General features: G+C 41.2%; 330 protein-coding genes, 1 tRNA gene, 10 pseudogenes and 1 CRISPR repeat array (2 of these 342 only partly in view). Of the genes and pseudogenes, 77 read left to right on the forward strand and 264 right to left on the reverse strand.

Going from position 1 to position 356914, the window contains the following annotated elements; genetic code table 11:
* Nucleotides 1-977: the 5' portion of an anti sigma factor C-terminal domain-containing protein gene (locus AB1I63_05010; protein MEW4354244.1), read on the reverse strand. 133 nt of this gene lie to the left of the window's left edge; the window shows 977 of its 1110 coding nt (coding positions 1-977); the start codon lies at nt 975-977; the stop codon falls past the left edge of the window.
* Nucleotides 964-1431, reverse strand: a complete 468-nt coding sequence (locus AB1I63_05015) for a sigma-70 family RNA polymerase sigma factor (protein MEW4354245.1) — start codon at nt 1429-1431, stop codon at nt 964-966. Before AB1I63_05015 ends, AB1I63_05010 begins: the two co-directional genes overlap by 14 nt.
* A gap of 345 nt (nt 1432-1776) precedes the next feature.
* Here AB1I63_05015 and AB1I63_05020 point away from each other — a divergent pair, with 345 nt between their 5' ends.
* Complete coding sequence (locus AB1I63_05020) at nt 1777-3036, forward strand: ISL3 family transposase (protein MEW4354246.1); 1260 nt, start codon at nt 1777-1779, stop codon at nt 3034-3036.
* Between the two features lie 44 nt (nt 3037-3080).
* Here the strand turns inward: AB1I63_05020 and ppc are convergent, their stop codons facing one another.
* Together ppc and AB1I63_05030 are read right to left on the reverse strand one after the other, a co-directional pair.
* The gene (ppc, locus tag AB1I63_05025; GenBank protein MEW4354247.1) at nt 3081-5777 is read right to left on the reverse strand and encodes a phosphoenolpyruvate carboxylase; all 2697 of its coding nucleotides are present in this window, start codon (nt 5775-5777) and stop codon (nt 3081-3083) included.
* A 2-nt stretch (nt 5778-5779) separates the two neighbouring features.
* Nucleotides 5780-7033, reverse strand: coding sequence for an FtsW/RodA/SpoVE family cell cycle protein (locus AB1I63_05030; protein MEW4354248.1), 1254 nt, complete (start codon nt 7031-7033; stop codon nt 5780-5782).
* Between the two features lie 233 nt (nt 7034-7266).
* Here AB1I63_05030 and AB1I63_05035 point away from each other — a divergent pair, with 233 nt between their 5' ends.
* The 3 genes from AB1I63_05035 to AB1I63_05045 all read left to right on the forward strand — a co-directional run bounded on the left by AB1I63_05035 (nt 7267) and on the right by AB1I63_05045 (nt 9520).
* Nucleotides 7267-8130, forward strand: a complete 864-nt coding sequence (locus AB1I63_05035) for a GH25 family lysozyme (protein ID MEW4354249.1) — start codon at nt 7267-7269, stop codon at nt 8128-8130.
* Between the two features lie 260 nt (nt 8131-8390).
* Nucleotides 8391-8876 (forward strand): aminoacyl-tRNA deacylase, encoded by a 486-nt coding sequence (locus AB1I63_05040; GenBank protein MEW4354250.1) that lies wholly within the window; start codon nt 8391-8393, stop codon nt 8874-8876.
* Nucleotides 8873-9520, forward strand: coding sequence for a histidine phosphatase family protein (locus AB1I63_05045; GenBank protein ID MEW4354251.1), 648 nt, complete (start codon nt 8873-8875; stop codon nt 9518-9520). Before AB1I63_05040 ends, AB1I63_05045 begins: the two co-directional genes overlap by 4 nt.
* A gap of 79 nt (nt 9521-9599) precedes the next feature.
* On the opposite strand, the gene AB1I63_05050 is transcribed toward AB1I63_05045, so the two are convergent.
* From AB1I63_05050 to AB1I63_05170, 25 genes are all read right to left on the reverse strand, one after another.
* Nucleotides 9600-10646: a GIY-YIG nuclease family protein gene (locus AB1I63_05050; GenBank protein MEW4354252.1), complete on the reverse strand. Its 1047-nt coding sequence runs from the start codon at nt 10644-10646 to the stop codon at nt 9600-9602.
* The gene (locus AB1I63_05055) at nt 10636-12567 is read right to left on the reverse strand and encodes a DEAD/DEAH box helicase (GenBank protein MEW4354253.1); all 1932 of its coding nucleotides are present in this window, start codon (nt 12565-12567) and stop codon (nt 10636-10638) included. Before AB1I63_05055 ends, AB1I63_05050 begins: the two co-directional genes overlap by 11 nt.
* Entirely contained in the window at nt 12557-15337 is a 2781-nt protein-coding gene (locus AB1I63_05060) for a DNA methyltransferase (protein MEW4354254.1), read from the reverse strand. The genes AB1I63_05055 and AB1I63_05060 overlap by 11 nt, the downstream gene beginning before the upstream one ends.
* 321 nt (nt 15338-15658) lie before the next feature.
* The gene (locus AB1I63_05065; protein MEW4354255.1) at nt 15659-17038 is read right to left on the reverse strand and encodes an IS1182 family transposase; all 1380 of its coding nucleotides are present in this window, start codon (nt 17036-17038) and stop codon (nt 15659-15661) included.
* Between the two features lie 337 nt (nt 17039-17375).
* Nucleotides 17376-18140 carry a DUF6261 family protein gene (locus AB1I63_05070; protein MEW4354256.1) on the reverse strand — a complete coding sequence of 255 codons (765 nt, stop codon included), beginning with the start codon at nt 18138-18140 and terminating at the stop codon, nt 17376-17378.
* A 248-nt stretch (nt 18141-18388) separates the two neighbouring features.
* Nucleotides 18389-21187: an isoleucine--tRNA ligase gene (gene ileS, locus AB1I63_05075; GenBank protein ID MEW4354257.1), complete on the reverse strand. Its 2799-nt coding sequence runs from the start codon at nt 21185-21187 to the stop codon at nt 18389-18391.
* 250 nt (nt 21188-21437) lie between these two features.
* Entirely contained in the window at nt 21438-22253 is an 816-nt protein-coding gene (locus AB1I63_05080; protein ID MEW4354258.1) for a DivIVA domain-containing protein, read from the reverse strand.
* Between the two features lie 9 nt (nt 22254-22262).
* The gene (locus AB1I63_05085) at nt 22263-23054 is read right to left on the reverse strand and encodes a YlmH/Sll1252 family protein (GenBank protein MEW4354259.1); all 792 of its coding nucleotides are present in this window, start codon (nt 23052-23054) and stop codon (nt 22263-22265) included.
* Between the two features lie 3 nt (nt 23055-23057).
* Nucleotides 23058-23324 (reverse strand): YggT family protein, encoded by a 267-nt coding sequence (locus tag AB1I63_05090; protein ID MEW4354260.1) that lies wholly within the window; start codon nt 23322-23324, stop codon nt 23058-23060.
* Between the two features lies 1 nt (nt 23325).
* The gene (locus AB1I63_05095) at nt 23326-23913 is read right to left on the reverse strand and encodes a cell division protein SepF (GenBank protein ID MEW4354261.1); all 588 of its coding nucleotides are present in this window, start codon (nt 23911-23913) and stop codon (nt 23326-23328) included.
* A gap of 11 nt (nt 23914-23924) precedes the next feature.
* On the reverse strand, nt 23925-24596 hold the full coding sequence (locus AB1I63_05100; protein ID MEW4354262.1) for a YggS family pyridoxal phosphate-dependent enzyme: 672 nt from the start codon (nt 24594-24596) through the stop codon (nt 23925-23927).
* Between the two features lie 2 nt (nt 24597-24598).
* On the reverse strand, nt 24599-25861 hold the full coding sequence (gene ftsZ / locus AB1I63_05105) for a cell division protein FtsZ (protein ID MEW4354263.1): 1263 nt from the start codon (nt 25859-25861) through the stop codon (nt 24599-24601).
* A 17-nt stretch (nt 25862-25878) separates the two neighbouring features.
* Entirely contained in the window at nt 25879-27261 is a 1383-nt protein-coding gene (gene ftsA, locus AB1I63_05110) for a cell division protein FtsA (protein MEW4354264.1), read from the reverse strand.
* A 124-nt stretch (nt 27262-27385) separates the two neighbouring features.
* Nucleotides 27386-28570, reverse strand: a complete 1185-nt coding sequence (locus tag AB1I63_05115; protein MEW4354265.1) for an FtsQ-type POTRA domain-containing protein — start codon at nt 28568-28570, stop codon at nt 27386-27388.
* Nucleotides 28567-29628: a UDP-N-acetylglucosamine--N-acetylmuramyl-(pentapeptide) pyrophosphoryl-undecaprenol N-acetylglucosamine transferase gene (locus AB1I63_05120; GenBank protein ID MEW4354266.1), complete on the reverse strand. Its 1062-nt coding sequence runs from the start codon at nt 29626-29628 to the stop codon at nt 28567-28569. The genes AB1I63_05115 and AB1I63_05120 overlap by 4 nt, the downstream gene beginning before the upstream one ends.
* Nucleotides 29629-29630: 2 nt before the next feature.
* The gene (murD, locus tag AB1I63_05125) at nt 29631-30983 is read right to left on the reverse strand and encodes a UDP-N-acetylmuramoyl-L-alanine--D-glutamate ligase (GenBank protein ID MEW4354267.1); all 1353 of its coding nucleotides are present in this window, start codon (nt 30981-30983) and stop codon (nt 29631-29633) included.
* Nucleotides 30984-31057: 74 nt separating this feature from the next.
* Complete coding sequence (locus AB1I63_05130; GenBank protein MEW4354268.1) at nt 31058-31342, reverse strand: DUF3165 family protein; 285 nt, start codon at nt 31340-31342, stop codon at nt 31058-31060.
* Between the two features lie 51 nt (nt 31343-31393).
* Nucleotides 31394-33235, reverse strand: coding sequence for a translational GTPase TypA (gene typA, locus AB1I63_05135; protein MEW4354269.1), 1842 nt, complete (start codon nt 33233-33235; stop codon nt 31394-31396).
* Nucleotides 33236-33371: 136 nt separating this feature from the next.
* Nucleotides 33372-33761: a hypothetical protein gene (locus tag AB1I63_05140; protein ID MEW4354270.1), complete on the reverse strand. Its 390-nt coding sequence runs from the start codon at nt 33759-33761 to the stop codon at nt 33372-33374.
* A 79-nt stretch (nt 33762-33840) separates the two neighbouring features.
* The gene (locus AB1I63_05145) at nt 33841-34749 is read right to left on the reverse strand and encodes a hypothetical protein (protein ID MEW4354271.1); all 909 of its coding nucleotides are present in this window, start codon (nt 34747-34749) and stop codon (nt 33841-33843) included.
* Nucleotides 34750-34795: 46 nt separating this feature from the next.
* Entirely contained in the window at nt 34796-35692 is an 897-nt protein-coding gene (locus AB1I63_05150; protein MEW4354272.1) for a helix-turn-helix domain-containing protein, read from the reverse strand.
* A 144-nt stretch (nt 35693-35836) separates the two neighbouring features.
* Nucleotides 35837-36634: a hypothetical protein gene (locus AB1I63_05155; protein MEW4354273.1), complete on the reverse strand. Its 798-nt coding sequence runs from the start codon at nt 36632-36634 to the stop codon at nt 35837-35839.
* 88 nt (nt 36635-36722) lie between these two features.
* On the reverse strand, nt 36723-37100 hold the full coding sequence (locus AB1I63_05160; protein MEW4354274.1) for a rhodanese-like domain-containing protein: 378 nt from the start codon (nt 37098-37100) through the stop codon (nt 36723-36725).
* Nucleotides 37097-37321 carry a YqgQ family protein gene (locus AB1I63_05165; protein MEW4354275.1) on the reverse strand — a complete coding sequence of 75 codons (225 nt, stop codon included), beginning with the start codon at nt 37319-37321 and terminating at the stop codon, nt 37097-37099. Before AB1I63_05165 ends, AB1I63_05160 begins: the two co-directional genes overlap by 4 nt.
* A gap of 95 nt (nt 37322-37416) precedes the next feature.
* Nucleotides 37417-37938 carry a Dps family protein gene (locus AB1I63_05170; GenBank protein ID MEW4354276.1) on the reverse strand — a complete coding sequence of 174 codons (522 nt, stop codon included), beginning with the start codon at nt 37936-37938 and terminating at the stop codon, nt 37417-37419.
* A 121-nt stretch (nt 37939-38059) separates the two neighbouring features.
* Here AB1I63_05170 and AB1I63_05175 point away from each other — a divergent pair, with 121 nt between their 5' ends.
* On the forward strand, nt 38060-38728 hold the full coding sequence (locus AB1I63_05175) for a prepilin peptidase (protein ID MEW4354277.1): 669 nt from the start codon (nt 38060-38062) through the stop codon (nt 38726-38728).
* Here AB1I63_05175 and AB1I63_05180 read toward each other — a convergent pair.
* The 17 genes from AB1I63_05180 to AB1I63_05260 all read right to left on the reverse strand — a co-directional run bounded on the left by AB1I63_05180 (nt 38708) and on the right by AB1I63_05260 (nt 55367).
* The gene (locus AB1I63_05180; GenBank protein ID MEW4354278.1) at nt 38708-39217 is read right to left on the reverse strand and encodes a VanZ family protein; all 510 of its coding nucleotides are present in this window, start codon (nt 39215-39217) and stop codon (nt 38708-38710) included. The genes AB1I63_05175 and AB1I63_05180 overlap by 21 nt on opposite strands.
* Nucleotide 39218: 1 nt before the next feature.
* A complete protein-coding gene (gene rlmN, locus AB1I63_05185) occupies nt 39219-40301 on the reverse strand; it encodes a 23S rRNA (adenine(2503)-C(2))-methyltransferase RlmN (protein ID MEW4354279.1) in 1083 nt (360 codons plus the stop codon).
* A 9-nt stretch (nt 40302-40310) separates the two neighbouring features.
* Nucleotides 40311-40841 (reverse strand): YutD family protein, encoded by a 531-nt coding sequence (locus AB1I63_05190; protein ID MEW4354280.1) that lies wholly within the window; start codon nt 40839-40841, stop codon nt 40311-40313.
* 150 nt (nt 40842-40991) lie between these two features.
* Nucleotides 40992-42041 (reverse strand): SepM family pheromone-processing serine protease, encoded by a 1050-nt coding sequence (locus AB1I63_05195; GenBank protein ID MEW4354281.1) that lies wholly within the window; start codon nt 42039-42041, stop codon nt 40992-40994.
* Nucleotides 42016-42513, reverse strand: coding sequence for a pantetheine-phosphate adenylyltransferase (gene coaD / locus AB1I63_05200; GenBank protein MEW4354282.1), 498 nt, complete (start codon nt 42511-42513; stop codon nt 42016-42018). The genes AB1I63_05195 and coaD overlap by 26 nt, the downstream gene beginning before the upstream one ends.
* Nucleotides 42503-43042, reverse strand: a complete 540-nt coding sequence (gene rsmD, locus AB1I63_05205; protein ID MEW4354283.1) for a 16S rRNA (guanine(966)-N(2))-methyltransferase RsmD — start codon at nt 43040-43042, stop codon at nt 42503-42505. Before rsmD ends, coaD begins: the two co-directional genes overlap by 11 nt.
* 89 nt (nt 43043-43131) lie before the next feature.
* Nucleotides 43132-44124, reverse strand: a complete 993-nt coding sequence (gene asnA, locus AB1I63_05210; protein ID MEW4354284.1) for an aspartate--ammonia ligase — start codon at nt 44122-44124, stop codon at nt 43132-43134.
* A 323-nt stretch (nt 44125-44447) separates the two neighbouring features.
* Nucleotides 44448-44930, reverse strand: coding sequence for a transcription elongation factor GreA (greA, locus tag AB1I63_05215; protein ID MEW4354285.1), 483 nt, complete (start codon nt 44928-44930; stop codon nt 44448-44450).
* 65 nt (nt 44931-44995) lie between these two features.
* The gene (gene mltG / locus AB1I63_05220; GenBank protein MEW4354286.1) at nt 44996-46633 is read right to left on the reverse strand and encodes an endolytic transglycosylase MltG; all 1638 of its coding nucleotides are present in this window, start codon (nt 46631-46633) and stop codon (nt 44996-44998) included.
* Between the two features lie 80 nt (nt 46634-46713).
* Nucleotides 46714-47208: an N-acetyltransferase gene (locus AB1I63_05225; GenBank protein ID MEW4354287.1), complete on the reverse strand. Its 495-nt coding sequence runs from the start codon at nt 47206-47208 to the stop codon at nt 46714-46716.
* On the reverse strand, nt 47205-47618 hold the full coding sequence (locus AB1I63_05230; protein MEW4354288.1) for a GNAT family N-acetyltransferase: 414 nt from the start codon (nt 47616-47618) through the stop codon (nt 47205-47207). Before AB1I63_05230 ends, AB1I63_05225 begins: the two co-directional genes overlap by 4 nt.
* Nucleotides 47608-48939, reverse strand: coding sequence for a UDP-N-acetylmuramate--L-alanine ligase (gene murC, locus AB1I63_05235; protein MEW4354289.1), 1332 nt, complete (start codon nt 48937-48939; stop codon nt 47608-47610). Before murC ends, AB1I63_05230 begins: the two co-directional genes overlap by 11 nt.
* Before the next feature lie 9 nt (nt 48940-48948).
* Nucleotides 48949-49554, reverse strand: coding sequence for a cystathionine gamma-synthase (locus AB1I63_05240; protein ID MEW4354290.1), 606 nt, complete (start codon nt 49552-49554; stop codon nt 48949-48951).
* A 53-nt stretch (nt 49555-49607) separates the two neighbouring features.
* Nucleotides 49608-52688 carry a DEAD/DEAH box helicase gene (locus AB1I63_05245; GenBank protein ID MEW4354291.1) on the reverse strand — a complete coding sequence of 1027 codons (3081 nt, stop codon included), beginning with the start codon at nt 52686-52688 and terminating at the stop codon, nt 49608-49610.
* Nucleotides 52689-52790: 102 nt separating this feature from the next.
* Nucleotides 52791-53393, reverse strand: coding sequence for a DUF1648 domain-containing protein (locus tag AB1I63_05250; protein MEW4354292.1), 603 nt, complete (start codon nt 53391-53393; stop codon nt 52791-52793).
* Nucleotides 53380-53658 (reverse strand): autorepressor SdpR family transcription factor, encoded by a 279-nt coding sequence (locus AB1I63_05255; protein MEW4354293.1) that lies wholly within the window; start codon nt 53656-53658, stop codon nt 53380-53382. Before AB1I63_05255 ends, AB1I63_05250 begins: the two co-directional genes overlap by 14 nt.
* Before the next feature lie 140 nt (nt 53659-53798).
* Nucleotides 53799-55367 (reverse strand): DEAD/DEAH box helicase, encoded by a 1569-nt coding sequence (locus AB1I63_05260; protein ID MEW4354294.1) that lies wholly within the window; start codon nt 55365-55367, stop codon nt 53799-53801.
* Nucleotides 55368-55657: 290 nt separating this feature from the next.
* Between AB1I63_05260 and AB1I63_05265 the strand changes: the two genes are divergently transcribed.
* The gene (locus tag AB1I63_05265; protein ID MEW4354295.1) at nt 55658-56281 is read left to right on the forward strand and encodes a hypothetical protein; all 624 of its coding nucleotides are present in this window, start codon (nt 55658-55660) and stop codon (nt 56279-56281) included.
* A gap of 39 nt (nt 56282-56320) precedes the next feature.
* Here the strand turns inward: AB1I63_05265 and AB1I63_05270 are convergent, their stop codons facing one another.
* From AB1I63_05270 to AB1I63_05285, 4 genes are all read right to left on the reverse strand, one after another.
* The gene (locus tag AB1I63_05270) at nt 56321-57229 is read right to left on the reverse strand and encodes a magnesium transporter CorA family protein (GenBank protein MEW4354296.1); all 909 of its coding nucleotides are present in this window, start codon (nt 57227-57229) and stop codon (nt 56321-56323) included.
* Nucleotides 57230-57252: 23 nt separating this feature from the next.
* The gene (locus AB1I63_05275; GenBank protein MEW4354297.1) at nt 57253-57864 is read right to left on the reverse strand and encodes a YitT family protein; all 612 of its coding nucleotides are present in this window, start codon (nt 57862-57864) and stop codon (nt 57253-57255) included.
* 8 nt (nt 57865-57872) lie between these two features.
* Nucleotides 57873-58253: a PH domain-containing protein gene (locus AB1I63_05280; GenBank protein MEW4354298.1), complete on the reverse strand. Its 381-nt coding sequence runs from the start codon at nt 58251-58253 to the stop codon at nt 57873-57875.
* A gap of 84 nt (nt 58254-58337) precedes the next feature.
* The gene (locus AB1I63_05285; GenBank protein ID MEW4354299.1) at nt 58338-59882 is read right to left on the reverse strand and encodes a peptide chain release factor 3; all 1545 of its coding nucleotides are present in this window, start codon (nt 59880-59882) and stop codon (nt 58338-58340) included.
* Between the two features lie 200 nt (nt 59883-60082).
* Here AB1I63_05285 and AB1I63_05290 point away from each other — a divergent pair, with 200 nt between their 5' ends.
* A complete protein-coding gene (locus tag AB1I63_05290) occupies nt 60083-61681 on the forward strand; it encodes a glycosyltransferase family 39 protein (protein MEW4354300.1) in 1599 nt (532 codons plus the stop codon).
* Between the two features lie 176 nt (nt 61682-61857).
* Here AB1I63_05290 and AB1I63_05295 read toward each other — a convergent pair whose 3' ends face one another.
* The 21 genes and pseudogenes from AB1I63_05295 to AB1I63_05395 form a co-directional block, all read right to left on the reverse strand.
* Entirely contained in the window at nt 61858-62559 is a 702-nt protein-coding gene (locus AB1I63_05295) for a YwaF family protein (GenBank protein MEW4354301.1), read from the reverse strand.
* Nucleotides 62560-62831: 272 nt separating this feature from the next.
* Nucleotides 62832-64202 (reverse strand): UDP-N-acetylmuramoyl-tripeptide--D-alanyl-D-alanine ligase, encoded by a 1371-nt coding sequence (murF, locus tag AB1I63_05300; GenBank protein MEW4354302.1) that lies wholly within the window; start codon nt 64200-64202, stop codon nt 62832-62834.
* A 168-nt stretch (nt 64203-64370) separates the two neighbouring features.
* Nucleotides 64371-65414 carry a D-alanine--D-alanine ligase gene (locus tag AB1I63_05305; protein ID MEW4354303.1) on the reverse strand — a complete coding sequence of 348 codons (1044 nt, stop codon included), beginning with the start codon at nt 65412-65414 and terminating at the stop codon, nt 64371-64373.
* Nucleotides 65415-65430: 16 nt separating this feature from the next.
* Entirely contained in the window at nt 65431-66027 is a 597-nt protein-coding gene (gene recR / locus AB1I63_05310; GenBank protein ID MEW4354304.1) for a recombination mediator RecR, read from the reverse strand.
* Between the two features lie 10 nt (nt 66028-66037).
* A complete protein-coding gene (gene pbp2b, locus AB1I63_05315) occupies nt 66038-68089 on the reverse strand; it encodes a penicillin-binding protein PBP2B (GenBank protein MEW4354305.1) in 2052 nt (683 codons plus the stop codon).
* 262 nt (nt 68090-68351) lie between these two features.
* Complete coding sequence (locus tag AB1I63_05320; GenBank protein MEW4354306.1) at nt 68352-68564, reverse strand: hypothetical protein; 213 nt, start codon at nt 68562-68564, stop codon at nt 68352-68354.
* Nucleotides 68565-68576: 12 nt separating this feature from the next.
* Complete coding sequence (locus AB1I63_05325; GenBank protein MEW4354307.1) at nt 68577-68963, reverse strand: hypothetical protein; 387 nt, start codon at nt 68961-68963, stop codon at nt 68577-68579.
* A 163-nt stretch (nt 68964-69126) separates the two neighbouring features.
* A complete protein-coding gene (locus AB1I63_05330) occupies nt 69127-72210 on the reverse strand; it encodes a DEAD/DEAH box helicase family protein (protein MEW4354308.1) in 3084 nt (1027 codons plus the stop codon).
* On the reverse strand, nt 72194-73045 hold the full coding sequence (locus AB1I63_05335; GenBank protein ID MEW4354309.1) for a hypothetical protein: 852 nt from the start codon (nt 73043-73045) through the stop codon (nt 72194-72196). The genes AB1I63_05330 and AB1I63_05335 overlap by 17 nt, the downstream gene beginning before the upstream one ends.
* 46 nt (nt 73046-73091) lie before the next feature.
* The gene (locus AB1I63_05340) at nt 73092-73583 is read right to left on the reverse strand and encodes a hypothetical protein (protein MEW4354310.1); all 492 of its coding nucleotides are present in this window, start codon (nt 73581-73583) and stop codon (nt 73092-73094) included.
* A gap of 3 nt (nt 73584-73586) precedes the next feature.
* Entirely contained in the window at nt 73587-75626 is a 2040-nt protein-coding gene (locus AB1I63_05345) for a site-specific DNA-methyltransferase (GenBank protein ID MEW4354311.1), read from the reverse strand.
* A gap of 1 nt (nt 75627) precedes the next feature.
* Nucleotides 75628-76308 (reverse strand): DUF4391 domain-containing protein, encoded by a 681-nt coding sequence (locus tag AB1I63_05350; GenBank protein ID MEW4354312.1) that lies wholly within the window; start codon nt 76306-76308, stop codon nt 75628-75630.
* Nucleotides 76308-79544, reverse strand: a complete 3237-nt coding sequence (locus AB1I63_05355) for a helicase-related protein (protein MEW4354313.1) — start codon at nt 79542-79544, stop codon at nt 76308-76310. Before AB1I63_05355 ends, AB1I63_05350 begins: the two co-directional genes overlap by 1 nt.
* 519 nt (nt 79545-80063) lie before the next feature.
* On the reverse strand, nt 80064-80336 hold the full coding sequence (locus tag AB1I63_05360) for a hypothetical protein (GenBank protein MEW4354314.1): 273 nt from the start codon (nt 80334-80336) through the stop codon (nt 80064-80066).
* A gap of 132 nt (nt 80337-80468) precedes the next feature.
* On the reverse strand, nt 80469-81494 hold the full coding sequence (locus tag AB1I63_05365; protein ID MEW4354315.1) for a DUF3114 domain-containing protein: 1026 nt from the start codon (nt 81492-81494) through the stop codon (nt 80469-80471).
* Between the two features lie 114 nt (nt 81495-81608).
* On the reverse strand, nt 81609-83558 hold the full coding sequence (gene thrS, locus AB1I63_05370) for a threonine--tRNA ligase (GenBank protein ID MEW4354316.1): 1950 nt from the start codon (nt 83556-83558) through the stop codon (nt 81609-81611).
* Nucleotides 83559-83689: 131 nt separating this feature from the next.
* A pseudogene (locus AB1I63_05375) lies at nt 83690-84227 on the reverse strand (DUF1349 domain-containing protein).
* Complete coding sequence (locus tag AB1I63_05380; protein MEW4354317.1) at nt 84205-84555, reverse strand: MazG-like protein; 351 nt, start codon at nt 84553-84555, stop codon at nt 84205-84207. The pseudogene AB1I63_05375 and the gene AB1I63_05380 overlap by 23 nt, the downstream one beginning before the upstream one ends.
* A gap of 463 nt (nt 84556-85018) precedes the next feature.
* Nucleotides 85019-85366: a hypothetical protein gene (locus AB1I63_05385; GenBank protein ID MEW4354318.1), complete on the reverse strand. Its 348-nt coding sequence runs from the start codon at nt 85364-85366 to the stop codon at nt 85019-85021.
* A gap of 210 nt (nt 85367-85576) precedes the next feature.
* The gene (locus AB1I63_05390) at nt 85577-86890 is read right to left on the reverse strand and encodes a glycosyltransferase family 4 protein (protein ID MEW4354319.1); all 1314 of its coding nucleotides are present in this window, start codon (nt 86888-86890) and stop codon (nt 85577-85579) included.
* Nucleotides 86891-87889, reverse strand: a complete 999-nt coding sequence (locus AB1I63_05395; GenBank protein ID MEW4354320.1) for a glycosyltransferase — start codon at nt 87887-87889, stop codon at nt 86891-86893. It abuts the gene before it with no gap.
* 206 nt (nt 87890-88095) lie between these two features.
* On the opposite strand from AB1I63_05395, the gene AB1I63_05400 reads away from it, so the two are divergent.
* Entirely contained in the window at nt 88096-89082 is a 987-nt protein-coding gene (locus AB1I63_05400) for an IS30 family transposase (GenBank protein ID MEW4354321.1), read from the forward strand.
* Between the two features lie 73 nt (nt 89083-89155).
* The gene (locus AB1I63_05405; GenBank protein ID MEW4354322.1) at nt 89156-90415 is read left to right on the forward strand and encodes an ISL3 family transposase; all 1260 of its coding nucleotides are present in this window, start codon (nt 89156-89158) and stop codon (nt 90413-90415) included.
* Between the two features lie 56 nt (nt 90416-90471).
* Here AB1I63_05405 and ccpA read toward each other — a convergent pair whose 3' ends face one another.
* Nucleotides 90472-91476, reverse strand: a complete 1005-nt coding sequence (gene ccpA, locus AB1I63_05410) for a catabolite control protein A (protein ID MEW4354323.1) — start codon at nt 91474-91476, stop codon at nt 90472-90474.
* Nucleotides 91477-91933: 457 nt separating this feature from the next.
* Here ccpA and AB1I63_05415 point away from each other — a divergent pair, with 457 nt between their 5' ends.
* Together AB1I63_05415 and AB1I63_05420 are read left to right on the forward strand one after the other, a co-directional pair.
* Nucleotides 91934-93016 (forward strand): Xaa-Pro peptidase family protein, encoded by a 1083-nt coding sequence (locus AB1I63_05415; GenBank protein ID MEW4354324.1) that lies wholly within the window; start codon nt 91934-91936, stop codon nt 93014-93016.
* 5 nt (nt 93017-93021) lie between these two features.
* Nucleotides 93022-93534, forward strand: a complete 513-nt coding sequence (locus AB1I63_05420) for a GNAT family N-acetyltransferase (protein ID MEW4354325.1) — start codon at nt 93022-93024, stop codon at nt 93532-93534.
* Between the two features lie 249 nt (nt 93535-93783).
* Here the strand turns inward: AB1I63_05420 and AB1I63_05425 are convergent, their stop codons facing one another.
* From AB1I63_05425 to AB1I63_05470, 10 genes are all read right to left on the reverse strand, one after another.
* Nucleotides 93784-94617 (reverse strand): alpha/beta hydrolase, encoded by an 834-nt coding sequence (locus AB1I63_05425; protein MEW4354326.1) that lies wholly within the window; start codon nt 94615-94617, stop codon nt 93784-93786.
* Between the two features lie 10 nt (nt 94618-94627).
* Nucleotides 94628-95635 (reverse strand): NADP-dependent oxidoreductase, encoded by a 1008-nt coding sequence (locus AB1I63_05430; protein ID MEW4354327.1) that lies wholly within the window; start codon nt 95633-95635, stop codon nt 94628-94630.
* A gap of 277 nt (nt 95636-95912) precedes the next feature.
* The gene (locus AB1I63_05435) at nt 95913-96224 is read right to left on the reverse strand and encodes a DoxX family protein (protein MEW4354328.1); all 312 of its coding nucleotides are present in this window, start codon (nt 96222-96224) and stop codon (nt 95913-95915) included.
* Nucleotides 96214-96633, reverse strand: a complete 420-nt coding sequence (locus AB1I63_05440; GenBank protein ID MEW4354329.1) for an Rrf2 family transcriptional regulator — start codon at nt 96631-96633, stop codon at nt 96214-96216. The genes AB1I63_05435 and AB1I63_05440 overlap by 11 nt, the downstream gene beginning before the upstream one ends.
* A 116-nt stretch (nt 96634-96749) precedes the next feature.
* The gene (locus AB1I63_05445) at nt 96750-97568 is read right to left on the reverse strand and encodes an SDR family NAD(P)-dependent oxidoreductase (protein ID MEW4354330.1); all 819 of its coding nucleotides are present in this window, start codon (nt 97566-97568) and stop codon (nt 96750-96752) included.
* A 31-nt stretch (nt 97569-97599) separates the two neighbouring features.
* Nucleotides 97600-98031, reverse strand: coding sequence for a hypothetical protein (locus tag AB1I63_05450; GenBank protein MEW4354331.1), 432 nt, complete (start codon nt 98029-98031; stop codon nt 97600-97602).
* A gap of 71 nt (nt 98032-98102) precedes the next feature.
* Nucleotides 98103-98366, reverse strand: a complete 264-nt coding sequence (locus AB1I63_05455; GenBank protein ID MEW4354332.1) for a hypothetical protein — start codon at nt 98364-98366, stop codon at nt 98103-98105.
* Nucleotides 98367-98532: 166 nt separating this feature from the next.
* Nucleotides 98533-99438 carry an alpha/beta fold hydrolase gene (locus AB1I63_05460; protein ID MEW4354333.1) on the reverse strand — a complete coding sequence of 302 codons (906 nt, stop codon included), beginning with the start codon at nt 99436-99438 and terminating at the stop codon, nt 98533-98535.
* Nucleotides 99435-99830: a DUF1304 domain-containing protein gene (locus AB1I63_05465; protein ID MEW4354334.1), complete on the reverse strand. Its 396-nt coding sequence runs from the start codon at nt 99828-99830 to the stop codon at nt 99435-99437. The genes AB1I63_05460 and AB1I63_05465 overlap by 4 nt, the downstream gene beginning before the upstream one ends.
* Before the next feature lie 16 nt (nt 99831-99846).
* The gene (locus AB1I63_05470) at nt 99847-101190 is read right to left on the reverse strand and encodes an NAD(P)/FAD-dependent oxidoreductase (GenBank protein MEW4354335.1); all 1344 of its coding nucleotides are present in this window, start codon (nt 101188-101190) and stop codon (nt 99847-99849) included.
* 116 nt (nt 101191-101306) lie between these two features.
* Between AB1I63_05470 and AB1I63_05475 the strand changes: the two genes are divergently transcribed.
* Nucleotides 101307-101738, forward strand: coding sequence for a MarR family transcriptional regulator (locus AB1I63_05475; protein ID MEW4354336.1), 432 nt, complete (start codon nt 101307-101309; stop codon nt 101736-101738).
* A 53-nt stretch (nt 101739-101791) separates the two neighbouring features.
* Here the strand turns inward: AB1I63_05475 and AB1I63_05480 are convergent, their stop codons facing one another.
* From AB1I63_05480 to AB1I63_05520, 9 genes and pseudogenes are all read right to left on the reverse strand, one after another.
* Entirely contained in the window at nt 101792-102637 is an 846-nt protein-coding gene (locus tag AB1I63_05480) for a VOC family protein (protein ID MEW4354337.1), read from the reverse strand.
* A 6-nt stretch (nt 102638-102643) separates the two neighbouring features.
* Nucleotides 102644-103273, reverse strand: a complete 630-nt coding sequence (locus tag AB1I63_05485; protein ID MEW4354338.1) for an NAD(P)-dependent oxidoreductase — start codon at nt 103271-103273, stop codon at nt 102644-102646.
* A 316-nt stretch (nt 103274-103589) separates the two neighbouring features.
* Nucleotides 103590-103721: a hypothetical protein gene (locus AB1I63_05490; GenBank protein MEW4354339.1), complete on the reverse strand. Its 132-nt coding sequence runs from the start codon at nt 103719-103721 to the stop codon at nt 103590-103592.
* Nucleotides 103722-103733: 12 nt separating this feature from the next.
* A complete protein-coding gene (locus AB1I63_05495; protein ID MEW4354340.1) occupies nt 103734-104180 on the reverse strand; it encodes an Rrf2 family transcriptional regulator in 447 nt (148 codons plus the stop codon).
* Nucleotides 104181-104232: 52 nt separating this feature from the next.
* Nucleotides 104233-105069: a metallophosphoesterase family protein gene (locus AB1I63_05500; GenBank protein ID MEW4354341.1), complete on the reverse strand. Its 837-nt coding sequence runs from the start codon at nt 105067-105069 to the stop codon at nt 104233-104235.
* A 609-nt stretch (nt 105070-105678) separates the two neighbouring features.
* A complete protein-coding gene (locus AB1I63_05505; GenBank protein ID MEW4354342.1) occupies nt 105679-106542 on the reverse strand; it encodes an IS982 family transposase in 864 nt (287 codons plus the stop codon).
* Between the two features lie 132 nt (nt 106543-106674).
* A pseudogene (locus AB1I63_05510) lies at nt 106675-106920 on the reverse strand (hypothetical protein).
* A 21-nt stretch (nt 106921-106941) separates the two neighbouring features.
* The gene (locus AB1I63_05515; GenBank protein MEW4354343.1) at nt 106942-109575 is read right to left on the reverse strand and encodes a DEAD/DEAH box helicase family protein; all 2634 of its coding nucleotides are present in this window, start codon (nt 109573-109575) and stop codon (nt 106942-106944) included.
* 5 nt (nt 109576-109580) lie between these two features.
* Nucleotides 109581-111542, reverse strand: a complete 1962-nt coding sequence (locus AB1I63_05520; GenBank protein ID MEW4354344.1) for a site-specific DNA-methyltransferase — start codon at nt 111540-111542, stop codon at nt 109581-109583.
* Nucleotides 111543-112258: 716 nt separating this feature from the next.
* Here AB1I63_05520 and AB1I63_05525 point away from each other — a divergent pair.
* Together AB1I63_05525 and AB1I63_05530 are read left to right on the forward strand one after the other, a co-directional pair.
* A pseudogene (locus AB1I63_05525) lies at nt 112259-113450 on the forward strand (IS3 family transposase).
* Nucleotides 113451-113647: 197 nt separating this feature from the next.
* Nucleotides 113648-113812 (forward strand): hypothetical protein, encoded by a 165-nt coding sequence (locus AB1I63_05530; protein MEW4354345.1) that lies wholly within the window; start codon nt 113648-113650, stop codon nt 113810-113812.
* Between the two features lie 123 nt (nt 113813-113935).
* On the opposite strand, the gene AB1I63_05535 is transcribed toward AB1I63_05530, so the two are convergent.
* Nucleotides 113936-123325, reverse strand: a complete 9390-nt coding sequence (locus tag AB1I63_05535; GenBank protein ID MEW4354346.1) for a sialidase domain-containing protein — start codon at nt 123323-123325, stop codon at nt 113936-113938.
* 579 nt (nt 123326-123904) lie between these two features.
* On the opposite strand from AB1I63_05535, the gene AB1I63_05540 reads away from it, so the two are divergent.
* A complete protein-coding gene (locus AB1I63_05540) occupies nt 123905-124798 on the forward strand; it encodes a haloacid dehalogenase-like hydrolase (protein ID MEW4354347.1) in 894 nt (297 codons plus the stop codon).
* Between the two features lie 561 nt (nt 124799-125359).
* On the opposite strand, the gene spxB is transcribed toward AB1I63_05540, so the two are convergent.
* From spxB to tmk, 8 genes are all read right to left on the reverse strand, one after another.
* A complete protein-coding gene (gene spxB / locus AB1I63_05545; GenBank protein ID MEW4354348.1) occupies nt 125360-127141 on the reverse strand; it encodes a pyruvate oxidase in 1782 nt (593 codons plus the stop codon).
* A 235-nt stretch (nt 127142-127376) separates the two neighbouring features.
* The gene (ezrA, locus tag AB1I63_05550) at nt 127377-129101 is read right to left on the reverse strand and encodes a septation ring formation regulator EzrA (GenBank protein ID MEW4354349.1); all 1725 of its coding nucleotides are present in this window, start codon (nt 129099-129101) and stop codon (nt 127377-127379) included.
* An 85-nt stretch (nt 129102-129186) separates the two neighbouring features.
* On the reverse strand, nt 129187-131133 hold the full coding sequence (gene gyrB / locus AB1I63_05555) for a DNA topoisomerase (ATP-hydrolyzing) subunit B (protein MEW4354350.1): 1947 nt from the start codon (nt 131131-131133) through the stop codon (nt 129187-129189).
* A gap of 12 nt (nt 131134-131145) precedes the next feature.
* On the reverse strand, nt 131146-131709 hold the full coding sequence (locus tag AB1I63_05560) for an HAD-IA family hydrolase (protein ID MEW4354351.1): 564 nt from the start codon (nt 131707-131709) through the stop codon (nt 131146-131148).
* A 350-nt stretch (nt 131710-132059) separates the two neighbouring features.
* Nucleotides 132060-132929, reverse strand: coding sequence for a 16S rRNA (cytidine(1402)-2'-O)-methyltransferase (gene rsmI / locus AB1I63_05565; GenBank protein MEW4354352.1), 870 nt, complete (start codon nt 132927-132929; stop codon nt 132060-132062).
* A gap of 3 nt (nt 132930-132932) precedes the next feature.
* Nucleotides 132933-133253, reverse strand: a complete 321-nt coding sequence (gene yabA / locus AB1I63_05570) for a DNA replication initiation control protein YabA (protein ID MEW4354353.1) — start codon at nt 133251-133253, stop codon at nt 132933-132935.
* Between the two features lie 21 nt (nt 133254-133274).
* Nucleotides 133275-134174, reverse strand: coding sequence for a DNA polymerase III subunit delta' (locus AB1I63_05575; protein MEW4354354.1), 900 nt, complete (start codon nt 134172-134174; stop codon nt 133275-133277).
* A gap of 2 nt (nt 134175-134176) precedes the next feature.
* Entirely contained in the window at nt 134177-134806 is a 630-nt protein-coding gene (tmk, locus tag AB1I63_05580; GenBank protein ID MEW4354355.1) for a dTMP kinase, read from the reverse strand.
* A 144-nt stretch (nt 134807-134950) separates the two neighbouring features.
* Here tmk and AB1I63_05585 point away from each other — a divergent pair, with 144 nt between their 5' ends.
* Complete coding sequence (locus AB1I63_05585) at nt 134951-135814, forward strand: YitT family protein (protein ID MEW4354356.1); 864 nt, start codon at nt 134951-134953, stop codon at nt 135812-135814.
* Between the two features lie 30 nt (nt 135815-135844).
* Here AB1I63_05585 and AB1I63_05590 read toward each other — a convergent pair whose 3' ends face one another.
* From AB1I63_05590 to upp, 11 genes are all read right to left on the reverse strand, one after another.
* Nucleotides 135845-136501, reverse strand: a complete 657-nt coding sequence (locus tag AB1I63_05590; GenBank protein ID MEW4354357.1) for a CBS domain-containing protein — start codon at nt 136499-136501, stop codon at nt 135845-135847.
* A gap of 99 nt (nt 136502-136600) precedes the next feature.
* Nucleotides 136601-137662 (reverse strand): zinc-dependent alcohol dehydrogenase family protein, encoded by a 1062-nt coding sequence (locus AB1I63_05595; GenBank protein MEW4354358.1) that lies wholly within the window; start codon nt 137660-137662, stop codon nt 136601-136603.
* Between the two features lie 227 nt (nt 137663-137889).
* On the reverse strand, nt 137890-138600 hold the full coding sequence (locus tag AB1I63_05600; GenBank protein ID MEW4354359.1) for an ABC transporter ATP-binding protein: 711 nt from the start codon (nt 138598-138600) through the stop codon (nt 137890-137892).
* On the reverse strand, nt 138600-139364 hold the full coding sequence (locus AB1I63_05605; GenBank protein ID MEW4354360.1) for an ABC transporter ATP-binding protein: 765 nt from the start codon (nt 139362-139364) through the stop codon (nt 138600-138602). The genes AB1I63_05600 and AB1I63_05605 overlap by 1 nt, the downstream gene beginning before the upstream one ends.
* Complete coding sequence (locus AB1I63_05610; protein ID MEW4354361.1) at nt 139364-140317, reverse strand: branched-chain amino acid ABC transporter permease; 954 nt, start codon at nt 140315-140317, stop codon at nt 139364-139366. Before AB1I63_05610 ends, AB1I63_05605 begins: the two co-directional genes overlap by 1 nt.
* Nucleotides 140318-140320: 3 nt before the next feature.
* Complete coding sequence (locus tag AB1I63_05615) at nt 140321-141190, reverse strand: branched-chain amino acid ABC transporter permease (protein MEW4354362.1); 870 nt, start codon at nt 141188-141190, stop codon at nt 140321-140323.
* A 170-nt stretch (nt 141191-141360) separates the two neighbouring features.
* A complete protein-coding gene (locus AB1I63_05620) occupies nt 141361-142524 on the reverse strand; it encodes an ABC transporter substrate-binding protein (protein ID MEW4354363.1) in 1164 nt (387 codons plus the stop codon).
* Between the two features lie 209 nt (nt 142525-142733).
* Nucleotides 142734-143009: a DUF2129 domain-containing protein gene (locus AB1I63_05625; GenBank protein ID MEW4354364.1), complete on the reverse strand. Its 276-nt coding sequence runs from the start codon at nt 143007-143009 to the stop codon at nt 142734-142736.
* A gap of 98 nt (nt 143010-143107) precedes the next feature.
* Nucleotides 143108-143599 (reverse strand): class I SAM-dependent methyltransferase, encoded by a 492-nt coding sequence (locus tag AB1I63_05630; protein MEW4354365.1) that lies wholly within the window; start codon nt 143597-143599, stop codon nt 143108-143110.
* Nucleotides 143600-143798: 199 nt separating this feature from the next.
* The gene (locus AB1I63_05635; GenBank protein MEW4354366.1) at nt 143799-144422 is read right to left on the reverse strand and encodes an ATP-dependent Clp protease proteolytic subunit; all 624 of its coding nucleotides are present in this window, start codon (nt 144420-144422) and stop codon (nt 143799-143801) included.
* 68 nt (nt 144423-144490) lie between these two features.
* A complete protein-coding gene (gene upp / locus AB1I63_05640) occupies nt 144491-145120 on the reverse strand; it encodes a uracil phosphoribosyltransferase (protein ID MEW4354367.1) in 630 nt (209 codons plus the stop codon).
* 196 nt (nt 145121-145316) lie between these two features.
* Between upp and AB1I63_05645 the strand changes: the two genes are divergently transcribed.
* Nucleotides 145317-146180 carry an IS982 family transposase gene (locus AB1I63_05645; GenBank protein ID MEW4354368.1) on the forward strand — a complete coding sequence of 288 codons (864 nt, stop codon included), beginning with the start codon at nt 145317-145319 and terminating at the stop codon, nt 146178-146180.
* An 866-nt stretch (nt 146181-147046) separates the two neighbouring features.
* On the opposite strand, the gene AB1I63_05650 is transcribed toward AB1I63_05645, so the two are convergent.
* From AB1I63_05650 to AB1I63_05665, 4 genes are all read right to left on the reverse strand, one after another.
* Complete coding sequence (locus AB1I63_05650) at nt 147047-148030, reverse strand: hypothetical protein (protein MEW4354369.1); 984 nt, start codon at nt 148028-148030, stop codon at nt 147047-147049.
* A gap of 63 nt (nt 148031-148093) precedes the next feature.
* Complete coding sequence (locus AB1I63_05655; protein ID MEW4354370.1) at nt 148094-149266, reverse strand: MalY/PatB family protein; 1173 nt, start codon at nt 149264-149266, stop codon at nt 148094-148096.
* Nucleotides 149267-150361, reverse strand: coding sequence for a cystathionine gamma-synthase (locus AB1I63_05660; protein ID MEW4354371.1), 1095 nt, complete (start codon nt 150359-150361; stop codon nt 149267-149269). It lies immediately after the preceding gene.
* 520 nt (nt 150362-150881) lie between these two features.
* A protein-coding gene (locus AB1I63_05665) for an IS3 family transposase (protein ID MEW4354372.1) occupies nt 150882-151987 on the reverse strand; the annotation gives its coding sequence in 2 pieces (ribosomal slippage) (nt 150882-151711 and nt 151711-151987; 1107 coding nt in all).
* Nucleotides 151988-152058: 71 nt separating this feature from the next.
* Here AB1I63_05665 and AB1I63_05670 point away from each other — a divergent pair.
* Nucleotides 152059-153240 (forward strand): annotated as a pseudogene (locus AB1I63_05670) (ISL3 family transposase).
* 158 nt (nt 153241-153398) lie between these two features.
* Here the strand turns inward: AB1I63_05670 and rlmD are convergent.
* Nucleotides 153399-154751: a 23S rRNA (uracil(1939)-C(5))-methyltransferase RlmD gene (gene rlmD, locus AB1I63_05675; protein MEW4354373.1), complete on the reverse strand. Its 1353-nt coding sequence runs from the start codon at nt 154749-154751 to the stop codon at nt 153399-153401.
* A gap of 36 nt (nt 154752-154787) precedes the next feature.
* On the opposite strand from rlmD, the gene recX reads away from it, so the two are divergent.
* The 3 genes from recX (at nt 154788) to AB1I63_05690 (ending at nt 156625) form a co-directional block, all read left to right on the forward strand.
* Nucleotides 154788-155564: a recombination regulator RecX gene (gene recX, locus AB1I63_05680; protein MEW4354374.1), complete on the forward strand. Its 777-nt coding sequence runs from the start codon at nt 154788-154790 to the stop codon at nt 155562-155564.
* Nucleotides 155565-155649: 85 nt separating this feature from the next.
* Nucleotides 155650-156183 carry a DUF402 domain-containing protein gene (locus tag AB1I63_05685; protein ID MEW4354375.1) on the forward strand — a complete coding sequence of 178 codons (534 nt, stop codon included), beginning with the start codon at nt 155650-155652 and terminating at the stop codon, nt 156181-156183.
* A 124-nt stretch (nt 156184-156307) separates the two neighbouring features.
* Nucleotides 156308-156625, forward strand: a complete 318-nt coding sequence (locus tag AB1I63_05690; protein ID MEW4354376.1) for a DUF960 domain-containing protein — start codon at nt 156308-156310, stop codon at nt 156623-156625.
* Nucleotides 156626-157093: 468 nt separating this feature from the next.
* On the opposite strand, the pseudogene AB1I63_05695 reads toward AB1I63_05690, so the two are convergent.
* The 6 genes and pseudogenes from AB1I63_05695 to AB1I63_05720 form a co-directional block, all read right to left on the reverse strand.
* A pseudogene (locus tag AB1I63_05695) lies at nt 157094-158537 on the reverse strand (IS1182 family transposase).
* 386 nt (nt 158538-158923) lie between these two features.
* Nucleotides 158924-161337: a CRISPR direct-repeat array (repeat unit 36 nt; unit sequence GTTTTGGAACCAGTTGAAACAGCACAGCTCTAAAAC).
* An 89-nt stretch (nt 161338-161426) separates the two neighbouring features.
* A complete protein-coding gene (gene csn2 / locus AB1I63_05700) occupies nt 161427-162092 on the reverse strand; it encodes a type II-A CRISPR-associated protein Csn2 (GenBank protein MEW4354377.1) in 666 nt (221 codons plus the stop codon).
* Nucleotides 162079-162423, reverse strand: coding sequence for a CRISPR-associated endonuclease Cas2 (gene cas2, locus AB1I63_05705; protein MEW4354378.1), 345 nt, complete (start codon nt 162421-162423; stop codon nt 162079-162081). Before cas2 ends, csn2 begins: the two co-directional genes overlap by 14 nt.
* The gene (gene cas1 / locus AB1I63_05710) at nt 162420-163286 is read right to left on the reverse strand and encodes a type II CRISPR-associated endonuclease Cas1 (GenBank protein MEW4354379.1); all 867 of its coding nucleotides are present in this window, start codon (nt 163284-163286) and stop codon (nt 162420-162422) included. Before cas1 ends, cas2 begins: the two co-directional genes overlap by 4 nt.
* The gene (gene cas9 / locus AB1I63_05715) at nt 163286-167401 is read right to left on the reverse strand and encodes a type II CRISPR RNA-guided endonuclease Cas9 (GenBank protein ID MEW4354380.1); all 4116 of its coding nucleotides are present in this window, start codon (nt 167399-167401) and stop codon (nt 163286-163288) included. The genes cas1 and cas9 overlap by 1 nt, the downstream gene beginning before the upstream one ends.
* 291 nt (nt 167402-167692) lie before the next feature.
* A complete protein-coding gene (locus AB1I63_05720) occupies nt 167693-168556 on the reverse strand; it encodes an IS982 family transposase (protein MEW4354381.1) in 864 nt (287 codons plus the stop codon).
* 643 nt (nt 168557-169199) lie between these two features.
* Between AB1I63_05720 and AB1I63_05725 the strand changes: the two are divergent.
* From AB1I63_05725 to AB1I63_05735, 3 genes and pseudogenes are all read left to right on the forward strand, one after another.
* Nucleotides 169200-170039: pseudogene (locus AB1I63_05725) on the forward strand (ISL3 family transposase).
* Between the two features lie 76 nt (nt 170040-170115).
* Nucleotides 170116-171221 (forward strand): IS3 family transposase gene (locus AB1I63_05730; GenBank protein ID MEW4354382.1). Its coding sequence is split into 2 segments (ribosomal slippage): nt 170116-170392 and nt 170392-171221, totalling 1107 coding nucleotides; the frame shifts between segments, so codons are not numbered across the junction.
* A gap of 50 nt (nt 171222-171271) precedes the next feature.
* Nucleotides 171272-171856 (forward strand): annotated as a pseudogene (locus tag AB1I63_05735) (transposase).
* 48 nt (nt 171857-171904) lie between these two features.
* On the opposite strand, the gene AB1I63_05740 reads toward AB1I63_05735, so the two are convergent.
* The 11 genes from AB1I63_05740 to AB1I63_05790 all read right to left on the reverse strand — a co-directional run bounded on the left by AB1I63_05740 (nt 171905) and on the right by AB1I63_05790 (nt 183181).
* A complete protein-coding gene (locus AB1I63_05740; protein MEW4354383.1) occupies nt 171905-172240 on the reverse strand; it encodes a hypothetical protein in 336 nt (111 codons plus the stop codon).
* Between the two features lie 12 nt (nt 172241-172252).
* Nucleotides 172253-173563 (reverse strand): ribosome biogenesis GTPase Der, encoded by a 1311-nt coding sequence (gene der, locus AB1I63_05745; protein MEW4354384.1) that lies wholly within the window; start codon nt 173561-173563, stop codon nt 172253-172255.
* Nucleotides 173564-173572: 9 nt separating this feature from the next.
* Nucleotides 173573-174286: a nitroreductase family protein gene (locus AB1I63_05750; GenBank protein ID MEW4354385.1), complete on the reverse strand. Its 714-nt coding sequence runs from the start codon at nt 174284-174286 to the stop codon at nt 173573-173575.
* A complete protein-coding gene (gene dnaI, locus AB1I63_05755) occupies nt 174283-175182 on the reverse strand; it encodes a primosomal protein DnaI (protein ID MEW4354386.1) in 900 nt (299 codons plus the stop codon). Before dnaI ends, AB1I63_05750 begins: the two co-directional genes overlap by 4 nt.
* Nucleotides 175183-176334, reverse strand: coding sequence for a DNA helicase (locus AB1I63_05760; GenBank protein ID MEW4354387.1), 1152 nt, complete (start codon nt 176332-176334; stop codon nt 175183-175185).
* On the reverse strand, nt 176335-176808 hold the full coding sequence (nrdR, locus tag AB1I63_05765; protein ID MEW4354388.1) for a transcriptional regulator NrdR: 474 nt from the start codon (nt 176806-176808) through the stop codon (nt 176335-176337).
* A 251-nt stretch (nt 176809-177059) separates the two neighbouring features.
* The gene (locus AB1I63_05770; GenBank protein ID MEW4354389.1) at nt 177060-177875 is read right to left on the reverse strand and encodes an endonuclease/exonuclease/phosphatase family protein; all 816 of its coding nucleotides are present in this window, start codon (nt 177873-177875) and stop codon (nt 177060-177062) included.
* Nucleotides 177876-177886: 11 nt separating this feature from the next.
* A complete protein-coding gene (locus AB1I63_05775; GenBank protein MEW4354390.1) occupies nt 177887-180067 on the reverse strand; it encodes a PTS transporter subunit IIBC in 2181 nt (726 codons plus the stop codon).
* 332 nt (nt 180068-180399) lie between these two features.
* Entirely contained in the window at nt 180400-181089 is a 690-nt protein-coding gene (locus AB1I63_05780) for a response regulator transcription factor (GenBank protein MEW4354391.1), read from the reverse strand.
* Nucleotides 181090-181097: 8 nt separating this feature from the next.
* Nucleotides 181098-182522: an NADP-dependent phosphogluconate dehydrogenase gene (gene gndA, locus AB1I63_05785; protein MEW4354392.1), complete on the reverse strand. Its 1425-nt coding sequence runs from the start codon at nt 182520-182522 to the stop codon at nt 181098-181100.
* Between the two features lie 119 nt (nt 182523-182641).
* Nucleotides 182642-183181, reverse strand: a complete 540-nt coding sequence (locus AB1I63_05790; protein MEW4354393.1) for a YceD family protein — start codon at nt 183179-183181, stop codon at nt 182642-182644.
* 80 nt (nt 183182-183261) lie between these two features.
* Here AB1I63_05790 and AB1I63_05795 point away from each other — a divergent pair, with 80 nt between their 5' ends.
* Together AB1I63_05795 and AB1I63_05800 are read left to right on the forward strand one after the other, a co-directional pair.
* Entirely contained in the window at nt 183262-184140 is an 879-nt protein-coding gene (locus AB1I63_05795; protein ID MEW4354394.1) for an Rgg/GadR/MutR family transcriptional regulator, read from the forward strand.
* 92 nt (nt 184141-184232) lie between these two features.
* A complete protein-coding gene (locus AB1I63_05800; GenBank protein MEW4354395.1) occupies nt 184233-185459 on the forward strand; it encodes an MFS transporter in 1227 nt (408 codons plus the stop codon).
* A gap of 229 nt (nt 185460-185688) precedes the next feature.
* Here AB1I63_05800 and yidD read toward each other — a convergent pair whose 3' ends face one another.
* From yidD to AB1I63_05870, 14 genes are all read right to left on the reverse strand, one after another.
* Nucleotides 185689-185928, reverse strand: a complete 240-nt coding sequence (gene yidD, locus AB1I63_05805) for a membrane protein insertion efficiency factor YidD (protein MEW4354396.1) — start codon at nt 185926-185928, stop codon at nt 185689-185691.
* Nucleotides 185925-186650, reverse strand: coding sequence for a pseudouridine synthase (locus AB1I63_05810; GenBank protein MEW4354397.1), 726 nt, complete (start codon nt 186648-186650; stop codon nt 185925-185927). The genes yidD and AB1I63_05810 overlap by 4 nt, the downstream gene beginning before the upstream one ends.
* Nucleotides 186637-187206, reverse strand: a complete 570-nt coding sequence (gene scpB / locus AB1I63_05815) for an SMC-Scp complex subunit ScpB (protein MEW4354398.1) — start codon at nt 187204-187206, stop codon at nt 186637-186639. The genes AB1I63_05810 and scpB overlap by 14 nt, the downstream gene beginning before the upstream one ends.
* Nucleotides 187199-187909 (reverse strand): segregation/condensation protein A, encoded by a 711-nt coding sequence (locus tag AB1I63_05820; protein MEW4354399.1) that lies wholly within the window; start codon nt 187907-187909, stop codon nt 187199-187201. Before AB1I63_05820 ends, scpB begins: the two co-directional genes overlap by 8 nt.
* Nucleotides 187909-188640 (reverse strand): site-specific tyrosine recombinase XerD, encoded by a 732-nt coding sequence (gene xerD, locus AB1I63_05825; protein ID MEW4354400.1) that lies wholly within the window; start codon nt 188638-188640, stop codon nt 187909-187911. Before xerD ends, AB1I63_05820 begins: the two co-directional genes overlap by 1 nt.
* The gene (cbpB, locus tag AB1I63_05830; GenBank protein ID MEW4354401.1) at nt 188637-189098 is read right to left on the reverse strand and encodes a cyclic-di-AMP-binding protein CbpB; all 462 of its coding nucleotides are present in this window, start codon (nt 189096-189098) and stop codon (nt 188637-188639) included. Before cbpB ends, xerD begins: the two co-directional genes overlap by 4 nt.
* Nucleotides 189095-189616, reverse strand: coding sequence for a metallophosphoesterase (locus AB1I63_05835; GenBank protein ID MEW4354402.1), 522 nt, complete (start codon nt 189614-189616; stop codon nt 189095-189097). Before AB1I63_05835 ends, cbpB begins: the two co-directional genes overlap by 4 nt.
* Nucleotides 189592-190587 carry a nucleoside-triphosphate diphosphatase gene (locus AB1I63_05840; protein ID MEW4354403.1) on the reverse strand — a complete coding sequence of 332 codons (996 nt, stop codon included), beginning with the start codon at nt 190585-190587 and terminating at the stop codon, nt 189592-189594. Before AB1I63_05840 ends, AB1I63_05835 begins: the two co-directional genes overlap by 25 nt.
* A complete protein-coding gene (gene racE, locus AB1I63_05845) occupies nt 190584-191378 on the reverse strand; it encodes a glutamate racemase (protein MEW4354404.1) in 795 nt (264 codons plus the stop codon). Before racE ends, AB1I63_05840 begins: the two co-directional genes overlap by 4 nt.
* A gap of 193 nt (nt 191379-191571) precedes the next feature.
* On the reverse strand, nt 191572-191814 hold the full coding sequence (locus AB1I63_05850) for a YneF family protein (protein ID MEW4354405.1): 243 nt from the start codon (nt 191812-191814) through the stop codon (nt 191572-191574).
* Between the two features lie 49 nt (nt 191815-191863).
* A complete protein-coding gene (locus AB1I63_05855; protein ID MEW4354406.1) occupies nt 191864-193114 on the reverse strand; it encodes a diaminopimelate decarboxylase in 1251 nt (416 codons plus the stop codon).
* A gap of 603 nt (nt 193115-193717) precedes the next feature.
* Nucleotides 193718-194401 (reverse strand): Bax inhibitor-1/YccA family protein, encoded by a 684-nt coding sequence (locus AB1I63_05860; GenBank protein MEW4354407.1) that lies wholly within the window; start codon nt 194399-194401, stop codon nt 193718-193720.
* A gap of 20 nt (nt 194402-194421) precedes the next feature.
* Complete coding sequence (locus AB1I63_05865; protein ID MEW4354408.1) at nt 194422-194910, reverse strand: HDIG domain-containing metalloprotein; 489 nt, start codon at nt 194908-194910, stop codon at nt 194422-194424.
* Between the two features lie 46 nt (nt 194911-194956).
* Nucleotides 194957-195694, reverse strand: a complete 738-nt coding sequence (locus AB1I63_05870) for an RNA methyltransferase (protein ID MEW4354409.1) — start codon at nt 195692-195694, stop codon at nt 194957-194959.
* A gap of 154 nt (nt 195695-195848) precedes the next feature.
* Here AB1I63_05870 and AB1I63_05875 point away from each other — a divergent pair, with 154 nt between their 5' ends.
* Nucleotides 195849-196127: an acylphosphatase gene (locus tag AB1I63_05875; GenBank protein MEW4354410.1), complete on the forward strand. Its 279-nt coding sequence runs from the start codon at nt 195849-195851 to the stop codon at nt 196125-196127.
* 78 nt (nt 196128-196205) lie between these two features.
* On the forward strand, nt 196206-197129 hold the full coding sequence (gene yidC, locus AB1I63_05880; GenBank protein MEW4354411.1) for a membrane protein insertase YidC: 924 nt from the start codon (nt 196206-196208) through the stop codon (nt 197127-197129).
* 27 nt (nt 197130-197156) lie between these two features.
* Here the strand turns inward: yidC and AB1I63_05885 are convergent, their stop codons facing one another.
* The 4 genes from AB1I63_05885 to gatC form a co-directional block, all read right to left on the reverse strand.
* Nucleotides 197157-198062 carry a DMT family transporter gene (locus AB1I63_05885; protein ID MEW4354412.1) on the reverse strand — a complete coding sequence of 302 codons (906 nt, stop codon included), beginning with the start codon at nt 198060-198062 and terminating at the stop codon, nt 197157-197159.
* Between the two features lie 198 nt (nt 198063-198260).
* Nucleotides 198261-199700, reverse strand: a complete 1440-nt coding sequence (gene gatB, locus AB1I63_05890) for an Asp-tRNA(Asn)/Glu-tRNA(Gln) amidotransferase subunit GatB (protein MEW4354413.1) — start codon at nt 199698-199700, stop codon at nt 198261-198263.
* A complete protein-coding gene (gene gatA / locus AB1I63_05895) occupies nt 199700-201166 on the reverse strand; it encodes an Asp-tRNA(Asn)/Glu-tRNA(Gln) amidotransferase subunit GatA (protein ID MEW4354414.1) in 1467 nt (488 codons plus the stop codon). The genes gatB and gatA overlap by 1 nt, the downstream gene beginning before the upstream one ends.
* Nucleotides 201166-201468: an Asp-tRNA(Asn)/Glu-tRNA(Gln) amidotransferase subunit GatC gene (gene gatC / locus AB1I63_05900; GenBank protein MEW4354415.1), complete on the reverse strand. Its 303-nt coding sequence runs from the start codon at nt 201466-201468 to the stop codon at nt 201166-201168. Before gatC ends, gatA begins: the two co-directional genes overlap by 1 nt.
* Before the next feature lie 294 nt (nt 201469-201762).
* Here gatC and AB1I63_05905 point away from each other — a divergent pair, with 294 nt between their 5' ends.
* Complete coding sequence (locus AB1I63_05905) at nt 201763-203022, forward strand: ISL3 family transposase (GenBank protein ID MEW4354416.1); 1260 nt, start codon at nt 201763-201765, stop codon at nt 203020-203022.
* Nucleotides 203023-203110: 88 nt separating this feature from the next.
* On the opposite strand, the gene AB1I63_05910 is transcribed toward AB1I63_05905, so the two are convergent.
* From AB1I63_05910 to AB1I63_05925, 4 genes are all read right to left on the reverse strand, one after another.
* Entirely contained in the window at nt 203111-203671 is a 561-nt protein-coding gene (locus AB1I63_05910) for an isochorismatase family cysteine hydrolase (GenBank protein ID MEW4354417.1), read from the reverse strand.
* Nucleotide 203672: 1 nt separating this feature from the next.
* Complete coding sequence (gene codY / locus AB1I63_05915) at nt 203673-204461, reverse strand: GTP-sensing pleiotropic transcriptional regulator CodY (GenBank protein MEW4354418.1); 789 nt, start codon at nt 204459-204461, stop codon at nt 203673-203675.
* Nucleotides 204462-204609: 148 nt separating this feature from the next.
* Nucleotides 204610-206043 (reverse strand): amidase family protein, encoded by a 1434-nt coding sequence (locus AB1I63_05920; GenBank protein ID MEW4354419.1) that lies wholly within the window; start codon nt 206041-206043, stop codon nt 204610-204612.
* Between the two features lie 9 nt (nt 206044-206052).
* Nucleotides 206053-207267 carry a pyridoxal phosphate-dependent aminotransferase gene (locus tag AB1I63_05925; protein MEW4354420.1) on the reverse strand — a complete coding sequence of 405 codons (1215 nt, stop codon included), beginning with the start codon at nt 207265-207267 and terminating at the stop codon, nt 206053-206055.
* A 148-nt stretch (nt 207268-207415) separates the two neighbouring features.
* Between AB1I63_05925 and AB1I63_05930 the strand changes: the two genes are divergently transcribed.
* The 4 genes from AB1I63_05930 to AB1I63_05945 all read left to right on the forward strand — a co-directional run bounded on the left by AB1I63_05930 (nt 207416) and on the right by AB1I63_05945 (nt 210579).
* Nucleotides 207416-207868 (forward strand): universal stress protein, encoded by a 453-nt coding sequence (locus AB1I63_05930; protein ID MEW4354421.1) that lies wholly within the window; start codon nt 207416-207418, stop codon nt 207866-207868.
* A 574-nt stretch (nt 207869-208442) separates the two neighbouring features.
* The gene (locus AB1I63_05935; protein MEW4354422.1) at nt 208443-208925 is read left to right on the forward strand and encodes a DUF2975 domain-containing protein; all 483 of its coding nucleotides are present in this window, start codon (nt 208443-208445) and stop codon (nt 208923-208925) included.
* Nucleotides 208926-208935: 10 nt separating this feature from the next.
* Nucleotides 208936-209142, forward strand: coding sequence for a helix-turn-helix transcriptional regulator (locus AB1I63_05940; protein ID MEW4354423.1), 207 nt, complete (start codon nt 208936-208938; stop codon nt 209140-209142).
* A gap of 225 nt (nt 209143-209367) precedes the next feature.
* Nucleotides 209368-210579 (forward strand): mechanosensitive ion channel, encoded by a 1212-nt coding sequence (locus tag AB1I63_05945; protein MEW4354424.1) that lies wholly within the window; start codon nt 209368-209370, stop codon nt 210577-210579.
* A gap of 227 nt (nt 210580-210806) precedes the next feature.
* Here AB1I63_05945 and AB1I63_05950 read toward each other — a convergent pair whose 3' ends face one another.
* Nucleotides 210807-212201 carry a Cof-type HAD-IIB family hydrolase gene (locus AB1I63_05950; GenBank protein ID MEW4354425.1) on the reverse strand — a complete coding sequence of 465 codons (1395 nt, stop codon included), beginning with the start codon at nt 212199-212201 and terminating at the stop codon, nt 210807-210809.
* 319 nt (nt 212202-212520) lie between these two features.
* Here AB1I63_05950 and AB1I63_05955 point away from each other — a divergent pair, with 319 nt between their 5' ends.
* Nucleotides 212521-213507: an IS30 family transposase gene (locus tag AB1I63_05955; GenBank protein ID MEW4354426.1), complete on the forward strand. Its 987-nt coding sequence runs from the start codon at nt 212521-212523 to the stop codon at nt 213505-213507.
* 159 nt (nt 213508-213666) lie between these two features.
* On the opposite strand, the gene AB1I63_05960 is transcribed toward AB1I63_05955, so the two are convergent.
* The 14 genes from AB1I63_05960 to AB1I63_06025 form a co-directional block, all read right to left on the reverse strand.
* A complete protein-coding gene (locus AB1I63_05960) occupies nt 213667-213972 on the reverse strand; it encodes an HNH endonuclease (GenBank protein ID MEW4354427.1) in 306 nt (101 codons plus the stop codon).
* The gene (locus AB1I63_05965; protein ID MEW4354428.1) at nt 213969-214214 is read right to left on the reverse strand and encodes a hypothetical protein; all 246 of its coding nucleotides are present in this window, start codon (nt 214212-214214) and stop codon (nt 213969-213971) included. The genes AB1I63_05960 and AB1I63_05965 overlap by 4 nt, the downstream gene beginning before the upstream one ends.
* Nucleotides 214215-214408: 194 nt before the next feature.
* A complete protein-coding gene (locus AB1I63_05970) occupies nt 214409-215293 on the reverse strand; it encodes a head maturation protease, ClpP-related (protein ID MEW4354429.1) in 885 nt (294 codons plus the stop codon).
* Nucleotides 215290-216174 (reverse strand): hypothetical protein, encoded by an 885-nt coding sequence (locus tag AB1I63_05975; GenBank protein ID MEW4354430.1) that lies wholly within the window; start codon nt 216172-216174, stop codon nt 215290-215292. Before AB1I63_05975 ends, AB1I63_05970 begins: the two co-directional genes overlap by 4 nt.
* A gap of 82 nt (nt 216175-216256) precedes the next feature.
* Nucleotides 216257-216397 (reverse strand): DUF2292 domain-containing protein, encoded by a 141-nt coding sequence (locus tag AB1I63_05980; protein ID MEW4354431.1) that lies wholly within the window; start codon nt 216395-216397, stop codon nt 216257-216259.
* Between the two features lie 286 nt (nt 216398-216683).
* On the reverse strand, nt 216684-218102 hold the full coding sequence (locus tag AB1I63_05985) for a virulence-associated E family protein (protein ID MEW4354432.1): 1419 nt from the start codon (nt 218100-218102) through the stop codon (nt 216684-216686).
* Entirely contained in the window at nt 218103-218627 is a 525-nt protein-coding gene (locus AB1I63_05990; protein ID MEW4354433.1) for a hypothetical protein, read from the reverse strand.
* Between the two features lie 9 nt (nt 218628-218636).
* Entirely contained in the window at nt 218637-218837 is a 201-nt protein-coding gene (locus AB1I63_05995) for a hypothetical protein (protein MEW4354434.1), read from the reverse strand.
* Nucleotides 218827-219018, reverse strand: coding sequence for a hypothetical protein (locus tag AB1I63_06000; GenBank protein MEW4354435.1), 192 nt, complete (start codon nt 219016-219018; stop codon nt 218827-218829). The genes AB1I63_05995 and AB1I63_06000 overlap by 11 nt, the downstream gene beginning before the upstream one ends.
* Nucleotides 219015-219251, reverse strand: coding sequence for a hypothetical protein (locus AB1I63_06005; GenBank protein ID MEW4354436.1), 237 nt, complete (start codon nt 219249-219251; stop codon nt 219015-219017). Before AB1I63_06005 ends, AB1I63_06000 begins: the two co-directional genes overlap by 4 nt.
* A 211-nt stretch (nt 219252-219462) precedes the next feature.
* On the reverse strand, nt 219463-219735 hold the full coding sequence (locus AB1I63_06010) for a hypothetical protein (GenBank protein MEW4354437.1): 273 nt from the start codon (nt 219733-219735) through the stop codon (nt 219463-219465).
* 93 nt (nt 219736-219828) lie between these two features.
* The gene (locus AB1I63_06015; protein ID MEW4354438.1) at nt 219829-219993 is read right to left on the reverse strand and encodes a hypothetical protein; all 165 of its coding nucleotides are present in this window, start codon (nt 219991-219993) and stop codon (nt 219829-219831) included.
* On the reverse strand, nt 219986-220450 hold the full coding sequence (locus AB1I63_06020) for a hypothetical protein (protein MEW4354439.1): 465 nt from the start codon (nt 220448-220450) through the stop codon (nt 219986-219988). The genes AB1I63_06015 and AB1I63_06020 overlap by 8 nt, the downstream gene beginning before the upstream one ends.
* Nucleotides 220451-220510: 60 nt before the next feature.
* Nucleotides 220511-220699, reverse strand: a complete 189-nt coding sequence (locus tag AB1I63_06025; GenBank protein ID MEW4354440.1) for a transcriptional regulator — start codon at nt 220697-220699, stop codon at nt 220511-220513.
* A 160-nt stretch (nt 220700-220859) separates the two neighbouring features.
* Between AB1I63_06025 and AB1I63_06030 the strand changes: the two genes are divergently transcribed.
* The 4 genes from AB1I63_06030 to AB1I63_06045 all read left to right on the forward strand — a co-directional run bounded on the left by AB1I63_06030 (nt 220860) and on the right by AB1I63_06045 (nt 224579).
* Nucleotides 220860-221240 carry a helix-turn-helix transcriptional regulator gene (locus tag AB1I63_06030; protein ID MEW4354441.1) on the forward strand — a complete coding sequence of 127 codons (381 nt, stop codon included), beginning with the start codon at nt 220860-220862 and terminating at the stop codon, nt 221238-221240.
* A 2-nt stretch (nt 221241-221242) separates the two neighbouring features.
* Nucleotides 221243-222163, forward strand: coding sequence for an exonuclease domain-containing protein (locus tag AB1I63_06035; protein MEW4354442.1), 921 nt, complete (start codon nt 221243-221245; stop codon nt 222161-222163).
* A gap of 167 nt (nt 222164-222330) precedes the next feature.
* Nucleotides 222331-223479 carry a tyrosine-type recombinase/integrase gene (locus tag AB1I63_06040; GenBank protein ID MEW4354443.1) on the forward strand — a complete coding sequence of 383 codons (1149 nt, stop codon included), beginning with the start codon at nt 222331-222333 and terminating at the stop codon, nt 223477-223479.
* A 137-nt stretch (nt 223480-223616) separates the two neighbouring features.
* A complete protein-coding gene (locus tag AB1I63_06045; GenBank protein MEW4354444.1) occupies nt 223617-224579 on the forward strand; it encodes an asparaginase in 963 nt (320 codons plus the stop codon).
* A 101-nt stretch (nt 224580-224680) separates the two neighbouring features.
* Here the strand turns inward: AB1I63_06045 and AB1I63_06050 are convergent, their stop codons facing one another.
* A complete protein-coding gene (locus AB1I63_06050; GenBank protein MEW4354445.1) occupies nt 224681-225937 on the reverse strand; it encodes an ISL3 family transposase in 1257 nt (418 codons plus the stop codon).
* Between the two features lie 154 nt (nt 225938-226091).
* Here AB1I63_06050 and AB1I63_06055 point away from each other — a divergent pair, with 154 nt between their 5' ends.
* Nucleotides 226092-227051 (forward strand): IS30 family transposase, encoded by a 960-nt coding sequence (locus tag AB1I63_06055; GenBank protein MEW4354446.1) that lies wholly within the window; start codon nt 226092-226094, stop codon nt 227049-227051.
* Between the two features lie 134 nt (nt 227052-227185).
* Here the strand turns inward: AB1I63_06055 and AB1I63_06060 are convergent, their stop codons facing one another.
* The 8 genes from AB1I63_06060 to AB1I63_06095 form a co-directional block, all read right to left on the reverse strand.
* Nucleotides 227186-228031 (reverse strand): undecaprenyl-diphosphate phosphatase, encoded by an 846-nt coding sequence (locus AB1I63_06060; GenBank protein ID MEW4354447.1) that lies wholly within the window; start codon nt 228029-228031, stop codon nt 227186-227188.
* Nucleotides 228032-228115: 84 nt separating this feature from the next.
* The gene (locus AB1I63_06065) at nt 228116-228373 is read right to left on the reverse strand and encodes a DUF896 family protein (GenBank protein MEW4354448.1); all 258 of its coding nucleotides are present in this window, start codon (nt 228371-228373) and stop codon (nt 228116-228118) included.
* A gap of 8 nt (nt 228374-228381) precedes the next feature.
* Nucleotides 228382-230421, reverse strand: a complete 2040-nt coding sequence (glyS, locus tag AB1I63_06070) for a glycine--tRNA ligase subunit beta (GenBank protein ID MEW4354449.1) — start codon at nt 230419-230421, stop codon at nt 228382-228384.
* Between the two features lies 1 nt (nt 230422).
* Nucleotides 230423-231340, reverse strand: coding sequence for a glycine--tRNA ligase subunit alpha (gene glyQ, locus AB1I63_06075; GenBank protein ID MEW4354450.1), 918 nt, complete (start codon nt 231338-231340; stop codon nt 230423-230425).
* A 387-nt stretch (nt 231341-231727) separates the two neighbouring features.
* The gene (gene nagA, locus AB1I63_06080; protein ID MEW4354451.1) at nt 231728-232879 is read right to left on the reverse strand and encodes an N-acetylglucosamine-6-phosphate deacetylase; all 1152 of its coding nucleotides are present in this window, start codon (nt 232877-232879) and stop codon (nt 231728-231730) included.
* A gap of 134 nt (nt 232880-233013) precedes the next feature.
* Complete coding sequence (locus tag AB1I63_06085; protein MEW4354452.1) at nt 233014-233700, reverse strand: gamma-glutamyl-gamma-aminobutyrate hydrolase family protein; 687 nt, start codon at nt 233698-233700, stop codon at nt 233014-233016.
* A gap of 276 nt (nt 233701-233976) precedes the next feature.
* Nucleotides 233977-235109 (reverse strand): IS3 family transposase gene (locus AB1I63_06090; GenBank protein ID MEW4354453.1). Its coding sequence is split into 2 segments (ribosomal slippage): nt 233977-234839 and nt 234839-235109, totalling 1134 coding nucleotides; the frame shifts between segments, so codons are not numbered across the junction.
* A gap of 105 nt (nt 235110-235214) precedes the next feature.
* Nucleotides 235215-236846, reverse strand: a complete 1632-nt coding sequence (locus tag AB1I63_06095; GenBank protein MEW4354454.1) for a Na/Pi cotransporter family protein — start codon at nt 236844-236846, stop codon at nt 235215-235217.
* Between the two features lie 226 nt (nt 236847-237072).
* On the opposite strand from AB1I63_06095, the gene AB1I63_06100 reads away from it, so the two are divergent.
* The 3 genes from AB1I63_06100 (at nt 237073) to AB1I63_06110 (ending at nt 242300) form a co-directional block, all read left to right on the forward strand.
* On the forward strand, nt 237073-240429 hold the full coding sequence (locus tag AB1I63_06100) for a fibronectin-binding SSURE repeat-containing protein (protein ID MEW4354455.1): 3357 nt from the start codon (nt 237073-237075) through the stop codon (nt 240427-240429).
* A gap of 146 nt (nt 240430-240575) precedes the next feature.
* Complete coding sequence (locus AB1I63_06105) at nt 240576-241262, forward strand: response regulator transcription factor (protein MEW4354456.1); 687 nt, start codon at nt 240576-240578, stop codon at nt 241260-241262.
* Entirely contained in the window at nt 241263-242300 is a 1038-nt protein-coding gene (locus AB1I63_06110) for a HAMP domain-containing sensor histidine kinase (GenBank protein MEW4354457.1), read from the forward strand. It abuts the gene before it with no gap.
* Nucleotides 242301-242406: 106 nt separating this feature from the next.
* Here AB1I63_06110 and htpX read toward each other — a convergent pair whose 3' ends face one another.
* Together htpX and AB1I63_06120 are read right to left on the reverse strand one after the other, a co-directional pair.
* Nucleotides 242407-243309 carry a zinc metalloprotease HtpX gene (htpX, locus tag AB1I63_06115; GenBank protein ID MEW4354458.1) on the reverse strand — a complete coding sequence of 301 codons (903 nt, stop codon included), beginning with the start codon at nt 243307-243309 and terminating at the stop codon, nt 242407-242409.
* A gap of 1 nt (nt 243310) precedes the next feature.
* A complete protein-coding gene (locus AB1I63_06120) occupies nt 243311-243871 on the reverse strand; it encodes a LemA family protein (GenBank protein ID MEW4354459.1) in 561 nt (186 codons plus the stop codon).
* A gap of 206 nt (nt 243872-244077) precedes the next feature.
* Here AB1I63_06120 and AB1I63_06125 point away from each other — a divergent pair, with 206 nt between their 5' ends.
* The 3 genes from AB1I63_06125 to rsmG are packed head-to-tail and all read left to right on the forward strand — an operon-like array spanning nt 244078 to nt 245930.
* Nucleotides 244078-244431, forward strand: coding sequence for a hypothetical protein (locus AB1I63_06125; GenBank protein MEW4354460.1), 354 nt, complete (start codon nt 244078-244080; stop codon nt 244429-244431).
* A gap of 17 nt (nt 244432-244448) precedes the next feature.
* Complete coding sequence (locus AB1I63_06130) at nt 244449-245168, forward strand: Type 1 glutamine amidotransferase-like domain-containing protein (GenBank protein ID MEW4354461.1); 720 nt, start codon at nt 244449-244451, stop codon at nt 245166-245168.
* 48 nt (nt 245169-245216) lie between these two features.
* Nucleotides 245217-245930, forward strand: a complete 714-nt coding sequence (gene rsmG / locus AB1I63_06135; protein MEW4354462.1) for a 16S rRNA (guanine(527)-N(7))-methyltransferase RsmG — start codon at nt 245217-245219, stop codon at nt 245928-245930.
* Between the two features lie 50 nt (nt 245931-245980).
* Here rsmG and AB1I63_06140 read toward each other — a convergent pair whose 3' ends face one another.
* The 10 genes from AB1I63_06140 to AB1I63_06185 all read right to left on the reverse strand — a co-directional run bounded on the left by AB1I63_06140 (nt 245981) and on the right by AB1I63_06185 (nt 256382).
* Nucleotides 245981-246817, reverse strand: a complete 837-nt coding sequence (locus AB1I63_06140; GenBank protein MEW4354463.1) for an energy-coupling factor transporter transmembrane component T — start codon at nt 246815-246817, stop codon at nt 245981-245983.
* The gene (locus tag AB1I63_06145; protein ID MEW4354464.1) at nt 246810-248486 is read right to left on the reverse strand and encodes an ABC transporter ATP-binding protein; all 1677 of its coding nucleotides are present in this window, start codon (nt 248484-248486) and stop codon (nt 246810-246812) included. The genes AB1I63_06140 and AB1I63_06145 overlap by 8 nt, the downstream gene beginning before the upstream one ends.
* Nucleotides 248487-248495: 9 nt before the next feature.
* Nucleotides 248496-249257 (reverse strand): nucleoside phosphorylase, encoded by a 762-nt coding sequence (locus tag AB1I63_06150; protein ID MEW4354465.1) that lies wholly within the window; start codon nt 249255-249257, stop codon nt 248496-248498.
* Nucleotides 249258-249796: 539 nt separating this feature from the next.
* Entirely contained in the window at nt 249797-250921 is a 1125-nt protein-coding gene (locus AB1I63_06155; protein MEW4354466.1) for an IS110 family transposase, read from the reverse strand.
* Between the two features lie 165 nt (nt 250922-251086).
* On the reverse strand, nt 251087-252073 hold the full coding sequence (locus AB1I63_06160; protein MEW4354467.1) for a rhodanese-related sulfurtransferase: 987 nt from the start codon (nt 252071-252073) through the stop codon (nt 251087-251089).
* Between the two features lie 153 nt (nt 252074-252226).
* Complete coding sequence (locus AB1I63_06165; protein MEW4354468.1) at nt 252227-252775, reverse strand: ECF-type riboflavin transporter substrate-binding protein; 549 nt, start codon at nt 252773-252775, stop codon at nt 252227-252229.
* Nucleotides 252776-252792: 17 nt separating this feature from the next.
* Nucleotides 252793-253641 (reverse strand): S-adenosyl-l-methionine hydroxide adenosyltransferase family protein, encoded by an 849-nt coding sequence (locus tag AB1I63_06170; protein MEW4354469.1) that lies wholly within the window; start codon nt 253639-253641, stop codon nt 252793-252795.
* A gap of 64 nt (nt 253642-253705) precedes the next feature.
* Nucleotides 253706-255154 (reverse strand): ABC transporter ATP-binding protein, encoded by a 1449-nt coding sequence (locus tag AB1I63_06175; protein ID MEW4354470.1) that lies wholly within the window; start codon nt 255152-255154, stop codon nt 253706-253708.
* Nucleotides 255118-255792 carry an energy-coupling factor transporter transmembrane component T gene (locus tag AB1I63_06180; protein MEW4354471.1) on the reverse strand — a complete coding sequence of 225 codons (675 nt, stop codon included), beginning with the start codon at nt 255790-255792 and terminating at the stop codon, nt 255118-255120. The genes AB1I63_06175 and AB1I63_06180 overlap by 37 nt, the downstream gene beginning before the upstream one ends.
* On the reverse strand, nt 255789-256382 hold the full coding sequence (locus AB1I63_06185; protein MEW4354472.1) for an MptD family putative ECF transporter S component: 594 nt from the start codon (nt 256380-256382) through the stop codon (nt 255789-255791). Before AB1I63_06185 ends, AB1I63_06180 begins: the two co-directional genes overlap by 4 nt.
* A gap of 389 nt (nt 256383-256771) precedes the next feature.
* On the opposite strand from AB1I63_06185, the gene AB1I63_06190 reads away from it, so the two are divergent.
* A complete protein-coding gene (locus AB1I63_06190; GenBank protein ID MEW4354473.1) occupies nt 256772-256915 on the forward strand; it encodes a hypothetical protein in 144 nt (47 codons plus the stop codon).
* Nucleotides 256916-256959: 44 nt separating this feature from the next.
* Here the strand turns inward: AB1I63_06190 and AB1I63_06195 are convergent, their stop codons facing one another.
* Together AB1I63_06195 and AB1I63_06200 are read right to left on the reverse strand one after the other, a co-directional pair.
* On the reverse strand, nt 256960-258333 hold the full coding sequence (locus AB1I63_06195) for a M20/M25/M40 family metallo-hydrolase (GenBank protein MEW4354474.1): 1374 nt from the start codon (nt 258331-258333) through the stop codon (nt 256960-256962).
* A 439-nt stretch (nt 258334-258772) separates the two neighbouring features.
* Nucleotides 258773-259600: an amino acid ABC transporter substrate-binding protein gene (locus tag AB1I63_06200; GenBank protein ID MEW4354475.1), complete on the reverse strand. Its 828-nt coding sequence runs from the start codon at nt 259598-259600 to the stop codon at nt 258773-258775.
* A gap of 155 nt (nt 259601-259755) precedes the next feature.
* On the opposite strand from AB1I63_06200, the gene AB1I63_06205 reads away from it, so the two are divergent.
* Both AB1I63_06205 and AB1I63_06210 read left to right on the forward strand, forming a co-directional pair.
* A complete protein-coding gene (locus AB1I63_06205; GenBank protein MEW4354476.1) occupies nt 259756-260544 on the forward strand; it encodes an aminoglycoside adenylyltransferase domain-containing protein in 789 nt (262 codons plus the stop codon).
* Entirely contained in the window at nt 260541-260834 is a 294-nt protein-coding gene (locus AB1I63_06210) for a hypothetical protein (GenBank protein MEW4354477.1), read from the forward strand. The genes AB1I63_06205 and AB1I63_06210 overlap by 4 nt, the downstream gene beginning before the upstream one ends.
* A gap of 76 nt (nt 260835-260910) precedes the next feature.
* Here the strand turns inward: AB1I63_06210 and AB1I63_06215 are convergent, their stop codons facing one another.
* The 14 genes from AB1I63_06215 to hrcA form a co-directional block, all read right to left on the reverse strand.
* Nucleotides 260911-261627: a YebC/PmpR family DNA-binding transcriptional regulator gene (locus tag AB1I63_06215; protein ID MEW4354478.1), complete on the reverse strand. Its 717-nt coding sequence runs from the start codon at nt 261625-261627 to the stop codon at nt 260911-260913.
* Nucleotides 261628-261702: 75 nt separating this feature from the next.
* Nucleotides 261703-262791 carry a nucleotidyltransferase gene (locus AB1I63_06220; GenBank protein ID MEW4354479.1) on the reverse strand — a complete coding sequence of 363 codons (1089 nt, stop codon included), beginning with the start codon at nt 262789-262791 and terminating at the stop codon, nt 261703-261705.
* Nucleotides 262788-263522 carry a class I SAM-dependent methyltransferase gene (locus AB1I63_06225; GenBank protein ID MEW4354480.1) on the reverse strand — a complete coding sequence of 245 codons (735 nt, stop codon included), beginning with the start codon at nt 263520-263522 and terminating at the stop codon, nt 262788-262790. Before AB1I63_06225 ends, AB1I63_06220 begins: the two co-directional genes overlap by 4 nt.
* Before the next feature lie 163 nt (nt 263523-263685).
* The gene (gene rsfS / locus AB1I63_06230; protein ID MEW4354481.1) at nt 263686-264036 is read right to left on the reverse strand and encodes a ribosome silencing factor; all 351 of its coding nucleotides are present in this window, start codon (nt 264034-264036) and stop codon (nt 263686-263688) included.
* A 3-nt stretch (nt 264037-264039) separates the two neighbouring features.
* Nucleotides 264040-264555 (reverse strand): cysteine hydrolase family protein, encoded by a 516-nt coding sequence (locus tag AB1I63_06235; GenBank protein ID MEW4354482.1) that lies wholly within the window; start codon nt 264553-264555, stop codon nt 264040-264042.
* Nucleotides 264556-265146, reverse strand: coding sequence for a bis(5'-nucleosyl)-tetraphosphatase (symmetrical) YqeK (gene yqeK, locus AB1I63_06240; GenBank protein MEW4354483.1), 591 nt, complete (start codon nt 265144-265146; stop codon nt 264556-264558). It lies immediately after the preceding gene.
* Nucleotides 265143-265775 (reverse strand): nicotinate-nucleotide adenylyltransferase, encoded by a 633-nt coding sequence (locus tag AB1I63_06245; protein ID MEW4354484.1) that lies wholly within the window; start codon nt 265773-265775, stop codon nt 265143-265145. The genes yqeK and AB1I63_06245 overlap by 4 nt, the downstream gene beginning before the upstream one ends.
* 42 nt (nt 265776-265817) lie before the next feature.
* Nucleotides 265818-266129 carry a ribosome assembly RNA-binding protein YhbY gene (gene yhbY / locus AB1I63_06250; protein ID MEW4354485.1) on the reverse strand — a complete coding sequence of 104 codons (312 nt, stop codon included), beginning with the start codon at nt 266127-266129 and terminating at the stop codon, nt 265818-265820.
* Between the two features lie 12 nt (nt 266130-266141).
* A complete protein-coding gene (yqeH, locus tag AB1I63_06255; GenBank protein MEW4354486.1) occupies nt 266142-267248 on the reverse strand; it encodes a ribosome biogenesis GTPase YqeH in 1107 nt (368 codons plus the stop codon).
* A gap of 1 nt (nt 267249) precedes the next feature.
* The gene (locus AB1I63_06260) at nt 267250-267777 is read right to left on the reverse strand and encodes a YqeG family HAD IIIA-type phosphatase (GenBank protein MEW4354487.1); all 528 of its coding nucleotides are present in this window, start codon (nt 267775-267777) and stop codon (nt 267250-267252) included.
* Between the two features lie 108 nt (nt 267778-267885).
* Nucleotides 267886-269016, reverse strand: coding sequence for a molecular chaperone DnaJ (gene dnaJ, locus AB1I63_06265; GenBank protein MEW4354488.1), 1131 nt, complete (start codon nt 269014-269016; stop codon nt 267886-267888).
* A gap of 848 nt (nt 269017-269864) precedes the next feature.
* Nucleotides 269865-271688 (reverse strand): molecular chaperone DnaK, encoded by a 1824-nt coding sequence (gene dnaK, locus AB1I63_06270; GenBank protein ID MEW4354489.1) that lies wholly within the window; start codon nt 271686-271688, stop codon nt 269865-269867.
* Between the two features lie 374 nt (nt 271689-272062).
* The gene (gene grpE / locus AB1I63_06275) at nt 272063-272587 is read right to left on the reverse strand and encodes a nucleotide exchange factor GrpE (protein MEW4354490.1); all 525 of its coding nucleotides are present in this window, start codon (nt 272585-272587) and stop codon (nt 272063-272065) included.
* Nucleotides 272588-272845: 258 nt separating this feature from the next.
* On the reverse strand, nt 272846-273880 hold the full coding sequence (hrcA, locus tag AB1I63_06280) for a heat-inducible transcriptional repressor HrcA (GenBank protein MEW4354491.1): 1035 nt from the start codon (nt 273878-273880) through the stop codon (nt 272846-272848).
* 232 nt (nt 273881-274112) lie between these two features.
* Here hrcA and AB1I63_06285 point away from each other — a divergent pair, with 232 nt between their 5' ends.
* The gene (locus AB1I63_06285; GenBank protein MEW4354492.1) at nt 274113-275915 is read left to right on the forward strand and encodes a DUF2207 domain-containing protein; all 1803 of its coding nucleotides are present in this window, start codon (nt 274113-274115) and stop codon (nt 275913-275915) included.
* Nucleotides 275916-275945: 30 nt separating this feature from the next.
* Here AB1I63_06285 and AB1I63_06290 read toward each other — a convergent pair whose 3' ends face one another.
* From AB1I63_06290 to AB1I63_06360, 15 genes are all read right to left on the reverse strand, one after another.
* A complete protein-coding gene (locus AB1I63_06290; protein MEW4354493.1) occupies nt 275946-276197 on the reverse strand; it encodes a hypothetical protein in 252 nt (83 codons plus the stop codon).
* A 2-nt stretch (nt 276198-276199) separates the two neighbouring features.
* Nucleotides 276200-276700, reverse strand: coding sequence for a DUF2812 domain-containing protein (locus AB1I63_06295; GenBank protein ID MEW4354494.1), 501 nt, complete (start codon nt 276698-276700; stop codon nt 276200-276202).
* A gap of 9 nt (nt 276701-276709) precedes the next feature.
* Entirely contained in the window at nt 276710-277255 is a 546-nt protein-coding gene (locus AB1I63_06300) for a DUF2812 domain-containing protein (protein ID MEW4354495.1), read from the reverse strand.
* Complete coding sequence (locus AB1I63_06305; protein MEW4354496.1) at nt 277255-277572, reverse strand: PadR family transcriptional regulator; 318 nt, start codon at nt 277570-277572, stop codon at nt 277255-277257. The genes AB1I63_06300 and AB1I63_06305 overlap by 1 nt, the downstream gene beginning before the upstream one ends.
* A gap of 112 nt (nt 277573-277684) precedes the next feature.
* Nucleotides 277685-278425 carry a M15 family metallopeptidase gene (locus AB1I63_06310; protein MEW4354497.1) on the reverse strand — a complete coding sequence of 247 codons (741 nt, stop codon included), beginning with the start codon at nt 278423-278425 and terminating at the stop codon, nt 277685-277687.
* Nucleotides 278418-279116 carry a histidine phosphatase family protein gene (locus tag AB1I63_06315; GenBank protein MEW4354498.1) on the reverse strand — a complete coding sequence of 233 codons (699 nt, stop codon included), beginning with the start codon at nt 279114-279116 and terminating at the stop codon, nt 278418-278420. The genes AB1I63_06310 and AB1I63_06315 overlap by 8 nt, the downstream gene beginning before the upstream one ends.
* Before the next feature lie 355 nt (nt 279117-279471).
* Entirely contained in the window at nt 279472-281487 is a 2016-nt protein-coding gene (gene recG / locus AB1I63_06320) for an ATP-dependent DNA helicase RecG (GenBank protein MEW4354499.1), read from the reverse strand.
* Between the two features lie 97 nt (nt 281488-281584).
* Nucleotides 281585-282703 carry an alanine racemase gene (gene alr / locus AB1I63_06325; protein ID MEW4354500.1) on the reverse strand — a complete coding sequence of 373 codons (1119 nt, stop codon included), beginning with the start codon at nt 282701-282703 and terminating at the stop codon, nt 281585-281587.
* A complete protein-coding gene (gene acpS, locus AB1I63_06330; protein ID MEW4354501.1) occupies nt 282693-283061 on the reverse strand; it encodes a holo-ACP synthase in 369 nt (122 codons plus the stop codon). The genes alr and acpS overlap by 11 nt, the downstream gene beginning before the upstream one ends.
* A 234-nt stretch (nt 283062-283295) precedes the next feature.
* The gene (locus AB1I63_06335) at nt 283296-284324 is read right to left on the reverse strand and encodes a 3-deoxy-7-phosphoheptulonate synthase (protein ID MEW4354502.1); all 1029 of its coding nucleotides are present in this window, start codon (nt 284322-284324) and stop codon (nt 283296-283298) included.
* 1 nt (nt 284325) lies between these two features.
* A complete protein-coding gene (locus AB1I63_06340; GenBank protein ID MEW4354503.1) occupies nt 284326-285357 on the reverse strand; it encodes a 3-deoxy-7-phosphoheptulonate synthase in 1032 nt (343 codons plus the stop codon).
* A 22-nt stretch (nt 285358-285379) separates the two neighbouring features.
* Entirely contained in the window at nt 285380-287899 is a 2520-nt protein-coding gene (secA, locus tag AB1I63_06345) for a preprotein translocase subunit SecA (GenBank protein MEW4354504.1), read from the reverse strand.
* Nucleotides 287900-288091: 192 nt separating this feature from the next.
* A complete protein-coding gene (gene manA, locus AB1I63_06350; GenBank protein MEW4354505.1) occupies nt 288092-289036 on the reverse strand; it encodes a mannose-6-phosphate isomerase, class I in 945 nt (314 codons plus the stop codon).
* A 233-nt stretch (nt 289037-289269) separates the two neighbouring features.
* The gene (locus tag AB1I63_06355) at nt 289270-289761 is read right to left on the reverse strand and encodes a transposase (GenBank protein ID MEW4354506.1); all 492 of its coding nucleotides are present in this window, start codon (nt 289759-289761) and stop codon (nt 289270-289272) included.
* 7 nt (nt 289762-289768) lie between these two features.
* Entirely contained in the window at nt 289769-290107 is a 339-nt protein-coding gene (locus AB1I63_06360; GenBank protein ID MEW4354507.1) for an IS630 transposase-related protein, read from the reverse strand.
* A gap of 106 nt (nt 290108-290213) precedes the next feature.
* Here AB1I63_06360 and AB1I63_06365 point away from each other — a divergent pair, with 106 nt between their 5' ends.
* The 4 genes from AB1I63_06365 to AB1I63_06380 all read left to right on the forward strand — a co-directional run bounded on the left by AB1I63_06365 (nt 290214) and on the right by AB1I63_06380 (nt 301561).
* Complete coding sequence (locus AB1I63_06365) at nt 290214-292400, forward strand: C69 family dipeptidase (protein MEW4354508.1); 2187 nt, start codon at nt 290214-290216, stop codon at nt 292398-292400.
* 74 nt (nt 292401-292474) lie between these two features.
* Nucleotides 292475-295882 (forward strand): ZmpA/ZmpB/ZmpC family metallo-endopeptidase, encoded by a 3408-nt coding sequence (locus tag AB1I63_06370; protein ID MEW4354509.1) that lies wholly within the window; start codon nt 292475-292477, stop codon nt 295880-295882.
* A gap of 184 nt (nt 295883-296066) precedes the next feature.
* The gene (locus AB1I63_06375) at nt 296067-298157 is read left to right on the forward strand and encodes a C69 family dipeptidase (protein MEW4354510.1); all 2091 of its coding nucleotides are present in this window, start codon (nt 296067-296069) and stop codon (nt 298155-298157) included.
* A gap of 119 nt (nt 298158-298276) precedes the next feature.
* Nucleotides 298277-301561, forward strand: a complete 3285-nt coding sequence (locus tag AB1I63_06380; protein ID MEW4354511.1) for a CocE/NonD family hydrolase — start codon at nt 298277-298279, stop codon at nt 301559-301561.
* 43 nt (nt 301562-301604) lie between these two features.
* Here the strand turns inward: AB1I63_06380 and mraY are convergent, their stop codons facing one another.
* The 4 genes from mraY to rsmH are packed head-to-tail and all read right to left on the reverse strand — an operon-like array spanning nt 301605 to nt 306145.
* On the reverse strand, nt 301605-302588 hold the full coding sequence (gene mraY / locus AB1I63_06385) for a phospho-N-acetylmuramoyl-pentapeptide-transferase (GenBank protein ID MEW4354512.1): 984 nt from the start codon (nt 302586-302588) through the stop codon (nt 301605-301607).
* A 5-nt stretch (nt 302589-302593) separates the two neighbouring features.
* Nucleotides 302594-304873: a penicillin-binding protein PBP2X gene (pbp2X, locus tag AB1I63_06390; protein MEW4354513.1), complete on the reverse strand. Its 2280-nt coding sequence runs from the start codon at nt 304871-304873 to the stop codon at nt 302594-302596.
* A 2-nt stretch (nt 304874-304875) separates the two neighbouring features.
* The gene (gene ftsL / locus AB1I63_06395) at nt 304876-305187 is read right to left on the reverse strand and encodes a cell division protein FtsL (protein ID MEW4354514.1); all 312 of its coding nucleotides are present in this window, start codon (nt 305185-305187) and stop codon (nt 304876-304878) included.
* 7 nt (nt 305188-305194) lie between these two features.
* A complete protein-coding gene (gene rsmH, locus AB1I63_06400; GenBank protein ID MEW4354515.1) occupies nt 305195-306145 on the reverse strand; it encodes a 16S rRNA (cytosine(1402)-N(4))-methyltransferase RsmH in 951 nt (316 codons plus the stop codon).
* A gap of 272 nt (nt 306146-306417) precedes the next feature.
* Here rsmH and AB1I63_06405 point away from each other — a divergent pair, with 272 nt between their 5' ends.
* The 9 genes from AB1I63_06405 (at nt 306418) to AB1I63_06445 (ending at nt 311369) form a co-directional block, all read left to right on the forward strand.
* Entirely contained in the window at nt 306418-306606 is a 189-nt protein-coding gene (locus AB1I63_06405) for a helix-turn-helix transcriptional regulator (protein ID MEW4354516.1), read from the forward strand.
* Between the two features lie 12 nt (nt 306607-306618).
* Complete coding sequence (locus tag AB1I63_06410; GenBank protein ID MEW4354517.1) at nt 306619-307017, forward strand: hypothetical protein; 399 nt, start codon at nt 306619-306621, stop codon at nt 307015-307017.
* Nucleotides 307001-307186 (forward strand): hypothetical protein, encoded by a 186-nt coding sequence (locus AB1I63_06415; GenBank protein ID MEW4354518.1) that lies wholly within the window; start codon nt 307001-307003, stop codon nt 307184-307186. The genes AB1I63_06410 and AB1I63_06415 overlap by 17 nt, the downstream gene beginning before the upstream one ends.
* 19 nt (nt 307187-307205) lie before the next feature.
* Nucleotides 307206-307340, forward strand: coding sequence for a DUF3278 domain-containing protein (locus AB1I63_06420; GenBank protein MEW4354519.1), 135 nt, complete (start codon nt 307206-307208; stop codon nt 307338-307340).
* A 162-nt stretch (nt 307341-307502) separates the two neighbouring features.
* Nucleotides 307503-307721: a hypothetical protein gene (locus tag AB1I63_06425; protein MEW4354520.1), complete on the forward strand. Its 219-nt coding sequence runs from the start codon at nt 307503-307505 to the stop codon at nt 307719-307721.
* 9 nt (nt 307722-307730) lie between these two features.
* The gene (locus tag AB1I63_06430; protein ID MEW4354521.1) at nt 307731-308258 is read left to right on the forward strand and encodes a DUF3278 domain-containing protein; all 528 of its coding nucleotides are present in this window, start codon (nt 307731-307733) and stop codon (nt 308256-308258) included.
* Between the two features lie 14 nt (nt 308259-308272).
* Nucleotides 308273-308686: a GNAT family N-acetyltransferase gene (locus tag AB1I63_06435; GenBank protein MEW4354522.1), complete on the forward strand. Its 414-nt coding sequence runs from the start codon at nt 308273-308275 to the stop codon at nt 308684-308686.
* Between the two features lie 380 nt (nt 308687-309066).
* The gene (locus AB1I63_06440; GenBank protein MEW4354523.1) at nt 309067-310632 is read left to right on the forward strand and encodes an ABC transporter substrate-binding protein/permease; all 1566 of its coding nucleotides are present in this window, start codon (nt 309067-309069) and stop codon (nt 310630-310632) included.
* Nucleotides 310629-311369 (forward strand): amino acid ABC transporter ATP-binding protein, encoded by a 741-nt coding sequence (locus tag AB1I63_06445; GenBank protein ID MEW4354524.1) that lies wholly within the window; start codon nt 310629-310631, stop codon nt 311367-311369. The genes AB1I63_06440 and AB1I63_06445 overlap by 4 nt, the downstream gene beginning before the upstream one ends.
* A 115-nt stretch (nt 311370-311484) precedes the next feature.
* Here the strand turns inward: AB1I63_06445 and AB1I63_06450 are convergent, their stop codons facing one another.
* On the reverse strand, nt 311485-312942 hold the full coding sequence (locus tag AB1I63_06450) for an IS1182 family transposase (GenBank protein ID MEW4354525.1): 1458 nt from the start codon (nt 312940-312942) through the stop codon (nt 311485-311487).
* Nucleotides 312943-313213: 271 nt separating this feature from the next.
* On the opposite strand from AB1I63_06450, the pseudogene AB1I63_06455 reads away from it, so the two are divergent.
* From AB1I63_06455 to AB1I63_06465, 3 genes and pseudogenes are all read left to right on the forward strand, one after another.
* A pseudogene (locus tag AB1I63_06455) lies at nt 313214-314202 on the forward strand (IS30 family transposase).
* A 73-nt stretch (nt 314203-314275) separates the two neighbouring features.
* A pseudogene (locus tag AB1I63_06460) lies at nt 314276-315283 on the forward strand (ISL3 family transposase).
* 65 nt (nt 315284-315348) lie between these two features.
* Nucleotides 315349-316454 (forward strand): IS3 family transposase gene (locus AB1I63_06465; protein MEW4354526.1). Its coding sequence is split into 2 segments (ribosomal slippage): nt 315349-315625 and nt 315625-316454, totalling 1107 coding nucleotides; the frame shifts between segments, so codons are not numbered across the junction.
* A 25-nt stretch (nt 316455-316479) separates the two neighbouring features.
* Here AB1I63_06465 and AB1I63_06470 read toward each other — a convergent pair.
* A complete protein-coding gene (locus tag AB1I63_06470) occupies nt 316480-317343 on the reverse strand; it encodes an IS982 family transposase (GenBank protein ID MEW4354527.1) in 864 nt (287 codons plus the stop codon).
* Between the two features lie 126 nt (nt 317344-317469).
* Here AB1I63_06470 and AB1I63_06475 point away from each other — a divergent pair.
* A pseudogene (locus AB1I63_06475) lies at nt 317470-317625 on the forward strand (transposase).
* Between the two features lie 77 nt (nt 317626-317702).
* Entirely contained in the window at nt 317703-318722 is a 1020-nt protein-coding gene (locus AB1I63_06480) for an IS30 family transposase (protein MEW4354528.1), read from the forward strand.
* A gap of 261 nt (nt 318723-318983) precedes the next feature.
* Here the strand turns inward: AB1I63_06480 and AB1I63_06485 are convergent, their stop codons facing one another.
* From AB1I63_06485 to AB1I63_06560, 16 genes are all read right to left on the reverse strand, one after another.
* Nucleotides 318984-319199, reverse strand: a complete 216-nt coding sequence (locus AB1I63_06485; protein ID MEW4354529.1) for a hypothetical protein — start codon at nt 319197-319199, stop codon at nt 318984-318986.
* 103 nt (nt 319200-319302) lie between these two features.
* Nucleotides 319303-320208 carry an SPFH domain-containing protein gene (locus AB1I63_06490; protein MEW4354530.1) on the reverse strand — a complete coding sequence of 302 codons (906 nt, stop codon included), beginning with the start codon at nt 320206-320208 and terminating at the stop codon, nt 319303-319305.
* Between the two features lie 88 nt (nt 320209-320296).
* Nucleotides 320297-321547, reverse strand: coding sequence for a threonine ammonia-lyase IlvA (gene ilvA / locus AB1I63_06495; protein ID MEW4354531.1), 1251 nt, complete (start codon nt 321545-321547; stop codon nt 320297-320299).
* A 145-nt stretch (nt 321548-321692) separates the two neighbouring features.
* Nucleotides 321693-322715 carry a ketol-acid reductoisomerase gene (gene ilvC, locus AB1I63_06500; GenBank protein ID MEW4354532.1) on the reverse strand — a complete coding sequence of 341 codons (1023 nt, stop codon included), beginning with the start codon at nt 322713-322715 and terminating at the stop codon, nt 321693-321695.
* Nucleotides 322716-322778: 63 nt separating this feature from the next.
* The gene (gene ilvN / locus AB1I63_06505; protein MEW4354533.1) at nt 322779-323255 is read right to left on the reverse strand and encodes an acetolactate synthase small subunit; all 477 of its coding nucleotides are present in this window, start codon (nt 323253-323255) and stop codon (nt 322779-322781) included.
* Entirely contained in the window at nt 323248-324948 is a 1701-nt protein-coding gene (locus tag AB1I63_06510) for an acetolactate synthase large subunit (GenBank protein ID MEW4354534.1), read from the reverse strand. Before AB1I63_06510 ends, ilvN begins: the two co-directional genes overlap by 8 nt.
* An 845-nt stretch (nt 324949-325793) precedes the next feature.
* Nucleotides 325794-326393 (reverse strand): response regulator transcription factor, encoded by a 600-nt coding sequence (locus AB1I63_06515; GenBank protein ID MEW4354535.1) that lies wholly within the window; start codon nt 326391-326393, stop codon nt 325794-325796.
* On the reverse strand, nt 326374-326868 hold the full coding sequence (locus tag AB1I63_06520; protein ID MEW4354536.1) for an ATP-binding protein: 495 nt from the start codon (nt 326866-326868) through the stop codon (nt 326374-326376). The genes AB1I63_06515 and AB1I63_06520 overlap by 20 nt, the downstream gene beginning before the upstream one ends.
* Nucleotides 326869-326905: 37 nt before the next feature.
* Nucleotides 326906-327397: a transposase gene (locus AB1I63_06525; protein MEW4354537.1), complete on the reverse strand. Its 492-nt coding sequence runs from the start codon at nt 327395-327397 to the stop codon at nt 326906-326908.
* 7 nt (nt 327398-327404) lie between these two features.
* Nucleotides 327405-327743: an IS630 transposase-related protein gene (locus AB1I63_06530; protein MEW4354538.1), complete on the reverse strand. Its 339-nt coding sequence runs from the start codon at nt 327741-327743 to the stop codon at nt 327405-327407.
* A gap of 30 nt (nt 327744-327773) precedes the next feature.
* Entirely contained in the window at nt 327774-328373 is a 600-nt protein-coding gene (locus tag AB1I63_06535) for a histidine kinase (GenBank protein ID MEW4354539.1), read from the reverse strand.
* Between the two features lies 1 nt (nt 328374).
* A complete protein-coding gene (locus tag AB1I63_06540) occupies nt 328375-329103 on the reverse strand; it encodes an ABC transporter permease (protein MEW4354540.1) in 729 nt (242 codons plus the stop codon).
* Entirely contained in the window at nt 329100-329984 is an 885-nt protein-coding gene (locus AB1I63_06545; protein ID MEW4354541.1) for an ABC transporter ATP-binding protein, read from the reverse strand. The genes AB1I63_06540 and AB1I63_06545 overlap by 4 nt, the downstream gene beginning before the upstream one ends.
* A gap of 130 nt (nt 329985-330114) precedes the next feature.
* A complete protein-coding gene (locus tag AB1I63_06550; protein MEW4354542.1) occupies nt 330115-330633 on the reverse strand; it encodes a hypothetical protein in 519 nt (172 codons plus the stop codon).
* Entirely contained in the window at nt 330630-331232 is a 603-nt protein-coding gene (locus tag AB1I63_06555; GenBank protein MEW4354543.1) for an SP0191 family lipoprotein, read from the reverse strand. The genes AB1I63_06550 and AB1I63_06555 overlap by 4 nt, the downstream gene beginning before the upstream one ends.
* A gap of 78 nt (nt 331233-331310) precedes the next feature.
* Nucleotides 331311-331640 (reverse strand): DUF2200 family protein, encoded by a 330-nt coding sequence (locus tag AB1I63_06560; protein ID MEW4354544.1) that lies wholly within the window; start codon nt 331638-331640, stop codon nt 331311-331313.
* Between the two features lie 45 nt (nt 331641-331685).
* Here AB1I63_06560 and AB1I63_06565 point away from each other — a divergent pair, with 45 nt between their 5' ends.
* Entirely contained in the window at nt 331686-332024 is a 339-nt protein-coding gene (locus AB1I63_06565) for an IS630 transposase-related protein (protein ID MEW4354545.1), read from the forward strand.
* Nucleotides 332025-332031: 7 nt separating this feature from the next.
* Nucleotides 332032-332523: a transposase gene (locus AB1I63_06570; protein ID MEW4354546.1), complete on the forward strand. Its 492-nt coding sequence runs from the start codon at nt 332032-332034 to the stop codon at nt 332521-332523.
* Between the two features lie 194 nt (nt 332524-332717).
* On the opposite strand, the gene AB1I63_06575 is transcribed toward AB1I63_06570, so the two are convergent.
* The 6 genes from AB1I63_06575 to AB1I63_06600 form a co-directional block, all read right to left on the reverse strand.
* Nucleotides 332718-334382 (reverse strand): DAK2 domain-containing protein, encoded by a 1665-nt coding sequence (locus AB1I63_06575; protein MEW4354547.1) that lies wholly within the window; start codon nt 334380-334382, stop codon nt 332718-332720.
* 2 nt (nt 334383-334384) lie between these two features.
* Complete coding sequence (locus AB1I63_06580) at nt 334385-334750, reverse strand: Asp23/Gls24 family envelope stress response protein (protein MEW4354548.1); 366 nt, start codon at nt 334748-334750, stop codon at nt 334385-334387.
* 539 nt (nt 334751-335289) lie between these two features.
* Entirely contained in the window at nt 335290-335478 is a 189-nt protein-coding gene (gene rpmB, locus AB1I63_06585; GenBank protein MEW4354549.1) for a 50S ribosomal protein L28, read from the reverse strand.
* A 108-nt stretch (nt 335479-335586) separates the two neighbouring features.
* Nucleotides 335587-336255 (reverse strand): hypothetical protein, encoded by a 669-nt coding sequence (locus tag AB1I63_06590; protein MEW4354550.1) that lies wholly within the window; start codon nt 336253-336255, stop codon nt 335587-335589.
* A 3-nt stretch (nt 336256-336258) separates the two neighbouring features.
* Nucleotides 336259-336705 (reverse strand): LytTR family DNA-binding domain-containing protein, encoded by a 447-nt coding sequence (locus AB1I63_06595; GenBank protein ID MEW4354551.1) that lies wholly within the window; start codon nt 336703-336705, stop codon nt 336259-336261.
* Between the two features lie 264 nt (nt 336706-336969).
* Nucleotides 336970-337042, reverse strand: a tRNA-Thr gene (locus tag AB1I63_06600).
* A 133-nt stretch (nt 337043-337175) separates the two neighbouring features.
* On the opposite strand from AB1I63_06600, the gene adhP reads away from it, so the two are divergent.
* From adhP to serS, 7 genes are all read left to right on the forward strand, one after another.
* Nucleotides 337176-338192: an alcohol dehydrogenase AdhP gene (adhP, locus tag AB1I63_06605; protein MEW4354552.1), complete on the forward strand. Its 1017-nt coding sequence runs from the start codon at nt 337176-337178 to the stop codon at nt 338190-338192.
* 286 nt (nt 338193-338478) lie between these two features.
* Nucleotides 338479-339468: a PTS sugar transporter subunit IIB gene (locus AB1I63_06610; protein MEW4354553.1), complete on the forward strand. Its 990-nt coding sequence runs from the start codon at nt 338479-338481 to the stop codon at nt 339466-339468.
* Between the two features lie 392 nt (nt 339469-339860).
* The gene (locus AB1I63_06615; GenBank protein MEW4354554.1) at nt 339861-340661 is read left to right on the forward strand and encodes a PTS mannose/fructose/sorbose transporter subunit IIC; all 801 of its coding nucleotides are present in this window, start codon (nt 339861-339863) and stop codon (nt 340659-340661) included.
* A gap of 15 nt (nt 340662-340676) precedes the next feature.
* Entirely contained in the window at nt 340677-341588 is a 912-nt protein-coding gene (locus tag AB1I63_06620) for a PTS system mannose/fructose/sorbose family transporter subunit IID (GenBank protein MEW4354555.1), read from the forward strand.
* A 70-nt stretch (nt 341589-341658) separates the two neighbouring features.
* Entirely contained in the window at nt 341659-341958 is a 300-nt protein-coding gene (locus AB1I63_06625; protein MEW4354556.1) for a zinc ribbon domain-containing protein, read from the forward strand.
* A 30-nt stretch (nt 341959-341988) separates the two neighbouring features.
* Nucleotides 341989-342360, forward strand: coding sequence for a DUF956 family protein (locus tag AB1I63_06630; protein ID MEW4354557.1), 372 nt, complete (start codon nt 341989-341991; stop codon nt 342358-342360).
* A gap of 317 nt (nt 342361-342677) precedes the next feature.
* A complete protein-coding gene (serS, locus tag AB1I63_06635) occupies nt 342678-343955 on the forward strand; it encodes a serine--tRNA ligase (protein ID MEW4354558.1) in 1278 nt (425 codons plus the stop codon).
* 417 nt (nt 343956-344372) lie between these two features.
* On the opposite strand, the gene AB1I63_06640 is transcribed toward serS, so the two are convergent.
* The 13 genes from AB1I63_06640 to AB1I63_06700 form a co-directional block, all read right to left on the reverse strand.
* The gene (locus AB1I63_06640; protein MEW4354559.1) at nt 344373-345143 is read right to left on the reverse strand and encodes an acetyl-CoA carboxylase carboxyl transferase subunit alpha; all 771 of its coding nucleotides are present in this window, start codon (nt 345141-345143) and stop codon (nt 344373-344375) included.
* Nucleotides 345140-346000, reverse strand: coding sequence for an acetyl-CoA carboxylase, carboxyltransferase subunit beta (gene accD, locus AB1I63_06645; protein MEW4354560.1), 861 nt, complete (start codon nt 345998-346000; stop codon nt 345140-345142). The genes AB1I63_06640 and accD overlap by 4 nt, the downstream gene beginning before the upstream one ends.
* Before the next feature lie 36 nt (nt 346001-346036).
* Complete coding sequence (gene accC, locus AB1I63_06650) at nt 346037-347404, reverse strand: acetyl-CoA carboxylase biotin carboxylase subunit (protein MEW4354561.1); 1368 nt, start codon at nt 347402-347404, stop codon at nt 346037-346039.
* A gap of 12 nt (nt 347405-347416) precedes the next feature.
* Nucleotides 347417-347839 (reverse strand): 3-hydroxyacyl-ACP dehydratase FabZ, encoded by a 423-nt coding sequence (fabZ, locus tag AB1I63_06655; protein MEW4354562.1) that lies wholly within the window; start codon nt 347837-347839, stop codon nt 347417-347419.
* Complete coding sequence (gene accB / locus AB1I63_06660) at nt 347836-348303, reverse strand: acetyl-CoA carboxylase biotin carboxyl carrier protein (protein ID MEW4354563.1); 468 nt, start codon at nt 348301-348303, stop codon at nt 347836-347838. Before accB ends, fabZ begins: the two co-directional genes overlap by 4 nt.
* Nucleotides 348304-349536 (reverse strand): beta-ketoacyl-ACP synthase II, encoded by a 1233-nt coding sequence (gene fabF, locus AB1I63_06665; protein ID MEW4354564.1) that lies wholly within the window; start codon nt 349534-349536, stop codon nt 348304-348306.
* A 10-nt stretch (nt 349537-349546) separates the two neighbouring features.
* Nucleotides 349547-350281, reverse strand: a complete 735-nt coding sequence (gene fabG, locus AB1I63_06670; GenBank protein ID MEW4354565.1) for a 3-oxoacyl-[acyl-carrier-protein] reductase — start codon at nt 350279-350281, stop codon at nt 349547-349549.
* Nucleotides 350282-350287: 6 nt separating this feature from the next.
* The gene (gene fabD / locus AB1I63_06675; GenBank protein MEW4354566.1) at nt 350288-351208 is read right to left on the reverse strand and encodes an ACP S-malonyltransferase; all 921 of its coding nucleotides are present in this window, start codon (nt 351206-351208) and stop codon (nt 350288-350290) included.
* Nucleotides 351201-352175 carry an enoyl-[acyl-carrier-protein] reductase FabK gene (fabK, locus tag AB1I63_06680; GenBank protein MEW4354567.1) on the reverse strand — a complete coding sequence of 325 codons (975 nt, stop codon included), beginning with the start codon at nt 352173-352175 and terminating at the stop codon, nt 351201-351203. Before fabK ends, fabD begins: the two co-directional genes overlap by 8 nt.
* A 257-nt stretch (nt 352176-352432) precedes the next feature.
* Nucleotides 352433-352654 (reverse strand): acyl carrier protein, encoded by a 222-nt coding sequence (locus AB1I63_06685; protein ID MEW4354568.1) that lies wholly within the window; start codon nt 352652-352654, stop codon nt 352433-352435.
* A 47-nt stretch (nt 352655-352701) separates the two neighbouring features.
* Nucleotides 352702-353676 carry a beta-ketoacyl-ACP synthase III gene (locus AB1I63_06690; GenBank protein ID MEW4354569.1) on the reverse strand — a complete coding sequence of 325 codons (975 nt, stop codon included), beginning with the start codon at nt 353674-353676 and terminating at the stop codon, nt 352702-352704.
* The gene (locus AB1I63_06695) at nt 353676-354110 is read right to left on the reverse strand and encodes a MarR family transcriptional regulator (protein MEW4354570.1); all 435 of its coding nucleotides are present in this window, start codon (nt 354108-354110) and stop codon (nt 353676-353678) included. Before AB1I63_06695 ends, AB1I63_06690 begins: the two co-directional genes overlap by 1 nt.
* An 87-nt stretch (nt 354111-354197) precedes the next feature.
* Nucleotides 354198-354989 carry an enoyl-CoA hydratase gene (locus AB1I63_06700; protein MEW4354571.1) on the reverse strand — a complete coding sequence of 264 codons (792 nt, stop codon included), beginning with the start codon at nt 354987-354989 and terminating at the stop codon, nt 354198-354200.
* A 192-nt stretch (nt 354990-355181) separates the two neighbouring features.
* Here AB1I63_06700 and AB1I63_06705 point away from each other — a divergent pair, with 192 nt between their 5' ends.
* Nucleotides 355182-356540, forward strand: a complete 1359-nt coding sequence (locus AB1I63_06705; GenBank protein ID MEW4354572.1) for an aspartate kinase — start codon at nt 355182-355184, stop codon at nt 356538-356540.
* A 256-nt stretch (nt 356541-356796) separates the two neighbouring features.
* Here AB1I63_06705 and AB1I63_06710 read toward each other — a convergent pair whose 3' ends face one another.
* Nucleotides 356797-356914, reverse strand: the 3' end of a protein-coding gene (locus AB1I63_06710; protein ID MEW4354573.1) for an IS982 family transposase. Its footprint extends 689 nt past the window's final position; only the last 118 of its 807 coding nucleotides appear in the window; its start codon lies beyond the right edge, outside the window; it ends in the stop codon at nt 356797-356799.

The following is a 356914-nucleotide window of genomic DNA, read 5'->3' on the forward strand; positions in this document are numbered from 1 at the left end:
GTCAAGATGACACCAGAAAACTTAGCTGTTTTACCATCTGGATTGTTTTTTAGGTAGGCTTCTACATCTTCTTGGAGAGTAAAAAGCCTCTCACTATCATTGCCAACAGCGTAATTTAAAAATTTGTTATGTAAAGCTTGTTCTACACGTTCTTTAAAATGCTCATAACTATTTTTAAATCGTTGTTCTAACGGAGAATTCTTTAGATATGCTTGATAGCGTTTTTCCCGTTCCTCCTCACTACCTTCTTTATGAAGTTGTTTGATCTGCTCCTCGCTCTCCTCAAATGTCATCTCTTGTTTTAGATAAGGAGTAAAACCAATGAGACTTTCCAAGCCTAAGTATGTTGTATCGTACTGACTACTTGTTCCAATCCAATACCAGTTAATTTTCAGAGTTTCAGGTATCATAGATTCGATTTCTTCAAAAGTATAGGATTTGTCAAAAGTGACAGCAACTTCGACCGCTTTACCAGTCATCTGTGGCAAAAGCTCGATATCTTGCGTTAGCTTAGATTGATTCTCCTTTGTATGCTGGCTATAATCATAAACTCTGTTAAAAAAGACAGGGACTTTATAGTTATTAGCATAGGTATAATGTGCAGTCCCATCCCAAGATGGGTAAAAAGAGCTAGTCGCACTCCCACTTGCTATTCTAGGATTTGCACTGTAATTTTTTGAATAGGATTCAAAAGGAACAGGAATACCTGCAATATCTTTCTTCTGAGTAGCCTCATACCTTCCATTGAATTGGGAGCTAGCTAAAAATTCAAAACTGAATAAGTCAATATTGGGATAAGCAATATCGACTATCGTGCTATGATAGCGTTCAATCTTCCAAGCATTGTCTGATGTCATTTTATTTAATAACGAATATACTCCGATCAGAAGAGTGATTGTTCCCAGTGTTGAAAAAACGACATTTTTTAGAAGATTCCTTCTCTTACTCTTTTTTGTTGCGATTTCAAATGTTTTCATCATCGTATCCTTTCTCTTTTAATAGGGCAGCTAACTTCTTGCGGCCACGGTAGAGGCTAATCTTGACCCAGCTTTGGCTTTTCCCCAAGACCTGTCCTACTTCCTTGACTGTCATTTCCTGAAAATAATAACAATCAATCACCAACTGGTAATTTTGCGGCAATTCTGCCACTGCTTGATACAGTAAAGCATAATCCTTGGTATCGTATTTTAGTAATTCATCTCGATGGAAAAATTCTTGTCTCAGAATCTCGTGGTAATGCTTATCGCGCCTGTACTTGTCAATATAAGCTCGAACCGCTGTCCGATAGAGCCAAGCCCGCAATTTCTCAAAGGGCAGGACAATGTCCGCTTCGAGAATTTTCACCAAAATATCCTGAGCAATATCATCACTATCTGCCCTGCTAGCTCCTGACTTTTGCAAATAGTAGGATATTTCTTTTGCAATCTCCATCACTTCCTTCTCATAATCATCAAACCGAATTGTCCTCCCCTCCTTTCACTGGTATAACGAATGAAACCGCTTTTGGTTACAGTACATAGTCATTTATTTTTCATTTATTCCGTCGTTAACTCGTCTTGCCTAACTCCAGTTATGCCTGCGACTCGTTGCCTCGTACTAAATCAAAACTAAACAACTATAGCACAAAAAAATCGGCAAACACCGATTTTTTTGGGCTCTATAATTTCTGTAGTGGGTAACTTCCACTGAAGAGATTATAGGGCTTTTTCAGTGTAGAAAAAAAGTCCCATATAATCTATAATGAAAAGCGACGAAACTCACATTAGAAAGAATCATATGGAACGACTTAATAATACCACAAATCTTATCGGAATTAAAGATAAAAATATCACCATCACTTCTGCTTACAAGGTTAAATCCCATATCCTCCTTCAAGCAACCTTAGATTATCCTGCTCCTCCTTGTCCTCACTGCCAAGGAAAGATGATAAAGTATGACTTCCAACGAGAATCCTCTATTCCTATTCTCGATCTTCAAGGATTTCCTACTCTTCTAAAACTGAGAAAACGCCGCTTTAAATGCAAGTGTTGTCTACGTGTATCTGTTTCTCAAACGCCTCTCGTCAAGAAACATCATCAAATTTCTCAACCTGTCTGGGATAAAATCACTCAACTACATACGGAAAAACTAACGAACTCTGATATTGCTAGAAAACTTCATATCTCTGTCTCTGTTGTACAGAGAAAACTGAATCAATTCTCCTTCAAGGAACAGTTCTCACAATTACCTAAAATCCTCTCTTGGGATGAATTCTCACGCAATAAGGGGAAGCTGGCATTTATCGCTCAGGATTTTCAAACCAAAAAGATTATCACTATTCTTGAGAACAATCGGCAAACAACCATTAAAAACTACTTCCTCAAATACACGAGAGAGATGAGAGAAAACGTCAAAATCGTAACTGTAGATATGTCTGGTAACTACATTCCTATCATTAAATTCTTATTCCCGAAAGCAAAGATTGTTCTGGATCGTTTTCATATTATTCAGCACCTGAGCCGAGCTATGATGGCTACTCGGATTGCCATTATGAAGAACCATGACAGGGGCTCCCTTCCTTATCGAGCTATGAAACATCATTGGAGAATCCTCCAAAAGGACAGCCGAAAACTCTCTAACAAACTCTTTTATTCTCGAACCTTTAGGCAAACCTTAACCCCTAGAGAAGTAGTTCAAAAAACCTTAGACTTGTCAGAGGAACTAAGGCACTATTATGACCTTTATCAACTCTTGATGTTCCATTTTCAAGAGAAGAACAGTGAGGCTTTCTTCGGACTGATAGAAGACTATTTACCTACTGTGAATTCTACTTTCAGAACAGTCTTTACAACCTTTCTCAAATACAGACAATACATTACCAATGCACTTGAATTACCTTATTCAAACGCTAAGCTAGAAGCTACTAACAAACTTATCAAAGACATCAAACGACAAGCTTTCGGTTTCCGAAACTTCAAAAACTTTAAAACAAAAATTCTCATCGCTTTAAATATACAAAAAGAGAGAACCAATCTGATTCTCTCTCGTATGGGATAATACTTCACCCACTACAGTTGACAAAGTGCCTTTTTTTGTTTCTTTTAACCAGAGTTTCGAAGTCCTGTCGCAATACCGTTAATCGTGATATGAATGAGACGTTCTTGGTCCTCAGACAGCTCACCTCGACGCTGACGTTTAATCAATTCTAACTGAATATAGTTTAGGATATTAAAGTAAGGCATACGGTAGTCAAGACTAGCCTTCAAATATGGATTTTCTGCAAGGAGATCATCATAGCCTTCAATGGCTAAAATCACTTCTTTTGTCAACTGCCACTCATCTAAAATCGTGTGATAGATAGCTTGCACGGCTTCGTCTTCACATAACTTTGCATATTCAAAGGCGATATTCATATTGGACTTGGACAAGACCATATCAACATTTGATAGAAGCGATTGGAAAAATGGCCAGTTTTTATACATCTTCCGCAAGAAATTGATATTTTCTGGATCCTTATCCATAAAGGCTTTAAAACTTGAGCCCACACCATACCAACCTGGGAACATGACCCGACTTTGCGACCATGAAAAGACCCAAGGAATAGCCCTTAAACCGCCAATTTCAGTGATGGTCTTTCTAGCCGCAGGACGAGAGCCAATGTTAAAGCTGGAAATCGCCTTGATAGGACTAGATTCAAAGAAATAATCATAGAAGTGCTCATTGCCAAAGACAAGATCTCGGTAGATACAATAGCTATTTGCGACCACTTCATCCATGATACTTTCATAGCGATTGGATGTGCTTGTATCGCTTTTCTTCTCTGTAATCATACGGTTAATGGCAGCAGACACCAACATTTCTAAGTTGTAGTAAGCTGCATCTTTATTTCCGTATTTATTGCCAATCACTTCACCTTGCTCTGTCAAGCGGATGCGGTCATTGATACTCCGAAGCGGCTGAGAGGTGATTGCTTCATAGGTTGGACCACCGCCACGCCCGACTGTTCCACCACGTCCATGAAAGAAGGTGATTTTCACTCCAAATTCATCGCCGATAGCCGTCAACTGCTGCTGCGCTTTGTAAAGTGTCCAGCAAGAAGATAGGTAGCCGCCATCTTTATTGCTATCTGAATAACCAAGCATAATTTCTTGGTAGTTTCGATTCGCCGCAATCCATTTTTGAGCAAGAGGAAGAGACAGGTATTTCTTCATCGTGTCGTAAGAATTATCCAAATCCTCAATCGTTTCAAAAAGCGGCACAATCTGCACACGAGCCGTATCCTTATCGACCAATCCCACTTCCTTATGCATAATGGCAAGTTCTAATAAATCAGACACGCTAGTCGCATGGGAAATGATGGTCTGACGAATCACACTATCTCCCAATTTATCTTTTAATTCACGAGCTGTTTGAAAAATAGCTAATTCTTTTTGCAGGAGTTCTGATTTCTCAACATGGGTCGCAGATAAAATCCGAGGGTCATGGGTCAACTCGTCTAGCAAGACTTGGCATTTTTCATCTTCTGACAAGTCGCTGTAATTGTCCACAATGCCTGCTCCCTTGAGTAATTCTGCTACACAAGCCTCATGGACACTTGAATCCTGCCGCATATCAATGGACGCAAGATAGAATCCAAAAACATCCACCGCTTGCAATAAATCGGTAAAATCACCTGACAAGAGTGACTCCCCTTTGTTTTCTAAAAGGGAGTCTTGAATGGCTAAAAGATCCTCTTTAAACTCTGCTACATTGGTGTAGCGAGGTTCTCTCTTACCGTCATCTAACAAGAAATCCTTGGTATTTTTTAGCTTGGTCTGAATATAGAAAAAGGCACGACGATAAGGTTCTTTTTCACGAAAGACAGAACTATCCTCTGATAAGCGAGCCATTTCTGCCACTGCTTCACTTGTATTGACAATACTGGTCGATAGAGAAAACTCTCGGTACAGACTGAAAATCTTGCGCTCGTAATGCTCCATAATCACCTGACATTGGGTCATGGCTGATTTCTTCAAGGTTTCTGCCGTTACAAACGGATTGCCGTCACGGTCGCCTCCGATCCACATCCCCATAGTAATCGGATGCGGATTGTCTAGCTCAATCCCTTTTTCGCTCGCGAGGCGCTTGTATTCCTTGGTCAAATGAGGAACTGCCTGCAAGAACGAACTGTCATAGTATTCCATGACATTGGTGATTTCATTGGTGACCTTGAGTTTCTTCTCACGAATCATATCTGTCTGCATAATGATTTCGATATAGCGACGAAGATCATTGTACCATTTGTCCTTGTTGATGAGACCGAGCTTCACATCACGGTACTTACGAAGAAGTCCATGGATATGATTGGTTAAATCCAGCATACTCTTTCGTTGAACTTGTGTTGGGTGGGCAGTTAGAACTGGGACAACATTCAAATGTTCCAAAATTTCTTTGGCATTCTCCGTATCTGCGACCAAATCAATCGTCGTTGATAACTTCCCAAGGTAATCTTGATTGATATTGTTTTGGTGATTGATTTCATAAGCCAAGTCCACATCCTCAGAGATGTTGATGAGCAGCGGTAAAATGGCAAAATAGCGAGAAATCAAGACCATCTCTTCGTTGGTTAAGTCTTGTACCAGCTCATTTAAACCTTGGTAATTCGCAGATTGAGACAACTCTTTCAAGGTTTTGATTTTTTCAAAGGTTTCTTTTGCTAACATATTTTGGGTGATTTCATCCAAAATCGTGGTCAAAATAGTCACTTCTTCCTGAATGACCTCTTTATTGCTATAACTTTCTAAACGTTGTAATGTCATGATTACCTCCCTATGGTTCGATAACTACCGGCTCTACTGTCTTCTTGAGACTCAGATAATTCCTGCTCCAGACTTGCTCGCTTCTCACTAGCGTCAATATTTAGCACAAAAGCAATGGCGACAGATAAAATCAAAAGACTATTTCCTCCTTGAGAGAGGAAGGGAAAAGTGACCCCAGTGGATGGAATCAAGCCAGAAATCCCTCCAATATTGATGAATGTTTGAGTGAGAAGCATGCCCCCAACTCCGATCGCCATCATGGCATTAAAAGGATTTTTCGCTCGAATTCCGACTAGAATGATCCGTAAAATGAGGAAAAAGAGCAAGGCTAAAATCAAGCTAGCACCGATAAAGCCAAATTCCTCAATGACAATGGCAAATACGAAATCCGTATGGGCTTCTGGCAAATAGCCACGTTTTTCGATGGAATTTCCTAATCCCAAGCCAAACCAACCACCATTGCTCATAGCATAGTAAGAATTAGCCAGCTGGTGACCAGCTCCTGTCAAATCCTTGAACGGATTGAAAAAGGCACTGAAACGTTTAGCTACATAACCAAATACTGGGATTTGTGCCATACGCTCAACCCCAATCAGCCAAATCGTCCCCAAAGTCACAAAGGAAATTCCAAATAAGGACCCCAGAATCGTCGAGAACCAGCGATAGCCAATTCCACTAACAGACACCATAATCATGGTGGTTAACACCAAAATTGTCGCATTTCCAAGGTCAGGCATAATGGCTACTAAGCCAATCAAAAAAAGCGTCACTGCCCGCCAGTCATTGATACTGCGAGGAATCCATTGATTTTTGGTCAGATACTGATAGTCATAAATACCAATCTCTTCTTGATGCTTGGAAAATTTGAGCGCCAAATACCAAATCAAAATCAGTTTCAAATATTCTGCTGGCTGAAGGGTAAACCCTCCAGCAATTTTTAGCCAGCCTTTTGCTCCATTGACCGTCTCTCCTAAGAATCGCGCTAACAGTAGCAAGATGATTTCAACCAAAATCACCACAATCATCAAACGCTCTCTTTTTAGAAAGTCTAGTTTAAATTTATAGATGAGAGAAATCGCGATTAAACTAACGCCAAAAAAGGCAGCCTGGTTCATGACCGATGCTAAGGAATTAGCTCCGATTTCTATTAAATTTGGACTTGTTGTCGAATAAACTACAATCAGCCCCAATACCGATAAAATCAAGTATGGAACCAATATAGAATAGTTTAAGAGGTGCCGTTTATCAATCTTCATAATTCACCTTTTTATTTTGATATTCACCGAACATTATACCACTTTTATGCCTTAAAAAAAAGTCATAAACGAACATCAATCCTAAAATTTCCTCTTATCTATTGCACTCTTATACCCTGCTTTTTATTGTCAAATATGACATTTATTGCAATTTGTTAACATTTCACATACTTTCCTTTAATGATAGATATTTTTTTTGCTTTTTCCTTGATTTTACGCTAGAATAACATTATATGAGAAAGAGAATACAGCCCAAGCTGATGCTGGCCTTTTTTGTGTGTTTTATTGGTATCATTCTTATCAGTAAGCAACTCTCAGAAGGCGCAGAAAAACAACAGCTAAAAACAAATACGAGCCAATCATCGGTCGCATCGAGTAGCAAAACGACTGTCTCCTCTTCGGAAGAAAAAGACAAACCAGAGGAAACTGAAGACGAAGAAGTCACCTACAAACCTATCATTGACGTGTCAGGCTGGCAGCTTCCAAGTGAGATTGATTATGACCTCCTTTCACAAAATATCTCTGGAGCGATTGTCCGCGTTCATAGCGGCGCTCAAACAACAAAGGAAAATGCTGCGACTTATGCCAACGGTCTTGATAAATCTTATAAAAAACATATCGAGGAATTCCAAAAAAGAGACATTCCTGTTGCCGTTTATGCCTATGTAGCGGCAAGTAGTGTCAAAGAGATGGAAGAAGAAGCTGAGAGCTTTTACAAAGCTGCTTCTAGCTATAAACCAACCTACTACTGGCTAGATGTTGAAGAAAAAACCATGGCTGATATGAATCAAGGGATCGAAGCTTTTCGAGGAAAATTAGAAGCTCTCGGTGCTAAAAAAATCGGGATTTATGTCGGAACTTACTTCATCGAAGAGCATAGTCTTACGACTGACAAATTTTCAGCAATTTGGATTCCGACCTATGGATATGACAATGGCTACTACAATGCTGCTCCAGATACGGAGTTAGACTATGATTTGCACCAGTACACTTCACAAGGAAGTCTCAATGGCTTTCCACATGTACTTGATTTGAACCAATTATCCGTTCAAAAACAACCAAAGAAAACATTTGAAAAATTATTTAGTAAAAAGTAAGAGCTGAGTCCTATCAGGTCTTGCTTTTTTTAATAGCATTTTTTAAGTATAGTTGTTTCCTTTTGACTTCGTACAAGGCAACGAGTCGCAGGCAGAACTTAGGTTAGCTGAGAATGATTTTATAATCCTCATTTCCAACCTTCAACAGTCTAGGAGATTGTTGGAGCAGGACGAATTAACGACCTAATCAATTAAAACTAAATGACTATATGGTATAATAGAAGAGATTGTTTTTATGTAGAAAGGAGCCTATACACCTCATGGCTAAAAAAGCAAAAATCAAGAAAACCTTGGTCGAGCAAATCTTAACCAAGGCAAAAATTCCCCATGAAGGATTGCAAATCAATGCTTTGGAAGGCGAAATCCCTCCACAGCTAACCAAAAATCAAATCTATAAAACGCTTGCCTTAAAGGGAGATAAGACGGGACCTGTCATCGGCATTCTACCGATTACCGAGCATTTGGCGGAAAAAAAGCTCGCCAAAGTATCTGGCAATAAAAAAGTAGCTATGATTCCACAAAAGGATTTGGAAAAAACAACCGGCTATATCCACGGTGCTAACAATCCTGTGGGAATCCGCCAACGCCATGCCTTTCCCATATTCATTGACCATTCAGCACTTGAACTAGAAACAATGGTCGTATCAGCTGGTGAAGTGGGACACAGCATTGCGATTGCGCCACAAGATTTAGCAGATTTTGTCGGTGCTCAGTTTGCAGATTTACAGGAAGAAGGTCAAGTATGAAATTATATTTTGTCCGTCATGGAAAGACGGAATGGAACCTAGAAGGACGGTTTCAAGGTGCTAGTGGCGATTCTCCTTTGCTTGCTTCTTCCATCGCTGACTTAAAGCTTCTCGGTAAGCGTCTATCCTTGGTCCACTTTGACCGTATTTTATCAAGCAGCCTTCCTCGAGCACTGGCGAGCGCAGAAATTATCCAAGCCGAAAATACCTACAAACCACCTATCCTTTCTTGCCCAGAGATAAAAGAGTGGCAATTAGGAAGTCTTGAAGGGCAAAAATTTTCCACACTAGAAGCCATTTACCCTCAGCAGATGAAAGCTTTCCGTCATAATCTCTCGCGCTTTCATCCCGCGATTTTCGGAGCGGAAACAGTCTATCAAACAACTACAAGAACGATTGAATTCATCAAATCCCAAAAGAAAGAACCAGCGGAGAATCTCCTTTTTGTCGGTCATGGAGCCAATCTCACCGCTTCTCTCAAGACGCTTTTAGGCTATGATGTTGCTCTTCTGAGAAAACAGGGAGGTCTGGCAAATAGCAGCCTCACTATCCTTGAAACCAATGATTTTGAAACTTTCCAACTCCTTGAGTGGAATAATCTGGAGCATTTGGAGCAAAAAACACAGCTACCTATAAAATTCTAAATCCTATAAAACACAGAACTATTGTTACCTTATAGTCTTTCTAGGCAACAATAGTCCTGTGTTTTTTTGTATCATCCTATCATAGCATCATGTTTTTTAATATCTCTAGCGATCTTTCTATCTCCTCTAAAGAGACTAAAAACCATTCTCTAACTGTCGTCTCCTCTCCACTCGGAGATAAAATGGAGATTTCCAAGCGCTTATCAGCCAAGCAGTGATGGAGATAAGTCTCGACTTTGGCAACTAGTGAATGCGAAACTTCAATGTAGGATACTAAATCAATAGGGGCATATAGGTAAGTTGACTGTTTTTCCGTTCCCTGCAAACGTCTACGAATATTCTCGGCACAACCAATTTTATACAAATTTTCCATCTTGCGAAGATAGTCATCCTCACCCGCATAGCGAACAATGTAAATTCCTGGGACTTCAGGGATAATTCCCTTGACAAGACGACCATTTCTCTTTGTATCATAAAGCGATGAAACTAGACTCAATAGCCAAATGTGATTTTCCGTTCCATTTTCGTAAATCGTATGCACCTTGTATCTTCTATTATCTGAATTTGTTACTTCTACTCCTGTTTTAGGATCATAAATCTTATTCACATAGAGGAGAATACCGTTATCGATATAAAAATTTCCTTGTACAATTTTATTTCCTCTAAACGGCTTGGTCTTTCTTTGTCCAGCCTCAATTTCTTGATGCACCTTAGTAAATAAGTTTTTGTAGTGTTCAAATCCTGTCCGAATCATTTTACGAGTACTTAGACCTCTATCTTTTTCGGCAATCGTATCTGCATAACGAGATACATCAAATAAAGCTTCTTCTAGAGCTTGCTCTGCTCTATTTGCACCTAATAAATGATACTCTTTATCATAGGGGAAATACTTTTTTAGATCTTCTGCTGTTCTATCCCGAAGTCCTTTTAGGCGAGAAGCGAGCTTTCGCTCCTTTAAATCACGACTTTTTTGAGGCTCATCTCCATGTTCTTTGATCCAATGAATGATTTCTTGAAATTTTTCAATATCAGGGTCTACTCTTTCGATTTTTTTAGGCTTAGCGCTCTCAACCAGTTTATCAAACTCTTCATCTTGGAAAATATCTTCTAATGATTTAAAGTCCATTCTTCTCACGCTCCTTTTTGAGTTCAGCTAACTTCATCAAGGCATAGTAAAGTCGCTCTTCAGATGAATCTCCTGCATTCTTTTGAGGTGGACGACCATTTGCTGCCATAAAAGTTTTAATCTGAGGATATAAGACTCTTAATTCCTCTTCTGAAAATTCCATTTTTTTACTGTCAAAGACACGCGCAATGAGACTAAGCGTCGTAGAATTGATATCCTTTGATAAAACCTCGTAGGATCTTTGAAAAGGATTAACGCTATCAATCAAATCAATATTCAAGTCATCCATATTGATAAAGCGGTCTCCCATTTTAAGAAGTTCCCGATTTTCCTTATCTCGCTCGACATAGGTCATGGTCATATCAGATACAAGATGCTGACGGACCTCCTCAATTTCTTGGATAGACAAATCAGGATAGGACTCCGCCACAACTTTTGAAAGTATTTGTTTATTGATGACAGCTGCATCAGCATTACTTGCAATTGCTGCTTGTACTAAACTGTCTTGCAACACCCTTGCTTTTAAATCAACCAAATCTTGCTCAATAATTTGCTTGGTTCTCTCCGTAGAAGGCTTAGCCAACCCTTTAATAAAGATATCTGCTCCTGATGATTTTTCAGTCTGAGATTCTCTACGTTTAAACTTGAAAACAGGAGACAATACATTTTCCATAAGAAGGCTCGCTGTAATAGCCTTCATCACGTTATTGACTGCATATTGCACTTCTCCATCGTCTGCATCTGGTTCTGAGATGAGATTCGTAAATTGGGCAGTTCTTTTATTTTCACTATCTCTCGTCACACGACCAATAATTTGGACGATTTCTGTCAACGAACTTCGGTATCCGATTGTAAGAGCATATTCTGCAAAGGGCCAGTCAAACCCTTCTTTTGCCATTCCGAGAGCAATAATCATATCAAGTTCATCGACTTCAGTCATCTGCGCTAGGTAGCTACTGACACGATCACGACCTTCTTCCGTGACTAAATCTGCGATTTTTAAAATATCTCCATTTTTTGTTTTTAGGTTAATAATCCCATCATCATCTTTGTCGAGATATTCTCCTAGCTTATCAAGGATTTCATCGACTTCTCCGTACTTATCTTTTGTTGATTCTCCAGAATTGATATTTGGAATATGAATAATTGTTTTTTTATCAATAATTTCTGGAATCAACTCATCCAGCGCATCTATATAGCGACCACGATAAAACTTATAGCCCATACCAAAACTTTTCAAATAGCGATAGCCTTCTAGCTGCTCATAGTAAGTATAAGTCACGCGGTCAAATAATCGCTCATCTGCAGGGTCAAGAATTGGTACGCTATCTCCTCGGAAGTATGAACCCGTCATGGCAAAGACATGCGCAGTCGAGTAAGTTAAAACTCCTTTCAGAGTTTGCCCCAAGACAGAATTGTCATCTTGAGAGACATGATGGAACTCGTCAATAGCAAGCAGACAGTTATCAAAATCACTATCGTCTAACTGCTCAGCCGCAAATCGTAAAGTCGCATGGGTAGCAATCAAGATACGGGCTTCTGGATCATCTGACTTCATAAAGTCTAAAAATGCTTGAACCTTACTCTTATCCGTCCCAGATAATGTCAAATTATAGGCATCATTCACGGACCAATCCCAATAATAACCATACTGAGATAGATTGGTTGAGCGAAAAGACTTGCCAATGGAGCGCTCAGGAACTGCAATAATCGCTTTTTTAATTCCTTGACGATAAAGTTTATCTAAAGCAACAAACATGAGTGCACGTGATTTCCCAGATGCAGGGGGAGCTTTGACTAGCAAATACTGGCTATCTCGTTTCTCATAAACACGAGCTTGCATTTCCCGCATACCAAGAGAATTGGTATTAACACTCGTTCCCTTGGTTTGATAGGTCATCTCTACAATGTTAGTTACCATGTTCATTCTCCGTCATTTCCTTGTATAAGTTGAGCAAGTGACTGAGCCTTTCTTCGTCACTTCTAAATGGTGTTTCTTTATAGGCTTTTTCAACAAGCTCGTCTAACTCTGCATGGGCTTGTCTCAAGATTTCAGGCATAGTATCACGATTATAAAGTACTGCAAGCGTCCCTCCTAACTCCTCTCGTAAGTCCAAAATATCCAATACCTTTTCCTCAATGCGATTTTTTCGAGTAGTAGATAAGATTGGCACAGGGAAGGTATTATAGACTAACCCTGCTGAGTATCGGTATCGTGTCTCTAGTTTTCCACCAATCGCTCGGAGCCAGACCATGTGAAGGCGAGATTCCAATAGACCAAGAAGGTAAATTGGGGCGTTGTAGATAACATAAGTAGCATTAGAGACAACTGTTTCTTCCCCTACAAATCCCATAGGAACATAATCACGATTTTCAGACGATACCGCTGGGACAAGGATTTGCAAAAATTCTGTTTCATTTGACCTTAGATAATCTTGATACGCCTTTTCCCACTCTCCTTTTTGCACAAATGCATACGGAGTTTTTGCAGCCAATTGAGTTGATTGGGCATTACTTGCTAGCCTGACATCTTTTACCTTAGAAATTCTTTCTTGAATGATAGGATTTTTATGTATTTGATGATATTGCTCTTCATCAAGCCAAAAGCAATATCTTACCTTATCATTAATAAATTCCTCACTCCCCATATATTGTTTGATAAAAGCTGCAAGCTCTGGATAAACAGTAATAATCTCTAAATATTCCTGCTTAGTTGGAATCAATAGATGACCTCCATCACGTGGCATACTGCCAAATACCATCGCTGGCAAATCTGAAAGGGCTTTTCTCCGACTTCTAATCAAAACAGTCTCTTTTGCTTTTGTGAGATAGGGAGAGATAAGGTCAACTTCGATTCTTTCTTGCATTTCTGTATAAATAAGTTTAGTTGGCTTACTATGCATTTTATTGCTAATACCAACAATGGCAACAGTCACACCAGCATTATGAGCGGCACTATTTCCCCATTTAAAGGAAGTATAGGCAAACTCAATTTCTGCGATATCTAATAAAGATTCCCAGACAATTGCTACTTGTTCCCCTTGGAATAGAGAGTTGGTCGATACAAAAGCTAATTTAGCATGCAATTCTTGAATAAAATCAATTCCTTTGAAAAACCAAGCAGCAATGTAATCCATTTTTTTATATTGATAATCTTCACCAATAGACAATCGTAAATCTTCTTTTTGTTCTTTGGATTGTAGCTTGCTTCCAATATACGGCGGATTTCCGATAATATAAATCTCATCATCAGTTGTATGAGGAAGCACCTCGTTCCAATCTAGTCTGAGAGCATTTCCTTCAACAATATTTCCAGCATCTCGTAAGGGTAAAAAGGCTGATTTCAGATTGATTTCTTTTTCTGCCTCTAAATTCATCTGATACTCGGCTATCCATAAGGAGAGACGAGCAACTTCATGAGCAAAATCATCCAGCTCAATCCCGTAGAAATGGTTCAGTGAAATGCTGGAGTTTTCAAATAAGTCAATAGAGTTATTCCCCGTCAAATAACGTATCATTTTCAAGATTTGAATTTCCAAGCGACGAAGTTCCTTGTAGGTGATAATCAAAAAGTTTCCAGAACCACAGGCAGGATCAAAGAACTTAATCTGACTGATACGGTGACGTAACTTTTTCAAGTCTTTTTCATACTGACTACGATTTTCTCTCCTTGTCCGCTCGGTAATCTCCTTATCCTCATTGTCGTTTAATTTTTCAAGAATCCTCTGATATTCCTCTTTTAACTCATCTAAAAATAGAGGATTAATTACTTTCATGATATTTTCCGCACTGGTATAGTGCATGCCCGCTCTAGCACGTTGTTCCTTATTAGCCACAGTTTGGATCATAGCTCCTAAGATATCAGGATTGATGTCATTCCAGTTGAGTAGCTCTCCAGCCTCTAAAATGAGCTTTCTAGTTTTTCTATCAAAGGTCAAATTGGTATGGGCTTTAGTAAATAACTTTCCATTAACATAAGGAAATTCCTGTAACCATACCTCTTGATTGGTGCGATTAGCCATATCTAAGCTAGCAAAAATCTGATTAAGGACAGGATTCAAATCACTACCGTCTTCACGAGAACGTGTCTTGATAGCATTGGTAAAAATCCCTTTCTTCATGATTTCCGTATCTTCCGCAAACAGCAAGAAAAGCAGGCGAATCAAGAAAAGATTAAACTCTTTTTCTTCAAGAGTCTGATCTTCAAACTGATTGATTTTCCTTAACTCGTCATAAAGCCTGATAAAACGTTCTGCAGCCTTGATATCTGCTGGATTTTCTCGCTGATAATCTGTCTTTTCGACACCATTCCAAGGGAGGAAAAATTCTGCTTTACTAGCTAATTCAGCAAAAGATATAATAATCGCTTCCTGCGTTTTCATATCCTTTGCAGCAAATTCTACAAAATTGGTCACTATGATAAAGCGAGGCTTAGCTTTTTTATCAGCTAGTTCTTGCTCCAGCTCAGCTAATCGAGCCATAGACGAGCGTGATTCAGCTACTGTCTCATACAACAACTTATTTTTAATTCCTGTCTCCCCAGCCTTTTTCATCCTCGTAATCGTTGCCTTGGGGATATCATAGTAAGATAAAAAATCATAAATAAATTGACTTTTATCTGCTTGACTCTTAGTCGCTTTCACTAAGTCGTCAACTTTATCTTCAATTTCAATAATTGGTAAATTTGCCACAAAAAAAGTCTACCTTTATCCATTATTCCAAAGGTAAACATATAAACCTTATAACTAATATGAGTAGCTTTCTACTTTTACGAAAACGTTTGCGTTGTTTTTCAAAAAAAAATCAAAAACACACTCTTTTGGGATTAAAAATTTTTTACAACCTTTAGTTATAAGGTTTGACAGTATGTCAAACCTATGGTATACGTAGTATATCATAGGGCTTTTTTATATAGGTAGCATGTTTATTTTTAACAAAATAAAAGAGGGCCTCAGGCCCTCTCAGACTGAAGACAAATAATTTTTCCCAACTGCTTGTCTTCTTTTTTTGTCTCATATCAGTTCCCATACTCTTTTGATGTAAAATAAAAAGGGCTTCCCTGCCATGATTTTGACATATTTTTTGAGATTTAAGCAAGCCAAAGTCAGCCCAAGCATTGCTTCCATCTTGGCCTTGCCTTTCTGTCTCGTGTATCTGAGATTGTGGTATTCCTTAGCTGTCCCAAAAAGACGCTCAATCGTCTCTTTACGCCCTTGGTAGAGCTCCTTCATGCCAATTTGATGTCGAATCACTTCACAGGTTTCTAAGTAATCTTTCCAGATATGACGGGTAATCAAGCGTTGATGATTCTTGGAGCTTGTGCATTGACCTAGAAGAGGGCAGCTACAACATATTTGGGCTTGACTCCTGTATTCACGGTAGCCATCTCGATTTGTAGTGCTATAAGATAAGACTTGATCCTTAGGACAGAGGTAGCAGTCGTAGTATTCATCATAAACAAAATCCTTGGGACGAAGTTTCGTCTTGTCCCCTTTAGGTCTAGTATAAGGCAATACTGGAGTGATGGATTGATCAAGGAGAAATTTAGCAATAGCAGGTGTCTTATAGCCAGCATCTAAGATAATATGACTAGGATTGAACTCTTTGATCGTTTCAAATAGCACAGGAAAAGCCTGACTATCATGGACGTTTCCTGCATGAACAGAGTAACCTAACGCCCAGCCATGTTTATCACAAGCTACTTGTGCATTGTAAGCAAATACCTCCTTATGTTCTCCCTTATGAAACCAACCACTTTCAGGGTCCGTAGTAGAGACTTTTTTACTAACGGGCTCTTTTTCTTTGGCGAGCCCTAGCGACTTTTTTCCGTGTTTTTTTCGCTCTAGGTCAATCTCCTTTTCCAATTGCTCGCTCATAAACTTCGCTTGCACTTCAACTTCTTGATTGAGATATTTATGATGATTAGCAGCTGCTTTAATATGAGTTCCGTCTACGAAAATCTCACTTGGATGAATGAAGCCTGCATGCAAGCAGAGACCAAGAATATGAGAGAAAATCTTCTCTATTACCTGCTTATCCGCAAAGCGACGCACCACATTCTTGCCATAGGTCGTGAAATGTGGAACCTTATCTTCTAAGGACAAACCTAGGAACCAACGATAAGCCACATTCACTTCAATCTCTTTGATTGTCTGTCGCATCGAACGAATTCCAAAGAGACATTGAATGATAGGGATTTTTATAAGCAGGACAGGGTCTAGGCTCGGACGACCCTTATCTAGACTATAGCTATCTTCTACAACATCATAGATGAAGGAAAAGTCAATTGTCTCTTCTATTTGACGAAGAAGATGATCTTTAGGAACCAGCTCATCTAAACTGTAAAAACCTACTTGTTGGCGATTGTAACTGGGATTTTCTTTGTGAAACATACCTCTACCTCTCACACCTGTTTCTCTAGTTCTATTATACTCCTAAATAGACAAAAAATCTGTTAGAAAGGGAATTCTAACAGATTTGTCTTCAGTCTGAGAGGACCTCAGACCCTCGTGGTGTTTTATCTAGTATTCGGATCCCACCAAACCAACTATGAAGCCTAAACTAAAAAATTACTAGCAACCTCTTAGCTTCAAACAGCTCAATCATCAACATGACGTATCATGTCTTATTAGCCTTACACTACATATATACTATAACAAAAACTCAACTCTTTATCAACCGAAAAAACCACTTTAGAATTGCAACGTTGATTTCATACGAAACAACAAGTTATGGATTGGCTGAATGGCTAGTTTCAGACTGGGCCTCCTTCCCACCTCCATTCACAGGCTTGCGTTTTTTATAGTGTTTGCGGATGATATTGAGTTGGTTGCGGAGGTCTTTGAGCTCTGCTCGGTCTGGATAGGCGGAGACCATGATGGCTGTAAAGTCGACAAAGAAGTTGTAGAGCTCTAGCAACTGGGCCCTCAGGGGTTTAATCTGGCTGGTCAGTTGTCCTTTCTCCTCCTGTAAGCATGTCTTGTAGCAACATTCAAATGTCTCGTGTGCTACGGTTAATTGATCCAGATAGGCGGTCAAATAAAGGCTTGAAAAGGCCTTTTGACAGTCTCCCGTAGCTAGTGCTTTGAGCAAATGGCTAATCTTGGCACTTGCATTTTCATAGCTATCGTTCACCAGAAGCATATGCTCTTTGAGCACGGCTGATAAGGTCTCATAAGCAGCCTTAGTCGCAGGTTCCGTGACGCGAGAAAAGGCACGAATCAAGTTGGAAAGAGTCAAGACGGCGACATCGCGCTCCCTATCTGCCATTTCCAAATCCTGGACTGCTTTACTGGTGCTTTTAGAAATTAGGCTTGTCCGAAAGCGTTCAAGTACCGTCGAAAATTCCTCCAACTGCTTGGGATAAACTGCTTCTACTGCATGCTCTTTGACAAAGCTTGCAATCGCATCTCTGCTTTCTATCATCAATTGGAGAAAGTTCTCATTATCTAACCCTCTCACCGCCAAATGTTTAATACCATAAGTATAGATCATTGTGTCTCCTTTATAACTGCATATAGCTCTACTTATCTATTCGTAATTTCAGATAAAAGTAGCACATTTCGGAACGAAGAAGGAAGACTTGGCTTGAGATTACAATTTTTCAGCTAAAATTGCAAATCTGGACGCTAAAATCAGAAAAACCGAGAAATCTCGGTTTTTTTATATTCTATAGTCTTTGCTTTTCCCTTAACAGGAAGTAAAACACGTTCACAAGGTCAGACCTTAATCTTTAACAAGTATTATTTAGCTTCAAAGCCTTCTGCTACAGCTTCTGGGAAGTTGGCTTCAAGGACTGAGGCACAGTGATCACAAACTGTTGCAAGGTGTGGATTTGCGTTGGTTCCGACGCTTGTATCAAGGCGGCGGCAACGTTCACAGACTTCGCCTGCTGCACGTTCTACGGTAAAGGCGACGTCTTCAAAGCTGACTGCTCCTTCTGGTGCTTCTCCGTCTGCAATCGTCAAGTTTGACACGATGAGGAGTTGCGCTACATTGCTACTTACTGCATTGAGCAACACTTTAGTCACTTCATCTGGGTAAACCGTCAAGTGGGCTTCAAGAGATTTACCGATGACTTTTTCAGTACGAGCTTCTTCCAAGGCTTTTTGTGCTTTAGCACGGAAGTCCATGAAGACTGCCCACGTTCCTAGGATTTCTTCTTGGTTTTCAAAGCTTTCTGCTTCTGGCAATTCTGCTAGTTGAACGAAGTCTTCTGCTTCATGCTCCAAGTAAGACCAGATTTCTTCAGCCGTGTGTGGCAAGATTGGGGTCAAGAGCTTGGTCAATTTGACCAACATGTCATAGAAGACAGTTTGCATTTGACGGCGCTCAAGTGATTTTGCCCCCTCGATATAAACTACATCCTTGGCAAAGTCTAGATAGAAGGCTGACAAGTCAACGGTCACAAAGTTCACGATGGTCTTATAGATATCCAAGAACTTGAAGTCCGCATAAGCTTCACGAATGCTTGCGACTACTTGATTGAAGCGGATGGTCATGTATTTATCCACAGAACGCAAGTCTTCGTAAGCTACAGTATCTTCTGCTGGTACAAAGTCAGAGGTATTTGCAATCAAGAAACGAAGGGTATTACGGATTTTCCGGTAGGTTTCAGAAACTTGGTTCAAGATATCCATCGAAATCCGCACGTCGTTGCTAGTATCAACACTTGTCACCCAGAGGCGCAAGATTTCAGCACCGAATTGCTTTTCAACATCGCTTGGCAAGATGGTATTTCCAAGAGACTTAGACATCTTCTCCCCTTTTCCGTCCAAGGTGAAACCTTGAGAGAGGATTTGCTTGTATGGAGCAATACCATTTGAGGCAACCGAAGTGATGAGGGATGAGTTGAACCAACCGCGGTACTGGTCAGAACCTTCCAAGTAGAGGTCAGCTGGGTAGCTAAGTTCTGAACGGGTATTCAAGACCCCATTCCATGATGAACCTGAGTCAAACCATACGTCCATGATATCTGTTTCCTTGGTGAATTCGCCATTTGGTGAACCAGGATGCGTAAAGCCTGCAGGCAAGAGGTCTTTGGCTTCACGTTCCCACCAGATGATGGAGCCCTGCTCTGCAAAGAGTTCTGCTACATGCTCAATTGTTTCTTCCGTCATGATTGGTGTCCCGTCTTCTGCATAGAAGATTGGAAGAGGTACACCCCAGGCACGTTGACGAGAGATAACCCAGTCACCACGGTCACGAATCATGTTGTAAAGACGCACTTTACCCCACTCAGAGTGGAATTTCACTTTTTCGATTTCGTCTAGGATGTCCTGACGGAATTTTGAAACAGAGGCAAACCATTGTGGCACAGCACGCCAAATGATTGGCTTTTTCGTCCGCCAGTCAAATGGGTAAGAGTGAGAGATTTCTTCTTGGGCAAGGAGTAAATCACCTAATTTTTCGATAACAGTTGGCACAACCTTGTCATAGAATTGTCCTTCAAAATCAGGACCAGCATTTTCCATCATGATACCGCGTTCGTTGACGGTAACAGCGACTTCCAAGCCATATTTAACACCGACATTGTAGTCGTCCTCACCAAATCCAGGCGCAGTATGGACCACCCCAGTACCTGAGTCAAGGGTAACGTGGTCACCATTCATGACCAATTCATCATGTTCAACATCCCATGGGTGTTCGGTCACGATGCGATCCAATTCTTGTCCTTTATAGCTTGCGACTACTTGCGGATTTTCCCAGCCAAAGCGTTCTGCAAGACTATTCAATAATTCACCAGCTACGACAAACTTACGGTCGTCATTTTCAGGTTTCACAACCACATACTCAAAGTCAGGTCCCATGGTCAATCCACGAGAAGCTGTAATGGTAAATGGTGTCGTCGTCCAGACAACGATGTAGGTATTCGTATCCAAGATTCCCTTGCCATCCTTAACACGGTTGGCATAGTAAAGAGAGGTTGAAATCAAGTCGTGGTATTCGATTTCTGCTTCAGCAAGGGCTGACTCAGATGACCATGACCAGTAAACTGGCTTGGCACCACGGTAGATGTAGCCTTTTTTCGCCATTTCACCAAAGACACGGATTTGCGCTGCTTCATAGTCTGGAGTCAAAGTCACATAAGGATTTTCCCAATCACCAGACACACCGAGGCGTTTAAAGTCCTCACGCTGCTTATCTACTTGGCTGAGGGCATAGTCTCGGCAGAGCTTGAGGTATTCGACCAAGTCCATTTCCTTGCGTTTCACACCTTGCTTAGCCAAAACTTGCTCGATCGGTAGACCATGTGTGTCCCAACCCGGAACATAAGGTGCATAGAAGCCAGACATAGACTTAGAGCGCACGATGATGTCTTTTGAAATCTTATTCATGGCATGTCCAACGTGGATATTACCATTGGCATAAGGAGGTCCGTCATGCAAGATAAAATGGGGTTTTCCTTCGTTTAATTCCTGACGTTTTTGGTAGAGCTTTGCCTCTTCCCATTCCTGTTGCCAAACGGGTTCTTTGGTTGGCAAGCCAGCGCGCATTGGAAAAGCTGTTTTTCCAAGGTTTAACGTTTCTTTAAGTTTCATAAGTTCTCCTTTAAATTTTTAGTAAATAAAAAACCACGCGTCATCCGAAAGGACGAACATTCGTGGTACCACCTTCATTTAGATAGAGCAAGCCCTATCCCTCTTGACTCGTAACGTGAGTGAGGCGTCCTATCTTACTCATTTCAGATAGAATCTTGTAAAAGGATAAGAAATGCCAAAGGGATTGTAGACCTCTCACCACCGCCTACTCGCTGGAAATATTTGACAATTCTCGTGTTTTTACAGATTTTTATAAAATATTGATGGATTCTTTTGTTGGATTACCAGATTCAACTACTGGTTCTTGTGTTGGAACTTCTTCTAAAAATGGAGAGACAAGTTCCTCTGATGAAGTTGACATGAGTCCCGGTCCCATGTTTTCAAAAATTTGTGTAGTTGATAATTCTTGATTTGCTTCCTCAATACGACGTTGCAATTCCGCCACTTCTTCTGGAGAAAATTGGCGAGTCATATCAATCGCGTCTTCATCTGACATCGTAATGCTCTCACCTAATGCAGACTGAACCACTTCTTTGAATGCTTCATCGCTGGTTTCTAAGTAAGTCGCAGTTGGACGAAGAATCTCTTCCCATTCAGGTGAATCAACAATACTCAACTGACTTTCAATCGTTGATTTCAAACGTTGATGGAAGACACGTGTTTTATTTTTCAATTCTTCTGTTTCTACTGCAACACGCTTGGCATTATCAGTCGCTTGACGAAGAATTTCGTTGGCTTTAAATTTCGCTTGATCTAGTAAATGCTGCGCTTCTTGCTCTGCCTGACTCACAATATTTAATGAACGATCATTGGCTGCTTGCTTCACACGTTCTGCTGTATCTTGGGCAATCAATACAGATTGGCTGAGTGAATCCTTCATCTCATCAAAATAGCTCAAACGCTCTTCCAAAGCTCTAATTTTTGAATCTTTATCATGGTTACTTCGAACCAAATCTTCAAAATCACGCACAACAATGTCCAAAAACTCATCTACTTCGTCAATATCATAACCACGAAATTTATGCGCAAAAACCTTATCCTTAATTTCTAATGATGTAATAGCCATACCTTCTCCTTATTTGCTGGACAATAATTCAATTTTTATTTTATGCTTTCCATTTTTGGAAAGACCTTGTTCACCAATCACTTTAAACCTGCCATATCCCCTAACACTCATTAAGTCATCTTTATGAATGAGCTTGCTAGGGTTATCCACCATCTCATAGTTTACTTTCACTTGCTTTTTTGCTATCAAGTCAGCTGAAAGAGCTCTTGATAAATGAAAAGCTGCTGCTATTAACTTGTCCAAACGGAGACTCGATACCAAAATATCCTTTGTGTCACTTCGATCGTCACTCACTAATCGTTCTTCCCAAGAAACTTCTTTGAGTCGAACAGGAACTTTTGCAATTTTAGTGATTTCATCTTTAAAAAATTGCTGAAACTTATGATCCACAAAGACCTGTGCACGATTAGAGGTGACTAAAATATCTCCAAATACCTTTCGCTCAATTCCTAAACGATGAAGAAGAGTGCCCAGAATCTGCCCATGTTTCAACTGATGAAATTTATGAGGATATTCAATCTCTAGCAAATCAATTTCAAAGTCTGATAAGACTAATTCGTAATAGGATGGCGCAAAAATAACTCGAACACTCTCACTAGAGAGATAATCAGAACTGACAAAGACCTGCACTTTCTGACTTCGTCCAATGTTTTGAGCAACTTTCGCTTGATGTGGATTGACAAAAGGAGTCAAGACATAAGAATACGTATCTTCTACCCGCTTCACCCACTCCAAGCATTTATCAATAAAAACAGAGTCTTCTGCTGAAAAATGCTGGAGTACATCTTTTTTTGCTGGCATAGGCTAACCCAATAACTGTGCCAATCGTAAAAGCCAGTTTGACAAGAAATCACATGCAATCAAGACAAGCAATACTGTCCAATCGAATCCTCCAAATTGCAACGGCAATCGGCTTAAAGGAAGGAGAATGGGACGTACTGTTTGGATGACCATCCGACCAAACCAAGTTTGATAAGCACCTGGAAAGAAGGACAGGAGAGCGTAAACAACGAAGATAAATGAATAGACTCTGACTAAGTAATAGGCAACAATAAACAGAAATCCCATCATCTTAACGTCGCTTCATATCAAAATCGAACTCACCAGCTTGTAATTCTTCTGGTAACTTCAAGTCTTCAATGTTAACAACGACATTGATTGGAGTTAAGAGATACATGGTGCTGGCTACTTTTTTAAGATTTCCTGCTAATACATAGCGCGCGCCATCCAGATAATCCAAACAGCGACGTGCTTGAATTTCTGTCATGTATTGAAAATCAATCAAAATACTCTCATTTGCAAGGAGCAAGTCAACGATTTCTGTCGCTTCTTCGTATTTTTTAGGATAGCGAACATCAATGGTCACCTTCTCTTCTTTTGCTCCACGGTGTTGAGCCAACTCCTGCTGACGAGCATGAAGACGGGTAATATTTTCTGTTCCACTAGCTTTAGGTTTTTCAGCAGGCGTCTTTTTAACTGGCTGTGTATTTGCTACTGGCCGACTCGGACGTTTTTCTGTGACCTGCGCTGCTTTGGGAACAGGGGCAACTGGTGTTTGATTAACAGCCTGAGGTTGAGATTCCGGCATTGGAGCAACGACTTCTTCCCCATCCTCAGTAAAGTAATCAATAAATTTATCAAATCTATCTTTAAGGGACATACTAATCTTTCCTATTCAAAAAATGCAGTTCCAATTCTGACAAAGGTAGAGCCTTTTTCAATCGCAACAGAATAATCACGACTCATTCCCATGCTGAGGTCAGTAAAGGGCATATTTTTTAACTGTTTCTTTTGTAATCTTTGTTGTAAATCAAGAGCTTCTTGAAAAATACTCTCTAATTTCTCTTGATTGGCATCAATAGGAGCCATGGTCATCAGACCGACAATTTCAAGTTTTTCTAAAGTTGAAAGCTCAAGTATCACTTGGTCAATTTCTGAGAGTAGAAAGCCATGTTTGCTTTCTTCTTCCGAGATATTGACCTGTAAAAAGCATTTAATCGGATGTTCAGCGCGTTTTTCAATTTCCTGAGCTAGCTTGATCGAATCAAGTGCATGGAAGTAATCGACATAGTTGATAACTTCTTTTACCTTACGGCGTTGCAAAGTTCCAATCAAATGCCAAGTTAGATTTTCATCTTTTAAGGCATGATACTTTTCGAGAAATTTATCAACACGATTTTCACCGATATGGCAAATACCTGTACGAACAAGCTTTTGTGTCGTCTCTACATCAACATACTTGGTTACTGCGATTACCTGAACCTCCTCAGCAAGCCTTCCAGCTGCTTTTGCAGCCTCAGCTACCTGAGTCAGAATGCGGTCTGTATTTTTCTGTAAATCCATGATTAACGGTTTCTGAAAAATGGAGGTGTTTCTAATTCATCGTCATCAGCAATCGTTGGCTCATAACGCTCAAGAGAAGAACCTTTAGCACCTTCGTTTTGACGAACAATATGATCACGACGCAAATCCCAATCTCCAAATGCCGAAGCTTGTGGGCTTTCTTGACGTTTGCGACTTGGTTGTGGCATTTCCATTGTTTCTGCCAAATCAAAGTTGCGATCAAATGCATGACTCTCACGAACTTGTGTTTCTGCTTGTGAACGAGCTTGTTGTGGTTGTTGGCGCATACCACTCACTTTCGCCACCTTGTCTTCACGAACACCTGTCGCTACTACCGTCACACGGATCTCATCTTTCATATTTTCATCAATAGAAGTACCGAGCCAAATATTTGCCCCGTGACCCGCTGCTTGGTTGACAATTTCAGACGCTTGTTCTGCTTCAATCAAGGTCATATCAAGTCCACCTGTCACGTTGACAATAACATCTTCTGCCCCATCAATCGTTGTTTCAAGAAGTGGAGAGAAAATAGCTTTACGAGCCGCTTCTACGACACGCTCTTCACCAGAACCGATTCCGATTCCCATAAGAGCATTGCCTTTGCTTTCCATAACAGTCTTCACATCGGCAAAGTCAAGGTTAATCAAACCTGGACTTGTAATCAAGTCTGTAATTCCTTGAACTCCTTGGCGAAGGACATTGTCCGCTTCACTTAAGGCCTCTAAAAGAGGAGTCTTTTTATCAACAATCTCTAAAAGATTATTATTTGAAATAATCAAAAGAGTATCCACATGCTCACGAAGACCTTCAATACCTTCAATAGCAAAGTTTCCACGTTTACTTCCTTCAAAGCCAAATGGACGAGTCACTACAGCAACGGTCAAGGCTCCCAAGCCTTTTGCGATACGAGCAATAACTGGAGCTGCCCCTGTACCAGAGCCTCCACCCATACCAGCAGTGATAAAGACCATATCTGATCCTGTCAAAGCTTCTGTAAGCACTTCTTCGCTTTCCTCAGCAGCCTTACGACCAACTTCAGGCTGACCTCCAGCACCCAAACCACGAGTCAATTTTGGTCCGAGTTGGATAACTGTTTCTGCTTTTGAACTGCTAAGAGCTTGAACATCTGTGTTGGCTGCGATAAATTCAACGCCAGCTACACCTTCATCAATCATTCGATTGATGGCGTTACCGCCACCACCACCGACACCGATTACTTTAATGACCGCACCTTGAGCGGCAGCTGTGTCAAATGAAAATGTCATAGTTTATACCTTCTCCTTTAGTCAAACATATTGCCCAATAAATGACGGACACGATCTGTTAATTTCTCTTTTGGTTGTTCTTGTTCTGCTAAGTTTTCCACCGGAGCATCATTTACTTCCATATCAGCGATTGGCTGCATGGTCTCTGCCTTTGGTGGTGTAAAGCTTGGCAATGGATTTACACGTTCTTCAACTTTTACTGGACGTGTAAATTCAATCGCTTTATGGCGAAGACTTTCATCTCCGTGAACTGCTGCTTGAGCCAAAATGTCCACATCCGCCAAATTTCCTGCATATTCTGACAAGCTAATCACATGTGCAAAAGCAGGATTACGAATACCGATTTGATTTGGCACATAGAGTTTTACTGGAACATGGAAGACTTCTTGAGCCAACTCTACCACACCTGGTAAGAGAGCACCACCCCCGATAATCACAATCCCTCCTGGGAATTCCAATAGATGTCTACGATCCAAATCTTGCTTGATTTGTTCAAAAATATGACGAACACGCGCTGAAATGATCTCTGCTAAGTAGCGTTCTGTCACTTCAACTGGCTCCACTTCACCAATTACTTCTACTTGGAAGGATTCCTCACTAGCAGCTGGCACATAAGCCTCACCGTAGTTAAATTTCAAGCTTTCTGCCAATTTTTGCGAAGTACGAAGAACTTTTGAAATATCTTTAGTGACATAATCGCCACCTTCTTGGTAGATATTTGTGTATTGCAATTCCTGACCACGGACAGAAGCAACAGTCGTTTGACCGCCCCCCATATCAATGACAGTCGTTCCAAACTCACGTTCTCCCTCGTTTAAAACAGAACGTGTCATGGCAAGTGGTGAAATGACAATATTTTCCACTTGAACACCTGCTCGCTCAACGGTCTTTCTCAAATTATGGAGAATGGTACGAGGTCCTGTATAAAGAACTCCACGCATTTCCAAACGAATCCCCATCATTCCTCGAGGGTCACGAATACCTTGGAAACCATCGACCACAAACTCCTCAGGGATAAAAGTAATCACTTCACGATCAGGAGTCATATTTTTTGTCAGAGCAGACTTGACCACATTTTCCACATCAACATCTGTGATTTCTTTAGTCTCACTGGTCACAGGAATCATCCCTTGGGTTGGCTCCAACTGCAAGAGGTTTGCAGGCAGACCAACATTGACCATCTTAATCGAAATCCCTGCTTTTTCTTCCGCTTGGGCAATCGCTGTTTTAATTGCGCCCGCTGCAGCTTCAATATCAACAATAATCCCATCTTTTACGCCAGCACTCTTGGCATTGCTGACCCCAATAACATTTAATTCATTATTTACATGTTCTGCTACTAAGACTTTAATCGAGCTTGTTCCGATGTCCAATCCTGTAAAAAAGCCATCTCTAGCCATCACATCATTCCTCTCTATCTACCACGTTTCGTTCTTGTCTAACAACTATTTTTGCTAAGCATAGTTATTCAAAGTTTATTATAACACAAAAAGTAGGAAAATGGGTAGAATTTATATATTTCATTTAATTAACATCTTCTTGAGGCGAAACAGTCTCTTCTTCTCTAGGTGCTGCCTCCTCTGTTTTCTCAGGAGGGGTTGTTAAATAACTGAAAATTCCGATTTCCATATCCACTGTACTTGGCGGTGTTAGCTGCGCTTGAATCTTGTCATAATAGACCAATTTTTTAGACAAGTCTGCTAAAGGCACAAAGACTGTATTGCCATCTACCATATTGATTGTCAGCAGATCAGGTGTTGCTTTGCTTGGCGTATGCTGAACACTTCCAATCTTTGCAGTCACCGTCTCTGGTAGGACAAGCAACTGCTTAATAAAAGAGCGAAGCATGGACTTATCCGAAAAATCTAAACGAATAAAAGACTCTGGCATACCTTCTGCATCAACTGGTGTCGGTAGCTCCTCTCCGCTTGTGAGAACGGGATAATATTGCTCTGCTGAGTAGCTATAAGCTGCAATTGTATTTTCCTTAATTTGGATGTGGAAGTTAACTGGAAACTGATAGGTCAGCTTGGTTTCTTTTATCCAAGGATTGCTATCTGTAATGCTCTGTGCATAGTCTCTTTGATGTAAAAATGTCGTCAAGGTATAATCTCTCTGATCAATCTTTGAAGCATCTAAAATCTGCTTTTGAGTGACTTCCTTATTTCCCGAAACGGTAATATTTTTAAGCATTGCATAGGGAGTTAAAAAATACAGCGATGTAAGGAAAAATACGCTCGCAAAGAACAGTACAGGAAGGGCACGGAGAATATGCTCTCGTTCAATTCTTTCTTTGACTTCTTTTTTTTCTTTTTTCAAACGTTTTTTACGCGCTTTTTTAGGAAGTTCTTCTGTCTCTAAATCCTCAGACACATCATCAGAGACAAGGGTCATGATCGGTTCAGCTTCTTCACTCTCTTCTTGCCCATCTACTTCTGACTCAGGTTCAAATTCTTGCTCCAGGTCCCTGACTTCTTCGTCACTTTCTGCTGTCTCTTCATCAAACAGCTCATCTTCCCCTTTTAGGCGGATGGTTTGCTGCTCTTTTATCTCCTTTTTCTGCTCGTTCTCTTCACGCGCTTTTTTTTCTCGATATTCTCGGTTCAAGCGTTGCCATTCTGACAATCCTTCAATACTCGCTTCTCGTTCTTCAGCTGGTTTTTCTTGAGATTTCTTTTTCTCTTTTTGTTTTTTTGGTTTTTTCGTCATTCTTTCATATCTTTTCTAAGTAAATGGTAAAATTCATCTACTGATTTGATTTCTTGACTGGCCTGCATAGTATCTTCGTAGTAATCTTTATTCGTTAAGAGTTCCACAACCATGTCTTGTAGATTTTCCATTGTCAGCTGTTCTTCGTCTAATTTTTGAGCATAGCCTTGTTTGACAAAATAGTCTGCATTTTCAATCTGATCACCACGGCTAGCTTCTCTACCCAAAGGTACAATAATATGGAGCTTACTCATAGCTAGCAGTTCAAAAATTGTATTAGATCCGCCTCGTGTCACTACAACATCAGCCACATCTAGTAAGGGTTGATATAAGTCAGACGCGTACGCAGTCCGATAGAGATGAGGAGCTAGAGTCTCTAGGTCTTTATCTCCTGTTAGATTGATGATATTGTACTGACTGGTGAGAAGCTCCTCATGCTTGGTCACAAAATCATTAAAGACCTTAGCTCCTGCTGAACCACCAACAAATAAAAGCGTCGGTAAATCTCTTGAGAACTGAGCTACAATCTCTGCCATCTTATCTGGTATTACATGCTTTTGATTGTCAATCTTGGTCACAGCACCGACATGCTCCACTTTTTTGAGACTAGCTGCTTGCTCAAACGTTGCATACATCTTGGTCGCAAATTTATAGGCAATTTTATTGGCTAATCCCATGGACAAGTCCGACTCATGAATATACACAGGCACGCGAAGCAGACGAGCTGCAATAACGGGCGGCACTGACACAAAACCTCCCTTTGAAAAGAGGGCTTGCGGGCGAATTTTCAGTAAAATCGCAAGAGACTGGACAATTCCCCAACCGACCTTAAACAGATCCAGCAAGTTTTGCCAAGAAAAATAACGACGTAATTTTCCCGTAGCAATGCCGTGAAACTGGACAGGCAAGCCAGATTTCTTGATTTCTTGGTATTCAATTCCTTTTTTATCACCAATATAATGGACTTCCCAGCCCTCTTCGATAAATTTTGGTAAAAGAAGGAGGTTTAGGGTCACATGCCCCACTGTACCTCCACCTGTAAATACTATCTTTTTCATCTTTATCCTTTTAATTCCTCAATCGCAGCGAGAAACTCATCGCCACGCACTTCAAAATTCGCATACATATCCCAGCTGGCATTGGCTGGGCTGAGTAAAACAACATCGCCTTTTTCAGCTAAAGCATAGGCTTTCTTGGTCGCATCTCGAATATCTTCAGCCTCTACATAACTCACTTGCGCTTTTTGTGCAGCACGTTTAACGCGCTCTTTTGATTCTCCTAGAATCACCATGGATTTCAAGTCACGAATATCTGGGACTAATTCATCAAATTCATTGCCACGATCTAAGCCCCCTGCAATCAAAATCACGCGACTGTTCTCAAAACCAGACAGAGCTTTTTGGGTCGCCAAGATGTTCGTTGATTTACTATCGTTATAGAAAGTAACATCTTTGATGTCGCCTGCATATTGCAAGCGGTGTTTGACACCCCCAAAATTCATCAAAATCTTTTTAATGATGGCTGTTTCCACACCACGAATTTTCGCAACCGCAATAGTTGCCAAGGCATTTTCGACATTGTGGCTACCTGGAACTCCGATACTAGACGCAGCCATGATAGCTTCCTCCTTAAAGTAAAGCATACCATTGTCCACATAAGCCCCATCGACCTTTTCCACAGTTGAAAATGGAACGACCTGAGCCTTGGTTTTTCCTGCCAATTCTTTAGCTAATTCTTGATTGAAATTCAACACAAGAAAATCATCAGCCGTCATATTTTTTTGGATATTCCACTTAGCAGCCACATACTCTTCAAAAGACCCATGGTAATCAATATGGGTTGGCATGAGATTGGTGATAACGGAAATCTGTGGTTTAAATGCTTCAATCCCCATCAGCTGGAAAGACGATAGCTCCATAACTAAGGTATCTGTCGACGTAGCTGTTTGTGCCACTTGACTCGCTGGAAAACCGATGTTCCCAGCCAAAAGACCGCCTTGATTTGCTTCTGTCAAAACTTGACCAATCATCGTCGTTGTCGTCGTTTTCCCGTTTGACCCTGTAATTCCCACGATTGGTGCTTCTGAAATCAAATAAGCTAATTCCACCTCTGTCAAGACAGGAATCCCTTTTTCCAAGGCTTTCTGAACCATCGCATTGCTGTATGGAATCCCTGGATTTTTAATCATATAAGCAAAATCTTCGTCCAAAAGCTCCAAAGGATGTCCTCCTGTCACAACCTTAATGCCTTCTTCTAAAAGAGACTGAGCTGCTGGATTTTCTTCAAAAGGCTTGCCATCATTGACAGTGACAATCGCACCTAACTTATGAAGCAGACGAGCCGCAGACTCTCCGGATTTGGCTAGACCTAAAACCAGCACTTTTTTTGTTTCAAATGTATGGATAATTTTCATATGTTTTCTCTTTCTTATTCTTCTTGTTCTATTTTACCATTTTTAAGAAAATAAAAAAGCCACAAAGGGCTTTTTTAGAATCTTCTCTTCCTTAGTTTTGGAAAAACGAAAAATTTTTTCTCTTTTTGGGGCAAGCGAGCCACATCCCGCATGGCATAATAAGCCAAGGCAGCAAGAGGGATACTGAGAAAAAACTCCGCAGGCAAGAGAAAGATTTGGAAAATCGCTAGGACCAAAAGGATCATCAAAGAGACCAAAAGAACAACGGCTGTCACCACATTTAAAGTGCCCTTGATACTCTTTGGCATGGCAAAGAGGTAAAATAAGAGAATCAAAATTCCAATAATCAAATAGACCATGGAGTCCCTCCTTTTCCTAATTAGGTCTTAACTATGCTGTGGTTTTTGAGCTTATTCAGCAGATTTTTTCTTTTTGTTTGCTTTTTCGCGCTCACCTTTGTTTAAGATTTGCTTACGAAGACGAATAGATTCTGGTGTAACTTCCATGTACTCATCATCATTCAAGAACTCAAGAGACTCTTCCAAGGTCAAGATACGCGGTGTTTTAATGACAGCTGTTTGGTCCTTGGTTGCAGAACGCACGTTTGTCATTTGTTTTGCCTTGGTAATGTTAACGGTCAAGTCATTCTCACGAGAGTTTTCACCGATAATCATCCCTTCATAAACTTCTGTTCCTGGATTGACAAAAATCGTTCCACGCTCTTCGATAGACATGATAGAGTAAGTCGTTGCCTTACCAGCATCAATAGAAACCAAGGCACCACGGTGGCGTCCACCAATCTCCCCTGGAATAAGTGGTAAGTACTGATCAAAGGTATGGTTCATAATTCCATAACCGCGTGTCATAGATAGAAACTCCGTAGAGTATCCAATCAAACCACGAGCTGGTACAAGAAAGACCAAACGAGTTTGCCCATTGCCTGTGGCAATCATATCGAGCATCTCACCCTTACGCTCAGAAAGACTTTGGATAACAGAACCTTGATATTCTTCTGGAGTGTCGATTTGCACGCGCTCAAATGGTTCCATTTTCACACCGTCAATTTCTTTGACGATAACTTCTGGACGAGACACTTGAAGCTCATACCCTTCACGACGCATAGTCTCAATCAAGATAGACAAGTGCAATTCTCCACGACCTGATACTGTCCATTTATCTGGAGAATCTGTTGGATCTACACGAAGAGATACGTCTGTTTGCAATTCAGCTAAAAGACGCTCTTCCACTTTACGAGAAGTCACCCATTTTCCTTCACGACCTGCAAATGGAGAATTATTCACCAAGAAGGTCATTTGAAGCGTTGGTTCATCAATATGAAGAATGGGCAATGGTTCAACCGCATCTGTCGGTGTAATTGTTTCTCCGACAAAGATATCTTCCATACCAGATACGGCAATCAAATCCCCAGCTTTTGCTTCTTGGATTTCACGACGTTCAAGACCAAAGAAACCAAAGAGCTTGGTAACACGGAAGTTTTTTGTAGTGCCGTCCAATTTAGACAAGGTTACTTGATCTCCCACTTTTACCGTCCCACGGAAAACACGTCCAATTCCGATACGACCTACGAAGTCGTTGTAATCTAGGAGCGATACTTGGAATTGGAATGGCTCATCTGAGTTATCCACTGGCGCTGGGATATGGTCGATAATGGTATCAAAAATCGGTGCCATAGTTGCTTCTTGGTCTGCTGGATTGTCTGATAAAGAAGACGTTCCGTTAATCGCTGACGCATACACAACTGGGAAATCTAGCTGATCGTCATCAGCTCCAAGCTCAATGAAAAGCTCCAACACTTCATCAACTACTTCGGCTGGACGAGCAGATGGCTTGTCAATTTTATTCACCACGACAATCGGCACAAGGTTTTGCTCCAAGGCTTTTTTCAATACGAAACGAGTCTGTGGCATAGTACCTTCGTAAGCATCGACAACAAGCACAACCCCGTCAACCATTTTCATAATGCGCTCTACTTCTCCACCGAAATCCGCGTGTCCTGGTGTATCCATGATATTGATACGAGTACCGTTATAAGCAACGGCTGTATTTTTAGCAAGGATGGTAATACCACGTTCTTTTTCAAGATCGTTTGAGTCCATGGCACGCTCTTGCAGTTCTTTACGCTCATCAAGGGTTTGAGATTGCTTGAGCAACTCATCAACCAAGGTTGTTTTACCATGGTCAACGTGGGCGATGATAGCGATATTGCGAATATCTTCTCTTAATTTTGTCATGATTTCCTCTATATCTTTTTCAAATTTTATTCTAACTGAACAATTATAGCACAGTTTCTAACAAAATTCATCAAGAAAGTGGTTGTAAATGTTTTCAACTAAAAAGACAGGAAATGTTCCTGCCTCTCTAGTTTTTCTAATTACCACGCGCTGCACGAATGGCCGCCTTGACTTCGCCTACTGTTGCTGCCTTTGGTGAGGCTAAATCTTGCTCTTCAATCGTACCATCAGAATGAATAATAGGTCCAAGCGCTGTATCGTCTGGAGAAGTTTGCCACTTACTGGTAAAACCGCCAGAATCATCCGCTAAAAGTCTCTGCTCATCTGGCATGCCTTGAAATAGCTCTTCCAGTTTTTCTTCATCTGCGTCCTTCCATTCATTTGCGAGGATACGAACAGTATAATTTTCTTCCACAGAAGACTGTGCTCCTAGCTCCTCCACCTGAGCTATACTACCTTTGTAAATAGCTGCAACACCAACTGCTGATAAAGCTAAAGCACAAGCAATGGCTTTTTTGTAGTTCATGGGACTACCTCCCTTTCATATTTTCTAGTCTTATTATACTCCAACTTACAAATAAAAAACAGGACAAAAATGTCCTGTTTTATCGCCTAAAACTAACTAGGTCAGCCTCCCACTCTTCTTTCAACTTTCCTTCTAAGTAACTATCCTCAATCAACCTACTGAATTGCACCGCCTCTTCATACAAGCGCTCTGCTTTTGGTTCATCTTTCTCTAGTAGAAAAGCAACTTTCCACTCCATGAGCTTGATAATGGCAAGATTTTGATAGTCTTGTGAGGCATGAGTCAACTCCTTCACTTCCTTTAGTAAGGGAGTGAGATAAGCATACTCCTCCATCATCATTGCAAGTCCAGCACAGGTCACTAAAAGATTTTTGAGCATAAAAAGATATTCCATCGGGAAATGCTCTCCCTGACTCAAAAGAGAAGTTATGAGATGATGAAATACACCTTTATCAAATAAGTCTTGATTGACCAAGCATGAAAGTATATGCACCTTGATCACCAAGACATCATTGACCGTATAAAGCCTTTTTGAGCGTATCTGCTCAAAATACTCTTGCAAAATGGAATCGCCAAACTCTGCTCTCTCTGTGATAAAGACATCTCGACCTGCACAAAAGACATCTAACATCAGCTGTTCCTCTTCAGGCAAATCTTCGTAGTAGTAGTCGTAGATTTTCTCTAGGCAACTGTCCTTTATCTGGCGACGTTTTTGATCTCCAAAGCCCTCCATCCGCAAAACTTGATACTTAAGATTCAAATACTCCTGCGGCAATTCCTGATAGTCCTCCATCAAAACGTAGCTCGGAACCTCAAGTTTATCAGCTAGGTAACGGATTTTAGTCAGGGTCGGTTTGGAACGGTCTGCTTCTAGTCTTGTCAACTGGCGGATAGAAAGCGCTGTTTCATCTCCACAAATGTCTCGCTTGGTTAAGCCTCTTTCACAACGCAGTTCTCGAATGGTCTGACCGAATGTTTTCTTACTCATCGAAAGTCTCCAAAGCACTTTCTTTTATTATATCATAATAGTAAAATTAAGAAAACAATTTCCAATCCTGCTCCCACTCTTGTTCAATTTGTTTGAGCAAATAGTCATCTCCTAGCTGCTTGGCAAAATGATAGGCTTCATGGTAAGATTTTTTAGCTTCTGACTCCGCTTGCTCCATAAACAGAGCCACTTTCCATTTTAGTAAGTCCACAATGACTTTTTTCTGATAATCTTGAGTCATGTCCATCATTCGCTCAAGAGTCTTCACTAGCTCTTTGGCCTTATACTCTACCTGAAACTCCAATCCAGCAGTGAGAATGGCGATGATTAAATCCCTAAGCAAAAACCAATCCTTAACAGGAATATGCTCCTCTTGCTCAATCACCCGATCGACAATGTGAGTATATAGGGATACCTCAAATAAGGATGACTGTAACTGGCAAGCCAGAAAATACACCTGAAGTAGCAGCAAATCATTTATACTGTACCAATCTCGGCGTTTCACTTGCTCAAAATAATCATCAAAAATCGGTGTCCGCTCTCCGACAATCTGTTCTTTACACATTTTCATGCGGCAACGAAGCAGCCAAATCATCACACGCTCATCCTCAGGAAGAATCTCATAAAATTGCTCAGCTATATCCTCAATGGCAAGTACAATCTCATCTAGCTTCTTCCTATCTCCAAAGCTTGCCCATCTCAAAGCCACATATTTCTTATCTAGATACTCTTGGGGTAAATCTACATAATCCGTCATCAGTTGATACGTCGGAATTCCCAAGCGCGATGCTAAAAATTCAATTTTAGCCAATGTTGGTTTTGAGGCGCCTGACTCTAGGCGAGTCAACTGTCGAACAGAAAGCTGACTCTCATCACCACACAAGTCTTCTTTCGTCCATCCCCTATCCAAACGGCATTTACGAACCAAGTCTCCAAAGCTCATCTTAGCCTCCTTTTCATTAGCAGCAAGTCCACCACTTTAAATCTGCAAGTAGTTGTTTTAAGAAAACCATCTCGCTATCCTCCTTTCCAATCGTGATGGAATTTAGTATAGCGTATCTGTCACTCTACAAACAGGACAAAAATGTCACTTTTCTTGTTCTCGTAAAACACGTGCCAATTTTTCCTCCTGCAATTGAACAATAGCTTGGTATTGATAATCCTGACTACGAGCCATCCACTCTTTTATCTTCTCTAGCAAATGAGGCATTTCTTGATATACTTGATTGGTAAAGCCTGCTGCGATACAAGCAATCATGGTCAAAACCAATAAAAAGCAATCTTCCAACAATACATTTTCCTCTTGCTGGAGTAAGATTTGAGTGAAATGCACATACAGCTGCTCCTCAAATACTCCCCTATCCAAGTAGCAACTGTAAAAATACAAGACCAAGAGTAGGAAATCATTGGTTTCATAGATCGTCTTACGCTGAACCTGCTCAAAATAGTCCCCTAAAACCAAGCTCGCAAATACTGGCTCTTTTGTCATAAAGACGTCTATCCAAGACTGTAAAATATCCGTTGCGACCTGCTCATCTTCAGGCAACTGTTCATAATAGGTCTCATAAATTTCTGTCAAATAAGCCTCTTTTTGCGGAATTTTCTCCTCCTGTTGAAACAGAGAAATACGCATTAACAAATATTTCAAATCCAGATACCGCTGCGGCAAAGCGATGTAATCAGCCATGAGGGTATAGGCGGGTATGCCAAAACGATTGGCTAAATACTCAATCTTGGTGAGAGTTGGTCGCGAAACACCCTGCTCCAAGCGAATGAGCTGCCGTACTGAGAGAGCTTTTTCATCACCACACACATCTTCTATACTTAGCCCTTGCGCTTGTCTGACTTCTCGAATAATCTGTCCAAAACTTTTCTGACTAAACATATACACCTTTCTATATCTTCATTCTCATAAAAGAAAAAGGCTGGAACAATCGTCCCTAGCCTATGATCTTTTTCTCATTTCTTCATTCTCAGCTCTTTTTCACCTTGCCATCCCAGCTATCTAAGCCGTAAGAAAGGATATAAATCTCTTTGTATCCTGCTTTTTTAAGAGCAAGAGCTGCATTCATAACACGTTGACCACGGCTATTTTCATATAGAAGAACTGGTTTGTCCTTGCGTAGTGCGTTCATGCTAAGTTTGAATTGGGAAGAAGGGATATTCCTAGCTCCCAAAATGTGTTTGACTTGAAATTCTGACGCGTCTCTGACATCAATCAACTGCCCTGTACGAATCAGACTCGCAAAAGTCTCATTGCCTACGACCTGCGCCGCCTTTCTCACACGAAAATAATTAAAGGTCATCCATGCTACAACTCCCACTAAAATAGCTAGTAAAATCCAATTCATCGCTTTTTGACTCCTTTTTTCTCTTCATACTCTAGCTCTAGTCGATGTTCCCTGCGCAAGATCAACTCTGCCTCTAAATAGGTCAATTTATCGACCAAGCCAGCATCATAGATCCGCTCTAGCTCAATCTTCATCATTTCAATATCATACAAGCGTTTGCCCATATAGATAATCAAGCCAAAGCCTTTTAGGAATTGTTGCACATCGTAGAGTGTTTTCATGGATTTTATTCTATCAAATTTTGAATGTGATTTCAAGAGCAGAACGACCAGATAAAAAGGCTGAGCTTCTTGCTCAACCTTTCTACACATGATTTTTACAAACCAGGTGCTTGTCCTAGCTCTGCGGCAATCATCCAGATATGTTTTTCAATCTCACCTTTAGCATCGCTAAAGATACCGTTAGTCACATCGTCACCTTCTTCATCTGTCGCATCTAATCCTTCTTGGAAAAGGCTAACCAGATAGCAGAAAATTGAAAGGACACGCGTCAAGTTTTCTTCCATCGTATGCTCAAAGCTACCGACTTCTTCTTCAATCTTGCTGTGTTTGATAAATTCACTTAAGGTTGAATAAGGGGCTCCACCAAGTGTAATCAAGCGTTCGCTGATTTCATCCAAGTGTTCATTCAAGGAATCCATATATTCATCCATTTTAGGATGCCATACAAGAAAACCCTGTCCACGCATATACCAGTGAACTTGGTGAAGAGCGATACGAGCTGTGTAAAGATCGGCTACGGCTTGGTTCAAGACTGCCTTAGTTTGAGGAAGTTTGTCAGCTACGGTTTTTGAAAATGTTGCCACATCTGCTGCTGGGGCTTGTTTTGTTGTGTTCATAAAAAATACCTCTTTTCTTTTTGTACCTTAATTATAATCTTTCTAAATAAGAAAAGCAAGGGATTTCCCTTAAATGAGAAAAGTTGCAATTTTTCAGAATTCTTTTTACGAATGAATAAGTATGATTCATTTATATTTCTTTGTGGTGGGCAGTATTGCTGCTTCCTTTTTAGGGGTGGTCATCGATCGCTTTCCTGAACAGTCAATTTGCTTTCCTGCAAGCCATTGTGATGCTTGTAAAAAACAGCTCAAAGCAAGAGACTTAGTACCAATCTTCTCTCAAGTTTTCAATCGTTTTCACTGTCGTTTCTGTGGTCAAGCTATTCCAATTTGGTATGCAGTCTTTGAATGCCTGGGTGGTTTTCTTACTCTCGCTGCGTCATATGGCATTCTCTCCATCTCTGAAGTCATTCTTCTATTTATGAGTTTGACTCTCAGTATCTATGATAGCAAGCACCAAGAATATCCTTTGCTAGTCTGGCTCTTCTTTCAACTTCCTCTTTGGGTCATAGCTCCTTTCAATCTCTGGAGTCTTTTATTTCTCGTGATTAGCTGTTTAGCTCAAGTAATTCCGATTGGGATTGGAGCAGGAGACTTTCTCTTTTTAGCTTCGGCAACGGCGATTTTCTCACTAACAGAGATTTTACTCATGCTACAAATCGCTTGTCTTCTGGGGCTTGCGACCTTTATCTTCCAAAAAAAGAAAGATAGGTTAGCCTTTATTCCCTATCTTTCCATTGGTGTATGGATCATTCTTATGATTAAGTTGCTACTGCTTAGCAGATACTGATCTTTTTCTCAGTTGACGATACGCCCAATAGGCTAGATAACCACCCAAGGTATTGGTCCAGAGATCATCGATTTCAAAAACCCGATTGGCATCAAAGAAAATATCCAAGAAAACCTGTGTCAGCTCAATCCCTAAACTCATGAGAAAACTAAGCCAGATAATCCGCTTTTTATGTCTCAAAGACGGATACAAGAAAAGGAGCTGAATGATCAAGGGAAACAGCAAAAAGACATTCATGATATTTTGCAAAATGACCTTGCCCAGCTGCCAAATGCTAGTGATTTCACCCAAGCGAATGAAGGAATTAAAGGGGGTCAATAAGACAACCACGCGCCCAAAATGCTCAATTCCAGGCGTCTCGATACCATCTGATACCTGCGGTGTAAAGCACATGAGCACAAGGAGAAAGATATAGACGAGAGTCGCTCTTTGAACCCATCTTCTTGCCTCTTTCGTAACCTCCCCATTCTTAAACCATTTCCTCCACATACTAGATCTGTGTTGCAAGAGCTTTTTCACGATCTTTCTTCATAGTATTCGAGCGCAACTGACCACAAGCAGCATCAATATCTGTTCCATGTTCCTGACGAACCACACAATTTACCCCATGTTTTTTCAAAGTATCATAAAAGGCCATCACACGCTCTTTAGGACTGCGACTATATTGGTCATGCTCGGTCACAGGATTGTAGGGAATGAGATTGACATAGGATAATTTCTTGATGTTTTTCAGCAGCTCAGCCAATTCCAAGGCCTGCTCGACATCATCATTGACCTCATTTAGCATAATGTACTCAAAAGTTACCCTGCGATTGGTCGTTTCAATATAGTATTCAATGGCTGCAAATAATTTCTCAATCGGAAAGGCACGGTTGATTTTCATGATGCTTGATCGCAGTTCATTATTGGGAGCATGAAGAGACACAGCCAAATTGACCTGCACTCCTTCACCTGCAAAATCGCGAATTTTATGGGCTAAACCAGAGGTAGATACGGTAATGTGCCGTGCTCCGATGGCTAATCCCTTGTCATCGTTCACTGTCCGTACAAAATTTAAGACATTGTCATAATTATCAAATGGCTCACCAATCCCCATCACCACAATGTGGCTGACACGCTCATCTAACCCGCGCTCATCAAAATACTTTTGTACTAGCATAATCTGGGCAACAATTTCTCCATTGTTCAAATCCCGTTGCTTTTTAATCAAACCACTGGCACAGAAAGTACAGCCGATATTGCATCCCACTTGCGTTGTAACACAGACAGACAAACCGTAGTGCTGACGCATAAGAACCGTTTCAATCAGCATACCATCTGGCAATTCAAAAAGGTATTTGACCGTCCCGTCTGCTGACTCTTGCACGATACGCTGCTTGAGTGGATTTACGACAAATTGCTCTTCTAATGTAGCAATTAAATCTTTCGGTAAATTGGTCATTTCCGCAAAACTTTGGACACGCTTGCGGTAGAGCCATTCCCAAATCTGGCTAACACGGAATTTCTTTTCTCCATGCGCTTCTGCCCATTCCTGCATGCCCTGACGAGTCAAACTATAAATTGATGGTTTCATGGTTTCTCCTTATTTTGAACGAATGACAAAATGACGATTGCGGGTTTGTTCTCTGCTCTCAGAACGACGCTCGCGCGCTTTTTTCTTCGGCTCTGGCATCTCTGTTTTCTTTGCTTGGCGTTTTTTCCGTTTAAAGCCTTGTTTTTGCTCTGGTTCACGCTTCTTGCGTGTCTTTTTATCAAATGACGCTTTCTTTGGCTCTACATTTTCCAATACAAAATAGGCACAGCCATAGTTGCAATACTCTAGCAGATAATCTTCTAAACGACTGATTTTCGCTGAATTCTCAACAGAGCGCTCATCCTTATAAAATCCCCTTAAGCGCAGCTGCTCATTTCCCCAATCTCCAACCAAATAATCATATTTGGTCAAAATCTCTGAAAAACGTTGGTTAAAAGCCGTCACATCAAAGCCGTCTTTCTGATTTTCAACCATTTCAAACTCCAACTGATCTGCTACAATCTTGGTGCCAATCTGCCGGAATTCTGGTCCTGGAAATTTATTGTAATTGTATAATTCTGGTGCAATCTCTTTACGCATAATCTTCCTTTATCATTTCTTTACTCGTATCTCTTCTATTTTACCACAAAAGCCTTTGCTTAGGCAGCATTTCCCAAAGAAAACTAGCTTTCTGAAAAAAGTCAGACGATTTAACCTAAAAAACACAGCTACTAGCTGCGTTTCACTCTATTATTGATCACTCTTTTTGAGGTAATCAATGGCTTCCTGCAAAGTTTTCACAGGAACAATCTTCATGTCAGTCCCAATCTCTTTGGCAGCTTCTTTTGCCACCTCATAGTTGGTTTTTGCATTTGGATTCGCCTTTTTCTCTTCATCTGTTACAGGATTGTCCGGCGCAAAGAAAATACTTGCTCCTTTTTGGGCAGCAGCAACGACCTTCTTATCAATCCCACCGATGTCTCCGACATGACCATCCTTATCAATCGTCCCTGTTCCTGCAATATTTCGCCCAGCACGTAATTCTGGGTCCGCTAATTGCGTATAAATCGCTAAGCTAAACATCAATCCTGCACTAGGGCCGCCAATACCTGCGGTTGAAAATACAATCGGAACACTGCTTGTCGCCTCTGTTCGGTCAATCAGGCTAATACCGATTCCGTTTTTACCATTTTCTAGCTTGATAATCTTACCTTCTGCTGACTTGACTTGTCCATCTTCTTCATAGGTTACCTTGACCTTATCACCGATTTTTTGAGAACCAACATAGTCAATCAATTCTTTTGAGCTTTGAAAGGTCTTATCATTGACACCTGTCACGGTATCTGCGATATTTAAAATGCCTTTAAAGGTCGAATCTTTGGCGACTTGCAAGACATAGACTCCTAAATACTTCATCTCGATTTCCTTGCCTGCCAGTTTAAGACCTTGGTATTTAGCCATATTTTGGGAAGTTTCCATGTAAAATTGATTGATTCGCAGAAATTCTCGGTCTGAAGAGCCTCCTGTCACTTCCTCTGCTGTATGAATATCCGTAAACGGTGTCAACCAAGCATAAACCAAATGTGCGAAGGTCGCATGCTGAATGCCCACCGTCACAAAGTTATAAGAGCCTGCCGCTGTATCTTCTTTATCATCCACTTTGAGGACTTCTCGAATATCCTCTGCTCCCCCTGGTACCTCAATATAGTAAGGCAAAGGCACGATAAACGCTAAAACAAAGCATAAAAATCCTATTAGAGCTACAATGAGCCATTTACGGCTCGTTTTTTTCCTGTTCATTTACTAACTCCTTTACAACGCTTTTGGGCACATAAGCCGATATATCTTGACCAAAAGCGATTAATTCACGCACACGAGAAGACGATAGATAGCGGACTTGGGGCGAGGGCACTAGAAAAATCGTGTCTACATCCCTTGCCAATTCTCGATTAAAAAAGGCTAATTCTTGCTCGTATTCCAAATCCTGCCCATTTCGCAAACCTCTGACAAAACTGGTGACCTTTAACCTTTCAGCCACAGCAACAGCCACTTCATCCTGAGACACTACCACAGAGACATTCTCCAGATGAGACAGAGCTTTCTTGACCATCTTTTCTCGACTCTCTATCTTGAACAAACCTGTCTTTGCTGGATTGTAAAAAATGCCGACATACAAAATATCAAACAAGCGACTGGCACGCTCAATGAGCTCCACATGCCCATTTGTAATCGGATCAAATGATCCTGTAAATAATCCAATCTTATCGTGCATAGACCGTCACCTTTGAAATCCCATAGACTTTTTGCTTCCAAATGTGAAAACCAGAAATTTCTTCTGGTAACTCCACAGCCTTATCCGTTTCACACACCAGTAAAGCATCTTCTGACAGAAGATGACGCGTAGCTAATGCTTCTACATCTGACAATATCGTCTCTTTAGCATAGGGTGGATCTAAGAAAACCAAATCAAACGGACCAGCTATCTGGAGAAGTGCCTTTCCTGCTTCCATTTTTAAAAGCTGAAATTTCTCTGCTTCCTTAGTCATCGTGATATTTTGCTGAATAATGGCTTGAGCTCTGCGCTCTTTCTCTACCAATACAGCCTCTAGCATTCCGCGAGAAATAGCCTCAATCGCTAATCCCCCACTTCCTGCATACAAATCCAAGACACGTCCCCCCTCAAAATAAGGACCAATCATGTTAAAAATAGCCCCCTTGACCTTATCAGTCGTCGGTCGCGTCGTCTTTCCATCTAACGTTTTTAAGGGGCGTCCCCCATACATACCTGCAACAACTCTCATAAGCTCTATTATAGCAAAATTTTGGCTATTCGTATTCTATAAAATGACAAAAATACCAAAAAGAGTTAGGCAAATGCCCAACTCTTCTCCTATAAAATATTTTTAAACTGATCACGAACCTGCTTAGGCCAGACACTCGATTGTACTTCACCAATATGCTTCTTACGGAGTAAGAACATAACTAAGCGAGACTGCCCAATACCGCCCCCAATCGTCAGTGGGAAAAGACCATTTAACAAAGCGCGGTGCCATTCATAGTCCAATCGATCCTCATCTCCCGTGATTGCCACCTGACGTTTCAGTGCCTCTTCATCTACACGAATTCCCATGGAAGACAGCTCAAAAGCAGCGCCTAATTGCTCATTCCAGACTAAAATATCCCCATTTAAGCCCTTGTATCCATTTTCAGAAAGGGTAGTCCAGTCATCATAGTCTGGCGCTCTGCCATCATGTGGTTTGCCATCAGCCAATTCGCCTCCAATTCCGATAAGAAAAACAGCTCCATATTCTTTTGCCACTGCCGTCTCACGTTCTTTCGGAGTCAGATCAGGATATTTTTCCACTAATTCCTCTGTATGAACAAACGTAATTTTTTTAGGCAAGACCGCCTCAATATCAAATCGAGCTTCCACAGCTAGCTCCGTCAAGCGAATCGCCTTGTAAATTTTTTCAACGGTTTCTTTGAGATAGGCTACATTACGCTGTCCATCTGGAATCACCTTTTCCCAATCCCATTGATCCACATAAATAGAGTGAATCTCATCAAGTGAATCCTCATCTGGACGAAGGGCTTTCATGTGGACAAAAAGTCCCTCTCCTTCGTTGAATCCAAAGCGTGCCAAGGTATGGCGTTTCCATTTGGCTAGCGAGTGCACCACCTCATACTCAGCGTCCGGAATCTCCTTGACATGCACCGATACTGCATTTTCCACACCAGAGAGATTATCCTGCATCCCATCGCCAACCCGACTCAAAATCGGTCCTTGCACTTCTACAATCTCCAACTTATCAATCAAATACTGGGTAAAGGTATTTTTGACAAAGGAAATTTCTTGCTGCTGATGAATGAAACTTTTTTTCATATGCTTTCTCCCTTTTCAAACAGAATAGGATACATCCCACTCTAAGATTATATAGTTGTTTAATTTTGATTTAGTACTAGGCAACAAATCGCAGGCATAACTGGGGTTAACTGAGGATTATGGCATAATCCTTATTTCCAACCTCCAACAGTCCACTGGACTGTTGGAGCAAGACGAGGTAACGACGTAATAAATAAAAACTAAATGACTATAATAGGGCTATTATACCACTTCTTTTACTCAAAAGAAAAGAATTTCCTTCAATTTTTGGAATTTTTTTACAATTTACGAATGCAAGCAAAAAAGATGGGACTTCCCATCTTTTAAACTGTTTTTTCAACTTTCAAGATTTTCACATCATAGCTACCAACAGGGGTGACAATCGTTGCGGTATCTCCTGTCTTTTTACCAATCAAGGCATGACCGATTGGGCTTTCGTTGGACACTTTATTGGCAAATGCATCCGCACCTGCTGCACCAACGATATGATAGATTTCTTCTTCGCTTTCTCCAATTTCTTGAAGGGTAACTGTTTTTCCAATCGCAACTTCATCTTGAGCCACAGAATCGCTATCCACAATCTCTGCATAACGAATCTTAGTCTCCAAACTTGAAATTTGTCCTTCCACAAAAGCTTGCTCATCTTTGGCTGCTTCGTACTCACTATTTTCAGACAAGTCTCCGTAAGAACGCGCAATCTTAATCCGCTCGACGACTTCAGGACGGCGAACGAGTTTCAGCTCTTCTAATTCTTTTTCTAGTTTTTCTTTTTCCGCAAGGGTCATTGAATAGGTTTTTTCTGCCATGTTCATTCTTCTTTCTTTTTTGTTCTTTTAAAAACAAAGGCTGGGACAAAGTCCCAGTTTGTTTCTTATTGCAATTTACTGTTTACATGCTCTTGAACATTTTTCTCATGCTCTTCATAGGTATTGGCAAAGTAAACAGTTCCAGTAGATACATCTGCTACAAAGTAGAGATAGTCTGATTTATTTTGATTTACTGTCGCATCAATCGCTGCCTTACTTGGACTATCCACTGGTCCAGGCATTAGACCTGTTCTGTTGTAGATGTTAAATGGAGAGTCGATATTGGTATCAATTCCAGCATCTTCTGCCAAGGTTGTCTTTTGACCAAGTTTACCTTGGGCATACAAAATCGCAATATTACTTTGTAATGGCATACCTTGGTTGAGACGATTGTAGAAGACACCTGCAATATCTTTTCTGTCTTTATCTGTCGAACCTTCTTTTTCTACGAGTGACGCTAAGGTCAACACATCATTAACTGTCAAGTTTTTAGCAGCTAATGTGTCGTAGTAGGCTGACATGGTCTGATCCATAGCAGCCAGCATTTCATCAATCAAGCTTTCAGCTGTCGTCTCTTCTTTGATTTCATAAGTCGCTGGGAATAGATAGCCTTCTAAGCGATATTTCACTCCACTTTCCTTAGTTGGAAGTGTTGCTAGAAGAGTTGGATATTTTGCAACTTCTTGCGCGATAAAGGCTTCATCTTGAACTTTTGCTAAAAAGTCCGCAGAGCTAATCTTACCACTTGCATCTTTCAAATCAGTAATGACTTGCGCCATTTGGTCAATCGTATAACCTTCTGGAATAGTTAATTTAGCAAGAGCTGGAGTTACCGCTTCTTCTGTACCACCTTCTTGAAGGGCTTTTGCGATACTATCGGTATCCATGCTCTTCTTCAGATTGTAGAATCCAGATTTGAACGAAGCGTAGTTTTTAAACTTCGTATAGAAATTAAAGACTTGAGCATTTTTAATCAAACCAGCTTTTTCAAGAATGCCTCCAATTTCTTTGGTGCTTGATCCCGCTGGTACTTCTACCGTCACAAATTCTTTACTAGCTGCATCAACTGGCTGCAAAGCATTGTGAACATAATAGGCAAAGAAAGCACCTGTTGCGATAATCGCAATAGTTAAGAGAGCAAAAACAGTTCCAACAATCTTTTTCGCGACATTGTTTTGACGTTTTTTCTTGGTTTCTTTGGCTGCACGTTCCATTCTAGAAACAGCTTTTTCAGCTGGTTCTAGCTCTTTTAGTGCACCTGTTGGAATCGGTTCTTTAACTTCGATTCCATTTGAAGTGATTTCTCGTCCATCACCTTTATAGGAAACAGATACTGGTGTTTTCAAGGTATTGTAGTCCTTGTCATACACTTCTAGATCTAGAGTCGGTTCTGGCTCAACAACTGGCTCAAGAGAAGGTTCTGCTTCCTCTTTTGCTGGAGATACAAACTCAATCGTTTCGGTTACGATCGGTGTGTCCCACTCTTCTTCTGCCTCTGGCTCAGAAACTGGCTCCATCTCTTCATTTTCTGCTGTTTCTATTGGATGAGGCTCTTGTAAGAAATTCGCAATTCCTAATTTCTCTTCAAGATTTCCAACTTCTTCTGGTTTTTCGGGCAGTTCATTCCCCTTAGCTCTTGCCAAATCTCGCAAAATCTGCTCTTTGAAACTTAGCTTTTGTGTATCTTGTGAATTATCAGACAAATGCCTGTCCTCCTTGTTTATAATCCTCACTATTATATCTTAAAAGCAAAATAAATGCAATATTAGAGGTCTTCTCCCCCTTATTTTTCAGGCTCCCAGACCAAATCATACCAAATTTCTCCAGCATACTGAGAATAAGAGACCCCTTCATTGACAAAGCCGTGCCGTTCATAGTAAGCAATTAAATAGTCGTGGCAAGTGAGATTGATTCCTAAGCGCCCGTCTTTTTGAGCGACTTCTTTCATAGCATTAAGCAAGGCTTTCCCCACTCCCAAGCCCTGTGCTTGAGGAGAAATAGAAAGACTCGTAATTGAAATGTAGCCCCCAACATGCTCACTCTCGTCAATTACTTCTGTCGTAAAGGACAAATCTTTGAGGTGACGCTCTGCCTGCACAGGTCCTTCAAGATAGCCTAGAAGCTCTCCTTCTTGCTCTGCCACCAAAAAACTGGTCTTGCAATGCTTGATATGCGCCTCTAGCACTTCTTGGCTCATCGCTTCATCTGCACTGAAATTTTCTAGCTCGATTTTGACAATAGCTGCCAAATCTTCTACTCTTGCTTGCCTAATCCTCACTCTAGCCTCCTATACGGATTTGTCCATAACATACGGATCTCGAAAGACTCCTCATAAACCTCTAGCTGAAAACCATTCATAGAAAAGAAATGTTCCTCTCCGTGAGGGGTAAGAATCAATCCTTTCCACTGATTTGCTACTGCTTCTTCTTTTACAGCTGCAAGGAGTAAAGTCCCAATCCCTTGGCGCTCATATCGAGGCATCACTCCAAGGCGCTTTATCTCAAAGAAATCATCTGAGTTCTGCCCTAATAAGAAGGCACACGACTCTCCATCAAGAGTAAAGAGAAAGGCGATTGTTTCCTCAAAAGTTTCTGCTTCTAGTAGCCTATCTGCGAAAATCAAGCTATCTAATCGCTTGATTTCTTCCCAGTCTGTGACTTTTTGAATTGAGAAATTCTTATTGAACATTGCTGGTCAAACTTGCCAAGAGTTGTTCAAACGAATATTCATAGGTCTGAATATCCCCTGCTCCCATAAAGACATAGACAGCATCTTCATGCTCAAGAAGCGGAGAGACATTATCCACCGTGATAACTTCAGCTTTTTTGATAATCTTATCTGCCAAGTCTTCAACTTTCACATCCCCATTATCCACTTCACGGGCAGACCCATAAATTTGAGCCAAATAGACAGCATCCGCTTGATTGAGTGCTTCCGCAAACTCATCTAAAAGCGCAATCGTCCGTGTAAAGGTATGCGGTTGGAAAATCGCGATAATTTCCTTACTTGGATATTTCTGACGAGCCGCATCCAAGGTCGCAATGATTTCTGTTGGATGGTGGGCAAAATCGTCAATAATCGTTGTTCCATTGACAATTTTTTCAGTAAAACGACGTTTCACACCTTCAAAGGTAATGAGATGTTCACGCACCAAGTCCAAATCAAAGCCTGCCACATATAGCAAGCCAATGACTGCTGTGGCATTCATGATATTGTGACGACCAAAGGTTGGAATCTTAAATTCGCCTAAGTCTTCGCCACGGAAAGAAACTCTAAAGCTTGAACCTGTCGTTGCGCGCAACAAATCATGGGCAACTAAATCATTTCCTTCTTCAAAGCCATAATAGTAAATTGGAGCATTTGCTGTAATCTTACGCAACTCCTCATCTTCACCGTAAAGAAAGAGTCCTTTGCTCACTTGCTTTGCATAGTCATCAAAGGCATGAAAAACGTCTTCTAAGCTGGTGAAGTAGTCTGGATGATCAAAGTCGATATTGGTAATAATCGAATACTCAGGATGATAAGGCATGAAGTGGCGCTCATACTCGTCTGATTCAAAGACGAAGTATTTGGCTTGACTAGAGCCACGTCCTGTTCCATCTCCAATTAAATAGCTAGTATCTGTGATATTAGACAAGACATGAGATAAAATTCCTGTTGTCGAGGTCTTACCATGCGCTCCAGCAACTCCAAAGCTAACAAAGTCACGCATGAAACTTCCTAAAAATTCATGGTAACGACGATACGGAATACCTACCTTATCAGCATAGGCGATCTCTACATTGTTATCTGGGCGAAAAGCATTTCCTGCGATGATTTCCATATTATCTGTGATATTTTTCTCATCAAAAGGAAGGATCGGAATGCCTGCCTGCTCAAGACCTCTTTGGGTAAAATAATATTTTTCAACGTCGCTCCCTTGAACCTTGTGTCCCATTTGGTGCAACATAAGGGCAAGCGCACTCATTCCTGAGCCCTTAATCCCTATAAAATGGTAAACTTTTGTCATAATATCTCCTTATTTTTTCTCAAAACGAGTTAGATTTAACTCTTGGGCATGTCCTTGTCCACGTTTTGTCTGTTTGATTTCTGGGTTATAAATCTGACTTTTTTTCAAAAAATCATAGCTATTTTTACTCTTTGAAGAGGCTTCCTTAGTGGATTGTGACTTCTCCTGTGGAAGATCTGCTAAGATATAGCTCTTTTGCTTTAATTTTGTGCCATACTTGGCAAATTCACCTGGTTTTTCCTTCTGAAAAGGAGCGGTTGGTTTTACTTGATGATGCTTTTTTGCAGTATCTCGCTTGTTAAAGCCGTGGGATTTACTGGGCATAGGGCTCGTCAAATAAGCCGCTGAACGTTTCTTTTTTAAATCTTCACGCGCTTGTTCACGAGCTAATTCACCGTAGGTTTTTTGGCGTTTTTGGGATGTTTCTTGATTCAATGCAAACGAAGATGCAGCCTTACTACCATCTGCAATAGGTTCCCATTCTAGGTAATTTCGATCAGTATAGTCGCCCATGATGTTGCTGATCAAATCCTCTTCATTATACAGATTCATCGAGGGCATTTCTGTCAGCACGATGTCATCATCTGCCACGATTGGAAAAGTTTTTTCTCTCATTCGTCCAATTCCTTTCAACACTTCATTATAACCTATTGCACCAATTTTTCAAGTTATTCAGCTGAAATTCCTAAAATTTCTCGAATTTCGGCTACGCTAAGACTTCCTCTTGATTCGGTTCCATCTAAAATCGTAGATACCAAATGGCGCTTGTTTTCTTGCAATTCTTGGATTTTTTCTTCGATTGTGCCTCTTGTAATCATCCGATAGACTTCAACATTTCTATCTTGCCCCATACGATGGGCACGACCAATCGCCTGCGCTTCGACAGCTGGATTCCACCATAAATCGACCAAAATCACAGTATCTGCCCCTGTTAGGTTTAAACCAACTCCTCCTGCCTTTAGGGAAATAAGGAAAGCATCTTTTTCACCATTGTTAAAGGAGCGTGTCATCTCTTGGCGTTCCTTGGCTGGAGTAGAGCCTGTGATTTTAAAGGAAGACATGCCTAGCTTCCTCAATTCTTCCTCGACAATGTCCAACATCCCTCTAAATTGTGAGAAGATAAGGACACGGTGTTCACCGTCTTGTAATTGTTCCAATAACTGACGAAGGCTTTCTAATTTCCCACTTTCCCCTCTATAATCCTCTAAAAAGAGCGACGGCGTATCGCAAATCTGACGCAAACGCATCAGACCAGACAAAATTTCCATCTTGCTACGATTCAATTCCTCATCTGTTGCAAGCATGACCCTCTCCTGCATTTGCTTGAGCTGTGCCAGATAAATCGCTTTTTGACTATCTGCCAACTCATTACTATACACCACCTCAATCAAATCTGGCAATTCCTGCAAGACATCTTCTTTCTTTCTGCGCATGACAAAAGGCTGAATGTAGCGCGCCACTTGCTCAGCCGGCAATTTCAAAAAGTCTTTCTTACTTGGCAAAAGCCCAGGCAAGACAATCTGGAAAATAGACCAGAGTTCGCCCAAGTGATTTTCAATCGGCGTTCCGGATAAGGCAAAGGTCGTCCCCACATCAAAGGAGCGCAAATGCTGGGCAATCTTAGTCTGGGCATTTTTCATGACCTGCGCCTCATCTAAAAAGAGATAGTCAAAGCGTATTTTACTGTATTCTTCCACATCTTGGCGAAAAGACGCATAGCTGGTAATAACGACCTGATGGTTCTTTTCAATCAGGCTATCTCGCAAAGGTTTTAAGCCATAGACAACTGCCACATCAACTGTTGGAGCAAATTTCTTGAATTCATCTGCCCAGTTATAAATGAGACTTGATGGGGCTAAAATCAAGACCTTTGTCTCTTCCTTGAGCTGACTGGTCAAAAAACTAATGGTTTGGAGGGTCTTACCCAATCCCATATCATCTGCTAAAATCCCCCCAAAGCCGTAGTGGTGAAGCATACTCATCCACTTGACACCTGTTTCTTGATAGTCACGCAAATCTGCTTTCACAGATAAGTTTGGCAGGGTGAATTCCTCTGGGTGCGTCAAATCGTGGGCGAGACTCTTAAACTCCGCTGAAAACTGAACCTTGTCCTGTCCTTGGAACAGCTCCGACAACTGATAGGCAGCGATGCGGTGCGTTTGTAAGACGCCGTCTTTTCCTTTTTTTGCCCGCAATCGCTGGAGAGTTTCGCTGATTTTTTTGGTTTCCTCATCAAAAACCAAAACCTTACCTGACTGGCTAACAAAGAAATTCTGCGAGCTAAAGAGAGCCTCTAAAGCATCATCCACTTCTCCCTTATCAATCATGTCAAAATCAAATCCGATATCCAGTAAGCTCCCATTGGTCGTCACGGTAATAGAGGGCTTTTCAATCTGATACAATCCCTCAAAACGCTCTGTCAGCTCAATCTGACCAAGAGCTTCAAAAGCAGGCAAAACCTCATGAAAGAAAGGATAGACCTCTTTTGCCTCCAAAGGCGGACGTAAACTTGAAAACTTGCCATCAAATCCTGCCAAGCGCGCCTGATCAAACACTCGCTGCTCCAAGTGAAAATCACTGGCAAAAGCAAGCCCTTCTAACTTCTCTTGATTGTCCACCACCACATCGCCATAATCAAAGGAAATCTCAAGCTTCAAGCGATGATCCTCTGCCACATCAAAGAAAAAGTGTGGCGTAAATGCTCGAATCAAAAGATTTTGTGGAGCCACTACTTGACCAACTTTACCAAATTCCAAAAGACTGGCGGCTAGTTTTGCTTGCTCTCCTCGGTCAAACTGCAAGCGTTTCTTGCCATCTTCATCGCTTGGTAATTCGCGAAGAGCTCTCACCATCCGCACCTGCTCTGGATTTAGCTGGTAAAAACCATTTCCATAAAAGAGAAATTGGTCCTCAAACAAGGATTTGACCTTCTCCTCTGTTATCGTCAATTCAAAGTAGGCTGGAAATTCTTGAACATCAAACTGATAAATCCCTGATTCTTCGTGCAAATCTTGAAAGGTCAACCACTCATAATCATAGACACTGTATTCCAAATGAAACTGCGTCAAATTCATCAAGAGAGTCAATCCCTCTTCAAACAAACTGGCTGGAAAATAGAGGTGCCGTCCACTATTTACAAAGATAAACTCAGCATCCGATAAGAGTCCTCTTAAAAAGGCAATCAAATCACGACTCGCTTCATCAAACATGGCTAGAGACAAGGGTTCGTAGTAGTTCTTGCCAATCTGATAGTGCCCTTCTTTTTCTAGAACGCCAAAAAAAGCCTTAATATCACGAACAACATAGGAGCGTTCATCAGGCAGACGGCTGATACGCAAAGTCCATAGGAAATTTCCCGAGTAAGTATCCTCCTGCCCAACAGCGGATAATTGGTAGATTTCCTCTACTGGCTCTGGTAAAATCTTATCTAAAAAAAGACTACCAAAAGACACCTTGCTATGGGTTTCTTCCGTATGAGATTGCTCGCTAGTAAGACTCTCAAGAAGCGCCTTTCCTTCTTCGTTGTTTTTCAGAAAATATTCCAATCCTGCTAAGTGAGCGCAGTAACCCTTTTTCTGAAAAAGATCACAGGCACAAAAAATAGCCTCATCTTCCAAACTATAACGAATCTGCTGATCCTCCACTCGGCTATAAATCATCTGATCTTTGACATCTACAATGTCAATTTTTCCATTTTCATAGAGGGCAATTCCTTCGGTGCGGATTTTCCCTGGAATCAATTTTGCCATAAGTACCACCTTTTATCAATCTCTTCATTATACCATACCTTGGCAGAAAAAGAACAATACTTCTCAAATATAAAAAAGATTTGATCGACATGACCAAATCTTTTACGAACGATAGGTTTTATAACCTTTATAAGCACAATACAAACTCCAGAAAATCGCTGAAATCGTAAAGAACACCAAAACAACTATGGATACAAATGGTTCAAAAAATAGACTAATGAGAAGCGCTATGGCACCTCCTATGAAAAGATAGGCAGATTTTTTACGAAGCTCTAAGCTTTGCGTTCCTGCCACTCCTGCTGCATCTTTTGGCATGTAATTGCCCATCACCAGATACAATCCCGCTAACAGAGCTACAACCAGCCTTCGATAATCCAGTTGATTACCCAAATTTGCTAATAAGATACTTACCGTAACAAAGGTCAAAATGATAGGCATGATCCATTTGATAAGCTTGATAACAGGAATACGGCTGCTGTTCGTCACATCAAGCATGATGCATAAGAAAATATGACATAAGAATACCATCACTGGAGTAACTATAAGCGCCATCCATTTGCTACTGGTTCCATTTACCTGATTGTCCATGCCAAAATGGGTCTGTAACACATCTGGCAACTGTCCGTAGTAAATAAACACAAGAATAAGTGGTATCAAAAATATATTACTGGTTACAAGAAGCATTTTCCAATCAATTTTTTTCATCTTTTTCCCCTCCAAAGCTGGCAATCCAGACCAGCACTTCTTCAAATACAGTATAGTTGAGTCGGTAGTAAATAAAGTTTTTCTGCTTTTCTTCTAAAATGAGACCTGATTTTTTCAGGACAGACAAGTGATGTGAGACCGTAGCACCACTCAGCTGAAAGAGCTCCACAATCTCACCTGCAGACTTAGGACCCAACTTTAAACTATCCAAAATCTGCCTTCGAATCGGCGCCGAAATCGCCTTTAAGGTTTCTGATAAGCCCATATTGTCTCCTTTCACTTTCTATTTAGAAATATTTCTAAATAGAATTTTACTCTTTTTGTTCACGGAAGTCAAGAACTATTTAGAAAAAAATCGAAATAGATAACAAAAAAGAAGAGATGTCAACATCTCTCCTATATTTTCTACTTATCTCCTTTATTGCGAATGACAAATCCTGTCTTTTTCTCGCTTGAGATGCGTTTGCGTGGTTTTTTGTTGTCTTTTCCGAAACGGTCGCGGTCATTGGTGCGGCGTTTCTCTTTGTAATCTCTGCGACCACCGCTACGACGGTCATCTCCACGACGATTGTTAGATGATGAGCGTCCACCTTTACCAGACTTGCCACGGCTACCGCCTTTGTCACCTGGGATGTATTTGAACGGCAATGGTTTTTCACGTGCAATTTCCACTTCTGGCATTGACTCTGGGTCTTGCACCGTCAAGCTCAAGATATACATAGCCAATTCTTCTGGTGAAAATTCGCTAGCCAATTTAATAGCATCCTTGCCGAATTTAGCAAAATTCTTACGGATGTTTTCATCTGCGAAATCACGTTCAATTTTTTTAAGCGCAATTTTTTTCTTAGCCTGGAAAGCCTCTTCTGCTGTCGCAGGCTTCATGCCTGTCATACGCTTCTTAGTCAAATCCTCAATAATCTTGAGGTAGCCCATTTCATTTGGTGAGACAAAGGTAATCGATTGACCAGATTTTCCAGCACGCCCTGTCCGACCGATACGGTGAACATAGCTTTCAGGATCTTGTGGAATGTCGTAATTATAGACATGGGTCACCCCTGAAATATCCAATCCACGAGCCGCAACGTCTGTTGCTACAAGGACATCCAGACCACCTGTCTTGAAATCACGCAAGACACGCAGGCGCTTGTTTTGATCCAAATCTCCATGAATCCCTTCTGCACGGAAGCCACGGATTTTCAGACCACGAGTCAATTCATCGACACGGCGCTTGGTCCGACCAAAGACGATTGATAATTCTGGCTGATCCACATCCATAAGTCGCGTCATAGTGTCAAATTTTTCTTGTTCCTTAACACGGATATAGTATTGATCGACCAATTCTGTCGTCAATTCTTTTGCCTCAATCTGCACATGCTCAGGATTTTTCATGAATTGAACACCGATGCGTTTAATCGGAGCTGGCATAGTTGCTGAAAAGAGAAGCGTTTGACGTTCTTCTGGAACTCGAGAGATGATTGATTCGATATCTTCCAAGAAGCCCATGTTGAGCATTTCATCTGCTTCATCGAGGATAAGAGTTTCTACATGGTTGAGTTTCAATGCCTTGCGCTTAATCAAATCTAAAAGACGACCAGGTGTACCCACTACGATATGAGCGCCAGATTTGAGCGCCTTAATTTGCTTTTCAATGCTTGAACCACCATAAACGGAGCGGACTTTAACACCCTTGCTACGACCGAAGCGAAAAAGCTCTTCCTGACTTTGAACGGCTAATTCCCGCGTTGGGGCAATGACCAAGGCTTGAACGGTCAATTCCACAGCGCGGATTTTTTCAAGAGTTGGCAGACCAAAAGCTGCTGTTTTTCCTGTCCCAGTCTGGGCCTGACCAATCACGTCCTTACCCGCAAGGGCAAGGGGAATCGTCTTTTCTTGAATCGGACTTGCCTCCACAAAGCCCGCGGCATCAATCTCTGCTAGCAAGTCAGCAGATAACTGTAATTCATTAAATTTCATATTCTTCTTTCTAAGTTGGAAAAATCCAACATCACCAATGGGACCTCAGCCCTCATCTAAAAAATAAAAACCGTCTAAGTAGGACAGGTTTTTTTAGACATCACTCTGGTGCAAGAAGTGGAGCTTATTTCCCAATATATACAATTTCGTTGCATGCAACTTCTCTAGTATAACACAATTCTCAGAAATAGATAGCTTTTTATCTATGATTTCTGTAAGATTACGTTTCCAAACCTTTTGACAGGCAGTCAATGATATAGTATAATGCCTAAAAATAGAAAGGAAAATCCATGAAACGTCAACACAAATCAAACAAAAAAGGACGTATTCTACGTCGCCTCACCATTTTTCTAATCTTAGTCCTTGCAGGAGCTGCCTTTCTCTATCACAATGGCAATGTCTCTGGTAAATGGCACAGTCCTCATTTAGAAAAGCTTGCTCAGCAAAAAATTCAAGAAGAATGGAATCAACAAGTCTCAGGTCTTGGTACAGAACTTGATCTCACAAGTCTCTTAAAAGAGCAGCAAGTCGTCTTAGAAGTCAAGGAGGACAAGGCTGTCTTATCACTCACAGCTTCGATTGATAAATCTGCTCTCCTATCAAGTCTTGGGATTTCGTCAGATTCGTTTCTTACAGAAACCCTGACTGCGACGCTTGAAGAGGCCATAGTAGCTACCTTAGACAATCAAGGCATTGCCTATGATACAAAAACAGGAACTCTCTCTACCATGCTTTTTGAAGGAAAAATCAATCCTCTTTTACACATCATTACGATTGAAAAAATCAACACTGCTTCTTGGGCAGGATTAGCATCAAGCGGGCTCAAAGAAGGTAGTATCATTCCTTACTGGAAAATGGGATCTACCATCTCCTTTGCAGGAAATAGCGACTATCTATTTGATAAGCTTCCTTAAATATGAAAAAGAGTTGAGCAACTGCTCAGCTCTTTATTTCTATCGTTTATTCGCTACCCATTTTAAGAGTTGGGCCAGGACAATCCACAACACCGCACTTAAAATAATGATATACATCCATGCATGATCATCATTAGTCCAAGGAAGGGGCACATTCATCCCAAAGAATCCTGTAATGACTGCAATAACGGCAAGAAGGATAGAGATAATGGTCAAAATGGTCAGATTATCATTTAGATTATTGTTCAAGATATTATTGTAAGAACTGGATAATTGCTGCAAAACCTGCGACACCAAGTCTGTCATAGCTACCAACTGGCGAGCTTCAATCATGGCATCGTCAAACTGTTCATGCTCAATAGCATCAAATCCACGGTAAATTGCATGTCCCTTGATATGCTCTAAGAGCATGAGGTTTTGCTTAGCAGCAGCAAGGAGATAAACCATGCTGGTTTCCAAGTCTGAAAGAGCAAACAAATGTTGTTTAGTTGTCTTTTGCCGCAATAAACCATTAATCTCATCCTTGGTCTTATCTATCTTTTCAATCAGAGGATAATAAGAATGACTAATCAGCTCAAGACTGGCAAAAAGGAATTTATAAACCGAAACAGGCTCATGGTGCTCAATATAGCGAGCCATATTTTGCGCCACATAAGCATTGTCTTGATCGGTAATGGTAATTAAGCGATTGTCTTGGACGATAAAGGTCATGGGAATGGTTTCGTAGTGCTCTTTTTCTTTCTCCAAATCTAGGACATTGTAGATAAAGACCATTGTGCCATCTTCTCGATTGTAGTCCATGTGCGCTCGTTCGTTCTTGTCTAGCGCATACTCAATCGTCTCTTGGTCAATCCCATATTTTTCATATTCCTCAGGCACTTGATCAAGCTTTTTAGCATCCAGATTGATCCAAGACATCCCATGTTTCAAACTTTTTTCAATAAACATCTCTCTCCCTAGCGTGGGTATTCTTAGAATTCCACGATGTCAAGCTTTTTTCTCTTAGCAGCCAAGACAAGGACTAAATCCAAGGTACGGCTAATAATCACAATCATAATCAGTGTATAAAGAGTCTTGAGCCAACCAATTTTAAAGGCAAGCGGTGTAATCACCAGAATGTCAATAGCAAGAATGACCGTTGACACTTTCCAGCCCCAATATTTCTCACATAAAAGGGCAATAATATCACTTCCTGCGGTCGTACCTTGTCCCAAAAGCACCAAGGCAATCCCAATCCCTGTCAAAATACCTGCTGGAATCATAGCGATATAAGGAACCTGATACCAGCCTTGTAAAAACTGAGTCCACTCCAAGCTCAAGGACATGGTCACAATGGACAAAAGAGTGTAAATCACTCGTTTGCCATCTAAAAATGTATAGGCTAGTCCAAGTAAAAGTGCATTAAACACAAAACTGCTAACAGCCACATTCCACCCAAAGACATAGTAGAGCAGCAAGGTCAGTCCTGTAATGCCACCTTCGCCAAATTCATTGGAAATCACAAAAAGATTAATGTTCATACCAAAGAGAACGGAACCTAGAATGACCAACAAGATATTTTTGATTTCTTCTTTTTTCATCATCTCTTTCTTTAGCGTAACACAGCTTCAGCCAGTGCCTGTTGAATGGCAATCACGCTCTTATCACTCTTGAATTGCAGGGTTTCTGCAGGCTCCATGCTGGATGAAATCCAGATTTTCAACTCCGCATCTAAGTCAAAATGTCCAGATGTTTCCACTTCAAAACGAGAAATGGAGCGATAGGGAATGGACTTGTAGGAGGTTTTCTTTCCTGTCATTCCCTGCTTGTCTACCAAAATCAAGCGTTTATCCGTAAAGACGATTAAATCACGAACCAAGCTAAAGGCTGAGGTCACTTCCTCAGTCGAAAGTAATACGGCTTCAAGCTGTGCTTCTACTTTTGTGGTATCAGTTTGGGCAGCATTGCCCATCAAGCCAGAAAAAATTCCCATGTTTTTGTTATCATCGTTCAGCTTTTCATTAGCCAAGACGCATGCAATGCATCATCAATAAAAACTGAACGACTATACTCCTTTCTACATTTTTTCTTCGAGTACTACATCTGGATACTTGTCCGCAAACCAGCGGAGGGCAAAGTCGTTTTCAAAGAGGAAAACAGGATGATCAAAGCGGTCTTTAGCAAGGATATTGCGGCTAGACGACATACGTTCATCCAACTGCTCCTCAGAAATCCAGCGTACCGTCTTTTTGCCCATTGGTGTCATAACCACTTCTGCATTGTACTCGTTTTCCATGCGGTGTTTGAAGACTTCAAACTGGAGTTGACCAACCGCACCCAGCATATACTCACCTGTCTGGTAATTGGTATAGAGCTGGATTGCCCCTTCTTGCACCAACTGCTCAATTCCCTTATGGAATGATTTTTGTTTCATGACATTTTTAGCTGATACTTTCATGAACATTTCAGGTGTGAAGGTCGGTAGTGGTTCAAATTCAAACTTGTTCTTACCGACTGTCAACGTATCTCCGACTTGGTAAGTCCCAGTATCATAGACCCCGATGATATCGCCTGCTACGGCATTCTCCACATTCTCACGCGCCTCAGCCATAAATTGGGTAACGTTTGACAGCTTGGCTTTCTTGCCAGTCCGTGTCAGATTGACATCCATACCACGCTCAAATTCACCTGATACGATGCGGACAAAAGCAATGCGGTCGCGGTGTCGAGGGTCCATATTGGCCTGGATTTTAAAGACAAAGCCTGAAAAGTCATTCGTTAAAGGCTCAACGAGTTCTCCGTCTGTTTTCAAATGTCCATGCGGTTCTGGAGCAAATTGCAAGAAGGTTTCAAGGAAGGTCTGCACGCCAAAATTAGTCAAGGCAGAGCCGAAGAATACTGGAGTTAATTTACCTTCTAAAATCGCTTCTTCTGAAAATTCGTTTCCTGCCTCGCTCAAAAGCTCAATATCTTCTAACACTTGCTCATAAAATGGATTGCTACCAAAGAGGGCTTCTCCCTCATCAAAGCTCGCAAAACGCTCCTCGCCACGGTAAAGCTCCAAGCGTTTATTGTGTAGGTCATACAAGCCTTCAAACGATTTTCCCATACCGATTGGCCAGTTCATCGGAAAACTTGCAATCCCAAGGATCTCTTCTAGTTCTTGCAAGAGATCAAGCGGTTCCCGACCGTCACGGTCTAGCTTGTTAATGAAGGTAAAGACTGGGATATTGCGGTGTTTGACAACCTCAAATAGTTTTTTAGTCTGTGCCTCAATCCCCTTGGCTGAGTCAATGACCATGACTGCAGCATCGACCGCCATAAGCGTCCGATAGGTATCTTCTGAGAAGTCCTCGTGCCCTGGGGTATCAAGGATATTGACGCGCTTGCCGTCATAGTCAAACTGCATAACCGAAGAAGTCACCGAGATTCCCCGTTGCTTTTCAATGTCCATCCAGTCAGACTTGGCAAAATTTCCTGTCTTTTTCCCCTTAACCGTACCAGCCTCACGAATTTCCCCACCGAAGTAGAGCAACTGCTCGGTAATGGTCGTTTTCCCCGCATCCGGGTGGGAGATAATCGCAAAGGTGCGGCGTTTTTTAATTTCATCTTGTAGTGTCATCTGTTTCTCCTTGTTTATGATTGGCTTATTTTCTTCTTCATTTACTTCCTACATTGGACAGCTCCTTTTTTCTAACCCATCTAGTATAGCTAATTTTAGCTATTTTTTCAATGATTTCAGTAGATTTCTCCTAGCGCATTTGGTCCTCTTGGCAAAATATGATACAATAAGCTAGATTTCTTTAGAAAGGCTAGGATAAAATGGTATTGTCAACGGCTAAACACAAAACAACTAGAAGGCTGAAACAAGTATCTCGTAAAACCAGCAGATTTCTCTTTCAAGTGGGTATTATCACCGTGATTGCTCTTGCTGGAGTGATTCTAAGCGTGCTAGGTCTCCACAGTTTGCTCATGCGCACCTATATGCCCATGAGCATTGCAGAAGTCGCTCAACTTCAACCTACATCTCCTTGGGTTTACGCTCTAGCACTCCTCTTTTTCTTGCTCCTTTGGGGTTTTCGTCCTATCCTTCAAAAAAGCAAACCGTGGCAAATTTTTGCCATTTGTGGTAGTATATACGCCCTTTTAGGGCTGCACTTGATTTTCCATGTGGATCCTCAGCTACGAGCGGATGCCAAGCATGTTTTTCAAGCCGCTCTGCAGTTTAATCAAGGAAATTTCACTTCTCTGACCAAGATAGGGGCTTATCTTTATCGCAATCCACATCAGCTAGGTTTGGTTTCTCTCGAACGCTTTTACGCTATGCTCTCCACCAGTCCTCGCTTGATTTTTCTCATCAATCTTGCACTTGCTCTAGCCAGCCATTTTCTCATCTATAAAATCACGGAAGGCTTTACCCAAAGTAAACCAGTGCTCAATTACACGATTCTACTGAGCTTTTCCTTCTTTCCTGCTTTCTTTTTTATCCTCTTTGCTTACGGAACCATTCCGGGACTCTTTTTTTGTCTTCTTAGCCTTTATTTCCTAGAGCGATTTGAGAGAACAAAGACTTGGCATTCCTTGATACTCTCTAGCTTTTTCATTGGTCTTGCCTGCTTGATTCGCAATAATTACCAATTATTTGCCCTTACCCTCCTTGCCATACTCCTACTTTCTCTGCTAAAATCTTTCCACTGGAAAAAGATTCTAGCCATGAGCATGATCAGTCTATCACTCATTGCCATGCCAAAACTTCTTCATTCTTACTATGAAAAGGCAGCACAAACGACTATCGGAGAAGGGACTCCAAAAATTGCCTATATTACCATGGGACTCATGGACAGCCCCAAGCAAAAGTCTCTCGGTGGCTGGTACAACGCTTATAATACCCGCATTCTTCAGAAAAATAAATTTGACGAGAAAGCCGCTACCAAGATGGCAAAAAAAGACTTAAAACGTATCCTCAAAAAATTTCTCAAAGACCCCATCTATGCCTTTGTCTTTTTCTACCAAAAGGTGCTATCTACCTGGACTGAGCCAACTTTTCAGTCAATTTGGACAGGTCCGCAAGTCGAGAGAAAGCAATTCACCCACACGCCTCTCCTCCAAAGTATCTACGAGGAAAAATCAGGTTATTATTTCTTGAACAATCTTGGTTCTGCTATCTTGCTTCTATTTTACATCATTGTCGGATTTGGACTGTTATTCCAGCTATTTAAGGGAGCAGAGCCGATCCATCCCTTTGCACTTTCCTCACTCATCTTTTTCTTAGGAGGATTCGTCTTTCATTTCTTTTGGGAAACCAAGAGCCAGTATGTTTATATCTATATTCTCTTGCTCATGCCTTACTTTGCTTACTTTTTGGTCAACCTACAAGACTTTCTAAAACACTATAAAAACCGTAGAAAGAGTGACAAATAGTCGCTCCTGCTACGGTTTTTGTGTTTTTAAAATTCTAACTGGGCAAATTTCTTGCTGCTGACTCTAAAAAAATGAAGACATAGAAGATTTGACTATTCATACACCATTCTGAAAAATGTGTTCAGTAAAACAAGAAGCCAGCAAAAAAAGAGGAGGACACTCCCCTTGCTCACAATCTAATACTCCTCTAACTCCTCATTCCACTTTTGCTCTCCAACAGCTCGTGAAAGCTTGATTCCTTTGATAATGGCGCATAAAGCTACTGTAAAAACCAAGGTGATGATCAGGTAATTGAGCAAAAGTCCATGATTGCCAATCAAAGGTGGCTGGCGCAAAAAACCATAATCTCCGCCCGTTAAGACATCCACAACTAAAATGCCAAAATTTAACATAGCCGTGATTTCAACAATGCGACGCTTGGTTAAACGCAATTCTTTTCTTTGACGAAGATAGATCAAGGAAGATCCCAACAAGGCAACATGCCCAAAAATAAAAGAGAAAATCGTCACATGAAACCAAGAAAAAGGATCAAAAACAGGATAAAGCAAGGCTGCAATGGAGCCAAAGACCCCAACAGCTGCAAAATATTCCTTGTAAAGCCAATCATCTGGCATGAGAAGAAGGGCAAACATAGCCATGCGACAATGATACAGAGGTAAACTTTCAGCCAAGGGCGTCCTCGTCCAGATATACCATCCATACAACGTCACTAACTGTACCACTTGCAAACTCTTGAAAAAAAGTAAACAAGACCGCTCTTTATAAAACTTCATCGCCCCATACATGACGCCCAGCAAGAGCAAAAGCAGCCACATATGATCCACAATCGTTAACTGCGGTGGTTCTGTCTTATAGGCTGTGAAAAATTCCTGTAACATAGCTATTCTCCCTCTCTATCTGCTACTTTTCTACATCTCTTTTCTGTGATATACCACATAAAAAATCGCTAACGACTCCTTGATAATCCCGATAAGACGGAAAAAGGCAGCCACTCAAACATGATCATTCTTCAATCTCTTGATTAGATTGACAGTCTTCGCTTCTCTTTACCAACTTATCTGACTAAATAAACTTCATAACACTTAAATATAAAATCCCTAATCAAATGAAGCCAATCAGCCTATATGCCTAAATACGCAAAATTATTTGATCATCTTCCACTTTCCAATTTTTCGACCAACTGGGCTAAATTCATGCTATTACTTCCTTTGAGAAGGATTTGATCAGCTGGCTGAAGCGCCATTGCTACACTCGCACACAACTCTTCAAACTCATCAATCTCCTCATCCTTGACAAAATAATAAAGGTACTTAGAATCAAAGATCTGACGCGCCTTATTATACAGAGCTGCCATATCTTTTCCGTATAAAAAGACATGAGAAATGACTTCTGGATCTAGACTTGCAATCATATCCGCATGCATGGTAGCTGACGCTGCACCTAGCTCTTTCATATCTGCTAGGACAGCGAGTTTTCTCCCTCCTTGATTCGTTGGAATGGTCGAAAAAGTTTCCAAAATCAAGCGCATGGCTGTTGGATTAGCATTGTAAACATCCGAGAGAATGTCCGCCCCATTATAGGCTTTTTTCCACTCTGTTCGATTGCGAGTCAAGCTCAAATGTGCAAATGCCTCCACAATCTCGTCCTCACTAACCCCCTCTTGTTTAGCAATATAGGCTGCCAACATAGCATTGGTCGCATTGTATTTTCCTGTCACAGGAAGCGTGATTTCTCTCTCCAACTGATTGCATGAAAATCGCAGACTTTCTTTTTCCTCCACCAAATCCTCTATATACAAATCGCCACCCGCACCAAAACGTAGCACTTGCTGCTCTTTTGGAAGATAAGGATCAACAATCTCATCTTTAGGCACCAGTAGCAAACCAGATTGTTCCATACCATCAGCAATCTGCATTTTTCCTTTGGCAATTTCCGAACGATTTTTGAAAAATTCTAGGTGAGCTTCTCCTACCAAGGTGACAATCCCTGCCTTAGGACGAGCAATCATGGACAACAAATGAATATCTCCCAAATGATCTTGCCCCATTTCAAGGACTAATTTTTCAGTATCATCTGGCATGTGAAGAATGCTATAAGGAAGACCAATCTCATTATTGTAGTTCCCTTGGGTTTTATAGGTTTTGAAACGAGCAGACAGAAGATGTGCCAACATATCTTTAGTCGTTGTTTTCCCGTTTGAGCCTGTCACGGCAAAAACATCGACTGCCATTTTCTCCACATAATACTGAGCTAGCTGTTGCATGGCTGCTAAGACATCTTCCACCAAAATATAAGGGACATCTAGCAATTCTTTTTCAGACAAGGTTGCAGCTGCTCCATTTTCAAAAGCAGTTGAGATAAACTCATGCCCATCTCGCGCTCCCTTTAGCGGCAAAAATAAATCGTCTTTCTCAATCAAACGGCTATCAAATTCTACTTTTTGAAACGCTACATCCTCAAATACCGTCACATCATTTTTAGCGCCCAACACACGCGCCACTTCATACAAACTTAATTTCATGATTCTCAACTTTCTAGCATATACTTCTTCCATTATACCACAGATAAAAGAGAGTATGGTCAATATAGTCATTTCGTTTTGATTTAGTGCGAAACAACGACGTCATACATTCAAACCAAATGATTATAAAAAGCAAAAAAGAGAGAGAACAAACGTCCTCAACTCCTTTTACAACAAATGATTTTCGCGTTTTGTGAAAGCTTCCTTGGCTAATTCCACCAAGCGCTCAATCAAATCTGGATAGCTAATTCCCATATTTTCCCACAAAAGAGGGTACATGGACCACTGGGTGAAACCAGGCATGGTGTTTAATTCATTCAAGAAAATAGCGCCATCCTTGGTATAGAAGAAATCACAGCGAGACAAGCCTAAGCCGCCTAGCGTTCGAAAGGCAAGCTCTGCATTCTTACGCATAGTTGCTGCCACTTCATCAGAAATCTTAGCTGGAATGTCCATGGTAATTTTATTATCAATGTATTTGGCATCATAGTCGTAGAAATCAACATCCTTGACCACTTCACCTGGAAGAGTACTTTTGACATCATAATTGCCAAGCAGTCCTACTTCAATCTCGCGCGCCTCCACACCTTGCTCGATAAGGACACGACTATCGTATTGAAAAGCAAGAGCAAGAGATTCCCGTAATTCCGCTTGATTCATCGCCTTTGAAATTCCAACACTTGAGCCCATATTTGATGGCTTAGTAAAGACTGGGTAAGTCAAGGTCTTCTCTACCTCGGCTAACTTTTCTTCCAAATCATCTCCTTCAAGAACCACCACATACGGCACTTGAGGAATGCCTACGGATTCTAGTACACGCTTGGTACTAATCTTATCCATGGCAACGCTTGAAGAAAGGACATTTGTGCCGACATAAGGCATTTTAAGGACTTCTAAGAAGCCTTGAATAGAGCCGTCCTCACCCATCGGACCATGCAGAACAGGAAAGACTACCGCATCTTTTTCATAGATATCACTTGGCTTGATTTCCTTGTCCCAATCAATGCTCTGATTGGTCATCAATTTCTCCTCAAGAGGCTCTTTGTCAAACTCCTGCGTCTTGATAAAATGCCCTTCTTTAGTAATAAAATAAGTCTTGACTAAAAATTTATCATAATTCACAGCTCGCATAACGCTTTCTGCGGATAAAACAGAGACTTCTCGCTCTGCACTACGCCCACCATAAAGTAGGATTAGAGTTTCTTTTACCATTGTTCTCTCCTTTATATTACAATTCTGTTCGGTTTTCAATCGCACGAAGCAAGGTCACTTCATCTGCATACTCAATATCAGAGCCAACTGCTAAGCCTCGTGCTAAGCGTGTGACCTTGATACCAGCCGGTTTCAAAACGCGTGAAATATACATAGATGTCGCTTCCCCATCTGCTGTCGCGTTTGTTGCGACAATGACTTCTGTCACCTCGCTATCCATCAAACGCTCAATCAAGCTCTTTAGATTGATGTCGTCTGGTCCAATTCCATTCATGGGTGAAATCAAGCCATGCAAGACATGATAAAGACCATGGTATTCTTGGATATTTTCCATAGCAGAGACATCTCTACTATCTTCGACAATCAAAATCGTCGTTTTGTCTCTCGTACTGTCTTCGCAAATCGCACAAGGATCATCGTCCGTCAAATTCCCACAAATCGAGCAGTAGGTCAACTCTCGCTTTGCTGAGAGCAAATTTTTGGCAAAATCATTGACATCATCATCACTCATCCCAATGGTATAAAAAGCAAGACGTGTCGCTGTTTTTATCCCAATGCCGGGAAGTTTTGAAAAGCTGTCAATCAATTTGGCTATCGGTGTTGGATAAAGCATAGATTCCTTTCTAATTCATGGGGTGTTTGGCTTGGTAGAGATTGATAATGTCCCGTGTAATGACATGACTCACCGTGGAGTTCAGATTGGTATTATGTGGAAAAACCACAGCTACTGCAATCTGAGGATTGTCACTTGGTGCATAGGCAACCACATTGGTATTGATCGCCTGCTCTCCACCATTGACGAAGGTTTCCGCCGTTCCTGTCTTTGCACTGATAGACACCGCCTCACCTGCTGCAATACTGCTTCCTGTCGTAAAGCCGCCGCCTCCATGTACCACTTGATAAAAACCTTGCTGAATCAAGTCCATATCCTCTTGGGAAATGGCAACTTTCCCCATTTCCTTGGTTTCAATTTTAGTAATCAAGTCGCCCAAGCCACCTGTTTCATTATTGCTATAAATTCCTTCAACCAAGCGAGGAGCGACTCGCACACCTCGATTAGCAACTGTCGCAGCATACTGGGCTAACTGCAGTGGAGTATAGTTATCAAACTGACCAAAGGCATTTGTCAAATAGTTAGCAAAAGTAAATTCTTTAGGAGTGAAGCCTTCTGACTCTCCTGGTAAATCAATACCTGTTGACGTTCCAAGGCCGTACTCAGCAAAGGTTGCCCGTAATTTTTTCATAGACGTATCAAGATTGGTTAAATCAATCTTCATATTGTCTGAATAAGGCGTTCCCATCATGTTTAGAGCCAGCTGCACCATATAGGTATTCGAAGAGTATTCCAAGGCTTCAACGGCTGTGATTGGTCGTGCGCCATACTGGGTGAACCATGATGTAATCGGATTGCCACCACCAAAACTGATCGGCTGATCAACCAAAACCTGATTGCCAGAAATGGCGCCGTATTCCCAACCAGCACTCAAAGTAGCTCCTTTGACCACAGACCCTGGAACAAAAACATTGGTAATGCTCCCTAGAGCGTCCGCCTTGATGTCCCCTTTTTCCAAATCATGCTTCATCCCTGCCATCGCAAGAACAGAGCCTGTATTTGGATTCATAGCAACAGCGTAAATCCCTTCGGAATAAGTAGCGTTTCCTGCTGCAATCTCAGAGGTCAAATAGTTTTTCAAAATCTCTTCTACTCCATTTTGAAAATCCAAATCAACACTGAGCTTGATATTCTCTCCTTTTTCTCCTTCAGCAATGGTATCTACACTTTCCAGATCTCCGTTTTTATCCAAATGCACTTCCTTAACCGCACGTTTCCCTTGAAGAGTTTCCTCATAGGTCTTTTCCAAATAACTCGTTCCCACACGGTCATTGAGCGAATAGCCTTTTTTCAAATACTCATCTGCCTCTTCAGCTGGAAGACCTGCTTTCTCACTAGAGACACTGCCAACAATCGATGCAAGGCTCGTGTCTAGGACCTTGCGATCCCAAGACATGGTCACACTAATTCCTGATAATTCCTTGCTATTTGCTGTCAAGCGAGCCACTTGCTCAGGACTTAAACGATCTGTCTCAAGCAGACCTGTCTGGAAATTCGCAACAGCATTCATCTGATTGAAAAGAAAAATCACCTTTTTCTCCTCATCTGAATAATGCAATTGCTGGGGATCCACACTATCCACCGCCGCTTTATAAACTTCACTTTCAGATAATTGGTTCCCATCGGTGTCCAAGCGTTTTTGTTTGGGCAGTTTTTCGACAACTTCCTTATAAACTTTAGGGTCTGCCAAGTAATAATCTACTTCCTGTCGCTCTGTGACATCCGCAGCCGTTACCGTGACAAAAGACAAGAGCTTCTCAGCTAATTCTTTCATATCAGCAGCCGTCATTTTATTGCTACGGGTGAAAGCAACAACCTGCCTGGTCGTATTTTCCACCAAGGGCTTGCCACTAGCATCATAGATCTGACCACGAACCGAACTATGTGTAACCTTAAGCTGACTTGCAGTTGCTAATTTTTTGATATAAAAATCTTTATTAGCCACCTGCATATAACCCAAACGTGCAATTAAAACCCCAAACAAGAGAATCACAATCCCAAAGAGTAGATTTAATCGCTTGGGAATGGATATGCTATCAAACTGACGTTTTTTCTTTGCCATACCTTCCTCATTCTTATTCTCTATCTCTTCTATTTTACCACAAAAACAAAAAAGCGAAGCAGATTTATTTCTTTGTTTCAGAATATACAACATATTTACAGAATCTTACAGTAGCAATCTTTTCTGGAAACAAATCTTTCACAAAATAACACGTGATAATCTGAAGAATGGATTCATAGACAAACAACATCTCAGGCTTTGGAATCCCAAGCAATATTGTACGAAACATATCATCAAGCAATCACAAATCCTGATTTCCCCCTTAACCAAAGAAAATCTTATAAGCTACCCACAGGGTGAATCCTAGAGCGCCTAAGAAAGAACCTATTTCAAACCCTTCATCACCAAGGAAAAGGTAACCGATACAGCCACAGATGAGGGAGATAATCTTGCCTACAAATATCATAATAAACAAGCCTATCATAGCTCCGAGCAAGCCCATGTAAAAGATATAACCAAATAACCAAACAATCATGTCAAAACCTTTCTAGCACTCAATCAGGTACAAGCATCCTAAGATTTTACCATTTTCAATATACTTCTTTCCAGACTTGAAGAATTTCCCTTTGTAGCCTTTTTTTCGTAAGGCTTCGGCGGTATGTCCAGATACAATGATGTTAAATTCTTCTAAGTATTTCAGCACCCCATCACAGTTCTCAAGCTCAAACTGCATAGACTTGATCGGTACTTTATTGATAACAGTATCTTCAATTTTCCCAATCAAGCGCAAAGGATTATAAACTGGAGAGGGTGGAAACGATACCACTTGACAACCTTTACCATCTACAATTTTATAAATGTTAATTGGATGCCCTGTTAGATTGACAAATTTCTTGGGTAGTTGTGTCTCTTGCTGCGTCGCTCTTTGCTCCATCTCTTTTCTCCTTATTGACACTGATTTTCTGCTCTTATCCTTTCTTCTATCTTACCAAATGCTATGGACAGTTTTTGTCCAGGCTTTTAGATTTTTCGTGATTTTTTAGAAAAAAAGAAGTAGAAACAAAAAAGCTGAGCAACTTTTGCCCAGCTTTCTGATGCTATTCTTTTACGATGGAAAGTAGTCCCTCATAGCTATCAACCACATCATAAATAGTCTCATCATCCAATATTCCTGCTTCCTGTAAACTTCTAAAATGAACTCTGGCACAAGCAATCTTGGATTTCTCTGTTTGTTTCAGGTCCATAGTTGACATGCTGCCCTTGGTCTCTGCCACAAAGTAAATGTGCTTGATACTACCTTCCTTGAAGGTCACTGCCCAGTCAGGATTGTACTTACCGAGCGGTGTAGAAATGAAAAATCCAGACGGCAACTTGGTATAGACGCTGACTTCCTCATGCTGCTCCAAGTCCTTTTGGAATTGCTTTTCAATTTTGGAATCTACCTTGGTATAGTTGTAAACATCTTTTTGAGATGACAAAAGGTATTCATCACCAATATTGGCACTCAAACGATTTTCCGTGAAAATATCCATATCATAGACCTCGTCAATCATATGATACTCGATGCACTCAATAATCTGCGTCCCCTTTTCTTGGTCAATCAATTTGGACACATTCAAGATAAAGTCCTCTGGATTCTTTTGAAAAAGAGCAAACTTTTCTGGCTTTATCGCCTGTAAAATTCGTGCCACTGTTTGTCTAATCAAGCCAGTTTTCTCAGTAATTTCACCTAATAAATCATAAGAAATTTGGACAGATGTTGGCTTGACGTATTGATGTTGAACACTATTTTCCGCGACTGTAAAGGAAATGTTCTCCTTTTCAATCTTATCTAGACTAGCCTCCCGAATCTGGTAGCTGATTTCTTTGACATGGAGATGCTGATTGATGGCGTTAACAGCTTTTTCAATCAATTCCTCATCATCAAAAGAGACTTGATAGACTGTCTTGCGATTGATTTTGTTCCAAAGAGCCAGAAATTCTGCCTTTTTGAGATTGGCATGGTTGATTTCATCTGCTAGGGTAATACTGGTCTGGTTACCATTTTCCACCGGATAATTCCGACCGTCATAGACACTATCGAGAATACTTATCACCTGCTCTTCAAAGCCAGCAACTTCTTCTGGTAGCCTCAAGCTATTATTTTCTCTGTCTTGGTAGTAGCTTTCGGTCAAGCTACCATCTTTTTCAAGATAGCCTTCTTTAATCAGGCTAAACTCAAGCTGATGAGCCAAGTCTTTGGTCACTTCCAAGGTATGACCTAGCGCGTTTTCAAGCACGGCATGCCTGATGAAGAGTTCTGTATCAACCTTGTTTGGTCTGTCTGCCAAGGCTTCTTGCAATTCTGCCTGCAAACTCCGTGAGAAGCTCTCATAACTTTCATTGGCAATGACCGTCAGTTGGTTAATCCGATGTACATCACCGCCTAACAGTTCTTCGTCCTGCCGAACCCCTGCTTGATTGACCGCAAGGCGCATACCACGTCCAATCGACTGACGCTTAGCAATCTCAGAACCCGTATGACGCAAGGTACAAATCTGAAAGACATTAGGATTATCCCAGCCCTCTTTTAAAGCCGAGTGAGAGAAGATAAAGCGAACCGGCTCACTAAAGCTAAGCAGACGCTCCTTATCTTTCATAATTAAGTCATAGGCGTCCTTGTCCTCAGAAATCCCTCCCTTGCCCTTGACCTTGGAATCGACAAAAATGGTTTTAGTAGACTTCTTAACCTTATCCACCGAGAAATACCCAGCATGGACTTGACTTGCTCCTTCATGCTCACGTAGATAGTCGCTATAAGGACCCGTCGGATGAGCTTCTAAATAAGCAGCCACCTGCTCGCTGTATTCTTTCTCAAAAATAGCAGCATATTCTCCATTTAAAGGATTGTTTTCTTCATCGTACTGCTTGTACTTAGCGACTTCATCGATGAAAAAGAGCGACAATACCTTGATTCCTTTTGTGAACAGGGATTTTTCCTTTTCTAAATGGGTCTTGATAGTCTCTCTAATCTGCAAAATCCGTAAGTCTTCCTCACTTTGCTCTCCGATGACCTCACCGACATGTAAGAGCCTATCTGCTCCAATCTGAATAGAGTTGCTTCCCTCACGCGCATCAAAATGGCTCAATGTCCAGCCCTTATAGGAAGCGAGCTCGCCTGACTCTGCATAGAGATCAAAGCCGTCTTCCACCGTCTTGATTCGCCGTTTCACCCCTGCCTTGGTCCGCACTTCAAACTCTATCTTGGCCTTTGGAGCGCCTGTCTTTTGTGGAATCAATTCCTGCAAGTACAGGTAGCCCTCTGTCCCTGTCGTGCCAGAAGATTCGACCGTTTTCACGGCAATCTTCTTGACTAACTTTTTATTGTAAGCATCCATGGCATCTAACCGATAGACCATGTCATACTTTTCCTTATGGGTCGCTGAATAGCGAAGTGTAAAGAGCGGTTTGAAATCCTTGAGTCGCTCCTTAGTTTGCTTACCTTCGACCGACTGGGGCTCATCAATGATGAGGATGGGATTCATGCTGGCAATGACATCAATCGGCCGTCTCCAGCGGAAACTCTCCTGCTCCATGTGAATCCGCCTTGCGTCCTTGCCTTTAGCATTAAAGGCTTGAGAGTTGATAATCATGACCTGAATATCAGAGGTATTGGCAAAGGTATCAAGATCCCCCAAGCGACTTGAATCATAGACAAAATAGCGGGGCTTTTTGCCGTACTCCATTTGAAAATGGTCCTGCATGATTTCAAAAGACTTTAGTACACCCTCACGAATAGCGACGCTCGGCACGACAATGATAAACTTGAGCCAGCCGTAGCGTTTGTTTAGCTCCATAATAGTACGGATATAGGTATAGGTCTTTCCTGTCCCTGTCTCCATTTCAATGGAGAAGTTATAAGCAGTCCGTCCGTCAACGATCTCTGTATGGAGTTTTTTAGACGGCTGCAAGCCGTGCATCATCTGGCAAGAACGCAACTGCTCACGAATAGTTGCGCTATCTAGCTCAATTGGATGATTGCGAAAAGCATCCATAGCCAAATCAGACTCATCAGCTGTCAACCCACGACCAGTATCCAACAGATAGCGTAGCCCGTCACGCTTAGACTGCCCTTGGAAAATGGAGGCAATGCTCTCTACCGCATCCAGCTGGAAGCCCTGGTGTTTAAATTGGAGTTTCATTGGTGACCTCCTGTTCTGTAAAAAATTCTATCATTTCTCGTCCAAATGAAGATATTTTTACTTTATCCTTAGATTTTAATTTTTGAACTTTTGCCTGACTCCTGCTTTTTAATGAACGAATCTTTGGTTTTGATGTAGGTTTTAGAAATACTGTTTGAAGCTCTATCACTGCTTCTCTAAGTTCAGACAATGGATCTCTCACTGCCTCCAAATCTTCTCTCAACTCTTTATCTAAATTATTTTCAGCTAATCCAAGTCTATATAAATTTGACCTAATTGCTCTATATTGCTCTGGAGAAATTGTTTTGTCTGGTTCTTCTTCTGGATGCTGATAATAATAAAAAGAGGATTTACTCATATCTACTAATACCTGAATATCCAAATATGTCAATTGCTCTAAAATATCAAAATAAATATAAGAAATATCGACATCAATTTTTGTATGTGACGATAAATTTAAAAACGCGTTTGTAAAATACTGTATTTTTTCTTGCTGTTTTTCTGTAACTGTCTTCTCTAACATATAAAGAAATAGTTTATCTAAATCTCTTTTGACCTCAACAGACATAATATTAAGATTCCTTTGCAAAGCCTCACTATGCTCTTGAAGTTGCTTAATCTGTATTTCTAAATTTTTAATAGCTCGATTCGTCTTATAACTAGAAATTGCATTACCTAAAGCAGGTATAAGTGATAAACCGGAATCTAACATAGTTGTGGATAATACTGACAACCCCTGTTCCTTTATCCAATCACTTCCTGCCGTTATAATCTTATCTAAGAATACTTCTACAAGAGCATCTTCCGCAACTTCTCTTACTTCTTGTGATTTCATATTTTATACCACCTTTAATATGATTATTGATATCTAATTTCAACAATCAATTTTCTTTTAAATTATCTTGCAATTTTTTGACTTGCTCAGAGGAAATATCCATTTTATTATCAAATTCCCATTTCATACATTCTAATAATAAGTTTATAGAAGTAGAAATCCCAATATCTTTTAAAATAGTACCTTCAGACTTCACTGCCAATAAATATATTTCATTAATTCTTACGATAATTTCATATACAGATTTACTAGCTATAAAATATGACTTTTTAAATAATTTTTGAAACTCTACATAGTCTTCTTTTGTAATAAAATACGGCTCATTAGGTAGTTTGATACTTCCAAAGTATGCTGCAATATCAGAATACAACTCCATTCTATTTGAAAACTTATTTTGTTTAACAGAGTCATCATATGCTTTTTTTAATGAATAAAGTGCAACTCCAACAGGGACAATAATCCCAAAAAAATCTAACCAATCACTTGGAGATAATTGTGATAAAAAAGAGCATATAACTTTACTACATTCTTCACTCATCCCCTACACCACCTTTACTGTTGTGTCTGCTGAGAGTTCTTTAAAGATTTGGGCTAGGTTGATTTTCTCGGCGCTGGTTTTAAAGGAACTGTCTTTGAAGATGGCGCGAATTGGTTCTTTTTGGGCAATGGTGCGAATGACGCTGTCTGGTACATGATCCGCAAAGGTCGCAAGGAGGGCTCCTTCTGCCACATCATAGACAGTCACTCCCTCTATCACTTTCTTTTCAATGGTATCTGATAACTCCAAGCCCCAGCTCAGCATGACCTGCAAGAGCAAATCAAGGTCGCTTCGCCCGTCCTTGATGTTTGAGATACTGTCAAAGAGGTCTTGTTGCGTGGTTTCCCCTGGTTTTTTCGCCACATCCTTAAAGTTTGAGCTGTCTAAACGATAAGCCTTAAAGCCTAAATCCAAGTCCTCTGCCTTATCAGGCTGTTCCTCTCGGATTTTTGCGGCTGCACGACGAATCCGCTCCCGTGAAATCTGGTCAATAGTCTCAAAACCTGCTTCTTTGGCAGCGGACTTGTCCGCAACTGCCTCATCCAGTGTACAAAGGATATACTTACGGTTGCCACTGTCCTCAGCATTTAACTGCATAACCGCATCAGCCGTTGTTGCCGAACCAGCGAAGAAGTCGAGGATAAGGGAACTATTATCTGTAGCTATTCTAAGCAAATGATTAATTACTTTTTTAGTCTTAGGAAAGTCAAAATAGGCTTTGTTATCAAATAATATATTTAATTCATTTTTTCCATTTGATGTATCAATGTCAATATAATTAGTAAATAATTGAGCCTTTTCACCAGATAAGTCTATTCTTTCTTTTTGATAGAAATAATAACCATCGTCTTCTTTCATAAACATTAATTCGGTTTTATACTCATTTAAGAATTTATCTGCACCCCAACGCCACACTCGTTGGTTCAAATATTTATTATTAAATTTTGGTATTACTCTAATATAGCCTTGGTCTATCAACTTTTGACCTTCTTCAGTAATACCAATGGAATAACTATCTTCTTCAATAATCTTTTCATCAATAATTTTAGCAACTTCCGTATCTGGATTATAGTAAATACTGTAAGCTAAATTTGGTCGATTATTAATATGAAAAGCTGCTGTTCCATTATGCAAAGGATAACCTTTTTTATATCTAGAGATATCATCTTCATATTCATATTTTGATTCATCCATTTTAACCATATTAGAGTTAATTCGTACTAAATCAATATCTTTAGAATAAAGCAATATATTTTCATAAGTATTTTTCACATACTTGTCCATTTGCCGACCTTTTTTATTATTATGCCAACAAATATTTGTTACAAAATTCTCCTCCCCAAAAATCTCATCGCAGAGGGCTTTGAGGTTGGCTTGTTCGTTATCGTCAATGGAGATAAAGATGACACCACTATCCTTGAGGAGGTTTCTTGCGAGGCGGAGCCTTGGGTACATCATATTGAGCCAGTCCGAGTGGTAGCGGGCTGAGCTTTTTTCATTTTTCGTAAGACCGACGACTTGGCGCCCTTCCTCATCGAGCAGCCCCATATCATCATCTAGTTCTTCTTTTGTCTTTTGGAACTTATCCGAATAGACAAAGTCCTTACCTGTATTATAAGGCGGGTCAATGTAAATCATATCAATCTTACCGAGGTAAGATTCCTGCAGGATTTTTAGGACTTCCAGATTGTCCCCAGTGATAAAGACATTTTCACTTTTTTCAAAATCAACACTTTCCTCAAGATCGGCTCGTAAAGTCTTGGTTGTGGGGCGACCAGCTTCTGCCATGGCAGCACGCTTGCCGACCCAGGTAAACTCATAGGTCTCTCGCCCTTCCGTTATATCGTGGGAGAGTAAATCCTTGAGCTTTTCAAAGTTGATCGCTTTTTCTAAGCGACCCTGTTCATCACGACGTTCAGTCAGAACCTCAGGAAAAAGTTGACCGATTTTGTCGATATACTGGGAAGTTAGGTCTGGACTTTTAAGGTCTAAGCGGTTGACCTCCCCCCCCCCTGCATTTTTAAGCATGTTTTCGTGTAACATCTTATTCTCCTTTTATTTCTTTGATTTGTGTCAGTAGGGTTTTGTATGCTTTTCTTAGTTCCATGGCTTTCTTAGTTGATTTTTCTTGGAACATTTTCTTTTTTAGACTATTTGCTTCTTTTTCAAGTTTTGCGAGTTGTTCTGTCTTGTCAATCGCTTCTTTGAGATTATCCACATTTGGTGCAATCAGCTCACTTTGTCCGACATCCTTGACAAGATTGTCATAGACTTCGTCGAGGTTATTCCCCTCAAAATAGAGGCTCACATCGTCTGAACTGGCAAAGGTTTTCAGAATCTTAAAGACTCGTCCGTCGATTTCATGGCTAAGCCCCTCCTTGTAGTGAACGAGGAGCTCTTCTCGAGCATCGGGATAAACAAGAACAAAGATTGGATAGAACTTCACGCGCATATCAAACTGGGCAAGAAGCTCTTTATCAAGCTTATCTGTCAATAGCTCTACACGCATGACTACCAACTGCTGAACAGTCGTCCCTGCTGGAATATTGGTCGTCCGTGTGTCAATCGTATGGGTGATTGTCAGTCTTGCAATCTGACGGCGCAAGTCCTGCTTGTCCTTGGTTGATAAACTCAAGCGTTCAAAAAAGGTACTATTGCCTCGTTTGTGGGGCTCATAAACCACTTGCTTTTTGGGGATCTTGGTCCGCTCTGGTAGGCTAATCATCAGCTGTCTCCTTTCATGACGATAAAGAAGCAGATTAACTCAAAGTCATCCATGCCCTCGATTCCCTTGCCAAAGTCTAGCTGACCAGCATCAAAAAGCGTATCAATAAAAGATGTTTCATCGCTTTCCATTAACTGCTCAATCGCTCCTTGTAAGAGATCCGAATAAAAGGTCATCTCTTGACCGTCATTAGTCAATCGCTTAAAGAGCTGAACAAGTGCTTCATCTGGCTGCTCTTTACCTTTACAAAGCAGGCGCATGGTTTCAAGCATAGTCTTAGTTTCTGAGATAGGAATGACGCTTTGACCAGCTTCTCCCATATAGACCAAATAGTAAGGATGTAGGCGATTCTTTTGACTGAGTCCTTTGGTTTCTGCGACATTTTTCAAGAGGAAAATAGCTCCTGCTGGGTGCTGATCCGTGGCTTTTACTACCGTCTGCAAGCCCTTTGGCGCTCGCTCAAGCTCAGGGTGCTCTTTCAGATAACGCATCATATCCATGCGGTATTCTTCAAAGCCTAAGTCCATGATAGAAATCCCTTCACTCATATCTTCCAAGTCTACGACTTCTTCTTTCAAGCGTTCCAGCTGTTTCTTGCGGTAGTTTGCCTCGTCTTGCTCCTCGCTCGATAGGATGTTATCATCTCCTGTCGAGGTAAGAACCGAAATCTTCATCCGTGTTTCCACGCGCGACTTGAGATTGATGTACTCGTCCAACTCGATGTTGGGCCAAAAGTTCACTAGCTGAATGTACTGGTTTTTACTACCAATCCGGTCCACCCGACCAAAACGCTGGATAATGCGGACAGGATTCCAGTGAATATCATAGTTAACGAGCATATCCGCATCCTGCAAGTTCTGACCTTCTGAAATCACATCTGTCGCAATCAAGATATCAATTTCTCCTTCATCGTCTGGGAAGAGAACATCTTTTGACTTGGAAATTGGTGAAAAATAGGTCAAGAGGGAATTGAGATCCTTGTGCTTGGTCGGCAAGGTCGTCGCAAATCCTGACGCTCCTGAAATCTGAGCGGTGTGAAGACCGTAGTTTTCATAGACATAACGACTAACATGCTGGTAGAGATATTGGGTCGTCGTCGCAAAGGCACTAAAGATGATGATTTTCTTATTGCCCTTGTTGATTGGATGTTTGATTTTCTCATCAATCACTTTATAGAGACCTTGGAGTTTGGCATCATTTTCAGGAGAAATCCGCTCGACGAGACGTTCCATATCTGTCAAGATTTCAAAATCAGCTGTCAAATCATCTTTCCAGCGCAGATAATCTACATCTTGGAGAGAGATTTGCATTTTTTTACCAACAAAGTAGTCGGTATTGCTGTCTTCCATATCAAAATCAGCTTCATCTGGGCTAAATTCTTCGATGACTCCTTGACCACCAGACTGTTCAAACTGCTCAATCGCCTTGAGGGTCTTTTCAATGTAGGCTTTAACCACATCTAAAAGCGTATAGCGAAAGGCTTCTACTGAACTTTCCAAACGCTTCAAGAGGTTGATCATCATGAGCTTTTGCACACCGCGCTCACGTCCCATCTGCGTAAGATTTGATCCCTTACCTCCAGACTTATCATACTTGGCAAGCTTGGAGGGATGAATGTAAAAACTTGGCTGATATATCATGAGATTGAGACGAGAAAGCAGGTTGTAAATCTCTTTGTAGGTCACCATATCCTCTTGAACCGTCAAGTTTGGATAGTAATTTTGTGGTTTAAGACGGGTTGGGAAATCTCCTATCGCCTTCTTATCGTAAAACTCTCTGATATGTTTACGGCTTCTAGCAATGGTCACACTGTCCAAGACCTTGAAGAAGTCAAAGTCTAACCGTTCCAACAACCGTGCTGTTGTCCGCTCCTCAGCTGGCAATTCTGCCCATTTATTGTACTCGGTCTGCGCTAGGCGGAAAATATCATTGATAGAGGTCTTGGTATCAAGCTTATCATCCATTTTTTCCGCATCTCCCTCATAGGCGAGAGCAATCTGATTTTTCAAATCATTAAAGCGATTATTGACGGGGGTTGCTGACAGCATGAGGACCTTGGTCGGCACACCTTGTTTGATAATCCGATTCATCAAACGATTGTAGCGGTTTTCTCGCCCGTCATCTTGATTATCATTGCCCCCATTGCGAAAATTATGCGACTCGTCAATGACCACCAAATCATAGGTATCCCAACGATTGAGGGCCAGGTCAATTCCATTTGATGTTCCCTTATCCCTGCTCAAATCCGTATGGTACAAGACATCGTACTGCAAATAGCGGTCATAAATCGGATTGTTCTTGTAATCATGACGATACATGTTCCAGTTATTTTCCAACTTTTTCGGACAAAGGACCAAGATTCGCTTACCACGATAGGCATAGTAGGTCATGACAGCTAGCGCTGTAAAGGTTTTTCCTAGGCCGACCGAATCTGCTAGGATACAGCCGTTATACTTTTCCAATTTTGAAATGAGCGAGACAACGGCATCTTTTTGGAAGTCATATAAAAGATTCCAGACTTTACTTTCACGGTATTTTACATCCTCATTTGGCAAATGATCTTCTTGAATATCTTCTAGGAATTCACTAAAGACATTGTAGAGCATGACATAGTAGAGAAATTCTGGCGTCTGCTCCTTGTAGGCAAGACTGAGATTGTCCAAAATCTCCTCTGTCACATCGCGAAAATACTCGTCGCTTCGCCAATAATCATCAAACTCTTGTAAGTAGGCTTGACTGTGCGGTGCTTGATAGAGATTGCGTCTGGTCTGAAAAAGCGACGGCTCATAACCCAACTCTTTTAAGTCAAAGTTTTTCAAGCGATCAATGGCGTAGGTTTCAGTACCTGCTTCAATCCGAATACCGTCATTGATTTCCTCTTCTACATTGATTGACTTAAACTGAACCTTGCGCTTAACCCAGTCTGCACACTCTCGGGCTAGAGCTTTCTGAGTTAGCTCGTTCATCAGTTTCAACTCATATTCTGCTCCAAAGACGGAATTTTCCCGCTTTTTCTTTGGGATGGCATACTCTCGAAATTCTTTCTTAGCACCGTCCGTAACAAAAGTTGGATTGGTAAAAATGAACCGTAATTCCTCTATTTGCTCTAGTTCTTCTTTCAAAGCCTTGTAAGCAAACATAGAAAAGGTCGCAGCAGCAATCTTGATTCGGCTATTGGGTAGAATGACCTTTTTTAGCTCATCACCCAATCGAATGGCTCGATTATCAATTTCCAAATCCTCACCTCCTAAATCGAATATTGATACCTCCATTTTACCAAAAAATATAGCGAATGAATATATCTATGTCAATTTCTAGTATAGCAAAAAGGGGGAGACAAAATTTGTCCACCCTGATATCTTTTTTCTTATTTTTTATCTGAACAATCTCAGTGAAATTCCCAAAACAAAGGATATAGTTAAAAAAGGTATTCCATCCTTTTCCACAGAGAAAGAAGCGATAGACGACAGGATTTTTCTTTAATGAGCCTATGAAAAACTTGTTGCTAGTTGCCGACAACTATTGTGGATTATAATACCGTAGCTTGTGGAAAAATCCAGCAGTCTGATAAGCACTCTGAACTGTTAGAAAGCATCTATCACGACTTTTTCTGCCTTGTCTCACCTTGATTGAGAAAAAGAAACTCACCTGCTCTATAAGCATTACACGCCTAAACTCGAAAAACTACTCCACTAAAAAATCCGCTGAGGGCATCTCAGCGGATTCTTTCTTGCAATAAATGGACTTTCCAATCTTCATTTCTTATCGCCAAAAGAAGCTTCTCCATCATCTGCCCAGTATTCGTCCAGCTCCACAATCACATCATTTTCTAGCTTTAGGAAGCTAACGGTATTGACAGAAAAGAACTTATCCACAGGAAAGACACGAGTCATAGGGATAATCGTGCCACCCATTTCTTTCACGCGCTTGTTTTCCCTATCCCAATCCCCAGGATAATCACAATTCGCTTGAGTGGACTTATCCACAGGAAAAACATTCATTGGTGCAGCGTCAACGAATAATAGCATCTTTAGAGAAAAAAGTTCTGAGAGCTTCCTCATCTTGCGTTAGCACAGATGTGATAAATTCTTGGATATCCATATTCTAATCTCGATACGACAGGGAATTTTCAGATTTATTATAGAACTCGTTGCCCTTTCTTACAAGTGAAATCCTCTTTTTCTCATCATTCTTTTAAACTCCCGAACGACTAATTTGGTCTGCTGGTAATTGGATAGCCCTTTTTCGGCATACAGACCTTCTCGGTTAAAATAGCTGCGCTCGTAATCAGCTACCGTCTTACCACTGCGATTGGGAGCCCGAAATCCCTTGGTCGCTCGGTCGCGAAAGGCAGGATCATGGGGCCCAACAGTATCTACATCCAAGTCCCAATGGCGTTTTCCTGCTTTTCCGTAGTTGAAGCTGGCTCCATTGACAATGCCAATCTCGGTGACCTCTTGTGCATCCATTTCATTGAGAAAATTGCCCCGACTGTCGAGGATAAACTCCGTATGAAAATGGAGCAAAATCTTGATATTAAAGGAAGGATAGCCTGACGGATAGAATTTTTGCCCCTTGTCAAACTTGAGCTTGTTGTGAAGCCGGGCTGAAGTGCCAATCGTGTAATCTTTTTTCCAGCGCCACCAAGGATAGGTCTTTCTGAGATAGCGGGCAAGAGCCTGACTGTCCGTCTCCCCAGCCTGTTTAAACTGCAGGCGCACATACTCTGCCTGCTGGCTGGAAATGACATAGCGAAGCTGGTGGAGTTGCCGTGCCAGCAAGTCTTTTTCCGCCATGGTCTGCTGTAGAAAGGCTTGGTCCACGACATCGGAAAGCTCCCACCAGAAAGGATCATGGGGTGCAAGGTCTGGATGAAAGCGTGCAACGAGTGCTTGGTTTTCAGCCAATTCTCCTGAGACATCTTCTGGCATACCGACACTCGTCACCAAGACTTGCAAGAGCTGCCGAGGCGTTTTAGACATTTTTTCCAGCCGCCAAAGCTCACGAAATAAGCTAGATCCCACTCGACTGTCATGTAGGTTTAATCGTCTCTCTACTATCCTCGCTAATGTCTCATCCGACCAGCCTTGCTCTTTTAAGGCTAGCACCTGCCCTGCTACACGATAGCGTTCTGCTAGTCCTGTCTGACTAAAAGACCAGCTTCCTTTGGTTAGAAGCCTCCACATGATGTCCTCCTTTCCCCTTTATAAAAGATAGGGGAGTGAGGCAGAAGCCGTGATTTCGCTGAAATCAACTTCTGTCCCACTCCCTATTTTCTATCCTACAAAAGCTGTTGCTCTTTAAGCGTCTTTTTTCGCACGAGAGTAGTTGGCGATGTCAGCAAGGATTTGCTCGGTGAAGTCAGAAAGGCTAACAGTTTGTGTTTCCTTGTGTCCATAGCGACGGACGTTGACCGCGCGGTCTTCCATTTCCTTGTCTCCGACGATCAATTGATATGGAATCTTGCTGGTTTGACTTTGGCGAATCTTATACTGCATTTTTTCATTGCGCTCATCGACAACGGCACGTACACCACGGTTTTGCAATTCTTTGGCTACTTCCCAAGCGTAGTCCACATGTTTCTCATTTGAAACTGGGATAAGGGTTACTTGGGTTGGTGCAAGCCAGGTTGGGAAGGCACCCTTGTAAGTTTCAATCAGGATAGCAGTAAAGCGTTCCATGGTTGAAATCACTCCACGGTGAATCATAACTGGACGGTGTTCTTCCCCGTCAGCCCCGATATAATGAAGGTCAAAGCGCTCTGGAAGCAAGAAATCAAGCTGAATGGTTGAAAGAGTTTCTTCATTTCCAAGAGCTGTTTTCACCTGAATATCCAATTTCGGACCATAGAAGGCTGCTTCTCCTTCTGCCTCAAAGTAATCCAAGTCCATGTCATCCATGGCTGCCTTCAGCATGGCTTGGGCATTTTCCCACATCTCGTCATTGTCGTAATATTTATGCTTATCTTCTGGGTCACGATAAGATAGACGGAAGCGATAATCTGTCAAGTTGAAATCTTCATAAACATCGATAATCAACTGAAGCGCACGTTTGAATTCTTCTTGGATTTGTTCTGGAGCAACGAAGATATGACCGTCATTCAAGGTCATTTCACGCACACGTTGGAGACCTGAAAGGGCACCTGATTTTTCATAACGGTGCATCATACCGAGCTCTGCAATACGAACTGGCAATTCACGGTAGGAACGTACATGGTTTTTATAGACCTGAATGTGGTGCGGACAGTTCATTGGGCGAAGGACGAATTCTTCCCCGTCTCCCATATCCATTGGTGGGAACATGTCTTCATGGTAGTGCTCCCAGTGACCAGAAGTCTTGTAAAGCTCAACAGAAGCAAGCGGTGGAGTGTAGACGTGTTGGTAACCAGACGCCAATTCCTTATCGGTAATGTAGCGCTCCAAGGTACGACGGATTGTCGCTCCGTTTGGCAACCAGAATGGTAGACCTTGTCCCACTTCTTGGCTAATCATGAACAAATCAAGCTCTTTACCAAGCTTACGGTGGTCACGTTCTTTGGCTTCTTCTCTCATTTGAATGTAGTTTTTCAAATCTTTTTTGTCAAACCAAGCTGTACCATAAACCCGTTGCATCATGGCATTGTCGCTATTTCCACGCCAGTAAGCACCTGCCACATTGAGCAATTGGAAGACCTGAATGCGACCTGTTGACGGCACATGAGGGCCACGGCAGAGGTCAACATATTCACCTTGACGGTAAATGGTCAAACCACCCTCGTCCTCAGAATGCTCTTCAATCAACTCCAATTTGTAAGGATCGTTTTTGAAAATCTCACGCGCCTCATCTTTTGACACTTCCTCACGGATGCTTGGGAAATTCTCTTTAACGATTTTTCTCATCTCTTCTTCAATGGCTGCCAAATCTTCATTTGAAATCTGACCTGCTTCATTGTCGGTGTCATAGTAGAAACCATCTTGAATGGCAGGACCAACTCCCAAGTGAATGTCTGGGAAATGGCGGCGAGCCGCTTGCGCAAACAAGTGGGCAGCTGAGTGGCGCAAGATGTCAAGCGCATCCTCATGGTCTGGAGTGACAATCTCAAGTGAGCCGTCCTCCGTAATCGCACGAGTGGTATCAATCAATTTGCCGTTCAATTTACCAGCAAGGGCCTTTTTAGCAAGAGAATTGCTGATAGATTGTGCAATGTCAAAAGTCGTTACACCAGATTCAAATTCGCGTACAGCGCCGTCTGGGAAGGTAATTTTAATCATATAGTTCTCCTTATTTCTTTATAGTCATTCAGTTTTACCTTATTACATTGTTTAGTCATAAAGCAAAACTGAACGACTATATTTATAAATTTTATACTCTCTAAACATTCAGAGATTGAATGTGACGAATCTTAGTCCAAGTCGTCAGGTGCCTGACCGTCGTGAGCCTGCCATACACATTCTCCAAGGGACAGATCCGTAAAGCGAGCGGTGAAGAATGAATCCTCTGGGCTACAAGCGTAGATGCCAAAGGAAATCGTGCCCGCGGCGGCTGAGGCGGTACCACATTTCTTTGATGCTAGCCGCAATCTCAGTCGTTGCCCAGTCGGAGTAGCCATGATTGGTCACGACACTACCCAAGTGCTGAATGGTCTCATTTTCATACTCAATCGAAGCCTTGAGCCAGTTTTCACTGTCCAGATAGACTACGACCCCGCACTGGTCAAAGCGGTGCTTGCTGTCAAACATCGTCTTAACCACAAAGGAAAAGTATTCCTCATCGGTCTCCATTTGAAGGACAGGGGCGTTGTCATTGCGGAAATGATAATAGGTCCGCTGCCAGAGGTCTGTATGCGGAAGCGTTGTGATGGTAATTTCCTCATCCGACAGACTGTAAGCCGCGGGCTCCCGCGTCCATTTGAGGTTGTCAGCTACAAAAGTTGTTGTCATCATCTGCTCCTTTCCTTGATATGCCAAAACGGTTTTCTTTATCAGACAAGAATCTTTCTAGTTCTGCTTCAAGATCGACGTTCAAACGCTCGGATAGCTCCACTAACCACCAGATATTTTCAACCAGTTTTTGCTCCAAGCTATAGGGCGTTTCATCGTAGTAACGTCCTTGCTTGGTCATGACAAGGCGGTTGAGATTACCAATATCGTTTGACAAGCCTAGCAAATCCTCTTCAATCGTCCACTCACTACCGTGGTGCTTGATTTCCAAATCCCGATAGGTTTTCCGAATGGCAGAGCTACGCTCCAGTAATTCCCGAATGGTCATGTCGTCTCCTTTTCTATCAAGAGAGAAGAAAGCTATTTTTTCTTTTCGATAAGCACCCCCAGCGTCAACCCCATAGCAAATAAGATTGACAAGGCAAAGTCGTCCTATAGAACCATACCGACTACCCCAAGGAGTAGACCTGCAATCACACCTTCTATGATATAGGTTTCTGGCTCCTTCATAGCTCCTCCTGAAACACAAAAAAGACGCCCTAAAAAGGACGTCGCAACGTGGTTCCACCTTCATTCGTGCCTGCCTTATTCAGCTAGGGCAAACACCTCGAATTAGCTATATCGTAGCAACCGTTTTATGTTTTCATAAAAAATGAAAGAGGAGTATCTCATCAGGCTTTTTATGCGTTTGCAGCAACCACGCACTCTCTTGAAAAAAGTTCCTAACAGACTTGTCTCTGATTGTTATTATAGCACCTTTAAGTAAAATTTCAAGTATTTTGATGATTTTTTCAGTGTCTTTTTCGCAAGCGATATATCAGATGTCCAACACCAACTCCCAAAAGAGAAAATAAGCTATACATGATTTGATACAGAAAAATCCATTCTCCCAAAGCAATAAGAGTCAACGGAAATAAAAGAAAGACATACAAGGGATAGCGAATCTTAAAGCCATACAGCACACCATAAACCAAACTTACTAGAAAGACAACCGCTGGAATATAGACAAGTATCTGATTGACATAAAGAGCTTTTCGTACCAATTCATCGCTACTGAGATAGGGAATTAGAAATTGAAATCCTCCATAAATAAAGGATACCAAGAGTAAAAATAAACCATCTCGTTTTAGAAAATTCATGAGCCTACCTCCTATATATTCCTTATTTTATCATATCTTATTTTTATAGCCATTTCGTTTTAACTTATTACGTCGTTAACTCGTCTTGCCTAACCTAAGTTATGCCTGCAACTCGTTGCCTCGTACTAAATCAAAACTAAACAACTATACTATATTGAAAACGTTTTATATAAAAAACTGAGCATCTTTTGCTCAGTTTTCTCCACTTCCTTATCGTAGATATTTCTTAATTTGCTTGATTTGCTTTTTAGATGCTCGAAATATGCGGACCGAGCCATTGACTGGCATGGCAATCGCCTTGGTTGGCAGATAAACCATGGATTTCGCCATTCTCTTGGTCATGGATTCCTCAGGGTGCAACTCATTGTGAAAGTCTTTGGAAATAGTAGCATCCAAGTAAAATTCATAGACTCGCTTGCCAAAATTCTCAGCTGAAATCTCGTAGAGTTTCTGATTGAGTTTTTCCGTCTCCATATCTGGAGTAGCCAGCATAGCTTCTAAAATCGCCCCAGCCAAATCCCGTTCCACATAATAAAGCGTGCCAAACATCGGATCGTCAATGACATTATCCAAATAGGGATTGCCATGCGCGATAATCGGTGTGCCACTTGCTAGACTTTCAAGATAAGTCAAGCCCTGTGTTTCACTGGTTGAAGCAGATACAAAAAAGTCTGCTGCCTTATAGTAAAGCGCTGTTTCGCTCGGCGCAATCATGCCTGTAAAGATAACCTTATCCTCAATCCCTAGCTGTCTTGCCTGCTCTTTTAAATCCGCCGCATACGGACCATCTCCTGCCACCACCAAGCATACATCTTCTTGCTCTTTTAAGACCATAGGCAGAGCTTTAAGCACAGCTTGAATATTTTTCTCATAAGAAATTCGTGACAGGCTTAGGAGCATCGTCGTTTGATCACGAATGCCCAATCTCTCCCTGAGCTGCGCAATGTGCTCAGGCGAAATCTCTGGTCGCTCAAACTTGGCTAGCTCAATCCCTGTCGGAATGACCCGTTTTTCTGCCTTAATCTTGTAATTGACTAATAAATCATAAACAATTTCACTCGGACAAATCACCCCATCAAGCTCGCTCATAAAGCCACGCGCCATATACTTCACCATACTTGGACGAATCAAGACGCCTTTTGCAATATAATGCACATAATCCTCATACTGGGTGTGATAGGTATGTACGACCGGAATCCGCAGTTCTTTGGCAATCCAAATTCCTAGTAATCCCAAGGCAAACTCGGTCTGCGTATGAATAATATCTAGCTGATATTGGCGTGCAATCTCCAAGGCTTTTGAAAAGCCTCGATAAGCCACACGCCGATCTTTAAATGCAAAAAATGGGACACTTGGAATCCGAATAATCTGCCAATCCTCATAGCGATTGACATCCTTATCTGTCGTCGTAAAGATAAAAACCGTGTGCCCTAGCTTTTCTAACTCCGTTTTAAGCGTGCGGATACTGGTAGCCACCCCTGATACTTGGGGGAAATAGGTATCCGTAAAAAGACCAATTCGCATCTACATCTCCAATACTGTTTTGTAAGCCTCCACCAACTGATAGGCAACATCATCAATGGATCTACTTTGGGCGACTTTGTAACCCGCCTCTCTCTTATCAACTTTACCCTCTAAAATCTTGTAAAGAGACTCCACAAAATCATCAACCGTCTTTCCTAGCTCGGCAGAATTCTCATCAATCCAGCCCCCATAAACGGGAATATCACGTAGAACCACATGTTGGTAACTAGCAAGGGCTTCTAAGACCACGATACCTTCTGTCTCCTCATAAGAGGGGAAGAAAAAGGCATCACTACCACTCATGGCTCCTTCAAAAACAGCCCCCTTAAAATACCCTGGAAACTCCACATTTTCAGGATGATTAAAGAGCACCAAATCACGAATTTTCCGTGGAATGATGAGCTTATTGATGCTCCCCAGCCAGATAAAACGCACATCTGGCATTCGTTTGGCTACTTCGACAAAATCCTCAATCCCTTTTCGTTTGAAATAAAGCCCTGCACAGACAACAACCTTATCCCCCTCTTTGATGCCAAAGTGTTTTTTGAACACTTCTTCTTTTCGAGGATCTTTTTGGTATTTTTTGAGGTCAATCCCATTTGATACCGCAACGATCGGCGTCGTCACCCCGTAACCTTGAATCAAGCGCTTGGAGTATTCAGACGGTGTAATGATAAAATCCGCCTTTTGATACATATGAGTCAGATATTTCCCAAATAAAGAAGCAAAAAAGTTAGACCCGATAAAGGAATTTTGAAAATCTTCCTTGGTCGAGTGTCCATGCATAATGACCTTTTTTCCCTTCTTTTTTGCCTTGTGGAGGAGCCGCAGGCTCCCTGGACCATAGGTATTGATATGCACCACATCATAGTCTCCCAACGGATCTGTGGTGTAGGGAATCCCTGCCAAATCAAGAGCTTTCATTTGATGATGAAGGGCACGACCAATCCCTGATTTCTCAAGCACAGCCTTGCCTTCTAAATAGAGTAACACTTTCATAGCTCTATTATACCGAAAATTCATCAAAAATAAAAGAAAGGGCTGAGATTTCCCGGCTCTATAATTTCTGTAGTGGGTAACTTCCACTGAAGAGATTATAGGGCTTTTTCAGTGTCTTGAATTTACAATATAAGTGCACAATAAAAACTCATAAGATTTTTTCTAGTAAAATAAAACTGAACAAACATCTTACGAAAGGAAATCTTATGAGCTACCATCATTTTACCATAGATGAACGAGAAAGTATTCTGATTTATCGTACTAAAGGGATGACCTTTTCTCAAATAGCACGACTATTACATCGGCACCCCTCAAGTATTAGCCGTGAATTAAAACGTCATTCAAAACAAGGCAACTATTCGCCTAGTAGGGCACAAACAGCTTATCATCTCGCTAAATCGCATTGTGGGCGAAAAAGGAAATTAGAAATAGACACTGAACTCAGTCAGACCGTCAAGCATCTTTTTCTTGAGTGTCAATGGTCGCCAGAAGAAATTGAGGGGCGATTACGTTTAGAACGAGAAAGACCCGTCATTAGTTATCAAACCATTTATAGAGCTATCTATCGCGGTCACTTTGACGACACGCCTCTTTCACATGGTGCTCGTGGGGTTGTTCGCAAACTTCGTCACCATGGTAAAACACGCCATACACAATCCCATGTGGAAAAGCGAGGAAAAATTCCTATTTCTCATACCATTCATGAGAGACCAACAGCAGCTAATGAACGCTCGAGAATAGGTGATTGGGAAGCCGATACTGTTGCTGGAAAGACTGGAAAAGCTTGCCTAGTAACACTCACTGATAGGCATTCCCGCTTCCTCAAAATTCAGAAAGTAGCTGTCAAGAAAAGTAAATTGGTTATAGAAGCCATGGTAAATATGTTAGAGTCCCTACCAAAAGAAACAGTGACTCCTGATAGAGGTAAGGAATTCTCAGGACATCCTGAACTCACCGAGAAACTAAATGTCGAAGTCTATTTTCCTGATCCTCATGCTCCTTGGCAACGAGGAACAAACGAGAATACAAATGGCTTATTGCGAGAGTATTTTCCAAAAGGAAGTGACTTAACAGAGGTAGAACACTTGATCATTCAGGAATGGGAAGATAAATTAAACAACAGACCACGAAAATGTCTAAACTGGAAAACACCTTATGAAATTTTTTATGGGATAAATGTGCACTTAATTTGACAATTCGCCGTAGAAAAAAAGTCCCATATAATCTATAATGAAAAGCGACGAAACTCACATTAGAAAGAATCATATGGAACGACTTAATAATACCACAAATCTTATCGGAATAAAAGATAAAAATATCACCATCACTTCTGCTTACAAGTCTAAATCCCATATCCTCATTCAAGCAACCTTAGATTATCCTGCTCCTCCTTGTCCTCACTGCCAAGGAAAGATGATAAAATATGACTTCCAACGAGAATCCTCTATTCCTATGCTTGATATTCAAGGATTTCCTACTCTTCTAAAACTGAGAAAACGCCGCTTTAAATGCAAGTGTTGTCTACGTGTATCCGTTTCTCAAACGCCTCTCGTCAAGAAACATCATCAAATTTCTCAACCTATCTGGGATAAAATCACTCAACTACATACGGAAAAACTAACGAACTCCGATATTGCTAGAAGACTTCATATCTCTGTCTCTGTGGTACAGAGAAAACTGAATCAATTCTCCTTCAAGGAACAGTTCTCACAATTACCTAAAATCCTCTCGTGGGATGAATTCTCTCGAAATAAGGGAAAGCTGGCATTTATCGCTCAGGATTTTCAGACCAAAAAGATTATCACTATTCTTGAGAATAATCGGCAAACAACCATTAAAAACTACTTCCTCAAATACACGAGAGAGATGAGGGAAAACGTCAAAGTCGTAACTATGGATATGGCTGGAAACTACATCCCCATCATTAACTTCTTATTCCCGAAAGCAAAGATTGTCCTGGATCGTTTCCATATTATGCAGCACCTGAGCAGAGCTATGATGTCCACGCGAATTGCCATTATGAAGAACTGTAACAAGGGTTCTCTTCCTTATCGTGCTATGAAACATCATTGGAGAATCCTCCAAAAGGACAGCCGAAAACTCTCTAACAAACTCTTTTATTCTCGAACCTTTAGACAAACCTTAACCCCTAGAGAAGTGGTTCAAAAGACCTTAGACTTGTCAGAGGAACTAAGGCACTATTATAACCTGTATCAACTCTTGCTTTTCCATTTTCAGGAGAAGAACAGCGAGGCATTCTTCGGACTGATAGAAGACTATTTACCTACTGTGAATTCTACTTTCAAAACAGTCTTTACAACCTTTCTCAAATACAGACAATACATTACCAATGCAATTGAATTACCTTATTCAAACGCTAAGCTAGAAGCTACTAACAAACTTATCAAAGACATCAAACGACAAGCTTTTGGTTTTAAAAACTTTAAAAACTTCAAAGCTAAAATTCTCATCGCTTTAAACATACAAAAAGAGAGAACCAACCTGATTCTCTCTCGTATGGGGTAATACTTCACCCACTACAGTTGACAAAGTGCCGATTTCCCCTCAAAGCCCTGATGTTCTTATTTTTTAGTGGATTTACGCTCGACAATGCTGTGAGCAAGCAGAACCTCGCGCTCTTCCAACTCTTCCTTGTGCATAATCTTTGTCAGCATCCGCATACTAATCGCTCCCAAATCATACAAAGGTTGACCGATCGTCGTCATATTTGGACGCGTGAAGCGTGACACTTGCGTATCGTCACTCGTGATAATTTCAAAATCTTCTGGAATGTTGACACCATGGTCAGACAAGCCGTTTAAGAGTCCTGCTGCCAGCTCATCACCTGTAACAAAGGCTGCTGTTGCCTTTGAAGCAATCACGCGCTCTGCTAGCTGGTAGCCATCATCATAGCTATACTTGGACTCAAAAACCAAACCTTCGCTATAGGTCAATTTTTCCTTTTTCAAGGCCGCTTTATAGCCTGACAAGCGAATCTTGCCATTGATGTCATCCACCAAAGGTCCAGATACAAAAGCAATCTTCTCATTGCGCTCTGCCAACATACTTACCGCATCAATCGTTGCTTGCTTGTAGTCAATATTGACACTTGGTAATTGATGTTCGATATCTACCGTCCCTGCAAGAACCACTGGTGTGCGTGAACGAGAAAATTCAGAACGAATCTTATCGCTCAAATGATAGCCCATAAAAATGATGCCATCCACCTGCTTTGAAAAGAGGGTGTTGACCACAGAGACTTCCTTATCATCGTCCTCATCGCTATTTGCAAGGACAATATTATACTTATACATCTCAGCAATATCATCAATTCCTTTAGCAAGGGTTGAGAAATAACTGCTAATGATATTTGGAATCACAACGCCGACAGTTGTCGTTTTCTTACTTGCGAGGCCACGCGCCACCGCATTCGGTCGATAATCCAAGCGATCAATGACTTCCAAGACTTTCTTACGTGTGTTTTCCTTCACATTTTTATTTCCATTGACAACACGACTGACCGTTGCCATGGAAACTCCTGCTTCACGGGCGACATCGTAAATCGTTACTGTATCGTCTGTATTCATTTCGTTTCCTTTCTTTTTTATTCATGAAAATACCGTTTTCACATTCCTACCACAACCATTTTACCATGGATTGGAAACACTTTCAAGCATTTTAGTGTTTTTTAGAAAAAAAGTAATAAAAACGAAAATATTTGGAAAATAATAAGAAAACGGCAGAAACAAAGTAAGGCTCCCTACTAGAGAGTAGAAAATCTAGCAGAGCTAAAGCTAATGGTAAGGACTGGCTTGGGCTTACTTACCTTACTTGTGCAACGTTCAATTTTTTATAGTGATAGAAAGATAGGTTTCTAGCTTCTTTATGAATCAGCATAGCCCTCACTTCTGCATCTCAAAAAAATCCTGCTGAACAGCTCCCCTGAGTCTCCTTTTCTTCTTTTATTTTCTACTATTTTTCGAAAAATCCTTGATTTTTCAGTCATTTTCTGCCAAAATGAAAGAGTAGAAAGAAGGTACTCTTATGACCAAAATCAATGATATTCTAACTCAGTTGCAATCAGCCGATTTGGACATGGCTGTCTTTTCTGACCCTGTTTCCATCAACTACCTGACAGGCTTTTACAGCGACCCGCACGAACGCCAAATGTTCCTCTTTATTAGTCCAGATAGCGCACCGCTCCTTTTTGTGCCAGCACTTGATGCTGAGCGGGCACGCCAGACCGTTGATTTTGCGGTAGTTGGCTATGTAGATTCAGAAAGTCCGTGGGCGAAAATCAAAGCTGCACTACCATCTAACAACTGCAAGCGTATTGGACTTGAATTTGACAACCTCATTCTCACCAAGTATCAAGGTTTGAAAACAGTATTTGAACATGCTGAATTTGACAATCTCGCGCCAATCATCAACCGCATGCGCTTGATTAAATCAGCCGATGAAATTCAAAAAATGATGATTGCTGGAAAATGGGCTGACAAGGCCGTACAAATCGGCTTTGACGCTATTTCACTGGAAAAGACCGAGACGGACATCATCGCAGAAATTGAATTTGCCATGAAACGTGAAGGGCTTGAAATGAGCTTTGAAACCATGGTCTTAACAGGAGATAACGCTGCCAATCCTCACGGTATTCCTGGTCCTCACAAGGTGGAAAACAATGCCCTCCTCCTCTTTGACCTTGGGGTCATGGCAAATGGCTATGCCAGCGACATGACCAGAACCGTAGCAGTTGGTCAGCCTGATCAATTCAAAAAAGATATCTACCAGCTCACACTTGAAGCCCAAGAAGCTGCGCTTGCCATGATTAAACCAGGTGTGACAGCGCATGACGTTGACCGTGCAGCTCGTGAAGTGATTGAAAAAGCGGGCTACGGTGAGTATTTCAACCACCGCCTAGGACACGGAATCGGCATGGATGTTCACGAATTTCCGTCAATTATGGAAGGAAATGACCTCGTGCTTGAAGAAGGCATGTGCTTCTCAGTTGAGCCAGGTATCTACATCCCAGGCAAGGTCGGTGTCCGCATTGAAGACTGCGGTGTCATAACCAAAAACGGCTTTGAAGTCTTCACCGACACAAGCAAGGATTTGTTGTATTTTGGATAAGGGATATGTTTGAAACACTCGATTGTTCCACTCTTGGTTCTGCTTTTCACATCAAGCAGGTCAACTTGGAGCAGCTGGATGAGGTCCTCGCACTCTACCAAACCAATCCGCTTTATTTTAAGCATTGCCCACCAGAGTCCAGTAGGGAAAGTGCAAGGGAGGAGTTGACCAATTATCCTGCCTCCAGTAGCCCTAATAAGAAATACTATCTCGGTTGCTGGCAAGGTGAGCAGCTAGTCGCTGTTATGGATGTGGGGCTGGATTATCCGACAGACAGGACTGCCTGGATTGGCCTGTTTATGGTGCATGCTCAGCATCAGTACACAGGATTTGGTATCAAACTCTTTTACCTCTTGCAGGATTTGCTCGCTAGAGCTAACTACCATGAACTCCAACTCGCCTATGTCAAAACCTATCCAGAAGCCACCCATTTCTGGACAAAAGTCGGCTTTGAACCAATCGGGGGCAAAGTCCAGCAAGGCCCTCTTTATCTAGTTGTAGCTCAAAAGAGGATATAAACAGACACTCCGAATGAGAACCGTCTCTTCGGAGTTTTTTCACGAGCTTGAATAGGCAAAAGTGAGTGGGAGTGGGACAAAAAGTACCCGACCTCGTTACATTTTGTAGTTCTAACAGTTTGACGCAGTAGTTGTCGGGCTTGTAAAACATTGATAAATCAATATTCTACAAGCCGCGTCAACCTTGCGGGGGTGGGACTACAAAATCGATTTCTTCGAAATCACGATTTTTGTCCCACTCCCTTTTCCTTATTTCAAAAAAGAGAGTAATTCTTTTGAAAATTCATCTGCATTCTGAAAAATAGAGCCGTGACCTGCATTCGGATAAATAATTAGTTTACTTCCTTTGATTTTCCCATGCATGTCATAAGAATTTTCAGTCGGCACCTGCATGTCCTTGTCCCCATTGACAATCAAGGTTGGTTGCGTGATATGACGCAAATCATCCTCAGCAGCTTTTCCCCAACGCTTTATGGCCTTTAATTGGGTTAGGAAACCAGACACTTTCATCTCCTTATCCGCATGGGCTTCACTTCTTGCGGCCATACGACCCAACACTTTCTCGGCTTCTCTCTTACCTTGTTCATCATGATTATAGAAGATATAGCGTTTAGGATCCACACGTTCAAGACCAGCTCTTAGCATATAGCGGAAGGTTTTCCCTGTCACCTGATCCATTTCTTTTCCACCACGTGGGCCAGTTCCTGCTAAAATCAAGCGCTGAACCATATCAGGATGGAAGCGTACAATTTCTTGAGCAATCATTCCACCCATAGAAAGCCCCAGTAGGTTTATCCGCTCATACCCCAATGCATGGATGATACGAATTGCCTGCTCTGCCATACCAGGAATGGTAGCTGCAACCTTTCCTTGGCTAGCTCCTACACCAGGTAAATCCAAGACAATTAGGTGCTGCTGCTCCGCAATCAAATCGAGTAATTTAGGATCCCAATTATCTAATGTTGCTGCTAAATGTACCAACATGACTAGAGGCAAATCTGACTTTCCTTTCCCAAGTTCTCGATAAGCGATTCTCTCACCCGCTACTTCTACATATTGATTTTTTGTTGTGATATAAGACATACTATCCTGCTTAACGGTTATTAAAACTTAAGACTGTTTTCCCTCGAGAACGGCCATTTGCGACCTTGTCGAGCGCCTGATTGACATCTTCAAAGGCAAAGACGGTATCAACTGATGGCTTAATTTCAAGTTTGGTGAAAAGATCTACTACTTCTTGTAATTGCCGACCATTACTTTCTACGAAGATGAAGTGATAATGCACACCGTATTTAGCAGCCATTTTATCAAACTTATGACCTGCCGCTTCAAATAATAGTTGTTTTACTTTTGGTAAGTTCATCCGTTTTGCAAAGGCACCATTTGGCATTGCCCGCAAGGAAACAAGTTGACCACCCTTTTTCATAATGGACATTTGCTTCTCCGTTTCAGCCCCACCAAGGGTATCAAGTACATGGTCCATATTCAATAGGGTCTGGGTATAATCTTCAGTCTTGTAGTCGATAAAACGATCCGCACCAAGCGCCAAGACACGGTCTTTGTTGTCCGCACTACCGTTGGTAATGACAGTTAATCCTTTGGCTTTCGCAATCGGAATCGCCATGGCTCCAACTCCACCTGTCCCGCCTGAGATAAAGAGCGTCTCGCCAGCTTTGACCTCCATCAGCTCAAGCGCCTGCATAATGGTCAAGGCTGTGAGCGGAACCCCAGCCGCTTCTTCGTCAGATAGGTAGTCCGGCACCAAGGCAAGAGCATCTTCATCAACTGCTACATACTCAGCAAAGGCACCGATACTATCAAGCGGCAAGCGCCCAAAGACCCGATCTCCTTCTTGGAATTTCTGCGCAGCTGCACCACGTTTTTCGACAATTCCTACCACTTCATTTCCCGCAATGAGGGGCAATTTGTAAGGCGTGATCATCTTGACATCCCCACGGCTAATCATGTTATCGAGCGGATTGACCCCAGCTGTTCTAACCTTTACAAGAACCTGATGGCTGCCCACCTCTGGTAGAGGCACCTCCACCATGTCTAATGCAATATTGTTTTTGTTGTATTCTCTTACTTGTGCTGCTTTCATTTCTTTTCTCCTCTTTTAATAAAATTTTCATTTGGTTTTCCAGTCACTGACAAGGAAAATTGCAAGATTCATGACCAGTATAGTCTTTTAGTTTTGATTTAGTACTAGGCAACGAGGCGCAGGCATAACTAGAGTTAGTTGAGGATTGTTCCATAATCCTAATTTCCAACCTCCAACAGTCTCCCAGACTTAGTTGAGGATTATTCCATAATCCCAATTTCCAACCTCCAACAGTCTCCCAGACTGTTGGAGCAAGCCGAGTTAACGACGTAATAGATTAAAACGAAATGACTATATACGGTGTCAATTTCAAAACCATTGACATAGGGATGCCCCATTTTTTGCCCAAAGATTGAGCCAAGCCAATAAGCGTGACAAATTTTGGAAATATCCCTAGTATCATCATGCTTCCTACGATCATCTCAATAGCAAAGATGGTGTAGCCTGTTATTTCTGACATTCCGAGCGCCATGAAATGCTGGGCTGTTGCTGCTAAACCTACCTGCAGGCGATCCACGCCATGCTTCAAAAAGGGGAAGCCCAGAACTAAGCGAATAGCGAACCAAGCGAGTTTTTCCCTATCTTTCACATTGCAGCTCCTTTTGAATCGTTTCAATCACATCATTCAAGGTCTGAGTAGCTAGATTAGTCTCCAGGGCTTCCTCGGCTTGCGCTACAATGGGATCAAGAGCTGCATTGATGTGACCGCCTACTGGGCATTCCTTATTGGCATGCTGGTGGGTGTAAAGGAGCTGAGCGGGATTGACCGCCCGATAAATGTCTAGCAAGGTCATGCTTTCCTTAGCTTTCCCTAGCGAATAGTCAAAACTCCCCTCGTGCCTAATCAACAAATCCGCCTTTTTCAACAGGGAGATGATCTTACGAATGTAGCTAGCATTGGTACCCACGCTTTTAGCAATCGCCTCTGAGGTCAACTTGTCCTTACTTTCTGAAAACATAATCAGCGTATGCACCGCTACTGAAAATTTAGTGTCCATAGATTTTTCTTTCTTTTTTATTTTTTATATTTGTATCACATTCAAATACAAATATAGCATGAATAATAGTTTTGTCAACTTTTTTGATTCACTCTTTTCATACACTAAATGATACGTTAAGTTTTTGAGTGGCAGTACCTTAGCAAGGCGGCTACTGTTTCTTGCGAATAACCTTTTTCACTGACTCGCTTGATTTTTTTATCATCAAAATAAGCCCCTGAAACAGTCGCAACACCCTCATCAAAACTGAGATAATAGCCTGTTTCAATCCCTTCATCTAGGGTCTTTATCTGACTCTTAAGACTACGTTTGACATTATCATTTACTAAATTCGTTGCGACCAAGCCAGGATGGTAACAATTCACCGTCACCTGACTTCCCTTAGCTTTCAACTCCTCAGCCTGAAAACAGGTCAACCAAATAGTATATAATTTCGCATTATTATAAGCTCTTGAAGCTGTGTAATCCTTAGTCATTCCAAAATCAAGATTCTCAACAGAAGCAAAATGATGCATATAGGACGATGTATGAATCACACGTCCCTGATGTGATTTTTCCAATAATGGAAGAAGCTCTTTTGTCAATATAAATGGCACTTGAACAGATAGCATAAAAGTCATCTCTACATCTTCTTTCGTCGCAATTCTCTCATCCCCAAAGTAGGCACCAGCATTATTTATCAAGACATCTAAGCGCGAAAAATCTTCTTGAATCCTTCTTGCAAATGAATAGACTTCATCTTTCTTCGAGAAATCCGCTAAATAAGTATGGACAGCCTTATTTCCAGTCTGCAGTTGAACATCACTTAGAGCTACTCGCAGTTTCTCTGGATTACGTCCGTGTAAAATCACCTCATGCCCTTCACTTGCAAACTTCTGAGCAAGATGCTTGCCAATCCCGTCTGTCGACCCCGTAATTAAAATCGTTTTTTTCATTGTATGGATTCCCCAAGCTATCTTTATCCTTTTATTTCAAACGTTGCCCGTTTTTTACAAATGAAATGGTCTCTTCCATCTTATAAGCATGTAGTGCCGAAACATAGGTGACCAATTCAGCATTTAATGTAAGAGCTATTTCTTCATAAAAATTCTTTCGTACTTCTTCATTTGAAAATCCAATAATCATCAAGGCATGATACTGCTCTTCTTTCGGATTATCATGTGCTACATTGGGGGTATTCCATGTTGCTTTATTCCAAGGCAAATAGACTTGTGTTCGTAGTTCAGTCACTCCAGATATTTGTGCTAATTGTTCAGCTAGGTTGTCATGTACATAAGATTGAAACTTCTTTCTGGTAGCAGACTCTTTTCGTCTCAAATAAAGAATATCTCGTACTTGTGTGTCCTTTTTCGTTGTTGTCTGGTACCAACGTGAGGAAAATGGCCATCCCATATACATCAATGTTCTACGAAATACATTGATTTCATCCTCAAATGCTAATGCAGTCTGCCTACGCCCCCTCACAGGATCTAGTAACTTTTATAAGTTACCTCTGCAACACCATCAATCTTACGATCGTCTGAAACAATTGTTTCTAGGATAGGATTTTTTGGCCAAAAACTATGCTCATCTGCACTAAAATGCTGTTGACGATATTCAAATAAACCTGGTGAAGAGGCAATAATCTTTGAGTGAGGTCCCTTCCAATAATCCATTCCTTGCTTGCGCGGTTGGTCTTTTCTCATCCATAATAAAATTGAAAGTGAAAATTGTCTTTGATAATGACTTTTCATTCTATTCTCCTTTTTGTGTTTGTATCAGTTACGGATACAATTTTATCTCGAAACAAATAAACTGTCAAGAAGTGTGCTCAAAAAAAAACGACCGTGAAAAACGGTCGCTACTAGCTTGTCTTGCTGAGTAATGATGGAGATATTCTAATCCCAAACTGTAATACTCCTATTTCACATTCGGATTTTGTTGGACCAAGGCATTGTAGCCTTCAACCCCTAAAACTTCGCGAGCCTCTGCATGGGCAGCAGCTTCCACTATGGAAACAGTATCTGCACTCGGATTTTCATCAGCCAGTCTTTGGCTATTTTCTGGTACAATCAGGCTATCGTCTGCACCGTGAATGAAGGTTACTGGAATATCATGATTGTTCTTTACTGCATCGATAGCACTAGTCTCTTTCATATCAACGCCGTAGATGTGCTTGGCTACCCAATTCACACCAGGCATGAGAAAACTCACATGATTGGCTTGATAGCCTGTAGCAATCAGGTCATAGAGATTGGTAAAGCCACAATCTGCTACAACGAATTGAACCTTAGGATGATAGTTTAGAGCGTTTAGGGAAATCGAACTCCCCATAGACTCACCTTGTAGGCCTAGGTAAATCCCTGAACCATAGCGCTGATAACTATCCTCAATCACGTTCATCAAATCTTGCGACTCGATATTACCCAGTGTTACAGTTGCAGGCTCATTTTTCCCATGCCCCCGAACATCATAGATAATACAGTTGTAGCCTAATTCACGATAGACCTGCACATACTTTACCGCACCATTACGATTAGAGCGAAAGCCGTGGGTAATGATGACATATTTTTGGCTCTTTGGATCAGGTGCCTTGACAAGCGCTGCATGCAGGGAATAATCATCTACCCCTTTGACCGTGTATTCTGCGACATCGAAGTGTTCAAAATCATTCCACATACCATGCGCTTTTTCCCATGCTTCCTCCTCAGCGAGAGTCATAGGACTTGGTTTGACAATGCTTTTGGCAAAATAGCTCGCTGCTCCAATATAAACGAAGGCAAGCAAGGCCAAGACTAGCACAGTGAGGCGTTTCAAACTTTTCATCCCTGCTCCTTTCTCATTTTCCAACAATCATAGACCAGACTAAGAATTGTTAACAGAGGGAGACTTCCTTGCTTTACAAAAATACTCATATCGCTACTAATGCCACCATAGAGAGCCACGACTAGAATATAGACCATCATTAAGAGCAGAAGTTCAAACTTGTTGTGGCTGAACATTAGTGTATAAATCAGTAAAAGTGCAATCATGAGATTATAGACCCCTTGATTTTGAAAGAGCAGGGATACCGTATCTGTCTGCAATACTTCAACTGGAATATTAAACACGCGGGAAGTGGTCTCTTGAGTGGTCATCAGCGTCTCTAGATAGAAAATATACAGAAATTCCAAGGCTACTAGACTGCTGAAGAGTTTTGTCACTACTCCTACTTTCATCGTCACTTCCTCTTTTCTATGCCAATGCGACTTTCAAGTCATTTAAAATGCCATTGGTAACAGCTGGAAATGCAAAAATGTAGCGATCTAGGTCCTGCGCTGTCAAGCCTTGCTCAATAATCAAGGTTAAGAGATTGATGAGTTCACCTGCTTCATTTCCTAGAAGGGCTGCTCCTTTTAAGGTCTTATCTTTACCAACAATGAAGGTCACATGGGATTCTGTTTCTAATTTGGTTTGGAATTTCAAGCGTTGACCAAATGGTACTTCTACCACCCGATACTGATCTGCCTGCTCTTTAGCTTCTGCCACCGTCACACCGACCTGAGAAATCCTAGGAAGAGTAAAGACCACATTTGGAATGACTGGGTAGGCAATCGGAGCCGTTTCTCCCAAAATATGACGGGCAATGTAGCTTGATTCAAAGCAGGCTGTCGGGGTTAATTTAGGAATGAATTTTGAAACAACATCGCCAGATGCGTAAATCGTTGGAACAGCCGTTTGCATGAATTCATTCACTATAATGCCACCACGATCTGTCTCAATCCCAAGCTCTTCCAAGCCCAGATTTTCTACATTGGACACGCGCCCTGTCACATCGACAATATAATCTGTCTCAATTTCTAACCCACTTGCAGTCCGAACAAGGTAGCCATCTTGCGTTTTAAGCGCTTCTGACACCGCTTGACCAAAATGAAATTGTACCCCTTCTTCACCCATCTTGTCCACTACCGCAGAAACATATTGTTCTGGATAAGCAGCTAGCGCTCGGTCCGCAAATTCGATAATGTGGACTTCTTTGCCCATTTTAGCAACCATAGTCGCAAATTCAAGAGAGATAATGCCCGCACCGATAAAGGTCATGCGCTCAGGTAAGATGTCCAAGTCAAGAAACTCTCGACTATCATGAAAATATTCATTGCCTGGCACCTGCAATCTAGCTGGTCGTTGACCCGTTCCGATAACGACGAATTCCGTTGTAAGAACCTCATCTCCATAAGCCACCGTATGGGCATCAAGAAGGCGTCCATGTCCTTTTAGCAATGTAATTCCTAGCTGCGCAAACATGCCTTCCATGATTGGTGCATAGCTGCCGATTTCTTCCTTCTTGTAGACCATGAGTTTTTCCCAAGAAATCTCACCGCTTTTCGCAATCCCAGCTTTTTCATAGCGTGCCAAGCCGTCTAAAAATTCAAAAGGACTTTCTAGTAAAAATTTAGCATTGCATCCGTAGTTGGTACAGGTCCCAGCAGTCACATCTTTTTCGATAATCGCAACTTTCTTGCCTGCTTTTGCCAAGTCAACAGCCGCATGCCAGCTGGCATGCCCTGAACCGATAAACGTTACATCGTATTGATACATTTTCTTTTCCTCCAAAATTTAATCGTGCGCGATTATTTTAAAGAAAATCGTATACTTTGTCAATTAAAAGGCTTTATGTTATTCTAGAATCACTCGCGAACGACTGGAGACACGACATGAACGACAAGCTTTCTCACCAACTCTGCTATTCCTTCTATACTGTTGAGCGACTCTTTCAGCAGTTTTACAAAAAAAATCTGGAAAAATATGATTTGACCTACACCCAGTACCTGGTCTTGGTTGTCTTGTGGGAAGAACCTTCTCTTTCCCTTAAAGAAATTGGTAGCAGGCTCGATTTGTCTAGCAATACCTTGACCCCCTTGCTCAAACGTTTGGAGGACAAGGGCTACCTCCTACGGCTCAAGCCTGAAAAAGACAAGCGCCAACTGTATGTCCAACTGACAGAAGAGGGGAAACATCTCCAAGCAGACATCAAGACGCATTTGACAGAATGCTTTTGGCAGATCGACGGACTGACACGAGAAGGGGCCGATCGCCTGATTCAAGAAAATCACCAACTTATCCAAGCCCTGAAAAATAGTTTATAAATTCAGCAAAAAGGAGTTGTTCATCTGAGAAACAACCCCTTTTTAATTGTCCACTATTTTAATGCAACCCGCACTCGAATTCCGTCAACATCCCTTATTTCAAGCATTCGGGAATGAAGCCAGTTGGGTGTTATACCTAATTCTCTTGCTCGTTCGTGGACAGCTACTAAGTCTTCTTTGTCTTTAACAAACACGGTGAAATAAGCAAGTCCTGCTTGACCTTTTTGGCATTTTCCTGCTAGCTTACTGTCCCATTCATTGACTGCCAAATGGTGGTGATAGTCGCCTGAAGCAAGCCAACTGGCGCTTGGCATGGAAAACTTGTCTTCCAAACCTAGCAAGGTTTGATAAAAGGCACTGGCTGACTGGCTATCCTTGACCGATAAGTGGACGTGTCCCATACGAGTACCAGAAGGAAGCTCAAAGGGTTCCGTGTAAACTCCGCTATCATACAGATCCTGGGCAGCTAATTCCTCCGTCACGCCAACAATTCGCCCGTCCTCACGAATATCCCAAACTGCAACATCCTTGTCATGGTAGATTTCAATACCATTCCTTTCTGGATCTTCGAGGTAAATGGCCTCGCTATATCCATGATCTGCGCCACCGACCATGGGAATGCGAGCTTCCGCAAGTCGTTTAAAGACATTTGCCAAATCCTGCCGGGTAGGCACTAGCAGGGCTAGGTGGTAGAGACCGTAGGTCCTAGATTTTGCCTGAGTGGCTACAAGCAGGCGAACCAGCCCCTCTCCGTCCACTCCTAATAGAACTTCTGTTTCCTTTTTTTCTAGAATATCAAGCCCCAAGACCTGATGATAAAAGTAAGTCATATTTTCTATATTTTCCACATAAAGCGCAACTTCACCGAGAAAAATCTGACTGTTATAAGGATAAGTCATAAGAGCCTACTTTCCAAGGACTGAAATCCGTTCTTGAGGATGAGCAGCCGCTTCAATCTCATCTACCATAGCAGTAGCATAGTCAGCATAGCTGATTTTGCTTTCACCCGCTTCATTGACTGTAAAGACCTCGCCTGCAAGAAGGTAGTCCCCTGTTTTTGGATAGTCTACCTCAAAATCTGCTGCTGGGCTGATATAGGTCCAGTTGACATCTTTGACCTTGCGAAGCACTTCCAAGCCCTTGCCCATAGCTTCTGCTAGAGGGAAAAAGTCTGCTGGAAAATCTGGAGTTTGGAATAATTGCAGGGTCATGCTGTCGTCTACATACAAGCTCCCTGCTCCACCAACGACCAAGAGGCGCGTCTTGCTACCTGCTAAAATGGCTGTCAAATGCTCCAAAGAAGTCGTGTGTTGCGGTAGCGTCTCAGGTGCGAAAGCCCCAAAGGCGCTCACCACCGCATCAAATCCTGCCAAGTCTGCCCTTTCTAAATCAAATAAATCCTTTTGCAAGACCTCTTGCGCCTGAGACTTGTTGCTTGCGCGGACAATGGCTGTCACCTCATGACCACGCGCCACCGCTTCTGCTACAATCGCTTGTCCTGCCTGTCCATTTGCACCAATTACTGCTAGTTTCATATTCTTTCTCCAATCGTTGTAATATTTTTATTTACAACTACATTCTAACACCTCTCCAATGTAATGTCAATCATTACAACTTGAGAATTATTTTTTAGTAGAAAACAAAAAAGACTGGTCCCCAGTCCTTTTTATCTAGCGAGTATTTACTACTCTCCATCTTTCTTATTCTTGTTTGACTTGGAAATCAGATAAGCAATGATGACTATTTTATATTTATAGCCTTTCAGATTAATTTAGTACTAAGCAACGAGTCGCGGGCATAACTTAGGTTAGGTAAGACGAGTTAACGACGTAATAAATCAAGACTGAACGGCTATAACATACCAAAGCCTGGTCCCATTGTAAGCCCCACTGGGATATTGTCTAGCATATAACCAAATACCAAGCCTAGAAAAGCTCCTAAAGACAAGCCAATACTGATAACCGACTGCCCAATGGTTATCACCCTTTTTTCATCTCAATTCTCCTCACTAGCTACTTTTTCCTGTGCTTTGCGGACTAAATCCGCTAATGTTGTTTGACGGAGTTGATGTTCCAAGGCTTTTTGAGCTTCCTCTAAGCAATCATCTAAGACAGCATGGATATTGCGCCCGACATTGCAATCAGGATTAGGATTATCATGAAAACCAAAGAGTTGACCTGATTTGCCCAGACTATCGACCGCCTTATAGACATCATAGAGAGTAATCTCCTCAAATTGCTGGATAATCTTTGCTCCTCCTGTCCCTCTTGCTACCGAGACAAGCTCTGCTGCCTTGAGCTGAGACAGAATATTACGAATAATCACGGGATTGACTCCCACACTGCCTGCCAGATACTCACTGGTCACCTTGGTCGTTTCTCCCTCTAGACCTAAAATCACCAAGATATGAGAGGCAATGGTAAATCGGCTTGAAATCTGCATATCATCCTCCTATTTCCCCTAGTATAGCTCTTTTCTCTCTAAATCTCAAGTATCATCTATTCTTAAAAAAGGATTTGACTTCATCTTTATAGCCTTCTTTTTCAGCAATCGCAGATAGCAGCTCATGATTATGCGTATGATGAATACCATTGAGCAAACTTTCTTGGTAAATCTCGAAATAAGGAAGCCCCTTGTCCTTGGCACGCTGCAACTCAAACTCCACATCATAAGCGACACGGCAGAAATCAACATCGGATAGACCATTCTCATCGATCTGTAAAATAGCATATTGAGCCCGCAAATCCTTGCGTAGCTGCTGATCCATAAAAAAGGGCTGTCCGATGGAGCCTGGATTGATGATGAGCTGCCCTTTGCTTCCATATCGTAAAAACTGCTGGTGGATATGACCATAAATGGCAATCGAGGCTTGATTCCCTTGAAACAGCTTATCAAACTCTTCCTGAGCGCCGATATGGATCAACTCCCGACCCCAATTTTTCTCGGGCAAATGGTGAGTTACCGCAATATCCAAAGCATGAATAGTACGCATTTCCTGCATGGACAAATGAGCGCGTTCTTCAATATCCTCTAATGAAATCTCCTCCATCATATAGGCACATAGACGCATGAGATAAAGATGACTAGGTCGCTCTATATCCAGCAAACCATGAGCCGCCCGCCACAAGCTATCTTCCCAATTTCCCCGCACTTCTAACGAAATAGGAAGACTGCCTAATAGCTCAAGCAAGTCCTTTCGACCAGTCCCCGGCAGTAGGCTATCGCCCAAAAGCCAGTAGTCTGTCACGTTTTGCTCTCTTGTATCTGCAATCACCGCTTCAAGTGCTGTCTGATTTCCATGAATATCGGATAACAATGCTATTTTTCTCATGTCCTCATTATAGCATATCTCGCCCAGCAGTCTAAATACGCAAGAATAATAACAATAGTAACATAAGCCAGTTATCCTACCTTAAAATAGCAACCCTCTCGCTATTTTTCTTTCATAAACACACTAGACTAACCAAAGAAAGTTATGATGTCACTATTAACAGATAAGGAGGCTTAATATATCCTAAAAATTAAAGCAAACCAATAATAAAAATATGAAGAATTTCGAAATGAAGCAGGGAACTTTCCATTTACCAAAGCCAATTGACTGCGTTTAGCTAGTTAATAACTAATATCGAATCGCTGGACAATGCTTTCGAAAAGGGATTTTCGAAGTTGTCTTTCCTGTTGGCAAGCACTCGGCATTAACTTATTCTTGTTCATTCGTAAATTTTAAACAAGCTGAAATATACTGGATAAAACTCTGCCAAAGCAAAACTGAACAAGACAGGCAATATTGGTTGGATGGGTTGGCAAATGAAAAAGTATTTGTTTTACAATTACAAAATATTGATGTATAAATAAGCGAAACATTAAAAAGAGGAATAAATACAAGTATAGAAAAAGACGACCTAAACTAAAATCGGCTTTCTTATGCTTACTCGTGGTGCTAGTTAATCTCGAAGTATCTCAGATTGTAAGCCAGTATAATTTGCTCCAGCCTTAACTGCAGACCTGCTAAACTTCTAGTCAGTGTGTGTTCTATATCAAAAAGACCGCAAAGCTCTGAGAAGCGAGTCTCAATGGTTCGTCTCATAGCTATCAATTTCCAATGATTATGTTGTTTAGCTCCTGCCATCTTTTGGCGTAAGGGAGTCCATAGATGATAGCCTTTTTGGGTCAAATGATCTTTAAGTTCCTTACTAAGATAGCCTAAATCTGCTAAAATATAAGGTTGTCGGCAATTTTCTAGTAAGTCATCAACTGCCCTAATATCATGGACTGATGCAGGTGTCACAACATAATTCAGAATATAGCCTGATAAAGTTACCAGCATGTGTACTTTGAATCCATAGAACCACAGATGTTTGGAAGCATTGTAGCCAATATCTGCTAAGTCGTTAAAAATACGTGTTCTATAGTTACGGGTAGGTTGGCAAAGTGGCAAGGGAAAGCTATCTATAATAACAATGGAACCAGGTGAGATTTTAGTATTCATTGCTTGTCTAATGACTTGAACTAACCAAATCAACTGTCTTGCTCGTCTATTAAAACGGCTTCGTTCAAGAAGATGACCACAAGGAAATAAGTAACAGAGACGGTAGAAATGACGTTGTGACTTAATCCCTAGTTCAGCTTGCAAGAGAAGTAAGACTAATAGAGATTGATCTGAAACCTTAGATAGACTGACATTATGACGATGTTTGAAAGATTCAGGACAATAATCCCTATACAGTTGATGACAAATTTTTGATAATTGCTTCAAATTCCATTGTAAGTGATGAGATTTAGCGGTATACTGTAAGTGGCTCATTTGGACTTCCTCCTGTTTGTTTCGGCACTTACAGTATAGTCCTTTTGAGCTTTTTATTGTAGTTTGAAATTAACTAGCACCACGAGTTTATGCTTGTATAGGGATATGGACTCTAATATATCTAACGGAGGTAATTTCAAGATTTAAAAAAGTGCAAATCCCTTCTTTTGTTAATCTGTGTTTTAATTGAAAGTCTTCTTCTGAAAAATTAAAATAGTTAGTTAAACCAATTGCTGAAATATCGTTATCCTTAAGTGTTTGGATAAATTTCTCGATATTAGGACTACCGTCTGCTAAACGTTCAAAATTGTTATTCAATACCGTATATGGCGAATGTATATGTAAATCCCATTTTCTAAATTCTGAACCTCTGTTTATTGTCATATTAGACCTCCGTTTTTATTCTTTCAATCCTCTCAATTTTTCCTTAACCTCTTCCTTACTTACAACCTCATTGAAAAATGGCAAGCCAACAATTCGGTAACGATCATTGTCTATAAGCGTTCTTGCTTCATCTCTTTTGGAAATATCCAAAAGAAATTTTTGCTTCCAGCCTTCCTTACTACTGTTGAATGTATCATTTGCATCCAAAAATTGACTGCCTTTTGGCTCAATAAAAATCTGCCAAGATATATTTCCATTTTTCTTATCTTTAGCAAACAAAAGAAAATCTGGCTCAAAAGCTCTACCGTCGGCAAAATTATAAATTTTAACAGCCTTTTCATTCCGCAATAGATAAATATCTGACCATTTTTCTTCAAGTTCAGACATCATATGCTTTAAAGTTCGTACGAGATATTTCTCTTCACTTGTTCCAAAATTGTCCTCATAGGCATACCATTTTAGACTGTCTAAATCTTCATAGATAGCCGTCTCATTTCTATTTTTTTGAGAACGGCCAAACTCAGCCTCACTATGGTTATCAATTGTATATTTCCGTAAAATATGCGCTTCAAAAAGTTCTTTTATCGGCCTTGCTTCAAATCTATCTGTTCCAACAAAACGTTCTTCCGTTTCTATCAAATCTTTCTCCATGTACTTTAAGAGTTTATCCACTATAAACACTTTATTTTCTTGTGAAAGATGTTTAACGGCTGATTCTTCACCTTTGATAACCAAATCAACCTTTTCAAGCTCTGCAATAAAACCAGAAATAGAAGTTAATCCAAAGAATACTTTCTCAAGTTTATCAAATGTATAATTTGGATTTCGATTCAAAGCGTAACGAATAATATTTCTTTCGATACGCTTTCCAAGCTTAATAGACATTGTTGGCATACTTTCATGAACTTCTAATTCTTCTATCGAAAAAGCATTAATATCTCTGCTTTTCAGTGTCGGTAACTCCACTTCAAATTCAGAAGGAATAATTTTATCACTAAACGATACCTTTTCATGATCTTTCAACCATTCCGTATAAGAAATTTTATCATTGACCCAGACAAGACCGCTCTGATAAGTTCTTGTTGCCATAAAAGACTTCTTCAGATTCAAACGATGTTCAACCAAGAATTCATCATCATAAATTCCAGACTCACGTAATACTTGTTTTAATTCTGAAATGTAGCGTGGATTATTTGCCGAATGGTAATGCAACTGTTCGATGACTCGAAGTTCATTCAGCTCATTTTCATCAAACTTACGAGTGTATTTTTCTTCTTCATTATCGCCGATAACAAACGGATAATAGCGAGCACCACGGCCAATTAGTTGTTTTTCTGCATTTGTTGTTTTTCCTGCAACAAAACCCTTCTTAGTCGTTTTTCCATCACGAGTATCATAGAGACGAACAATATCAAATAAATTCAAAACATCCCAGCCTTCATTCAGCATATCGACCGCAAAAATAGCACGAATCTCATTAGTTGGCTGCTCAAGTGTATTCAATTCTACCAAACTATTACTACTCTTGTTTTTACCGTCAATCAGTAGCAAACGTTCCTTACGGAAATCTTCTTGAAGTTCTTCTATCAAATCACTATCACTGATACCTGTTTCTGAAAAATAGATAAAGGCTTTTTCAAGTACACTGTCTGCCGCAAGCTTTCGTTGCTCTTGTATCATACCCTCATCTAAGTGAGCTAACATCTCCAAGAACGATTCCATATTCCCTTTGCTGTCAGTGACCTTTTGGGATTTGAACATGACTAGCGGTTTCAGAAATATATTATGTTTCAATGCAATCTTCTTACGATATTGGCTGATAATGATAGCTTGCAGCATTCTAACGCGAAGATTACTATCAACCAAATGAAAGAGAACGTCTTTAGAGTACTTATCCAGACGAAATTCCTTTAAATCATACTTGAATAGTAGATGCTTTTCATACCGTTTTGCGATATCAGGATTAGCCAAGTCAATCGTTGCAGTAAATTCAAATAAACTTGACTGACGCGCAGTTTCTTGAATTGTTGCAATTGTTGAAGTCCAACTTGTATTATCATCTGTTTCTGCCTTACTCAGCCCAGCATTCAAATGGTGGGCTTCATCTGCTAACAATACAACTGAGAGGTCTTCAAATTGCTCATAAGAAAGACGGTTCTCTCTAGGAGTATTTAAATCTTGATGAAGCTTTTGAATCGTTGTAAAAACAATATTGATACTATTGGGGTCACTATCCGAAAAATCCGTGACTTCACGAATGGATACCAGATGATTGTCAATCATGATTTTGTCTGCAAAAAGATATTTCCCTGCTCCACTTTCTAAAAAGTTAGCACGAGTTTTCGTAAGGATATTATCATTATTCACGAAGAAGATGAAATTACGCTCTCCCTGCTTATATTTCTCTAGGATAATGGCTGCCATTAACAAGGTTTTGCCTGATCCAGTCGCCATATTGTATAAAATATGCTCTGGAAAAATTCTATGATTGTCATCACTACAGTAATGAAGGTAGCGTCCAATCGCCTCCTCTTGATAGGCTCTCAGCCCATGTTTTAAATTTGCTTTAATGTAATCAGGAACCATGTTCTTGAAATTGGCAAAGCCGTTTTCACTAGCATTATTATAAATCTCATATAAAAATGCCATACTTCCTACCCCTTCCCATAAAACTGATGATTCAACTTCTTGTCCTGCTCTGAGATACCATAATCCGTATCAGCCATATCAGAATAATTTACATAAAGATTGTTGTTATCTATAATTTCTAGTAGCAATTCCTTTTGCTCTGCTAAACTCAATATTGCAAATTCAGTTGCTTTCAACTTCTTAGGGTCAATACGATAAGATAAGAAAGAGGATTTTTTTGCAAACTCAAACAATTCCGATAGCTCTTCTGCTCTTGTCGCAGTTAAGATCTTCTCTTTAAAATCTTGAGCATCATTTTTCAATTCGCAGTAGACAAAACCACCTCCACCCGTCCAGTTGACGTCTTTTGAAATACCCGTTGTATCGTCTTTAATAACATTGTTCAATCTTTCGACAATCTTATCTTCAATATAATCCATTTGTTCAATTGAAATATATTGTCGTCTCATTTTATGAGCAGTTGCTGCTGTCGAGCCTGAGCCACCAAAGAAATCTAGAACAATATCATTCTCAGAAGTCACATATTCCATTAACATTTTTAACAATTTTTCTGGCTTCTTACCACTATTAAAGGCAACGCCACCCTCATGTCTGATATTCCCATAGTCGCCTGCAAAATCTGCAAAGTTGACAATGGGATGATATTTTACAGCTTCACCACTTTCAATTTCCGCTTTACGTTCTAATGGCATACCAGAGAACATTTTCCCACGGTTCGCATTTGCTTTTTGAGGATTTGTATAATAGCGATAACCCAATCCATCTTCTCCTCGACCATAGACTTTATAAAGTGCTCCATTTCCATCAAGTTCGACTCTCGGTTCAACGATTTTTTGATAAACTTGACCATAGCTCATCTTGGAATAAATTGAGCCTGAAATCCAAGTCTCTTTTAGGGCGTTCATATCAGGTTCTACTTGAACAAGCTCCCACTCGCCTTTCTTGAAAATACCAACTTTGTTTCCATCTATTTCTTCAATAGTTCCTTCCGTAAGCTCTTTTATTTCCCAGATAAATTTGTCATCAGTATAAGGAATTGTCGGTTGATGCGCTTTGAAATGAGTAGAATCTTTAGCATACATTAAAGTGTACTCAATAAGAGGTTTGAAAACTTTTGCTTCAGCAAGTGATTTGTCTGCATATCGAACTTGAAAATTAAACTGTGTAAGAAAATTTTCTTTACTAAATATTTCATCCATTAAAACTTTGAGATACGCTTGCTCTTTATCGTCAATGGAAATATAAATCGCACCATCTTTAGACAACAACTCCCTCGCCACTTCCAAGCGATTTTTCATAAAGGTCAACCAAGTAGAGTGATTAAAACTATCATTGTATTTAAAGCCGTCATTTCCCGTATTATAAGGTGGGTCAATATAAATAAGCTTGATTTTTCCTGCAAAGCGTTTCTTAAGGCTATGAAGAGCAATCAGGTTGTTTCCTTTGATAATCAGATTATCCGTATCCTTTAGTTCGGTCACTTCATGTTCACCGTCTTTGTCATAACGCTTAAAGTTGGTCAATACTTTATCATCCAGCAAGCGGTTGATTTCCGTTGGAGCAAGCGTCTCATTAAAGAAAATCTCCTGACGTTTGGCATCTTCCTTAGTCTGTCCACCTTCCAAAATGCAATCTTTATAGGGAAAATTAAGAACAACCTCTTTATTTTCAGATAGATAACGATTATCCTCCGCCGCAAGTCCAATCTTCGTCTTATAGGCCGTGAAGCTGTCTGGAAGAAACTCTTTGTTGTTTAAGAATTGTAAAAAGACATCTTTCTTAAAAATCAAAACACCTTCTTCTAGCTTTGTAAAAAAATGCTTAGAAATAGTAGGCTTACTCATCAATATTTTTAAAAGATGAGCATCGTATTTCCTTGCTAAATCCGCCAGTTTATTTTTGTTTAGTTTTCCCTCCACTAAAAATGTCTCTTCCGATAATAACAAGGTTTCTAATTCCTGTTTCATAATAGGGAACTCCTTTCAACTCGAAAACGTTAGGGCTGATAGTATTCCTTTATTATGAATATAATAAAGGAAGGGTTAACCCTTCCTTTATTATGAATATAATAAAGGAAGGGTTAACCCTTCGGGTTTATTTAATTTTTATGATTCTATTATAGCATATCTTGAGATTATTCTTATAATCTTCTTGTTGCTTCTTGATTTAAATTTTCTCTATAAAACTATTATGATTTTATAGAGAAAAGAGCTGTCTTCTGAAAGCATTGCTTTCTTTTTCATTAGCATCGCTATTCGTTTCAAATGAGATTTTATTGACACAAGAACTCCATTTCTGAGTGTTTTTATCAGATAACTCATTACCTTCTCATGGTATTTTCAAGCGAAAACTGGTAGACATTTTTATTTCAGAAGGTAATTATTGAAGTCTTTTATGTCCTCAGCCTCTGCTATAACCTGAACTGGTGAAAGGTAGAAATCAATTGGCAAATGGGCATGTTGTTAGGGAAACAAACTCTCCAATTTTTCAAAAAATAAATCGTCTGTTTCAATTGCTCAAATATTCAACAGTTTCAAACCAATCGTTGTGAAAATATAGCTTTTATACTGAATACCAAATGGGATTGGAAATCATAGTAAAGGTAAAAAACAAATTATCATTTTGGAATCTGAACTGCACTCCAAAAGTTAGACAGAAAATCTAACAATAGGGGGCTTTTCATATGAAATTAAGTTATAAATATAAACTAAATATATATGGGTTGAAAAAGCAAGGAATACCTTGGTCTCAGATTAGCGAGAACTATGGAGTCAAGATTTCCAATCTCAAATACATGGTAAAGCTTATGGATAGGTATGATATTGAAGTCATTAAAAAGAGCAAAATGAATCGTTATCCTCCAGAATTAAAACAGGAAATCATGAATAAAGTTCTTCTTGAGGGTCAATCTCAACTGTCAGTCTCTATTGATTATGCTATCCCAAATGCGGGAATGTTTCCCAACTGGCTTTCCCAATACAAGAAAAATGGTTATACTATTCTTAAGAAACAAAGAGGGAGACCGAGGTAAATGGGACGTAAACCAAAGAAACCAGTAGAAGAGATGACTGAACTAGAACGCCTGCAATATGAAAATGAGTACCTAAGAGCGGAGAATGCCGTACTAAAAAAGTTGAGAGATTACCGCTTACGGGACGAGGTAAAACTCAAAAAGCAACAAAAATCATCCAAGCATTAAAAGATAAGTTTGCCTTGACGCTATTACTCGATATTTTAAATTTAGCACGTTCAAACTATTATTACCACATCAAATAGCTTCATCAAGCGGATAAAGACAAGGAACTTAAAGTTGAAATAAAAGCTATTTATGATGAACATAAAGGGAATTATGGCTATCGTCGGATTCATTTGGAGCTTCGCAATCGTGGGTTCTGTGTGAACCACAAGAAGGTGCAACGCTTGATGAAAGAATTAGGCTTGGCTGCTCGTATTAGACGTAAACGCAAGTACTCTTCTTACAAAGGGGAAGTCGGTAAGAAGGCTGACAATTTGATTCAGCATCAGTTTGAATGTGTTAAACCTTACGAGAAGTGCTATACAGATGTGACGAAGTTTGCCTTGTCTCGCTCACCTGAGCTTATGCAAGTTCAAACGATGCTTGAGAAGGCATTTCCAGCTAAACATTATGGGGGAACTATCCTCCATAGGGACCAGGGGCTGCAATATCAACACCAGTCTTATCATCACTTTTGGGAGTCCGTCCTTCTATGTCACGAAAAAGCAACAGCCCTGACAATGGCATGATGGAATCCTTCTTTGGCATTCTAAAATCTGAGATGTTCTATGGGTTTGAGAAATCGTATCAGTCACTGGACGAAACAGAATTAAATCCTTTCATTAATTATCTGTCCAACTTTTGGGGGTCAGTACAATCCTGCAGACTCTTTTTCTACAGAAACAATATTATCCACTCTTGATCCAAAATTGATAAGTCCAAATTCTTCTATCAAAAAGAACTCCGCATTACCAATCTCAAAATCTTGAAAAACTGCAAGAAACTTTAGATAGTCAGACTGAATCAGTTGAAAATATTGAAAGATTTTCGAAAACTATCCACCAATATACGAATCTTGAAATATTAGCGATGCAGTTAGTGAATCATACAATTGATAAAATTGTAGTTTATCAACCACACCTGATCGCGACAAGAATCTACAAGTCGCTATTGGACTTCACTACCGCTTTATTAGAGAACTATAAAACGGTCGAGACATGAACTTGATCGTTAGTTAATAAATATTGAACTACTGAAGAAGATTAAGATATTATAGCATAAAAAGAACCAGATGAGAGAATCACTCATCTGGTCTTTATCATTCAAATACTTAGCAAAGCAATCTTAACCTTCATTCTTCTTACGAACAACGGCTGTTGCGCCCATGGCTGCAAGAGCTAATCCTGCTAAGGCTAGAGTTGAGTCTTTGATGCCTGTATTTGGCAACATCTTCTCAGTCTTCATACCCTTATCTTGCATTGCCTTATCATCTGCCATTGCTTCATCAAGCGTAGTCTTATCAGACATCTTCATGTCTTTTTGACCATTGGCTAGTAATTGAACACTGGCTTTCTTGGTTGAAGTTGAAGCAAACGCAACACTTGAAACAGCTGGTTTATCCTTGGCATAGACAAGCGCGTACTGGCTAAAGTGAGTCACTTTAAACATGACTTCGCTCATATCCGAATTTTGCGTGAACGGCAAGCTTTCTGTCATATTATTTAGTACATAATAGACTTTATCCACCTTGCCCTTGCTCGGAATAACCACAATCACTTCACCCTTAATGTGTACTTCTTCATCTTTATCATTGTAAAGGGAAATATCATACAAATCATAAGCTTGATTCTCTGAGCCAGCAGGTGTCATCGGACGAACTTTCAGCTTAGTTGCGCCATTCAAGCTAGACACCATACCTAAAACTTTTATTTGCGTGCCTTCGTGAACTAAGCCCATCATCTTGTCCTCCATGCTTGGAGTTTCTGGTGTTTCTAAGCTTGATTTAGCAACTGTTGGCGCTGGCTCAGCGCCCACACTATGGTGCAACTCTAACGTTGGTTTTTCAACTGTTGGAGCTGGCTCGGCGCCTACGCTGTGATGCAATTCAAGAATTGGTTTTTCAACTGTTGGAGCTGGTTCGTCACCTACGCTGTGATGCAATTCAAGTATTGGTTTGGAAACTGTTGGCGCTGGAACGTCGCCTACGCTGTGGTGCAATTCAAGAATTGGTTTAGCAACCGTTGGCGCTGGCATATCACCCACACTATGGTGCAACTCTAAGCTTGGTTTGGCTACTGTTGGCGCTGGCATATCGCCCACACTATGGTGCAACTCTAAGCTTGGTTTGGCTACTGTTGGGGCTGGTTCATCTCCTACACTATGGTGCAACTCTAGCGTTGGTTTTTCAACTGTTGGAGCTGGCTCGCTTCCCACACTATGGTGCAACTCTAGCGTTGGTTTTTCAACTGTTGGAGCTGGCTCAGCGCCCACACTGTGATGCAATTCAAGAATTGGTTTTTCAACCGTTGGTGCTGGCTCGGCGCCCACACTATGGTGTAATTCGAGACTTGGTTTGGAAACTGTTGGGGCTGATTCATTACCTACACTATGGTGTAACTCAAGGCTTGGTTTAACTGCTACTGTTGGTGCTGATTCATTGCCTACACTGTGGTGTAAGTCAAGACTTGGTTTTTCAACTGTTGGGGCTGATTCATTGCCTACACTGTGGTGTAAGTCAAGGCTTGGTTTCACTTCTACTGTCGGTGCTGACTCATTGCCTACACTATGGTGTAGCTCAAGGCTTGGTTTCACTTCTACTGTCGGTGCTGACTCATTGCCTACACTATGGTGTAGATCAAGACTTGGTTTCACTTCTACTGTCGGTGCTGATTCATTGCCTACACTGTGGTGTAGGTCAAGACTTGGTTTCACTTCTACCGTTGGGGCTGACTCATTGCCTAAAGAATGATGTTTCTCAGGTTCAGTTGGCGTTTCTGGAACTGTTAGCATTGGCTTGTCAACAATTGGCACCTCACTATCGCCCACACTGTGATGTCTCATCAATGGTGTCTTCAAGCGAATTGGGTCATTATTAACATTGACCAATTCTCCTGATACTTTCGAGTCAATCGCACTATTCCAATCTCCTGCATCTGACAAAGCATAGATCAATGTCGTTGGATTGTATTGAGTGACAAAGGTTGCACGATGTCCGTTTTCAAGAAGCAAGTCTGGAGATTTTCTTGCCAAGACTGGCTCGTTGAAAGTAAGAGCTACAACAGTTTCATTGACCTTCGTAATCTTTTCAATGTAGACATCTTTCTCATGTGTATCCCATCCGTCTGTCAAGAAGTTCCAGTTGAATTTCTTAAAGCTGATAGTGTATTCATTTTCTCTGCCCTCAGCGTGTTCATACAAGACACCATATTCATTTGGTCCAATTTCTTGAAGTGAGTTATAGGCAAACTTACCATCTTGGATGAGATTATGATGAAGCCAAGTGAGACTACCGTCTTCTTCTACACGCGCCAAACGAGCGGTACCCTGAGTTCTGCTGTTTCCAGCACCGTTGGCATTAGTCAAGACAACGTATTCTTTGCCTTCATGCATAGTATGAATAGCGGCTAATTGAACATAAGAATCATGGACATCTTCCATGCGTTCAACTTCTGGCTCCCAAGTTTCACCACCGTCGTGGCTGGTTGCGACCTGCACACCACGAGTGAGATTACGCATGAATAGTTTCAAATCACCATTGTTCAACTGAACAACTGTCGCTTCTGTATTTTGTGCAGCTGCGACATTCATGGTGCTTGAATCAAGCGTTGTACCATTGAAGTTACGTCCATCATTGACTGCTTCACCTGACTGCCAAGTCATACCGTGGTCGTCTGAGTAGATGACACGAGAAGATTGTGAGCCACCTAGACCACCAGTAAAGTTCGTAGAGTAAGTCGGAATGACCAAGCGTCCCTTATGCGCTCCTTCACGAAGTACGATACCAGTACCTGGGCCGATGCCATAGAAATTCATCCAAGGTTTCTTAATCTGCGGTGTAATATCACGCGGACTTGACCAGGTCTTACCATCATCATCACTATGAGATTCCCAAATGTAGCTATGATTTGCCACACGGAAATCAGATGTTTTATTTGTTTGGAAGTAAACATTTCCTTGCAATTCTTCGCCAAGATAAATATCTCCCAAATCGCTAAAGGCAGCTTCTTTGCCTTCTACCACAACACGATAATCTGTCGCTTCACCAGCTGGTGTATAAACGACACCGTTTTCACGAATGGTATAAGGTGTAGTTTCCCCTGTCTTATACAAGTTCAAGTAAGTCTTACCATCCACCACTGTATAAGCTTCTTCTTTTGTTTGTGGCAAGCCAAGAACCGCACGTCCTTCTGGGAACATATCAAAGAGTGAGTAAATCCGTTTGGTTTCAGAATCTTGCACCAATGCCATGTCAATGTTAAGCGGAGCACCTTGGTTGCGATTGCTTGCATTTTCGTTATTTCTCAAGTCTGAAATCGTAATAATCTTGCCCCATGTTTGACCCTTGTCTTCGCTGCGTCTAACGACCATCGCGATATCCCCATAGTCAGCGGTATGTAAGCGACGATCATCCGTTCCTGCGATCAAGGTTCCCTTATCGGTCACAAGAAGAGTTGGAATGCGATAACCATAGGTACCTCTAGCATTATGACGACCTGACAAACCACTCTTATAGAGGTCTGCCTTGTCTGTCAAGACGGCACCTTCAGCAAGGGTTGACGTACGATCTTCACGGAGATAGAGACTAGAACGAGTCGCCACTTCTTCTGGAGTCAGAGCACGGTTGAAGATACTCAAGCGATCCACATCGGTATTAGAACCCCAAACACGTTGCGTATGTCGATGGGTCAAGCCAAGTTGGGCAATATCACCATCTGGCAGATCCTTGATAAATTTAATCGGATCCGTGCTTGTGATTTCTTTTGACAAGATACCGTTTACATAAAGACTGAGTTTGCCTGGTGTATCACCGTCTGGTTGTTTAACAGTCAAGGTTACGCTATTCCACTCACCTGGTTTGATACTTTCTGTCGCATCACCAAAGCTACCATAGAATTGTGCTCCGTTTGCACCACGCGCTTCAAGACCTGGCTTGCCGTTTAGTACATAAAGAGTCAAGTACTCATTAGCCTTACTGCTGCTAGAGATGGAGAAGAGGCTGGTGAGGGTCGGTGGATTTTGATCAGACTTAAATTCTAGGTGAATCGTGCTATTTTCAAGATTCTTGAATTTTGGTAATTCCTCTGTCAAATCAACACGTTTACCATTTGCATCATTCAATGTCAAGCCTTCACGACGAAGAATTTCATCACCCTTGAAGTTTTCAGCAATCATGTCTTTTGGTACACCATCAGTTGTCTCATCTGGTGTTTCTGTTGCATCTGGTTGAGGTGTTTCCTTAGGTTCTGTCAAAGAAGATGGCAAATACTCAGGTGAGAGTTCATAGAGCTCTACTTCTTTCAACGTCATCATCTTGTTATTCACCGTAGAAGCGTTTTGTTTTGCTTCAAGAACAGTCAAGACCACTCGGTCGCCTTTGACAATGCCATTACCAAATACCAAGCTAGATTCTGCATCTTCAAACGGCACTTCTACGACAGCAGATTGGTAAACTTGAGTGTCTCCATCATAGACAGTCGCACGGTACTTGGTCACTGTTCCATTTCCTGGTGTCCGTTTCAAGACCTTGAGACCTGCAAGGAAAGTTGGACGATCTTGACTGACGGTAAAGGTGATGTCTTGTGGAAGAGTAACCGTATCTGGCAACTTACCATTGACATGGTTTGGAGCGTAGTCCCACTTCAATTCAGTCAAGGAATTGGCATCTCCATCATTTAGTTTATCCACACCATGACCTGCTTGATACACATCTGTATTTCCAGATACTGCGATATTTGCATTTGCAATCTTCGTAGCAGAGACCGCACCTGTATTTTCAAAGAAGCGGACTTCTTTTAGCGTCATCATTCGGTTATTCACAGCTGTGGCAGATGTCCGTGCTTCAAGGACTGTCAAGACAACTTTATCCACAAAGCGAACTTTGTCAAAGGTATGAGTGATAGTCGGCGCTGCAAAGTCAACAGCCATCTCTTCTGACTCATAGACCTTCTTCTCACCATTATAAGCTGCGATCTTATATTTCGTCACTGTACCATTTCCTGGTGTTCTCTTGACGATTTCCATAGACTCAAGATAAGTCGGACTGTTTGCATCAAAAGTAAAGGTGATGTCTTGCGGAAGTGTTACATTGTCTGGCAATTTTCCATTGACATGATTTGGAGTGTAGTCCCACTTCAATTCTGTCAAAGTAGCTTCATTGCCGTCAGTCAATTTATCCACACCGTGACCACTTTGGTAGACTTCATCATTTCCAGTTACTGTAATGCGGCTGTTTTCTACCTGACGTCGAGTTTCTGCTTCTGGCTGACTGTTACTTTCTGCTGCAACTGGCACAAAGTTACTGCCGACCAAAATTGGATTTTCAAAGGTGAAGTTTGGTGTATCATCTACTAAAGCTTTCAAGCGAACAGTCGCTAAGGTACGTGTACCAGAAATAGTTGGCGCAGTCTTGGTATTTGTAAGAATCACAAAGGCTTCTTGACTCTTATCACCATGTGTCCGTACGTTTGAGAAGTTTGTCATGGTAGATAATTCAGAATCTACCGTAATACCACCCACTACTTCATACTTGCTCTTATCAATTCTGAAACTAGAGTTGATCGCCTCTACATCTGCAAGATTGTGACCAGTTAGGGTAAGGGTAAGTTCTTCTCCTTGATGAACAGCTTCCTTATCCATAGTCCAGGTCAACTGACCGCTTGCTTTTTTAGCTGGCTTAAAGTTTCCTTTACCAATTCGACCAGTTGCATAGTAGATATCATAGGCATCAATGACATCATTGCTATTTAAGTCAGCGACTTCTACATAACCTTCAAAGTCACTGTCAATGCCTCTGCGAAGACCAGCATAGTTGGTGAATGAGGTAATATCATTCTCATCAATCTCACCATCACCTGTCACATCTCCGACCGTCCGTTTTTGAGTGCCTTCTTTTTGGAAGAAGACAACGTCTGTTCCAGAAACGTAGTTACCAACTCCTGCACTGACATTCAAGCGAACAAAGCGTGCTTCAAGATCTTCTGGTAGAGTAATCGTTTTTGAAGTCTTATCAACTGCCCAATGAACTGGATTTGCCAAACGTTTCCAATGCACGCCATCCACACTGTAAGTGACTGTCAAATCCGTAATCATACCGTTTGTTCCACCATCTTGACGAGGAACATAGACGATTTTATCTAGGTCATAGGACGCTTTCAAATCAAAGGTCAAGGTTTCAGGGACAGAGTTTTCACCCCATTTAGAATGGTACATAGTGCTACCATCTAAATCGACTAACTTCTTGAAGTCATAGCCTGGATGAGCTGGGTGAGTACCGGTAGCCGTAATTCCTCGAACCGCTAGACGCAATGGGTCTTCTTTGGTTGCAGTCGTAATGGTATTTGACCATGGAGTGACACCAGCATCTGTTACCGCACGAACCTTATAGTTATGCGTCGTGCTGTATTCCAAATCTTCATTGACAAAGCTAGTGCCCTTCAAATTCGTATAAAGGATACCGTCCACTTCAACATCGTAGCTCTTTGCACCTTCAACTTCAGTCCAAGTAAGCGGAATAGTGGTTGGTGTATTGTTGTCCTCTACATTGCTAAGCGTTGGTGCTGCTTTTTCAATGACATTCTCAGGCGTAGGTACCTTGTCATTCATGACAAAGCCTTCAACTGTAACCTGAACCTTATGCATGGTCACATCCATTTTTTCAGATTTGACACGAAGAACAGGATTTTTCACGATTTCTTGATTATGGTAAGCCCCACCCTCTGTTGAGAATTTATTGAGGTTTGGACGTGCATCATAGAAGTAGACGTTGCTGCCTGCTTCAAATTCTGCCAAAGTATGCACTTCGGTAAGCGCTTTCTCAGAACCGTCTACAAGGAGCTTCACAGCACTTGGTTTGCTAGATACATTCACATTGAATTGACTAGCTTTTTCTTTGACAAATCCCTCATAGTTATTATTGGTTACTTCCATTGTCAAGGTTGCAGTAGTGCCAGACAAGGAGCTTGTGATATGAGTTTTTGCCACCTTATTATTGAGATAGTCTTGTGTGAGACCATCATCTTCTACCAAAGTAAACTCTGTATTTCCATGTGGGTAAAAATCTACTTGACGTAAGCTATGATCAATCTCAGTAGGGTTGTTATGAGCTTTGGTGACTGGGATAATTGCTCCATTTTTCACAAAAATTGGCAATTTCCAGATCGGAGTCTCAAAGTTATTGAGCATGCGACCACCTTGGTAGATTTTACCAGTAAAGTAGTCAATCCACTCTGCCCCTTTTGGTAGGTAGATGCCGTTTCTGACGTCGTTTCCTGCCTCATCACCTTGGACATTTTTGTAGACTGGAGCCACAAGGAAGTTCTCACCATACATGAATTGGTATTTCACCACGTTTGAGTAGTTCACTTTCTCCTCTGGGAATTCAAGGAACATGGCCCGAACCATTGGCTTACCATCTGCTGCTTCGTGTCCAATACTATAACTATATGGCACAAGTGCAGATTTCATCTTGAGATAAGAACGGTTGATATCTGATGTTGTCGTATCAAGCGCAAATGGTGTTTTCGGATTGCTTCCCCAACCATCCATGTTTAGTTGTAGTGGAGTAAAGGTCTTCCATTGGTAATCACGGGTATTGACAACCTTATTCAAACCACCAAAGATACCATCCATGTCAGAGCCGACATTTGGCTGACCAGAGAGCCCTGTTCCGATATAGGTCGGAATGTGGAAACGGATATACTCCCAGTTACCACCTGTTTGGTCTCCTGTCCAGATACCACCGTAGCGTTGGGTTCCTCCCCAACCGTCAAGCGTAATGATGAATGGACGTGCATTGTTACCCTTTTCAGTCATAATCTTAGCAGCATCTGCAATACCGTTCAAACCAAAGGAATAGCCAGGTCCTACCCAAGCAACATCTGTTTTGAGAACACGAACCAGACCTTTTTCAACTTCATTTGGAAGGTCCCGTTGCAAGAGCGGAGGTACCCCTTCTTTTGGATGCAGGTCAGATTGAGTCCACAAACCAGCCTTGATTCCACGTTCAAGAGCATAATCACTAAATTCTTTCAGGTTTTGAATATTGCCCTCTAAGGTATCTGCCTGTCCATAACCTGCACCGTAGCCATCATTAACCAACATCCAGCCAATCGGCATATCTTGTTTCTTATAACGATCAAGCACCGCACGCGCGGTAAAGGCATAGTTTGCATCTGACGGCGCACCATTTAGCGTTTCTTTAAATTTCGGATTGTTTTCCAAAGAAGTTGGAATTTTTCCTGGTTGGTATTCCTTATACCATTTTCCTTTTTCTTCAAAATAAACAGCCCCATAAGTTCCTTCTGGAACTTCCACCCATGTATCACGGTTATAGGCATTCAAGTGTCCTTCATAAAGCGCAAAGAGTGGCAAGACAACGGGTTTACCAGTCAATTCATAGTAATCTCTCAAGATGTCAGCTGGTTTATTGTTAACAAAGTAGAAAGCATCAAAATGGCTGTCTTTGTGGCTAGTGATGACCTTGTCAGATTCTGTTTTTTCAAAGTCGTATTGCCCTGGTTTAAAGGTATGGCGAAGCACACCATAGCCGTCTGTTGTCCAGTAGAATGGATTTGGAGAAGCAACCCCTTTATCCACCCAGTTATTGGTGTTTGCAATCTCAATTTTTTGCCCCTTATGGGTAAAGCGACCATTTTGCGTACCACCACCGAAATACTCTGTATCTTCACCAGCTTTTAAGACCTGAGTAGCAGAGCTTGAGCGCAAATCAAGCGGAGCGGCTTCTTCCACCACTGTCTTTCCAGTTGCCTTATCAACGATCTTAAGGGTACTTCTCATCTTGTCTAAGAAGAGAGCGATAGCATTATTGCTCAATTCATAGTTGCCATTATTAAAGACAAGACTTGGTGCCACAGAAGAAGTATAATCTGAAATCTTCTTCGCCAAGATATTGGCAGGACGGTCTTCACGAGATGGTGTTGCCACCTCTAAAAATTCATCCTCACCTGGAACGACATGGTAACGAACGACATGATCCCCGTAGAAAGAAACTTGTCCTTTTTGACCGGTTTCATAAGTGACATCAAAAATATTTGAATTTGTAGCATTAACAGTGACATTTGTAATAGCTCCTAGCTGAGTCGGTGTTTTTCTCACTGGCTCTTCACTAGCACGGTCTGTTGGTTTTGAGACTGGAGTTTCGGCTACTTCTTTTTTATCTTCGACTGGTGCAACTTCCTTAGTCTCTTTGACTTCCTCAACAGCTGGTGTTGAAGCTTTTTCATCGAGCTTAGCTTCTTCTGCTTTCTCCACTACTGGTGCAGTATTTTCTTGTGAAGTGGCTGTTGTTGCTTCTCCTTTTTCTTCCGTAGAAGGAGTGACTGCACTTGATTCTTTATCTAAAACTTTTGCTTCAAGCGCTTCCCCTCCTGGTTCAGCAGGTGTTTCGGCTTGTGCTGTATTCACACCAAAGACAACACTTCCGATAACCACAGAAAAAGTCCCAAGCGCTAATTTACGGATGGAATACTTTCTTTGTTGGTCAAATATGCTTTTCATACGAAGCCTCCCATATTTTCTTTTTTACGATTCACAATGAGCAAACGAACAAATGTTTAAAAATCTGTTCATCCTACCGACACAAATCTTTCTCTCCTTTCCATCTTAAAACACTAATAAGATAGCGCTTACATTTCGGAGCATAAAAAAGAAATCTTTACTCTCTCGTCTGAGCTTTCCTTGCTACGATAGATGGAAGATAAGAAAATCAAGAGTAAACAAAACTTAACGACTTTCTTATTTCTCATCAATCTTCACTCATCCAGTTGTCTGTAAAGACCTCCTACCTTGCTTCTTATAGATGTTTGACAGTCTTTTATCATTAGTATAAAAGTAATATGCTACTTACCCGAGAAAGTATGCCCTCTTCCATCAGATAATAAAAGAACTATAACCACCAATAATATATCAATATTTGTAGAATTAGTCAAGCGATTTTTACACCTATCATAGACAATTCATAGAGAAAATTCGCTCCCATTCCTTTCATAGAAAGCTTGCAGAGGATTCTCATCACAATTTCACATAGACGAACCAAAAAACATATGTTATAATAATCATAGAATTGGAGGCGTGTACATGAAACGATTACTCAGCTGCTATGCCAGCGATTTGCAAAATCTATCAAAAGACGAACTCAAGCAAGCTATCTCAACCAGTGAAGGACGGACTATTTTAGGAGAAACCGTTGTTACCGCAGCTCCTCTCCTTGAAGGGGTGAGTAATCCCGAGGTCATGGCGAGCTTTGGAGCAGACCTCATCGTTCTCAATGAGTTTGACGTCTTTACCACTTTTATCAACGGCTTTCATCCCTGTGAAAATCCCATTGCAGAAGTCAAACGTTTGACTGGAAGACCTGTTGGCATTAACCTTGAGCCTGTTGATAGCACCGCTCAAGTCCTTGATGAAAAAGTCATACTCAGCAAAGGCAGACAAGTCAGCAAAGAAAGTCTTCAAGCTGCCCAAAATCTCGGAGTAGACTTCCTCATGCTGACTGGCAATCCGTCTACCGGCGTTTCCCTTGCAGCTATTAAAGAAGCTATTGCTCTTTCAAAAACCTATTTTAAAGGCTTGATTTTTGCTGGGAAAATGCATGGTGCAGGACTTTCTGAGGACATCTTCTCCCTTCAAACACTGACTGACTTTATCAAAGTAGGGGCAGATGGAGTGCTCATCCCCAGTCCATCGACCGTTCCCTTTGCGACAGAAGAAGCCGCCTATCAAGCCAGCAAAGCCGTCAAAGAACTAGGTGGACTGGTGATTACAACCATCGGTACCAGCCAAGAAAGTGCCGATGAAATGACCATCCGTACCATCGGACTTTCTAATAAACGAATCGGAGCTGACATTCATCATATCGGAGATGGCGGTTACGGTCGCATGCCGATTCCTGAAAATATTCTCGCACTGGGCCTAGCCATCCGTGGCAGACGCCATACTTATTTTAAAATGTCCCAATCTCCCTTGCGTTAACACAAAAGCTGAGCATCTCTGTCTCAGCTTTTTAGTATTCTCTATATGCAAATCTCACAGCTATATTTGTTTACTTTTGATTTACTAAAAAGAAACAAGACGCAGGCAGAACTTAGATTAGCTGAGGATTATTACATAATCCTTATTTCCAACCTCCAACAGTCTGTGAGACTGTTGGAGCAAAACAAGTTAACGACGGAATAATACTCATTGAATTTCAAAAATAGCGGTTTCGCGACTATTTCAAACAAGATGTGACTTTTGATGGATGAATATAAGGTTATTTTCAAAGTAGTGAAATTATTCGCAACAGTTACGCTGTTGCGAATAACGGAAATTTTGAGACTTTTGGCTCAAAATTTAGCAATGAAACTCCGAAGGAGATTGCTTGCGTTCGCACTATTTAAGAAAGTAACAAAAATGCTAATTTTGATTTTTAAAGAGTATAAATAAAAACATAAAGATTACCGTCACACATACTTGACTTTCACTTTCCAAATCATAACACACAAAAACAGGTAGGAACATCCTACCTGTTTGAGACGATTATTCGTCAAGGGCTTATTTGTAGTTGCGTGATTCCAAACCTTCTTCTTCAAGGAATAGACGGAATGGTACCAATTCTTCAGCTTCATATTTTTCTTTGTAAGCTGCGATTTCTTCAGCAGAGTAAGCTTTTGGATCCAAACGAAGTTCTGGAGCTTCTACTGGGATTGGACGGTGTTGTGTGATGCGAGCATCGATCACAACAGTCTTACCTTGTTTGTTCAACTCAACAGCTTCTTTCATCACAGCGTCGATATCTTCGATACGATCTACTGTAAATCCAACCGCACCTTGTGCTTCTGCGATCATCTTGTAATCAGGGTTTGTGAAATCTACACCAAACAAGTGTTTGTTTGTGTCTTCGTATTTGTTCTTGATGAAAGCATACTCAGAGTTTGAGAAGACAACGTTGATAACTGGAAGGTTGTATTGAACGTTTGTAATCACGTCTGGGTAGCACATACCAAAAGCACCGTCACCCATGATGTTCCATACTTGGCGATCTGGATTGTCTTTCTTAGCAGCGATACCACCAGGAAGGGCAATACCCATTGTCGCAAATAATGGAGATGTACGCCACATGTTCTTAGGAGTCATGTGCAAGTGACGAGTAGATGTTTGTGTTGAGTTACCTACGTCGATTGAGTAGATCGCATTTTCATCAGCGTATTTGTTGATTGCATTGTAAACTTGGTACAATTGCAATTCGCCTTCAGTTTTACCTTCAAGCTTGTTCATGTAATCACGCCAGTTTTGGTTGTTTTTCACAACTGCTCTCCACCATGGAGTTGACTCAACTGGGTTTACTTTTTCAAGGATAGCTGCTGCTGCATCTTTCACATCACCAAGGATAGATGCATCAAGCGCATGACGTTTACCAAGTTTGTAAGGATCGATATCCACTTGGATGAATTTTTCTACGTTTTTGAATGTGTTGTACACTTCTGAGAATGGGAAGTTACATCCAAGGAAAAGAACTGTATCTGCTTCAAAGATCACTTCGTTAGCTGATTTCCAACCAACACGGTAAGCTGAACCAGTCAATCCTTCGTAGTTCCATTCAAATGCTTCAAAGTTTTTACCAGTTGTAATGATTGGAGCTTTGATTTTACGAGACAATTCAGTCACTACATCACCAGCACCAACACCACCAAAACCAGCATAGATTACTGGACGTTTTGCGTTGTTCAAGATTTCAACAGCTTTGTTGATTTCTACTTCGTTCAAAGCTGGAGCTACAAATGTGCGGTCGTAAGTACCTGAACCGTAGTATGAATTCTCATCAATTTCTTCAAAACCAAAGTTTACAGGGATTTCAACAACAGCTGGACCTTTTTTCGCAATCGCAGCACGGCAAGCTTCATCGATTACTTTTGGTAATTGAGCAGCGTAAGCCACACGTTTGTTATACACAGCCACACCGTTGTACATTGGGTTTTGGTTCAATTCCTGGAAAGCATCCATGTTCAACTCATTAACTGGACGTGATCCAAGGATGGCAAGCAATGGAGTTGCGTCCATAGCTGCATCATAGATACCATTGATCAAGTGAGTTGCACCAGGTCCACCAGAACCTACGCAGACACCAATAGATCCACCAAATTTCGCTTGCATCAATGCAGCAAGTGCACCAGTTTCTTCATGACGGACTTGCAAGAAACGAATGTCTTGATCTTCAGCAAGTGCATCCATCAATGAACTCAATGTTCCTGAAGGAATTCCGTAGATCGTATCTACGCCCCATGTTTTCAACACATTTAACATTGCTGCAGAAGTAGTAATTTTCCCTTGACTCATAAAAAAGTCTCCTCCATAAAAATAATAAGAATGGTATGGTTCATTAAAGTTCTTCATTATCTGAAAACGCTTTAACAAATCTTACACTACTACTTTATCACATTTCCAAAAGATTTCATAATAATTTGCTCAGAATTTTCAAGAATTTATTTGCAAGCATAGAACTCTACTCTTTATCTAGGATTTTATCACTGATTTTACAAAAAAAGATTAGGAATTCATCCTAATCTTTTGCTTAAAAGCGAATCGTTTCGCGTGTTTTTTCATAAGATGTTACAAAACGTGTTGAAACACCTGGTTCTACAATATCTAAAGCCTGCGAAATTTCTTCAAATGATGCTTGGTAATCAAACTCATGCTCAAAAATTTCTAGCGAGCGATTGAAAGCTGCTTGAACCCCCTCATCAAATGAACGATAACGATTTGAATACTGGAGTAATTGCTCGGTTAGCGTTGCATATTGAACAATACGATAAGTTTCATCTTCTAGTTCTCGCATGTCATTGGTTAAAATGTCAAGCATCCGATTAACATCTGCCATATCAACCAAATCACGCTCCAAATCTGCGACTAAATCTTCTGTATGATTGCTCGCAGTAAAGAAGAGTTCTAGGAAACTCTTTGGAATTCCCGGAAGATTGCGTTTTTCCATATAACGCTTAATGGTATGCAACTTATTGACATAGATATTGGCTTTTTGACGAGCATTGACATCATCTTTTTCAATCTGAGCCAACGTTTCACCTAATAAAATCTGCTCATCTTCAATTTCTTTCAAGCGGTTTTGAATCGTTTCTAACTTCTCAGCCCAAATCGAATAGGCTTGCTTCACATCTGAAGAATCCTCCACTGCACCAAGAACCACTGTATCCAAGCTCACCAATTCATTTTCCAACTGATTGATGTGATCACGCAACGTTTCTGGAATCAAATAGACCTTACTCAAACGATCCAACTCCGAAGAAATATTAACTCGATTATCTTTCATGTGCGTTAGGTAGGCAGGAAGAGTTTTTAAAAACTTTTCTGTCTTTTTATGCGCCTCGATTTCACGGGTAAAGATATCATAAAGCGTATCAATTTCTTCTTGAATTTGCTCGTTTTCATACTGGGTATTATCCAATTCAAGTGCAGCTAGATTCTCACGGTTATGACTCACTAGCATATGCAACTGTTGCAAACGAGACTCGATATCTGTCTCCATGAAATGGTAATCACTCTCAAGGAGCTTGCGGTAACCAGACTCTAAATCCTCTACTTGCTCAGGAAGCTTTGTCATCAACTCTACCACAATCGCTGGAATTTTTTCCACAATCTGCGTAAGAGCAAGAATATGGTCTTCTGTTTTATCTAAAATCTCTGCCGCTTCAATCGGATCACCAGATGAATTCAAGGTTACAAACTGAGAAAACTCTGATTCGATATTTTCAAGTTGCTTTTCAATTTCAGAAAGAGCAACTCCATAGCTATCTGCATGATTAGCCACATTCGTGCGCAATTTTTCAAACAAGTCAAGAGCATGAACCACTCGTCCGCTGTTATGCGCCTCTTGCTCTTCCAAGCTCTTTAGAGCTTCACGAATGGCTGCGATATCCTCTTCAATCAAGCCAATCTGACTTTCAATCTTATCAATGCCGTGTTTAGCTTTTAAGAAGCGAAATGAATTATTATAAGTTTCCGTTTCAAACAGATTATTTTCAATATCTGCAAATGAATTTAAGGATAAATCAACCCATTTTTGATTCCACTCACGAAAGGCAATCTGACTTTGACCGATCAAATGCAAGTTCTTGACTCTTTCGACCTCGTCATTGACTGGAAGATTATAAAGCTCTTCTTTTTTCTCCTCTAGTTTTGTAAGTAGGGTTTCATTTCTCTTTCTCAATAGTACAGCAGTAATATAGGCTACAATCAATAGCACTGCTATGACTATGGTCAGTATGATTAGTCCACTAGACATATATAACTCCTTTTTCCTATTACTTGAAACAATCATGATTATTATATCACAATTTGTTTAGCAAATGTCAGTTTTTTTGATTTTTTTAAACGTCCAGTGTACTGTAAACAGCATTTGCTTCAATAAAGTCACGACGAGGCTCTACTTTATCCCCCATCAGCATATCAAAAATCTTGTCTGCTTCAGCTGCATCATCCACAGACACGCGCGCCATCAAGCGATTTTCTGGATTCATGGTTGTCTCCCACAATTGGTGATCATCCATTTCTCCAAGCCCTTTATAGCGCTGGATAGTCGGTTTTGCCCGTCCTTCTGAATAACGCTCTAAAGCTGCCTGTAATTCCTCTTCTTGATTGGCTCCTGGCTGGATATACTCTTTAATCTCACTACCAACCTTGATACCATAAATCGGAGGTTGAGCGATATAGACATACCCTGCCTCCAAGACTGGTTTCATATAACGATAAATCAAGGTCAACAGTAGCGTACGGATATGGGCTCCATCAACATCGGCATCGGTCATAATGACTAATTTTTGATAACGAGCCTTGCTCACATCAAAATCCGCCCCAAAGCCTGTTCCCATAGCGGTAAACAAGCTACGAATTTCTTCGTTTGCCAAAATCTTATCCATGCTCGCTTTTTCCACGTTCAAAATTTTCCCACGGATTGGCAAAATCGCTTGGAATTCACGGTTTCGACCTGATTTGGCAGAGCCTCCCGCTGAATCTCCCTCCACAATGAAAAGCTCTGTTTCAGCTGGATTATTGGATGAGCAGTCTGCTAGCTTCCCTGGAAGATTTGAAATCTCAAGTCCTGACTTTTTACGAGTCACTTCACGCGCACGCTTAGCTGCAATCCGAGCCTTAGCTGCCAGAATTCCTTTTTCCACAATTTTTTTCGCAACTTGTGGATTTTCTAGTAAAAATTCTGAGAATGCTTCACTAAACAAGCGATTCGTGATTTTAACAACCTCGCTATTGCCTAGCTTAGTCTTGGTCTGACCTTCAAACTGGGGATTTGGATGCTTGACCGAAATCACAGCTGTTAAGCCTTCGCGCACATCTTCCCCTGTTAGGTTATCCTCATTTTCCTTGAGCAATTTATTTTTCTTAGCATAGTCGTTAATTACACGCGTCAATGCTGTTCGAAATCCTTGCTCATGAGTTCCACCCTCATGGGTATGGATATTATTGGCAAAGCTCATAACGGTCTCATGATAGCCTGTCGTGTATTGGATAGCTACCTCAACCGTGATGTCATCCATTTCTCCATCTGTATAGATTGGCTTATCAAAAATGGCATCCTTATTTTCATTGATGTATTCTACATAGCTAGAGATTCCACCTTCATAGTGGTAATCGCGTGTCTGCTCAAGCCCTTCACGCTTATCTGTAATTGAAATTTTCAAGCCACGGTTCAAAAATGCCAACTCTTGAATCCGTTTATTAAGCTTGTCAAAATCATAGATAGTCGTTTCGGTAAAGATTTCAGGGTCTGGCGTGAAGTGAACGGTTGTTCCTGACTTATCTGTCTCCCCAATAACCTTCAAATCGTCTTGGACTTGTCCACGGCGGTATTCTTGGTAATAGATTTGACCATTTTTATAAACCTTAACGTCTAGCTGGGTCGAGAGGGCGTTAACAACGGAAGAACCTACTCCGTGCAAACCTCCAGATACCTTATAGCCGCCACCTCCGAATTTTCCTCCAGCATGAAGCACCGTAAAGACAGTCTCAACCGCAGGACGACCTGTTTTTTCCTGAATATCAACAGGAATCCCACGACCATCATCAACAACCGTAATGGAATTATCCTCTTCGATATAAACCTGAATAGTCGTTGCAAAGCCTGCTAAAGCCTCATCAATGGAATTATCCACAATTTCCCAAACCAAGTGATGAAGCCCCTCTTTTGAGGTGGAACCAATATACATCCCTGGTCGCATCCGAACTGCTTCAAGCCCCTCTAAGACTTGAATCTGACTGGCATCATATTCTTGTGCTTGTTTCTCTTTCTTCTCTTCTGTCATCATGTTCCTTTTCTAACACTTGATTGTCTGCTTTAGCTGCTCCATGCTATCAAATAGATACGTCGCAAAGCCCGCAGCACTTCCTGCTTTCATATCAATTTCTCGATCACCAATGACCAAGCCATTTAAAATGTGATATTTGTCTTTTAGATAAAGCATAGATTCTGGATTTGGTTTTCGCTGAAAGCCACTCTCTGAGGTCACCACTTCTGTAAAATAAGGTGCAATCTCTGTCTTTTCTAATAATTCCAAGACCTGATTATTCCGATGGGAAACAAGAAAATTTCTCCCACCTGCTGCTACAATAGCAGAAAGAACAGACTTCGTCCCTGGAAATAGAAGCGGATGAGTCAGCTCAATAGCTTCTTTCTCTTTGTACTGCTGTAAAAAATCTGGAATATCAGGCGCAAATTCTTGAATCGCATATGCTGTCGAACATTTCAAGGCTTGATAGACCTCATCATGTTGGGCTTTTCGTCCAAATCTCTCTAAAGTTGCAACAAATGCAGTTGTTGAAGATTCATAATTGTCAAGAAGCGTGCCCCCTAAATCCCATATGTAATCTTGATAATTCATACCCTTTATTATACCATATTTTCTCAGAAAAAGTTCTTAAAATGCTAGATAATCAAGGAAAAAGAGCACAAAAATGTGAGGGTAGCACGCAATAAAATAAAAAAACTTGGGAGTGGAACTCAATCGTGATTTCGTAGAAATCGATTTGCCTCACTCCCTTGTTTCTAATCTCTGGCTAATCGAATCCACTGGATTCATTTACTCCCACCCCCGCAAGGTTAACACAGCTTGTAGAATATTGACTTATCAATGTTTTACAAGATCGACAACTACTGCGTCAAACTGCTCAAACTATAAAAATAAGGAAGTTGGGTACTTTTCCCCAACTTCAAGCCATCTTTTCTGTTTTTTTATTCTGGGTGCTTTAGGTGAAAGCGAGCATAAAGATCGCTTTTAGATAAACCGTACTTTTTAGCGACTTCCTTCATCGCCTTGGTTTTTTTCATTCCTTCTGCAATCAATGATGAAATTTCTTCCATTAAGACAGTTTCTGTCACCTCAGAAAGCTCTTCTTTATTCGAGCCTGAAACAATCAAGAGACACTCTCCCTTGAGCGGTGTTTCTTGAATAGACTCTATCAACTCTGAAATATTTCCACGACGGTATTCTTCATAAATCTTGGTCAACTCTCGAACGACCACAGCTTCTCGATCACCATAAACAGCTAGCATATTTTCCAAGGTTACCTTCATACGGTGAGGTGATTCATAAAAAATCTGCGTTTCAGGATAGACCTTTTTCTCTTCAAAAAAATCCTTTTGCTGACCAGATTTGCGCGGTAAAAATCCATAAAAAATATGAGGTTGCGGAACTAGACCGCTTGCAATCAAGGCAGAAATCCCAGCACTAGCTCCTGGAATCGTCACCACTGCAATCCCTTCTTGAATGGCTGCTTTAACCAAGTCCTGACCAGGATCAGAAATACTCGGCAGCCCCGCATCAGAGACTTGTGCTAGATTTTTCCCCTCTAGCAGTAAAGCTAACAAGTTAGGAATGCGCTCTTTGGCATTATGCTCGTGAAAGCTGATCTGCTTGGTCGAAATATCAAAATGCTTGAGTAAAAGCCCTGTATTTCTCGTATCTTCTGCTGCAATTACATCCACTTCTTGCAAGGTCTTCACTGCACGAAAGGTCATATCCTCCATATTTCCAATAGGAGTAGCGACCAGATACAGGGTGCCTAAGGATGTATCCCCTTTAAAGCTTTTTTGAATCTGCATGTGCTAAACCTTTCTAAAGAGCAATTCATCACAAAACATACATTCAGCATCATTTTCACGTCGTTGCCCATAGAAATCCGTACAAATGTGAAAACCATCCTCATAAATTCGTTTTAAATTGTCTCTTCCTTGCTTAGATTTGGTTGGCGTTGCCTTATCCACCTCTCCCAAACGCTCCCGTAATTTATCGTTTTCAAGGCGAAGGGCGGTATTTTCTTCAATCACAGTCTTAAGATTTTTTTTGATAGCTTCCACTTCTGCCAAGGTGACAAATAAATTTTGTGAAAAAGCATCCAAGGCATCAAATAATTCTTTTTTATTCATCTAGTTCTACGATTTTCCTCTCTAAAACGACGATTGGCCTTGCAAGACCATATATTCCAATGCATTTTGACTATTGACATTGGCCTGCCACATCTGACGTGCCAACCCTAAACGACTGAGATAGACTAGCGCCCGTTCATTTCCCATTTCCCTAGCAAAACAGACTTCTAGCAAACGAAAAAGCTGGTCCTGCTTTTCTTTATCATCTGCCAACTGCACCAAGGTCGATACCTGTAAATACGCTTCTTTTTTACCTGCTAATATAGAGCGAACAAAACGCTCAATTTCTGTCAATAAGCGCAAGAAACTAGCATTCTTAGCGCTACTAAGAGCTTCTTCTTCTGTGTGTGCATAGGTCGCAATGACATCCGCCTGCTGTTTGATTAACCCTTCTTTCTCTAAACGATGGAGGAGATAGTCGTAGGATTTGGGAAAATGAAAAATCTGCGTCCGACTTTTAATGGTTGGAAGGATTTTTTCACCATCACGTGCCAAAAAGAAGACATAAATTTCACTTTGAGGCTCTTCAATCACTTTCAATAAGCTGTTTGCCGCATTGACGTGCATCTTATCCGCACCACAAATGATAAAGACCTGGCGGTTCCCCTCTACCCCAGATTGGGAAAAATTACGGACCAATTCCCGAATCGTTTCTGTCTTAATCAGTTGATTCGTCGGACGTAAAATCGTCACATCCGAAAAAGCTTCTTCTCTAATCAAACGACAATTTCGACAGACTCCACAAGCAAAGACCGTCGTTTTTTCTTGACAAAACAAGGATTGTGCTAGGAGCTGCGCCATCTCAAAGCTTGCAAAAGAGCCTGTAAATAAATAAGCGTGATTGAGCCGCCCCTGCTCTAAGATGCGTTCAAAATGCTCAGTCAAATCAGGTTGTAACTCTCTTAGTTTTTTCTCTGACATCCCTAGTCACTTTCCTTTTGAAGATAAGCCCAGCAGTCCTCTACAACAGAGTCTAAGGATTGGCTAGCATCTATCTTCACCATACGACTCGGCTCTTTTTCTAAAATCGACAAATAGCCTTCTCGGACACGACGATGCCAAGCAACACTTTCTTGATCCAAACGGTCAAATCCTCGATCCTTACTCTTTGCAATCCGAGCCAAGCCCTCTTCTACTTCAATATCCAAATATAAGGTCAAATCAGGCTTCAAACCATCTGTCACAAATTGATTGAGCCATTCAATATCAGAAACCAAAAGTCCCCGTCCAAATCCTTGATAAGCTACTGAACTATCAATAAAGCGATCCATCAAAACGAGCTTTTCAGACTCAAGCGCAGGAAGAACCTTTTCTTTCAAATGCTGCCTACGACTAGCCACATAGAGCAAAAGCTCCGTCTTTTCATCCATCGCAGTATAGTGAGGATTGAGAATAATCTCTCGAATCGCCTCTCCAATCTCTACGCCACCAGGCTCACGCGTCGTCATAAAATCAATGCCTGCTTTTTGCAACCTCTTCTCCAAAGCCATCAAAACTGTGGACTTCCCTGCACCGTCAGGTCCTTCCAAGGAAATCAATTTACCTTTTCTCATATTGTCTCTCTTCATTTTTTCTCTTTCTCTATTCTATCAAAAAAAATCAGAAAAATCACTGACAAAAATGTTCCCATCCCTCTTCCAAAAACCTATTTTTTTGATACAATAGAGGCAGGATTTAGAAACATTTAGGAGAAAGCTATGGGAAAACTAAAAAACTACGCACTCATTTTGCTGGGAGCAGGCATTTTTGCCTTTGGAATCAACTACATCGTCATTCCCAACCACTTATTTGAAGGCGGTGCGACGGGAATTACCTTGATTACCTATTATCTCTTTAAAATTCCCGTCTCGCTGATGAATTTAATCATCAACATTCCTCTCTTTATTCTCTACTGGCGGATTTTTGGTGCCAAGACCTTATACTCCAGCATCTTAGGGACTTTTGCAGTTTCTGCCTGGCTAGCTATTTTTGAGAAAATTCCTTTCACCCTTGATTTAGATGGAGATTTAGTCATTGTCAGTCTCCTTGCAGGGATTATCCTTGGAGCAGGGCTCGGCATCATCTTTAATGCAGGAGGAACGACCGGAGGTACAGATATTGTTGCTCGTATTGCCCATAAATACACAGGAATGTCCATCGGTAAACTCATGCTCCTTGTGGATTCATTTGTTCTGGTACTTGTCGTTTTAGTGTTCAAAGATATTGTTATGGTAACCTACACCTTGATTTTTGTCTTTATCGCCTCTCGTGTGATTGATTTGATTGGTGAAGGTGGATATGCAGGTAAAGGATTTCTCATTGTCACTAGCCATCCGAGAGAATTGGCACAAAAAATCGGAGAAGAGTTGGAACGCGGTGTGACTTTCTTAAATGGTCAAGGTTTTTATAGCCAGTCCGAGCTTCAAATCATCTATTGTGTAGTCGGAAGAAATGAAATGCAAGATATGAAGCATATCATTTTAGATATTGACCCCCATGCCTTTACCACCATTACTGATGCTCATGAGATTATGGGCGAAGGCTTTACACTAGATGAAAATAAACAACCTATTCAACGATAAAAAGTTGCAGAATTATCTGCAACTTTTTTCTTATAATTTCTTAGCAGATGTGCGGACAATATCCTCTACTGGAATGCCGCTCTCTTCAAATTTCGCTTTCAAAGCAGCTAAATCTGTATTGCCATCCAACTGTACTTCTGTAATAACTTTACCATCCTTACGAGGAATGTTGAGGATATTTGCGATATTAAGATTTTCATCCACGATTAAATGAATGATTTTCTCCATCACACCGACCTCATCTTCTGTGACAAAGCGCAAACGAACCCCTTCTTCACCATAACCAGCCACCTCTAAAAAGGCACGGAAAACATCTCGGTCTGTAATGACCCCTGCCACTTGATCATTGTCCACTACTGGCAAAATCCCAATCTTGTTTTTCAACATCAAATAAGTCGCATCCTCAAGACTAGCAAACTTTGAAATTGTGACAACATCACGAATCATGACATCCTTGACTTTGGTTTTATTCAAGAGATAGTTCATCTCATAAATAGATAGGCTAGTTGCCTTTGAAGGGCTTGCTTCTGCAATCGTTCCTTCTGTCACAAGACCGACCAAGCGATCGTTTTCGATAACTGGAAGACGATGCAAGCCTTGCTCTCTCATCATATCCGCCGCATGAGCAATCGTAGTATCTGGACTGATATAAATCACCTTACGAGTCATAAAATCTTTTACTGCCATGGACATTCTCCTTTTTCTTTTCCTGCTTCTATTATACTGTATTTTTCTGAAATTTCCTAGCCTTGAAACGCAAAAAGAGGGCAAGCGCCCTCCTTTTTATTATGCTTCTGGAGAAAGGTCATTTTCGATAATGACTTTAATCGCATGGTGATCTGCTGCTTTAGAGAATACTTTGTAAGCTTCTTCGATTTCACTCAATTTGAAGTAGTGAGTAACTAATTTTTCAGGAGCAATCTTATGAGATTCCATAGCTTTCAACAACTGAGGAGTTGTATTTGTAGATACAAGACCAGTTGTCACATTGATATTGCGAATCCATAGACGATCAAGGTCAAATTGAACAGGTACACCGTGTACACCAGCATTTGCAATCGTACCATCTACTGCAATAATCTTTTGACAGAAGTCAAATGTCGCTGGAACACCAACTGCTTCAATCGCCACATCAACCCCACGACCATCTGTTAGGTCAAAGATTTCTTGAATAGCTTTTTCAGCATCTGCTGAATTCACTTTATGAGTTGCACCAAATGAAAGGGCAGTGTCCAAACGGTTGTCATCCAAGTCTACCATGATAATCTTAGCTGGTGAGTAGAACTGAGCTGTAAGAAGTGAGCCCAAACCAACAGGACCTGAACCGATAATCGCAACTGTACATCCTGGCTCTACTTTACCTTTCAAGACACCAATTTCATAACCAGTTGGAAGGATATCAGATAGCATAACCAAAGCTTCATCTGACAACCCTTCTGGTGTATGGTAAAGTGTATTATCTGCATGTGGTACGCGAAGATACTCAGCTTGTGTACCATCAATCAAGTGACCGAAGATCCATCCACCTTCGTCTTCACAGTGAGCATAAATACCTTTTTTACAGTAGTAACATTTTCCACAAGCGCAGACACAAGATACCAAGACTTTATCGCCTTTTTTGAAGTTTGTAACTCCTTCACCAACTTCTTCAACAACAGCGATTCCTTCGTGTCCTAGAATACGACCACTTTCAACAACTGGCACATCACCTTTGATGATGTGAAGGTCAGTTCCACAAATCGTTGTTTTCAACATACGAACAACAGCATCCGTTGGTTTCAAAACAACTGGTTTTTCTTTTTCTACAAAGGCTGCTTCACCTGGTTTAACATATGTATAAGCTTTCATCAGCTTTCTCCTTTTGTGAATGTTTTTACTATGTTAGTATAACATACGTTGTTCTGTTTTGCAAGCGTTTTCTTGAAAATTTTTTATTTTTTTGCAGTAGAATTGTTTCGTTTTGATTTCGTACAAGGCGACGAATCACAGGTTAGGCAAGGCGAGTGAAGAATGTAATCAATGAAAACTAAATGACTACAAAAAAAGATGGGTAGCCCCATCCTTTATATTTATCATTAGCCACCCAGATAGGCTTTGCGAACTTCATCTGAAGCCAGCAATTCTTGACCTGTACCTGATAGCACAATTTTTCCTGTTTCAAGAACGTAACCGCGGTTTGCGATAGAGAGAGCCTTATTGGCATTTTGCTCAATCAAAAGAACCGTTGTTCCTTGCTTTTGAATATCTTGAATAATATCAAAGATTTCTTGGATAAAGATAGGAGCAAGCCCCATCGAAGGCTCATCCAAGAGCAACAACTTAGGAGTAGACATAAGGGCACGCCCCATGGCTAGCATCTGCTGCTCACCTCCAGAAAGTGTCGCTGCATCTTGGTTTTTTCGCTCTTCCAAGCGTGGGAAACGAGAGAAAACTTTTTTAAGATTGGCTTGGTTTTCTTCCCGATTTTTCTTGAGGAATGCACCCATTTCCAGGTTTTCCATAACGGTCAATCCTGAAAAGACATGGCGACCTTCTGGTACTTGAGAAAGCCCTCCTGCTACGATTTTTTGGGCAGGCACTTTTTGAATCTCTTGACCCAAGAAGGAAATCTGACCATTACTTGGACGGACCAAACCTGAAATCGTGCGTAGAATAGTCGTTTTTCCAGCACCGTTGGCACCGATAAGAGACACAACTTCTCCTTCATTCACTTCAAAGCTGACATCATGGACAGCCTGAATCATGCCGTAATGCACAGAAAGATTCTCAACTTTTAGCATAGACATTAGGCTTCACCTCCTAGATAAGCTTCAATAACACGTTTGTCATTCTTAATCTCCTCAGGTGTCCCGTGAGCAATCAAACGACCGTATTCTAGTACATAGATGCGCTCCGTCACTTCCATGACCAAGCTCATATCATGCTCGATGAGCATGATGGTAATGTTAAATTCATTTTTAATGCGGCGAATCAAGTCTGTCAATTCTGCCGTTTCTTGCGGATTCATCCCTGCTGCTGGCTCATCCAAAAAGAGGATTTTAGGCTCCGTTGCTAAGGCTCGAACGATCTCTAAACGACGTTGCTGACCGTAGGCGAGATTTTTTGCCAAGGTATCTGCATCGCTATCAAGGTCAAAGATTTTTAGCAAATCAAGCGCTTTTTGCTTCAACTCTTCTTCGTTTTTGTAGAAGGCAGGAAGACGGAACATACTGGCAAAGACATGCTTTTTATGGTGATTTCCAAAAGCAATCAAAACATTGTCTAATACGCTCAAATCTTTAAACAAACGGATATTTTGGAAGGTCCGTCCCAAGCCAAGAGAGGCAATTTTATAGGGTGCTTGACCATTGAGCAAATGCCCATCCAGAGTCACTGTCCCTTCACTCGGCTCATAGACACCTGTTAACAAGTTAAAGAGGGTGGTTTTCCCTGCACCGTTTGGTCCGATCAAGCCGACCAACTCACCTTCATTCAATTCCAAGGTAACGTCACCTACGGCTGTCAATCCACCAAAATGCTTGGTTAAATGTTTTACATCAAGAAGTGCCATTATTTCGCCACCTCCTTATTTTTTTTGAAAAATCGAGACAAGCTCAACTCCCATGTTCCTAATAATCCACCTGGGCGGAAAATCATCACGAGAATCAAGGCAAGTGAGTAAATAATCATCCGAATGCTTGCCACATCCTGCAAGAGCATATTGAGAATGCCTAGCACAATCGCCGCCACAATCGTTCCAGTCATAGACCCCAAACCACCAAATACCACGATAATCAAGATATTGATGGTATTGGTAAATGAATAATCTTTTGGAACGACAGATCCGACATAACCTGCATATAGGCTACCTGCGATACTTGCAGTCATAGCACCGAAAGTAAAGGCAATGACTTTGATTTTAGTCGTATTGACCCCGACAGATTCCGCTGCAATCTCGTCCTCACGGACAGAAAGCGTCGTCCTACCAATCGGGCTGCGCAAGAAATTAACGGTAAAAATCGTTGTCAGAACAACAAAGAGATAGACCATTTGCCAGCTGGTAAAGTTTGGAATTCCCAAGATCCCTGCTGCTCCATTGGTCAATTCTCCACCGTTCACAATCAGGATACGGATAATTTCAGATACACCAAGGGTCGCAATGGCAAGGTAGTCGCCTTTTAAGCGCAGAGTTGGGATACCAACTGCAAGGGCAACAGCACCAGCAATCAAAGCACCAAGAACCATGGCTCCAAAGAAGGCACCGTAAGTTGGAGATTTTGAACCGATAATAGCTGCTGCATAAGCACCAATCGCCATAAAGCCAGCGTGACCAAGTGAAAATTGACCAGAAAAGCCAACAATCAAATTCAAGCCAACGGCTAAAATGATGTTAATCCCAATTTGTTGCAAGATTTGTAGGTAAAAATCATTCAAAATACCCACACTAGCCAAAACAGTAATCACCAGATAAATAGCTGCAAGAAGGCCAAGCCATAAAAGATTGACCGTTAGATTTTTCTTCATAGGTTACACCTTCTCCTTCACATTTTTTCCTAGAATACCTGCTGGACGAACCAACAAAATCAAGATTAGAACCGCATACACAATCGCATCACGGAAGTCTGACATCCCAAATGCTGTCGCAAAGGTTTCAAGCAAACCAATAACAAAACCACCAAGTGCTGCACCTGGGATAATACCGATTCCTCCTAAAACTGCTGCAACGAAAGATTTCAGACCTGGCGTCATTCCCATCAAAGGCTCCAGCGAGTTATAGTAGAGGGCAATCAAGACGCCTGCTGCACCTGCAAGGGCAGAACCCAAGGCAAAGGTGAAGCTAATAGTCCGATTGACATTGATTCCCATTAGCTGAGCTGCATCACTATCTACTGACACCGCACGCATGGCTTTCCCCATCTTGGTCTTTTGAACAATCAATTGAAGAAGCACCATGAGTACCAAGGATACACCTAAAATCATGAGCTGAATATTGGTCAAGCTGATTGGACCAAAAGTATAGCGAACCGTATCAATCACCTGTGGGAAAGAACGAGTATTCGCCCCGAAGAAATAGACCATAGCATATTCCAAGAAGAAGGATACACCAATCGCTGTAATCAAGGCTGCAATCCGCGTCGAATGACGAAGAGGACGATAGGCTAAAAACTCAATCAAAACACCCAAAGCTGCCGTTCCCACCATAGCCAAAAGAAGGGCTACAAAGAAAGGCAAGCGGAGCGTATTTATGAGGAAATAACCCATAAAAGCACCCATCATATAAATATCACCATGGGCGAAGTTGATGAGTTTAATAATTCCATACACCATGGTATAACCGAGGGCTAAAAGGGCATAAACGCTTCCCAAGATTAAACCATTGACAAGTTGCTGGAGCATGTAACACCACACTTTCTATTGATTTTCAATGCGTGAAAAATTCACTGTTGTCTATTATATCATATATTCCCTAAAATCCACAAAAAGGGGAGTAAGAAAAACTCTCTTTGAAGTTCTCTCACTCTCCTATTTGAATGATCACTCTACAAGTGATAGGAATCCTTTTTTTATTATGGTTTCACAGTTTCTGCAGCTGTTACTTTACCATTGTTCATGGTCATCATGAAGGCTGTTTTCACTGTGTTGTGATTGTCATCAAAGCTTGTGTCTCCTGTTACCCCTTCAAAGTTTTTAGTTTTAGCAAGGTTGTCTTTGATTTCAATAGATGTTTTTGCCCCTTTTGCTGCTTCTGCTACAAGGTAAACAGAGTCATAAGCAAGAGCTGCAAAGGTAGATGGCTCTTCATTTCCATATTTTGCTTTGTAAGCGTCAAGGAATTTCTTAGCCTTATCAGATACATCCACAGTTGAAGAGAATCCTGAAATGAAATAGATATTTGATGCTTTTTCTGGTGTAGCCTGTTGAACAAATTCTTCACCGTTAAAGCCATCTCCACCAACGATTGGCTTGTCGATACCAAGACCACGCGCTTGGTTTACGATTTTACCTGCTTCTGTGTAGTAACCAGGGATAACAATCGCATCAAACTCTTTTCCTTTAATCTTAGTAAGTGCTGCTTGGAAGTCACTATCACCTGCTACAAATGTTTCATCTGCAACGATTTCACCCTTGTAAGATTCACGGAATGATTTAGCAATTCCTTTTGCGTAGTCACTTGAGTTATCTGTGTAAAGGACCACTTTCTTTGCACTGAGTTGATCAGTAACGTATTTAGCAATGATTTTTCCTTGGAAGCTATCTTGGAAAGTTCCGATAAAGAGATAGTCTTGACCTTTTGTCAATCCATCTTGCGTTGCACTTGGTGAGATCAATGGCACACCAGCTTTAGTCGCATTTGGAATCGCTGCTGCAGTCGCACCTGATGTCGCAGGTCCTACGATGGCATTCACTTTTGATTGAGTTACCAAGTTTGTCGTAACAGAAGCAGCTTCTGCTGTTTCTGATTTGTTATCTTTATCTACAACTTCAATCTTTTTGCCATCAATTCCACCAGCTTTGTTGATTTCATCAACCGCAAGTTGTGCACCTTTTTGCTCCGCAGTACCGTAAGCTGCTGTTGCACCTGTTTCTTCAAAGTTGAAACCGATTTTAATCGTTTTTTCATCAACTGGTGTACCAGTCGCGTTTGATCCACCCGACTTGACTTCTCCACAAGCTGCAAGAAGCGCAACGCTTGCAAGAGCTACAAATGATAATGCAAATTTTTTCTTCATGTTTGTCTCCTTAACATTTTCTAAAAATGATATGTTAAGAATATACCGAATTATCTGACAATTGTCAACCCAAATATTCTAATTTTTACATGATAACGTTTTCTATCTATTTTATTGTTTCGTTTTGAGTTAGTTGGAAGCAACGCATCACAGGCAAAATCTAGTTCGACAAGATGAGTGAAATGACGTAATCAATGAAAACAAAATGACTATAAAAGGTTGCCGACAAAGTTCGTATCTAAATCTTGAAGGTAGCAAGGCATAACTTTTTTGATATATTTTTCTTTAGAAAGCTGATGTAATACTTCCTCTGCTTGCTCTTTAAAGACATAAAGCTGCACATAGCGGTGTTTTTTAGAGTGATAGACAATATCTCCTACTTGTGCAACTTTTTTAGCGTCTCGATTGTAGTATAGATAGGCAATTAAGCCTGTTCGTTCTTGTAATTCCACCTTGAATCCTTTCTTATTTTCTTCATTACACATGAAAATAGAGTTGCTCGTTGATTCATCAATAAACCATCTGCTTCGTAAAAAGGATGAAAATCTTCCAAAATCAGTCCATTTTGAACTGAAAATTCTCTTCATTCTTCTTCTGAAAAGCCATGATGAATCAAATGACTGCTCATCTGGTCATTTTTGAGAACATCCACAATGATCAAACGCCCGCCCTCTTTCAGGCGACCAGCTAACTCCTTAAAAACTTGACTGGTATCTGGAATATGCAGCAGCGTTTGAATGACAAATATCACATCTACTTTTTCCTCGTTAGCCTGAAATTGCTCCAAAATCTGGGCTTTCACATGAGATAAACCCAAAACTTGACATTTCTGCTTGACCTGCTCTACCATTTCTTCAGCAATATCGACTAAAAACAAGCTTTCAAATCTATCTTCAAAGGGCAGGCTCATCAAACCAGTCCCACAACCGTAGTCTAATAAGACGGATTCGCGAGGAGTACCTGCTAATAGCCTAATGAGTTCTTTCTTGATAATGCCTAAAACCCTTTCTCTCTCAGGCGTATCATAACTGTCTGCCATCTTGTTGAAAATACCTTTTGTGGTCTCTTGATTCATGTATACTTCTTCTTTATCTTCTCCATTCATACCAAAAAATAGGAGTGAGACTCAATCATGATTTCAAAGAAATCTATTTCCCTCACTCCCTTGTGTCTAAGTTCGGGCTAACCTAATCCACTGGATTTGGTTACTCCCAAGATTAACTAAGTTTGTAAAATGTAACAAAATCAGAGACTTTACCACAAACTCATGCTTCTTACTTCAAGTGGTTGTTTTCCATGATTTCATCAATGAAACCATATTCTAAGGTTTCTTGAGCACTCATCCAGTAATCACGCTCTGCATCCTTATGGATTTGTTTGACGGTTTTCCCAGAATTTTCTGCCAAGATTTTTTCAAGGTTATTACGAGTTTTAAGCAAGTGCTCCGCTGCAATCGCCATATCTGTCTGCTGAGTACCACCACCAGTACCACCCATTGGCTGATGAATCATGTATTCTGCATTTGGCAACATGAAGCGTTTACCTTTAGTACCGCTTGAGGCAATCACAGTTCCCATGCTAGCTGCCATTCCCATAACAATAGTTTGAACATCTGATTTGATGAAGTTCATGGTGTCTACAATAGCAAGACCTGCAGAAACTGAGCCACCTGGAGTATTTACATACAAGTAAATGTCCTTCGTACTATCTTGGGCATCTAAAAAGAGCAACTGCGCAATGATAGAATTGGCCATATTGTCTTCAACAGGGCCGGTCAACATGATAATTCGGTCTTTTAAGAGACGAGAATAGATGTCATAGGAACGTTCTCCACGACTGGTTTGTTCAATAACTACTGGAATCATTGGTTTCTCCTTCTTCTTTGATTCAAGAGGGATCTCCTCTTGTTCAATCGTAATCTATGCCTATTATACCCTATTGGTCAAAAAAGGTCAAACATCAACTCTTATTTTGTGCCAAAGAGACGATCACCCGCATCTCCAAGTCCTGGAACGATGTAGCCATGCTCATTCAAACGTTCATCGAGAGCTGCTGTAAAGATTTCAACATCTGGGTGAGCAGATTGAAGAGCCTCTACTCCTTCGGGTGCGGCAACCAAGCAAACAAATTTGATATTGGTTGCTCCACGTTTTTTAAGAGAATCAATAGCTAAAATTGCGGATCCCCCTGTGGCAAGCATTGGATCTACGACAAAAATTTGACGTTGGTCAATATCTTCTGGCAATTTTACAAGGTATTCAACTGGTTTTAGCGTTTCTTCATCACGGTACATCCCGATGTGTCCGACTTTAGCTGCTGGTACTAAACTCAACAAGCCATCTACCATACCGATTCCTGCCCGTAAGATTGGCACAATGGCTAATTTCTTACCTGCCAATTGCTTTTGAACCGTTTTAGTAATCGGTGTTTCAATTTCCACATCTTCTAATGGTAAATCGCGCAACACTTCATACCCCATCAGCATAGCAATCTCATCGACTAATTCGCGAAATGCCTTAGTCGGTGTATTTGTCCGACGCAAGATAGAGAGCTTATGTTGAATAAGTGGATGTGCGATAACTTCAATTTTTCCCATGTTGGAATGACCTTCTTTCTTTTTATTCGTTCTATTATACCATATCTAGCCTGTGATTTTCCACTCACTAGCTATCAAATCAAGACTTTTATAGTTGTTTATAGTGTATACTCGTGGTGCTAGTTAATTTCAAACTACAATAAAAAGCCCAAAAGGACTATACTGTAAGTTCCGAAACAAACAGGAGGAAGTCCAAATGAGCCACTTACAGTATACCGCTAAATCTCATCACTTACAATGGAATTTGAAGCAATTATCAAAAATTTGCCATCAACTGTATAGGGATTATTGTCCTAAATCTTTCAAACATCGTCATAATGTCAGTCTATCTAAGGTTTCAGATCAATCTCTATTAGTCTTACTTCTCTTGCAAGCTGAACTAGGGATTAAGTCACAACGTCATTTCTACCGTCTCTGTTACTTATTTCCTTGTGGTCATCTTCTTGAACGAAGCCGTTTTAATAGACGAGCAAGACAGTTGATTTGGTTAGTTCAAGTCATTAGACAAGCAATGAATACTAAAATCTCGCCTGGTTCCATTGTTATTATAGATAGCTTTCCCTTGCCACTTTGCCAACCTACCCGTAACTATAGAACACGTATTTTTAACGACTTAGCAGATATTGGCTACAATGCTTCCAAACATCTGTGGTTCTATGGATTCAAAGTACACATGCTGGTAACTTTATCAGGCTATATTCTGAATTATGTTGTGACACCTGCATCAGTCCATGATATTAGGGCAGTTGATGACTTACTAGAAAATTGCCGACAACCTTATATTTTGGCAGATTTAGGCTATCTTAGTAAGGAACTTAAAGATCATTTGACCCAAAAAGGCTATCATCTATGGACTCCCTTGCGCCAAAATATGGCAGGAGCTAAACAACATAATCATTGGAATTTGATGGCTATGAGACGAACCATTGAGACTCGCTTCTCAGAGCTTTGCGGTCTTTTTGATATAGAACACACACTGACTAGAGGTTTAGCAGGTCTGCAGTTAAGGCTGGAGCAAATTATACTGGCTTACAATCTGAGATACTTCGAGATTAACTAGCACCACGAGTAGTGTATTAAAATCAAAATTAGCATTTTGTTGCTTTCTTAAATAGTGCGGACGTAAGCAACCTCCTTCGGAGTTTCATTGCTAACTTTTGAGCCAAAAGTCTCAAAAGTTCCGTTATTCGCAACAGCGCAACTGTTGAGAATCATTCCACTACGGCAAAAGTAACCTTATATTCCTCCGTCAAAAGTCACATCTTATTTGAATTAGTCACAAAAATAGCTACTTTTGAAATTAAATGAGTATTAGTTTTGATTTAGTACAAGGCAATGAGTCGCAGGCATAACTGGGACTACTGAGGATTATGACATAATCCCCCAACAGTCTCCGAGACTCTTGGAGCAAGACGAGGTAACGACGTAATAAAGGAACATTAAATGACTATATTGACTCATGATAAAAGGGAGTGAGACAAAAATCGTAATTTCCAAGAAATCGATTTTGTAGTCTTCGCTTTCCAATTTTTAGGCTCAGGTATGAACAGTTCACTGGACTGTTCATACCCCGCAAGGTTAACTAGGTTTGTAAAATGTTGATAAATCAACATTTTACAAACCAGACAACTACTGCGCCAAACTGTTAGAACTATAAAATGTAACGAAGTTGGATACTTTTATCTCACTCTCGATACATTCTCTCAATATATTAGAATCTGTATTCACAGCTCAGTAACTCTATTCAGGGCTTATTTTTCGCTACTCAGCCTTGTTTTTCTCGAAATACAGTCAGTATTCCTTATTAGAAGACTTCACTTATGAATACAGGTTCTTAGAAATCAGGATACAAGATGAAGCATATGAAAGCCAAAGCAAAATCCGATAATGATACGCCAAAATTTTCTTAGAATACTCTAAACAAGCTTAGCGAGCAGGTACCATTTTCTCTGGTTCACGGATACTTTGGTAGAATTCCTGATGTTGCTGGGCAGATGTATTTAGCTCCTGCACCTTGGTATTATACTCCTCAATCCACTGATTGAGCGTATCGCTCTCTGTATCAACAGCAGCTTGCTCGGCAAGAAGATTCGAGCGTTCTGCTTGAAAATCTGCTTGGCTAGTAAAACTACCGCTAGCTGCTCGATTATTGAATTGAGCGATCGCTGTATCCAGCGCTTCTCGGTGCGCTTCATAAGTGACCTGCGCAGCGTCAATCTTTTCTTTCAACTTCTCAATATCTGCTTGTAATTGCTTGATCTGCTGCTCCATCGCTTCAAAGGTTGCCCCGTACTGCTGCTTTAAGGAAACAAGTTTTGAACGATTTTTGAAATACTTGGCATAATGCTCTTCTAGCTTAGAAGATAATTCACCGTACTCTGTCCCTAAAATCGAATGCAATTCATTTTCAAACTGACCTGGCTCTTCTTTTTCATACAAAGTCATGAGGTTTTCAAAGGACTCTGTTTTGAGTTTCTCATAAACCATGCGCAATTCCGCTCCCACATTCTGACGTTCTTCAGCCGACAAACGCTCCCAAGCAGCATGGAGCAATTCGTGGGCTGTCGTGACTTCCTCAATCCCAGCTAATTCTGGCTTTTGATTGGCTAAGACATGGATTTCATCTACACCAGAAAGGTAATAGCCCCAGACTAACAGTTGCTCCGTTCGCTTAGGTGCTGATCTATAAAAGACTTCGGCTTGCTCTATCTGTGGATTTGTAGCATAAAAAATGCGCTTCCCTTGGTCTGTCAAATCCAGTTCTTTTTCCAAAGCAACAACAGTTGATGAAAAAGTGTGTTCTGGATGATGAAGAATTTGATAGTCTTGATAGGTCACATATCCTGAGACTAAGAGGACAGCTGAGAGCAAAATAAGCAGCCATCCCCATCTTTTCTTTCTTGTTTTCATAGACTTTAGTATAGCATAAAAGGAAAGAATTGCCTTATTTCAGCCGTTCTTTCCCTTTTTGTTTTATTCGTACAGGGCTAAAAATTGCACAATCCGTTGGCAAATCTCTTCTACAAGAGATTTCGGTGTTGCCACGTTCAACCTCGCATGATAACGCCCCTCTTGTCCAAAATCTGTCCCACGATTTAAAATGACCTTAGCCTCATCGTGTAGGCCCTTGTACAAGTCTTCATCACTCAATCCATAAGCAGTAAAATCCAGCCAAATCAGATAGGTTCCTTGCGGTTTCATCACCTTTACCTTAGGAGCATACGTCTCAAAATACTCCACCACAAACTGGATATTGTCCTCAAGAGTTGTCTTTAAGTCTGTTAACCAAGGAAGCCCATACCGATACGCAGTCTCTGTCGCAATGTAGCCTAAGCCAGAGATTTCATGCTGATTATTTCTCAACTGCTGCTCTTGAAAAGCGCGTCTCAGTGCCGGATTTTCAATCACTGCATAAGAATTTTTAGTGCCAGCAATATTAAATGTCTTACTAGCACTGGATAAAATCAGAGAAAACTCTTTAAAACTTGAATCAACCGTATTAAAAGAAGTATGCTTGTGACCAAACAAGGTCAAGTCTTGATGGATTTCATCCGATACAAGGAACACACCATATGTTTGACAGAGCTTACCAATCTTTTCCAACACCTCTTTTTCCCACACACGACCGCCAGGATTATGGGGATTACAGAGAATGTAAAGTTTGACATGGTTTTCAGACAAATCTTTTTCTAACTGCTCAAAATCAATGGTAAACATGCCATGCTCCTCTTTTAAGGAATTGGTCACCAAAGTCCGATGATTGAGTTTCACACTGCGTGCAAAAGGGGGATAGACTGGTGTATTAATGAGAACAGCATCCCCTTCCTGCGTTAGCGCTTGAATGGCAAGGGAAATCGCAGGTACGACTCCCTCGATGAAAATGAGAGATTCCTTGTCAAAAACATAGCCGTGCTGATTCTTTTCCCAATCTAAGACTGCTTGGTAAAGCCCATCGCTAGCATAGGTATAGCCGTAAACCAACTGATCTGCATAGTCATAAATGGCTTGTTTGATTTCAGGCATGACCTCAAAATCCATATCAGCAATCCATGCGGGCAAGATCTCAGGGTCTGCCTCCGTTTCTCTCCATTTATAAGTGTGGTGTTTCAATCGATTCGGAGCACTTGTAAAATTATAATGGCTCATTTATCCCTCCAATGCTTGTGCTAAATCTGCTATCAAATCTTGACTTGCCTCAATGCCGATAGATAGGCGTAAGAGGTCGTCTGTTAGACCGTATGAATGACGTACTTCTGCTGGAATATCTGCATGAGTCTGAGTCGTTGGATAGGTGACCAAGCTCTCAACCCCACCTAGACTTTCTGCAAAAGTAAAGACCTGAATAGCATTTAAAAAATTGGGAATCTTCCTTTCATCCTTTAGCTTAACGGAAATCATACCTCCTTTTCCAGGGTACAAAACTTCTTTAACATGAGGATTTTCTTTCAAAAATGCTACAATCTTTTGAGCATTTTCGGTCGCGCGCTCCAGTCGCAAGGCAAGAGTCTTTAAGCCTCGCAACAACAGGTAACTATCAAAGGGAGATAAGACAGCTCCAGTCGTATTGAGATTGTAAAACAGCTGCTCATACATTTCTGAAGAATTTGTCATGACAGCTCCTGCCAGCACATCATTATGACCAGATAAATACTTGGTCGCTGAATGCAATACAATATCTGCACCGTCTTTTAAGGGTTGCTGATAAATAGGGCTATAAAACGTATTATCCACGACCACCTTTGCTCCCTTTGCATGAGCTAGCTCGGCAATACCCTTAATATCAAACTCCACCATGAGAGGATTGGTCGGTGTCTCAAGGTAAACCACATCAATCTCTTCTGTCAGATAATCCTTTAACTCTGCTTCTGAGTTAGCATAGATGAACTGAAGACGACCTTCCTTTTCCACTTGATGAAACCATCGGAAACTACCACCATACAAATCCCGTACCGCCAGTACCTTACTTCCCACTGGAAAGACACTAAAAGCTAGCACAATGGCACTCATACCTGAGCTAGTCGCAAGGGCATACTCTGCTCCTTCAATAGCTGCTAGCGTATGCTCCAAACTATCTCTCGTCGGATTTTTCGTACGTGTATAGTCATAACCCGTTGATTTACCAAACTCAGGATGCTGATAGGTCGTCGAAAAGTGTAAAGGCGTCGTCAAAGCCCCTGTCGCCTGATCCGTCCTAATCCCTGCCTGTGCCAAAATCGTCTCTAACTGCAATAAATCACTCATCTTCATCCCTCCTTTCTACTATTGTACCATCTTAAAAAGAGAATAGCCTATCTTCTTTTTAAGAGCCGGATATAGCTTGAGACTATAACTAAGCAACTTTCTATCTTACACTTGATTATAATTGTTTAGTTTTGATTTAATACAAGGCAATGAGTCGCAGGCAGAATCGAAGTGAGGCAAGACGAGTGAACGACGCAATACATAAAAACTAAATGACGATAAAAAATAAACACTCTTTCCGTTATACATTTAGAAAGAGTGTATTTTATAGGCTCTATAATTTCTGTAGTGGGTAACTTCCACTGAAGAGATTATAGAGCTTTTTCAGTGTAGAAAAAAAGTCCCATATAATCTATAATGAAAAGCGACCAAACTCACATTAGAAAGAATCATATGGAACAACTTAATAATACCACAAATCTTATCGGAATTAAAGATAAAAATATCACCATCACTTCTGCTTACAAGTCTATGAAAAGGCAACAGTTTTCTGTACAAATTTTATGAAGTGTTTTTTTGCTTAATCGATGACTCGCTTAGTCATAGGCGTTTGGTAGTTGAGACTGCCATGAATGCGGTGGTGGTTCCACCAGTGAACGTAGTCTTTGGTTTTTAGAGCTAATTCTTCCAAGGAATGGAAGGTTTCTTGGTTAATAAACTCAAGTTTGAAAGAATGATAGGTACTCTCGGCTACGGCATTGTCATAGGGACAACCGGCTTGACTGAGTGAACGTGTGATACCAAAGGCTTCTAATATCTCATCAATCAGCTGATTATCAAACTCCTTCCCTCGATCAGAATGGAAGAGCTTGACCTTAGTCAGCGCATAAGGGATACTTTGAATAGCCTCTTTGACCAGCTCTGCAGTCTTGTTCCAACCAGCTGACAGTCCGATGATTTCGCGATTAAAGAGGTCAATGACCAAGCAGATATAAGCCCAACGCTTACCAACACGGACATAAGTTAAGTCCGTCACAAGAGCTTCCAAGGGCTTCTCTTGGTGAAACTGTCTGGCTAGGAGGTTTGGAATGGATGCCTCATTTTTCCCTTTAGCATGTGGTTTGAAGGCAGCCTTCTGGTAAACAGAAACCAAATTCAGTCTCTTCATGATGCGAGAAATCCGACGACGAGACAAGTTGATACCTTGTACTTCTAGACATTTCTTGATTTTCCTAGCACCGTATCTGGACTTGCTTTCGAGAAAAATGCGTTTGATTTTTTCTTCGAGACCAGCCTCGGATATAGACTCCATAGCTTTGTAGTAATAGCTAGAACGCGGAATGTTCAAGCACCGACACATGGCTGAAATGCTGTAATTCTTCTTGTTCGCAGTGATTATTTTCCTTTTCGTGCCATAATCACTGCCGCTTGCTTTAAGATATCGACCTGCATTTCAAGCTCTTTATTTCGTTTTCTGAGTTCAATCAGCTCACGCTGCTCATCAGTTAGGTTATCAACAGTTTTGAAGGAACCGGTTGTTCTTGCCTGTTTAACCCATTTATCTAAGGTTGAGGGAGTTAGCTCATACTCTTTGATAAGCTCGTTTCGTTTCATACCTGCCTTGTGAAGATCAACGATTTGTTGTTTGAATTCATCTGTGAAGTAGCGACGTGTTTTTCTAGACATATTTTCCTCCTGGTTTTCTTTAGTATAGAACACTTTATAATTTCTGTCTAGTTTAGTGTAACCTATTCACTAAATCCCATATCCTCATGCAAGCAACCTTAGATTATCCTGCTCCTCCTTGTCCTCACTGCCAAGGAAAGATGATAAAATATGACTTCCAACGAGAATCCTCTATTCCTATTCTTGATATTCAAGGATTTCCTACTCTTCTAAAACTGAGAAAACGTCGCTTTAAATGCAAGAGCTGTCTACGTGTATCCGTATCTCAAACACCTCTCGTCAAGAAACATCATCAAATTTCTCAACCTGTCTGGGATAAAATCACTCAACTACATACGGAAAAACTAACGAACTCTGATATTGCTAGAAGACTTCATATCTCTGTCTCTGTTGTACAGAGAAAACTGAATCAATTCTCCTTCAAGGAACAGTTCTCACAATTACCTAAAATCCTCTCTTGGGATGAATTCTCTCGAAATAAGGGAAAGCTGGCATTTATCGCTCAGGATTTTCAATCCAAAAAGATTATCACTATTCTTGAGAATAATCGGCAAACAACCATTAAAAACTATTTCCTCAAATACACGAGAGAGGTGAGGGAAAACGTCAAAGTCGTAACTGTGGATATGTCTGGTAACTATATTCCTATCATTAAATTCTTATTCCCGAAGGCAAAGATTGTTCTGGATCGTTTCCATATTATTCAGCACCTGAGCCGGGCTATGATGGCTACTCGGATTGCCATTATGAAGAACTGTGACAAGGGATCACTTCCTTATCGTGCTATGAAACATCATTGGAGAATCCTCCAAAAGGACAGCCGGAAACTCTCTAACAAACTCTTTTATTCTCGAACCTTTAGACAAACAGTAACCCCTAGAGAAGTAGTTCGAAAGACCTTAGACTTATCAGAGGAACTAAGATACTATTATGACCTGTATCAGCTCTTGCTTTTCCATTTTCAAGAGAAGAATAGCGAGGCTTTCTTCGGACTGATAGAAGACTATTTACCTACTGTGAATCCTACTTTCAGAACAGTCTTGACAACCTTTCTCAAATACAGACAATACATTACCAATGCACTTGAATTACCTTATTCAAATGCTAAACTCGAAGCAACTAACAAACTCATCAAGGACATCAAACGACAAACTTTTGGTTTTAGAAACTTTAAAAACTTTAAAACAAAAATTCTCATCGCTTTAAACATACAAAAAGAGAGAACCAACCTGATTCTCTCTCGTATGGGGTAATATCAACCACTACAGTTGACAAAGTGCCCTTTAAAAACTTTAAAACAAAAATTCTCATCGCTTTAAACATACAAAAAGAGAGAACCAACCTGATTCTCTCTCGTATGGGGTAATACTTCACCCACTACAGTTGACAAAGTGCCATTTTATACAAAGATTCATCGTTTGGACAATTTTACGACTGCTTCTGTCCTTGCAGTATGCGGAAACATATCCACAGACTGGATATAGTCCACTTGGTACACCTTGGTCAAGCGCTTTAAATCTCTTGCCAAAGTAGAAACATTACAAGAGACATAGACCATTTTTTTAGGTGCATATTCCAAAATCGTATCTAATAACCGATCATCCAAGCCTGTCCGCGGTGGGTCAACAATCAAGGCATCTGCTCGATAGCCTCTAGCATACCAGCGTGGAATAATCTCCTCTGCCAAACCTGTTTCGTAGTGAGTATTGGTCAAACCCAAACGCTTAGCATTTTTCTTAGCATCTTCGATGGCTTCAGGAATAATATCCATACCCCGCAAGCTCTTCACCTGATGAGCAAAGGCAAAGCCAATCGTCCCCACTCCACAGTAAGCATCGATCAAATGATCATCTGGGTGCACAGCCAAAGCTTTAACCGCCTCTCCATATAGAACTTCGGTCTGTTCTGGATTAAGTTGGTAAAAAGCGCGTGGCGAAAGAGAAAATTCATAATCTAAAACACCCTCACGAATACTCTCTTGCCCCCAAATAATCTCCGTTTTCTCACCATAAATTTCGCTCGATTTCGACGTTTGCAGATTGACAGCTACTGTCACAATTTCTGGAAAATCTCGTACCAAATCCTTGACTAATGGTGTAAAATCCAAGACTTTACTCGTCACAAAAATCATCTGTACCTGACCAGTCTTACGACTTCTGCGCACCATCACTGTCCGCACCCCTGCAATCTTTCTCTCATCATAAATCGGCAGTTGATATTTCCCCAAGAGCACAGCCACTTTATTAACAATCGCCTGCGTTGTCTTATCTTGAACCAAGCAGTTTTTCAGCGATACCAAGTAATGAGAGTTTTCAGCATAAAGTCCTGCTTTCACCTCACCCTTAACTTTCCGCGTTTGAAACTGCAATTTTGCCCGATAATACTGGGGCTCTTGCATCCCAATGGTCGGTCTAATCTCATAAGATTCATAGCCTTTAGGAGCAAATTTTTTCAAGGCTTGACGAAGTAAATCCTCTTTAAATTCCAGCTGCTTTTTATACTGCAAATGCATGATTTGGCAACCACCACAAGCCTCATAGATATCGCAGGCAGGGGTCACACGAAATTTTGATTCTTTGTTAACCGAAAGGAGTTTTGCCTCTGCAAAATTTCGCTTGACAGCCGTTATCTGGCAATAAACATCCTCGCCCTTTAAAGCCCCAGGCACAAAGACTAAGGTTCGCTTGTAAAATCCGATACCTTCACCGTTAATACCCATTTTTTTGATTTTTAAAGGAATTTTTTGTTTCACATGTAAGTTCATAATTCTATTATACAAGATTTATGGTAAGATAGGGATATGAAAATCACAAAAATTGAAAAGAAAAAACGTCTGTACCTGCTGGAGCTGGATGAGGAGGAAAAACTCTATATCACTGAAGATACGATTGTTCGTTTTTTACTCTCAAAAGGCAAGGAAATTACAGAAGAAGAACTAAAAGATATCCAAAGCTTTGCCCAATTTTCTTATGGAAAAAATCTCGCCCTCTATTATCTATCCTTCAAACCGCGCACAGCCAAGGAAGTTAAAGATTATCTCTACAAACATGAAATCACAAGTACCATCATTCCTCACGTTTTGGAAAATCTGATGGAGCAAAACTGGCTGAATGATGAACAATATACCCGATCTTATGCCGAAAGCAATCTCCGAAATGGAGACAAAGGAGCTCACGTCCTCAAACAAAAATTAAAACAAAAAGGCATTGATGGGACTCTCCTTGATAAGATCCTCGCTGAGTTTGATTTTTCTTGCGTCGCTGAAAAAGCTGCTGAAAAGTTGCTCAGAAAATACCGAACAAAACTGCCACCCAAAGCATTACAAGATAAGATTTTACAATCCTTAATGAACAGAGGTTTCTCCTACTCCGAAGCAACATTAGCCTATAACACTTTAGAAGTTGAAAAAGACGAAGAGCAAACCATGGACCTGCTCTATCGAGAACTAGATAAACAACATCGAAAATATGCTACAAAATACGAAGGGTACGAACTCAAGCAGCGTCTCACCCAAGCGCTGGCTCGCAAAGGCTATGATTTTTCGAATATTGCCAGTGCTCTTCGAGAATATCTTTAAAAAATCATCGAAAATTTTAGGACTTTTCATGAAAATATGTTACAATGGAATTGCTAACCTAAAAATTGTAGAAAGTTGATAGCCTATGAAACTACCAAAAGAGGGCGACTTTATTACAATTCAAAGTTATAAACATGATGGGAATCTGCACCGTACTTGGCGCGATACCATGGTACTCAAAACAACTGAAAATGCACTAATCGGAATCAACGACCACACCTTGGTCACAGAAAACGATGGCAGACGCTGGGTGACTCGAGAGCCTGCAATTGTGTATTTTCATAAAAAATATTGGTTTAATATTATCGCGATGATTCGAGATAATGGGATTTCCTACTACTGCAACCTAGCCAGTCCCTATTATATGGATAGTGAAGCTTTGAAATATATTGATTATGATTTAGATGTCAAAGTCTTTACAGATGGGGAAAAGCGCCTACTTGATGTAGAGGAATACGAACGGCACAAACGCCAAATGCACTATTCAGAAGAGATTGATTACATTCTCAAAGAAAATGTCAAAATCTTGGTTGACTGGATTAACAATGAACGCGGGCCCTTCTCTCAAGCCTATGCCAATATTTGGTACAAACGTTATGTAGAACTGAAGAATCGGTAAAGTTGTCAAAAGCTAGGAAAACCTAGCTTTTTTACTTTCTTTCCCTCATCTTTTGTAGCAAGAACTTGCTTTTCTCCTTTATTTTCTGTATGATATAAGAAAGATATGACGAGGAGGAATCACTATGGCATTTACCAATACAAAAGGACGCTACGCTAGTTTTGGCATTGTTACAAGCTTGCCAGATGACATTATTGATACCTTCTGGTACATTATTGACAATTATTTAAAAGGGGTTTTCGAGTTGGAAGAACTTTTGCAGTTTGAACTTCTCAATAACAAAGGGAAACTAACTTTCCGATTTTCAGAAGAACATTTGGATACCCAAGTTTCCTTTGATTTCACCTATCCATTTGATCCTTTCTATCCGCGGCAAATTTTCGTGACTGACAATAAAGGGCGGGAAACGATTATGTTGTCAGATGAATATTTTATGATTTAAAATCGTTAACTCACACCCTATAATAAATGCTAAACATACGTTCATTCTGTAAAACTAGAATGAACGTATGTTTTTATTTTACAAATTATGCTCCTACCCGAAACAATTAGATAAAGCATAAAAAGGACTATATCTAGCTAATCCATCATCCTTTAGAGGGGGTATCGGTGCTACTCATCATACTATATTCTATTTGTGGATAACGATGACTAGCTTAAGTCAAATCACATCGCCCCTCAAAAAGACAACTAATGATACTCCATTCCAGCTTTATCCAATTCAACGACAAATACCAAGAGTTCTAATTTCACCTAACAGAGGAAAATACAGATACAACTTGGAAAATCTACCTGCTAGCAGATAAATACATGTCTGCCAACCGAATCCTCTATTATCATTGTAAACGAAAAATCAGCATTACCAAAACCGTTTACCTCGCTTCTGTCTTTCCTCTAAGATACAGGAGAGTTAATTACTCTCCTCAGACTGAAGACAAATAATTTTTCCCAACTGCTTGTCTTCTTTTTTTGTCTCATATCAGTTCCCATACTCTTTTGATGTAAAATAAAAAGGCCTTCCCTGCCATGATTTTGACATATTTTTTGAGATTTAAGCAAGCCAAAGTCAGCCCAAGCATTGCTTCCATCTTGGCCTTGCCTTTCTGTCTCGTGTATCTGAGATTGTGGTATTCCTTAGCTGTCCCAAAAAGACGCTCAATCGTCTCTTTACGCCCTTGGTAGAGCTCCTTCATGCCAATTTGATGTCGAATCACTTCACAGGTTTCTAAATAATCTTTCCAGATATGACGGGTAATCAAGCGTTGATGATTCTTGGAGCTTGTGCATTGACCTAGAAGAGGGCAGCTACAACATATTTGGGCTTGACTCCTGTATTCACGGTAGCCATCTCGATTTGTAGTGCTATAAGATAAGACTTGATCCTTAGGACAGAGGTAGCAGTCGTAGTATTCATCATAAACAAAATCCTTGGGACGAAGTTTCGTCTTGTCCCCTTTAGGTCTAGTATAAGGCAATACTGGAGTGATGGATTGATCAAGGAGAAATTTAGCAATAGCAGGTGTCTTATAGCCAGCATCTAAGATAATATGACTAGGATTGAACTCTTTGATCGTTTCAAATAGCACAGGAAAAGCCTGACTATCATGGACGTTTCCTGCATGAACAGAGTAACCTAACGCCCAGCCATGTTTATCACAAGCTACTTGTGCATTGTAAGCAAATACCTCCTTATGTTCTCCCTTATGAAACCAACCACTTTCAGGGTCCGTAGTAGAGACTTTTTTACTAACGGGCTCTTTTTCTTTGGCGAGCCCTAGCGACTTTTTTCCGTGTTTTTTTCGCTCTAGGTCAATCTCCTTTTCCAATTGCTCGCTCATAAACTTCGCTTGCACTTCAACTTCTTGATTGAGATATTTATGATGATTAGCAGCTGCTTTAATATGAGTTCCGTCTACGAAAATCTCACTTGGATGAATGAAGCCTGCATGCAAGCAGAGACCAAGAATATGAGAGAAAATCTTCTCTATTACCTGCTTATCCGCAAAGCGACGCACCACATTCTTGCCATAGGTCGTGAAATGTGGAACCTTATCTTCTAAGGACAAACCTAGGAACCAACGATAAGCCACATTCACTTCAATCTCTTTGATTGTCTGTCGCATCGAACGAATTCCAAAGAGACATTGAATGATAGGGATTTTTATAAGCAGGACAGGGTCTAGGCTCGGACGACCCTTATCTAGACTATAGCTATCTTCTACAACATCATAGATGAAGGAAAAGTCAATTGTCTCTTCTATTTGACGAAGAAGATGATCTTTAGGAACCAGCTCATCTAAACTGTAAAAACCTACTTGTTGGCGATTGTAACTAGGATTTTCTTTGTGAAACATACCTCTACCTCACACACCTGTTTCTCTAGTTCTATTATACTCCTAAATAGACAAAAAATCTGTTAGAAAGGGAATTCTAACAGATTTGTCTTCAGTCTGAGGAGAGTTAATTACTCTCCTCTCCGTTATCTGCTTTGACATCATATACGATCTACGGAGTTCAGCAGCATCAGAACTACTTTTTTAAGAAGGCAATATGCAAACTTACAACAATATTTCTAAAAATTAACTATCCTTGAGAAATGGAAAACCTAAAAATATAATGATACTGATCTTCTCCATTTGATGACAAAATAGCATCTGATAAAAAATTAGCCTGCCAGCTATCTATTAAAAATGCGCTCCCATAATCTAGGAACGCATTATCATCAAAACTATTTAAATAAAAACAGGAACTAGCTGAAACAGCACAGCTCTAAAACCGGCTACGCTGTTCTTTTAAAAATAGCATTTGTTTTGGAACCAGTTGAAACAGCACAGCTCTAAAACAAGCAAAGGCACTACATCGTAACCACTTTTGTTTTGGAACCAGTTGAAACAGCACAGCTCTAAAACTTACCAGCGAGACGGTAAACCAAACATGCCGTTTTGGAACCAGTTGAAACAGCACAGCTCTAAAACAAACTAGGATTGACTTTCTCCCAAACTCGAGTTTTGGAACCAGTTGAAACAGCACAGCTCTAAAACAGTAGAGACTGCCTCAATCTTGAGTGTTGTGTTTTGGAACCAGTTGAAACAGCACAGCTCTAAAACGACTTAGTGGTCACAAATGACGCGATTAAGGTTTTGGAACCAGTTGAAACAGCACAGCTCTAAAACAGTCTGCATTGGACAAGTATTTTAAAGAATGTTTTGGAACCAGTTGAAACAGCACAGCTCTAAAACTACTCAAGAACAGTCATATCTTTGGACCAAGTTTTGGAACCAGTTGAAACAGCACAGCTCTAAAACACTATGTATGAATTGCAAGAATATAAACTAGTTTTGGAACCAGTTGAAACAGCACAGCTCTAAAACAGCCTTTGTCACCTTTAACTTGGAATGTGAGTTTTGGAACCAGTTGAAACAGCACAGCTCTAAAACTAGAGATAATAGATAAGGAGAAAATATGAGGTTTTGGAACCAGTTGAAACAGCACAGCTCTAAAACAAGCACCTGACCAATCTCCATTGATGATCTGTTTTGGAACCAGTTGAAACAGCACAGCTCTAAAACCGGTCCATATAGATAGTATTCTCTTCCTTTGTTTTGGAACCAGTTGAAACAGCACAGCTCTAAAACTCTACACACTTTCTTCTACTTTATATAAATGTTTTGGAACCAGTTGAAACAGCACAGCTCTAAAACCATTCGCTAGCATATCCGAGCAAAGTTTGAGTTTTGGAACCAGTTGAAACAGCACAGCTCTAAAACTTGATGCAATGGAAGAGGTGACGAAGGAGGAGTTTTGGAACCAGTTGAAACAGCACAGCTCTAAAACCAGAGCGCATATCATATTTGAGCATTTCAGGTTTTGGAACCAGTTGAAACAGCACAGCTCTAAAACATTGATAATGCTGACATGAATGATGGTATTGTTTTGGAACCAGTTGAAACAGCACAGCTCTAAAACCCTACACACACTTCTTCTACTTTATATAAAGTTTTGGAACCAGTTGAAACAGCACAGCTCTAAAACACTGTCGGCAACGAACACGCCGCTCCTCAGGTTTTGGAACCAGTTGAAACAGCACAGCTCTAAAACAGCCCATCACATCATAGTCCGCATCATCAAGTTTTGGAACCAGTTGAAACAGCACAGCTCTAAAACTCACTTTCTATACTTATATTATACACATAAGTTTTGGAACCAGTTGAAACAGCACAGCTCTAAAACACACACCTGTTATATTGTGATAGATATACTGTTTTGGAACCAGTTGAAACAGCACAGCTCTAAAACATAGCACTAAAGTAGATAACAACGTCACCCGTTTTGGAACCAGTTGAAACAGCACAGCTCTAAAACATAGATTTTGTCCGAAAAAATTATACGAAAGTTTTGGAACCAGTTGAAACAGCACAGCTCTAAAACAAAATGAAAAAGAGAACTTACATAGCACATGTTTTGGAACCAGTTGAAACAGCACAGCTCTAAAACAGCTTTTTCAAGTTCTGAGAGACATTTTTCGTTTTGGAACCAGTTGAAACAGCACAGCTCTAAAACCGTCATCCTCTTCTTCGTCCTCGGACTCTTGTTTTGGAACCAGTTGAAACAGCACAGCTCTAAAACATTTTTGGGCTATGGCTTAACCACAGGAGTGTTTTGGAACCAGTTGAAACAGCACAGCTCTAAAACATGCAAACATTGCTTTACGGACAACTCATTGTTTTGGAACCAGTTGAAACAGCACAGCTCTAAAACATCTGGAGAGCGTTTAAGTAGTTTCTTGATGTTTTGGAACCAGTTGAAACAGCACAGCTCTAAAACAAGCCTTTCGGCTCGTCACGCGCCAGCGTAGTTTTGGAACCAGTTGAAACAGCACAGCTCTAAAACATACATCCACAAACGCAAGAGATAATTTTTGTTTTGGAACCAGTTGAAACAGCACAGCTCTAAAACACACACACATTCTCCCACTTTATATAAATAGTTTTGGAACCAGTTGAAACAGCACAGCTCTAAAACGGAAGCAGTCGCCACTCTTACTCAACAGCTGTTTTGGAACCAGTTGAAACAGCACAGCTCTAAAACTCGTCCATCAGCAAGGAGACGATATGCTTGGTTTTGGAACCAGTTGAAACAGCACAGCTCTAAAACCTCGTAGAAAAAATTTTTTATACTAGATTTCGTAATCGCGCCATTCGTCCCAGCCAGACTCTCATTTCAACGGATTCCAATTTCTTTTATTATACCATATTTTCAGCAGTTAAAAAATAATCTTGGTCAAGAATATATTGCGGAAAATCGTATAATTTCCTAGGTTCTAAAAATAATACAGTTTGATCTGATAAGACAATATATTCTATTAGTCGCGTCAATTCTTCTTTTGTTAAGTAAGATCCAACATTAAAAAAGACAAGTAGACGTTTTTTCTGGAGATGATTATACACTTGTAAAATTTCAAAACACTTTTCAAAAATTGTGTCGCTTCTTGTTTCAATCTGAACTCCTAATGCCTTAATCAATTCTAAGATTGTGATTTCATCATACTCCAGGTCTAATTCATTTTCCAAACATTCAAATGTAATCAAGTCTGTAATGGTAGATGCCAACTTCTCAATCATGGATTTCACCTCAGGTTTATCATTCAATTGATTTTCTATCCCAGCGTGGATTAACTTTATTAAAGCTGGGGAATTGATATCATAACCTAAAATATCTGTCACAAGCATCAGTTCATTTCCTGACAATTCCTTGTTTTTCCTATCGAAAATCTTCAAATTGGCATTTTCAGGATACTGATAAAAATATCTAACAATTGAGGCATAAAGACCTGTATCTTCTACGATTAGAATAGTTGGACTATCAATAGAAAGAGCATTATCAAAAATAGGTAGATTAAGCTTCACCACGATAATCCTCCCCTAAAAAAACGATTCGATCCTCCGTGTTTGCAATACTTGTATCTTTTTCACCATGTAAGTAAATCATTCTAGCAAACTGTTTTTCGGTCACCGTCAATAAAGTAATATGCCCCTTTTGTGGATTATTTTCTCTCAATCGCCCAAGCATAGCCTGATTAGCAGTTCCATTTAAAAGTAGCTTACTATAAACCGAAAATTGATGCATGAGAAAGCCTTCACTCAATAAAAATTTTCGAAATTTCCGATAAGCCTTTCGCTCATCAGCTGTATCTGTTGGCATATCAAACATTAATATCATCCGCATATATCGATAACTCATATCCTAAACTCAGGAACTCCTTTCCCTTTGTTATTCAATGCTTTTACAACTTTTTTCGTATAATCACTGACAATATTTGAGAGATACATTTCTTTTCCCATATAGGCATAAGTCTCTGAAAAGATAGCAAACAACTCTCGTTTTATTTTCACAAATGAAGAGGTACGATTCTCATAGACTATTCGATCAATAATAGGTCGAAAGGGCTCCATAATATCACTAGCAAAATTGAATTGATTAAATTGATTGGCATGTTTTAGACCAAACTGGGTCATACAGCCTGTCACAACCACCTCACGCGCAAACAAACTCAATAATAAGGTATAGCCGTAATCAAGTGCTGCATTAATATCGTTATCCTCGTCTCTCGAAAAACCATTTCCAAACAAACGATTAAAGTAAATCCTCGCCGCATGTCCTTCTCGGTTGGTCGGATCAAAGACTTCCAACTCCCTATGCAATCGCATGAGCGACTCTGACTTCTCATAGAAGCCATATTCTCCTAAAACATAACTCTGGTTTAGAATTTTCTGGGAGATGATTTCTGTCCACACACTGGCCTTAACTTCTTCTAGCCAAGCAACTTGTTTTGCCAATTGCAGACTCGAATCATGCCGAGCATAGTAAGGCATAAGCATGGATTTTGGCAGGCGTTTATCATCACAGAAAATCACTAAGATATTCTCATCCACCAAACGCTTCATCAGCATCGTAGAGAGCAAAATATCTGTCGTCTCAAGTAACAAGATGTCAATCTCGGACAGATGAATTAACTCTGTCCGAGAGGCATCTTTAAAAATCAAGTGATTATTCTTATAAGACAACTTCGAGTGTGTATTGACTACTACCGTTCGCCATCCCATTAGTCTCCTCCCAACTTGCTCAAATCAATCCGTGTTTCGTAAAGCCCTGTAATGGACTGATGAATGAGAGTTGCATCTAAGCACTCTTTGGTAGAAGTGTAACGCTTTCTATCAACTGTTTCATTGAAGAATTTAAAGGCAGCTGGTGCTCCAAAAGCTGTAAAGGTTAGCAGATTGCTAAAAGAAGAAGCCATCGACCTAATATCTTCCTTATCAGCTTGGTCATATAAGTCTTGAATTTGTCTCCATTTATCTTCTGCTAAAACATATTTCCTCGCAAAATCGCCTATGTAATCCAGTAGATCGTTAAATCGTAAGATATTTTCCATGACATACTTGAGATGATTTTCTTTATCAGCTTGATTATCAACTCTCTGAGCATGATAGAGTAAGGCGACTAAATCTGCTGGTAGTACCATCTGATTTCCCTTTTGTAGTTCTTTTGCACTAGCTAATAAGCGCCTACGACCATTTTCAAATTCAAATAAGCTAAACTTCGGAAGTTTCAAAATGGTATCGGCTTGAATATTGTGATAACCTTTCTTTTCCAAAAATGCAATTGGATCTCGCTCAAAGTCTGAACGCTCCATGATGGTAATGCCAACTAACTCTTTCACAGTCTTCAATTTCTTGGCCTTACCTTTTTCGATATCTGCCACTACAAAGACAGAATAGGCAATGGTTGGACTATCAAAACCACCGTATTTCTTCGGATCAAGGAAAATGTGCTTGGTCTTTCTAGCAATTCGTTTATCAGAATCCCCCTTTGATAGAATAGATTCTTTTGAGAAGCCGCCCGTTTGAACCTCCACCTTTTTCACAACATTTACTTGCGGATAAGAGAGAACCTTCCGAATAGTCGCAAAATCTTTGTTCTTATCCCAAACCTTTGTTTTACCTTCTGGATCATACTCAACATCAGATAATTCTCTCTCACTACCATCTGCTAACTTAATCTTCGTTTTAAAGAAATTCAGCAGATTTGAGTAAAAGAATTTCTTGGCGGTCGCTTTTCCAAGTTCAGCCTGATCATTTGTTTTTGCAAATAATTTCCGCAGATCGTGCTTTTTATACTCACCATAGACAAATTCTGGCGCTAATTTAGGATATTTTTTCAAGAGAGCTGTACCAACAACAGCATTTAGATAGGCATCGTGAGCATGGTGGTAATCATTGATTTCCCTCACTTTATAAAGTTGAAAGTCCTTACGGAACTGCGATACGAGATTGGACTTCAAAGTAACAATCTTAGTTGTTCGAATACTGTTACCCGCTTCATCTTTTTCTTGATTCCAACGACTATCTAAGATTTGCGCCACGTGTTTGGTGATTTGTCGTGTTTCTACCAGCTGACGTCTAATAAAGCCAGCCTTGTCACGTTCTGTCAAGCCACCGCGTTCTGCCTTTGTCAAATTATTATATTTACGCTCAGAGATCAATTTTGAATCAAGCAATTGCTTCCAAAAATATTTATTCTTTTGAACAATTTCTAAGCTAGGTGTATCATCTGATTTTCCACGATTTACAGCAGAACTTACTAAAACCCGATTATCCAATGAATCATCCTTGATAAAACTTTGTGGAATAATATGATCAATATCATATCCGCTGAGTTTATCAATATCAAGTGGATCGCCTGTATACATATCGCGACCATTTTGAAGGTAGTAAAGGAACAAACGATCATTTTGAAGTGCTTGATTATCTAAATCTTTGATACTAATTGTATCACCCTTATACTCCTTAAAGGCATCTTGTAACCGCTTCAAGCGTGGTTGTGAATTGCGTCTCCCCTTATTCGTTGTCTGATTTTCACGTGCCATTTCAATGATAATCTGTTTTGGCGGCTGGTTTCCCATTACCCGAACCAACTCGTCCACAATCTTTACACTTTGGAGAATGCCTTTTTTAATAGCTGGACTACCTGCCAAACCACGCACTGTATGAGCTAAACTGTCTTCTTCGCCAATCACTTGGGATTTTTCAATGATTTCTTTGAAACCCAAATAATCATCATGAATCAATTGCATAAAGTTTCGATTGAGACGATCATATTTCAGATATTCCAAAATAGTATGACCCGTCGCTTTATGGCGAATACCATTAATCAACTTACGAGACAATTTCCCCCAGCCTGTATAATGCCTGCGTTCTAGCTTTTTCAACTGTTCTTGTGTAAGCAGATCACGATACTTCTCAAGACGCTTGCGAATCATCTCCCTATCTTCAAACAAGGTCAAGGTACGGATAATATCTTCAATCACATCTTGATTCGCTTCATCATCTAAGAATGATTGATTTAGAATCTTCTTCAAGTCATGATAAGTTCCTAAGGAAGCATTAAAAACATTTTTCTCCTTGTCTAAACCAGTTACATCCACAATTCTAAATTCATCAAACTCTTGCTGTAAGTAATTTAACAACTGTTGCTTGCTTACCTTCCGATATTTTTTGAAAACATGGTCAAAAATTTCTTGTCGCATATTTGGACAAAAGAACTCTGTTTTGCCTTGCTCATTTACATATTTTACCTTGGTCAGCTCATTGTAAACTGTAAAAGTCTCATAGACCAGACTGTGTTTGGGAAGCACTTTTTCAGCTGGTAAATACAAATCGTTTGACGTCATCCGCGTGATAAACTGCTCTGCCGAACCTTCCTTATCAATCACATCATCAAAATTCCACGGAGTAATTGTTTCATCTGAATGGTAGTAAGCCCAGGCAAATCTACTTCCCTTGCGTGCCAAGGGTCCTACGTAATAAGGGATTCTAAAGGTTAGGATTGCCTCAATTTTCTCCTGCTGGGTCTTTAAAAATGGATAATGCGCCCCCTGACGGCGTAAAATCGCCTGCATTTCTCGTAAATGAATTTGGTGAGGAATAGAGCCATTATCAAATGTACGCTGTTTTCGCAAGAAATCCTCACGGTCAATCTTATCAATAAAATACTCACTACCTTCGATTTTAGATAAGATGCCCTTGAGATAACGATAAAAATCTTCCTGATTCACGCCATTTTCAATATAGCCAGCATAGCCATTTTTACTAGTATTTTTGAAGATGTCTGAATAATAGCTAGCTGGTGCATTATTTTGAATAAAATCCTTCAACTGAGCCAAATCCGCCTGATGTTCTTCAAACCGTTTGACCATAGAAGCTGATAAAGGAGCTTTTGTCGAGAGATCATTTACAGTTAAAATTCCTGACAATAAAATAACATCATATAGACTCTTAGCAGCTGTAAATAAATCAGCGTACTCATCACCGACTTTCCCTAAGAGCTCTTCCAAATCCTCTTCGTAAGTATCTTTAGAAAACTGCAACTTAGCATCTTCAGACAATTGGAAGTTCGATTTAAAATTAGGCTGTAATCCCAGAGCCAGTGCAATCAAATTCCCAAAAAGAGTATTTTTCTTCTCTGTTGGATAATGGTTCACTAAATTTTCCAAACGGCGAGACTTGCTCAGTTTTTCTGTTAATAGCTCCTTCGCATTGATAACTATCTCTGATAAATGACTTTCTTCAAAAATCCTGTCATATTCTGCGACCAACGCTGCATACAAACTCTGAATATCGATATTTTCTATCCCTAAATCACCCTCAAACAAGAAATGCCCACGAAACTTTATCATATGCGCCAAGGCTAGATAAATCAAGCGCAAATCTGCTTTCTCACTTGAATCTGCTAAGTGCTTTCTCAAATGGTAGATAGTTGGATAAGTCTGGTGATAATTTACTTCATCTATTTTATTTCCAAAAATTGGATGACGATCTGCTTCTTTATCATCAACCACCAAGAACGACTCTTCTAAGCGATGGAAAAACGCACTGTCTACTTGATTCATTTCCTCAAAGAAAATTTCCTGCAAGTAACGGAGACGATTTTTTCGACGAGTATACCGCCGTCTAGCAGTCCTTTTAAGACGAGTTTCTTCAGCTGTTTTTCCTTCGTCAAACAACAATAAACCCATCAAATTCTTCTTGATTGACTGCCTGTCTGTATTTCCTAGAACCTTTATCTTTTTAGCCGGAACCTTATAATCATCTGTGATCACGGCCCATCCGACACTATTGGTCCCGATATCTAAACCGATCGAATATGGTTTCTTGCTCATCTGATTTCCTCCTTTACGTATGAGATGAACTTTAAAAAATAAGCGAAAATATTTATTAAAAAACACTTTAATGAACTCTATGAAATTTTTTAAACATTTAAATAGCTCAGTTAGCAAAACAACATCATTTTTTTCACTTTATAGTGCCTCTTAATTTCCTACCTTATAACATAACTTTTATGAAAATTCTATCACAACTTAAAATCTTTATCTATATTTAAATACAAGAATAATGAAAAAACATAAAAAATTTGATAGAATAATAAAAGAAGCCATACTTAACTCGTGGTGCTAGTTAATCTCGAAGTATCTCAGATTGTAAGCCAGTATAATTTGCTCCAGCCTTAACTGCAGACCTGCTAAACCTCTAGTCAGTGTGTGTTCTATATCAAAAAGACCGCAAAGCTCTGAGAAGCGAGTCTCAATGGTTCGTCTCATAGCCATCAAATTCCAATGATTATGTTGTTTAGCTCCTGCCATATTTTGGCGCAAGGGAGTCCATAGATGATAGCCTTTTTGGGTCAAATGATCTTTAAGTTCCTTACTAAGATAGCCTAAATCTGCCAAAATATAAGGTTGTCGGCAATTTTCTAGTAAGTCATCAACTGCCCTAATATCATGGACTGATGCAGGTGTCACAACATAATTCAGAATATAGCCTGATAAAGTTACCAGCATGTGTACTTTGAATCCATAGAACCACAGATGTTTGGAAGCATTGTAGCCAATATCTGCTAAGTCGTTAAAAATACGTGTTCTATAGTTACGGGTAGGTTGGCAAAGTGGCAAGGGAAAGCTATCTATAATAACAATGGAACCAGGCGAGATTTTAGTATTCATTGCTTGTCTAATGACTTGAACTAACCAAATCAACTGTCTTGCTCGTCTATTAAAACGGCTTCGTTCAAGAAGATGACCACAAGGAAATAAGTAACAGAGACGGTAGAAATGACGTTGTGACTTAATCCCTAGTTCAGCTTGCAAGAGAAGTAAGACTAATAGAGATTGATCTGAAACCTTAGATAGACTGACATTATGACGATGTTTGAAAGATTTAGGACAATAATCCCTATACAGTTGATGGCAAATTTTTGATAATTGCTTCAAATTCCATTGTAAGTGATGAGATTTAGCGGTATACTGTAAGTGGCTCATTTGGACTTCCTCCTGTTTGTTTCGGAACTTACAGTATAGTCCTTTTGGGCTTTTTATTGTAGTTTGAAATTAACTAGCACCACGAGTATACTTAAATTATAATTAAGAAAAGCTATGTTATAGTTTTAGAGCTGTGCTGTTTCAGCTAATTCCAAACAAAAAATAATATTCATTAAAAATACTTGCTAAAAGTAAAGAAATACTATATAATAAAACCATTGGAATTAGCTGAAACAGCACAGCATGTTAAAATAAGGCTTTGTCCGTATTCAACTTCGCAAGAGGTGGCACCGATTCGGTGCTTTTTTGTTTCCTCTTATTATTATAACATATATGAAAAAGGTTTTACAGTGTTTTTAGATGATTTTATAGTTGTTTAGTTTTGATGTAGTACGAAACAACGAATCACAGGCATAGCTAGAGTTAGGTAAGACGAGTTAACGATGTAATAAGTTAACATTAAATGACTATAAATAGAAAAAACCGAGTTGGTAGGTAAACTAACTCGGTTTCTTAATTCGGCTCTATAATTTCTGTAGTGGGTAACTTCCACTGAAGAGATTATAGGGCTTTTTCAGTGTAGAAAAAAAGTCCCATATAATCTATAATGAAAAGCGACGAAACTCACATTAGAAAGAATCATATGGAACAACTTAATAATACCACAAATCTTATCGGAATTAAAGATAAAAATATCACCATCACTTCTGCTTACAAGGTTAAATCCCATATCCTCATTCAAGCAACCTTAGATTATCCTGCTCCTCCTTGTCCTCACTGCCAAGGAAAGATGATAAAATATGACTTCCAACGAGAATCCTCTATTCCTATTCTCGATCTTCAAGGATTTCCTACTCTTCTAAAACTGAGAAAACGGCGCTTTAAATGCAAGACTTGTCTACGTGTATCCGTATCTCAAACGACTCTCGTCAAGAAACATCATCAAATTTCTCAACCTATCTGGGATAAAATCACTCAACTACATACCGAAAAAGTAACGAACTCTGATATTGCTAGAAGACTTCATATCTCTGTCTCTGTTGTACAGAGAAAACTGAATCAATTCTCCTTCAAGGAACAGTTCTCACAATTACCTAAAATCCTCTCTTGGGATGAATTCTCTCGAAATAAGGGAAAGCTGGCATTTATCGCTCAGGATTTTCAATCCAAAAAGATTATCACTATTCTTGAGAATAATCGGCAAACAACCATTAAAAACTATTTCCTCAAATACACGAGAGAGATGAGGGAAAACGTCAAAGTCGTAACTGTAGATATGTCTGGAAACTACATTCCTATCATTAACTTCTTATTCCCTAAGGCAAAGATTGTTCTGGATCGTTTCCATATTATGCAGCACCTGAGCAGAGCTATGATGGCTACTCGGATTGCCATTATGAAGAACTGTGACAAGGGTTCTCTTCCTTATCGTGCTATGAAACATCATTGGAGAATCCTTCAAAAGGACAGCCGGAAACTCTCTAACAAACTGAATAGGTTACACTAAACTAGACAGAAATTATAAAGTGTTCTACACTAAAGAAAACCAGGAGGAAAATATGTCTAGAAAAACACGTCGCTACTTCACAGATGAATTCAAACAACAAATCGTTGATCTTCACAAGGCAGGTATGAAACGAAACGAGCTTATCAAAGAGTATGAGCTAACTCCCTCAACCTTAGATAAATGGGTTAAACAGGCAAGAACAACCGGTTCCTTCAAAACTGTTGATAACCTAACTGATGAGCAGCGTGAGCTGATTGAACTCAGAAAACGAAATAAAGAGCTTGAAATGCAGGTCGATATCTTAAAGCAAGCGGCAGTGATTATGGCACGAAAAGGAAAATAATCACTGCGAACAAGAAGAATTACAGCATTTCAGCCATGTGTCGGTGCTTGAACATTCCGCGTTCTAGCTATTACTACAAAGCTATGGAGTCTATATCCGAGGCTGGTCTCGAAGAAAAAATCAAACGCATTTTTCTCGAAAGCAAGTCCAGATACGGTGCTAGGAAAATCAAGAAATGTCTAGAAGTACAAGGTATCAACTTGTCTCGTCGTCGGATTTCTCGCATCATGAAGAGACTGAATTTGGTTTCTGTTTACCAGAAGGCTGCCTTCAAACCACATGCTAAAGGGAAAAATGAGGCATCCATTCCAAACCTCCTAGCCAGACAGTTTCACCAAGAGAAGCCCTTGGAAGCTCTTGTGACGGACTTAACTTATGTCCGTGTTGGTAAGCGTTGGGCTTATATCTGCTTGGTCATTGACCTCTTTAATCGCGAAATCATCGGACTGTCAGCTGGTTGGAACAAGACTGCAGAGCTGGTCAAAGAGGCTATTCAAAGTATCCCTTATGCGCTGACTAAGGTCAAGCTCTTCCATTCTGATCGAGGGAAGGAGTTTGATAATCAGCTGATTGATGAGATATTAGAAGCCTTTGGTATCACACGTTCACTCAGTCAAGCCGGTTGTCCCTATGACAATGCCGTAGCCGAGAGTACCTATCATTCTTTCAAACTTGAGTTTATTAACCAAGAAACCTTCCATTCCTTGGAAGAATTAGCTCTAAAAACCAAAGACTACGTTCACTGGTGGAACCACCACCGCATTCATGGCAGTCTCAACTACCAAACGCCTATGACTAAGCGAGTCATCGATTAAGCAAAAAAACACTTCATAAAATTTGTACAGAAAACTGTTGCCTTTTCATCTTATTCCCGAAAGCAAAGATTGTTCTGGATCGTTTCCACATTATTCATCACCTGAGCCGGGCTATGATGGCTACTCGGATTGCCATTATGAAGAACTGTGACAAGGGATCACTTCCTTATCGTTCTATGAAACATCATTGGAGAATCTTCCAAAAAGACAGCCGAAAACTCTCTAACAAACTCTTTTATTCTCGAACCTTTAGACGAACTTTAACCCCTAGAGAAGTGGTTCAAAAGACCTTAGACTTGTCAGAGGAACTAAGGCACTATTATGACCTTTATCAGCTCTTGCTTTTCCATTTTCAAGAGAAGAACAGTGAGGCTTTCTTCGGACTGATAGAAGACTATTTACCTACTGTGAATCCTACTTTCAAAACAGTCTTTACAACCTTTCTCAAATACAGACAATACATTACCGATGCACTTGAATTACCTTATTCAAACGCTAAGCTAGAAGCTACTAACAAACTTATCAAAGACATCAAACGACAAGCTTTTGGTTTTAAAAACTTCAAAGCTAAAATTCTCATCGCTTTAAACATACAAAAAGAGAGAACCAACCTGATTCTCTCTCGTATGGGGTAATACTTCACCCACTACAGTTGACAAAGTGCCCTTAATTCTCTAACATGATTATTTCTTGTTTTGCTCCACTGCTCGATAATAGCGTGTATCTTGGACTAATTTTTTAAAATAGACTACAACCACGTTCGCATAGTGATAAAAGAGAAAGGCGTAGGCAACTGCAAGTAGCAGGTAAATAGCTTCCACCTTGCCCAAAAGTGCCTTGATAACACTCGCTAATAAAACAAGTAATAAAAGACCAATCAATACCAGATACAGATAAGCTAGTAAACTCGCCCAATACCGCCATGAAAACGGCGCATAAGAGGCGGCATTATAATTGAGCCATTTCTTGGCATAACGCATAAAGATATAGCTAATTGTAAAAAAGATCAAGTACTGCACAGACTTCTCCTTTTACTTCCGCTTGCGGGCGATCAGGTGAATCGGTGTGCCTTCAAAAACAAAGGCCTTACGGATTTGATTTTCAAGGAAACGAAGGTAAGAGAAATGCATGAGTTCTTCTTCATTGACAAAGATGACAAAAGTTGGTGGCTTGGTCGCCACTTGGGTCGCATAGAAAATCTTGAGACGTTTGCCCTTGTCGGTCGGCGTTGGGTTAATGGCAATCGCATCCATAATCACATCGTTCAAGACTGCAGACGGAATCCGTGTTTGCTGGCTTTCGCTGATTTGCTTGATCATGGCTGGCAATTTGTGCAGACGTTGTTTAGTAAGGGCTGACACGAAGATAATCGGTGCGTAAGAGAGGTACTGGAATTGGTCTCTGATGTCTGCTTCCCAGTTCTGCATAGTCTTATTGTCTTTTTCAAGGGTATCCCACTTGTTCACAACAATGATCATCCCTTTTCCTGCTTCATGGGCAAAACCTGCAATCCGCTTGTCATACTCACGAATGCCCTCTTCGGCATTCAAGACCATGAGGACCACATCTGAACGGTCAATGGCACGCATGGCACGCATAACAGAATATTTCTCGGTATTTTCATAGATTTTTCCAGACTTGCGCATCCCAGCGGTGTCAATCATGGTAAATTCTTGACCTTCGCTGTCGGTAAAGACCGTATCAATCGCGTCACGAGTCGTCCCTGCAACAGGACTTGCAATCACGCGCTCCTCACCCAAAATAGCGTTAATCAGGCTTGACTTTCCAACATTTGGACGACCAATCAAGCTAAACTTAATCATATCTGGATTTTCTTCTTCAGTCTCAGCTGGGAGATTTTCTACAATGGCATCAAGTACATCTCCTGTACCAATCCCGTGAACTGAAGATACTGGGTAAGGATCTCCCAAGCCCAAAGAATAAAAATCATAGATATCGCTACGCATCTCAGGGTTATCGACCTTGTTCACCGCTAGAATAACTGGTTTATTGGTCTTGTAGAGAATCTTTGCCACATATTCATCCGCATCAGTCACACCTTCCTTGCCAGATACGACAAAGACGATGACATCTGCTTCACTCATGGCAATTTCTGCCTGATGTTTAATCTGCTCCATAAAGGGTGCATCAACATCGTCAATCCCCCCTGTATCAATAATGCTGAACTGACGATTGAGCCACTCAGCTGTTGCATAAATGCGGTCACGCGTCACACCTTCTACATCTTCTACGATAGAAATGCGCTCACCCGCAATCCGGTTAAATAGGGTTGATTTGCCCACATTCGGACGCCCTACGATGGCAATGGTTGGTAAAGCCATAATCTCTCCTTACAGTAATTTTTTCTTTGTTAAATAATGTTTCGTTGCTGGATGTTCGACTTGAGCAAACTGAGCCGCTAGGCGCTCACTCCATGTTGTCGTCACACGATCTCCAGCATATTCTTTTTGAACTTCATCATAATCCTTGATGACACGCGCATCTTGCTCTTTATAGCTTTCCTCAAAAACAACACTCTCATAAGGCAGGCGAGGTTTTGGAGGTCGATTTTGCGCTGGCTCACCCAAAGCAATTCCAAAAATCGGATACACATAGTCTGGCAGGTTAAACAAGTCTGCTAAATCCTCTGCTACTTCTCGAAGCACCCCAATGATCACACCACCATAGCCTAAGCTCTCAGCAGCAAGCAATGTATTTTGAGCAGCTAGGCTCGCATCTACTGAGGAAATCAAAAGATTTTCTACCCCCTCTGGGTAAAATGCATCACTGTGCAAAGCAACCCCTTGTTTAGCCCGATTCAAATCTCCGAGAAACAGCAAAAATACATCAGATCCGACAATTGCTGGTTGAGGAATCAAGTCATACAAAGCCTGCTTTTTTTCCTTACTTCGCACTACGATGATTGAGTAAGACTGGAAATTTTTCCAGCTTGAAGCCATACGACCTGCTTCGATGATCGCTTTCAACTCCTCATCAGAGATGCTCTTATCCCCAAAACGACGCACAGAAATATGCCTACTCATCAACTCCATCGTTTCATTCATCGGCGATTCTCTCCTTCCACGCGGACTTCATCAGCTAAGTATTTTATACGCTCCATGACACGCTTGGCTTGCCAAGTCTCATCTCCTTTTTTAGAAGTTGCAAAGTGCCTCTCCAAGTCTGCCATCGAAAAGTTCGAGGTGAAAAATGTCGGCAAATTTTCCTGCATCCGATGCTGCAAAATCACCTGTAAAATCTCATCTCGTGTCCAAGCTGAAGGTTGTTCAGCACCAATATCGTCTAAGATCAGCACTTCTGCCTTTTTGACCTCATCGACCTTTTCCTTGACCAAGCCTTCTCCAATCGCATTTTTCACATCAAGGACAAAGCTAGGATAATGAAGAATAGTCGTTGACACCTTTCTTTTCTCTGACAAATCATGCGCCAAGGCTGCCATCATATAACTTTTTCCTACCCCAAAATCACCGTACAAATACACCGATTTTCGAACGTTTGGGTAATCCGCTACAAAGGTGGTCAATAATTCAAAAGCCTGAAAACGCCCTATATCATCTAAATCCACTTGCGCCAAACTAGCTGTTTTGAGACTCGCAGGGAGATTGATGAGATGGAGACGATTGTTAATCGCAGCTTCTTTTTGCGCTGCAATCAGCTCTGGGGTTTCCTCATAAGAAACATCTGCATAGCCCTCATTTTTGACCAAAATCGGCTTGTAGCCTTTGGCAATATAGGCTTCATCTCCCAACAAAAAACGATTGCGCTCGCTGATATATTGATTAAACTTCGAAATACTGCGACGCACTTCTGCTTCTGTCAAGTGCGCTTCCTTGATAAAGTCTGCCACGTCTTTATCTGACAAGATCTGCTGGACCAACTCTTCATAATTCAGCTGCCTTCCTCGTCCCTTATGAGACAAGGTTTGTCCTACACTCTCCATCTACTCACCTCCCTGGTCTAATTTAGCTAAGAGCCTGCGTTTTTGCTCTTCTAACTCAGCCTGACGCTCTGCACTGGTTTCATTTTTATAGTCAGGATTGCTCCATTTTGGTACATTGGTCTGAGGCTTAGAAGTTCTTTTTTCTTGTCGTTCCTTGACTTTTTGATTGCGCTCACGAATCCGTAAAACAGCTAGCTCTGCACTGCTAATCTTTTGATAGGCAAAATCATTCGCCACCTTTAAAGCATACTGGTTTGCCAGATTTGCCGAATCTTCGACATTGAAGGTCAAGAGTAAAATCACATTGATAACCTCATCCAATAAGCCCAACTCTGCCATATCTTCTAAGCACTTTCGCTCAGACTGAACAATCGCCCCTCGCCTTGCCTGCTTGATTTCTGCTAAAAACTCCAAAGCAGACTTGGCTTTAGCCTCTCGGATGACAATCTTTTCCTGTGATGTAAAATCAGCCTCCACCACCCTTTGCTGTAATTTTTGCAACATCCGCTTAGTGGAGATTATCTGTCCGACTGCTGTCTCTTTTGCCAACTGATAAGTCTCATACCAGCTCCAACCTTTTTGGTCTGCAATCGCAAACAGAGCTAGCAAGTCCTCTTTTTCATCCTTAAACCGTAGAAAATCACGCGCCATAAGCTGCTTAAAATGCTCCAAATCAAAATCGTTTTTAACAGGAGCAGCTAGCTGCTCAAGGTCAGCTACCTCAAATAAGCTGGATAATTTCTTGGTCTTTTTTTGTCCTTGTGGCAGCTCTAAGAGCAAAGCCTCCACAGCTGTATCTCCAATCTTTTTTTCCAGCAAGCGCCGATAAACCGCATTGGATAAAAAATCCTGAGCTGACAAGGGCTCTCGAATCACGAAACGATGGAAAGTCTCCTCTTCATACCAATCCAATAACTCAAAAGCAACTAATAGATCGAGAGCCTTTTTCAACCGCTCCATACCAAGATTAAGATGGTTAAGCAGATGGGCAAAGAGATACTCCTTTTCTCCATTGTCCCAAAAAGCAAGAAAATACTGGTAGACAGTCGTCGCATCCATCCCTAAGATCGGCAAATACAGACGAATCAAGCTATTTGAATCTCTTGAAACGACATTGTTTTTCACAAATGAAAAAACATCATTTGGTTTCATCTAGTCTTCCTTTTTCTTCTTGCTAGATTTGGTGATTTGCTTGAGCAGGCTCTCAAGCTCACTCACATCCTTGAAACTCCGATAGACACTTGCAAAGCGCACATAGGTAATCTCATCTAGCTCAGCCAATTCATTCATGACAAGATTGCCGATGTACTCACTATCAATCTCATCCTCATTATTCCCACGAAGTTTTTGTTCAATTCGATTGACCACAGCATCGATTTCTTCACTTGATACTGGACGTTTTTGGGCTGAGCGGATAATGCCGTTGAAGATTTTCTCCCGCGAAAATTGCTCGCGAGTTCCATCTTTTTTGACAACGACCAAGGTTTTCTCTTCTACGCGCTCATAAGTTGTAAAACGATGTTGGCATTCTTCACAGGCTCTTCTACGACGAATCGTATGACCATCTTCAGCCTGCCTACTATCCACAACACTTGATTTACTACCCCCACATTTTGGACACCGCATCTCTTTTCCTCCTTACTCTTTCTACTCATAGTTTTTAGTTTTGATTTAGTACGAGGAAATGAATCGCAGGCAAAACCAGTTCACGACGTAATAAATGAACACTAAATAACTCTATAAAACGATCAGCTTCCTAAAGCTCTAGTACTCTATTATACCATGTTTTGACGGATAACAAAAGCCAAAGAGAAGGGGCTTCTTAACACAAAAAAGTTCAACAAAAAATCTGTTGAACTTTTCCTCTTTTATCAAACTCAAAGTGTCATCTCTACTTCAAGTCCATAATGATCACTGATAACAGGACCATTTTCACCATCAAAAACGACATGTGAACGCTCAATCGTCCAGTCCTTGCTCGCAAATAGATAATCAATTTTGAGAGCATCTCGATTGCCTTCCCAACCAGCAATATCCCCCTCAACGGTACAAGTACCACGAACATCTCTTGCAGTCTTATGACTGTCTTGCAGATTTAGCGAACTATTTACAATCTCTTGATAGCCCTCATAATCCACAGGGTTATTAAAATCACCCATGAGAACGAGTGGATAGGAAGTAGCGACTAAAGCTGTTTCTAAACGAGCCCATTCCTCTTGAAAGCCTTTATCCCACCATGAAAGATGGACACTTCCTACTGTGATTTCTTTCTCATGTACCTCTGTCTCTACAAGTAAGACCTTGCGAGTATGGTAATCTGTTGGATCATCCATATCTGATACCGTCAAAACCTTTGCTTTGAGTGGTTTTTTTGAGAGAATCGCAACTCCTTCATGGAAACGATCAAAACCGATATGATTATATGCCCAACTCCAATGATAGGTTTGTCCCTGTTTTGCCAACTCCTCCACTAAACGAAGAGCATAGTGATCCTCATGGATCCCTATGCCTTCTGCTGGTTGATAGTAAAGAGGAGCGGCAATCTCCTGACTGTCGTCCATCAGTTGGTTAACTTCCTGAAGGCAAATCACATCGTAGTCTTGCGTCAAGATCCGCGTGACTAAGTCCTGCAATTTTTCTTCTTGTTGGTCTTCCATCCAACTGTGTGTGTTTAAACTTAGGAATTTTGCCATAGTTTCCTCTTTTATAATTCTACTTTTGCAACGACTACATTGCTAGTGACTTGTCCAAGGGTTTCAAAGGTTACCTCTTTGACCGCAGCCATATTAGTGAAGACCACAACTGTTGTCGTTTCACGACCTGCTGCTTTTATCGCATCTAAATCTGCTGTCACAAGAAGATCACCTGCTTTGACTTCTTGACCTTCTGCTACATGCACCGTGAATGGATGACCTTCAAGACTCACTGTATCAAGTCCGATGTGAACCAATACTTCCAAGCCATTTGCAGTTTCCAAACCAAGAGCATGTTTTGTTGGGAAGATACTTGTCACTTTCCCTGATACTGGAGAGACAATCGCTCCATTTGCTGGCTCAATCGCAAATCCATCACCCATCATTTTTTGAGCAAACACTGGGTCTGTTACAGCTCCAATTTCAATAACTTGTCCATCAGCCACGGCTCTCACGTCTTCTATCACGCCCTTAAAGTCAGTCGTAACAAGAGATTCAGCTCCACTTGCGACAATCGTCTCAGGAATTACTTCTCCTGAATCCAACAAGTCTTGGATATCTGATTTCAAAACATCGGCTTTTGGTCCATAAATTGCTTGTACACCAAGACCTTTCACCACCAAGCCCATAGCGCCTTCTTGTTTCCATTGCTCTTCCGTGCCGACTTTATCAATATCTTTGACTGTCACACGAAGACGAGTCATACAAGCATCTACATCTGCAATATTGTTGCGTCCGCCAAGGAGATTGATAATGTTAACGGCTTGAGAAGCTTCTGCGACTTTAGCGTCACCTGTGCTTTCATCCGTTTCCACGCCGTCTGTTTCGTAGTTTCCGTTACGTCCTGGTGTTGCGTAGTTGAATTTTTGAATCATGAAGTTGGCGATGAAGTACATCACAACTGCAAAGAGGGCAGATACCCAGATAAAGTTGATGACATCCATACCAAGACCTGCACTGACTGCAAGCGGTGTACGAGTCAAGAATTCGATAGATCCAAATGAGTGAACACGAAGATGAACAAGGTCAGCCATGGCAAAGGCAAGCCCTTGCACCACTGCATAGACAAGGTAAAGTGGCATTGCAACAAACATGAACATGTATTCAACAGGCTCAGTAACCCCTGTCAAGAACACGGCAAGAGCTGTTGCTGTCATCATTCCTTTGTATTTCGCTTTTTTATCTGGATCAACATTGCGGTAAATCGCTACAACCACACCCATCAAGATACCAAACGATCCGATCATTTGTCCGACTTTGAAACGAGCAGGTGTCACTGTTTCGAGTAATTGTTGGTATTGTGTTGGGTCAGTTCCCTTCAAGTTGACAAGGTCTGTTACCCAAGCAAGCCATAGTGGATCTTGTCCAAATACCTGCTGACCAGCTTGTGCACCAGATAAGATCGTGTAAGTTCCACCAAATGATGTATAGTTCATTGGGATAGTCAACATATGGTGCAATCCAAATGGAAGCAAGAGACGCTCTAAGGTACCATACAAGAATGGTGCTAAGAATGGCGCTGTATCTTGTGAGTTGGCAATCCAGATACCAAAGTTGTTAATTCCCGTTTGGACCACAGGCCATACGATGGAAAGAATAACTGCGACAATCGTTGATCTTAGGATGACAACGAATGGCACAAACCGTTTCCCGTTAAAGAATGATAGAGCATCTGGCAACTTGCGGAAGTTGTAGTATTTATTGTAAGCTGTTGCTCCAACAAAACCAGCGATAATTCCAACAAAGACCCCCATATTTAGGGCTGGTGCTTCTAAGACACTCACGAAGTAATCCGCAACAGCAATCTTGCTACCAAACATGGTAGACACCATTGCTTCAGGATTTTTAAGCATATCACCACTCACCCCAAAGATAACCCCTGTGATACGGTTAATCAAGATGAAGGACATACCTGCTGCAAGTGCTCCTCCAGCACGCTCCTTAGCCCAGCTTCCCCCAATCGCTAAGGCAAAGAGGATGTGGAGATTTCCAATAATCCCCCAACCGATTTGCTCAAGGACACCACCGATTGTCACCAAGGCAGCAACATTTGGATTGATCATCGGAATAGATTTTCCGATACTAATCACCAAACCAGCCGCAGGCATCACGGCGATGACGACCATCAAGGCTTTTCCGAATTTTTGCCAAAATTCGAAACTGAATAGATTTTTGAACGTATCTTTCATCATTCAATCTCCTTTTTTTAATTTGTGCAAACGTTTTATGAAAACGTTTGCGTTATGTTATAACACTATTATACCATATCTTTTACGTTTGTAAAGGCTTTTATAACGTTTTTCTCAAAATTTTGGGTTTTAGCTGATATAGTTATTTAGTGTTGATTTAATACGAGGCAACAAATCGCAGGCAGAACTAGATTTAGCTGAAGATTATTTCATAATCCTTATTACCCACCTTCAACAGTCTGGGAGACTATTGGAGCAAGACGAGTTAATGACGTAATACATTAAAACTAAATGGCTATATGCAAAAAGACCACCCTAAGGTGATCTTAAATAGGCTAATCTTGCATGCTATAACCAACACCACGAATGGTTTTGATATAGCTTTTCTGACCAGGAAGGTCAATTTTCCCACGCAGGTAACGGATATACACATCCACCACATTGGTTTCCGCTGTGCTTTCATATTTCCAAACCCGCTCAAGCAACTGCTCACGGGTCATGACTTCTCTACTTCCCATCAGCGTGGCGAGCAGATCATACTCCCTGCGTGTTAGAGCGATGACTTCGTCTCCACGATAGACCAAATGATTTTCAATATCAATCCGTAAATTTCGATAAGAAGTTGGGATTTTCATCTGGCTACAATGTTGGTCAATAAAATCACGCCCGCGGAAAATAGCGGAAATTTTATCCGTTAAATCACTCATGATAAAGGGTTTGACAAGATAAGAAACTGCAAAACGCTGAATACTTTCTTTGTGTAAGGGCAAAGCCTCTCGCTCTTCCATCACAATCATCACACGCGCAGGCTTTACCACACTAAGCTCATCTGCAAAGACTTCTCCAGTCATATCCATTAGATTATAATTCAGCAAAATCAAATCATAGTCATTTTCCTTGGCAAGACGAAGTCCATCTTGCCCTGTCTCACAAACATCAATCTGATAGGATTCCTTTTGTAATTCCAAAGCAAGGAATCGTGCTAAATTGGTTTCATGTTCAACTAATAAAATCCGCTTTCCCATAAGCTTTCCTATTTTTCATCATACCATGAATAATGGTACACTCCTTCTTTGTCCTTACGCTCATATGTATGCGCTCCAAAATAGTCACGCTGTGCTTGGATCAAGTTAGCTGGTAAATTCTCTGCACGGTAGCTATCAAAGTAAGCAATAGCGCTTGAGAAAGTTGGTACAGGAACACCTGCTTGTACTGCTAAACTCACCACATCACGAACGGCTTGTTGGTAATTCGCTGTAATGTCCATGAAGTATTCATCCAAGAGGAGGTTCGCCAGGTCTTCATCTCGACCATAGGCATCGGTAATCTTTTGCAAGAAACGAGCACGGATGATACATCCCGCACGCCAAATTTTAGCGATTTCACCAAATGGAAGATTCCAGTTATTTTCTTTAGACGCTACACGGAGTTGAGCAAATCCTTGTGCATAAGACATGATTTTTGAGAAGTAAAGGGCTTGGCGAATCTTTTCAATCAACTCAGCCTTGTCTCCTTCATAGGTAAAGGCTGCTGGTTTTGGCAAGACCTTACTTGCATGCACACGCTCGTCTTTATAAGTCGAGATATAGCGGGCAAAGACAGATTCGGTAATCAATGGTAGTGGCACTCCCAAATCAAGTGCAGACTGGCTCGTCCATTTACCTGTTCCTTTGTTTCCTGCAGCGTCAAGGATATAATCCACGATTGGCCCCTCTTGACCTTCATCGTCCTTGCGTTTCAAGATGTCAGCTGTAATTTCAATCAAGTAACTATCTAGCTCACCTTGGTTCCACTCTGTGAAGATATCTGCCATTTCTGTCGCTGATAGACCAAGCAAATGTTGCATCAAATCATAGCTTTCAGCAATCAACTGCATATCCCCATATTCGATACCGTTATGAACCATTTTTACATAATGACCTGCTCCATCTGGACCGATATAAGTCACACATGGCGCACCATCTTCAGGCGCTTTAGCAGAAATTTCTTCCAAAACATCTGCTACCAATTCATAGGCTTCTTTTTGCCCACCTGGCATGATAGATGGACCTTCAAGCGCACCTTTTTCCCCACCAGAAACCCCTGTTCCGATGAAATTGATGCCTGAATTTGCCAATTCTTCGCTACGACGGATCGTATCTTTATAGAAGGTATTTCCACCATCAATCAAGATATCTCCCTTATCCAAATAAGGAAGAAGGGCTTGAATCGTTGCATCTGTACCAGGTCCTGCTTGCACCATAAGCATGATGCGACGTGGTTTTTCAATAGACGCTACAAAACTTTCTACATCGTAGCTTGGTACTAATTTTTTACCGGGATTACTTGCCACAACATCTTCTGTCTTATCTGCTGAACGATTGTAAATCGCAACAGTGTAGCCTCTTGATTCTACGTTAAGTGCAAGGTTGCGACCCATAACGGCCATTCCCACAACACCAAAATTTGCTTTTGTCATTTGGATTCTCCTCTGCATAGTTTGTTCTATTTTACCATTTTATAGACTTAAAGAAAAGCATTTCATTTGAAATTCCCAAAAACAAAAAGCAAAAGGGTGTCCCTTTTACTTTATATTCATCAATCTTCATCAAATAGCTGCTGCAAACCTGCAAAGGGACTATTTTCCGCTTTTCGCTCTTCTTTCTGACGTTCATAATCTTCTTCACTCAAGACCTGCCAATCTTGTCCAGATGGCATATCTGCTGAAGTTTCTTCCTCTTGCGTCAAGACTTTCAAAGGAATGTTAAGAAGGATGTTATCTGCGACACTTTCAGATAAATCAATGCTATCTCCCTCAATAGGCAAGACCAACTCTTCTTCAATCAAGTCTTGCTTGCTAGAAGTGCCATCTACCTCCATAAAGACTTCATGCACAGCATAAGCTTCTTTTTTCTCCACTGGCTCCATGCTTCGACTAGATGCTAACACAATGGTATAAGAAAGGTCGTAGTCGAGAAAATAAAGGGCATCCTCATATTGAACCTTTCCATTGCTTCTAATCTCTTTCACATCCAAAATTTCTTCATTTCGAGCCTTTAATCCCTCTGCCAAATCAAGCAGTTGATCAAAAGCAAGACCTTCTGGATTTTTCTTGATTTCTTGAATATTGAATTTCATCGTATTTTCCTTTTTTTCTTTTATTATATCATGTTTCCTTGAAATTTTGGTATAATGGTGTCAATTAGAAAGAAGCATTTATGAAATCATTAGGAGAAATTTTCAAAGAAATCAGAACCTCACGTCACATGTCGCTCACAGAAGCGGCTGGTGAAGTTTGCTCCAAGTCCATGCTTTCCCGCTTTGAAAGTGGAAATCACGACATCGGTGCCCAGAAATTAGTTGCTCTGTTGGATAATATCCACACCGATATGGAGGAATTTATCTTTCTCTGTCGTTCTTATCAAGTGCAGCCTGACAAAAAGATTTTCAAACAAATTGAGCAAGCACTGGATGTGGCCGATACGAGTAAGCTCCATCAGCTTTACCAGCAGGAAAAAGATCTTTATCAAACTAACAAACAAGAAATCCACATGTTAAATGCCCTCAACATCAAAGCGCGCATGAAAGGCATTGACCCCAAAAACGTCCATGCTACGAACGAAGAAATGGACTTTCTCTATCACTATCTTTTTTCTATCGAGCATTGGGGCAACTACGAACTTCGACTCTTTTCTACTTGCACGCCTTTTTTATCCCCTAAACTCTACACTCAGTATGTAAAAGAAATGCTCAAGCGTGTGGATACCCAAAATGCTATGGAATCTCACCGTGACTTGATTCATAGTATGCTATTAAATGGATTTCTACTCTGTATCGGAAAGAATGATAGAGAACTTGCTAGATATTTTGATGAAAAAATCCAAGAACATTTTTATAAGGAAAATGAAACCTATCTACGAGCTGTCTATCTCTTTGCCAAGGGTATGTTTGTCTATAAATTTGAAGATCTCAAACAAGGAAAGAAGCTCATGACTAAGGCGCTTACAGTCTTTGACATGTTAGACTGCAAGGATAGCTTATTCTACTACCAGCAGGCAATGGAAGGGCTCGTTAAGAACGAATCTCACTCTTTTTAAAAAATATCGTTGAAAATATGCAACTTTTTCTAAAAAACAAACGCTCTCGTTTATACTAAAATAAATTAGAAAACCCATAAAGGAGAATAACGATGAAACTTGCTTTTCGAAATCCATTCTTTGCCATCATTAGCCTTTCGCGCTTTTTCAATAAAACAGGCGCCAGTATCTACAATCTCGTCTTTGTCGTTTTTGCTGCTAGTATGCCCAATCCGAGCCTAGCTATTGCACTTCCCAATCTCATCGTCTTGGTTCCGACTTTCTTTACAATCTTTGTCGGCATAAAGGCAGATAAAACGAAACACAAAGCTAAATGGCTGATTCAGATTGGTTACCTACAAGCTGGACTTTTCCTCATCATTGCTCTTCTAACCAAGACCCACACCTATCTCGCCTTTTCGATTGTCTGCCTGTTGAACATTCTCTCAGACATGCTGAGTGATTTTCGTGGTGGACTGCAAATGCCCATGCTTCAAAAAAATATCCCCGAAGAAGATCGGATGGAAGCCTACTCCTTTACACAACTTTTATCTGTGGGCTGCGGCTTAATCGGTCAAGGAATCGGCGTCTGGCTTCTTGCCATTAGTCAGCAAAACTTTGCTTTAGTTGCGACCATCAATGCACTTGCATTTTTACTCTCATCAAGCGTGCTATACTTGGTTCGCCATCAACTAACCTATGAAGAAGTCGAATCACAACCAGAAACCCAATCTCTTAAAAAGCAATTACGCGATATTTACCAGAATGCCCAACTGATTTTTAACCAAAAAGACCATGGGAGTTTTATCTCCCTGCTCGTTGCCATTTTGGCAATCAATGCTCTTGGAGGATCACTCACAGCCCTTTACAACCTCTACCTCTTGGAACATCCTCTCTTTGAACTTTCCTTTAGCCAATCGATTTTCTTGATTCAAATCATTAGTATCTTAGGCATGGTTATCTCTAGCCTGACCCCAAATGACTACTTTGCCAAACAATCTATTGAAACTATCTTGATTTGGACATCCATTGGCATGATGGCTCTTGGACTTAGCAATTTCCTGCACCTACCTAGCCTTGTTTCCCTAAGCCTGATTGCCTTTATGGTCTATCTAGTCTACAAGGTCAATCCCAAAATTGAAAGTATGCTACTGAATAGCATTCCAGCAAATGTCCTTGCTCAAACCTCTTCTTTCTTGACCTTCCTGTTCTCTTTTTCCATTCCAGCTGGAACCATGCTCTTTACCAGCCTTGCTCTCTGGAATGTAGGCTTGGCTTGGGCTAGCTTTAGCGGGATTGCACTCTTATCCCTCTACCTTTCTTATCGGACAAAAAAATAAGACTCATCCATAGTAAAAGGGAGTGAAACTCAAGCGTTCATTTTGTCAACTTTGCTTTCTAATTTTTAGGCTCAGGTAGTAACAGTCCACTGGACTGTCCTCACCTTCTAGTTTTCAAGCTCAGGGATCAATAATCACTTCCCTGACTATTGATATACGCCAAATTGTCAAATCTATAAAAGAAGCGAGGCTGGACACTTTTGTCTCAGCCTCGCTTTGTTTTACCTATCTATTTCCGATTTGCTTTTAAGCTAAAGTGATCTGGCACGGGATCCTCTCCACCTTCTGCCCAGGGATGGCAGCGACAAATTCGTGCTATCCCCATGAGAACACCTTTCAGACCATGTTTTTCAATAGCTTGAATCATATAGGTCGAACAGGTCGGATGATAGCGACAAGACGGTGGCAAGATGGGCGAAATCACGCGCTGGTAAAGAACTACCGGCGCAATCAAGAGCTGCTTTATCATTTCTTCTTAGTCACAGCTAGCGTATGAAGCTGGCTGATTTCTTTTTTATTCAGACGTCTTGACTCACCTGATCGCAGACCTGTCAAGTCTAAATGACCAAACTGGGTCCGGGATAGCTTATCTACTATAAGCCCCACTGTCTCAAACATTTTTTTGACTTGGTGATTGCGTCCTTCGTGAATCGTCAGCTGAACAACTGAGCGGTTTTTCACAGGATCGACTTTTAGGATTTCATAGACCGCTGGCTTGGTTTTCTTCCCATCAATGACCACTCCTCGTGTCAAGGGACGAAGAACCTCTTTATTCGCAATCCCTTTCACACGCGCTACATAGACCTTGTCAATCTCATTACGCGGGTGAATCATCTCATCGGTGAAATCTCCGTCATTGGTCAAAATCAGGACACCAGATGTATCCCAGTCTAAGCGTCCAACAGGATAAATCCGCTCCGCTACATGCGGCAATAAATCTACAACCGTCTTTCTGCCCTTATCATCGCTCACACTTGAAATCACACCGCGTGGTTTATTGAGCAGGTAATAGACTTTTTCTTCATTGTAAATCGGCTGCCCCTCTACTTCGACCTTGTCTCCTGATTTGACAATTGTCGCAAGCTCTCTCACCACTTGACCGTTAATCGTCACAAGGCCTTGCTTAATCAGCTCCTCTGCCTTCCTTCTGCTCGCTACCCCTGCATGGGCAATGTATTTATTGATTCTCATCTTCTTCTATCCTTTCAGCAAAGAGTTGGCTTTCCTCTGCAACCAAATCCAGTGTCTCAACGACTGGCAATTCTTCAATATGATTGATTCCCATATAATCCAGGAAATAGTCTGTTGTGGCATATAAATTGGGACGCCCAATCACTTCTTTTTTCCCAGCTTCCTTGATCAAATCAAAGGCAAGGAGCTTCCCAATTGCACCGCTTGAATTCACCCCCCGAATCTCATCTATTTCAATACGGGTAATGGGCTGTTTATAAGCGATAATAGACAAGGTTTCAAGAGCTGCCCGCGATAAACTCTGATTGATGGGCGCTTTGGAATAGTCTCGCAAAACTTCCGCAAAAGCTTTCTTCGTTACCAATTTATAGGTTTGAGAGGTTTCAAGAAGCTCCAAGCACGAATCTGTATCTTCTCGATACTTTTCCTGTAATTTTTCGAGACTCTGTACCACTCCTGTCGGTGGAATCGAGAGAAGCTCTGCCAACTGCCTCGCCTTGAGACCTTCCTCTCCTGCCACAAATAAAAGAGCTTCAATCTCTGCTAACTTACTCATTTCTTTTTCCTACTAGATAAATATTTCCAAAATTTTCGTCCTGAAGAACCAAGATTTCCTGCACCTTGATGAGCTCCAAAGTGGCTAGAAAGAGCGTAATCATTTCATGGATATCTCGCGCTTCTATAAACAAATCTTGAAGAATCAAGCGTTTCTGCTCCTTACAACGACTTCTCACCACTTCCATCAGATCCTCAATTTTATACTCATCACGGACAATGGTTGTATGGCTTTGCTTAAACTCTTCACGCTTTTTCGTCATTAACTTTGAGAAAGCTAAAAAGAGATCAAGTGTCGTCTTATCATGCAAGAGCTCTGCATCTTCATAGACCAATTCCATACGGGGCTTCGAATAAAACTGAGCCCTTTCTTCGTGCTGCTCAGCAAGCTTTTCTCCCAAGAGTTTAAAGGTTCGGTATTCCTCGATTTGAGACAAGAGGTCTTGTTCTAAATCGTCTGCTAGCTCCACCGTATCTGTGACTTTTGGCAAGAGCTTCCGACTTTTGATCAGCATGAGCTGGCTAGCCATGACCATGTACTCCCCTGTGACTTCTAACTTCATCGCTTGCAGGGTCGATACATAGGCTAGGTATTGCTCGATGACCTCGGTTATCGGGACATCATAAATATCCATCTGGTATTTGGACACCAGATGAAGCAAGAGGTCCAAGGGACCTTCAAAGTCCTTAATCTTTATATCCATCATCTATACTTTTCTAAGGTCACCATGGTTTTAAGGCCTAAGTTCTTAGCGATTTGTGCAACATCCACCCCACGCTCTCTCTGGCGGAGAATGTATTGCTCTCTGAGACTTTGGGCGGATAAGGAATTCTGCTCTTTTTCTGCCAAAAAAGCCTCTAGCTGACGAAAGCCCCACTGTCGTGAGTAGGCTTTTCCATTCTTTTCAAGGAGATAAGTCCCGTCCATCACTTCTTCTAACACACTCGTCAATGGATCAGGGATTTCCACAATCCGACGCTGGCCTGCTTTTTCAATCCGAATAATCTGAAAGTCAAGATTGATATCTGCTACTTTCAAACTCAAAATTTCACTCGGTAATAACCCCAGCTCGACAATCAAGAGAGCAATCAAGCGCCCCTTGCTTTCTTTGGTATCCTCCCAAAAGATAGACAAGTCTAATAGCTCTGCATCATGGTCCTTAGCAATCCCCACCTTAGGTAATTCCAAACGGTGGAAATCCTCCACCAGACGCTTTCGGTAAAGATGGTGGAGAAATTGATTGACCGCAGATAGCTTACGCTTTTGCACCGCAGGCTTAAAATCTGCGATGGACGCCTGATAAATCCGCAGATTGGTATCTGTGATTTTCCCATGAGTCAAGGTTACAAATTGCTCTAAATCATAGGTATAGGCAGAACGCGAATTAGTGGATAAATGTTTTTGTTCTAAAAATCGGCTAATTTCTTCTTTCATTTGGCAATCATCTCATATTCACTTGCAAAATTATGGAGAAGAGCATTGATGGCTTTCAGGATTGATTTTCGCGTAATAATCCCTTGGAAATGATGCTGTTCATCAACGACCGGTAAGAAAGATTCATCCACTAACTTGTGGAGAACTTCTGTCACGGTGAAATCCACACCAACTGTCGGACGATCTTTTTCCACAATATCCACAATGTCGGTCCGAAGAAATTCCTCATCGGGAAGATCGTGCTTGAGCTGATAGGACAAAATATCTGTCAAGGAAATAGTCCCTACAAACTCCTTGTCTGCCGTAATGACTGGCACCCGCGAATAGGTAATCTGGCTGAGTAGCAAAATCGCATGATCCACATTATGGGTATCAATCAAAACTGCCAAATTATCCGCCGGTGTCAGAAATGTCTCCTCTTGCTCCAAAAGATAGGTTTCAAATGCTTTATCAATCATCTAGCAAACTCCCTTGAAAGGCTCGGATAGAGTTGATGCTCTCTCGTGTAGAAATCCACTTTATAAGCCTCATCTGTGATCTCTACCTTCGCATATAGGCGTTCGTTCACCACCCCACGCGGTTGGCTGACAGATCCTGGGTTTAAAAAGAGAGTCTTCCCTTCCATCCAAGCATCTGGTACATGGAGATGTCCATAAAGACAAATATCGGCATTTTTCTCCTGAGCCCAAAAATCCAACTTTTGAAAACCAAAGTTAATCATATACAAATGACCATGGGTCTGGGCAATCCGAGTATCCCCTACAAGCGTTAACAAGCGATCCTTGTAACCCCCATAAAAGTCCATATTTCCCGCTACAACAGTGATCCCTTGCCAGATTGGATCATCACTCGCTAATTCTGAATCTCCATTGTGGAAAATGGCATCGACCTTCCCTAAATAATGCTCTTTAATATCCTCAACCACGGCACGATCACCGTGAGAATCACTCATTACAATGATGGTTTGCTTTGCCATGATGGAAATACCTCCAGTAATTTTTTAACCGCTTGAGCGCGGTGGGATTGTTCATTTTTTTCTTCCAAGGTTAGCTCAGCCGCGGTTTGCTCGCTTTCACCCACTAAAAAGAGAGGATCGTAGCCAAAGCCATTTTCACCCTTAGGCTCAAAAGCAATATAGCCATCCCAGTCTGCCTCAACCACAAGACTTTCCTTGTCTGGACTTGCAACAACCAAGGTTGTATGGAACTGAGCCGAGCGATTTTTCTTGTCAAAAACCATGGCTAATTCGTGGCGCAGTTTGGCATTGTTTTCTGCATCCGTCGCGTCAACTCCTGCAAAGCGTGCTGACCAGACACCAGGTAAGCCACCTAAGATATCAACCTTAAGCCCTGAATCATCAGCCAAGACCATCTTTCCTGTTAGCTTTGCAATCGTTTCTGCCTTGAGGCGTGCATTTTCTTCAAAGGTCATGCCTGTCTCTGCCACTTCAGGGAGATCTGGATAGTCATTGAGGTTTTCTACATCCAACCCTAATGTATCAAACATCTTACGAAATTCAGTAGTCTTGCCTTCATTTCGTGTGGCAATGAGCAGCGTATCACGCACCTCTTTTTGCCCTAAAAAGTCCTCTAAAACAACGCCGTCCTTAGGCACATGCACATAGAGCAGGTGCCCCTCTTCTACTACTAAAAGAGCACCTTGACGTTGAATCACCTCAAGCTTGCGATCGGTATTGTCATTGATAATGTCGATGACAAAGTTCATCAAGCGAAAGACCGAAGAGTAACGAATGATCGTCACATCATATCCTCCAGCCTTCCACGCTTCTTCTGAGAATGGTTCATTCTCTCCATCCACAATGGTTGAAAAACCTGGTAATAAATCATGGGAGCGTATATCTCCCATACCTGCGATAAAATTATGCCCCTGCCAATTTCCAATATACCAATCGTTTTCGTCCTTGTATTCGTAGATTTTTTCTGTCATAGTTCTGTATGCTCCACTTCTATCTCGCATCCTAGCCAAGCTGTTGCGATATCTGCAAAGCTCTTGGCATTTGCCGTTGTATAAAAAGCATGGTGCAGGTCTGTTTCATGCCTGCTATGATTGATTTCAAAATAATTAAGCAGCACCGAAATATCCCGCACACACTCAGCTCCGCTATCAATCAACTTGACACTTGGCCCCATCACATTTTGGATAATCGGTCGCAAAAGCGGATAATGGGTGCAGCCCAAAACCAGTGTATCTACCTTACCTTTCAAAGGCGCTAGGCTTTCATAGACTACTTTTTTGGTCACACTAGAGTTCAATTCATTGGACTCTACCAGAGGAACAAATTTAGGACAGGCGAGACTTGACACCTGCATTTCTGGTGATAGATTTTCAATTTTTTTTCGATAAATGTCTGAGTTCACCGTCATGGGGGTGCCAATCACCCCTATTTTTCCGCTAGTTGTAGATTTAATCGCTGCACTAGCCCCTGGTAAAATCACTCCCAAAACTGGAATTGACAACTCTGCTTTGATCTCTTCCCAAGCCACAGCTGTTGCGGTATTGCAGGCGATGACAATCATCTTGACATTCTTGGTCAAAAGAAACCGAACCAGCTGCCATGTGTACTCCCGAATCTGCTCAGCTGGTCTAGGACCATAGGGTGCACGCGCTGAATCGCCGATATAGATGACTTCTTCGTGAGGAAGCTGACGCATGAGCTCACGCACCACAGTCAAGCCTCCCACACCCGAGTCTAAAAAACCAATTGGTCGATTATCCATAAGGTCTTCCTTCTAAAGAAGGGACTGGGCTCATACTCTTAAAATGCCAAAGCCGCTGCCATGTATCCGTCACAGATAAGGTTCGTTTTATCCGTGACACTCTTGCCTCGCCTACTTTGATTTTCTTGAGTAGCAATCCCAAATCCCCATTTTTTTATAAGAGGTCTAGGACCTCATTTGACAAGCAATTTGTTTATTTTTTCGCTTTTTTTAGTGCTGCTTTTTGTTGTTTCTTAATTTGGTTATAAACTTGCTGAACCTTTGCCTCGCTTGGTTTTTGACCATTTGCAGACAACATCATTCGCACTGCATCCACGTTTAAACGTGGGTTATCTGCAAATTCCTTTTCCAACTGCTTGCGGACCAAAAACATACCTGCAAGGATTCCTCCAAAAAATGCCAACACGATTAAGAAAATTGCTAATCCGATATTCATCATTGTTCTCCCTCTATTTTACATTACCTCTTATTATACCATGAATCCTTTATTTTTCAAAATCAAATCCATACAAAGTCGCAAAGTAATCTTCGGGTTCTTCTTTTCTGCGGATCATCCGGCTTGAGCCAGTTTCTTCTAAGAGAATCTCTGCTGAGCGGAGCTTGGCATTGTACTGATAACCCATCGAATACCCATGCGCACCTGTGTCATGAATCACCAAGGTATCACCGATCTTAGTCTCTGGCAACTCACGATTGACGGCAAATTTATCATTATTTTCACAAAGACTTCCCACCACATCGACGACTGTTTTCTCACCATTTGGATTTTCCATATTGGTGATGTGATGATAAGCACCGTACATAGATGGACGCATGAGATTGACCGCTGAAGCATCGACTCCAATATACGTGCGATAAGTTTCTTTTTTGTGCAAAACCTTGGTCACAAGAAGCCCATGTGGCGCTAGCATAAAGCGTCCTAACTCAGTAAAGATTTTAATTTTCCCTAAGCCTGCAGGAGTCAAGACCTCTTCATAGACCTTTTTCACCCCTGCACCAATCGCTAAAATATCATTTGCAGTTTCTTCTGGTCGATAATTGACCCCAATCCCCCCTGAGAGATTGATAAAATCCAAATCAACACCCGTTTTTTCGACTACTTCGACCGCCAACATAAACAACTGACGAGCCAACTCTGGGTAGTAATCATTCGTCACTGTATTAGACGCTAGAAAGGCATGAATCCCAAATTTCTTGGCTCCTAGTGCTTTTAATTCTGTAAAAGCTTGAATAAGCTGGTCTTTGGTCATGCCAAATTTAGACTCTTCGGGGTGATCCATGATATCTGTTCCCAGCTCAAAAGTCCCCCCTGGATTGTAGCGACAAGAAATCACTTCTGGGATACCTGCACTCTCTTTCAACCCCACCAAATCTTCATAGGCGTCTAAGTTAATGGTCGCTCCAATCTCTCGTGCATACACATACTCCGATAAAGGTGTGTTATTGGATGAAAACATAATATCATTTCCAGAAAAACCAAGCTTATGGCTCATCAAAAGCTCCACATAGCTGGCACAATCCACTCCGCAACCTTCTTCTTGAAGGATTTTCAAAATCGCTGGAGTCGGGGTTGCTTTCACCGCAAAGTACTCCTTAAAGCCTTCATTCCAAGAAAAAGCTTGGTGAAGAGCACGCGCGGTTTCTCGAATTCCTTTTTCATCATACAGATGAAAAGGCGTTGGAAATTGTTGGGTAATGGTTTCTAGCTGCTCACGAGTGACAAATGGTTGTTTCATATTCTCTCCCTCTCTATTCTCTCACATATTCTATCAGTATAGCATAAAATATGGGCATATGAAAAGAGAGCTAGACAAAATCTACTCCCTCGTTCGGTTTTTAACAGATATAGTTGTTTAGTTTTGATTTAGTACGAGGCAACGAGTCGCAGGCATAGCTTAGGTTAGGCTAGACGAGGTAACGACGTAATAAATTAAAACTAAATGACTATAAAACAACATTAAGATCAAGTTTTTCGATTATCCTTGGGTCCGATCTTTACAATGCCAAAGACGATTAGCAAGAATAAGATGACTCTACAAAACCTCCCATAAGGCCGAGGAAGATAGGGAAGAATGATCTCCACAGCAGCTAGTTGATTAAACAAGATTAGCAAGAACTTTGCAGCATAAAGTAGTGTTTTCCCTAAAGAATACGCCCCCTTGACCAAGCTAAGATCTGACACAAAGTGAACTGGAAAATAGCGAATCAGACAGAGACTAGCCTCAAAAATCGCATCTTGTAAAATCATACCTTTTTTATGATCGCTTTCAACCGTTCACTCCTTTCATTATTCGTCCAAAAAAGGACTGGATATTTTCATCCAATCCTATATGATTTTTCTAGTCATTTCTTCCAAAGATTCGCAAGATACTAAGGAAAAGATTGATAAAGTCAAGATAAAGACTAAGAGCAAGAGATACGACCCACCCAAGTTTAGCTTGTCCATTGGTCTGCTCATAGACATAGCGAATTTTTTGATTATCCCAAGCAATCAAGCCTGCAAAAATCACCACCATGATATAGCTAATGATGTAACTCAAACCACTGCTGTGTAAAAAGACATTGATTAGACTCGCAATCAACACTCCAATCAAAGCCCCTGTCATGGCACGTCCCATAGCTGATAGGTCTTTTTTGACCACCATGCCAATCCCTGCCATGACAAAAAACATCAGAGCAGAGCTAACAAAAGCCGCAAGAACAGTCTGTCTCGTGTACATCGCCACCACAAAACTCATGGTAAAGCCATTAAGGGCTGAATAGGTCAAAAAGAGCGGAAGAGCTGCTGGGCTATTTTTCATCGCCATATTTGACGCCATAAAGACAAGAGCGAGCTCTAAAAAGATAGCGCCGTAGTAAATCACACGATTTCCTAGCAAAACAGCCTGCAAAACACCACTTAAGCTCGTTAGCATTAGAGCAGCTACTAGAGCCGAAATACCCACACCTAAGCCGACAAATCCATAGACTTTAGCGTAGAACTGATTGAGTCCTGCTCTTTCTTGAATAATTGTATGGTTCATTTGAATCTCCTTTTTCTTTTCTATGATTTTAACATTTTTCGATGGAAAAGTTTGGTTTTGACTTTTCTGCGAAAAGGAGCTGTTGCCTCTTTCACCGCCCAGTACTTATCCACCATCGTGACGATATAGGCTTCCTTATACCGAGGTGGAGCAAGGGTTGCTCCCCACATGTGCTTGATGATAATATCTTCTTCGATTTTATTAAGTATCGTTACCTTGCGAGCATTTCTCACAGCAAGTCTTGGATGAACCCAAGCATGACTTTTATTAAACTTGGTCGTTCGCCAATCATAATAAAACAAATCATGCAACAGTCCGCCTCGCGCCGCACTTCTCTCATCCCAGCCCAATTTTTTTGCAATTTTATAGCTCGTATAACTGACGTTAATCGAATGCTCCAAGCGATTGGAATGGATATGATGTGGAATAGTCTTGAGTTTTTGCACCCGCTTGTGGGATAGAAGAGGCTCCACATGGTTTAGATAGTCGTGATCTTTTTGGTAAGGCATGTCCTCACCTCCTTATTATTTCTCATTATAAGCTCTTTTCTGAAAATTAACTTAAAGCAAATATGAGAATACCTGCGGCAACAGCTACGTTTAAGCTCTCTGCCTGCCCTTTCATTGAAATATGAACCAGCTGGTCTGCTGCCTTTGCCACATCAGAGCTAATCCCTTGACCTTCATTACCCATGACTAAGAGAAATTCTTGATTGGTAAGCGTCCTATAATCCACCGAATCCTGAGCCAAGGTCGTTGCTAAAATAGACAACCTAGATGCCCTTGCTAAATCAAGGATGTCACTCGTGTCCATCCGATAAATCGGCACATGAAAATGACTGCCTTGCATAGAACGAAGGGTTTTGAGATTGTACAAATCCGCTGAATGTTTAGACAGAAAAACACCGTCAAAGCCAGCCGCATCCGCTGTCCGAATGATGGTTCCGACATTGCCAGGATCTTGCACATCTTCCAAAAAGAGGTACTTCCCGTTAAGCGTCTGAGGCAAAACAGGCTTTTCCAAAGCGATTTCCGCCACAATCCCTTGGGGGGTCTTTGAGTCTGCTAAATCTGCTAGAACTTCTTGCGTCACCAACACAACTTGCGTGAAATCCGCTACCTTATCTTGATAAGCTTCAAGAACAAAAATCCGCTTGATGTCTGCTCCTGCCTTCACCGCTTCTTCAAACAAATGCCAGCCCTCAATCAGATACGAATCCTTCCGATATTTTTTTTGATGTAATTTTTTGGTATTTTTTACCACTTGATTAGCTTTTGAGGTTATAATAGTCATAGAAGTATTATACCACAAATCTACTCAAATTTTACTAAGTTCATCGAAAAGGTAGTATAATATAAGGGAATGAAAAGTCATCTCTCATGGACTTTCTTACGTCGTTTAACTTCCCTCATACTAGTAAAAACGAGCAAACTAAAAGGAGGACAATGTGAAAAAAGTCAGAATGATTGCCCAAGGTCGGGTGCAGGGAGTCGGATTTCGCTGGGGTGTTTACACCCTTGCTTTAGAAATCGGCGGCATTACTGGTCGTGTTTGGAACAGAGAGGACGGCACGGTAGAGATTTTAGCTGAAAGCAAAGAAGCCCCTCTCATGGCAAAATTTATCCAAGAAGTAAGAAAAGGTCCAACCCCCTTTTCAAAAGTAACCTATCTAGATGTTACTCTCGCAAATTTCGAGTCCTATAAAGACTTTAAAATTGCAAATTAGGTCTAAAGAACTATTGTGTATTTTCTAAAAAAGAAGTAGAATAGATAGGTATAACTTTTAGAAAAAGGAAAGAACAACGTGAAAAAAAACAATCGTATCTTATTTGCAGGACTAAGCCTTGCCTCGATTCTCTTTCTGACGGGCTGTGTGCCTGTTGATAAAAGCGGGCAACCTTATGGGATTTTCTGGGATTTCTTTGGAAAACCAATGAGCTGGGGGATTGACTACTTTGCTAATAACCAAGCTCTTGGTTTTGGGATTGCGATTATCCTAGTGACCATCATCGTGCGTTTAATCATCTTCCCACTAGGGATTTATCAATCTTGGAAGGCTGCTTATCAGTCTGAAAAGATGAATTATCTAAAACCGATTTTAGAACCTTTCCAAGATCGACTCAAAACCGCTGAAACTCAGGAAGAAAAACTCGCTGCTCAACAAGCCCTCATGGCAGCTCAAAAAGAAAACGGAGTGAGTGTCTTTGGTGGCGTTGGCTGCTTACCTGTCCTTATCCAAATGCCTTTCTTCCTCGGTCTCTTTGCAGCTGTTCGCTACACACCAGGTGTCGCTGAAAGTAGCTATTTAGGGATTCATTTAGGAAGTCCAAGCATCCTTTTAACAGTCATTGTAGGAGCTCTTTACTATATTCAATCCATGCTCATGATGGTTGGTATTGATGAGAGCCAAAAAGAGATTATGAAAAAGACAGCTTACATGACTCCAATCATGATGCTCATCTTCTCCTTCTCATCTCCTGCTGGATTGACGCTTTACTGGGTTGTCGGAGGATTGATCCAAATTATCCAACAAGTAGTTGTGAATTTCCTCGTACGTCCACGCATGAAAAAGCAAGTCGCTGAAGAATTTGCAAAAAATCCACCAAAAGCAATGAGCAATTCTGGACGTATGAAAGATGTCACTCCTCAAATGAGCAGTGCTATTGAAACAAACACAAAAAAGAATAAAAAGAAAAACCGTAACGCTGGAAAGCAACGCTCAAGATAACACAAAATCCTAAGGAAATCAACTTCCTTAGGATTTTTGTTTGATCATTTTTAAATCACGGTAAGAAATCAAAACCACGCCTAATAAAATCAAAGCCATCCCCAATAAATCAAGCAAGTAGAATTGACTGCCCATTAACCAAAAGGCGAAAAAGACTGCTGAAATCGGCTCAATTGAAGCCAATAAGCTGGACTTAACAGGACCAATCAAACTCGCTCCAGCTAGAAATAAAGTATAGGTCAAAATGGTTCCAACGCCGATAATGCCCAATAGAGCAAGAATCATAAAAGCATCTATTTGCCAGTCAAAAGCTAAAGGTTGGCTAAATGGAAAAACCATTAAACCTGTACAAAACATGCCAATACCATTGACCGATAAACTTCCCCACTGTTTAATCAAGTGAATCGGCAACACAATATAAGAAGCGTAGCTAAAAGCTGCTACCAAGCCCCAAAAGAGACCCGATGGCGTTACCGCTAATTGTGTTAGTTGACCATGCGTCGCAATGAGAAAGGTTCCCGAAACGGCTGCTAACATGGAGAAGCTTTCAATCTTGGTTGGCAATCGCTTTTGATGAAAACAAGCATAAGCCAATACTAAAATCGGGCACAAATACTGCAAAACCGTCGCCGTCCCTGCATTGGTCTCACGGATAGCCATCAAATAGGAAAATTGATTTAGCAGCAAGCCAATCACTGAAAAACCAATGATAGATAAAACAAGCTTAGGTTGTTTGAGGAGCTTGATAAAGTTTGGACTTGTCTTTAGATAGGCAATCATCGACAAACAAAATCCTGCAATCACCATACGAACACTGGTCAATAAAAAGGGTGGAAAACCACGCGCCATCAAATATTGACCACAGGTACCTGACAATCCCCAAGCAATCCCTGCAATCAGGACATAAAGAATCCCTCTTCCTTCTTTTGTCATCTCTTCTCCTCTCTTTGTTAAAATTATTGTACCAAAAATTCTCCAAAACACACAAGCTTTTGTAAAAAATAGGACCTTATCCTACAAAAAACCGCTAGATGTTTAGTCTAACGGTTTGGAGCAATTCACACACTCGTTCTATTACATAAAATAATTTTTTCTAGCTCAATGGAAAAAATAGGATATAGAAATCTCCATTTAATCCAACAATTTCTGCAATTCTTGAGCAAGTAGAGCTTGTGCCACTTGTGGGTTGGCTTGTCCTTTGGTTGCTTTCATAAGGAAGCCTGTAAATGCCTTATCAGAATTACGTTTTCCTGCTTTGAAGTCTGCTACCGCGGCTTCATTGTCCGCAAAGACTTGGTGAATGATTGGAATCAACACTTCTGGATCTGAAATCTGAACCAAGCCAGCTTTTTCCACATATTCACGGGCAGAGCCACCGTTTTTCGCCAAATGCACAAAGACTTTCTTAGCAATCTTAGATGAAATCGTACCATCTGCAATCAAGCCAATCATTTCAACTAAATTTTCAGGTGTTAAGGCAAGGTCTGCCAAGGTCTTTTGTTCCGCATTTAAGAACTGAGCCACCTCGCCTTGCAACCAGTTGGACACTTGCTTAGCATCTCCGCCCAGACCAAGAGCTGCTTCAAAGAAGTCAGACGTCACTTTGTTCGCCGTCAGCTGACGAGCGTCATAATCTGACAAGCCATAGCTCTCCACATACTTGGTGCGACGTTCTCTTGGAAAGGCTGGCAACTCTTTTCGCATATCCTCAATCCAGTTGTTATCAATCTCAAAAATCGGAATATCTGGTTCTGGGAAGTAACGGTAATCAGCCGCTCCTTCTTTGACCCGCATCAGAATCGTCTCGCCTGTCGCCTCATCATAACGACGAGTTTCTTGGCGAATTTTTCCACCACTGCGCAAGATTTCTGCCTGACGTTTCTGCTCATACGCCAATCCTTTTTTAACATAGTTAAAGGAATTCAAGTTTTTCAACTCAGTTTTCGTTCCAAATTCTTCTTGACCATATGGGCGAAGAGAGATATTGGCATCAACCCGCATGGAACCTTCTTCCATTTTCACATCGGAAATACCGGTGTATTGGATGATTTCTTTCAGCGCTGTCAAGTAAGCATAGGCTTCCTCAGGACTACGCATATCGGCTTCTGATACAATCTCGATCAAAGGCACACCCTGACGGTTCAAATCTACATAAGAGTAACCGTCTGTTCCGTGGGTATTTTTTCCAGCATCTTCTTCTAGGTGCGCACGTTCAATACGAATTTTCTTGGTTGAGCCATCTTCTAGTTCAATCTCAATCCAACCATTGTAGCCAATCGGCTCATCAAACTGGGAAATTTGATAGGCTTTTGGATTGTCTGGGTAGAAATAATTCTTGCGGTCAAAATGCATCTTTTGGTGGATCGCCATATTCAAAGCCAAAGCTGCCTTAATCCCACAATCAATCACCCCTTTATTCATCACAGGAAGGACACCAGGAAACGACCAGTCAATGATATTGGTGTTGGCATTTGGATCCTCTCCAAAGTGAGCAGGAGCAGGTGAGAAAATCTTTGAATTGGTTTTCAACTCCACATGGACTTCCAGTCCAATAATCGTTTCAAAATTCATTAGCCTTCACCTCCAAAAATCACGGGTTGTTGTTTATGGTAATCTGTCGTTGCTTCAAAAGCAGCAGCGACTTGGTACAGAGTTTCTTCTTCAAAATGATTGCTAATCAGCTGAAGTCCGACTGGCAAGCCATCCACAAAACCTGCTGGAATCGAAATCCCTGGAAGACCTGCTAAATTGACTGGAATGGTCAAAATATCTGCCAAATACATGGCTACTGGATCTTGATTTTGAGAATTCAAATCATAAGCCACTGTTGGAGCAGTCGGACCTAAAATCAAATCATAATCTGCAAAAACTTTGGCAAAATCCTGCATAATAAGAGTCCGTACTTGCCCTGCCTTTTTAAAGTAAGCATCGTAGTAACCAGAAGACAAACTAAAGGTTCCTAGCATAATGCGACGTTTTACCTCATCTCCAAACCCTTGGCTCCGTGTTTTCACATAGACATCTTCGAGATTTTCAATATTCTCTGCGCGATAGCCATAGCGAATCCCATCAAAGCGTTGCAAGTTTGAGCTAGCCTCAGAAGACGCTACGATATAGTAAACCGCCACCCCATACTTACTGTGGGGAAGACTCACTTCCTCGACAATCGCACCCAAGCTCTCTAAGTGTTTTGCTGCCGCAAGAATAGTCTCTTTCACCTGCTCATCAATACCATCTCCCATATATTCTTTTGGAAGAGCAATCTTCATTCCCTTAATGTCTTGACCAATTTTTTGCGTAAAATCTGGCACCTCAAGCTGAGACGAAGTCGAATCCTTCCGATCATGCCCTGAAATCACATTGAGCAACTGGGCATTTTCTTTGACTGTCTGAGAGAATGGACCGATTTGATCCAAGGAGCTTCCAAAAGCAATCAAGCCAAAACGAGACACCCGTCCGTAAGTCGGCTTCATCCCAACAATTCCATTAAAAGCAGCAGGTTGGCGGATTGAGCCACCTGTGTCTGAGCCGAGCGACAAGCGCACCTGACCAGATGCAACCGCAGTCGCAGAACCACCAGATGAACCACCTGGCACTTTTGTTTCATCCCAAGCATTCTTGGTCTTTTTAAAATAAGAAGTCTCTGTTGATCCTCCCATGGCAAACTCATCCATGTTGGTCTTTCCGATGACAATCATATCCTTGTCATAGATTTTTTCAACACTGGTCGCATCAAAAATCGGAGTATAGTTGTAAAGCATTTTTGACGCAGCGGTTGTCAAGATTCCCTTGGTCGAGATATTATCCTTAATGGCAATCGGAATCCCGCTCATTACATTCTCAGCATCAATTCCTTTTTCATCAACTTTTTCAGCTTGCTTAAGAGCTTCATCACGACTCACGGTAATAAAGCTCTCCACAGTAGCTTCACGCGCTTCAATATCCTCTAAGGTGCTCTTTGTCAACTCAACAGCTGAAATTTCTTTATTGACCAATAACTCATGCAATTCATCAATCGTTTTTGTATGTAAAGACATTAGGCATCTCCTCCATCTTCTAAAATTGCAGGTACTTTAATATAGTTTCCTTCTTTTTCAGGCACATTTTGGAATAGCTCATCACGATTCCAACCTTTTTCTGCCACATCTTCTCGCATGTAGTTCAAATTATTTGCAACATTTGACGTAAAGGGAACGCCTGTCGTGTCCACCTCATCTAGCAACTCCACCATGTCCACAATCTTTGAGAGTGTCATCGCAAATTCTGCCGTCTCTTCTTTTGAAAATGCTAGCTTTGACAAATTCGCAACGTGTGTGACTTCTTCTTGTGTGATTTTCATCTCTTTGTCCTTTCTTGCTTCTACTTCTAAAAATCCATTAGATTTTCAAAAAGTATGATCTTCTTATTTTACCACAAACAGCCCCTCTTCTTCAATGATAAGGAGAGCAATCTGCCCGCAATTTTTCATGAAAAAAGCTTTCATCCTACTAGCATGAAAGCTGATTTTCTAGGCTCTATAATTTCTGTAGTGGGTAACTTCCACTGAAGAGATTATAGGGCTTTTTCAGTGTAGAAAAAAAGTCCCATATAATCTATAATGAAAAGCGACGAAACTCACATTAGAAAGAATCATATGGAACGACTTAATAATACCACAAATCTTATCGGAATAAAAGATAAAAATATCACCATCACTTCTGCTTACAAGTCTAAATCCCATATCCTCATTCAAGCAACCTTAGATTATCCTTCTCCTCCTTGTCCTCACTGCCAAGGAAAGATGATAAAATATGACTTCCAACGAGAATCCTCTATTCCTATTCTCGATCTTCAAGGATTTCCTACTCTTCTAAAACTGAGAAAACGGCGCTTTAAATGCAAGACTTGTCTACGTGTATCCGTTTCTCAAACGCCTCTCGTCAAGAAACATCATCAAATTTCTCAACCTATCTGGGATAAAATCACTCAACTACATACGGAAAAACTAACGAACTCCGATATTGCTAGAAGACTTCATATCTCTGTCTCTGTTGTACAGAGAAAACTGAATCAATTCTCCTTCAAGGAACAGTTCTCACAATTACCTAAAATCCTCTCCTGGGATGAATTCTCATGTAATAAGGGAAAGCTTGCATTTATCGCTCAGGATTTTCAAACCAAAAAGATTATCACTATTCTTGAGAATAATCGGCAAACAACCATTAAAAACTACTTCCTCAAATACACGAGAGAGATGAGGGAAAACGTCAAAGTCGTAACTGTAGATATGGCTGGTAACTACATTCCTATCATTAAATTCTTATTCCCGAAAGCAAAGATTGTTCTGGATCGTTTCCATATTATTCAGCACCTGAGCCGGGCGATGATGGCTACTCGGATTGCCATTATGAAGAACTGTGACAAGGGCTCTCTCCCTTATCGTGCTATGAAACATCATTGGAGAATCCTCCAAAAGGACAGCCGGAAACTCTCTAACAAACTCTTTTATTCTCGAACCTTTAGGCAAACATTAACCCCTAGAGAAGTAGTTCAAAAAACCTTAGACTTATCAGAGGAACTAAGGCACTATTATGACCTTTATCAACTCTTGATGTTCCATTTTCAAGAGAAGAACAGTGAGGCTTTCTTCGGACTGATAGAAGACTATTTACCTACTGTGAATTCTACTTTCAGAACAGTCTTTACAACCTTTCTCAAATACAGACAATACATTACCAATGCACTTGAATTACCTTATTCAAACGCTAAGCTAGAAGCTACTAACAAACTTATCAAAGACATCAAACGACAAGCTTTCGGTTTCCGAAACTTCAAAAACTTTAAAACAAAAATTCTCATCGCTTTAAACATACAAAAAGAGAGAACCAACCTGATTCTCTCTCGTATGGGATAATACTTCACCCACTACAGTTGACAAAGTGCCTGATTCTCTCTCGTATGGGGTAATACTTCACCCACTACAGTTGACAAAGTGCCATTTTCTATACTAATTCTTCGGACACCTTTGCTCCTAGAACATGCTCCATATGATGAAGTGCAAATTCATGCTGCGCTTCTTCAATCGAAGCCACCGCAGTTGAAACAATCTCAATCTGATAGCCTAAATTATAAGCATCAATCGCCGTATGAAGCACACAGATATCCGTTAACACACCAGTCAAAATCACGGTATCAATACGCCGCTCCCGCAACCGTATATCCAAATCCGTCCCTGAAAAAGCAGAATAATGCCGTTTATCCATCCAAAAGACACGGTCGTTTTCTTTTTCTTGCTCAAAAAAAGCAGCCAAAGGACCATACAAAGTGCGACCAGCTGTCCCTATGAGGTTATGGGGCGGAAAGAGCTTACTTTCTGGATGAAAATAATCAAGCGCCTCATGCCCATCAATGGTGAAGAAAATATAGTCTCCCCGTTGAAAGGCGGCTTTCGTCACTTCACAAATCTTATCAGAAATAGCTTGAGCAGGTACGCCTGCAGTTAATTTCCCATCGTCAGCTACAAAGTCAACCGTGTAATCAATCGAAATCAATGCTTTGGGCATTTTAGTAATCTCGCTTCTTAATTTCATCAAAGATCTCTGGAATCAGGACCTTTAGATAGGTTCCTTTCATCCCAAGTGAACGGCTTTCGATGATACCAGCACTCTCTAACTTACGAAGAGCATTGACAATCACTGAACGAGTAATGCCGATACGGTCTGCGATGATCGACGCTGTCAGTTGACCTTCACTACCATCTAGCTCCTCTAAAATGGCTGATACTGCTCGTAATTCTGAGTAAGAGAGGGTGTTCACTGCCATATTTACTGCCATTCGATGACGAAGATTTTTCTCGTCTTCTTCTCGTTGGAAATTCAAGAGCTGAATCCCTACGACAGTACTTGCAATTTCCACCAAAATCAAATCATCATCGTGGAACTGCTCGTCATTCCTCCAAATAATCAAGGTTCCCAAACGAATCCCTGTCACATGAATCGGTACAATCGTTGTCAAACCATCTGGAAACTCATGCTTTGTTTCGACTGGAAAAATCGTCAATTCATTATCCACTGACAAATTCGCCTCAGTATCATACACCAAGGTTGCAGACTTCACATACTCTTCTGGAAATTTCTGTGTTTGAAAAAATTCTTCCACACGGTCATTATTAGTCTTATAACGCATGAAATAGCCAAGCAAACGCCCCCTGCTATCAATGATACAGGCATTGCAATCAATCACCTCTGCTAATTGTTTAGCAATGGGATTATAGGGAAGTTCATCCTGAAGTTTTTCGTCTGAGCGCTTCAGAATGGACGTAATTTTTCTTGTTTTTTCTAATATTGTTGCCATTTTTTACCTCAATTCAATCGCTTTCATTATAGCACAAAACACGATTTTTTTCAATAATTATCTGAAAATTGCTTATTTTGCTACTTTTTTTGAGAGATATATTGAAGCATATAAAAAATCTGTGCTTTCATGGCACAGATTTTTTATTCTAAGGTATTTGCCGGAGCTTAGTGGCCTGCTCAAAGGCATAGGCAATCTCTAACAAGAAAGTATCTTGTTCTTTTCCTGTCATGAAACTCACTCCTATTGGGCATTTCCCCTTGCATCCAAAAGGAATAGAAATCGAAGGTGTTCCTGCAAGAGCAGCAAGATTCGTATGGCTAGTATCTTGACAAACCAAAGCATCTAGCTGATGTTCCGCTAACAATCTATCTAATAAGCGTTCAGCTTCTTGAATGATTTTTTGAACCTTATCTCTATCTTTTTGATCATAATGGAGGGATTTCTCCAGAAGCTCTTGTCCATAGCGCATACGCTCTTTAGGATGTTTCTCGTTAAATGCAATCAAGTCTGTCAAGCTTTTAATCGGTGCTTGGTAGGTGGTTAGATAGTGATTAAAATCCTCTTCAAACTCCTCCAAAAGAATGTGTAAAAGGTCAAAATCAGCCAAATCACAGGACATTTCTACCACTTCTGCACCAGTCTTTTCGGCATAGCTTCTAAACTTGTCTGTAAACTCTTCTGAGCTTGGGAGCAGTAAACCAAAGCGCTTGCCTGAAAGATGATGTTCCTCAAGACGACTGTGCTCTCCTGTCACCGCTTCATAGGACAAGCAAATATCTGCAACTGTACGAGCCAGAAATCCAACTGTATCAAGGGAATGACTGATAGGAACTACACCCTCAGAGGATAACGCTCCTCTCGTCGGCTTAAAGCCTACAACAGACAACACTCCAGCAGGCGCTAGGATAGAGCCAGCGGTCTCTGTTCCAAGCGAAAAAGCTGCCAAATCAGTCGCCATAGCCACAGCACTGCCCGAGCTAGAACCTAGAGGTGATAACACCACAGGAGCAAAAGGATTGTGAGTTTGTCCTTTCTTGCTACTATAACCACAAGGAACAGACTCCCCCATCCAATAGGATAGTTCCGATAAATTTGCCTTTCCTAAGACAATCGCTCCTTGTACCTTTAAGGATTCCACAATTGGAGCATCTTCTTTTGGTACAAAATCCTTGAGCGCTATCGTTCCTGCACTGGTTGGCAAATCCTTGGTGTTGATATTTTCCTTGACCAAAACAGGCATCCCTTTTAAAGGCAGGATATCACTTGAGCCATCCCAATTTCTTGCTTCTTCAAGGGCACGGGGATTGATTTCACTGACGGCATTCATGCCTTGCTCAGCTTGATCAAACTCTCGAATCCGAAAGAGATAGTAAGCCGTCAACTCTTCATAGGTAAAATCTCCTCGCTCAATTCCTGCCTGCAATTCTGCCATGCTTTTTTGAGCCATCAAAGGCGTTTTTGACAGTACCTTGTCTAACTCCACACTAGCTAACTGCGCATCAATAGCTGCAATCAACTCTTCTTTCCCAAACGCAATCTTCTCCTCAGTTGGCAGTCCCCAGTCTTCATACTCTTCCATAGCGACTCCTTACCTACGGTATTGACGCAAGAAACGAGTCATCTTTTCTTGGATCTGCGCTAACTCATCGACTCGTGGTAGATAAACGATACGGAAATGATCTGGTTCTTTCCAGTTAAAGCCACGTCCATGAACCAGCAAGACCTTCTCCTGCTTCAAAAATTCCAAAACAAACTGCTCATCATCATCAATCCGATACATCGTGCGGTCGATTTTTGGAAAGACATAGAGTCCAGCCTTAGGCTTCACAGTTGATAGACCTGGAATTTCATTGATGGCTTTGGTGATAAATTCCCGTTGCTCATAGAGGCGCCCGCCAGGAATCAAGAGTTCATCGACCGATTGATAACCACCAAGCGAGGTCTGTACGACTTGCTGAGACAAGACGTTGGAGCAAAGGCGCATATTCGACAACATATTGAGCCCTTCAATGTAGCCCTTGACATGATGTTTCGGTCCAGATAAGACCATCCAGCCTACACGGAAACCACAGATACGATGGGATTTAGACAAACCATTCATCGTCACACAGAATAAATCTGGCGCTAGACTGGCAATCGGAATATGTACTTCTCCATCAAAAACCATGCGATCATAAATCTCATCTGAGAAAATAATCAAATCATTGACCCGCGCGATTTCCACAATTTCTTCTAAGACTTCCTTGGGATACAAAGCCCCTGTCGGATTGTTAGGATTGATGAGGACAATCGCCTTGGTGTTTGAGGTGATTTTCGATTTGATATCTGCCATATCCGGGTACCATTCTGCTGCTTCATCACAGACATAATGCACCGCATTTCCCCCAGCTAGGCTGACTGCTGCCGTCCAGAGAGGATAATCAGGCATCGGCACTAAAACCTCATCTCCATCGTCTAAAAGCCCTTGCATGGACATGACAATCAATTCACTGACACCATTTCCTAGATAAATATCTTCGATGTCGACATTTGGAATCTTCTTTAGCTGGCAATACTGCATAATTGCCTTACGAGCAGAGAAAATCCCTTTAGAGTCTGAGTAGCCTTCACTGCTTCTTGCGTTCATAATCAAATCATGAATGACCTCATCAGGTGCTGTAAAGCCAAACTCAGCTGGATTTCCCGTATTTAAACGGAGAATTTTCTCTCCATTTGCCCGCATACGCATCGCTTCTTCCAAGACGGGACCACGAATATCATAGGCAACGTGTTCCAATTTGCTTGATTTCTCAAATTGCTTCATGTTTGTACCTCATTTCATCATCATTTCTTCATTATACCGCAAATAGTCTAAAATTTCTAAAAAAAGTAGCTGTAAGGCAAATGAAAACCCTTTACTTTTTTCATGGAAAGGGTTACAATAGAAGTAGAAAAAGAATGGAGGTATTCCTATGACCCAAAAGTATGAAAATATCATGGTTGCCGTTGATGGTTCACGCGAGGCAGATCTAGCTTTTGTAAAAGGAATCAATTCCGCCCTACGAAACCAAGCACGACTCACGATTGCTCATGTGATTGATACCCGTGCTCTTCAAAGCGTTTCTACTTTTGACGCTGAAGTCTATGAAGAATTGCAGACGGAAGCTAAAAAATTGATGGCTGATTACGAAGAAAAGGCACGCGCAGCTGGACTCACAGATGTGGTGACCATTATCGAAATGGGAAATCCAAAGACGCTTCTTGCAACAGACATTCCAGATGCAAATGGCGTTGATCTGATTCTTGTCGGTGCAACTGGTCTGACAGCCTTTGAGCGACTCCTTATCGGCTCTTCTTCTGAGTATATCCTACGCCACACGAAGGTTGACCTTCTCGTCGTTCGTGACAAAGAAAAAACTATGTAATCATTGTTCTCCAATGGGAGTGAGATAAAAATCGTTATTTCGTAGAATTCGATTTTGTCGTCTTCGCTTTCGAGTTTCCAAGCTCAGGTATTAACAGTCCACTGGACTGTTAATATCCCGCGAGGTTGACGCTTTCACAATTGAGAATTGTAAAAGGTTGGAAATAGGGCTAGCGAAGAACAATTCGCTAGCTTCTTTTAGATAGAATGTTGATTGATCAACGTTTTAGATAAATTGCTCACAACTTTCTGTTCTCGCAAATAGCTCCACTGGAGCATTGACCCCAGCGACAACTACTGCGTCAAACTATAAAAGAAGCAAGGCTGGAAACTTTTGTCTCAGCCTCTTTTTTTGAAAAAATTATCAAAAAACGATAAAAACTTATTGATTTTTAAAATTTTTTTGCTATAATGATATTGAAAAACGATAGAAATATATTTTAAAAGAATATGATTTTATAGATAGGAAGAGCTCACCTTATCTCATACATCAATAAAGAGGAGGACGTGCCTATGAATGATAATCGTTAAACAATAGCAACTATTATTTTCATGCGATTAGAAATGAGGTTTTTATGAATCATCGACTTACTTCTTTGAAGTCTGCCAAGACTTTTATTAGCTTTTTACTCTTTCTTCACGGATTTGGAGTTGTTATGGTGACTTGTCTATTTATCATCGGTCTTTTTTATCAAGGTTCTTTACATATTGACTCTGATTTTACTATTTATCTTCGTCATCCTGGACCTTTAGGATATTGGGGTTCCATACTGATCCTAATGAAATACTATATCTTACTAGCTATTCTTTATTTTGTTCGGCAATTTTTTCAAAACATCCTGACTGAGCGTATCTTTGTCGAGCAAAATGTAGAACTCGCAAAACGCACGGCAGTTCTCCTTGTCATCGCCTCTTTTTTAGGAGAAGGAATCTTCACCTTGTACGAATTTTCCTTTTTCAATGTTCCCTTTATCGTGACAGCTCTTGCAGTGTGGGCGCTCGCAAAAGTCCTTGAAGAAGCAAACCGCATTGCCAAAGAGCAAGAATTTACCATCTAGGAGGAGAGGGATGATTATTGTAAACTTAGATGTCGAATTGGCTAAGAAAAAAATGAAATCAAGCGAATTAGCAGAACGCATCGGCATCACACCTGCCAATCTCTCCATTTTAAAAACAGGTAAAGCCAAAGCCATTCGCTTTTCAACCCTTGATGCGATTTGCCGAGAACTCGGCTGCCAACCAGGCGATATTTTAGCCTACGAGCCAGATGAATAAATAGACACCCTTGCTAGTATAATATTAGCAAGGGCTTATTTATGATAACGATAAGAAAGAACATAGAAACAATCATTATGGACTAGATTGTCTAGTTTATTGATATCAATCTATGAAAGGGGGTTAAAGTTGATTTTATAGCCTTTTTTCTAAAACGAATTTCTTGTATTTAAACCTATAATTTGCTAGAATCGGCTTATAAAATAAAAAGTTAAGGAGTCTATCATGGATCTTTATTTGCAAGGCTTGCTTAGTCAAGTCATTTCCTATCTGCCTTCGGCAGTTCGTATCATTGTTCTCATTTTAATTGCAGTTCTACTTGCTAAATTAGTGAGAAAAGGAGTCATCAAAGGGCTTCAAAAACTCAATCCCGTCACATTATTTACAAAATGGGGATTGATCAAAGATGGAACGGATGAAAATGCCCTCATCAAAACAATCGGACAGATTTTCTATTTCTTGACAATCTTATTCTTTCTTCCATCTATTCTATCTGGACTCGGAGTTTCTAGCGTTGTCGATCCGATTTCAAGCATGTTTGCTGTATTTCTCAGCTTCATTCCAAATATTATTGCTGCTGGATTTATCCTATTCCTAGGAGTTTACTTCTGTAAATTTATTAAAAATCTAGTGAAGCAACTCATCATTAACCTTCCAATTGAACAATGGATTTCTAAAGTACTTGGACAAGATAATCAAACAGCTCTTACAAACGAAGCTCAATTAGCAGATGTACTATCTTCAATTGTATATGTTCTTATCTTTGTTCCTATCCTAGCGACTTCTTTAGATATCCTAGGAGTAGCTGCTCTTTCTGAACCGATTGTAGCATTGCTTAACCAAGCTATTAGTTTCATTCCAAATCTAGTTTCTGCGATTATCCTTGTTCTTATCGGTGGATTCTTGACTAAGATCATTGGAAATGTCGTGGAAAAATTACTCCAAACATCTGGTATTGATCAATATTCAAAATACCTTAGCTTCAATGAAAAACAAACTATCACTCTATCAACGGTAGTTGCGTCTATTGTTCGTATTGTCATTGGTATCTTCTTTGGAGTACAAGCGATTGCCACACTCCAACTAGATATTCTAAATACTGTTGGAACTTCTATTATCGCTTATCTACCAGCTGTTATTAGCTCACTCATTCTCTTAATGATTGCTATTATAGCTGGAAATGTCCTTGGTTCATTCTTCTCAAGTTTGACCAACAAAAAATTCATCGGTGAAACTGTTCGCTATGCGATTTTAGTCCTTTCAGCCTTTATGATCCTCGATCAACTTCACATCGCTGAAACAATCGTTCAAACAACCTTTACCATCATTCTAGGTGCCGTAGCAGTTGCATTTGCTTTAGCATTTGGACTAGGTGGAAAAGAATTTGCTGCTAAACAATTAGAAAAATTGGATAAAGTTATGCATAAGGACAAATAAGCATAAACAGTCCTAAAACAACTACAAATACCTCCGCTTTCTAGTACCATAAAGCGGAGGTATTTTTCATGTTTATAGGCTAATAAACGCATCCATATCAATAGTCAGATATACAACTTTCTCACATCCTCAGACATTCATTGTCTATGTATCGTAAACATTTAAGGTATATAAAAAGACTTGCTTTTGTTCAATACAACAAAACAAGTCTACTAAATAGATATTTCTTAAAGCTTAGTCCGCTGCTCTTCCTTATGCTTTTGATAAGCCTTCATCTGGCGTTCTAGCTCTTTTTGAATGGCAGGTTCTGGCGCATATTTTTCTTCCCAATCATCTGGTTTTAGGATTTTATGGGTCATAGGGTCAAAATGAGCCTTGCCATCTGGGAAGATTTTCCCCATATTGGCTTGATGGACAATTTCAAAAATTCGCTCTGGGTCCACTCCCATAAGTACAAAAGTTCCATAAGTAAAATACAACATATCAATCAGAGCATCCGCCTGTCCCACTAGAGACACTTCAGCTGGAGTATTTGTCTTGACTTTTTCAACAGCCTTATCAAGAGCCAAATGCAAATCCTCAATCGCTCCCTCAAATGCCTCTTCAGAAGGACTGGCTGCTCGTAGAAACTCCACCATCTCTTCAAGCTTGAAGTCTACACGATGGCTTGCTTTTTTCAAATCCCAAGCCATTGGCTCTTCTTGTGTCGAGGTATCCATGACTTGATGAAATGCCTTCACTTTATTGAAATGCGGATCACTACTGGTAAAGACTTTCTCTCTCGCTAAAATTCCAAAATGCTCCAACGCCTTGTGAATGCCATCTTGACTGTTGCTGGTTGTAATATGTTTTGCAATCTCTTTAACTCGATCGGTTCCATTTCCCATGGCAATGGACATGCCCACTCCTGCCAACATTTCTAAGTCATTGTCCGAATCCCCAAAGGCCATGACCTCATGGATGCCAAAACCGTATTCTTTGCCGACAAGGCGAATTCCCTCTAACTTGGACATGCCTTGGTTAATCACATCAGCCGCAAATGGACTGCTTCGGGTGAATTTCAAGTCTGTAAATTCTTCCTGAATCAGCTTAGTTTCAGACGCTGTTGCAAGGAGCAAGACCTGATAAATCGGCTCTTGAATCGCTTGGTAGAGATCCTCCACTTTTTGAGGAAAAGCCTTACTGATGATGTGGTTAAAGCCATGATTGACATAGCGAGTCAATTTTTTCGGAATGAGGCGACTGGACCACTGGGGAACCTTGCTCATCCCAAAATTCATGATTTTAGAACCAATCACGCCATCTTTTGTCCCAAAGCAGATTTCCTTGCGATATTGATGTGCGACCTCAATCAAACCGCGCAAGCTTGCCTTATCAATCGGTGTAGCTGAGATGACCTTATCTTTTGAGAAAATATATTGACCATTATAAGTAACAGCAAAATCTAAATCCAGCTGCTCCATAAAGGGCTCTACAAAAAATGGCCCTCTCCCTGTCGCAAGCCCTACTAAAATGCCCTGCTCTTTCAAACTCTGAATCGCTTGTTCCGTGGACTTTAGAACGGTCCTGTTATCATTGACCAAAGTACCGTCGATATCAAAAAAGACTGCTTTGATTTCCATTGGTTCCTCATCTCTCGTTTTTGTGATACAATCATTTTACGATTTTTCTTTACCAAATACAACCAATAGCTATTAAATAAAGACTTTTTGGCATTTTTATCGCAAAGTACATTTACGCAAATTGTGACTTTTTGCCAACTTTCGAAGTCAAAAACGTAGTCACCCATCATCAACGCTTGCCCGTATGGTTGAAAGAATAACCTAAAGCCAGTAGGCTTTTTTTTATATCTTGAATTTACAATATAAGTGCACAATAAAAACTCATAAGATTTTTTCTAGTAAAATAAAACTGAACAAACATCTTACGAAAGGAAATCTTATGAGCTACCATCATTTTACCATAGATGAACGAGAAAGTATTCTGATTTATCGTACTAAAGGGATGACCTTTTCTCAAATAGCACGACTATTACATCGGCACCCCTCAAGTATTAGCCGTGAATTAAAACGTCATTCAAAACAAGGCAACTATTCGCCTAGTAGGGCACAAACAGCTTATCATCTCGCTAAATCGCATTGTGGGCGAAAAAGGAAATTAGAAATAGACACTGAACTCAGTCAGACCGTCAAGCATCTTTTTCTTGAGTGTCAATGGTCGCCAGAAGAAATTGAGGGGCGATTACGTTTAGAACGAGAAAGACCCGTCATTAGTTATCAAACCATTTATAGAGCTATCTATCGCGGTCACTTTGACGACACGCCTCTTTCACATGGTGCTCGTGGGGTTGTTCGCAAACTTCGTCACCATGGTAAAACACGCCATACACAATCCCATGTGGAAAAGCGAGGAAAAATTCCTATTTCTCATACCATTCATGAGAGGCCAATAGCAGCTAATGAACGCTCGAGAATAGGTGATTGGGAAGCCGATACTGTTGCTGGAAAGACTGGAAAAGCTTGCCTAGTAACACTCACTGATAGGCATTCCCGCTTCCTCAAAATTCAGAAAGTAGCTGTCAAGAAAAGTAAATTGGTTATAGAAGCCATGGTAAATATGTTAGAGTCCCTACCAAAAGAAACAGTGACTCCTGATAGAGGTAAGGAATTCTCAGGACATCCTGAACTCACCGAGAAACTAAATGTCGAAGTCTATTTTCCTGATCCTCATGCTCCTTGGCAACGAGGAACAAACGAGAATACAAATGGCTTATTGCGAGAGTATTTTCCAAAAGGAAGTGACTTAACAGAGGTAGAACACTTAATCATTCAGGAATGGGAAGATAAATTAAATAACAGACCACGAAAATGTCTAAACTGGAAAACACCTTATGAAGTTTTTTATGGGATAAATGTGCACTTAATTTGACAATTCGCCGTCAAAAAACTTTCAATTTTTGATAGAAAAGAAGACTTTTTCTGCCCGAACCCCCTCCCCCTCCTATTTTTTAACAAATATTTGGACAGTCTAGGCAGGCCGCTTAAAATTTGTGATTTTTTCACAACGCTTTTTTTAGAACGGGGGGTGTCAGCCCCACCACTCGTCCTCTCTAAAATGTTTCTCTCTCTTGTTAGGTCGATTGTGTCGCTTATTATGACATTCATGACAAAGTGTTCGAAGATTATCTATATCCAAAGCCTTGTCTGGATGATATTCTAACTCCTCGATATGATCAACTTCGAGTACGCTATCACGTTCTGTCGTGACTTTTCCCTCCTCTTTGCACCATTGACATTCAAAGTGATCACGCTCTAGAACCATCTTTCTAGTCTTTCTCCACTCTCGTGAATGATAAAACTTATTGCGACTCTCTCTTGTACTGACATCAATCATTGACGACACTTGAGTTCAATCTCCACCTTGAAGTTGCTCAAACGATTCAAACAGTTTTCAAGATGTGCTACTGCATTTCTTGTCTCGTCCAACAGTTCATTAAACTCTTTTATATTTTTTGTTTCAACATCTACAAAAAATTCCGATGTCCATTTTTTTGTAGTCGTTTTTTGGGACTCTCGTTTTTTGTTCTTACGATTATTGAAACGTAAAATTTTGTAACGCAATTCTTTTATTCCCATTTCTTTTTACTCCTTTGTTTTTTAGTTTGAGTTCACACTTTCATACATTCTATTGAACTCGCTGACACTTCCAAAATTCAATCCTATCAAGCGTTAGACTAATCAACCTATCATCAGTTCAACGTTTCCTCAAAACAAGGAATTAAAAATAATAAATAAGTAAAGAGCCTTGCAGCTCCTTACTATTCTTCTTTCTATTGCGATTTCAATAACCCTTGAGCCTTCAAGCTATAAGTCTCATAATCTCTCGCATATATCTTCGTTTGGCCGTTTTCTATATAACAGTCCCCATTTCTAAAACCTGCCATAGCATCCTTTTGCTCACGCAATTCTTTTAATCTGTTCTGATGTTTCTGTTGATGGATTTCTTCTTCTAATTCAGTTCTGACCTTTACTTTCTTTGCCCAATTGTACATGTGTTGAATATGGAGAGGTATTTTCGGTTGAGCTTTTACTTCTGTTCTAATTTGATTTTCAAACTTCCGCCTAATCATTTCCATGTAGTCATATTGAATAGTCGTAGGTAAAGCTTCTGCCACGCTAGCGACCAACTGACGTGAAAATCCTTGCGAGGTTAATTCTCTATCTACAAAACCTAGCTCAATCGCTTCATCACATGTTAGCCACGTTTCTTCCGCCATCATCGCTTTCAGACGTTCAATAGGTAAGCCTGTGCGCTTGTGATATACATTTAGTAACATGTCATTGATTGTATCTAAACTTCTCAAATCTTGCTCTATCTTTTTCTTATTGCCAAATACTCCCGCCATAGCTTCATGGATCATAAAGACGGCTGTTTGGCTCATCTCGATTGTGTCACCCGATAAAGCGATCACTGTTGCAATACTTGCACAAAGACCAACAATCTTGACTGTTACATTTCCCTTATAGTCTTTTAACTTGGAAGAGATTTCACTACCTGAGTAGACATCACCGCCACCAGAATTGATATAAACTTCCAAACTCTCACCATTGATAGGTAGTTTTAAATCTGCTGGCGAAAAACATTCTAAACCGTTAGATTGATAATCTTTTTTTCGACTATTGGCCACAATCGAACCATTTATATTAATTCTCATTTGTTCCCTCCAAGCCATTTACCAAAAATGCTTTTTCTTTCTTTTTCCGTTTTTGTTTGCTTTAGTTCCTGGAGCAATAACTCATCTTTTCTTTTTTCGATTTGCTCAAGTTCGTATCGCTCCCAAAAATCTTCAAAGGCTTTAGCGATATGTTCCGCAACTTTATCACTATTATAGTTATACTTATGTTTTAAAGCTTTATGGATACCGATGGCATCTATACCAAGTTCCCCACTCTTACCCCATTCCTTATAGAACAATTCCCAATACCAAGTATTTGAAGAATCTGGCAAATACTCGTTTTTAATCCAACGTTTATAAAACCGAATATCACGCTCAGAATATGGAGTAGTGAATGGGGTATAAACTTTCCTAATATCCAGCTCAATACCAGCAAGAGAAATTGGGAACTTTTCACTCATCGGAATATCTGCCAAGCGATTGATTTTCACTTCTGGAACACAATTTTCTTGCAGTACCCCTTTAAAGGCTTCTAATACCTTATTCGCATGATCTAAAAAGAGAGCCTGCGCTTGATTGATTTCTGATACTCGCATTTCCAGCTTATCCGTGATTTTATGATAAAGAGTCGTATTCTGCTCGTGTTTGCTTTTTGTTGTGATCAGTTTATTCTCACGATTTTCTTCGACCTTAGCTGTAAAATCTTCAATATCATTAAAAAATGCACGATACAAGGTTCTATATTTCCCGTGGGCGTGTTCAATCTCTGCATTCTGCTTTATCAAGGCTGGAAGAAGAACTCTTTGCCAATACTGTGTATTTTCCGTTTGGACTAGCGCATTCGGATTGTTTTCAACATCATATAAGACCCAACCGTCATGCAATTCATAAAATAGTTTTTTTGCTTCTTCAAATTTCATTTTTATATCCTCCTTAAAAATCAAAAAGAGGTATAACAAAAAGCAACTTCTCGCTTTATGCTATACCTCTATCATCAAATAGTCAGTATGTAATTTTTTCTTTCTTTGTAACTTCTACCCATGTCACAATGCCGTCATTCACTTTTAAGGTAATTGTGCCATGTTGGGGTACTGCTACATGCTTTATTATATCACCTTTTTTAAAATAAATAAAGTTATCCATGCTTTTTTCTCCTTTTTGTAGCATTGTAGCCATTCCGAGCTTTTAGAAAAGGGGTAATTCTACAAGGCTCTTTCTCACTCTCCCAAGGGGTTAGCTCGTTTTTGTAGCCAATGTAGCTTTAAAATCATCAAAAAACTTTTCTACGGAAAATCCCCAATCCTAAGCTCTCTTATATATTATTTATACTGTTATATATCTACTTATTCTACAATAGAGAGTAAAACCCTTAATATAACTGACTTTTCTCTTGTAGCATATCTTGTAGCATATTGTAGCTTTTGTAGCATTAAGGCTTTTTTCGGAAATAATAGGGTGTTGGTGTTCCCTTTTTCCATATCCGCTTTTTGGTATCCGAGCGCTCCCAATCCTTATGATTATCTAGCACATCTCTAGCTTTTTGGTTATAGTGTCCACCTCGTCCCTTGGTTGGATTTTCATTGAATACGATATAGGCAACCTCATTTGGGGTAGTGATTTCAAGTTGGACTGTTCCAAATTTTAGCGGATAATCTTTGTATGATTGCTTGTCATCTAGTGGCTCTTGTAGATGTTTGAGAAAATACTGCCTACGTTCGTGGGATGACAACTCGTACCATTCCGCTGGAGGGTAGAAATAACCTAAGTATTCCAAGATAGATTCCTTGTCTTGGTCTTCCACCTTATAGGCTTCTTGGATTTGTTCCAATTCCTCGTCTAAGGCTTTTGAAATCGTCAAGGTCTGCCCCTCATCATACCAAATCTTGGCTTCTGCTAGTACCTGCAAGAAATAGCTCTCGTCTTTTTCCATAGGATGACACGCTACATCATTGACCCCACACTGGATAGGATAAAAACGCCGCTCCTTGCCCTCGTCTTTTAGAAAGCCTTTAGCGTTTGACGTCCCAATAAAGACACAATGACGGTCCACCTTTTCTGCCTTCCTGCCGTAAAGTGCCCGAATATCGTCACTTGTCGCACTGATGAAATTTTTTATCGCTTCTATCGCCGTCTTTTTAAAACCTTTCAGCTCTCCAAACTCGATAACGACATTGGTCTGTAAGATACGATAGTCTTCTATGTGATCACCAAGTTTTCGGACACTATCCGTATGAAATTCAGGTAGCAGACGCTTAGTAGCTGTACTCTTTCCCAACCCCTGCCCACCTGTCAAAATCGGCACAATTTCAAACTTGGTACCTGGTCGATAGATACGGGCAACTAACCCCGTCAGCCAAAGCCTTGTCACCTCACGGACATAGCTCGTATCTGGACAGCCTAACAAATCGATAAAATACCGCTCCGCTCGCTCTACCCCGTCCCACGTCTGCAACTCTATGCGGTCTTTGACGGGGTGGTAGGTGTTTTCTTTGGCTACTTTCAAGATAGCAATATCCACATTATCCCTAGTCGGTGCAAAGCCATATTTTTCATCAATAAAGGCAATGGCTAGCTTGGTGTCTTCCTCATTCCAAGTCCCCTTATCAGTGCCCCACGGTGTCGGCTTAGTCTTTTCAATCGTCTTTGAAAAATCATTGTATCGCACCCCTTTAGAGATACTTTGCTGCTGTTCAAATACCAACACCACATTATAAGGGCTTCTGACTGGTGCCTTGGACTTGCCATAAGTCCGAAAAGCAGGCATGATCTCTTCTTGGTACTGCTCAGCCAAAGACTGGAAATTTTCCTCATCCTCAGCAATCATCTTGTCTAATAAGTCTTTGCTCATCTATCCTCCCTCTGCATAGTATTGATCAGCTACTTCTAAAAAGAAAGGCAACAAACATCGATTTCTAACCAAGTTTGAAAAGACGTCAATCACTTGTCCCAAATCATAGCCAGCAGCAAACATCATCTTGACCAGACAAGAGACCTGCCCTTTTGTCCGTATGCCCTCGCAAATCATCTGAAACAAATCCCCAGACAGTATCAAAGGGCAAGCATAGCGCTTTTTCGTAAGTTTATAGACATCAAACCCTTTCACCAGCTCCAGCAATTCACCCGACAGAATGGCAATGTTGAAATCTCTGACCACCTGCCACCCTGCCTTGACTAGCTTTTCTTCACTGAGTCGCTCCTTGACTGAAAGACGATACAAGGGGCTAATGATACTATCCAAGCAAGCCCCCAAAGGCTCGAAATAAAGAAATAAAAACCAATCATCTTTCTTTAGCGCCCTTGTCGGACAATCTTTCAAAAAAACAAACTCTGAGACCTTGTCTTTCTGGAGGATAAATTCAATCACTCGATACATTCGCACCTCCTAGCTACTTCTCCGCATACCTAGCTGGATATAAGCCCCATAATCAGGACTGAGTTCCGCTTTTTGAGTTTTTTCCTGCTCTTTCTCCTTGACATCAAGCTGGCAATATCCAAGGTTACGCCATAAATACCCTGCAAGAATCACCGTAACAACAATCAACATCATCACTTGGTCAAGCGGTAGGTTGAGTTCATCTAGCATGTTTCCTACGTCTCCTTTCCTGTCTGATACCTGCTATCTTGCCCATTTGGAAGATATGTAAAAGAGCGAAGGTCGCACTGTCTTCCTCCAAACAATTTTCACAATAGAGGTTAGCCAGTTCTAAATCTTCGTCAGTTATATCATGTTCTTTTGCTGTATCATATAGTTCTTGAAAATTCATTTAGTTGTCTCCTCAATCAATTTATAGTGTTCACTAGCTAGCCTATTTAAGTCATTCATGGCTAAATTGATAATATCGGCGTATTGCTCCTTTAAAGCAATAAAATCATAATAGCCGCTGTCGCTCTTTTGGGTGTTTTCTAACCACCTTCTCACGACATCTAAGGCACTGACTGCTGTCATCATATCGCTGGTAAGACTTTCGTAATTGTCTAATATCTCACTGTTATTCATCTTCTCTCCTCTCTTTTCATGCATTGTTACTCATAAAATCGCTAAACAAAGCCGTAGAATGGCAATGTCAGCACCTCTTTTTTGTTTACTATCCAATCATTTTTTAGGTCGTGTTTTCCGACTTCTTTACAAGGTATTCCATGTCTGGACACCCTTTGGACTTTTTCCAAATCGTCCTTGTTTTTCTTTCAACCATGCGGGCAAGCTGGTATTATTGTGTCGTTTCTGATAAATCTAGCCAATGTTCAATATTGGCACGTTTGTAGAGTCGCCGGTTGCCTGTCTTGATAAAGGGCAAACCGTTTCTTTCCATACGTTTCAAATCTTGAAAGGTGATAATGCCTTTGTACTCTTGCAAGACCTGTTTTTGGTTCAAGCGGTCATTCTCTCGGCGCTTGCTTTCTTCTTCCACGAGCTCTTTTGCCAAGTCCAATACGCCTTTTACTAAGGTCATACTGGCATTTTCTGTCAAAAAAGATTCCATTTTTCCTCTCCTTTTGGTATAATGAGGGTACAAGAAAAACACCTAAGTTTTTTCATTGTACTTAGTTTAAAGGCTTCTGCGTTGTGGTGATTGCTAAGCCTTTTTTTGTTGCCGATTTTTCACCGCTACTTCATGATGGATCTTATCTTCCAAGCGGTGAAAGGACTTGGTAAAATCTTCTTTGGTGATATTTCCATGCCAATATTGGCTAATAAGAGACACCGAGCGTTGATATAGCCTTGGTAGATGGTTAACCATTCGTGCTCACCTCCTGCCATGGTAGGGTAAAGCCTGCCTGCTCCTCGTAGATTTTCGCAAAGTCAATAGCCGATTTTTGGAGACTGTTCAAAATCTTATAGCGCAGCTGCCGAGCCTTGACCCTGTCGCTTGCTTTCAGCTGGCCAGACTGCAAATCCTCTTCCAAGCCATACAAGTCACGGACTAAGAACCACGATTGCAAGCGCCCTAGCTCGTTTTCCTTAATGATCACGTCGTTTTTCATCGTCCGAGGGACTAAGATTTTGATATTCTCATAGCCCTTGTCATAGTGGATACTTCCTTTTCTCCTCATTTGGTTCATCTTTTGCGTGATGTCCCGTCTGGATAGAAAGTCCAGCTCCTCCATAATAGCCGAGAGCGTCAACTCTCCGTGAATGTCCTGTATCTCATAGAGACGGTCGATCGTAAAAATTCTTTCCCTGCGTTGTTTTGCCATTTTATACCTCGTTTCTAGTTCATTTCAGATTTTTCAAAGGTGAAAGGTAGTGAAAAATCATTATAAATCCTCTGTCAGCCATTCCATGACTGATTGATAAATCCGACGTGGAGCGTCATAGTCGCCCTGCTCAATCTTGGCAAGAGTTCGAGTAGTTATATTTATTTTTTTAGCTAGTTCAATTTTCCCTAGCTGCTCTACAGCTCGTTTCTTGCGTACCTTAATGGCTATTTCTTCTGTAATGAGCATTATTTACCTCCTTTTTATTTTTAGCGTCTTTTTTATTCGCTTTAATTGCATTATAACGTCTTTTAAATTCGTTGTCAAGAGTAAAATGCATCAAAAATGACTTTTTTTGTCATTTATTTGTTCTTATATGCTATAATCATTTTGAAAGGTAGTGTAAAAAATGAATAACATTAAAAATCTGCGAAAAAACAAAAATATGACCCAGCAAGAATTAGCTGATTTTTTAGAGATAAAAAAAAGAACCCTACAACGATGGGAAGCTAATGAAGTAACTATAAAAAATGATAAAGCTCAACAATTAGCGGATTATTTCGACGTATCCGTAGCATATCTATTGGGTTATGAAGAAAAAGTGGTACCACTGGAAGAATTTGTCAAAAATATGACCAACACTCGAGACGAAGACGGCATAGAATATGGAGACCACCAAACAATCTTAGAAACAGAATTGATTACAAACTTTAGACAGATGGACATAGAAAAACAAGAAAATTTAGTCCGCTATTCAGAATTTTTACTAACCTCAAAGAAAGGAAATTAACCATGTACTCATTTGTTGCCTTAGATGTTGAAACTGCCAATAACTTTAGAGGAAGTATCTGTTCAATTGGATTAGTTAAATTTCAAGATGGACACATCATTGATAAATTTTACAGCTTAATTGATCCAGAAGAAGATTTTCATCCTATCAATATTTCTATACATGGAATCAAACCAACCGATGTTATTGGAGCTCCTACTTTTCCACAAATTAGAGCTGAAATTATTGACTTTATTTCTGATTTTCCAGTAGTTGCTCACTTTGCACAATTTGATATAAATGCTCTAAAAGACTCATACATTAAATATGACTTGCCTTTCGATAAAATAGAGTATTTCTGCAGTTATTATGTCGCAAAGTTTTCCTATCCTGGACAAATCAGTTATAAATTAAATAATTTAGCAAAGCATTTCAAATTCCCTCTTGAGCATCACAATGCCCTATCTGATGCAGAAACATGCGGAAAAATTATCTGTAAACTAATGGAATTAGCAAATCAAGATGATATTCAAAGTTTTCTTGAAACATTGAGATATAAAAAATATGGTGTTCTAGGAAGCAAAGGTTTTGGACGTCAATCTATCCATACGACTTTTTCAAAAAATAAATTTTATGAGCCTACTGAAGAAGAAAAAGCAAAAATGGACCAAGAAAATCCAATCTACGGGGCTCGTTTTGTGTTTACTGGCAAATTAGAACATTTTACCAGACAAGAAGCCGCCAAAGCTGTTTCCCTTCTTGGAGGTATCCCAGAAAATGGCGTGACTTCCAAGACAGATTATTTAGTAATAGGGGAACAAGATTTCAGAGTAGTCGGACAAAGTGGACAAAGCTCAAAAATGAAAAAAGCCTTCTCTTTACTCGAAAAAGGGCAAAATATAGAAATATTATCTGAATTGGATTTCCAAAAACTAATTGGATAACATGTCATCAAGCAATTTTTCAGCCCCTCTACGGCGTTCTAGCTATTTTCGGTACAATCTTACCGCCCATTCTAAAACAAACGAAATAGGGGCTATTTTTTAGCTCTCTGACTATCTTCTTGTTATTCTTTCAACCATGCGGGCAAGCAAGTAGAAAGGACAAGAACATGATACAAAGTTACACCCTAAAAAATGGAGCGGTTCGCTATATGACCAAGGTCTATCTTGGCATAGATCCCCTCACTGGAAAAGAAATCCGCACCACACGGCGAGGATTTAAGACCGAAAAAGAAGCTAGGCTGGCAGAAGCTCGCTTACTGGTCGAGGTCGAAGAAAAAGGCTTACCCTCAAAAGTCCAAGGACTCAAACAAACCTACACTTTCGAAGAAGTCGCTAACCTCTGGTATGATTCCTACAAAAATACCGTCAAAGGTAGCTCTCAACGCTCCGTAGCAACCCACCTCAGACTTATCATCCCCTATTTCAAAGATATGTACATCCACCATATCCCACCGACCCACTGCCAGCAGGTCATTACAAAACTTTGGGACAAGTACAAGTCTTTCGCCCACTACATCTCTATTATCCAGCGGATTTTCAAATATGCCTACATTATGGAAATTATCCCAAAAAATCCCATGGAAAAGGTGATTAAACCACGAAAAAAACGAGATAGCCACCCAAAAACTACCTCGTTTTATACCAAAGACGAATTAAAACAATTCTTTGACTGCCTTCAAGAAGAGAATAACCCTCAATATCTCACCATCTTTCGGATCATGGCTTTTACGGGCTTACGGATTGGCGAAGTACTCGCTCTGAAATGGTCTGACATAGACTTTATCCAAGGCAATCTGACCGTCAATCGTGGCATTATTCGCACAACCAAAGGACAAGTGATTGATACACCCAAAACAAAAGGCAGTATCCGCACACTCTCCCTAGATTATAGCACGATTGAACAACTCAAGCAATGGCAACACGAACAGAAAAAAGAATTTTTCAAGCACGGACTCAAGCATTTACGAGAAGAAAACTTCTGCTTCACCCAGGCAGACAATCGACTCATTCAAAAATCAAACATCTACAACGTCTTAATGAAAATCATTGACAAGTACAACCTCAAGCGGATTTCTCCCCATGGTTTCCGCCACACACACGCCAGCCTCCTATTTGAAGCTGGAGCAAGCATGAAAGAGGTCCAAGAACGCCTCGGACACTCCAACATCAAAACAACTATGGACATTTACACACACGTCACCGATAAACAAAAAGAGCAAACCGCCAAAAAGTTTGCCCATTATATCGGTTTCTAACTTGCTATCATATCCCTGTCGGAGTCACAACCGAGGTCACGAACCCCAAAAGGCACAAACACCGCATGAAATCAAGCCTAAAAAGGCAAGATATGATACAATCATTATAGCACAAATCTTTAGAAGGAGCTTATTTGATGACAAAGAAAATATTGGTTTTACATACGGGTGGCACGATTTCCATGCAGGCGAATGAAACGGGTCATGTCACAACCAACAGTGTAAATCCGATGACCCATGTCGATATTGATGTCGATCATCTTGAGGTGAGAAGCCTAGACTTTTTCAATCTTCCAAGTCCTCATATCACTCCTAAGCATATGCTCTCTCTCTACCACAAGATTCGCGATGATTATCAAGCCTACGATGGGGTGGTCATTACCCATGGTACGGATACTTTAGAAGAGACTGCTTATTTTCTCGATACCATGGATTTGCCTGATATCCCTGTGGTCTTGACAGGTGCGATGCGCTCCTCTAATGAACTAGGTAGCGATGGTGTTTACAATTACTTGTCCGCTTTACGAGTCGCTAGTGATGAAAAAGCACGCGGTAAAGGCGTTCTAGTCGTCATGAATGACGAAATCCACGCAGCCAAATATGTCACTAAAACCCACACGACAAATGTCGGCACCTTTCAAACCCCTACACATGGACCGCTTGGATTGATTATGAAAAAAGAAATTCTCTATTTCAAAACGGCAGAAGAGCGAGTACGATTTGATTTAGAAGAGATTTCTGGTCTAGTTCCTATCATTTCTGCCTATGCAGGGATGCAAACCGAGCTACTCGCTATGCTTGATCCCAAGCAATTAGATGGCTTAATTATCGAAGCCTTTGGAGCTGGAAATCTCCCTCAAGAAGCAGCGGAAAAAATTGCAGAATTGATTCAAGCAGGCGTTCCTGTTGCTCTTGTTTCCCGTTGTTTCAACGGTATTGCAGAGCCTGTTTATGCCTATAAAGGCGGCGGAGTGGCTCTCAAAAAGTCTGGAGTCCTCTTTGTAAAAGAACTCAATGCTCCCAAGGCACGGCTGAAACTCCTCATCGCCCTCAATGCAGGATTAAAAGGAGAAGCCTTAGCTGATTATATGGAAGGATAAGTCAACAAAGAGTAAGGCAAGTATGATCTCTAGGCTCAGCTACAATCATTCAAAATATCAAAAAGGTGGCACTTTGTCAACTGTAGTGGGTAGATGAGAATCTAAACCCTAGAGAGGATCTTATTGTTCCTCTCTTTTTTGATGTTTAAGGTGATGAGAATTTTAGTTTTAAAGTTACTAAAATTTCTAAAACCAAAAGCTTGTCGTTTGATGTCTTTGATAAGTTTGTTGGTAGCTTCTAGCTTAGCATTAGAATAGGGAGGCTCTAAAGCATTCCTAATATATTTCTTGTATCGTAGAAAAGTCTTGAAGACTTTCTTAAAAGGTGGATTAACAAGCTTTATAGTATCTTCCATAAGTGAAAAAAAGTGAAGGCTATTCTTTTCTTGAAAGTGGAATAAGAGGAGCTGATAGAGGTCGTAATAGAATTGAAATTCATCTGAGAATTTAAGCGCTATATCTACGATTTCTTTAGGTGTTCTCGTTTCACGTAGTGTCCGCGAATAGAAGAGTTTATCAGAGAGCTTGCGGCTGTCTTTGTGGAGTATTCGCCAGTGATTCTTCAAGATACGGTAAGGTAATGACTGCTTATCAAACTGCTTCATAATGGCGATTCTAGTTGCCATCATGGCACGATTGAGATGTTGGATGATATGGAAGCGATCGAGGACAATGTTGGCGTTAGGAAAAAGTTGCTTAATGATGGGAATGTAAGCTCCCGACATGTCTAGGGTGACGACTTTAACATCCTTTCTAGCTTCTTTAGAATATTTATAGAAATAGTTTTTGATGGTAGTTTGCCGATTATTCTCAAGGATAGCAATGATCTTTTTCGTCTTGTAATCCTGAGCAATGAAGGCTAGTTTTCCCTTGTTTCTAGAGAATTCATCCCAAGATAGGATATCAGGAAGTCTTGAGTAGTCTTCTTTGAAGGAGAATTTAGTCAGCTTTCGCTGTACGGTAGAGACAGACACGTGGTTCTTCTTAGTGATATCAGAGTTCGTTAGTCTTTCAGTATGATCAGCCGTCATTTTCTGCCAGACAGGTTCAGAAATTTGGTAATTCTTTCTCACCAGGGGTGTTTCAGCCACGGTGACACGCCGGCATTGTTTACACTGGAAACGGCGTTTCCGTAATTTAATGACAGTAGGCATAGCTTGAACGTCTAGGAATGGAATGGTGGACACTCGTTGAAAATCATATTTTCCCATCTTACCTTGGCAATGAGGGCACAAAGGAGGTAGGTAATCTAGAGTAGCTTTGATGATAAGATGGGAGTCAGTTTTCAGAACTTCCATAATCGTAATATGTTTGTCTTTTATTCCGATGAGTTGTGTGGTATTATTAATGTTTTCCATAAGTTACTTTCTAATGATGGTTTAGTCACTTTTCATTATAAGACTTATGGGACTTTTTTGTACCTTGAATTTACAATATAAGTGCACAATAAAAACTCATAAGATTTTTTCTAGTAAAATAAAACTGAACAAACATCTTACGAAAGGAAATCTTATGAGCTACCATCATTTTACCATAGATGAACGAGAAAGTATTCTGATTTATCGTACTAAAGGGATGACCTTTTCTCAAATAGCACGACTATTACATCGGCACCCCTCAAGTATTAGTCGTGAATTAAAACGTCATTCAAAACAAGGCAACTATTCGCCTAGTAGGGCACAAACAGCCTATCATCTCGCTAAATCGCATTGTGGGCGAAAAAGGAAATTAGAAATAGACACTGAACTCAGTCAGACCGTCAAGCATCTTTTTCTTGAGTGTCAATGGTCGCCAGAAGAAATTGAGGGGCGATTACGTTTAGAACGAGAAAGACCCGTCATTAGTTATCAAACCATTTATAGAGCTATCTATCGCGGTCACTTTGACGACACGCCTCTTTCACATGGTGCTCGTGGGGTTGTTCGCAAACTTCGTCACCATGGTAAAACACGCCATACACAATCCCATGTGGAAAAGCGAGGAAAAATTCCTATTTCTCATACCATTCATGAGAGGCCAACAGCAGCCAATGAACGCTCGAGAATAGGTGATTGGGAAGCCGATACTGTTGCTGGAAAGACTGGAAAAGCTTGCCTAGTAACACTCACTGATAGGCATTCCCGCTTCCTCAAAATTCAGAAAGTAGCTGTCAAGAAAAGTAAATTGGTTATAGAAGCCATGGTAAATATGTTAGAGTCCCTACCAAAAGAAACAGTGACTCCTGATAGAGGTAAGGAATTCTCAGGACATCCTGAACTCACCGAGAAACTAAATGTCGAAGTCTATTTTCCTGATCCTCATGCTCCTTGGCAACGAGGAACAAACGAGAATACAAATGGCTTATTGCGAGAGTATTTTCCAAAAGGAAGTGACTTAACAGAGGTAGAACACTTGATCATTCAGGAATGGGAAGATAAATTAAACAACAGACCACGAAAATGTCTAAACTGGAAAACACCTTATGAAATATGAAATTTTTTATGGGATAAATGTGCACTTAATTTGACAATTCGCCACTCAAAAAGCCCTATAAGTCCTGTGGCGGGAGTTACCCACTACAGAAATTATAGAGCCAAAAAGGTTGGGTACTGCTGTCCCAACCTTTTTTATGCGAGTAAAAATTGGAAAAAGGCATAAACCAAGAGAAGCGCTCCCAAGGCAATCCGGTATTTTCCAAAAATGGTAAAATCGTGCTTTTTGACATAGTCTGTCAAGAAGCGAATGACTAAAAGGCTGACGCCAAAAGCTACGCCCATGGCTACCAAAAGCAGCATCAACTGAGCAACATCCAAACTATTACCCTTTAGGATAAATTTAAGAATCTTAATCCCGCTAGCACCAAACATAGCTGGAATCCCTAAATAAAAGGTAAATTCTGTCACCACGGAACGACTCGTACCATTTAATAAACCACCGACAATAGTTGCTCCTGAGCGACTCGTTCCTGGAAATAGTGCCAGCACTTGGAAAAATCCAATATAAAGTGCTGTCTTGTAAGGCAATTTGTCCAAATCTGTAATCTTTGGCTCTACATCTTTATTGCGTTTTTCAAGGACAATAAAGGCTACTCCGTAGATGATGAGCATGATGGCAACAGGGACCATGTGGTGAAAATGTGCTTCAAACCAATCATCCAGTGGCAAACCAATGATCAAGGCTGGCAATGTTGCAATCACGACTTTCGCCCATAGCTGCCAAGTCTTTCTGACCTCACGTGCCGTTTTTCCTGACTTAAACGGATTTAATTTATCAAAATAGATAACAACAACCGCCAAGATAGCTCCGAGTTGGATGACCACGTTGAACATTTCTATAAAGGCAGGATTATTATCCTTATATTTGACAAATTCTTGCACCAAAATCAAGTGACCTGTACTTGAAATCGGCAGCCATTCCGTGATGCCCTCAACAATCCCAAAGAAAATGGACTTCAAAATTTCAATGATAAACATAACTTTCTCCTAAATGATTCTGTTACCATTATATCATAAAAAGGCTAGAGATTTTTCTCTAACCTTGTTTAAATCTAGCATTTCTTAAGAATTCGGATCATCTAGGCTACGCCCATGAAGTCCTTTTTCGCGTTGGACTTGTTTGAGTTTTTCTGGAGTCACGTCGTTTCCGTCCTCATCGACAATCTTGATGCCTTCGACATGGGCACGAACACTGCGGCGGTAGCCTTCGATGTACTCTTCACGAAGGGCTGCTTGTTCCTTCAACTCCTCGTCTGTCAAGCCAACTTCTTTTTTCTTTTTGGCTAATTCATTGATTCGATCAATCTTTGCTTGTTCCATTTTCTCTCCTATTTGGTATTGATTTGGTTAAATTGGGCAACATGTTGCGCCTTATCCGTCAAGGCAGCAAGCAAGGCCAAACGATTGTTTTTCACGGCTTCGTCTTCGACCATGACCATGGTATTGTCAAAGAAGGCGTCAATTACTGGTTGAAGGGCAAAGAGCTGGTCGATGTTTGCTTCCAAGTCAGAGGTATTGGCAATCTTCTCTACACTTTCTGCCAACGCTTTTTCTTCAGCATTTTCAAAGAGGCTGCTATCTACTACAAGACCTGCTGCTGCTTTTTCAGCCAAGTTAAAGACACGAGATAGACTTTCAACTGCTGGTTTGAAATCAGCTGTTTTTGCTTTTTCAGCCAAGAGACGAGCTGTTTCAACCATATCGCTGACAACAAAGTTGGTGCTGTTTAAGACAGCTGTCACGATGTCTTTTGGCACACTTTTATCCATCATCTTCTCCACACGAGCACGGAAGAAATCAAGCACCTCTGCCTGGTATTCATAAGCAAGGCTATCATGCTCAAGAGCATAGAGTTTTTCCACCAATTCATCAATGGCAATAGTCCAACCAAAGGCTTCCAAGATCCGTACCACACCCTGAGTCGCACGACGTAGGGCATAGGGATCGTTTGAACCACTTGGAATCAAACCAACTGAGAAGAAGGACAAAATGGTGTCTAATTTATCCGCAAGGGCAAGAACAGCTCCCACCTTGGTTTCAGGAAGTTCACCTTCTGCGCTATTTGGCAAGTAGTGTTCACGGATTGCAGCTGCAACGGCTGGAGTCTCACCTGCAAGAAGGGCATATTTCTCCCCCATAATCCCTTGCAATTCATCAAACTCTCCGACCATACCCGTCAAGAGGTCAAACTTGTAAATGGCTGCTGCACGCGCGAGGTCTTGCTTCTCTTCATCAGAAAGCCCAGCTTGGTCAGCTAGGAGTGCGCTGATTGCTGCAGTGCGAGCCATGTGTTCATAGAGAGAGCCAATTTTCTCGTGGAAGGTCACAGCTTTCAGGCGCTCCACAAGGTCTGCAATCTGTAATTTTTGGTCTTCACGCCAGAAGAATTCCCCATCTTCCAAACGCGCCACCAATACTTTTTCATTTCCCTTGATGACATTGTCCAAGAACTCCGCATTACCATTACGGACAGAAATGAAATTCGGAAGCAATTTCCCAGCCTTGTCACGGACAACAAAGTAGCGCTGATGATTTTTCATCGAAGTGACCAAGACTTCTTCTGGAACTTCAAGATATTTGGCATCAAAGGCCCCCATGAAGGCAGTCGGGTATTCTACCAAGTTCAAGACTTCATTGAGCAGGTCTTGGTCAATCTCAACAGCCACATTTTTCGCTGATTCAATAGCCCTGATTTGCTCGACAATCATCCGTTCACGTTCGCTACTATCTGCGATGACAAATTCCTTACGCAAATCGTCTTCGTAGCTATCTGCTGTCGCAATTTCAGTCTCCTGACCGAGGAAACGATGACCACGACTAGTGCGACCTGAAGAAATATCAAGGAAGTCCATCTCAAGCGCTTCGTCATCAAGCAAGACAGTCAAGGTGTGAACAGGACGAATGTATTCAAATTTGTTGGAAGCCCAGTGCATGCTGACTGGGAAGGTCATTGACGCAAGCACCTCTGGAATACCTGCCAAGACTTCATTGGCTGATTTTCCTTTTTCGTGCTTGGTTACGTAGACATACTCTTCCCCCTTGATTTCACGGAAAGTGATGTCCGCAGTTGTAAGACCTTTTCCACGAACAAAGCCTTCTGCGGCTTTGGTAAAGTTGCCGTCAGCGTCCAAGGCAATTTTCTTGCTTGGGCCTTTAAAATCTTCTGTCAAATCCTCTTGGCTCTCTGCCAAGCCACGGACACGAACTGCCAAACGGCGAGGTGTTGAAAACATCTCAAGCGCTTCAAAAGCCAAGCGGTTATCTGTCAAAAATTGCGCCATTTTGTCCCGAAGTTGGACCATAGCAGGCGTTACAATGTAAGCTGGAATTTCTTCTAAACCAAGTTCAACCAGTAAATTTTTCGTCATCTTATTCTGCCTCCTTCTCTAATAATTGCGCTCTTGTTGCTTCATCCAAAAGCGGATAACCAAGACGTTTTCTTTCTGCCACAAAGGTCTTTGCGACCACGCGAGCTAGGTTTCTAATCCGCGCAATATATCCCGCCCGCTCGGTTACAGAAACCGCACCACGTGCGTCGAGCAAATTGAAGGTGTGGGAACATTTCAAGACATAGTCAAAGGCAGGATGCACTAAATGCTCGTCTAAACAGCGTTTTGCTTCTGCTTCAAATTTTTCAAAGTTAGCTAGAAGCAAGTCTTGGTCGCTGACTTCAAAGCTGTATTTTGAATGTTCGTATTCTGGTTGGAGGAAGATTTCCCCATATTTAACCCCATCAGCCCACTCGATGTCATAGACTGAGTCCACTTCTTGAATATAAGAAGCTAAGCGCTCTAAACCGTAGGTCACCTCAGCTGTCACAGGACCTGTCGTAAGACCTCCGACCTGTTGGAAATAGGTGAATTGGGTGATTTCCATACCGTCAAGCCACACTTCCCAGCCCAGACCTGCCGAACCAGTTGACGGATTTTCCCAGTTGTCTTCTACAAAGCGAATGTCATGCTCCAAAGGATTGATACCAAGGCGCTCTAAAGATTCTAAGTACAATTCTTGGATATTACTTGGGCTTGGTTTCATGACCACTTGGAATTGGTGGTGTTGGTAGAGACGGTTTGGATTTTCCCCGTAACGACCATCTGCTGGACGACGACTTGGCTCAACATAAGCCGCATTCCACGGCTCAGGACCGATGGCACGCAAGAAAGTGTAGGGACTCATCGTTCCCGCCCCTTTTTCCGTATCATAAGCCTGCATCAACATACAACCCTGCTCATTCCAAAACTGTTGCAAAGTCAAAATAATCTCTTGGAAGGTTAATTTTTTAGACATTGGTTTCCCTCTTTCTATTTGATTGTAACAAACATTGGGCGCCTTCATGCACAAGGCATGAAAACATCAAAAAACGCGCCAACGCTCCTATGTTTCCATAGGGGCGTTGACACGCGGTTCCACCCTAATTTATTACTTCATTTTTCTTTTAAAAATACCAGAAAGCGCCATCCTTATCTGCCTTGTATCTGGCTTTCACTCTCCCAGACTCGCTACAACAATACTTTAACAAAGATTTCTTCCTTACTTTGGTATTCTACCAAAAAAATCGAAAGCTGTCTATGATTTTACAACAATTCTCTCCTGACCATCTCTAACCATGTTTGTAAAAATAGTTTCTTTCATAAAAAAGCAAAAGAAGTGGTTTAAATCCACTTCCTTATGTTTCTATGCTTGGTAACGTTTTTCACCGTCAAGGTAAGTCGCCACCAACTCTAAATCTTTATCAAGGACAATGAAATCCGCATCATAACCTTCTTTGATCTGACCGCAAACGTCATCAATATGCACAGATTTGGCTGGAATAAGGCTCGCCATCATCACTGCTTGATGAGGATTTGCAATACCCCATTCTACCACATTTTTAAGACCATCTTTTAATTTTAAGATTGAGCCAGCTAGGCTACCACTTGACTTCAAACGAGCAGTGCCGTTTTCCACAATTACAGGGAATTCACCGAGCATGTAATCTCCATCACTCAAGCCTCCAGCTGTCATACAGTCGGTGATAAGAGCGATATTTTCATGTCCTTTTTGCTTGATAAGGATATCACAAGCCTTTGGCTCCACATGATGACCATCACAGATCAACTCTGCAACGGTATGGGGCAATTCATACATGGCACCTACCATGCCTAATTCACGGTGAGTCAAGCCACGCATGCCATTATAGGCATGCACCCAGACACTTGCTCCTGCTTCGACTGCACGTTTTGCCTCATCAAACGTAGCATCAGAATGCCCCAAAGCAACGGTCACACCCTCATCTGTAATTGTACGGACAAAGTCTTCTACCCCCTCACGCTCAGGCGCTAGGGCGATTTTATTGAGCAAACCGTTTGAAGCCTCTTGCCAAGTACGAAATTCTTCCAAACTTGGGTCTTTCATGTAAGAAGGGTTTTGTGCTCCTTTAAATTTCTCTGTAAAGTACGGTCCTTCAAAGTATAACCCTCGAATCTTAGCACCTGTCGCTTCTTGGTATCTAGCTCCAATATTTTCTGTTACAGCTAGCAATAGCTCATAAGAAGAAGTCAAGGTCGTTGGCAAAAAGCTCGTCACCCCTGTACTTAATAACCCCTCACTCATCGTGTGAAGAGTTCCTTCAATGTTATTATCCATGACATCCACGCCGCCGAATCCATGGATATGAGTATCAACAAGTCCTGGTGCAATACTATAACCTGTATAGTCTTCTATAATAGCATCAGCTGCCACTTCTGTTACATATTTTCCAAATTTTCCATCGACAATCTCTAAGTATCCTCCCTTGCGAATCCCTTGAGGATAGAAAAACTGATCTGCTTTGATATATTTAGGCATGCGAAAACCTCCTTGTGTATTCTTATCCTTATTATAACGCTTTCTTTGAGGTTTGTAAATGGTATAGACCGTATTTAGTGTGTTAATATCTCATTTTTAAACATATAACGTACTTCTCTTGAACCTCAATAGGCTTATAGCTGATGGACAAAATACTCAAATAAGGCTTGATTACTCTTACTCTTTCGGCGCAGAAACTCCGGATGCCACTGAATCCCCAAAATAGCTACTCCACGCCCTTCCACGGCTTCAATCGTGCCATCTCTCGGATCATGAGCCGTTGCGACCAAGTCAGGCGCCAAGTCTTTGATACTTTGATGGTGAAATGAGTTGATCAAACTGCCTTTGCCAAACAACTGACTTACACGACTCTGAGGCTCAATCTCCACGGGGTGAGAAGTTCCTTCCATCTCTTTTTGCCAATGGTCTTTCACATCCTGCTTTAAACTACCTCCAAGAGCTACATTGACCAGCTGCATCCCTCTACACACCGCAAAAATCGGTTTCTTCTGCTTTAAAGCCTCCTCAATCAATGCCAACTCAAACCGATCACGCGCTAGAGAATAATCCTCGCTTTCTGCTTCTCTTTCTTCTCCATACAAATGAGGGCTGACATGCTGACCACCTGAGAGAATCAATTTGTCAATCATTGCAACATAGTCCTTAGCGACACAAGGACTAGCAATAGGAATCACAAGCGGCAAGCCACCTGCTTCTCTCACTCCTTCTGCTAATTCTTTTGCCACAGCGACATAGGTCAAGCCAGACAGAGGTGGCATTTCCTTTTCATTTCCTGTAATTCCAACAACCACTTTTTTCATATACGACCACCTTTCCTATATCTATTCTAAGAGGATACCACGCTACAACAGCAGTGTCCAATATAGATTTTCTATGGTCGCTTTAGGATTTTTTATCATAAAAAAGATTGGGAATGGGCTTCAGTCGTGATTTCGTATCCATCAATTTTCCTCACCAGTTGTTTCTAAGTTTACTCCCTCTAGCAAGTCCGACGAACCTACACTCAAACTGTTCAAACCATAAAAAAAGAGAGCAAGGACGGCACTGCACCCCAATAATGAGACCTAAGAAAAACACTATTTTGAGACCTGTTTCCTATATTCTATAGGAGATAGGTCTTTTAATTTCCGTTGAATTCTCGTTTCATTATAAAATATGATGTAATTTTTGACAATATCTGTTATACTATCTTTAGTTAGGTTTCTCCAGTTATGGAGATAGAAGGTTTCAGACTTTAGGACGGAATGAAACCATTCAATACAGGCGTTATCTGCGGGTGTTCCTTTTCGGGACATGGAGCGGATAATGCCTTTTTCTGTGCATGTCTGATAATAAGCTTTAGAGGTATAGACTGAACCTTGGTCACTGTGTAAGAGTGTTCCTTTCGGTAAATCCAACTGATTTAACGTATCTAAAACAAAGTCTGTGTCCTGACTATCTGAAATTGTATAAGCTACAATCTCTCGGTTATACAAATCCATAATGGACGAGAGATAAAGTTTACAGTTTCCGAAATAGAGATAAGTGATATCCGTAACCAATCTTTGAAGAGGTTGTTTGGCTTGGAAGTCCCTACTGAGCTTATTTTCAGTGACATAGTAAGGTTTGCCAAGTTTTGGGACCTTCTTTGTTTTGACACGGCAAAGCCAACCATTTTGTTTCATGATACGATAAACCTTTTTGTGATTCACTGTCAAACCATATCTGCTTTTTAAAAGCCGTGTAATGGTTCGATAACCATAAATATAGCCATTTTCAAGGCATAATATCTCAATCTTCTCAGTGACATCATCCATCGTTTTTACCGTTGCTGGCTCAGATTTCCAGCGATAGTAGGTGGATCTTGCCACACCAAAACAAGCCAAAATCATCGGGATTGGATAGTCAGCTTTATAGTCTTCTACAAGCTTGATAAGGGCTATTTTATCGATTTCCTTATCAAGCTGCGATACTTTTTTAGCAGCTTTACCTCTAATCTTAATTGTTCAACCTCAGATAATTCTGTCATCCCTTTACCGTAAGTATATTGTTTTCCGACAGGTTGGTAGAAGCGGTGAAGTTCATTGTTTTGATACCATTTCCACCATGTGTAAATTTGACTATCATTCTTTATCCCTAGGGTTTCCATGATAACCTTGTTGGATTTACCTGCTTTTTTCATTTCGATACAAGCTAGTTTTATGTCTAGTGAATATGCTTTTTTGACCATAAGAAAACACTCCTAATTCTATTATAGTAGAATTCATGGAGTGTTTTTCTTTGGTTTCACTTTATGGGGGCAGTATCGACTTTTGTCCCCGTCTCAACCTCTTTTTTAGATTTGCTCGATTTGAACTTTTTCTGCCAAGTTCATGGCATGGTCTGCGACCCGTGTATAGTGGGAAATGATATCAATAAAATTGACACCTGCTTGAGGGGTACATTCGCCCTTGTTCAAACGGCTGATATGGGTTTTCCGCAGAGTCTTTTCCATTTGGTCAATCTCTCTATGACGTTCTGTTAATTGATGAGCCAGCTCTATATCATTGGTTTCTACGGCTCGTAATGCGTCATCAATCAAGCGCAAAGTCTTCTGATAAATCCCCTCTAGCTCTTCTAGGGCAACATCTGAGAACGTAATTTCCTTTTTGACTAGATAGTCAGTCATATTAAGAAGCGCCTCACCATGATCCCCAATTCTCTCCAAGTCACGGGAAGAATCCAGAATATTGGTCAAAATCTCACTTTCTTTTTGACTCAGTGGCTCGCTAGATAGATCAATCAAGTAACGCGTCAATTCCTCGTCAATGGTGTTAATCGCTTCTTCGGTCTTATGCCCTTTTTCAGCGACTTTTTCACCATGATGACGGATGTAATCATAAGCCAACTCAAAAGAAGACTTGGCATAATTTCCAAGATGCAACAGCTCTAGCTTAGCATTTCCAAGTGCCAGAGACGGAGCTTGCTTGATAAGGATGGTATCCAAATAAAGGGCTTGGTATTTGACCACTTCGTCCTCTCCAGGAATAATCTTGGTAACCAAGTAAGCCAAGGTACCGATAAATGGGAACTGAATCAAGGTATTGGTCACATTAAAGCTACCATGCGCAAAGGCAATGGTCATCTCTGGTGTCAGATGAAGGCTGGATTGGAACCACTCAATCATCGCGGTAAACGGACCTAAGAAAATCAGACACAGTACCGTTCCCAAAACATTAAACATCACATGGGCACCAGCTACTCGCTTGGCAGAGACATTGGCTCCCAAAACTGCCACAACAGCGGTCAAGGTCGTTCCGATATTGTCTCCAAATAAGACCGGAAGTGCCCCTTGCAAGTCTAGTAGCCCACCTGCGTAGAGACTTTGCAAAATTCCGATGGTCGCCGCAGACGACTGAATGACAATGGTTAAAATCGTTCCGATGAACACTCCCTGAATGGGCTTGCCACTCAAGGTCGCCATATAATCTTTAAAGGCAGTCACCTCACGCAAGGGCGCCATGGCTGTACTCATAAGGTTAAGAGCAAAGAAAATCCCTCCAACCCCAAATAAGATACGACCAATATTATTGATCGTTCGATTCTTAGTAAAGAAGAGGCAAATAGCTCCTAAAAAGAGAATAGGCAGACCATAATCGCCCAGCTTAAACCCAATCAAAAATGAGGTTACAGTCGTTCCGATATTGGCGCCCATGACAATCCCAATCGCCTGTCGCAAGCCCAATAGATTTGCACTGACCAAGCCGACAGTAATCACCGTCACCCCTGTACTTGACTGAATCAGAGCGGTCATGACAATTCCGACCAAGACTCCTAAAAATGGATTACTCGTGTATTTGTCAATATAATAGCGGAGCTTATCTCCTGCAATCTGCTGAAGACCATCTCCCATATACTTGATACTAAAGAGAAATAGTCCCAAGCCACCTAAAAAGGTGAATAAAATTTGCTGCCAATTGATGGACATCCTACTTTTCCTCCGAAATATAAATAGCGGAATCTCTCCTCCTCTATTGTAAATGATTACACAAAAAGGTCAAGCTTTTTTTCAAAAAAAGGGCAAATTTCCTCTCTTTTCTACTTCCTACTAAGAAAGAAATAACCTTTTCTTAAGAAATAATTAAGAATTAGCTTACAACTGCTTAATAAATACTTGTTATACTAAGTTTATCAAAGGAAAAAGGAGACCATTTATGGCTAACAAAGAACGATATAGCGTATTTTCAATTCGGAAATTCAAGGTAGGAGTTGCTTCTGCCTTAATCGCTAGCGGATTTTTCATTGCTGTTGGACAGCCAGCTACCGTCCTTGCTGATGAAAATCCTACAACAGAAATGACACAAGCTGCTGGGGAATCATCTCCAACTGAGATGACGCAACCTGCAACAAATCCTGCTCCAACTACAACTGAAATGGTGCAACCAGCTGAAAATACTGGTACTACAAACACAGAGACTATGACTCAACCTGCAACTACTCCAGCAGAAGAACAACCACAAGTCGTAGCTCAACCAACCACTCCAGAAGAAGTAAAAACAGCAGTTGCTGAAAACATTAAGGAAGACACAGAAATTCCTGCAGCTTATCTTGAAAAAGCAAATACCGATGGTTCTGGGCCTTTCCTTGCGGGAGTTAATGGAGTCATTCCATTTGAAGCATTCGGTGGGGATGGTATGCTCACTCGTGCCCTTTTGAAAGAATCAAAAGACGCTCCTTGGTCTGATAATGGATCAGCTAAAAATCCAGCTCTTCTCCCTCTTGAAAGTCTCACAAAAAACAGCTATTTCTACGAAGTAGCACTCGATGGACCTGCAGCTGGTAAAACTGGACAAGAATTGATTGATACGCTCAAATCAACAGGAACACATACCTATAAAGCAGCTGTGAAAGTCTACGCTGAAAAAGGTGGCATGCCTGATTTGACTAGCCAAGTTACTGAGCGTTCTATCAACGTAACTGTTAACGGACTTACTCCTGTGGCTGACGTCAAAAAAGCCGTTGAGGAAAATATCAAAACTGAAACTGCAATCGCCGCAGCTTATCTTGAAAAAGCAAACGCTGACGGTTCTGGTCCTTTCCTTGCGGGCGTGAACGGAACTATTCCATTTGAATTCTTCGGTGGGGATGGCATGCTTACTCGCTTGCTCCTTGAAGCTTCAAAAGACGCTCCTTGGTCTGACAACGGTTCAGCTATGAACCCTGCTATCTTACCACTTGACAGCCTCACAAACGGTCAATACTTCTATCAAGTAGCTCTTGACGGACCTGCGGCTGGTAAGACTGGCGAAGAGCTTATCAAAGCCTTGAAAGACGCTGGTACTCACACTTACACTGCAACCGTAAATGTCTACGGAAACAAAGACGGTAAGGCAGACGAATCTAACATTGTAGCAACTCGCCAAGTGAAAGTAAACGTAAATGGCATCACAGCCGCAACAGATGTCTACAACGCTTTGAATGAAAACATCAAAGCTGAAACAAACGTTCCTGCAGCTTATCTTGAAAAAGCTAACGCTGACGGTTCTGGTCCTTTCCTTGCGGGCGTGAACGGAACTATTCCATTTGAATTCTTCGGTGGCGACGGCATGCTTACTCGCCTACTTCTTGAAGCTTCAAAAGACGCTCCTTGGTCTGACAACGGTTCAGCTATGAATAAAGCTATCCTACCACTTGACAGCCTCACAAACGGTCAATACTTCTATCAAGTTGCGCTTGACGGACCTGCGGCTGGTAAGACTGGCGAAGAGCTTATCAAAGCCTTGAAAGACGCTGGTACTCATACATACACTGCAACCGTAAATGTATTTGGAAACAAAGACGGTAAAGCGGATGAATCTAACATCGTTGCTACTCGCCAAGTGAAAGTCAACGTAAACGGCATCACAGCCGCAACAGATGTCTACAACGCTTTGAATGAAAACATCAAGGCTGAAACAAATGTTCCTGCAGCTTATCTTGAAAAAGCTAACGCTGATGGTTCTGGTCCTTTCCTTGCGGGCGTGAACGGAACTATTCCATTTGAATTCTTCGGTGGGGATGGTATGCTCACTCGCTTGCTCCTTGAAGCTTCAAAAGACGCTCCTTGGTCTGACAACGGTTCTGCTATGAATAAAGCGATCTTGCCTCTTGATAGCCTTACAAACGGTCAATACTTCTACCAAGTTGCGCTTGACGGACCTGCGGCTGGTAAGACTGGCGAAGAGCTTATCAAAGCCTTGAAAGACGCTGGTACTCACACTTACACTGCAACTGTAAATGTATTTGGAAACAAAGACGGTAAGGCAGACGAATCTAACATTGTAGCAACTCGCCAAGTGAAAGTTACTCTCAACGGTATCACAGCCGCAACAGATGTCTACAACGCTTTGAATGAAAACATCAAGGCTGAAACAAATGTTCCTGCAGCTTACCTTGAAAAAGCAAACGCTGACGGTTCTGGTCCTTTCCTTGCGGGCGTGAACGGAACTATTCCATTTGAATTCTTCGGTGGGGACGGTATGCTTACTCGCCTACTTCTTGAAGCTTCAAAAGACGCTCCTTGGTCTGACAACGGTTCAGCTATGAACCCTGCTATTCTACCACTTGATAGCCTTACAAACGGTCAATACTTCTACCAAGTAGCGCTTGACGGACCTGCGGCTGGTAAGACTGGCGAAGAGCTTATCAAAGCCTTGAAAGACGCTGGTACTCATACATACACTGCAACCGTAAATGTATTTGGAAACAAAGACGGCAAGGCAGACGAATCTAACATTGTAGCAACTCGCCAAGTGAAAGTTACTCTCAACGGTATCACAGCTGCAACAGATGTTTACAATGCTTTGAATGAAAACATCAAAGCGAAAACCGAAGTTCCAGCTGACTTCCTCAAGAATGCCAATGTAGATGGTTCTGGACCTTTCCTTGCGGGTGTCAATGGTGTAATTCCATTTGAATTCTTCGGTGGTGACGGTATGCTTACTCGCTTACTTCTCAAAGCATCTAATGGAGCTCCTTGGTCTGATAATGGTACAGCTATGAATAAAGCTATCCTACCACTTGATAGCCTCACAAACGGTCAATACTTCTACCAAGTAGAACTTGACGGACCTGCAGCTGGCAAGACTGGCAAAGATCTTCTTGATATTTTGAAGAGCGGTTCACATGTCTTTAAAGCGACTGTCAAAGTCTATGGCAATAAGGACGGTAAAGCAGATTTGATGAATATTGTTGCCCAACGTGAAGTATATGTAGAAGTACCTACACTAAAACCAGCTACAAAACCAACTTCGACAACGAAACCAGATCACAAACCAATGACTGATCCTAAAGCTCCAGTGCACCATCAAAATCAAATGCCACAACATCGTCCATCAATGGTCACTCCAGCTAAAGAAGTTAAAGCTCAAGCAACTGCAACAGCGAAAAAACCAGCAGCGATGATGCAAGATAAGATGATGAAGAAAGAACTTCCAAAAACAGGAGCTGAAAGCTCTGCTGCCCTTAGCCTTCTTGGAATGACGCTCAGTGCTTTTGCAGGACTTGGTTTACGCAAAAAATCAAAAAAATAAACCGTAGCAAACACTAAACGATCTTTCTCGTCTATTCAACCTAGAATCAACAAGCGATTTTCAGAAAATATCACTTGAAAGATTTGCTACAATAGTGTTATACTTGCAGAAGTATAACACTATTTTTTCATGAAGGAGGAATTGTGATGAATAAAACAATCTTATTGGTCGATGACGAGATTGAAATCACGGAAATCAATCGCCGTTATTTGGCTCAGGAAGGCTATACAGTGACCATTGCCCATAATGGGTTAGAAGCCCTCGAACTTTATAAAAAAGAGCCTGTTGCCTTGATTATCACGGACATCATGATGCCTATCATGGACGGCTATGACTTGATTAGCGAGGTACAAGCCATCTCACCTGATCAGCCTTTTTTGTTCATCACAGCAAAAACCTCTGACATGGATAAGATTTACTCACTAAGCATGGGGGCAGATGACTTTATCAGTAAGCCCTTTAGCCCTCGGGAATTAGTCCTTAGGGTCAATAATATCCTGCGCCGTATTCATCGGAACAAGGATCACGACGAACATGTACAAGTCGGTGATTTGAAAATCAACCACATCACACGTCAAGCTTTCATTCAACATCAAGAATTAAACTTGACCAACAAAGAATTTGACCTACTATGGATTTTGATTAGCAATCCCCAACGTGTCTTTTCAAAAACGGAGCTCTACGACCGTGTCTGGCAAGAAGAGTATATTGATGATACCAATACGCTCAATGTCCATATCCATGGTCTGCGCAACTCTCTTGCTCAATTCGCAACGCCTGAGACTCCTACTATTAAGACGGTCTGGGGTTTGGGATATAAATTGGAGGTGTAAATGAAGTTAAAATATTTTATTATCGTTGGCTACTTGACCTCCACGATGATTATCCTTTTGTCTCTTATTTGGGCAGTCAACCGCATGTTGATTCCTGAGACAGGAGAGGTGTTCATCATTCTGACAACGCTTGGAGCAAGTCTAGTCGGTGCCCTTGTCAGCCTCATGCTCATGAGTCGAGTCTTTAAATCCTTGGAAAAATTGACCAGTCATATCGAGGGAATTTCTAAAAATCACTTTGAAACGATTGACGACATCAATAGTCCGATTGAATTTCAAGAATTTGCCCAGACGCTCAATACCATGACGTCTAAGCTGGAAGAAAGTTTCCAGTCCTTAGAAAATAGCGAAAAGGAAAAAAATATCATGATCGCTCAGCTTTCTCATGATATTAAAACCCCGATTACTTCGATTCAGGCAACGATTGAGGGCATGATCGATGGAGTCATCTTAGAAAATGAACGGGAATACTATCTAAAAACCATTCGCAGACAGACCGATCGTTTAAATAAATTGGTTGAGTCCCTCAACAATGTAACGCTAAATACGCTAGAGCGAGAGGAAGGCCCCCTTCAAGCCATTTTCATCGATAAACTCTTGATTGATACCTTGTCTGAATTTCAGTTGAAATTGGACCAAGAAGGGCGAGAAGTGGATATTCAGGTCGAACCTGCTTCTGCTAAAATCATCAGTGATTATGACAAGCTCCTGCGGATCTTGGTCAATCTTGTCAGCAATGCGATCAAATATTCACCCAAAGGCTCCCCTTTACAAATCCATGCAAAACTGCTGGACGATACCTTGACCATCACCGTCAAAGACCAGGGGCAAGGCATTCCAAAAGAAGAATTGCACAAGATTTTCAAACTCCTCTATCGCGTGGAATCCTCTCGTAATATGAGTACCGGAGGCTATGGTTTAGGACTTTACATTGCTCAAGAACTAGCTCATCAGCTCCATGGCCAGATTACCGTTCAGAGCGAATTTGGCACAGGTTCTGCCTTTTCACTCACTATGAAAACACAACCCAAAGAATAAGCATAAAAACGAGGTGGGAACACAAATCCTACCTCGTTTCTTGATATCAAAAAGAGAGTGAGAACAGTCGATTTTAAGACATAACGACTGCTACCTCACTCTTTTTTTACATCTGTCTTAAACGCTCAACCCGCTCTGAAATCGGAGGGTGGGTGTAAAATAGTTTTTGCAGATTATTTTCCTTTTTAGGTGCGCTGATATAAAGTGCAGCACTGGCATCGTCCACTTCACGATGCATCGGTCCACCATTTTCTAGTTTTAAAAGGGCGTTAATCATTCCTTGAGGATTGCGTGTCAGCTCAACACTTGAAGCATCTGCCAAAAATTCCCGCTGACGCGAAATCGCTAACTGAACCAAAGTCGCAGCGAGCGGTGCTAAAATAATGGCTAAAAGAGACAAGAGAAGCATGATGATTTCTAAACCACCACCGCTATTTTCACGGTCGTCACTCCGTCTACGATTGCCACCGCCAAACCACATCATACGACCTGCCATACTAGATAGCATAGTCACTGCACTAGCCAAAGCCACCGCAATCGTCGAAATTCTAATATCATAGTTGCGAATATGACTCACCTCATGACCAATCACCGCTTCTAGCTCTTCTCGATTCATCAAACGTAGCAATCCTGTCGTTGCTGCTACCGCGGCATTTGGCGGGTTCGATCCTGTCGCAAAGGCATTTGGCGAAGCATCCTCAACAATATAGACACGCGGCATTGGAATCTGTGCCACCATAGCCATATCTTCTACGATATGATACAAATCTGGCGCCTCAGCCTCAGTGACCTGCCGTGCCCCATTCATGGACATGACGACTTCTGTGGATTGGAAAATCATGCTAAGTGCGTAAATACCACCAATGATAAAGGCAAGAATCATCCCACCCCAACTAGAACCTAGCCAAAGATAGCCGACAGCTGCTCCAATCATGGCTAATAGCGTGAAAAATGCTACCAACAAAAACCAAGTTCGACGCTTGTTGCTCGCAATTTGTTCAAACAGCATCTTAGTCACCTAATCCAGAAAAGTCGACTTTTGGCACTGCTTTTTCTTCTTCTGGCACTTGCAGGAATTCTGCTGCTTTAAAGCCAAACATACCTGCAATGATATTGCTTGGGAAAGTTTCCAATTTCACATTATAAGAGCTTGTCACACTGTTATAGAGCTGACGAGAGTAGGAAATCTTATTTTCCGTATTGCTTAACTCTTCCTGCAACTTGATAAAGCTGCTATTAGCTTGAAGAGCTGGATAGTTTTCTGCTACGGCAAAAATCCCAGATACCTGACGAGAAAGGGCATCACTTGCTTGCATGGCTGCAGCTGGTGAAGTTGCAGCTGCCACTTGATTGCGCAACTCAGTCACTTTTTCAAGTGTTGATCCTTCATATTTGGCATATCCTTTGACCGTTTCAATCAAGTTTGGCAAGAGATCATTTCGACGTTTTAATTGAACATCAATCTGACTCCACGCCTCTTTTGTATGCATACGGCTCTTGACCAAGCCATTGTAGCTCATGATGACAAAAATCACCAATACAGCAAGAATTGCTAAAATAATAAATCCCATTGTATTTCTCCTTTATGATATATAGTAACTCTATTATATCAAATTTCCAGTAAAATAGGGAAAAGAAAGGTGAGAAAGACTTGATTTTCCTCCAAAAAAAGAGTAAACTCATGATAAATATCATCAAAAAATAGAGGATAGCTCTGTTTGAAGAATTCTTATCTCTCGCTCAACTTCTCAATCATCACAAACTTGTCCCGCTTCTAATGGGATCTTTAGGAGTAGAATACTGCACACAGAAAAGTTGGCAAGCAAAAGACATCGACATCTATCTTTCTCACTACCCCGACTTCCTCTCCCAACTCATGAAGCAAAATGGTTATCAACAAATCTCTGAACATTCCTTTAAAAAGAAAAATACAGATATCGATTTCAAGTTATATAAAGACTTAACGACCTATTTACCTATTCAGATCGCAGATATTCCTTTGGTATATCTTCAGCAAGCAACGTTTTATGTACCAAGTGTAGAGCAGTTTCTTGCTATCTACCAGTCGGCTCTTTCAGATCCTGCACTCATTGCCAAAAAGAAAGCCGATCAAGCAAAAGTAAATGATTGATTAGAAAGGTGCCAATCATGACCTATTTTTTAGCCAGTCGTCCATTTCAATACGAAGATAAAATCCTAACCCCTAACAACCGTTTCATAGAGAGATTACAGGACGTTCTTCCTCAGCAATCCCGCGCCCTTTTCATCTGCTCCAGTCCTGATCAAGCAGAAGCAAACGACCACTACGCACAAGTTACCAAAGAGTGCTTTGAACATAGCCAATTCTACTTTAGTGACTATGTAGTTCTTGACAGACGGACACAAAACCAGGCAGCCGAACTCGTCGCAGCTGCTGATTTGCTAATGTTAGCAGGCGGCTACGTCCCCGAACAAAATCAATTTTTCCAAGAATTGCAGTTGCGACAGCTACTCAAGAATTTTAGCGGAGTCATCGTTGCTTCTAGCGCTGGTGCCATGAACAGTGCCGATATAGTCTATGCCCAGCCTGAATTGGAAGGTGAAGCACTCTCGAAAGACTATCAGCATTTTTTATCTGGACTTGATTTGACTAAGACGATGATTTTACCGCATTACCAAGATTTAAAAGATGAAGTTTTGGATGGACTACGTTTATTTGAGGATATTACTTATGCAGACAGCTATGGACGAGTATTCTACGCTCTTGTCGATGGAACGTATCTCCTCGTTCAAGATGGGAAAGAATGGATTTGTGGTGAAGCTTATCGGATTTGCGATGGAAAAATCCAGCAAATCACATCAGAAAACCAACTTTTCCCGCTCTCTTGAGATAATTTTTGGTATAATAGACTAAGAAACTCAACAGTAAGGATTTGTATGACACCGCAAGAATTTTATGACGCTTTAAAAAAGCAAGGGATTACGCTATCTGAGCATCAAAAAGCCCAGTTTGAACGCTATTTCGAACTCTTGGTCGAATGGAATGAGAAAATCAATTTGACTGCCATTACGGAAAAAAAAGAAGTCTATCTCAAGCATTTCTATGACTCGATTGCACCCATCTTACAGGGAGCGGTTCCCAATGAGCCGATTTTACTGCTCGATATTGGTGCTGGGGCTGGCTTTCCGAGTCTGCCTATGAAAATCATCTATCCAGCTCTTCAAGTCACCATCATCGACTCGCTTAATAAACGGATTCAATTTCTCCATTTGTTAGCAGAAGAGCTAGGCTTGACTGATGTGCATTTCTACCACGGACGTGCGGAAGATTTTGCGCAAGACAAAGCTTTTCGTGCTCAATTCGATATTGTGACTGCAAGGGCTGTGGCTCGGATGCAGGTCCTTTCTGAATTGACCATTCCTTTCCTAAAGGTTGGTGGCAAACTCCTTGCGCTCAAAGCCAGCAATGCGCTAGAAGAGCTAGACGAAGCTAAGAACGCTCTCCAAGTCCTCTTTAGCAAAGTCACAGACAACCAAGAATACCAGCTGCCAAACGGCGACCCTCGCTTTATGACCAGTGTCGAAAAGAAAAAGGAAACGCCCAATAAATACCCTCGCAAAGCTGGACTCCCCAACAAACGTCCTTTATAAGAACACTAAAAACGGCTTTCTAAACTAAGAGAGCCGTTTTTTCTATCTTGTTATAACCAAGGATTATAAAAGCGCCCACGATTGACCCAAAACAGAGCTAGACTAAGCACCATACCAAGCACTGCTCCTGCAATTACGAGATAATCCTTAGCTGTCAGGGCTTGGTAAGTGTACCAAGTCCGTTTTTTGTATTTACCAAAGCGTCTTAACTCCATGGCAGTTGCAATGCTATCAATCCGCTCTAAGGAGCTAAAAATCAAAGGAATAATGATTTTCAAATTTCCCTTGACTCGCTTACCTAAACTGGCTTTTTTTGAAAGTTCCAAACCACGCGCTTCCTGCGACATCTTAATCACATAAAATTCCTCTTGCAAATCAGGAATATAGCGCAAAGTCAAGCTGACCGAATAGGCGATTTTATAGGGAATCCCGATTTGATTGAGACTGGAAGCAAATTGACTGGGGTGAGTCGTCATCAAGAAAATCAAGGCTAGGGGAATCGTACAGAAATACTTGAGCAACAAATTACACAAATAAAATACTTCCTGTGCCGTGAGATTGTACTGTCCAAAACCTTCCAACCAAACCGTCTTTGCCCCGTAAATCTCCACCCCATACTGCGGCGCAAAAAGATAGACCATCAAGACATTAAGCAGCGCAAACATGCCTGCAAAGAGCAAGACGAAAGATACTTGCTTGATACGAATGTGTGACAAGCGAAAAAGAAGAAGAGAACCTAGAGCAACAGTCAGCAAAAACCTCGTATCATAGCTAATCATCGCTGCCGTAGAGACCAAGACAAAAAAGAGCAATTTACTGCCGCCAGATAGGGCGTGTAAAAAACTATTTCCTGCATGATATCCAACCAACTTTTGTTGTTCAAGCATAGCTCCCCTCCTTCTCTCTCTTATAAAACTCCGTCAACTGCAAAGGGCTTACCCCCAAACGATTCGCCAAGGCAAAGATCGACGTCTCTTTCAAATTCGCCTTTTCAAGCAAGTCTTTATCTGTCAAGACCTCCACAGGTGCACGGTCCGCTAGGATCTCACCATCAACCAAGACTAGCGCACGATCCGCATAATCAAGCATTAACTGCATATCATGAGTAATCATCATAATTGTATGCCCTTTTTGGTGGAGACTTTCTAAAAAGTCCATGATTTCAGTATAGTTTCGCTGATCTTGCCCAGCAGTTGGCTCATCCAGCAAGATAACTTCTGGATTTAAGACCAAGATGGCTGCAATGGTCACTCGTTTCTTTTGCCCAAAGGATAGGGCTGAAATCGGCCATTTCCGAAATTCATAAAGCCCACATGTCTTTAGAGCCTCATGCACGCGCGTCTCAATCTCGCTTTCTGCTACACCCCGTAAACGAAGACCTAGCGCCACTTCATCAAAAATCATGGTTTCAGAAATCATTTGATTCGGATTTTGTAGAACATAGCCAATCCTCTCCGCTCGCTCCTTAATCGAATCTCCCTTGATATCCTCTCCATTCCAGAGATAGGTTCCAGCCGTTTCGATAAAATTACAAAGGGCTTTTGCAAATGTAGATTTCCCAGCACCGTTTTTTCCGACAATCGCAATCATCTCTCCGCGGTCAATCTCAAGATTCAAACCTTTTAAGATTTCTTTTTCACCGTAGCCAAAATGAAGATCTTTTACGGCTAATAGGGGAGCTTTCTGCTCTACATTACTCGCTTGTATTTCCTGATTATCAAAGGTCAATCCTGCAAGGTCTAGCTGAGATAGATCTGACAAATGATCCGCCTTTTCCACCTCATAGCCCAACTGACGCAGAGTCGTCACATACAAAGGCTCCCGAATCCCAGTATCGAGCAACAGGTTCGTTTTTAAAAGCTCATCAGGATGACCATTAAAGAGAATCTGCCCATCTTCCATCAAAATAATCCGATCCACTGATCGGTACAAGACATCTTCTAGCCGATGTTCGATGATGATAATGGTCTGATCATCACGATGAAGCTGATCAATCAAGTCAATCGTATCCTGCCCAGACTTGGGGTCGAGATTTGCCAAGGGCTCATCAAAAAGCAAAATCGGACTTTCATCAATCAAAACACCTGCTAAGCTGACCCGCTGTTTCTGCCCACCAGACAAGTCTTGTGGACGGTGGGATAGTAAGCTTGTTAAATCAAGCTTCTCTGCCCATTTGGCTACACTTTGCTTCATCTCATCTTGTGCCACCAAGTCATTTTCCAGGGCAAATGCCAAATCCTCAGCCACACTTAAGCCGATAAACTGACCATCTGTATCCTGTAAGACCGTGCTGACCAAGGTAGACTTGTCATAGATACTCATCTCATAGGCAGGATTTCCTTTGATAACATACTCTCCACTCACTTTGCCTTGAAAAATATTCGGAATAATGCCGTTCAAACACTGCCCAAGGGTGGATTTCCCAGAGCCAGAAGGACCTACAATCAAGACCTTTTCTCCTTGGTAAATCGTAAGATTGATGTCTTTTAGGGTTGGAGCTGACTGGGCTTGATACTGAAAACTAAAATCTTTAAATTCAATCACTGCTGGTTTCATGGATGTCCTCTACAAGGTCAAGGCGAACTGAATCGCCAAAGCTGCGACCTTATCTTTCTCGTCTAAGTCTGCATCATTTGCAAGGTTTCTCATATCCCACTCTTCTTCAGATAAATGGTCTGCTGCATAGAAAAAATGAGCGATGTCAATCCCACGGAAGCGAGCCAAAGCTGCCACGGCAGAACACTCCATATCTACACAAATGGCTCCGCTTGCTTTTCGCTTGCGTAATTTATCAATGGTTTCTCGATAAATAGCATCCATCGTCCAGACCTTACCTGCTACATGAGAAATTCCCTTATCCTCTAAAAACTGGATCAAAGCTTGCTGAATGTCGGTATTTAAAAGAATCTCATCACTTGCTTTCACATAGTGGTAACTCGTTCCCTCATCACGAATGGCTGCCAAAGGTACAATGATAGAGGTCTTAGCGATATCTTCATCCAGAACACCACAAGTCCCAAAAAGCACTAATTTTTTCATCCCTAAGGCAATCAAGTCTTCTAAGACCGCCACACAAGCAGGAGCCCCTACGGGGGCATTAAAAATAGCTAAATCTCTACCTGACACAACAATCCGATAAATAGGAATTTCCACATTTGCAATAGCTGTCGTAAACAGCAACTCCTGTGGATAAGCTTTCAACAAGCGCTCAAACGTCCCACGAGCAAAACAAGACACCGCCACTTCTGGAAAGTCTGGTAAGGGGGCGATTAAATCCTCAGGATTGATAATGGCTAAACGATTGCTATCAAATTCTTCTAAAATCATAGACATTCTCCTATTCTACCATTTTACCATAAAATCAACCCTTATCTACATAGTTTTTAAATATAGCAAGATATAAATTTCCTATTAAGCCATTTACGTAGCCTATGGTCATTTAGTTTTAATCTATGACGTTGTTAACTCATCTTCCCTAATTTCAGTTATGTCTGCGACTCGTTGCCTCGTACTAAATCAAAACTAAACAACTGATATATAAAGCCATTGGTCAAGTAAAATGTTTTCCTGTCTGTCCCTTATTCATTTGCTACTCTCTCACGTCACTATTGGGGCAGTTCCGGGCATTGGCCACTCTGATATTCGTGGATTGGTTACCTACAGGTCAATGGTTCTGCCGCGAGCTCTACTGTCTATAATCGTGGATCACTAAAGTGCTAACTTAGTTGTTTCGTAGATAGCTCAAACCTTTTTGTTCCCAATAGTGGCATGAAAGAGTAGTTTTCTATTCCAATCTAGCTTATCAAGTCATTGTCTCTCCCTCCTAGACATTCCGTAAAAAGTGCGCACAAAACCACCTATCTATTCTAAGCTATATTCTCAGTCATCATCCCCCATATAAAGCAGGCAAGTTCTCGGGCAAGAGCAATCTTGGCGACAGGACTCTTTTTCTCCCTGCTTAAAACCATGTGCTTATAGCGACGTCGGAGACGTTCGTTCCCCTTATCCGCATAAGCGATTATCTCTGGTAGATTCCCTGCTTGTCGAGTCTTTAGAGCCTTGGATTTATACCCAACAGTTCCTCGGGATAGACTCTGGACAGATTCCACCAGTAACCGTCTGACATGGCTATTTCCAGCTTTTGTAATTCCAAGATGGGTTTGTTTATCTCCACTGGAATCCTCGCCAGGGACTAAACCAAGATACGAGGCAAACTGAGGTGCTGTTTTGAAACGCTTAAAATCTCCAATTTCGGAAACTAAGGCTAAAGCTGTACGAGTTCTAACCCCAATAAAACAAGAGAGTTTTTTGACCTTATCTTGATAGTTCTCACTTTGTGCTATCTCCTCTATTCGTTTGTCCAACCGTTCTAATTTATTCACTAGATAGTCAAACGTGATGAGATATTCAGACAGAATCTCTTTATAAAGTCCTTTTAACTCTAGTCCTTTCAACCATGCAATATGTTTCTGAGTCCAATGACTTTTACCTAGAGTAAAGCGATAGTCGTGTCGTAGGCAGAAAGCAAGAATCTGTTGTTTAATTTTCTTAAGAGCCAAGTTGTGATCATCTCGCATCCGAATGAATTCTTTGACTTGCTCATCTTCCTCAGTTGGCACATGAACAGGTTGATAGCTTTTGAAAGCGAGACATTTAGCTAGATGTTCGGCATCCTTTTTATCTGTTTTGACTCGTTTTTTAGTGGAGGGTTGTAGAATTGTAGTGGGTGCCATTACAATGCAAGTGATTCCCTTTGCTTCTAACTGTCGCTTCAAGGTGAATCCTAGACACCCCGCTTCATATCCGCAGACAAACTTTGTATTCTCACCGTAACAGTCTGCTAGGGAGTTGAGATAGCTTATAACCTCCTTAGCCTCAGCCGCTGTTTTTTGATAGTGGGAGAGACTGTCTGTCTCTAAATGATAGCACGCTAGAGAAAAACTGGTCTTGTGAACGTCCATTCCGATGTAAAAAGTGGTATAATCTTTCATAGAAGCCTCCGTTTGTGTGTGGTAATCCCTGTGCTGAGATGAACTGTGTTTTATTATCTCTATCATACAGGTAAATCCGCGATGTGACAAATGGGGGCTTTATATATTGTCTATATCACACTCAACGCTATACAAAAAAGACTGGTTTCCCAGCCTTTGATGTGCTTAATTTGCCACCACTTCGTCTAAGCTTTCACCGATAACTGCCAAGCGTTCTGCAACTTCTGCGCGTGTGAGTTTATGGGCTTCTACGTAGCGGTTGCGTGGGTGAACACGGCATTCGTGTGAACATCCACGAAGGTATTTGTGCTCATTTTCTTCTGATGTCAAGATACGGAGGTTACAGAATGGATTTCCACAGTTGACATAGCGCTCACATGGAGTGCCATCAAACCAGTCTTTTCCGACTACAACAGGATCTACATGGTTGACATCAACAGCGATACGCTCGTCAAAGACGTACATTTTTCCGTCCCAAAGCTCGCCACGAACTTCTGGATCTTTTCCATAAGTCGCAATTCCACCGTGCAGTTGACCAACATCTTTGTAGCCTTCTCGAACCATCCAGCCAGAGAATTTCTCACAACGGACACCACCGGTACAGTACACAACCACACGTTTGTCCATAAATTTTTCCTTGTTATCACGCACCCATTGTGGCAACTCGCGGAAGTTGCGGATGTCTGGACGAATCGCTCCGCGGAAGTGACCGAGGTCATATTCGTAGTCATTACGTGTATCCAGAACAACCGTATTTTCATCCAAAAGAGCTTCTTTAAATTCTTTTGGTGAAAGGTAGGCACCTGTTGTTTCAAGCGGGTTGATGTCGTTGTCAAAATCATTATCTTCTAAGCCCAAGTGCACGATTTCTTTCTTGTAACGAACAAACATTTTCTTGAAGGCCTGCTCTTCTTCCTCGTCAATCTTGAACCAAAGGTCTTCCATACCAGGAAGTGAGTGGACATAATCCATGTATTTTTGAGTGGTTTCAAAATCACCAGAAACAGTCCCGTTGATTCCCTCATCTGCCACAAGGATACGACCTTTTAAGCCGATTGATTTACAAAATGCCAAATGTTCCGCCGCAAATTCTTGCGCATTTTCAATCGGAACGTATTTGTAATACAGTAAGACACGAATATCTTTTGCCATAAGATTTCTTCTCTCTTTTCTTTCTAAAATTATCTGAATTTTTAATTCATCTCTTTTATTATACTTCGCATAGGCTTTAGAAGGCAATTTATTTGACCGAAAGTTTAAGAAACTAAAAAAACCGAGCAAAGCTCGATTTTTAATGACTATAACTTAATCTTCTTTTGACAAACTTCCTAGTTTGGTTTGGCGTTTGGTATAGGCTAGGATGAGGAGAGTTCCTGCAATACCAACAGTCAAGCCGTTGACAATCGTAGAGACCACTCCTTGGGTCACGACTTTAGCCACAGGCTCATTATATAATAAAACATCACCAAATGGTGCAACGACAATCCACACAAAGGCATTGGCAAGAACTTGAATAACATTAAAGCGAATGATGCCACTTTTATCAAAAACGCCTTCTGATACTCGTAATTTAGAGCGGACTCCACCTACAATCAGACCAAAAATCGCACTGGCCGAAATCCAGAACCACCACAGAGTTCCCCCTTGAAGGGCATCCTTAATCGCATGTCCGATAAATCCAATTAAGAAACCGACAACTGGACCAAAAATCACTGCCAAAAGAGCTTGAACAGCATACTGCAACTGAATATAGGTATTTGGTACTGGCGTTGGGATACTGATCAAGCCAATGACAACAAACAAGGCAGCTCCAATCCCTACTGCAACAACATTTTTAATCGAATTATTTTTCATCTTTTCTCCCTTTTTTCCTAATTTTCAATCCGCTTAATCTCAATATGCCAATTTTGTCCGACTCCGACATTATAGGCTTTGGCAAATGACCCTTGGTTAATGGCTAAACCAACTCGATATAAAGAGTTAATATAAAGAATTGGCTGACCAATCCGTACATCCGCAAAGGACTTCCCGTAGGTCACTTGATTTTGATAAACCAGCATATCGTTATTATAAATCGTCACTTCAAGACGGTCTCCAAAAGCTGGTTCTAAGTGGTTAAACTCCTCTCGCGTAATCGAGGTCCAGAGTGACCCAAATCGGACATCTAAGATGTCAATCGCACCACTCACAAAGTTATCTCCAAGAGTGGTTTCCACTACTGGGATTTCCACAATGTCTTCCACACTTAGCTCAGGACCGACTTCTTCAAAGCTGATATGACCACTGGCTAGTTTAGCCCCTGTATAGGCATAGACATCGCGCCCATGGAAAGTATAGGAATGTTCGGTATTTTTCCGACGGTTTTCCACTTCTGAAATCTCACGAATGGCCACAATTCCGACATGCTTTTTTATAAAGGAAAGGGTCCCATTATCTGGAGTTACAATATATTGATTTTGAGCTGTTTTTGCGACTACACTCTTACGCTTTGAGCCAACTCCTGGATCTACCACAGACACAAAAGTCGTGCCCTCTGGCCAATAATTCACCGTTTGAAAAAGACGATAAGAGCCTTCAAAGATATTATAAGGTGTAATATCATGGGTCAAATGATGAATTTTAAGCGTTGGAGATTCTTCCAATGCTACCCCAATCATAGCTGACACCGCACCATCCACTAAGCCAAAGTCCGATTGTAAAACTAATAAATTATTTTGCATGTTTTTTCCTCCTAATATCCTTAGTATATCATAAGTTGGCACCTAGAGACATATAGATTCTTTATCAGAATGATAAATTTTCTTTATCAAGTAAAGTGGGCAAATCAAAAACAATATCTGCAGCGGCTGCTACTAATTCCTCATCGTGGGAAATCAAAAGAACGATATAGCCCTGCTGCTTCAAATCTTCTAACACCTTTGCCACTTGCTCCATATGATAAAAATCAAGTCCCGAGCTTGGTTCGTCAAAGCAAATCAACTGTTTATCCGTCGCTAAGCTACTTGCCACAAGCACTCTCTGCTGCTCACCGCCTGATAAACTCAGAGGATGCACTTCTTCTAATCCCTGTAAGTCCAGCCGTTTAAAAATAGCTGCTAGATCTCCTTGAAATGCCGTTCCTAGTAAGATTTCATCTCGCACACTCGCTGAAAAAAGCTGTAGCTCCACCTCCTGCAAAATAGCCGTGGACAACCTCAAACGCTCAAGAGCTGACAAAGCTTGATCTTGAAAGGTGAATCGGGCAGTCTTGTCCTCCTCTAATCCTACAAGATAGGAAAGCAAGGTCGTTTTTCCACACCCATTCGGTCCTAAAAGAGCAGTGACTTTACCAGCTTCTAGTGATAAGTCTGGCAAAATTCCCAACAAGTGATTGCCAGCTTGCAAATGAAGATTTTGAATCCAAAAGTCTGCCTTGGCGGTAAACATCGCTCTCTTTTCTTCTATCTTTGCAAGCGCCTCATCCAGTCGCAAACTTCGTAAGCCTAAGGCTTGTCTTTCGACAGAGCTTAATGCCAAGAATTCCTCTTTTTTGAAATCTTTTACAAGCCGACCATCCTCCAAATAAAGATAACGATCAGCAAGGTCAGGAAAATAATGCAGGCGATGTTCGGCAATGATCAGAGTTTTCCCCTGTTGTTTACAAGTCTTTAAGAAATCCTTGACCAAATCAATCCCCGAGCGATCCAAATGTGCCGTTGGCTCATCTAAGACGAGAATAGGCGTATCTTGCATGAGAGCAAGACTCAAGGCTAAAAGCTGCTTTTGACCGCCAGACAAGCCACTGATGGGAGAATCCAGCAGATCCGCTAAAGGACTGGCTTTGGTAACTCTCTGGAGTCTGTCCAAAATCTCCTCACGAGCTAAACCTTGATTTTCACAAGGAAAAACCAATTCTTCACGGACAGTTTTGTGGAAAAAATTTTTCGTCGGCTGTTGAAAAACGCAAGTCACCTGCTGCGCCATCTCTTCCACCCGATAGTTTCCCACAGCTTTCCCACAAACCGTAAACGTACCTGTCAGCTGTCCTGTGATATAATCTGGAATAAGCCCATTTATCAGCTGCAAAAAAGTGGATTTACCACTGCCACTTTTTCCACAGAGAACCACACATTCTCCTTGTGCTATGTGTAAATCCTTAATCTGCAAATGTGACTGCTTACGATTCGCATAAGAAAAATCAAAGTTTTCCACACGAATCACCACATTATCCAGAGAAGCATACTGAGTATCCACCCACAAATCCCCCAATCTATCCATCGAAAACGAGACACAAATGTCTCCGTCCGCTCTTGTTTCAAAGCTAAACCCTTGGTCATAGAAGCCACAACTAAACTTTCCACCTGTCGAACGAGAGAAGCTAGCAAGGGAACAAGGACATATTCTCCATATTTTCCCAAGTGTAGGAGAATCTCTCTTCTTTCCAAAAAGAGTCCTCTCAAGCGTAGATTTTGCCGAATGGCGCGGTAATCCTCTCGAATCAAGGGAAAAAAACGCAACATCACTGAAAGCGTGATAAGGATAACTTCTGGCACTTTCCATTTCTGCAAGCCATGAATCAGCTCATAGGCGCTTGTGGTCTGAATAAGGAGACTACCTGCCATCAAGGCTGGCAACATCAAACGAGCTGCCGTTGCTACGAGAAGAAGAGAACCAAGCCCGATTTTCTCCAAACCACCACCATAAGCTAATAAGAGCAAAAAAACGAGAAAATGGAGTCCATAAATCATAGCTATCCTTCCCTTTCCTGCTAAATAAAGGAGGAAAAGGAAACCAAAAATCAAGACCCACTCTTTTTCTGCCTCGACACGAAAAAGAAAGGTTAGATTAGCCAAAATGACTAATAAAACCTTACTTCTGACATCATATTTCATGAAATAATTCCTGCTTTTTCAAAATGTTTTTTTAATAGCGCAGAGCCAATCAAAGCCCCTACAAATGCACCAACAACAACCGTTGCTACAAACCAAGCTACACTCGGCATCGTAAAAGGCACCATCACGCGCTCAATATAAGCCTGTGTTTTCCCACGTGCGATTAGAGAGGAGATATACGCCTTGCGGCTAAACCACATGAGGAGGATAGGACCTGTATTGACAAAGGAAAAAATCACAAATGACAAGCTATTGACCAGCTTATTCCGATAATCATAAAGCTTTGCCACACGATCTGCCAAGAAACCAAAGATGAGACCCGGTAAGAAAGAGGCAAAAAAATGACCGGATAAGAAGAAAAATACTCCCATGACAATCCCCATCAAGGTAATCGCTCCAAACTTGCGGATTTTTGCAAGCAACAAGAGATAAACCGTACCCCCTAAAACCGCTGCAAAAGCAGGAGCATAGAGCATATTTCCCGAATGATCAAAGAAAATGGCAAAAAGAGTCCCAAGCCCAACACAAAGAAAGTAAAGAGCAGAGAAAGCCCCTGTCAACATCATATCCTTTAAGGTCAATTCTTTCATTCTACCAAATCCTTTCTAAATCGTGCAGTATAGTTGTTTCGTTTTGATAGTTGCCTACAAAACAATACTCATGATCTGTTGTAAATCTTTTGATTCTATCTTCACTATCTGACTATTATAGCATGTAAAAAATCGAATGTAAATTAAATTTTCAGACTTTTTAATAATTTACATCTCTAGTCCTTTATCCATAAAAGAGAAAGTGGAACTCAATCGTGATTTTGAAGAGAGCAATTTTGTTATAGTTGTTTCGTTTTGATTTAGTACGAGGCAACGAGTCGCAGCATAACTGAAATTAGGCAAGACGAGGTAACAACGTAATAAATGAAAACTAAATGACTATAACTGCGCTTTCGAATTTTTAGGCTCAGACATGGACAGTCCATTGGTTGATTCATATCCCCCAAGTTGACGAACTCTCACGATTTATGATGGTGAAAGTTAGAAATCAAGCTAGCGAAGAACCATTTGCTATCTTCTTCAAATCAAATGTCAATGGAGCCATGCTTGATAAGACTGAATCAAATGACTAAAGCTATAAAAAAGGTTGGATACTTTTTTCCAACCTCCTGAGTCTTTATTCATAGCTAGCAATCAAGGCTTCCATCAGCTCGATATGGGTATAATAATCTGCAATTGTGACATTCTCATCACCCCCATGATCTCGACTATTGGCATTTCCAAGACCAAAAGCTGCCATAGGCACTTCTAGTGCTTCATAGACTGTATGCATGGGACCAGTTCCAATGGTCGTCGGCAAAATACTGATGCCTTCTGCGTAAAACTGCTCTGCCAAATGCGCAACATTTAAAATAGAGGGAGCACTCATATCGCTGCGATAGCTTTTCTCTCCCAAGGTATAGATGACCTCTACATGCTCAAAACCATTTTTCACCAACTGAGCCCGTATCTTTTCTAACACTACCTGTGGCTCAAGCCCTGGAACCAAGCGGACTTCCATCTTGGCACTTGCCTCAGCTGGTAAGATGGTCTTTACCCCCTGACCTTGATAACCAGAGGAAAGCCCCTCTATATTTAAAGATGGCTCAAAAAAGAGGCGGCGAAGAAGCGCTCTTCTTTCTTTTTCCAGCACAGGCAATTCCAAGCCATAAATATCCTTAAATTCCTCAGCACTGCGACTAGCATACTTCTCCACCAACTCTAGCTCACGCGCATTTGGTGGTGTGATGTCTTCATACAAGCCTTCTACTAAAATCTGCCCATCCTGACCTCGTAAACTAGCAAGAGCATTGATGAGGTACCATGCAGCAGAGTCAATCACCCCTCCATAGCTAGAGTGAATATCCACATCTGCACTCTTGACTGTAACATCAAAGGTCACAATTCCTTTATTGCCCCCTGAGATTTCAAGCTGACCTTTGGGATTTTTCGTGCCTTGCTCCCAGACCAACAAATCTGCCCCATGCAAGTGATTCTTATGCTTTTCTAAATATCTGTCCAAATCTGTCGAAGCCGACTCTTCTGCTCCCTCCATGATAAAGGTCACATGCACAGGCAGATCTTCTTTTCTTGCCAGATATTTCTTCACAGCTGTTAAACGAGCGGTAATATGCCCCTTATCATCATCGACCCCACGACCATACATCAAACCATCCCGAATCGAGAGATGAAAAGGATCAGCTGTCCACACTTGATCACCATCAGCTGGCACCGTGTCATAATGCTGATAGAAAATCAAAGTCTTGGCTGAGGGATTCGTGCTACGAAACTTAGCAATGACAAAAGGTGCCGTATAAGACTCGTCTACCTCAACCTCAGCACCAGCCTCTCTAAACACCTCTCCTAAGTAGCGCGCGACCTCCTTCAACCCAATTTTCTGAGCAAAAATAGACTTCTTGGCAATCAAGGTCCGTAAAATATCGAGATAGGTCTGAGCTATCTCATCTCTCTCAAACTTTTCAATCTGCTCTTCTTCTGTTGCAAAACGCATACGATACTCCTTTAATTTTTATATAATATAGTTGTTTAGTTTGGATTTAATACGAGGCAACGAGTCGCAGACATAACTGTAGGAGCTGAGGATTATGACATAATCCCTATCTCCAACCTTCAACAGTCCACTGGACTGTTAAAGCAAGACGAGTGAACAACGTACTAAATGAAAACTAAATGACTATAACTCCTTCTCTCATCACAGAATATACCTATCCAGTGTCTCATAATTTCAGATAACTGGCAAGTTCTTATTTTGTATAGTCAGTTATAAATCCTAGCTATATAGTTGTTTCGTTTTCATTTAGTACGAGGCAACGAATTGCAGGCATAACTTAGATTAGACAAGATGAGTTAACGACGTAATAAATGAAAATTAAATGACTATACCACAGAAAAATAGGATGATTAGGCACTAACCTATTCATCCTAATGGTTTATTTGATGTCTGCTTCTGCTGGTAAATAATTGTCTCCAAAGAACTCTTTAGATAGCTTTTCAAGCGTTCCGTCTTTGTACAGTTCCTTGATTCGTTTATCTACAAAGTCTTTCAACTCATCTTGACCTTGGGCAAGCAGTGGATAAACATAAGGTTGTTGGTCACTTGGCAACTCAATCGTTTTCAGGTTGGTCAAGTTTTGATTTTTAATCACGGTTTCTACACCAATCTTATCAAAAATCTTATAGTCAAACTTACCATCGCTTAAGTGCCCCATGATTTGTTGGAAATCTGCTTTGGTGTAGTTGAGAATGGTTGGATTATCAGCATGTTCTTCATTGTATTTTTCAAGCTGAACAGCTGAGTTTGTTCCTTGCACGACTTCTGTTGACTTGCCACCGATGTCATCTAGTGATTTGATACTGTTATCATCTTTGTTCACAACCAAGACATTTGGATTTTGCGCAATCGGTGCAGCATATAGGTATTTCCCAGCTCGTTCTTTGGTATAGCTGATGTTGTTTACCGCCATTTGGTAACGGTCACTATCAAGCCCTGCAAAGATTCCTGACCATTCTGTCGTTTCAAATTTGACATCATACTTGTCTGAGTCTTTGAAAATTGCACGCACGACTTCAATCTCATAGCCTGTCAATTTGCCGTCTTCTTCATAGTTAAATGGTTTTGGTGAAGCATTGGTAGCAACAATCACTTCTTTTTTACCAGAAGTAGCATTGTCAGACGATTTGCCATTTGAGCATGCGACTAAGGTTGCTCCTGCTAAAAGTCCTGCTACAACTGCTGTATATTTTAGAATTTTTTTCATCTTCTGTCTTGACCTCCTTAGAAAATCTACTCTTATCATACCAAATCTTTCTCCTTTTGCCTAGTAGAGAGTTTTTATGGGGGTGATAGGTTTTGTTTATGGCAAAATAACCACTCACAATAAGATTATGTTATAATAAAGAAAAGGAGGTTTTGATGGATTCTGTGCACCCCTGTTTAGCCGCAATCAAACATACCATTCCTCAGCTTCTAAGGGAAAATCTTGTGGGCATCTATCTCCACGGCTCCTATGCTTTAGAGGATTTCGATTATGATAGAAGTGATCTGGATTACCTCATCGTCGTAAAAGTTCCCCTAAAACTGTCTGAAAAAGAAGCACTGATGAAGCTGACGATGGAGAAACTCTGGACTCTTGCTCCTGCTAAGAAATTGGAATTCCATGTCCTACTCCAAACAGACTTACAGGATTGGACCACTTCCAATCGCTTTGATTTTCATTTTTCTCCCTATCACCTAGCAGCCTATCTGAAAGACCCTCGGACATTTTGCCTAAAAATGAACGGGCTAGACCAAGATCTGTGGACACATATCCCTGTGACTAAGACTTGCGGTGTGACCCTAGTAGGAGCAAAAAAAGAACAGAGCTTTCCCGATATCCCTGAGGCAATCTACTGGAATAGTATCTTAGCAGACATTGCAACTGCTGAGACAGAGATTCTGAAAAATCCTGTTTACACCATCTTAAATCTTTGCCGTTCTCTTGCTTTTCTAAAGGACAAATGCATTCTTTCCAAAAGGGCGGGTGGCTACTGGGCACTTCTTCATACTAGCACGCTCAATCCAGCCGTCATTCAGGCAGCTCTTGATGCACATACCAAGTCCAGAGCTTTCCCTCAAAACTTTTCACAACAAGAACTAGAAAACTTTGCTTTATCCTCTCTAAAGCAGATTTCTAGTCTATCTCACAAAGGAGGCACCCCATGATTGCAACTATCACTAAGTTTACTGACAAGCATGCCCTAATAGGGAGCATTTGCCTAGCTCTTCTTTGGCTCATCATGCTCTTCATCCCATGGGATACGGAATTTTTTGGAGTTGAGATTTATCCTCTTATCATGATGAGACTCTTTCCAATCATCGGAGGGCTGCTAATCCTCTTATCTGTCCTCTCTCGGAAAATCAGCTTATTTTTTATGGGAATTTTCACAGTCTTCGGATTCTTGCTCCATCTCTTTTTCATCTTTGGGATAATCCCCTTATTTTTAGGCAATTAGTCATTCATAGCCTCTTTTCTTCTGATACACAAAATCCCTCTTGGAAATATTTGTTTCCAAGAGGGATTGATTTTGTTTAGAACCCTTCAACGTTGGTGTAAACCTTTTGAACGTCTTCGTCGTCTTCTAATACATCCACTAATTTTTCAAAGACAGCAAGGTCATCGCCTTCAAGGACAACTTCTGATTGAGGAATCATTTCAAGCTCAGTCACTTGGAATTCTTCAATACCAGACTCGCGAAGGGCAACGATAGCCTTGTGAAGATCTGTTGGTGCAGTGTAAACCGTGATAGTACCGTCTTCTGCTTCGACATCATCTACATCTACATCCGCTTCAAGAAGAAGCTCAAAAATGCTATCTGCATCGTCTCCTGCAAAGACCACAACTCCTTTATTGTCAAAGAGGTAAGAAACAGAGCCGCTCGCTCCCATGTTTCCACCATTTTTCCCAAAAGCGGCACGAACATTGGCTGCTGTACGGTTTACGTTTGAAGTAAGAGTGTCAACGATCAACATCGAACCATTTGGTCCAAATCCTTCATAACGACCTTCTGTAAAGGTTTCATCGGTATTCCCTTTTGCCTTGTCAATCGCTTTATCAATGACATGTTTTGGTACTTGCGCTTGCTTAGCACGGTCGATAACAAATTTCAGAGCCGTATTCAATTCTGGATCTGGCTCACCTTTTTTCGCTGCTACATAGATTTCTACGCCGAATTTAGCATAAACTTTTGAGTTTGCACCATCTTTGGCTGTTTTTTTCGCCACAATATTGGCCCATTTACGTCCCATTGGATACTCCTTTTTTCTAGTTTAAATCCTTTATATTATAACACAGGAAGTCAGAAAATGCACGAACTTGTTTGATTAAATTTGAAACGGTATGCGACCAATATTCTGCTCTAAAAGACTCGGATTTCCCAGCTGGTAAATCTTATCAGCCTGCTGGGTTAAGCTGTCCCACGCTTCTTTTCCGATGCGACTAATCAAGGGCACTTCCTGCTTCAACGTCGCTAAATGCTTGCGGCCTTTGTCTGTAAAGCCTAAGACATGGATGGCTTGAGGCAGTGCGCTTTCCCTTGCCTGTACTAAAATATAGGTCAAGAGCCTTCTCACCCGCGCCTTGGTATAACGCTTGGTCGCAATCTTCTCCACTAATTCTTCCATTGATGTTGCCGTTTTAATAGCTTCTCTGATGCGGCTTGCCATCTCTTGATTGACTTGGTAAATCCCTGTCAAATCAGGATTGGAGAGAATCTGGTAGCGCAAATATGGAAAATAATCTGACCAGGAAACATGCGGCGCATGCTCTAGCAGTTTCGCACTTGGGCTAAATCTGGCAATAAATTCTGTATCATCCATTCGACTTCGCAGAGCCGTTGCTGACACAAACTCCAAATGGCTGTCCAAGGAATGAAAACCTGCACCTTTTCGCTCAATAGGGCAAAGAGCAATGCCTTTTCCCGCAACGGCCTTGGCATAGGCAAGAGCTAAGACATGATTAGGTGTATTACCTGAAAAGCTTAGACCTGAAAAGGTCTCCCACATGGTCTGCGTTTTTTCAGGGTAACTGAGATGAGCGGGTAAGCGGGTTAGAAAATCTGCCATTTCAGCACTTTTTGCCTCGTAGAGCTCTGCTATTTTCCCATAGTCCAAAAGCTCCTCCGTCCCAAAGGACAGCCGGTCAATCCCTAGACGAGAGAGAATATCCACCGCCCCTTGAGCGAAAAAATCCGCCGCCTGCACACTGACTAAGAAGGGTAGCTCGACCACCAAGTCCGCTCCATTTTCGAGCGCCATTTGCGCCCTCGTCCACTTGTCCACAATCGCAGGCTCCCCCCGCTGGGTGAAGTTTCCACTCATGGCGACAATCTTTAGGCCTTTGGCTTGCGAAAGCAGGTAGGCATGACCATTATGGAAGGGGTTGAACTCTGCAATAATGCCTGTCACTGTCATTTTTCTGCTACAAAGAACCAGCGTGCGCTTGTCTCTGTCGGATCCTTGTCCTCAAAATCCGCATAGACATTGACATTTTTAAAGCCAGCCTGCTCCAGCAAGACATCATACGTCAAGAGGTCGTAGGTCCGCTCCTCGTGGATTTCATCCACTCGACTGAAACGACCGTCTTCTTCCTGTACAAAGAAGGTCAACTCATGCACAATCGAATGCGGTGGTTCATCCGCATAAGTATCCCAGACAAAGGCAAAATCCTCGGCATTTTCATGATAACTGTAACCTGGAAAGACCTCATCCATTTGATAGGTCGAATGCACATCAAAAAGAAAACGACCACCCTCATTGAGATGCTGGTAAACTTCTTGAAAGACCTGACCAACCTCGACTTCATCTTCCATATAGCAAATGGAATCCGAATAGCAGGTCACCATATCAAACTGACCGAGGTTAGATAAGTCCAGCATATTGCCCTCCAAAAAAGGAATGTCAAGATTTGCTTTCTGACTGCGCTTTTGAGCCAAGTCCAACATCTCACGGCTCAAATCAAGCCCTGTCACATCAAAGCCTGCTTCCTTAAAGCGGATAGATTGAATCCCTGTCCCGCAGGCCAATTCAAGCAGTTTTGTCTTTCCATCGGGGAAATGCCGCAAGCTAAAATCCGTCCATTGGTCATAGAGACTGTCGTCCATAATCGCATCATAGACTGAGGCAAAGGTTTCATAAGTTGCCATTATATTTCCTTTCTTGAAAAAACTCAGCTGGTTCTCAACTGAGTTTTGTATTTTTACGTAGTATAGTCCGTTTAGTTTTGATTTAGTACTAGGCAACAAGTCACAGACATAACTGGAGTTAGGCAAGACGCGTTAACGACGTAATCAATCAAAACTAACTATATTATAGCCACTCGGCTACATCAACACTCTCTGCTTCATGCCACAATTTTTCAAGATTGTAGTGGGCACGCATTTCTTCTGAGAAGATGTGAACGACAACGCCACCGAGGTCTAAAAGGACCCAACCACCTGCTGAATCTCCCTCAATTTGGCTCGCCGCAAATCCTGCTTCTTTGACTTTTTCACGGATATTGTCCGCAATCGCCTCAAGCTGGCGACTATTCATGGAGCTTGCAATGACAAAGTAGTCTGTCACGCTGGTCAGCGATGTGACATCTAGCGCCACAATTTCTTCTGCACGTTTCTCGTCGGCCGCTCGAACGACCAATTCTACTAATTCTTTTTCTTTCACGTTTTACCTCATTATTTTTAACACATCTTCCATTGGAAGAACTTGGGCAAATCTTTCATGCCATAAATCTTCATAGTAATCCTGTAACGTATCAGCAGCAAAATCTTCCGTAGCAAACAGCGTGGTAGACCCTTCCGCAATCGTTACCTGATATCCCAGCTCAAAAGCAACTCTACAAGAGGTATCCACACAATAATTTGTGACCATTCCACACAGGATCAAATGGTTAATCTCCGACTGCTTTAAATATTCATTTAGATCCGTGTCTTTAAACATACTGTTAAAGTGCTTATCTACAATTTTCTCATTATTTCTCACTGCTAAAACATCTGATAGTTCCCACTCTGGACTACCGTAGATAAACTCTTGGTCTGAATGTCGAACAAAAATCACCTCCATGTCACTCCTTCGAGCTTCTGAGAGCAATTCTTGAATATTTTCTAAACATTCCTCAATACGATATGGCTTTGCATCAACTAATAAATTTTGGACATCAATCACAATCAATGCACTTTTCATCTATGACTCCTTTAAATACCCAACATAAGCATTATAGGTTTCAATGGTTTGGGGATAAATTGGAATGCCTTTTTTGGCCAGATGCGCGACAGTTTGCGCTGTTTCAAAAGCAACAGCCTTGTCTAGCGATAGCTTGGCTAGTCTTCTTGCCTCATCAACCCCCGGAAAATCACGGTTGGGCTCAATGTAGTCTGCTACGTAGAGCACCTTATCAAGCAAGGTCATCTCAGCTGCCCCAACCGTATGGCGTTGAATAGCTTGTAAGATATCCGCGTCATCTAGTCCAAAATCTTGACGAATTTTGTAGGCACCGACCATACCATGCCAGACATTATTGCCCCAGGCTTTCAAGTCTTCCCCTAGCTGATACTGATTAATCAAGTCCAAAAAAACTTGATCGTCTACTTCCTTGGCATAATCATGGAGAAGAGCCGCAAGGCTCGCTTTTTGCTCATCACAACCATACTGACGAGCCAGCTTTAATGCTGCTTCTTCCACACCAAGAACATGGCGGAAACGTTTCTCTGACATAGCAGAGCTGATTGCTTCAAGGAGCTGTTCACGGTCAAAGGATAAGTCTCTTGCTATCATTTGTAAAGCCCTTCTTTCTCAATGTAGGTCAAAACAGACTGGGGAAGAAGAAAATTAGGCTTTCTGTCATTTTTCAAAAACTCACGCACCATGCTCGATGAAATATCCATCAGAGGAACATCCACCCAAATCACAGGATAGGAAGTTCCAGCCTTGTAACGTGGACGCTGCACCCCTACAAACTGAACTAAATCAACCAACTCGTTAATTCGATGCCACTTGGGCAAATAATCCACCATATCTGCACCGATGATGAAATAATAATCCGTATCTGGATGTTTTTCCGTCAAGAGTTTCATGGTGTCATAGGTATAACTGATCCCTTTTCGCTCCAGCTCAATGGTCTCAATTCCAAGTCCATCCACACCTTCAATCGCAAGTTCCAGCATCTTCAAACGATGAGCTTCATCGATGGTTTCTTTTTTATCCACATGTGGTGGTTCGTATTCTGGCATGAGAAGCACTTGATCTAACCCCAACTGTTGCCGTACTTGATCAGCTATGACCAGATGGGCATGATGAACAGGGTTGAAATTCCCTCCTAAAATGCCTACTTGTTTGCGTTTTTTTTCCTTTACCTCAGGCTCTAAATCGACCTTCGTAAAGGGAGTTAAGAGTTCAATCGCCATCTCTACTCCTCCATGATCTGTCTGTCTTTATCAGTCAAATCCCTAGATTTCCTTTACTTTTACAGAAAGTTTTCGATTTTCTTTTTTACTGGATTGCTTAAAGAGGATGAGAATACGACCGATTTTCTGCACCGTATCCACTCCAATCTCTTCTTCTAAAATCTCAGCTACCTCATGGATGTTTTCATCCGTATTTTGTAGAAGCGTCACCTTGATTAGCTCTCGTCTGTCTAGTGCTTGACGGACGCTTGTTTTAATCTGATCATTCAAGCCATGTTTTCCAATTTGAATGATTGGTTTCAAATGATGAGCTTGACTGTTTAAAAAAGCTCGTTGTTTTGATGTTAATGCCATAGTATTTCCTTTTTATATGATTGCTTTTCGTGTGACAACTCCTACACCCTCTGGTGCCCAAGCTGCCACTTTTGCTGCGCCATTCACTCGAATCCAACCAAGACCCGAGAAAACAACGTCTGTCTTTTCCGTAATCGTAAACTCATGCTTAACGAGAGTTGGAAAAGCCTCTATCTCTTTCTTACCAGGCGGAGTCAATAAACTTCCCACATGCTTGTCATAAAAAGCATTTGCACCATCTAACTTAGTCCGATGAAGGTTTAATTCATTATCCACATAAGCTGTAAAGCCTTGCTTACTTCCTGCGACAAAATCAAAGCGTGCTAAGCCACCCAAAAAGAGAGTTTGCTCAGGATTTAGCTGATAAGTCTTGGGCTTGATTTCTTTCCTAGGGCTGGCAAATTTGAGATTTTTCCCAGACAAATAATGAGCCATCTGATGGCGATGGATAATCCCTGGAGTATCGTAGATATAAGAACCATCCGCAAGCGGAATCTCAATTTTATCCAAAGTGGTGCCTGGAAAACGAGAGGTGGTGATCACATCCTTATCTCCTGTAATCTCCTGAATGATTGCGTTAATCAAGGTTGATTTGCCAACATTGGTCACCCCAACGACATAGACATCACGACCAGCTCTCAGCTTTTCAATCTTTTCGATCAATTCCTTGATCGCTTCTTTCTGCTGGGCACTGGTCAAGATAACATCCAAAGGACGCAAACCTTCTTCGTGGGCACGCTCAGTCAGCCATTGGGTCACTTTACTACTCTTGACTGATTTTGGTAAAATATCCTTTTTATTTCCGACGAGCAGAATGTCATTTCCTGACACAAAACGAGGAAGCCCTGGAATAATCGAGCCATTGAAATCAAAAATATCAATGACATTGACCACCAAAGCCTTGCTATCTCCCACCTCATGCAAGAGTCTTAAAAATTCATCATCGGTGATTTGCACATCAGTGATTTCATTATAATGACGCAGACGAAAACAGCGCTGGCAGTACAATTCCCCAGTTTCTAAACCTTTTTCCAAGGCACTTTGAGGCGTATAGCCCATCTTATCCTTGTGTTCTGTCTGAATCGCGACTCCACAGCCGATACAAAGAAGTTCTTCCATCTTATATTCCTTTTGTAAATTGAATTGGGCCGTATTTCTCCTTGATTTGTTTGAGAACACGGCGCTCACGCGCCCGATTGATTTGGGTATTAATCGAGTCATGTTTGACCAAGGGTTTGACTAAAATTGAGCGAATCCCTGCTCGATGAGCTGCACGAATGTCTGTCATGAGCTGATCTCCGACCATGACAACCTCGTTCTTGTCAATCGAAAACTTCCTCAAGGCTCGATCAATCCCAAAAGTGAAAGGCTTCAGCGACCAATAGACATAGTCGATCCCAAAACGCTCTACCGCACGGCGCACCCGCTTTTGCGTGTTATTAGACACGACCACAACTTTAATCCCAGCGTCTCGCATATCATGCAACCACTGACGCATTTCCTTAGTCCCATCAGGGTTATTCCAGGCAATCAAGGTATTGTCCAAATCGACCAATACCGCAGAAATACCATGCTTTTCTAAACTCTCTACTGTCAAATCATAAACTGCCTCAATCGCAAAATCAGGCATATAATTCTCAATTCCCACATTTCACTCCAAAAAATTCTGCTTTCTTTATTGTATCATAAATTAGCCAGTCACGCACCTAGAATCTTTTAGGCAATGAAAAAGCACCAGTAAAACTGGCGATTTTTCTTACATTTCTTCAAAAGCGTCTTTCATCTTGTCGAAAAATCCTTTTTTCTTGGGATGGACATTGATATTTCCTGCAGCTGCGAAATCTTTCAAGGCTGCTTTTTGTTTGTCATTGAGGTTGGTTGGTGTGACGACATTGACGGTCACATATTGGTCACCCACAGCTCCCCCACGAAGACTTGGAGCACCCTTGCCTCGCAAGCGGAATCGTTTACCTGTTTGCGTTCCTTCTGGAATGGTCAACTCCACATTACCATGAACCGTTGGGATTTCTACACTGTCCCCCAAGGCTGCTTGAACAAAGTTAAGGTCTAATTTGTAGAAGATGGTGGAGCCATCACGCTCAAACTTATCACTGGCTTCGACCTGCACTAAGACATACAAATCCCCATACGGACCGCCATTAAAACCAGCTTCCCCTTGACCAGCTAGGCGGATTTGTTGCCCAGTTTCTACCCCTGCTGGCACTTTTACAGTTACCGTGTGCGCTTGTTTTTCATGACCTGTGCCGTGACAAGTGTTACATGGCGTTTTGATTTCTTTTCCACGACCATGACAGACATCACAGGTCACTTGACGGCGCATCATACCAAGCGGTGTTTGAGTATCGACATTGATGACCCCTGCGCCATGACAGCGACCACAGGTCACAGGGCTGGTTCCTGGTTTTGCACCAGAACCTGTACAAGTCCGACAAGTTGCTTCGCGATTATAGCTGACTTCTTTTTCAGCCCCAAAAATCGCTTCTTCAAACTTCAAATTCACACGGTATTGAAGATCGTCTCCCTGACGCGGTGCATTTGGATTACGACTTGCACCACCGCCTCCAAAGAAGCTAGAGAAGATGTCCTCAAAACCTCCAAAACCTGCACCGTCAAAGCCACTAAAGCCTCCACCGCCAAAACCACCTTGGGCACCCGCAGCGCCGTATTGGTCATAGGCAGCCCTCTTTTGGCTATCGCTAAGTGTTTCATAAGCCTCTTGAATGTCCTTGTATTTTTGCTCCGCACCAGCCTCTTTATTGATGTCTGGATGGTACTTCTTAGACATTTTCCGATAAGCCTTCTTAATCTCATCTTGAGACGCATCCTTAGATACCCCAAGACGATCGTAAAATTCAGTGTTGTTCATAATTAAGATGTTAAGCCGTTAAACAACTCGAAGAAAAATAGGAAACCTGACGAAGATGCTTTGCATCTAGGAATGGTTTATCTTTTTTCAAAGAGTTGTAGGCGTACTCAATTCCTTTCTGTTAAAATGCTAAGTCAACAAATGACTTAAAGGAAATAGGGAAATTTACCAAAGATACCAAGCCCGTAAACGGCAAAGTCAAAATAGCAAATGTGACGAAGACGCTTGCGTCTAGGAAACGTTTGTACCTAAAGGTAGCCATATCTGTAAGCCAGCTATGCTGGAACAGCTATGTCTCTTTTTGACATGACGTTAGGGCGGGTTCGATTACTCAAACCACATATCCTTTCTTATAAAGTTAAAACGGAAACAAGCTCCACACACTAGGGCGTACTCAATTCCTTTCTGTTAAAGTTAAGTATAGAAAAGATGTTTACTCAGATTAGCGCAACTCATTTATATCAAGCTATAATCTCCTGAAACAGACGTTTTCACTAGGATTTTAGCCCAGGTTCTCACATCAAGCTAACCCACTCTTCCCATTTCTTACTAGCAAAGCAGGAGCCAAGAAATCCTCCCTAGCTCCTTGCTATATGTATCTTGCGATACTTGTTTTCATTTGTGTATGTGACCTGATATCAATTGCTAGTAGAACAATTCATCTACCAAAATAGACTGAGTTCCAAGAGTATCTTCATATCGTCACATTATAGTTAAACTCGGACAATCTATATCAGCTGAACTGAGTTCGAGCTAAAAGTCTTGCAAAAAAGATAGATGGGCTAGCGTTCTATGAACGCTTCACCAATCTCCTATTTTTGCTGGGACTTTTTTAACGCTCTCACATCTTATTTTTCCGTAAACTCTCCGTCTACTACGTCGTCGCCTGCTGGGTTAGGGTTTGTTGCTGCTTCTCCTCCTTGGGCTGCTTGTTGTGCTGCTGCGGCTTGTTCGTACAATTTAACGGCTAAGCCTTGGGCTTTTTCATTCAAGTTTTCCAATTTCGCTTTCATGTCGTCCAAGTTGTTTGCTTCTTGAGCGGCTTTCAATTCGTCAAGGGCTGCTTGGGCTGCATCGCGTTCAGCATCGAATCCTTTACCTTCGGTTTCTTTGATTGTTTTTTCAGTCGCAAAGATTGCTTGGTCTACTTCGTTACGAAGGTCCACTTCTTCTTTACGTTTTTTATCTGCTTCTGCGTTTGCTTCTGCATCTTTCATCATGCGGTCGATTTCTTCATCTGTCAAGCCTGAATTTGATTGGATAACGATGGTTTGCTCTTTTTGAGTTCCAAGGTCTTTGGCTTTAACAGATACGATACCGTTTTTGTCAATATCAAAGGTTACTTCGATTTGAGGAATTCCACGAGGTGCAGCTGGGATGTCTGTCAATTGGAAGCGACCAAGTGTTTTGTTGTCTGCTGCCATTGGACGCTCACCTTGAAGAACGTGAATATCTACTGCTGGTTGATTGTCTGCTGCAGTTGAGAAGACTTGTGATTTAGAAGTTGGGATAGTAGTATTGCGGTCAATAAGTTTTGTAAATACACCACCCATGGTCTCGATACCAAGTGACAATGGTGTTACGTCAAGAAGAACTACGTCTTTCACATCACCAGAGATAACCCCACCTTGGATTGCAGCACCCATAGCAACAACTTCGTCAGGGTTAACAGATTTGTTTGGTTCTTTACCAGTTTCAGCTTTAACGGCTTCAACAACAGCTGGGATACGAGTTGAACCACCGACAAGGATTACTTCATCAATTTCTGAGATAGAAAGTCCTGCGTCTGACAATGCACGGCGAACTGGCTCTTTTGTACGTTCTACAAGGTCACGAGTCAAATCATCAAATTTCGCACGAGTAAGGGTCATTTCCAAGTGAAGAGGTCCTGCTTCTCCTGCTGTGATAAATGGCAAGCTGATTTGAGTTGATGTCACACCTGAAAGATCTTTCTTGGCTTTTTCAGCCGCATCTTTCAAACGTTGAACTGCCATTTTATCAGCTGACAAATCAATCCCGTTTTCTTTCTTGAATTCCGCAACCAAGTGGTCAATGATTTTTTGGTCAAAGTCATCTCCACCAAGTTTGTTGTCACCTGCAGTTGCAAGAACATCAAAGACACCATCACCTAACTCAAGGATTGAAACGTCAAACGTTCCTCCACCAAGGTCAAATACCAAGATTTTTTCTTCTTTGTCTGTCTTGTCAAGTCCGTAAGCAAGGGCTGCTGCTGTTGGCTCGTTGACGATACGTTCTACTTCAAGGCCTGCAATTTTACCAGCATCTTTTGTCGCTTGACGTTGTGCATCGTTGAAGTAAGCAGGTACAGTGATGACTGCTTTGGTTACTTTTTCACCAAGATATTCTTCTGCATAACCTTTCAAGTATTGAAGAATCATCGCAGAAATTTCTTGTGGAGTGTATTCTTTACCGTTTGCAGCAACTTTTTCAGAAGTTCCCATTTTTGATTTGATAGAGATAATCGTATCTGGGTTTGTTACCGCTTGGCGTTTTGCAGCATCACCAACGATGATTTCACCATTTTTGAATGATACAACAGACGGAGTTGTACGATTTCCTTCTGGGTTTGCAATGATTTTGCTTTCTGTTCCTTCAAGAACAGCTACTGCAGAGTTTGTAGTTCCTAAGTCAATACCAATAATTTTAGACATGTTTTAGATACCAAGAACCGCTCGGAAGCCATCATTTCAAGCCCTCCATTCCGGTTCTTTTCCTTTCCTAATGTTTATTTTCTAATGTACTTTCGTGATCAATTTACAGATAGTTTAAGGACATCTCGGTCCAGAATCATTCTATTTTTAAACCAGACAAGGCACCAGCTATAACTATCCCATCATTTGTTTTAGACCTAGGCAATGCGGTATATAGATACCAATCATCAACTAGGCTTGATTGTTTCCCTTTAATCTAGGCAAGGCGTCAGCCATAACTAGCCTATCATTTGTTTTAGACCTAGGCAATGCGGCGCAGGCATAACTGAAGTTAGGCAAGCCGCATTAACGCAGGGATAGAGCAAATGAGAGAGCTAGTTATAGACGACTACCATAGCAGGACGCAAAACCCTCTCATGCAACTTATAGCCTTTTTGGAAGACTTGGGCAATGGTATCAGCTGGGTGTTCATCGTCTGCCGGCATGGTTTGAATAGCCATGTGGAAGTTAGGGTCGAACGCCCCATCCGCCGCCACTTCTTCAATACCTTCGTCTTTGAGTGCTTGAATGAGGCTTTCTTGTACCATTTCAAGGCCTTTTTTCACATCGTCTGTCAATCCTTCCACGGCTAAAGCACGCTCAAGGTTATCGAGGGATGGCAAGATTGCCTTAGCCAAATCTTGGCTGCGGTACTTTTGCAAGATTTGGCGTTCTTCGCTACTGCGACGTTGAATATTTTGCATTTCAGCTACGGCACGCAGGTACTTGTTTTCAAAGTCTTCTGCACGCTCGTTGGCCAATTCTAATTCTGATTTTTCTTGAGGCGCTTCTTCTTGGACAACTTCTTCTGTCCCTTCCACTTCCTCAACTTGTTCTTCTTTTTTAATTTCTTCGGTCACACGAAACCTCCTTTATAACATATTTCGGAATGCTCTCTTCTTAATGAATTGAACTCGAGCTAAAATCTCGGAAAAAGAGACATAGCTGTTCTAGCTTTAGCTAGATTACAGATATGGCCACCTTTAGGTATGAACACTCCTAAAAGCCTCAGCTTCTACGTCGTATTCCCTATTTTTTCCGTAGCTGTTACGAGCTTGCTCGTTGTACAGATACGGATGCCCTTGGGGTACACCTCGATTTTTTCACGCCCTCGTATCTTAATGAACCTCGTAGTGGTTGCTACTTAAATATCGATAAAAATCGGTTAGTTTCATCATGAGGACGCGGTTGACGAGATTGATCAGGCTCATCAGGCGGTTGTAGTCCACGTTGATGGGGCCGATGACAGACAATAGTCCAAATCCGCGATAGGGGATAAGAAACTTGGTCGTCACCACGGTCAAATTAGAGAGCGATTGTTCTCGGCTGTCAGCCACCTTGACACTTTGCATTTCATCTTCTGCTAGGTTGCTTCGCATTTCAAGGGCTACCTTTTGCGGAAAATCAAAGAACTGATAAGCTCTGATATCTGCAAAATCGAGCAAGCGAATCTTTCCAGCAGTCACGACATCCTCTGTAAAGAGGTCTGAGAAAATGTGTTCAAAGAGATGAAGGACATTGTCTGTCGTGACGAAATGCCGTTGGATAATCTGGGGAATCTCGGTCCGTAGCTTGTAGTGAATATCAAGGACGGACTTTCCAAGCAGGCGCTCCCGCACCAGACTTCTCACTTCCATTAAATCTTCACGGAGAAAATTCTTTGGAATGGCAAACTGTCTGGTCAGGGTCTTTGACTCATCCAAGGTCATAACGGCTAGAGCTGCATGCTGACTGAGGATAACGATGTCAAAGGCTGTTAGCTTTTGCTGGCTGGGCTCGACATCGAGCACTGCCACCGTACAAGCTGTCAGATCAGAAAGAATAGTCGCTGCCGTCTGGAAAATATCGTCCAAGCGGAAAAACTCGCGGTCAAAACTTCTGACGACTTGATAGACATCCTCTTCAGCTAGACTATCAAAGGTAAGAGAATGCTCCACAAAGTATTTAAAACCCTCCACACTAGGCATTCGACCACTCGATGTATGGGCTTTTTCAAGGAGCCCTTTTTTCTCGAGAGCCGCCATTTCATTTCGAATGGTTGCACTACTTGAGGCAATACTTTCTTGGAGAGCTTTTGATCCGACTGGTTCGTGTGTTTTCGTAAAGATTTCAACGATTAAATTTAGAATTTCATGTTGGCGTTCTGTTACCAAAACCTCACCTCCAATCCGGATTCTCTTGTTAGCACTCTAACCTTTCGAGTGCTAACTCATGATTCTATTATACACCGATTATTCTCAAAGTCAAGGGGAAAACCTCAATTTTTAGCACTCTTTTTGCTTGAGTGCTAGAAATCCGTCTGAGGACCTAGAAACTATTTACTATAATAATCTGGATTTTTTAAAATTTAAGAGTATAATAGAAGATAAAAAGGAGGAATTTCTTATGAAAAAATGGTTCATTCGCTCTCTCTTTCTCCTATTCCTCTTTGTAAATCCTTCTGTTTTAGCAGATGATTTACAAGTGAGTGCTTATCATATTGATGTTTCCGTGCAGCAAAATGGCGATTTGGCTGTCAGTGAAGAAATGACTTTTCAAGCAGACCGTCATTATAACGGTGTTTACTATCATTTAGACAAGCAGGAAACCGAGGGAACATACACCCAGGTAACGGATATTTCTGCAAGTGAGAAGACAGATCAAGGCGAGCAAGTGCTCACCGAATCAAGTAGCGGTCAGGAGCAAACCTATCAGCTTTCAGATACTGGTTCCTATCTGAAGTTTAAATTATTTTTGCCACTTGATGCGAATGCTCGCACCGTACTTCTTCGCTATACGCTCAAGAGCTCCGTTATCAATTATCTTGATGTAGCGGAAATCAATCGAAAATTCGTAGGTCAGGGCTGGGATATTGACCAAGAAAATATCCGAATCCATATCCGTTTTCCCAAAGCTCTATCAGCGGATACACTCAAGGCTTGGGGGCATGCGAGTGACCAAGGAGAGGTCCGCATTGATCCAGATTACAAAGGAGTGACCTTTACCAGTCCACGCAATCAATCTGGTGATTTCATCGAAACAAGAGTACTCTTTTCACCAGATGTCACAGCGGACAATCCAAATCGTGTGTCAGAAAAAGCTTGGGATCGTATCGCCCAAGAAGAGGGACAACGTGCCTACGAACGATTGCGCCATCAAAAAGAAATCGAGGAAGAAAAAAAGCAAGCTCATACCCTGTCTATCAGCCTATTGCCAATCATGGGAACGACCTTACTGGGTGTCTATTTCTTTGTCCATAGACCCTATAAAAGATGGACAGAAAAACTACCACTGGTTCCTGAGCATCTATTTGATATTCCACGAGACATCTCGCCTGCGGTTATGCATATCACCGTCTTTAAAAAACTAGATGGTGCTGACATGGGGGCTACTTTGCTTGATTTAGTCCGCAAGAAAAAGGTCGCTTTAGACAGCTTGACAAACGATTCTGGCTTTACACTTCTTTCACGAGAAAATCTTCTCCCTCATGAAGAAGTGCTCATCTCTCTCCTATTTGATAAGATTAGCTCAAATCAATCTTGGGTTACACTTAGTCAAATCAAACGCTACGCTAAAAAACATCCTAGCAGCTATGCCAATCGGATTGAAGACTTCAGAAAAGCTGCACGAAATCAAGCACCACATTACACAGATCAGGATACTCGCTTTTCTGCGATTTATACATGGATTTCAAGTAGTATTGCAGTCCTTGCCCTGCTTGCTAGTCTTTGGACCTTAAGGTTGTCTATGGACTTCTTCCCCTATACCATGATCGTCTTAGTATTTGGCATCTTCATCTTCCTATCTAATCGATTCTTTTCCAAACGTCGAACTCTTGAGGAAGAATACGAATATCGGCAATGGAAAGCTTTTAAGCAGATGCTCATAGATATTAGTCGACTGGACACCGCTGACATCGCAGCAGTCACGATTTGGGACCATATCTTAGTCTATGCTGTATCACTCGGTGTCGCTAAAAACGTTATCCACAGACTAAAAGAGGTCTTTCCAGAAGGTCTGCCAGATACAGACTGGAACACCGATTACCAGAGATTTATTTATAACACTGCCTTTTTCCACCAGTTTAATAACTCCTTCCAACAATCCTATGAAACCGCAACTTCTATCAATGCAAGCGGCAGCGGTGGGGGATTTAGCGGAGGTAGTTCAGGTGGCTTTGGAGGAGGATCTGGCGGCGGTGGATTTTAAGAACCTGTATTCACAGCTCAGCAATTCTAATCAGAAGCTTATGAATACAGATTCTAAGCAAAAAAGTTGGCTATTGCCAACTTTTTTATGTTTTATTTCGATCTTTCCACCAGCGATAGAGATAATCCCTATCAAGACAGGATGCAACAGCACAATCCCATCAGTGATCATCTTTGCAAGAGTGAGATGGTCAAACTGCAGGCGATGCAGGTTTATTCCAAAATTGATGCATAAGATGGGTATAGTCAAGAGAGCAGATTTCTTATTACATTCCCGTTTCATCTTCATTTCTCCTTTTTATACCGTTTTCTCAATGTATAAAATCCAATTCCGCAATAAATCAAAATCAATAGATAGGCAAGTGCCAACATTCTCCAGAACCATAACAAAGGATCATCTATGTAGCGTGGATGAATGGCATTTTTAAAGACAATGAGCATCAACGGTATGAACACTACAAATCGCCTTTTGAAGATCCGTCCAATCATCTCAAGTTTGGTCTGATTGTCACTATAAATCTCCATGTTCTCTCCCTCTACGACTGCTTTTCGGAAGCAAACGAAATTGTTACAGATAAAGACACGCTCCCAGCCATAGTCTTCGTACATCTGATAATAGGCAGACTCACTCTCTCCTAATTGGGGTTTGAAGTCAAGCCGATAAACCACATCTGCTGGCTCGCAAGACTCAAATATGTATAAACATCTATATTTCACTTCCTTTAATTTCCAGCCCTTGCAGTGCATCGCCGTCAAATATGCCTCATTTTTTTCGAAATCAGTAATTAAAAAAGTTTACATTCCTTTTTCATCTTCCATCTCCTTTACGAGTCGACTTAAGCGATAACGATAAACACCTTCCAAAACAAGGTAGAAAACAGAAAAGAACAAAGTTGTAACGAAACGCTTTAGAGTCCATCCCCTACTAAGGATGTTCATGATCAGACTAGAACCTACCCAAGCTAGGCCTATCATAGCGACCACATGCATGGATCTTATCCGCTGTTTTTGAACTTCAAAACGCGAATCCACATCACTATACAAGTCCAACTCTGACGGATGTTGCGCATCTGCTACTTTCTTGCGAAATACGACATTAAAGCCAGATTGACAGACAAACTCCCAGCCCATATCTCGGTAGATATTGAGATAGCCCTCGGTCACATAGCCTTCATGAAAATAATCACACCGATATACCACGTCTTCTTTCTCACAAGACTCAAAAATCAAAGTTCCTGTCCATCTAGCATGGCGAACCAAAGCCCAACCCTGTTTATGCATGTGACGTAAGTAGTCTTCTTGCTTTTCTAAGCTCTTCCAAACCCGTACTTTCTTTTCCATCAGTCATCAACCTCCTGACTATTGCGGTACAAGCGCTCAATCCGCTTCTTCTCCAAATCTAAAATCTCTCGCCCAATCTCTGTGGCACGATAAATCCTGCGTTTTTGCTCCTCACGGACAAAGACAATCAAGCCATCTCGCTCCATTTTTGATAAAGTCCCATACATGGTCCCAGGGCTGATGAGGAGCTCCCCGTCTGTCATCTCCTTTACTTTTTGGGTAATACTGTATCCATGTCGTTCCTTTTGCAGACAAAAAAGGATGTAAAAGCCCGTTTCTGTCATGGGCATATAAATGCGCCGTAATTTTTCATCCATATTTGCACCTCGATATATCGAACCTTGATATAAAAAGTATATCGCAGTTCGATGTATTTGTCAAGAAAAATATGGATTTTTTTCCAAAAGAAAAACGCCAGAAATCTGACGTTTACTGACCAGCTTTTTCCAAAAGCTCGATGTATTCTTCTAAGACGAGATTATGATCAGCCATATAGCGAGCCGAGTCTTTACCAACATAGCGATAGTGCCAATTTTCAAAATCCACTCCTGTAATATCACTCTTGTCCTTTGGATAGCGAAGGACAAAGCCAAAATCAGGAGCTAGGCTTGAGATTTGTTCTGCTAACTCATCTGACTGACCACTTGGCACACTAATATCCAAGGCAAGACCTGTCTGATGTTCACTCGCCCCAGGAATTTGGATTTGGTGCCCTACTAATTCTTCAGCCTCTTCGTGCGACAGACCGTCCATCTCTGCCAACTCAACTGCTTCATGATAAAGTTCCGTCTGCTCTTCCTTACTCCGATAGCCAGAAATCAAGGTCTCCTCTGGCTCAATCTGGCGTATAGCCGCTAAAAAGTCTTTAATCGCTTGCTCAATCCGACTATCTACCTCAATATCCTCTAACTTAGCTAGCTTAGAAGGATTGACATCTGTCGGGTGACTACGATTGACCAAAATCAAGTTCCAGTCATCTCTTGATACCTTTGGCAAGGCTTCTTTTTTCTCTGTCATCACTTGTAAGACAGACTGCTCGGATTGCTTCGATTCTGTATTTTGAGATGCAGGATTCAACCAATTTGGATCAAAAAATAGAACTAAAGCTATCAAGGCTATCAATAGTAGAAGCGAGCAAAGCTGTACTACTCTTCGTATCTTCTTATTCACCAGCTTCCTCCAGTACTCTAGCCCCTATTTCTCGATAGGACATATCACCGATACGATCAATGCTAAAGACACCATCTTCATAGTCCACTACGGTCACACTACCATTTTGCAAACCAAGACCACGAGGCGTTGTATGGTCAATCAACCAAGCAAAGGTCCCAATCGTCATACCGTGGCTCACAACAATGGCATTGCCTCCACCTTGTTCTTCCACGGCTTTTGCAATGGCAGTAAAGCCTTCTAAAATCCGACCACTCAAGGTTTCCCACGATTCTGCCCAGCCAGCCGTATCGACCTCTACCAAACCTTCCGCAAGCTCTGCATAGCTCAGCTGGTGCACATGATCTACATGAAACACGCGCGGAATCAAGCCCATGAACAACTCTCCATCATAGGCACCATCAAAACTACCAAAGCACCACTCCCGAATCCGCTTGTCATACTGATAAGGAATCTTTCCTATCAAGCCCAGCTCTTCTAAAATAATCCCCATGGTCTGAATCGTCCGACCACTGTCACTTGAAAAGGCTAAATCAAAGTTTAAACCAGACTCTCGCAACCCAATTCCTAACTCATGAATACCTCGCTCCCCCTCTGCTGTCAGCGGAGTGTCACTCCAACCTTGCGCCCGACCGATGGTATTAAACATGGTTTTTCCATGACGCACCAGATACAATCTTGTTTTTGCCATTTTTATCCTCCCTAGTTTCGCCGTCTTACTTCTACTCTTGAAGAGTATCAATCTTTTCTATTATACCATAGTTTTTATGACTTGGTTGGATTGAATACTGGGAAATAAAAAGAGAGCAAGGCTCAATCATAAGCCTTGCTCTCTTTCTAAAAGTCTTATAGTTCAAAAAAGGAAATTTTTTTACTATATTCTACTTAGTTTTTTCCATAGGTTTGCTGCGCTTTGTCTTGTTTTGAAAATTGTTTTTTGTAGTTTACTTTGATGAGTTTGGTCATATCTACTACCTCATTTCTTTTGATAGTCTTAGTATACCCTTTCAAGCTTAAAGCAGACTTAGAATTTTCTTATACAAAGCTTAATCCAAATGTTCCTTTTTCTTCACATTTAGGGCTAAAATCTGCCACTCGGGATCTTCTTGCCATTGAGGAGTAGCAACCACGCTTGCAGCGACCTTTCTTGCTTCTTCTAAGATCGGATAGTCCTCAAGGAGATTTGCTACTTGAAATTCTGGGATACCTGATTGTCTGGTGCCAAAGATTTCTCCAGATCCTCGCATTTTCAAATCCTCTTCTGCAAGGATAAATCCATTAGTTGTCTCTGTCATGATTTTCATGCGTTGTTGAGCTGATTCTGTCTTAGGATTGGCGACTAAAATAGCATAGGATTGCTTATCTCCACGCCCCACTCGACCTCGAAGCTGATGGAGCTGGCTCAGTCCAAAACGGTCAGCATCCATAATCATCATGACCGTCGCATTGGGCACATTGACCCCAACTTCAATGACTGTGGTGGATACCAAAAGATCCGTCTTTTTCTCCTTAAAGTCTTGCATAATCAGATCTTTCTCTTCGCTTTTCATCTTGCCATGTAGCAAGGCAATGCGCGCTTTATCGCCAAAATAGGCTTTTAACTCCTCCTCCAAAGCCAGAGCATTTTTCAAATCGAGGGCTTCTGACTCCTCAATCAAGGGTGAGATGACATAGGCTTGCGAGCCTTTTTGAAGCTCTTTTAAAAGCCAGTCAAGGACTACTGGCATCTGCTCGTGTTTGACCCACCGTGTGACAATGGGTTTGCGCCCAGCAGGCATTTGGTCAATGATAGAGACATCCATATCCCCAAAAGCCGTAATCGCCAAAGTCCGTGGAATGGGGGTTGCTGTCATCATAAGCACATCAGGATTTTGACCTTTTTCCCGTAAAACCCGCCGTTGTCCCACTCCAAAACGATGTTGCTCATCAATGATAATCAAGCCGAGTTTCTGATAGTCCACTCCTTCTTGGATAAGAGCATGAGTTCCCACGATTAACTCCGCCTCCCCAGTCGCAATCGCTGAAAGAGCCTCTCTTTTCTCCGCAGCCTTCATACTGCCTGTTAAGAGAACCAAGTTTAAGTCTGGAAATAATTCTCTCAAACTTTCTGCATGCTGCTCAGCCAAGATTTCTGTTGGAACCATGAGAGCTGACTGAAAACTCGCCGTATAAGCCGCATACATAGCAAGTGCTGCTACAACTGTTTTTCCACTTCCCACATCCCCCTGCAAGAGACGATTCATGTGGGAGCTTGAGCGCATGTCTGCCAAAATCTCCGAAAGGCTAGTCTCCTGTGCTGCTGTCAATGCAAACGGTAGGGCAGCTTTTTTCTCATGTAACTGCTCTTCATCCCAAGCCAAAACAAGTCCATTTCCCTCATCCTTGGTCTGGGATTTTAAGACTTGTAATTGCAACTGAAAATAGAGAAGCTCTTCAAACTTCATGCGCCGAATCGCCTGCTTATACTCTGCCAAATCCTTGGGAAAATGCATAGCGCGCACGGCTTGAGTTCGCCTCATCAGCTGGTAGCGCTCTAACAAAGACTCTGGTAGATTTTCCTCAAGCAAGAGATCTAGCCCCTCATCAAAGGCTTTCTTGATGATTTTGACAAGATTGGCTTGACTGATGCCTTGCGCCACACGATAAACCGGCTGCAAATCATCTGCTACCTGCGCCAAAAGCTTCATCCCTGTTAAGCTCGCTTTTTTCTTATCCCATTTTCCAAAGACAGCAATCGTCTGCCCCAGCTCAATCTTGTCTGCTAAGTAGGGCTGGTTGAAAAAATTGATCGCAAGAACGGCTTCACCTTGCTTGATGGAAAAACGCAGGCGATTTCGCTTAAAGCCGTAATATTGGACATTAGCAGGCGTTGTGACCTCGCCTGTAATCACTGCCTTCTCACCATCTTCTAACTCCAGCACATTCTTTGTCTGAAAATCCTCATACCGAAAAGGAAAGTAGAGTAATAAATCCTCTAAGGTCGCAATGCCTAATTTTAAATATTTCTCAGCTGACTTAGGTCCCACACCTGAAAGCACCGTCAAAGGTTGGTGTAAATTCATAAAACTCCTTTCCCTTCAAGCATTTATGGATAAAAAGAGGACAAAGCAAAGAGCTTACAGATAAAACTCGAATTTATCAAAGCGAATTATCGATGTCCTAATCTTTATTCAATTCTCTATATATCCGAGGAATGCGATCACTCAACAAGCACACCACCTCATAGTTAATCGTTTCTCGATAAGCTGCCACATCTGTTGCTGACACTTCCTGAGTGCCACTTACACCAATCAAGACCACCTTGGTCCCCAGTGGATAGGGATGAGACAGCGCAATAGTCGTCTGATCCATGGACACTCGCCCAACAATCGGATACTTCTCCCCCTCAACCAAGACCTCAAATCCTTGCATATCACGCGTCCACCCATCCGCATAGCCAATCGGCAAAGTCGCAATCCACTCCTCCTCAAGCGCTTCATAGGTTGCACCGTAACCAATATGAGAACCTTTTTCCACCTTTTTGAGATGTACGATTTCTGTCTCTAATTGCAAAGCCGGACGAAGCGTGTAAGGTAAGTTCAAAGTCGTCCCACTCGGATTTAACCCATAGAGCACCACTCCCAGACGTACGGCATTAAAAATCGTCTCTCTATGCCAGAGACTTGTCGCAGAATTGCTGGCATGCACCATAGCAGGGCAATCTGTCATTTGTGCTAAGATGTCCTTAAATGTGGTTAATTGCTCATTAAAGTAATCATCATTTGCTTCATCAGCAGTCGCAAAATGGGTAAAAATCCCTTCTACAAGGCTACCAGCTGCTTTTAAGTCTGCAATGGCTTGGTTGATTGCTCTAGCCTGTCTAAAGCCGATTCGCCCCATACCAGAGTCCACCTTCATATGCACTCGCAAGCCAGTCACATCTTGCTGTGATTCCTTGAGCAAATCAAGCCACTCTAAGCTTGCAACGGTGAGAATAATATTCTCTTTCATAGCTAGCGCGACGCTATCCACAGAAGACACCCCTAAGACCAATATATCGCGTGTCAAACCTGCTTCTCGCAATTCTAAAGCTTCATCGATATTGGACACACAAAAGCCATTGACCTGTGGTTCCAGAGCACGAGCGACTGTTACCGCTCCGTGTCCATAAGCATTTGCCTTAACCACCGCCCATTTCTCCACATCTTTCGGGATATGAGCAGCTACTTGTTCGACATTATAAGAAATGGCTGCTACATCAACAACCGCTCTAGTCGGTCTATGTGGACTAACTTTCATTTTCTTCCTCCAAAATCACACTCGCTGTCACCATATTTCCAGCATGGCTAATCGACACCCAAATCCTCCCTTGAAAAGGAGACTTGGTAAAGATAGGTGCACCGTCTTGGTTTTGCAAAATTTCCAAGTCCTGAAATCCTAGCTGGCGAGTCACAAGACCCGTTCCCCAAGCCTTGGAAAAAGCTTCCTTTGCAGCCCAGCGCCCTGCCAAATATTCAAATTTCCTCTTACCTGACAGCCCATCAAATCGCTCTTTTTCATGTGCAGTCAAGACCTTATCTGCAAAGCGTGCATTGCGCTCGTATGCCCTCTGAATGGAGGAAATCTCCTCCACATCAATCCCATGTCCTTTTATCATTGTGTTAAAAAAGAGTGGCACTCGTGGTGATAATTCACCTGAGGACCACCCACTATCCCTTTCAAGAGTTTACAGTAAGGTCAATCGTGATTTCCTAGAAATCATTTGCCCTACTCCTCTAAGATTACTAGATTCATTGTCTTCTAATCCATCAACAAGCTACAAATCAGGCAAATCTATTTGGTCAAACCATACATAGATAGAATATTACTTTTGCCCTAATTTATCTTCTATTTACTCTACTGTTTGATAGATTTCCATGATCAGCTGCTCGGTATTCTCCCAGCCCAAGCAAGGGTCTGTAATGGATTTTCCAAAGACTTCTGGCTGGTCTTGACGACCATCTTCCAAATAAGACTCAATCATAAACCCACGAACCGCTTTCTTGATTTTCGGATTCCAGTCACGATTGATCAAGACTTGACGAATAATCCGCACCTGCTCCAAATATTGCTTGCCTGAATTATCATGATTGGTATCAATGATAATGAAAGGATTTTCAAGCTCCATCTTCTCATAACGCTCAATCGCATCCAAGAGATTTTCGTAGTAGAAGTTTGGCACATTTTTGCCGTATTCATTGGTAGCGCCACGCAAGATAACATGGCTCAATGGATTTCCAGAAGTTTCTACTTCCTGTGCATGGTACAAGAAACTTTGCTTATTTTGTGCTGCATAGACAGCATTAAACATCACACCCATATTTCCAGAGGTAGGATTTTTCATACCGACTGGAGCGTCAATTCCTGACGCTACAAAACGATGCTCTTGATCTTCCACTGAACGGGCCCCAATCGCATGGTAGCTAACCAAATCATCTACCAAGACCAGATTAGACGGATAAAGCATCTCATCAGCTGTCGTTAAACCTGTCTCTGTGATGACACGATAGTGAAGCTGACGAACCGCCAAAATCCCATTGATCAAGCTCGGTGCTTTTGAAGTATCCGGCTGATGCACCAAGCCTTTATAGCCATCACCATTAGTCCGTGGTTTTGCCGTATAGACCCGCATCACCATAAAGATCTTATCTTTTACTTTCTCTTGAAGAGCAGCCAAGCGCTTGGCATACTCCAAAACAGCTTCTTCATTATCAGACGAACAAGGACCAATCACCAAAAGAATACGATCATCTTCTCCGCGGATAATAGCTGCTAACTCCTCATCACGTGCTACTTTTTTTGCAAGAGCTTCATCCGAAAGCCGACTAACGGATTTAATCTCTTCAATATCAATTTGTTGACCTTTTTCAATAAATACCATATTACTTCCCTAGTGTTTCATAGATTTCACGAACAAGCTGCTCTGTATTGTCCCAACCCAAGCAAGGATCTGTGATGGACTTACCAAAGACTTCTGGCTCATCTTGACGACCATCTTCGAGGTAGGATTCAATCATAAAACCTCGAACATAACGATTGATTTTTTCATTCCAATCACGGTTAATCAAGGTCTGACGCACAATTCGCACTTGTTCAAAATATTGTTTTCCAGAATTATCATGATTGGTATCAATGATAATAAATGGATTTTCAAGACCCATCTTCTCATACTGGGCGATGGTGTCTAGTAAATTATCATAGTAGTAGTTGGGAATATTTTTCCCATATTCATTTAGAGCACCACGCAAAATCGCATGGGCATAAGGATTCCCAGACGTTTCCACTTCGGTATTCCCAAAGAGGAAGCTTTGTTTGTTTTGCGCTGCATAAATGCCATTAAACATAACATTTAGATTACCTGATGTCGGATTTTTCAGTCCTGTCACCAAGTCTGCTCCACTTGCTACAAAGCGGTGTTGCTGATCTTCCACCGAACGAGCTCCTACCGCCATATACGAAATCAAATCATCCACCAAAGGAAGGTTTTCTGGATAGAGCATTTCATCAGCTGTCGTCATACCTGTCTCTGTAATGACACGATAATGGAGTTTACGCACCGCATTGATCCCATTGATCAAACTTGGTGCTGCTGTCGCATTAGGCTGATGAATCAAGCCCTTATAGCCATCACCATTGGTTCGTGGCTTAGCTGTATAGACTCGCATCACCATGAAAATACGGTCCTTGACCGCTTCTTGGAGCGCCGCTAAACGCTTGGCGTACTCCAAAACAGCTTCTTCATTATCAGATGAGCAGGGACCGATGACCAATAAAATACGGTCATCTTCCCCACGAATAATGGCATTCAATTCGGCATCTCGTTCTTCTTTTCGCTGCAGTAAAGCACCTTCTAACTTATAGTTGCTTCGTACTTCTTCTACATTGATCGGCTGACTTAAGGCTTTAAATGTCATACTCTCTCCTGTTTTTTATAGATTAGTTTCTCCGTCCGTGGCAATTTTTGAATTTCTTGCCAGAGCCGCATGGGCACAATTCATTACGACGGAGGTTTTCAATTTTCACATTTTCTGGCATCACAGCATTTTGCGCTGCAATATTTCGAGTGGCAGTGGTACTGATTTGGTGCTCTGCACGTGGCCGCTCTTGTTCATGAATTTGTGCTTTCATCATCAAGCGCGTCACATCAAATTCGATAGAGCCAATCATATCGTTAAACATACGGAATCCTTCTGATTGATACTCAACGATTGGATTATTTTGTGCATAACCACGCAAGCCAACAGAACTTCTCAACTGATCAAGCGCATCAATATGATCTGTCCACTTGGCATCAACCACGCGCAAAATCAAGACTTTTTGGAATTCTTTGACCGCATCTTCATCACGGAGTTTGGCAATTTGGCTATCATAGACTTCCAGCGCACGCTCAAATAACTCTTCCTTGATTTGCTTGTCAGACAAGCCTTCCAAATCCTCTTCACTGATAGAATCCTCTGGTAAAAGATTCATCTTGGCAAAGTTGACAATCGCTTCTAGCTTCTCTTCCTTATCCGCATGGCTATTCATATCGACTGTACGGTTGATTGTACGTTTAATCATTCCATGGATTTCAGGAGCGAGGTCACGGTCTGCCGTAATCACATCATAGCGCTCTGCATAGATGATTTCTCGTTGTTCACGCATGACATCATCGTATTGAAGGACTTGTTTACGCGTATCGTAGTTGTTTCCTTCAACTCGTTTTTGAGCTCCTTCGACCTGACGTGTCAACATCTTAGATTTGATCACAGATTCTTCTTCGCTCAAATTCATGCGATCCAAAACAGCCTTAATCCGCTCTGAGCCAAAGCGTTTCATCAAATCATCTTCCAAGGATAGATAGAATTGTGACTCACCTGGATCTCCTTGACGACCAGAACGTCCACGCAACTGGTTATCAATCCGACGGCTTTCATGGCGCTCAGTTCCGATGACACAAAGTCCACCAAGCTCACGCACACCCTCACCCAATTTAATATCTGTTCCACGTCCCGCCATATTGGTCGCAATCGTAACGGCACCACGTTGTCCAGCATTCATAACGATTTGGGCTTCTTTGTAGTGATTTTTCGCATTCAAGACTTCGTGAGGAACGCCAGCTTTCACCAACATCTTAGAAATGTAGTCACTGGTTTCAACCGCAACCGTTCCGACAAGGACTGGTTGACCTGTTTGGTAGCGCTCTTTGACATCTTGCACCACTGCCTTGAACTTAGACTCAATACTTGGATACAAAAGATCTGGATGGTCAATACGAGCAACAGGACGGTTAGTTGGGATTGGAATCACACGGATATTGTAAATTTCACGGAATTCTTCCTCCTCAGTCTTACCAGTCCCTGTCATCCCTGACAATTTCTTATACATACGGAAAAGATTTTGGTAAGTGATAGAAGCAGAAGTCTTAGTCTCGTCCTGAACAGGTACCCCTTCTTTGGCTTCAATCGCTTGGTGAAGTCCGTCTGAATAGCGACGACCTTCCATGGTACGTCCCGTAAATTGATCGACGATAAGGATCTCTTGCTCTTCGCTAACCACATAATCAATGTCAAGCAACATGATGTAGTTGGCACGAAGGGCATTGTCAATAAAGTGAGTCAAGGCTACATTTTCAATATCGTAGAGATTATCAAGCTTGAAGTAGCTTTCTGCCTTATCAATCCCTGAGTCTGAAAGACCAATGGTCTTAGACTGAACGTCAATGATATAGTCATCCTTATCAAGTGATTTCACATAGCTATCTGCCATGTGGTAGAGCTGACTCGTCTCAGATGAAACAGGACCAGATACAATCAAAGGCGTACGCGCTTCGTCAATCAAGATAGAGTCTACCTCATCGACCAAGGCATAGTTAAGCGGACGTTGAACCATATTTTCTGCACGGACAACCATGTTATCCCGCAGATAGTCAAATCCAATCTCTGAGTTGGTAGAGTAAGTAATATCACAAGCATAGGCTTCTTTTTTCTCCATTGGAGATTTGGCTGCAAGGTTAATCCCTACGGATAGACCAAGCCAAGAGTACAACTCACCCATTTCAGTCGCATCACGTTCAGACAGGTACTCATTGACTGTAACAACGTGCACGCCTTTTCCAGAAATCGCATTGAGATAAACCGGCATGGTCGCAGTCAAGGTCTTTCCTTCCCCAGTACGCATCTCTGGCACATCTCCATGGTGAAGAACAATCCCTCCCATGATCTGCACAGGATATGGGAACAAGCCAAGCACCCGTTTTGCTCCTTCACGGACAACCGCAAAAGCTTCATAAAGCAAATCATCTAAAGATTCACCATTGCGATGACGTTCTTTGAATTCCTCTGTTTTTGCTTTTAAAGCCTCGTCTGACAAAGCAGCCATTTCATCTTCATAGCTGATGACTTTCTTGGCCATTTTTTCTAATTTTCGTAATTCGCCTTTATCATTTTCAATGATTGTTTTTAAAATATTTGCCATTTTTTTCCTTACTTATTCGTCTTTTGCTCTCAAATCATCCTTCGTTACCTATCAGATTTTTTGAGAGTTATATTTTTAAAATGTTCTTTTCATTATAGCATGTTTTCCTATATCTTTCAAGAATGAGAATAGGTTTTTAAACCGATGACAGCTATCTCCATCATCGGTTTTTCTCCTATTTTATTCGTATTTTTAAGGGTGACTTGCAATGATTTCTAAATCTTCTCCCTTAAACTGCCAACTGCGAACATCATTTGGCAAGATAAAATGATCACCTTTTCTAATTTCATAAGAAGTCTGGTCAATCACAATTTCCCCTTGACCAGCCAAGACACTAACTAGATAGTAGTCAGCTGTTTGCTTCATCTCAACTTCTCCGGTTAATTCCCACTTGTAAACGGTAAAAAAGCTATTTGCTACAAGCACAGTTGAGCGCAAATCATCCACACATAGAGTCACCGGACGACTATTTGCAGGTTCACCAATAGTGGTCACATCAATGGATTTCTCCAAATGCAATTCCCTGAGATTACCCGCATCGTCCTTTCTGTCAAAATCATAGACACGATAAGTCGTATCGCTCGATTGCTGGGTCTCCAAAATCATGATCCCCTTACCAATAGCGTGCATAGTCCCGCTCGGTACATAAAAGAAATCCCCTGCCTTAACAGGAACCTTTTGCAACAAATTATCCCAGTCTTTTTGTTCAATCTTTTCTCTGAGCTCTTCTTTTGATGTGGCTTTGTGCCCATAGATAATCTCAGAGCCTTCATCGGCAGCTATCACATACCAACATTCGGTCTTGCCAAGCTCACCCTCATGCTCAAGCCCGTAGTCATCATCTGGATGAACCTGCACACTCAGCCAATCATTGGCATCCAAAATCTTGGTCAACAGCGGAAAAACTGCTTCCTTACGATTTCCAAATAGTTCACGGTGCTCTCGGTACAAATCATCTAATTGAAAACCAGCGTAGACTCCGTTTTTAACGGTGGAAACACCATTTGGATGGGCGGATATCGCCCAATATTCTCCTACCTGCTCACTCGCAGTCTCATAGCCAAACTCATCACGAAGTTTCACTCCACCCCAGATTTTTTCTTGCATGACGGATTGTAAAAATAACGGTTCTGCCATTATACTCCTCTTTTCTATATTCTTTCTCTATCATAGCAAAATTCTCTCAGAAAATCAGTTTTAAACCCTGTCTTCTTATACCAGCTATCTCAAACAGGTTTTATCAAAAATAAGAAAAATTTCTCACTATTTTAGTGAAAAATTTGGCATTTTTACTTGAAAAACAGATGTATAATGTAAGCGTAAACAAAGAGAGCTTGAGAGGTCATTCTCATAAGATATAGTCGTTTAGTCTATAAACAGTATTTTAGACTTTCATAGATAGACTTGCCAGCTCTAAGTAGCTCCCGAACCTTATGTTTGAGATTCGCCCAATAGTGTTCAATTGGATTGAGTTCGGGCGAATAAGGAGGTAATGGAAAAAAATAATGTCCTTTGTCTATGGCGAGTTTATCTAACCTGGCTTTGGGGTGAAAGCTAGCATTGTCCATCACAATCAGATGGGGCTCTGACAAAGAAGGCAAGAGTTGCTTGTCAAACCACTTAGTAAAAAAGTCACTTGTCATGCTTTCTTTGTAAATCATAGGCGCAACAATATCCTGACCAACCAGCCCTGCAACGACAGATGTACGTTCAAAACGACGACCACTTATCTTGTCATAGACCTTCACGCCTCTAGGTGCTCGACCTCGCTTTCGGTAAAGATAGGTATCAATCCCTGTTTCATCAATATAGACAATAGGGATGGTATCAAAGCAGGATAAAACCTCATGATACCGTCTCACTTCCTCCTTATTTTGTTCGATGTAGGTCGTCGTCTTTTTTTAAAGTGATACCGAGTTGCTTGAGAGCTGCCCAAACAGAGGAGATACGGCAGTTAAAGTGTTCTGCTATTTCCCGCAAAAAAGCATCCGGGTGTTGCTCTACATATGCTTCTAATTGATCTAAGGGAATTTTTCGAGACTTGGCAACTCGTGCTTTCCGCTCTAGGTGTCCTTGTTCTGCAAGCTGTTTTTCCCACACATACAACGTATTGGTACTAATACCAAAAACTGCACATGCTTCTTTTTTGGTGTGACCAGCAGTAACGTAGTCTATTACTCGTTTTCTAAAATTCAATTCGTAAGCCATAAACTTATTATAACACATACTGTTTATAAACTAAAGGAGTATAAAAAGGAGGCGACAAGCTATCTCTCAGTCTCTCTTTACTCGAAATCTATAAAAGGAGAATGTTATGCAATCCAAACATATCAAAGGGCTCATCGCAGCAACCCTATTTTCAACCGCCTTATTAGCAGCTAAACCAACAGAAGCCTGTTCAGCTTTCATCATCGGAAAAGACTTGACTGAAGACGGCTCCTATCTTTTTGGACGTACGGAAGATTATCCTTTCCAAAATGGAAATGCTGACCACAACAAAAATTTCATTGTTCATGAAGCACAAGATTATCAACCAGGGGAATTTCAACATGATGGCGACACAGGATTTACCTATGAACACGCTGCTCACGAATACAAATACACCTCAACACCTGACGCGGAACGGGGAGACCAAGACGCGACTGAGGCAGACAAGGCAAAACTAAGTGCTGAAGAAGGCTTTGCAGAAAGCAATCTCAACGGTACTTATGGCGCTCATGGTTTCAATGAACATGGAGTCTCTATGTCAGCCACTGTCACTGCAAGCCCAGTTGCTGGATATGAAACAGGAAATTTCCAAAAGATTGAAAAAGTTGATCCATTTACCAGCGTCATTCAGCGACAACGCCAAGAAGAGCTAGAGGAAACCGCAAAATCCAGTGTTCAAATAGAAGCTGAAAAAGCTAGCAAAGACGCTAAAAATAAAGCCCTAACAGAAGGCAAAACAGAAAAAGAAGCAAAGAAAGTCGCCAAAGAAGCTGCTCAAGTCATCTACGACGCAGCCATCAAAGAAGCCACAGACGCCCAAAATAAAAAAGATCCAAGCTATCTCGCACCATTAGGTGGGCTGGGTGAATCTAGCATGATTGACTTGGTTCTTCCACGGGTAAAAACAGCTCGTGAAGGGATTGAGTTAATCGCTAAAGTTCTTGAAGAAAAAGGAGCCTATGATGGCAATGTCATCATGATTGGGGACAAAAAAGAGCTCTGGTATATGGAAATTTTGTCTGGTCACCAATATGTCGCCATTAAATATCCAGCCGATAAATACTCTGTTTTCCCAAATACTTGGTCACTTGGTAGCGTTGACTTTAACGACAAGGAAAATGTCATTGCGTCCAAAGATGTAGAAAAAATCGCCAAAGAAGCTGGTTCAGCTACTTATGATAAAGATGGTAACTTCCTTATCGCTCGTTCATACGGTCCAGACAAAGATTCACCAGGCAACCGTTCACGCGCCTATGCAGGAATCAAACTTTTAGACCCTGATTCACCTATCCAGTACAACGATGATTTCTATGATCTCCTTCGTACTCCGACCAATCCCCATAAAAAATTCTCGCTTCAAGACGTCTTTAACCTTCAACGCAATCGTTTTGAACACTTACCAGAATTCAAACCTGACGATGAAGCACCAAAAGACTTGAAATACAACCGCCGTATTGGACACGATGTCTATAAATACGCCCTCGGAAATAAAAATGTCATCAACGCCCATGTCTATCAAATCAATCCAAATCTCCCAACAGAGTTTGGAGGAATTGCTTGGCTAGGATTTGGTCAAACTAGAAACACACCGTACGTTCCATACTACGGAAACATCACAGAAACTCCGAAAGAATTTCATCCACAAAGTACAGAGTATGACACCAATTCTTGGTATTGGACTGTGCAAAACATTGACAAACTAACTTCTGAACATTATGACCTTTTCGGCAATACCATTCAAAAACGCTGGAAAGCTATTGAAGAATTGGAAATCGCTCGTCAAGATAAGATGAATGCATTTTACACAGAAGCTGGACTCAGTCCTGAGCAAGCCAGCAGAATGGTGACAGCTGATTTTCTTCGTTTAGCAGAAACTATGTTTAAGGAAATGAAAACTGTCGAAAAGAAACTCCAAGCTGCTATTGACGGTGATAAGGAAGCACTCGCTTGGCTCCAAAGCTTAGACAATCTGCCAGTCTTACCAGAACCTCATCTCTACAAACTCGAGTCAACAGGTAGCCAACCTGTGTCCTACAATCCACCGAGCGCACCACTCTCTCACTTTATCCAACGTGGTCAAACTCAAAAAACTCATGTTCAAGCATTGGGAAGCAAAGCAACGAACAAACAAGATACCAAACCACTTTCAAAAGACGAAGCACCTGCTGTATCAGATAGCAGCAAATCTCTACCACAAACAAATGGTCATACATCTAGTATGATTGAAAGCCTCGGTCTCATACTCCTTACTCTCTCTGGATTCTTTATGAAAAAAGGGAAAAAAGAAAACTAAGAATGTAAGAACGTAGCAGACTGCTACGTTCTTATTTTACCCTCATCACTATTACAGAAAAGAAGGAAATCATCATGTCCTCAAAAAAGAAACTTCTTCATCAACTCACACTTAGCTCAACAACTCTCCTGTTAGCGGCTAGTCTAACTGGATGGGTACAAGCTGACGAGACAAGTAATATCACACCTCAAACAGAAACAGAGGTAAAAAATAGTATTATTGAAGATAAAAATCCCAGCGTAGAAAAAACTCCCTCTAGCACCCATACGACAGAGACTCAAAACATTGCCTTAGAAAATGCTAAAATCCTTCTACCTTATGCCGATGAAACAGAACAAACAGTCTACGCAGAAAAAATTTCCGCTGATGACAAGCTGGCAACTACTAAACTCACATCGGCTATCACCATGCAAGATAAAGATATTGTCACCGATGTCTATGGCAAGGAACATTCAGTCAATAAACTCTTGCTCCACTACGAGGATAATTCGATCGAGTACAAAGATCTTGCTTATCAAAAAACCGACGACGACAAACACGCTCACTATCAACTGGATAAATCTCTAAAGTACACACCAAAGCAAGTCATCGCTCCTCTTGACGACATTCTGGATAAACTAGAGCCCCCTTTAAAAGAAGTAACCTACAAATCTACCCAAGTCTATCAAGCTCTTGGAATCACAGAGAACCAAGAAGAAACAATGGATAAACTTTATCTGGAACACTCTTTTGTTGATGTCCAAAAAAATGTGCGTGAATTTATCAAAAAAGTTCTCATCAACGATGATTCTATCCAGCTTAACAATCCAGACGCTATCCATAAAGTAGTTGATTCTATCCTTGAAAATAAAGAGAAGGTCCTACTCAGCCTTGCTTATCTGAATCGCTGGTACGATGTCGCTTATGGAGACATCAAATCCAAAGAGCTTACCATATATCGCCAAGATTTCTTTGGTATGAAAAATCAGCCTTTGGAATTACTGTTAAAAATTGGTAGCGAAGGACATAAAGGGTACGAACCACAAAATAACTATAAATACTATGCACGCTTGCTCGCATCCTTTACAGGCAAGTCAATTCTCCCTGAATTTTTAGAAAGCTATCGTGAGGCCTTTTTGCCAAATATGAGCAACAACGATTGGTTTAAGAGCACATCAAAAGCCTATATTGTGGAAGAACCTTCTCACCATGTCACCGACTCATCTAGCAATCTTTACGATCGACTCAAAGACCTATCTCGTCGCGACGAATATAGCACCAAGAAAAATCGACGACGTTTTCGAAATATGCTCCTACCACTGCTAACCATACCAGAGCATAATCTTTATATTATGAATGTTCTTTCTACTATTATATTTGGAACCTACGAACGCTATATTGACCCAGAATTAAAACATTCCAGTCCAACTGAATACTACGAAAAGATAGCAGCATTCGAACAGCAAATCACAGATTCAGCCGAGAAGTTTCGACGTCATTTTGATATGTGGTATCGCATCCTTCCTGATGAATATAAGGAACAAATGAAATTATACGTTCCTGTATGGGATTCCTTAGGGCGTTACCAAAAGAATCCTGAAACCAATCGGTACGAAGGCATTTGGTTCCCAGAATACGGAGAAGATTCCCCTGCTTCTATTCAAAATTTCTTTGGACCAGTTGGAGCTTACAATCCCTATGGCAACATCAAATATGTTGGAGCTTTTGCAGATGCGTTAGAAAAAGAAATTGTCTTTGTCATCACTGGTCTCATCAGTGAACGTGGAATCGGAACGCTTACTCATGAGATGGTGCATATGTATGATTACTACACCTATCTCTTGCGTAATGGCAGACGCCAATTCATGTGGCCAGAAGCCTTTCCAGAAGGGTTCCTTCAAGCACCAGATAATAGTGATGTTCCAATTATTGGTATTAACTCCGTACTAGACCACACGCAAAATACTGACCGGCAGCGGTTCCACAATCTCAATCCTGAGCGGTTCCAAAATGCGGATGATTTGCAAGAATACATGCATGGCATATTTGATGTCGTTTACATGATGGAATATGCTGAAGGAATGGCGGTTCTTGATAAGGATAAGGCAGTTCAAAAGAAGTGGTTCAGTAAGCTTGAAACCATTAACATTCCAAATGCAGATGGATACGATGAGGGGCGCAATGTTAAACGCCCGTTTACTGAGGAAGAATGGCAAACCATGTCTCTCAAGACTATCGATGATTTGGTTGATTACAATGTCATGACCAATCGCAGCTATAATCCTACATACGATAAAACTATCGAATTTGATGATGAACATCCAACTCATCTCCTCCAAAATGGTTATGATATGATTACCCCATTTGGACCTATCTATGCTTCAGCTGAAAGTCCATCATCACCGGGAGATTTATCCTTTAAACGAACAGGACTTGAGCTACTTGCTGGCAAAGGTTTTGAAAAAGGACTGGTTCCTTATGCTTCCAATCAATACAAAGATGAAGCTTGGGCAGATAGCATTCAAGACTGGTCCGTCAGCGATCCCTTTGTCTTTAGGAAACTTCTCCCAGAATATAACGGTTCATTTGCAGCCTTTAAAAAGGCAATGTATCACGAACGTATCGATCAATTAGGAAATCTAAAACCAGTGACTATCCATTATTTAGAGCAAGATATCTCTGTTGATTCCTTTGAAACATTAATGAAGCTCATGAAAGAAGCCGTTAATCACGATATTGAAAAAGAATTAATTGATAATAGTGAAGAGTCCCAAGTAACCAAACTTGAAAAAGCGTTGCTAGACGCCTATCTCAAATCGACGGACGATTTTAGAACTTCTATTTTTAAAGAAAAAGAAAGCAAACCTACTTCACCAGAAATCCCTAACAAATCTGATCAACCAACCATAACTACTGAAAGCAAGGTCATCGGACTTGTCCATGAACCAACACAAATCAAAATATTGAGCACAACAGCCGCACTTAATGGTGCTGTGGACTTAAAGGTACAAACACTACTAACTTCAGTAAGTGAATTATCTGGTCACGACTATGACTTGTACGATATTGCTCTCTTCAATGAAAAGGGCGAACCAGTCCAACTCAATGGTGAAATCACAGTGGTCATTCCAAGCAAAGGAGCTGTCAAACAAGTCTATTCTGTCCTAAATGATATGGTAGAAGCATTGCCATTTGTTCAAAGTAAAGACCAAAAAGAAGTCATGTTTCACATCAACCACTTCAGCCAGTATGCTCTCGTATATGCTACAACGGCGACCCCAATCATTCCTAAATCTCCTACTTCTTCATCAGCAGAATCTGATAAGAACCACTTGATAATCAGCACTGTAAAAACAACGGCAAACAATCAAAAAATTGCAAAAGCAAGCTTCAAAGCAGATAAAACACTGCCTAAAACAAATAGCCAAGGGTCACTTCTTGGCTTAACAGGACTGCTATTAGCTACAATGGGAGCTACAATCGTTATACGAAAAAAACAATAAGATTTTTCCTAAACTCCATTACCAGAAAAAGTTACACTCATTCTGCAACTCCTTTTTCTTTACCGCTGAAATATGTGAACATTTCTTCAAAATAGTGAAATATTTCTCACTTTTCTGAATCAATCTGGCATATAATGAAAGCGTAAACATTTACAGATAAAAAACATAGAAAGGTAGGTTTATTATGAAATCTACACATTTAAAAGCCATCTTTGCTACTGCTCTTTTCTCTGCAGTTATCTTATCAGCTCAGTCTGCGGAAGCCTGCTCTGCCTTTATCATCGGTAAAGACTTGACCGAAGACGGGACTTATCTATTTGGCCGGACCGAAGACTTTCCTTTCCAAGAAGAAAATGCCGAACACAATAAAAACTTTATCGTCCACGAAGCTGCTGATTATAGCAATGGAGAAGTCCTCCACGATGGAGATACAGGATTTACCTATCCTCATGCAGAACATGAGATGAAATACACTGCTGTTCCTGATGCGGAGCGAGACGAGGGTGAAAATCTCAATGGAACATATGGTGCACACGGTTTTAACGAAGCAGGTGTATCCATGTCGGCGACTGTAACCACCACTCCAAACAAATGGCAAACAGGAAATTGGAAGAAAATCGCCAAAGAAGATCCCTTCTTCAAATACGAACCTTTCTTTAAAGAATACTATAAAGAATATGACACTGCCTATCAAGCAGAGCTAGATGCTGGTCAAACTCCTGAAGAAGCCGAGCAAAAGGCAGACCAAGCAGCTTACTACAAAGCCCAAAATATCACCGAAGAAAAACAAGGTGGACTTGGTGAATCTAGTATGATTGACCTTGTTTTACCACGGGCAAGAACAGCTCGTGAAGGAATTGAAACCATTGCCAAAGCCATTGATGAACATGGTGCCTATGACGGCAACACCATCGTCATTGCAGACAAAAAAGAATTGTGGTACATGGAAATTCTATCTGGTCATGAATACGTTGCTATCAAGTATCCTGCTGATAAATTTTCTGTATTCCCAAATACCTACTTTCTAGGCAGTGTTGATTTTTCAGACAAGGAAAATGTGATTGCTTCTAAAAATGTCGAAGCCCTTGCTAAGCGAGTAGGTTCTGCTACTTATGATAAGGATGGAAATTTCCTCATTGCTCGCTCTTATAGTACCAATGATTATGCTGAAGCCAATCGCTCTCGAGTCTACGCAGGTATCAAACTCCTAGACCCCAAAGCCAATATCAGCTATGATGACCCTTACTACGATTTCCTACGTTCTCCAACAGACCCTAGCCGGAAATACAGTATTCGCGACGCCTTTGAGATTCAACGCAATCGCTTTGAACATTTACCAGAATATAAGCCTGATGATCAAATGCCTGAGACAGAGTCAAAAACATGGGTAAACAATGATGTCGAATATAGCCATCCTGTATATAAGTATGCTTTGGGAAATAAAAATGTGATTGATCCTCATATCTACCAAGTCAATCCAGATCTGCCAGAAGGCTTCGGTGGTGTTGCCTGGATGGCACTCGGTCAATCTCGTAATACCCCTTACATCCCTTATTATGGAAATATCACTAAAACACCAAAAGAATTCCACTCTCAAACCACTACATACGATGGCAATTCTTGGTACTGGACTGCTCAGAATATTGATAAATTAGTATCTGAACACTATGATTTATTTGGCAATACCATTCAAGAACGTTGGAAAGCTCTTGAAAATGCAGAAATCAAACGACAAAACCTGCAAAATTCCTTCTACAAAACAGCGGGTATTACTTCCCAAGAAGCAAGCGAAAATGTTACCAAGGATTTTCTTGCCCTAGCAGAAGTTGTTTTTAAAGAAATGAAAGTGGTCGAAGACAAAATTCAACTAGCCATCAAGGGAGATAAAAAAGCCCTCGCCTATCTCAAAGATTTCTCGACACTACCAACATTACCAGAATTACATCTTGATAAACGTTATCAAGTCGATCCTGATCCAACCAGCATCGAAAAACCTCAACTAGATTTAAGCCAGCTGTCCTCTCATACATCTCAAGTAAGACCAATTCATCAGCAGCAAACGTATCTAGCTAAACCCGTGATTTCTCCGGTTGCACATCCACTCAAAACTCAAAAGGCTCAGGCTATGCCAGAGACCACTACTAACATTAAAGAGAACACTAGCCCATCTTTACCAAAAACAGGAGATAAAGCATCTAGCATTCTCGCTAGTCTTGGTCTTTCTCTTCTCACTCTTTCTAGTTTCTTTGGCAAAAAGCACCGTGAAAAACACTAATTTGGTACAGTTTCAACCCTAGGATAAACAAATCACACTATTTCCATCAAAAACAAGAGGTTGAGAACTATCGTTCTAACCTCTTTGTAAATATAGTGAATTTTCAAAGGACAATTATAATGAATAAAAAGTATATCTTCACTTCCCTTCTAATCGCTCCCTTTCTTCTAGCAACAACTACATTTGCCGATGAAGAAGTTTCAGAAACAGCTATCACCGAAACACGAATCGTTGATACCAATAGCACAGAAACTTCTGAAACAAGTACCACGCAAAGTTCCGAAGCTAAAGAAACTACTGCGTCAGCAGAGACAACAGCACCTCTTCCAGAGACCGCCACTCTAGCTACACAACAAGATTTAGCTGCAGTAACTAATACACCTATTACAACTGAAAATGCGGCGCAAACGGTTACTCACCAAGAAGCTGCTGAAACACTGCTTTCTTGGGCATCTACCTCACCTAAGCAAATCGGCAAAGAAGAGGCCGATCGCCTACATTTTGCGCATAGCTTGGGACTTCTTCAGGAAGATACCGATGTCTCTAGTCCTGTCAATACAGACACACTTCGAGAAATGCAAACCATTGCTCAAAAGCTCCATGATGCTTATCGAGCTGAAAAGAAACAGCCACTCTTTCTAAACGGAAAGGCGCAGCCCATATTCCCATTTTCAACTGGAGCAAAAAGTAAGGGATATGACTATGATAAAAGCCACATCGTGCGGCATGTTGTTTATGTCGAGACAGATTTCGATACCGATGGTGATGGCAAAAGAGATTTGGTCAAGGCTTTGGTACAAGTGCCAAAAGCAGCCGTCAACGGAGATTTCAAAGCCTCCACCATCTTTGAAGCTCTTCCATATGTTACTGGAACGACCGGCGCTGCTACCTTAGAAGACTTAGGACTTCAAAAAAGCGGAACCTTTAATAACAATCAACTCTCTAGTCAGCCCGAAAAACGAATCCCCATCAAACACGTCAACGCCGAAGAAGCAGCTAGAAATGCTACTTCTTCCCAATGGTACTATCAAAATCCACTCGAAGACAATAAATGGGACTATGAAGACTTAAATTGGTACAATTACTTCCTTGTTCGTGGCTTTGCTGTGGTCTCTAGCGCAGGTCTGGGTTCTTATGATTCTGAAGGTTTTAATACCGTGGGTTCCGAATTGGAAGTAGCTGCTTTCAAGGCAATCTTAGAATGGTTAGACGGTAAACGCGTAGCCTATACCGATAAGACCAGTAATATCGCTGTAACAGCTGATTGGGCAAATGGAAAAGTCGGCATGACAGGTCTATCATGGGGAGGAACTACTAATTTCGCCCTTGCCGCAACAGGTATTAAAAATCTTAAAACCATTGTTCCCCAAGCAGGAATCGCCAGTTGGTATGAATACCTCATGAGTCAAGGTACACCTTATAACGCAGAACCAAATAGCAATCTTTCTTGGTTATCCACCTATGTATCTGGACGCGTCCTAGACACTGAGGATTGGGATTCTATCAAAGAAAACTACGCGGCCTATATCACACAACTGGACAAACAACAAAACACCTACGATTATAATTATAGCCCAGTCTTTAAGGAACGAGATTACACCCTTCAGGCAGAAAATATCAACATACCTGCGCTTATCGTACACGGCTTGAACGATGATATTGTAAAAACCAAAAACTTCGAACTCATGTATCAAGCTTTCAAAAAAGCAGGACAACTAGCAAAACTATATCTCCATCAAGGTAACCATATCGAACCAACCGCTCTCATCTCAACAGATAAAAATGGTAAAAACATGCGTGTGTTCTTCGATCTGCTAAATAGCTGGTTCTCCCACTATCTCTATGATGTCGAAAATGATGTCGAATCTCTGCCCGCCGTGACTGTCCAAAATAACTACGACCCTACCAAATGGACAAGCTATGATAGTTGGGAAACAAAAAACCATTTGTCACTGACCACCGATGCTCCTCAAGATGAGCGCGCAACCATCACCAGTGAATATGTAAATAAAGCAGAAATTGACTGGCGTTACCGAGATGCAGCAGTTAGTTTTCACTCATCACCTGCCAATCTTACCTATATCACAGAAGTACCTGAGACCACCACTATAAAAGGATCCATTCCTGTGAAATTTAGCGCCGCCCTAGCCAAAGGTTCCGGTACAAATTTACCAATCAATGTCCTTCTCGTTGATATTTCAGATGAAGAGTTTGAAGTAACAGGAGAAAATGTAGACTACGAAACCTATGGTTATCGTTATGCTTGGCAAGATAGTTACACAACAGATCCAAAAGGTTTCTGGCAGGGTAGCAATCTAAAAAGTAAAGCACTCAAACAATACGGCACGCTAAAAAGCAATTACAAAGTCATTGCTAACGGCTGGGTAAATCTACGCAATCCAAAATCTGATTTTGACTCTGCAAGCGCAAGCGAGAGTATTGACCCGCAAATCGGTGAGTTCCATGACTATACTGTCTATCTACAACCAACTGTTTATGAAGTCAAACAAGGGCACCGCCTTGCTCTTGTCTTAAACACTTACGACACCAATAGTATCTATATTCCAGATGAATACCAGATCACTTTCAAAACAGATAGTATCAAGGCAAGTATTCCAACTGTACAAGAATCTCGAGTAGCTCAAGCAACATATAGCCCATCTTTAGGAACAGAACCGCATCGATTTGCCGTTCCAAGTCATACTATTCCAAATTTTGATAAACCAACCCTTATTTTAACACATGACGTTGGATCTGAGACACTTATCCTTGAAAAGCCAAGTCTATCCATTGAAGAAGCTATCAGACTGACCCAGCAACTTGAACAAGAAACACATCATGTTGATGTCGGAGAAGGTCTCAAAACACCAGAAAAACCTAATTTCCCATTAGAAAGCTATTTAGAAAGTCTAAAACAAACACATCATGTTAATATCGGAGAAGATCTCAAAACACCAGCAAAGCCTATTTTCCCATTAGAGAGCTATTTAGAAAGTCTAAAACAAACACATCATGTTGATGTCGGAGAAGGTCTCAAAATACCAGCAAAGCCTAATTTCCCATTAGAAAGCTACTTAGAAAGTCTAAAACAAACACATCATGTTGATGTCGGAGAAGGTCTCAAAATACCAGCAAAGCCTAATTTCCCATTAGAAAGCTATTTAGAAAATCTCAAACAAATACCAATAGCAACCTCAGTGACGAAAAATCATCACATCACCAGCCTATCTCAAGAAAGTGTCAATCATGAACAGGCTCCGCTCATGAAAATACGATCCACTCAAATGAAATCTGTAAAATCAGAACTTCCAAAAACAGGAACTCCTACGTCCTTTCTCCACTCTCTCCTAGGAGCACTGGGACTGATTTTGACATTCTCATTTACCAAAAAACATAAAAAATAAAAACTATAAAAAGGATGAGCATTTTATCTCATCCTTTTTTACATTACAAATACATCAAACACAAGGTCAAGATACTCATGACTAGACCAATGCCCCAGAAGAAGAAATCTACTTTCCATTCGCTCCAAGGCTCTCCGTGACCGCTCAAGCCACCTAGTTCAAAATGGTGATGAAGAGGGGTCATACGGAAAATTCGTTTGCCACCCGTTAGTTTAAAATAGCTAACTTGAAGCATCACTGAGCTTGTCTCAAAGACATAGACCAAACCGATAAATAACAGAGTCCACTCTTTATGAAGAGCCATAGAGATCGCGGCTAACATACCTCCTAAGGCTAGACTTCCAACATCTCCCATAAAGATTTTCGCAGGCTTGTGATTGAAAAGAAAGAATGCTAGCAATCCACCAATCATACTCACAATAATGAGCAAAATATCCAAACGACCTTCCATGACAGCAATCACAGCATAAGCAGTCAGGCTAATCACCACAGAAATACTCGCTAAGCCATCAATCCCATCTGTCAAATTGACCGCATTTGAAAAGCCAACTAACCAAAAAAGAACAAAAGCAAGATAGAAATACCCTAAATGAACAGGTATTCCAAAGACATCAAGAAGATCCGTACCGCCATGACGATCAAAGAAGATATAAAAGACGATTCCACCCACGATTTGAAGAGCTAATTTCTGCTTGGGGTTCAGCCCTTCGTTAATTTTTCGAAAGACTTTCAAAAAGTCATCCAAAAATCCAACAACACCATACAAGGCAAGGATAAATAAGACCATCAAGGCAGAACTTGTCAACTGCCCTATCGCAAAACCTAGCACTAGACTCACCACTAGAGAAGCTACCAAGAAAACAACTCCTCCCATGGTTGGTGTCCCTGCCTTGGCTTGGTGCTGCTTGACATCCTCATGCATTTGTTGCCCAGAAATACGGGCTTTTTGATAAAAACGGATAAAAGCTGGAATTCCCACACAAGTTGCAAGAAAGGTCAGAATACCAGCCACAATCACTACAAACATTGACTCTAATCTCCTAACGTTACAGTTAATTCTTTTATTTTTTTCATAGTCGCATTGACTTTGACACTTTGATCGACGACCCTCGTGCCTTTCCCTTTAAAGCTGACTTCAATCCCTAGCCATTCGCCAAAAATCTCGACATTTTTCTTGGTCCATCCATACATATCTGGCATTTCAGTAAAATCATTGGTTAAAATCAAGACCTGTTGATTGGCTTTAAGATTTTGCCCTGTCTCCACAGAGAGTTTTTTGATTTTCTTCCCAATCCCAAGAACGATTGGTTGCACCAAGTTGCGACGTAATTCTGCTGAGAAAGCTCCTGGTGAAATGTCTTGTTTGCCATCTTTTGTCGATGGCATTTTATAGGTCATCTCCTTGGTTGCTTGATCCAAAATCGGCGGTGTGCTTGTCAAATTCAAGCTATCCTTCATCGCCATCGCTTCTTCAAGAATTGGGTTAAACAAGACTGCCCACTCCACTGATTGGAAGAAATGCTCTGTTTGCTGCTCAGTCGCATAGAGGATAAATTCTGGATCCTCTGCTGGCACCATGGCTACCAAGGAGTTGATGTAGTCTGTCGCTCCAGTCAAGTAACCCCCACCATTTTCAGCAGCAATCTGCGCCGTTCCTGATTTGACAGCTACATTGTACTCTCCTACACGGACAACAGGAACACCATTGGTCTTATCAAATACCGTTCCAAAATAAGGGTCGGTTCCGACATTGATCATATATTTACGAGTTTCTTCTGCAGCTTTCTTAGAAACCGGATGTCCTACAATTTCAGACTCACTTTTTCTTACAGCTCCACTCTTGCTGTCTTGAATAGCACTGATAAATTTTGGCTCAATCATCACACCGTTATTTGCCACCGCCGAAAAAGCACGGAGCATTTGCACCTGAGTGACTGAGATCCCTTGTCCAAAAGCACTCATGGCAATGCTGACCTGATTGTCCACAGGAAGCTGCCCAAAGCCTTCGTAGTCCATCCCAAAGCGAGTCGGCAGCCCAAAGCGAAACTTACTCAAATAATCAATCCATTTGTCATCTCCGATTTTTTGCTGCAAAATCGTCATCCCAACGTTACTAGAATGCGAAAAGCCTTGTGGGAAAGTAGCTGTCAGAGGCACTGAGATATTACCAGAGTTGACATCCCAGTCACGAATAACCGCATCTGCAATCTTAAGTTCCGAACGGTCATAGTATTCATCAGCTGAAAAGGTTCCATTATCAATAGCTGACGCCATGGTCATGACCTTCATGGTCGAACCTGGCTCATACTGAGTCTGATAAAGAGCACTGCTTGAAGCTGTATTATTTAACTCTTCTAGCCCTTCTTTGGTATCAGGGTCAAAGGTCGGACGTTGTGTTGTTGCAAGAATCTCTCCTGTTTTTGCACTGACCAGTGTCGCACTGGCAAAGCGCCCCTTGACATTTTCTTGAAGCAAGTCCATACGGGTTTCAAGTAAAGTCTGTAAATCCGCAGACAGAGTCGTATAAACATCTTTTCCATCCTCTGTCTTGACCGACACCTGATCAGAACCTGGAATGATATTACCAGCCCTATCTTTTTCATAGGTGACAACGCCATCTGTTCCTGCCAAGATACTATTCATAGCTGCCTCAATGCCTGTCTGACCGACGAGAGTCTTACTGCCGTCTTCATTTTCCTGCAGCTGAGCAAGCCCTACTAATAAAGAGGCAAAATTCCCATTTTTATAGCTACGATTTGGACTGGTTGTAAAGGCAACCCCTTTGATCTTTGCTTTTTCCAATTCTTCCTTAATCGCACTCATATTGCTAAAGGTGATGCCATTTCCCTTCGCACCAAAGGAAACTTGCTGCAAGCCTTTTTGAGATAGCTGGCTTTTTACATAGTCTTTTTCCAAACCAAGGTAGTTATGAAAGACTTCTGCCACCTTGTCAAATTGCGACTCCTCAACATATAGGATCTCACCTGTTGCAGACTTATACTCTTTATTGATAATAGCATAGACATTATAAGACGTCGCATCTTCGGCAATCGGAAGACCATTTCGGTCGAAAATCGTTCCTCTCTTGGCGGGGATTTTAACCTCCACCTGATGGACTTTTTTAGCCCCTTCTGCCAAATTCACCCCGAACTTTTGATCCGTTCCAATGATAATGGCAAAGTTAATCAGAAAGACTAAAAAGAGAAAGATGGTCAACAGACTAAGACTCTTCCCCACTTGCCGCCTGTTTTCAGCAGGATTTTTTCGATTTTTTAAAGAATGTCTGAGAATTCTTTGCTTCCATTTATCCATACTTATTCCACCGTTTTAATATGTGCATTGGTTCGTGACATTTCTTTTGAATCTGCCAATTTTGACAAGCGCTCCATCCGGCTCAATTCATTGACTTCTTGCTTGGCATCATCTAGCTCTGTCTGCTTGACATTGATTTCTGCATTGACCTCAGTCAAATCACGTTGCACTTGCAACAATCTTGTCTGCATAAAAACAATCGAAACGGCCACAACAAGGGCTGTTAGGATAATGGATCCGTAGAAAAATTTCTCTGTCCTAGAAAATTGCTGGATTCGTGCTTGAAAGGCACGACTATTTCTTCTATCTGACATATCTCTCTCATTTCTGTATTTTTTTCGCCACGCGCAATTTCGCCGAATGAGCACGGTTATTGGCTGCTAGCTCGGCTTCACTTGGCAAAATCGGCTTTCTATTGACCAATTCTAGCTTGGGTTTCAAATCATCAGGAATAAAAGGAAGCCCTTTTGGCACATCGACCGTTGACGCCTCTTTAAATAGCTGCTTGGTCAAGCGATCTTCCAAGGAATGAAAGGTAATAACCGAAATCCGCCCATCTAAGGCAAGCAAGTCAATGGCTTGTTGGATAGAGTCGTCTGCTGCACCCAGCTCGTCATTGACCTCAATACGAATCGCTTGGAAAATCTGCTTGGCTGGATGTCCCTTTTTCTTTAATTCCTTAGCTGGCTTAGCTGATTTAATCACTTCTGCTAGCTCAGTCGTCGTTTCAATCGGCTTTTCACTTCGAACTTGCTCGATTTTTCGTGCAATTTGCTTGGAGAATTTATCCTCGCCATACTTAAAGAAAATCCGCACCAAATCATGGTAATCATAGCGATTCACAACCTCATAAGCCGTTAGTGACGCCGTTTGATCCATCCGCATATCAAGGGGGGCATCTTTTTTATACGAAAATCCGCGTTCTCGCTCATCTAGCTGAGGACTCGAGACTCCTAAATCATAGCAAATCCCATCAATCTCTTCTACACCTTGCTCCTGCAAGCGTGCTTTTAGATGACGGAAATTATCCTTAATAAAGGTAACCATGCCTTTTTCAATATAGGGTGCCAAGCGTTTTTGGGCATTCAAAATAGCCGTCTCGTCCTGGTCAAAGGCATAGAGATGACCTTTTTCACTTAATTGGCTCAATAAATACTCGCTATGACCCGCCCCGCCCAAAGTCGCATCCACATAGATACCGTCAGGCTTAACCGCTAGCTGGTCAATCGTTTCATGAAGAAGAACAGTTACATGGTGAAATTCATTTATCATATCCTTACCATTATACCACATTCTTCTGCTATTCTCCCTTAAAAAGAAAATTGAAGTTTTTTTATACTTTTTTGTCAATTATGATTGACATTTTTAAATATAGGAGTTATAATGAAAACGAAAACAAGTCAAGTATAATTGACATATTTTTTAGTTGTTTAGTTTTCATTTATTACGAGGCGACAAGTCGCAGGTAGAATTTAGGTTAGGCAAGACAAGTGAACGACGTAATAACTGAAAATGAAATGACTATATATAGAATGGAGGTCAAGATGAATCGCGTCACCTTCTATCGTAAGGAACAAAAACTCTCCCAGCTGGAGCTGGCAAAAGCCATTGGTGTCTCCAGACAGACCATTAACATGATTGAAAACGACAAGTACAACCCTACTTTGGAACTCTGTATCAATCTCGCTCACGCTCTCAAAACAGACCTAAACAGCCTTTTTTGGGAAGACTAGAAAGGAAATCCTATGGACAAGCACGAAAACTCTATCTCACTAGATCTAAAAACTCTTATTTTCTTTACCTTTAGTCAGATCATTTTAGCGACCATCATCATTGACGGCTATCTTCATGGGAAATCCTATCATCTTATTCTCCTGTATCTGTTCCTATTTGCCTTACATACGAATAAAATAGCCATTATCAAAAAGCAACCTGAAAAACTCGTCATCTATAATCTCCATCAAATCGTCGCAGAATTTGCCCTTCTCATCATTCTAGCAGTCGGTGTCGCAGTAGGTACGGTGAAACCTCTCCTTATCATCGCTCCCATCCTACTTGGTCTTCACATCATTTTCCTAAGCTATACAATCTTTAAAACCTTCAAGCAAACTAGAAAGGATAACAATCATGAAAACAAATACTAAATACATTCTCTCACTCTCCTCCGCCCTTCTTATTTTATTAGTCATCCGCCTAGCCTTTGCCAACTGGCAATTAGAACAGCTCCTCAACTGGAAAGTCATCGTCCAACTCCTTATTACACTCCTCTTTTTAGTCCCTGTTTTTTATATGAAATCTAATAAAGAAAAATAAGCTATACAGGAGAAGATTTATGAAAAAAGAAAATCTACACCTACGCTTTATCCGCTTCTTCTACAATATCACTGGAGAGTTAGATGAGTACACCATCCAAGAAATCAACTATTTTGGAAACAATATGTATATGCTCATTTGTGCAACTATCTAACTATCCATTATCATCTCTTTCTTGGGATTTGAAGACCTGTCTGAACTCGTCTCAATCCTAGGTTTTATCATTGCACTTACCAAACAAGAGCGACTTATTCGACGTCTAAGACTCCACAAACTTGAAATTACTCCTTCCGAGCTACCATTAGCACGCAAAAAGATGTTCAAGCGTACCCTTTTAGAAACAGCATGGATTGTCCTTGTGTCAATTATCACCTGTCTCCTACTTTGGAATCTGAATATTCCACAAGAGAGTGGTACAGGCTTTGAGACATTCTGGTACATGGCAGCACCTAGCAGTTCTATCCTCATCACGAGCATTGCTTTTGTCTGTCTATTTATGAAGAATCGTCGCAGAATTGTTATTGTCGAAGATTAGGAGAATCCCATGAACAAAGAAACCTTTATCGAAAAACTAATGAAACGCTTTTATGGCATTACAGGTCCCTTGGATGAATACAAGCGCAGAGAGCTTGATAGAATTGGCAATCTTTGCTTTATCTATCTCTTTTGGGTACTCTTGATTGGCAATCTCTGTGCCATATTGCTAGCCGACACGTACCCTGAAACCGTAGCCTTTGCCTATCCTGCTATTCTCACATTCTGCATCTTTCTTGCACTTAGCTATATCATCTACCGCACGCACAAACTTCACTTGATGGATATTGACGAGGAAGAATTAACGAAACAAGAACAGAAAAAAATGCGTTTTGCAGGACTAAAACAAGGCCTATTCTTTGGAATTTTCACATGGATATTTCACGGAACTTTCAACTTTATTGACAATAGGCCACTCATCGAAAGTTTCTTATCACCAAAATCAATCGTTATCCTTATCTTGAATACTCTATTCATGGGAATTTTCACTCATTTCTACCTCAAATGGCGGAAAAAATCTGCTCATAAAAACGATTAAAAAAGGAGCATTCCATGATTACAATCCAACCCTATCTCCATTACCAAGAAAAAGAAATCCTGCCACTCTATCAAGCAGTCGGATGGAGCAACTACACAAAGGATCCATCTATGCTACAAAGAGCCTATGTGCACTCACTCTGTACGCTTGGAGCTTATCACAAAGATCAGCTCGTCGGCATTATTCGAGTGGTAGGAGATGAGGCATCTATTCTCTATATCCAAGACCTCATTGTGCTGCCTTTTTATCAACGAAAGGGCATTGGAACAAAGCTCTTGAAGGACATTCTAAAACGCTACCCTAAGATCTATCAAATTGTCCTCTTGACAGACCAAACGGAAAAGACAAAACAATTCTACCAATCTTTAGGATTTAGCCCTGTTGACCAGCTAGAATGTCGTAGTTTCATCTATACAGGTACTCACTAGGAATCTTACAGCCTATAAGCATCCAAGAGCAAGACCAGGACAAACGTCTCCGATTTTGTTTTGTAGATTTAACAGTTTGACGCCGTCTTGTCTGGTTTGTAGAACATTGACACATCAATATTCTATTAGAAGAGGCTAGTGAATTGCTTTTCGCTAGAGCTATTTCCAACCTTTCATAATTCTCCATTATGAGAGCATTAACTTACGGGGTGTGAACAGTCCACTGGATGTTCATACCTAAGCTCGGAAACTAGAAAGCGAAGACGACAAAATCGATTTCCCTCACTCCAACTCTTTTTTTCTATGTAAATGGTTCCATTCATTGAAAAGCTTCCTATTTTAGGGTAAAATAGAATGAATACTATATATAGGAGATAACTATGAAGAAATTATTCTTATCTGTGTTGGCATTTCTCATGTTTACGCTGGGATTTGCCGACCTTGCCCATGCGGATGAGTATCTTCGGATTGGGATGGAGGCAGCCTACGCTCCCTTCAACTGGACGCAAGATGATGATTCCAATGGTGCTGTCAAAATTGAAGGGACCAATCAGTACGCCAACGGTTACGATGTCCAAATCGCGAAGCAAATCGCTAAGGAATTGGGCAAAGAACCCTTGGTTGTAAAAACCTCTTGGAACGGCTTGATTCCCGCTCTGACCTCTGGCAAACTCGATATGATTATCGCAGGGATGAGTCCAACAGCAGAGCGTAAAAAGGAAATTGCCTTTTCAAATAGCTACTACACCAGTGAACCTGTTGTCCTTGTCAGAAAAGACGGCGCCTTTGCCAACGCCAATACCTTGGAAGATTTTGATGGAGCAAAAATCACCTCTCAACAAGGGGTCTATCTCTACAACCTCATTTCTCAACTGAAAGGGGCAAAACAAGAGACAGCTATGGGAGATTTTGCTCAAATGCGCCAAGCTCTTGAGTCAGGTGTCATTGATGGCTATATCTCAGAACGCCCAGAAGCCCTAACTGCTGAAGCTGCCAACTCTGCCTTTAAAATGATTCAATTCAAAAAAGGCTTCGAAGCTGGTGAGGAAGATGCTTCAATTGCCGTTGGTATGCGAAAGGATGACAGCCGCATCGCGCAGGTCAATACTGCGATTTCTCGTATCACACCAGAAGATCAAGTCACACTCATGGACAAGATGATTAAAAATCAGCCCGTTGACACCGAGGACGAAGAAGCAAAACCATCATTTCTTGCCCAAGTCGCAAAAATCCTCCAAGAGAACTGGCCTCAATTCTTGCGCGGAACAGGTATCACCCTACTCATTTCCATCACAGGAACTATCGTGGGCTTAATCATCGGACTTTTGATCGGTGTCTATCGCACAGCCCCAATCTCAAGCAACAAAACGCTTGCGTTCTTACAAAAAGCCTTTGGCTGGTTCCTCAATGTCTATATCGAAATCTTCCGTGGCACACCGATGATCGTTCAATCTATGGTTATCTATTACGGTTCTGCCCAAGCTTTCGGTATTTCCATTGACCGCACGATTGCTGCGATTTTCATCGTATCGATCAATACCGGAGCATATATGAGTGAGATTGTTCGCGGAGGTATCTTTGCCGTTGATAAAGGTCAATTTGAAGCCGCAACCGCTCTTGGCATGACCCATAACCAAACCATGCGCAAGGTCGTCTTGCCACAGGTTATCCGCAATATTCTTCCAGCAACAGGAAATGAATTTGTCATCAATATCAAAGACACATCTGTATTGAACGTGATTTCAGTGGTGGAGCTCTACTTCTCAGGAAATACCATCGCTACTCAAACCTACCAATACTTCCAAACCTTTACCATCATCGCCGTGATTTACTTTATCTTAACCTTTACTATCACGCGCATCCTCCGCTATGTGGAGCGTCGCTTTGATACCGACAGCTACACAACAGGAGCTAATCAAATGCAAACAGGGGAGATGAAACTATGAGTCAAACCATTTTAGAAATCAAACACCTCAAAAAATCCTACGGACAAAACGAAGTCCTCAAGGACATCTCTCTAACCGTCCACCAAGGTGAGGTCATCTCGATCATCGGAAGCTCAGGAAGCGGAAAATCCACCTTCCTACGCTCGATTAACCTCTTAGAGGTGCCAACAGCTGGAGAAATCCTCTACCATGGCGACAATGTTCTTGAAAAAGACTACGACCTCACTCGTTATCGTGAAAAGCTGGGCATGGTCTTTCAATCTTTCAATCTTTTTGAAAATCTCAATGTCTTGGAAAACACCATCGTAGCACAAACCACAGTCCTTAAACGTGAACGAGCAGAAGCTGAAAAAATCGCCAAAGAAAACCTAAACAAGGTCGGCATGGGCGAGCAATATTGGTCAGCTAAGCCAAAACAACTCTCTGGTGGACAAAAACAGCGTGTCGCTATCGCTCGTGCGCTCTCCATGAATCCAGACGCCATCCTCTTTGATGAACCAACATCAGCCCTTGACCCTGAAATGGTCGGAGAAGTTCTGAAAATCATGAAAGAGCTAGCTCAGGAAGGACTCACTATGATTGTGGTGACCCACGAAATGGAATTCGCCCGCGACGTCTCTAGCCGTGTCATCTTCATGGATAAAGGCATTATCGCAGAAGAAGGGAAACCTGAGCAAATCTTTACCAATCCAAAAGAAGAGCGCACCAAGGAATTCCTTCAACGTTACCTACGCTAATCAAAACAGGAGTCGGTTTTATCCGAGACCACTGAAAAAGTCCCCTTAATATTTTATATGAACAGAAAACGAGGAATCTCTCTAGAATTAGAGTTGCTTCCTCGTTTCTTTTTGACTATTTTCGGTTTATTAGAGTCATAATTCGTTTCATATTGACCACAAAGATGGTTGTAGCTGCCTGTAACTCCATGTTGAAAAGACCTGATGCCCTGGCGACATCAAGACCATGTCTTTGTTTGAGTTCCGCATTCTTTGCTTCTATCTTGTAGCGATGTCTAGCCATTTCTTTAAAATAGGGTGTTTCCTGAAATCGTTTCTGAAAAAGATGGACATCACTTTTGATAGTAATGGAGTAAGTCTTTGATTTCGCACCATCTTTATAACATCCTTTTTTAGAAGGGCAAATCTTACATTTTTCAATATCAAAGTAATGGGTTGTTTTTTGGTTTCGCTTCTGATTCTTCTTACCAGTTCTTGCCTTACGAACAGCCATGTGCCCTTCGGGACAGACAAAGAGACCTGCGTCTTTATTAAACTCAAACGCATCCTCTTCTTTACGGTATCCTTTTGAAACAGAAGGATTTAGTTTTGAGACCAAATGAATCTTTTCTTCTCGAGCTAATTGAATATTCTCTTTTCCTGAATAAGCAGTATCACCAATAATAGTGTCTACTTCAACACCATTTTCCTTTGTTTTCTCATACAAGCTAGGAAGATATTTCCCGTCACTTTGCTCACCCGAAGTCACCACACAAGCAGTAATAATCCGTTCGTCCGTCATCGCAACATGGCTTTTATAACCATAGAAGGAGCTATCCGCTGTCTTATGTCCAACTCTAGCTTCTTCTTTGACAGAGGCTTGTAAGTGTTCTAAGTCATCATCAACAGCTTCTTTGAGGTAATTATACTTTTGTGAGACTGCGGGCAGAGCCAAAATGTTTTTGTGTTTTTCTACCACAGTCATGAGCTTCTCGGTATAAGCCAATTCCGCTTCAAGGTTATCTTCCTGAGGTTTATTTGGGAACTCAGTTTTGATGCTTTCAGAATACTGGTAGATCGTTCTTCGTAAGGCTCTTGAGCGTTCCCTAAGGACTTCTTGAGGTTTCTTCTGGTTGTAATGAGACTTAGTGTGCGTGGCATCCACGATAAGAAGTTTACTTTTAATCAAGTTGTGTTCAATGGCAATTTGAACAGATTTATAGATTAGTAAATCAAGTAAACGATCATCTTTAATCCGAAGTTTTCTAAATTTTGTCAGAGATGAAGGTTCAATGACAGAATCTTCAGGAGCTAGACCAAGAAAGAATTTAAAGGCCATATCTGAAAAAGAGCGCTCAACCACATCCACATCAGATAACTTGTAAATATCTTTCAACAAGAGATATTTGAACATCATAATCGGCGAATAGGCCTTGCGTCCAAAATCAAGGCGATAATTCTTTTCCAATTCATCATAAATAAAGCTAAAATCACAGAGTTCAGTTAGCTGGCGTAAAAAATGGGTTTTAGGAACTACAATATCATATAAACTAGTGTAAGGACTAACATCCAAAGTTAACGGATTATCAAGCATAATCTCTCCTCAACTCTAGTATAGCAAAAAGCCATCATTTTGATGACTTTTTCAGTGGTCTCGTTTCATCCCGCTCCTGTTTTTTGATCTGAAAAAAAGAGCCACAACGGCTCTTTTATCTGGCTCTATAATTTCTGTAGTGGGTAACTCCCGCCACAGGACTTATAGGGCTTTTTGAGTCTTGAATTTACAATATAAGTGCACAATAAAAACTCATAAGATTTTTTCTAGTAAAATAAAACTGAACAAACATCTTACGAAAGGAAATCTTATGAGCTACCATCATTTTACCATAGATGAACGAGAAAGTATTCTGATTTATCGTACTAAAGGGATGACCTTTTCTCAAATAGCACGACTATTACATCGGCACCCCTCAAGTATTAGTCGTGAATTAAAACGTCATTCAAAACAAGGCAACTATTCGCCTAGTAGGGCACAAACAGCTTATCATCTCGCTAAATCGCATTGTGGGCGAAAAAGGAAATTAGAAATAGACACTGAACTCAGTCAGACCGTCAAGCATCTTTTTCTTGAGTGTCAATGGTCGCCAGAAGAAATTGAGGGACGATTACGTTTAGAACGAGAAAGACCCGTCATTAGTTATCAAACCATTTATAGAGCTATCTATCGCGGTCACTTTGACGACACGCCTCTTTCACATCGTGCTCGTGGGGGTGTTCGCAAACTTCGTCACCATGGTAAAACACGCCATACACAATCCCATGTGGAAAAGCGAGGAAAAATTCCTATTTCTCATACCATTCATGAGAGGCCAATAGCAGCTAATGAACGCTCGAGAATAGGTGATTGGGAAGCCGATACTGTTGCTGGAAAGACTGGAAAAGCTTGCCTAGTAACACTCACTGATAGGCATTCCCGCTTCCTCAAAATTCAGAAAGTAGCTGTCAAGAAAAGTAAATTGGTTATAGAAGCCATGGTAAATATGTTAGAGTCCCTACCAAAAGAAACAGTGACTCCTGATAGAGGTAAGGAATTCTCAGGACATCCTGAACTCACCGAGAAACTAAATGTCGAAGTCTATTTTCCTGATCCTCATGCTCCTTGGCAACGAGGAACAAACGAGAATACAAATGGCTTATTGCGAGAGTATTTTCCAAAAGGAAGTGACTTAACACAGAGGTAGAACACTTGATCATTCAGGAATGGGAAGATAAATTAAACAACAGACCACGAAAATGTCTAAACTGGAAAACACCTTATGAAATTTTTTATGGGATAAATGTGCACTTAATTTGACAATTCGCCGTAGAAAAAAAGTCCCATATAATCTATAATGAAAAGCGACGAAACTCACATTAGAAAGAATCATATGGAACGACTTAATAATACCACAAATCTTATCGGAATAAAAGATAAAAATATCACCATCACTTCTGCTTACAAGTCTAAATCCCATATCCTCATTCAAGCAACCTTAGATTATCCTGCTCCTCCTTGTCCTCACTGCCAAGGAAAGATGATAAAATATGACTTCCAACGAGAATCCTCTATTCCTATGCTTGATATTCAAGGATTTCCTACTCTTCTAAAACTGAGAAAACGCCGCTTTAAATGCAAGTGTTGTCTACGTGTATCCGTTTCTCAAACGCCTCTCGTCAAGAAACATCATCAAATTTCTCAACCTATCTGGGATAAAATCACTCAACTACATACGGAAAAACTAACGAACTCCGATATTGCTAGAAGACTTCATATCTCTGTCTCTGTTGTACAGAGAAAACTGAATCAATTCTCCTTCAAGGAACAGTTCTCACAATTACCTAAAATCCTCTCCTGGGATGAATTCTCTCGAAATAAGGGAAAGCTGGCATTTATCGCTCAGGATTTTCAATCCAAAAAGATTATCACTATTCTTGAGAATAATCGGCAAACAACCATTAAAAACTATTTCCTCAAATACACGAGAGAGGTGAGGGAAAACGTCAAAGTCGTAACTGTGGATATGTCTGGTAACTATATTCCTATCATTAAATTCTTATTCCCGAAGGCAAAGATTGTTCTGGATCGTTTCCATATTATTCAGCACCTGAGCCGGGCTATGATGGCTACTCGGATTGCCATTATGAAGAACTGTGACAAGGGATCACTTCCTTATCGTGCTATGAAACATCATTGGAGAATCCTCCAAAAGGACAGCCGGAAACTCTCTAACAAACTCTTTTATTCTCGAACCTTTAGACAAACAGTAACCCCTAGAGAAGTAGTTCGAAAGACCTTAGACTTATCAGAGGAACTAAGATACTATTATGACCTTTATCAGCTCTTGATGTTCCATTTCCAAGAGAAGAACAGCGAGGCTTTCTTCGGACTGATTGAATAGGTTACACTAAACTAGACAGAAATTATAAAGTGTTCTACACTAAAGAAAACCAGAAGGAAAATATGTCTAGAAAAACACGTCGCTACTTCACAGATGAATTCAAACAACAAATCGTTGATCTTCACAAGGCAGGTATGAAACGAAGCGAGCTTATCAAAGAGTATGAGCTAACTCCCTCAACCTTCGATAAATGGGTTAAACAGGCAAGAACAACCGGTTCCTTCAAAACTGTTGATAACCTAACTGATGAGCAACGTGAGCTGATTGAACTCAGAAAACGAAATAAAGAGCTTGAAATGCAGGTCGATATCTTAAAGCAAGCGGCAGTGATTATGGCACGAAAAGGCAAATAATCACTGCGAACAAGAAGAATTACAGCATTTCAGCAATGTGTCGGTGCTTGAACATTCCGCGTTCTAGCTATTACTACAAAGCTGTGGAGTCTATATCCGAGGCTGGTCTCGAAGAAAAAATCAAACGCATTTTTCTCGAAAGCAAGTCCAGATATGGTGCTAGGAAAATCAAGAAATGTCTACAAGTACAAGGTATCAACTTGTCTCGTCGTCGGATTTCTCGCATCATGAAGAGACTGAATTTGGTTTCTGTTTACCAGAAGGCTGCCTTCAAACCACATGCTAAAGGGAAAAATGAGGCATCCATTCCAAACCTCCTAGCCAGACAGTTTCACCAAGAGAAGCCCCTGGAAGCTCTTGTGACGGACTTAACTTATGTCCGTGTTGGTAAGCGTTGGGCTTATATCTGCTTGGTCATTGACCTCTTTAATCGCGAAATCATCGGACTGTCAGCTAGTTGGAACAAGACTGCAGAGCTGGTCAAAGAGGATATTCAAAGTATCCCTTATGCGCTGACTAAGGTCAAGCTCTTCCATTCTGATCGAGGGAAGGAGTTTGATAATCAGCTGATTGATGAGATATTAGAAGCCTTTGGTATCACCCGTTCACTCAGTCAAGCCGGTTGTCCCTATGATAATGCCGTAGCCGAGAGTACCTATCATTCTTTCAAACTTGAGTTTATTAACCAAGAAACCTTCCATTCCTTGGAAGAATTAACTCTAAAAACCAAAGACTACGTTCACTGGTGGAACCACCACCGCATTCATAGCAGTCTCAACTACCAAACGCCTATGACTAAGCGAGTCATCGATTAAGCAAAAAAACACTTTACTCGTGGTGCTAGTTAATCTCGAAGTATCTCAGATTGTAAGCCAGTATAATTTGCTCCAGCCTTAACTGCAGACCTGCTACACCTCTAGTCAGTGTGTGTTCTATATCAAAAAGACCGCAAAGCTCTGAGAAGCGAGTCTCAATGGTTCGTCTCATAGCCATCAATTTCCAATGATTATGTTGTTTAGCTCCTGCCATATTTTGGCGTAAGGGAGTCCATAGATGATAGCCTTTTTGGGTCAAATGATCTTTAAGTTCCTTACTAAGATAGCCTAAATCTGCCAAAATATAAGGTTGTCGGCAATTTTCTAGTAAGTCATCAACTGCCCTAATATCATGGACTGATGCAGGTGTCACAACATAATTCAGAATATAGCCTGATAAAGTTACCAGCATGTGTACTTTGAATCCATAGAACCACAGACGTTTGGAAGCATTGTAGCCAATATCTGCTAAGTCGTTAAAAATACGTGTTCTATAGTTACGGGTAGGTTGGCAAAGTGGCAAGGGAAAGCTATCTATAATAACAATGGAACCAGGCGAGATTTTAGTATTCATTGCTTGTCTAATGACTTGAACTAACCAAATCAACTGTCTTGCTCGTCTATTAAAACGGCTTCGTTCAAGAAGATGACCACAAGGAAATAAGTAACAGAGACGGTAGAAATGACGTTGTGACTTAATCCCTAGTTCAGCTTGCAAGAGAAGTAAGACTAATAGAGATTGATCTGAAACCTTAGATAGACTGACATTATGACGATGTTTGAAAGATTCAGGACAATAATCCCTATACAGTTGATGACAAATTTTTGATAATTGCTTCAAATTCCATTGTAAGTGATGAGATTTAGCGGTATACTGTAAGTGGCTCATTTGGACTTCCTCCTGTTTGTTTCGGCACTTACAGTATAGTCCTTTTGGGCTTTTTATTGTAGTTTGAAATTAACTAGCACCACGAGTACACTTTATAAAATTTGTACAGAAAACTGTTGCCTTTTCATGACAACCTTTCTCAAATACAGACAATACATTACCAATGCACTTGAATTACCTTATTCAAACGCTAAGCTAGAAGCTACTAACAAACTTATCAAAGACATCAAACGACAAGCTTTTGGTTTTAGAAACTTTAAAAATTTTAAACCCCCGTTGTAAAATGAAGTGCAACAGAAAAAGACATGTTTATCTGATATACTAAAGTTGCTAAACAAAGTATAGAAAGATAGATAAACATGTCCACTACTGATTGTACCACAAAACGTTCTTATACGCATCTGACAGCTGGTCAGAGAGGGAAAATTCAGGCTTGGTTGTCTGATGGTCATTCCATGGCTGAGATTGCTCGTAGAATAGGTGTTCACCGTTCCAGCATCTCACGCGAGATTAAGCGTGGCTCTGTCCAGCAAGTCAAGAAAGTCAATGGTAAACTCGTTTATTTTCAGGACTATTTCGATGAGACAGCCCAAAATCTGGCTGAAAAGAGGCGGGAGGCTGTTTACTGTCTGAAACTTGAAAAGGTCTCAGAGTCTTTCCTAACCGCCTTTACGGAGGCCATGTTGGCTAAGCCAAGAATTCATAGTGTCGATACCTTTATTCATGCCTATAAGCAGGACAATCCTGATGAGCTAGTTCCCAGCACTAAAACCATGTACACCTATATTCATCAAGGATTACTGGCAGTTAAGCCTATTGACTTACCTCGTGCCGTGCGACTAAAACCAAAGGTCAAGAAGCGTACATCAACTAAGAAGCATTTGGGGACTTCCATTGAGGAACGCCCAGAAGAAATCAATAATCGTTCTGAGTTTGGACATTGGGAGATTGACTCTGTCCTTGGATTGAAAACAGCTGGAGAGCCATCTATCCTGACCCTGGTTGAACGCAAGACACGCTACGCGATCACCGTCTATCTGGCTGGAAAGAAGGCGGAGTTTGTGAACGAAGCCGTGTCTCAACTCCTTAAGGATTACCCCATCAAATCCATCACAGCGGATAACGGGGCGGAGTTTGCGACTCTGAGTCAATTAGAAGGGGTTCAGGTGTACTATGCTCATGCCTATTCCTCACACGAACGAGGCACCAATGAGAACTTTAACGGCTTGCTTAGGGAGTTTATCCCAAAAGGTAAATCGCTCAAATTCATCACAGCTGAGAGCTTAGCTACGGCTACCTCAGCCATCAACCAGAGACCAAGAAGATTATTAGGCTATCAGTCTGCCAAAACCCTGCTTGGGCTAGCCCAAGCAGCCTAATGCCCACTAAACTTTGTATCAGATAGACACTGTTGCACTTAACTTGACAATTCGGCTAAAAATTTTAAAACAAAAATTCTCATCGCTTTAAACATACAAAAAGAGAGAACCAACCTGATTCTCTCTCGTATGGGATAATACTTCACCCACTACAGTTGACAAAGTGCCCTTTTATCTTCCTATGATAGAATATCACAAAAAATATGTAAACTAGCTAACCCTATACATGAAAAGCAGGCTTACACCTGCTCTTTTTGAAGATTAGTCTTCAAATTTTTCATGATTTTTGTCGTAGAAATCAATCAAGCCAAGTGCTGTTTCAAATGAAATATTTTTCACTTTTGCACGGCCTTGCGCAAGGGCGATAATTGACATCTCACGGGCGTTTGTTTCTTTACTAATACGATAGCCTGTGATTTTTTTGTCACGTACCCAGCTAACAACTGATTCTACTTTTTCAAAGTTTGACTTAGCCATTTCCTTCTCCTATTTTATTACTTCCTTCTTATTCTAAAAGTTTTTAGACGATTTGTCAATAAAAAAACTTTGAAGCATGAAAATTAATAATTCAGAATTTTCTTTATTTTGCCTTTAATGCCGATAATATTTGGGTGCGAATGTTCTCAACTCCATCGGGGTTAGCAGGTAAGAAAATTGTATTATTTCCCTGTTTTTCTGCAAAATTATTCAATGTATCTAAATATTGATTTGTCAAAAGGATGGACATAATTTGCTCTTCTGAAAGCTCGACATTAGCGCCGCGTAACTCCTTGATCGAGTCTGCCAAACCATCAACAATGGCTTTACGTTGCTCAGCAATCCCTACCCCATGAAGGCGATCTTTTTCTGCCTCTGCTTCAGCTGCCGTTACGATTTTAATCTTGTCTGCTTCAGCCAATTCCTGCGCTGCAACTCGTTTTCTCTGCGCTGCATTGATTTCATTCATGGATTGCTTTACTTCGGCATCTGGTTCAACCTTCGTAATCAAAGTTTTTACGATGATATAGCCATAAGTGGACATTTCTTCTGCCACTTGCTTTTGAACTTCGAGGGCAATTTCATCCTTTTTCTCAAACAATTCGTCCAAGGTTAACTTTGGAACGGAGGAGCGAAGGGCGTCTTCAATATAGGATTTGATTTGAGCCTCTGGTCGAATCAATTTGTAGTAGGCATCCGTGACGTTATTTTCATTCACACGGTATTGCGTGGCGACATTCATCGTCACAAAAACATTATCCTGCGTCTTGGTCTCAACGACAATCTCGCTCTGCAAGAGACGCAACTGCACACGCGCAGCAATATGATCAATTCCAAAAGGCAAGCGTAAATGAATCCCGCTGTTGCTCAATTTTTGGTATTTCCCAAATCGCTCAATAATGGCTACGGATTGCTGACGAACAACATAGACAGAGCTAAAACCCACCCCTATCGCCAGAAAAAGTAACACCATCAACACAATAAACACACCAATTCCTGTCATAGACATCCCTCCTTCTTTTAGTTATAGGCTATTATACTCCTTTATAATTGATATTGCAAATAAAAAATAATAAAAATAGACATATCATACGGATTTAGACTAATAAACTATACAAGGTTTCATTTCCACGTAGATTGATGTACGAAGGATCGAATTTCTCCATACGCTCAATCAAACCAGCATAGTCATGCTTATCACCGAGCGCCACTCCGATAAGAACTGGTCCTGTTCCCTTGCTAGCCCGCTTGATATACTCAAAACGGGTAATATCATCATTTGGCCCCAAGATGTCTGTCACAAACTCACGTAGAGCTCCTGGACGTTGTGGGAAATTCACGACAAAATAATGCTTAATTCCATCGTAAATAAGCGCCCGCTCTTCCATCTCTGGCATACGGTTGATATCGTTATTACCTCCTGAAATGATACAGCAAACCGTTTTTCCTTTGATGTATTCGCTCAAAACTTCAAGTGCTGCGATACTAGCTGCACCAGCTGGCTCCGCAACAATTCCTTGCTTGGAATACAGGTCAATCAAGGTTTCAGAAATCAAGCCCTCATCGACACCGATGAGATTTTCTACGTGCTTGCGAGTCACTTCATAGGTCAGTTGACCGACTTTTTGCACGGCAATTCCGTCTGCAAACTTATCAATCTCTTTCAGTTTAACAGGACCACCTGCTTCAAAGGCTGCCTTCATGCTGCGTGCACCTTCCGCCTCCACACCGATGACTTCGATGTCTGGATTTTTTTCCTTGATATAGGTCGCAACACCTGCGATCAAGCCACCACCCCCAACAGGTACCAGAACCGTATCAAAATTGATAGACTCTCGCTCGGCTTCTTCCATAATCTCATAGGCAACTGTCCCTTGACCTGCCTGCACATGAACATCATCAAAAGGCGCGATAAAGGTGCGGTTTTCACGCTCGGTAAAGTCCTGTGCCGCCTTAGCAGAAGCATCAAAGGTATCTCCAACTAGCTTGATGTCCACCATATCGCCACCAAAGAAACGAACCTGTCCAATTTTCTGTTGCGGCGTAGTAATAGGCATGAAAATCGTTGCAGGAATTTTCAATTCATTGCAGGTAAATGCTACTCCTTGCGCATGATTTCCTGCACTGGCACAGACCACCCCACGCTTGCGCTCGTTTTCACTTAACTGCGAAATCGCATAATAAGCTCCACGAATCTTGAAAGAGCGCACACGTTGGGCATTTTCCCGCTTGAGATAAATCTTTGCCCCATACTTTTCTGACAAATAGCGATCATAATCGAGCGGTGTATAGACTACCACATCCTTTAATACCTTATGAGCTCGGACGATGTCCTTGGCTGTTAACATAGTTTCTCCTTTTCCCTCATTTCTGTCTAGCATGAAAAATAAAGTGAGAAAAATCGCGTTAGTCACATCAATTTCCCTCACTTCTTTATCTCCTTGTCCTATTCAGAACAAATAATGTCACAATCTAATGAATTCTGTCTTAATCTTAGTTGTAGATTTTGAAGGCATCGTCATCATTTTTACCGACAAATGGCATCGCTTTACGAAGCTCTGCTCCCACTTTTTCAATTTCAAGGTCAGCAGCTGCTTTGCGGTATTCTTCCATGCGTGGACGACCTGCTTTGTAGTCTTCAACAAAGTCATTAGCAAATTTGCCAGATTGGATGTCTGCAAGGACAGCCTTCATGTTTTCTTTGACTTGGTCAGTAATCACACGAGGACCTGATACATAGTCTCCAAATTCAGCTGTGTTTGAGATAGATTGGCGCATTTTCTTAAAGCCACCTTCGTAGATCAAGTCAACAATGAGTTTCATTTCATGGAGCACTTCAAAGTAAGCCAATTCTGGCGCATATCCTGCTTCTGTCAAGACTTCAAATCCAGCTTCCATAAGGGCTGTCAAACCACCACAGAGAACGGCTTGCTCCCCAAACAAATCTTCTTCAGTCTCTTCTTTAAAGGTTGTCTCAAGCAATCCAACACGGGCTGAACCAACACCTTTTGCCCAGTCCATAGCGATATGCTTGGCATTGCCAGTCGCGTCTTGGTAAACCGCATAAAGGGCTGGCACACCAAAGCCTTCTTCAAAGGTACGACGAACCAAGTGACCAGGTCCTTTTGGCGCACACATAAAGACATCGACTTCTGCCGGAACCTTGATAAATCCAAAATGGATGTTGAATCCGTGAGCGAAACCAAGCGCATTTCCAGCTTCCAAGTTTGGTCCGATTTCTTCTGCGTAAAGGTCTGCTTGAATTTCATCAGGCGCCAAAATCATGATCACATCTGCTTGTTTTGCAGCTTCTGCTACTTCAAATGTCTCAAATCCGTCTTCTTTTGCCTTGTCAAATGACTTACCAGCACGCACACCGATGATCACGTCATGACCTGTATCACGCAAGTTTTGCGCATGGGCATGACCTTGTGAACCGTATCCGATCACGGCGATTTTTTTCCCGTCAAGTGCTGCTACTGTTACATCTTTTTCGTATTGCATTTCTACTGCCATATTTCTTCTCTCTTTCTTCATCTTTAATTTGCCTGTTAGGCTGTCTTTACTCCGTGTAAGGATTTAATCACGTGTAAATCCAGTTGCGCCTGTTCGTGCGATATTTTTAATTCCGTAAGGACGAATCACACGCAAGAGGGCTTCACTCTTTTCTGCATCTCCAGTCATCTGAATGGTGATAGAGCTTGGCGCCACATCAACAACTGTCGCTCGAAACGGCTGAATAATCGCCAAAATCTCTGCCCGCTTGCTGGCTGGTGCTGCCATTTTCACCAAGATCACCTCTCGCTCCAAGTGTGGCTTGTCCGTAATATCTCGAATACGAATCACATCGATTTGTCGATTTAATTGCTTGATAATCTGCTCCACCTCATTAAGAGATGCTACATCAATAATAATCGTAATCCGTGATACATTTTCGTCTTCCGTCGCTCCGACAGAAATACTCTCGATATTGACCTGACGTCTCGAAAGAACTCCTGTAAAGCGGTTCAAAACACCTGAGCGATTTTGCAGTTTTGCTGTTAACATTCTACGCATGGAACTTCACCCCCAACATCTCTGCATTGCTCTTGCCCGCAGGCACCATTGGAAGCACATGCTCTTTTCTGGAAATATCCACTTCAATCAGCATCGGTACATTTTCTTGAAGAACTTCCAAATCATCGTACAAGGTCTCAGGATTCGCAAACTTATAGTGCTTAATGCCATAAGCTGCGGCTAACAGTTGAAAATCCGGCTCGCTTTCAAACACTGACTCGCTAGTCCGTCCCTCATAGAAGGATTCTTGCCACTGACGCACCATGCCCAAGGAGTGGTTATTGAGCAAAATAACCTTGATCGGAATACCGTATCCATTTAAAATAGCCAATTCTTGGTTAGTCATCTGAAAGCCACCATCTCCGACAAATAAGACCACTTCCTTGTCTGGATTGGCTAATTTAGCACCGATAGCTGCTGGAATCCCAAAGCCCATCGTCCCAAGTCCGCCAGAAGTGACCAACTGACGTTCCTCCTTATAAGGATAGTACTGAGCAGCCCACATCTGGTGTTGCCCAACGTCTGTGACGACAATCGCCTCACCTTTTGTCAACTCACCCACGCGCTCAATGACTGCCTGCGGCTGTACCACGCGCTCTTTTTTATCATAGGAACGCACGCGACGTTTATTATCAGTCACACGCTCAATCCATTTTTCAGTATGATTTTTAACCATAGGCTCATCCAGTAGCATTTGAAGCGTTTCCTTAGCATCTCCTACCACAGGAATATCCACCGCAATAATCTTGCCAATCTCTGCTGGGTCAATATCCACATGAACAACTTTGGCATTTTTCGCAAAGGTTTTCGGATTTCCCGTCAGACGATCATCAAAGCGCGATCCAATATTGATCATAAAATCTGTCTCGGTCATAGCGATATTAGCCGCATAAGAGCCATGCATCCCTCCCATACCCAAGAATAAAGAATGGTCAGTCGCAATCGTTCCTTGCCCCAAAAGGGTTGTCACCACAGGAATCTGATAACGCTCTGCAAAGGCAATCAAATCCTTTGAGGCTCCAGCGTAGCTAACACCACCCCCTGCTAGGATAACAGGCTTCTTTGCCTTGGCTAATTGCTTGATAATCTTTTTAATCTGCAATTCATTTGGCAAAGTAACTGGCTGATAACTAGGCAAATCAACAGTCGTATCATAGATAAAATCTGTCTCCTTAGCCGACACGTCCTTTGGCAAATCAATCACCACAGGACCCGGACGACCCGTTGTAGCAATATGAATGGCTTCTGTAATCACGCGCGGAATTTCAGCTGTTTCACGCACTTGGTAATTATACTTCGTAATCGGCATGGTAATACCGACAATATCTGCCTCCTGAAAGGCATCTTTTCCGATCCCTGAAATGCCGACCTGCCCTGTAAAGACAAGGAGTGGCACACTGTCACTCATAGCATCGGCAATCCCAGTAATGGCATTTGTCGCCCCAGGACCACTGGTCACAATCGCTACACCAATCTTTCCAGTCGATTTGGCATAGCCCTCTGCCTCATGCAAACAGCCCTGCTCATGACGTCCCAAGATATGACGAATCCCTTTGAACTGATAAATCGCATCATATAAAGGCAATACAGCGCCACCAGGATAACCAAAAATCGTATCCACACCTAATTCTAATAAGGTATCTAGCAGTAATTCCGAGCCTGTTTTAGGCGACTCAAGCGTGATTTTTTTCATACATCTCCTTTCAGTAATTTTCAATTTTCTAAAAATTCTAAAATCTTTCTACTATAATACCATTTTTGAAAAAAATTGCAAGAGAATCTTATCGAAAATTCAGATTTTTTCTATAAATCCGAATTTTCCGACTAAATACTCACAAAAGAATAAACAAAAGAGAATGGGACTCAATCGCGATTTCGAAGAAATCAATTCTGTTAACTTCGCTTTCCAATTTTTAGGCTCAGGTATGAACAGTCACTCCCCTGACTATCTTCGCTTTCTAGTTTCCGAGCTCAGGTATGAACAGTCCACTGGACTGTTCATATCCCGCAAGTTGATACTTTCATAATTGAAAATTGTGAACGGTTGGAAATAGGGCTAACGAAAAGCAATTCGCTAGCCCCTTCTAATAGAACGTTGATTTATCAATGTTTTACAAAGCAGACAAGAGTGCGTAAAACTGTTAGAACTATAAAATGTAATGAGGTCGGAACTTTTGTCCCAACCTCGTTTCTTTTAGATTTGAACTGTAACGCTTAAGCCAACTATCCGCAGTTCTTTCATTTCCAACTTGCAATAGTTCATTGACTGCATTGGTAGAACCTACGATGCTTGTATTTCCCACCTGTTACACTCCCCAGCACTGCAACGAAAGAAACCGTTCTCCTATTTCACCCCCAATAAGCTCCCAGGGTGAGAGGACAGAACCTGCGGTTCCTTTATCTCCAACTTGCAATAGTTCACTAAACTGTAATGAGAGAAACTTCGTTTCTTCTATTTCCAACTTACAATAGTTCCCCGACTGTATTGATGGAAGCTACGCTTCCTTTATTTCCAACCTCTAACAATCCACTGGATTGTTAGAGCCACCCATTTTCTTTGGCGATTTTGGTGGCTTCGGTGCGGTTTTCGGCGTTGAGTTTGCTGAGGATGTTGGACATGTAGTTGCGGATGGTGCCGTTTGAGAGGTACATTTGGTCGGCAATTTCTTTGTTGGATAGGCCCTCTGCAACTTTTTGAAGGAGAACCTGCTCCTGCTGGGTTAGGGGATTTTTCATGGTGAAAAAGCTCTCCATGAGCTCTGGCGAATACTCTTTTTGGCCTTGCCGCACGCGCTCAATGGTCCGCATCAGCTCAGCAATACTGCGTTCTTTCAGCACATAGGCATCCACATCCGCCCGAATGGCACGTTCAAAATAACCAGGCCGCTTGAAGGTGGTCACCATGATCACCTTTAAGCTCGGCAGCGCCTCTTTTGCCCACTCAAGGACATCTAACCCCGTCATCTCAGGCATCTCAATGTCTAAAATAGCGACATCTATCGTTTCCTTTTGTAAAATTGCTTGCGCTTCTAAGCCATTCTTGGCTGGGAAGACCTGATTGACAGCTTCCTGCAATTCCAAGAGTTGGCAGAGCGCATCGCGCAACATGCTTTGGTCTTCAGCGACGAGTATCTTCATCTTTTTCTCCTTTTGGAATGTCCAGTTGAATTTGTGTCGGCTGCTTACTGGACACAATTTCCACTCTTCCTTGGTAGCGAATCAAGCGGTCACGAATGGAATGCAACTCCTCACCCGTCAGCTCCCCAAAGCCAATCCCATTATCTTCTACCAAAACCCGGACCCAGCCGTCTTGCTCGCTCAACTGGATACGGCAATGACTTGCTTGACTATGTTTGATGAGATTATTACACAATTCCCGCAGGGCCATGGTCAAAGCAGCCTCCTGCTCCCTACCCATTTCTATATTGTCTTTTTCAACCGTTAGCTCAACCCCTGCCAACTCCAGCATATTTCCTAAAATTTGCAATTCTTCTTCCAAACTATGGAGTTTCAGAGCTTGGACAATCTGCCGCACTTCCTGCATGGCATTTTTGGTAATATCCCGCAAATCCTCGACTTCTTTCCTAGCCTTATCATAGGAATCACGCTCCATAAGCGTTAGCGCTAGCTCACTCTTATAGTCGTTTAGTCTATAAACAGTATTTTAGACTTTCATAGATAGACTTGCCAGCTCTAAGTAGCTCCCGAACCTTATGTTTGAGATTCGCCCAATAGTGTTCAATTGGATTGAGTTCGGGCGAATAAGGAGGTAATGGAAAAAAATAATGTCCTTTGTCTATGGCGAGTTTATCTAACCTGGCTTTGGGGTGAAAGCTAGCATTGTCCATCACAATCAGATGGGGCTCTGACAAAGAAGGCAAGAGTTGCTTGTCAAACCACTTAGTAAAAAAGTCACTTGTCATGCTTTCTTTGTAAATCATAGGCGCAACAATATCCTGACCAACCAGCCCTGCAACGACAGATGTACGTTCAAAACGACGACCACTTATCTTGTCATAGACCTTCACGCCTCTAGGTGCTCGACCTCGCTTTCGGTAAAGATAGGTATCAATCCCTGTTTCATCAATATAGACAATAGGGATGGTATCAAAGCAGGATAAAACCTCATGATACCGTCTCACTTCCTCCTTATTTTGTTCGCTGTAGGTCGTCGTCTTTTTTTAAAGTGATACCGAGTTGCTTGAGAGCTGCCCAAACAGAGGAGATACGGCAGTTAAAGTGTTCTGCTATTTCCCGCAAAAAAGCATCCGGGTGTTGCTCTACATATGCTTCTAATTGATCTAAGGGAATTTTTCGAGACTTGGCAACTCGTGCTTTCCGCTCTAGGTGTCCTTGTTCTGCAAGCTGTTTTTCCCACACATACAACGTATTGGTACTAATACCAAAAACTGCACATGCTTCTTTTTTGGTGTGACCAGCAGTAACGTAGTCTATTACTCGTTTTCTAAAATTCAATTCGTAAGCCATAAACTTATTATAACACATACTGTTTATAAACTAAAGGAGTATAACACTTAACATGGCAAAGACATGTCCCAAGGTATCGTGCAAATCCTGCCCAATCCGATTGCGTTCATTTTCAGCTAAAAGCAGGTTAATCGAGGTATTTTTCTCAAGCAACTCTTCCTCTAGCTTAGCTTTCTGGATACCTCTTTGCATTCCATATGTCATCGCAACGCATGCCAACAGCATAACAGCCAAAAAAATCTTCACTTCTATCTCATCTATAATAAAAATATAAATAACCAACAATAGAAGTACCAAATAAAAGGTCAAGTAACGAAAACTAGTCTTTTTATCCTCTTGAAAATTCCAAGTTAGGATATTAGACAGATAAAAGGTAAACATGCTCATCGAAGGTGTTCCATATATCGTTGTATAGATGACGTAAATACAAAGATAAAGCCAGAACAAATTAAGAATGCACTCTTTTTCTACAACCAGTAATCCTAAATAAGCAATCGCAAAAAGAATGGTCATGGAGAGGATGTGTACTGGAAAACCTCCTGATAATACCCCGTATATGGGGAAAATGAGGTAAACCAAGGACACATAGTACATGGTATGGGCTTGTTTGAATTTCTTCAGTAAGTTCACCTTATCTCACTTCCTGTTTCTTTTTTAGCACTAGGGTTAGGCCTACTATTATTATAGTATAAAGGAAGACCATTAGTAAAGACTGGAATTGTAAGTGATTGTCTTTAACATAGCTCAACACAAGCTGATTGGCATAATAAGACGGGGTAAAGTGAGCCACTAATTTCATCCAATTAGGAAAGGTTTCATAGGGCATCCAGCTACCACCAAAAATGGCCAACACTAGGTATAAGATATTCGCGACCACGGACAAGGTTTGGAGACTCTTGAACAAGGTCAGAGCAAGGCCAATTGCCAAATAAACCATACTGGCAATTAGTAGCAAGAAAGCAGATACCAACCACTGGTCTGCCGTCATTCGCACACCTCGAAAGACTGCCCCAACCGCAAAATTGACCACAATGGAAATGATAAATGACAGAAAAACACGAAACACTTTGGCAGCATAGTATTGGTAAAGAGGGATTGGAGAATGCTGAATCTGTAAGAGCCAACGATTTCTAATATCCTCTTCCAGCATACTAGGAAAACTAAATAAAGCAAAACTACTCATACTAAAGGCCGTCATGGTGAGCAGATAATTTCTCGTCAAGCCTGCCGCATCCTCATAGGAAGTGTCAAACATGGACGAAAAGAAGAGGAAAAAGATGACAGGCATGCCAATTCCTAATAGAAAATTCCCCACACTACGTTTGGTTAAAAGATATTCAATCCTTAGTAAAGCCGTCATTTTTCTTCCTCCTTAGTTGTATCAAATAGGGTATTGAGTAGCGTTTTATTGGTCATTTCAATCTCCGTAATCGGACAGTTTACCTCCTGCAGAGCCTGCCAGACCGCATCCACATCTTTAGTCATAAAGGAAAGCCTATCATGCTTGACTTCCATATCATAGATATGCTCCCAGTCTGTGACAAGTGCCTCATAATCACTTGGAATGATGAATTGTTTTTCCTGCTCTTCTGAACGCATCTTAAAGGGTGTCGTATCCCGCAAGAGTCGTCCCTGATGCAAGACCAAGATCCGATCCGCCGTATGCTCGACTTCTTCGATATAATGCGAAGAATAGACCAGGGTCACACCGCTCTCTTTTAAGCTGTGGACAATCTCCCAGAAATGCTGACGAGTAGAGGTGTCCATGGCCGTTGTCGGCTCATCCAAAAAGAGAATGGAGGGACGACCAATCAAGGTCAAGACAAAGGATAACAAACGCTTTTGACCGCCTGATAATTTTTCTGCCAACTGGTTTTTCTGCTCAGGAGAAAAATGCAGTAGCTCATCTACTTCCTTATCTGTCAAAGGATTGGGATAGATCGCTTGGAAAAAAGCAATCAATTCCTGAACCTTGAGACTACTTGGCACCCCATTTTCTTGCGGTAAAATCCCGACCACTTTCTTTAAAGCCGTTTCTGTCACCTTGAGCCCTTGAATACGAATATCGCCTTTGGTGACAAACCAATCCCCCAACAAGCAGGACAGCAAGGTGGTCTTTCCTGCCCCATTTGGCCCAATCAAGGCAACACACTCGCCCTCACCAATCTCAAAGGAAATATCTTCCAAAATCTTCTTTCCCTTAATCGTTTTTGAGATGTTTCTCACTTCAATCATGCTCATCTGTGAACCTTCTTTTCCTTTACACTACCAGTATACCCTATCTTATTTTCCCTCACTAGATAGGTTTGTCATGGAAAAAGATGACAAATGTCACAAAAAAATTCCCTTCGATTTCTCGAAGAGAATGGCATTATTTTACTTCTACGAGGCCTTCAGCCTTCAAACTTTCTACCAAATCATCGGCAGTGGCATTGACCAACTGATCCAAGTCAAATCGCTGCAATAGAGCTGACTTTCGTGCCTCCTCAATATCTAACTCCTTCATATCAAAATGAAGCATCAAGCGAAAAACTTGATTCTCTCGTAATTGGCTACTGAGATGAAAGCCCTTCAAAGACTGCAAGCGATCAAATTCGCCAGGAACACCCAGTCCTGCTTCTATCAAAGAAATTACCTCATCAGGCTCCAAGCGCGTGACGTAGTCCTTTTCCTGGTCACTCAAGGGACGTTCGGCTACCAAGTCTAAGACCAAGACCTGATCTCCCTTTGAAGTGACTTTTGCCTCTTCTTCCAAGCCTTTAATCGCCCCTTTAAAGACACGAACAATCTCCTTTTCTTCCTCTGGAACTTTGAGCGGCTCGGTTGTCTGAGTGCTACATCCCACAAGGATAAAAAGAGCAAGTAACCACAACATTCCTAATTTTCTCATTGGCCTTCCTCCTGTGGAGCCTCCTTCACTTCATGCAGACCAAGTACTTTTAAGCCTGCTATATAGGTAACTGGAGACATACTTTGAATCTCATCTAAGGGAATATCTGTAAACAAAGGTAGCGTTTTTAGCTTAGCCGTATCAATCTTTGCAATATCTAAATCAATCTCTGCACGAAGTTTTTTCTCATCGGTAATAGTGTAGGCTACCGCCACACCCTCCATCGAAGAAATCGCTTGATAGGTTTCATTTTTTTCAACCCCTTCTTGGAAAAGCCTGCGAAGATCCTCAAGAGATAAATTCTCAGCAGATGACTGTATATTTTCAGGCAGACTACCAGTCAAGTCCAATTTTAATTGAAGAATTTTTTTCCCTTGATAGGTAATAGTATCTTGACGGCTAGTGCCATGAACCTCCCCTAGAAAGGTCCGTGTCACCACTTCCTGAGACTCTTCTGTACTAGATGATGACTCAGTCGATGATCGGCTACTATCTCGATAAGATGATGAAACTTGAGAGTGCGTTTCCTCTTTTTTACTCAGAAAACACCCTGTTAAGCAACATAGGCTCATCAAGATTAAAGGAATAACTTTTTTCATCCTAATCTCCTCTCATTACTGAGCATATCATATTTAGGACAAAGTTGTCAAATCAAGCACTCTTATCAGCTTTTTCAGCTATTTTCGATGGAAAATTTTCTGCAAATCCCATCCTTTTGCTAACTCATCCACCAGCTTATCTAAGTACCGAATCCGTTTCATCACTTCATCTTGAATCTCCTCAATCTGAACCCCACAGATTTTTCCCTTAATCCGGCTCGCATCTGACTGCAATCTAGGAAACTGCTCAACATACTCCCGCACAGTCAGATTAGTTTTAAACTTTTCTGAAAGACTAGCTTCATCATCTCCTGTCAACCAATAGATGACTTGATTGAGCTCTTCTTGCGTACGTCCTTTACGCTCTACTTTCTTTTTATAGGCATCGTAGATACTAGAAAACTGCATGTTATACTCCTTTAGTTTATAAACAGTATGTGTTATAATAAGTTTATGGCTTACGAATTGAATTTTAGAAAACGAGTAATAGACTACGTTACTGCTGGTCACACCAAAAAAGAAGCATGTGCAGTTTTTGGTATTAGTACCAATACGTTGTATGTGTGGGAAAAACAGCTTGCAGAACAAGGACACCTAGAGCGGAAAGCACGAGTTGCCAAGTCTCGAAAAATTCCCTTAGATCAATTAGAAGCATATGTAGAGCAACACCCGGATGCTTTTTTGCGGGAAATAGCAGAACACTTTAACTGCCGTATCTCCTCTGTTTGGGCAGCTCTCAAGCAACTCGGTATCACTTTAAAAAAAGACGACGACCTACAGCGAACAAAATAAGGAGGAAGTGAGACGGTATCATGAGGTTTTATCCTGCTTTGATACCATCCCTATTGTCTATATTGATGAAACAGGGATTGATACCTATCTTTACCGAAAGCGAGGTCGAGCACCTAGAGGCGTGAAGGTCTATGACAAGATAAGTGGTCGTCGTTTTGAACGTACATCTGTCGTTGCAGGGCTGGTTGGTCAGGATATTGTTGCGCCTATGATTTACAAAGAAAGCATGACAAGTGACTTTTTTACTAAGTGGTTTGACAAGCAACTCTTGCCTTCTTTGTCAGAGCCCCATCTGATTGTGATGGACAATGCTAGCTTTCACCCCAAAGCCAGGTTAGATAAACTCGCCATAGACAAAGGACATTATTTTTTTCCATTACCTCCTTATTCGCCCGAACTCAATCCAATTGAACACTATTGGGCGAATCTCAAACATAAGGTTCGGGAGCTACTTAGAGCTGGCAAGTCTATCTATGAAAGTCTAAAATACTGTTTATAGACTAAACGACTATATAAAGTCGTTCACTCATTCTGTTCTCCTTTCTATTATTTAGTTTTGATTTAATACGAGGCAACGAGTCGTAGGCAGAATGTAGCAAAACGACCTAACAACGTAATACATGAAAACTAAACGACTATAAAAGAAAAGACAAAGCCTGATAGGTTATTCCCTCAAAACTTTGTCACATTTCATTATTCTACACTAAAGAGATATGGATACACAGGTTGTCCACCTTGGTAAATCTCCACTTCCACATCTTCAAACTGATCCATGATGTCTTGCGAGATTTCATTTGCCAAGTCTTCGCTACCTTCTTCGCCGACATAGATGGTCACAATCTCGCTATCTGTATCCAACATCTTGCTAAAGGTTTCGCTCAAGGCTTCCTTGATATCTGGATTTGAAACCACAATCTTGCCATCTACCATACCAAGGTTATCATGTTCATGGATTTCAAGACCATCAATCGTCGTATCACGGACTGCCGTTGTAATGCTACCGCTCACGACATCCTCAAGCGATGCTGTCATGCGTTCCTGATTTTCCTCGATAGACTTAGTTTCATCAAAGGCTAACAAACTAGTCAATCCTTGTGGCAAGGTCCGTGTCTCAATGACGGCTGTTGGTTGCTCCAATACTTCTGCTGCCGATTGCGCTGCCATAAAGATATTTTTGTTGTTTGGCAAAATAATAATATTGCGAGCATTGACCTCTTCAACTGCCTTGATAAAGTCTTCTGTCGATGGATTCATGGTTTGTCCACCAGAGATGATATAGTCAGCACCCTGAGCCTTGAAAATCTCTGCCAAGCCATCACCTGCTACAACTGCAATAATAGCATATTCTTTTTCTTCTGCTGGCTTCACAGCTTTTTCTTCTTTTTGGACTTGTGCTTCGTGTTGATTGCGCATGTTGTCAACCTTGACCTTAACAAGACTTCCGTATTTCAAGCCCTCTTGCATAACAAGACCTGGATCTTCGGTATGAACATGGACTTTCACAATCTCATCATCATTGACCACAAGAAGCGAATCACCAAGATCATTCAAGTAATTGCGGAAATGATCATAGTCAAAATCTTTAACATAGGTAGGACCTTGCTTTAACGCCACCATGATCTCTGTACAATAGCCAAATTGGATATCCTCAGTTGCGACGTGACCTGCCACAGACTTATGGTGCTCTGCATTGATCATCTCTGTCATTGTCGCAGGAGTTGCCTCAAAGTCGTCAGACGCAATATACTCTCCTGTCAGCGCAGACAAAAAGCCTTCGTAGATAAAGACCAAACCTTGGCCACCAGAATCGACAACACCGACTTCTTTCAGTACTGGAAGCATGTCTGGAGTCTTTGCAAGAGCTGTTTTTGCTCCTTCAAGAGCACCTTTCATAACTTCAACTGCGTCATTCGTTGCTTCCGCTTTTTTCTTTGCCCCAATCGCCGCACCACGAGAAACGGTCAAAATCGTTCCCTCAACTGGCTTCATCACAGCCTTGTATGCCACTTCCACACCTGATTGGAAAGCAAGTGCCAAGTCTTTTCCGTCTAGCTCTTCTTTTTCTTTTACACTTTGAGAAAACCCACGGAAAAGCTGAGAAGTAATCACCCCAGAATTTCCACGCGCACCCATCAAAAGCCCTTTGGCAAAAATGCTAGCCACTTGACCGACCGTTGAAGCTGCATTATTTGAAACTTCTTTTGCTCCATTTTCAATCGTCATTCCCATGTTGGTTCCTGTATCTCCATCTGGAACAGGAAAGACATTTAAGGAATTCACATATTCAGCTTGTTTATTTAAACGAGTTGATGCAGCTTGCACCATTTCTTGGAATAAACTCGTAGTAATTTTTGACACAATTATTCTCCTACAACTTTGATATTTTGGATATAGACATTGACCGTATCGGCTGTAATGCCCAATTGATTTTCGAGGCTAAATCTCACGCGTTCTTGAATATTTTTTGACACTTCGCTAATCTTTGTGCCATAACTCAAGACGGTATAGACATCCACTGCAATACTGCCTTCTTCGGTCGTTTTAACCACAACACCTTTTGAGAAGTTTTCACGACGAAGAAGGGCTTGGAAATTATCTTTGAGCGCATTTTTACTCGCCATTCCCACCACACCAAAAATCTCGGTCGCAGCACCCCCAACGATTGTCGCAATGACATCATCTGTTAGTTCGATTTGACCATCTTTTGTATTGATTTTTACAGTCATTATTTGTACCTCAATTATTTTATACTTTATTTTACCACATTTTGGGCAAGGTGTAAAAAAGGAACGTGTCTCAGCGGATTTTTTAAATCCTATAGAAAAGGGAGTGGGACTCAATCATGATTTCGAAGAAATCGATTTTCCTCACTCCTTTGTTTCTAATCTCTAGCTAAACTAATTCAGTGGATTCGTTTACTCCAACCCCTGCAAGTGGACGCTCTCACAATTGAGAATTGTGAAAGCTTGGAAATAGGGCTAGCGAAGACAAGTTCGCTAGCTTCTTTTAATAGAATATTGATTTATCAATATTTTACAAGTCCGACAAGACTGCGTCAAACTGCTCAAACTATAAAATAAGGAAGTTGAGTACTTTTAACCCAACCTCAAACTCGCTTTCGTATTTTTTGGCTCGTGAAAAAGAGGTCCACTGGACCTCAATTCGCTTTCTTGTTTCTTAGCTCATGAAAAAAACAGCCCACCGGGCTATCTGCATTTTACGGTTTCAAGATGCAGAGAAAAAGAGGCCCACTGGACCTCTTTTTTTAAACGCGTTCTACTTTGCCTGATTTAAGTGCACGAGCTGAAGCCCAAACTTTTTTAGGTTTTCCATCAATCAAAACAGTTACTTTTTGAAGATTTGGTTTTACCGCACGTTTTGTTTGGTTCATCGCATGTGAACGGTTGTTTCCTGATACAGTCTTACGACCTGTAAAATAACATACTTTAGCCATGTGTATTCCTCCTCATTTGATCAAATATTACGGATGTGCTAGCACCACATACTTGACTATTCTACCAAAAAAACCAACGCTTGGCAAGAGGCTTGCCTCATTTTTTTGCTAAATATAAATAATTTCCAAATTTCCAAAGGAAACATCTCCTGTAATCGTAAGCGTCTTATCGCAAAAATCTCCCACAGGGCTATGCTCCACCGAGCCAAAGGAATTATCCACCTGCAAATCCACACGCCAGGTTTTAGGGATGTAAATCGTAAGATTTCCAAAAGAAACATCTACCCCAAAATGCGCGCTGTCTTCTACCATGCTCGCATTGTCCAGATAAACCGTCGCATCTCCAAAAGAGACATCCGCACTGCCATCAATAAAATCTGCATCACTGATATACTTAGTAGTGGAGCCAAAAGAAATGTCGATGTGATTGCCACTACTCTTATCTCTAAAGGTAGGTTGGCCAAATCTCTTCTGCCATTTTTTAGGTTTAAAAATCATCTGTAAACCAATCACTGCACAAACCGTCGCCACAACCAAAACAGAATTTGAAATAGCTAGAAAATGATAATATTTGTTGAGTGCAAAGACACATAGCAAGCCAAAAATCCCTGTCACGATAAAATCTCGCTGAAGCAAGTGCGTAAGCGCCACATAGCCTGTAAAAGCTACCCAAGCCCAAAGCCAGATATGAACATGCACATCCTTCCACCAAAATCCTCCAATGAGAATATTGACTGCTAGTATCAGAAATAAAATCCCAATGATATTTTTTTTCATATCCTACCTCGTTTCTCTTAACTTTTCTTTTAGGAGCTGGTAATAGTGCCGTGACACATGGACCTGCTTGTGGGTGCGATAAAAACTAATCCGACTGGTTCCTGAAAAGGACTTATCCAGCGAGTAAATCGCTTGGGTATTAGCAATCGTGGACTTTGAAACCCTGCAAAAATAATAGGGCAAATAATCCTCTAATTCATAGAGCTTGAGCTTAACCTCATAAGCATCCTCTATGGAATGGGCAATGATTTTGCTACCTTCCGTCTCAAAAAAGAGGATGTCCTCAACAGGTAAAAAATACTCGCTCGTCCCCTTGTAAAAAACGAGGGGCTTTACGATCGCTTGCTTCAAACTCATCTGAATGAGCGCAAGTTCCTCATCAAATCGTGCCGTCCGAATCACAACTTCCGTTTCTACCAAGGCTTCATCTAACTCTACACGAATCCGCACACGCACACCTCCCATCTCAATAGTGTCATCCTTTGCTATCATTATAGCACCTCGCACATAAAACACAAGAGCATTTTCGTAAGTGGTTAAAAATGGCAGGTAAGTGGTAAAAGACAGAAGATGAAAATTTTGCCAATTTTATTTCTTATTTAATAGGTATAAAATTGACTCCATTCTTCATCCCTATCAAAATATTTAAGAATCTCTCCCTTTTCCCCATCCATAGAAAAAACCTTGAATCCAAGGCTTTTTGATGATATAAAATGCCGATTATAGGGCTCGAACCTACGACCTACGCGTTACGAGTGCGTTGCTCTACCAACTGAGCTAAATCGGCTTTTCAACCACATTATAGCACTTTTTATTTCCATGTCAAGCTATCAAAATAAAAAATACATTTTTTGTAATCGCTTGCTAGCCCAAAAAGTTTGTGATATAATTAACATATAAAACAGATTGGAGGAAATGTTATGAAAGCTGTTGTTGTAAACCCTGAATCTACTGGTGTAGAAGTTGTCGAAAAAGAACTTCGTCCACTAGAAACAGGAGAAGCTCTCGTTGAAATTGAGTACTGTGGTGTCTGCCACACAGACCTACACGTCGCTCACGGTGACTTCGGTCAAGTTCCTGGTCGTGTCCTCGGACATGAAGGAATCGGGATTGTCAAAGAAATCGCTCCAGATGTGAAAAGCTTGAAAGTCGGTGATCGTGTCAGCGTTGCTTGGTTCTTTGAAGGCTGTGGCGCGTGCGAGTACTGCAATACCGGTCGCGAAACACTTTGTCGCACTGTTAAAAATGCTGGCTACTCTGTTGACGGAGGAATGGCAGAACAGTGTATCGTAACAGCAGATTACGCCGTGAAAGTTCCTGAAAATCTTGACCCAGCGCAAGCTAGCTCTATCACTTGTGCGGGGGTCACTACTTATAAAGCGATTAAAGAAGCCCAACTCACCCCAGGTCAATGGATTGTTATCTTTGGGGCAGGTGGTCTTGGAAACTTAGCCGTTCAATATGCGAAAAAAGTCTTCAATGCCCATGTTGTTGCCGTAGATATCAACAATGACAAATTAGACCTTGCGAAACAAGTTGGTGCTGATATCATCATCAATGGCCACGAAGTCGAAGATGTGGCTGGTCTTATCCAAGAAAAAACAGGCGGTGCCCACTCTGCAGTCGTAACAGCCGTATCAAAAGTTGCCTTTAACCAAGCTGTGGATAGTGTCCGTGCTGGTGGTCGTGTCGTTGCCGTTGGTCTTCCATCTGAAATGATGGACCTTAGTATCGTGAAGACCGTTCTTGACGGTATCCAAGTAGTCGGCTCACTTGTCGGAACTCGCAAAGACCTCGAAGAAGCATTCCAATTTGGAGCAGAAGGTCTTGTAGTGCCCGTTGTTCAAACTCGTCCAGTCGAAGACGCACCAGCTGTCTTTGATGAAATGGCCGCAGGAACGATCCAAGGTCGGATGGTACTTGACTTCACCCACTAACAGAACCTATTTATCTAACAAAACAGAGTTGTTTTTCACAACTCTGTTTTCATTTCTTTTCAAAAAATGTGAAAAAATCAAGCAATTTTGAAAATATATTTATAATTTAATATAGTCTATTTTTGCAATCTATCTGTATTTCAGCTATTTTTAAAAAGAAAATTTTTCAAAATCTTTACTTTTTTGGTAAAAGGCTTGCAATTTTTTTGAAAACGTTTTATACTTAGTAAGTCTTAAAGTTTTCTTAAAACTTAGGTCAAACATTTTATAAGGAGGAAAGACAATAATGAGTATCGGAATCATTATTGCAAGCCATGGTGAATTTGCTGCGGGTATTCATCAATCTGGTTCCATGATTTTTGGTGAACAAGAGAAAGTTCAAGTTGTAACTTTCATGCCAAATGAAGGTCCAGATGATCTATACGCAAAGTTTAATAGCGCTGTGGCTGCTTTTGATGCGAATGACGAGGTTTTGGTCTTGGCAGACTTGTGGAGTGGCTCTCCATTTAACCAAGCAAGCCGAGTAATGGGGGAAAATCCAGACCGTAAATTCGCAATCATCACTGGCTTGAATTTGCCAATGCTAATCCAAGCCTACACAGAACGCATGATGGATGCGAGTGCAGGTGTTGCCGCCGTTGCTGCTAATATCATCAAAGAAGCAAAAGATGGTATTAAAGCACTTCCTGAAGAGCTAAATCCGCTCGAAGAAGTGACTCAAGCTCCAAAAGCTGAAGCTGCTCAAGCTGCTATCCCAGAAGGCACCGTTATTGGCGATGGTAAATTGAAAATCAACCTCGCTCGTATCGACACACGTCTCTTACACGGTCAAGTTGCTACTGCTTGGACACCTGATTCAAAAGCGGATCGTATCATCGTTGCTTCAGATTCTGTATCAGCAGATACACTTCGCAAAGAGTTAATCAAGCAAGCTGCACCAGGAAATGTAAAAGCAAACGTTGTCCCAATTGACAAATTGATTGCTGTTTCTAAAGACACACGTTTTGGAAATACACATGCCCTTATCTTGTTTGAAACTCCTCAAGATGCTCTTCGTGCAATTGAAGGTGGAGTTCCTATCAAGACCTTGAATGTCGGCTCAATGGCTCACTCAACTGGTAAAACAATGGTCAACAACGTTCTTTCTATGGATAAGGAAGATGTTGCTACATTTGAAAAACTACGCGACCTTGGTGTTGAGTTTGACGTGCGTAAAGTGCCAAATGACTCTAAAAAAGATTTGTTTGACCTCATTAACAAAGCAAATGTGCAATAATGCGCTATTTCTAACTGAGACTAACGTCTCTAGTTAGAAAACGGAAAATCCCATCGGATTTTTCCTAATCGCCTTACTAGCTCTAAACTCAAATAAAAACGATTTGAGTTTCTCACGTCGTAACAATTTTAAAATAATATCGATTTTAAACGATAAACATCGTAAGTTTTTAAAACTCAAATAAGAGCGATTGGCGTTTCTCACGTCGTGACTATTTTGAAATAGTATCGATTTTAAACGATAGACATCGTAAGTTGCAGAAATTCGATAACGTAGCTTTTCATTTCATGTGTCGTAACGAGATATGTTCTATACAGGAAATGCTTAGTTGATTGTCGGGCACTATTGCATTACATTTATACATTTCTATTTTTATACGAAAGGATAACAACATGTCATTTATTTCAATGATTTTGGTCGTTGTAGTCGCATTCCTTGCTGGTATGGAAGGGATCCTCGACCAATTCCAATTTCACCAACCTATCGTTGCATGTACCCTTATCGGTCTTGTAACTGGTCATCTTGAAGCAGGTGTTATGCTTGGAGGAGCTCTCCAATTGATTGCTCTTGGTTGGGCAAACATCGGGGCTGCTGTTGCACCAGACGCTGCTCTTGCTTCTGTTGCCGCTGCGATCATCTTGATTAAAGGTGGCGACTTCTCTCAATCTGCTATCAGTGTTGCGCAAGGGATTGCGATTCCTCTAGCGATTGCTGGTCTTTTCCTTACTATGCTTGTTCGTACAGCTTCTGTCGCTCTTGTGCACGGGGCTGATGCGGCTGCTGAAAAAGGAAACTTTGCAGCTCTTGAGCGCTATCACTTAATCGCACTTTCTCTTCAAGGACTTCGTATCGCTGTCCCTGCTGCTCTTCTTCTTGCAATTCCTGCTGAGTCTGTACAAGCTATGCTTGAACTCATGCCTGAATGGCTCAAAGGCGGTATGCAAGTCGGTGGTGGTATGGTTGTAGCTGTTGGTTTTGCCATGGTTATCAACATGATGGCAACTCGCGAAGTATGGCCATTCTTTGCTATTGGCTTCGTACTTGCTGCCGTAACTGAAATCACTTTGATCGGTTTTGGTGCTCTTGGTGTAGCAATCGCTCTTATCTACCTTCACCTTTCAAAAACAGGTGGAAATGGTGGTGGAGGTGCTACCTCTAACGATCCAATCGGCGATATCCTAGAAGACTACTAAGAAGGGAGATTTACAATGTCAGAAAAACTACAACTTTCCGTAAACGACCGTAAAAAAGTATGGTGGCGTTCACAATTCCTTCAAGCTTCTTGGAACTACGAGCGTATGCAAAACTTGGGTTGGGCTTACTCATTAGTCCCTGCTCTTAAAAAACTCTACACCAAGAAAGAAGACCAAGTTGCAGCTCTTAAACGCCACATGGAATTCTTCAACACACATCCATACGTTGCAGCTCCTATCATCGGGGTAACACTTGCCCTTGAAGAAGAGCGTGCCAACGGTGCAGACATCGATGATGCGGCTATCCAAGGGGTGAAAATCGGTATGATGGGACCTCTTGCTGGTATCGGCGACCCAGTCTTTTGGTTCACAGTTCGTCCAATCCTAGGATCTCTTGGAGCATCTCTTGCCCTCTCAGGAAATATCATCGGACCACTTATTTTCTTTGTAGCATGGAACTTGATTCGTATGTCCTTCTTGTGGTACACTCAAGAAATCGGCTACAAGGCTGGTTCTGAAATCACAAAAGACATGTCAGGTGGTATCCTGCAAGACATCACAAAAGGTGCGTCTATCCTTGGTATGTTTATCCTTGCAGTCCTTGCACAACGTTGGGTATCGATCAACTTTACCTTCAACGTTTCTGAAGTGCCACTTGCCAAAGGTGCTTTCATTGAATGGGATAAATTGCCAAATGGCAGCGAAGGAATCCGCCAAGCCTTTGAACAAGTTGGTCAAGGACTTTCACAAACTCCTACTAAAGTAACAACCTTCCAAGATAACTTGAATGGATTGATTCCAGGATTTATGAACTTGCTCCTTACCTTCCTATGTATGTGGTTGTTGAAGAAAAAAGTTTCTCCAATTACCATCATCATTGGACTCTTCATCGTTGGTATCCTTGCACGTGTTGTAGGTATCATGTAAGATTGATTTCACAAAAAAAGAAGGTTTCGGCCTTCTTTTTCTCATATGAACCACATAAAGGAAAAGATTTATGAAGAAATTTTGTCAATCTTGTGCCATGCCTCTCCTACTTCATGGACAAGACGTCAGAGGACGAGAAGCAGACGGCAGTTTATCCTCTTCTTATTGCTTTTATTACTATAAAGACGGACACTTTACAGAGCCTTTCATCACCTATCAAGACATGCTCCAAAAGGGCAAACAAGCTATCGCAGCAGGAAAAGGAAATGTCGTTGTTAAATGGCTAATGAAACTTTCTTATCCCTACCTACTCAAGAAAACTAATCGATGGAAATCTTCACCCAAAAACAAGCCAACAAATATGGTATAATAGAAAAAAGAGAATGAATAAGGAATTATCATGGCACAATCACAAAACAAAACCGTTGAATTTCAAACAACTGGCGTTTCTTACCTAGGCATCGGTGGCAAGGTTGGAAAATTCCTCCTTGGCGATAAGGCACTCGAATTCTACGCCGACACCAATGTCGAAGATTATATCCAAATCCCTTGGGAAAATGTTCAAAAAATTGGAGCAAATGTCTCTGGTAAGACTGTCAGTCGGCATTTCCAAGTCTTTACAGACAGTGGAAAATTTCTCTTTGCCTCAAAAGATGCAGGCAGTATTCTCAAGCATGCAAGAAAGCATATCGGCAATGAGAAAGTGGTCAAATTACCGACACTTTTGCAGACTATCGGACACTTTTTTAAAAATATATTTGCAAAAAACTAAAAAATCAAGTATAATAGTCGCAACGGATAAGTAATATCAGGCGTTTTTCAGAAAGTCTGCGGTCGCTGTGAGCAGATAAGCAAATGGTATGAAATTCTACCGTTTATAGTCATTTAGTTTTAATCTATTACGTCGTTAATTCGTCTTGCCTAACCTAAGTTATGCTTGTGATTCGTTGCCTAGTACTAAATCAAAACTAAAAGACTATATCACATTTTTATATAAAATTAAGTTGCACTCATGTGAAGTTGGATGGAACCGTGGCTTTCGTCACTCCAACGCTTTCATGGGTGCGTTTTTTAATAGGAGGAAAGATTATGTTAGACATCAAACGCATTCGGGCAGATTTTGACGGTGTGGCAGCAAAACTAGCAACCCGCGGTGTAGCAACCGAAACTCTTACACAAATCAAGGAACTCGACGCCAAACGTCGTGAGGTATTGGTCAAGGTTGAAGAGCTAAAAGCAGAGCGCAATACGGTCTCTGCTGAAATCGCCCAAGCCAAACGCAACAAGGAAAATGCAGACGACAAGATTGCAGCCATGCAAGAACTCTCTGCAACCATTAAGGGACTTGATGCAGAACTCCTTGCTATTGACGAGGAATTGCAAGCCATTCTTGTCATCTTGCCAAATACACCGCACGACAGCGTACCTGTTGGTGCAGATGAGGAAGAAAATGTCGAAGTCCGTCGCTGGGGTACACCGCGCGAATTTGACTTTGAACCAAAAGCTCACTGGGATCTTGGTGAGGATTTAGATATTCTCGACTGGGAACGTGGGGCGAAGGTAACAGGCGCTCGCTTCCTCTTCTACAAGAACCTCGGTGCTCGCTTGGAACGCGCCCTCTACAACTTCATGCTTGATGAGCATATCGCAGAAGGTTATCAAGAAATCATCACCCCTTACATGGTCAACCATGATTCCATGTTTGGAACAGGTCAATATCCAAAATTCAAGGAAGACACCTTTGAGTTAGATGAGACAAACTTTGTCCTCATCCCAACAGCTGAAGTGCCACTTACCAACTACTACCGTGATGAGATTGTAGACGGTAAGGAGTTGCCTATCTACTTCACTGCCATGAGTCCATCTTTCCGTTCAGAAGCTGGTTCTGCCGGTCGTGATACCCGCGGCTTGATTCGTCTCCACCAATTCCACAAGGTTGAAATGGTCAAATTTGCGAAACCAGAAGAATCTTACGAAGAATTAGAGAAAATGACTGCCAACGCAGAAAATATCCTACAAAAACTAGGACTTCCATACCGAGTTCTTGCCCTCTGTACAGGCGACATGGGCTTTTCAGCTGCCAAAACATATGACTTGGAGGTCTGGATTCCTGCTCAAAATGCTTACCGTGAAATCTCTAGCTGTTCCAATACAGAAGATTTCCAAGCCCGCCGTGCCCAAATCCGCTACCGTGATGAAGCAGATGGCAAGGTTAAGCTCCTTCACACCTTGAACGGCTCAGGACTTGCCGTAGGACGGACTGTCGCTGCAATCCTTGAGAACTACCAAAACGAAGACGGCTCTGTCACTATCCCAGAAGTTCTTCGTCCATACATGGGTGGCGCAGAAGTCATTGCTCCTAAATAATTTATCAAAACCTAAAAATAGTCAAGGACAAATGTCCTTGACTATTTTTGATTCTCTAATATAGTTGTTTAGTTTTGGTTTAGTACGAGGCAACGAGACGCTGGCATAGCTTAGATTAGGTAAGACGAGTTAACGACGTAATACATTAAAACTAAATGACTATATCACGTCACTATCTATTTCGCCTATATAACTTTTCAAGCCCTACTAGAGTAAGCATTGAAACGAAAGGAGGAAGGATATAGCTCATCTCACTCATCACAATAGGAAAGCCGAGGATAGAGAGCACCCAAAATACCGAGATGTTGAGTATAAACAATGCTATAAATAGGAACAACAGTTTTAACATTCTTTTCATCATTCATTCCTCCGAATTTTTAACTACCAGCTCGCAATGAAAGCAGTCAATAAATCCCATCAATATTTACGAAAGCGTTCATAGCGTTGTTGTAATAATTCCTCTATCGGCAAATGAGATAAGCTTTCCAATTCTTCGATGAGGGCTTGTTTTAAGTCTGCTAAGCGTTCTTGTCTTTTCAGTCCTGTCTCAGGAAAGACTCGATCCACTACTTCCATATCGAGCAATTCATGGGAAGTGATTTTCATCAGTTCTGCCGCCTCCATCGCACGTCTCCCATCTTTCCATAGGATAGACGCAAAACCTTCAGGGCTCAAGACTGCATAGATCGAATTTTCCAACATCCAGACACGATCCGCTACGGCAAGCGCAAGCGCTCCGCCAGAGCCTCCCTCACCGATAATCACCGCAATAATCGGTACTTTCAAATCGCTCATTTCAAGGAGATTGCGGGCGATAGCCTCTCCTTGTCCGCGTTCCTCAGCACCGACTCCTGGATAAGCACCAGCGGTATTGATAAAGGTGATAATCGGACGTCCAAACTTTTCAGCTTGTTTCATCAGACGAAGAGCTTTTCGATAACCTTCAGGATGCGGCTGCCCAAAATTTCGTTTTAAATTTTCCTGTAAATTGCGACCTTTTTGAATACCGACAATCGTCACTGCTTGCCCGTTTAGCCGAGCTAGTCCGCCAATCACAGCTCCATCATCACGAAAATTGCGATCACCATGCAATTCTATAAAATCATCAAACAAAAGTTCCGCATAATCCAAAGCCGTCAAACGTGCTTGATCACGCGCTTCTTTGATAATTCGAGTTATCTTGGTCATTCTTCACCTCCATGAAAAGCAAGGAGTTTACCGATAGTTTCACGCAATTCACCACGTTTTACAATCTTATCCACAAAACCATGTTCCAAGAGGAATTCTGCCTTTTGAAAATCATCTGGCAACTGTTCACGCACCGTTGATTCAATCACGCGACGACCTGCAAAACCAACCAAAGCCTGCGTTTCTGCTAGGATAATATCCCCTTGCATGGCAAATGAAGCGGTGACCCCACCGGTTGTCGGATCTGTTAAAATCGTAAGATAAAACAAACCAGCTTTGGAATGCTGTTTTACAGCTGCAGAGACCTTTGCCATCTGCATGAGGCTCATAATCCCCTCCTGCATACGAGCACCACCAGACGCTGTAAATAAGGTCACAGGGAGATTCTCCTTTTTTGCATACTCAAACAAGCGAGTAATTTTTTCACCTACAACAGTCCCCATGCTTGCCATGATAAAATTAGAATCCATGATTCCCAAGGCTGTCTTCTGCCCTGCGATCCTAGCAACACCTGTCAGCACTGCCTCATCCAGCCCTGTCTCTTCCTGAATTGCAGCAATTTTCTCCTGATAGCGAGGAAAGGAAAGAGGGTCTCTCGTCTCTAAACCTGTAAATAATTCTTCAAAAGAATCCTCATCCACCGTCAAAGCAAGACGCTCATAGGCAGAAATCCGAAAAGTATAGTCACAATTCGGACAAATCCGCTCACTCCCCAAGTCTTTCTGGTAAATGATATGTTTACAGCTCGGACATTTGGAAAACAGCTCATCTGGCACCTCAGGCTTTACTTGAGGACGCCTGCTTGAGCGATTAGGATTGATACGAATATACTTATCCTTTTTAGCAAACAAAGCCATTCTTGTCTCCTTTATTCTATCCTATTTGGGAATTTTCTACTTTTCTGCTCGATAAGTCGACAAAAACTTCTCCATCAAGAAAGACGTGTCATAATCTCCAGTAATCACACTTGGACTTGAAATCAAATCCAGCTGAAATTCACTATTGGTCACAACACCATCAATTTCTAATTCATAGAGTGCTCTCTGCATTTTCATCAAGGCATCAAAACGATTTTCCCCATGCACGATGATTTTGGCAATCATACTATCGTAATAAGGCGGAATGGTATATCCTGGATACACAGCTGAATCTACACGCAAACCGACACCCCCACTTGGCAGATAGAGATTGGAAATCGTACCAGGAGTTGGTGCAAAGTTGAATGCAGGATTTTCCGCATTGATCCGACACTCAATCGCATGACCTTTTAGTACAATATCTTCTTGAGAGATTGATAAATCTTGTCCTGCGGCAATCCGAATCTGCTCTTTGACAATATCCACCCCTGTCACAAATTCTGTAACAGGATGCTCGACCTGCACGCGCGTATTCATCTCCATAAAGTAGAAGTTTCCGCTCGCTTCATCCAGCAAAAACTCAATCGTTCCTGCATTTTCATAGCCTACAAATTGAGCAGCACGCACAGCGACATCCCCAATTTCCTTCCTTAGACTAGGTCCAATAGCGACAGATGGACTTTCTTCTAGTACCTTTTGGTTATTCCGCTGGAGAGAACAATCCCGCTCACCTAGATGAATCGTGTGCCCCTTTTGATCCGCTAGAATCTGAACTTCGATATGACGAGCTGGATAGATAACCTTCTCGATATACATAGCACCATTACCAAAAGCAGCCTTGGCTTCACTTGAAGCAGATTCAAAGGCTTCTGTTAAGTCTTCTTTATTTGTCACCTTACGAATACCCTTGCCTCCGCCACCTGCAGATGCCTTGAGCATAATCGGATAACCAATCTCATCAGCCACTTCCATCGCCTCATTAACCGTCAAGACTTCCCCTTTTGATCCTGGAATCACCGGCACACCAGCTGCAATCATTTGCTGTCTAGCATTGATTTTATCGCCCATGAGTTCCATGACAGATCCAGACGGACCGATAAATTGAATGCCTACTTCCTCACACATAGTTGCAAATTTGGCATTTTCACTCAGAAAGCCAAAGCCTGGATGAATAGCTTCTGCTTCTGTCAAGACAGCAGCAGATAAAATAGCATTGATATTGAGATAAGAGTCTGTTGACCTAGCAGGACCAATACACACCGCCTCATCGGCTAAAAGGGTATGAAGGGCTTCCTTATCAGCCGTTGAATACACTGCCACCGTATGAATGCCTAATTCACGCGCCGCACGGATAATTCGAACAGCAATTTCCCCTCGATTGGCAATTAAAATTTTACGAAACATCAACTGTCTCCTTTATTCTCCCAAAGCAAAAGTCAGCGTACCCCTTGCCGCTAAAGCTCCATCCACTTCTGCCTTAGCCTCCACAACGGCGATTCGTCCACGTCGCTTAACAAAGCGAGCTGTCATAATCAACTGATCACCTGGAACAACCTGCTTTTTAAATTTGACCTTGTCCATTCCTGCATAAAAGACCAACTTCCCCTTATTTTTAGGCTTAGATAATTCCAAAGCTCCAGCAGTCTGAGCCAAGGCCTCCATGATTAAAACTCCTGGCATAACAGGATAATCTGGAAAATGCCCGTTGAAAAACGGCTCATTAATGGTCACATTTTTTAAAGCTACAATCTCATCCTCAGTCACTTCAAGGACTCGATCAACCAAGAGCATAGGGTAGCGATGAGGGAGCGCTTCTTGAATTTCTCGAATGTCCATCATGCTAATCTCACCAAACCTTTCCCAAATTCAACCATTTCTTCATTTTCCACCAAAATCTCTGTCACAACACCGTCTCTCGGTGCTGGAACCTCATTCATGACCTTCATGGCTTCAATGATAAGTAAGGTTTGCCCTTTTTGGACACGGTCTCCCACCTGCACAAAGGCTGGCTTATCAGGACTTGATGCCAGATAAGCCACCCCCACTAAGGGACTTTCTACCACTTCTCCTCTTGGAGACGTGTCTTCTACCGATACAGTTTCTTCCTGCACTTCAAGCTCAGATAGAGTTTCTGTGCTTGTTCCTGCTAGGCTTTCTATTCTTGATTTTACTTCTTGTGTTGGAAGTAACTTTGTTTCATTTTTTGAAAATGTAAGTTCAAATTCCTCTTCTTTATAGGAAAATTCTCTCAGACTTGATTGGTCAAATTGAGCCATTAAGTCTTTGATTTCATCGATCTTCATCTAATCCTCCCAGCGTTTGAAGGCTAGTACTGCATTATGACCTCCAAAGCCAAATGTATTTGAAATAGCATATGGAATTTCTTGCTCTTTTCCTTGTCCATAGATGACATTAGCTTCCATATAATCGGATAATTCCGTCGTTCCTGCTGTCATTGGGACAAAGCTATGGTTCATAGCTTCAATCGTTGCAATGGCCTCTACGGCACCTGCTGCACCCAGCAAATGACCTGTAAATGATTTGGTCGATGAGACCGCCACATCTTTGCCAAGAGCTGCAACAATCGCTTGACTTTCTCCTTTTTCATTGGCAGGAGTTGAGGTACCATGCGCATTGACATAAGCTACTTGACTAGGCTCAAGCTCCGCCTCTTCAAGGGCTAATTGAATGGCTTTAATAGCCCCTCTTCCTTCTGGATGTGGAGAAGTCATATGATAAGCATCACAAGTGTTTCCATAACCTACAATTTCCACTAAAATCTTAGCTCCACGAGCTTTAGCGCTCTCTAAGCTTTCTAAGATAAGCATCCCTGCTCCTTCACCCATGACAAATCCATTTCGATCCTTATCAAAAGGAATTGAAGCACGTTTAGGATCTTCTGTCGTTGATAGAGCCGTCAAACTTTGGAAACCTGCGATAGCAAATGGTGTAATCGCAGCTTCTGAACCACCAACCAGCATGACATCTTGGAAACCAAATTTAATAGATCTGAAAGCTTCACCAATGGCATCATTTGAAGAAGCACAGGCTGTATTCACCGACTTACAAATCCCTCTAGCTCCAACTTTCATAGCTACATTTCCTGCCGCCATATTGGGAAGAGCTTTGGGCAAGGTCATTGGCTTAACCCGCTTAGGACCCTTTTCATGCAATCGAAGAACCTGCTCTTCAATCTCTGCGATCCCCCCAATACCAGACGCCACAATCACACCAAATCGTTCCTGATCGAGACTCTCCACATCAAGCTTAGCATTTGCAACTGCCTCAAGAGACGCATAAAGGGCGTACAAAGAATACAAATCAAAACGATTGGTATCTTTCTTCACAAAATACTTATCAAACGGGAAATCGTTGATTTCTGCTGCATTACGCACGCTGTATTCACTCGTATCAAACTTCGTGATCGGAGCAATCCCAATATTTCCTGCTTGTAAATTCTTCCAAAATTCCTCTGGACTGTGGCCAATAGGAGACGTTAGACCATAGCCTGTCACAACAACACGATGTAATTTCATACAAACTCCTTTACTGCATGGTAAGACCGCCATCTAAAGCGACTACCTGACCTGTCATGTATTCTTGCTTAGCAAGAAACACAGCTACCTCTGCGACTTCTTCGGGATTGCCAAATCGCTTCATCGGGATTTGCGCCAAGGTCGCATCCTTGACTTTCTCTGGCAAAACATCTGTCATATCCGATTCAATCATACCAGGCGCAATCACATTGACTCGGACATTACGTCCAGCCACTTCACGCGCAACCGACTTGCTAAAGCCAATCAATCCCGCTTTTGACGCTGCATAATTAGCTTGACCGATATTGCCCAGTAAGCCAACCACGCTAGAGACATTGATGATACTTCCCTCTCTCGCCTTGGTCATCGGTTTTAGCACCGCTTGGGTCATGTTGAAGGCACCTGTCAGATTCACTTTTAGGACTTGTTCGAAATCATCCTCAGTTAATTTTAACATAAGTTTGTCTTTCGTGATACCTGCATTATTGACTAAAATGTCCACAGAACCCAATTTTTCGCATGCTTCCTCAATCATTCGCTTCGCATCCGAGCTATCAGAGACATCTCCAGACACCGCTACAACTTTCACATCATAGTCTTCAAACGCTGCTAACAAGTCAGCTTCAATCCTTCTTCGACCATTTAAGACGACATTTGCACCACAAGCTGCAAACTTATGGGCAATTGCAAGACCAATCCCACGTGTAGAACCGGTGATAAATACATTTTTTTCTTTTAAATTCATCTTTCCTTACTTCCCTAGAAAATCTGCTAACGTTTTTTCGTCTTCCACATGACAAACCGACAAAGACTTGTCAATTTTCTTGATAAAACCAGACAAAACCTTCCCTGGTCCGATTTCGACAAAGGAGCTTGCACCTAGCTCTTTCATGCGCTCAATACTCTCATAAAATCGTACTGGTTCCATCACCTGACGCTCTAATAAGCGCTTAACCTGTGATAATTCCATAATATCGGCTTCTGTATTACCCACGACAGGTATTTGGAATTCTGCAAAATCCACTTCTTTTAAGGTTTCTGCCAATCGCTGGCTCGCTTTTTCTAAAAGAGCTGTGTGAAAAGGGCCTGAAACCTTGAGTGGAATCATCCGCTTCACACCAGCTTGTGAAAGAAGCTCTACCGCTTCGTCCACAGCTGCCACTTCTCCTCCAATCACAATTTGAGAAGGCGTGTTATAGTTAGCTGGAGTCACAATTCCTTTGTAAGACGCTTGTTGGCAGATTTCTTCAATCATTGCCGCATCTGCATTCAAAACAGCTACCATCTTACCAGAACCTTCTGGCGCAGCCTCTTCCATAAAAGCCCCACGTTTAGCTACTAAGTCCAAGGCAGCTGCAAAAGACAGACTCCCCGCAGCTACCAAGGCAGCATATTCCCCTAAAGACAGACCAGCTGCCATATCAGGCTGAAAACTATTTTCTGTCAAGCACCGATAAATCGCAATAGACGTTGTTAAGATCGCTGGCTGTGTATAGCGTGTCTGATGGAGTTTTTCCTCATCATGATTGATCAAATCTCGCAAATCATATCCTAAAATTTCCTGAGCTTCTTGAAAAGTCTCTCGAACAATCGCATGCTGATCATACAAATCTCTTGCCATACCCAAATATTGGGCGCCTTGTCCTGCAAATACAACAGCTGTCTTAGTCATGTTTCATCACTCCTGCCCAACGTTTCGCCTCACGCTCAATCACACGCGCTGCTCCCTCATACACATCGTGGATAATTTCCTCGACGGTTTCTTCCTTTGTAATCAATCCAGCAATCTGTCCTGCCATGACCGAACCATTTTCGACATCGCCACGAACCACTGCATTCGCAAGACTGCCTGCCCCCATTTCCTCAAATACAGTCAAATCTGGCTTTTCTTCTTTAAAAGCCGCTTTTTCTGCTTGGTCAAATTGACGCGTCAGCTTATTTTTAATCCCACGAACGGCATGCCCAAAATGTTGCGCAGAAATCGTTGTATCAATATCTCTTGCTTTCAGAATTTTTTCCTTATAATTCGGGTGTGCATTGGATTCACGAGCCACAACAAAACGTGTACCTAGCTGAACAGCCTCTGCTCCCAACATAAAGGCAGCAGCTGCACCCGCACCATCAGCGATTCCTCCTGCTGCAATCACAGGAATCTCTACTGCTTCAACTACTTGTCTCACCAAGGTCATGGTTGTCAGCTTTCCGATATGACCGCCAGCCTCCATGCCTTCTGCAATCACAGCATCCGCACCGATTTTTTCCATTCGTTTTGCTAGAGCAACACTTGGTACCACCGGAATGACTGTAATTCCAGCCTCATGAAAACGAGACATGTATTTCCCTGGATTACCAGCACCAGTCGTCACAACCTTGACTCCTTCTTCAATGACCAAATCAACAATATCATCTACAAAAGGAGACAAGAGCATAATATTGACTCCAAAAGGCTTGTCTGTCAAAGATTTAATCGTATCAATATTCTTTTTAACTACTTCTTTCGGAGCATTACCACCGCCGATAATCCCTAAACCACCAGCTTTTGATACACTACCTGCCAAGTCACCATCAGCGACCCAAGCCATCCCTCCTTGGAAAATGGGGTATTCAATCTTTAATAACTCTGTAATTCGCGTTTGCACTCTCTATCCTCCCTATTACTTAGCTAATACAGTCATTTAGTTTTAATTTATTACATCATTCACTCGTCTTGCCTGACTTAAACTACGCTTGCGACTCATTGCCTCGTACTAAATCAAAACTAAACAACCATAGTTCCATTTATACTTTGAGAATCAAACTATTAGCCAAACAAGAAAGTGGAACCAACTATTAGCCTTAGTCTCTCAAAAAAGACATCTAGGCTTTTGTATCTGTGTTCCACTCCCTATGCTAGCTTTTATGCACGTTCTTCAACGTAAGCAACCAAATCACCTACGGTATTCAAATCGTCTTCTGCTTCGATTTGGATATCAAAAGCATCTTCGATTTCAGAAATCACTTGGAACAAGTCCAATGAATCCGCATCAAGATCATCAAATGTTGACTCAAGTGTCACTTCTGATGCATCTTTTCCAAGTTCTTCAACAATAATTTCTTGTATTTTCTCAAATACTGCCATGATAGACTCCTTTAAAATTTTTATCTATGTGTTTTACACACAAGTAACTAAATAATCACAATGAGTGTCCCCCAGGTTAAGCCACCACCAAAACCAGAAAGTAAAATCTTCTGACTTCCGTTTAGGACAATATCCCCTTTTTCGACACACTCAGATAGCAGGATAGGAATGCTAGCTGCACTGGTATTGCCATACTCCATCATATTGGCTGGCATTTTTTCTCGTGCAACCCCAATCTTTCGTGCCATCTTATCTAAAATACGAACATTGGCCTGATGTAGTAAAAACCAATCAATCTCTTCAGACTCAAGACCACTGCTTGCAATCGTCTCTTTGATGGACTTTGAAACATCTCTTGTCGCAAAGTCAAAGACTGCCCGACCATCCATTTGTAGATAGGTATTAACCGATTTTGCTTCTGAAAATGGTGAGTTCAAAGAAGTTTGTCCATACGTTAAACTAGAGCTACGAGAACCATCTGTCCCTTGATTTTCAGCTAGAAAATGCTGAACACTGCTACTTTCTAAAAGAACACCACCAGCGCCATCACCAAATAAAACAGCTGTTCCACGATCTGACCAATCTAAAGCCTTAGAAACCGTCTCACTACCAATCACAAGACCACATTTATAACGCCCAGAAGAAATGAACTTTTCACCAACGGACAAGGCAAATACAAATCCGCTACAAGCAGCTGTCAAATCAAAAGCAAATGCCTTACTTGCCTGAATGTTAGCCTGAACCTTAGCAGCAGTAGATGGCATCATCGAATCAGGTGTCATGGTCGCTACAATGATAAAATCAAGCTCTTCAGCACTTAGTTGTGCTTTTTCTAACAACTGCTCTGCAACTTTTGTCGCCAAATCACTCGTTGTCTCTGTGCATGAGATATGCCGCCTTTTAATCCCTGTTCGAGTTGCGATCCAGTCGTCACTCGTATCCATTATCTTTGCCAAGTCATCATTGGTAATGACTTGCTCAGGCACATAATGGGCTACCTGACTAATCTTTGCATAACTCATCATTTCAAATCCTCAAGAAACTGATATAAATTTTTCAAGCCCTTATCCATCACCTTTATCTCATCCTCAGCCATACCGTCGATAATTCTCTCGACCATAGCTTTATGAAATCTGCGATGCAAGCGATAGACTAAACGCCCTTTTTTAGTCAAATATAGATGAACCACTCGACGATCTTTTTCCGAACGAATGCGCTCAATATAGCCTTTACGTTCCAAATTATTCAGACTGGTCGTAACCGTCCCTAAAGTCACCATCAATTCTTTTGCAACTTGACTCGGTGTTCCATTAGGATTGTTGCCAATCACATCAATCGTGTGCATTTCTTTAATGGAAATATCCTTAAATCGACTTCCACGAAGACTGGCCTCTTCAATCACCAATACGTTATTAAAAATGGATGTTAAATAATCATTGACTAATTGGTAATCCAAGGTAGGCCTCTTTCTTAAAAACTTTTATCATCAAAACATTTGACTAGAAAATTGTATCAAACTTCAAATGAAATTGCAAGCATTTACTTACTTCCCAAGAAATTGAGGACGTCGTTTTTCTGCATAAGCCCTAACACCTTCTTTAAAATCCTCTGTAAAGGCTAAAGCTTTTTGAAGAGCTAATTCTAGCTCTTTATACTCGTTCCAAGCATTAAAGCTACTGTTAAAAACTAGCTCTTTCATCGCACGGTAAGAATTTGCAGACCCGCGTCTTAACTTCTTAAGGAGTTGATTCAAATCTTTTTCCAAAGATTCTTTCTCAGAAACCTTATACAAAATTCCATAATCATACGCTTTTTGAGCCGAAAGCGCCTCTCCTGTCATTGCTAACTGGAGTGCACGTGTAACGCCAATGGAGCGACTCAATAAGAATAACCCACCAGCATCGGGTGCCAATCCAACACCTACAAAGGCTTGAATAAAACGAGATTTCTCACTGGCTATACAAAAATCCGCAGCAACTACCATATTCGCTGCCGCTCCTGCCACTGCTCCATCAACCAAGAAAATCACTGGTTTTAAAAGACGTTTCATTCGATAAGAAATTTCATTGACTAGAGCTACAATCTCTACTAAAGACTCAATATCATCTTCTTCAACAGCTCTTCTCATTTCTGCTAAATCACCACCTACCGAGAAAATATTTCCATTCGCCTTTATGACACAAAAACGAATCTTCTCATCCTCTTGAATGACTTCTAATGCGGCTAAAATTTCTTGGCACATCATCACGTTAAAGCCATTTGAGACCTCAGGACGATTCAGCGTAATCACTCCCAAATCATCTATTGTATGGTATAAAATTGTTGTAAAGTCCATATTGTGCTTCTTTTTATTTTATTTGCTTTTAAAATAATTTGATAATCAAATATTTAAAAGCTAGTATTCATTTTAACACAGTATCGCAGATTGTCAAGTCCTATTTTCTAAAAGTTTTCCAATTCTTTTTCAAATCAATTGCTAAGAAGTCAGAATTTTGCTATAATTTAAAGAAAAAATCAAGGAGATTATATGAAAGTTGTAAAATTCGGAGGAAGTTCACTTGCCTCCGCTACACAATTAGAAAAAGTATTGCAGATTGTTAAAGACGATCCTGAGCGTCGCTTTGTTGTCGTTTCTGCTCCTGGAAAACGCAACGCAGAAGATACAAAAGTTACAGATGCTTTGATTCGTTACTACCGCGACTATGTCGAAGAAAATGATGTGACAGCTCACCAAGAATGGATCATTAAGCGCTATGGTGACATGGTTAAAGAACTAAACCTCAAACCAAGTGTCTTAGAGAAGATTTCAAAAAGCATTTTGAAATTGGCTACTTTGCCAATTGAAGAGAATAACTTTCTGTATGATACTTTCCTTGCTGCTGGTGAGAATAACAATGCAAAATTGATTGCAGCCTATTTTAACAAAAATGGGATTCCAGCACGCTATATTCATCCAAAAGAAGCCGGAATCTTCGTATCTAGTGAACCAGGAAATGCTCAGATTTTGCCATCTAGCTATGACAAAATTGAAGAACTCGTGAATTCCCAAGAAGTATTAGTCATTCCAGGATTCTTTGGTGTCACACAAGATGGACAAATTTGTACATTCTCACGCGGAGGATCTGACATCACAGGTTCTATTATTGCTGCTGGTGTCAAAGCTGATCTCTATGAAAACTTTACAGATGTAGATGGAATTTTCGCAGCTCATCCAGGAATTATTCATAATCCTCATTCCATTCCTGAACTAACTTATCGGGAAATGCGGGAATTAGCCTATGCAGGATTTTCAGTACTACATGACGAAGCTCTAATTCCAGCCTATCGTGGTAAAATTCCATTAGTCATCAAAAACACCAATAATCCAAGCCATCCAGGCACACGAATTGTCTTACAGCATACGACACAAGCCCTACCTGTTGTAGGTATCGCAGCAGACTCCAATTTTACCAGCATCAACATGTCTAAATACCTCATGAACCGTGAAGTTGGTTTCGGACGCAAACTATTACAAATCTTCGAAGATCTAAATATTAGCTGGGAACACATGCCAACAGGTATTGATGATCTCTCCATTATCCTTCGCAATCGTGAGCTCACTCCTATCAAAGAAGAAGAGATTCTTCGCCAACTACGACAAAAACTAGAAGTCGACCATGTTGAAATTGAACATGGGCTCTCCATTATCATGATTGTCGGTGAAAACATGAAGAGTCACGTTGGACTTACAGCCACTGCAACTAAGGCACTTTCAGACCATCAGATCAATATCCAGATGATTTCCCAAGGATCTAGCGAAGTCTCCATCATGATAGTTATCAATTCAGAACAAGAAAAAGCAGCCATCAAAGCCCTCTATCAAGCATTCTTTGCAGAGAATAACTAAAGCCGCCTCTAGAAGGATTGAATCCAGTGATTTACAGGATTCAGTCCTTTTACTTTTTCTTCCCTCAAGCATTGTCTTCAGCTGCTGAAGGCTAAAGATATGAATAAATTATAGATACTGACTTCCTGTCCACCCCCTTCAACTGTGACATCACTAACATTTTTCTAAGATACAAATTTAATAAAAAAAACTCGTGGTGCTAGTTAATCTCGAAGTATCTCAGATTGTAAGCCAGTATAATTTGCTCCAGCCTTAACTACAGACCTGCTAAACTTCTAGTCAGTGTGTGTTCTATATCAAAAAGACCGCAAAGCTCTGAGAAGCGAGTCTCAATGGTTCGTCTCATAGCTATCAATTTCCAATGATTATGTTGT

It is taken from the genome of Streptococcus pneumoniae (genome assembly GCA_040719455.1).
Classification (GTDB): Bacteria; Bacillota; Bacilli; order Lactobacillales; family Streptococcaceae; genus Streptococcus; species Streptococcus pneumoniae_G.

What these genes read in the sequence shown, in the direction of transcription:
- AB1I63_06085 (MEW4354452.1), bottom strand. Translation starts at nt 233,700, where the DNA reads ATGAAAAAAGTGGTTGTTGGAATTACAGGAAATGAAAAGGAAATGCCA.
- AB1I63_06315 (MEW4354498.1), bottom strand. Translation starts at nt 279,116, where the DNA reads ATGGCAAAAACAAGATTGTATCTGGTGCGTCATGGAAAAACCATGTTT.
- AB1I63_06000 (MEW4354435.1), bottom strand. Translation starts at nt 219,018, where the DNA reads ATGAATTTTCAAGAACTATATGATACAGCAAAAGAACATGATATAACT.
- murD (MEW4354267.1), bottom strand. Translation starts at nt 30,983, where the DNA reads ATGAAAATTATCCATACATTTGAAACAAAAAAAGTGCTGGTTTTAGGT.
- accB (MEW4354563.1), bottom strand. Translation starts at nt 348,303, where the DNA reads ATGAAGATCGATGAAATCAAAGACTTAATGGCTCAATTTGACCAATCA.
- AB1I63_06510 (MEW4354534.1), bottom strand. Translation starts at nt 324,948, where the DNA reads ATGAAAAAAATCACGCTTGAGTCGCCTAAAACAGGCTCGGAATTACTG.
- fabF (MEW4354564.1), bottom strand. Translation starts at nt 349,536, where the DNA reads ATGAAATTACATCGTGTTGTTGTGACAGGCTATGGTCTAACGTCTCCT.
- AB1I63_05275 (MEW4354297.1), bottom strand. Translation starts at nt 57,864, where the DNA reads ATGATGAAAAAAGAAGAAATCAAAAATATCTTGTTGGTCATTCTAGGT.
- fabG (MEW4354565.1), bottom strand. Translation starts at nt 350,281, where the DNA reads ATGAATTTAAAAGAAAAAAATGTATTTATCACCGGTTCTACACGTGGG.
- AB1I63_05750 (MEW4354385.1), bottom strand. Translation starts at nt 174,286, where the DNA reads ATGAATGAAACGATGGAGTTGATGAGTAGGCATATTTCTGTGCGTCGT.
- AB1I63_05960 (MEW4354427.1), bottom strand. Translation starts at nt 213,972, where the DNA reads ATGATTGATGTCAGTACAAGAGAGAGTCGCAATAAGTTTTATCATTCA.
- ilvA (MEW4354531.1), bottom strand. Translation starts at nt 321,547, where the DNA reads ATGTTAACAGCCAAGGACATCGTCCGAGCTCATAAGGTATTAAAGGAT.
- AB1I63_06340 (MEW4354503.1), bottom strand. Translation starts at nt 285,357, where the DNA reads ATGACATTTAAAGCCTTAAGTCAGCCGATCAATGTAGAAGAAGTACGA.
- AB1I63_06610 (MEW4354553.1), top strand. Translation starts at nt 338,479, where the DNA reads ATGAGTATCGGAATCATTATTGCAAGCCATGGTGAATTTGCTGCGGGT.
- AB1I63_06205 (MEW4354476.1), top strand. Translation starts at nt 259,756, where the DNA reads ATGGATTCTGTGCACCCCTGTTTAGCCGCAATCAAACATACCATTCCT.
- AB1I63_06365 (MEW4354508.1), top strand. Translation starts at nt 290,214, where the DNA reads ATGCAATCCAAACATATCAAAGGGCTCATCGCAGCAACCCTATTTTCA.
- AB1I63_06195 (MEW4354474.1), bottom strand. Translation starts at nt 258,333, where the DNA reads ATGCGTTTTGCAACAGAAGAAGAGCAGATTGAAAAGTTTGAGAGAGAT.
- yhbY (MEW4354485.1), bottom strand. Translation starts at nt 266,129, where the DNA reads ATGGCATTAACATCAAAACAACGAGCTTTTTTAAACAGTCAAGCTCAT.
- AB1I63_06225 (MEW4354480.1), bottom strand. Translation starts at nt 263,522, where the DNA reads ATGGCAACTTATGAAACCTTTGCCTCAGTCTATGATGCGATTATGGAC.
- AB1I63_06520 (MEW4354536.1), bottom strand. Translation starts at nt 326,868, where the DNA reads ATGGAGCGTGATTCCTATGATAAGGCTAGGAAAGAAGTCGAGGATTTG.
- AB1I63_05040 (MEW4354250.1), top strand. Translation starts at nt 8,391, where the DNA reads ATGGCTAAAAAAGCAAAAATCAAGAAAACCTTGGTCGAGCAAATCTTA.
- AB1I63_06590 (MEW4354550.1), bottom strand. Translation starts at nt 336,255, where the DNA reads ATGAAAAAAAATATCATTGGGATTTTATTTCTGATACTAGCAGTCAAT.
- AB1I63_06380 (MEW4354511.1), top strand. Translation starts at nt 298,277, where the DNA reads ATGAATAAAAAGTATATCTTCACTTCCCTTCTAATCGCTCCCTTTCTT.
- AB1I63_05290 (MEW4354300.1), top strand. Translation starts at nt 60,083, where the DNA reads ATGGTATTGTCAACGGCTAAACACAAAACAACTAGAAGGCTGAAACAA.
- AB1I63_05295 (MEW4354301.1), bottom strand. Translation starts at nt 62,559, where the DNA reads ATGTTACAGGAATTTTTCACAGCCTATAAGACAGAACCACCGCAGTTA.
- AB1I63_05380 (MEW4354317.1), bottom strand. Translation starts at nt 84,555, where the DNA reads ATGACCATTCGGGAATTACTGGAGCGTAGCTCTGCCATTCGGAAAACC.
- AB1I63_05820 (MEW4354399.1), bottom strand. Translation starts at nt 187,909, where the DNA reads ATGGATATAAAGATTAAGGACTTTGAAGGTCCCTTGGACCTCTTGCTT.
- yabA (MEW4354353.1), bottom strand. Translation starts at nt 133,253, where the DNA reads ATGAATAAAAAAGAATTATTTGATGCCTTGGATGCTTTTTCACAAAAT.
- AB1I63_06435 (MEW4354522.1), top strand. Translation starts at nt 308,273, where the DNA reads ATGATTACAATCCAACCCTATCTCCATTACCAAGAAAAAGAAATCCTG.
- AB1I63_05925 (MEW4354420.1), bottom strand. Translation starts at nt 207,267, where the DNA reads ATGAAGCAATTTGAGAAATCAAGCAAATTGGAACACGTTGCCTATGAT.
- rpmB (MEW4354549.1), bottom strand. Translation starts at nt 335,478, where the DNA reads ATGGCTAAAGTATGTTATTTTACAGGTCGTAAGACTGTATCAGGAAAC.
- pbp2b (MEW4354305.1), bottom strand. Translation starts at nt 68,089, where the DNA reads ATGGCAAAGAAAAAACGTCAGTTTGATAGCATATCCATTCCCAAGCGA.
- AB1I63_05265 (MEW4354295.1), top strand. Translation starts at nt 55,658, where the DNA reads ATGAAACGTCAACACAAATCAAACAAAAAAGGACGTATTCTACGTCGC.
- ileS (MEW4354257.1), bottom strand. Translation starts at nt 21,187, where the DNA reads ATGAAACTTAAAGAAACGTTAAACCTTGGAAAAACAGCTTTTCCAATG.
- AB1I63_05160 (MEW4354274.1), bottom strand. Translation starts at nt 37,100, where the DNA reads ATGAATTGGATTTTACTAGCTATTTTAGTGGGAGTTGTAGCATGGATG.
- AB1I63_06360 (MEW4354507.1), bottom strand. Translation starts at nt 290,107, where the DNA reads ATGGCTTACGAATTGAATTTTAGAAAACGAGTAATAGACTACGTTACT.
- AB1I63_06030 (MEW4354441.1), top strand. Translation starts at nt 220,860, where the DNA reads ATGAATAACATTAAAAATCTGCGAAAAAACAAAAATATGACCCAGCAA.
- fabZ (MEW4354562.1), bottom strand. Translation starts at nt 347,839, where the DNA reads ATGATGGACATTCGAGAAATTCAAGAAGCGCTCCCTCATCGCTACCCT.
- AB1I63_05070 (MEW4354256.1), bottom strand. Translation starts at nt 18,140, where the DNA reads ATGATCTATACTTATGGTATTAAACATTTGGCGGTGAGAGGGTTAGAT.
- ftsA (MEW4354264.1), bottom strand. Translation starts at nt 27,261, where the DNA reads ATGGCTAGAGATGGCTTTTTTACAGGATTGGACATCGGAACAAGCTCG.
- gyrB (MEW4354350.1), bottom strand. Translation starts at nt 131,133, where the DNA reads ATGACAGAAGAGAAGAAAGAGAAACAAGCACAAGAATATGATGCCAGT.
- AB1I63_06140 (MEW4354463.1), bottom strand. Translation starts at nt 246,817, where the DNA reads ATGCTTGAACAACAAAAGTTGGTTGGATATCATGCAGGAAATAGTTTT.
- AB1I63_05990 (MEW4354433.1), bottom strand. Translation starts at nt 218,627, where the DNA reads ATGTATCGAGTGATTGAATTTATCCTCCAGAAAGACAAGGTCTCAGAG.
- murC (MEW4354289.1), bottom strand. Translation starts at nt 48,939, where the DNA reads ATGACAAAAGTTTACCATTTTATAGGGATTAAGGGCTCAGGAATGAGT.
- AB1I63_06480 (MEW4354528.1), top strand. Translation starts at nt 317,703, where the DNA reads ATGTCCACTACTGATTGTACCACAAAACGTTCTTATACGCATCTGACA.
- AB1I63_05800 (MEW4354395.1), top strand. Translation starts at nt 184,233, where the DNA reads ATGAAACTTGCTTTTCGAAATCCATTCTTTGCCATCATTAGCCTTTCG.
- AB1I63_05280 (MEW4354298.1), bottom strand. Translation starts at nt 58,253, where the DNA reads ATGGGAATTTTTTCTGGCTTGATGGGCAATGCTGCCCAAACTGATACC.
- AB1I63_05610 (MEW4354361.1), bottom strand. Translation starts at nt 140,317, where the DNA reads ATGAAGAAAAATCTAACGGTCAATCTTTTATGGCTTGGCCTTCTTGCA.
- AB1I63_05860 (MEW4354407.1), bottom strand. Translation starts at nt 194,401, where the DNA reads ATGAACCATACAATTATTCAAGAAAGAGCAGGACTCAATCAGTTCTAC.
- AB1I63_05470 (MEW4354335.1), bottom strand. Translation starts at nt 101,190, where the DNA reads ATGTATCAATACGATGTAACGTTTATCGGTTCAGGGCATGCCAGCTGG.
- AB1I63_05445 (MEW4354330.1), bottom strand. Translation starts at nt 97,568, where the DNA reads ATGAAAAAAACGATTTTAATTACGGGGTCGACAGACGGGATTGGCAAG.
- AB1I63_05050 (MEW4354252.1), bottom strand. Translation starts at nt 10,646, where the DNA reads ATGGACTTTAAATCATTAGAAGATATTTTCCAAGATGAAGAGTTTGAT.
- AB1I63_06305 (MEW4354496.1), bottom strand. Translation starts at nt 277,572, where the DNA reads ATGGATGAAAAATTACGGCGCATTTATATGCCCATGACAGAAACGGGC.
- AB1I63_06060 (MEW4354447.1), bottom strand. Translation starts at nt 228,031, where the DNA reads ATGTTTATCATTGAAATTTTGAAGTCCATTTTCTTTGGGATTGTTGAG.
- AB1I63_06245 (MEW4354484.1), bottom strand. Translation starts at nt 265,775, where the DNA reads ATGGCGATTGAACTCTTAACTCCCTTTACGAAGGTCGATTTAGAGCCT.
- dnaK (MEW4354489.1), bottom strand. Translation starts at nt 271,688, where the DNA reads ATGTCTAAAATTATTGGTATTGACTTAGGAACTACAAACTCTGCAGTA.
- AB1I63_05195 (MEW4354281.1), bottom strand. Translation starts at nt 42,041, where the DNA reads ATGAACAGGAAAAAAACGAGCCGTAAATGGCTCATTGTAGCTCTAATA.
- AB1I63_06015 (MEW4354438.1), bottom strand. Translation starts at nt 219,993, where the DNA reads ATGGTTAACCATCTACCAAGGCTATATCAACGCTCGGTGTCTCTTATT.
- AB1I63_06625 (MEW4354556.1), top strand. Translation starts at nt 341,659, where the DNA reads ATGAAGAAATTTTGTCAATCTTGTGCCATGCCTCTCCTACTTCATGGA.
- AB1I63_06130 (MEW4354461.1), top strand. Translation starts at nt 244,449, where the DNA reads ATGACCTATTTTTTAGCCAGTCGTCCATTTCAATACGAAGATAAAATC.
- AB1I63_06450 (MEW4354525.1), bottom strand. Translation starts at nt 312,942, where the DNA reads ATGCTTGATAATCCGTTAACTTTGGATGTTAGTCCTTACACTAGTTTA.
- AB1I63_05485 (MEW4354338.1), bottom strand. Translation starts at nt 103,273, where the DNA reads ATGAAACTAGCAGTAATTGGTGCAAATGGACAGGCAGGACAAGCGATT.
- AB1I63_06690 (MEW4354569.1), bottom strand. Translation starts at nt 353,676, where the DNA reads ATGAGTTATGCAAAGATTAGTCAGGTAGCCCATTATGTGCCTGAGCAA.
- AB1I63_06705 (MEW4354572.1), top strand. Translation starts at nt 355,182, where the DNA reads ATGAAAGTTGTAAAATTCGGAGGAAGTTCACTTGCCTCCGCTACACAA.
- murF (MEW4354302.1), bottom strand. Translation starts at nt 64,202, where the DNA reads ATGAAATTAAGTTTGTATGAAGTGGCGCGTGTGTTGGGCGCTAAAAAT.
- AB1I63_05905 (MEW4354416.1), top strand. Translation starts at nt 201,763, where the DNA reads ATGGAACGACTTAATAATACCACAAATCTTATCGGAATAAAAGATAAA.
- AB1I63_06165 (MEW4354468.1), bottom strand. Translation starts at nt 252,775, where the DNA reads ATGAAAAATAATTCGATTAAAAATGTTGTTGCAGTAGGGATTGGAGCT.
- AB1I63_05360 (MEW4354314.1), bottom strand. Translation starts at nt 80,336, where the DNA reads ATGCTATTATTCGTTGACGCTGCACCAATGAATGTTTTTCCTGTGGAT.
- rlmD (MEW4354373.1), bottom strand. Translation starts at nt 154,751, where the DNA reads ATGAACTTACATGTGAAACAAAAAATTCCTTTAAAAATCAAAAAAATG.
- AB1I63_05190 (MEW4354280.1), bottom strand. Translation starts at nt 40,841, where the DNA reads ATGCGTAAAGAGATTGCACCAGAATTATACAATTACAATAAATTTCCA.
- AB1I63_05760 (MEW4354387.1), bottom strand. Translation starts at nt 176,334, where the DNA reads ATGAAACCAAATGATGTTTTTTCATTTGTGAAAAACAATGTCGTTTCA.
- AB1I63_05385 (MEW4354318.1), bottom strand. Translation starts at nt 85,366, where the DNA reads ATGAATTTTCTAAAACGAGATGGTTTATTTTTACTCTTGGTATCCTTT.
- AB1I63_05720 (MEW4354381.1), bottom strand. Translation starts at nt 168,556, where the DNA reads ATGAGCCACTTACAGTATACCGCTAAATCTCATCACTTACAATGGAAT.
- AB1I63_05055 (MEW4354253.1), bottom strand. Translation starts at nt 12,567, where the DNA reads ATGGTAACTAACATTGTAGAGATGACCTATCAAACCAAGGGAACGAGT.
- cas1 (MEW4354379.1), bottom strand. Translation starts at nt 163,286, where the DNA reads ATGGGATGGCGAACGGTAGTAGTCAATACACACTCGAAGTTGTCTTAT.
- AB1I63_05870 (MEW4354409.1), bottom strand. Translation starts at nt 195,694, where the DNA reads ATGACTATTATAACCTCAAAAGCTAATCAAGTGGTAAAAAATACCAAA.
- AB1I63_05575 (MEW4354354.1), bottom strand. Translation starts at nt 134,174, where the DNA reads ATGTCAGAGAAAAAACTAAGAGAGTTACAACCTGATTTGACTGAGCAT.
- AB1I63_05920 (MEW4354419.1), bottom strand. Translation starts at nt 206,043, where the DNA reads ATGGAAGAGTATGAAGACTGGGGACTGCCAACTGAGGAGAAGATTGCG.
- AB1I63_05460 (MEW4354333.1), bottom strand. Translation starts at nt 99,438, where the DNA reads ATGAAAAGTTTGAAACGCCTCACTGTGCTAGTCTTGGCCTTGCTTGCC.
- AB1I63_05425 (MEW4354326.1), bottom strand. Translation starts at nt 94,617, where the DNA reads ATGTCTTATATCACAACAAAAAATCAATATGTAGAAGTAGCGGGTGAG.
- AB1I63_06180 (MEW4354471.1), bottom strand. Translation starts at nt 255,792, where the DNA reads ATGAAATATGATGTCAGAAGTAAGGTTTTATTAGTCATTTTGGCTAAT.
- AB1I63_05910 (MEW4354417.1), bottom strand. Translation starts at nt 203,671, where the DNA reads ATGCCCAAAGCATTGATTTCGATTGATTACACGGTTGACTTTGTAGCT.
- AB1I63_05415 (MEW4354324.1), top strand. Translation starts at nt 91,934, where the DNA reads ATGACCAAAATCAATGATATTCTAACTCAGTTGCAATCAGCCGATTTG.
- ilvC (MEW4354532.1), bottom strand. Translation starts at nt 322,715, where the DNA reads ATGGCAGTAGAAATGCAATACGAAAAAGATGTAACAGTAGCAGCACTT.
- ilvN (MEW4354533.1), bottom strand. Translation starts at nt 323,255, where the DNA reads ATGCGTAGAATGTTAACAGCAAAACTGCAAAATCGCTCAGGTGTTTTG.
- AB1I63_05155 (MEW4354273.1), bottom strand. Translation starts at nt 36,634, where the DNA reads ATGTTTAGTCAGAAAAGTTTTGGACAGATTATTCGAGAAGTCAGACAA.
- AB1I63_05405 (MEW4354322.1), top strand. Translation starts at nt 89,156, where the DNA reads ATGGAACGACTTAATAATACCACAAATCTTATCGGAATAAAAGATAAA.
- accC (MEW4354561.1), bottom strand. Translation starts at nt 347,404, where the DNA reads ATGTTTCGTAAAATTTTAATTGCCAATCGAGGGGAAATTGCTGTTCGA.
- rsmI (MEW4354352.1), bottom strand. Translation starts at nt 132,929, where the DNA reads ATGCAGATTCAAAAAAGCTTTAAAGGGGATACATCCTTAGGCACCCTG.
- AB1I63_05475 (MEW4354336.1), top strand. Translation starts at nt 101,307, where the DNA reads ATGAACGACAAGCTTTCTCACCAACTCTGCTATTCCTTCTATACTGTT.
- AB1I63_06615 (MEW4354554.1), top strand. Translation starts at nt 339,861, where the DNA reads ATGTCATTTATTTCAATGATTTTGGTCGTTGTAGTCGCATTCCTTGCT.
- glyS (MEW4354449.1), bottom strand. Translation starts at nt 230,421, where the DNA reads ATGACGAAAAATTTACTGGTTGAACTTGGTTTAGAAGAAATTCCAGCT.
- AB1I63_05615 (MEW4354362.1), bottom strand. Translation starts at nt 141,190, where the DNA reads ATGCTCCAGCAACTTGTCAATGGTTTAATCTTGGGAAGCGTTTATGCC.
- xerD (MEW4354400.1), bottom strand. Translation starts at nt 188,640, where the DNA reads ATGAAAGAAGAAATTAGCCGATTTTTAGAACAAAAACATTTATCCACT.
- pbp2X (MEW4354513.1), bottom strand. Translation starts at nt 304,873, where the DNA reads ATGGATAAATGGAAGCAAAGAATTCTCAGACATTCTTTAAAAAATCGA.
- AB1I63_05690 (MEW4354376.1), top strand. Translation starts at nt 156,308, where the DNA reads ATGGCATTTACCAATACAAAAGGACGCTACGCTAGTTTTGGCATTGTT.
- codY (MEW4354418.1), bottom strand. Translation starts at nt 204,461, where the DNA reads ATGGCAACAATATTAGAAAAAACAAGAAAAATTACGTCCATTCTGAAG.
- gatB (MEW4354413.1), bottom strand. Translation starts at nt 199,700, where the DNA reads ATGAATTTTGAAACGATTATTGGACTGGAAGTCCATGTGGAGTTGAAA.
- AB1I63_05650 (MEW4354369.1), bottom strand. Translation starts at nt 148,030, where the DNA reads ATGAAAACAAGAAAGAAAAGATGGGGATGGCTGCTTATTTTGCTCTCA.
- AB1I63_05660 (MEW4354371.1), bottom strand. Translation starts at nt 150,361, where the DNA reads ATGAGTGATTTATTGCAGTTAGAGACGATTTTGGCACAGGCAGGGATT.
- AB1I63_05630 (MEW4354365.1), bottom strand. Translation starts at nt 143,599, where the DNA reads ATGAATCAAGAGACCACAAAAGGTATTTTCAACAAGATGGCAGACAGT.
- AB1I63_06160 (MEW4354467.1), bottom strand. Translation starts at nt 252,073, where the DNA reads ATGGCAAAAGATATTCGTGTCTTACTGTATTACAAATACGTTCCGATT.
- AB1I63_06375 (MEW4354510.1), top strand. Translation starts at nt 296,067, where the DNA reads ATGAAATCTACACATTTAAAAGCCATCTTTGCTACTGCTCTTTTCTCT.
- AB1I63_06235 (MEW4354482.1), bottom strand. Translation starts at nt 264,555, where the DNA reads ATGAAAAGTGCATTGATTGTGATTGATGTCCAAAATTTATTAGTTGAT.
- AB1I63_05685 (MEW4354375.1), top strand. Translation starts at nt 155,650, where the DNA reads ATGAAACTACCAAAAGAGGGCGACTTTATTACAATTCAAAGTTATAAA.
- AB1I63_06290 (MEW4354493.1), bottom strand. Translation starts at nt 276,197, where the DNA reads ATGAAACGGGAATGTAATAAGAAATCTGCTCTCTTGACTATACCCATC.
- AB1I63_05345 (MEW4354311.1), bottom strand. Translation starts at nt 75,626, where the DNA reads ATGTTACACGAAAACATGCTTAAAAATGCAGGGGGGGGGGAGGTCAAC.
- AB1I63_05560 (MEW4354351.1), bottom strand. Translation starts at nt 131,709, where the DNA reads ATGAATTATCAAGATTACATATGGGATTTAGGGGGCACGCTTCTTGAC.
- AB1I63_06415 (MEW4354518.1), top strand. Translation starts at nt 307,001, where the DNA reads ATGAAAACAAATACTAAATACATTCTCTCACTCTCCTCCGCCCTTCTT.
- yidD (MEW4354396.1), bottom strand. Translation starts at nt 185,928, where the DNA reads ATGATAAAGCAGCTCTTGATTGCGCCGGTAGTTCTTTACCAGCGCGTG.
- AB1I63_06110 (MEW4354457.1), top strand. Translation starts at nt 241,263, where the DNA reads ATGAAGTTAAAATATTTTATTATCGTTGGCTACTTGACCTCCACGATG.
- AB1I63_05330 (MEW4354308.1), bottom strand. Translation starts at nt 72,210, where the DNA reads ATGAAACTCCAATTTAAACACCAGGGCTTCCAGCTGGATGCGGTAGAG.
- AB1I63_06490 (MEW4354530.1), bottom strand. Translation starts at nt 320,208, where the DNA reads ATGTCTATGACAGGAATTGGTGTGTTTATTGTGTTGATGGTGTTACTT.
- AB1I63_05020 (MEW4354246.1), top strand. Translation starts at nt 1,777, where the DNA reads ATGGAACGACTTAATAATACCACAAATCTTATCGGAATTAAAGATAAA.
- AB1I63_06410 (MEW4354517.1), top strand. Translation starts at nt 306,619, where the DNA reads ATGGACAAGCACGAAAACTCTATCTCACTAGATCTAAAAACTCTTATT.
- AB1I63_05835 (MEW4354402.1), bottom strand. Translation starts at nt 189,616, where the DNA reads ATGGCAAAGCAAACCATCATTGTAATGAGTGATTCTCACGGTGATCGT.
- AB1I63_06125 (MEW4354460.1), top strand. Translation starts at nt 244,078, where the DNA reads ATGGGATCTTTAGGAGTAGAATACTGCACACAGAAAAGTTGGCAAGCA.
- AB1I63_05090 (MEW4354260.1), bottom strand. Translation starts at nt 23,324, where the DNA reads ATGATGGGATTTCTGTTTATTGTTGCCTATTACTTAGTCAGAGTCTAT.
- secA (MEW4354504.1), bottom strand. Translation starts at nt 287,899, where the DNA reads ATGGCAAATATTTTAAAAACAATCATTGAAAATGATAAAGGCGAATTA.
- AB1I63_05540 (MEW4354347.1), top strand. Translation starts at nt 123,905, where the DNA reads ATGAAACGATTACTCAGCTGCTATGCCAGCGATTTGCAAAATCTATCA.
- scpB (MEW4354398.1), bottom strand. Translation starts at nt 187,206, where the DNA reads ATGAGTAAGTTAGCAGAGATTGAAGCTCTTTTATTTGTGGCAGGAGAG.
- AB1I63_06010 (MEW4354437.1), bottom strand. Translation starts at nt 219,735, where the DNA reads ATGGAATCTTTTTTGACAGAAAATGCCAGTATGACCTTAGTAAAAGGC.
- AB1I63_05165 (MEW4354275.1), bottom strand. Translation starts at nt 37,321, where the DNA reads ATGAAAACACTCTACGATGTGCAACAATTCCTAAAAGGCTTTGGCTTG.
- AB1I63_05150 (MEW4354272.1), bottom strand. Translation starts at nt 35,692, where the DNA reads ATGAGCTTTGGAGACTTGGTTCGTAAATGCCGTTTGGATAGGGGATGG.
- AB1I63_05230 (MEW4354288.1), bottom strand. Translation starts at nt 47,618, where the DNA reads ATGTTCAATAAGAATTTCTCAATTCAAAAAGTCACAGACTGGGAAGAA.
- serS (MEW4354558.1), top strand. Translation starts at nt 342,678, where the DNA reads ATGTTAGACATCAAACGCATTCGGGCAGATTTTGACGGTGTGGCAGCA.
- gatC (MEW4354415.1), bottom strand. Translation starts at nt 201,468, where the DNA reads ATGAAAATCACACAAGAAGAAGTCACACACGTTGCGAATTTGTCAAAG.
- mraY (MEW4354512.1), bottom strand. Translation starts at nt 302,588, where the DNA reads ATGTTTGTAGTGATTGTGGCTGGTATTCTGACCTTTCTTGCAACTTGT.
- AB1I63_06445 (MEW4354524.1), top strand. Translation starts at nt 310,629, where the DNA reads ATGAGTCAAACCATTTTAGAAATCAAACACCTCAAAAAATCCTACGGA.
- AB1I63_05940 (MEW4354423.1), top strand. Translation starts at nt 208,936, where the DNA reads ATGATTATTGTAAACTTAGATGTCGAATTGGCTAAGAAAAAAATGAAA.
- dnaI (MEW4354386.1), bottom strand. Translation starts at nt 175,182, where the DNA reads ATGGAGAGTGTAGGACAAACCTTGTCTCATAAGGGACGAGGAAGGCAG.
- recG (MEW4354499.1), bottom strand. Translation starts at nt 281,487, where the DNA reads ATGAATTTACACCAACCTTTGACGGTGCTTTCAGGTGTGGGACCTAAG.
- AB1I63_05855 (MEW4354406.1), bottom strand. Translation starts at nt 193,114, where the DNA reads ATGAAACAACCATTTGTCACTCGTGAGCAGCTAGAAACCATTACCCAA.
- AB1I63_05250 (MEW4354292.1), bottom strand. Translation starts at nt 53,393, where the DNA reads ATGAAAAAAATTGATTGGAAAATGCTTCTTGTAACCAGTAATATATTT.
- AB1I63_06420 (MEW4354519.1), top strand. Translation starts at nt 307,206, where the DNA reads ATGAAAAAAGAAAATCTACACCTACGCTTTATCCGCTTCTTCTACAAT.
- fabD (MEW4354566.1), bottom strand. Translation starts at nt 351,208, where the DNA reads ATGACTAAGACAGCTGTTGTATTTGCAGGACAAGGCGCCCAATATTTG.
- accD (MEW4354560.1), bottom strand. Translation starts at nt 346,000, where the DNA reads ATGGCTTTGTTTGCTAAAAAGGATAAGTATATTCGTATCAATCCTAAT.
- AB1I63_05795 (MEW4354394.1), top strand. Translation starts at nt 183,262, where the DNA reads ATGAAATCATTAGGAGAAATTTTCAAAGAAATCAGAACCTCACGTCAC.
- AB1I63_05400 (MEW4354321.1), top strand. Translation starts at nt 88,096, where the DNA reads ATGAGCTACCATCATTTTACCATAGATGAACGAGAAAGTATTCTGATT.
- AB1I63_05455 (MEW4354332.1), bottom strand. Translation starts at nt 98,366, where the DNA reads ATGAAAAGTCATTATCAAAGACAATTTTCACTTTCAATTTTATTATGG.
- AB1I63_05320 (MEW4354306.1), bottom strand. Translation starts at nt 68,564, where the DNA reads ATGATTGTTTGGTTATTTGGTTATATCTTTTACATGGGCTTGCTCGGA.
- AB1I63_06555 (MEW4354543.1), bottom strand. Translation starts at nt 331,232, where the DNA reads ATGAAAAAAGTTATTCCTTTAATCTTGATGAGCCTATGTTGCTTAACA.
- AB1I63_06020 (MEW4354439.1), bottom strand. Translation starts at nt 220,450, where the DNA reads ATGGCAAAACAACGCAGGGAAAGAATTTTTACGATCGACCGTCTCTAT.
- AB1I63_06105 (MEW4354456.1), top strand. Translation starts at nt 240,576, where the DNA reads ATGAATAAAACAATCTTATTGGTCGATGACGAGATTGAAATCACGGAA.
- AB1I63_05245 (MEW4354291.1), bottom strand. Translation starts at nt 52,688, where the DNA reads ATGGCAAAATTGATTCCAGGGAAAATCCGCACCGAAGGAATTGCCCTC.
- AB1I63_05620 (MEW4354363.1), bottom strand. Translation starts at nt 142,524, where the DNA reads ATGAAGAAAAAATTTGCATTATCATTTGTAGCTCTTGCAAGCGTTGCG.
- AB1I63_05885 (MEW4354412.1), bottom strand. Translation starts at nt 198,062, where the DNA reads ATGACAAAAGAAGGAAGAGGGATTCTTTATGTCCTGATTGCAGGGATT.
- AB1I63_05430 (MEW4354327.1), bottom strand. Translation starts at nt 95,635, where the DNA reads ATGAAAGCAGCACAAGTAAGAGAATACAACAAAAACAATATTGCATTA.
- AB1I63_06515 (MEW4354535.1), bottom strand. Translation starts at nt 326,393, where the DNA reads ATGAAGATACTCGTCGCTGAAGACCAAAGCATGTTGCGCGATGCGCTC.
- ccpA (MEW4354323.1), bottom strand. Translation starts at nt 91,476, where the DNA reads ATGAATACAGACGATACAGTAACGATTTACGATGTCGCCCGTGAAGCA.
- AB1I63_05115 (MEW4354265.1), bottom strand. Translation starts at nt 28,570, where the DNA reads ATGACGAAAAAACCAAAAAAACAAAAAGAGAAAAAGAAATCTCAAGAA.
- AB1I63_06050 (MEW4354445.1), bottom strand. Translation starts at nt 225,937, where the DNA reads ATGGAAAACATTAATAATACCACACAACTCATCGGAATAAAAGACAAA.
- greA (MEW4354285.1), bottom strand. Translation starts at nt 44,930, where the DNA reads ATGGCAGAAAAAACCTATTCAATGACCCTTGCGGAAAAAGAAAAACTA.
- AB1I63_06630 (MEW4354557.1), top strand. Translation starts at nt 341,989, where the DNA reads ATGGCACAATCACAAAACAAAACCGTTGAATTTCAAACAACTGGCGTT.
- AB1I63_05240 (MEW4354290.1), bottom strand. Translation starts at nt 49,554, where the DNA reads ATGAGAGAAAAAACTTTTCCAATCGTGGCAGATGATGACATCGTGCTG.
- AB1I63_05995 (MEW4354434.1), bottom strand. Translation starts at nt 218,837, where the DNA reads ATGCTAGATGAACTCAACCTACCGCTTGACCAAGTGATGATGTTGATT.
- AB1I63_06210 (MEW4354477.1), top strand. Translation starts at nt 260,541, where the DNA reads ATGATTGCAACTATCACTAAGTTTACTGACAAGCATGCCCTAATAGGG.
- AB1I63_06095 (MEW4354454.1), bottom strand. Translation starts at nt 236,846, where the DNA reads ATGTCCATCAATTGGCAGCAAATTTTATTCACCTTTTTAGGTGGCTTG.
- AB1I63_06565 (MEW4354545.1), top strand. Translation starts at nt 331,686, where the DNA reads ATGGCTTACGAATTGAATTTTAGAAAACGAGTAATAGACTACGTTACT.
- AB1I63_05255 (MEW4354293.1), bottom strand. Translation starts at nt 53,658, where the DNA reads ATGGGCTTATCAGAAACCTTAAAGGCGATTTCGGCGCCGATTCGAAGG.
- AB1I63_05935 (MEW4354422.1), top strand. Translation starts at nt 208,443, where the DNA reads ATGAATCATCGACTTACTTCTTTGAAGTCTGCCAAGACTTTTATTAGC.
- AB1I63_05440 (MEW4354329.1), bottom strand. Translation starts at nt 96,633, where the DNA reads ATGGACACTAAATTTTCAGTAGCGGTGCATACGCTGATTATGTTTTCA.
- AB1I63_06185 (MEW4354472.1), bottom strand. Translation starts at nt 256,382, where the DNA reads ATGAAAGAATTGACCTTAAAGGATATGATGTTGACAGGGGCTTTCTCT.
- AB1I63_06335 (MEW4354502.1), bottom strand. Translation starts at nt 284,324, where the DNA reads ATGGTATTTATTGAAAAAGGTCAACAAATTGATATTGAAGAGATTAAA.
- AB1I63_06485 (MEW4354529.1), bottom strand. Translation starts at nt 319,199, where the DNA reads ATGGCTAAGTCAAACTTTGAAAAAGTAGAATCAGTTGTTAGCTGGGTA.
- rlmN (MEW4354279.1), bottom strand. Translation starts at nt 40,301, where the DNA reads ATGAAACCATCAATTTATAGTTTGACTCGTCAGGGCATGCAGGAATGG.
- AB1I63_05955 (MEW4354426.1), top strand. Translation starts at nt 212,521, where the DNA reads ATGAGCTACCATCATTTTACCATAGATGAACGAGAAAGTATTCTGATT.
- htpX (MEW4354458.1), bottom strand. Translation starts at nt 243,309, where the DNA reads ATGCTGTTTGAACAAATTGCGAGCAACAAGCGTCGAACTTGGTTTTTG.
- AB1I63_06440 (MEW4354523.1), top strand. Translation starts at nt 309,067, where the DNA reads ATGAAGAAATTATTCTTATCTGTGTTGGCATTTCTCATGTTTACGCTG.
- AB1I63_06530 (MEW4354538.1), bottom strand. Translation starts at nt 327,743, where the DNA reads ATGGCTTACGAATTGAATTTTAGAAAACGAGTAATAGACTACGTTACT.
- AB1I63_05600 (MEW4354359.1), bottom strand. Translation starts at nt 138,600, where the DNA reads ATGTCTATGCTAAAAGTTGAGAATCTTTCTGTGCATTACGGCATGATT.
- AB1I63_06065 (MEW4354448.1), bottom strand. Translation starts at nt 228,373, where the DNA reads ATGGAACAAGCAAAGATTGATCGAATCAATGAATTAGCCAAAAAGAAA.
- coaD (MEW4354282.1), bottom strand. Translation starts at nt 42,513, where the DNA reads ATGCACGATAAGATTGGATTATTTACAGGATCATTTGATCCGATTACA.
- rsmG (MEW4354462.1), top strand. Translation starts at nt 245,217, where the DNA reads ATGACACCGCAAGAATTTTATGACGCTTTAAAAAAGCAAGGGATTACG.
- AB1I63_05305 (MEW4354303.1), bottom strand. Translation starts at nt 65,414, where the DNA reads ATGGTAAAAGAAACTCTAATCCTACTTTATGGTGGGCGTAGTGCAGAG.
- AB1I63_05950 (MEW4354425.1), bottom strand. Translation starts at nt 212,201, where the DNA reads ATGGAAATCAAAGCAGTCTTTTTTGATATCGACGGTACTTTGGTCAAT.
- AB1I63_05500 (MEW4354341.1), bottom strand. Translation starts at nt 105,069, where the DNA reads ATGAGAAAAATAGCATTGTTATCCGATATTCATGGAAATCAGACAGCA.
- AB1I63_05450 (MEW4354331.1), bottom strand. Translation starts at nt 98,031, where the DNA reads ATGTATATGGGATGGCCATTTTCCTCACGTTGGTACCAGACAACAACG.
- AB1I63_05515 (MEW4354343.1), bottom strand. Translation starts at nt 109,575, where the DNA reads ATGGCATTTTTATATGAGATTTATAATAATGCTAGTGAAAACGGCTTT.
- AB1I63_05585 (MEW4354356.1), top strand. Translation starts at nt 134,951, where the DNA reads ATGGGAAAACTAAAAAACTACGCACTCATTTTGCTGGGAGCAGGCATT.
- AB1I63_05030 (MEW4354248.1), bottom strand. Translation starts at nt 7,033, where the DNA reads ATGAAGATTGATAAACGGCACCTCTTAAACTATTCTATATTGGTTCCA.
- AB1I63_06045 (MEW4354444.1), top strand. Translation starts at nt 223,617, where the DNA reads ATGACAAAGAAAATATTGGTTTTACATACGGGTGGCACGATTTCCATG.
- AB1I63_05865 (MEW4354408.1), bottom strand. Translation starts at nt 194,910, where the DNA reads ATGCCTTACCAAAAAGATCACGACTATCTAAACCATGTGGAGCCTCTT.
- AB1I63_05965 (MEW4354428.1), bottom strand. Translation starts at nt 214,214, where the DNA reads ATGGGAATAAAAGAATTGCGTTACAAAATTTTACGTTTCAATAATCGT.
- AB1I63_05270 (MEW4354296.1), bottom strand. Translation starts at nt 57,229, where the DNA reads ATGTTTATTGAAAAAAGTTTGAAACATGGGATGTCTTGGATCAATCTG.
- AB1I63_05065 (MEW4354255.1), bottom strand. Translation starts at nt 17,038, where the DNA reads ATGTTTCACAAAGAAAATCCCAGTTACAATCGCCAACAAGTAGGTTTT.
- AB1I63_06430 (MEW4354521.1), top strand. Translation starts at nt 307,731, where the DNA reads ATGAACAAAGAAACCTTTATCGAAAAACTAATGAAACGCTTTTATGGC.
- AB1I63_05120 (MEW4354266.1), bottom strand. Translation starts at nt 29,628, where the DNA reads ATGAAAAAGATAGTATTTACAGGTGGAGGTACAGTGGGGCATGTGACC.
- AB1I63_05970 (MEW4354429.1), bottom strand. Translation starts at nt 215,293, where the DNA reads ATGAGAATTAATATAAATGGTTCGATTGTGGCCAATAGTCGAAAAAAA.
- nrdR (MEW4354388.1), bottom strand. Translation starts at nt 176,808, where the DNA reads ATGCGGTGTCCAAAATGTGGGGGTAGTAAATCAAGTGTTGTGGATAGT.
- AB1I63_06170 (MEW4354469.1), bottom strand. Translation starts at nt 253,641, where the DNA reads ATGCAAAATAATTTATTAGTTTTACAATCGGACTTTGGCTTAGTGGAT.
- ftsZ (MEW4354263.1), bottom strand. Translation starts at nt 25,861, where the DNA reads ATGACATTTTCATTTGACACAGCTGCCGCTCAAGGTGCGGTCATTAAA.
- AB1I63_05520 (MEW4354344.1), bottom strand. Translation starts at nt 111,542, where the DNA reads ATGAAACAGGAATTAGAAACCTTGTTATTATCGGAAGAGACATTTTTA.
- AB1I63_05985 (MEW4354432.1), bottom strand. Translation starts at nt 218,102, where the DNA reads ATGAGCAAAGACTTATTAGACAAGATGATTGCTGAGGATGAGGAAAAT.
- AB1I63_05180 (MEW4354278.1), bottom strand. Translation starts at nt 39,217, where the DNA reads ATGTGGAGGAAATGGTTTAAGAATGGGGAGGTTACGAAAGAGGCAAGA.
- AB1I63_06545 (MEW4354541.1), bottom strand. Translation starts at nt 329,984, where the DNA reads ATGAGCATGATTGAAGTGAGAAACATCTCAAAAACGATTAAGGGAAAG.
- AB1I63_05420 (MEW4354325.1), top strand. Translation starts at nt 93,022, where the DNA reads ATGTTTGAAACACTCGATTGTTCCACTCTTGGTTCTGCTTTTCACATC.
- AB1I63_05505 (MEW4354342.1), bottom strand. Translation starts at nt 106,542, where the DNA reads ATGAGCCACTTACAGTATACCGCTAAATCTCATCACTTACAATGGAAT.
- ezrA (MEW4354349.1), bottom strand. Translation starts at nt 129,101, where the DNA reads ATGTCTAGTGGACTAATCATACTGACCATAGTCATAGCAGTGCTATTG.
- AB1I63_05175 (MEW4354277.1), top strand. Translation starts at nt 38,060, where the DNA reads ATGATTCATTTATATTTCTTTGTGGTGGGCAGTATTGCTGCTTCCTTT.
- AB1I63_05590 (MEW4354357.1), bottom strand. Translation starts at nt 136,501, where the DNA reads ATGGCAGTAAAAGATTTTATGACTCGTAAGGTGATTTATATCAGTCCA.
- gndA (MEW4354392.1), bottom strand. Translation starts at nt 182,522, where the DNA reads ATGACAAAAGCAAATTTTGGTGTTGTGGGAATGGCCGTTATGGGTCGC.
- AB1I63_06200 (MEW4354475.1), bottom strand. Translation starts at nt 259,600, where the DNA reads ATGAAAAAAATTCTAAAATATACAGCAGTTGTAGCAGGACTTTTAGCA.
- AB1I63_05130 (MEW4354268.1), bottom strand. Translation starts at nt 31,342, where the DNA reads ATGGTCTATTTGATTATTGGAATTTTGATTCTCTTATTTTACCTCTTT.
- AB1I63_06005 (MEW4354436.1), bottom strand. Translation starts at nt 219,251, where the DNA reads ATGAATAACAGTGAGATATTAGACAATTACGAAAGTCTTACCAGCGAT.
- nagA (MEW4354451.1), bottom strand. Translation starts at nt 232,879, where the DNA reads ATGCCTAAATATATCAAAGCAGATCAGTTTTTCTATCCTCAAGGGATT.
- recR (MEW4354304.1), bottom strand. Translation starts at nt 66,027, where the DNA reads ATGCTTTATCCAACACCGATAGCCAAATTGATTGACAGCTTTTCAAAA.
- AB1I63_05655 (MEW4354370.1), bottom strand. Translation starts at nt 149,266, where the DNA reads ATGAGCCATTATAATTTTACAAGTGCTCCGAATCGATTGAAACACCAC.
- AB1I63_06640 (MEW4354559.1), bottom strand. Translation starts at nt 345,143, where the DNA reads ATGACCAAGATAACTCGAATTATCAAAGAAGCGCGTGATCAAGCACGT.
- upp (MEW4354367.1), bottom strand. Translation starts at nt 145,120, where the DNA reads ATGGGAAAAATTGAAGTTATCGCACATCCACTTATTCAACATAAGCTC.
- AB1I63_06700 (MEW4354571.1), bottom strand. Translation starts at nt 354,989, where the DNA reads ATGGACTTTACAACAATTTTATACCATACAATAGATGATTTGGGAGTG.
- AB1I63_05080 (MEW4354258.1), bottom strand. Translation starts at nt 22,253, where the DNA reads ATGGCTATTACATCATTAGAAATTAAGGATAAGGTTTTTGCGCATAAA.
- AB1I63_05980 (MEW4354431.1), bottom strand. Translation starts at nt 216,397, where the DNA reads ATGGATAACTTTATTTATTTTAAAAAAGGTGATATAATAAAGCATGTA.
- adhP (MEW4354552.1), top strand. Translation starts at nt 337,176, where the DNA reads ATGAAAGCTGTTGTTGTAAACCCTGAATCTACTGGTGTAGAAGTTGTC.
- AB1I63_05535 (MEW4354346.1), bottom strand. Translation starts at nt 123,325, where the DNA reads ATGAAAAGCATATTTGACCAACAAAGAAAGTATTCCATCCGTAAATTA.
- AB1I63_06025 (MEW4354440.1), bottom strand. Translation starts at nt 220,699, where the DNA reads ATGCTCATTACAGAAGAAATAGCCATTAAGGTACGCAAGAAACGAGCT.
- asnA (MEW4354284.1), bottom strand. Translation starts at nt 44,124, where the DNA reads ATGAAAAAAAGTTTCATTCATCAGCAGCAAGAAATTTCCTTTGTCAAA.
- AB1I63_06370 (MEW4354509.1), top strand. Translation starts at nt 292,475, where the DNA reads ATGTCCTCAAAAAAGAAACTTCTTCATCAACTCACACTTAGCTCAACA.
- AB1I63_05850 (MEW4354405.1), bottom strand. Translation starts at nt 191,814, where the DNA reads ATGAATATCGGATTAGCAATTTTCTTAATCGTGTTGGCATTTTTTGGA.
- manA (MEW4354505.1), bottom strand. Translation starts at nt 289,036, where the DNA reads ATGGCAGAACCGTTATTTTTACAATCCGTCATGCAAGAAAAAATCTGG.
- glyQ (MEW4354450.1), bottom strand. Translation starts at nt 231,340, where the DNA reads ATGTCTAAAAAATTAACCTTCCAAGAGATTATTTTGACTTTGCAACAG.
- recX (MEW4354374.1), top strand. Translation starts at nt 154,788, where the DNA reads ATGAAAATCACAAAAATTGAAAAGAAAAAACGTCTGTACCTGCTGGAG.
- acpS (MEW4354501.1), bottom strand. Translation starts at nt 283,061, where the DNA reads ATGATAAAAGGACATGGGATTGATGTGGAGGAGATTTCCTCCATTCAG.
- AB1I63_06150 (MEW4354465.1), bottom strand. Translation starts at nt 249,257, where the DNA reads ATGATTTTAGAAGAATTTGATAGCAATCGTTTAGCCATTATCAATCCT.
- yqeH (MEW4354486.1), bottom strand. Translation starts at nt 267,248, where the DNA reads ATGGAAGAACTTCTTTGTATCGGCTGTGGAGTCGCGATTCAGACAGAA.
- AB1I63_06120 (MEW4354459.1), bottom strand. Translation starts at nt 243,871, where the DNA reads ATGGGATTTATTATTTTAGCAATTCTTGCTGTATTGGTGATTTTTGTC.
- AB1I63_05285 (MEW4354299.1), bottom strand. Translation starts at nt 59,882, where the DNA reads ATGACACTACAAGATGAAATTAAAAAACGCCGCACCTTTGCGATTATC.
- AB1I63_05390 (MEW4354319.1), bottom strand. Translation starts at nt 86,890, where the DNA reads ATGCGAATTGGTCTTTTTACGGATACCTATTTCCCCCAAGTATCAGGG.
- ppc (MEW4354247.1), bottom strand. Translation starts at nt 5,777, where the DNA reads ATGACATTACAACGTTTAGAAAGTTATAGCAATAAAGAGGTCATTCAG.
- yqeK (MEW4354483.1), bottom strand. Translation starts at nt 265,146, where the DNA reads ATGATAGCAAGAGACTTATCCTTTGACCGTGAACAGCTCCTTGAAGCA.
- AB1I63_05015 (MEW4354245.1), bottom strand. Translation starts at nt 1,431, where the DNA reads ATGGAGATTGCAAAAGAAATATCCTACTATTTGCAAAAGTCAGGAGCT.
- AB1I63_06215 (MEW4354478.1), bottom strand. Translation starts at nt 261,627, where the DNA reads ATGGGACGTAAATGGGCCAATATTGTGGCGAAAAAAACAGCCAAAGAT.
- AB1I63_05260 (MEW4354294.1), bottom strand. Translation starts at nt 55,367, where the DNA reads ATGAAATTTAATGAATTACAGTTATCTGCTGACTTGCTAGCAGAGATT.
- AB1I63_05340 (MEW4354310.1), bottom strand. Translation starts at nt 73,583, where the DNA reads ATGAGTGAAGAATGTAGTAAAGTTATATGCTCTTTTTTATCACAATTA.
- spxB (MEW4354348.1), bottom strand. Translation starts at nt 127,141, where the DNA reads ATGAGTCAAGGGAAAATTACTACTTCTGCAGCAATGTTAAATGTGTTG.
- cas9 (MEW4354380.1), bottom strand. Translation starts at nt 167,401, where the DNA reads ATGAGCAAGAAACCATATTCGATCGGTTTAGATATCGGGACCAATAGT.
- AB1I63_05840 (MEW4354403.1), bottom strand. Translation starts at nt 190,587, where the DNA reads ATGACAGAAAAAATCTACGAATACAAGGACGAAAACGATTGGTATATT.
- AB1I63_06685 (MEW4354568.1), bottom strand. Translation starts at nt 352,654, where the DNA reads ATGGCAGTATTTGAGAAAATACAAGAAATTATTGTTGAAGAACTTGGA.
- AB1I63_06055 (MEW4354446.1), top strand. Translation starts at nt 226,092, where the DNA reads ATGAGCTACCATCATTTTACCATAGATGAACGAGAAAGTATTCTGATT.
- AB1I63_05495 (MEW4354340.1), bottom strand. Translation starts at nt 104,180, where the DNA reads ATGCAGATTTCAAGCCGATTTACCATTGCCTCTCATATCTTGGTGATT.
- dnaJ (MEW4354488.1), bottom strand. Translation starts at nt 269,016, where the DNA reads ATGAACAACACTGAATTTTACGATCGTCTTGGGGTATCTAAGGATGCG.
- AB1I63_06425 (MEW4354520.1), top strand. Translation starts at nt 307,503, where the DNA reads ATGTTCAAGCGTACCCTTTTAGAAACAGCATGGATTGTCCTTGTGTCA.
- AB1I63_05140 (MEW4354270.1), bottom strand. Translation starts at nt 33,761, where the DNA reads ATGAACTACAAAAAAGCCATTGCTTGTGCTTTAGCTTTATCAGCAGTT.
- AB1I63_05645 (MEW4354368.1), top strand. Translation starts at nt 145,317, where the DNA reads ATGAGCCACTTACAGTATACCGCTAAATCTCATCACTTACAATGGAAT.
- rsmH (MEW4354515.1), bottom strand. Translation starts at nt 306,145, where the DNA reads ATGATAAATGAATTTCACCATGTAACTGTTCTTCTTCATGAAACGATT.
- tmk (MEW4354355.1), bottom strand. Translation starts at nt 134,806, where the DNA reads ATGAGAAAAGGTAAATTGATTTCCTTGGAAGGACCTGACGGTGCAGGG.
- ftsL (MEW4354514.1), bottom strand. Translation starts at nt 305,187, where the DNA reads ATGTCAGATAGAAGAAATAGTCGTGCCTTTCAAGCACGAATCCAGCAA.
- AB1I63_05145 (MEW4354271.1), bottom strand. Translation starts at nt 34,749, where the DNA reads ATGAGTAAGAAAACATTCGGTCAGACCATTCGAGAACTGCGTTGTGAA.
- AB1I63_05595 (MEW4354358.1), bottom strand. Translation starts at nt 137,662, where the DNA reads ATGAAAGCTTATACATATGTTAAACCAGGTGAAGCAGCCTTTGTAGAA.
- AB1I63_05100 (MEW4354262.1), bottom strand. Translation starts at nt 24,596, where the DNA reads ATGGATTTACAGAAAAATACAGACCGCATTCTGACTCAGGTAGCTGAG.
- AB1I63_06040 (MEW4354443.1), top strand. Translation starts at nt 222,331, where the DNA reads ATGATACAAAGTTACACCCTAAAAAATGGAGCGGTTCGCTATATGACC.
- AB1I63_05945 (MEW4354424.1), top strand. Translation starts at nt 209,368, where the DNA reads ATGGATCTTTATTTGCAAGGCTTGCTTAGTCAAGTCATTTCCTATCTG.
- AB1I63_06550 (MEW4354542.1), bottom strand. Translation starts at nt 330,633, where the DNA reads ATGAGAAAATTAGGAATGTTGTGGTTACTTGCTCTTTTTATCCTTGTG.
- AB1I63_06285 (MEW4354492.1), top strand. Translation starts at nt 274,113, where the DNA reads ATGAAAAAATGGTTCATTCGCTCTCTCTTTCTCCTATTCCTCTTTGTA.
- AB1I63_05780 (MEW4354391.1), bottom strand. Translation starts at nt 181,089, where the DNA reads ATGGGAAAGCGGATTTTATTAGTTGAACATGAAACCAATTTAGCACGA.
- AB1I63_06405 (MEW4354516.1), top strand. Translation starts at nt 306,418, where the DNA reads ATGAATCGCGTCACCTTCTATCGTAAGGAACAAAAACTCTCCCAGCTG.
- AB1I63_05480 (MEW4354337.1), bottom strand. Translation starts at nt 102,637, where the DNA reads ATGACTTATCCTTATAACAGTCAGATTTTTCTCGGTGAAGTTGCGCTT.
- AB1I63_05045 (MEW4354251.1), top strand. Translation starts at nt 8,873, where the DNA reads ATGAAATTATATTTTGTCCGTCATGGAAAGACGGAATGGAACCTAGAA.
- AB1I63_05395 (MEW4354320.1), bottom strand. Translation starts at nt 87,889, where the DNA reads ATGAAAGTGTTACTCTATTTAGAAGGCAAGGCTGTGCTTGAGAAATCA.
- AB1I63_05975 (MEW4354430.1), bottom strand. Translation starts at nt 216,174, where the DNA reads ATGAAATTTGAAGAAGCAAAAAAACTATTTTATGAATTGCATGACGGT.
- AB1I63_06100 (MEW4354455.1), top strand. Translation starts at nt 237,073, where the DNA reads ATGGCTAACAAAGAACGATATAGCGTATTTTCAATTCGGAAATTCAAG.
- cbpB (MEW4354401.1), bottom strand. Translation starts at nt 189,098, where the DNA reads ATGATTGATAAAGCATTTGAAACCTATCTTTTGGAGCAAGAGGAGACA.
- AB1I63_05625 (MEW4354364.1), bottom strand. Translation starts at nt 143,009, where the DNA reads ATGTGTAATGAAGAAAATAAGAAAGGATTCAAGGTGGAATTACAAGAA.
- AB1I63_06145 (MEW4354464.1), bottom strand. Translation starts at nt 248,486, where the DNA reads ATGAAACCAGCAGTGATTGAATTTAAAGATTTTAGTTTTCAGTATCAA.
- AB1I63_06220 (MEW4354479.1), bottom strand. Translation starts at nt 262,791, where the DNA reads ATGACAGTGACAGGCATTATTGCAGAGTTCAACCCCTTCCATAATGGT.
- racE (MEW4354404.1), bottom strand. Translation starts at nt 191,378, where the DNA reads ATGGATAATCGACCAATTGGTTTTTTAGACTCGGGTGTGGGAGGCTTG.
- AB1I63_05085 (MEW4354259.1), bottom strand. Translation starts at nt 23,054, where the DNA reads ATGCCAGCAAAAAAAGATGTACTCCAGCATTTTTCAGCAGAAGACTCT.
- thrS (MEW4354316.1), bottom strand. Translation starts at nt 83,558, where the DNA reads ATGATTAAAATTACCTTCCCAGACGGCGCTGTACGCGAATTTGAATCT.
- AB1I63_05465 (MEW4354334.1), bottom strand. Translation starts at nt 99,830, where the DNA reads ATGAAAGTAGGAGTAGTGACAAAACTCTTCAGCAGTCTAGTAGCCTTG.
- AB1I63_06580 (MEW4354548.1), bottom strand. Translation starts at nt 334,750, where the DNA reads ATGACTGTAAAAATCAATACAAAAGATGGTCAAATCGAACTAACAGAT.
- typA (MEW4354269.1), bottom strand. Translation starts at nt 33,235, where the DNA reads ATGACAAAATTAAGAGAAGATATTCGCAATATCGCTATCATCGCCCAC.
- AB1I63_06470 (MEW4354527.1), bottom strand. Translation starts at nt 317,343, where the DNA reads ATGAGCCACTTACAGTATACCGCTAAATCTCATCACTTACAATGGAAT.
- AB1I63_05790 (MEW4354393.1), bottom strand. Translation starts at nt 183,181, where the DNA reads ATGAAATTCAATATTCAAGAAATCAAGAAAAATCCAGAAGGTCTTGCT.
- AB1I63_06300 (MEW4354495.1), bottom strand. Translation starts at nt 277,255, where the DNA reads ATGGAAAAGAAAGTACGGGTTTGGAAGAGCTTAGAAAAGCAAGAAGAC.
- AB1I63_05325 (MEW4354307.1), bottom strand. Translation starts at nt 68,963, where the DNA reads ATGGAGCAAAGAGCGACGCAGCAAGAGACACAACTACCCAAGAAATTT.
- AB1I63_06155 (MEW4354466.1), bottom strand. Translation starts at nt 250,921, where the DNA reads ATGAAAGATTATACCACTTTTTACATCGGAATGGACGTTCACAAGACC.
- AB1I63_06035 (MEW4354442.1), top strand. Translation starts at nt 221,243, where the DNA reads ATGTACTCATTTGTTGCCTTAGATGTTGAAACTGCCAATAACTTTAGA.
- AB1I63_06540 (MEW4354540.1), bottom strand. Translation starts at nt 329,103, where the DNA reads ATGACGGCTTTACTAAGGATTGAATATCTTTTAACCAAACGTAGTGTG.
- AB1I63_06560 (MEW4354544.1), bottom strand. Translation starts at nt 331,640, where the DNA reads ATGCAGTTTTCTAGTATCTACGATGCCTATAAAAAGAAAGTAGAGCGT.
- rsmD (MEW4354283.1), bottom strand. Translation starts at nt 43,042, where the DNA reads ATGAGAGTTGTTGCAGGTATGTATGGGGGACGCCCCTTAAAAACGTTA.
- AB1I63_05335 (MEW4354309.1), bottom strand. Translation starts at nt 73,045, where the DNA reads ATGAAATCACAAGAAGTAAGAGAAGTTGCGGAAGATGCTCTTGTAGAA.
- AB1I63_05095 (MEW4354261.1), bottom strand. Translation starts at nt 23,913, where the DNA reads ATGTCCCTTAAAGATAGATTTGATAAATTTATTGATTACTTTACTGAG.
- AB1I63_05035 (MEW4354249.1), top strand. Translation starts at nt 7,267, where the DNA reads ATGAGAAAGAGAATACAGCCCAAGCTGATGCTGGCCTTTTTTGTGTGT.
- AB1I63_05810 (MEW4354397.1), bottom strand. Translation starts at nt 186,650, where the DNA reads ATGAGAATCAATAAATACATTGCCCATGCAGGGGTAGCGAGCAGAAGG.
- AB1I63_05605 (MEW4354360.1), bottom strand. Translation starts at nt 139,364, where the DNA reads ATGGCACTTCTTGATGTAAAACATTTAACCAAGCATTTTGGTGGATTG.
- AB1I63_05930 (MEW4354421.1), top strand. Translation starts at nt 207,416, where the DNA reads ATGACCCAAAAGTATGAAAATATCATGGTTGCCGTTGATGGTTCACGC.
- der (MEW4354384.1), bottom strand. Translation starts at nt 173,563, where the DNA reads ATGGCTTTACCAACCATTGCCATCGTAGGGCGTCCGAATGTGGGCAAA.
- alr (MEW4354500.1), bottom strand. Translation starts at nt 282,703, where the DNA reads ATGAAAGTTAGTCCACATAGACCGACTAGAGCGGTTGTTGATGTAGCA.
- AB1I63_05770 (MEW4354389.1), bottom strand. Translation starts at nt 177,875, where the DNA reads ATGGCAAAATTCCTAAGTTTAAACACACACAGTTGGATGGAAGACCAA.
- AB1I63_05350 (MEW4354312.1), bottom strand. Translation starts at nt 76,308, where the DNA reads ATGATTAGCCTACCAGAGCGGACCAAGATCCCCAAAAAGCAAGTGGTT.
- AB1I63_05775 (MEW4354390.1), bottom strand. Translation starts at nt 180,067, where the DNA reads ATGATGAAAGATACGTTCAAAAATCTATTCAGTTTCGAATTTTGGCAA.
- AB1I63_05365 (MEW4354315.1), bottom strand. Translation starts at nt 81,494, where the DNA reads ATGTGGAGGCTTCTAACCAAAGGAAGCTGGTCTTTTAGTCAGACAGGA.
- AB1I63_05170 (MEW4354276.1), bottom strand. Translation starts at nt 37,938, where the DNA reads ATGAACACAACAAAACAAGCCCCAGCAGCAGATGTGGCAACATTTTCA.
- AB1I63_06620 (MEW4354555.1), top strand. Translation starts at nt 340,677, where the DNA reads ATGTCAGAAAAACTACAACTTTCCGTAAACGACCGTAAAAAAGTATGG.
- cas2 (MEW4354378.1), bottom strand. Translation starts at nt 162,423, where the DNA reads ATGAGTTATCGATATATGCGGATGATATTAATGTTTGATATGCCAACA.
- gatA (MEW4354414.1), bottom strand. Translation starts at nt 201,166, where the DNA reads ATGTCTTTACATACAAAAACGATTGATGAATTGCATGAGTTATTGGTC.